Below are 461,373 nucleotides of genomic sequence, written 5' to 3' on the forward strand. Positions count from 1 at the left end.
ACGCGTTTTTCATATAGCCATTCAAAAATCTGAGCCGCACGGAACGGTTTCTCTCCGTTGTCTGTCAGCCATTGTTTAATTTCATCTAATTCAAAAGAATAAATAGACGGACGCTCTGTCCGCAATTCTTTTCTTACTTTTGTTTTATTAAGTTCTGCCATTACTTATCCCTTCTTTCTCATGCTGCAAATAAAGAAACCATCTGTTCCGAAATAATGAGGAAGGATTTGAAGCCTTCCATCCCGAACAAAGGGTCTCACCTTTTCAGGCAGCCGCTTTTCAAGAGACAAATCGGGTTCAAAATCAGGATGTTCTTGTATAAACGCATGTATTACTTCATCATTTTCTGTCCGGTCCATTGTACACGTACTGTAGACAAGAGTGCCACCTTTTTTTACTAATGGTGCGATTTCCCTCAAGATCGACAGCTGGATTTCAGCTAGACGGGCGCTGTCGTCAGGCTTTTTCGTGTATTTCATGTCCGGCTTTCTTCTGATAACACCGAAACCTGAGCACGGGGCATCGACCAATATTCGGTCAAACTGTTCGTTTTCAAACGTTTCCCCCGCTTTTCTCGCATCCATTGTTTCCGCATGAATGATTGTCAGGCCAAGCCGGTCTGCCGCTTCTTTGATCAGCTTCACTTTATGTTTGTGAAGATCAAGCGACGTAACGCTCCCCTTGTTCTTCATTAATTCTGCGATATGAGCCGACTTTCCGCCAGGCGCCGCACACGCGTCAAGCACTGTTTCATCTGACTTAGGATCAAGGGCGCGGGCGACGAGCATGGAGCTCTCATCCTGGATGGAAACTTCGCCGTTTTGGAAGAAATGAGTTCCGGCAATTGTTCCCTTTAAGAGCTTCACAGCATCTTCAGCGAGGTCGCCTTTTTCAACTTCGATTCCCTCAGCAGCCATTTGATCAAGCAGCTCAGCTCTGTCTGCTTTCATTTGATTGACACGCAGCGTCTGCTTCGGCGGAATGAGATGGATGCGGCAAATCTTTTCCGCAGCTTCAAATCCATACGCATCCACCCACTCTTTCACAAGCCATTCCGGATGGCTTGTTTCTGTCGCCAGCCGGCGTACAGGATCTTCGATCGCGTCAAAGGATGGAACACCTTCGCGCTGAATAGAACGGAGCACGCCGTTGACAAATGAAGCAATGCCTTTGTGTCCGCGGATTTTAGCAATCTCAACCGCTTCATGGATGGCTGCCCTGTCTGGAATCTTCTCTAAATACTCCATTTGATATAAGGATAGGCGAAGAAGCTGAATCACCCACGGCTTTACCTTTTGAGGCTTATTGATAAACGGTTTAAGCATATAATCAAGCGCGATCTTATTTTGTAATGTACCATAGACAAGTTCAGTCAAAAGCCCTCTGTCCTGATCACTCAGTTCATTTGATTTAATGACCGATTTCAGCAGCAGGTTGCTGTATGCCTGGTTTTGTTCTAATTTGATCAGCGCCTCAAGGGCGATGTCACGAACACTAGTTTTTTTCATTGTTTACTCCTAACACATCACCGGCTTCAACATGAGCGCCTCGCACAAAGTCTTCGCCTTTCATTCGTTTTTTGCCTGCCGGCTGGAGTTCGGTTAATAACAGGGCCGTCTCGTTACCTGTGGCAACGATAATCCCTTCCTTTTCAACCGCAACGACTGTGCCTGGCTCAGCTGTTGTTGGTGCGGGTGTTTTTTTCGATTCCCACACTTTCAAGTTTTGTCCATTAAGCGTCGTATAGGCAACAGGCCAAGGATTTAAGCCGCGGACCTGGTTGTAAAGCTCTTCGCCCGTTCTGGACCAATCGAGCAGCTCTTGCTCTCTTTTAATGTTAGGCGCGTACGTCGCTTTCTCTTCATCCTGCTTTTCAGGTGAAATGCTGCCGGCAATGACGTTTGGAACCGTTTCAGACAATAGCTTCGCGCCAGCAACGCTTAATTTATCGTGCAGTGTTCCGACATTGTCGGTTTCTTCAATATCCACTTCCACTTTTGCGATCATGTCCCCGGCATCCAATTTTTCTACCATATACATAATGGTAACCCCGGTTTTCTTCTTTCCCTGCAGAATGGAATAATGGATCGGAGCACCGCCACGCAGTTCCGGCAAAAGGGATGCGTGAACGTTAATGCAGCCGTATTTTGGACTGTCGAGAAGCTCTTTAGGCAAAATTTGTCCGAATGCCGCCGTTACAATAAGATCAGGCTTTAATGCCAGCACTTTCTCAATTTCTTCTGTCAATCTAACTTTTTCCGGCTGAAGAACCGGGATGCCGTGGCGCAATGCCTCTTCCTTGACCGGAGGAGGTGTCAGTACTTTTTTTCTGCCCTTCGGACGGTCCGGCTGTGTGACGACCCCCACTACTTCATATCCGTCCTCAATCAGGGTTCTTAAAACAGGAACTGAAAAATCTGGCGTTCCCATAAATACGATTCTCGTCATCAAATCATCCTTCCATATCCGCTAGTTCATCTTCTGTATAGTATTTACTTATTTTAGATGTAAACAACACACCGTCTAAGTGGTCCATTTCATGCTGCACGGCTCTTGCTAAAAAGCCTCGCGCTTCCAGAATGAACGGTTTTCCCTGACGGTTAAACGCACGCACTTTGACATAATCGGCACGTGTGACATCACCATAGACGCCAGGAAAGCTCAAGCATCCTTCAATTCCGGTTTGCTCGCCGCTTTTTTCTAAAATTTCAGGATTAACAAGATCAATTCTCCCTCTGTCATCCCCGATGTCTACAACGGCCGCTCTTTTTAAAATGCCGATTTGCGGCGCTGCCAGTCCGACACCATCCATTTCAAGCATGGTGTCGTACATATCATCAAGCAGTTTTTTTAGCTTTTTATCAAAAACAGTCACGGTTTCCGCAGGTGTTTCCAAAACCTCCGCAGGATGTGTGACGACCTTTTTTACTGCCAATTTGTTACCCTCCAAGACGTGAGATCTTACATCATCATATAAGGATTCATATCAATTGAAATCATTACATGTTTTTGTTCAATTTCGCGTTTATAATGTTCCAGTATCTTCTTCAATAAAGCGGATAACTGGGTTTCCTGTTTGTATTTTATCACGCATTGATAGCGATATCTATCTTTGATCCTGGCTATCGGCGACGCGCTTGGTCCGAGAATTTTCGTGTCAGCTCCGCAGTTTGCTTTCAAAAAATGAGCGATTTTTTCAGCTGTAACCGCTGTTTTCGCCACTTCCTCATGAGAAACAGTCACAAGAGCCAAATAGTAGTATGGCGGATAGGATTGCTCTCTCCTGTGCGCCATTTCATGCTGATAGAACGTTTCATAATCGTGTGTTTTCGTCAGCTGGATACTGTAATGAGACGGTGTATACGTTTGAATGATGACATGGCCGGGCTTTTCATGCCTGCCTGCCCGGCCGCTGACTTGCGTTAACAGCTGAAATGTTTTTTCAGCCGCTCTGAAATCAGGAATATGAAGTGTTGTATCAGCACTTAACACTCCGACAAGCGTGACATTAGGAAAATCAAGCCCTTTCGCGATCATTTGCGTTCCGAGAAGAATATCCGCTTTTCCTTCTCCGAAAGCTGACAGTAATTTTTCATGAGCGCCTTTCCGTGATGTCGTGTCAACATCCATCCGAATCACTCTCGCACTTGGCAGCACTTTTGTCAGCTCTTCTTCCACTCGCTGTGTTCCCGTTCCGAAAAAGCGGATATGCTCGCTTGCACATTCAGGACAAGTGTGCGGAACAGGCTCTTCATGTCCGCAATAATGGCATTTCAGCCTTTGGCCGTAACGATGATACGTCATGGAAATGTCGCAGTGCGGGCATTGCGGGACATAGCCGCAATCTCTGCACATCACAAAGGAAGAATAGCCCCTCTTATTTAAAAACAGCACCGCCTGCTCACCCTTGGCAATCGTTTCTTCAAGCTTTTCCATCAATTCAACTGAAAACATCGAGCGATTGCCGTTTCTAAGCTCCTCTCTCATATCGACAAGCGAAACCTCGGGCATCACCCGATGGTTAACACGGTGCTTCAGTGAAAGAAGCTCGTATACGCCCTTTTGCGCTCTTGCATAGGATTCTAATGTCGGCGTAGCACTCCCTAATACAACCGGGCAGCTGTGATGCTCAGCCCGCTTGATTGCCACCTCTTTCGCATGATAGCGCGGCATTTCTTCCTGTTTATAGGAAGACTCGTGCTCTTCATCGATGATTATCATTCCGAGATTTTCAAACGGAGCAAAAATAGCGGATCTGGCACCGACGACAAGCCGTACTTCCTTCCGGTGGATTTTACGCCACTCGTCATATTTTTCTCCTGTGGATAAACCGCTGTGCATGACTGCCACCTGGGAGCCGAAGCGGCCCTTGAAGCGGTTGACCATTTGCGGCGTCAGCGATATTTCCGGTACGAGAACGATGGCTTCTTTTCCTTTCGCCAGTACTTTTTCAATTGATTGCAGATAAATTTCGGTTTTTCCGCTTCCTGTCACGCCGTGAAGGAGGAACACTTTATGCTCATCGCTGTCCAATGTCTCGCGTATGGGCTCGAAGGCAGCCCTCTGTTCGTCTGTCAGCGGCAGGGGCTCTGTTTTTTTGAACATTTTGTCCTGATAGGGATCTCTGTAAACCTCTTCATAGCTTTCCTTCAAAAGCCCTTTTTGGATAAGGGTTTTGATGGTTGCAGAGCTCGTGTCCGTTCTTTTGCACAATTCCGCCGCAGGAATTTTCACACCTTCCGGCTCAGAGATGAGAAAGTGAAGAATCGCCTGCTGTTTTGCTGCTTGGCGGGACAATCCCTCAGCCTGCTTAGCAAGCTCTTCTTTACTCGCATTTGCCTGAATATGCCTGACCATTTTTTTATTGGTTTTTTGCGCGACTTTATACGTCACGTCAATGTCCCCTTTTTGAACATGCCTTTGAATCAGTTTCAGCGTCTCATGATCGGGTATATCTGAATACAACAGCGTCTTTGTTTCAGAAAACAGCCGTTCCACTTGCGGCGGAAGATCGGCGCCGTGTGCAATTTTTAATTCTTTTTCATATTTCGCCTTTAAGGCGGCAGGCAGCATTGCTTGAAGCGCCGTTATTTTAAAAGACAGCGTTTTGTCTGACAGCCATGATGACAGATCCATAAGCTCCTCTGTCAGAACAGGTGTAAGATCTAATAAATCCTCTACTTCCTTGACAGATTTTCCCGATAGGTCAGATGCTTCTTTGACTGCTGTCACAAACCCTTGAATCTTACGGGGGCCAAACGGAACAATGACCCGCATCCCCGTTTTGATCATGCCCTTGAGATGGTCTGGGATTTTATAATCAAAAGGCCTGTCTATATTTTTGGTGCTGACATCAACAATGACTTCTGCAAAATTCATGAGCGCTCTCCGGTTTGTTTTGAGAGGGCTGCGATCTCCTGAAGGATTTCAAAAGAAACATCGAGCTTAGACATGATCGGAAGTTCGCGTTTATGCCCGTCTTTGAAAAAGATTGTCACGATATTCGTATCAGCACCAAAACCGGCCCCATTTGCCTTCACATCATTTGCCACAATCAAATCAAGGTTTTTAGCGGCGAGCTTTTTACGTGCATAGTGTTCAATGTCTTGTGTTTCGGCGGCAAATCCAACCAAAATCTGCTCTTTCTTTTTCTCGCCCAATTCTTTCAAAATATCGACTGTTCTTTTCAGTTCTAAGGTCATGCCGCCGTCTTGTTTTTTCATTTTATGGTCAAATACTGTTTTCGGCGTAAAATCGGCTACTGCAGCTGTTTTAATGACTATATCGCTTGCGTCATACACAGAGAGCACAGCTTCGCACATATCCGCAGCCGATTGAACAGGGATAAACTCAGCAAGGCCCTTAGGCTGATCAAGTGAAACAGGCCCAGAAATTAAGGTTACCCGTGCGCCGAGCTGAACAGCAACCTCCGCTAATGCGTAGCCCATTTTGCCCGTCGATTTATTGGTAAAAAACCGGACAGGATCAACCGCTTCCCGCGTTGGGCCGGCTGTAATGACCACATGCTTGCCTTCTAAAGGAGCGGATGTTTCTTCAGCAAAATGTTTTTCGGCCAGCTTTACGATGTTTTCCGGCTCTTCCAATCTGCCTTTTCCTACGTAACCGCATGCTAAATAGCCCTCACTTGGCTCAATAAAACGATAACCGTCCTGATAAAGAACAGAAATGTTTCGTTTGACTGCCGGGTGGTCATACATATGAACGTTCATTGCCGGCGCGATCCAAACGGGAGCCGTTGCTGCCAACAATGTTGTCGTCAGCATATCATCAGCGATGCCGTTTGCCAGTTTTCCAATCACATTAGCCGTAGCCGGCGCTACAATAATCAAGTCGGCCCAGTCTGCGGCATCAATATGAGAAATAACGCTTGGATTTTGTTCTTTAAATGTATCTGTATAGACTTCGTGGCGGCTCAATGCCTGAAATGTCAGCGGTGAAACGAATCGGCAAGCGGATTCAGTCATAATCACTTTGACATTTGCTCCTGCCTGAACCAGCTTGCTCGTTAACGCACAGGCTTTATAAACTGCGATGCCTCCGCTCACGCAAAGTAACACATTTCGATTGTTTAGCAATGAATTCTCCCCCTCTGCACTTTACAAAACCGCACGGAAAAAAATAACAACCTACATGATATAGGTTGCTACTTGTGCTACTATTCGCGGTCTTCCTTTTCAAACGAAAGCAGGCCTGCATCAATTTCTTCTAAAGCTTTGCCTACATATTTGTGTGAAATCGTATGTTCAATCATTTGGTCTTTTTTGATTTGCATTTCACGTGCGCGTCTCGCAGAAACAGTCACCAGCGTATATTTTGAATCTAATTTATTCATTAAAGAATCAATTGACGGATCTAACATTGATTATTCAACCTCCAGCATTTTCTTATATCTTGGTGCAACGCGTTCACGCTTCAAATGTTCAGCAAGAACGATTGCTTTGATTTTATCGCAAGCCGTTTCGACATTATCGTTTTCAACGACATAGTCATAAGCATCCATCATTTCGATCTCAGCTTTTGCGGCTTTCATTCGATTTTCAATCAGAGCGTCTGTTTCTGTGCCTCGTGTCACGATTCTGTTTTTCAGTTCAGAAAGGCTTGGAGGCGCAAGGAAAATAAACAGGCCTTCCGGGAAAGCATTTCTCACTTGAAGAGCCCCTTGAACTTCAATTTCTAAAAAGACGTCTTTTCCATCTTGAAGCGTCTGTTCAACATAATCGACTGGCGTGCCGTAATAATTGCCGACATACTCTGCCCATTCAAGCAGCTTGTTGTCTGCAATCATTTGCTCGAATTCGTCTCTTGTTTTGAAAAAATAATCGACTCCGTTCACTTCGCCCTCTCTTGGACTTCTTGTGGTTACTGAAATCGAATATTCAAATTTTGTGTCTTCCTGCGAAAAGATCGCTTGTCGAACCGTTCCTTTACCAACTCCTGAGGGACCTGAGAGAACGATTAATAACCCTCTTTCTTTCATGCGGCAATTACCCCTGCCCTTCATCCATAATTTCTTCTTTAACAGAAAGTCTGTGTGCAACTGTCTCAGGCTGGACGGCAGATAAGATAATGTGATCACTATCCATGACGACAACTGCACGGGTTCTTCGTCCGTATGTAGCGTCAATTAGCATTCCGCGGTCTCTTGCATCCTGAATCATCCGTTTGATTGGCGCAGACTCCGGGCTGACAATCGAAATCATCCGATTGGCGGAGATGATATTGCCAAATCCGATATTAATCAGTTTAATCGTCATCTTCTACGTTCCCCCTGTAAGATAGACGTCTCTAGTTTAGCCTAGTAAGACCGTCTGTAAACAATACGCACAGTCACTATTCTATATTTTGCACTTGTTCTTTTATTTTTTCAATAGAACTTTTCATTTCAACGACAAGCTTTGTGATCTGATGATCATTTGCTTTTGAGCCGATCGTATTTGCTTCCCGATTGAGCTCCTGAACAAGAAAGTCGAGTTTGCGCCCGACAGCTCCGCCACTAGCTAATATATCACGAAACTGAGCGAAGTGGCTCTTCAGCCTTGTAATCTCTTCAGTGATATCAGAGCGGTCTGCAAAAATAGCGCATTCTGTTACAAGCCGGCTCTCGTCTAATACGTCTTCAGTCCATTCTTTGATTCTGGCGTACAGCCGTTCCCGATAACGAGATACGACATCTGCAGCCAGCAATTCAGTTTCTCTCACCAGCTCTTCAAGCTGATCAATATGCATCAGGCAGTCTTTCGCTAAGAGCAGCCCCTCTTTTTCACGCATTTCACAGAGACCTTTTACCGCTTCTTCTGCAGCATCGATGATCAACGCCTCCAGCTTGTCATTTTGCGTCTGTTCTTCATGAACCTGGACGACATGATCAAGCTTAAAGAAATCCATTACATCGGGCTCTGCAGACAATTGATACCGCTTCTTCATATCTCTCGCGGCTGCGACAAACTCATCGAGCAGCGGCCAATCAATTTCAAGCCTTTTCTCAACAAGCATATCGCTGTCAACGGATACGAAAAGCTCAATTCTTCCGCGCTGAATATGCTGCAGAATGGTCTGTTTCAGCTTATCTTCAAAATATAGCAAAGGCCTTGGCAAACGAGCGTTCACTTCTTTAAATCTGTAGTTCACAGATTTAAGTTCAACGCTTACAGAGAGATCGTCTTGTGTTTTGCTTGCACTGCCGAAGCCTGTCATACTTCGTATCATTTTAAAACACCCAATTCTTCCCTGTTCTCATAATAAAAGGGCAATAGACACGCTATTACCCCTAAGATTATATCATATGAATTTATTTTTTTCTTGTTAAAAGTGACCCCGCCAGCAAAAAAGTAGGGATGGCGGACATACCGATGACGAGCATCCAGTCCCCCGGCGTGATGGCTACAGTATGGAAAATCGGCTGAAGCGGCGGATAGTAGATTACTACAAGCATCAGCAAAATAGATGACAATACCGCGCCGATTAAATACAGGTTTTGAAACGGATTTCTAGAGAAAACAGAAGTTTCGCTGCGGCAGTCAAACACGTGAATAAGCTGAGCGAGCACCAATGTGGCAAACGCGATCGTCTGGGCATAAGCCAAGTTTTCCGGATTGCGGTGGTACACAATGATAAACGCTAAAATAGTGGCAACTCCGATTAAAAATCCTCTGGAAACGACCTTCCATCCTAGCTTGCGGGCAAATACCCCTTCTTTCGGATGACGGGGCTTGCGCTTCATGACGTCTCCTTCCGGCTGATCCATGCCGAGCGCCATTGCCGGCAACCCGTCCGTCACCAAGTTGACCCACAAAATCTGAATCGGAACGAGCGGTAAAGGAAGGGCGAGCAGCATCGCAAACAGCATGACAAGGATTTCTCCGACGTTAGACGCCAACAGGTATCTGATAAACTTCCTGATATTTTCGTAGATGTTCCTGCCTTCTTTTATCGCTGATTTAATCGTCGCAAAATTATCATCTACGAGAACAAGAGATGATGCTTCTTTGGCCACATCTGTCCCGGTAATGCCCATAGAGACGCCGATATCAGCTTGTTTAATGGCAGGAGCATCATTGACGCCGTCTCCCGTCATCGCCACAATATGCCCGTTCTCCTGATAGGCTTTTACGATTTTTAGTTTATGTTCGGGAGAAACGCGGGCAAATACATACACATCCTCCACCACATGAGAAAGCTCTTCTTGAGAAAGTTCATTCAGCATCTTGCCGTCCATGATTTTGCCGCTTTTCGGAAGGAGGCGCAAGTCTTTCGCTATCGCTTTAGCGGTTTCTACATGATCACCTGTAATCATAACGGTCTTAATTCCTGCTTCACGGCATTCTTTAATCGCCTGTCTGACTTCCGGCCGCGGGGGATCAATGATACCTGAAAGGCCAAGCATGGTCAGATCTTTTTCCGCCTGCTCCATTGACGGTGTTTCGCCTGCTTTTATCGGCCTGTAGGCGACCGCTATCGTTCTGAGCGCCTGTGATGCCAAATGTCTTAATACCGCCTCTGTTTCTGCTTTTCTTTCATTTGAAAAAAGGGCCGCTGAGCCGTCATAATAAATACGGGAAGATCGCTGCATCAGTACATCCGGTGCACCTTTTGTAATGATATAGCGCTTTCTGTCTTGATCCTCTACGATGACAGTCATCATTTTCCGTGCAGAATCAAACGGAAATTCTTCGATCACCCGGTAGTTTGATTCAACAAACTCCTTTGAAAAACCGCCTTTTCTTGCCGCGGTGAGCAGCGCTCCCTCTGTCGGATCTCCGTCAAGCACATATTCGCCGTCTCTTTTCTCAATATTGGAGTTGTTACAAAGCGCTCCGAACAGAAGCATCTGCTGAAGCGGCTTATATTCATTGACACTGATCTCTTTTTCGTTTAGTGTGAAGCTTCCTTTCGGTTCATAGCCGGCTCCTGCCACTCTCCATGTTTTCCCTCCGGACCAGACATGTGTCACCGTCATTTTGTTTTGGGTCATTGTCCCTGTTTTATCTGAACAAATGATAGACGCACACCCAAGCGTTTCAACAGCAGGAAGCTTTCTAACAATGGATTTTTGTTTAATCATCCGCTGTACACCAAGCGAAAGCGCCACTGTCACAATCGCCGGCAGCCCCTCCGGAATAGCGGCTACCGCTAACGAGACACCTGCTAAAAACATACTGTACAGATCATGACCCTGAATAACACCGACAGCAACGACAAGTACGGTCAGAAGCAATGCAACAACAATCAAAATCTTCCCGAGCTGCTCCAGTCTTCTTTGCAGCGGGGTTGACAATGTCCCTGCCGATTCAAGCATGTCGGCAATTTTCCCCATAGCCGTATTCATTCCTGTCCCGACGACAACCCCGACACCGCTGCCGCGGGTCACAATCGTACCCATAAATGCCATATTGGTAATATCGCCGAGCGAAACATCCGGTTTTTTCAATTTATCAGCATGCTTCACAACCGGGATTGATTCCCCGGTCAGCGCTGATTCTTCTATTTCAAGGCTTCTCGCTTCAACAATTCGAACGTCTGCGCCAATTCTGTCCCCGCTCGTAAATTTCACAATATCCCCCGGCACAAGTTCCTTAGAAGGAATCTTTGTCCAGCTCCCTTCCCTGAGTGCCATGACATGCGGTGTTGAAAGCTCTTTTAAAGCTTGAAGAGATTGCTCAGCACGCCTTTCTTGAAAGAAACCGAGTATGCCATTCACAAACACAATCGCAATAATGGCAACCGCATCTACATATTCACCAAGAAATCCTGAGATTAACGTTGCTGCCAGAAGCACAAGCACCATAAAATCTTTGAACTGCGCGAAAAACAAGAGAAGCGCTGAAGTTTTTTTCCCTTCTTGCAGCTCGTTTGGCCCATGCTTGTCAAGGCGTTTTTTTACCTCTTTTTCTGTTAATCCTTGTTTCATGGACGTATTGGTTGCCTCTAGTAAATCTGTTTGTCCCATTTCATGAAACTTCATTCCGCTCGTCCACTCCCCTGCTCTCTTATAGAGATATCACTCTATAAGCATGCTTATTCTGACTCGTCCCATTTCATGCTATAATTATCGAATGCAGGAAGAATGAGAGGGTGTATTGCATATGTCGTTTGATGGCATGTTTACATACGGAATGACACACGAACTTAACGAGAAAATAATGGGCGGACGAATTACAAAAGTCCATCAGCCATATAAGCACGATGTGATTTTCCACATCCGTGCCAAGGGAAAAAACCAAAAACTATTATTATCGGCACATCCGAGCTATTCACGGGTGCATATCACGACACAAGCTTATGAAAATCCAAGCGAACCGCCAATGTTTTGCATGTTGCTGAGAAAGCATATCGAAGGCGGATTCATTGAGAAAATTGAACAAGCGGGCTTAGACCGCATTATGATTTTTCATATCAAAAGCCGAAACGAAATTGGCGATGAAACCGTACGAAAGCTTTATGTAGAAATTATGGGCCGCCACAGCAATATCATTTTGACTGACGCAGCAGAAAATGTGATTATCGACGGACTTAAACATTTATCACCGTCAATGAACAGCTACCGTACAGTACTGCCCGGCCAAGATTATAAGCTTCCGCCTGCTCAGGACAAAATATCGCCTCTTGAGGCGTCAGAAGATGATATTTTGCGTCACCTCAGTTTTCAAGAAGGAAGGCTCGATAAACAAATTGTCGACCACTTTTCAGGCGTGTCTCCGCTTTTCGCCAAAGAAGCGGTTCACAGAGCAGGCCTTGCCAACAAAGTCACACTGCCAAAAGCGTTGCTGGCACTGTTTGCCGAAGTGAAAGAGCACCGTTTCATTCCCAACATTACGACTGTAAACGGAAAGGAATATTTTTATCTGCTGGAGCTGACTCATCTAAAGGGCGAAGCGCGTCGTTTTGATTCATTAAGCGAACTGCTCGACCGTTTTTATTTCGGAAAAGCTGAACGAGACCGAGTCAAACAGCAGGCTCAGGATCTTGAGCGTTTTGTTGTGAACGAACGGAAGAAGAATGCCAACAAAATCAAAAAATTAGAGAAAACCCTGGAGTATTCGGAAAACGCGAAGGAATTTCAGCTTTACGGGGAGCTTTTAACCGCTAATTTATATATGTTGAAAAAAGGTGATAAACAGGCTGAGGTCATCAATTATTATGATGAAGAAAGCCCGACAATCACGATTCCTTTAAACCCAAACAAAACGCCTTCTGAAAACGCACAGGCCTATTTCACGAAGTATCAGAAAGCGAAAAATTCGGTCGCAGTTGTCGAGGAGCAAATCAGGCTGGCACAGGAAGAGATCGAATATTTCGATCAGCTGATTCAGCAGCTTTCGTCCGCTTCTCCCCGGGATATCAGCGAAATCAGGGAAGAGCTTGTTGAGGGCAAATATTTGCGCCCTAAGCAGCAAAAAGGCCAGAAAAAGCAAAAACCGCACAATCCGGTGTTAGAAACATATGAATCCACCTCAGGCCTGACAATTTTAGTGGGTAAGAACAATCGTCAAAATGAATATTTAACGACCAGAGCGGCGGCCAGAGACGATATCTGGCTTCACACGAAGGACATTCCCGGCTCCCACGTTGTGATCAGAAGCAGCGAACCGGATGAGCAAACAATCATGGAAGCCGCGACAATTGCAGCTTATTTTTCAAAAGCTAAAGATTCAAGTTCAGTGCCTGTAGATTATACAAAAATCAGGCATGTCAAAAAACCAAACGGCGCGAAGCCCGGCTTCGTCACCTATGACAGCCAGCATACCGTCTTTGTCACGCCTGATGCTGATACTGTCATCAAGCTCAAAAAAAGCTGAGCCGCATAAAGAAAAGCCAGAGCATACAAATGCTCTGGCTATTTCTTTCTTCTCACCTGATAAAGCCTGTTCACTTCAGCAACAAAATCGCCGTCAATCAGCTTATCCACGTTTTCGGCAAGCTCTTTTGTGTGCTTTGGACTGGCTCCGCTTGTAGAAACAGACACAGTGACATGTCCTCTTTTTACGATTTTCGGCATATATACATTGCCAAGCTCAGCGTCACTGACACAATTAACAAGCTGAAAAGGCGAAGCGGATTGGGCAATTTCTTTGTTCACTGCCGCATCATCCGTCGCGGCAATAATGAAAAAAGCATTGAGATAATCTTCTTTTTCAATTGTCCGTTTTTCCCATTTGATACGTCGCTCTTCTGCCATTTGCTTGATTTCCGGTTCAACATCCGGACTGACGAGCGTTATATCAGCTCCCTCAGAAATCACCGTTTTCAGCCTTCTGAGAGCGATGCTGCCGCCTCCCGCAATCACAACCTTCTTCTTTTCCAGGCTAATGTGCAGCGGAAGCATATGAACCTCCATCAAAATCAAATTGTCCCTCAGGATTTGCCGAAGTTTCTCTCACACGGTTCAAAAATGCGTTTTTCACATGAGGATGAAAACCGATATAGGAAGAGAGGTAGACGTTCGGATTATGAGCTTTTAATTTCTGAACCTCTCGTTCGATTTCATTCATCAGCATACCCGTAAAGAGCAAATATGGAACGATAAAGGTTGTTATGCCGTCATCTTTTTTAATTTCTGAAAAAACCTCTTTGTAATTAGGGCCGCATGCTGTCAAAAAGCACGGAATGACTTCCTTGACTGGAATCATTTCCTGAAGAAGATTAGCAATACCGGTTACGTCTCTTTTGACATCTGGATCTGAACTTCCCCTTCCGATGAGTACCACTCTGGCATTTTCATATGGAACACCTATGTCTTTCATTCGGTGATATACAGCCTTGACTACTTCTTCGTCAATCCCGATCGGCTTTCCGTATGAAATGAGGACTGACGGATATCGAGATGCAACACGCGCAATTTCTTCCGGAATATCATGTTTTGCATGCGCAGCTGTTAAAAGAAGCAGAGGCACCACTGCGATATGAGTGGCGCCTTGCTTCACACATGCTTCAAATCCTGTCTCAATTGTCGGCTCCTGAAGCTCTAAAAAGCTGATTTCTTGTACTGGCACAGAGATGTGGGCCTTGCATCCTTCCAAAAAGGCTGCGGCTTCTTGCTGCGCTTTTTTGACCCGGCTGCCATGGCCGACATATAAAATTGCTTGTTTCATTTTTACAACGCCTCGCTTAAATCTTGTTTTTTCAATTCAGATTCAAACCATTCCAGCTTATAGTGATAATTTACAACATTTCCAATGACAATTAAACTCGGATTTGTAATGTTTTCTTTTACCACCGTTTCTGAAAGGGTGTCAACTGTACAAAAAACAGATTTTTGCTTGTCCGTTGTTCCCCAATGAATAAAGGCTGCCGGCGTAGAACCGTCCCGGCCGTTTTCAAGGAGTTTTCTTTCAATCTGCTGCACGTTTTTGATACCCATATAGATGACAAGTGTATCAATTCCTGTAGCCAGCGCTTTCCACTTTTCCTCAAAATCTTCTTCTTTTTTATAATGACCCGTTACAAAAGCGACGTTAGAGCCCGCCTCCCGATGAGTAACAGGAATCCCGGCATAAGCGGCTGCCGCGATTCCAGACGTAATGCCGGGGATGATTTCAAACGGAATTCCATTTTCAGAGAGGCATTCCGCTTCTTCCCCTCCTCTGCCGAACACAAAAGGGTCTCCGCCTTTCAGTCTGACAACCATTTTCCCTTTTTGCGCATACTTCACAAGAAATCGATTGATGGTTTCCTGCTTCATCGTATGAAAATCCGGAAGCTTCCCGCAGTAGATCAGGTCTGCTTGCTCTTTGGCATATTGTAAAATCTCTTTATTTACTAATCTGTCATATAAGATGACATCAGCTTTTTCAATAGCTTTCAGCGCTTTAATTGTCAGCAGATCAGGGTCACCGGGACCCGCTCCTACAATATATACTTTCCCCATCGTATTTCCCCCGATCTATTCGAGTTCTTCCAGAGCATTCGCTGTGATGATGTTCTCGCTTGCATTCCGGCACCTGAGAAGAACGCAGCAGATCATATTCAGCTCAATTTTTGTTTAACAAACTCGATCAGCTGATTTTTACACGCTTCACGGTCATGCTGTCCTGAATCAAGAACGAGCTCTGGAGCTTCCGGTTCTTCATAAGGAGAATCAATTCCTGTAAAGAACGGAATCTCGCCGTTTCTTGCTTTTTTGTAAAGCCCTTTCGGATCTCTTTGTTCACAAATATCAAGGTCGCATTTAATGTAGACTTCATTAAATTCGCCCGCTTCCACAAGCTCGCGAACCTGTTGTCTGTCCTCGCGGAAAGGAGAGATAAAAGCAGTAATCACAATGGTTCCCTGCTGAACAAAAAGCTTCGCCACCTCTCCGATTCGGCGGATGTTTTCTTTTCGGTCTTCATCAGAAAAACCAAGATCCTTATTTAAGCCGTGACGGATATTATCCCCGTCAAGCACAATCACTTGATAGCCTTGCTCAAACAATTCTCTCGCAGCGGCGTTGGCAATCGTTGATTTGCCTGATCCGCTTAACCCTGTCAGCCAGAGAATGGAGCTTTTATGCTTGTTTTTTTGCTGGTACTCTTCTTTTGTGATAGAGGCTTCATGCCATACAATATCGCGATTTGTCACTGCCAGTCCTCCTTAAGATACGCCTACTTCTTCTTTTTTCTTCATCCCTTTGATTAACACTTCTACGACTTCTTTTCGACTGAATTCAGCAGGCGGCAGCACACCGTCTCTCAGCATGCCTCTTACCTTAGTGCCTGATAAAATGACGTGATGCTCTCTGCCATGAGGGCATGTTTTCGCTGTTCCCATATTTCCGCATTTTTTACAGAAGAAGCTGTGCTCGAATTTCAGCGGCGTAATCCCGAGTTCTTCAGGTTTAAATGTGTCAAACAGCTCCTGTGCTTCGTATGTTCCGTAATAGTCACCTACACCTGCATGATCACGGCCGACGATGAAATGTGTGCAGCCGTAGTTCTTTCTGACAAGCGCGTGGAAAATTGCTTCTCTCGGGCCTGCATAACGCATCGCCGCTAAAAAGACACCAAGGAAAACGCGATCTTTCGGGTAATAATGATCAAGAAGCACTTGGTAGCTTTCCATCCGTACATCAGCTGGAATGTCATCAGATTTTGTTTCGCCTACTAACGGATTCAAGAACAAGCCGTCTACTGTTTCAAGAGCCGTTTTTTGAATGTATTCATGCGCTCTGTGAACAGGGTTTCTTGTTTGGAAACCGACAATGGTTTCCCAGCCTTTTTCCGCAAACTGGCGTCTCGTTTCTGACGGTTCAAATGTAAATTCAGGGAACTGTTTTGAAGCTTTTTTAATCAACGTAATCGGTCCGCCGACATATGTATTGCCGCGGCTGAACAGCTTTTTAACACCAGGATGCTCCTGTTCATCTGTTTTGTACACATTGACAGCTTCTTTTTGTTTGTCAGGCACGTACAGGTCTTCGATTTGGATAACGCCGTATGTTTCTCCTTCATACGTTAACTTTACCGTTTCACCAAGTGACAGTTCCGCTGCTTTTTGCGCATCGACCGGAAGCGTGATCGGAAGAGACCAGACAACACCGGAAGAAAGACGCATGTTTTCGACAACAGATACGTAATCTTTTTCATTAAAGAAACCTTCAATCGGGCTGTATGCACCGATACCGATCAATTCCAAATCCGCGAAAGAAATTAAATCAAGTTCAATTTCTTTTTGAATGCCGCTCACATCATATGATTCATCTACTCTGTTTACTAATGTTCCTCCGTGTGGTGCTAAGCTCATAATATCCATCTCCTCCTAGTTAACTTATAAAATTACTCAGATTAATGATCAGATTCCCCCGCCTTGTTCGTGGACTGAGCGTCTCTCTTTACGAATGGCCTTTGTCAGGCTGACGGCACCGCCCGCCGCTAAAAGCACACTTACCATGATAAAGATCGAATAATAATCTGCTTTTAAAAACAAGGATACAAGCAGATAAGAAATCGATAAAGATAAAAACGGCGATACGATCCATACCTTCAGCATCGTTTGAACAACTTGTTTATGGAACACGTTCGGACCGTTTTTTGCCATGCCTATTCCGATAATAGACGATGACGTGACTTGCGCCAAGGGCACCGGCATCCCAAATACAGAACTGATGATCACAAGTCCCGCTCCTGTACCGGATAAGAGAATGCCTTCCCCTTTTGAGAATCTCGTAATTTTCTTCCCGTTTGTTTCTAGCACACGCCGGCCTAATAACAGTGCGCCAAGAGCAACAAAAGCTCCTCCATACAAGGTTCCTTTTCCGACATCAAGCACATCGGCAGCTACTAACGGGCCAACAGCATTCGCCACGTTATTCATGCCGGCAGAGAATGCTTCGAAAAATCCGGCAACTAACAAAACAATGCCGAGGATTTTTTGTTTTTTAGAAGATTTTACTTCAATCTTAAAATAACGAAACAGCTTAGATACGAAATAGGTGAAGCCGAAAGCGAACAGCGGGACAAAAACCCAAAATGACACAATGATCAGAAGATTGTTCACAAACAATACTTTATAAGCCACTCCCACGCCGACAACCGCGCCGACTGTTACTTCACTTGTCGACAAAGGAATGCCGAGCAGATTAGCAGTAAAGAGCGACAGGGCAGCAGCTCCAATAATGATGCAAACAATCGTCAGTGTAATCGACTGCTCAGGAATAATGCCGGAGCTGATTGTTTTTACAACCTCGCCTCCGCCAATAACCGCCCCGGCAAAGACACCGACTGCGCATAGGATCAAAGCGTAAGTTTTCTTTTTGATGGCTCCGGAGCCGTAAGCAACCCCCATCGAAGCTGCAGCGCCGCTTGCACCAATATTCATCGCGAAAAACAAGCTAAATAAAATAGCGGCTAATTCCATTTTGCAGCTCCTTATTCATGCAGTCCGCATTCTGTTTTCGCCATACCATTCCATCTGCCTGAGCGCAAATCCTCTGCTGTAAAAGCGGGAGCAGTGCAAGGCGCACAGCCAATACTTGGATATCCTTGGTCATGAAGCGGATTGTAGTCCAGTTCATTCCGGGATGTGTATCTCCAAATGTCTTTCCAAGTCCAATGGATAAGCGGGCAAACTTTTACTGACTTGAATTTTTCATCTTTGTTTAAGAAATTCGTATTGGCACGACTTGGCCCTTGATCACGACGCAGGCCGGAAAGCCAGGCTGGATGTCCTGAAAGCGCCTCTCTTAAAGGAGCGACCTTTCTAAGATAGCAGCACTGATTCGGCTCTCTTTCCCACAGTTTGTCACCATGTTCTTCGGCTTGTTCCTCAAGGGTGAGGTCTGGTTTTTTCAGGATGATATTAAGACCCGGATAACGCTCTTTCACTCGTTCAATTGTTTCATAGGTTTCTTTAAAATGAAGTCCTGTATCAAGAAACACAATCTCTGCGTCTTTTTTCACTTTATAAATTAAGTCAATCAGAACGATTCCCTCAATTCCGAAACTGCAGGCATAAACAAGTTGATTGCCGTAATGGCCGTATGCCCATTTTAAAACTGACAGCGCTCCTTTATAAGGATCGTCTTCCGGAAATGTAATCGTTGGTTCTTCCCAATTATCATACGTTAACATTTCTTCTTTCCTCCTTTCGGAGACAAACAAACAGTAGCTTTCTGCCGGTTGTCTTTTCCCATGTAATGTGATTCGCGGCTGCTGATATCACAGACAGCCTTTTTTCCTCTTAAAATAAAAAACTTTCAATCCGGCGGAAAGAAAGACAGGAACAGCATGCAGCCCTTATCTTTCAAAATGGAATTCATTTTGCTGGAAGTAGCACCTTACAAACTATGCAGGTTGCCGGGCTTCATAGGTCCAGTCCCTCAGCCGCTCTTGATAAGTTTTTAGATTTGTAGTAAATTTTAGCACAATTCTAACATAAGTCAACCCGACTTTTTTTATAGGATTAATAAAAAAACAGGCCTCACAGCCTGTTTTCAAGTACAGCAAGGCTTTGAAGCCTCTTTGCATCATTTGAATTTATTTTTTATTTTTTAAACCAATCTTTTGACTCGGGATTTTGTTTCCATGTTTGCAGCTTTTTTAGATCATCTGAATGAATATTTCCGTTTTCAAGCGCGACCTCTGTGAGCGTATCATAATCAGTTAATGAGTAGTATGGCAGTTCTGCCTTTGCGAAGGCTTCCTCCGCTTTAGGAAGTCCGTACGTAAAGATTGAGACGACACCAAGCACTTCACAGCCGGCCGCTTGTAAAGCTGCACAAGCTTCAAGCACGCTGCCTCCTGTGGAGATTAAGTCTTCAATGACGACTGTTTTTTGCCCTTCTTGCACAGCTCCCTCAATCTGATTGCCTTTACCGTGCGCCTTCGGCTTGCTCCTCACATAACACATCGGAAGATTCAAACGGTCAGCCGCAAGAGCAGCATGAGGAATACCGGCAGTTGCTGTTCCCGCAATCATTTCAGCTTCAGGAAAATGCTCTTTGACAAGCTTGCTGATGCCTGAGGCGACATCATTTCTGACCTCTGGGAAAGATAGCGTAAGGCGGTTGTCACAGTAGATTGGAGATAAAATGCCGCTTGCCCATGTGAACGGCTCGTTCGGGCGTAAAAATACAGCTTGGATGTCTAATAGATGTTTTGCGATGATTTGTTTCAAGATTTGATTCCCTCCCATTCAAGTCTGACAGCCTTATAGGCTTTTACCGGGTCTTCCGCTTTTGTAATCGAGCGTCCTACTACAATCGCTGATGAACCTTTCTCTCTTGCAATAGCAGGCGTCGCTACGCGGACTTGGTCATTCGCAGCGTCCTCAGACATTCTGATCCCCGGAGTGACAGTCAGAAATGAAGGCGACACCGCTTGGTAAATGGCTTTTGCTTCATGAACAGAGCAGACCACTCCATCCAGTCCGCTCTCTTCCGCCTGTTTGCTGTAGTGCACAACCGTATCAATCAGAGATTTTTCGATCAGCAGTTCATCTTTCATGATTTGTTCAGATGTGCTTGTCAACTGGGTTACCGCGATAAGTGACGGACGTTTTTTTCCGGCCGGCGTACCTTCTTCTAAGCCTTCGAGAGCTGCCTGCATCATTTTTTTGCCCCCGGCCGCATGAACATTGACGAGGTCTACTCCAAGACTGGCAAGGCGCTTCATCGCTTTGTTTACAGTAGTCGGGATGTCATGAAGCTTGAGATCTAAAAACAGCTCGCAGTTTCTTTCTTTTAATTGTTTCACGATCGATGGCCCTTCTTGATAAAAAAGCTCCATTCCAACCTTTACAAATAACGGTTCTTGCTGAAAAGGAGCTAAGAACGCGAGTGTTTCTTCAGCTGATGCAAAATCAAGCGCGATGATGGGCAGGTTGTTTTTCATGATTCCAGCTCCTTCCGATGCATTCTTCAATTGATTGATAGCCGTATTGGCGCAAAACAGATGGGAGCTGTTCAATAATCTCTGGACAGGCAAAAGGATTCACAAAATTTGCTGTTCCGACAGCGACTGCGCTTGCTCCCGCGAGAAGAAATTCCAGGGCATCTTCAGCCGTTTGCACGCCTCCCATTCCAATAATCGGGATGTTGACCATCTGGCTGACTTCATACACCATGCGAATGGCAACCGGCTTCACAGCAGGGCCTGAAAGTCCCCCTGTTTTATTCGCTAATATCGGTTTGCCGGTTTTTAAATCGAGTCTCATGCCAATTAGTGTGTTGATCATCGTAAGACCGTCCGCTCCCGCTTCCTCGATCGCTAATGCAATTTCTGTGATATTAGCCACGTTCGGGGAAAGCTTCACATAAACGGGTACATCCGAAACCTCTTTCACCGCTTTTGTCAAATCGGCAGCCATCTCAGGATTCGTGCCAAAAGCGATTCCGCCTGTTTTCACATTCGGGCAGGAAATATTTAATTCAAGAGCATGAACATTAGGCGCTTTGCTGATATGCTCTGCGACTTCAACATAATCCTCGACTTGAGAACCTGCGACATTGGCAATGATCGGCGTATCAAACTGCTCAAGCCACGGCAGCTCATTATGCAACACGCTATCCAGCCCCGGATTTTGGAGACCGATCGCATTGAGCATTCCAGCACCAGTCTCAGCTACCCGCGGCGTCGGATTCCCAAAGCGTGGCTCCTTTGTCGTAGCCTTAATCATGATCGCTCCAAGACAAGACAAATCATAAAAACGTGAAAATTCTTTTCCAAAACCGAAGCAGCCTGATGCAGGAATGATTGGGTTTTTCAAATCAAGTCCCGGCAATTTCACCTCTAGCATTACAGCGCCACCTCCTGAGCTTTAAATACAGGCCCGTCGAGACATACTTTTACATAGGATGTCTCACTTTCGTTTGTATGGCACACACACGCGAAGCATGCGCCGATTCCGCAGCCCATTCGTTCCTCCATGGACAGATATACTTCTTTATGGGCATATTCCTGTTTTAACGCCTTGAGCATTGGTGTCGGCCCGCAGCTGAGGAGGATATCAAACTCTAGATTTTTCCGTTTAATCACATCTGTGACAAATCCGGTTTCCCCGTAGCTTCCGTCAGCTGTTGCCACATACGTGTCTCCATACTGCCGGCATTCTTCCTCGTAAAAAACATCCTTTGCCGATTGGAATCCTAAAACGTGGATGACATTAACCCCTTTTTCATTCAAGCGTTTCGACAGCTCTTGGAGAGGCGGCACACCTACTCCGCCTCCTACCAGCAAAGCCGTCTTTCCGGGTTGAACTTCATTAACAGGAAAGCCATTTCCCAAAGGCCCGAGGACATCCACAAGTTCTCCCTGCTGCTTCAGTGACAAGAGTCTTGTCCCTTCCCCATCTACCCGATAAATGATGGTGACTTCATTTTTTTCAAAGTTGACGTCTGCGATGCTGATTGGTCTTCTCAAAAGAGGCGTAATCGCTTCGCTCACTTTAAGATGAAGGAACTGTCCAGGGGTTGTAAACCCTTGGACAAGCTCCCCTTTCAGAACCATTTGATACACCCGGTCTGCAATTTGCTGGTTAGAACATACTGTCAAATACGCTTTTTTCATATAGTGACTGCCGCCTCCTGATTTGTGTTGACTGCCGGCATTTGATCAGCACGGAATGTCATGCTTTCCAGCACTCGCAATATCGCCTCTGCCGTATCTAAAGATGTTAGGCAGGCAACACCATTTTCTACTGATTCACGTCTGATTCTAAAACCATCTCTTGCCGGCTGCTTTCCTTTTGTCAGCGTATTGATGACAAACTGCGCTTCTCCGTTTCTGATGACGTCAAGCAAGTTCGGGCCATCCTGACCGATTTTTCCGACGACCTTTGCTGGAATGGAAGCTTCTTTCAGGTAGCCTGCCGTTCCTTCCGTCGCTAAAATGTTGTAGCCGATTGCGTGGAACCGCTTAGCAATGGCAAGCCCTTCTTCTTTGTCCTTATCAGCTACTGTTAAAAGCACGGAACCGTAGTTCGGGATTTGAATACCTGAAGCAATCAAGGCTTTGTAGAGCGCCTTTTCAAGTGTCGAATCTTTCCCCATGACTTCACCTGTTGATTTCATTTCAGGCCCTAACGTAATGTCCACTCTTCTCAGCTTGGCAAAGGAGAAGACCGGCGCTTTTACAAATACACCTTGCTGTTCAGGCTGAAGGCCCTCTGTATAGCCAAACGCAGCCAGCTTTTGACCAAGAATGATTTTAGTTGCGAGATTTGCCATTGGGATACCCGTAATTTTGCTTAAAAACGGTACGGTTCTGCTTGATCTCGGGTTCACTTCTAGCACGTACACCTCGCCTTGCGACAAGACGAATTGAATATTGAGCAAACCGACAATATTCAGCCCTTTAGCCAATGCGATCGTGTATTGTTCAATTTTTTTCTTAATGTCCTCTGTGAGAGACTGAGGCGGATAAACAGCGATTGAGTCTCCGGAGTGAACGCCCGCACGTTCAATGTGCTCCATAATTCCCGGAATGACGACTGTTTCACCATCCGATACTGCATCGACTTCAATTTCTTTTCCAGTCAAGTATCTATCAATTAATACAGGGTGCTGTGGATTGATTTTAACTGCGTTTTTCATGTAATGAAGCAGCTCTTCTTCATGATACACAATCTCCATCGCCCGGCCGCCAAGTACATAGGAAGGGCGTACCAATACCGGGTAACCGATATCACTTGCGATGCTTACCGCCTGATCAACTGATGTCGCTGTTTTGCCAAGCGGCTGAGGAACACCAAGTTCTCCAAGCGCTTGTTCAAATTTATCCCGGTCTTCTGCACGGTCTAAATCTTCTAATGAAGTTCCAAGGATTTTCACTCCGCGTGCAGAAAGCTCGTCAGCAAGGTTAATCGCAGTTTGTCCGCCAAATTGTACGACAACGCCCATTGGCTGTTCGAGGTCAATGATGTGCATAACATCTTCAATCGTAAGCGGTTCAAAATACAGCTTGTCTGAGATGCTGAAGTCTGTTGAAACGGTTTCCGGGTTGTTATTGACAATAATGGCTTCATAGCCTGCTTGTTTAATTGCCCATACAGAGTGAACCGTCGCATAGTCGAACTCGACACCCTGTCCGATTCGAATCGGACCCGAACCAAGCACCATCACACTTTTCTTATCTGTAACGACAGATTCATTTTCTTCTTCGTATGTGCTATAGAAGTATGGCGTTTCTGACTCGAATTCCGCCGCGCACGTATCTACCATTTTGAATACCGGCGCAATCCCCGCTTGTTTTCTCAAGCTGTAAAGCTCGGATTCTTTCATTTTCCATTCACGGCTGATGTACTGATCAGAGAAGCCGAGTTCTTTTGCCCGTCTCAGCACATCTGTATCGCCCGCATTCGCCTTCAATTCTTTTTCAAACTGTACGATTCCGAACAGCTTATGCAAGAAGAAAACATCGATAGCGGAAAATTCATGGAGGTCTTCTACCGTGTAGCCTCTTCTGTACGCTTCAGCTAAGTAGAATAAGCGTTCATCACCGGCCTTTTTAATTCGCTTTTCAAGAAGCTCATCTGAAATGTCAGCGGCGTCCTTCAATTCAAGATGATACACATCCGCTTCCAGTGATCGCACTGCCTTCAGCAATGACTCTTCAAGCGTGCGGCCGATTGCCATGACCTCACCTGTCGCTTTCATTTGCGTGCCAAGCTTTCTGTTTGCTGATTCAAACTTATCAAACGGCCAGCGCGGAATTTTGGATACGACATAGTCAAGAGCAGGTTCAAATGCTGCGTATGTTTTTCCTGTCACCGGGTTCATCATTTCATCTAATGAAAGGCCGACTGCAATTTTAGCAGCGAGCTTTGCAATCGGGTATCCCGTTGCTTTTGATGCAAGGGCAGATGAACGGCTGACACGCGGATTTACTTCAATAATGTAATATTGGAAGCTGTCTGGGTCTAAAGCGAGCTGCACGTTACATCCGCCTTCGATTCCAAGCGCGCGAATCAGTTTTAACGATACATTCCGCAAGAGCTGATATTCGCGATCGCTGAGCGTTTGGCTCGGCGCGACAACAATACTGTCTCCAGTATGGATTCCAACCGGATCAATGTTTTCCATGTTACAAACGACAATGGCGTGATCCTGGCTGTCTCTCATGACTTCATACTCGATTTCTTTATAGCCGGCGATGCTTTTTTCAAGCAGACATTGGTGTACCGGGCTTAATTTCAAGCCGTTCTCAACGATTTCTTTTAACTCTGTCTCATTCGAGCAGATGCCTCCGCCTGTTCCGCCTAATGTATATGCCGGGCGGACAATGACAGGGAATCCAATTTGACTGACGAATTTTTCTGCTTCTTCAAGGGAGTGGATAATCTCACTTTCAGGCACCGGTTCATTCAGTTCATTCATTAATGTTCTGAACAAGTCACGGTCTTCAGCTTGCTGAATTGCAGACAGTTTTGTGCCAAGCACTTCGACGCCGCATTCTGCCAGAACACCTCTTTCAGAAAGCTCAACCGCAAGATTCAAACCGGTTTGGCCTCCGAGTGTAGGAAGAATGGCATCTGGTCGCTCTTTTCTGATGATTCTTGTCAGGAATTCAGGTGTGAGCGGTTCGATATAAACCCGGTCAGCCATTTCTGTATCTGTCATGATCGTGGCAGGGTTTGAGTTGACAAGGATGACTTCATAACCTTCTTCTTTCAAAGCAAGACAGGCTTGTGTTCCCGCATAGTCGAATTCTGCTGCTTGGCCGATGATGATCGGTCCAGATCCGATTACTAAAATTTTGTTAATGTCTACGCGTTTTGGCATACCGCTTCCCCTTCTTTCTCTGTTGTTTCGATCATTTCGATGAATCTGTCAAATAGGTGGTTGGCATCCTCAGGACCAGGTGAGGCTTCGGGATGATATTGAACCGTAAATGCCGGCAATGTTTTATGCTTCAGCCCTTCAATCGTATCGTCGTTAATTGCGATATGCGTCACTTCCAGTTCTGTTTTACTGATAGACGAAACTGTATATCCATGGTTTTGAGATGTTAAGGCAACTTTTCCTGTAGCCAGCTCTTTTACCGGGTGGTTTGAGCCCCTGTGGCCGAATTTCATTTTTTCGGTATTCGCCCCGCACGCCAGCGCGAATAATTGGTGGCCAAGACATATTCCGAATAATGGCACTTTTCCAAGAACACCTTTAATCATTTCAATCGCTTCAGGCACATCCTTTGGGTCTCCAGGTCCGTTAGAAAGCATGATACCGTCCGGTTTCAGCTGAAGCACCTCTTCCGCTGTAATGTTGTAAGGCACAACGATGACGTCACATTTCCGTTTGTTCAGCTCTCTTAGAATCCCGTGTTTCATGCCGAAGTCAACCAAGACGATGCGTTTGCCTCTTCCCGGGCTCGGATATGCTGTTTTTGCTGATACTTGGGATACTTGATTTCTTGGCAATTCCGTTTCGTTCAGTCTTTTCAGCACTGCTTCGATATCTTCATCAGATGAAGCGAATGTTCCTTTTAGCGCGCCTGCCGTGCGGATCATTCTTGTCAGCTTCCTTGTATCAATCCCCTGGAGTCCGGGAATATTTTTCATTTTTAAATACTCGTCTAAGGTGTATGCTGAACGCCAGTTGGAAGGCAGCTCACATAATTCTTTGATGATCAGCCCTTTGACAAAAGGGGTAATGGATTCAAAATCATCACGGTTAATGCCGTAATTTCCGATAAGCGGGTATGTTAATGTTACGATCTGTCCGCAGTAAGAAGGATCAGATAAAATTTCCTGATAGCCTGTCATCCCAGTATTAAAAACGACTTCTCCCATGTTGTGTTCTAAGCTTCCAAAGGCTTCTCCCTCGAATACCGCTCCGTTTTCCAGTACTAATCGTCTCTTCATTTGACAAGTCTCCCCTCTTCATAAGCAAGCTTCCCTGCCGCAATTGTAGCGACCGGCCAGCCGGTGCAGCTGATGCCGTTGAATGGTGTATTTTTTCCTTTTGATAAAAATGTCTCTTTGTCTATAACTGCTTCTTTTTCTAAATCGATTAACGTAATGTCCGCAGCTTGCCCCGTTTGTAATGTTCCATATGGGAGACCGAACGCTTCGCATGGCTTGATTGTCATGTAGTCAATCAACTGCTTCAGCGACCATTTGCCATTTTTGACAAAGTGTGTGTAAAGAAGCGGGAATGCTGTTTCTAAGCCGACAATTCCGAATGGCGCCAGCTTTATTTCTGTGTTCTTCTCTTCTTCCGTATGCGGTGCATGGTCTGTTGCGATAAAATCAATTGTTCCGTCTAAAAGACCTTCAATTAAAGCAGCTCTGTCTTCTGGGCTGCGGAGCGGAGGATTCATTTTATAGTTTGTGTCCAGCCCCGGGATGTCCTCATCACAAAGCAGCAAATGATGCGGCGATACTTCTGCTGTCACTCTGATTCCCGCTTTTTTCGCATCGCGTACAACTCTGACAGATTCTTTCGTGCTGATATGGCATACATGATAATGGCAGTTTGCCGCCTCAGCCAGCAGCACATCGCGAGCAATATGAACCGATTCACACACAGAAGGAATGCCGTTTAGCCCGTTCGCTTTGGAGAATGTCCCCTCATGTACGCTCCCTCCGTAAATTAAGGAGTTGTCCTCGCAATGTGCAACAATCGCTTTGTCAATTGCGGCTGCCCGTTTCATCGCTTCATACATCATTCCTGCTGTCTGTATACCAACGCCGTCATCTGTAAAAGCAAATGCCCCGGCTTCTTTTAACGCTTCAAAGTTTGTCATTTCATCGCCGATTTGTCTGATCGTAATGGATGCATATGGAAGAACTCTGACGCATGATGTTTCTTTAATTCTGTTTTGCACCCATTCCATCTGCTCCTTTGTATCAGGAACCGGCCGCGTATTCGGCATTGCTGCTACTGTAGTATAGCCGCCGCGTGCCGCTGCTTTTGCCCCGGTTTCAATAGTTTCTTTTTTCTCTCCGCCCGGCTCTCTGAAATGCACGTGGAGATCAACAAACCCAGGTGAAACGAGCAAACCTTTTGCATCAATTACCGTTTCATTATCCGTTGCATCAAGCTTGCCGATTGCGGTGATGGTTTCTCCAGTCACTCGGATATCCGCTTGTGTTTTTTCACCATTTTCGTTTAGTATCCAGCCGTTTTTAATGAGATATGACATACGCTGCTTCTCCTCTTTTCACATTGGTTTGTAAGGCACGCTGTATCACTGCCATTCTGATAAATACGCCATTTTGCATTTGCTTGAAGATTCTTGATTTTTCGCTTTCTACTAAGCTGTCATCAATCTCCACTCCTCTGTTTACCGGAGCAGGATGCATGATGATCGCATGCCGCTTCATACGCTCAGCCCGTTCTACGGTCAAGCCGTATTTGTTTAAATAGCCTTCCTGGCTGACAGCGGACTGATGCCGTTCATTTTGAATGCGCAGCAGCATGACAACATCGGAAGACTCAACTGCTTCATCCATTGAGACATACGTGCCGAATGTATTTTCTTCATCCTGCCATTCCGAAGGGCCGGAAAATAGGACCCGGGCACCCAATCTTGTCAACACTTCCGCATTTGACCTTGCCACTCTGCTATGCTTGATGTCGCCGTGAATGGAGACGGTAAGCCCTTTGAACGTATTGAACTCTTCATAAATCGTCATTAAATCAAGCAGTGATTGTGTTGGATGCTGGCCGCACCCGTCTCCCGCATTCAGAATCGGAATGTTCACCTGGCTGACAAGCTCTTCATAATACTCATCCTCACTGTGCCTGATGACGCAGACGTCCACACCGATTGATTCGAGCGTCCGGATCGTGTCATATAAGGTTTCGCCTTTTTGCACGCTTGTGCTTGTTCCATCAAGGTTGAGCACATTCATGCCCAGCTTTTTTTCTGCGACCTCAAAGCTGAACCGCGTTCTCGTGCTCGGTTCGAAAAACAGGTTTGCGGCAAACTTTCCTGTAAGCTGATTGTCTGTTTTTCCGCTTTTGAGCTCTTGTGCTGTTTGAAGCAAATCTTTGATTTCCTCAGTGCTAAGTTCACTCATCGTCGTTAAATGCTTCATGTTCTTTCCCCTCTCTTTTCAACTTAAGGCTGAAAAAAAACCCCGGTCTAAGATAGACTCGGGGTATGGTTAAATAGAGGGCAGCATTGAAGCTTCCTTCTCTTCATAACCCTTCCAAGCCTCTCTGGACTTTCATTAAAAGGTTTTAAATATGATGTTGTTCAGATGTGTCTGCCTGCTCTTCCTTCGCCTGCGGAAGAATCAGGTTTAAGATGACACCGACAATTGCGGCAAGCGCCATTCCTGACACTTGGAATCCGCCTTGAGACACTTGGATAAAAGCGCCTCCTACACCGATGACAAGGATAACTGATGTAATAATGAGGTTTCTGTTGTTTTCATAATCAATTTTGTTGTCAATCAGCATTCGCAGGCCGCTTGAAGCAATGATTCCGAACAGCAGGAAGGAGACGCCTCCCATGACCGCTGACGGCACTGAACTGATCAGCGCTGAAATTTTGCCGATAAAGCCGAAGCAACAAGCAATCACTGCCGCTCCTCCGATGACAAAGACGCTGAATACTCTTGTGATGGCCAGCACGCCAATGTTTTCTCCGTAAGTCGTTGTCGGCGGACCGCCGATCAGGGAAGCGAGGATTGTCGCCACACTGTCACCCATAATAGAGCGATGAAGACCTGGCTTTTTAATGAAATCTTGTCCGACAACCTTGCTCAGCACCATTTGGTGGCCGATATGCTCTGACATTGTGACAAATGCGACAGGAACCATTGCGGCTGCGATGCCGAGTGTAACTGACGGTGAATAATCTTTGAACGGAATAATAAATTCAGGCACTGCGAACCATTTCGCGTCAAGCACCGGCTGGAAGTTAACAATCCCTTGAGTAAGGGCGAACAGGTATCCGCCGATGATTCCGATCAGAACCGGAATCAGGCTTAAAAATCCTCGTAAGAAAATCGCACAAATGATCGTGATTGCCAGCGTAACTCCTGCGACACTAAAGTGCTTTAAGCTGTAGACCAACTCACTCGCGTTCGGATCAGCATACATCGCCATGTTTACCGCAGTGCTTGCCAGTCCCAGCCCGATGACGATAATAACAGGCCCTACGACTACAGGCGGGAGAATCTTCATCAGCCATCCTGTTCCAAGCTGCCTAATCAATAAGGCAATCAGCCCGTACACCAGCCCTGCAAGAAACGCTCCAACCATTGCCGCTCCCGGCCCGCCGGTCGCTTTTACCAGAATGATCGGAGAAATAAAGGCGAAGGACGAACCGAGATACGCCGGAATTTGCCCTTTCGTAATAAGAAGGTACGCCAGTGTTCCGATGCCGCTTGTCACCAACGCCACAGCAGGACTCATTCCGACGAGCTTCGGAACCAAAATGGTTGAGCCAAACATGGCAAACAAATGCTGAAGGCTGAATGAAACCCAAGAGAAAGGTGTCGGGACATCCCTGACCCCTAAATTTACTTTTTTCTTACTCATGATGATTTCCCCCTGATTGTTGACTTTCATTTTAGGATGACTCAATGACTGAATAAAAAAACCTCTTTGCTTTTTTACGCAAAGAGGCATACAAAGACCTGCCGAATCCTTTTTGGGCCTTTGTTGTGCACCTCTTTGCAACCTCACTGGATTGCCCTTAAAAAGGTGATCTATTATTCGTTTTCATAAATGGCGACGAGATCGTTTTGGTCTACCTCATCAAGCTGAACCATAACCTTTTCTGACTTTGATGTCGGGATGTTTTTCCCGATATAATCCGCTCGGATCGGCAGCTCCCGGTGTCCTCTGTCCACAAGCACTGCAAGCTGAATGGAGGAAGGTCTGCCTACATCAACAAGCGCATCCATTCCTGCTCTGACTGTTCTTCCGGTATACAGAACATCATCAACGAGAATGACTTTTTGATCTGTAATATCTACCGGAATATCTGCACCTTTTACAAGCGGTTCATCGTTGCTCGTTTTTTTAGAAAGATCGTCTCTGTAAAGAGTAATATCAATTTCACCGACTGTAACAGGATTTCCCTCAATCTGTTCAATGCGTTCCGCAAGGCGTTTTGCCAGGTAAATCCCTCTGGTCTTAATGCCGACAAGAATGCAGTTATTCATTCCTTTATTGCGTTCGATCATTTCGTGAGCAATCCTGGTCAGCGCCCGTCTGATTGCCTGTTCGTCGAGAATGACAGCTTTTTGATTCAATGTGTGACACCTCACAGTTCATATAGAAGAAAAAAACCCTCCTGCCAGAGCATAGAGGGGTTTTAGGACAAGGTGCGCGCATATACACGCATCCCGTCTATCCGTTATCCTTCTCAGCCTCTCTGGACTGTTTTAAAGAATCTATTCAGCTTCGTTTATTATTTCAGAAAAGAAACACGCTGTCAACCGTTTTTTCTGAGGTTTTCGATTAATTCTGCCATATCCTCAGGAAGCGGCGCTTCAAATTCGACATATTCTCCTGTTCGCGGATGGTCAAAACCTAAAACTCCCGCGTGAAGCGCTTGGCCATTAAAGTCGATTGTTTTTCTTGGGCCGTATTTCGGATCGCCTGCTAATGGGAATCCGATATATTTCATATGAACACGAATTTGATGGGTTCTCCCTGTTTCAAGCTGGCATTCCACTAACGTAAAATCCTGAAAACGCTCAAGCACATGAAAATGAGTGACAGCGCTTTTGCCATCACGTGTCACAGTCATGCTTTGACGGTCTTTCTTATCTCGTCCGATCGGCGCATCAATTGTTCCGTCATCGTGAGAAATAAGCCCGTGGACAACGGCCGTATATTTTCGGGTGACCGTTTTGTTGACCAATTGGTTTACGAGTGACTCGTGTGCCATATCATTTTTCGCCACCATTAATAACCCGGACGTGTCCTTATCGATTCTGTGAACAATGCCCGGACGCATCACGCCATTTATACCGGAAAGGTCCGTGCAATGAGCCATAAGGCCGTTTACAAGTGTGCCCGTAAGATGCCCGGGTGCTGGGTGAACAACCATTCCGCGAGGTTTGTTGACGACCAGCACATCCTGGTCCTCATAATAAATATCCAGATCCATAGGCTCTGCCAGGACGTCGAGCGCTTCCGGTTCGGGTACAGTGACGGTCACCTGATCACCCGGCTGAATTTTATAATTCGCTTTCACCGCGCTTCCGTTCACGACAACCTGTCCGTCTTTTACCCATTGCTGAACCTGGGTTCTTGACCAATCATTCTCAGTCGATGCCAAAAATTTATCAATCCGCTCACTTTTTTGTTCTTCTGAAGCGGTTATATCAATTTGATTCATGCTATTGCTCCTTTTTCTTTTTCCCGCTGTCCAACAGCATTTGTATAAATAAAAGCATTACGCCGACACATAGTGAAGAGTCCGCGATGTTAAATATCGGGTAATTGTAATTGACAATAATAACATGGATAAAATCCACAACTTCCTGTCTGACAGCCCGATCGATAAAGTTGCCGATGGCACCGCCAAGCATAAGTCCGAGGGCAACGCCAAGAAGCCTTTGTCCTTTTGTATAACGCTGTATGTAATAAACAATACCAATAATAACAGCGGTTGTTATGAGGTAGAAAAACCACATCTGACCCGCTAATATCCCCCATGCAGCACCCGTATTGCGATGGGAGGTGATATAGAATACCTGATCAATGATCGGAATGCTTTGGCCAAGTTCCATGTTCTTAACAACTAGCCATTTTGTCAATTGATCGGCTGCAATAATAAGTAGTGCAATCATATAATACAGCACAAACGTTCCTCCAGTTTACGGTTACTTTAATCCATTATGCATTTTATCAATAAAAAGCACTGGAGTAAAGAAATATCAGGCATATTAACCGGCCAGACACTGTTATTCATACAGTGCCTGACCATATTCGATATCCGTTGATTTCCATATTGGAAGCGTTTTTTTCTCAAATTGGACAGAATAAAGAAAATCGTTTGCTGTTCGGGCCGTCGGCAGCACCGCCAGCTTTGCAAGAGGAATGGGGGCCCCGGTTTCTTCACAGTATCCGAATGTGCCGCTTTCGATTTTTGACAATGCAAGGAGAACGTCTTGAAGCTCTTCTTTAATGTGATAGATCAGAGTTGCTTTTTGTTTATGATTGATTGCTGCTTGCGGGCTTGTAGAAACCTGAAAGCAAGAATACTCAAATAATCTAGACTGTAATTCTTCTTTCATCAGAAGAAGTTCCGTATAAATTGCGGTCAGTTGATCATTCATTCTTCACAACTCCTGCTCTTAACGTAGTACCTTTATTGTTGCCTATGAATGATGATCTAAAGCCCATAAGATTTTTCCTGCCGTTCTAAAGGATGTCACTCTTGGCACAAAAAAAGCCCGGCTTTTACGCCGGGCCCTTTTCATTATTTTTGATAGTATTTTTCAACGATTTCAGCGTTGCGTAATGAAAGTGTAGGATATTTCGGATTTGCACCTACATCTTTTGAAATCACACGTGATCTCTCACACATTTCGCCTTCCGCTTTCTCGACAGCGATTTTACCCGTCGCAAAGCTTTGCGCATCGTTCGGCGCATCATTTTCTTCGCTGATTGTCAGTTCAGACACAATAAACAGCTGAGAAAGGTTTTCTTTTATGGAAGCCAAGAGCTCTTTGTTTTCTTTGTTTGGATACAATTTCAGGTTTGCTTCCAAAGATTTACCGATAATTTTTTCATTTCGCGCAGTTTCTAATGCTTTTAGCACGTCATCACGAAGAGCCATAAAGCGGTCAAATTTTTCTTCAGTCGCTTCACTGTTTGGAACCGCGATTGTTTCCGGCATATCGGTCAGCTGAACGCTCTGCTCTTCAACAAATGTTAAATGAGACCACAATTCGTCTGCCGTATGTGGAAGGATAGGCGCTGAAAGCTTCACTAATGCAAGAAGCGTTTCGTAGAATACTGTCTGCATGCTGCGTCTATCCGGATGATCCGCATGCTCGATGTAGACAATATCTTTTGCAAAATCAAGGTAGAATGAGCTCAATTCGATTGTGCAGAAATTATGAATGCTATGATACACAACCGCAAATTCGTACTCATCATACGCTTTTTTCACTTTATCAATCAGCTTGTTCAGCTTAATCAGCATATACTGATCGACTTCACGAAGATCTTCGACAGCCACCGCATTTGTTTTTGGATCAAAATCGAAAAGGTTGCCGTGTAGGAAACGGAACGTGTTGCGGATTTTACGATATACTTCCGCAACCTGCTTTAGAATGGCGTCAGACACGCGAACGTCCGCCTGATAATCCACTGAAGATACCCATAATCTTAAGATGTCGGCACCAAGCTGTTTCATGACTTTAGCCGGAACAACAACGTTACCGATTGATTTACTCATCTTGCGTCCTTCTCCATCCAGTGCGAACCCATGGCTGAGCACACCTTTATACGGCGCTTTCCCTGTTACGGCTACTGCTGTAGAAAGAGAAGAGTTAAACCAGCCGCGATATTGGTCAGATCCCTCTAGGTATAAATCAGCCGGGCGAACGAGGTCTTCACGTTCTTCAAGCACTGCTTGATGTGAAGAGCCTGAATCAAACCAAACATCCATGATATCCTGTTCTTTTGTAAATGTGCCGTTCGGGCTGCCAGGATGCGTAAAGCCTTCCGGAAGAAGATCCTTTGCTTCTTTTTCAAACCAAATGTTTGATCCGTGCTGTCTGAACAATTCAGAAACATGTTCAATGGTTTCATCTGTAATAATCGGTTCTCCGTTTTCAGCGTAAAATACCGGAATCGGCACACCCCACGCACGCTGTCTGGAAATACACCAGTCTCCGCGGTCCCGAACCATGTTGTGCAAACGCTGCTCGCCCCATTCAGGAACCCATTTGGTTTCTTTAATGGCATCCAGCAGGTCTGATCTGAAATCTTTAATAGACGCAAACCATTGCGCTGTCGCTCTGAAAATGGTTGGTTTTTTTGTTCTCCAATCATGCGGATAAGAGTGAGTAATGAATTCAAGCTTCACAAGTGCGCCTTTTTCATCAAGCTGCTGTGTGATCGCTTTGTTTGCATCATCATAAAACATGCCTTCAAAGCCAGGAGCTTCGCTTGTCATTACACCTTTTTCATCGACCGGGCAAAGCACATCTAAACCGTATTTTTGGCCGATGATAAAGTCATCTTCCCCATGTCCTGGAGCTGTATGAACACAGCCTGTTCCGGCATCAGTTGTTACGTGTTCACCAAGCATAACGAGAGAGTCTCTGCCATATAGCGGGTGTTCAGCGATAATGTTCTCAAGGTCTTTCCCTTTGACCGTTCTTGTCACTTCATACTGATCAAATCCGCATGCCGATGCAACATTTTCGACTAAGGCACTTGCTACGACAAAGCGGTCTTCACCTACTGCAATCACGCTGTACTCAAGATCAGGGTGCACTGAGATTCCGAGGTTCGCCGGAATTGTCCAAGGCGTTGTTGTCCAAATGATGATGCGCTCACCGTTTTCAAGAACGCCTTTTCCGTCTTTTACACCAAAAGCGACGTAAATAGATGCTGAACGTTTGTCTTGATATTCGATCTCGGCTTCAGCCAGAGCAGACTCACTTGAAGGTGACCAGTTAACCGGTTTAAGGCCTTTGTAAATGTAGCCTCGTTTTGCCATTTCACCAAATACGCGGATTTGCTGCGCTTCGTATTCCGGTTTTAATGTCACATATGGGTTTTCCCAGTCACCGCGGACACCAAGACGTTTGAATTGCTCACGCTGTCCCTCGATTTGCTTCCAAGCGTACTCTTCGCATAGTTTGCGGAATTCCGCTACTGACATTTCTTTGCGGTTGACCTTTTTGTTTTTTGTCAGAGCTGTTTCAATTGGCAATCCGTGTGTATCCCAGCCCGGCACATACGGTGCGTTGTAGCCGCTCATTGATTTATAGCGGACAATGAAGTCTTTCAAAATCTTGTTAAGCGCATGGCCCATATGGATGTCGCCGTTTGCATACGGAGGTCCGTCGTGTAAAACAAATTTCGGGCGGTCTTTCGTCCGTTCCTGAACAAGACGGTAGATATCTTCTTCCTCCCATTTTTTTTGAATGTCAGGCTCACGGTTTGGCAAATTTCCACGCATCGGGAAATCTGTTTTCGGCATTAAGAGCGTGTCTTTAAAATCCATTTTCATTCCTCCACTGCATTTTTTCAGAAAATAAAAAAAGCCCTCTCATCCCATAAGGGACGAGAAAGCTTATCTCGCGGTACCACCCTTTTAGAAAAAGCAAGCATACACTTTTTCCTCTTGAGCATCGTAACGTGATGAACGTCCTAACCTACTGTGAGTTCAGCAAGGAAACTAAAGGGCTGATCTACATGATTCCGGCCATCCCAGACTCTCACCATCTCCGGGTCGCTATGAAGGCCTGAAGGAAACATGACTGTCCCTTTCAACCGTTTTTTCATCTGAATTTATGAACGTATTATATTCGACATGCTAAGAAAATGTCAAGATAATCAGAGAATTTATTCCTTTTCCTCAAATACAGCGTCGACTTCATACTCAAGGAGATGATCCCAATCGTCATTTTTCAGAAGATCAAGCTGCGCTTCAATCAGCATTTGGAAACGTGTTCTGAACACTTTAGACTGTTTTTTCAGCTCTTCAATTTCCATTGCAATTTTTCTTGATTTTGATAACGATTCGTTGATAATGCGATCAGCGTTTTTCTCCGCTTCCCGAACGATCAGCTTTGCCTCTTTTTGAGAATTGCGTTTTACGTCTTCAGCCGCTTCTTGAGCAACTAAAATGGATTTATTCAATGTTTCCTCAATATTGGCAAAGTGTCCGATTCTTTCATCAAGCTCATTGACTTTCGCTTCAAGCTCAGTTTTCTTGCGGAGAACAATTTCGTAATCTTTTCTGACTTGGGCTAGGAATTCATTTACTTCATCTTCATCATATCCGCGAAAACTTTTTGTAAACGTCTTGTTGTGAATATCATTTGGCGTTAATGGCATGATGCCACCTCCATTTTTACATTTCAGTACGGTTATCTAGTTCACATTATAAAACAAATTTCGCACAGATGGAGAAAAAAACTGAAAAACCGACTATTTTTGTCGTTCAAACGTAACTCTCCATTTGTCTTTTTTGGTTTTCCCTTCGATTTTTGTTAAGCTGCACCGGCCAAAACCTCTGATTGACAGCATGTCCCCTTCCGCGACTATGTATGAAGGATCTTCAACCACCTTCCAGTTCACTTTCACAAGGCCGTTTTTCACAAGCGTCTGTGATTTCTGGCGGGATTGCCTGCTCATAGAGGCGCAGACGGCGTCAAGCCTTAAAGAAGAAACCGTGTCATCTCTTATTTCGACATCCACTGCTGGAATGTTAAGGTCTGACAAGTCGATTTTCTCTAGGCTGACCGCCGCTTTGCCTGCTTGGGTCAGCTGTGCAGCCACAAAATCAGCGGTATCGGCTGAGACAATCAATTGCACTGCTGTCTCAGAAAACACGATGTCACCGAATTTTTGCCGCTTTAATCCTATGCCCATTAATGCACCAAGCAGAGAACGATGATCTACTGAGACAAACTTGTCAGCATAACGGACGTTAAACGCCTGCAGTTCAAAATCCGATTCTTCCGGAGTAATGTACTCTGGATACAGAATCGCCCGTTTTCGCTCCGCTCTGTCATAGCCGCCGGAAAAAGCAAGCCCGACATCAGCCTGTCCCGTAACAGCAGAGAGGATGACCTGCTCTCGGGGGTCTAAAAAGTCGGTCAGCTTCATCCGGTACTGCTCCTGGACAATTCTTTTCCATTCGAGCGCCTGGTCAATAAAGGCCCGCTCGTCTTTTCTGAAGTGCTGATATATATCGCTCATCGTCTTTCCCTTCTATGTAAAGAGGCTTGGCTGCTGCCAAGCCCCTATCAAACTGTCACATTAAAACGCAATCATGCGATAAAGTCCCCACAAGCCGGTTGTCGCAAACCGAAGCACAAGTATTGCTACGATTGGTGAAATATCCAGCATTGCAATCGGAGGAATGATTTTTCTGAATGGTTCGAGATATGGTTCACAAATCGAAGCCAAAAAACGCCCGACTGCTGTTTCCCTCGTACTCGGCACCCATGACATAAAAATATATATGATCAGGGCAAATGAGTATATTGTGATTAATAAGCTTAAAACCGAAAAAACTTGATAAAGGATCATCTCGCTTTACCACCTCTGATGTTCGTCTTCAGATATGAGCTCAGAAATTGTGCCTGATACATCTACGTTGTCAGGCGTGCAGAGGAAAATATCTGAGCCGATTCTTTGAATATCGCCGCCAATGGCATAAACGGTTCCGCTTAAAAAGTCAACAATCCGCTTCGCCTGGTCATGCTGTATCCGCTGAAGATTGACGACAACTGCCCGCCGGTTCTTCAAATGGTCGGCTATTTCCTGCGCCTCCGCATAAACGCGCGGCTCACTCAACACCACTTTAGAGGATTTCTGAACACTTTGCAAGCTCACTACATTCTGTTTGCCCGCTGGTTTATTCCCGTTGTAAGGCGGCTTTTCTTTTTGCTCATGCTCCTCATGAGATTCCCGCTCTGTCTCAATATATTCATATTCGTATTCTTCATCTTCCATTGAGAAAAAGTTTTTCAGTTTATTTTTCATACTCATTGCTGTACACCCCCTGTTTCATTTCCGACTAACGATGAGCCGATTCTAATATAAGTAGCTCCTTCTTCAATTGCAATTTCAAAATCATTTGACATGCCCATCGACAGTTCAGTACACGGAGCGTTCGGCTGGTTCAGCTTCTGAACCTGGTCACGGAGTTCTCTCAGCGACCTGAAACAGCTTCTGATCTGATCTTGATCATCAGTCAGCGGAGCCATTGTCATCAGCCCGGCAACAAGGATATGTTCGAAACCGGAAAGCTCCTGTATGAATGGAATGACTTCTTCTTTTTTCATGCCGTGTTTAGAAGGCTCAAGAGAGGTATTGACCTGCACAAAGCATCGTACAGTACCTTCAGCCCGTTTTTCAATTTCTTTCGCTAATGAGAGCCGGTCTAGGGAATGGATATAGGAAACCGCATTGACGACAGATTTTGCTTTTCTTGATTGCAAACTGCCGATAAAATGCCATTCCGGATTCCCTTTCATCAATTCCTGTTTGCGGAGCAGTTCCGCATCCCGATTCTCTCCGAGGCAGGTGATGCCAGCATCTACTGCCTCCTGTGCTCTTTCAGGTGATACATATTTAGTGACTGCAATAACCGTAACTTCATCGGAGCTGCGGCCCGATCTGTTACATGCTTCGTTTATTCGTTCGTTTATATGTCGTAAATTATCAACAACACGCAAGATCTTTTATGCCTCCTTCATTCCGATAAAGGACATCATCCGTCCAGTTTTCCCCTGATCGCGGCGGTGAGAATAGAAAAGAGACGGCTCGCTTTCCGTGCATAAACCGCTGACAGAAATTTGTTCACTTGCCAAACCGCTGTCCATCAGTATAAGACGGTTCAGCTCTTTCAGATCAAGCTGATATTGTGCCTTTGCCGTCTGATTAACGGCAAGGTCTGCTGAAACCGGCAATGCGCGGACAGCATCCATGACGCGGTCGTCTACCGTATAGCATGCACCGCTGATAGACGGGCCAATAACAGCGTAAATATCTGAGGGATTTGAACCTTCCTTCTCAGTCCATTGCTTCACCATTTCTCTGCCAATCTGTTTGACGGTGCCTTTCCACCCGGCATGGGCGACTCCGACAAGCGACTTAACCGGATCATAAAAGAAAAGAGGCACACAATCAGCAAAGCATAATGCTAAAAATACATTTTTTTCATTTGTATAGAGCCCGTCCGTTGCTTTTAGAGCCGTGTGATACTCACGGGCGCCTTTTCCCCTATCCCTCTGCGTCACTTTCTGAACGCGATTATCATGTGTCTGATCAGCGAATACCCAAGACTGCAAATCAGTATTAAACATATCGGCAATATATTCACGATTTTTAACTACATCTGCATCTTTGTCATGAACGTGCAATCCTGTATTTAACGATTCAAAAGGCTTTTGGCTGACACCGCCGTTTTTTGTCGTAAATCCGGCAATGACCTCTTTGTTGTTTTGATTCGTTTGAGCCCAGTCTTGTATCATGAGTGTCGAGGGTGTGGTAAGACTGAATGGGTGATATGTATTCATGATGATCCAACCTTTCGACAAACATTTAAAAAAGCGGAATTTCCCACTTATTTTACCACATCTTACTGCATTCGTTGAGCGCCGATTTGCATATTTCTAAATGAAATGTGCCGGAAGAATCGAGACTTCCGGCATTTGCCAATCTGCGGCAGACAAGCAGGTTTATGCATGTGGTTCACTTAATCGGACTAAGATTACATCTTCCCCGATTTTTACTATATTTCGCCATGGAATGACCAATTCCTCTTCTTTTCCAAAAAATCCGAGAACTTTCCCATTTCCTCCGAGTATGATCGCCTGAATTTTTCCAGTAGTCACATTGATATCAATATCCCCAATACTCCCCAGCTTTTTTCCGTTTGAGACATTGACGACATCCTTTACCTGAAATTCTGAAATGCTGATCATTCCATCACGTCCTTTTTCCGTCCTTTTGTTCAAGTATATGAACGGGCAGGCTGAACCTTGTCAGCAAGAAGAAATTTTCATGTCATTGTTCTTTTTTCCGGCTGCACCAGCTGATGATAAAATCGAGTATAATTTTTGTATACTCTACTAGCTGCTCAATCGATACCTTCTCGTTCACGGAGTGTGCATTGTGCAGATCTCCAGGACCGTATATTACGCATGGAATACCGGCATCATACAGCCACCCGCCATCTGTAACTGATTGAGAAACGTCAATAATTGGACACTCCCGTTTCACTTTCTCATGAGAGGCAGTTAACGCTAAGACGCCTGGGTGGCCAGGGTCAACTTCCAATGCCGGAAAAATTTCTCCTCTGTCTTCTATCATGGATGAGCCTCCCCACTTGAATACAGGGCGGTTTTCCCTAAGCCAAATATCACTGTCACTCAGCCGATTGACGTAATCTTCTATTTCCGCTGCCACTTGGTCATGGGTTTCATTCGGATAAAAATGGACTGTGATCCACAGCCGGCATTCGTCCGCTATAAAAGCCGCATGTCTGCCGCCTTCTATAACTGCCGGGTTAATCGTATTTGTGCCTGGTTTAAAACCGGGATAACTTTTCATAATGGACCAGTGGCGCTCAAGTTCACCGAGCCCCGCAATGATTTTTGCCATTTTTTCAATTGCGCTTGCTCCGAATGTTCCTCCGCCTGCGTGAATCATATTCCGTCTCGTTCCATCATGAAATGTTTGACTGCTTTTGATTTCGATCCAGCCTGTAATGACACCACCTTGGCCTTGAATATGCATATCGCTCGTATCCGCGACAATTGCAAAATCAGCGTGGTAGCCCCTCTTGCAGCATTCAAGTGTGCCGGCTTCTCCAACTTCCTCCCCAATAACCGATTGCAGAATCAGATCACCGGGAAGCTCAATGCCGGCTTCACGAATTAATTTGACAGCAAACAGCACACAAGCCATTCCGCCCTTCATATCGGAAGCGCCTCGCCCGATTAAGAGACCGTTTTTTTCAATTGGATGAAACGGATTGTGCTCCCATTCTTCATCCTCTTTTACCTCTGCCACATCTACATGACCATTGATAATCAGGCTATAATAATCTGCTGAATCTGTTCCCTTTAGCTTCCCTACAACATTGGGCTCTCCAGGGTACACATCCCATTTGTCGATCGAGAATCCCAATTCATTTAAAAAACCCGCAATCCATGACTGAATGCCCTCTGTATTTCTTGCAGGCGGAGCGGGTGTTTGATAAGAAATCAGTGTTTTAGCAAGCTGAATAAGCTCCTCCTTTTGTTCTTCCACTTTTTTTTGCAAAGAGTCTATTTGTTGATCCAATGTAAATCCGCTCCTATTCTTTAAAATCAAAAAAGCCGTTTCAAATGTGATGAAACGGCTTAATAAAAACAAACGGAGTCCGATGTACTCCGCTTTTCACCGCTTCCCTCCGCTGGCATGATCCAGATCAGGTCAAAAGGGTTGAGACAAAGTCTCTCTCAGCTTCGCAAAGCACCCCTAGGATGAATCTATATATGTTTGTCAGGCATTCGTTATCGGCTCAGCTCTTGTTAAAAACGGCCGATCCTGATTCCATAATACATGGATTGGCGTATCAAAAAAAGCGGAAAGTACTTGATCAGTAAGCATTTCCTTTATTTCTCCGGATCCAAAGACCTCTCCCTGTTTTAATAAAAGGGCTTTATCAAAGACAGGCAAAATTTCTTCAGCATGATGAGTCACATAAAGGATAGATGGTGCATTTTCTTTGTTTGCAATGTATGTAATCGTATCTAACAACTTTTCCCGGGCAATAAAATCCAGCCCTGTGACTGGTTCATCCAGTATCAGCAACTCCGGATCGGCCATTAGTGCTCTAGCAATCAACGCTCTTTGTTTTTCCCCTTGAGAAAGGGTTTCATAGCGGCGATCGGCATATTCAATTGCTCCCAAGTCCTCTAACAAACCAATCGCTTTTTCCCTGGTTTCCTTACTTGGCGTTTCATATAACCCAATCGAAGCGTAAGCTCCGCTCAAAGCAATTTCAAAGGCTGAATCTGCCGGATACAATTTTTGCCGAAGAGCTGCTGAGACGAGGCCAATTTTACGTCTGAGCTTTTCCCCAAGCTCTGTTTTGCCAAATTCATGACCAAGCACCTGCATCTCGCCTGATGTTGGAAAATAATATGAGCAAAGCATATTTAACAGCGCTGTCTTCCCGGCGCCATTTAGGCCGTAAAGCACCCAATTTTCCTTTTCTTCCACCTTCCAATGAATATCTCTCAGTATCCATTTCCCATTCCGTTTTAGTGAGACATTGTCAAGCTGCAAAATCATCGTGGTCCTCCTCTTTATGGCCTTTTATAATTGTTTTAATTTTCATAAAACTTTGTACGAACTAGGATACCTTACTTTTTCCAAAACGTAAACCATCCGTAATCAATAGAAAAGCCTTTAAAACAACATCGTTTTAAAGGCTTTTCATTATTGATGAATATTTTTATTCATTTGTTTGATAGCCGCTTTTTCAAGTCTGGACACCTGCGCTTGAGAAATTCCGATTTCCTCGGCGACTTCCATTTGGGTTTTCCCTTGGAAGAACCGCTTTCTCAAAATCATTTTTTCCCTATCGTTCAGCCTTCTCATGCCCTCTTTTAAAGCCAGCTCTTCAATCCATTGTGAATCTGTATTGCGCTCATCACTGATTTGGTCCATCACATAGATCGGGTCTCCCCCGTCGTTATAGATCGGTTCAAATAGAGAAACCGGATCCTGGATGGCATCAAGCGCAAATACAATTTCCTCATGCGGTACTTCAAGAACTTTTGCGATGTCTTCTGCAGTCGGCTCCTTGCTTGTCTCACTGATTAACCGCTCTCTTACCTGAAGCGCCTTGTAAGCGATGTCCCGGAGTGATCTTGATACACGGATCGGGTTATTATCGCGTAAATACCTGCGGATCTCTCCGATAATCATAGGTACAGCGTATGTTGAAAACTTAACATTGTGGCTTAGGTCAAAATTATCAATGGATTTCATTAGTCCGATGCAGCCGACTTGAAATAAGTCATCAACATACTCCCCTCTGTTATTAAATCGTTGAATGACACTTAAGACAAGACGCAAGTTCCCGTTTACAAGCTTTTCTCTTGCTGAATCATCGCCTTCATCCTGCAGCTGCCTAAACAGCTTTCTCATCTCTTCATTCTTGAGTACTGGTAATTTGGAGGTATCCACCCCGCAGATTTCGACTTTATTTCTCGACACTTTTTTCCCTCCCTACAGGAGCTGCTGTACAACGTTAAGTATCTCCTTGGGTGGGAAAAATATGCACTGCACTCAGACCGAAAAACTGTCGAAATCAGGAAATCCCTGTAAAATCAAGGGGTTCTAACCATAAAATTTTTTACACCATTTTGTTGAACTCTTTTCTCAACCTTTTTATAATTCTTTTCTCAAGCCGCGAAATATAAGACTGAGAAATCCCCATCATATCCGCTACATCCTTTTGGGTTTTTTCTTCTTCACCGACAAGCCCAAACCGCAGCTCCATGATTTGCTTTTCTCTCTCATTAAGCTGTTCAAGCGCTTTTTTCAAAAGCTTTTTATCGACGTTAGCTTCTATGTCTTTAGTGATGATGTCATCGTCAGTGCCGAGCACATCAGAAAGCAAAAGCTCATTGCCGTCCCAATCAATATTAAGCGGTTCATCAAAGGAAACCTCTGAACGGATTTTGTTATTTCTTCTTAAATACATCAGGATTTCATTTTCTATACACCGGGAGGCATAGGTAGCAAGCTTGATTTTCTTTTCTGGATTGAATGTATTCACAGCTTTGATTAGACCGATGGTACCGATGCTGATTAAATCCTCTATATTAATTCCCGTATTTTCAAATTTACGGGCGATATATACGACCAGACGCAAATTGCGTTCAATTAGAATGGCGCGCGCCGCCTGATCGCCGTTTGGGAGCTTCATTAACAAAACCTGCTCCTCATCTTTAGATAATGGAGGCGGCAAGGCTTCACTCCCGCCTATGTAATAGACTTCATCACTTTTCAGCCCAAGTTTCATCAGCAGCTTATACCAGAGGTGCGTCAACCGTAATTTCAGTTTTTTCATCTTCCTCTCCCTTCTAAATGTCACGCCGTTTGAGTATGATAAGTAACGGACATTTGCGAACATTATGAAACGTGTTTGACAGCCTTGCCCGAAAGCATTTTCGGATGAATAATCGCGTCAAACTCTCCATCTGCCGACAGCTTTGTTGTGCTGATGCCGATTAAACATTTATCTGCAGAAATCATTTCTTCTTTTGTCATAATCGTTACGTGATCCGGTTTAACGCATAATAAAAATTGGTTTTGCTGACCAACTCCCCTGTATGGAATCAACCTCATTTTATCTAAAAAGCGAAAGGAATCATCGAGCTGTTCGATGGCTTCCAATGGGTCTGTGTTTCGAATGATCATCGTTTCGGCTGTTCCGAAAATCGGCTCCAGTTTATCAATGTAAATGATCATTACCGGCGTTTTTGTAAGAGGATCGTACAGCTGATTACCGGAATCAATCAGGCCTCTGACATGAAGTGTTTGGCTGCCCAAATCTGCCTGCACGCTGACTCGTTCCTCATATTGAATGTTTTTTGTTTCAATATCTTCAATTCTTCTTTTAGAAAAAAACCATAATGCTGGAAAGCCAGCAACAATAAACAACCAGCTGATCGGGTCTCCAAACCCTGTTTGATTGGTAATCATGATACCGTTTTGAACAATAGAATTTGACTGCAGCAAAGAATGGGCTCCGATAATTCCTCCCCCCATTAAAAAAGTGGCAAAATAAAAGGAAAACAAATTTTGAAAGAAAAACCGAAATCTTTTAAAGCCAAATGTCACCACCACAATCACAACTGAAAAAGCTAGCTTCCCAGCCGGATGTTCAACAATCGGCGAAAAAGGAGTAAACATCAAAAGGACAATACTGGAACCGATGAACGCTCCGCCTACCAGTCTTCTTTTTTTCACATGCCGTTTTAAAATAAATGCCGTGAGCAAAAGCAAAAGTGCATCAAAACAAAAGTTTAACAGCCAAATGACATCTAAATAGATTTTCACATCTGACTCCTTTCTTTCTTGCCTCACGCTGTTCCCCTTCTTGCTTCATAAGTATAAAGCAAGCTCTGTGGGAAAGTCTGTCAATTAATGTTGAGAGGAAAATACAATTTTTCAGGGAAATCTGCTTAATTTGTCGAGGAATTGTAATGAGAGGATATATAAAAAAGCTGCCAATGACGGCAGCTTTTTTCCACTTAATTTTCTGTGTTGATATTAAGTTTTCCATTCGCAGTTTTTCTTGTTTCATTTCCATAATCATCTCGTACGATCACTTCTACTTTTGCTCCTTTTGCTTTAATAGAAGAAGTGGCTGTCCAATAGCCTTCATATCTTCCCGGAGAAATTTCTCTTAACGGGAGTTCGGTGGCGTTTTGCACACTCGCTCTTGCATTTGTCAGCGGCATACGAATGATAAACGTTGCATCTAAATCCTCAGCACTTGAGAAAGCGATTTTCACAGATTCACCGGCTTTTAAGTTTTTATCCTCTCCCGGAATTAGGCCGGAAATGATAGGCTTGTCAAAGTTGACATCAATGACAGCCTTTTTCGTCGTTTTGTTGCCTGCTAAGTCTGTAGCAATCACCTTGATTTCATTGCTTCCATTCTCCAAAAGAATACGGGCTGAGTATGAACCATCAGTTATTGTTGCTTTTTTGCCATTCACCTTGACGTCTTTCAGATTGTCATCGGATACAGCCCCTTTGACAGTCAGCGTTTCTTTATTTGTTTTCTCGCCATCCTTTGGATTGTCCAGTGTTAATTCAGGCTTTTCTTGATCAAGCGTGACCGTGATCGGGCTGGAGGCATCCGTTGTTCCGTTGTCAGTTGATGCAGTTGCCGTCAGCTCATTTTCACCCTTGTTGAGTGTGATGCCTGCATGGAACGTGCCATCCGCAGCAGCTTTCGTTTCTCCTGCTTCTTTCTCTCTATTATAAATGTGTACCGTTGTACCAGGAGAAGCTTTTCCTTTTACAGTGACGCTATCCTTATTTGTGTATGATTTGTCTGTCGGTGAAGTAATCTCAGGTACAGCAGCTTCATAATTAACTAATGCGCGAATCATATAGTTGCCGTCTGCTTCGTCACCCGGCTCCCATTGTCCACCTATATACTGCCAGTTGCGGCCGGAATTCTTGCCGGTTTCATCCATTGCCAGTCCAGGTGAATACGGATCAGGTTTCGACTGGATATACACGAGATAAAAGTCTCTTTCGACCATAATCCCTTTTGAACTGAGATCTACTTTAGTCCACTCGCCATTGCGAAGAGCTTCCGCGTTAAATGGCCCTGCAATTTTCTTGCCCGGTGCTCCGTCTTTTCCTGTAGCATCGTATACCTCAACCTTAAACTCTGTGCCGCCGGGATCAGGGAACTCTGTATCCCAGAATCTGAACAGCCCTCCTGTAAGCATGCCTTTGTCCTTGCCGTCAGCGAGCGTCATTTTGACCGCCCATCCGTTACCGGCAGCAAAATAGGAATTGGCATTCTCCGCCGTTCCGTCATCATATGCAATTTCACCCGGATAACCGACGAAAGGCTTCAATGCAGTTTCTTTTGTCACATCACCTTTTAACTCAACGGAAAATTCATCACTGTAATAACCCGGTGCAGCGACTTTAATCGTATAAGCGCCTTCATAGGCTTCAAGCGTATATTCGCCTTTGTCGTTTGTCATAGCCGGTTCCACCGCAGCATCCTCTACAACATAAACGGAAGCGCCTTTTACCGGCTCTCCTGTCGTTTTATTGATGACCGTGCCTTTTAATGTGCCCTTCTTCATCTCTTCTAACGTAAAATTAGCTTGTGTCGTCTGATCCGTCTTTAAAGATACTTTTTGTGTTTTCGACTGATAACCATATGCTTCTGCCATAAGCGTATAGTCTCCCGCTTTGTGCTTCAGCGTGTACTGCCCTGTGGATTGATCTGAATATGTTGATTTTCCTGTTTCCACTACACTGACTTGTGCCCTGAGCGGCAAAACTTGAGGCTGTATAGCCTTGTTCTGATGTTTTACCGCTGTGTTTGCAGATGGCTTAGCCTTTTTCGGATTTACTGGCTTTTTCTTTTGCTTTCCAGACTGCTTTTCGACGCCTAGCTTATTCTTTTTGACTGTTTTTCCGGCTGATTTGTCAGAAAGCACTACATCATCAATGTACCAGCCCTCTTTGTTAATACTTTCATCTGATTGAAGGTTAAACATCACTTGAATGTTTTGACCTTTATAAGCCGATAAATCAATTTCTTCGTCCGTCCAGCTTGATGTCTTTCCATTATAGACACCAGCCTGCTCCCAATTCTTTTCACCCTCAGGCAAAACAAAAACGTAGCCGTAATCAAAATCATCCTCTAAATTGTGCCAGCTTTTAAACTGAAGGAACAGACTTCCTGAATCAGGTACTTTAACAGGAGGCATAACAAGGTTCATGTTTGCTGAGTTGGCATAATTTCCTGTCAAATTCGTTCCATATACTTTTTCTCCGGATGCTGCTGTATTTGGGCCAGTTGACGGAACTCCCCATTCCCAGTTATTATTTGTTCCGCTCGCAACCCAGCCGCCGGGTGCAGTTTCAAAGTCCTGCTTATATCCCACCGTGATGCTTGGTTTCACTGTTACATCGTATACGTCAGACGAAACGACATGACCGCCAAAATCGTGAATCATCCACTTATAGCTTAGTTTAGTTCCTTTTATGTCTGGGATCTCTGCCTGATACGTTCCTTTTAGATGATCACCGCTGATTCGTTTAGCCGTTATTTCTGTCCATTCACCTTGATCAAGCTTGTAGGACAGCTTTACAGATGTCACACTCACATTGTCTTCAGCTGTCAAAGTCAATGGCAGGCTGCCACCTTCATAAGCTTCAGTTACTTTCTCATGCTGATAGACAGGAGGCTCTTGGTCATCCCCCTCTACAGAAACTTGTCCTTCCGCTTTCCCTAAACCATCTGTAACAGCGGATACAGCATCAAAAGCATTCACCAGACCATGGCCATATCCGTTATTCGGTGAATCAGGAAATGTTGAATCCGTGAGCGGTTCAGCCGTGCTGGTTAATATATCCTCCATCTCATCAACAGAAAGTGAGGCATTCGCCTGTTTTAGCAGTGCAGCAACAGCGGATACATGCGGCCCTGCCATTGATGTGCCGTCCCATCCATCCTCATATGTCTGACCGGGAACGGATGAACGAATATTAACGCCCGGTGCAGATATTTCCGGCTTTATTTCATCGTATGGAGATGGCCCTTGAAGAGAAAAGTCAGCGAGCTTTTTATTGATATCAGTCGCTCCAGTTGCAAACGATTCCGGATAGTTTGCCGGATTTGCGATAGAACCAGGCCCGCCGGGAATAAAGAGATCCGTATTCCCCGCTGAAAACTCAGGGAAAATATCGGCCGCACGCCAGGCATTGACCATGTCTCTGTACCATTCATCAAGTCCAGAGCCCCCTCCCCATGAGTTATTGACAACATCAGGAGCCATTTCCGGGTGGGGATTTCCTTCCGCGTCCTTTGGTGCTAAAACCCATTCACCAGCTTCCAAAATGTCAGCATCAGTGCCGCCATCTTCAGAGAACGCTTTAACAGCAATCCATTTTGCGCCAGGCGCTACACCGATTTGATTTGTTCCATCAGGTTCAGAGCCCACCATCGTGCCTGTCACATGGGTTCCATGAGCCAAATCATCATAAGGACTTGCCTCGCCTGCTACGGCATCATACCAGTTCATTTCATTTTCAGGCTCATTAGGATTTTCCGGATTATATCCGCGATATTTCTCTTTTAATGCCGGATGATTCCATTCCACACCTGTATCAATGGACGCAACAACCGTGCCAGTTCCATCATATCCAAGTGCCCAAGCTTTTGGGGCATCGATTTGGTCTACATTCCATTCCACACCGTCAGTTGCTTTAACAGCTTTCTGTGCTTTTTTCATATTAAATGGGGAGGATGACTTAAAAAGCTGCCGTTTCTCATTAGGAAGCACCTTTTCCACTTCGGGAAACTGCGCCACTTTTTCCATAACCTCTTTTGAGGCATGAACAGCAATCCCGTTCACCACATAATAAGAATGAATTTGGTCTGCATTTCCTTTATCTTTCTGGGTGTTCAAGTATTTTAGGACATCTTGCTGGGATTCATCGGCTGTGACTTTTAAAGATGACACAACAGCAGAACGCTTTTGATATTCCGTCTTAGCGGCAGACAGCTTCTTCGATTTCGCTTTTTTAACAGCCGCTTTTGCCGCTTTTTCTGTGTTAGCCTGATCTTTAAATTTAATCAGAAAAGTCGTTTTTTCTTTCTTTTTAAAGCTTTTCTTTAATGAATTCGAAATCTTGTTTTGAATGGATTCCGCAGATTGAAGCTCCTTTTTAACAGAAGGTGAGGTGACTTTACTGCTTGCCCCGGCTGCTCCCGGAAACAGCAGTGAACTGATGACAACTGTACTTAAAACAGAGCTGATGAGTCTGTTTTTCGTTTTTTTCTTCATTTTCATCCCCCTTTTTCAACATGCTTTTTAAAAAAAGTGTCGTCCCTCCTTTTAATAATGAATGGTTTGTCAGAACATCGCTGTATATTAACTGTAGACAATCTGAATTACAGATATTGTCGTTTCATGTCATTCAATTTCCATATATATGAAAATGATAAAAATGTCACAAAAATAAATAGGTCTAATTATCTGTTTTGTTACTAAGCGAAGGAAGCAATAGGGAAAAAGACTTTATAAGAAGGAAAGTGTGAAGAGAAAAACAAAAAAGGACAAAATCGAAAACGATTTTGTCCTTTACATTAGCCGCGTTTATTACGGTTTCTTAAGAATGTCGGGATGTCAAGCGTATCATCAGCCGGCTGTGAAGTATGACGGCTTACTGTGTTCTGCTGCTGAGGCTCCTCACGTTTTGGCTCACGCTTCGGAACACTTTGATTGTGTGTTTTGATGCTTTGATTTAAGCTTGGACGCTGAGGCTTCGTCACGTCCTTCTCTTGTTCGATAAAGCCGGTTGCAATCACTGTCACCACAATCTCATCTTTTAGATTTTCATTAATAACAGAACCGAAAATCATGTTTACGTCTTGATCAGACGCCGAAGCGACAATGTCTGCTGCTTCCTGAACCTCATATAGGCTGAGGTTTGTTCCTCCAGTGATGTTCATGAGGACGCCTTGCGCACCGTCAATGGCCGCTTCAAGAAGCGGGCTGGAAATTGCTTTTTTTGCTGCCTCTGCCGCGCGATTTTCCCCAGTAGCAATACCGATACCCATCAAAGCAGATCCTTTGTTTGACATGATTGTTTTCACATCAGCAAAGTCAAGGTTGATAAGACCAGGTGTGGCAATCAAGTCAGAAATACCTTGAACCCCTTGGCGAAGTACGTTATCCGCTTCACGGAATGCTTCAAGCATCGGTGTGTTTTTATCAACAATTTCAAGGATACGGTCGTTCGGGATCACGATCAGTGTATCCACCGCTTCTTTCATTGCCGAGATTCCGCCTGCAGCCTGAAGCTGTCTTTTGCGTCCTTCGAAGGTAAACGGTCTTGTCACAACGCCGACTGTTAATGCGCCTAAGTCTTTCGCGATTTGTGCGATAACCGGTGCGGCACCTGTTCCTGTTCCGCCGCCCATACCAGCTGTCACGAATACCATGTCAGCGCCTTTAAGTGCTTCTTCAATCTGCTCTTTGCTTTCTTCAGCGGCTTTTTTCCCGACTTCCGGATTCGCACCTGCTCCCAATCCTCTAGTCAGCTTTGCGCCGATTTGCATTTTCACTTCTGCTTTTGACAGGTTAAGAGCTTGAGCGTCCGTGTTTACCGCGATATACTCTACTCCTTGCACTTCATTTTCAATCATTCGGTTAACGGCGTTGTTACCGCCGCCTCCTACTCCGATTACTTTAATTGATGCTAAGCCGTCTATGTTTGTTTCGAACTCCAACATGCTAAATCCTCCTAATCTGCCGAATGACTATCTATCTATTCCCAAAACATGCTTAATAGTTTTTTCATTTTGCTCTGTTTATTATGTTCGGCTTGTGTTTTTTGTTTTCCTTTTGGCCGCTGCTGCACCTCATTTTGGTGATGATGCTGCTCTTGTTCCTCAGATGATGAGACTGCGATTTCCTGTATCGCTTCTTCAGGCATCTTAAAGCCTATTTTTCTGCCTTGGATTCTTGCATTCCGGCAGGCGAATTGGATCAGGCCCACTCCCGTCATATATTGAGGATCTCTTACACCGATATAATTCGGGCTTGCCACTCTGACATTGTTTTGCAGCACATCCTGTGCCAAAGACATGACACCCGGCATAGCTGCTTGTCCTCCTGTCAGCACGAAGCCTCCCGGCAGATCGGTAATTCCCATACTGCGAAGCTCTTCTGAAACAATTTCAAGAATTTCTTCTACTCTCGCTTCAATAATATTTGCTGCTTCTTGCTGTGTAAATGTTTGTTTTTGATTGGTGCCTATAACGGTTACCTCAAATATTTCATCTTCCGAGGCTTCGTCATAGTACGCATGTCCAAATTGCTTTTTCACGCGTTCTGCTTCTTCTGTTGACGTTCTCAATCCGATGGAGATATCTTTGGTGATATTTTCGCCCCCAAGAGGAATGACACGGGTAGAAGTGAGATGTCCGTTCTGGAATACGGCAATGGTTGTTGACCCTCCCCCTATATCAATGAGAGCCACACCAAGGCTTTTCTCGTCCTTTGATAATGCAGCAGAACCGGCTGCCAGCGGCTGAAGGCAAATATCAGTTATTTCAATACCAGCTCTTTCAACGCAGCGGAGTAAGTTATGTAAGATTGTTTTTGAACCGGTGATCAAGGTGCCCTCTACTTCTAAACGCACACCCAGCATTTTTTTCGGGTCGGTGATTTCATCTCTTCCATCTACGATAAACTGTTTAGGAATGACGTCGACAATCAGCTGTTCGTGCGGTACTGAAACAACCTGTGCCGCCTCCATGACACGGCGTACATCTTCAACCTGAATTTCTTTATTTTCACTGGAAACTGCTACAACACCGTTTGTATCTTGAATATTGATATAATTTCCATTAACGCCGACAATAGCTTTTCTAAGCGGAAAACCTACCATTCTTTCAGCTTGGTCAAACGCTTTTCTTATAGAATGAACGGTCTCATCTATATCAACGATTGAGCCTTTTTTCAACCCTTCAGACGGTACATTTCCCACACCGATAATATTAAGGGAATCATCTGTCATTTCTCCGACGATCACTTTTGTATTGGACGTACCGATGTCAAGACTGACGTAAAGTTCATTGTTGTTCATTCTATGGCACCTCCTCACATTTCGATCATTTCTATTCTATTATTTGCGGAACAACAATACAATGAATGTGGCTTTACAAGTGTGTAACAAAAAATAACAACAGAATATTTTTATGTGCTTTTCACATTTTATGTTTATTGAAAATATTCGTTATATCCTATGTATATCCTCTTTTATATCACATTTTTTTTATTTTTTTTAGAAAGAGTCCACTTTGTTAGTAGATTTCTTCTGATAACGGCTATATTCTGAAATAATCTGACTCCAAATGCGAATATACCTGCTAAATACAAGTCTACACCAAGATGGACTCCCAGAAAAGCTAAACTTATTGCCAATATAATATTAAAAAAGAAACCGGAAACAAATACCATTTCATCATATGTACCTTGTAAATGCGCCCTGATTCCGCCGATTAATGTATCAAGTGCGGCAAGCACCGCAAGCGATAAATAGTTTGAGTATTCACTCGGTATCGTTAAGTTTGTCATTAGTCCAATCGCTATTCCGAGCACCAGTCCCAACACGGGCAGCCACATGACAATTCTCCTCCTTTTCAGTCTTTAAGCAGTTTCAGCTGTTGTACGTCCAGTGGTCTGTCATATGCTTTTAATGTTAGTTTGCTTTCAGATTTACCGGCTTTTAATGCTAAATTTTCAGATGCAAAAAGATCCTCGAGGCCTGACCCCTTCACTCTGCTGTGTAACATGTCCGGATCTTTGGCAAGCACTTTTACTGTTAAAGGATAATCGTCAAGGGCGTATCCGTCTATTTTTGTAGTGCCGTTTATATCTCTGATGACTGTATGATTCACAACTCTTCGCTCGTTAATCGAGATATGCTCTGCACCGTAGGAGTTGAGTTCATTAATCAGCTTTTTCAGCAAATCCGGAGGCGGATTTTCGATCGGCTCTCCTGTTAAGCTTTCAGAAAAAAGCGGGGAAATCGTAATGACAATTCCGCTACCTGTTATATCGGTCATGCCGGCTGTTTTTTTTAAGGATTGCAAGGTATTATTTAGCGCGGTTTCTTTTGTCATTTCTTTCGTTTGCGAATAGCTATTCAGCAGTTTGTCATATTTGTTTATTTCAGCCAGCAGCTTTTCCTGCTTCTTCTGCTCTGATGTCAGCTCTTCCCTAATATCCCACATATCTCTTGTATCCCGGACTTTGGGGTGCTTTAACGAATTAAACTGAACAGATATCATCAGGCCGAAGATGACCATAAGCACACTGATGCTTATGAAGGAACGCTTTATTTTCAATCTATTTCACCCGCTTTTTCAGTCATTCCTTCGTTTTCAGAATCGGTTTCATTTGTACGTTTTTCTCTTTTTCTGCCGACACAGAAATATGATCCATTGACAGCTGATCAATTAGGCCTCCTGCGATATTTAACGAGGGCAGCAGGACATCTGGATCTCCAATAGCGGATACCGTAAACGGAGCGGGATGCTGCACCCCGTCTACTGTTACCACAGGACCATTGCATTTGATATACGAATCATGCGTCAAACGCTGTCCATTAACGGCGACAGCTGCCGCTCCTGAGATATACAGTTCGTTTACTACTTGGAAGATATGGCTTTCGTGAACGATGTAACTATTCACATTCTCCCCTTCCGGTATGTATGACGCATCTTCCAATGTCACCTCAACGCCTTCTCCCTGCACACCGACTTCCCCAATATACATCCTGTATTTTTCTGTATCTTCGAGGACATTATAGTATTCCGACTTCTCTTTCTTCAGCTTATTTTCCGCCTGGCGGACTTTGTTTTGCTTTTGATATAATTCTTTTTCAAGCTTCTTATTTTCTTTCTCTTGTTTCAGAAGTTCATCTCTCAGCGCATATTCTTTTTTCCACTCTTCCGTCTCAGCCGCGCTTTTGTTGTTTTCTTTTGTCATTTGAAAAGAAAATGAAATCAAAAAGCCTGCGATAAGCATAATCAAGGAAAGAAGGACTGCTGATTTGCCCCTCAATTTTCATCTTCCTTTTTAGCAGCTTTATCGTTTTTCCCAAACTCTTCAAAATAGGTGGCAACTTCTAAATGAATGATTCCTTTTTTATTGCTGCTTAGCTGAGAAATGATAGAAGGATACGTCTTCATTCGGTCTGCAAACGTTTTAATAGATGCAGTGACAACATAACCATCGTTCATGTACAACTTAATACGGTTTTCATCCATTTTTACAGGCGTATAATAAATTTCTGAAATCGACTGTTTTAACGAATTTGACAACGCATCGAGCTGCTTGGCCATTTGAGACCGCTTCTTCGCGTTTGTCCAATTCACTAAAATCGGTCCGGCATCATCCGGCGTTACTTCGTTTGGCAGAACTGAGCCGTTTTCAAGCACTTCATAGTACACATCGTCTTTTTCTAAATAAGCAATCGCTTTATATTCTTCGATTGCAATGTTGATTTTATTAGGAAGCGATTTGCTGATCTCCGCTTTTTTCACTAATTTATTTTGCTGAATCTTCTTTTCTGTTTTTTGCTTGTCCAAACTCCAAAACTCAGTATCTCCGCTGTTAATATCGGAAAGGTCGATAATTTCCTTTTTTGATACATTTTCATTCCCTGTAACAGAGATTGTTGATACTTTACTGATTGGTGTTTGCAGGTACACAATGATCAGCACCATAATAAAAAAGAGCATAATAAATGAAATGAGACGGCGGTTTGCCTTTTGTTTCCTCTGCTCTTTAATTTTAGGGATCCGCTCTTCAATGTTAACGATTTTTTCTCGGTCTTGACCCGGGTTCATTGCCTGTTCACCTCATTCAAATGAAACAGCTGTTAAAAGTCTGTCTATTCCAAAACAAACGGCATACTATGATGCCGTTTGTCGTTTGCTTACAGTATATCATATGAACAGCTTCAGTCAGAACTTGAATCAGCGATTTCCGCCGATGATTTCAACCTCTGTGTGCATATCAATCTCGTATTTTTCACGGATTGTCTTTTTCACATGGTCAATGAGATCAAGCACATCTTTTGCTGATGCTCCCCCCGCATTGACGATGAAGTTTCCGTGCATCTCCGATATCTTTGCACCGCCGATTTGATATCCTTTCAAGCCTGCTTTTTCTACAAGATTCCCGGCATGATTCGGAAGCGGATTTCTGAATATGCTTCCCGCACAAGGGCTTGAATACGGCTGTGTATTTTTTCTATAGTCTTTATTGCTTTGCATTTGCTGAACGATTGATTCCTTATCCTTCTGCTCCAGCTGCAAAACAGCTTCAAGGCAAACGCCCGGGCGTTTCTTTTGCAGTACAGATGTCCTGTAGCTGAAATCCATCTGCTCATTTGTCAGCCACTCAATCGTTCCGTCTTCAAATAAAATATGGGCTTTGACGAGGATCTGGCTCATATCAGAACCGTGAGCGCCGGCATTCATATAAACCGCTCCGCCGACTGATCCTGGAATGCCGGCAGCAAATTCCAAACCGGACAGGCCTTTTTTGCTCAATGATGTAGCAAGGCGGACCACTGAATAACCGCCTCCGACTGTTACTTGCTCCCCTTCAAGCTCCAAGTGGTCAAGACCCGCACCCAGCTTGATTACTACGCCTCTAATTCCTTCATCTAAAACAAGAAGATTTGATCCGCGACCGATGACTGTCCACTTCACATCATATTTTTTAATCACGTCCATGATGTCTTTAACAGCATCTACACTGCTTGGAATGACCAATACATCCGCAGGTCCGCCGATTTTCATCGTTGTATGATTCGCGAGCGGTTCATTTGCAAGAACCTTGCCGACTTCGCGTTCTTTTAATTCCTGTATCACTTTCTCCATCGTAAACCTCCGCATTCCATTTGCTTTTCTATTATTTTTTTAATTCCTCGAGTACGCTGTATAAACGGGCAGCCGCGTCAGGAACACCGAGTGACTTTGTTCGTTCGCTCATTTCCTTTAACGTTTGCTCATTCAGTACAATCCGGTCTAGCGCTTCAATCAGCTTCTCCCCGCTGAGCTCTGTTTCTTTCAGTACAATCGCCGCATCATGCTGGCCGAGAGATCTCGCATTGACCTCCTGGTGATTCGCTGTCACATATGGACTCGGGATCAGAACACTTGGGATTCCGAGAGCAGTAATTTCGGCAATCGTTGTCGCACCGGCTCTGGCCACAATGACATCAATGGCCTTTAAATACTCAGGCATTTGATGAAGAAACGGTTTTGTGACCATATTATCAGCGGCACCCTTGCTTTTCAGCTCATTCATTACTTTTTCATAGTGAACTTCACCGGTGATATACAGCACTTGATAGTCTCTTGTTTTCAGCGCATCCTGCATGTCAATGACAGCGCGGTTAATCGGTGCAGCGCCTCGGCTACCGCCGAAAATTAAGACCGTTTTTTTGTCTTCAGAAAGCCCAAATTCAGCCATTGATCGTCCCGTCTTTATTGAGACGACTTCAGAGGCTCTCGGGTTTCCCGTAAATACAACTTTCTCGCTAGGAAAATGTGATTTCGCTTCTTCAAAACAAATCGCTACTTTATTAACATATTTTGAAAGAAACTTATTCGTGATGCCCGGCAGGCTGTTTTGTTCATGGACAATAGTCGGAATTCCCATTTTCGCAGCGGCATAGACAACCGGCCCGCATACATAACCGCCCGTTCCAATTACGGCATCGGGCTTAAATTCCGCTAAATACGATTTACTCTTTTTGACGCCCTTCAGAAAACGCATCACAGTCTTGACATTTTCAAATGACAATTTTCTTTTAAATCCTGTAATTTCAATTGAACGAAACGGTATATTCTCCCGCTCAACAATTTTTTTCTCCAGCCCGTTTTCTGTTCCGATATATAAAAATTCCACATTAGGATGACGTCTTTGCACTTCTTTAATAAAAGCAAGCGCAGGATAAATATGTCCCCCTGTACCGCCTCCGCTTATTGCAATTCGCATTTCTTTTCCCCCAGTCTAAGTTTCTCTATAACATAACGATAACCCTGTTTTGTTGGACAGGGTTATCGCATCAATTGTTTCCAAGCTTCATGTTAGACAGGAAGCTTGGACATACATTCGTTAATACCTCGAGTAGCGGCTTACATTCAGCAGCACACCAACTGCCATCAGCATTAGAGTCAATGAAGAGCCTCCGTAGCTCAAAAACGGGAGCGTGATGCCTGTTACAGGAATCAGGCCCGTGACTACGCCGATATTGATCATGACTTGAATGGCAATCATTGAAATAATGCCGACTGCGACAAAGCTTCCGTACAGATCAGGCGCACCAAGCGCAATTCTGATACCTCTCCACAGCAGGACGCTGAAGAGGAGCAAAATAAGTGTTCCCCCGATAAAGCCCAGCTCCTCTGACAAGATGGCGAAAATAAAGTCTGTTTGCGGCTCAGGCAGATAAAAGAACTTCTGTCTACTTTGTCCGAGCCCCATTCCGAACAACCCGCCGGGCCCCACTGCATAAAGCGATTGAATGATCTGAAATCCGCTTCCGAGCGGGTCTTCCCATGGATTTAAGTATGAGGTAATCCGCTTAATTCGATATGGGGCCGATAATACGAGCCCGACAAAACCGCTGAGGCCGATCAGCCCGAGAAAGACGAAATGAGCGATCCGCGCGCCGGCTACAAAAATCATGACAATACAAGTTCCGACCATAACTGTCCCCGTTCCGAGGTCAGGCTGGCACATGATAATCAAAAATGCTGAAAACACGATGCCAAGTGCGGGGACGAACCCCCGTCTGAACGATGTGATGTTTTTTTGTTTTTCAGAGAGAAATTTAGCAAGGAATGCAATCATCGCAAGCTTCATAAACTCTGAAGGCTGTATGCTGAATGCTCCGACTCCGATCCAGCTTCTTGAACCATTCCGCACCATTCCGACGCCCGGTATCAAAACAAGCACCAGAAGGAAAAAGCAGATAACCATCAGCAATTTGGACCATGTCCTCCAAGTCCAATAATCAACATTCATGATAAAAAACATAGCAATGACACCGATTCCCGCAAACAAAAGCTGCCGTTTCGCGAAAAAGAATGAGTCGTCAAATTTATAATCCGCCCATACCGCACTCGCACTGTACACCATAATTAATCCGATTGTTAATAATAATAACGTAATGATGACCAATAACAAATCAGGCGATGTTTTTTTAGTAGTCAAAGCAATCGACACCCCAAGCTTAAAGTCATTAGGGCTGCCGATTTACTTCAAGACAAGCCCTTACTTAAGCATATGCACGGCATCTATAAACATGTCACCGCGTTCTTCAAATGTTTTGAATTGATCCCAGCTCGCACACGCGGGTGACAGCAGGATGACATCTCCTTCATTTGAGATCGCAAACGCCGCAGATACTGCTTGTTCAACATTATCGACACGTTTGACATGTTGTATTCCCAGTTCATTGCCGAGTTTCTCGAGTTTTGGCGCCGTCTGGCCAAATGTAAGCACTGCTTTGACATGCTTCATATAAGGTTTCAAGTCATCAAAACCATTTCCGCGATCCAGTCCGCCCGCAAGCAGAATGACCGGCTTATCAAAAGCTGAAAGCGCCTTGCTTGTCGCCAGAATGTTTGTTGCTTTACTGTCGTTATAAAATTTGCGGCCATTCACAGTTGTGACATATTGGAGGCGGTGTTTCACACCAGTAAAGCTTGTCAGCACCTTTTTAACCGCCTCATTGGATGCTCCTGCCGTTTTCACAACTGCAATAGCTGCTAAAATGTTCTCCAGGTTATGAGCACCGGGCAGCACAACCTCTTCCAGAGGAAGAATGGCTTCGCCGTTAAACATAATCATACTGTCTTTTACATATGCGCCCTGTTCAAGCGTTTTGCTGACTGAAAATGGGACGATTTCGGCTTTTCCGGCTTCAGCAAGACGCACGACGGTTTCATCATCCTGGTTGACAATGGCTTTATCTGAAGCAGTCTGATGAAGGTACACTTTCTGTTTCGCTTTTTCATAGTTTTCGCGCGTATGGTGATAATCCAGATGGGCGTCAAATACATTTAAAATCAGGCTGATTTCCGGTCTGAAAGCGTGTGTTCCCATCAGCTGAAACGAAGACAGTTCAGTAACGATCCATTCATCTCCATCAGCATGATAGGCAACCTCACTTGCGACTGTGCCGATGTTTCCGGCAATCAGTGCTTTTTGCGAGTCAGCTTTGAGCATTTCGTAAATTAGCGTTGTTGTGGTCGTTTTACCGTTCGATCCGGTAATCCCGATAAACTTGGCGCTGGTCAGGTAGTAAGCGAGCTCAATTTCCGTCCAAACCGGAATGCCTCGTTTCTCCGCTTCCTGAACCATAATATTTTCATAAGGAATTCCCGGGTTTTTGATCAGAATCGTGATTTGATGCTGATCGAACAGAGAAACTGGATGCTCTCCGCAAACAACTTCGATTCCTTTTTCAGAAAGCTTTTGTGCCGGTTCATTTTCTTCAAAAGGCTTTTGATCATTGACTGCAACATAAATGCCTTTTTCATGAAGAATGGAGGCCGCCGCATATCCGCTTTTCGCAAGCCCAAGGATTAAAAAATGCTGTTTCTGTAAAAATTGATCATTTTCCACTTATAACCACACCTCGATGTAAATTCCTAAAACGGCAAGCAAAAGTCCCGCAGCCCAAAACGTCACGACTACTCTCCATTCAGACCAGCCGACAAGCTCATAATGGTGATGAAGCGGACTCATTTTAAAGATTCGTTTACCTGTCGTTTTAAAGCTGATGACCTGCAAAATAACGGATAATGTCTCGATAACGAATACACCGCCGATGATAACCAGCAGGATCTCTAATTTCGTTAAAATGGCAATGGTAACGATGGCTCCTCCCAATGCAAGCGATCCCGTATCTCCCATAAAAACTTTGGCCGGATGAGCATTAAATACAAGGAAGCCCAGAACTGCACCGACAACGGCAACTGAGAAAATCGCTACGTCATATTGAGACTGATTCCATGCCAGAATGGCAAAGGCGCCAAAGGCAATCGCCGCAGTACCGGATAATAACCCGTCAAGGCCGTCAGTCAGGTTAACTGCGTTTGATCCGCCGACAAGCATAAAGAGCACAAGGATAAAGTAAGCCCAGCCAAGATCAAATGATAAGTCAGTTCCAGGAATGCGAATATCCGTCGCAAAATTGTAGTAATGATACACAGCGTAAAATACAACTGCAATAATAATTTGTCCGATCAGCTTTTGCTTTGATGTCAACCCAAGATTGCGCTTCATGACAACCTTGATGTAATCATCTAAAAAGCCAAGCAAACCGTAGCCTAGCGTAACAAACAGAAGCAGCACCATTTCGGGGCTTATTTCTGAGAACTTCTGTGTCATCACAATTGTTGTCACTATGATAGAAAGTATGATCATGACCCCGCCCATTGTCGGTGTCCCTGATTTTTTCTGATGTGATTTCGGTCCTTCTTCTCTAATACTCTGGCCGAATTTTAATCTTCTTAAAAACGGAATAAGAATCGGAGAGAGCAGAACACTAATTAAAAACCCCATTAAAATTGTAAACAGAATGACTTGCTCAAGCATTGTCCTTTTCTCCTCCTGTTTCTTTCAAACGACATACGTAGTTATCATATTCATGATTTTTTTCCATATGAAAAATCTTTTCAAGCTCCATTATTCAGTAACATCTCTTTCCTATGAATTCGTCTTATTCTTATTGAGTTCAACAATGGCTCTCGCCGCTACTTCAGCATCATCAAAATCGAAAGTTTCATTTCCGATCTGCTGATAGGTTTCATGTCCTTTTCCGGCAATGAGGACAACGTCGCCTTTTTTGGCATTGGCAATTGCGAAAAAGATCGCCTGCTCGCGGTTTGCAATACTGTGATAGTATGCGTTCTCTACTCCGGCTTCCATATCTCTTAAAATCGCGCGAGGATCTTCGCTTCTCGGGTTATCTGACGTGAAAATCGGCTCGTCAGCCAGCTTCACAGCAATTTTAGCCATTTTCGGGCGCTTCGTCTTATCTCTGTCTCCTCCGCAACCGACAACGACAAATAGCTTTCCTTCCGTCATATCTCTGCATGTCTCCAGCACATTTTCAAGGCTGTCCGGTGTGTGCGCGTAGTCTACAATGACAGGAAACTCCTGCTGCTGATTGACCAATTCAAAACGTCCTCTTACACCATGCAATTCTTCAACAGCCTCAGTGATGATTTCAAACGGTATGCCTGCTGCAATACATGTTGCAACAGCGGCCAGCACGTTATACACATTAAATTGTCCGACGAGAGACATCGTGATGTGCTTCGTGCCTTTGTTTGTCACGAGATCAAAGCTTGTGCCCTGTGCAGTGATACTGATGTTCTTCGCCATCACATCAGCATCGTTTTTAATTCCGTATGTAGAGATATGCGCAGCTGTTACCTTTTCAAAATAAGCGCTCGCCTCATCGTCAGCATTCAGGACGGCACGCTTTGGATGTTCATGGTTGAAAGCCCCGCCAAGCTGGGAAAAGAGCAAGCTTTTTGCATGCCGGTACTCATCCATCGTTTTATGATAGTCCAGATGGTCCTGTGTTAAATTCGTAAACACGGCAATATCATAATCACAGCCATGGACGCGTCCTAAAGACAAAGCGTGGGAAGAAACCTCCATGATTGCAGTGTCAACGTGCTTGTCATTCATTTTCTTAAACGTTTTCTGCAGCGTGACGCTTTCCGGAGTCGTGTTTTTAACAGGAAGTGTTTCGTCTCCGATTTTCATGTACATTGTACCGATCAAGCCTGTGCGTTTTCCCGCTTTTTTCAGAATCTCATCGACCATGTGGGTCGTTGATGTTTTGCCGTTTGTCCCTGTTATCCCAATCAGCTGAAGCTTCTTCGTCGGCTGTCCGTAAAACGCATCAGACAAAACGCTGAGCGCGCGAAGTGACTGCCGGACAATAATAACAGGAACATTCACATCGACCTCTCGTTCTGCCACAATAGCCGCTGCGCCGTTTTCTACTGCTTTTTGCGCAAAATCGTGGCCATCCACCGTATACCCTTTTACACATACAAAAAGACTCCCTTTCTTTACTTCTCTGGAGTCCATCTCAATTGAAGTTATTTCAGGGTCTTGTGAGTCGTTTACAGAAGGTTCGGTTGTTAAGTATGTAAGCAGCTTTGTAAGTTTCATCGTATCAAACCTCTCAACATTCTAATTCGTTCTTTTTATCATTGAAGTCACATCAAATGATGTGGTAATGATTTTAAGCATACAGTTCATATTTTAGCGTAAATAAAAGGATACATCCAGCTAATCTTGAAAGATATCAGCATTTTTTCTGCAATAAAAGAATAGGCAGCCCGAATCAATCGGCTGCCTCCTTTTCATCTTCTTCAGTCAAATACACGCGTATCTTTGAGCCTTCTTTTACTTTCGTTCCGGCAGCTGGCGATTGTTTAACGATTTTGCTCCCTTTCCCGGAAGCATCCACATTGAGATTCACCAATAGTGACTCAAGATCTGAGACAGACATCCCTACAACATTCGGAACTTCTATTGTTTTTGTGTCGTTCCATTGGTATTTTTTCTCGATTTGATTTTTCCGGGGCTTCACACCAAGTTCCGGCAGACTGTCTCTCATAATATTTCCGACAATAGGCGCTGCAACCGTTCCGCCAAACTGAATCGTGCCTTTCGGGTTATCCACCGCAACGTAGACGACTAGACTCGGATCATCAGCTGGCGCGAAACCGATAAATGATACAATATGGTTGTTCTCAAGGTATTTTCCATCTTTAACCTTTTGTGCAGTTCCCGTTTTTCCTCCGACACGATATCCTTCTACAAATGCATTGCGGCCGGTGCCTTCTGCGACGACGCTTTCTAGAGCATAGCGGATTTGTTTGGATGTTTCCTCAGAAATGACTTGTTTCTTTGCGATTGGTGATTGTTTTTTGACCGTTTTCTTCGTAACAGGATCGATCCATTCCTTTGCAATATAAGGTGTGTAGAGCGTTCCTCCGTTTACAGCGGCGGATACTGCTGAAACCTGCTGAATCGGTGTGACGGATACTCCCTGTCCGAAAGCCGTAGTTGCTTGCTCCACAGGGCCCACTCTCTCAAGCGGGAATAAGATGCCTGTTCCCTCGCCTTGGAGATCAATCCCCGTTTTTTGTCCAAAACCAAAGTCTTTGATATATTTGAAAAGCTTTTCCTTTCCTAAGCGCTCGCCTAATTCAACAAACCCCGGGTTGCAGGAGTTCTGCACAACTTCCAGATACGTCTGCAGCCCGTGCCCGCCTCTTTTCCAGCAGCGCAGTCTCGCTCCGTCCACTTCCGCATGCCCTTTATCATAAAATTGATCCCGTTTCAAATTTACTTTTTGCTCTTCAAGGGCTGCTGCAAGTGTAATAATTTTAAAGGTAGATCCCGGTTCATACGTGCTCCATACTGGCAGATTTCGATTGTAGACGGACGGATCAACAGATTGGTAATCAGCAGGGTCGAAGTCAGGCCTGCTAGACATCCCCAAGATTTCTCCGTTTTTCGGATTCATGGCTACGGCAATCATGCCGTCCGGATGATATTTGGCCTCAGCGTTATCAAGCTCTCTTTCCATTATCGTCTGGACCTTTGAATCAACCGTCAGCTTCATATCAAGCCCATCCTTAGGCGGCGTATAGTCATCCGCTTCATCAGGCATTTTTTTACCCTTGGCATCTGTATAAAACTTAACAGAACCTTTTTCCCCTTTTAAATCATCGTCGTAATAGGCTTCAAGTCCAAGGAGCCCTTGGTTGTCAATTCCTGCAAATCCAAGCACATGAGATAAAAAGCTGCCGAACGGGTAATGACGGATACTGTCCTCCGCAACATACACACCTTTTAAATCAAGCGCTTTGATTTCCTTCGCCTTCTCATTTGAAATTTTTCTCCCTTCAGGAGTGATCTTTTCGATTGACGCTTTTTTAGTCACATGTTTATATACTTTTTCTTCTGACATGTTGAGCACCGCCGCAAGCTGCTTGCTCGTTTTCATCGGATTCTGAACTTGGCGCGGCACGACGAATACGGTCGGCGCACTTTTATTTGTTGCGAGCTTCACACCATTCCGATCCAGAATCTCGCCTCTCTCCGGCTCAAACGGCAAGTTCCGGCTCCAGGAATCTTTCGCCAGCGAAGTCAGTTTTTCGCCCATCACAAACTGAACATACCCCAGCCTTGTATCAATGATCAGAAACACGATCACGCCAAAAAGCAAAACAAATAATAAACGTTTTCTAACCGTTACATTCGAGACGCGCAAGAGACCGTTCACTCCTTATTTAGGCTTGTTTCATTTTATGCCTGAAATTGGACAGGTAGAACGATGCTCCTCTAGGCATAAAAAAAAGAAAGCCTGCATAACGCAAGCTTTCTTTTTAATCAGGATTTTTAAACTTGACCTTGATTACGGTTTTGTCTTTGATTTCTTTGTCTTTCTTAACACTTTGGCTGACAGCGTAGCCTTGCCCGTTTACTTCAATATGAATTCCCGCGAGCTCACCGTACTGCAGAACCTCTCTTCTCGACCAGCCTGTCATATCAGGCATTTTGATTTTACCGCCCGTTTTCAGGAAGACCTTTTGATTGGTGAGAACTTCCTCACCCGCTTCCGGATACTGTTCTTTTACAGCGACATCACTGCCGATGACAATTGGTGTGAGATTCTCCTCTTTTGCTTTCTTTTGAGCAGCAGCTACCGTTTGATCTGTTAAATCAGGCATTGTCTGTGCTTTTGTTTCTTCCTTATCTGAGTCAGATTTTTCAGTTGGTTCAATGTTTAGGTAGTGCAGGCTGTTTTTCATTGTTGGGTTGAAGATTTCAGATACTGGTTCTGAACTGCTCTGTCCTGCTTTTAACTGCGGCTGCTGTACAGCAACATAAATTAAAAGCTCAGGATCATCTTTTGGTGCCATACCCATAAACGAAAAGATATAGTTATCTGTGCCGTCTAAATATCCGCCTTTACCGGCTATTTGCGCAGTACCTGTTTTCCCGGCAACATCAAAACCTTCGATTTTATAAGCTTGCCCTGTTCCGATCTTCGATGTAACGACTTCTCCCAATATATCCCGCACCTTTTTCGCAGTGCTTGCAGAAATCGGAGTTCCGGCTGATTCCGGCTTATTTTGATAAATAGTTTTATCTTTATCTGGGTCAACGATATGGTCAATCACATAAGGTTTCATCATTTTACCGTCATTCGCAATTGCCGTCGCAGCCTGAAGCTGCTGAATTGGTGTGACCGCAGACGCTTGGCCGTATGCAGTTGACGCCTTATCAAATTCATATTTAAAGTTGATTTTACTGGAGACTTCTCCTGGTAAATCAATACCTGTTTTCTGGTAAAAATTGAATTTGTGCAAATATTGATTGAGGCGGTCATATCCCAGCTTTTCTTTCGCCAGTTTCGCAAAAGCGACATTCGACGACCTTAGGACGCCGTCATGATATGTTGTCGGACCCCAGCCTACTCCGTTATTGTGATCCTTAACAGGTGCTCCGCCAACTTCAAATGTTCCTGATTTATATTGTTCGTTCGCATTAAACACATTTTCCTGCATTGCAGCAGCGAGTGTGAAAATCTTCATCGTTGATCCGGGTTCATACGCATATGAAATCAAATCATTATAGTAGTTTGTCACATCGCGCTTGTTCGGATCAAAGCTTGGGCGCTGTCCCATAGCAAGGACTTTGCCCGTTTTCGGATCGACAACTGCGGCCATGATTTTTTTCGGATTATACTTTTGCGCTACTTTTGTCATGCTGTCTTCCAAAAAGGTTTGAATTTTCTGGTCAATGGTTAAATATACATTGTCACCATTTTTTGGCGCTTTAATTTTATTTTTGCTGTTCGGAAGCTCCCAGCCGGATTTGTCGCTTTCATATGTCACATATCCGTCGCGCTCCTTCAAATACTTATCCAGCACTTTTTCTAATCCCATCGCGCCGGAAATTTCATTTGTTTCTTGATCAACCTCGGCATAGCCGATTAAATTGGATGCAAAAACACCGTTTGGATAATAGCGTTTTGTATCCCGTAAAAATGAAATGCCCGGGAGTTTCAGCTTTTCGATTTTTTGCTTTTGCGAATACGTAATATCCCGGCCAGCTGAGCCAAACTCGACTTGTTTTGCATCCTCCTTATTTAAGATATCAAGGATGTCGGCCTTGTCCAAGTTTATCACTTTAGACAATGCTTCTGCCGTTTTTTCTTTGTTTACAACATGCTGAGGATGCTTGACATCAGTGGTCATTTTTTTATCGAGAATCGCAATCAGTTTATACGTCGCTGTGTCCTCTGCAATGACTTTTCCTTTTCGGTCTAAAATCGAGCCGCGGCTCGCTTCGATGGTCCGTTTCTTTTCATGCTGCTCTGTCGCTTTTGTCGCAAGCACTTCGCCGTTCGCTTTTCCGGTTATTTGAATATATGCCATTCTCCCCAGGATGACAAAGAAAAAGAGAGCGAAACAAATACTTAGAATCGCTGCTCCTCTATTCATAAATTTATTCTTTTTTGGCATTTGAATCATTCCTGTATGTTTTTCACTTTTTTATCTTTTAAATTCAAGCCGTTCTTTTTCGCAATGTCCATAATGCGCTGCGGTTTGCTTAAATCAGCAACGCTTTTTTCGAGGTCACCAATTTGCTTATTTTCGGATGAAATTTGCTCCTCAAGCTTTTGCACCTCAATATTGGTTTGATATGCCGCATACGCCTTCGATACGATCAAAAGCGATACGCTGAGCACCGCCGCAGCAAAGAGGACAAGAAGCACTTTTTCTCCGAGAGTAATGGAAGCCCTTTTCTTGACAATCACTTTTTTCTCAGGACTGATCGCATGCCGCTGCTGTTTCTCTGGTTGGTAAGCTAAATTGCTCATAGGCTGATGACCTCCTTTTAATTTTGCGTTCGCGTTTCGTTATTTTCTTTTTTCAGCAATCCGAAGCTTGGCAGAACGAGCCCGGTTGTTCTCTTCAAGCTCTTCTTGAGATGCCGTAATCGGTTTTCGAGTGATGAGCTTCAGCTCCGGTTCAAACTCTTCCGGTATAACAGGAAGCCCCGGAGGAAGTTCCGGAAGCGACGACTTTTCTTTAAAAGTGGTTTTGCAAATTCTGTCTTCTAGCGAGTGGAAGGTAATGACCGATACCCTGCCCCCTGGCTTCAGAACCTCAATTGCCTGCTCCAAAGCTTCTTCAAACACCCTAAGTTCATCGTTTACGGCAATTCTGATTGCCTGAAACACGCGTTTAGCGGGATGTCCGCCGCTCCTTCTCGCTGGAGCGGGAATCGCGTCTTTTATTAGATCGACCAGTTGGCCCGTAGTTTGAATAGGAGACTTCATTCTTGCCTCCTCAATTTTTCTGGCGATCTGTTTACTGAACTTCTCTTCTCCGTATTTAAAGAAAATACGGACGAGATCCTCATAGCGCCACTCATTAACGACTTCTTTCGCCGAAAGCGTAGCCGACTGGTCCATCCTCATGTCCAACGGTGCGTCATGATGGTAACTGAATCCGCGCTCCGGTGTATCCAGCTGCGGAGAGGACACCCCTAAATCAAATAAAATGCCGTCTACTTCTGTAATGCCTTGTTCATTCAAACATTCTTTTAAATACCTGAAATTGCTTTTAATCAGAATGAGCTGTCCTTTATAATCGGACAACATTTCTTTAGCATGCTGTAATGCCGTATCATCTTGGTCAAAAGCGATTAAACGCCCCTTCTCGGATAACTGCTGCAATAAGTATGTACTATGCCCAGCTCCGCCGAGTGTGCAGTCTACATATGTACCGTCTGGTTTAATATTAAGTCCGTCTACGGTTTCACGAAGAAGTACTGTCTTGTGTTGAAACATATTGTGTTGGTCCCACCTTTTATCAGGATGAATTGAAATTGTTTTTAGAGTGTTATACACGAAGAATCATTATATATCAAACCCAATCATGTTTTCAGCAATTTCAGCAAATGAATCTTCTTGCTCTTCTGTGTATTGTTCCCAAATTACTTTACTCCACAATTCAATTCGATTAGAAACCCCGATAACAACACATTCTTTTTCCAGTTTGGCGTAATTCAATAGAGATGATGCGATATTTACCCTGCCTTGCTTGTCCAGTTCGCATTCAGTCGCCCCTGAAAAGAAGAAACGGGTAAACGCGCGGGCATCTTTCTTTGTGAGAGGAAGAGCTTTTAGTTTTTCTTCAATTTGTTTCCATTCGTGCATAGGGTAGCCGAAGAGACATTGGTCAAGTCCTCTAGTCAGCACAAATTGCTCACCTAGGCCTTCTCTGAATTTAGCGGGTACGATCATGCGGCCTTTCGCATCGATGGTATGCTGATATTCACCCATAAACATGATCTCTTGCCCCACTTTCTCTCCTTAACTCACCACTATCCACCACTTCGCTCCACAACTTCATTTTACACTGTTTACCCATAAAAAAAAACCCTGAACTATTCAGGGTTCTTTAAAACTTTATTTCAAAGTTTGACAACTTGATGTTGATTTTGAAAAGAAAATGGCAGATTCTTGAATGTCGTGAAGAATTTTGGACCGTACCTGTTCAAATAATACATGATATTCCAAATCCGTTCTTGCGGCGCAAGAAGCGGCTTAATGCTATTTTGAATTCTTTCATAATCCTTTAAGACGTAGCCTTCTTTTTCTTCAATTCGCTTCGTCACCGTGCGCTCTAAGAATTGAAGCTGATCCTGAATAAAAGCGGCATTTTTCAGGAGTAAAGGTTCCATGCTTTGATCAACCTTTAACGCCTCCTGCCGGACCGTTTTGTGAATCGCTTCAATTTGGCTTTTCGCATGATCCATCACCGCCGTAAACTCTTCCGGAATCTGGCGCTCGAAGTATGTCTCTCTTTGATTCTCCGTTCCGCGCTCAATCGCGTCTTGTAACGAGATATTCCGTTCAGCCAGTTTTTTCTCAATATGCCGCTCAAGTATCGTAATGTTCAGCCTTGGCATGACAGGAGGCATTTTGAAGCCCATCACCGCAAAAGCCTGTTTGAGCTCGCCCCAATAGTTGATTTCTCCAGGCCCTGCAATAAATGCTAAAGTCGGAATGAGAAATTCCTGCATTAACGGCCTCGTTACAACATTGTTGCTGAAACGCTCTGGATGTTCTTCCATATGTGTATGAAGTTCATCCATCGTCCATCCTAGATCAAGCTCTTTGATGACAAATCGGCCGTTATCTTTTTCAATTAAAAAACGCTCTTCTTCGTATTCATAAAACAGATTCGCCTGCTCTTTTCCGGACTCGATAATCGGTTTGTAGCCTGCTTGACGCATGAAAGCCTGCTGATCTGATACAGCCCTGGCGAGTTCATCATTTTCTCGAAGAATCTTTTGGAACATGGCCGTTTCCAGCTTTTTAATCCCCGGATCTCCAGAATTTAATAAAACTAAGCCCTCTTCTTGGAACAAATTCGCGATCAGCAGTTCAAAGAAGTCAGTAAACGTAACAGATTCCCTTAAACATCGTTTCACATTGTCGAGAAGTGTATTCGTATGGTCTGTTTCTTCAAAATCGGCAAAAACATCATCTATCCACGCGGCACACTTTTCTTGATCAAGCGATGTACTCGCTGCTGATGATTTCTTCCAATAAGACTGAGGCAGCTTTTTTTTCACAGGCCCATTCTCTTCAGATGTGTGAACAAAATTAATCTCATCCAAATCGTGGTCTTCTCCAGCCACCCAGAAGATTGGTATGACAGGCACTTGCAGTTCCTTTTCTTGTTGCTTTGCTAAAACAATGATTGAAATGATTTTATGTATGGTGTAAAGCGGTCCTGTTAAAAGTCCTGCCTGCTGTCCGCCGACTACAGCGGCACTTGACGGGTCCTTCAGCTTCTCAATAGCAGACTGCATCGCACTTGAACCGAATTTATTATGGTAAGAGGTTAAGTACGCCGCCAATTCCTCTCTTGCGAAAAACCGGGAAGATAAGTCTTCCAGTCTTTCGCGCCACATGTCCTTATGATGAATACTGTAATCAAAAAAAGAAGACATTTCTTCTTTGCCATCTATATAGTGCTGTACAAACACATTCTGATTTTTGATGGAAAGTTCAGTTAGCTGCATCTTCTAGAACTTCCTTTCTCCAATAAATAGTTAGTGATCCGAAATGAGTATAGCATGTTACCGAAAAAGCTCAAAAGACTTTGTTTGTATTTCGCTCCAATGCTTTGATGCTGCCATATAAAAACGCTAGGTGGACGGCATCAAGACCTTGAAGACTTGCTTCCTTCAATAAGTATCCGATAATAGCGTCAGCTTCCGTCTGCCGGCCTCCAATGACGTCAACCAGCATTGATGAACGATTCTCTTTCGTTTGCCCACAAACGGCCTGAACCCGCTCCCAAGCCTTTTCTTCGTTTTCAAGTTTTAAAATGCGGCATGCCTCCTGAAATACCAGCTTCATAAAAGCCAGATAAGCTGGCGTTGTCAGCAGTTCTCCATTTTTTACCTGCAATAACGCAGTTAAAGGATTAATACACGCATTTACAATCAGCTTGCCCGTCAGCAGACGGTACCAATCCGTCTCATAATCAATCGGAAAATCCGAATGGTTATGCTGAAACAAGATGTTCAGCCGGTCTGGTTCAGCATCGTCGAACGCGCTCCATTTTATAGCACCTAGGCCTGTATGATCAACAGCTGTATCCGATTTTCTTACAGCTCCGTGCTCAACGATTCCAACATAAATGGAATGGCCAACGTGCCAGTCTTTTAGGTCGTGGATATGCCCCATGCCGTTTTGCAAAAATAATATATTCGTCTTCCCGATCCGTTCAAGCGACGAAAAAACAGACTGAAGCTGATGCTGCTTCACTGTCACGACAAGCAGGTCAAATTCCGAATTGATACTCGTGTCCGCACTGCAATCAGCCCTGAATTCCTCCCCGCCTTTATAAAGCCGGATTCCTTCAGACCGAATGGCCGCAGCCTGTTCTTGCCGCCTCGTCACAACAGTCACGTCGTGATAAAGTGACAAATAATAGGCGCATAAAAGACCGACGGAGCCTCCGCCGATAATTCCAATTTTCATGATGTCACACCCAATTTAGCATTTACGTATTATCATAGCAGAAGTAAGAAGAAATTACTTCTCAAAGATCCCATGTGCTTAAAATTAAAGTTTAAATATTTGGATTTTTTAAATAAAGCGTTTACAATATATGTAGAAACAACAAAGGGGGAGATTTGTTTGACAAAGGTAGAACGTCTGCTCATCAACTATAAAACGCTGGAAGAATTCAAGAAATTCAAAGAATACGGCATTCAGGAGCTTTCAATGCTTGAAGAACTTCAGGATAATATTATTGAAAATGACAGCACTTCGCCTTTTTATGGGATTTATTTTGGCGATAAACTTGTAGCACGAATGAGTCTGTATCAAGTTAACGGCAAATCGAATCCCTATTTTGACAACCGCCAGGATTATTTGGAGCTGTGGAAGCTTGAGGTTCTTCCGGGCTACCAGAACAGGGGATACGGGAGAGCCTTGGTTGAATTTGCAAAATCATTCAAAATGCCGATCCGGACAAATCCGAGAATGAAATCAGCGGAATTTTGGAACAAAATGAACTTTAAAACTGTTAAGTATGATATGGCGCGGGACAAAGGGGAAAACCCGCTCATCTGGCATCCTGATATGGATCATGAAATGACACCGGGAGAGTCTGCATAGAAATCAAAACAACCGGCCTATTCTTACTATAGGGCCGGTTCATTTCAGGCGTTTCTTTACGTTTCTTGAGCCGCTTTTTTCATTCTTCCGTCTTCCTTCGAAACAACCATTTTTCTGGCCCGATCCATGATATCGATCAGTGCCTTGTAATCCTCTTCTGTCATCTCTAGCTGATTCCGCAATGTCTGATTTTCACTCCGCAAATCCTCAAGCTCTTTTTGCAGCGATTGGATTTGCTCCTTCAATTTTTCCCTTTCAAGCTGAAATTCTTGTGCAGACGGTGCTTCTTTGAATTGTTCGAGAAATTGAATGACATCCTGAATGGACAAATCTCGTTTTCCTTCTGACGATGCCGAGGCAGTCTGCTTCATGGAATTCGGCATATTGACCGAATGAACGCCGATTTGCTTTCTCAGTTCTTTCCTTTGCTTTTTTGCAAGCTCTATACCTGACTGGTATTGTTTTCTCACATACGAGTTCCACCTGAAACCACAGGCTGCCGCGGTTCTGGTCAGCGCCCTTCCAACCTCCTCAAAGGCTGAAAGCTGTGTTCCTCCCTCTCGAATATGACGAAGCACCACTTCTGCCAGCAGCAAATCCTCATCCTGAGTCCAAGCATCTTGTCTTGTAATGGTCAAATTCAATCTCCCTCCATGTCAGCTTATTTATCTCATACATATGCCGGTAATAGATTAGATAGACTATTTGCACTCACAAATTTTCCGCAAGCTGACAGGAAGAGAAAAAGAAAAAGCGCAGGGCTTTCACCCCGCGCTTTTCTTATTAGTTACTTTTTACATTTATGTCTTTGCCGTTGTATGATCCGCATGCTTTGCATACACGGTGAGACAACTTCATCTCTCCGCATGACGGACATTCTGTCATACCAGGTACATTAAGTTTGAAATGTGTACGGCGCAATCTTTTCTTCATTTTAGAAGTTCTTCTAAAAGGTACAGCCATTATTCCCACCTCCTTAAAGAGTTAAGATTCATCATCTTGTTTTAAGAGCTTTTCAAGGGCTGCAAGTCTCGGATCAACTTGATTCTTCTTGTCTTCTTCCGAAATGACTTGCCAATCCTTTCCTTCTTGAGGAGCAGCTCCTTTTTCTTGTTCAGATTCACAAAAGATTTGCATAGGGATTTCTAAAAGAATTTCTTCTTTCACGATCGGAGTTAAGTCGATAGTATCGTCCTCAACAATATGAACGTCATCATCTTCTATATCATCCGTGTGATGAAATATAAACAGTTCTTTTGTTGAAATTTCAAATGGATACGGAACATCAACGAGTGTTCTTGAGCATGGCAAAATCATTTCGCCTGAAATTGTAAAATCAAACGAAACCTGTTTGGATTTGATATCCGCTCTGCCCTTCACCCGGACGGGAGAAATGCGGCGAATGTCAGAATTCAGCTTTGTCAGCTCATTTAACTCAACTGTTTCATCAAACTCAAAACTTTGTTTTGGCATTTGATGCAGCTGATAAATCGTCCATTTCATTTGTATCACCTCAGGAAAGCAACAAACATGATTATAGCTTTTAAGATTGTTTTTGTCAATATTTTTTCTTTACAGCATAATGCTGCCATTGAAGTATCGTTGACAGCGGAATATGCTATGCATACACTTAAAACAAAAATAAGGCGTAAGAGTTTTCATTTGCAAATGTACCATACGTTTTTAAACATAGCAAGAAAGGCGGAAAAAATATGAAAGCTGTCGGATTGGTGGTTGAATTTAATCCTTTTCATAACGGACATGCATATTATGTTCAGGAAGCAAAAAAACAAACCAAAAGTGACTTGGCTATTGCAGTAATGAGCGGTAACTTCCTACAAAGAGGTGAACCAGCACTCGTTTCTAAGTGGTCTCGTACCAGAATGGCATTGCAAAATGGTGTTGATATTGTCATTGAACTTCCATATATGTACGCTGTACAAAGAGCAGATATTTTTGCACATGGTGCAGTCAACATCTTAAATCATATTGGGTGTTCAACTCTTTATTTCAGTAGTGAAGATGGGAAAATAGAACGTTTTTATCATGAATTGGAGTTATACCAAAAAGAAGAAAAGGCTATATATAACGTATTCAAAAAAGAAATTAAGTCAGGCAAAAACTTTGCAGCTGCTATGGCAAAATCATTTGAAACTTATCAAGATAAAAAAGGTGTTAATTTAGCATTACCTAATAATATTTTAGGTTTTCATTATGTAAAAACAATCAAAGACCTTAACTTGCCCATAAAACCAATGACTGGTCCTAGACTTCATCAGGGCTACCATGAACTGGTTCTTCCAAAAAACAAAAAATCATTCGCGAGTGCTACAAGTATTAGAAATGCATTATTTGAGACTGGTAACATTGATAAAATAAAGGAATTCATTCCAGATAATATAGCATTCGAACTGAAATTATACAAAGAGAAGTACGGTATGTGGCATAGCCATGAGGATTACTTTAGTTTTTTAAAATATAATCTTTCATTATTATCGGAAAAAGAACTTAGTCAAATTTATGAAGTTGAAGAGGGGTTGGAAAACAGAATTTTAAAACTTTACCTGAATGCTCCTTCATTTCAAGAGTATATGACTAAATTAAAAACAAAACGATATACTTGGACAAAGCTACAGCGCCTAAATGTACATCTTTTAACACATGCCAAAAACAAAGAGCTTTCTCAGTTATTACATGAAGGTATACCTTACATTAGAATATTAGGAATGACAACCAAAGGCCAATCATTTTTATCCAACAAGAAAAAAGACCTTAAATTTCCTCTTATTAGTAATCCGTCGAAATATTCGCATACCGCTCTTAATCTTGATATTAAAGCCTCTCTTGTATACAGCGCACCACTAACCGAGCCAGCTCGGTCAGAATTTTACAAACAAGAATTTTCACCGATTCGTTATAATGAGATTAACAAGGCTTTTTTATAAATTCGAGTTGATTTGACAATGGAATTTAAATATATTAATATTTTACTATATTTTACTAATGGAGGTATCATTGTGAAAAAATCTTTATTAATCTTATTCTCTTTTTTATTAGTATCTTCAGTTGTATTATTTGGATCTAATGAAAAAGCCCAAGCAGCTACTTATTCAGGCTGGCAACACCCCTACGGTTTTAACAAGAGTTGTAAAGTAAGAGTTATTACCGATGCAAGTACATATACCAAAAGAGCTACAACGGTTGATGCTAAAGTAGAACAAAACGGTAATTGTGGAAAACTTTATTACAGAATGTATCTCGCCTACAAAAATGCCAATTTCGGTTCAATAGGAGATGATCAAACTGGTGAGTTTTCAAGTTCAACTCCATGGAAATCTTTTAGCATCAGAAGTGTGAAACAAACACAAACGACGAGTATCCATGTTCACTTGTCTAAGAAGAAGAATAGTGGTTACGGAGATGAACCAAGAGCATACTCAAAAAGTATTAAAATATACGGTCGCTAAGTCCATAAATAATAATATTCTACATTTGTGGAGAGTATTCCACAGATAAATTCAAACACCTATATGCTATAGCATATAGGTGTTTTTTTGCATATATTAATCCAAGTGCTACCTCAGAATTTTAACATTTATATTACATTAAACAATTCCAAGCGTCATCAACAATTCAAAAAAATCGTTAGAGTTCACATTAACTTTTCGCTTTCAGCTTATTCAAATAATCAATCGCATCCTGCATGGTATCAACAGGAACAATCTTCATATCTGAATCAATATCTTTTGCTGTTTTTACTGCGTTCTTATAATCGGAATTGCTGGCGCCGTTTTGATTTGGCGCGAAGAAAATGTCTTTTCCGGCTTTGTCTGCGGCGACGACTTTTTGATCAATGCCGCCGATCGGGCCTACTTTTCCGTCAACATCAATCGTACCTGTTCCCGCAATATCGTAGCCTTTTGTTTCGTCTGGTTTTGTCAGCTGATTATAGATTTCAAGGGACATCATTAACCCTGCTGACGGGCCGCCAATATTTTCGATTTCAAAATCAATATCAGGCTCTACCTTCACGTTTCTGTCTGTATAAAGTGAAACTCCGATTCCTGCCCGATCCGGCTCATCAGGAAATTGTTTTAACGTAAGGGTGACACGCTTTTCTTTTTCTTCTCTTTCGATCTTTAACGTGACTTTATCTCCCGCTTTTTTGCTGCTGATATAATCAATCAGCTTTTCAGCAGACTGATAGTTTTTGCCGTCTGCGCTGATGATTTTATCACCGACTTCTATTTTCCCTTTTGCCGGCATGTTTTCTACAACTGAGCTTGCGTATATGCCGTTAAAGGAATAGCTGACTTTTTTTCCTGCCTTTTGATAGGCGGCTATAACCGCATTTTCTTGCGAGCTTTTCATCATTTGGAGCTGTCTTTTCATATATTCCTTATCTGACTCGCCTTCCTCCTTAATACTCTCATCAGGAACAATTTCATAATAAGGGTGCATCTTTGCCCACACATATGTAAACGGATTAGCCGGTCCCACTTTAACAGTCATTAAGGACAGGCTTCCTTTTTCCGGGTAGCCTCCCTCCACTTTTATCAATGAAGCAAGCTCTGTCGCTTCTCCCGGTTTTGTAATATAGTATGGAAGTTTTATAAATGATAAAACGGCGATCAGTATGAGGATGACGAGCATCCAGCTAAAATGTTTTTTACGTAGCAAATTATGAGCCCTCCCAATTCTCTATTTCATTTCTTATCTTGCTGATCATTCGGTTTGTCGCCTCTTCGCCTGCCGATATCATTTCTTCAATATTGGCAAACGAGCTTGAGCTGTATGTTTCAAGGGAAGGGCGAATCATGATATCTGCGGCAATTGTTTGATGCCGCACTAATTCATTTTGCAGTATATCCATACTTTGCATAATCACATCAAAAATATGCACTGCTGTCTCAGTTTTTCGAACCCTGGAAACATCCGAAGCGATGATAATATCAGCTCCCATGTCTTTCACAACAGAAACCGGAATTCGATCGACGACCGCGCCGTCTACAAGAAGGCGTCCGTCCAGCCGCTGCGGAATAAAGATACCCGGGATGCTGATGCTGGCCCTCACTGCATCTGACACTGATCCTTTTCGGAACACAATCTTTTCTCCCGTCTGTAGATCACACGCAACAATGCCCAGCGGGATTTGGAGCTCTTCAATCGGTTTTCCGAATGTATAAGCATGCACAAGCTGTCTGACGCGGTCACCTTTTAAAAAACCGAGCTTCGGCACCGTATAATCAGCATAAAGCCTTCGTTTAAAGGCTTTGGCTACTTTTTTCATCGTTGCCACGTCATGTCCGGCGGCATAAAAACTGCCCACCAAAGCGCCCATGCTGCTTCCTGCAATCATATCCACTTCAATTTGGTGCTTATGTAAACTGGAAAGCACACCGAGATGAGCAAGCCCTCTGGCCCCTCCCGATCCTAACGCTAACCCGATTTTAGGTTTGGCCAAAGCGTTAACCTCCTGCCTGAATTCCCTGTATACCGAATTCTATGGTCTAAACTGAACCCCTATGCTCGTATATTAGTACAAAGAATCAAGAGGACAGGTACTGCTTGGCCGTTTTACATCATACATTATTTTATCATGATATACATGTCATTGGGCATTTTTAGCATCGGGGAGGTAAGAATGAACTTGTCGAAGATTAATACACTTTTGATTGCCTCGTTTTTTCTTTTTTTAACAGCGACTGTCATCTCACATCCACAGGCTTCATTCGAAGCCTCTAAAACCGGGCTGTCTATGTGGTGGGAGGTTGTGTTTCCGTCATTGCTGCCATTTTTCATTCTGTCCGAACTCTTAATCGGCTTTGGCATTGTGCGGTTTGTCGGTGTTTTGCTCGAGCCTTTTATGCGGCCGATCTTTCGCGTGCCGGGTGTCGGCGGCTTCGTTCTTGCTATGGGAATGGCATCAGGAAACCCAGCGGGAGCAAAACTCACTGCCCGTCTGCGGCAGGAAAATCAGATTTCAAGAGTAGAAGCAGAACGGCTCGCGTCGTTTACCAATTCTTCAAACCCACTCTTTATTTTCGGCGCTGTTGCCGTCGGTTTCTTTCAAAACGCGTCACTAGGCATTTTATTAGCTTCTGCACACTATTTGGGGAATCTGGCTGTCGGTTTAACAATGCGTTCCTATGGCCGCAAGGAAGAGCAGCATCTCAGAAGAAAGAAAACGATACCTTTCCCTTCAGTCAAAGATGCTTTACACGCTCTTCATACCGCCAGACTTGCAGAAAAACGGCCCTTGGGTAAAATTTTAGGCGACGCCGTGACGTCTTCTGTTCAAACGCTTCTTATGGTAGGCGGCTTTATTATTTTATTTTCTGTCTTCAATCGGCTGTTGTCAGTGGTCCAGCTGACTGATGTTTTGTCTGTTTTCACAAAAGGAGCACTAACTTTGTTTCAGCTTCCGACTCAATTGGACATTCCGCTTTTATCAGGGATGTTTGAAATTACATTAGGCAGCAAGCTTGTCAGCGAGACAGATGTTTCTCTTCTGCAAAAAGCCATTATCGTCAGCTTTATTCTCGGGTTTAGCGGCTTTTCCGTACAAGCTCAGGTGGCAGGTATTTTATCGGAAACCGACATTAGATTTAAACCATTCTTTATCGCACGTTTGCTGCAGGGCGTTTATGCCGCTGTCTTCGTCATGCTTTTATGGAAACCTCTTTACACGGCATGGCATGATCCGTATCAGTATGTATTTAAATCTCTTAACAGCAGTGAACTGCCAACTGCCTTCATAAACGGCTGGAATCTGCTTGTGCAGATCGGACCTGCTGTCACACTATGCGCGCTGTTTACGTACATTATCATTTTTTCTTACAGACTGACAAACGGAACAAAAAAAGGATGAGTCAAAACCCTCATCCTTGTCTGAATTTTTGCTGAAGCGCCAGCTCTACTTCCGGCGGTACAAACTCTGATACCGAGCCGTTGTATCTCGCCACTTCTTTTACGATGCTTGAACTTAGAAACGAATATTGATTGTTTGTCATCATAAAAAATGTCTCAATAGATTCATCAAGCACACGGTTTACTGATGTCCCCTGCATCTCGTATTCAAAATCAGATACAGCTCTCAAGCCTCTTAAAATGGCTTTCGCATTTTTTCTTTTTGCATAATCAATTAACAGGCCTTGCGATGTTTCAACTGTTATGTTCGGAATGTCTTTTGTCACTTCTCTCAGAAGCTCACACCGTTCTTCCACACTGAACAAAGGCTTTTTTGAAGAATTATTCAGCACACATACATACACTTGTTCAAAAATATGCGCCCCGCGCTTGATGATGTCCAGATGCCCGTAGGTCACCGGATCAAAACTGCCGGGACAGACAGCTATACTCGCCACCTCACTACCCCCTCTTTTTATAAATCGCCACACCTGTTAACCCATAGGTTTCTTTTCTTGTCATCACAAGATCTCCTACGGTTTCGGGAAGCTCGACCTCTCTGTCATGCTCAGCGACGATAAAGCCGTCTTCTTCCAGCATTTGATATTCGTCAATCAAAGTTAAAAGTGCTTTCAGCTTTTGTTCCTTATACGGCGGATCGAGAAAAATTCCGCGAAAGCCGGTTTCTCTTTTAGCAGCAGCGTGCAAAGCACGTTCCGCATCATTGCGGTATACCTGTGCATGTTTTGTAAGCTCCAGCGTTTTCAAATTAGATTTTACCGTTTGAATCGCTTTAAAATCACGGTCAACGAATATACAATGCTCAAACCCGCGTGAAAGCGCTTCGATTCCAAGACCTCCGCTCCCTGCGAATAAGTCAAGTCCCCTGCCCCCGTCAAAATAAGGGCCGATCATATTGAAAATGGATTCCTTCACTTTGTCGGTTGTCGGTCTTGTTGATGTTCCGGGTACAGCCTTTAGTGAACGGCCTTTTTTTGATCCAGAAATTACTCTCATGTTCCACACCACTTTTTCTAAAAGCTATTTTGTTTCTTTATTCGGCCGGACGCCGCTATGTACATAGAAAAAAATCAATCCTATCTTAACATAAAGCATTCTTCCAAACAATGAACGCTAATCTTGATAAACAGGTGTATAGGCAGCAAGATCCTTGACCATACTATAAGCAACAGCATCTAGAGGATGTTGTTGCCAACCGCGGAGAAGACTTACGTTTCCCCATAAGTTCTTCCTCCGGTTTCTCCTCTCCCTTTGCCTTCTCCTTAACATATTAAGGAATAGAAGGACCCCGCAGATGCCTGCGGGGATTTTTTTATAGCTATATGCCGATTTTATAATCGTATTCTTTTGCCTTATCAAGCTTTGACTCGAATTCCAATTTTAAAAACGGTTTATAAGAAGGCTCCACTTTTTTCACAAATGAGTAAGACGCAATCTTGTCCATTGTTTTTTCAATTTGGTCCATATCACAGTACAGTACGACATATTTTAATCGTTTTGATACATAGTGCACATTCCCGAACTTCCTCAGCATTTTGCTCTGCTTTAGGGAGTGCAGATACACAACCATGCCCTGGCGCCTATTCTCCAATACAATCACCTGCCTGTTTTCTCTTATATGTAAAAGACGAGACGGCCAGTCTCGTCAGGACACTTTACATCCGCAGCTTCCACCTGAACCGCAGCCGCCTCCGCATGAAGACAAACCGTCAAAATAAGGGTTCCCAGTCGGAACTTTCACATGCTCCGAAACAGCTGTCCCAATCTCAACGCTGACCTCATCAAGAATAGACTGGAGCTCATTTTCAGCTCTCTTGAAGTCAGCCACCTTATCGTTCAGGTCCAGCTCACGTTTGATCTCCCTCATTTTCCGGGATATTTCTCTATAGTCAGGATGATATTTGCCAAAACGCTGTACATCCTCATACTGCTCTTTTATTTTGATAAAAGAACGAATAATCCGACCTGCCTCTTCATCTTCCTGGAGACGCTTGTAACAATTGCGGTAGTTCTCAGCCGTCTCCGACTGCAGAATCATCTCGGCAAGCTGCTGAGCTTCACTTTGAAGCCGCACGGATTCCATCGTCGCATACATAACATGCACCTCCAGTTGTTAGTTTACCATGAAACCAGCCAATTGGAAAATGCTTAACCGCAGCCGTATACAAAACCTTATGTCCGCATGAAAAAAGACCCTTTTTCGGGGCCTTTTAATCTTTTGTCCGCATCGCTTGAAACATTTGCATCATCATTTGCGCCATTTGAATCCCGTTCGTAAACTGATTCACCCGATGCGGAATGGTTTTTTCATAAAAATTCATCATTTCAAGCTGAAAGGAGGACAGATCATCCGGTTTTCTTGAAAGCCTGCGGTACCATATCGGCTGTTCTCTGATGAATCGTTTCCGTTCTTCGTTTGCTAAAATATATTCCTGAACCTCTTTGCGCATATGAGCTCCCCTTTTTTAATCCTTTCGAAAAGAAAAAGGATGCTGTCCAGAGCCTGGCTGAGAATGCTTCTGTCCGCTTCCGGAAAATGTATTAAGAAGGCTTTGCAACGATGAGATCGACTGGCTCATTTTATTGATTTGTTCGTTCATTTGATTGACATCCATCTTTTTCACCGCTGTCACCATTTTCGAGACAAAATCATTTTTTTGCGGTGTTTCAGGCACAGCTTCAGAAGCTTCTTCCGGTTCCCGATAAGGATCCCAAATCGGGTCGCTCTCCCCGAAGAGGACCCAATTTTCATATACGTCCTGCCAGCTTCTTTGTTCTTTGCGCACTTCTTTTATCAGCTTGGGATGCTTCTTGACGAATTGTTTAAAGTCATTGATTGAATGATTGGCATGTTGATTCGCCACAATCCTCACCCCCTCCGAAAATCGTTACCTACTACAATGTATCGTTTTGTCGGGCATTGTGTTCGCCTATATTCATTCCCAAATGAATTTTTAGCGATAGCCCTATACACTGGTGAAAAAGCCTGATTGAAGGGATGGGAAACGGCCTTATCTGTAAGCTATCAGCACATTCATTCAGACCAGCTTGTATGGAAATAGAAAAAGCCGGGAACCATTCGTCCGCGGCTTTCATTACCATCGCTTAATAAAATTTTGGGTGTAATATTTCCGGTCTACTCCGACACCAAGATGCGTATAATCTGAATTCAGAAGCGCTTTTCGATGGCCTTCGCTATTCAGCCAGCCTTCTACAGCAGCCGGACCGTCCACATAATTGTATGCGATATTTTCTCCAGCTTGCTGAAAGTCAACATGCCCTTCTTCTAAGCGGTCTTTCAGCGAGCCGTATTTTTTAGAGACATGGGAGAAATAATTATTTTCCTTCATATCCTCACTATGTCCAAATGCCACTTCCGCCGTTGGCTGATCCCACTCAAGCTTCGCAAGTCCATGTTTAACGCGTATGACATTCGTCAAATCAAGGATTTGCTTTTCGCTCGTTGTTTGGATCTTTTTCCATTTCTCATCTGAAACGGCTTTCGGTTTAATTAATTCCCCGCGGTACACTACCTCATAAGGTCTTTGCTTTACAAAGGTTTGCGCATCAAACGCCCTGATGCTGGATAGCTTCCCCTCAAATTTGTCCATATACAGCTGGACATACATCTTTCCTACCTTTACAGTCGGTCTTGTATTGATATCTTCTTCAGAAAATTCAAACCGATAGGAATTTCCTTTATACTCTACATTCACAAATGGTGCCACCTGGGTGGTCTTGAATACTTCGCCAGTTGATTCTCCAATTTTGAAAGGCTTGGCGTTAATATCATTACCCGCAGCGAATAATGTGACCACTTTATTGTTTAATACCCCGATTTGGATATATTGATCCTTACCTTGATTGTATACCCACCAATCGTAATCATAAGCCGAAGGGTCAATACGTTCAGGTTCCCCAAGCTTTTTCGTTACTTCATCGGCGGGCTTGCCCATGAAGGACAATAACCCTGAAGTCGGCATATGTATTCGTTTGCCGCTTTGCGCTTCCTCATTCGACACCTGAGGCTCGCTGTCATTTGATTTCTTTTCAGGAACAGATCCATATTGAATAAACAGAACATAGGTTCCGCAGATAATCAAAAGGATAACCATTGCTCTCAATATATTTTTCAATCTATCACCCCCGTGGCGATTCACAATCTCTTGTTTACATCCCATTACAATACAGCCTATTTAACATGTCAAAGATTTATGTGTTAATGAAAAAAGCCTTCTTCTCTATTATCACCCTCGGAAATATCCGATAAGGCGCTGCCGGCACGTTCATTCGTTTGCTCAGATAAAGAAAGATCACCAAGCGTGACAATTCCAGTCAGTTTTTTATTTTTTGTAACTGGTATCCTTCTGAGCTGATGCGATGCCATCAAATGAAGAACCTCATCGACTGAAGCATCTTCCTCCACACTGACAGGTTTTTCGGTCATCGCGTCAGTGATTTTTTGCGAGTTCGGTTTTTTGATGGCGATTCCTCTTAATACGAGATCGCGGTCGGTTACGATGCCGACCAATGTTTCCCCGTCCTCATCAACTACCGGAATTGCTCCTACATTTGCGTCCTTCATCTTTACTGCAGCTTCATATACATTATCTAATACCGTGCAATATTGCAAGTCGGCTGTCATCAGATCTTTTATTTTTGTCATCCGTTTAACCTCCTTTAGTCTAGTGCTATTGTCGTCAAAATTTAATTTTTGCATACTTTCAAAAGAAGAAGATTCATTGAAAGTTTAACGCTTTCATACTATGATTGTCAGGAAAGGTAATTTTTATAAGGAGGGGTCAGTGTTGAAGTTTACTGAAAGCGGACTTGAAGGGGTTAAGGCTGAGCTCAGCTGGCTAGACGACTTAATGGAAAGCGAAGGTCTTATCAGAGCGGGTCAATGGGATTACGAGAGAGTCACCTATGACAAGAAGTTTTCGACGATTGAGGGTACGTTTTACCTGCGGATACAAGGTATTGCGGCAGAAGGCGATGTCGGAAGCGGGCGCGCCGTGATTCAATTAATGTCCCCTCTCCTAGGAAAGCATTACTACCCTCATGGAGTAGAATATGGAGAAACGGAAGAGTTTCCCGTACAGGTTGTGACAAAAAGCAAGGCACTGATTCAGGACATAGCCAACATGTTAAAAACAGTTCAAATGTAACGAAAAGGTACAGCATATTTCGCTGTACCTTTTATGATATCGTCTGCTGAATATACGGCGGCTCCTCCTGCCCGTCCTTTTCCCTTTCTTTCTTCACCCATTGGAAAAAAATAATGGCCAAAAAAGTACCGTACACAATTTCCTGAATGATTTTCATCATGACTGCTCCGAGCTGCTGATCCTCTAACAAAGGCAGTGTATTCAACATCTCTGGCCCTGTTAATGGGACCTGCCCCATCATATCCGCTGGCACACAAAGCCTCATTGCCTCAGCCCATAAAGCCGGATCTGTATAGGTGGCGTATAACGGTGCACCGCTGAACATGATCAAGGCGCAAGCAGGTGTGAGCAGCATACCGTCCGCCATAATATAACCCAGCTTCATCAAGCCGCTGAGCTGCCGTAGACGCTCAACCTTATGAACAAGCGGCCACCACATGAAGAACGAAAGCACAAAGATAAGCCAAGTGATTAATGTATGGTAAAACGGATCCGTTTTGACAGTATCAAATATAAGCGGTACATGATATAAAGAAAAAATGCCGTTAAACAAAAGCAAAGCAATTAAAGGCGTTGTAAAAAAGGAAAAAACCGGTTTGATTGAAGGCCTGAAAATGATTTTTTCCCAGAGCCATGCAGGAATTCCCGCGATTAACAGCGGCGGGACAACCAAATACAGGACGGCCATTTGCACCATATGTGCGCTGAACATAATATGTCCGAGCAGATCAACCGGGCTTCCCTCGGCTGCATATAAAAACAGCATCGCCGACAGAAAGCATACCATCTCTTTACCAGTTATTCGATTTGGCTTTGAAGACATTCGCCTGTAAAAATAGAGATAAAGCGCCGTAATGCCTAACAGGATACAAAAAAGATAAGGGCTCCACATCGCGCGAAACCCGAATATCTCCAACTGATTCATTTCTTCACCTCCGGCGGCTGTTTCAAATTACCACCATATAATTGTCACAAACGCAAGCACAGTGATAAACGCGACAAACACCCCTGAATACAAAAACAGTGCCGGCGCCTCATGCCCTTTCTGATTCATATGCATGAAATAATACAGCTGAAAAATGACTTGAATTGCAGCTAGCAAAATAATGAAAGGAATCGTAAACCAGCTGCCGACACCGTCCGTGGCCACAGTCAGAAATGCAACAATCGTAAGACCGATCATTAAACCAAAAGACAGGACTTGATATTTCATCTCCCGGGCATGCTTTTTTTTCTTAAATTCAAGGTCGCTATTGATATGCCCTCTGCTTTTTTTATCGACCATGTTTATCCCACCATCCCCATTAAATATACAACGGTAAAGATGAAGACCCACACGACATCAATAAAGTGCCAATAAAGGCTGGCAACGTAAAACTTAGGCGCCGTATACAGATTCAGCCCTCTCTTGGCATTGCGGATCATAAGCGTGCTGATCCACATAAGCCCAAATGCCACGTGGGCGCCGTGTGTACCGACAAGCGTGTAAAACGCAGAACCAAGGGCAGAGCTTGTGATGGTAAAGCCAAATTCATGGGTGTAATGCTTGAACTCATAGATTTCCAGTCCTAAAAAGCCTGCCCCCAATAAAATCGTAATTCCCAGCCAAAGCTGCATCTTGCCGAAGGAAAAGTTCTTCATGTGGTACATCGCGTACACACTCGTTAAACTGCTCGTTAATAGAAGCATTGTGGCAATGAATACAAGTGTCACATCGAACATTTCCGTCGTAGGCGGATCACCGGCATTTGAATTCCGAAGCGCAAGAAACGTGGCGAAGAGAGACGCAAACAGAACAGTCTCTCCGCCAAGAAAAAGCCAAAAGCCTAAAAATTTATTTTTCCCTTCCAGGGTTACTTTTTCAGGAGAAGCTGGAAAGGTTTCTGCGGTGAATTTTTCTTGAACTTGCATTATGCCTTCACCCCTTTATCATCGTTCGGCAGTTCCTCTTTATGAATATGATAGCCGTGATCATCAATTACTGAACGAAGCAGCATCGTAATAAATGTGATGCCGAGCCCGATAAAGATCACCGGCAGGCCCCAAGCGTAATCACTTCTGTACAGCAGCCCGAACGCTGCGACAAAAAGGCCGAAGGAAATGACGAGCGGCAGGATTGAGCCGTTTGGCATATGAATATCATCAACTGGTTCCGCCGGCGTCATTGATTTGTGCCCTGCCTGCTTCTCAATCCAAAGCGGATCAAGTCCTCTGACAAAAGGAAGCTGTTTAAAGTTATACTCCGGCGGCGGTGAAGAAACGGTCCATTCCAGCGTACGTCCGTCATGCCATGGATCAGCACCTACATATTCACCTTTTACCGATGTCCATATGACATTGACCAGCAGAAGAATAACAGCTGCCGCCATAAAAAACGCCCCGATTGTACTGATCAAGTTGCCGGTTTCCAGACCCTGTCCTGGCAAAAACGTATAAACCCGGCGCGGCATCCCCATTAAGCCGACAAAATGCTGAATGAAAAACGTGAGGTGAAAGCCGATAAAAAACAATACAAATGAAATTTTCCCCATCGTTTCATGCAGAATTTTACCGAACATTTTCGGCCACCAGAAATGAACACCGGCTAAAAGGCCGAATACAACGCCGCCAATAATGACGTAGTGGAAGTGCGCAACCACAAAATACGTATCATGGAACTGATAATCAGCAGCTGCTGCTGCCAGCATGACTCCCGTCACACCGCCGAGCACAAAGGATGGAATAAATGAGACAGCATACAGCATAGCGGTTGTATACTTCACATTTCCTCCCCAAATCGTCAACAGCCAGTTAAAAATCTTAATCCCGGTCGGAATCGCGATAGCCATTGTTGCAACCGCAAAAATCGCATTTGCAATCGGGCCGAGACCAGTCGTGAACATGTGATGCACCCAAACCATAAAGCCCAGAAAGCCAATGAGCACGATTGCAAAAACCATTGAAGAATAGCCAAACAAACGCTTTCTGGCGAACACAGGGATGACCTCAGAAAAAATACCGAATGCAGGCAAAATTAGGATATAAACCTCCGGGTGGCCGAAGATCCAAAATAAATGTTCCCAAATGACCGTATTTCCGCCAAGCTCCGGGTTAAAGAAATTGGTTCCGAACAGTCGATCCAGCATCATGAGAGCCAATCCAACCGTAAGCGGCGGAAACGCGAACAAAATCAATGCCGAGGCCACAAATGTCGTCCATGTAAACAAAGGCAGCCTCATATACGTCATGCCCGGAGCCCTCATGTTGATAATCGTGGCCAAAAAGTTAATCCCGGCTATCAGCGTCCCGAGCCCCGATATTTGGAGTCCGAGGACGAAAAAGTCTATGCCGTGCCCTTTAGAATGAAGCGAAAGTGAGGCATATGACGTCCAGCCCGCATCTGGCGCTCCGCCCAAAAACCAGCTTAGATTTAAGAAAATGCCCCCGAAAAAGAAGAGCCAAAAACCAAGCGCGTTTAAAAATGGAAACGAAACGTCCCGAGCCCCGATCTGCAAAGGCACAACCGCATTCATCAAGGCAAATAAGAGCGGCATCGCAGCCAGAAAGATCATCGTCGTTCCGTGCATAGTCATTACTTCATTGTATGCTTGAGCACTGAGAAACGCATTTTCCGGCTTTGCAAGCTGAATTCTGATAAACATCGCTTCAATTCCCCCGACAAGAAAGAAGAATCCCCCTGCCACTAAATATAGAATCGCGATTTTTTTATGGTCCACCGTCGTCAAATAATCCCAAAGCATAGATCCGCGCGTCCGCTTTTCTGTAAGCGCATTCAACATATGTGACCTCCCCCAATATCTCCCTTTCTTCCCTACTTGCTTTCCGCTTTTAAGCCTTTTAAGTATTCATAAAGCGCATCTGTTTCGCTGTCTGAGAGCTTTGGATATGTGCCTGTCATTTTGTTCCCCGGCTTTATGCTGTCAGGGTCCTTCAGCCAAGCCTTCACATTTTCTTTGTTGGCCTCTTTCACCCCTGCCACTTTTGTCCTTTCACCGAAGGTCGCCAAGTTGGGTGCCGTTCTAGCGGCTTCTGCACGCTTATCATTCGGCTCTACCGCATGGCAGCTCAGGCAGTTTTTCTCTTTAAACAGTTCTTCACCCTGCTTAGCCAAATCGCTCTCTGCTGTAGATTTATAGTTTTTCATTTCTTTTGTCCAGCCCTGAAATTCCTTTGCAGACATTGTCTTCACCTTAAAATCCATCAGCGCATGTGAAGGGCCGCAAAGCTCTGCACACTTCCCAAAAAACATATCTCCTGCCTCTTTGCTTCGTTTTGAATCAAATGTCAGGAAGAACTTATTTTCATTATCCGTATTCGTATCAAGTTTTCCTCCAACTGAAGGAATCCAGAAGGAATGTTTTACATCAGAGGCTTTTAAATTAAAATATACACGCTGATCTGTCGGTACAATCAGCTCCTGGCTTGTGATAATGCCGTAATCAGGGTACTCAAACTCCCACCAGTATAAATTTGCCCTAACATTGACTACAAGAGCATCCTCAGCTTTGCGGCCTTTTTTATCCATTGGTGATGTGTCCGCTAGCTCCAGCGTATATAATACAACAGGAATCACAAGAATAATGAGCAGCAAAATCGGGATCACGGTCCATGTGATTTCTAAAAATTTATTCCCCTCTACCTGTTTCGGTAACGTGTTCTCACCGACCCGTGATCTTCTGAATCTCACAATCACATAAAAGAAGATAACAGATACTACTGCAACAACAACCACCATAATCAATGTGCTGAGCACTGTCAGGTCATACTGTTTATCAGCCACCTCGCCAGCAGGCTTGAGCGTGGATAAAAAAGGTTTTCCACATCCGCTTAATAGAAGCGGCACTAAGGCTAATAATAAAATAAGACGCCAATGCTTTACCATTTCACCCAACCCCTTTTCTGGTCAATACAAAGGCGGAAAGCGGATCGAAATCTATCGCCATCCAACCTATCACCAATAAAGCACTTACATTTCCTCTTCTCTTAAATTATGAGTTTTTTTACTCAAAATGCCATCTATGTATAAAAGTAAAGCCGCCTGATTAAACAAGAGGTCAAGGCGGCATTTACTAGTTGTCATCGTTTATTTTGAAGCGATAAAACAAGCATCATATCTATTTTTTAGAAAAGCGTCAAGACAACCATGGCAACGAAATAGATTGTCATGTAGTTAAGCGAGTAAACGAACATCTGCGTTGCCCACTTCATGATATTCTTGGAGCGGAATCCCATTAAGCCAAGAATCAGCCAGCCGATATTTAACAGCAAGCCGAGAATGACAATCGGAAGACCCAGGCTACCAAGGAAAAACGGAAGCGGCATCAGGCACGCAACCCACACAATAATTTGTCTTTTTGTCACTTCAAATCCGTATACGACAGGAAGCATCGGAATATTTGCAGCTCTGTAATCCTCAGTTTTCTTAATAGCCAATGCTAAGAAGTGAGGAATCTGCCAAATAAATAAAATCATGAATAACACCCATGCTACGACACCGATATTCCCTTCCACTGCCGTCCATCCAATAAGCGGCGGCACTGCACCGGAAACGCTTCCTACTACTGTGTTAATCGTATAGCGGCGTTTCGTCCACATTGTGTACAATACAACATACGTAAAGACTCCGATAAAACCGATAACAGCAGCCATGACAGTTGTCATCAGCAGCATGATCAATCCTAAAGCAACCAGCAAAATTCCAGACCATAACGCCTGACTCGGCTGAATTTTACCCGTAACCGTCGGTCTTACTTTCGTACGCTCCATAAGATGGTCAATGTCCCGGTCATACCAGTTATTGATCGCGCAGGAGCCCGCAATAATCAGTGAAGACCCGATTAACGTAAGAAGAACGGTGTTTATATTGCCTAAAAAACTTAAACCGGAAATATGCAGTGCAAGCCACATTCCAGTGAAAGTCGTGATGAGGTTAGAATTGACGATCCCTATTTTAATAAGGGACAGAAAATCTTTCCATGCCGTTGTTTCTTCAATTTGTCCGTCTATAGCTGTATCATTTAAGATTCTGGAGTTAGCCATAACGTAAACCTCCCTTACAAACCTAACGCAGGAAAATAAAATAACCTGCAACTCTATCATACAAGATAACATCTTGTAAAAAAACATCCTATTAAATATTAAACGACAAACAGGAATTTATTTGTGAACTTTTTATGAATTTTACCAAAGATGAAGGCAATCTCCAAATCGGCATTGCGTTTACCTTATTTCTATCAGACCCGGCATGAATAATCAAGTGTACATTTTCCAGAAGCCGTCATTCTATTATATTTTTGTGAACAAAAGGCTCTGGGAATTGCCACAAAACACATATTCGCTTACACTTGGAACGTATATAAAATTGCAGCAGTATGTTGAGAAGGTGAATATTGTATGAATAAAGCATTAAAAGCTCTCGGTGTTCTGACGACATTTGTCATGCTAATTGTTTTAATCGGGGGTGCCCTCGTTACAAAAACAGGTTCCGGCCAAGGATGCGGCAGACAGTGGCCGCTGTGTCACGGCCGTTTTTTCCCTGAACTGAATCCGGCTTCAATTATTGAATGGAGCCACCGATTCGCAAGCGGAATCTCTATTATCCTTGTGCTAAGCCTTGCGTTTTGGTCATGGAGAAAAATCACGCCAATTTTCCGTGAAACAACGTTTCTCGCGATCATGTCAATTATCTTTTTATTTCTTCAGGCATTGCTTGGCGCATTGGCTGTCGTATTCGGTTCGAACGCGCTGATTATGGCGCTTCACTTCGGCATCTCATTAATTTCTTTTGCTTCAGTGCTTATTTTGACATTGCTCATATTTGAAGCTGATAAATCAGTCAGAACACTGGTTAAGCCGCTTCAAATCGGCAAAAAGATGCAATTTCACATGATAGGAATTTTGATATATTCCTATATCGTTGTGTATACAGGCGCATATGTAAGACACACTGAATCAAGTCTGGCATGTCCTGATGTGCCGCTGTGCAGCCCGCTGAACAATGGACTTCCGACCCAATTCCATGAATGGGTGCAAATGGGCCACAGAGCAGCAGCCTTACTGTTATTTGTATGGATTATTGTTGCCGCTGTTCATGCTATTACTTCCTATAAAGATCAAAAACAGATCTTTTGGGGATGGATCTCATGTCTTATTTTCATTACATTACAGGCACTGTCCGGTATTATGATCGTATACTCTGAACTGGCTCTGGGCTTTGCACTTGCCCACTCGTTCTTTATTGCCTGTCTGTTTGGCGTTCTATGCTACTTCTTATTATTGATTGCTCGTTTCCGTTATGAATCCAGGCAATCATAAGGACTCAAGACCAAAGCCTTAGGCGGCTTTGGTCTTTTTTCATGTCTTGTTTTGGCGCTTTATTGTTTCAATGGCCAGCCTTCGCTGAACTTGATGATCAGTGAGCGGCTCACTTAAGGCTGTCTCCTTTCTCATCGTGATTATAGAAATTTCATATGCATCTATAGCCCGCGAACATAAGTATTAATCATTTTGGCCATTGGAAAATCAGATAGTGCTTATAGAAATATGCATGGACTACTACAAAGCATCTAAAAAATTGGTGGTATATAAGCCTCTTTTTATTTTGGACTTGTGACAGTACTGTATAATCTCTGAAGTCCCCTTATATCTCTTCTAACCATCTGTTTCACTCCACATTTTCTATAAAAAAACAAGAGTGTATATCAATGATATACACTCTTGTTTTTTTATGCTTTTTCAATTTCGAGAAGCAGATCTCCCGTTTGGATCGGCTCGCCATTTTTCACATGAACCTGCTTGATTGTTCCTGAGAAAGGCGCCTGAACCGTTGTTTCCATTTTCATCGCTTCATTAATCATCAAATGATCACCTTTATTGACTTTTGTGCCTGCTTCAGCCAATACCTTAATAACGGTTCCAGGCATGGAAGCTGCGATGTGGCTTGGATTTGTCCGGTCTGCTTTCAGCCTTTCCTTAACGGAAGACTTAATGCTTTCATCTTTAATAACTACTTCGCGCGGCTGCCCATTCAGTTCGAAATAAACGACGCGAGTGGCGTCAGGCTGAGGCTCACCGATTGAAATCAGCTTAACGATCAGCGTTTTGCCGCGCTCAATTTCAACTTCTATCTCTTCACCCAATGTCATACCGTAGAAGAATGTCGGTGTATCTAATACCGAAATGTCTCCATAGCTTTCTGTCGTTTTCACATAATCAGTGAAGACTTTAGGATAAAGGGCATATGCCACAGCATCCTGATCTGAAATTTCCAAGTTATGCTGCTCTTTAAATTCCTGTTTGATCGCTTCAAATGACACCGGCTCAAGCAGTTCGCCCGGTCTGACTGTAATCGGCTCCTGCCCTTTTAAGATAAGCTTTTGCAGTTTTTCCGGGAATCCGCCATGAGGCTGGCCGATATTTCCTTTGAAAAGCTCCACGACAGAATCAGGGAAATCTAAAGATTCGCCTTTTTCGTAAACGTCTTTTTCAGTCAGATTGTTTTGCACCATGTAGAGTGCCATATCTCCGACTACTTTTGAGGAAGGCGTTACCTTGACGATGTCACCGAACATGTCGTTCACGCGTCTGTACATTTCCTTGACTTCGTTCCAGCGGTCCCCAAGGCCTACTCCCTTGGCTTGCTGCTGCAGGTTGCTATATTGGCCCCCTGGCATCTCGTGCTCATATATTTCAGTATGCGGAGACTTCATTCCGCTTTCAAATTCACTATAATATTTGCGCACCGACTCCCAATATTGGGACAGCAATTCAACGCCTTGGACATTCATTTCCGGACGGCGATCGTTGCCTTCCATCGCATGATAAAATCCGCTCGCGCTAGGCTGTGACGTTAATCCCGCCATTGAGCTGACCGCCACGTCTATGATATCAACGCCGGCTTCAACAGCTTTCGCATACATATAAATACCGTTTCCGCTCGTATCATGCGTATGAAGGTGAACCGGAATGTCGATCGTTTCTTTCAACGCAGAAACGAGTTCATATGCAGCCTGCGGTTTTAACAGCCCTGCCATATCTTTAATCCCGAGAATATGGGCTCCGGCCGCCTCAAGCTCCTTCGCCATCGATGTATAATAAGCAAGATCGTACTTCGTCCGGTTCTTGTCAAGGATATCTCCCGTATAACAAATCGCAGCTTCTGCCACTTTTCCGGTATCCCGAACGGCATCAATGGCTAACGTCATCCCTTTTACCCAGTTTAAGCTGTCGAAAATACGAAACACATCAATACCGGATTGAGCTGATTGCTTCACAAATTCTTTAATCACATTGTCCGGATAATTCGTATAGCCGACCGCATTTGATGAGCGAAGCAGCATCTGGAATAAGGTATTTGGCACTTCTTTGCGAAGATCTTCCAAACGCTTCCACGGATCTTCTTTCAGGAATCGGTAGGCTACATCGAAGGTCGCGCCTCCCCACATTTCCATACTGAATAGTTCAGGCCATAACGCAGCCGTAGGATTTGCGATTTTTTTCAAATCATGCGATCTGATTCTAGTTGCCAATAACGATTGGTGGGCATCCCTGAATGTCGTATCAGTTAAAAGGACAGATTTCTGCTCCTTAACCCAACTTGCAAGCCCTTCTGCACCTTTTTCATCGAGAATTTGCTTTGTTCCTCTGGCAGGCTGCTGATCAACGTCTACCTTTACGCTTAACGGTTTGTCAAACGCCGGTTTTTCTTTTTTCCCGATTCCGGGGAAGCCGTTTACTGTCACATTGCCGATGTAAGTGAGCATTTTCGTTCCGCGGTCTTTTTGTTTAGGGAAATTAAATAATTCAGGCGTTGTATCAATGAAAGACGTATCATATTGCCCTGTCAGGAACTTCTCATGTTTTGCAACGTTCTCAAGGAACGGAATGTTCGTTTTTATGCCTCTGATTCTAAACTCCTGAAGGTTTCGTACCATTTTGGCAGCTGCCTGTTCAAACGTTAAAGCCCAAGTTGAAAGCTTAACGAGAAGTGAATCATAGTATGGTGTGATCACGGCGCCCTGGAAGCTGTTTCCGGTATCAAGACGGACACCAAAACCGCCGCCTGAGCGGTAAGCCATAATTTTTCCTGTATCAGGCATGAAATCATTTTGCGGATCTTCAGTCGTAACCCGTGACTGAATGGCATAGCCGATTGTAAAAATGTCCTTTTGCTCAGGAATATTTACTTTTTTGCTGTGAAGGCTGTGCCCTTGGGCAACAAGGATCTGAGTTTGAACAATATCGACACCAGTAATCATTTCTGTTATCGTGTGTTCAACTTGTACGCGAGGGTTTACTTCAATAAAGTAGAACTCGTTGTTTGCAACAAGGAATTCGACCGTCCCCGCATTTATATAGTTTACATTTTTGGCAAGCGCAACTGCCGCCTCACAAATTTGATCCCTTAATTCAGGTGACAGCGAGACACTCGGCGCCACTTCAATGACCTTTTGATGGCGTCTTTGAACGGAACAATCCCTCTCAAAAAGATGGACGACATTGCCCTGCTTGTCTCCAATGACCTGAACCTCAATATGTTTTGGATTCTCAATTAATTTTTCTACATAAACTTCATCATTGCCAAAGGCTGCTTTCGCCTCTGATTTAGCACGCTCATATGCTTCTTTGACTTCACTTTCAGATCTGACAATCCGCATACCGCGGCCGCCGCCGCCAAGCGAGGCTTTAATGATGATCGGATAACCGTTAGCTTGTCCAAATTGTTCGACGGCTTCAAGTGTTTCGGCAGGACCGTCGCTTCCCGGAATCACGGGGATTCCCGCTTTTTCTGCCTGCTCACGCGCTTTTACCTTGTCACCAAACATATCGAGATGCTCGGATTTTGGCCCTATGAATACGATGCCTTCTTCTTCACATCGTCTCGCAAAATGAATATTTTCAGATAAGAAACCGTATCCCGGATGAATTGCATCGACTTTGTTTCTTTTCGCAATATCAATGATACCTTCAATATCCAGGTAAGCATCAATCGGTTTTTTCCCTTCACCGACCAAGTATGCTTCATCCGCTTTGTACCGATGGTAGGAACCGGAATCTTCTTTTGAATAGACCGCAACTGTACGAATATTCAACTCGGTACACGCCCGGAATATTCGGATTGCAATTTCTCCCCTGTTTGCTACTAATACTTTTTGTATCGATTGCTGAGACAAACTTTTCTCCCCCTTACCCGAATGGAATATAATCTATCATAGCGGAATATCCTTCCCCTGTACACACTTGTTTTTTACAGATAAACAGTTTTTTTGAGCTGTTTCTTTTTCATTCCCTTCGGCGCCAAGGGCTCTCTCTTTTTCTTATTCTCTGAATATTTCACAAACATGCTGATATTCGCTAATATCCCCATACTTGCCAGCAGCAGCACTAAAGAAGAGCCCCCGTAACTGATAAATGGCAGCGTAACCCCTGTAATCGGAATTAATCCGCTGACACCGCCAAGGTTAATAAACGACTGGATGGCAATCATGCTTGAAATGCCGATCGCCAGAAGACTTCCAAAGGGGTCCTCGCATTTTCTGGCAATATAAAAACCTTTTATGACGACAAAACCCAATAAGAAAATCACAAACAATACCCCAAAAATGCCGAGCTCTTCAGCAATGACAGCCATAATAAAGTCAGTGTGTGATTCAGGCAGATATCCGTATTTTTGGATACTTTCACCGAGCCCCAGACCGAAAATGCCGCCTGAACTGATCGCATAATAAGAATTGATCACTTGCAAACCTGATGAATTTGCATACTTAAATGGGTCTTCAAGACTCTCAAAACGCGCTAAACGGCCTTCAGTTAAAATTTTTTCCTGATTCAAATAGATAATCGGGCTGACTAAAATGAAAACAATTCCGCCCAGTATCACAAGCCTCACCAGCGTCTTTCCGCTGAAGCCGGAGCACAAGATCATGCACGTCGCAATTAACCCTATAATCATGGCTGTACCGAAATCTGGCTGCATGGCAATTAACCCGCAAATTATAAGCGTCATGACTACCGGAGGAGCTACACCAGTTAATAGATGGTCAATATAGCTTTGTTTTTTGGCATATACGGCTGCGAGGTATAAAATCACGACCAGTTTAACAAACTCCCCCGGCTGAATACTCATTCCGCCGATTTTAAACCAGCTCTGCGCGTTTCCGGCAACATGTCCGAATACAAACAGTGAGATAAGCGCAAGAACAGATACAAGCAGTATCCCCTTCTGAAACTTTTGATGGGCCAGTGCTTTATAAGGAAACAAAGCCATGAGAATAAATAGAGCGCCACCTGCAATTAAAGCAAACAGCTGCCGCATGAAGAAAAAGTTACTGCTTACTCCATACCGGGAGACAGCCGTAATCATGCTTGAGCTGTATACCATCACTAAACCGAATCCGCATAATAATACGATAGCGAATATCAGTGAGTAATCATAAGATTTTAGCATTTTTTTTAACATAACATCCTCTTCCCTGCTTCTAACTTCCATTATCTATGGTTTTTATGTATTTATCTTTTTTATTTTACTACAATTTATCAAACGAGACGAAGAATCTCTATACGATTCGGAAGGAATGTGTAAAAAAAGACCGTCTTTTATGAGATGAGAGAAAAATAGCGGTTATAAAAAAACCCAAACTGTTAATTAGTTTGAGTTTTATCATTTATTTAGCTGTAAACGCGTCATGCAAAGCAGACAATTCGCGCTCCAATGTGTATAAAAGGTCTTTACCGTCTTTTTCATCAACCAATCCCAGGCGGACAGCAAAATCGATTTCCCTCGAAAGCCCGAACATTTGAGTATCTAAAACCTCTTCATATAGAGGACATTGAGGCATCGTTAAGTTATCCATTTGTACTCGGATCAGCTTCAAAATCTTCTCAGCGTCCACTTTTAAGAGTTCAAAAGCTTTTTGCCGATGGTCAACTATCATCTCTGAAGCCAAAAGTATCCCTCCGTTCCCCAGGCGAGTACCTAATTCTTCTATTTATCATAAAGGGTATCAACAGAAAATGCAAGAGGATTTAAGCATATGACATAAATTAAAAAATACTCAGCCTGTACATCTCAGACATTATTTCCAAAAGCTTTACACCTGCAATGCTGTTCCCTTTTTCATCTAATGCGGGGCCGAATATGCCGATCCCGAAATCGTAAGGCGAAATGCCCATAATCCCGCCGGATACGCCGCTTTTCGCAGGAATTCCGACCTTAATTGCGAATTCCCCGCTTGCATTGTACATTCCGCACGTCACCATAAACGTTTTGCAAATTCTAGCGACATCTTTTGAGATGACTTGCTCCCCAGTCTCTGGATGTCTGCCGTTCAATGCAAATACAGATCCGATTTTCGCTAAATCCAAGCTGTTCATCTCAATCGCGCATTGCTTCGTGTATAAATCCATTACTGCTTCTACATCATCTTCAAAAATGCCGTACTGCTTCATATAATAACACATCGCCCGATTAATCATTGAAGTGCTGTATTCAGATTCAGCCACTTCCCGGCAGTATGTAATCTCTTGGTTGTTTGTCAGCCTTCTGATAAAAGAAAGCAAATAATCAAGTCTCTCTTTCACCGTTCTTCCTCTTATCAGACTTGTCACTACCAATGCCCCGGCATTAATCATAGGGTTTAACGGCTTGCTCGGATTCACTGTTTCAAGCTTGATAATTGAATTAAACGGATCACCGGTCGGCTCCTGTCCAACATAACTGAAGACCTTATCTTTGCCGTATTCCATTAACACCAAAGCAAGGGAAAGGACTTTCGATATACTTTGAAGCGTAAATGTTTTTTCTACGTCACCTGCTGACAGACAAACATTATTGGAATAATAAATCGCCACTGACAGGTCGTGTTTATCAGCTTTTGCCAAGGCGGGAATATAGCTGGCTACCTCCCCCTTGTCTGTTACTTTTTTCGCCTTTTTCACTAAGGCTTCAAGCTCATCATTATGCTGGCATACCATGCAAACACCCTCGTTCCCTCAGCATTTCAATACACATAATTTGTACACAAAGTGACAATTCATGCGAAAACTTTTATAATTTTGAGAGAAGGGGGTCATATCATGAGCGTTATCCAAGTAAAAGGCAATGTTACATATCCAATTACCATTGATCCAAGCGTATGGATTTTTGATGATCGCAAATTTTCGTTTGACCGCAAAGGGGACAGTCAAGACACATATTTACAATCAGCCGGGGATGAATCCGACCTTGATCCGGAACGCGTCATCAGAGAGGGGCGAATCGCCCCGCCTACATTAAAGACGGAAAAGCAATATGAGAAGCAAAAACTGATGAACGGCAGTTTCGCAATGAGACTTGGGACTGTCCTGAAAAATGCTGAGCCGAACAGCTCTGCGACACAATGTGTATTTGTCACAAGTTCGGGAAAGGCCGCCGTTTCTCTGGAAACCGCTCTGAACAGTATTGTCCATTTCAGTGAGGCAGGCAAGCCGATTCAAGAAGGCGGCCCCGTGCATATTTACTTTGAAGACCCGATTCATCACAAACAGCCGATTACCGACGTAAAAGAGATCGAAATCATTTAATGTTACAGCAAATCAGCTGCGAGCTGGGCGAGACCTGATCTCTCACCTTTTAACAGCTTCACGCTGCCTGAGATGGGTTGTCCTTTAAACCGCTCAACCACATAGGCTAAACCATTGTTCAGACTGTCTAAATATGGGTGATCAATTTGTTCAGGGTCACCCATTAAGACAATTTTACTGCCCTCACCGACTCTCGTCAGCAAAGTTTTCACCTCATGCCTGGTCAAATTTTGCGCTTCATCAATGATAATAAATTGATCTGGAATGCTTCTCCCTCTGATATAAGTCAGCGCCTCTACCTGAATTGAGCCAATTCCCGCCAAAATAGCATCAAGCTCCCCTGGTTTTTTCGCATTAAACAGAAACTCTAAGTTGTCAAAAATCGGCTGCATCCAAGGCTTTAGCTTTTCCTCTTTTTCGCCTGGCAAATACCCGATGTCCTTGCCAACAGGAACAATCGACCTTGCGACGACCAGCTTTTTATATATTCCCAAGTCTTCTGTCTGTAATAGCCCTGCCGCCAAAGCTAAGAGCGTTTTTCCGGTTCCCGCTTTTCCGATCAGGGTGACAAGCGGAATATCTTCCCGCAGCAAAAGCTCTAATGCCATTGTCTGCTGTACATTTTTCGGCCTGATTCCCCATATATGTTCATCATCAAATACGAGTCTTTTTAATACCGTTCCGGTTTTATCTGCAATTCCGACTGCCGAGGAGGACCCTCCTAGCTCATCCTTCATTAAAGCAAACTGATTCGGATAAAACGCATGCTGTTTCACATCGTTTACTGAAATTTGATTTTTTCCGTAAAAAGAGCTGAACAGCTGCTGGCTGATATATAAATCTTTATAGCCGCTGTACATTTCATCATTGTCCACAACCCGGTCATTCAAGAAATCTTCAGCAAGCAGTCCGATTGCGTCGGCTTTAACCCTGACCAGTACATCCTTACTGACGAGGATAACCGGCCTGCCATTTTCCTTGGTTTCTTCCTCGAGGCTCAAGTTTTTCGCAACGGCTAATATGCGATTATCGTTCGTCTTTTCAATAAAGATCTCTTGCAGCTGGTGAAACGAACGATGATTCAGTTCAATTCTCAGTGTGCCGCCGGTGTCAAGCGGGACATGCTCATGCAGCCTGCCCTTTTGTCTTAGCGCATCGATTAGCTTAGATACGTGCCTTGCATTCCTCCCAACTTCGTCCATATACCGTTTTTTTGAATCAACCTCTTCTAAAACGACAGCAGGGATGACAACCTCATTTTCTTCAAAAGAAAATATCGCGTTAGGATCCTGTAATAACACATTCGTATCTAACACATAAATTTTACTCAAGTCTCAGCCTCCTGATATAAGGGTCAAAGTTCTTCCTGCTTCTCTTTTGATGAAAAAGGTGAATGCCTGCTAAAATATATGTTTTTGTGCATAAAGATAGAAGGTTAATTCAACAATAAAATTAATGAAAGCATTTCAAGGAGGGAACCCGCAAGTGCGAATTCTTTTCATTATCATACAGCTGACACTTATCCTGTCCGCTTGTGCCTATCAACAAGGAAAACAGGGCCAGAATGTTGAAAAAGAATCAACAAGACAGCAGGAGACTAAACCGATTCACGTAAAGGACACAACTCAAGAAACAAAAGACAATGGAACAAGAACGGATATTGCCAAGCATCTTGTCAGCGTTGCTGAAAAAAACCCCGACGTCAAGGATGCAACAGCCGTTGTGCTGGGAGGTTATGCTGTTGTTGGGATTGATGTCGATGATACTTTGGACAGAAGCAAAGTGGAAACCATTAAATATTCTGTAGCCCAGGCGCTAAAGAATGATCGATATGGCGCCAACGCAGTAGTCATTGCTGATCCCGATACGGTCAGCCGCCTTCGCGAAATGAGCAGAGAAATCAGCGAGGGCCATCCGGTAACAGGTATACTGGATGAATTAGCTGCAATTGTCGGCCGAGTGCTTCCCGAAGTGCCTAACGATGTGATTGACAATGAAGACGAACCGCAAACAAAGCAGCAAAATGACCAATTAAATAGAAAACAGCAGCAGGAAATGGAGAAGGAGCAAAACGATCAATCTGATCATCATATGAAAAAGAACAACAATGACTAAGCTATAGCCTTGCGCTTTAGCTTTTTCTTATTTTGGACAGCTTCTGATCCGTGCTATAATACATGTTAGTGAAAGAGGTGATATGATGAGGGTCAAATGTTCTATTTGCGATAAAATTGAAACAATTGATGATGATACCCTGATCGCGAAACGGCTTCGAAACCGCCCGATCCATACATATATGTGCCAGGAATGCCACGATCGGATTGCCAAAAAAACAGAGGAACGGCTGAAAACGGGAAAATTTACTTTTCACCCGGGACAGCAGAAAAAAGAAAAAGTCAAAAAATAAAGCGGCCGCTTAACCATACAGAACACAAAAAAGACTCAGCTTTCAGCTGAGTCTTTTATGATTTTGCAGACTGTCCTTTTTTCGACTGATACAGCCGGATTTTGTAAATGATTAAAATCAGCGCAGCGACGACCAATCCTTCTGCCACGGGCAAAAACACCCCTAAAAAAGTCAAAACAGTGCAGCCCAACGCCAAAAATACATACACCACTGCAGATTTTAATACAGGAAGCCGTTTAGCAAATCCAAGCTTAAATACAATAACGGCCAACACAAAAATCGTGCCGTACAGCAGCCACATGCCTGCCGCAGGCTGCCGGTCTACTTGATATAGAGCGGCGAAGAACGACAGACGTTCGCTTACGTCATTCAAAAAGATTCCCTCCCCTGTAAACGTACGGGTTCTATCTTTTCAAATTCTGCACGAGATTAAGACAATCCTGCTGTTTTTTTCTTTTTAGCTGCTTTTTCACGTTCGTTCTTATTGAGGATCTTCTTTCTTAAACGGATGGATTCAGGCGTTACTTCACAATATTCATCTTCGTTTAAGTACTCTAGAGACTCCTCAAGAGACATGATGCGCGCTTTTTTAATTGTAGTTGTCTGATCCTTTGTCGCAGAACGGACGTTTGTTTGCTGTTTCATTTTGCTGACGTTAACAACAAGGTCATTGTCACGGTTATGCTCTCCAACGATCATTCCTTCGTATACTTCAGTACCTGGCTCAACGAAGATGACACCGCGGTCTTCAATTCCTTGAATTCCGTATGATGTTGCTTTTCCGTTTTCCATTGACACAAGTACACCTTGACGGCGTCCGCCGACTTGGCCTGCCTGCATCGGCTGGTAGCTGTCAAACGTATGGTTCAAAATACCGAATCCGCGTGTTAATGATAGGAATTCTGTAGAGTAACCGATCAATCCGCGGGAAGGAACTGTAAAGATGAGACGGACTTGGCCGTTTCCGTTGTTGATCATATCAACCATTTCGCCTTTGCGGGCACCCATTGATTCCATGACAGAGCCAGTATGCTCTTCAGGAACATCAATTTGCACACGTTCAACAGGCTCACAGCGTACGCCGTCTATTTCTTTGATAATAACTTCAGGTTTTGACACTTGAAGCTCATAGCCCTCACGACGCATATTTTCAATTAAAATTGACAAGTGCAGCTCACCGCGTCCTGAAACAACCCAAGCATCAGGAGAAGCTGTTGGCTCAACACGCAAGCTCACATCCGTCTGAAGCTGTGATTGAAGACGCTCTTCGATTTTGCGGGCTGTTACATATTTGCCTTCACGGCCTGCAAACGGACTGTTATTCACGACAAATGTCATTTGAAGTGTCGGCTCATCAATGCGAAGGACCGGAAGCGGATCTTGATGGTCTACAGGACATACCGTTTCACCAACGTTGATATCTTCCATCCCGGAAACCGCAACGAGGTCTCCCGCTTTTGCTTCTTCAATTTCCACACGCTTTAAGCCTTGGAAACCAAAAATCTTTGTAACACGGAATGACTTAGCCGTTCCGTCAAGCTTCATAAGAGAAACCTGCTGTCCGACTTTCATTGTGCCGCGGAATACGCGTCCGATTCCGATACGGCCTACATAGTCGTTGTAGTCAAGAAGGGCAACTTGGAATTGAAGCGGCTCCTCTGCATTATCAACAGGTGCCGGAACATGCTTAATAATGGTTTCATATAAAGCTTCCATGTTTTCATCCTGTTGTTTCGGATCAAGACTCGCTGTTCCATTAATCGCGGAAGCATATACCACTGGGAACTCGAGCTGCTCTTCATTGGCATCAAGCTCAATGAACAGATCAAGAACTTCATCGATAACTTCCTCTGGACGAGCAAAGTCACGGTCAATTTTGTTTACAACAACAACAGGGTTCAGGTTTTGCTCAAGAGCTTTTTTCAGAACAAAACGAGTTTGAGGCATACAGCCTTCATATGCGTCAACGACAAGCACTACGCCGTCTACCATTTTCATAATCCGTTCTACTTCTCCCCCAAAGTCTGCGTGTCCAGGGGTGTCCAAAATATTGATACGTGTATCTTTATAGTTAATCGCAGTATTTTTCGCCAAAATTGTAATGCCGCGTTCGCGTTCAAGATCATTTGAGTCCATTGCGCGTTCAGCAACCTGTTCGTTGGCACGGAACGTACCAGCCTGATGTAAAAGCTGATCGACTAAAGTCGTTTTCCCATGGTCAACGTGGGCAATAATCGCGATGTTGCGAAGATCATTTCGAAGTTTCACTTTTTCATCTCCTAAAAAAATTAGATAACTTTCATATTATATCACACATCCTCTTTAAAAGCGTCACGTTTTTCAGTAAACTTAATATAAGACGTAAAAGGGGATGGAAAATATGAAAAAAATGAATTGGCTTTTACTATTATTTGCATCTGCAGCGGTTTTCAGCATTATGCTGATCGGCGTCTTTATCGCTGAAAAAAGCCCTGCAGGCATTATCGCCAGCATTGTACTTGTTTGCGTTGTCATGGGCGGCGGATTTACATTAAAAAAGAAAATGCGCGAACAAGGCTTGCTTGATTAAAAGCATTGCCCCGCCGGCGACATTGTAATCAAAAAACACCGCAAAGAAAGCGGTGTTTTTCATTTCTTTAAGCCTTATCTCCCCTGTTTCTTAGTCAGGAAGATGCAAATCATCCTTCATACATAGACAATCGTTCTAACGATCACACGTGCAGCCTTCAAAAAGTAGTTCGGCAACGATACACATAAAATACCATAGCGCCTATTCCTCCACCGGAAGCTACTCCCTATAATGGAATTTGTAGCACAATTCATAAAAGGGAGAGAAGAAACATGAAGAAAACATTTGTAAAAAAAGCTATGTTAACGACTGCCGCAATGACATCAGCTGCTCTATTAACGTTCGGTCCTGATGCAGCCAGCGCAAAAACACTAGTTGATAACACTGCTGTTCAACTTCAGCATCAGGCGAGCACTAACGAAGATCTCAATACATTCATTGATATATTAAATCAATGTATATACGAACAAGACGGTGTATATTATTTTGACAGCGAAAAAGCTGTCGAGTTAGGAATGACAAAAGAAGAGGCTCAGGTAATTGCTACACTCTGGGAATCGACATCAGAATTTTTCAGCATTGTTTCACAATGTGTGTATCTCGAGGATGGAAATTACAAATTTGATACAGAAAAAGCAGTTGAACTTGGCTTCACAGAAAAAGAAGCACTTGCACTTGAACAATTTTTCTCCGCTGTTTCTCTCAAGATTCACATTCTTCAAGCAGCCATTGTGCTACAAGATGATGTGTACAGCTATGATAAAGACGCAGCGCTACAAGCAGGTGCAACGCCACTGCAAGCTGACGTTTATGAAAAACTCTTCAGTGCCCTGTCACAAGAACAGCTTGCCGCTATTTACGATATGATTCATCCCCAGGCTTAATGTGAAAAAGCGCTTGCCGGAATCGGACAAGCGCTTTTTTTATATCAGCAGTTTGATGATCAGCATCATGGCAACCGCCGCTCCAAACCAGCAGGCAGCTTTCATGATCAGTAAACCATAGTACCTCTGTTTAAAACGCAGTTCTTCTTCCGGCAGAAAAGCCTCCTCAACGGCCTGTTCGCTTTCCAATTCAAATGGCTCAGCCATCGTGTCATACATGTCTCTGCAGCTGCTGCACATTTTTAAATGCTCTTCTATAACGTGTTCCGTTTCTCTTTTACAATCACCTTCAAGATACAGAGGAAGCAGGTCTCTTACTAGAAAGCAGGTCATATCCGCTCCTCCTCTCTACTTTTCGTCATGTTTTTCTTTAGCTCTAATCTAGCCCGGTGCAATGTGGTTTTCACCTTAGAAAGACTCCATCCTAATATCTCAGCGATTTCTTCATAAGAAAGCTCTTGGAATTCTCTTAAAATCAAAACGGATTGATGCTGATCTTTTAACTTCAGGAGCTCCTGCCGCAGTGTTTCGCTTTTCACCGTCCGTGACAGATACTGTTCAGGCTGCTCATAAGTTGTTTGCGTTAACCCTTCATTTTTGCTGATATCAGTAAATTGGTATTTGACATCCCTGCGGTACCAATTGATAAAGGTATGATGCGCAATGGTATAGAGCCATGTTCTGATGGAAGAATGCCCCCTAAACGAAGCCAGACCGTTAAGAGCTTTCACAAACGTGTCCTGCGCTAAGTCCTTAGCTGTTTCAAGGTGATGAGTCCTTCTGAATAAATAATTTAAAATTTCTTGATAATACTGCCGATACAAGTCCTCAATGGAATCCCTATGCTTCATTAAAAGTAAAACCACACCGTCATCCAAATGGCCAATAAAATGAAACAGATATACATGGAAGACAGGTATACTTTCATATATCTGATTTGGCTTTCTTCTTCAGCACCGGGACTTCTCTTTAAACAAGTTTTACTCTTTAAGTCTTCCGCATTCTTTTGAAATAGGGATTCATGCTGTTTCATCCATTCCATTGATTCATCCTCTAGCTCTCCTTCTTTATACAGGTCGTATAAGTCTACAAAAACAGACTCTTTTTCTTTATGATTCATAAAGACTTTTCACCTCTTGTGTTTCTCCATCCACTACATAGGCATCATGGCGATTTGAACCAAACGGCTGAATAATGATCAGCCATGCATAATGCCGTTCATCCCCTCTTTGAACGATAATCGGACGCATACGCTTTTTGTAAATGACATCCTGATATAGAGAAGCTACTTTTTCGTAAGCCAATGTTCCATTACGATACGTATAGGGGAATGACTGATCAGGTGTATCGCTGTACACATAAACGTTTAGCTGACCTTGGTCTTCAAAAAACTCATATGTTTTAGAAGAATTAGTATATATTACCAAGTCACTCTTCCTGCTTTTTTTCTTCATTTCTGATACATCAGCATCAAAGACTGTTAATACCTGCCGCTGCAGCTGGCTGTTAGTCAGTGAAATTTCCTTTTTCATTGGAATCGAGAGACTGTGTAAACTACCGGATTCTCCATCAAACTCCAATATAATTCCATCTTTTGTTTCAACACGCACCATGCTTCCGAGCAGGCTGTCGCTTTCAATATCAGTGATCTGATAAGTCTGTTTTGATATGTTCAGCGCTGTAAACATTTGTTCCACTTTGTCGTGAATGTTTTGTTCTGTTATATGAACATGCAGAAGAGAGTCAAGCTGATAAATCGAAGGATCTTCACTAAAGCCCATTAAGGTTTCCTTTTCCCAATAAAATACCGCGCCATCATCAGCATGATCTTTTTTATGAAGTTGATTTTTCAGGTAAATACGTACGACTGTTTGGCCGTCTTCTTGAGATACCTTTGTTTCGATATGATCCTTATGTAACACACGTCCGTGTCGCTCAAGGAAAGCGATGGACTTTCGCTTGTACTCCTGATTCGTTAGCTTTTTTCCATGTGCTTTTTGTAAGTATTCATAATTACGAATCAGCTGCGATACTTCATCTACCTCAGCTTTATAACCTTTGCTTTCAAATGAGTAGAAATAATGCACATCCATGTTTGTATCATGCAAATAAAGTGTTTCATCCGTAGGAAAAAATGACTTTAGTATCTGTTCCGCTTTTTCTGATGAAATGTGCTCCCCGACAAAATTGAATGAATCATGGACATTTGCTGGCTTTGATACAGCGAAAGCAGCCGTTCCTATGTTATATATCGGATTTAACAGCAGGACAAAAAACAACATGACAGCCATCGTCACCCACTTATTCACACGCACATAAACCTTTCCTGACTTTTGGAACAGATGATAACTCATCAAAAATCCGGCCATTGCCAAATAAATCGTATATGGCATTACTGCACCATAATCTTTTGAGATTTGATTGGGATATGGCGCAAGCAGCAAGACAAGCAGTCCGATAATCAGCGTATAAAATAAGCCTAGTAAAATCTTATTTGTTCTCCAATACAGCTTGAAAAACACAACATTCAACACAATAGGAAGAGTAATAATGAAAAACAGAAACACGAATGCAATTGGCTCGACTCCATCCGAATTTTCCTTCCAATACGTAAAGAAACTGAATATCATTTGTACGATTGGCAAACTGACAACGGCAAGGTCGAACGTATAAAACTTACCCTTTCCGCCATGATCACGCGGCATCAGCATATAGTGAAAAGCCGTCAGCAACACATATCCGTATAACAAAAAATACAGCAGCGGCAGCAGTTCTTTTCCGTCCTCTCTTAAGTAAGCGCTGGTGAAGTTTGTTGATTGCACCTGGTGAATAAGTTCAACAGACACTCCCACCAGCAGCACAATCCGCAATATAACACCCGCCATGAACATTGTGCGCTGCCGGTTTATTTTAGGATGATGCACCAAAAGATATAAGCCCGACAGAACAACAATTGACCATTGAATCAGCAGGGTGCTTTGTCTGCTTAATATAAAATAACGTTCGAAATGCAATACATAATGACTGAATAACTCCAACACGAACAACAATCCTTTACTTCTTATTAAGGCCTCATTCGGTTAGACAGCGGACTTTTCAAAAAGTTTCAAGATGAAACAAAAATATCTCATCTTCCCCTTGATATGTAAAAAACATAACTCTTGAGTGAACCATCACATGACACTTGACTCATCTTGATATTATTCAACAAAAACAAACACAGGACAATACTATCAATTTTGTCTAGTTATGTTAGTTTTTGTTGAGTATTCCAGAATGCTAGTTTAATATAACAATATAAAGTTTTCAGTATTTTCAAAAAGGGGGATTTATTGTGGGTTTAGGTAAGAAATTGTCTGTTGCTGTCGCTGCTTCGTTTATGAGTTTATCAATCAGCCTGCCAGGTGTTCAGGCTGCTGAAAGTCATCAGCTTAAAGAGAATCAAACAAATTTCCTCTCCAAAAACGCGATTGCGCAATCAGAACTCTCTGCACCAAATGACAAGGCTGTCAAGCAGTTTTTGAAAAAGAACAGCAACATTTTTAAAGGTGACCCTTCCAAAAGGCTGAAGCTTGTTGAAAGCACGACTGATGCCCTTGGATACAAGCACTTTCGATATGCGCCTGTCGTTAACGGAGTGCCAATTAAAGATTCGCAAGTGATCGTTCACGTCGATAAATCCGATAATGTCTATGCGGTCAATGGTGAATTACACAATCAATCTGCTGCAAAAACAGATAACAGCCAAAAAGTCTCTTCTGAAAAAGCGCTGGCACTCGCTTTCAAAGCTATCGGCAAATCACCAGACGCTGTTTCTAACGGAGCGGCCAAAAACAGCAATAAAGCCGAATTGAAAGCGATAGAAACAAAAGACGGCAGCTATCGTCTTGCTTACGACGTGACGATTCGCTATGTCGAGCCTGAACCTGCAAACTGGGAAGTCTTAGTTGACGCCGAAACAGGCAGCATTTTAAAACAGCAAAATAAAGTAGAACATGCCGCCGCCACTGGAAGCGGAACAACTCTAAAGGGCGCAACTGTTCCTTTGAACATCTCTTATGAAGGCGGAAAATATGTTCTAAGAGATCTTTCAAAACCAACAGGCACCCAAATCATCACATATGATTTGCAAAACAGACAAAGCCGCCTTCCGGGCACGCTTGTCTCAAGCACAACGAAAACATTTACATCTTCATCACAGCGGGCAGCCGTTGACGCACACTATAACCTCGGTAAAGTGTACGATTATTTTTATTCAAACTTTAAACGAAACAGCTATGATAACAAAGGCAGTAAAATCGTTTCTTCCGTTCACTACGGCACTCAATACAATAACGCTGCATGGACAGGAGACCAGATGATTTACGGTGATGGCGACGGTTCATTCTTCTCTCCGCTTTCCGGCTCATTAGATGTGACAGCGCATGAAATGACACATGGCGTCACCCAAGAAACAGCCAACTTGATTTATGAAAATCAGCCAGGTGCATTAAACGAGTCTTTCTCTGACGTATTCGGGTATTTTAACGATACAGAAGACTGGGACATCGGTGAAGACATTACGGTCAGCCAGCCTGCTCTTCGCAGCCTGTCCAACCCTACAAAATACAACCAGCCTGACAATTACGCCAATTACAGAAACCTTCCAAACACAGATGAAGGCGATTATGGCGGTGTACACACAAACAGCGGAATTCCAAACAAAGCCGCTTACAACACCATCACAAAACTTGGTGTATCTAAATCACAGCAAATCTATTACCGTGCGTTAACAACGTACCTCACGCCTTCTTCCACGTTCAAAGATGCCAAGGCAGCTCTCATTCAGTCTGCCCGTGACCTCTACGGCTCAACTGATGCCGCTAAAGTTGAAGCAGCCTGGAATGCTGTTGGATTGTAATATTAGGAAAAGCCTGAGATTTCTCAGGCTTTTTTTGTTACATATCTTGATTTCTCTCTCAGCAGAAACGACGAAAAGATGCTGCCATGAGACAGAAACCGCTCCTGATTTGCAAAAAGAGGGATGCAGCCGCAAGTACGCATTTTATAAAAGCTAATGATTCAGTCCACATAATTGATAGACGAATTCTGCTCCAGGTCACGTGGCTATGTAAAGGATCGCGCGTCCAATTAAGAGCAAAAACATTGACAAAAAAATTTATTTATGCTAAAATTTACTATTAATATATTTGTATGTATAATAAGATTCTCCTGGCCAGGGGAATCTTATTTTTTGTGGAGGATCATTTCATGAGGAAAAATGAGTCCAGCTTAACGTCTTTGATTTCAGCTTTTGCCCGTGCATATCACAGCCGATATGACACACCACTTATTTTTGATGATTTTATCGCAAAAGATCTCATTAACGAAAAAGAGTTTATCGACATCAGTAAAAATATGATTCAAGGAATATCGTTTTTCAACAAAGAGATCGCCGAACGTTTCCAAAATGATCCTGAAAAAATATTAAAATGGGTTGCACAAATCCAGCTGTCTCCCACGCCCCTAGCACGTGCTTCTTATTGTGAAAAAGTCTTGCACAACGAATTAATGCTGGGAGCAAAACAGTATGTCATTCTTGGAGCAGGGCTGGATACTTTCTGCTTTCGGCATCCAGAATTAGAAAACAGCTTACAGGTTTTCGAAGTTGACCATCCGGCTACACAGCAATTGAAAAAAAATAAGCTGAAGGATGCAAATCTGACAATTCCGGATCATCTTCATTTTGTTCCTATGGATTTCACCAATACGTTTTCGTATGATCCTCTCTTAGATGAAGGATTTAAGAACACAAAAACATTCTTCAGCCTTCTCGGAGTGTCTTATTATGTAACACGGGAAGAAAATGCAAGCTTGATCAGCAATTTATTTTCTCATGTCCCGCCTGGAAGCTCTATTGTTTTTGATTATGCAGACGAAACACTTTTTACAGCAAAAGGGACGTCGAATCGAGTTGAACATATGGTGAAGATGGCTGCCGCAAGCGGAGAACCGATGAAATCATGTTTCACTTATCAAGAGATTGAACATCTGTTAGAGTCATCTGGTTTACTGATCTATGAACATCTATCACCAGACGACATCAATGACCTTTTCTTTAGTAATCGAAAAGACAATTTGTCAGCGTTTGAAACGATTCATTATATTCATGCGGTAAAAAAATAATTTTCAAATCATCAGAAGCCTCTCAATGTTTGAGAGGCTTTTTATTGAACCTGTATGCAGCAAATAAGCTGCCGTTATCATATGGAATCTTCTGCTAAAGGCTTCACCAAGATCATAAATGATTTGCCTTTCTCATCTTTTTCCGTTTTCAGCTGTTCAAAGCCGCATTGGCTTAAAAACAGTATCCATTCACTGCGCTCAATGGGAACTCCCGCAAACATCGCTTTGTGTTTGGCTCTAAGCAATTTGCTGATCTGTTCAATGATCATCTTCGCATGTCCCTTTTTTTCTTCAGCCGGGTCAATCAGGACCGTTCCGAGCCACGGCTTACCGTTTGAAGGAGACCACTCGAGATGGTAGCTGACGGCAACAGGCAGACCGTCTTTTTCCCATACAAGCCATGACCCGTTGTACATGGAATAGGAGATGATATAGTCTTCTGCATCTTTATCTCCAAACTCCTCCTCTTTCCATACAGGATGAGCCTCCGCGAGCTTTTCTAACAAGCTGAGATCATCCTGCTCAAATGGCCTACTTCCCAGCATGAAGATACTCTTCAAATATCGTTTTATGTATAGATGGGTTTCCGGCTAGCACACTGTGGTTTTCTAAAAAGGTAAACGGCTCTCCTTCAATGGTCGTATAGATGCCTCCTACTTCATTTAACAGCACACAGCCGGCTGCGTAGTCCCATGGCGCAAGCCGCATCGTGATGTAAGCATCTATTCTTCCTGCCGCGACATTTGCCAGCTCTAAAGCGGCAGAACCGTAGGAGCGTGTGCCTCTGACTCTTTTCACAAGTGGCGCTAACACACTTTGATCAATTCTTCTGTTTTCCGTTACCCATGTTGCATTAATGGCAAGAATCGCTTCTTCAATGACGGTTTCTTTTAAAGGAGCCAGCTTCGTTTCATTCATATAAGCCCCTCTGCCGCTAAATGCGTGATACAGCTCATCATGCACCACATCATAAATTAAACCGATTTTCCCTTCACCGTTTTCAAAAATCCCAATGGAAATCGCAAAATTTCTTTGCTGGTGCACAAAATTCATCGTCCCATCAATCGGATCAATAATCCATACGACTCCCTCAAGTGAGTGGATTTTGTCTCCTTGCCCCTCTTCACCGAGTATCCGATGTCCCGGAAAAGTTTCTTGAATTCGATCAATGAAAAACTTTTCGGTTTCTTTGTCAATATTGGTGACTAAATCATTCGGATTTGATTTCGTTTCAATTGTCAGGCTTTCATGCATGGATTGTGTAATTCTCGCGCCTGCTTCTCTTATCCACTTCTTTGCAATCTCATCAATTTCCGTCCAATTTGTCATTCGTTCGTACCTCTCTTCTATGTAGACCTTTTATTTTATAGGATACTGATAACGGCAATGAAAAAGCAAGGAAAATGAAAAATATCCCTTCTCACGTAAAAACGAACCATTCATGCGGTTCGTTTTCACTATCGCTTTTTTACCCGTTAAGACGAATCCATTCTTTTCTAAGTCGCTCAAGTTTGTTTTTGCTTTGTTCAATCTGCTCTTCATTTTCTTTCTGCATTGCTTCATATAGGGTTGCCAATTCATAATCAACCTCTAGTCTCCAGACAGCAACACGATTGTTTTTCTCTTCCTTAAATCCCTCTTTTACAACTTGCCTCATTGTCTTTCGCCCCTTCCAGAGATCATTTGTTTGTAAAAAAGCATCCCATTTTGCCATTCAACAATGATTACTTCTTATATCGTATGATTGTTCTATTTACGCGCAACATGATTCTGAAAATTGTGTGTTTACCTATTCGTTTATTACCACATTTCCCCTTACTTCAAACGCACTCAATCTTTTTGAAGCTCGTATGAACTGTGATAAAATATGTATACTTAGCATGAAGGAGGAAAATCATGACACAAATGCGTTTCACTGAAGAGGACTTTAACACTTTTACAATAGAAGGCTTAGACGCGCGCATGGAAGTATTAAAAGAGACGGTCCGTCCGAAGCTTACAGCTCTAGGCGAACATTTTGCCCCAACTTTATCAGCTTTAACCGGAGATGAAATGTTTCCGCATGTGGCAAAGCACGCAAGAAGATCCGTCAATCCCCCGGCTGACAGCTGGGTGGCGTTCGCAAACAGCAAAAGAGGCTATAAAAAACTGCCGCATTTCCAAATTGGTTTATGGGAAAGCCACGTTTTTGTGTGGTTCGCGATTATTTATGAATCCCCTATCAAAGAAGAATACGGCAAATTGCTTGAAGTGAACCAAGAAACCATTACGAAAAATATCCCTGACAGCTTCGTTTGGTCTGCAGATCACACAAAACCGGGAGTACATAAACAGTCTGAAATGGACAAGGAACAGCTGAAGACACTGTTTGAGCGTTTGCAGACTGTAAAGAAAGCTGAGCTGTTATGCGGCATCCAGCTCCAAAAAGAAGAAGTGCTGAATATGAATAACCAGGAATTCCTTCAGCGTATCGACGATGCCTTTAAGCAGCTTGCTTTTCTGTACCGTCTCACCCAAAAAGTATCACAAGCATAAAAAAGAGCCGGGATATCCCCCGGCTCTTTTTCTTACATTTTAATCTTCGCGTGATCAGATTCTCTCGCCTGTTTGACCGTGCGATAAGGAGAATATGTACTTTGTTCCTCAAACTCGCCGCATAGCTTTTTTTCCTCGGCCTTCCCCGGTACAATTTCCTTGAAACGGCGGTAAGCTTTAAGCAGTTCTTCACGATCCGCCCCTTTTTCATATGCAAGCTCAACCTGCTGGAAAAATGCAATCACATCCACTGCTTCTTCGGTTGTCCAATCTTCATTCATCGGATATTGATACTCCATTTTCTTCACTCCTTGTAGATTTACTTCCCTTAAGAGAAAGCATCTTCATTTGATCATAAATTGTTCTTTACATTCTTTCAAGTTCATAATATAATTCATTTGTTTTACGTCTAAAAAACGGTTGAGAAACTGATTTTAATACACACTATTATGCATAGGTATGATTACAAAGGTGGGAAAACAATTGTCGCAACATGAAACACCCTTATATACAGGACTGAAAAAGCATGCAAGCAGACAGCCTGTTCAATTCCACATTCCCGGCCACAAAAAAGGGGCAGGAATGGACCCAGAATTCAGACAATTTATCGGTGAAAACGCGTTAAGCATAGATTTGATTAACATTGAACCATTAGACGATCTGCACGCGCCAAAAGGCATTATTAAACAAGCACAAGATCTGGCTGCTGAAGCATTTGGCGCGGATCACACATTTTTTTCTGTTCAAGGAACAAGCGGCGCCATTATGACAATGGTAATGGCTGTTTGCGGACCTGGCGATAAAATTATTATTCCAAGAAATGTTCATAAATCAATTATGACAGCTATTGTATTTTCCGGAGCGGTTCCAATTTTTATTCATCCTGAAATTGACAATGAATTGGGCATCTCTCACGGCATTACACTTGAATCTGCTAAACGGGCGCTTACCGAACATCCGGATGCAAAAGGGCTTCTCGTCATCAACCCGACATATTTCGGTGTTGCAGCCGACTTAAAAAGCATCGTAGAACTCGCTCATTCGTTTGATGTGCCAGTGCTTGTGGATGAAGCACACGGCGTTCACATTCATTTTCACGACGAATTGCCGCTATCGGCTATGCAGGCAGGAGCGGACATAGCAGCGACAAGTGTACACAAGCTGGGCGGATCACTCACGCAAAGTTCGATTTTAAACATGAGAGAGGGCCTTGTATCAAAAGACAGAGTGCAATCCATACTGAGCATGCTGACAACTACGTCAACTTCTTACTTGCTTCTCGCTTCTTTGGATGTTGCCAGAAAACGCCTTGCAACAGAAGGCCACCAGCTTGCTGAGGAAACACTAAAGCTTGCCAATCAGACGAGAGATCGCCTCAACCAGATTGAAGGCATTTATTGTGTCGGTTCTGAGATTCTTGGGTCGAAAGCAGCTTACAGCTATGATCCGACAAAATTGATTATCTCTGTGAAAAGTCTGGGCCTGACAGGACATGACGTGGAAAAATGGCTTCGTGAATCCTTTAATATTGAGGTTGAGCTTTCTGATCTGTACAATATTTTGTGTATTTTCACTCCTGGTGACAGCCAAAATGATGCAGACCGGCTTGTAGAGGCTTTAACTGAGATCGCACAGCAAATGTCAGAACAAGATGTAACACATCAGCAAACTGAGGTTCTGCTTCCAGAAATACCTTTATTGGCAATGACTCCGCGTGATGCTTTCTATGCAAATACGGAAGTCATCCCATTAAAAGAAGCATCCGGACGGATTATTGCTGAATTTGTCATGGTATATCCGCCTGGTATTCCAATCTTCATTCCAGGAGAAATTATTACAGAAGAAAACATCAGCTACATTTTTAAAAACCTTGACGCAGGCCTCCCTGTTCAAGGACCTGAGGACTCGACTTTACATATGATCCGAGTCATCAAAGAACAAAAAGCAATTCAATAAAAAATAAAAAGCATGCGGCTTTAAGCCGCATGCTTTTTTTACTCTTCTTCAACAGGACATTGACATTGTCCGCAGCATGTTCCGTATAATGTTGTCACTTTCTCATCTTCAAAGTAATGAATGGCTTCGTTGCAATCTTGGCAAACAATCGTACCCATCTCTTATTCCCCATTTCTTTGAAATTTGAAAACGCTTAATTTCTTTTGTTGTTATTATATTAATATGTCACATTTAAAATGTCAACAACAAACTGTATAACACATTTGATTTTAGATCATCATATAGACCGTTCTTTTCCATTTTCCCTCATACACTATCTTATTCATACAGAAGCTTTACTCGATATATATGCCACAGCACATAATGTAATTTCACGTTTTCTTGAACTTTCATCCAAGAATGCAGCAAAAAATTTAATATACCCCAGGTGCTATTTTAAACGATTGATATAATATGTAATCTCACTTTAAAAACGGTTTCAATTATATAACAATTAGGTAACAAGAAGCAGATTAAGCCGCCTCTCGTGATAAACTAAAGCTAGTTTACTACTGTTTATACAGAGGAGAAGATAGATGCGATATCGCGCGGTATTCCCCATGCTGATAATAGTATTTGCTTTATCGGGCTGTACGCTTTCCACCATCAATCCGATGAAAAAAAGCCGGATTGACAACATTCATCATACACAAATCCTGTTTTTTTCTGATGAGAACCAAATAGACCAGGAAGCGCCTTATTACGATGCACTGCTTGATTTAGAAAAAGATTATCCCGAGCAAATAGATAAAATGAAGGTCTATGATAAAAAAGAAGGCTGGGAAGATGAGATTGAAACTGTCCCTACCCTTATGGTTGTTGATCAGCGCCATGTCGTGGTGAAAATCGAGGGATGTGTGAAAAAGAAAGAAGACATCATTAAACCATTACAGCATGTGCTGTCAAAATAAAAAAACAGCCCCGCTTTGAGCGAGGGCTGTTTTTGATATGAAAATTATTTTACGATGTGAATCGGACTTCCGATTGCCACTTCAGCAGCTTCCATTGTGATTTCGCCCAATGTTGGGTGAGCGTGAATTGTCATCGCGATATCTTCAGCAGTCATGCCGCCTTCAATCGCTAAGCTTAATTCAGAAATCATATCAGAAGCACTTGCTCCGGCGATTTGCGCACCGATCACAAGACCGTCCTCTTTACGAGTGATCAGCTTCATGAAGCCGTCTGTTTCGTTAAGAGAAAGCGCGCGGCCGTTTGCTGCAAATGGGAATTTAGCAGCAACAATGTCAAGACCTTCTTCTTTCGCCTGTGCTTCAGTGTAACCAACTGATGCAAGTTCAGGCTCAGAGAAAACAACCGCAGGAATACCAAGGTAATCGATTTCTGCAGGCTCTCCAGCGATAGCTTCTGCAGCGATTTTACCTTCGTAAGATGCTTTATGAGCAAGCGGCGGTCCTTCGATGATATCACCGATTGCATAAATGTTAGGTACGTTTGTGCGGCACTGTTTGTCAGTTTTCACGATACCGCGGTCCGTCATTTCGATACCGACTTGCTCAAGACCAAGCTCATCAGTGTTTGGACGGCGTCCTACTGTAATCAATACGTAATCAGCATCAACAGTTTTTTCTTCGCCTTTTACTTCGAAAGTAACTGTTACGCCGTCTGGTCTTTCTTCAACGCCTTTAGCCATCGCGTTTGTATGGATTTCAACGTTGCCTTTTTTCTTCAGTCTGCGTGTAACAAGAGAACTCATTTGTTTTTCGAAGCCAGGAAGAATTTCATCTCCGCCTTCAAGAATTACAAGTTCAGTACCGAAGTTAGCATACGCAGTTCCAAGTTCAGTTCCGATGTATCCGCCGCCGATAACAACGAGCTTTTTAGGAATTTCTTTAAGAGCCAAAGCGCCAGTTGAATTCAGGACACGCTCACTATATTTGAAGTTTGGCAATTCGATAGGACGAGATCCAGTAGCAATGATTGCGTTTTTGAACGTGTATGTTTGAGCAGAGTTCTCATCCATAACACGAACTGAATTGCTGTCTACAAAGTAAGCTTCACCTTTTACAACATCTACTTTGTTGCCTTTAAGAAGACCTGCTACACCGCCAGTAAGCTTGTTGACAACAGAAGCTTTCCATTCTTGAACTTTTGTGAAATCAACTGTTACATTCTCAGCAGTGATTCCCATGTCATCAGAATGTTTTGCATTCTCATAACGGTGACCTGCATTGATCAGCGCTTTTGAAGGGATACATCCAACGTTCAGACAAACGCCTCCAAGAGTTGCTTTTTCAACGACTGTTACTTTTTGTCCAAGCTGTGCAGCGCGGATGGCAGCTACATAGCCGCCAGGTCCCGCACCAATTACAAGAGTATCTGTTTCAATAGGGAAATCTCCTACTACCATAACATTACGCCTCCATTAAAATTAATTGTGGATCGTTCAGTAAACGCTTGATGTGATTTAATGCATTTTGCGCAGTTGCTCCGTCGATCATACGGTGGTCGAAGCTGAGAGAAAGAGCTAAGACTGGAGCTGCTACGATTTCGCCATCACGAACAATCGCTTTTTCTGCAATGCGTCCGATACCAAGAATCGCAACTTCTGGATGGTTGATAACCGGAGTGAACCATTGTCCGCCGGCAGAACCGATGTTTGTAATTGTGCAAGATGCGCCTTTCATTTCAGCTGGAGCAAGCTTGCCTTCACGAGCTTTTGTTGCAAGGCCATTGATCTCATCAGAAATTTCAAAGACAGATTTACGATCTGCATTTTTCACAACCGGTACAAGCAAGCCTTTTTCAGTGTCAGCAGCGATACCGATGTTGAAGTAATGTTTTTGGATGACTTCATCTGTTTTATCGTCAATTGACGTGTTTAAAACAGGGAATTTTTTCAGTGCAGATGTAAGAGCTTTTACAACGTAAGGCAAGTAAGTCAGCTTGATTCCTTGATCAGCAGCAACTTGTTTGAACTGTTTACGATGTGCAACAAGGTTTGTTACGTCCACTTCGTCCATTAACGTTACGTGAGGAGCAGTGTGTTTAGAGTTAACCATCGCTTTTGCAATTGCTTTACGGATACCGCTCATTTTTTCGCGTGTTTCTGGGAATTCGCCCTCTGGAGCTGGTGCAGCAGCCGGTTTAGCAGCTGTTTCTTGTGGTGCAGCTGTTTCTTGCGGTGCAGCTTCTTGCGCTCCTCCGTTTACAAAGCTGTCGATATCTTCTTTTACAACACGTCCGTTGTTGCCTGAACCAGTAACCTTACGGATGTCTACACCTTTTTCACGAGCATATTTACGTACGGAAGGCATAGCGATCACGCGTTTGTTCGGGTCAACTTCAGCTTGATCCTGCTGTCCTGCGCCAGTAGCTTTTGCAGGCTCTTGAGCTTGCTCTTCTTTCGCAACGTCTTGTCCAGCTTCTGCAGTTGACTGAACTTGTGCTTCAGTTTTCGCATCGTCAGACTCATCGCTGCCTTTAAATTGAAGATCTTCGTAACCAGGTGCATCAAACGTAATAATCGTTTGTCCAACAGTTGCAACCGTTCCCTCTTCAACTTTTAATTCTAATACTTTTCCTTTAACAGGTGAAGGAATTTCTACTACTGCTTTATCATTTTGGACTTCAGCCAGTACATCATCTTCGTCTACCTCGTCGTTAGGCTTGACAAACCATTTTACGATTTCGCCTTCGTGGATACCTTCCCCGATATCTGGAAGTTTAAATTCAAATGCCACAGTTCTCGACCTCCTAGTTTGATTAAGCAATTTTAAAGTTTACATCGTAAGCATTGAAAACAGATATATAATAGAGGGAAAACGTTCAGCTTCCCTCTCGATTATGCAGTTTGATTAAAATTCAAGCACTTTTCTTGCTGTTTCAAGAACGTCTTTATGGTTTGGAAGCCATACGCTCTCCGCTTGAGAGAAAGGAAATACTGTATCTGGCGCTGCAACGCGAAGTACAGGTGCTTCCAAGCTCAGGATCGCACGGTCATTAATTTCTGCTACTACGTTTGCAGCAATACCGGCTTGTTTTTGTGCCTCTTGAACGACAATCGCGCGTCCTGTTTTTTCTACAGAAGCGATAATTGTATCGATATCAAGTGGGCTTACTGTACGAAGGTCGACAACTTCAGCAGAAATGCCGTCTTTTTCAAGCTCCTCAGCAGCTTTTAATGATTCATGAACCATTGCGCCGTAAGTGATGATTGAAAGATCAGTACCTTCACGTTTCACGTCAGCTTTTCCAAGCTCAATTGTGTATTCTTCTTCAGGAACTTCCTGACGGAAAGAACGGTAAAGCTTCATGTGCTCTAAGAAGACAACAGGATCATTGTCTCTGATCGCAGAAATTAAAAGTCCTTTGGCATCGTAAGGAGTTGATGGAATAACAACTTTGATACCAGGCTGTTGTGCAACAAGACCTTCTAAGCTGTCAGCGTGAAGTTCAGGAGTATGAACACCGCCGCCGAAAGGAGAACGAATTGTTACAGGTGAAGTCCAGCGTCCGCCAGAACGGTAGCGCATACGAGCCATTTGGCCAGAAACTGAATCCATTACTTCATAAACAAATCCGAAGAATTGGATTTCCATTACCGGACGGAAGCCGTTTAAGCCTAAACCAAGGGCAAGACCGCCGATACCAGATTCAGCAAGTGGCGTGTCAAACACACGGTCTTCACCGAATTCTTTTTGCAATCCTTCTGTCGCACGGAATACGCCGCCGTTTACACCAACGTCTTCTCCGAAAACTAAGACATTTTCGTCATTTTTCAGTTCTGTGCGTAACGCATCCGTGATTGCTTGAATCATTGTCATTTGCGCCATGGCTTACTTCGACTCCTTCTGTGTATAAATTTCAAATTGCTCCTCAAGGTTGTGAGGCATTTTTTCGTACATGATTTTCATTAAATCAGTTACTTTTTGCTTCGGTTCAGCATCAGCTTTTTTGATCGCTTGCTTAATTTCTTCTTTCGCATCCTCAATTACTTTTGCTTCTTCTTCTTCAGACCATAAGCCTTTGTTTTCAAGGAACGCACGGAAACGTACAAGCGGATCTTTTTGTTCCCACTCATTTTCGATTTCTTTTGTACGATATTTAGTAGGATCGTCACCAGCCATTGTGTGCGGGCCATAACGGAATGTAAGTGTTTCAATTAGTGTTGGACCTTCGCCGTTGATTGCGCGCTCGCGTGCTTCAGCAGTTGCTGCGTATACAGCAAGCGGATCCATTCCGTCTACTTGTACGCCGACAATACCGGCAGCTACAGCTTTTTGTGCAATTGTTTCAGCTGCAGATTGTTTTTCAACAGGAGTTGAAATCGCGTAACGGTTGTTTTGCACCACGAAGATTGCAGGTGCTTTATAAGCTCCGGCAAAGTTAATTCCTTCGTAGAAGTCCCCTTGAGAAGCTCCGCCGTCACCAGTGTAAGTGATTGCGACAGCTTTCTTACCGCGTTTTTTAAGACCTAGCGCAACACCGGCAGTTTGAATGTATTGAGCACCGATAATGATTTGTGGAGAAAGGGCATTCACATCATCAGGCATTTGGTTTCCTCTGAAATGTCCGCGAGAGAAAAGAAACGCTTGATATAATGGAAGGCCGTGCCAAATTAACTGAGGCACATCACGGTATCCAGGAAGAACAAAGTCTTCTTTTTCAAGCGCGAAATGCGTTGCAATCTGAGAAGCTTCTTGACCCGCAGTAGGAGCGTAAAATCCGAGACGTCCTTGACGGTTTAATGAGATAGAGCGTTGGTCAAGCACACGCGTAAATACCATGCGGCGCATTAGCTCTTTTAATTGATCATCAGTTAAATCAGGCATCGCCGCTTCATTCACGACTTCTCCCTTTTCATTTAAAATTTGGAACGTTTCGAACTGCTTTTTAATGGCATCAAATTGCTTCTTACTGTCAACGATAGCTTTTTTCGTTTTTGCAGCCATACTAAGTCACCTCTTCCTTTCTTTTAAACAGTCATTAGACGTGCATTCCTTTTATACATACAAACTTAGGGTACCCTAAAGTATCAGCAGTAAGTCGTATTATATTTTAGCCGATCCCCAGTTTGCCAAAACCTTTTATGTAGGATAGTTACACTCTGCTTTGAACTGTATTATTTCGAAGTTGTAAAAAACTAATACAACACCGCTTAACATGGATTAGTTTACACCAAATAAAGAAGAACCGTCAATCGTTTTCATCGCTGATTTTCAATAAATGTATTCGCTTTACATTTTCAACAAAAAAACAGATGCCAACCGCACCCAAAACTGTACTAGTATACCTTACTATACTGTACTACAATAGAAATGAAAATTTTGAACGAAATCCGAATCGCATTTCATTCAAAAAAAGAGCTGATCGAGTCAGCTCTTTTTCACACGATAGCCTGCAGCATCATATAAATCTTCCCGGGCTTTATTATATTTTTCGGTTTGTTCATTAAATTCTCCGCTATATTTAAGGATCTTTTCATAAGAAGCATTGACTTTATCGATCTGCTGATCCAGATCATCTCTTGTCAAATCTTTGTCTTTCAGCTGCATATACAGTTTTTTATTAAGCTCAAGCGCTTTTTTATACTCTTTATACATAGTGCCATATGATGTATATCTTTTCTCCATATGGTTTGCTGCGGCATCGGCCTTTTCTTTTATGTCTTTTTCCTTAATATGTTCCGCTGACGTTTTTGCTTCCTCAAATTCTGTTTCCGATTTTTTCATGCTGTCATTTTCAAGCTTTAGGTGTTCTTCGCGCTTGCTGACATTTTCAAGCGCCTTATTAGATAAAGCAACAATTTTTTTATAATCATCCATATTGAGCTTCATAACACTATCGTAAAGCTGATTTTCTTTGGCCTCTAATTCTTTGAGTGTTTTTTGTTCTTCTTGAAACGGCTTTTCCGATTCCGCGGCTTTTTCTAATGAATGATGAAGTGAATCAACCGGGTCCTGTCCCATGCATCCTGTTAATATCAGTGCCATGGCACAAAAAGCTCCGATCTTCATTCCAGGCCGCCGTTTTATTGCGTCTTTCACGTTAAATCCCCCAATCTTGACAATTTCTACTATAGAATCCATGGGGACATTTGGCAATAGTCGTGCTGTATTAATGCAATACTGAAATTAAATCAAAAAAGTGAAAAATCAGGACAGATGACCATACAATTTTTTTGTTTTTACATAGGTTATATTAGACGCTATGCCTACTTATAAAGGCTCTGGCGTAATTAAAAGAGGAGGTTATGTAATATGTATGGATATGGTTACGGCGGAGGCTGCTGCAGTTATGGTGGTTACGGATATGGTGGCTGCGGATATGGCTACGGCCGCACCTTTGCGCTAATCGTTGTTTTATTCATTCTGTTAATCATTGTCGGAGCTGCTTATTTAGGCGGAGGCTGTTGCTAACCACACAGCATGAAATTGACCAGCCATATACGGCTGGTCATTCGTTTCGTTGCACCTTTGTGAAGAAATCCGATATAATTTACATATTAAGCTTTAGGAGTGAAGTTTCTTGATTACTATGGAAAACATCGTACGTGACGGCCATCCAGCCCTCAGAGAGACTGCCGAACCTGTTGAGCTGCCTCCAACTGATGCAGAAAAACAGCAGCTGGCCGACATGATCGAATTTGTTAAAAACAGCCAAAATCCGGAATTAGCCGAAAAATACAAGCTGCGCCCTGGCGTAGGGCTCGCAGCTCCTCAAATTAATATCAAAAAACGAATGATCGCCGTTCATGCGGAAGATGCTTCCGGTAAATTATACAGCTATGCTCTGTTTAATCCTAAGATCGTCAGCCATTCAGTTGAAAAAAGCTACTTAACAAGCGGCGAGGGCTGCCTCTCTGTAGATGAAGCCATTCCCGGTTATGTTCCCCGCTATGCTCGCATCAGAGTAAAAGGAACAACACTAGAAGGCGAAAATATTGATATTCGTTTAAAAGGATTTCCGGCTATTGTGTTTCAGCATGAGATCGATCATTTGAACGGCGTTATGTTCTATGATCATATTGATAAGGAAAATCCTTTCAAAGAACCTGAAAATGCAATCGCAATTGAGCGCTAATAGAAAAACGGCTGGCACAATGCCAGCCGTTTCTTTATTTTAAAAGGCCCAATTCTTTGACAGCGTATGTAATTCCATCCTCGTCCACCGGCTTTGTTACAAAGTCCGCGATTTCTTTCAGTTCGGGAACAGCATTTCCCATAGCAACGCCTGTCCCTACATATTCAATCATTTGCAGATCATTTAATCCGTCGCCGAAAGCATATGTATCGCCGATATCAAACGGAAGACGCTCAATCACTTTTTTGATTCCTTCTGCCTTAGAACCTCCGTGCGGCAGAACATCAGTCGATAGCTCATGCCAGCGAACTAGATCAAACTCAGGAAAAGCGGCATAGGCTTTTTCTTCTTCATCCTGACAAAATAAAAGAAGCTGAAAAATTTCTTTTCCTTCATAAAAAAGGTCATCGGTCTCTGGGTAATCGGTTTTAAGGCTGCCGATTCCCTCGAGAACATGAGGGTGATCCGCAACAGTCGCTTTCATCGTGTCCTCAGCCATAAACACAACAGGATGCTTGCCTTCATCCGCCTGCTTTAATAATCGCCTAATTGCATCTTCAGACAGCGGATTTTTATAAATCACTTGATTTTCAAAGACAACAAACTGTCCATTGTAGGAAATAAATGAGTGGATGCCCAGCTCCTCCAAAATCGGCTTAACCAAAAATGGAGACCGGCCGCTGGCAATAAACACATGATGCCCTTGGCGCTGGAGCTCCGCCACGGTTTTTCTCGTACTTTCCGGTATATTCTTATCATGATCATATATTGTGCCGTCAATATCAAAAAAGATTAATTTAGAATCCATCGCAACTTCCCCTTTATCGTCTTGGTCTGCAATTCCCACCCTCATCATACAAAAAGATTGTCATTCAGCAAACAATTTCGTTCAAAAATCATATTAAATTCCATTAATAACCACGAAAAGTCTTCCTCAATCTCCGTATACTATTTTTATAAAAGAACTCTGGGACAAATATTTTAATAAAGGAGGAACTGGCTAATGCTGCGTAAATTAAGAAAAAAACTCAGAAGACAATGGAACGGAATGCTCCGCAAGAAAGCAATTGCCTGACAAGGGATCTTTCACTTTTTGAGAGATCCTTATTTTGCTCAAGGCTTTCCTTATATTCCGTTTTCGAATATAATAGAATGAGCGAGTCTAACATACGGCATTTAAGGAGAGATTTGGAATGATTTATAAGGTATTTTATCAAGAGAAGGCTGACGAAGTACCTGTTCGGGAAAAGACAGATTCACTTTATATTGAAGGCGTATCTGAGCGTGACGTCAGAACAAAGCTGAAAGAAAAGAAATTTAATATTGAGTTTATTACACCTGTTGATGGTGCATTCTTAGAATATGAACAACAGAGCGAAAATTTTAAAGTATTGGAGTTATGAGCGGTATGAAATTTGTAAAAAATGATCAGACTGCTGTTTTCGCCCTCGGAGGTTTGGGCGAAATCGGTAAAAATACGTACGCGGTGCAATTCCAGGATGAAATTGTGCTGATTGATGCGGGGATCAAGTTTCCCGAGGACGAACTGCTCGGAATTGACTACGTCATCCCTGATTATACGTATTTAGTCAAAAACGAAGATAAAATTAAAGGGCTTTTTATCACCCACGGGCACGAAGACCACATCGGCGGTATTCCATACCTGCTCAGACAAGTGAATATTCCTGTATACGGCGGAAAACTCGCGATCGGCTTACTTCGGAATAAACTTGAAGAGCATGGTTTATTGAGACAGACGAAACTGAACATTATCGGCGAGGATGATATTGTAAAGTTCCGCAAAACGGCTGTGTCATTCTTCAGAACAACACACAGTATTCCGGATTCCTACGGCATTGTTGTAAAAACGCCGCCCGGAAACATCGTACATACTGGGGATTTCAAATTCGACTTTACTCCAGTCGGCGAGCCGGCAAACTTAACGAAAATGGCCGAAATCGGTAAAGAAGGCGTTTTGTGCCTTCTTTCAGACAGCACAAACAGTGAAAATCCGGAGTTTACCATGTCTGAGCGCCGTGTAGGAGAAAGCATTCATGACATTTTCCGCAAGGTGGACGGCCGAATTATCTTCGCTACATTTGCGTCGAATATTCACCGCTTGCAGCAGGTAATTGAAGCTGCTGTACAAAATGGAAGAAAAGTTGCCGTATTTGGACGCAGTATGGAATCGGCTATCGAAATTGGACAGACACTCGGTTATATTAACTGTCCTAAAAATACGTTTATTGAGCATAACGAAATCAATCGTATGCCTGCTAATAAAGTAACAATTTTATGTACAGGAAGCCAAGGGGAACCAATGGCGGCGTTATCAAGAATTGCAAACGGCACACACCGCCAAATTTCAATCAATCCTGGGGATACAGTCGTATTTTCTTCATCCCCTATTCCAGGCAACACAATCAGCGTGAGTCGAACAATCAACCAGCTGTATCGTGCGGGTGCTGAGGTTATTCACGGCCCTCTTAACGATATCCATACATCCGGTCACGGCGGACAGGAAGAACAGAAACTGATGCTTCGTTTAATCAAGCCTAAATTCTTCATGCCGATTCACGGTGAGTACAGAATGCAAAAGATGCATGTCAAGCTTGCAACAGATTGTGGCATCCCAGAGGAAAACTGCTTTATCATGGATAATGGTGAAGTATTAGCGCTTAAAGGCGATGAGGCTTCAGTTGCAGGAAAAATCCCGTCCGGTTCAGTGTACATTGACGGAAGCGGTATCGGTGATATTGGCAATATCGTACTTCGTGATCGCAGAATTCTCTCTGAAGAAGGACTTGTCATCGTTGTTGTCAGCATTGACATGGACGACTTCAAGATTTCAGCGGGGCCAGATTTGATTTCCAGAGGATTTGTGTACATGAGAGAATCTGGCGACTTGATCAACGACGCTCAAGAGCTCATTTCAAATCACTTACAAAAAGTAATGGAACGAAAAACGACTCAATGGTCTGAAATCAAAAACGAGATTACAGACACTCTTGCGCCTTTCTTGTACGAAAAAACAAAGCGCCGTCCAATGATCCTGCCGATCATTATGGAGGTTTAAAAAAAGAGGCACTCCCTAAGGGAGTGCCTCTTTTTATTGCAGTGATATGTGTTGAAATGATTTTACATCGAATAATCCCTTAGTCGTCATTTTAATATCAGGAATGACAGGCAACGCTAAAAACGACAATGTCAAAAATGGATTAAATCCGCCTGTGAAACCGATTAACGGCAATTTATCATGCAGCGTCAGCAAGCTTTGATTCACTTGCTCTGCAGATTGGTCGGATAATAACCCTGCAATCGGCAGCGGTACTGAATGGAGCTCTTCCCCATTTTTTATAATCGTTAATCCTCCGCCAATTTCCTGCAGCTTATTAACTGCCGCCGCGATATCCTCATCATTCGTTCCGACGGCAATAATATTATGGGAGTCGTGTGAAATGGTTGTGGCAATCGCTCCGCTCTTGAATCCAAAACCTTTCACAACACCAAGTCCGGTTTCTTTTAATCCTTTATGCCGCTCGACAACTGCAATCTTTAACAAATCAAACTCAGTGTCAGGCTCAAATTCGCGGGCATCAGGAGCCGGAACTTGTACTAATCGTGTTTCAAGCTGATTTGGTATGATTTGAATGGCATTGATCTGCTGCTCTGAATTGATTGGCATATGAAAATCCTGTTTGTTAAGAGGAGCAGCAAGCTTAACAGAATCAAGCAGTGCCTGATCTGGTGCTGCAGTTGAAGCATGATCCTGATAGACCGCTTTGCTGTCTTCAGCAACAGTCTGCCCTTTTACCATCGTCATTGTGACAGTGACATTTTCCAGATCAGATACAAAGAGCAAATCAGCGTCAAAACCCGGGGCAATCGCTCCCTTTGTATCTAATCCATAGCATTCGGCTGCATTGAGGCTTCCTAGCTGATAGGCTAAAAACGGATTAAGTCCGGCTTGAATCGCCATTTTTACCTGATGGTTTACACTTCCCTCTGACAATAAATCATCCACATGCTTATCATCCGTACAGAAAAAGAACCGGCGTGCGTTCTTTTCATTTACCGCCGGCAGCACATTGAGCGTGTTTTTGGCGACTGATCCTTCACGCATCATGACATACATGCCTCTTCTGATACGATCAAGGGCTTCTTCCTTCGATGTTACTTCATGGTCGTTTAAGACAAATGCGGTTCTGTAAATGTTAATGAGGTCTGTTGATAAACCAGCTAAATGACCGTCTATCCTTTTTCCTGCAACACGGGCATCGAGCAGTTTCTGAACCATGTCTTCTTCAGCCTGATGAACCGACACATAATCCATAACTTCAGCCAGCCCTAATACTTCTTCTTCTTCATAAAAAGACTTGAGATCGGCAGCTTTGAGAATTGCGCCTGATCGCTCAAAACTTGCGGCAGGCACACTGGAAGGAAGCATAAAATGGATATTCAGCGGTGTATGCCGAGCTTGTTTAAGCATAAACACAATCCCTCTTTCACCAGACACATTCGCGATCTCATGAGGATCTGTAACAACCGTCGTCACGCCATGAGGCAACACTGCTTTAGCGAACTCAATCGGTGTAACCATTGATGACTCAATATGTACATGTCCATCAATAAAACCCGGAACAATCATTTGTCCCTCTGCATCAATGATATTTTCGCCTTCATACTCACCGAGGCCTACAATAACTCCATCTGTAATCGCAATATCTTCATATATCCATTCTTGATTATATACGTCCATGATTTTTCCGTTCTTAATGACGATATCAGCTTTTTGTCTTTGGGCTGAAGCATTCAGCCTATTGACTAGCGCTTCTTTATTCAAATAGGCCCCTCCTCTTTTTTATTATATGGTACAATATGCTATCGGAACGCCTGTGCTTAGTCAATGAAATTTTAAGAAATTGGCGCTCAGTTCATTAAAGTTGTTATATTCTGATAATATGAAAAACCGCCCTTTGAGGACGGCTTATTTGGCTGCTATTTTGTATGAAGAACTCTTTTTTCGAAACGGGAGATGTCTGTAACTGATCCAATAACAATGAGTATATCTTCTTGGTGGATGACTTCGGTTGCAAGCGGTGATACGATGACTTCCTTGCCCCTTTTTATGGCTACGATGTTAATGCCGTATTTTGCGCGAATATCTAAATCGAGAAGTGTATTTCCAGCCAGGCGGCTGTTAGCTACGATTTCAACAAGACTATGCTCTTCAGACAGCTCCAAATAGTCAAGTACATTGTTGGACACGATATTATGCGCAATTCGTTTTGCCATATCGCGTTCCGGGTGGACGATGTGATCCGCGCCAATTTTAGACAGCACTTTTTCGTGATAATCGTTCTGCGCTTTAACTGTAATCGTATGGACGCCAAGTTCTTTCAGAATGAGTGTCGTTAAAATACTCGCTTGAATATTTTCCCCGATTGCTACAATAACGTGGTCAAAATTTCGCAGGCCTAAATTTTTCAGGACAGATTCGTCTGTCGAATCACCGATAACTGCGTGAGATGCAATCTTGGCATACTCGTTAACTTTATCTTCATCGATATCCATTGCCATAACCTCGACGCCTTCTTCGCTTAATGCTTTGCAAATACTGCCACCAAAACGGCCCAGCCCAATTACCGCAAATTCTTTTTTCATCGTGGTGCTCCTTTATATGACATGATATTGATCAAATTTTATCATATTCTTTTGTTACAGTGTTATCCTTTTGGCAGCGAATTCATATGCCGCTTGAGCTTTTCAGTAAACTCAGGCGACAAATACAGCTCCGCTCCGCGTTCGATTTCAATCTGATAGTGCTGAGGCGGGGCAATTTCCGCTTCTTTTTGAAGAACGAGAAAGGTTAAGCAGTCTTTATAGTGCCTACCGCCAGCTTCAACGTCTACAAATGCCGGCCGATACGTAAGAGATTCGACGCCCTCCCTTTTATATAGATAGGAAAGAGCAGAATAAGGGATACGGTATAAAACGCCTTCTGTTGTTCCTCCGTCTTCCAACATGTCCGCTCTTGAACCGTCTTCCCTTTTTAGCGTGAAGCGGGTTGTGTATCCTTTTAAAACAGCTCTTCCTACTGGATCTTGAAAATAGTGATCGACTCCCGCTTTTTGAAAGCGGGCATTATCCATGCATGATCCATAGGCAAAATAATAAATGGGATTTTTCGATTTGCTGATCATCTGATGTTCTTTCCAGTCGCCGCTGCTTATTTTCGTAAAACCGGCACACCCTTCTTTGTTCATAAAATAAATAAGCGCATTTTTAATCCCGACATCCGTTACTACAAACACCGTTTGTTTATGATATCCTTGAAAAAATTGATCGAGCTTATGTATACACAATTCATCTGCTTCATATACTTCGCCGTATATATAGCCTTCACCATTTAAAACAGCTGTGGGCCCCTCTTTTGCAGCAAACAAACTTCCCTTTGTTCTCGCCTGCTCATTGATACATGCCGATTGTGCCAGCAAATGATGGTTTTTTTCATGCTTTCTTAATGTCCCGTATACAAACAGAAGCGAGTTCACTTTATTTTTCTCCTCTCAGCTGTCTGATTTTAAAGGCAAAACCACTTGAAAGACGCTGCCTTTTCCAGCTTCACTTTCGATTTTCAATTCCCCGTCATGTTCCTTCAGGATTCTCAAACAAATGGGAAGTCCGAGTCCAGTGCCCTTTTCTTTTGTTGAATAAAAAGGTTTGCCAATCTGCTTCAGCTTTTCTTGCGGCATACCGTTTCCTTCATCCTTTACGCTTATCACTGCATGAGAGGCGGTTTTAGCAGTTGAAATGGTTACGACACCGCCCTTTGGCATTGCCTCAATTCCGTTTTTAATGATGTTGATAAAGACCTGCTTCAGCTGATTTTCGTCTCCATTAATCATACAGCCATTTGTCTCTTTGAAATTTTTCTCTATGACGATATTAGACAGAATTGCATTGGTATCAAGCAATGTCGTGACTTGTTTCAAGATCTCATTAAGCTGGTGTGTTTTAAATGTGATTGCCTGCGGTTTTGCAAGCAGCAGCAGCTCGCTGAGCACTAAATCGATTCTTTTAATCTCTGAAAAGATGATGTCAAAATAGTCTTTTCTGTCCGGATATTGTGTTTTCATAATCTGGAGGAAACCGCTGACAGATGTTAAAGGGTTTCTGACCTCATGAGCAATACCTGCGGCAAGTTCACTTGTGATTGATAGTTTCTGGGATTCCCTCGCCAGCCGTTCATTAATCTCAATGAGCTCATCTTCAGCCTCTTTCCGCTCAGTGATATCTGACATTGTACCCAGGCTGCCTGTAAATTGATCATCCCGATCATAGTAAAGTTTATAATGAACTTCTCCCCAAAAAATCGTGCCGTTTTTTGTCACGTATTTTGCCGTAAACATGCCAGAAGACGCTTTGTTTTGGATTTGGGTGTTAATGTGGTCGGCTACATGCTTTTCTTTTATGAAGTAATCGTTATACATTGTTCCCATACATTCACTGATTGAAAAGCCGGTTATTGATGCCCACGCTTGGTTTAAATATGTAATTTCGCCTTTTGCATTCGTTTGAAATACGATTTCCTGCAAATTATCCATGATGCGGTTTTTTTCTTCAGAAAGCTGTTTATACTTCCATTCGTTATCCTTCATTTTCTTAACCAGCTGCTGTTTCTCATCAATATAATAAGCCAGCATCCAGACACTTACCAGCGTGACTGCAGTATACACAATATCAACAGGCCAATTAATCGGGTTTTTGCCTATAAAATAAAATAAATAATCCCAAAACATTATAAAAATCATTGCCAAAATGATGGAAATGATACGAGCTTGATATTTTCTCATATGACCACCTGCCGCTTGTGTTTCTCTACTTATTGTACCATTCTTCGACAAATAATTGAGTAAAATATGTAAAGTATCCCAAATCATTCATTACCAAATATCTTGATGTCTTATCTTAGGCGGCGGTAATCAAAAATTGGCACGCAAAAAAGGCGGAGATGATATCGCTCCGCCTTTTTTAGCATGATTTTATTCTTTTAAAGCGGCTTGAATTTCTTCGAGAAGCAGCTGTGCACCCTCAGGGCTTAGCGTAATTTTACCGTTGCCGTATTCTTTATTTTCTGAAGTGATTTCTCCAGTCATTAAACAAACGCCATGAGGTTTGTACTTTTTCAAGATAATTTTATCTCCGTCAACAAAAAACTCAATGCTGTCTTTTATGGCAATATCCAATGCCCGTCTCAACTCAATCGGCATGACAATGCGGCCTAATTCATCTACTTTTCTCACAACACCTATTGATTTCATAAAAACCCTTCTTCCTTTAAATGTTTCTTTTCTCATGTAATGTTTTAAGGATGTACCTCAATATATCGTAGACGAATGAAACTTTGAAAAAGTTTCCCGCTTTCTATAAGAATTACAAGATATTTTTTCCATAAAACCGAAAAATGTATTACTTCTGTTACACAGTTCCTTGATTTTTTACAAAAACATTTCTTTACCGACGCACACCCCCAAAAATCGCAGTATTTCTGAGAAACTTTAAATGTAGAATCATATTAAATTAGGATAGAGATTGGGTGAAAACATGTTTCAATCAACTGAAATCGGGATTGACTTAGGAACAGCTAATATACTTGTTTACAGCAAAAATAAAGGGATTATCCTAAATGAACCATCTGTTGTCGCAGTGGATACGACGACAAAAGCAGTGCTTGCAATCGGAGCTGACGCGAAAAACATGATTGGTAAAACACCGGGAAAAATTGTCGCTGTCAGACCGATGAAAGATGGCGTGATCGCAGACTATGATATGACAACTGATCTGCTAAAGCACATTATGAAAAAAGCCGCAAAAAGCATCGGCATGTCGTTCAGAAAACCGAACGTAGTCGTTTGCACACCGTCAGGCTCAACAGCAGTAGAACGCCGCGCCATCAGTGACGCGGTGAAAAATTGCGGCGCAAAAAACGTTCATTTAATCGAAGAGCCAGTCGCAGCCGCCATCGGAGCGGATTTACCGGTTGATGAGCCGGTTGCCAATGTGGTAGTAGATATCGGCGGAGGGACGACAGAGGTCGCTATTATTTCCTTCGGTGGCGTTGTTTCCTGCCATTCTATCAGGATCGGCGGAGACCAGCTTGATGAGGATATCGTTTCTTTCGTCCGTAAAAAATACAATTTGCTGATCGGCGAACGCACAGCTGAGCAGGTAAAAATGGAAATTGGCCATGCTCTGATTGAACATATACCAGAGGCAATGGAAATTCGGGGACGCGACCTCGTGACAGGTCTTCCAAAAACCATTATGCTTCAATCCAACGAAATTCAAGATGCAATGCGTGAATCCCTCCTGCATATTCTTGAAGCCATCAGAGCGACACTTGAGGACTGTCCGCCTGAATTGAGCGGAGATATTGTTGATCGCGGCGTTATTTTAACAGGCGGCGGCGCGCTCCTTAATGGAATTAAAGAATGGCTCACAGAAGAGATTGTCGTGCCTGTACACGTGGCGCAAAACCCGCTTGAATCTGTAGCAATCGGCACAGGCCGTTCTTTAGAAGTGATTGATAAGCTGCAAAAGGCAATTAAATAGTCTTTACCCGCAAAATTCTCACACGCGGCAAATTTCTTGCTTCTTTTTTCCTCACTTCCTTCATATTGTGGGAAATGGAGAAACGTTAAGGAGGAAACAGATGCTAAGAGATTTAGGAAGAAGAGTAGCGATCGCAGCCATTTTAAGCGGAATTATTCTTGGAGGCATGAGCATTTCTTTGGCAAATATGCCCCATTCGCCTGCAGGTGGCACTGTAAAACTGAATCATCCATAATATTGAATAAACCCAAGACGTGTCGTTTTGGGTTTTTCACTTTGGGCTCCTTCTTTCCTTTATAGGATCATATTTGATATGATGAGAAAAAAGCTTGGAGGAATGATTCATGGATTCATTTTCACAGAAATTAAATATATATGCACAGCTGGCGGTAGAAGTCGGCGTTAATGTCCAAAAAGGCCAGTATGTAGTCGTAAATGCTTCAACAGACGTCCGGGATTTTGTCCGTTTAATTGTAAAACACGCATATGAAAAGGGCGCAAAAAACGTCACCGTGAATTGGCAGGATGACGAAGTCGCCAAATTAAAATACGAACTAGCGCCGTTTGAAGCATTTGAAGAATATCCTGAATGGGAAGCAAAAGGCAGAGAAGAGCTTGCCAAAAATGGAGCTGCTTTCATTTCTGTTGTGTCTTCAAACCCAGACTTGCTAAAAGGTATAGATTCCAAACGAATTGCGGCATTCCAAAAAGCAGCAGGCAAAGCATTACATACATACAGACAATATATTCAATCAGACAAAGTCAGCTGGACTGTCGTAGGTGCGGCTTCAGCAGGCTGGGCTCACAAGGTGTTTCCTGGCAAATCAGAGGAGGAAGCGATCCACCTTCTGTGGGAAGAAATTTTTAAAGCGACGCGCGTAAATGAAGACAACCCGGTTCAGGCGTGGATCAATCATGACCAAAATCTTCATGAAAAAGTTGACCATTTGAACGAGAGACATTACGCTGCCTTACATTATCAAGCTGAAGGAACTGATTTAACAATTAAGCTACCTAGGAAGCATGTTTGGGCAGGTGCGGGAAGCGTGAATGAAAGCGGCCATGAGTTTATGGCCAATATGCCGACAGAAGAAGTGTTCACGCTGCCGCAAAAAGACGGGGTTGACGGAGTGGTATCAAGCACAAAACCATTAAGCTACGGCGGAAATATTATTGAAAATTTCACCCTGACGTTTGAAAATGGCCGTATAGTCGACATTAAAGCTGAAAAAGGTGAGGATATTTTAAAAGAACTGGTGGAAACAGATGAAGGTTCTCACTATTTAGGTGAAGTGGCACTTGTTCCTTACGATTCGCCTATATCACAATCAAACATTCTTTTCTATAACACGCTGTTTGATGAAAACGCGTCAAATCATTTGGCGATCGGAAGCGCCTATGCCTTTAATATTGAAGGCGGAAAGCAGATGTCTCGTGAAGAGCTTGTTAAAGAAGGCCTAAATGAAAGCATTACACACGTGGACTTTATGATCGGTTCTAAGGATATGAATATTGACGGAATTACGGCAGACGGGAAAAGAGAGCCTATCTTCAGAAACGGAAATTGGGCTTTTTAAGTAAATAAAAGGAGGCTTTTCCGCCTCCTTTTTTTATTTTTCTGCTTCATACATTTGCAGATTCGCATAAACAGTTTCTAATACTGGTGCTGCGAGAGATAAACGTTTTGCTTTTTCAAGCAAAAATCCATGCAGGTGGTCGCCTTCAGTCGTTTGGCCGTTTTCCATATCCCGAAGCATGGAGGACTTCATATGGTAAGACATGCTGGTCATCGTACGAAAGCTCTCTTCCTCAAGATCCGGATCAGCCGGAACACCTTCTTTTCGTAAAACAGCGCAAATTTCCCCAATAAGAGTTTGAGCCGTGTGACGTCCGGCTTCTGTGGCGAGGATTGGGCCAAGCGGTCGTTGAAATAACGTTGTGATCCCCGCTTGCGCTGCAATAAAGAGATACTTTTTCCAAATGTCCTTCTCGATATGCCCGCTAATGATGACTTCAGCCTTCACACCTGAAAATACCTCTTCAAGCGCTCTTATCCGCTCCGTACGCTCGCCGCTCCATTCTCCAAATACAAAACGATGCGATGCGCTCGTATGATGAATTTCTCCTTTGTTGTCTAAAGCACTTTCTATAAAACACAGGCCGCCCAGCACCTATTCTTTTGAAAATGCCGCAAATAGCTGCTCATAGTGGCGGTACCCATTTAAAAAAGGGATAATGACAGATTCCTGATGGATAAATGGTTTGACATCGTCTATCACTTGACCAAGCGAGTATGCTTTAGAAGCAATGATAACGACATCAAATTGCCCTGTTTCTCCGGCACTGATTAGTTCGGGCTGAAATGATACATTCCCTTTTTCACTATGGATGACAAGCCCGGTTTCTTTCAGCTGCTCAGCTCTTTTTTGGCGCACAAGAAATGTCACATCATTTCCTTTCTCCGAAAGCCGTCCGCCAATATACCCACCTACTCCACCTGCTCCGACAACCAAAAATTTCATGTTGTGATCTCCTTTCATATTTAGGTATCAAAAAAAGCAGAGAAATCTCTGCTTTTTTTATTCCGCGTATAGTTCAGTCAATTTTTTCTGCACATCAGCATTTTCAAGGAACTCGTCATAGCTCATTTGCTTATCGACGATGCCGTTAGGTGTAATTTCTATAATTCTGTTGGCAATGGTCTGCACAAACTGATGGTCATGGGAAGTAAACAGCATAGCGCCTTTAAAGCTGATTAAGCCGTTATTGAGCGCTGTAATGGACTCTAGGTCTAAATGGTTAGTTGGCTCATCCAAAATTAAAATATTGGCGCCAGAAAGCATCGCTTTCGACAGCATACAGCGGACCTTTTCTCCCCCGGAGAGTACGTTTGCTTTTTTGTGGACTTCCTCTCCAGAGAACAGCATGCGTCCTAAGAAGCCGCGTAAAAAGCTCTCACTTTGGTCGTGCGGAGAATATTGGCGAAGCCAGTCTACAAGGTTCAGATCACTGCCTTCGAAATATTCGCTGTTGTCTTTTGGAAAATACGCTTGAGATGTGGTAACACCCCATTTAAACGTTCCGCTGTCAGCTTCCATTTCCCCGGAAATGATTTTAAACAGCGTAGTCACAGCAAGTTCGTTTCGGCCAGTGAAAGCAATTTTATCTTCTCGATTCATAATAAAGCTGACATTGTCAAGCACCTTTACGCCATCGATTGTTTTTGTTAAGCCTTCCACGCGAAGAACATCATTTCCGATTTCCCGTTCCGGCGTGAAGTTAACATAAGGATAGCGGCGGGAAGACGGTTTAATATCATCCAGCGTGATTTTTTCGAGAAGTTTCTTTCTTGATGTAGCCTGCTTAGATTTAGACGCATTGGCGCTGAATCTAGCGACAAACTCTTGAAGCTGTTTAATCTGCTCTTCTTTTTTCTTGTTCGCTTCTTGAGAAAGCTTTAACGCCAGCTGGCTTGACTCGTACCAGAAATCATAGTTTCCGACATAGATTTGAATTTTGTTAAAATCAAGGTCGGCAATATGCGTACATACTTTATTTAAGAAGTGACGGTCATGGGACACGACAATAACTGTGTTTTCAAAGTTAATTAGAAACTCTTCAAGCCACTGGATTGCCTGAAGGTCCAGGTGGTTCGTTGGCTCATCGAGCAGCAGAACATCCGGCTTGCCGAATAATGCCTGTGCCAAGAGAACTTTTACCTTCTCCGAACCGCCGAGGTCTGCCATCTTTTTTGTGTGCAGATCTTCTGAGATACCAAGGCCTTTTAACAGGATCGCAGCTTCACTTTCCGCTTCCCAACCGTTCAGTTCCGCGAATTCACCTTCTAGCTCAGCAGCACGAATCCCATCCTCATCTGAGAAATCAGGCTTCATGTAAATAGCGTCTTTCTCCTGCATGACTTCATACAGGCGTTTGTGGCCCATAATGACCACTTTCAGCACTTCATACTCTTCGTACTCAAAATGGTTCTGCTTCAAGACGGCAAGACGCTCGCCAGGACTCATATTCACGTCGCCTGTCTGAGGCTCGATTTCGCCTGACAGCACCTTTAGAAACGTTGATTTACCGGCACCGTTTGCACCAATTAACCCATAGCAGTTGCCTGGGGTAAATTTAATATTAACATCTTCAAATAACTTGCGATCCGCAAACCGCAAGCTTACATTATTTACAGCAATCATTTATTATCCTCCATCATGTCTATCATCAATAAAAGTATACCATGAATGCAGGGCAAGAGAAATGATTCCATGATAAAACAGAGAGAAAACACTTATACACCCAAACCAGCCAGCTGTGTTACAATTAAAGAGAGAGAATGCATCCGCCTGGAAAATTACACACTCTCATGGAGGAACACGTTGAGGCTTTTAACACTTACTGAATATTGCTTACTGATCTTTTTTACGGGCTTTTACCTTGCCGTAACAGGCTTTACCGCCAAAGATATCGGCTTATATATAGGCATAGCCCTTATTTACATATTTTCGCACATTTTTTCTAAACGGCTTTTAGAAAAGCGCGGAAAAGAGAACAAACAGGTTCACCTTTTCTTCAGTGTGCTAGCTATTATCGGTTCAGTGTTCATCACGGTTTTATGCATTGCATTGGTCGCTTCTTTTTCAAAATAAAAACGCCTGCTGTCCTAGGCCAGCAAGGCGTTTTTATTTTGTTTGACGCATTTCGTTAAACGGGAAAAAGACAAACTTCGATGTGCCGACAATTCGATCTTCCGCGATCAGTCCCAGCCCGTTTCGGCTGTCCATCGAATTCAGCCGGTTATCTCCCATGACAAAGTATTTGCCTTTCGGAACCTTAACCGGTCCAAAGTCTCCTGTCAGACTGACACCAAGTTTTTCTGCTTCCTTCTTGTTTTTAGACAAGTAAGGCTCGGCTACTTTTTTACCGTTTATATAAAGCGTGTCATCCTTCATTTGAACGGTTTCTCCAGGCTTTCCGATCAATCTTTTTACATAATGGATTTTAGAAGTTTCACCGTTGATAATAACGATATCTCCGCGCTTCAGCTCGCCGATATAGTTGACTGTTTTATTCACAAACAGCCTTTCTCCGTCATGTAATGTGGGATACATAGATGAACCTTCAACTAAATACGGTTCAAACAAAAAGTGACGGATCAGGAGAGCCAGCAGAACAGCGATGACAATCGCTTTACCCCATTCCAGGTACGTATTGGTTTTTTTCTTCGCCGTTTTCTCAGTATTCGTATTTTTTTCCTCGGTCAAAGTGTTTCCTCCTAGACAATTGCTATGTCAGTTGTTTCTCTTCTTTTACTTTATCATAAAAAAGAATAAAATACATAACTTAACCGCGCTCCCTGCCGGCCGGATAAGAAAAAGCGTCCTTTCGAACCAAGGACGCTTTTTTTCTTATTTTTCTGTAACAGGTTTTTTGACGATACCGAGGATAATTGCCATCACGACAGCACCGATCACGATACTTAAAAGGTAAAGCATCGGATGGTTTGTAATGAAAGCTACGAATACTCCTCCATGAGGGGCCGGAAGCGTTACTCGGAAGAATTCAGTTAATCCGCCGGCAACAGCTGCACCGACTACAGCAGCTGGTATGACGCGAAGCGGATCAGCCGCAGCAAATGGGATCGCTCCCTCTGTTACGAAAGCAGCTCCCATGAAATAGCATGTAATACCAGCTTCACGGTCACGCTGAGTGAATTTGTTTCTGAAAATGGTTGTTGCAAGTGCGATACCAAGCGGAGGAACCATACCGCCGGCCATGATAGCTGCATGAGGCGCATAGTTGCCTGCATCGATCATGGCGATACCGAACGTAAAGGCTGCTTTATTAAGCGGGCCGCCCATATCGATCGCCATCATGCCGCCCAAGATAATACCCATTAACACAAGATTTCCAGTACCAAGGCTTTCAAGCCAGTTTGTTAAGAAATTCATAAATGCCGCTACAGGTGTATTGACGACAAATTGCATTAATACGCCAGTGATAAAAATACCGAACAGCGGGTAAATCAAAACAGGTTTTAATCCATCAAGTGACTGAGGGATAAACGTAAATACTTTTTTCAGTAAAATCACGACATAACCGGCAAGGAATCCGGCAATTAAGCCGCCTAAGAATCCAGCATTCGCTTGAGTTGCCATAAATCCGCCTACCATACCAGGCGCAAAACCAGGACGATCTGCAATACTCATCGCAATGAAACCGGCCAGAACTGCAACAATCAGTTTTAATGCATTGTCGCCGCCGATAAAGTTTAATGCTGCTGCAAACGTGTTGTAGCTAGGATCATTCGGATCTGCAGAGTGAATTCCCCAGAAGAATGAAATCGCAACGAGAATACCGCCGCCGACTACGAACGGAAGCATGTTGCTGACACCGCTCATCAGGTGCTTATAAAACGCGTTTCCGATACCGCTTCCAGACTTGCCTTTCGCTTCTTCATCATCGTTTGAAGCTGCCGAACCGCCGCCGCTGCCTTGATAAATCGGCGCATCTTGATTCATCGCTTTTTCGATAAGCTCTTGCGGACGTCTGATACCCGCCGTTACAGGAACTTGAAGTACGCGCTTGCCTTTAAAACGTTCCATTTCAACCTGCTTGTCCGCTGCGACAATGATTGCAGGTGCATCTTCGATTTCTTGGGCAGTGAGCTTGTGCTTAATGCCGCTTGACCCATTTGTTTCGACCTTAATGTCCACACCAAGCTCTTTCGCTTTTTCTTTAAGGGCATCCGCAGCCATGAATGTATGGGCAATACCTGTCGGACATGCAGTAACCGCTAAAATTTTTCCTTTTCCAGCAGGTGCTGGTGCCGCTTCTTCTTCTTCCTCTTCGTCATCATCTTTATCGTGCTGATTAATAATGTCGATGATGGCATCTTCAGACTCAGCTTCAAGGAGCTGCTTACGGATTTCTTCACGCATTAACAGCGTTGAAAGTCTTGACAATGCTTCAAGGTGAGTGTTGTTTGCGCCTTCAGTCGCCGCGATCATGAACACTAAGTGAGCCGGCTGGCCGTCTAATGATTCATAATCGACGCCGTCTTTTGAACGTCCGAACGCGATCGCCGGGTTGATAACGCTTGCCGTTTTCGCATGGGGGATAGCGATTCCTTCACCGATACCCGTGGAGCTTTGGCTTTCGCGATTTAAAATGGCTTCTTTATAGGCTTGCCGGTCATTTAACTTTCCAGCCTTATCAAGAACAGTGACCATTTCGTCAATAACATTTTCTTTTTCTTTGCTCTCAATATTAAGCTTTATCGTATGCTTCGTTAAAAGCTCAGTTATTTTCACTTGTGTTTCCTCCTCTATAGACGTGTGACCTTAACTTCAGGAAGAAGCTGCTGGACAAATTCTTCTGTTCCAAGTTCTTCAGAGAACGCGGTAGCACTGCCTGAAGTAACTCCTAAGCGAAATGCTTCTTCAAGCGGCAGCTGTTTGGAAATTCCAGCAAGGAAACCTGCAACAACGGAATCCCCTGCTCCGACTGAGTTTACCAATTTCCCCTTTGGCACGTTAGCAAAATAAACAGCTTCGTTCGTAAACAGAAGCGCTCCGTCTCCGGCCATTGATACGATTACATGTTCAGCGCCTTGTTCTACAAGCTTTTTCCCATAAGGAACGGCTTCCTCAACAGATGTAATGGTCGTGCCGAACATTTCTCCAAGCTCATGATGATTTGGCTTCATCAAAAATGGTTTCATTTCTGTTGCTTTCAAAAGAGCCTCGCCTGAGATATCCAGAACAACTCGTGCGTTCTGCTGTTTGCAGGTCTCTGCGATTTTTTCATAAGTATCGTGAGGGAGTGAAGATGGAATGCTTCCTGCAAGAACGACGATATCTCCCTCTTGCAAAGATTGGAACTGTTCTAAAAAGGCTTTGAAATCTTCATCCGAAATTGTCGGTCCCTGCCCGTTAATTTCAGTTTCATCACCAGTTTTCAGCTTTACATTGATACGGGTATCCCCTTTTACTTCAGAAAAAGCTGTTTCCAGGTTTTCTTCCCGTAAAAATGTTTTGATATATTCTCCGGTAAATCCGCCGACAAATCCGAGCGCTTTAGACGCCACATGGTGTCTTTTCAGCAGTCTCGATACGTTGATGCCTTTGCCCCCTGGATACTTGGTATCATACGAAGAACGGTTCAGGCCTCCTACAGTAAAATCTTCAACGTGAACAATATAATCGACAGATGGATTAAGTGTTACAGTGTAAATCATGGTTTCACTACCTTTACGACAGTTTTTTCTTGGTAATTATCGAATGTAAGCTCTTCAGCGTCAGTCGTAATGATTGTTGCGTCGCCTATTCCGGCGAATGCCGAAAATGAAATTTCTCCGAACTTCGAAGGGTCTGCTAAGACGTAAGCGTGTTTTGCCTGTTTAATCGCTTTCTGTTTTAAAAGGGCCTCATCAGGGTCCGGCGTTGTGAATCCAGCCTCTGTATGGACACCGTTTGTCCCCAGAAAACTCTTGTCAAATCTGTACTGGTCCATGGCAATCAATGAAGCGCCTCCAATAATCGCGCCCGTTCTGTGCTTTACGTATCCTCCAAGCAGATAAAAAGAAATTTCTTTCCTTATTAATGCATCGATATGCATTACCCCGTTTGTGACAACGACAATATCTTTGGTTTTATCCATAAAATCAATCATGTGCAATGTCGTCGTGCCTGCATCAAGGTAAATGCAATCCCCTTCTTCTAAAAGAGAAGCTGCTTTTTCAGCAATCTTCAGTTTATCGTGAAGGTTTTTGGATGATTTTTCAAGCATATCGGGTTCAAGTCTGATATCGGAAAGCTTGGCCGCTCCACCATGAACGCGCTTTAAAAAACCGCGTTCTTCAAGTGTCGATAAATCTCTTCTGATTGTTGATTCAGAAGCATTAGTCAGATTTATAAGCTCTTGAATCTTTACCACATCATGCTTTTCTATTTGATCAATAATCAATTGATGCCGTTCAGGAGTTAGCATGCTTCACCTCCTAATGAAAACGTATTCATTTTGAATACAATTTCATTGTAAACGCTATTTTCGGTTTAGGCAACTAAAATCATTCAAATTCATTCAATAACTATCAAAATCTTTCACGTTTCTCCATATTAACGTATGTCTATAGGGTTTGTAAACTGTAAATTCGACAAAAATAAGGACAATTGTACGACATTTTCTTCTTATTTTAATGAAAAAAGTCTTTTATATTCATAGTAGAAATCACTAAACATAAAAAAACCTCATGCATGTTGCATGAGGCTACTCATAACGCAGCGCTTCAATGGGATCAAGCTTTGCAGCTTTATTTGCAGGAAGCATGCCGAAAATAACACCAATGAGCATACTGAACAGCACGCCCCCGCATACAACCTGCCAGGATATGAGTGACGGCCAGCCCGCAATGGCTGAAACAAGCCCGGCCCCTCCGTATCCAATACCAATCCCGACCAGACCGCCAATCAGCGTCAATACGACTGACTCAATTAAAAACTGAGTCAGAATCTGTCCCCTCGTCGCACCGAGGGATTTTCTGATTCCAATTTCCCGTGTCCGTTCTGTGACTGATACGAGCATGATATTCATGACACCGATTCCGCCGACCAAAAGGGAAATACCTGCAATTGAGCCGATAATCGTCGTCATAATTGCCGTTACCTTGCCAATTCCAGCCGCAATCTCTTCCATGTTCATCACTTGATACGAATCCTCTGTGCCATGATTGTCATTTACCAGCTGTGCTGCTTCTTTTCCTGCCGATTTTATGTCGTCTGCTGATTCGACCTGCAATGATACGTTACTGAAATCACTTGTGCCAAAAGAGGATTTCATCATATTAAATGGCACATACATTTCACTTAAACCGAAAGAAAGCAAGCCTGTTTCTTTTTTCAGCACACCGATAATTTCAACGGGCTGTCCGTTTATCCAGACAACTTCACCTAAAGGGGAGGTTTTATCGAACAGTTCTTCAGCCATCTTTTGAGAGATGATTCCGGCTCTATTCCCCACGAGAAAGTCATTGTCGGTAAATGTTCTGCCGCTTTCGATTTCTAAAGAATTGACATTCATGTATCCATCATTTATTCCGTTAACCGTAGCATCGGTTTCTTCTTCGTGATAACGCGCTGTCATACTTTCAGAAGTCGAAGCAACGACTTGTTTAATGCCTTCTATTCCTTTTAAACCTTTAATATCGTTTTCTGTAAACGTAGATTCAGCTGCAGCGTTCGGGTTGCTTGCAAGCTCCTCGTCGCTAGGCATATAGTACAGCTCCACAGTATTTCCCGGGCCGCTGATCGACTGCTTCAGCATTTGCTCGCCGCCCTGTCCTACCGCAACGACAACAATGACAGAGCCTACACCAATGATAATGCCGAGCATCGTTAAGATCGAACGCATTTTATGGGCAAGGACAGAGCTTAGAGCCATTCTGATGTTTTCTAACAGGCTCATTCTCCCACACTCCTTTGTCCGGAGCTGGCAGGAACAATGTTTCCGTCACGCACCATGACGATCCGATTCGTGCAATCTGCTACTTCAGGCTCGTGAGTAACCAGAACGATTGTCGTTCCCTCGGCATTTAATGCTGTAAACTGATCCATAATCGCCTCGCTTGTTTTCGTATCCAGCGCGCCGGTCGGTTCATCAGCTAAAATCAATTTCGGCTCATTCACGATCGCCCTCGCAATCGCCACCCGCTGCTTCTGCCCGCCCGACAGCTCGTTGGGCATGTGGAGCATTCGATCGGCTAACCCAACCTTTTCCAATGCTCTCTCAGCCCGCTCTTGACGTTCCTTTTTGCCTATCCCGGAATAAATCATCGGCAGCTCGACATTTTTTTTTGCGTTCAGCCGCGGAAGAAGCTGAAATTGCTGAAATACAAAACCGATGGACCGGTTACGGACTGCCGCCAGTTCTTTATCTTTATATGAAGAAATGTCTTCGCCGTCCAATTGATATGTACCGGAAGTCGGCCGATCAAGACAGCCGATAATATTCATGATCGTCGATTTTCCTGATCCTGACGGCCCCATAATCGAGACATATTCACCTTGATGAATGTCCAAATCAATAGAATGGAGAACATCAAACGTTTCCTTTCCGATCTGGTAGCTTTTTCGCACATTAGAAAGCTGAATCATTTAAGATTTCACTTCCATTCCGTCAGTCACCTGATCAGATGGATTCAAAATGACTTGATCATCTTGGGAAAGCCCCTCTTTAATTTCTGTCAGGTCATCTGTCACTTCGCCGATTTTGACATCTACTCGCTTTGCTTTTCCGTCTTTTACTGTATACACATAATATTGGTCATCTTCTTTTTTGACTGCCTTTGAAGGAAGCGTATTTACTTTCCGTTTATCTGTTTCAATATTCATAATAAATTTAAAGCCTGGCTTTCCTTCTGGAAGATTTCCTTTTATTTTCACTTGAAGCGGGTATTGGACCGCCTGTTCTGTTCCTTGTGCCGCAGCGCTCTCCTGCTGATCCGGAACAAGCCCGACTGCGGAAACCGTGCCTTTCCATGTTTTACCCTGTATTACATCTGAAGTGAGTGTGACCTTCTGGCCTTTTTTGACTTTCAATGTATCGTATTCAGACAATTTCCCTGAGACGACAAGGTCTTTTGGGTTGCCGATATGTATGACAGGCTCTTGAATATCTGACTTTTTGGATGCTGCTTCTTGGTTGACAGAAATAACGGTGCCTTCAATTTCGCTTTTCACTTCAAGATCTGATACCCGGTTGGCAAGTGACTGTCGCTGAAGCTCGGTTTGTTTTAATTCGATCTCCGCTGTTTTTTTCTGCATTTGAAGCTCTGTCCGTTCAGATTCGATTTGTTTTTCTGCTTCTTTCTTTCCTACCTGTTTTTCCAGTTCTCTTTCTTTGCTATCTAAGGCTTTTAACTTTTCTTGAATTTGGTCAATTTGAAGCCGATTGGATTCAGACGTTAACTGGTTCTGTTCTTTTTCCAGGCTCAGCTGCTCATTTGTATAGGTGACTAAAAGCGTGCCCTTTTTAACTTTATCGCCTTCCTTTACTTTAATATCTTCTAATGTCCCTTTATCCGCTTCATAAAAGACATACTGTTCATTTGAAAATTTTAGCGTGCCAGGAACCATAACCGTTGATGAGATTTCATTTTCTTCAACGCTCCCCGTCTGTATCTCCTTGCCGGCGCTGTCGCTTGTCGGAGCGGCAGACCGGTATATATTGATTCCAACAAAAAGAGCGACTATAACTGCGATTCCAATTCCGATCCAGACTTTTTTCATGAGCTTATGCACCCGCCACAGAATTGATTAAACCTGAAAAAAGCGAAAATACAACTAAAATTCCGAATAGAATGATTGCTGAAATCCACCCGGCTTTTTTGGAGATGCCTCCCGTTTTGTGAAGTCCGATTGCTAATAATACAAAGCTCCAGATGCTGAAAATTTCAAAGGTATTTAACACGCTGGCAAGAGCCCCGTCAGATGGGATAATCCCTGCCAGTGACGTCGTGCTGTAAAGAGGATTCACGTCAGTCGTAAAAGCAACGATTCCATTAACCAATAATCCGAGACTGCTAATTAAAGAGACAAACAGACCGAGAGAAAGCATTTTTTTATATGTCGTAACTCCGCCTGATATTTTTACACAGAGCCAATAAATAAGAGGGGCAATAAATAATGCTGCGATACCGCCGATAATAGCGCCTGCCATTCCGCCAAATTTGGTTATTGTTGCGACAGTTTCCATTTGTTCAGCAGATAGCCCTTGCGTATCCTGGCTTTTCAAAAGCTCACTATAATCCGTACCGAGCGATTGCAGCACGGCACCGACGATGATAATTGCTGCAACAATCAAAAGCGGTCCCCATACAGCCGGCCTTTCTCTTATTCTTTCAAATTGAACGGACGGACTTGTGATTACTCCGAAAAGTGAAGGCTTTTCAGTCGCCGTTCCGCTGTTTTTTTCTACATTCGTTTCCATTTCAAAACCTCCTTGAGAATATCTAACAAATAGTACGGCAAGGATATCAAAAAGTTTCATGTTTTTCTAATAAATTTCCAAAAACATTCAATATTGAAGGCTTTTCATATTATTCTATCGCTGTGCTGTATTGCGCTTTCACAAGCCCGGCATAAATGCCTCCTTTAGCGATCAGCTGATCATGGTTCCCTTCTTCTATTTTCCTGCCGTGATCAAGAACAATGATGCGGTCGGCGTCGCGGATCGTAGACAATCTGTGAGCGATCATCACTGCTGTACGCCCTTTCAGAAGCGTTTTTAACGCTTGCTGAATTTTTACTTCTGTCTCTGTATCAATGCTTGCCGTTGCTTCGTCAAGGATGATAATAGCCGGATCGGCGAGCAATGCTCTTGCAAAGGAAATAAGCTGACGCTGACCGGCAGACAGTACGCTGCCTCTTTCCTCCACCTCTGTTGCGTATCCTTCTGCTAAATCAGAAATAAACTCATCCGCTCCGACCGCTTGGGACGCTTTCATCACCTCTTCATCCGAAGCATTTGGCCTTCCAAAACGAATATTTTCCATGATGGTCCCAGAGAAAATAAATGTATCTTGCAGGACAATGCTGATTTGAGAGCGCAGACTGGCAAGGGAAAGATCCTTAATCGGTATACCGTCTATTTTAATGGTGCCTCCGGTCGCATCATAAAAACGGCTGATTAAATTGGCAATTGTCGTCTTCCCGCTCCCTGTATGCCCGACAAGGGCAAGCGTCGAGCCCGCCGGAATAGAGAAAGAAACGGCGTGAAGGGCTTTTCGTTTTTCATCATACGAAAATTCAACCTCTTCAAAACTGATCTCCCCCTTTATCTTTTCATTATGAATGGCATTCGGCTTCTCCTTGACATTTGGCTGTTCGTCCAGAAACTCAAAAATCCGTTCTGATGATGCCATCCCCATTAACAGCTGATTATAGACCTGACCCAGTCTCGAAATAGGTTCCCAAAACATTCCCAGATAGAAAGCAAAAGAAACGAAGACGCCAATCGTAATGGTTTCATTCATGATGAGTGTGGCTCCATACCAAATCAAGACAGCCGTCCCAATCGCATTCGTCATTTCTACCAGCGGACGGAACATGGCATTTTTTCTAGTTGCTTCCTGCCATGATTCGTAGTTCTCCTGATTGACACCGTCAAAATACGCCATGTTTTCTTCTTCCTGCGTAAATGCCTGTGTGACCCGGATGCCCTGAATGCTTTCGTTTAGATGAGAGTTGAGCTTTGATTGCTTTAGCCGTACCGTTTGCCAGGATCGGCGTATTTTTTTTCTGAGACTTGTTGAAATAAAAAACATAATCGGCAATGTCACCATGATGGCTATAGTCAGCTCAGGGCTAAGCGTAAACAAAATGATAATCACGCCGGCCAGAAGCAGCAAGTCGGTCAACAAATTGATGACTCCGCTTGTAAAGAGCTCCTGAAGAGAGTTAATATCATTCATGATCCTGACTAAGATCGAACCCGCCGACCGCTGATCAAAAAATCGATGGGATAAGCGCTGCACATGGGTAAATAAATGCTGTCGCAAATCGTAAATGACATGCTGGCCAAGCTGATTCATCCACCTGATTCTTAACACATTGGCGGCGTAATTGAGGACATATAAACCGCTAATAATAAAAATGAGCTGAATCAGCAGCTCCGAGTTTCTCCCTGTAATCGCTTGATCAAGAACATAAACGCCGATCAGAATGGGGATCACAAGCTTCACAGCAGTGCCAATCAATACGGTGAGAAAAGAAAGCGGCAAAATTGTTTTTCGATATGGTTTGACATAGCTCAGCAGCCGCCACATTTGAGCCCAGTTAAACGGCTTTTCAATGATTTCATCTGAAGAGTAATAGAAACGCTCTAAAATCCCCTGTTTTTTCGCTTGTTTCATTTGGCCCCTCCCTATCCGACCTCATGCGGCTCATTAATCATTTTGACATCACGGTATTGCAAATCGTAAATCTTTTTATAGTAGCCGCCTTTTTCAAGAAGCTCATGATGTGTTCCCCTTTCATGAATGCGTCCTTTATTAAAAACGAGAATTTCATCGGCGTGTTTCAGTGAAGAAATGCGGTGTGCGACGATAAAGGTTGTGCGGTTTTTCATGACTTCTTTTAAGGCATGCTGTATGTTGTGCTCCGTTTGCATATCTACTGCACTTGTGGCATCATCCAATATTAAAATGCTCGGGTTCAAGCAGATGGCTCTCGCAATGGCAATACGCTGTTTCTGTCCGCCGGAAAGTCCCATTCCCCTCTCTCCCAGCATGGTGTCATACCCATCAGGAAGCTCCATAATAAAGTTATGAGCCTGCGCCCTTTTTGCCGCTTCGATGACGTCTTCCATTGAGGCATCCGGCCGCCCATACGAAATATTTGATCTGATCGTAGATGAAAACAAGAAGGATTCTTGAAGTACGACCCCGATATTGGAGCGAAGGGTTTTTAACGAATAATCTGTGATGGGTTTGTGATCAATGGTAATCATTCCGCTAACAGGACTGTAAAATCTGGTGAGAAGCTGTGTCACTGAACTTTTGCCTGAACCTGTCGGGCCCAACAGTCCGATTACCTTCCCGCTGTTTCCCTCAAAGCTTACATTGCACAGCGCGTTTGTTTGTTCTTTCCCGTATGCAAGAGAAACATTTTTGAAATGGACATCTCCGGTTAATTTTTGTTTATGCAAAGCATGAGGATGATCTGTAATGTCTTCTTCTTTTTCCAGAATGTCGAGCAGGCGTTCCCCTGACGCTTTTGCTTGAGAGAACATATTGATGACAAAACCTAAGTTCATAATCGGCCACATCATATAATTGACAAGGCTGAAGAAAGCAACAAGCTCGCCGGGATTGAGCTGATTTTGCATAACCAAGTAACCGCCGTATGAGAGGAGAGCTACAATACAAATGTTACCAATGAACTCCATTAAAGGGAAATACGCAGACCAGATGGATGATGTTTGTAAATACTGCGCCCTGTATTCTGCATTGGCTTTATTGAAAGTGCTGATCTGAAAATCTTCCCTGGAAAGAGATTTAACCGTATTAATGCCGCTGATATTTTCCTGGACTTTTGTATTGAGTTTCGCAAACGATTTGCGGATGCCTCTGAAGGCGGGATGGACTCTTTTGTCAAACCGATATACCGCAACCGCGAGAAATGGCAGAACAGCTATTGTCACAAGCGTGAGAGGAACAGAATAGTAAAACATAACCGACAGGCTGATGGCTACCAGCAGGCCGAAACGAATGAGCTCAGCGAGACCGTATGATAAGAAAAAACGAAGCCCTTCAACATCAGCAGTCAGTCTGGACATCAAATCTCCTGTTTTCGCGTTATCATAGTAAGAAAAAGAAAGCCGCTGCAGTTTTTCATACAGACCATTTCTCAGCCTATAAACGGATTTGATCCCGAACATATCACCTAAATACTGATGAAAAAAGGTAGCCGTTCCTTTCAAAACCATTACCGCAATAAATCCTAAGCTGACCCACGCCGCAAGCTGATACTGCCGTCCCAACACGATCTCATCAATCGTAATTTGCAGGATAATCGGATAAACGACAGTAATTGCAGTCATCAAAAGCATGGCTAGAAGCGACCACATAAACACTTTTCTGTACGGCCAATAATACATTTTTAATCTTTTAAATGTCTCCATATCCAGCACCTTTCCAACATTTATCATCTTTACTATATCGATACCCGAAATAAATTTCTATTATTTTTCAAAATTTCAGTCTAATTATGGAATGAGTCTCTTACTTTATAGGGAGTAACATATGTAGAATAAACGCTTACAGAAAATCATTGTATGCTGGGGATACTTGGGGATATGCCAATGAAATACAGAAAAACCGGACGGCTGAAATGCCGTCCGGTTTTCATCCCCCGCTGACCGGCGGTATGATGGCTACCGTGTCACCCGAAGATACAGAGGTATTTTCTTTTACATAGCTTTCGTTAACGGCAATCATAGCCGTATCAATAGATTCAAGACCGTATTGTTCTTTTAGACTCGCTTTTATTTCATCTGTGGTTGCTTGTTCCACATCTATTTCTATTGCTTGTGTACCGGCCTGTTCAGCCAGTCCTGCAAATAAAAGAATTTTAATCATGCTGCTCTCCCTCGCTTAGGTCTGGTTTTCCGTTCGGATAAGCTGTTGTTTCTAGCTGGTCGCCGATCCATTGCTCACCGTCTTCCCAAATTTCTTTTTTCCAAATCGGCACAATCTGTTTAATGCGTTCAATCGCATACTCATTGGCTTCATATGCGGCTTTTCGATGGGGAGAAGATACAGCAATCACTACCGCTGCTTCACCGATATCGAGCACACCTATACGGTGCGTGATCGCAGCTGAGGCACCTTCCCATTTTTCTTCGATTTCAGCGCCGATTTGAGCAAGCATTTGCACGGCCATCGGTTCATATGCCTCATATTCAAGCCGAACCGTTCTTTTTCCGTTTGTCCATTCCCGAACCGTACCAATAAATGTTGTAATGGCTCCTGCTTCCCGTTTCTCCACTTTTTTGATGATGTTTTCAGTATTAATGGGTGTTTTCGTAATCTCAAACCGTTCCATTATGCAGATTCCCCCTTCAGCTGTGAAAGCACAAAATCCACGGCAACCGGATCATCCGCATGAAAAACGGGTAATCCCTGATGCTCTGTCATATGCTCTTTTTTTCTATAGATGATGGCGATTATATTTACTGCTTGCAGCGCTTCCAGATCTTCCTTTTCACTTAGGATAACCACTTTAGGATAAGGGGCTTTTTTAAAGCCTTCAATCAGAAGACAGTCTGTTTCGAGAAATTGGTATAACTCGATCAGCCGTGCCAAATCCCAATTGCGGCGGGCAGTCAGCTGTAACACACCAGCACCTTCTACCGCTGTTACATCAGCACCTGCCGCCTTGTAACGGTCCGTGTCTTTTCCTTCCGTGAGCGTTTGCGGTTCACCGCCGTGACCATGATGCTTCAGGCAGCCCAAATGGACTCCCTGTTCAGAGGCTTTTTCAAGAATGCGCTCAATAAACGTTGTTTTCCCGCTGTTTTGAAATCCTACAACTTGGACGATCGGGAAAGGACGGACCAAGGCCATTCACTTCCATTCTCTTCTCTGATGAGCAGCACTTGAACCGTTCTGCCAGATTCGTAGCCTCGCGTGCCGCCCGGCAGGATAATAAATGCATTGGCATCTGCAAGTGATGTGACAGAGCTCGACTTATCTAAGCCAACGGGTGTCGCCAACAGCTTCCCTTCCTGATGGTGCACGAACGCACGAACAAATCGGGTAAATGGGTTCGGCTTCGGAAAATCCTTGATCAAAACAGCTTCCGCACAAATTGAATGCGGTGTTTCATTGAGCAGCCATGTCTGGATTATCGGTTTGACAAACAGTTCAAAACCGACATAGCATGCCGACGGATTACCTGAAAGGCCAAACAGCAGCATATCGTTTGCATGCGCCACCGTTGTCACGCTGCCCGGGCGCATGGCAACTTTATTAAACAGCACGTCCGCTCCAAGTTTTTCATAAATCGCAGGCAAAAAGTCAAAGTCACCGACTGATACACCGCCAGTTGTGATCAGGAAATCCACCTTTTTCATCGCTTCTTTAACTGCAGCAAAGCTTTTATCCAATTCATCAGAGATTTTCCCTAAATAAAGCGGTGTTGCGCCTGCTTCTATCGCTTGCGCATATACCATACTCGCATTGCTGTTGCGGATTTTTCCCGGTTCCAGCGGATCACTGACATTCAGCAATTCGGTACCGGTTGCGATAATCCCGACTACAGGCTTTCTCACGACAGGCACAGATGCGTATCCGAATGTTGCCAAAAGAGCCGTCACTCCTGGTGTCACCCGGGTGCCCTTTCTCAGTAAAACACTCCCTTTTTGAGCGTCCTCACCTGTTTTTGAAATATTATCCCCCGTCTGAAAGCGGCGTTTTAAAGACATAAATGACTTCCCATTCTCCTCAAAGGCTTGAGTCAGTTCAATCATGACGACTGCATCTGCCCCTTCAGGAATTTGCGCGCCAGTCATAATCCGCACGGCCTGAAACGGGCCAAGTTCTTTTTCAGATACTGCTCCCGCTCCAATATGGTCAATAACTTCAAACCGAACTGGGTTTTCACGTGAAGCTTCTGCCGTATCGCACGCTCTGACAGCAAAACCATCGTATGGCGAACGGTCAAACGCGGGTACGTGGTGATCCGCAGTTATATCTTCGGCTAAAAACCGATGAAGGCTGTCTTCAAGCGCCACCCATTCTGTTTCACCTTGTTTTTGAAAATGGCAGACACGCCGAACTGCCTCGTCTACCGGTATCGGTGTTCTTTTCTCCAGCATTCTGACCCCTCCTGTTGTTACAATCCAATCACTCTTGCCAACACGGAGTTGGCTTCTTTCACATCATTTGTTCCATGCACCAGTGCCCGTCCATCATTGAAAATGACAATTCTGAAATCCTCGTAAAAAATATGCAGCAAAAACGCATTGGCCTCGACCTTGCCGATTGTTTTCAGCCGCTTAATGAGCTCCTGTTTCGGGATTCTTTTTAATGATTCTGACCTTACCTGCACTGTATCACGGCCGCATAATACAGCAGCTTTTGGTGTGTTCCAATCCTGAAGATAAGGATATACCGCATTAGCTCCGCAAGATGGGCATTCCTCACGGCGTACATGATTAACGTTAATCTTCATATGCGAATTGTTCCAGACATCAAATGTCACAAAACCCCGCTGTATTGCTTCTATTTGGCCGGTTAACAGCTTTAATGCCTCAGCCTGCTGATATGCTGAAACGATATGCACAGCAGGCGGAATAATGCCGGCAGTATCACACGTCGCCCCGCCGACAGGAATTTGCTCAAACAAACAAGACAGACAAGGGGTTTCTCCGGGAATGACCGTCATGAACATTCCCTGGCTGCTTACACAGGCGCCATAGACCCAAGGTGTCTTTGTTTTCTGGGCAAGATCGTTTATCAGCATGCGGGTTTCAAAATTATCTGTCGCGTCGATCACGACATCTGCTTTTTCAATCAGCGGCTCAAGCGTTTCGGCTGTTCCTTCGGTAACATACGCATCAATATGTATTTCGCTGTTAATCGCTGATAGATGCTCTTTGGCAGCCATGGCTTTTGGCATGCGGAGTTTGGCATCGCTTTCTGTATAAAGCTGCTGTCTTTGAAGATTGGTCCACTCCACATAGTCACGGTCAATAATGGTAATAGTACCGACTCCCGCTCTCGAAAGCCCTTCAGCTCCTGCAGTGCCGAGCGCTCCCGCTCCGACAATCAGCACATGGCTGTCTGCCAGTCTTTTCTGACCCTCTTCCCCAATTTGCTTAAATCTGATTTGCCGTGAATAACGTTCCTCCATCAAACCTGTTCTCCTTATCTTTTATGTCATCTTATCATGTTATTGCCCCGTCAGTCCCGCTTGAGGGAGTTCGATTTTTCTTCCAAACAGCTAAAATCATCACGTGTATTAATGTTGATAAACTCTGCCGGGTTTGCTCCGATATTTTCAGACTGTACGTAACAAACCGAAATTCTGCCTAATAAATCTGATATTCTCAACCTCTTCTCAGAAAGCTGATCGTATAGAACTGGCATGATACGTTTGTGGTAAATCGCAATCAATGGCTGCACTTGTCCGTCTGAAATTGGGACTACCGCGTCCGCACCGGCAGTCATCAGACGTTTGAGCTCCAGCATCGTCCTTCTTTGTATCAGCGGTGTGTCACAGGAAAGAACAGTATAAAGATCACCGTCTGTCTTTTTAAAAGCGGTATATATACCAGCCAATGGCCCCATGCCTTGAAATGGCTCAGCATCTTGATACACTTCATTTTCACCGTTTTCTTGAAATCTATCAATATATTCGGGACGGCTGATGATAACCGTATGTTCTCCAAGTGCCTCTTTAGCGCATTCATAAAGCATCCTGCCCTTCCATTTGACAAACGCCTTCGGTTCTCCAAATCGCCGCGAGGCTCCCCCTGCCAGCAGTACGTTTACATGCTTCATATCATCTCACCTCTAGTTTCGTTAAAAGCATAGCAAAAGCAAAGGCTCAACGCTACTGCTTGTCTGTTTATTAAAGAGGAATAGCTGTTCAGTATTTGCATATTGTAGTGTTAACATCATGAGGGAGATGGTTCGAATGAAAAGATCAGGTCCTTTTTTCCACGACGTGTCTCAGGAGAACCTTTATTTAAAATCCGAGCTTTCAAGGTGCCATAAGCTGATTTCTGAACTTGAAGCAAGCTACTTTCATCAGAAAAATAACAAACTGCTCAAAGAAAATAACGATATGAAAGAAAAACTCCAGCAGCTGTCTGCCGAATTAACACATATGTCAACAAAAGAAAAACATGCCTCCCACACCAGCCAAACCCTGCACCAAATAAGAGCTGAATTGCTTGATAAAATCGTTGTTTTGCAGGAGCTTCTATCTGCTGAAACCTATAAACGCAGAGCCGAAATCGAAGAAAAACATAAACTTCATATTGCTAAAGTCAAAATCGAAGAAGAAAATAAAAATCTTCATAAACGGATCAGCGAACTTCAAGCCTCAATTGAGCAGGAACAAAATGCACTGCTTCAGGCAAAACAGCAATCCGAATTGATAAAAGCCGAAAATGGGCGTCTTAAAGAGCAAATGGTAGAAAAAGAATATCAGCTAAAACATATTAAAATAGAAGTTGATCATATGAAAGATCGAATCATGGAAACGAAAGAAAGACTGCTAGACATAGAAAAAACGAAAGAAAAATTATTTCACGAAACTATTATATCGTATAAACGGCAGCTTGATGAAAGCGATGCCTGGATTGCTTCTCATTTTGCTGATATTGATGGCGGCACGACACAAAAAGAAAAAACGGAAGAAGAAGCTCCAGCGGTCTACGCGCAGCCAAATCATGTAGAGACCATCCTTGAAGATGTCACCAAACAGATACATGTGCTTCAAAAACAGCTTGCCCGCGCCCAATCATCAGACCAGGCCAAGAGCCATACAATCGAAGAGCTGAAAAACAGAGCCGCTGAAGAAAAGCCTTATCAAAAGTGGGTGTATAAGCTTAATCTTGAAAAAGAAAACAAACCTTCACAGAAAAAACCTCAATAAAAAAACTGCTTGAGCGATGCCAAGCAGTTTTTCTTTATATTTATTCATTTGCTGATTCTGCAGATTCGATTTCACCCTCTAAAATGTACTGCCCGCGATATGGCTTTTTCACTTCCGGGTACATTTTAATTAAGCTTTGCATAAACGTTGTCATATTAGGGATTTCAAGACCGCTTTCTTTTTCAATCTCTTTTTGAAGCTCCGAGCTCTTAATCGCCGCGTTGTGGCGTTTTAATGTTTTAATAGCAGCTTCACGCAGCTTAGCTGCTTTTGATCCCGGTCTTGCCGTTCCTCTTCTTCTTCGTGTTGTTCCGTCTGGTATACCGGCAGGAAGAGAGGAAATAGATTGAAGCTGAGGCTGAACAGACTGCTGCTGTGATTGCGGCTGATAGCTTCTGATTTCCTGAGCCGCAAGCTCAGCGAGAACCGGCAGAGAGTCAGGTTTTTTTTCAGAACGGAAATCCTTTTTGATTTCGGAAGGGCTTCCATTTCTGTCCAGCTCTCTTAATTTTGCGTATATTTTATCACGTTCAATTTGATATTCACGAATGACTTTCACTTCAGCTTCATTTAATTGTTCTAACCGCAAGCGCAAAGCTTCTCTTTCATTAAACATTCCTCAATGTACCCCCTATCAAAATTAACATCTTTAATTAAGATATTAGATTACAAAAGTAATTTTATCAACTATTATTTTAGCATTTTACTATTATATTTACTCTATGAAAAATTCCTTATTTTCTGAAAAAGTTTTATTTTTCAAAAGAGTCCTTTATTCTCAAGGGGTCAAGGGTCTTTCTAGTTTATTTGGTATAATGTTGAAAATATATATTTTACTTACTTCTTTAAAGAAATTTAGTGTAATATCTACAATTTTCGAGTTATGAGATATGAGATTTATCTAAAATTGAGGAAAAACATCAAAAATCAGCTGTGTTTTTTAGCGTATCAATCAAACAAATCATCAATTCTTATACCCAAATTTGGAAAAATAAGCTTCTTACTCTTCTTCCATTGCTTTTTGCACAAATAAAAAACCTGATGTGATCAGGTTTTTAGGAAATACTATTTAGTCATATACCTATTCCGTTTCAGCCAGAACGCGGTTCACACGTTTTTCAAGCATTTTCATACCGCTCCCGCCGGCTTGGAAGTGACGGAGCTGTCCTGTTTTATCAAACACATAATATGCAGGTACGTATTCATTTTCAAATGCATCGGTTAAAGTATGGTCACTGTCAACAAAAATCGGCTGGGTGATATCGTGTTCAGCAGCTGTTTCTTTAATTTTACCAAGGTCAAGATCATCTTCGGAACGAGGCATATGCACAGCTACAACATTCAGTTGATCTTGATATTTATCACGAAATTCATTCACTTGCGGCATCGCTTCTTTGCACAAGTGGCAGCTGATGGACCAGAAATGAATAAGCGTCGGCTTTTCCCCAATCAATTGCTCTCTCGTCACTTCACCATTTAACCAAGCTTTTTCTCCCTTCAATTCCGGCATGGGCTGACGTAATTTCATTGCTTTTCCCTCCTATTTAACAGAAAGGCCTAACGAATATGCTAGACCGCTTTTCGTTCTTGGAAAGAATTAAAGTGTTTTTTGGCCTGGTTTCCAGTTAGCCGGACAGAGTCCGCCAGTTTGCAGCGCCTGGAGAACACGAAGCGTTTCATCAACATCACGTCCAATGTTGTTATGGAAAACAGTTTGGTATTGGAGCTCCCCTTCAGGATTAATAATAAACAATCCGCGCAAAGCCACACCTTCTTCTTCGATTAAAACGCCATATTCACGGGATACCTCATGGTTTGTATCAGCAGCAAGCGGGTATTTCAGCTGGCCAAGACCGTTTTCTTTGCGGTCTGTATTGATCCAAGCTAAATGAGTATGGATGGTATCAGTTGAAACCCCGATGACTTCTGCATCAAGATCTTCGAACTCGTCATAGCGGTCGGACATTGCTGTAATTTCTGTCGGACAAACAAAAGTGAAGTCCATTGGATAGAAGAACAGCACTGTCCATTTGTCGTTTTTCATGTTTTCCTCAAGACTTACTTTGCCGAATTCTTTGCTTGCAAGGACTGCTTCCATTTCAAAACGAGGAGCTTGTTTACCTACCATACGTTCTGCCATATGTATCCCTCCAATTTATTGTTTGGCTTAAAGGTCAAAATCTCATGAAAATAAAGGATAATTAACCATTTTTAGTTATATCGCAATGCCATTATATAAAAGCAGATTTCCCGAGTCAATTTTTAACAAATCATGTATGTCTTTGGCTTCGACATTTTTGAATAAAACGTTTAACATGGTCATGTACAGGGTAACTAGTCTCAATGTGCAGCAATCAATTAGAAAAGGAGCTCAACATGGACATTATTAAACAATATGATTGGGCGGGACTGATTACAAATGCCGGTGTTCTGCTCATTAAACTCGCCATTATGATATTGCTCTATTTTATCGTTCGATCATTAGGCATGAAAATCATTAAACATCTGTTTGCAAAATTCGAGGAGCAGAATAGCTTGTCTATCGGACGTGCACATACGCTCCGAAGCCTGACTCTTAACATATTTGCTTATACATTGATTTTCATATTTTTCGTCATGGTTCTAGATTTGTTTCATTATGATCCAAGCGCTCTTTTAGCGGGGGCAGGAATCGTCGGCCTGGCTGTCGGATTTGGCGCCCAAGGGCTTGTCAGTGATATCGTGACAGGTTTTTTTATTTTGCTTGAGAAACAATTGGATGTCGGAGATTATATTACCGTTTCCACCTTTGACGGAATTGTCGAGCAGGTTGGCTTAAGAACAACTCAAATCCGCAGCTTTGACGGAACACTGCATTACATCCCCAACAGAAACATCACAAACGTGAGCAATCATTCTCGTGGTACCATGCAGGCTCTTGTTGATATTAAAGTGCCGGCTGAAAGAAACATTGATGAAATGATTCATATTTTACAGCAGGTTTGTGATGAAACGGCAGCGGCTCTTCCACAAATAAAAGAAGGCCCAAATGTCATCGGCATTCAAGAACTGGGGACTTCTGAAATTGTGATCAGGGTCATTGCCAAAACAGAAAATATGGAACAGTGGCGAGTCGAACGAGTGTTGAGAAAAGAAATAAAGAACGCGTTCGACCGCGCTTTCCCTAAAGAAACAGAATAAATAAAAGAACCGAAGCTTTTTGCTTCGGTTTTTATGTTACTGAATTCTGCTCTCAACTTCGCTGCAAATTTCTTCAGCCGTCATCCCGGAAGCTGTAATGACAGGTGCTTGTGTTACCGTATCGGCTATCCCTTGCACATTATTATCAAGACCTGTTACGACACAGCAGTCACAGCCTTGAGCATCAGCAGGGCTTTTCATCATTACAACGTCATATCCTTTTTCTTTTAAAGCAGCTTCTACATCTGATAACGATTGTTCAATTCCAATTTTTTTAGCCATTTTTGAACACCTCCGTTTACTAGAGTGCTCATTTTATGGAATTTTATTCTTTCATTTGTGCTTAATTGGCATAAACAGAAAAATAACCTGTCATGACATTAACCGCTGTTTCTATCGCATTTTCATCGGGATTCAGCTTAGCGTGATGAAGCCCATGTTCAGAATCAGCGCCGAGCCAGAACATGAAGCCGGGATATTTTTTCAGCATGTAGCCAAAATCCTCTCCAGTCATAGCTTCTTTTGCTTCAATTACTGTCGCCAGTTGATGTTCAGCAACAAAAGACATAAATTCTTCTGTTAATCCGCTCGTATTGTAAACTTGGTGATAAACAGACGGATATGTCACTTTTCCTTTGCAGCGAAATCCGATTTCGATTCCTTTCACCACATCTTCAATCCGTTCCTTTACCTGTTTCATCGATTCTTCAGAAAGCGTGCGGATCGTGCCTTCCAGGTGGGCCGTTTCCGCAATGATATTTTGTGCCGAGCCTCCGGTAATGGTACCAACTGTAATAACAGCACTGTCTAGCGGATCTGTGTTTCTAGAGATAATCGTTTGCAGCTGGGTGACAAGTGTACTTGCCGCTACAACCATATCCTCCGCCAAATGCGGATATGCCGCATGTCCCCCTCTGCCTTCCAGATCGATGACTAGCTCTGATGTATTCGCAAATAGAAGGCCGCTTTTTGTCGCAATGGTGCCTACCGGAAGCTCTGGAGCAATATGAAGCGCAGTGATGAAATCAGGCTGCCATTTTTTTAATACATCGCTCTCAAGCATTGGTTCCGCGCCGCCAGGCCCTTCCTCTGCCGGCTGAAACAGAAAAAGCAAATCATGTTTGACTGGGTGGTGAACAAAATGATCAATAATGCCGAGTGCAATCGTCATATGCAAATCGTGGCCGCAGGCGTGCATGTTGCCGTGATGCTCTGATGCGAATGGAAGACCAGTTTGCTCTTCTATAGAAAGCGCGTCGATATCCGCTCTGTACGCCAGCATTTTTTTCGGCGCCGTCCCGTTCACTTTTACAAAAAGCCCTGTTCGCCATTTCTCAATTTCAATTCTGTCTTGGGGATATTGTTCCAAGACATGTAATAAATACTGCTGGGTTTTGAACTCCTGAAATCCAAGCTCCGGTATACGATGCAGATCTCTGCGAATTGCGATGAGCTCCTCTTTCTTCATTTCTATTCCTCCTGCCTATACGAATAAGGCGTGGATACATTATCCACGCCTTTTTTATCAAACTTTTCCTTACAGCTGGCGTAATTCCTGCTTGATTTCAGTTTTGCCTTTTGTTTTTTCATCAATGTCTTTGATTTTTTTAGCTGGTGTGCCTGCAACGACAGTGTATGGCTCAACGTCGTTTACCACGATCGCTCCCGCAGCAACAACAGCTCCTTTACCTACTGTTACACCTTCAAGCACAACAGCATTTGCGCCGATTACGACGTCGTCTTCAATCACAACCGGTTTAGCGGATGGCGGCTCAATAACGCCCGCAAGTACAGAACCCGCGCCGATATGGCAGTTTTTTCCAACAGTAGCTCGTCCGCCAAGCACAACGTTCATATCAATCATTGTGCCTTCGCCGATGACTGAACCGATATTAATAGAAGCACCCATCATGATGACTGCGTTATCACCGATTTCAACTTGGTCGCGGATGATCGCGCCCGGCTCGATACGCGCTTTGATGTTTTTTAGATCAAGCATTGGGATCGCAGAATTGCGGCGGTCATTTTCAACCACATAGTCTTCGATTTTGCTTTGGTTTTCTTCGATTGCTGTTTGGATTTCGCTCCACTCACCGAAAACGACACCAGTATTTCCGTTGATAAAAGCTTTCGCAGATTCGCCGAAATTGATTCCTTCCAGCTCACCTTTCACGTAAACCTTTACAGGTGTAGATTTTGTACTATTTTGAATAAATGAAATAATTTCATTTGCGTCCATCATTTTCATATGTATAGTCCTCCTCCTGATTTTCTACCTCATTACTGTATCAAAGGAAAGATACAAAGACAAGAAAAAAAGGAACAGCCGTTTTAGCAGTTCCCAGTGAGTGATCAGACAGCGCACCCGCTTTTCTTTGCGAATTGTCTCCCGAAGTTTATTAATTCTTCCTCTTCTTCACCTTCTGGATTATTTTCGATTTTTACCGAAGGCAGCACAATGTCGCCACCGCATTCTTTTATTTTTGCTTCGAGCGTATCAACCGCTCCGCAGAAAAATTCATATGCTGTATCACCGGAACCAAATACAGCGCATGTTTTACCGGAAAAATCAATCTCCTCCATGTCTTCAGCCAGATCTAAAAATTCATCAGGCAGATCTCCGTCTCCCCACGTGTAGGTCCCCATTATGATATGGTCATAATCGGTAAACAGCTGGGCATCATCAATATCCATTGCTTCGAAACGGTCTACTTCTGCTTCCGCCTCCTGAAGCCCCTTTTCAATCAAATCTGCCATTGCTTCAGTGTTGCCTGACATTGTTGCATAAACGAGCAAAATCTTCGCCAATTCCTTGTTCCTCCTCTAATGAATCATTGCTGAAACTTCGTACGGCTGGACAAATTTACATTCATACAAGCCTGCGCAAAAGAAATTCTCTTTCTGATTGGCCACTCTCCATCCATGCCCCTTAATGGTATCGAACCATTTTAACGACCGGGCTTCGAGATCAGCCTGGTAAATTCTCGAAAAACCATTTTCATCTTGTGTTGTAGTGACATATATAATGCCATCATCCTCTGAAAGATCAAGAAATGACTCTTCAATTCTGATCATGCTGGATTGAATGATGAATTCTTCACCATTCAAAAGATTCCGTACAGTGACAGCACCGTGCTTTCCTTTCACAGAACCCATCGCCGCCACCAGCCAATTTTCATTGAACACGAGCATGGATGCCGTCATCCGGTTTTTTTCTTTTTTGACAACTTGGACAGTGTCACGCTTAATGTCGTAAGCCCAAATGCCGCCAAAATATTCGTGTATTTGCGTGCCGATAAAAAGATTGCCCCCGTGAAGGCATAGCGACCGGATAACAGGGGGATTATAAAATTCGGCAAAAGGTTTGGCTACGCGCCATGAGATACCAAAATCATCCGATACATAAATACAATGCTTACCGTGGGCGCAGACAAACCCGTTGTTTCTGCCGGTAATCGCCCACACTGTTGCATTTGTCGGAAAGCTCGACATCGTCCAGGTTTTCCCTTCATCAGCCGAACGAATGACTGTTCCCTTTTCACCGACGCCAAATAAGTAAGGCCCTATGTAGCTGATACAGTGTATCTTACTTTTCAAACGAAAAAGCTTTCTCCAGCCCTGCTCCAAAGAATAATGAAAAATGCCTTCTCTTTGTACCGCCACAAAATATCCAGAAAACGCCGATGCCGTAACAGCAGTTGCTCCTTTATGAAACATGGCTTTTTTCCTTGTTCATATAATCTGCCCATGCAAGAAAACCTCTCGCAAACGCTCGGCAGCTTTCCACATCTTCATCTTCTTCATCTGTTTCAGGCGCTAATTCAATTTTTAGTGTTTCCTGGTAAACAGCAGCTCCCGCCTCTTGCAGCATGGCATTGAACAAATTCACCGCTTCGCAAAACTTTGGATAAGAATAATCGCCAGACCCGAAGCAGGCTGTTTTTAAACCATTGAGCTGAAGCTGTTTGACCTCTTCGAAAAAATCCTCCGCTTCGTAGGGCAAATCGCCGTCCCCCCATGTATAGGTGCCAATCAGTACATAATCATAGGAGGTTAAACAAGACGCATCCGCATCGTCTATCTCGACACAATCGATATCCAACTCATATTCCTGAAGCGTATCTTTTATTATGAAGGCAATGTCTTCTGTATTTCCTGACATGCTGGCATATGTAATCAAGGCTTTAGCCATGTTATCACCCCATTAATTGATAATGATTTTCAATATCATATGTATCACTTTAAATGATAATGATTTTCATTGTCAACAGATAAATAAAAAAAGACAGCACCTCGCTGTCTTTAAAATGGATTTTCCTGATCCAGCATATCCTTTATCACTTGTACAAAAGCTTGAACTTGTTTCAGTTCAAAGGCAGGCTCATAGCCTAATAACCATGTATCCCGACCGATCGGATGCCCTTTCATGTCTAAGAGAGGCATTTTATTCACTTTATCTTCATTTTGAAGGGTAACAGACGGCAAAATAGCATAACCGATTCCGTGCAGCGCCATCTGTTTGCACGTTTCAATCTGATCAACCAATATCGTCTGTTTCGGCGACGTTTTAAATTTTTGATGCCACCAGTGCTGAATTTCCTGAAAATAAGTGCTATCACTTTTAAACTGGATAAACGGCCGTTCTGTATGGGCAATATCTTCGATGCAGGAAATTTCAGTATCCACTAAATACAGATGATCTGTCATTAAGTAATCTTTGCGCCCCTTCCACTCAGGGTTGCCTCTTATAATGCCGATATGAACCTGATCCTCATACAAGCTTTTCAGCATTTCGCTGCTCCACCCGGTTATGAGCGAGATCTTTGCATTCGGATACTTTTCCACATACGTCTTCAGGACTTTAGGGAGCCAATGCTGACCGATTATGGAGGCGACGGCAAGCTTCAACGTGCCGTGAATTTCACCTTCAAGCTCGTCAATATTTTCTCTTATTCTTTCCTGCTCTAATGTCACATCATTCGCAAACTGAATGATTTTCTCACCGGCGGGCGTTACCGTTAATCCTTTTTGTGATCTTAAAAAGATTTTTGTTCCCCACGCCTTTTCAATGGTTTGTAAGCGCTGAGATAAAGCCGGCTGAGATACAAAAAGCCGTTCTGCCGCCTTTCTCATATTTAATTCCTCAGCTAAAACTACGAGCATATGAAGCTCTTGAAGCTGCATGTCGTCCTCCTTTTTGTTATCAATAAGTTTTTCTTATCTCCCATTCTAATAAAATCTTAGTTTCTTATTCAAGCCCTATTCTCGTTTAAATTATGTATGCGCTTTCTTTTTTTGCTCTGGCTATATAATAAAAATAGGCCGTACAGCCTACTTATTCAACGAGCGTATATGCTTATTCAATTCCTTTAAAACGACTCTTCTCGTAAAAATCCCTTCAAATACCTGCTCGTCATTTTCAACACAGACAAATCCGTTATTAATGACCATGCCGAATCCCTTCATAATCGGATCATTGATATGAAGGCGCGGAATGTCGGTCAGCATGACTTCCTCAACAGTGATTTGGTCAAGCTTTTCAAACTCAATTCGCTCAAGTCCAAAAATACTGTTCATGATCATATTTGTCCCGATTAAGCCATGTAAACGATAGGAAGGATCCAGAACCGGGATGGCTGTGTATCCGGTTTTTGTCAATACTAATAATGCGTGCTCAAGGTTATTTCCGACTTGCACGTGCGCTACTTTGTCCGCCTCAATCATAAATTGTCCGACTGTTGCCTCAAGAAGTTGATCTGATTGTAAGCTTATCATGTTTTCGACCCCTTTTCATTTTCATCATCAATACATTCCCTATATTGCAATAATATAAACTTTATCAGTATTTGTCGAAAAGTTTCCTTTCAATAAAAAAGATACTCTTTGTGGAGTATCAATTATAGGGTGTCCCATTAATTTTCAAATCGAAATCGGTCGTATAGCGTTACAAGTTTTTTGTAGGTGGTTCCGTCAACGTTTTTGGTCCCTGTCTCTATATCGTTGATCTCACTGCTTAATAGCTCGATGGCATACTCATGGTTGATCAGGATATTCAGCAGAAGTTTTTGTTCTTCTTCTGTAAATCGTTCACCGATAAGACTCATTCGCAATCAGGCCCCCTGTTTTATACTGAATACCTCTGAAAGCAAGACAACTTACTTTCAGCTCTACCGCTAGAATAAGTAATCAGATAACAAACGTCAACCGCATAATTCGACATTTACCTTGGCTTTTCCAGCCAAATTATTTTGTGAAACGATTTGCATAGCTGAAGGCAGTGTATGAATCCGGCTTTATTTTGGCCTCAATCCCCATGGAGGTAATACGTCCAGTCATTTCTTGAATCAGATCTTTTGTAAGCCCTTTTTTCCCAATATCCAAGTGAACTTCAAAGGTAAGATCCGCCCCCTCACCGGTAAAGGGCAGGAGCAGATCGGTAATATCCATTAAGTGTCCATCAAGAATATGAGCGGCCGTTTCTTGGCTGTACGCCGTTTCTAACGAAATCTTCTCCCGAAGGCTATGTATGGGTCTGTCGACTGTATGATTTTTCAAACAGCCCCAAGCTCCCTTGCCTGTACGATGCAAATGCAATGCGGTAATAAACTTTGTGTAATCGCGGTAAACCTGTGAATCGGTTCCGATCGATAACACATAAGAAGAACGGGGGTCCTTTTGAACAAAGGTTTTAAGCCGTTCCATCACATCTTGAAAGGTCATCTGTGCTTCTGAAAGATTATAAAACAGAAAAGAATCAGCCATAACGACACTCCTTTTCAAGGATTTACAACCATGAAACAAGTATGTTCCTTACCGTTTATTTCGATTACTTTTGCAAAGGCGAAAGCTTGTTCCCCCTATTTCAGGAATCTTACTGAAGAAGTTCAAAGATTTCGATGGAAACCATGTCGATATTATCAAACGGATATGTGTTAGGTTTTTCACCTTTTTGGAAAACCGTCAGTTCAAACGTTTGATTTTTTTCGAAATATTTAACACTGCATATTTTCTCACCATTCACTTCGAAATAGCGTTGCATTGGCTCGTTAGCCGCTTCCGCTGTTTCTTGCAGACTTTGCAGCCGTGTGATGATACCCATTAATTGTGACATTCTAAAAAAAGACTCCTTTCAAAAAGCAACTTCAAATCAACAAGTATTTATTATAATACAAGTTCTATTGAGCATCATACCATAAAGTCGGACAGGATGGCATTTTCACTGCTGAATTTAAGCAAAGAAAAAAAGTGAAAAAAACTATTTTTCTTTAGTTTGAGGCTTTTTTTGAATGTCATGCACACAATTATAATTTTTTTCGAATCTTTGCAGCATTAAGAATGCCTTTTTGCAACTTTGTCAAAACCTTCTTTTGAATTTTCTGGTGAAGTCCCGCGTGGCCATAATCAATGGGAGTCATGCTGGATAGAGTAAACACGGACCTGAAATAAATAATCATTTCAGAACGAATTTTCCTCCTCACCCGTGCAGCAGTGTCAGGGGTGTTCGGCACTGAATGTTTCTCCCCGTGTTAAACGTTTACCACTAGTTAGGTTTATTGTATCATTGGATTGTCCTATGCTTTGACAAATAAAAAACTTGGCGGGGGTAGCGCCAAGTTTTTTCGGATCTTGATCTGATAGAGGGGTTGGGGAACAGAGAGTAGCTTCTCTCTATAATTAAATGATAATGATTCTCAGTATCAATGTCAATCGTTTTTTGATATTTTTTTCAATTCATAAAAAAAACGGCCTCTCAGCCGTTAAATCAATCCATCCTGCTCATATAAATATGAATAAGGCAAGTCTATAAATAAATACACCTGATCCTCCATCGGATACGAAAACGTTCTAATCATTTCACCTGTTTCCAAATCACTATACAGATCACTGAAAAAACCTTTTCTGAGATTTCTCATTCTCATAATGTTCTCCAGAAAATAAGGGCGCCAGCTCCAGTTTTTCTCCGCATATTCCGGCTGATAAATCCATTCTCCATCTTGCTTAAACACATTTCCCGTCAGCTGATCGCCTTCTTCATCACACATGTAAATCCTGAAGCTGCAATCTGTCAGCTCTTCCGCCAGCTTTTTAATAAAGTCATCATCAGAAGACAGATTGTTTTTTCTCAAAGAGGTCACAGCCTGATGCACTCGTTTGTAAAACTGTTCGGAGTGCTCATAGACTGTTTCCAGTTTCTTTTTCTCATGTGTGATAAATTGGTGAAATTCAGTTTTAAGTCTATGTTTCAATACATCTCTCTCTAGAAACGTTTCAGATGGGGACACCAAGTAATAGCCCTGAAAATAGCGGCCTCCGTTTCTCCAGGCGTACTGAAGCTGGAAGTTCGCCTCAATGTCTTCATACAGCAGCGCCGCACCGATTTTTCTCGCTAATAAAGAGATGCTGTACAGCACATGCTCATATGACGGTGACGGCTGTGACACTTTCAGCGCCTGCAAATCGATTTTTAACAGATCTGGTGAGAGCAGCGCGATTCTGTCCAAGTTGCTGCTTTCTTTTCCGATGTTGTCAACTGCGATTTTAATTCCGTATGTACGATAGTATGCAAGCATATGGTAGAGCTGCTCAATATCCCCTTCAAAATTGTGCTCTGTAATTTCAAGCACAAAACGGTGGAGTTCGATTCCCTTCGCTTCATATTCTTTCAGAAGCTCTAGAAAGCTTTCACCATGATCCAGCATCAGCAGATTGGCATCCTGATTCATAAAAATCAGCAGATCAGAATCCGCCTCTAAAAAGCGGTCAAGAGCCTGGCGGATAATTCTGTTATCAACCTCTAATTTATATTCTTCGGGTATCCCTGCATCTAAAAAGAAGGGCCCGAGACTTTGGATTTCTGAATCTGCCAAAATTCGTCCAAGCACCTCATATCCGACAACCTTCTGTTCCTCGGCACTGAAAATCGCCTGGTAAAATGGAAGGACATCATCAATGTTCGTTAAAATATCAAGTGGATCCAACATGTTATCACCTGCTTCTCTATCTTTGTCTGATTATACCACATTGAATCCAAAGATTAATATTCTTTAAAACGGATAAGGATTCAGCCATTGCCCTCCGTCCATTGTGATACAATCCCCGTTTATATAGGATGCTTCATCAGAAAGCAAAAACGCTGCCAAAGCGGCGATTTCCTCCGGTGTGCCCAATCGGCCGAGCGGCACACTGTTCATCGTGCGGGCCATCGCTTTTTCCGATTCAAAGAGCTTCTCCGCACCGCCTGTTCGTTCAATCGGTCCGGGGGCTATAGCGTTTGTGCGAATGCCGTATTTGCTCCCCCATTCAACGGCCAGCGTTCTTGTCAATGACAATACCCCCGCTTTGGCTGCAGCGGAATGAACGACCCCCGCTCCCGCTCCCCAAGCGTAAGTGGCTGCCATATTTAAAATGACACCCTGCTGCTTCTGGTCAATCCAATGCCTTGCCGCTGCCTGGCTGCAAAAAAATGTGCCGTTTAAAACAATCTCAATAACGGCTTTCCATCCATTGGGCGTCAGCTTTTCTGCCGGACAAATAAAGTTTCCGGCTGCGTTGTTAATCAGCGCGTCAAGCCGGCCAAAGGCTTTTATCGCTTCTTTAATCATGTCTGAAGCGGCGGAATCGGAACGGACATCCATTTGAAAACAAGCGACCTGTCCCTCAAAGGTCTGAATTTCTTTTTTTGTTTCCTCAAGTGCCTCATGGTTCCTCCCTGTCACCATAACGTGCCACCCTAATTCAGCCTGTTTTTTTGCCATCGCTTTTCCCATGCCGCTTGACCCGCCGGTAATAATTACCGCCTTTTTTTCCATGTTTATCCCTCCAATTGTGAATGAGTATTCATTCAATAATATTCTATCATTATATCCCTGCCTCTGTCAGCACATGCTCATATGAGATTTTTATCAGATACAGATGATATAATAGAAAAACTCTATTAAAGGTTGGTTTGAAATGAAAAAGATGTCCAGAAGACAATTTCTAAAAGGAATGTTCGGCGCTCTTGCTGCCGGGGCTTTAACGGCCGGCGGGGGATATGGCTATGCCAGGTATCTCGAGCCGCATATGATCGAGACAACCGAACACACAATAAAAAGCTCTCTCATCCCGCACGGATTTGACGGTTTTAAAATCGTGCAGTTCAGCGATGCACACTTGAGTGATTACTTTACTCTCGAAGATTTACAAACTGTCATTCTTACAATTAATGAATCTAAACCTGATCTCATTGTTTTTACAGGTGATATTATCGATAATCCTGATACGTACCAGCACCACCAGGCAGTCATTCCATTATTGAGAAAGCTTAATGCTCCCTTCGGCAAGCTTTGTATTTACGGCAATCATGATCACGGAGGCTATGGAACTGCCGTTTACAAAAGCCTGATGACGGCCGGAGGTTTCACGGTATATCGCAATGGCTATCAAACATTGTCACTCGCAGATGGCAGCAAAATCGAGATTGCTTCGCTTGATGACTTAATGCTGGGAAACCCAGATTATGAAGGCACCCTTTCAAGGCTGAGCGACAGACTTTTTTCCATTCTTCTCGTCCATGAACCTGATGCGGCCTTGAAAACAACAGATTATCCCGTGAACCTTCAGCTTTCCGGCCATACACACGGCGGCCAGATTCAGCTGCCTTTTTACGGACCGATTATTACGCCTCCATATGGAAAAGTCTACACAGAGGGAATGTATCAAACGGGCAGCACTCATATTTACGTAAACCGAGGCCTCGGGATGACCAGGCTGCCTTTACGGTTTCTGGCCAAGCCTGAAATCACTGTCTTCACCTTAAAAAGCACAAATTAATGTAGCAGGATGGGCTCCTCATCAATACTTATAAGTAAAAAAGGAGGATGAGGAAACTGCTTACGTACCAGGTGAAGCAAGGCGATACACTGAACAGCATCGCGGCTGATTTCAGAATCAGCACGGCTGTATTACTCCAGGCTAATCCGTCACTGCAGGCAGGGCTCACCGCGGGACAGTCCATAGTCATCCCCGGACTGCCGGACCCTTATACAATTCCGTATCATATCGCAGTCTCAATCGGAGCGAAGACCCTTACGCTGTTTCTAAATAATCGGGTAATGAAAACCTATCCCATCGCCGTTGGTAAAATACTAACGCAAACGCCTACTGGCGAGTTTTACATTATTAACCGCCAGCGCAATCCCGGCGGCCCATTTGGCGCTTATTGGCTGAGCCTTTCAAAGCAGCACTACGGAATACACGGGACGAATAATCCCGCTTCGATTGGTAAGGCTGTTTCTAAAGGCTGCATTCGCATGCATAACAAAGACGTGATCGAACTTGCTTCAATTGTGCCAAACGGAACAAGAGTCACGATTAACCGGTAATGTTTTCTTATTTGTTTCAAAAACAGGCGGTTTATAATATGATAAAGTGGGACCTTTAGGGTAAGGAGCGTTTTTATGGATATATTTAAAAATCGTAATTTTGTTCGTCTATTTTTCGCAGCACTCGCTTCTCAAATGGGCACGACAGTAGGCAACATGGCCTTTGCTTTTTTTTTGCTGGACCGATTCAGCAGCCAGCCTTCATATACGACATTGGCGGAGCTGATGTATTCTCTTCCGACCATATTTGTATTTCTGATCGTGGGAGTCGTCGCGGACCGGTTTGATAGAAAAAAGGTGGCAGAAAATTGTGATTGGATCAGAGCAGGCCTGACTGTCGTGCTTTTTTTCACTTTATTTACCGGCAATATTCCTCTTGTTTTTTGTATCTTATTTATCAGAAGCGCTGTAACAAAGTTTTTCTTTCCGGCAGAAAACAGTTTGGTACAAGCCATTCTGCCGAAGGAGCATTATGCGAAAGCGGCAGGGCTTAATCAGATGCTTTTTAGCATTTTTATGGTGTTTGGAGTCGGTATAGGCGCGTTTATGTACAACACCATCGGTATTGAAGGCGCCATTATTCTTGATTTTGTCAGCTTTATCATTTCCGGGCTGCTGATCCGCAGCTGCCGGATTCCAAAAGAAGCCCGACAGCCAAACGGTGCATTCAGCTGGAGAAAGACTTCTGTTAAGGATTCAATAAATGACTTTAGAGAAGGCATTCTCTATATTTTAAAAAACAAATTGCTGGCATCTCTTATTTTTGGCTTCTTCATTTTTGGATTTGTCAATGGAGGATTCGCCGTATTGCCGATGTTTACAATGAAATATGGATTGGCGCCGGACCGTTATGAGTGGCATACGTCTGTATTTACGATCGCACTCGGGTTTGGGCTGCTGGCAGGAAGCGTAATCGGCACGATCATCTCAAAAAAAGTGAAGCCGCACTTTTTAATGTCGATACCGATTTTCATTGCAGGTTTGCTGATCTTCGTACTCGGCTACACCAATATTTTATGGGTGTATTACGCGGCAGCTTTTGCACTGGGAATGTGTATCGGACCGATCAACATTGCAATCGGAGGGTGGATGCCCAAAATTGTTCATCCAAAACTGATGGGACGTGTAAGCGGCATGCAGGACCCTTTTATGATGTTTGCACAGTCTTTGACACTTGGCTTAGTCGCGCTGTTATTCCCTAAGTTTGTTTCAAACATTGATTATCTTTATTACGGTATGGGTGTTATTATCCTGCTCGTTTTTATTTTTTATTTTATTGCACTGCCAAAATACAGTGCTCAGGCTGTGGAAGTGAATGTTCAGGAAGCATTTCAAGAACAGCCGAAAAAGAAGGCAAGATCTGTATAATGCAGGTTAAAAATGCGCTTTTTTTCTTAGAAAAAAGCGCATTTTTACATTCAATATTTGCATTTCAACTTTAAAAAAGTATAATCTAATCATATAGAAATTGATAAGAGCAAAGGAGAGAAATAATGGACGACCATGCATATACGAAAGATCTGCAGCCAACCGTAGAAAATCTTTCAAAAGCAGTTTACACTGTGAACCGCCATGCAAAAACCGCCCCCAACCCTAAATACCTATATCTGCTGAAAAAACGGGCTTTGCAAAAGCTTGTCAAAGAAGGTAAAGGAAAGAAAATAGGGCTTCATTTTTCAAAAAATCCAAGGTTCAGCCAACAGCAATCGGACGTGCTTATCTCAATCGGAGACTACTATTTTCACATGCCTCCAACTAAAGAAGACTTCGAACATCTTCCGCATTTAGGTACACTTAATCAATCGTACCGAAATCCTAAAGCTCAAATGTCTTTAACAAAAGCGAAACACCTATTGCAAGAATATGTCGGCATGAAAGAAAAGCCGCTAGTGCCAAATCGCCAGCAGCCAGCTTACCATAAACCGGTCTTTAAAAAACTTGGCGAGAGTTACTTTTAAAATAAAAACAGCCGTGCCTCTTTCTGGCAACGGCTGTTTTTATTTATTCGATAACATACGTATCCACTTTTTTAATCAAATCACTGATCTCAGGCTTGCTGATTTGCTCATCTGCCCCTACAACTTCACCGCGGTGACGCAGATCATCCGTAATTAACGATGAGAAAATCATAACCGGCACATCTGAGCTTTTCGGATTTTCCTTCAACAGCTTTGTGAGCCTGTGTCCGTCCATTTTTGGCATTTCAATATCAGTGATGATCATATCAATCTGTTCTGATAAATCAGTTTCGTTTTCAGCAAGGTTCATAATGTATTCATATGCCTCTTTTCCATTTTCAAACGAAGCGATATTGTTGTACCCTGCTTCTTTTAATTCATCCTGCAAGAGGCGCATCAAAAGCGGTGAGTCCTCTACAATGATTAGCTTTTTATCAGTTCTTCTTTCATCAAAGCCCTCGGTATGCATATTATACGTGTCAACACCTGAATCTGATTCAATGTCATAAATAATTTTTTCATAGTCAGGCAAAAAGATCATCAGGTCTTCAAGCTTAATAATCCCGGTAAGGTGCCGCTCCATTCCTTGATTTAACGATGTCGGCTTTTCAATCGCTTCCCAGGATACTCTGTGAATTTGAGACACAGAGCCGACATGAAAAACAATTTTCCGTTTATTAAATTCAGTCACGATATATTTCTCATCTTTTGATCCTTCAGGCTCTACTCCAAAAAATGAGAAGAGACTGATCACAGGGAGGATTTCTCCTCTGAGTTTAATCATTCCTTCTACATGCTGATGGGAGTGAGGCACTGATGTCACCTCGACAGGCTGAATAATTTCTCTTACCTTCATGACGTTAATTCCGAAAGCATTTTCACCCACACCAAACTTCACAATTTCTAATTCATTTGTACCAGAATCCAATAAAATTTCGTATTGTTGTAACGACAATTCAATCCCTCGCTATTCGCATTCAGTATTGTACTGTATATATCGGCGTAATTTGTAAAAAGTGAATGGCAGCTCCTCAAAATCAAATTCCGAAGGCAGCAAACTGAGTTCCTCAAAAAAGAAACTTTTTTCCTAATAACCATTGACTTTCCAACTAACAGTGATAAAATAGTCAAGGATTTTTCCAAAGAAGGGTGTAAATAATGGGTACCTTAGTAATATTTAAAGAAAACGAAATGACTGTTTTAGAGGATATCAGTGAAGAAACTTACCTGAATATGAAGAAAGAATCAGCTGACCTTCAAGAAGAGCATCCTCCGTATCTGATTTGGCACGAAGACCTTCATTTTGATTATGGCTATTAATGAAATTGGCACATATAAACAATAATAGAACATGATACAATAAAGACAATCAAATCGCTGGTTGTCTTCTTTTTTTCTGAAAAGAAAGGTATGTTTAGAAAAAAGGCGCATACAATCGAAATATATCAGTTAAAAAGGTGACAAATGATCAGCTAGTGGTAAAATAGGATAAACTCATTATATTTGTTAAGGTGATGAATTATGGAACATTTGCTGAATCCGAAAGCAAGAGAGATCGAAATTTCAGGAATACGCAAATTCTCGAATCTTGTAGCCCAACACGAAGACGTCATTTCACTTACAATCGGCCAGCCTGATTTTTTCACACCGCATCATGTGAAAGCTGCCGCAAAAAAAGCCATTGATGAAAACGTGACGTCATATACTCCGAATGCCGGCTACCTGGAGCTGAGACAAGCTGTGCAGCTTTATATGAAGAAAAAAGCGGATTTCAACTATGATGCTGAATCTGAAATTATCATCACAACAGGCGCAAGCCAAGCCATTGATGCTGCATTCCGGACGATTTTATCTCCCGGTGATGAAGTCATTATGCCAGGGCCTATTTATCCGGGCTATGAACCTATTATCAATTTGTGCGGGGCCAAGCCTGTCATTGTTGATACTACGTCACACGGCTTTAAGCTTACCGCCCGGCTGATTGAAGATGCTCTGACACCCAACACTAAGTGTGTCGTGCTTCCTTATCCGTCAAATCCTACCGGCGTGACTTTATCTGAAGAAGAACTGAAAAGCATCGCAGCCCTTTTAAAAGGCAGAAATGTCTTCGTATTGTCCGATGAAATATACAGTGAATTAACATATGACAGACCGCATTACTCCATCGCAAACCATTTGCGGGATCAAACAATTGTCATTAACGGCTTGTCAAAATCACACAGCATGACTGGTTGGAGAATTGGATTTTTATTCGCACCGAAAGACATTGCAAAGCACATTTTAAAGGTTCATCAATACAATGTGTCGTGCGCCTCATCCATTTCTCAAAAAGCCGCGCTTGAAGCTGTCACAAACGGCTTTGACGACGCATTGATTATGAGAGAACAATACAAAAAACGTCTGGACTATGTTTATGACCGTCTTGTTTCCATGGGACTTGACGTAGTTAAACCGTCCGGTGCGTTTTATATCTTCCCTTCTATTAAATCATTTGGAATGACTTCATTTGATTTTAGTATGGCTCTTTTGGAAGACGCTGGCGTGGCACTCGTGCCGGGTAGCTCGTTCTCATCATATGGTGAAGGATATGTAAGATTGTCTTTTGCGTACTCGCTGGACACACTGAGAGAAGGCCTGGACCGTTTAGAATTATTTGTATTAAAAAAACGTGAAGCAATGCAGACGATAAACAACGGCGTTTAAGCCGTTGTTTTATTTTTTTGGAAATGAAATTTTAAACGCTGTGCCTTTTTCAGGATGGCTGTCCACATGTATAACTCCCTGATGGTTTTCAATGATATTAAATGTCACCATTAATCCAAGCCCCGTACCTTTTTCTTTTGTTGTTAAAAATGGCTCTCCAATCCGGTTTAGTACCTTTTCAGGTATACCTTCCCCTTCGTCTTTGACAGTAACATGAACAGAATGCTCATCTTCGGTTATGATAATGTCTACTGTTCCCCCATCAGGCATTGATTCAACTGCATTTTTGATTAAATTAATGAATACCTGCTTTAATTGGTTTTGATCCCCGTTTATATAAATGCTGTCTTTTTCATAGCTGGTTCTGATAAAAATGCCATTTAAATTTGCCTGTGTTTCTAACAGGGCTGAGACCTCACCAATTAATTTTTTCAAGTTCAAATATTCTTTGACAGCATTTTGCTGAGGCTTCGCCAGCATGAGCAGTTCACTGAGTATTAATTCAATGCGGCTGAGTTCAGAAAACACAATATCAAAGTAATGCTCGTTTCCTTTCATTGTCGGTTTCATCAGCTGTAAAAATCCTTTGATCGCTGTAAGCGGGTTGCGGATCTCGTGGGCGATTCCCGCCGCGAGCTGGCCTGCGATTGATAATTTTTCCGATTTCAGCATCAATTCTTCTGTTTGCTTTCTCTCTGAGATGTCCCGAAGAATGACCTGGACGGCCGCTTCACCAAAAAAGGTCGTCGGAATGCAGACCATCTCCGTATAGATGACCCTGTTCTGAAAGGTGAACCAGGATTGCTTGACAATTTCTGATTCTGTTTTTTGCTCAGCGATATTTTGGATTCTCTCTTTTACATCCTCGTGATCGCAAGGATGCAGCTGATCGTATATGTTTTTGCCAATTAAGTCCTCATAGGTAGCCGCTTCAAACAGGGAAATTCCAGACTCATTCATAAACACCCATTTTCCATTGTGAATCACCGCAATGGTATCAATGGAATTTTGAATCAGCAGCTGATATCGTTCACGGCTTTTTTGCAGGATGGTTTGGAATTTTTTCCTTGAAGAGATATCGATCAGCAGCAGCAGCTCAGCCTGCTGGTTTTTGTAGACGGTCGGGGATGCTTTCACTTCTAAATGAACAGGTGTGCCATCAAGCCTTTTCCACGTCTGTTCAATCATTCCGACTTCCATTCCTTTTTGCATTCGTATAATCCTGTTTTTCACGATATCATGATATTCTTCTTCAATAAATTCATAGGACCATTTACCAATAATAGCATCCTTGCTTGTGGCTCCCAGCATTGAAAGCATCGCGCTGTTTACATAGACGATCTTGCCTTTGACACTGATGCATAGCGGACTCGGGAGATTTTCAACCAACCGTTCATAATCATCCGTTATATATGTAGTCGATTCCGGGCTTGCAGGTTCGATTTCATGTTTTTCGCAGTTTAGGGATTGATGGCCTGTTTCTTCTTCAAGAACCTTCATTTTCAAAATGATTTCCCGTTCTGTCCGCTCAGCTCTTGTCGTAACAATTTCTACCGCAGCCTCCACCCACACAATCGTATGATCTTTTTTAATAAAACGAAAGGTGCACGGCATCAGATGATGTTCATTATAAAAATAGCTTTCAACCAAAAATTGGTCTTCCTCATGCAGAAACGTTTTGAGGAATGATCCGATCATCTCTCCTTGGAGATAGCCCAAATGCAGTTTGGAGTTGGCAGATATATAAATGATGCGTCCATTAGAGGCCAAGACTGCATGAATATCGGTTTTTGTTTGAAGTGGTTTAACATGCTGCGTATCCTGTTCCACAGAATCCCTCCTTTGCATGATCATCGTGTTTCGACATATACAGATTGACTTTTACCTAGTATGATTCGCTAGAAAATGAGTATTCTCCTTCTATTCTTATGGTGAACGTCAATTTTTGAATAAAAGAAAGGGCACACAATCTTTTAGTTGTGCACCCTGTTTTTTATTTTTTACTGTGTTTTTTTTCGAGCTCTGCGTAGGCGTGGATAGCTCTTTTGGCAATGAGTTTGTTGATCGGGTCGTGGTCGTTCGCTACAGAAGGGACAACAACACTGAATGCCACTTTTGGATTTTTTGATGGATAATAGCCGACAAATGTTAGATTGTACGTGCTTTTTCCCCACCAATTACGATTTGTTCCGTAATAAAATGTTTGAGCAGTTCCAGTTTTTCCGGAAACATCCTCTGCAAACGTATTTCTAGCTGTTCCCGAAGTGGTAACTAGCTTCATTCCAGTCTTCACCTGCTGAATGTCACTTTCTGAGTTGTTAATTTTGTTGAGAATGTTTGGCTTTCTTTGTTCAATGGTCTTCCCAAGGCCTTCTTTTTTGCTGGGCTCATGAACACTTGTAACAATTCTTGGCTGAATGCGGTACCCCCCATTGGCAATTGATGAGATGTACTGAGCCATTTGAAGCGGTGTATATGTATCGTATTGTCCAATGGCCAAGTCTAAAATTAACCCCCCTACCGCATCAGGTGTAGTTTGCATACCAGCTGATTCCTGCGGCAGATCGATACCTGTCTTTACTCCCAGGCCAAATTGGCTGTAGTAATTTCTCATTTTGTTTAAATCCTTCTGGTCAGCAGGAAGAGGTCCATGCGGCTTGTATGTGACACCGGCAATGTGCATGGCGACATTAAACATGTATACGTTTGAGCTTTTTTGCAATGCCGTTAATTCATTAATAGTTCCCATATTCATATACGACTTCTTAGGCTTATTACCGTTTCCTGCAAAATACAGTGGCATGTCAACAAAATATTTATAATGCGGAATCCCGTCCTGATAGCCGGCTAGCACGGTGGCCCCCTTTACTGCTGATCCCATTTCATATTGGGTGGTAAATGCCCCTATCGCATAATCTTCAATTTTGTTGGTTTTTAAATCTATCTTTTTCCCTGCCATCGATAAAATATCGCCGTTATTCGGGTCCATCATCACGACAAAGGCTCTGTCAAGCATGTAATTTCCGCGTGCACGGCTGTTTCTTACTTCTTCTTCAATGATCTTTTCTACCTTTGCCTGAAGCTCCATGTCAAAAGAAAGCTGAAGATCGTATCCCCTGCTGCCTTTATCAATGGTTTTTTGGCTGACGACATTTCCTTTATTATCTTCTACGTATTCCACTTTTTCTTTATGCGAATTTAAATATTCTTCATATTGATACTCTAAATAACTTTTTCCCACCCTGTCATTATTCGCATAGCCTCTTGTTAAGTAGAAATCTTTCCGGTCGCTCAGCAGGCCCTGATCAGGTGTCGTGACGCCCCCGAAAACAGAATAAAGGGTTTTGTCATAAGGATATTTTCGTGTCCAATCGTTTACGATATCGATTCCCGGAAGTTCTTCTAAATGCTCAGAAACAATGGAAATTTCATCATATGTTAAGTCATTTTTTGGTCTTTGCGAGAAGTTTTTCTTCTCATCAAGCAGCGCTCCGTTTTTTCCATTGCTATTGCTCTTATTTGGATTCATTGCCTTTACGATTTGAGGTTCGTAAGCATTTCCGCTTGAAAACCTTGTATATATCGCAGCAGTTTCCATTTCTTCGTCATCTTGCTGAATAGCCTTTAATTCTTGATCCGGAACACGCTCTATTTGAAGCTTGTATGCCTGGTCTCCTTTCAGATTGCTTTCTGATTCCTTAAGCAGAGCGGCGGCTTTTTTCGGATGAGCTGCGATCCAGTAATCACGAAGATCCCTTTCCTTCAAAAATTCGGTATCAATATGAATGAAAGAAGCAAGCCGCTTCGCTGTTTTGATTTTATCTTCTGTTTTTGTGCTAGATGTTGATACATACACAATTTCTGGAACGCTCTGGTTGTCGACAGCAACTTTCTGGTTTCTGTCGTACATCTTCCCGCGAGGCGCAGGATAGTAAGCTGTTTTTGCATTTGATTTCTCAGCGTCTTCTTCATGCTGTTCGCCTTCAACAATTTGAACAACCCCGAGCTTAAAAATTAATGCAGTAAATAGAACAAAGACAGCTAGGAAAAAAAGATTCATTCTGATTGCTCTGTTTCCTTTGCTCTTTTTCTTTGGTTCACGTCCTATTTCAGTCACTTCTGGTTACCCCTCTCAAATCATTCAATATATTTACATATACTGAGATTAATTGTAACACCTTTGTAATAGTTGTTACAGCGAAAAGGAGTAAAAAAAGCTGTCAATATAAAAACACATTAAAATATAACTAACGGTTCAAAAAAAAGGAAGCTATGTAACGGTACGATAAAATCATATATACCGATGATTCCCTTATTCTTAGTGATTCAACGGATTTACTTTACGAAAATGACAATCTCTATTTGTCAAAGGAAAGTGCTGGAATCTTTATGACAAAAAAGCTATGTTATGATTTTTCTGTAGAAACAAACAACTCTAGGAGGTTACGAACTAATGAAGAAAGCATTTATTTTATCTGCTGCCGCTGCGGTTGGATTATTCACATTCGGGGGCGTACAGCAAGCATCAGCGAAAGAACTCTCCTGCCAGCCTGTGGTTACAGTAAAAACGGGGAACACAGTACAAAACATGTCACTTAACGATGCAGTGAAAAAACTGCATATTAACACAAATGTCAAAACGTTAAACGCTGCAAACGAAAAAGAGATTAAGCAGCTTCTTCAAAAACATGCGAAGCAATCTAACGTGAAAGTTCAGGATGTTCAAAAGACAGAAACGGCAAAACCTGCACAAAAGACTACTGAAAAAGCAGCTGCTGATCAAAACACTGCTTCTAAAGCACCCGCAACTGCTGAAAAAACAAACACAACAACATCTGCACCTTCATCTGTAAGTGCATATGAGAAAAAAGTTGTTGAGCTTACAAATGCAGAAAGACAAAAACAAGGCTTAAAACCGCTTCAAATTGATGAAACGTTAAGCAAATCCGCACGCGCAAAATCTCAGGATATGAAAGACAAAAACTACTTTGATCACCAAAGCCCAACTTACGGCTCACCGTTTGATATGATGAAATCTTTCGGAATCAGCTACAAAACAGCAGGTGAAAACATTGCTAAGGGCCAAAAGACACCTGAAGAAGTAGTAAAAGCTTGGATGAACAGTGAAGGACACAGAAAAAACATTCTAAACCCTAACTTTACTCACATCGGTGTTGGCTACGTTGAGTCTGGAAGCATCTGGACACAACAATTCATCGGAAAATAATAAAAAAAGATTGCCTGTTTCGTACAGGCAATCTTTTTTTATTTCACCCAGAGCTTATAGATACTCTGTGTACCGCTGTTTTCTTCACCTTGTGCAGCGAGCTTGTCATATAAGGATTTTGCGAGCGACAAGCCTGGCATTTCTTCCCCCATTAATTCTGCTTCCTCTAGTGCAATTCCCATATCCTTAATAAAATGCTTCACATAAAATCCCGGTTCAAAGTTGCCTTGCAGCATACGGGGAGCAAGATTTGACAATGACCAGCTTCCGGCTGCGCCCGTTGTGATGCTTTTCAGAACATTTTCCGGCTCTAGGCCTGATTTTTGGGCATAAGCCATCGCTTCAGCAACACCGATCATACCGGCTGCAATTGCAATCTGATTGCACATCTTGGTATGCTGTCCGCTTCCAGCCGGTCCTTGATACTGAATGTTCTCTCCCATTAAAGAGAAAATCGGCATGCAGGCTTCAAAAGCTTCTTTTTCTCCACCGACCATAATCGCGAGTGTTCCGTTTTGTGCACCGACGTCTCCACCGGAAACAGGAGCGTCTAAAGCGAATAATGCTTTTTCTTTGGCCACTTCAGCAATCTTCTTCGCAAGCGAAGGCTTAGATGTCGTCATATCAATAAGATATGCGCCTTCTTTTGCGTTTTCAATAATTCCATTGCTTCCGAAATACACTTCTTCAACATCACTGGGATAGCCGACCATTGTGATGATAACATCCGCTTCTTTCGAAAGATCTTTGACCGTATCTTTCCAGATCGCGCCTTTTTGAAGTATGCTTTCTGCTTTTTCTTTTGTCCGGGTGTACACCAAAACAGGGTGGCCGTCATTCAGAATATGTGATGCCATGCTATTTCCCATCACTCCAAGACCGATAAAACCAATTGTTTTTTTCAAGGTCATTCCTCCCAGATGTTTCGTTTTGATTTTAGTTAAAATTTATCATTTTTCCTTCATTTTTTAGACTACCATATCTATTCATCTTATAAAATAAAAAATCCCCAAAACAAATGATGTCTGGGGATGTAATTGGATTACAATGTGAATTTTGCAATTGTGTTCATAAGCTCTTGGCTTGCATGTTTTAGTGTTTCCGTTGAGTGTTTGACTTTATCAAGGGTGACTAGCTGTTCATCGGTTGATGCGTTCACTTCCTCTGCTGCGGCAGCTGATTCCTGTGATATGGCTGAAATGCTTTGAATAGCTTCAGAAATCGCAAGCTGTTCTTCACTCATTCTTTGAATTTCCGCGTAAATGTGATCAATACCTTGTACCAGTGACTGCATTTCTGCAGTTATCGTATTTAATACCTCTCCAGTTTCGTGAATTGCACTGTTTTGTTCATCATTCATTCTGCTTGCCTCAACCATCGCGTGAGAGGCCTCTTTTGTCTCAAGCTGGATAAGCTTCACAGTCTCGCTGATATGCTTTGTAGAAAGGGCTGATTGCTCAGCTAACTTCCGCACTTCATCGGCTACGACGGCAAAACCGCGCCCGCTTTCTCCGGCTCTGGCTGCCTCAATACTGGCATTTAAGGCAAGCAAGTTGGTTTGATCAGATATGTTTGAAATCGCTGTAACGACTTCTTCAATATTCTTAGTTTGATTTTCCAAATCCAGCAGCATCGTTTCAACCTTTTTCGTTTCCATATTGGCTTCGTTTGATTTCATCAGCAGCTGGCCGAGCGCGTCAAGTCCTTTATAGCTTGCATCCTCGGACGATTTTGAGCGTTCTTTAATTCCGCCTGCCTCCTCAGCGATTTGCCTGATTTTCGTTGACAGGCTTTCCGATTTTTCATTAATGGTTTCAACTTCAGAAGCCTGTTCCGATGCCCCTGCGGCTACTTCTTCAATCGCTTTTGCAATTTGTCCGCTTGTTTCATTTGTTTCGGCAGAGACAGCCGTTAATTGTTCAGAGGTGTCAGATACTTTCCCTGAAGAGAGTCTCACTTGCTCAACCATCTCCTTCATATTTTCAACCATCAGATTGAAGTCTCTTGTTAAAATACCGACTTCATCCTTGGATTTTGATTCCGCGCGCACTGTTAAATCGCCTGCGGAAACAGCTTTCGTTTTTGCGATCAGCTGCTGTATCGGACCGGTTATCGTTTTGGCCAGGAGGTAGCTGAGAATAATTGTTATGATAAGCGCAATCAATGATATCCAAAGATTTGCCCGATTCATTTTATCTGAAATCCACATTAGTTGATCGGTATCAAATTGCGTTCCGACCTTCCAGCCCGTTTCGCCAATCGTTTGGTACACAACCATTTTCCCATTCACATCTTGTATCCCTTGTTTCTCGGATGCGATGGTTTGCAGTGTTTGATCCTTTGATATATTTTTTCCTTGATTTGACGGATGGGCTAAAAGATTGCCGCTCTCATCAGCTAAAAAGGCAAATCCATTGTAAGGCACCTTTTGTTTATTGACCATACTCTGGATAGCAGAGAGTTTCAAGTCATAGCTGGCAACCCCTATCACTTTTTGCCCGTCTAAGATTGCTTTCGATGCAGTAACAATCATATCTCCAGTCACGACATCTTTATAAGGTTCCGTCCAAACAACTTGATCCGGGGTTTCAGCTGCAAGCTTATACCACGGTCTTGATGTTGGATCATAATCCTCAGCGAAATCCGCTTTTGGATATGTAAACATTTCTTTTTTTGCGGTGCCTATGTAAGCCATCGCAACATAATCATCGTTATCTTTGATTTGCTTAATGTCATCGTGAAACAGCCGAGCAGCTTCTTTACTTGGTTTCGTTACAAATGTATGCGTTAATTCCCCATTAGCCAATCTTGATAACGAAATGGCATAACTCTTTAATTGCAATTCAATATTTTGTTCAAGTGACTGCGTCACGTTTTGAGTTGTATTTTTCCCATCCTCTGTAATCATCGGTTTTAGCGTCAAATAAGAAGACAGCATTAAAAGAACAACTGTGACGATTAACATAATCGAAACAAAAACAGCAATCTTCATGTGAAGTTTTTTAAACAAACCAATCCCCTCCTAATTTCTATATCGGCCCTTTTGTTTGAAAAATGAATAATCAAAAAATAAATTATAAGAAAATCGGAATATATTTACTAAAAATTCAATCTTCTTTATAATGAAACAACATAAGGAGAGTGATGATCATACTAAAACAAATGTATGTGCACAACGGCAGAAAATTTGAGGCTCTGACCATCAGAAACTACACTGAGACTGACATCGAGAGGCTGATTTCTCTTCAAAAAGAATGTTTCCCTCCTCCGTTTCCCCAGGAATTGCTGTGGTCAGAGGACCAGCTTGACAGCCATATCAAAACCTTTCCGGAAGGCGCATTATGCGCGTTTATCAATGGCAGAATTGTCGGTTCCATGACTGCTCTTATTGTACAATTTGAGCCTGAATCTCCTGATCATACATGGGCACAAGCAACAGACAACGGATCGATTAAAAACCATGAACCTCAAGGAAATACTTTATATGTAGTGGATATTTCTGTTTCTCCTCATTATCGAAAGCTTGGAATCGGAAAATGGCTGATGAATACGATGTATGAGCTGACTGTTGATAAGAGACTGGAGCGCCTTCTCGGCGGCGGCCGCATTCCTTTATATCATAAATACGCACACGAGATCAGCGCTGTTCAGTACGTTGAAGATGTGATGGAAGGCAGGAAAAACGACCCTGTGCTGTCCTTTCTCCTCCGTTGCGGGCGTTCACCTATTCGTGTAGTCAGCAATTATATAGAGGATAAAGAATCATTGAATTACGGCGTTTTGATGGAATGGAAAAATCCTTTTTATAAAAAGAGAGCTGTTGATCACAACAGCCCGTTTAAGTGAAATATTCAATTTTCGCGTTAGGAAAAAAGGTATCAATATAGGATTCAAGTGCTTCTCGAAGTGCATGCTCTTCATCTTTCTGATAAATATATTTTCCGATCCCGTAACGGCCCCATTTATAACGGCGCTTTTCTTCATCTAATTCGAGCTTCGTCTTCGGATAATTTTTCTCTATCACTCGTTTGGCCGGTTTTGTAAAACGGTGTTGAATTAATTCAAACGTTATGTCATGTCTAACGTCCTGCGGCAAAGCAGCATCAAGCTTTTCAAACAGATGTCTGTATCCTTCTTCCCAGCCTTCATGAATATAAATCGGAGCAACAATAAAGCCTAGCGGGTAGCCTGCTTTTGCAACTTTTACTGCCGCTTCTATCCGCTTATCAAGAGGTGAAGTTCCCGGCTCAAAGTTTTTAATCACATAGTCGGCATTAATACTGAATCTGAATCTCGTTTTCCCGTTATGCTTTGCGTCTAATAGGTGATCGACATGATGAAATTTCGTTACAAATCGGAGCTTTCCGAGATCACTTTGGCCAAAATGTTCAATGGCGCGCTTCAGCGTGTGTGTCAGATGATCAATTCCTACAATGTCTGACGTACATGATGCTTCGAACCTTGTGAACTCTGGTGCGCGCTCCTTCATATACTTATCTGCCTGATCCAAAATCTCTTCGACGTTTACATAAGTTCTGATATACGGCTTTGATCCCATGGTTGTTTGCAGGTAGCAGTAATGACAATGCCCCATGCAACCTGTTGCAAACGGAATAGCATACTCAGCCGAGGGTTTGGATGAATCAAACTTTAATGTTTTCCGGACACCGATAACTAAAGTTGATTTCGCATTGCGATATTGCTGAAGATGATTTTTCCCAGGAATATTACGCACCTGATTGTGGGATGTTGTTTCTCTGATTTCAATGCCCATATTCTCAAATTTATCTTGTAATTCTTGGCCTAGCGGATATTCCAGCGCCCTCGGTTCTATATATACAAGCTGCGGAACAAATGGGTTCTGCATGATGCCACATCCTTTTCCTTTACTAACGTTACTTTTCTCACTAGGCGGAAAGGATATGAGTTGTAATGATTTCCTTGTTACTCATACGGATCAATATCAAAGAGTTCTTTGTAAAGCGATTTAGCTTCTTCATAGCTTGCAAACACAGCATCGTCCTCTGCGAACGGATGATAGGTTTCATAAATAAACAGGGAAAGCTCGCCTTCATGGTATGGATGGTGCACAATTTCGGCTTCCTTTATGTGGGCTACATTGGCGGCGTGCGGATTTCTGTAGATCACATAAACAGTATCTCCTGCGTTAAATTGGTTTGACATACTATCCCTCCTAGCCATGTTATTGTGTCCTTCTATGCCCTTACTTATGAAAAAAACCAGACAGGCCGGAGGCCGTCTGGTTTTTGTATTACTTGAATGTTTCTTTTACGAACGCGACAACTTCTTCTGTCGTGCTCATAGATAAGATTTTCTCTTTGAATGACTCAGCTTCTTGTTTAGATAATTTGCTGATTTGTGTTCTTGCCGGAAGGATAGACGTTGCGCTCATTGAGAACTCATCTAAGCCTAAGCCGAGAAGGATCGGAATCGCAATCTCGTCTCCTGCCATTTCTCCGCACATGCCAACCCATTTTCCTTCTTTGTGTGCTGCTTCAATTACGAGTGTAATTAAGCGAAGGATTGCCGGGTTGTATGGTTGATACAGATAAGATACACGTTCATTCATACGGTCAGCTGCCATTGTGTATTGGATCAAATCGTTTGTTCCGATACTGAAGAAATCAACCTCTTTAGCAAACTGATCAGCGATGACTGCAGTTGACGGAATTTCAACCATCATACCGACTTCAATATCATCAGATACAGCCTGTCCCGCTTTTACGAGCTTTTCTTTCTCTTCAAGAAGGATCGCTTTTGCTTCTTTGAATTCGTTAACTGTCGCAATCATAGGGAACATGATTTTCAAGTTTCCGTATGTACTTGCACGAAGCAGCGCGCGAAGCTGTGTTCTGAAGATTTCTTGCTCTTCAAGGCAAAGACGAATCGCTCTGTATCCTAAGAACGGGTTCATTTCTTTAGGAAGCTGCAGGTAAGGAAGCTCTTTGTCTCCGCCGATATCAAGTGTCCGCACGACAACTGATTTTCCTTCCATACGCTCAAGAACCGTTTTGTAAGCATCAAACTGCTCATCTTCTGTAGGCAGCTGATCTCTTCCCATGTAAAGGAATTCTGTACGGTAAAGGCCAACTGCTTCTCCGCCGTTTTCAAGAACACCTTTTACATCATCAGGAGTACCGATGTTCGCTGCAAGCTCTACATGATGTCCGTCTTTTGAGACAGTCGGTTCATTGACAAGCTTCGCCCACTCAGCTTTTTGAGCCAAATAAGCATTATGTTTTTCTTCATACTCTTTTACAGTTTCCGCAGATGGGTCAATAATGACATCGCCATTGATACCGTCAACGATAACAGTCACGCCGTTTTGGATCGTGCCTGTAGCCGCTTTCGTTCCAACAACTGCTGGAATCTCAAGAGAACGTGCCATGATGGCAGAGTGAGATGTGCGTCCGCCGATATCAGTAGTGAATCCTTTTACGAACTCACGGTTTAATTGAGCTGTGTCAGACGGTGTTAAGTCTTCAGCTACAATAATAACCTCTTCTGAGATCATGCTTGGGTTTGGAATTTCGACGCCAAGCAGGTGGCCGGTTACGCGTTTTGTTACATCGCGGATATCTGCCGCACGCTCTTTCATATATTCGTTGTCCATAGATTCAAACATGGTAACGAACATAGAAGACGTTTCTTTTAAAGCGAATTCAGCGTTCACTGAATCAGTGCTGATTTTTTCTTTCACAGGGTTCAGAAGCTCAGGGTCACTGAGAACTAAAAGGTGAGCAGAAAAAATATCAGCTTTATCCTGACCCAGTTCTTTCAAAGCGTGCTCTTTGATTTTTTCGAGCTCTTCTTTTGAACGTGCAATCGCTTCATCAAAACGGCTTACTTCCGCTTCAGAATCAGAGATGTTTTTCTTTTCAACCGTTAAATCTGGCTCTTCAAGCCGGTATGCTTTTGCAATCGCGATGCCGGCTGAAGCGCCAATCCCTTTTAATTCTTGCATTACTCGCCGAGTCCTTCGCTTTTCATTGTTTCTTCTAAAGCGTTAAGAGCATCGTTTTCGTCAGCTCCGGAAGCAGAGATTGTGATCTCAGCGCCTTTAGCGATACCTAAAGACATAACACCCATAATAGATTTAAGGTTAACTGTTTTGCCGTTATATTCTAAATTAACGTCAGCGTCGTATTTGCTAGCAGTTTGTACAAGAACTGTCGCAGGACGAGCATGGATTCCAGAATCTGCAGTTACTTTAAATGTTTTTTGTGCCATTTTTATCATTCTCCTTTTAACTTAAAGCTTTATTACTTCACAATATTATATCATACAACCGTACTTGTCATCTGACAAGCACGGCGTACTAACACCCTTATTTTTCAATCTTCACAATATCTTCTTGTTCTCTGTTGACTGAACCGCTTGCTTTAATGCTGACTGTTTCTCCTTCAGCAAGGTTTGTAAATACAATCGGTGTCATGAGAGATGGTACATTCGGTTTGACTGCATCCAGATCAACTTCAAGAAGTTTTTGTCCAGGCTCAACGCGGTCTCCTTCTGATACGAAAGACGTAAATCCTTCGCCCTTCAGGCTGACGGTATCAATACCAAAGTGGATTAAAATTTCTCTTCCGCCGTCGGATTGCAGGCCGATCGCATGTTTCGTCGGGAACACGTTGAGAATTTTTCCGCGAACCGGTGATACGACAATTCCTTCAGAAGGGAGAATCGCAAAACCGTCACCCATCATTTTCCCTGAGAAGACTTGGTCAGGAACATCCGTAATCGGGTGAATTTCCCCGGTAATCGGAGAAACGAAAACTTCCTCGCCGATTTCATTTTGCAGCGGTTCTGCAATCACTTCCTCAACCTGCTGGCCTACTTCCTCTTGAGCAGATGTTTTCGGTTCAGGTCTAGGCTTGCGTCCCGCAATAATGTCTTGCATTTGTGTTTTTAACCCGTCAGAACGCGGTCCGAAAATAGCCTGAATGTTGTTGCCGACTTCCAGCACTCCCGAAGCGCCAAGCTGTTTCAGACGGTCTTTATCAACCTTTTTCTGATCGTTTACAGTCACACGCAGACGAGTGATACAAGCATCAAGGTGTTTGATGTTTTCCTGGTCACCCATTGCCTGCAGAATCTCATAAGGAAGATCCCCTGCTTCACCTGTTTTCCCAGGTGCTGCTGTTTCTTCCGCAGCATCCTCGCGTCCAGGTGTTTTCAGATTAAATTTGCGGATGGCAAATCGGAATCCGAAGTAGTAAATGACCGCTAACCCTAAGCCGACAGGGATGACAAGCCACCATGCCGTCCGGTTCGGTAAAATACCGAATAGGAAATAGTCAATTAAACCGCCGGAGAATGTCATACCAATCTTAACATTCAACAGCTGCATGACCATGAATGAAAGTCCCGCAAACAAACAGTGAATCGCAAACAGGACTGGAGCAACGAATAAGAAAGAAAATTCCAATGGCTCTGTGATCCCCGTTAAGAAGGATGTCAAGGCCGCTGAACCCATAATACCTGCAACAAGTTTTTTGTTTTGCGGTTTTGCTTCATGATAAATGGCAAGCGCCGCAGCAGGCAGACCGAACATCATAAATGGATATTTACCTGTCATGAACGTACCTGCCGTTAACTGTACGCCGTCTTTAATCTGCGCCATAAAGATACGCTGATCCCCGCGGATGATTTCTCCTGCTGCACTCTTATAGCTGAAGAATTCATACCAGAACGGCGAATAGAAAATATGGTGCAATCCGAATGGGATAAGCGAACGTTCAATCACCCCGAAGATAAATGCAGCAAGGGTTGGATTCGCTTCCACTAATCCTGTTGAAAAGGCATTCAATCCATGCTGGATCGGAGGCCAGATCACTAACATAATAAGACCCAGAATCAGTGCAGAAATTGACGTAACAATTGGAACGAAACGTTTACCCGCAAAGAAACCAAGGTATTGCGGCAGTTCAATTGTGTAAAATCTGTTAAACAATAATGCAGCTAACACACCGACGATAATACCGCCGAACACCCCTGTCGCCAAGGTAGGTATACCAAGCATGTTTACATATGCAGGATGGTTTTCCGTAAAGAACTTGGCTCTTTCAACTGAATCCGAAGGAATGGTTCCGTTTGCAAGAAGAACCGCACTCATGGATACATTCATTACAAGATAACCGATAATTGCTGCGATCCCTGCAACTCCATCACCATTGGCAAGCCCGATGGCTACACCTACTGCGAAAAGAAGCGGAAGGTTATCGAAAACAATCTGCCCAGCGCTTTCCATTACACCTGCTACAAGCTGAACATTGTCATTGCTCAAGAAATGCAGGACCTGAATCATGTCCTTATTTTGCATCGCATTCCCGATCGCAAGCAAAATACCCGCAGCCGGAAGGATCGCAACTGGAAGCATAAGCGCACGCCCAATTTTTTGAAGAACGCCGAATAATGCTTTAAACATAAGAATTGACCTCCTCTTTTTACTAGTCTGACCTTACAGCTAAAAATCATGACAACGAATTCACAGGCGTAAGTCTTCCAGTTTAACCGTTTACATTTGCCCTTTTACACAACAAAAAGGCATGAGCAAAATTGGGTGCGCAAAAGAACGAGAATGAACTTCCCGTTTTTTTCCCTCAATCACTCATGCCTGATCGAATCAGTAACACGTTATAAGGATAAACTGAATTTATGACATTTTATTGGTTAATCGGTACAGATGAAGCGTCAGATAAACCGCTTCCGCCTCATGAACTGGTTTCTTCAATGTTTGCTGCAAGATTTTAATCAATTTCCAAGCTGTATTGTAGCATAGCGGATATTCATTTTTCAATAACAACATTAATTTTTCTGGTTCTTTAGTCGGTTCTTCTTTTTTAATTCTTTCTATTGTAAATCTGATATGCCTGATCAGCCGCAAATAGTTGACACTTTCCTTATTTACTTTCATTTGAAATGAGTCTTCAATCACCTCGACAAGCTGCGCCATGAGCTGAGAGTGCTGATTGACCTCGGACAGCGGACGGTTTGTCAACGCTGAATGGATATGCAGAGCGATAAAACCAATCTCCCCTTCAGGAAGGCAGATTCCCGCTTTTTCATTGATCATATCTATGACTTCTTTGGCAATTTGGTACTCCTCAGGATATAGTGACTGAGTCTCCATTAAAAATGGATTTTTCATATCAAATCCCTGCTGCTGCCTTTTGATCGCAAATGCGATATGGTCTGTCAACGCAATGTGAATATGTTCATTTAATGAGTGATTAGTCCTATTGCTAATGTGATAGATGACATCGTTTGAAATATCAACGAGCTTTTCATCAACATAGTCAAGGAGCTTTTTAAACTGCTTTTGTTCCTTCTCGTCTTTTAAAATGAACATTTTATCGTAGCCTTTATCTTCAATGACATCATCTTGTTTTTTTCCGAAACCAATACCTTTTCCGATTAAAACGACTTCGCTGTATTTATGATGAGAAGCAATTAATACGTTATTATTCAGTACCTTTTTCACTGTGAAGGACCCATTCACGATCCTCAGCTCCTTTGTCATTCAATACCTCATATCGTACATAACGAACAGAATGCACGTCAAACCTTTTTTCAATGCATTCACTAAACAGTCGATCTTTCGATGAGACGGTAATCCAGAACTTTCCTTTCAATCGGCTGTCCTTGAATTCTTTTTTCCAGTATGGCAAATGCCTGCTTTCCCATTTCCCTTGTCTGAATATCGATCGTTGTGATTCCAAGCGCTTGGCTGATTTCGTGGTTATCAACGCTTAAGATTGCAAGCTCATCCGGTATTGACACCCGCTGGTTCTTTGCTTCAAGAAAAAGCCCTGCTGAGACTTGGTCATTGGCAACAAAAATAGCCGTCGGCTTTTCCTTCCACGTTTTCCATTTGTGAAAAAGCGCCTTCCCATCATTGATTGTAATCGCTTTCTCGATTACCCAGTCTTCACGAAATGCCTCGCCGATCTCTTCCAATGCCTCTTTGTAGGCTTTGATTCGAAAATGGCTGTTCATGCCTTTTTTTCTTGCCAAACAGATGGCTATTTTTTTGTGCCCTTTGGCAATTAAATAGTCCAAGCCGTTCCGAAATGCTTCTTGGTGAGGAATACTGATGGTTGGGAAGCGGGCATTATCTGAATTCTGGCAAAGCAAAATCGGGCCCTCCCATTCCATGAGTTTCTCATCAGCAAGCGCCTTTGAGCAAAAAATCAGGCCGTCAACCTGGCGCTGCTTTAATTGGGACAGCGCAAAGATTTCTTTTTGTACCTCATAGTTTGTTTGGAATAAAGAGAGGTGAACCCCGGATTCCGCGGCTGCGTCGGCTATTCCTGCAATCAGCTCTGCAAAATATGGCAGATTAACCGTCGGCAAGACAACACCAATCATGTTTGAAAATCCTTTCGACAAATGTACAGCGTGAATATTTCTCGTGTACTCCAATGATTCCATTGCCTCAAACACTCTTTTTCGTTTGTCTTCACTGACGTATGGATGATTGTTTATGACTCGGGAAACCGTTGTAACAGAGACACCGGCTTTTTCTGCAATGTCTTTAATATTAGCCATAGATTCCCTTCTTTCTAAATCCCCTTGATCTGGAATGCGTTTCATACAATATGATATGGACGTACCAGATATCTTTTTGTGTTTTTAGCTGAAAGGAGAAGATCACATGGGTTTCTTCATTTTAATTGGGTTATGTCTCACTGTTCTCGGTGGCAGCTGTCTTGCTGTAAAACCTCTCAACCAAAAACATGAAATTAAACCCTTTCGAACATTTGATGATTTTTTTATTTAATGCAGATAAAAAAGGACGATGTCGAGAACAAAGTCCTTTTTTATTTCTTATTACGGCAGTATGATTAATTCCTTTGGATATTGGGTCAGAGCAACTGCCCCGTCCTTTGTTACGTGAACGTCATCCTCAATGCGCACGCCGCCGATCTCAGGCACATAAATCCCCGGTTCGATCGTGTAGACCATGCCTTCCTGCAACAGTGTATCGTTGGCCTGGCTCATTGATGGATACTCATGGACAGAAATTCCGAGTCCATGCCCAAGCCGGTGAGGAAAATAATCACCGTATCCCGCTTTTTCAATGATTCCGCGGGCAGTTAAATCCAGATCTCCGATTCTCACACCGGGTTTGCTTGCCTCAATCGCGGCTTTTTCCGCTTGAAGCACAGTCTCGTAAATGGCCTCCTGCTTCGGATTGATGGTTTTGTATGCAAACGTTCTTGTAATATCAGAGCAATAGCCATCAAGAATAACACCGAGATCAAATAAAACAAAATCACCTTTCTTCAACGTGGCTGTACCAGGATTTCCATGAGGCTGGCCAGATTTTTCTCCGAATAAAACCATTGTAGAGAAAGACATGCCCTGAATTCCTTTTTTCTTCAGCTCATACTCAATTTGAGCGAGCACTTCCACTTCACTGATGCCTTCACGCAAAGCGGATGTGCCGACTTCAACACCGTAATCTGCAAGCTTTGCCGCCTCTTTCAGCAAACGAATTTCATTGTCATCTTTAATCAGGCGAAATTGATTGAGTGTTTCTTCTGCTGAAACAAATTGAGCCCCGCCCGTCGCATGCTTCAGCTGTTCTGCACGTGATAGCGAGATTGAATCCTTTTCTACCGCAAGCGTATGTATGCTGATATTTCGCTTTTTCAAGGCTTTCTCTATCAGCGCCCACGGATTTTCGTGATCCGCATAGCCAATGATTTCATGATTCCAGCCTGCGTTGCGGGCCTGTCCTGCTTCCATTCCTGGACAAACAAAGAAAGGCTCCTCTTCTTCAAAAATAAATAACCCCATTAATCTTTCATGCGGCTCTGTGTAAAAACCGGTTAAGTAAAAAACATTTTCTTTTGTATGAATAAATGCGGCAGTATGCCCCGCTTCCTTCAGCCATGAAGAGACGCGTTGTATTCTATTCACTTCTTGTTCCTCCCTGCCATTTGCAATGCATTGTTCTGTCTTCCATTGTAACAGGTTTTACCGGTGTTTGCCTTTCACGACGCCTTCATTTTCTAATGCATTTTATTTCCTGCTCCTCTTCCTGTATACTGACAGTAACGTTCAATCGCAGGGGGGTTGTTCCGTTTGCTGATGAATTTTTTCAGACGAAAAGCAGTTATGCTCTTAACGGTTTTGGGAATTTCCGCTCCTTTTATCGGGATGAAGATGGTGGGCTTTTATTATTACAGCTCTATCATAGGCTGTGCAGCGGGTTTCCTTTGCTGCATCCTCGCTCTCATCCTGGTTATGAAAAGATCTGATAAAGACAAAAATGAAGGGAAAGCTTGATATATAAAAAGCCAGCAGCCTGATTAGGCTGCTGGTTTTATTTTAGGAGTCTTAAACCGTTTAGTATGACCAAAATCGTGCTGCCCTCATGACCAATCACGCCAAATGGCAATTCCATCACCTGCAAAAAGTTTGCACAAATCAGCAGGCAGATTACAGCTAGAGAAAACACGATATTTTGTTTGATGATCCTGTTCATTTTCCGAGACAAGCGGCACATGTTTACGAGCTTTTTCAAATCGTTTTTCATGAGGACCATATCAGCGGTCTCAAGTGCTACATCTGTTCCACCGCCCATCGCAATGCCGACATCCGCCGCTTTGAGTGCCGGCGCATCATTGATTCCGTCACCCACCATTGCAATCGTTCCGAATTCTTCTTTTAACCGTTTGATTTCATTCACTTTTTGGTCAGGCAGGCATTCTGCCACGACAGTTGTCATGCCGGCTTCCTTGGCAATCGCTTGAGCCGTGTCTTCGTGATCTCCTGTCAGCATGGCCGTTTTAATCCCAAGTCGGTTCAGTTCTTCCATGACCTCTTTTGCTTCAGGCCTGATTTGGTCCTTCAGTGCGATACAGCCTGCTATTTGATCATCCTTTTTCACAAATACAATTGTATGACCGCTTTGAATGACATCTGATGCTGTTTGTTTCATAAATTGTGCTGCCATTTCCTCGCCGATAAAACCTGCTTTACCGACCTTCCATTTCGCACCCGACACCTCTGCCATAACGCCAAACCCTGAGGTTTCTTCTATAGATATGTAGCCGGACTGATTCACACCGCGGCTTTCTGCGTACGCCGTTATGGCTTGGGCGAGCGGATGGCTTGATTGCGTTTCGATGGCATAGACAGCCTCAAGAACTTCCGCTTCACTGAATCCTTCTGCTATTCTGATCGTCTCTACGGCAGGCTGGCCTTTTGTTACAGTGCCGGTTTTATCAAAGGCGATCATTTGCACTGAGCCCAGCTGTTCAAGAAAGACGCTTCCTTTCACAAGCATACCGTTGCGGGCGCCATTTGAAATCAGGGACAGCGCCGCCGGCATAATAGAGGCGACAAGCGCACAAGGTGACGCGACAACCATAAACACCATTGCGCGGTAGAAGGTTTCACTCCAGCTCCAGCCCAGCGCAAAGTGCGGGACGAATAAAAGGAGCCCCACCGCAATTAGCACACCTTTCACATAAGCATTTTCAAACCGTTCGATGAAAGCCTGCGCAGGTGAAACACTATTTTGCGCTGATTCAACCAGTTTGATAATTTTTCTGAATAACGAATCTTCATTTGCTTTCGTGACACGGACAGTCAAGGAGCCATTGCGATTCACCGTTCCTGTGAATACAGTGTCGCCTGTGTTTTTTTCTACAGGCATTGATTCACCTGTTAAAGCCGACTCGTCAAGGCTTGTCAAGCCCGATTCAATGATACCGTCTGCCGCTACGCGTTCTCCAGGTTTGATCACAATCATATCACCGGCCTGCAAGTCTGAAACCGGAACTCTTTTGGTTTCACCATTGACCATCAATGTCGCTTCTTCAGGCTCAAGCTGCATTAAAGACGTTAAATCTCTGCTGCTTTTATTCATCGTGTATGTTTCTAAAGCTCCGCTTAAGGAAAAAATAAATATTAAAATAGCACCCTCTGCCCAGTATCCGATCAAGGCGGAACCAACGGCAGCGAAAATCATTAAAAGTTCTACATTCAGCGTTTTGGATTCGAGTGTTTCTTCGATTCCTTCCTTTGCTTTAGCAAATCCGCCGATCACAAAAGCCAGCAAGAAAAGTATTATGGATAATACCTGATATCCGGATAAGAGCCAGCCTGCCAAAATAAGAGCGCCTGATACAAGTGCTGCAATAAGCTCCGCGTGCTGTGCCCAGTTTTTTTCCCTCTTGTCTGTTTTCAATGGCTCATGCGGGTCGCGTTGAACGATAACTTGTTCATCCATATCGAATTCTCCTCTCTAATTGAGAACGTAAATCATCTTCATTTCTCTTATAAAAACAAAATCGCTGCCCAAAAGGCAGCTTTATCGTCAGTTATTTCTTGATGTCTTCCTTTATTATAGCACGCACGAAGAGAATTTCAATTATAATTATTTTAATTTCTTTTTGATAATAATTATCATTAATGTTTATTCACTTCTTCTCTATATGAAAAAAGCTGAGAGTCTATGCTCTCAGCTATTCTTCCGTCCATTCCTTCAGTTGTTCCGCTGTCATCGGGCCAATTTTTGTTTTTTCAATTTCTCCCTTTTCATTCAGCAAAAATGATGTTGGGATCGTAATGATATGATACTCCTTCATCAATTCCCCTTTTGAGTCAAGGACAATCGGGAACGTCAGCTTGTTTGCTTTAATAAAGTCTTCAACGACTTGCTGATTTTGTTCCGAATTCACTAAATTCACCGTTACCAGCTTTACACTGTCGGATGGATGGGCATCATAAAACGATTGAAACTGGGGAAGCTCCTTTTTGCAGGGCGGACACCATGACGTCCAAAAATGGAGAATTGTTTTTTGCCCTTTATTCGGAATCGAGATGTCCTCCCCTTCTATCGTTTTCATAAGAAAAACAGCGGGAACAGCAGGCTGTTTTTCCTCAGCTTGTGCCGCACCTGGAAACCATGTAATCAATCCTAATAACATAATGTATATAGTAAGCAAGCGCTTCGTCAACATGGAATCTTCCTTTCATGCTTTTCAATTAGCTTGCCCCTGCTGTTCCATTATCATCCTTCGATTCGCGGCGTTCTGGTCCCTCTCATAAGGAATACGGATACCTTCAATGCTTTGCAGATCGTGGCATAGTGCAGGCTCGTCAAAAGAATCATGCCAGTGTTCATTCCAAGGATTATCCCGAGCATTTGCAGATTCTCCATTGATCCCAGTACATACATCATACTTAGCGCAACGATATGGCTCCATACATTGTGATAAAAAGCCTCTTTCACAAAACCCATCCCGATTAAGCACGCCTGCAGCGGCATGACAAACAGATGAAAGAGAAAGTAAGGCCACAACAGCTGCAGGTAATACTGCGCTTCAGGAGAGTGAAAAAACAAATGCGTGAGAGGTCCCGCAAACTGGAACATGACCCAGACGGCAGGTATACCGTAACCTAATGTAATGAAAATCGACTGCTTCAGCCTTTTTAACACGATGTCATACTGAGAAAGTGCATAAGCTTCCGAAATACTCGGTATCATGACGACCATTAACGAATGGGCAATAAAAGCAGGGAACGACCCTATCGTCACAGCCACTCCTGCCAGCATTCCGTATTGATCGATCGCCGCTGTCCCGGCAACGCCCGCAGCCAAAAGAGCTCCTTTTACTAAAAAGGGTTCAATTGCATTGACAACCGCATGAAAAATGCGCAGTCCTGTTGTAGGAATTGAAACAGCAAGCAGCCTTTTCCTTACATCCTTTCCGCGCAAATGAATGTGCTGCTGGCCGGATAACGCCCGCCTTGCCATGATAAATTGTGAATATAAATAAACAAGCACGACCACATCACTCACGACTAGAACAAACAAGGAAATCAGCACAGCCATGTCCAATTCAAATGAGTACCATTGAAAAAAGAGGAATAAGCACAAGAGCTGGATGATTTTTTTCAGCACATTGGCAATTGCGATCTTCCCCATTTTCTGCACACCCATAAAGTAGCCCCTGGCGATTGAAGTAAAGGCGACAACAGGAATTAAGCCGATGACAATCCCTTTAATAAACGGGTGGTATGTATCAAATACCGGTATAAACGGAAGCGCAATACTAGCGGCGGCAGTAGAAAAAGCAGTAAAAATGGCTGTCATTCTGAAAGCGTGCCTCAGCATGCTTTCATGAAGCTTAGGATTTGACTCGGCAATGAATTTAGAAATGGATATCGGCAGTTCCAGGCTCGCGATGACAATAATTAAAAAGATCGTGGGCAAAATACTCATGTAAAGCCCCATCCCATGCTCGCCAAGCTCCCGCGCCAAAATCATATTGACGACAAATTCAAGGCATTCAGCGAAAAAGGCGGCAATGGATAAAAGAATGATCCCTTTCACAAATCGATTCATGATGTCTCTCCTTGTCTCTTGTACTACCAACATCATATGAGACAAGTTCAAAAATTATTTTATTTTTACTCTTTATATGAAAAAAAGCACAGCTGAGACAAATTGTCTCTTCTATGCTTAGACGGCAAAAACGTGTCTGCCGATTTTTTCTACGATTTTTCTTGAACGAATCCAATTATCTGACGCTGTTTTCGGATTATAAAAGAATATGGCATCTGTTTCTCTATTTTTTGAGGACAGCGCTTCTTCGGCAGCTTCAATCGATTCTTTATCAGGCTTTTGGTTAATGCTCCCGTTTGCGACCGGTTCAAAGGCGTTTTTCTGATAAATAACCCCTCTTATCGTATCAGGAAAACCTTTTTTCTCCGTCCTGTTCAGTACAACGCTTGCTACAGCGACCTTGCCTTTATATGATTCTCCTTTGGCCTCTGCGTGAACGAGACGGGACAGCAACTCTTTTTCAGACTGTGTATATGTTTCTTTCTCATCATTTGTTTTGTCGGGTTTATCTTTCTCTTTCTTTTCAGTGTGTGCTGATAGCTTAATCGGTTTTATTTTCTTGTCCTTATCAGCAGACAGTGAAGTGAAAGATTCATTCGTATTTCGATCTATATGTGTAAGCCATTTCGCTTCTTCATGTTTTGTCTTCTTTGCGCTCAGTAGTGAAGCTTGTGTATGCTCAATTTTGGCTGCAGGCATGAAACAAAGAAGAAAAACAGCCAGAGCAGTGAATTTCGTTGTCATACAGTTTCCTCCTTAAAGTGCTCCAAAAAACACTTCATAACCTTAACAAGAGATCCATTCATTTTCACGGAAAAAGATTTTCCAACTCTCCCAAGGAGGTATCAGGATGGAATAAAGAGGATGACTCACTGCTTAATGGCAAAAAAACAGTCTGAAATTCTATAAATATTGTCAAATTAAAACATGTTTATCCATCTTTGGCACTTTACATTTTATTTACACCTGTTACAGACAGCTGTAATAAAAGGCTTGTATTCTGTCATATATGATAAAAAGGCTTCTCACGTATGAGAAACCTTCAGCTTCTTGGCTGTTCTAAGTATTGAAAGATAACATCTCCGCCTTGCTGGGCAATTCCTCGGAAATGTTTAAAATCATCTTGTTTAGATAACACGGCCCTGAAATTAAGAAAATGCTCTTTCTGGACTCTCAGTTCGGTTATGGCGCCGGTGCGCAGCTGTTCAATCATTTCTGTTATTTCTTCGGGACGCAACGAAAATTCCCCCCTTTTCTTTCTATTGACGAAAATCAATATATCATCTTTATAGCGACAGAACAATTCATAAGGGAGATAAAACTCCTTATCGCTTTACTTCTCAATGAAAATACTGCAAAATACTTTCAAAAGGCATTATTATGTTTAAAGGAGAGGAAGCTTGTGAAAATCGCTAAGGTTGGGAATGTCATTGAATTTAAAAACGGATTAACCGGTGTTGTTGAAAAAGTAAATGAGAATTCTGTTATCGTTGATGTGACAATCATGGATAACTATCGGGATCTTGAGTTAGATTCATTGACAGTTGTTAATCATAAAAATTATAAGATCATCAGAGACTCCTATTAAAACCTCCTTATTTCCACATTTATTCAAAAAACTGCAAGACGGACAATTTAACACCTTACATATGAAATTCGCTTTCTCAAAAGCTGCCGGCCGGCAGCTTTTTTACATAAAAAACACCGATCATGAATCGGCGTTTTTTTCTATTTCCGTTATTTCTATATAGAACTCGCTGACGGACCCTGGTTCGTACAGGTTGGTCAAAGATGTTGAATAATTTGTCATTTCCCCCCGGAAGGCAAGATCGCGTTCCGGAACCTCGACATTAAACGTTTTTTCATACAACAGGACAGCGATATCATGGTAAGTCTCACTCGTAACGTTTAAGGTAAATGCAATTTTACGCTTCGGCTCGCTCTCCTCTTGATATGCAGCCATTTCTAACGTTACATTGTTTAACCGCAATGTCTTCACTTCATATCACTCCTTTATAGTCCATGCATCTTAGCATACCTTAGCGAATATTTACAATGAATCTGTTCTTAACGGTTATATGAACCAATTCATTCGAAAAGACATCTTTACAAACATATGTTCGTTAAATTATAATAAAACAGACGAGCTGCCATCCAGCATCCCGTCTTTTCATTAGAAAGCGGCGAGTGGAATTCCCCCCGGATTCGCTCGTCTTTTTTATGTAAAACCCCCCTCATTTCTGAGGAGAAACTATATGGTCGATTATCAACAAGTCATGGTTCTCCATGCGTACCTTGGCGCCGAATTCCCCATCCTTTAATGAGATAACCCCGCATCCATTCAGGAAGTATATGAGGTGAGTTTTTAAAGTTCTAGTTATTCGTGCGCTTCCATATCGAGCCTGAACAATTCTGAATGAAATGCAATAATCCCGCTATCAAGGTAGCGTGTGTATGACATAAATCATGGAAGCAGAATAAATTCAAGTCATCCATAATTACTTGAAATGCGTTCTATAACATAAGTTTGAATGTGTATTTCAAGGCCTCGTATAGAACATTTCGGGACAAGGGTCTATGGAATGCCCTCACTGTTTTACCCGCACTCGTAATAAACACCTTTCAGTATGTCCAAGATTTAGAGATTCATTGCAATTATCTTCGAATTTTGCTTTGAACTATAAATCATTATATATTTTTAAACACTGTATTCCAGACTGACGCATCCTCTTGTCCAAGACTCCAGCTGCCAAGACCTTTCAGATTATATTTTTGAGCGAGTTTTATTTTTGCTCTGAGTGACTGTTCATTTTCAAACCATAATGTATATGTTTCCGAAGGCAACAGCCCCTTGTTATCGTGATTGACAGTAAAAATAGCTTTTGGAGATTGACTCTTTGTGTCAAAAATAATTGTCCCGTTATGCCTGTTTACTAATGAGTCAACAAGGTAAAGGGGAATGGCTTTAGAGGCAGATTGGCCTTTCATCCAACAGCGGCCATAGAATGGCAATCCTAAAACTAGTTTTTGAGGAGAGATTTTTTGGGTCAGAGCATATTGAATGGACTTTTCCACCCATCCTACACTTGCAGTAGGCCCAGCAAGGTGGCTTTCATCGTAGGCCATAATCATAAGGTAATCTGCATATTTAGCTAAATACTCGTAATCATATGATCCGTGCCAGCCCTTCGTCCAGCCAAAAGGATTTGCCGCCACTGCAACTGATACTTCTTTATGTCTAGGAATACTTTTTCTTACCAGTCTAACAAAATCTATAAATAGATTCCGATCTTTTTCTGTAAGGTTTTCTATATCGATATTAACTCCGTCCAAATCCAGTTCTTCTATTGCATGAGAAATTTGTTTAGCTAAAAGAACTCGGTTCATTAATGCAAATCGTCCCAAATCCTGATCCCAATGATTGCTTAGAAAAGGAACTACTTTTAATTTCCTTCTATGAAGAGCTTTAATCACATCGGGATTAGCTGAACGGAGAAGTAATGATCCATCTTTTCTGATATAGAAAAAATCAGGAGACACAACATTTAATACTCCGTTCGTTTGATCAACGTGTTGAATAAAATCCCATCCTAATCCAGAATAGAAATAGCTCATTTGAAACATCTCATAACCCCTTCATCCTCAAAAATATCAATTCCCTACAAATAAAAAAATGAGGATTATCGTTTCAATTTGTTTCGTTTCCGAAACCTCAAAGATTACCTTTCTTTTATCTTTATAATTTGTCCAGGATAAATTCTATCTGAAGAAAGCTTATTAAGATTCATAAGTTGTTGTACCGGGATATTGAAGGATTTAGAAATCGTCCATAATGTATCGCCGGATTCCACATGATATACTTCGTATGTCACGGGAAATTCCATATAACGAGGCGTTCTTTTTACTTTATTCGCTTGATTTCTTATTTTAGGTATTTTCCCCTTCATTCATATTACTCTCCTTTAGAAAAATTTGTTATCAATATTTCTAAACCGTTTCTCTCTAATCTTAATGATTTGTCCAGCATATATTTGATCTGATTTGAAATGATTAAGCTCCATGAGCTGCTGCAGGGAAACATTATACTTCCTGGCAATTATTGATAATGTTTCACCGGGAGTAACATGATGGATCACGTATTTTGCTTTGAGAACATCTACATAATGAATGGTTTCCCCTAAGTTTCTTATAATTCCTCTGCTTTTTAGCACCTCAAGCATTCTCTCGGCTCTATGCAGATAGGAATCATTCTTTACAGCCTTTTTACCGTTTATCTGAATCTTTTTTCTCTCGCTATCATGATTCAAATAGTATTTCACCTTTTCCAATGTTTCTTTTGGGGAGGAAGAAACGATGAGATCGCGGCCAGGTTTGAATTTACCTCGAACTGCTGGTGTATCCGATGTCAATAAAAACCCCCCGGAACCAAGAATCTCATAGGTGCGTTGCGTAAGTTGGCTTTCACAGTTTTGCAAACCGATAATGATTTTTGCTGAACTGTAAACTTTATATGCTTCAGTATAATCAAGGTATCCATGGATCCAATTGCGGGGAATTTCTCTTCCTATATATTTACTCATTTTTTCCCAGTTTCTCCCCCAAAAATCAATGCGAATACCCTTCCGTATAAGAGGACGAATCAGCGTTTTTAAAGAGGACGAACGGAACACTTCCGGATGTTCTTCAAGAAAATTAGGGTAAGCATTAGCCACCACTGCTATATCACAACTGTATTTTGCTAATGGTTTAATCTGGTGATGTATACTTTCGTGAAATGCAAAGTCTAAGTGAGCTGCTTTAATCCCCATGCTTTCATAAGTTTTACACAGAGAAGGCGTAACCGTGAAAACAAAATCTGGTTTCATCTTTTTAATTAACGGGATAGTAAAGTTTTGAGTGTGCAGCGGGTCTTCAGTTGCCCAATAAACGAGAGGGATATTCACCTTTTTAATAGCGTTGCGAATCCAGGCCTGCTTTTCCCTTGAATGCTCTGGTGTCCATCCCATAGATACTATTAGATCTGGTTTAAATTCGTCTATCATTTCAGTGATATTTTCCCGACTTACAGGACCGGAAATCATTACGGTATGTCCTGCTTCCCTAAACCCATTCGGTAAACCATAGAGCCACATGGGATGACTCTCAAGGAAAAGAATTTTCACACATTTCCATCCTCTCTTTCACTTTTTAATGTCTACTTTATTGGTATGTATATGTAATATAACTTGTCGCGGTACTAGTCTATAAAAAAACGTTCAGGTGTGAGATCACGTGATAGCTTGTGTGGGATGCCCCACAAAAAAAGAAAGCAACCTACAACATATTTTCCTATGATTTTGCTAGCCTTTCTGCCAAAATACTTTCGTTAATAAATTGTTTTTGTGCTTAAAAGAAAAAGACGTACACATTTGTACGTCTTACATTACCTCTGCAATAGCAATTTATTTGCATAAAAGTCATAATAGGCACGCTTTTATAGTGATTAACGATTATCAATTGTCTCCGGATACAAATCATGGTTCATCATGCGGTACTCGGCCATTTTCTCATACTTCGTGCCAGGTTTTCCGTAGTTTGTGTACGGGTCAATGGAAATTCCGCCTCTTGGCGTGAATTTGCCCCATACTTCAATGTAGCGCGGGTCCATTAATTCGATCAAGTCATTCATGATGATGTTCATGCAGTCCTCGTGGAAGTCACCATGGTTTCTGAAACTGAATAGATACAGCTTTAATGATTTGCTTTCCACCATTTTTTCATCAGGAATGTAGCTGATGTAGATTGTTGCAAAGTCAGGCTGCCCTGTTTTCGGACATAAAGATGTGAATTCAGGGCAATTGAATTTTACAAAGTAATCACGGTTTACATGTTTATTCGGGAAGGATTCCAGCACGTCCGGTGCATATTCGAACAAATAATTTGTACCTTGGTTGCCTAGCAATGTTACACCTTCTAATTCTGATTCTTTTCTTGTCGTCATGTTCATCTTCCTTTCTATTATACTCCGCGTTTGTTGCCCCATAACAGGGTGTGCAGCTGCGGGAGCACTCTGACGAGATTCAGCTCCGCATCGACAGCTACCTTATCAACAAGCGCTTCATATTTTCCAAGCAAATGTGCAATCAGTGACTGATCATCTGTCGTATGCACGTCATCATTTCCGACTTGTAAATAAAACGGGATTCCCGGATACCGCTTGTGCACAGTTTTGGCAAATTCCAGATCTTCATCATTAAAGATGACAACCTTCAAGCTGACAGCATGCTGTCTATCATTCTCTTGAAGTGAAGTTAAAATGTGGTCAAGCTTTTGAAAGTTCGTTACCATTTTTGAGCTTGGCGGTTTTGGAGAAATTGTCAGGTCATCAATCAGCGTAAACCAATCCTGATAAACGGTCCCTTGAGTTTCAAGCGCTGCACGGATGTTATTTTCCTTCAGCAGTTCAATAAAAGCATCCAGCTGTTTTAACAGGGCCGGGTTGCCGCCTGAGATCGTCACATGAGAAAACGCGTCTCCCCCAATGTCCTTAAGCTCCGCAAAAATCTCCTCCGCCGTCATCCAGCGAATATCTTTTTTAGCAGACCCGTCCCAAGTGAAAGCGGAGTCACACCAGCTGCAGGAATAATCGCAGCCGGCTGTCCGGACGAACATCGTTTTCTGTCCGATCACCATGCCTTCTCCTTGAATCGTCGGGCCGAAAATTTCTAATACAGGAATTCCTTTAGCCATTCAAACCACCCTTTTTCGGACGGTAGACACAGTAGCTTGTCGGTGTTTCACGGACAAACACCTGTACACAGGTCGGCTTATTCTCCAAAGTGTCTAAATAAGCCTGTACGTTGTCATAAATCGTTTTCGCCACGACTTCAGTTGTCGGCAGCGAATACCGGTCGTCCTGAGAAAAATCTTCATGATCATTTAATAGCGTGTGATCATAGTTTCCGTGCACCAGTTTTTTGAGTACGCTGAAATTGACGAGGAAGCCGGAATCGTCAAGTTCGTCGCCGGCAACGGTTATATTTACGGTATACGTATGCCCGTGAACCCTGCTGCACGCTCCCGCACTTTCCCTAGGGATAAAATGAGCGGCTGAGATATGCATGTCCTTATTCAGTTCAAACGAATAAGGATGCTGGGCCTGCGGATAAATTTGAGATAACAATTTATGCACGCTCTCCTTTCATCACCATATATTCTTCATAACCTTTTGAACGAAGATGACATGCCGGACATTCGCCGCAGCCGTCGGCGATGATGCCGTTATAGCATGTCAGCGTGTTGTTTTTCACAAACTCCAGCGCGCCAAGCTCATCTGCAAGCTTCCACGTTTCCGCCTTATTGAGCCACATGAGAGGCGTATGAATCACAAACGGCTTCTCCATCGCCAGATTTACCGTTACATTGCAAGATTTCACGAATTCGTCACGACAATCAGGGTAACCGCTGAAGTCTGTCTCGCAAACTCCTGTAATAATGTGGCGCGCGCCAATTTGGTAAGCCAGGATAGACGCAAAGGATAAGAAAACCAAATTGCGGCCTGGAACGAATGTGGATGGCAGTTCGCCGTCTTTTACTTCTATCTCAATATCATTTCTAGTCAAGGCATTCGGTGCAAGCTGATTTAAAAGTGACATATCAAGCAAATGATTTTTCACACCAAGCTTTTCCGCAATGGATTTTGCCACTTCAATTTCCTGCGAATGTCGCTGATTATAATGAAAAGTCACCGTTTCGACTTCTTCGAATTCTTTTAAGGCCCACAGTAAGCATGTGGTGCTGTCTTGGCCGCCGCTAAATACGACAATTGCTTTTTCTTTTTTCATGATTCCTCTCCTTCTCCGCAATAAAAACGCCGGCGAGAGACATCGCTACAGCTAATTCACGCAAAAAAACACCTTTTTTCGGAAGGTGCTCTAGAAAAACATAAAAAAGGCCGTATCCAAGGATACAGCTCGTCCTTAGTTTTTTATAGAGGGTGTAGCTAGAACCTCTCCCGCATATCGCACGGATTTTCTTCAATTTTTTCACTTCTGCTATCTTACCATAATGTTGTTTTTCTTGACAATAAAAAAGTCAGTCCCCGGTTCGTGCTCTATAGTGACGGTTTGTTTCATTATATATATTTATAAACTGCGCCGCCGAGGAGCTTTTTTGCAAAGCAAAGCGCCTATGAAGGCCAGGCTCACATAGCCAAACAAGGGATAAATCGTTGAAATAAGCCTGCCGTACCCTATTTGGCTCGTAATATAAGCCGTGATCATAATGGCCGCAAAGATATATTTGCTTTTCACTGGAAGAAAGCTTTGCACTTGTTTTTCTAATCCATATAGATTACCGATAACTGATGTGAACACTTCTCCGAAAATAATGAGTAAATAAATCAAATGGACAGATCGTGCAAAGAGATAAACCACTTGCGCCATCGGTATATCATACAAAAATACATCCGGAAGAGTCGACAAAGACAGAAAACTCGCGGACAGCACAATCGTCAGCATCGTGCCTCCGATTAAAGCGCCTTTTTTTATCACTTTCTCCGATGACATTTCATTCGCCAGCGGAACCAAAACCGCTTGGGCAAGCGATAAATTCAAAGCCCCGTAAGAAACAGCTGATAACAGCCAATCCCAGCGATGCGGCCAGACCCACTGAGCTGCGTTTCGTGATTCGCTGAATATAAAAGAGTCGGCCACCACAATCATTGAAAAGATGATTAAAAGAGGAACAACAAACACATTGACACCGAAAATGCCTTTTACTCCTCTAGTCATTACAATTAAACTCAGACCGATTGTAATGAGCATCCCAATCTGAGCGGACATCCCCAACTGTTCCTCAAAAAGCGCCCCTGCCCCTGAAAGCATAACAGATGTAACTCCAAGGAGAACAAACAGCATAAATACATTGATAATCCGCCCAGCCGTCGCCCCGAACAAAAATATGTTCATTTCTTGATATGACTTGGCATTGATTCGCTTTGAAATGATCATCAGCTTGGCCCCCAGTAACGTAAACATTCCGCCGCTGACGAGAATGCCGAATAAACCGAACCAGCCGAACTTCAGAAAAAACTCAACAATTTCCCTCCCAGTCGCAAATCCAGCTCCGACTACTGTGCCGACATACACAAAAGCAAGCTGACTTGCAGACCCTTTTGATTGTTCCATTTCTTCCCTCCGAACGAACCGCAGTTTTGTCCATATATGCCTTTTTATAACCTATGAGACAAGTTCCTTGAAAAGACGAAGAAAACATGTTTTACTTTGTAACAAATCAAAAATTTTTTGTGCATAAGACTTGAAAGTCAAAGATAGTCAGAGTATACTATTAATCAAAGTTGGTCAAACAAACCGGCCTTTTTTAAAAATCAATTGGTCAAAGATAGTCAAATATTCAGTCTGCTTTGAGCATATTGGTTTGAATGCCGTTAAGTTTGCCGTATACTAATAGTCAAAGAAGGTCAAATCCAATAGACCTTTTTATTCACTTTCATTGGTCAAAGAAGATCAAATTATTAAGGAGGTTTTGGCAAATGCGTTGTCAACATTGTCATCAAAACGAGGCGACGATTCGCCTTAACATGCAAATAAATTCCGTTCATAAACAGATGGTTCTTTGTGAAACTTGCTATAACGAACTGACCCGTAAACCTTCAATGAGTATGGGTCCTCAATCTTTCGGATTTCCGTTTGAACAGGCATTCCAGCCGAAAGAACAGAGCGCAGCAAAACAAAGCGGAAAAAAAGGGTTGCTTGATGAGCTGGCTCAAAATATTACAAACGGTGCAAAAGCCGGTCTCATTGACCCCGTCATCGGCCGTGATGATGAAGTGGCGCGAGTGATCGAAATTCTAAACCGCCGGAACAAAAACAATCCGGTTCTTATTGGTGAGCCGGGTGTAGGGAAAACTGCCATCGCTGAAGGGCTCGCTTTAAAAATTGCTGAAGGTGATGTTCCAAACAAACTGAAAAACAAAGAGCTGTATTTGCTTGATGTTGCATCCCTTGTTGCAAACACAGGGATCAGAGGCCAATTTGAGGAGAGAATGAAACAGCTGATCACTGAGTTGAAGGAACGAAAAAATGTCATTCTGTTCATTGATGAAATTCACCTTCTCGTCGGCGCAGGCTCTGCAGAAGGATCAATGGACGCCGGCAACATTCTCAAACCGGCCCTAGCCAGAGGCGAACTGCAAGTCATTGGCGCGACAACACTGAAAGAATATCGTCAAATCGAAAAAGATGCCGCACTGGAAAGACGTTTTCAGCCTGTCATGGTGCAGGAGCCTTCAATTGAACAGGCTATCCTCATTCTGCAAGGGATTAAAGACAAATACGAGGCGTACCATGGCGTAACATTCAGTGATGAAGCAATCAAAGCGTGTGTCACTTTATCTTCCCGCTACATTCAGGACAGACACCTGCCGGATAAAGCAATTGATTTATTAGATGAAGCAGGTTCAAAAGCCAACCTGTTAATTGATGAATTGAATGATGAGGATGCCGCTGAACGCTTAACTGCAATTGAAGCCGAAAAAACAAAAGCCCTGGAAGAAGAAAATTACGAACTGGCGGCAAAACTCCGTGATGAAGAACTCGCATTGGAGAAAAAACTGAACAGCTCCTCCGCTCATACCGCTGTCACTGTGGAAGCTGAGCACATTCAGGAAATTGTTGAACAAAAAACAGGCATCCCTGTCGGCAAACTGCAGGCAGACGAACAAACGAAAATGAAAGAGCTTGAAGCAAAACTTCATGAACGCGTGATCGGACAAGAAGCCGCTGTTCAAAAAGTGGCAAAAGCGGTAAGACGAAGCCGCGCCGGATTAAAATCCAAAAACAGACCAGTCGGCTCCTTCCTCTTCGTCGGTCCTACCGGCGTAGGGAAAACAGAGCTTTCTAAAACACTGGCAGATGAATTATTCGGGACAAAAGACGCTATTATCCGACTCGATATGAGCGAATACATGGAGAAACACGCCGTATCTAAAATTATCGGTTCACCGCCTGGATATGTCGGCCATGAGGAAGCTGGACAATTAACTGAGAAAGTGCGCCGCAATCCTTACAGCATTGTGTTGCTGGATGAGATTGAAAAAGCACACCCAGACGTTCAGCATATGTTCCTGCAAATTATGGAGGATGGCCGTCTGACAGACAGCCAAGGCAGAACCGTAAGCTTCAAAGACACTGTGATCATCATGACAAGTAATGCGGGTGCTGGTGAGAAACAAACGAAAGTCGGTTTCCAATCAGATGACAGTGTCATCGAAGAACAAACATTGATTAATTCACTGAGCATGTTCTTTAAACCTGAGTTCCTCAACCGTTTTGACAGCATTATTGAGTTCCGCTCATTGGAAAAAGAACATCTTGTCAAAATCGTCAGCCTTCTTCTTGGAGAACTTGAAGAAACATTGGCTGAACGGGGCATCAGCTTGAATGTGACAGATGAAGCGAAAGAAAAAATCGCTGAGCTGGGCTACCACCCTTCATTCGGTGCACGTCCGCTTAGAAGAACCATCCAAGAATGGGTTGAGGATGAAATGACCGATCTGCTGCTTGATAATGGCGAGATCACAAGTTTTCACGTGATTTTAGAAGATGATAAAATCAAAGTGCGAGCGAAATAACAATCAGCGGTTTCCTTTTTAGGAAGCCGCTTTTTTTATGCTTGCTTTCATACTCTTGACTTAGAAATTACCATCCCTTCCCCTGAAGCGCTACTTCCCTTCATCCTTTACACTTTTTTTAAGGAGGGATGGAACATGTTTATATACAGTGAATATGTATTTCTACTATTATATGAATACCATCTGAAGGACAGCTTGCAAGCAAGCTGCCAATTTCAGTAGACCCCCGGGCTTTTCAATTTTGGAGAGCCCGTTTTTGTTTATTTCTCCCTTCTATGCCTCTTCCTTGAATATTTCATGAACAAATTCACAATGTCCCTAAAGTTCCGGGCACCAAAACCGATATTAACCATAGACAAGCTAGTAAAAAAGGATTTGGTGAAAAACTATGGATAAAACTTCGTTAATCGGTATTATTCTTGCTTTTGTGGCATTGAGCGTCGGGATGGTTCTGAAAGGCGTCAGTTTCAGCGCCCTTGCAAACCCCGCTGCCATTTTAATTATTATCGCCGGGACAATCTCAGCAGTCGTTATTGCGTTCCCAACAAAAGAAATTAAAAAAGTGCCTGCGCTGTTTCGAGTCTTATTTAAGGAAAATAAACAGCTCACAATAGAGGAACTCATTCCTATGTTCTCTGAATGGGCTCAGCTTGCACGCCGCGAAGGTCTGCTTGCTTTAGAAGCAAGCATTGAGGATGTAGATGATGCTTTCTTGAAAAACGGGCTCAGCATGGCTGTTGACGGGCAAAGCGCGGAATTTATCAGAGATATTATGACAGAGGAAGTCGAAGCAATGGAGGACAGGCACCAAGCCGGAGCCGCTATTTTTACACAAGCGGGAACGTACGCCCCGACACTTGGAGTACTCGGTGCTGTAATCGGGCTGATTGCCGCTCTCTCTCATATGGATAACACAGATGAGCTTGGACACGCCATCAGTGCCGCCTTTGTTGCCACACTTCTCGGTATCTTTACAGGGTATGTGTTATGGCATCCTTTCGCAAATAAATTAAAACGAAAATCAAAACAAGAAGTAAAACTGCGTGAGGTCATGATTGAAGGTGTTTTATCCGTTTTAGAAGGACAGGCACCGAAAGTCATCGAACAAAAGCTTTTAATGTATCTTCCTGCGAAGGACCGCTTGAAATTTGCAGAACAAGGAGAGGCGCAAAATGGCGAGAAAAAAGAAGAAGAAGCATGAGGACGAGCACGTTGATGAATCATGGCTCGTTCCTTACGCCGACATCCTTACTCTTCTCCTGGCATTGTTTATTGTGCTGTACGCGAGCAGCTCGATTGACGCAGCTAAGTTTCAAATGCTCTCAAAATCATTTAATGAAGTTTTTACAGGCGGCACCGGTGTACTGGACTACTCCAGTGTCACTCCTCCTGAAAACGAGTCAGACGGCATCGATGAAGTGAAAAAGGAAAAAGAAGAGAAAGAGAAAAACAAGAAAGAAAAAGAAAAAGCAGCTGATCAAGAAGAACTTGAAAACGTGAAGAGCCAGGTGGAAAAGTTCATCAAAGATAAAAAGCTGGAACATCAGCTGGAGACGAAGATGACTAGTGAAGGCCTTCTGATTACGATTAAAGACAGCATCTTCTTTGATTCTGGAAAAGCGACCATCCGTAAGGAAGATGTGCCGCTTGCAAAAGAAATTTCAAATCTTCTTGTGATTAACCCGCCAAGAAATATCATTATCAGCGGACATACTGATAATATGCCAATTAAAAATTCTGAATTCCAATCAAACTGGCATTTAAGCGTCATGAGAGCGGTAAACTTTATGGGGCTCCTGATTGAAAACCCCAAGCTCGATGCAAAAGTGTTCAGCGCCAAGGGTTATGGCGAGTATAAACCGGTGGCTTCCAATAAAACTGCGGAAGGCCGAAGCAAAAACCGGCGGGTTGAAGTTCTCATTTTGCCGAGAGGCGCAGCGGAAACAAATGAAAAATAGCAAAAAAGGAAGCCTTGTGACATATCAGGCTTCCTTTTTTTACTTATTATGAAACTGTTTTGCGTTTAATCCTACTCTTTTTAACATTTCGGTGCACATGTCTACCTCTTCTTCGCTTAATACGCTGATCATTTCATCAATTTCAGCAGCGTGATCAGGGAAAATATCGTTCAAAAGACCGATGCCTTTTTCAGTAATTTGCGCAAATGTCACTCGTCTGTCTGTAGGAGACGCTTTCCGAATGAGAAGTTCTTTTTGCTCCAGCTTATCTACAACGTATGTGATGCTCCCGCTAGCCAAGAGAATTTTATCTCCTATCTGCTGCAGCGGCTGATCGCCTTTATGGTACAAAAGCTCTAGCACAGCAAATTCAGTCGGATTCAGCCCATGCTTATGAATATGCTTATTCATATGATCGTTAATAGACCGATACGCGCGCGACAGCACGATAAATAACTTCAGTGATTTTTCTGTCATGTCTCAATCATCCTTTTAGAAACCGTTACAGAGAAACATTAATAAACAAAGACCAAAATGTCAATAAAAATCTTTCCAATATTTCTCTTCTTTTTTAAAATGTAAGCTTGCCAACACCTTTTTCTAATTTTTTTGGTTATTTTTTCTTATTAAAGAAGAAGAAACAATGATATAATACCTCTAATCAGGTGTATGTTGGAGCGATGCAAATTGAAAATACTAAAAGGCGCCTGCGGGAGAGTCAAACTTTATATCATACTAGTCGTGATTCCGGCAATCGTCATCAGCTTTTTCGTATATGAAAAAGAAAAAGATACAATAGCTGCAGAACATAAACAAGAAGCAAGTGTCCTGCTAAACCTTCACCGCAACAAAATCAATTATTTAATCGGAGAAACAATGGCGAGAATGACCTCCTTGTCCATCGCCATCGACAGACCGGTTGATATAAAGAAAATGCAGTCAATTTTGGAAAAGACCTTTGATTCAGAGCCGAGATTTTCCGGTCTCTATTTTCTCAATGCCAAAGGAGACGTCACCGCAAGCACAACCGAATTAAAAACGAAAGTAAACCTGGCCGACAGATCTTTTTTTACAAAAGCAAAGGAAACTAAAAAGACAGTCATTTCAGATAGTTATTCGAGCAGAATTACTGGTCAGCCAATTTTCACAATTTGTGTGCCTGTTTTGGACTCAAAACGTAATGTGACAGATTATCTTGTCGCAGCAATTCAAATTGATTATTTAAAAAATCTCATTAACTTACTGAGCCCTGATGTTTATATTGAAGTTGTGAACCAAGACGGGAAAATGATTTTTGCGAGCGGACAAGCCTCTCATGCAGAGGATCAGAAACCTGTCAGCGGATATCTGGATGATATCAGCTGGAATATGAAAGTCTATCCGAACCCGGTCACAATAGAAGAACTGACGAAAAGCCTAGTGCTTCCGCTTTCATGTATTATTGTTCTGCTGAATATCCTATTTATTCTCGTGCTGTATTATTTGCTGAAGCGGCAGACCCAGCTGGAGCGCTCAGAAAATGAGGCGCAAAAATTAGAGCTGATCGGGACGCTTGCTGCCAGCACAGCCCATGAAATCCGTAATCCCCTCACCGGCATAAGCGGCTTTATTCAGCTGTTGCAAAAGAAATATAAAGGTGAGGAAGATCAGCTTTACTTCTCCATTATCGAACAGGAGATAAAGCGCATCAATCAAATAGTGAGTGAGTTTCTTGTTCTCGGCAAGCCGACAGCTGAAAAATGGGAGCTGAACTCACTTCAGAACATTATCGGAGAAATTATGCCGATCATTTATTCTGAGGGCAATCTATACAATGTTGAAGTCGAATTACAGTATTTAACCGAGCAGCCCTTACTCGTAAAATGTACAAAAGATCATATTAAACAAGTGATTTTAAATGTAGCAAAAAATGGCCTCGAGTCAATGCCTGAAGGAGGCAAACTGACGATCTCCCTGGGAGCTTTAGATAAAAAAGCCATAATCAAAGTTGTGGATAACGGTGAAGGGATTTCTCAGGAAATGCTGGATCACATCTTCCTCCCCTTTGTTACTTCTAAAGAAAAAGGGACCGGTCTCGGCCTTGTCGTTTGTAAACGGATCGTGCTGATGTACGGAGGCTCTATTCATATTGAAAGTGAAGTGCGAAGAGGCACAGAGGTGACAATCACCCTCCCCGTATCCGCTTCATAGCCCCCCTGACCATGTCAGGAGGGTTTTTTATCTTCGTGACCGGGCATTGCCATTCGATTTGCTTTCTGGTCTGCCAGAAAAAAGGATTTTGATGAAACCCAACAGCATTTTCAAAAGCAAAAAAAACATAAAAAATACTAAAAAACCCTTTATACCTTCCGTGGCATCTAAAAACTCCATATTCCCTCTCCCCGTCACCTTTTGCTGAATCTCAATCGCAAATACGATGACAATGATGACTGTAACGGTATAGATAAAGGACAAGGCTGTCATACTCCATTTAGAAAGCCATGTAAACACAGCGTGAGTGACGCCGAAAAAGAATATGCCAAAAATGCCGATCACCCAAAAATGCATTTCTTTGTCAGTTAAATCAATGCCAAATATTCCGCATAAGGAAATAAAAGCATCATGAAATTGATTGACCATTTCGGTAATGAGAATCGCCAGTTCTTTCATTAGTTCCCTCTTTCATATGAATTTTTCCCAGAAAAAAAGAGCGCTTCCGAAAAGCTCTCTCTTTATATATGCATCTGATAGGCCGCTATTTATTTGCATCATATGCTGGCATAACATCTCTGCGGGGCCACAAGCCTAATTTCTTTACAAGGCCTTGAATCCCTTGGGAATGTTCGTTTTCTTGCATAAGCTGGTGATATTCATTTATTAAACAATCCAGCTCCTGACTGTGCCTGATCGTGTCATGCCCTGTAAATCCCTGCTTTCTAGCGGCATCTATCATTAACTTTCTTTTTTCATCAATAGACACCAACAATCTTTCTTGTTCAGAAGAACCGCCCATTCACTTCACCCCTCGCCGCTAAGAAATAGGAAACAAGTTTGATTGGGTTATTGTGCATTATTACAGATTATACTTTATTTGTAAACATATTTTCATTAAATAAGTTAATTTTTCAGGTATAATAGATATATTGATAGGATTAGAAGAACAATACCCAGGTGAAGAATATCTTAAACACGCCGCCAGGCAGGAGGTATGCCCAATGAAGAAAAAGAATGCAATTATGCTCGGAGCGGCAGGCGGAAAAGCAATTTTGAAAAGGAAAAACCGAAAAAAATGTATTCAGCACATCACTACTTTTTTTCAGATGCTTCGCGATTGGCGAAATGGCGACTACCCTCGTTCACAGGCTAAAACACTTTTGCTGTTAACTGCCGCAATTCTGTATATCGTCATGCCGCTCGATATCATTCCAGACGTAATCCTCGGTCTTGGGTTCATTGACGATGCAGCTGTTTTAGGTTTGATTTGGACACTGATTAAAAAAGAACTGTCACAGTATGAAAAGTGGCGTTTGCAATAAATATAAAAAGCCCCGTTCGATGAACGGGGCTTTCTCATGCTTATTGATTCACGCTGTCTTTTTCATAAATAGGAACCCAGCCTTCAGTTGTGACAAAAATTCTCACCGCGACAACTTTGCGGTCCTCCTGAAGCGTGAAGTAATGGCGGATATTCTCAGGCACAGAGATTAAATCTCCAGGGTTTAAACGGACATCAAAAAACGTGCCGTCCTTGCCTTGAATGACAAAAATACCGTGTCCGCTTACAATAAAACGAACCTCATCGTCTGTATGGTGATGCTCTCTTTTAAAGTTTTCAAGCAGTTCATCAAGTTTCGGATTGCTGTCTGACAATGAAATAACATCCTGTGCTTTATAGCCGCGGCGGGTTGAGATATCTTTAATTTCAGTTTCAAAGGTATCAAGAATTTGCTGTTTTTCTTCTTCTGTCAGGTCATACTTCTCTGAAAGATGTTCCGGAAGCTTCGTGATATCCCATTGCTCATAAATAACCTCTTGACTGTCCAGAAAGCTTGCTACTTCCTCTTGATTTTCAATCGTTGTATTTGCCTCATCATGAATTTGAATTGTAGCCATTTCAATTCCTCCTTTTATTTAACCAGCTGATGCTGGAGTGTTTTCAATTTCAAATGGTAGCTGAACAAAAATTCATACGCTTCAAGCACTCTTTTTGCCTCAAATGCTGTTCTCCCCCAAGCCGTAATACCATGATTTCGGATCAGAACAGCTCCTGAATCTTCTGAAATCTCTTCCGCAAACAGTGCCGCAAGCGTCGGGATATGTGCCGGATTTTCTATAATCGGAATGGTCACTTCTGCGTTCTCTTCCCACAAGCCGAGTGCTTTTATAATTTCCTGGCCTTTGAATGTGATTTTCTTTTGGTCTCCGTATAACTCTGAAATCACATTATTGTTTACCGTATGGACATGCAGGCAGCATCCGGCATTGGTTTTATTGTACAAATGTGTATGCAAAAGCGTTTCTGCTGACGGTTTCAGAGAATGCCCGCTTTCAGCAGGCTCTCCGTTTTGGTCGACCAGCAGAAAATCTTCAACCGTCTCTTTGCGTTTATCTTTTCCGCTTGCAGTGACGAGAAATGTTAAAGGCTCATCTGTAACCTTAATTGACAGGTTGCCGCTAGTCGCCGGAAACCAATCTCTCTCTGCCAATTCCCGTTTTACTTCAGCGAGCTCTCGCCAGCGTTCTTGTTTTGCAGCCATTCCTGTACCTCCTTTACATTCTCAATTTCCTTTCTGATCTCATAAAAATCTTGATACGGAAGATGATTGAGGTTTTGCTCCCGGCATTCGTTTAATAAATAATCCCTTGCAAAGCATAGGTCAGACAGCTTTGCTGCCTCCACATCTGTAACCGAATCACCGATCATGATGATATATTGATTCGGTTCAGAAAGTTCATGGATGACCGACGGCTTACAGCACCCGCATTGATTGCTGCATGTGCCCTTGCAGGAATGAGGCCAGTCAATATGGATATAGTCATTGTCAAATGAAGCATGGTTGCAATAAATGCGGTCTTTCTCCACAATGCCTTCAAGCAAAGGATATACAAAAAAGTCCATTCCACCGCTTATGACATAAAACGGAATCTCGTGCTCATTGATAAATGCTACAAATTCCCGAAAGCCTTCCCTGATTTTTGCATCTTCCAATACAAAACTTGTAATCTCTTCTTTTAAACGGCTGGGCAGAAGGCCGAACATCTGCCCGACACCTTCCTTGATCGACAGCGTTTTGGAAAGTACGCCGTCTTTTAATGCCACCCACTCTGGGGGAGCAAATGTTTTCATGATATTTATAATGTTGTCGTTCATCGTGATGGTTCCGTCAAAATCACAAATAATAAAAGGTTTTCGAGTCGTCATACGGCTTCAACCTTTCCCCATTTATCTAGCGCAAGCTTAAGATCCTTGCATTGTTCGGCTTTTTCATCAATCGGCTGGGCCTCTAGGACTGCATCAATAATGGCTCTGAAGGCTCGCCCCCCGCCTTGGGCACCGTTCGGATGTCCATGTACGCCTCCTCCGGCATTAATAATGTGGTCTATGCCGAAATCACGCATTAATAGCGGAACCATGCCGGGATGAATGCCTGCTGACGGAACCGCAAATGTTTGGTTAAAAGCATCCTCTCTCACACATTCTTCATGAATCGCCAGTGCGTCCGCTCTTGGAAGCGCAACCGAACCATATGGAGACGGAAAGAGGCTGAAGTCAGCACCGCAATATCGGTTTAATTTTCCGAGTAAAAGAGCGTGAGAAAAACCGTAAAACGGAGAAGACGTAAACGCCCCGCTGACTGCTGGATGCGCCATAATCGGAACTGGGATTTCAGGATCTTCCGCAAGGCCTTGCATAACGTCCAAGCCGTAAGCGAAGACATTAAACAAAAGCGCATCCGCTCCCAGCTCGGCGGCGCGTCTCGCTTTGTCTTTCAGATCAGCCGTACGTCCGGTCAAATTCACCGCATACAGCGTTTTATGTCCGGTCTGCTCATACGTTTCTTTCAATATTTGTTTTCCTTCTGCAATTCTTGTTTCAAAAGGTGCTAGACCTGTCTCAAAGAAAATTTCATCGTCTTTAATCAAGTCAACTCCGCCAAGCGCCTGCTGCCGGAGCTGTTCTTTAATATCACTCAGGTCCCTTCCGATTACGCCTTTAAATATGCTCATTAACAGCGGTCTCTCAAACTCTCCCAGCAGCTTCCGAATGCCGTATACGCCAAACTTCGGTCCCGGCAGTGCACGCTTAAATGCTTCAGAGAAGTGAAGATCGATTAATTTGATTTTTCCGTCCAGCGACAGCTTGCCAAACACTGTTGTCAGCAAAGCCGGAATATCCTGAGAGAAATTGATTTCAGGATAGGCAATTGTGATGACCGCTTGTTTTTCTGATGCAGCAGTTCCCTCTCTCTCCTCAACTTTTATCACCCGCCCCTTGTGCTTTTGCATTTGCTCCTGTTTTACAAGGGGCAGATCAGTCCAGGAGCCTACTGTCAATCCTGTTGCGATTTGTTCTGCTTTCTTCTCTGTATCGGCTCCCGGTTCGGTCAGGAGATATGTCGCTAATAACTCACTCATGCCAGAGCTCCTTTCATTTTCATCCATATCAAAAAACCTCTTCAAACTGCAATCGCGTCTAAAGAGGTTTCGTTTCTCGTCCGAATCTTATCTCTCAGCCGCTAGCTGCAAGAATTAGCACCGTGCTTTATAAGTCGGTTGCCGGGCTTCATCGGGCTCGTCCCTCTGCCTGCTCTTGATAAGAAAATATAGATTTTATAAATTATTTTGAATTATCCCATCGTTATAAGGTCTTGTCAATGCTTTTTTGGGTAAACAGGTTCAGTTTGCCAATTCGATAAGCGGCTTCCTTAAGTCTTTCTTCACTTGTTAAAAGTCCGACTCTGACGTAGCCCTCGCCATATTTACCGAAGCCGTTTCCAGCCGCAACCGCCACATTCGCTTTTTCCAGCAAAAGATCTGAGAACTGCTCAGAAGTATAGCCTTCAGGCACAGGCAGCCATGCAAAAAAAGAACCTGCAGGAGCTGTTACATCCCAGCCGATTTCCCGGCATGCCGTGATCCAAGCGTTTCTCCTGCTCTCATATCTGGCATTTTGCTCTGCCACACACGTCTGATCGGCTAACAGTGCCTCTGCTGCAGCCTCCTGAGTCGCTCTGAAAAGACTGACAAACATATGGTCTTGATAAAGATTGATCGCTTCAATGACCGAAGCGTTTCCGACGGCAAAGCCAACCCGCCATCCTGCCATGTTATACGTTTTTGACAGCGTGTAAATTTCAATTCCGATATCCTTCGCACCTTCAGTCTGCAAAAAGCTTAAAGGCTTGCAGCCGTCAAATCCTACAGCGCCGTAAGCAAAATCGTGAACGACGCAGATTCCGTTTTCAGTCGCAAAACGCACGGTATCTTCAAAGAACTCGGAAGTAGCAACAGCTCCGGTCGGATTATTCGGATAATTTAAATACATCAATTTCGCCTGTTCCCTTGCTTCAGCGGCTATGCTGCTGTAATCAGGGAGAAACGCCCTGTCCTTTACGAGCGGCATCATTTCCATCTTCGCTTTTGCAAGTGTGACACCCGACCAGTAATCAGGATAACCCGGATCGGGAACCAAAATCGTATCACCGGGATTCAACAAGCATTGCGGGAGCTCGACTAGACCGGCTTTTCCGCCGAATAATACAGCGACTTCGGTTTCCGGATCCAGATCAATGCCGTATTCTCTTTTGTAAAATGCAGCAGCCGCTGACTTCAGACGGTATGAGCCGCGAAAAGACGAATATTTATGATTCTCAGGATCAGCAACAGCTCGTTTCATCTCCTCAACAATATGCTCAGGAGTCGGCTGATCTGGATTTCCCTGTCCTAGATTGATAACGTCATGTCCTTCTGCGAGCTTTCGGTTCACTTTCTGCACCAGAGAAGCGAAGAATTGTTTAGGCAATTCCTTCAATACATGAGACTGTTCAAATTTCATCTATTCTCACCTTCTAAAAAAATCTTGAAATGATAGTCCATCATCATATATGGTTAAATGAAAAAAGTAAAGAAAAATTTGGGGTGTTAAAAAGATGAAATGGACGATATCTTGTCTTCAATTTGATATTTCATACGGAAAACCTTCGGAAAATATAAAAAAAGCTGAATTTTTCATCGAAAAAGAAAGCAAACATGCTGATGTTCTTGTTCTGCCTGAATTATGGACGACCGGATATGATCTGGCCAATCTTGATGAACTCGCTGACGAAGACGGCCGCTCCGCTCAGAGCTGGCTGAAGAAAACGGCAAAAAAACATGGTGTTCATATTGTCGCCGGATCGGTCGCTGTCAGAAAGAATTCTGATGTTTATAATACAATGTACATCGCGGATAAGGAAGGGCAAATCATTAAAGAGTACAGAAAAGCCCATCTTTTTCAGCTGATGGATGAGCATCTGTATTTATCAGCCGGTTCCGAAGACGGATACTTTGAGCTTGACGGTGTCAAAAGCTCAGGATTGATCTGTTACGATATCCGTTTTCCGGAATGGATCAGAAAACATACGACAAAAGGCGCCAACGTGCTGTTTATTTCTGCGGAATGGCCTCTTCCCCGCCTTGATCATTGGAAAAGCCTGCTTATTGCGCGGGCCATTGAAAACCAATGCTTTGTCGCAGCCTGCAATTGTACCGGTTCAAATCCGGATAATGAATTTGCAGGACATAGCCTGATTATTGATCCATGGGGGCGTGTACTTGCTGAAGGCGGCCGGGAAGAAGGCATAGTCCGAGCGGAAATCGACCTTCAAGAAAGCGCAGAAGTTCGGGAGAGCATTCCTGTTTTCGATGATATCAGAAAAGATTTATATTAAAAAATATATTGACAACTAACTATATTACCTGTTACCATGTTCATCAACTGATAAATTAGAATTGTCAAACAAGTGAATATATTCTCTTATCGAGAGTTGGGCGAGGGATTTGGCCTTTTGACCCCAACAGCAACCGACCGTAATTCCATTGTGAAATGGGGCGCAGCTTTTTCGCGCCGAGACGCTGGTCTCTTAAGGCACGGTGCTAATTCCATTCAGATCTGATCTGAGAGATAAGAGAGGCGGACATAAAAATGTTAAGCCTCCTTCTCTCTGAGAAGGAGGCTTTTTTACGGCCACATATTAAGGATTACATATTTGGAGGTTATGATGATGGGAGTCACAAAAACACCTTTATACGAAACGTTAAATGAAAGCTCCGCTGTGGCGTTGGCGGTGAAGCTTGGCCTATTTCCAAGCAAAAGTACGCTGACATGCCAGGAGATCGGAGACGGCAACTTAAATTACGTTTTTCATATTTATGATCAAGAACATGACAGAGCATTGATCATTAAACAGGCGGTTCCGTATGCAAAAGTGGTGGGAGAAAGCTGGCCGCTGACAATCGACCGTGCAAGAATCGAAAGCAGCGCTCTCATCCGTCAGGGCGAGCATGTGCCTCACCTGGTTCCAAGAGTGTTTTATTCTGATACGGAAATGGCGGTTACCGTCATGGAAGATCTCTCTCACCTCAAGATCGCAAGAAAAGGGCTGATTGAGGGTGAAAACTATCCTCATCTGTCGCAGCACATCGGTGAATTTTTAGGAAAAACACTTTTCTACTCATCAGATTACGCGCTTGAACCTAAGGTGAAAAAACAGCTTGTTAAACAGTTTACAAATCCAGAGCTATGCGACATTACGGAAAGACTTGTTTTTACAGATCCTTTCTTCGACCATGACACAAATGATTTTGAAGAAGAGCTTCGTCCTTTTGTCGAAAAGCTCTGGAATAATGACAGCGTTAAAATCGAAGCCGCTAAGCTGAAAAAGTCATTTTTAACGTCTGCGGAAACGTTGATTCATGGTGATTTGCATACAGGAAGCATTTTCGCAAGTGAGCACGAAACAAAGGTGATTGATCCTGAGTTTGCTTTTTACGGACCGATCGGCTTTGATGTAGGGCAATTTATCGCCAACTTATTTTTGAACGCACTCAGCCGTGACGGGGCTGACAGAGAGCCGTTATATGAACATGTCAACCAGGTCTGGGAAACGTTTGAAGAGACGTTTAGTGAATCTTGGCAGAAGGACAGTCTGGATGTTTACGCCAACATCGACGGTTACCTCACTGATACGCTCAGCCATATTTTTGAAGAAGCAATCGGATTTGCGGGCTGTGAGCTGATACGACGCACGATCGGCCTTGCCCATGTAGCTGACCTGGATACGATCGTGCCGTTTGATAAACGAATCGGCAGAAAACGCTTGGCGCTCGAAACCGGCACAGCCTTTATCGAAAAACGTTCGGAATTCAAAACGATAACAGATGTTATTGAATTATTTAAGTTACTTGTAAAGGAATGATCTATTCATGACCCATTCATTTGCTGTTCCACGTTCTGTTGAATGGAAAGAAACAGCTATTACCATTTTAAATCAGCAAAAGCTTCCTGATGAGACGGAATATTTGGAGCTGACGACGAAAGAGGATGTATTTGATGCGATTGTCACGCTCAAAGTAAGGGGCGCTCCGGCGATCGGCATTACGGCTGCCTTCGGACTGGCGCTTGCTGCCAAAAACATTGAAACAGATAATGTCACGGAATTCCGCCGCAGACTGGAAGACATCAAACAATATTTAAACAGCTCACGGCCTACCGCCATTAATTTGTCATGGGCGCTTGAGAGACTGAGTCATTCGGTCGAAAACGCGATTTCCGTAAATGAAGCAAAAACAAACCTTGTCCATGAATCCATTCAGATTCAGGTCGAGGATGAGGAAACGTGCCGGTTGATCGGCCAAAACGCCCTGCAGCTTTTCAAGAAAGGCGACAGGATCATGACAATCTGCAATGCCGGCTCAATCGCGACAAGCCGCTATGGAACGGCGCTAGCTCCGTTTTACTTGGCCAAACAAAAAGATTTGGGATTGCACATTTATGCCTGTGAAACAAGGCCTGTCCTGCAAGGTTCACGCCTTACTGCTTGGGAGCTGATGCAGGGGGGCATTGATGTCACTCTGATCACAGACAGCATGGCCGCCCATACGATGAAGGAAAAACAAATTTCCGCTGTTATCGTCGGAGCCGACCGAATTGCAAAGAACGGTGATACGGCAAATAAAATCGGCACATACGGTCTTGCTATTTTAGCAAACGCCTTTGATATTCCGTTTTTTGTCGCCGCACCTTTATCTACATTTGATACAAAGGTCAAATGCGGCGCTGATATCCCGATAGAGGAACGGGATCCCGAGGAAGTCAGGCAGATTTCCGGAGTTCGGACCGCTCCATCCAATGTGCCTGTCTTTAATCCCGCTTTCGACATTACACCTCATGATCTCATCTCAGGAATCATCACAGAAAAAGGGATTATGACCGGAAACTATGAAGAAGAGATTGAACAGCTGTTTAGAGGAGAAAAGGTGCATTAAAAAACCGCTGGACTTTGCTCATTTGGAGCCGAGTCAGCGGTTTTTTTGTTTCTTTTTGTTAACATTGATGATTTCATCTTTTTGAGCGCTTGATAAGATATGCAGTTTCACAAACAGTTCGGCAAAAACGGCAAGTTTCTCAGAGCGGCTCGGCTTCAATTGCTTTGTCCTCCTTTTTCATCAGACCAACTTTTTTAACTTAATAAAATGATATGTCGGCCGTGAAAAAAAGGGAACGTGCCATATGTTTTATTTTTCTTTATAGGAGATTCGCTCGATGTTTAGCAAAAATGCTTTGATCTCGGTTTTGCTTCCGGCGTATCCTGTTAACGCACTGTTTTTGCCGATCACTCTGTGGCACGGGATAAAAATCGGCAGGTCGTTACGTTTATTAGCCTGTCCGACAGCCCGCACCGCTTTCGGACTGCCGACCGCAGCGGCAATATCCGCATAGCTTCGGGATTCACCATATGGAATCCTCTCCAGCGCCTGCCACACTTTTTGCTGAAAAGGAGTGCCCTTTTGGCTGAGCGGCAGGGAGAATGTCTTTCTTTCGCCTGCGAAATATTCTTGAAGCTGTTGTTTCGCTTCTGCAAGATTAGGTGTTTCCTTGTGCTCAGTATTCTGAACCGTTTCTTTCCAATCCACCCAATCTTCCTGACTGAGAAATAGACGAGTGATCAGGCCCTCCTCTTCGGCAATGATAAGTTCACCGAGCGGCGTTTCGGCTGTCGTATAGTAGTTCATTCATCATTCCTTCTTTCTTCAGCATTCTGTCTGACAGGAAGCGTAATATGGAAAACGGTGCCCTTCCCTTCTTCACTTTCCACCATAATCTCGCCTTGATGTTCTTCAATAATTTTATAGCTTACCATAAGCCCAAGTCCAGTTCCCCGTTCCTTTGTCGTATAAAACGGTTCACCAAGTCGCTTTAATTTATCTTCTGTCATTCCGATTCCCTCGTCTTTTAAGGAGATAAGAACATGATCTGGATCCAATGCCTTTATCGTTACAAAAATATTTCCGCCGTCAGGCATCACTTCGATGGCGTTTTTTAATATATTGATAAAAACCTGTTTCAGCTGATTCGGTTCACAGTAAATCGGGGGAATGTCGTCAATTAAATCAAGTTGCATTTGTACATTGCTGAGATTGGCTTGCGCATTTAGAAGGTCTATCGTGTCCCTCATAATTTGGGTAACATGTTTTTCCTCATACATAATGGCCTGGGGCTTGGCTAAAATCAAGAATTCGGTGATGATGGATTCGATGCGCTTTAGTTCTGAGGTGATCACGTTGAAGTAAAGGGCGTAGTCTCCCTCGACACTCCCTTTCAGAAGCTGAATGAAGCCTTTAAGAGCAGTCATCGGATTTCTGATTTCATGAGCAATGCCGGCTGCGAGTTCGCCGACAACATGAAGGGTATCTGATTTGCGCAGGCGTTCCTCCAATTCTTTTCGCTCTGTTACGTCTTTAAAGATAGCCAAGTTCATATTTTGAATAATATTCCGTTTAAAAGAGAATTCGAGTTTTCTGTTATCACCGCTGCTCAGCAAAAATGGAATTTCGTTGTCCATTTCATCAAAATTAATCTGCCTTGCCGGTGATGCCAGATTTTCTATTTCATAAGCAGAAATAATATCTAACAGGCTGTGCTGTTTTATCTCTTCATGTGACAGTCCCAAAATATGGCTTGCTAACGGGTTGGCGTCGATGATCCTGTATTGATTGTCGAACAATACATTGCCGTCCATTGAGCCGTTGAACACTTTTCTGAATTTAAGCTCGCTTTCCCGAAGCTCCTTTTCCATCCGCTTTCTGTCGCTTACATTTCTTAAGATCGTCAAATGCTGATTTTCAAGGATTGTCCGTTTTGAAGTAAATTCAAGCTCTTTGAATTGCCCGTTCCCCATTTGAAACAGCAGCTCTTCTCTGATCTCTCCGTATTTTGCGTATTTCCTTTTCGTTATGCTGTATTTCTGCTGCGAGTCAACGAGAAAATCACACAGCTTTCTTTTCAACAGCAAATTCATCGGCAGCTCAAAAATTTTACAGGCTGATTGATTCGCTTTTACGATTCTTCCGTCATTCGACCAGATGATGATGGCGTCCATTGCATTTTCAAAGATTTCTCTGAAGCGCTCCTCACTTTTAAAGAGCTGCAGCTCCATAGACCGCTTCTCTGTGATATCCCTCATAATGGACATATAAAAACCGCTGATGATGTTTGATGTAATCGTGAATTCAAATAGTTTTTGAACTCCTGAACGAAGCTTGACAGGCAGCTCCCCCTTCGCTTTTCCCTTGCGGTTGAGCGCCTTCCAGATATTGTCGAAATCTTTTCGTGAGCCGCTGTCTATAAACTCATACAAAGATAAATGAGACAGCTCATTATGATTGATTTCAAAGCTTTTACAAAAGGACAAATTGGCATCAATAAAACCGCCATCTTTATCAAACAGGACGATTCCGTCAACTGCTCTGTCAAACAAGTCCTTAAAAAGCTGTTCATTCATAGAGAATTCCCGCTCCAGAATCTTCTTAGAAGATATGTCCCTCATGACAACAAAAAAGAAATCCTCACCAATGCCTCTTTTGGCCAGAAACTCTATGTATTTTGTTGCCCCGCAATCAAGCCTGATCGGAACCTCCTTCCACAGAAAGCCTTTTTTAAAAAACTTCTTTACGGAAAGATTCAGTTCATCCTTTGGGATTGAAAACAAAAAATCCAAAACAGAACGCTTTTTCAAATCTTCCGAGTCAACTTGAAGCATCCTTTCTGTTGCTTCATTTGCCTGAACAATCCGCATTTCGTTATCACAAATAAAAATAGCATCGAGCGTATTGTTGACAATCACTTGATGCTGATTCAATTCCTTTTTCAGTCGCGCGTTTTCTTCTTTGAGGCGATTCAGTTCCTCTCGCAGCTCCGAGTTTGTCTGGACACCAAGAGTTTCCATGCATGTACACTCCTTCTTCAAAACCTATCCCTCAATATTTCTACAAAATGCGGGAACTTCCTTCATTTGCCCTATAAATTTCAGAAAATTTCAGCGCCATTACATTACGAAGACATTTTCTACGATCCTTACCGTCACTTTACATCGACCTAACAATCAGCATTTTTTTAGATTCCTTTTTCATCTTTTATTTTAAAATATGTACCAGCAGGGAATAATCTCTTAGTGACTGATGAAAGAGAAGGTGATGCTATGAGTAAATCGCGGGACAGTTATTTCGATAACGCAAAATTTTTATTGATATTCCTTGTTGTATTCGGTCATATCCTTCGTTCCTTTATTAATGATAATCATTTTATGCTCTACCTCTACAAGTTCATTTACACATTCCATATGCCTGCATTTATTCTTGTATCCGGTTATTTCGCGAAAGGCTTTAAACGGGCGGGATATGTAAAAAAACTGGCGGTCAAGCTGATTATTCCGTATTTGATTTTCCAAATCATTTATTCCGTCTTTTATTACATTATGCAAGATGAAAGCATGGCAAATGTGAACCCGATTGATCCGCAATGGTCGTTATGGTTTCTTGTAAGCTTATTCTTTTGGAACCTGCTCCTATATCCTTTTTCAAAGCTTTCAAAGCAGTGGGCGCTGTTTGTCAGCTGCGGAATCGCCGTGCTGATCGGTTATCTGGACTTTGTCAGCAGCACGCTGAGCTTGTCACGGACATTCGTATTCTTACCGATGTTCCTTGTCGGTTTTTATTTAAATAAACATCATTTTGATTTATTGAGATCAAAACGCGGCAAACAAATTGCGCTCGGAGTGCTTGCCGCAGTATTCATCATCTGCTGGGGCATCGATTTTGACTATTCTTTTCTGTTTGGTTCAAAACCGTATTCTTCATTTGGAGACGTTACCCTGGTAAGCGGATTATCCCGAATCGGCTGGTATGTACTCGCCTTTGGGGCAACCTTCAGCTTTTTAGCGCTTGTTCCGCAAAAACGGTATTTCTTTACCAGATGGGGAACCCGGACATTTTACGTGTATCTGCTTCACGGGTTTATTATTAAAACATTACGGCAGGTCGGGCTTGAGGATTGGCTTACTGACTATCAAAGCTTAGTGATCCTCTTGCTTTTAACAGCAGCCCTGACATCAGTCCTCTCCAGCAACTTTGTTAAGACAGTCGCTCAGCCCTTCATTGAGCTGAGGATGACCAGCTTATTGCAATTTGTCAGAGGAACGGGCAAAAATGCTTATTTAAAATAGAAAAGCACCTCTTAAGCGGACGCCGCCTAAGAGGGTTTTTTTATTGTTGTTTTTTGTTTTTTTCTTTTTTCTTTTCAGGCTTGGTGACTTCCAGCGTTTCGATGATCTTCCCGGCATTGTAATCCCCAAGTTCACTTGAGAACTCTTCCTCCAGCACCTTTTTATTCATAGGCTTTTTATGATTTTGCATGTCTCTGCTATGACGGTTTTTCTTCACAATTACATGCCTCCCTGCTGGCCCTGTTTGGAATTGCGGTTTGCCCCTCTAAAATTGGGGTCGTCATGATATTGTGTCTTATATGAATTGGGGTCCATGCTCTCGGTAGGTGTATTGTTATTTTTAATGGCTTCATTCACTTCAGCTTTACGCTTCATACGAATCCTCCTCGCCAATTTTCAGACATTTTACTCGCTTCAAGATGCAGGAGCGTAAATTGCACCTGTCGAAGTTAGGTTCTCCAACTGAACAGAAGGCACACATCTTTTTTTTGGCAATCAAAAAACACCGCAAAATATGCGGTGTTTTGCCTATCCGATAATCACTCTTTCCTTCGGATAGTGATAATTCGCTTCAATTTCCTTTCTTCCGATCAGATACAGGAAGGTCAGGATGCCGATTCGCCCGATAAACATGACAATCATAATGACACATTTTCCAACACTGCTCAAATCTGCCGTAATTCCAAGCGACAGACCGGTTGTACCGAATGCCGAGCACACTTCAAACAAAAGCTCCAGCAGGGAATGTTTTTCTGTAATGGTCAGAATGAGTGTCGCGCCAAAAACGAGCAGGATCGCCATCATCGTGACAACAAGCGACTTCATCAAGTCAGCAGGGTGAAGCTCCCGTTTGAATACCTTTACGGCCTTATTGCCGCGGGCAAAATGAAACAGCGCAAGAAGGTTCAAAGCAAAAGTCGTTGTACGTATGCCTCCCCCAACTGAGCTTGGCGACGCTCCAATAAACATCAGCGCACAAATAAAAAAGAGTGTGGAATCTGATAATTGGCTGATATCGAGTGTTGCCAGTCCCCCGCTTCGGGTTGCCGTTGATTGAAACAGGGACAAAAACAAAATATCATGCCATGATTTTCCTGCGAACGCATGGTTTGCTTCCAGGGCAAAGATGCCAATGGCTCCAAACAAGACAAGTGAGCCGAACGTAATCGTCGTGATCTTTGTAAAAAGCGTAAATGGATAACGCCGATGCTTTGAAAACAGGAAATCCTTTACTTCAACAAGCACGGGAAATCCAATCGCTCCAAATATAATTAAAAGCATTGTAATAAACTGCACAAAGTAATCATGGCGAAATGGAATCATCGAATTACCGGTAATATCAAATCCGCCGTTTGTCGTTGCACTGATACTGGCAAAAAATCCGTGTAAATAGGCTTCCTGATAGGAGTCATAGTAGGTTAAGAAATATGTGCCGAGAATCAGCCCGCCAAAAAATTCAATCCACAAGATCAGAAACAGTACCTGCTTCATCAGATTGACAATTCCTGAAAACTGGGATTGGTTTTGATCAACCATAATCAGCTTCCGTTCTTTCAGCCCGATTCGTTTTCCCATGATCAGCCAAATGAACGTTCCGAGCGTCATAATTCCGATTCCGCCAAATTGCAGAACAAATGCTAATATAAAAATCCCTATTGTGCTGAATGTATCAGCTGTATCAACTACCGTCAGCCCCGTTACGCTGACTGAACTGACAGCTGTAAAAAGCGCATCAATAAACGTCCAATCCGCCCCCGGTTTATGGGCCGCCGGCAAACTCAGCAATATAACGGCCACAGTAACTGCAAGAAAATAATATAATGCGATCAGCTGGGCCGGTGACAAGGCCTGTATCAATTTTCCAAACTTTAATCTCATGTAAAATCCTTCTGCCTCTCTTTTTAAGTACGGTAATTATTCTAAAGATATTAGGTCCATTTTTAAAGGCTTTTACGAAACATTTTCTTAACTTGCTTATTTTTTTATGATTTTAGTCAATGGTTAAAATAAAAAACCTCTGAGAATTCTCTCAGAGGAACAATGTGTTTGTATTATTTAGCTTCCAGCCGTCTGATTCGCTCATCTAAATCAGGGTGAGTAGAGAAAAGTGAAGAGCGCTTCTTGCCATTAATCTTTAACGTTTGGACAGCTGTCTGATCATCTTCCATAATCCGGGAAGAATAGCTTTTAAGCGTCCGAAGCGCATGAATCATCTTATCCTTGCCGGCAAGATCCGCTCCTCCCCTGTCAGCATGGAATTCACGATGGCGTGAATACGCAAACACAACCAGGCTGCCAAGTATCGAAAAGACAATCTGAAAAATAATCATTGCAATAAAATGAACGATCGGCGCTAGATCTTCTTTGACAAAACGGCTTGCTATCCAAGCGGCGATACGCGATAAAAAGACGACAAAAGTATTAACGATACCTTGTAAAAGCGTCATTGTTACCATATCACCATTTGTGATATGCGCGACCTCGTGGGCAAGCACACCTTCAACCGCCGCGTCATCCATCTGCTCCAGCAGCCCTGAAGATACTGCGACAAGTGAACGGCGTTTTGACGGTCCAGTCGCAAACGCGTTTACTTCAGGTGAACGGTAAATCCCGACTTCCGGCATTTTCGTTAAACCGGCAGAGCGGCTTAATCTGTGAACACGATCAACCAATTGCTGTTCCTCATAGCTGAGCGAGTGTTTTTTCGGATTCAGCACTCTGACGCCCATCATCGTCTTTGCCATCCATCTGGACATCGCAAGAGATGTAAAGGAACCGACAAATCCAACAACTAAACTGAACACAAGAAGCGCCATTGGATCGATACCGCCATCAGCTGTAAAGTACGTCCCGACTCCTGTAACAGAGCTTAAAACAGACAAAACGATCCCGATTGTTGTAAGCACCAAAATATTCGTTAGAATAAACAGAAAAATTCTTTTCGCCATAACAACCTCCGTTATTTTAAGTTCAAAAGAACCCGTATATTTAAATTATAAAACATCCATTTGAAAATGCAAGGAATTCGACGTATGATGTTAATGTAATTTGCTGACGCTTGAACTTTGAATTTATACATAGACCTATATCCGCGTCAAATTGTCTAACGAGGTGAACAATGAACATTTTTAAACTCTCTCGAACCGATATGGTGCGGCTGCTCTATTCCCTAAAAGGACAAGGAGAACATAGCCCGCTCGACATTCTCGTCCAATCAGCGAATATGTCAGCAGAAAAAGCAGCCAATCATCTAGAAATTCCTGAATTTCTTACAAGATATGAACGAAAAAAACAGAAAAAAGAATACGGTCTTTCTACAAATGAAATCGTAGAGCTTGGCAACTTGTGCGAGCTGACTTCGTTAAAGTCAACCGCGATTCAAAACTGGGTAAAGCGTGATATCAAGGATCTGATCGGACACCCTGAGCTGGGCAAAAAATACTCAGTTGAACAGGCAGTTATTCTTTTAATTGTACGTGATTTAAAATCCATTTATGACTTTGAACACATACGGGCTATTTTAAAAGTGGCCTTTAACACAATCTCAGACAGATCTGATGATGTCATCAGCCCGATTGCTTATTATGAAAGCTGCGCATATGTGCTTGATGCCATCCATCACCAAGAAACTCCTTCTATGAAAGAATCAAATCTGCAGGAGATCGCCGAACAGGAGACAGAGCGTCTCCGTCACCGTTTTGAAGAACTGAATCACAGCCAATGGCTTAAAATCAGACAAATTATCGCCATTACAGTCCTCTCCATTTTGACGTTCCATATTCAGGCAACCGCACATAAAATGACAGCAGACATTCTATAGTCTGCGTCACCCCGGCTCAGAGGCCGGGGTTTTATTTTTCTCCACAACAATTGCCAGCATAAATAAACCCCGTATATTTCAAACTAAATACGCGTTAAGAATTTCTTTATCGAAAAAGGAGATGAAAAAGATGGCGAGCAGAAATAAACTCGTTGTTCCAGGGGTGGAGCAGGCACTCGACCAATTTAAACTCGAAGTGGCTCAAGAATTCGGTGTGAACCTTGGTTCTGATACAGTCGCACGCGCTAACGGCTCTGTAGGCGGAGAAATGACAAAGCGGCTGGTACAGCAAGCACAATCACAATTAAATGGCACAACTAAATAAATTCAGGTCTTTATTCGCCGGGGGCACTCGGCGAATCTTCATTTTGAGCTGAATTATTATCACTGCTGTAGCCGTTTGGATTACGTCGGTCTGAAGCGTTATCCCTTCTGGACGAAGAACGGTTCTTGCCTTGTTCACCATTGTTCCAGTCCCTGTGATATTGGCTTTGGCCATTGTCAGCGCCGTTATTTTCATTTCCTTTATCTTGAGGATCTTGTATTGGGGTTTGCTCATGGTCCCCATCTTTTTCGGTATTTGTGTTTTCATCTGATTCCTTTATTTTTTTATCTTTGTCACTATCATCAATCTGGTCATCCGCTTTATCTTCTTTCTGGTCTCCGGAATCCGCATCATTCAGCTGTTCATTATCTCCTTGCTTGCTGTCCTGGGTGTCAGTTTGATCGGTGTTTTCATCCTCATTTTCATCACTCTTTTGATCCTCTTCCCCGGATGGTTTGCTGGAGTCATCTTTTAAATCTTTATTGTCATTCTTTTCATTTGATTTGATGTAGCTGCCTGTTGAGACGCCTTCTTTCTTCGCTTTTTCCCTCGTTTGCATATCTGACTCGAGAGATTCCATGCGGTATGTCGTTTTATATTTTTCAGTCACATCATTCAGCTGTTTTTTCACAGCCTTTTTATATGTATTGTCTTCTGTGTTTTCATAAACAGTGGAAATCAATATTTCTTTCGATTTCTTTACATACCCGTGTTCACTGCAGTCGGTTATAATATCGTCAATCACCTTTTTAAAATCAGTCTTCTCCCAATCATCTATATCATTCACGACTTTCTGTCCCTCATCGTTTAGAGGCGTCAGTTCAATCACTTCATAATCACTGTTTAACGCCATTTCGACGCTTGGATTGATATCGATTGTCATATACGCATAGGCCTTATTATTAGAAAAAACGGGGAGAACTATAAATATAAAAAGCATAATAGCAGTCATCGTAAAAATCCCCATTTTGAAAGGGCGCAGTTTAAAAAAATCAAAAAAGCTGGCCCTTCTGCCCATGCGTGTTTCACTCGGAAGCATGATTTCTTCTCCGATTTCATAGCTGTGTCGATCATTTTTGGCTTTTAAAAATTGTCCGTCAGGGGTCAGCAACGTGACGAATTTTTTATTTTTCTCTACTATAATCCCTCTTCTCATGAGTGCAGCACCCCTTTAAGATAATCTTTTAAATAAATATAATCACCCGTAATGATAATACACATCGCAATAATATATTTTCTGTTTCTCTCAATCGTTTTTCGGCTTACAGAGACAAGCTGTTCAAGCTGTTTGACTGGAAGCTGCTTCTTTGTATACAGGATAGCGGCCAATTCTTCATGTTCAACAAGCGTCATTGCCACCTTTATGGCGTTTTGTCTTGCATCCGTGTGCTTTGGAGAATTTTCAAGCAGTTCTTTAAACGATAAACCATAATCCTTGAGCTGCTTTTGAAAATAGAGGATTTCCTCCCGCCTCTGCTCCTGTTCAATCTGACGGCGGTATTCATCTATGGAAAGCTCGGCTTCAATCAGGCTTTGTGATGACTCCTGATCGTCTCCTTCCTGTAAATCAATATTTATATTTTGTGCGCTTCTGGCTTCTTTTCTAATGTAATCAATGACTTTTCTTTTTATAATAAGCTCAGCAAATGCGAGCAGAGAATTTCCTTTTTCAGGTGAATATTTTTCTATAGCTTCATTAAACGCGATCAGTCCAATACTGAACTCATCGTCTTTTTCATCTATATATCGTTTACAAACGGATGAAACCGTCTTTGCGATAAATGGCTTATATTGCTGTATTAATTCATTTTGCAGATCTTTATTGCCTTTTTGTATACTCTCAACAGCTTTTTCAAGTGTTTGCTTCTTTTTTCCCAATTTAAACAAAAGGCTAAGCACTGGTTTCACCTCAGTTCCTCCCTATAACTACTCATTAATGATAGCTAATTTGATAGGGATTCGCAAAGGAGAAAAAGAAATATTGATTTCCAATGTCTCAATTATGACAAACCATTCTGACGTCCTATACATGATTTCGTGCCTTTCTAAAGAATTAAGGGGGTTTTATGCGTGTTTTTTGTAACAAAGATGTTATAAAAATGTTATTTTATTTCGCTTATGAAAACGCTTCAAACACAAAAAGACTCTGCTTTTAAGCAGAGTCTTTCAGATTACGCCCGTTCACGGGTGCTGTTTTTTTGTTCGTTTTGTGCGCCCTCCGGCTGTTTTTTCCCACCTGACATAAACCAGCCGCAAACCGCGATTGCTGCTAAGACACCCCAGAATATCAGCTTCCATATTCCAGAATGAATAAAGTGCTCAGAAACAACCGCTATGTCGCGATGGGCAAGCGTATATAAAGCAAGCTTCACTCCGACCCAGCCGACAATCACAAAGGCTGCTGTTTCTAGGCTTGGACGTTCCTTTAATAACTTCACAAACATGGAAGCCGCAAACCGCATAATCACCAGTCCGATGATACCGCCGGCCAAAATGACGAGAAATTGTCCTCCGTCAAGTCCGCCGATCTTCGGGAGTGATGTCCCAGGAAGCGTAACCGCCAGCGCTACTGCTGCTAAGATGGAATCAACAGCAAACGCGATATCTGCCAGTTCAACTTTTAAAACAGTCGGCCAAAAACCGCTTTGCTTTGTCTCTTTATGTGTGTCTTCTTTCTTAAATACATATCTTTTCAATAAGTGGCTTGCTGAGATATACAGCAAATAGATCGCGCCAATCGCTTGAACCTGCCATACGTTGACCAAAAATGAAATGGCGAATAAAGAGCCAAATCGCAGAACAAAAGCCCCTGCTAATCCATAAAATAACGCTTTTTTTCTTTTTTCCTCCGGCAAATGTTTTACCATTACCGCCATAACCAGCGCGTTATCGGCGGCTAAAATCCCTTCCAGCCCGATCAAGACGAGAAGAACCCAACCATACTCTAATAATAATGCTGCATCCATAAATGATACCCTCCCAAAAAAGTTGTTTTCTTTCTCTTCATCCGATCTTATGCCGGCCGGACCATGCAAAAAAGACCTTTGCCGACATAAGGCAAAGGTCTTGCTAGACATGAATTCAGGCATGCCAACAAAGCCGATGGATACAATCCATGAAATGACGACTTTGTTTCCGGAATACATTCCGGACGCTACTCCCCTTTGGGATTTCAAGAAATATGATTTTATACGTCAATGATATGCGCAGCGCAATGATTTGTCAACGTTTATTTTTTAAAAATACAGATAATTGTTCGGAATGCGTGCGTTTCTTCCTCTTTTTCAACAGTAAGTAGAGCAGGAACAGTGCCAAAATCGCTATCCCGATCGGAAGCATGTATTGATCAAGAATAGAGCCGACTTCCTTCCAATTTTCACCGAGCTTCACACCGAGATAAACATATACAAATGTAATCGGAAGCATAGCAATGAATGTATAAAGCGAAAACACCCAAACATTCATTTTTGCAATTCCGCACGGTATGGAAATCAATGTCCTGATGCCAGGCAAGAAACGCCCGCTGAACGCGACAAAGCCCCCATGTTTTTTGAAAAATTTATCTGATTTATCAAGCGCTTCAGGTTTAATAAAGAGATACTTTCCAAAACGTTCAAGAAACGGCCTTCCTCCGTACCGGCCTATCCAATACAGCGTAAGCGGACCGGCCACTCCCCCAAGCGATCCTGCCAAAACAACGCCGGCAAGTGTCATATCGCCTTTAGATACCCAATAGCCCGCAAGCGGCAAAACGACTTCGGCCGGGATAAACTCAATACTGAGCGCTAGAAATATTCCAAAATAAGATAAGCTTTTAAATGCTTCTATCCATGACATAACCAGCTCTTCGATAGCCACCAACTCCCTTGTTTCATGTTTATGTATCATACATTTTGTTTTTTCGGAAAACGTCAAGATGATTTTAACACATTTTTCACGGTCAGTTGAACTAAAAATAGATCTCCCTCGTATTTCTATCGTTTTGAAGGCTGAAACTCTGCGGTTAAGCAGCCGATAATAAAGAGAGTCAACAAGACTGGAACACACGATACGGGGGGGAATCTCCATTTGGAAATACACGCTACATATAATACGACGCTCATATGTTTATCTATTCTAATTGCCTGTACCGCCTCGTATATTTCCCTTGAACTTTCCAGGAAAGTCACCATCAATACAGGCTTAAAAAGTAAAATTTGGCTGATCGGCGGCTCACTTATTATGGGATTCGGTATTTGGTCAATGCATTTTGTAGGGATGATGGCCGTCCATATGGAAATGCCGATGGAATATGAATTCATGCCTTTAATGGCAGCCATTGGCGCATCTGTTTCGGGATCATTTGTGTCATTATATTTTGTCAGCCGGCACATTCTTACATATTACAGACTGCTTACCGGATCAGTTGTGCTTGGCGCATCTATTGCTTCTATGCACTATATCGGAATGTCTGCCATTTCCCGGGTAATGATTATTTACGAACCGATTTTATTTACAGTTTCAATTATCATTGCGATTGCAGCCTCTTTCGTCTCGTTAAAAATATTCTTTGACTTGGCCGTGAAAAAACATTCTGAGCATCTTATATTCTATAAAGTCATCAGTTCAATTGTAATGGGTATTGGGATTTCGGGCATGCACTACACAGGGATGCTTGCGGCAACTTTCCATAAGGACATGGCTCCGCCCGGAAGCCCTATGGAGGTACAAACGTTTCATTGGTCAATTTTTGTTACTTTAATTATTTTTTGTATCCAAACGTTATTGTTATTCAGTTCCCATGCAGATCGAAAGTTTATTAAACAGAGCGAACGCATAAAGGATAACGAACAGCGATTTCAGTCTTTAATCGTCCACAATATTGATGCAATCTTTATTTTATCATTAGAAGGAGACATAATATCTTCCAATCACGCTGGTGAGGAAATGATCAGCAAATTTGGCTTCAGCATGCATGACTGGAGGAATTACACATCACAGAAGATTAAGCGCCTTTTTGAGCAAGTTAAAAAAGATAAACAAGCGATGAACAGCGATAGCGATCTTATCACTGAAAAAGGCCAGTTTCACTTAAATATTACGCTTATACCTGTTGAGGTCAATCAGGAACTAGACAGCATTTATGTCATTTGCAAAGACATGACGAAGCAGTACAAAGCAGAAAAAGAAATCCATAGAATGGCTCATTATGATTCGCTTACAGACTTACCTAACAGAAGGCATGCCATCTCTCATCTAACAAAGGTGCTGAATCGCGAGCACTCCTTGCATTATAACACCGTTGTATTCTTTCTCGACTTAAACCGGTTTAAAGTGATTAACGATGCATTAGGGCATAATGTCGGTGATCAACTGCTTCAGTTTGCAGCTAAACGCCTGTCATCTGTAGTCCCTGATAACGGATTTATCGCCCGTCTTGGCGGTGATGAATTTATTATTATATTAACAGACGCCAATACAGGAACAGGCGAAGCAAATGTTTTAGCAAGAAAAATTATCCAAAAATTCAAAAAACCTTTCAAAATTCAAGATCACACCCTTGTCACATCTGTCAGTATCGGGATTGCGATATCTCCAAAAGACGGGACGGATGGCCTTGAATTGATGAAAAAGGCTGATATGGCGATGTATGCGGCTAAAGAACGAAACAAAAGCAAATACAGATACTATTCTTTTTCAATCGGCAACAAAGAAACCGTCAAGCTTAACCAAGAGATGGTACTCAGAGAAGCAATCGAAAACGATAGATTTGTCTTGCATTATCAGCCGCAATTCAGTGTGAAAAAACAAAAAATGACAGGAGCAGAAGCACTGATACGCCTTGTGACACCAGACGGGCAGCTGCGTCCGCCCAGAGAATTCATCGGTGTTGCAGAAGAAACGGGACTTATTATTGATATCGGAAAGTGGATTATAGATGAAGCATGCAAGCAGGCAAGGATTTGGCATGACAAAGGCTATGATCTTTCTGTCGCCATTAATATTTCCGCCAGACAGTTCCAATCTAAAGATCTGATTCCCCTCATCAAGGATACGCTTAATAAATACCAGCTTCCTCCGCAGCTTCTTGAAGTGGAGGTGACGGAAAGCATGACAATGGACAATCTCGATCACTCCAAAAAGGTTTTGTCATCCCTAACAGAATTAGGAATCAGAATCAGTATTGACGATTTCGGTACCGGTCACAGCTCTCTTAGCTATTTGAAGGACTTCCCGATTCACAGGCTGAAGATTGACAAATCATTTATTGACGATATTCAGACCCATCCTAAATCAGAGCAAATTACCGGAGCTATTATTGCCATGGGGCATCAGCTGTCTTTGCAGGTGATTGCCGAAGGTGTGGAAAATGCAGCTCAAAAGCAGCTTCTTTTTGAAAAAGGCTGCGACCATTTGCAGGGCTTCTTTTTCAGCAGGCCAATACCTCCGGAACAGCTCGAACAATTCATTACTGAACAGCCGTCGCAATAAGTGCGCTGGCTTTTTTTCACCCATAAGTTACTACACATGAATCGTACTCCTTCTCTTCACACTAAAGAAAAAAAGGGGTTTATCGATATGCATACAATGTGGAAGGGATCGATCAGCTTTGGATTAGTAAACATCCCCATCAAGCTATATGCGGCCACAGAAGATAAAGATATTAAACTGCGCAGCCTCCATAAAGAGGATCACGCACCAATCAAATACGAGAAAGTTTGCACAAATTGCGAAAAAACTCTTAGTCCTGATGAAATTGTGAAGGGATATGAATATGTAAAAGGGAAATATGTAGTGCTGACGGACGAAGATTTAAAAAGCTTAAAACAGGAGCATGAGGAGAAAGCGGTTGAGATTGTTGACTTTGTTCTGCTCCAGGAAATTGATCCGATTTATTTTAACCGCTCCTACTTTGTCGGCCCCGGGGATAATGGGACGAAGGCCTATACCCTGCTGCGTGAGGCGCTGCGCTCAACCGGAAAGATCGGTATCGCCAATATGACAATCAGGTCAAAGCAGCAGCTGGCGATTCTCCGTGTGTATGAAAATTGTATCGTCATGGAGTCTATCCATTATCCCGATGAGGTCAGAAGCGCCGCTCATGTCCCAGGTGTACCTGATCAATCGAATGTAAACGATAAGGAACTGCAAACCGCTATCACATTAATAGATCAACTGACTGCTGAGTTTGAGCCTGAGAAATATGAAGACACGTACCGACAGGCGCTGCTGCAAAGAGTCAACGACAAGCTAGAAAATAAAGAAACGGCCGTCACTCCTGATAAAGCGCCACCTCGTGAAGATGTCATTGACCTGGTAAGCGCTCTGCAAGCCAGCATTGACAGAACCAGAAGGCCGAACCGGGAGACACCGGCTGCCACACCTGCACAAGCCGCTGAACCGAAAGGAGCCGGAGATAAAAAACAAAAAACAACTAGAAAAAAAGCCTCCGGCACGTCATAGCCCATGGCGTTTACCATGCAGCCGGTCCTAACTTCGTCACCGCCAATCGGAGCAGAATGGCGTTACGAAGTAAAATATGATGGGTACCGCTGTATTCTCCGCATCCATTCTTCAGGTGTGACCTTAACCAGCAGAAATGGTGTGGAGCTCAGCAGCACCTTCCCTGAAATCACACAATTCGCCAAAACTGCCTTTCAGCACATGGAAAAAGAGCTTCCGCTGACACTTGATGGTGAAATCGTATGTTTGGTGAATCCTTGTCGTGCAGATTTTGAACACCTTCAAGTGCGGGGGCGTTTGAAAAGGCCAGACAAGATTCAGGAATCGGCAAACGCGCGGCCGTGCTGCTTTCTCGCCTTTGATTTGTTAGAGCGAAGCGGAGAAGATGTAACGCTTCTTTCGTATTTGGACCGCAAAAAATCGCTGCGTGAACTCATATCCGCAGCAAAGCTTCCTGCATCTCCAGATCCTTACGCAAAAGAAACCATTCAATCCATTCCCTGTTATGATCATTTTGATCAACTCTGGGAGATGGTAATAAAATATGACGGAGAAGGAATTGTAGCGAAGAAAACAAACAGCAAATGGCTTGAAAAGAAGCGGTCGTCCGATTGGCTCAAATATAAAAACTTTAAACAAGCTTATGTTTGCATAACAGGGTTCAACCCTAACAACGGGTTTCTGACGGTATCAGTATTAAAAAACGGAATAATGACACCGATTGCCTCTGTCTCGCACGGAATGCGCGATGAGGAAAAAAGCGCTATACGCGAGATTATGGAACAGCACGGACATCAAACACCCTCAGGCGGATTTACGCTTGAACCTTCGATTTGTGCAGCTGTTCAATACTTAACAATTCTCCAAGGCACATTAAGAGAGGTATCGTTTGTCGGTTTCGAATTCCAAATGGACTGGACCGAATGCACGTATGCGCAAGTCATACGACACTCCAAACCGGTTCACCCAAAGCTGCAGTTCACAAGCCTGGATAAAATCATATTTGAAAAGAATAAAAAAACAAAAGAAGATTTTATTCAGTATATGATTGAAGTCAGTGACTACCTGCTCCCATTTCTGAAAAACCGGGCTGTCACCGTCATCCGCTATCCGCATGGATCTAGGAGCGAATCATTTTTCCAAAAAAACAAGCCGGACTATGCGCCGGATTTTGTTCAATCTTTCTATGATGGAAGCCATGAACATATTGTCTGTGAGGATATGTCTACATTGCTATGGCTTTGCAACCAGCTTGCTTTGGAGTTTCACGTTCCTTTTCAAACCATTAAAAGCAGGCGTCCGGCTGAGATTGTCATTGATTTAGACCCGCCTTCGCGAGATGACTTTCTTATGGCCGTGCAGGCCGCAAATGAACTGAAGCGGCTGTTGGATTCCTTTGGCATCACATCGTACCCGAAGCTGTCCGGCAACAAAGGCATCCAGCTTTATATTCCCTTGTCTCCCGAGGCATTTACGTATGAAGAAACACGCCAATTTACGCAGTTGATCGCAGAGTACTGCACCAATGCATTTCCCGAGCTATTTACCACTGAACGCTTGATTAAAAACAGACACGGCAAATTGTATCTTGATTATTTGCAGCATGCAGAAGGAAAAACGATTATCTGTCCCTATTCGACGAGAGGAAATGAGCTTGGGACTGTTGCAGCCCCGCTCTACTGGCATGAGGTGCAATCATCTTTAACACCCGCTCTGTTTACAATTGATACGGTCATCAATCGAATTAAGAAGCAGGGCTGCCCATTTTTTGATTTTTACCGCAACCCGCAAGACGAACCGCTTAGCGCTATTTTACATCAGTTGAAGAAAAAGAGCTGACTAATGGAGTCAGCTCTTTCCGTGTTTAACTGTACTTTTTATCTAACCGCTCTTTTTCCTGGCGCTGAAGCGGGCTCAGCTGCTCATTATACAAATCAATATCAATCGCGTATTTCGGCCGTCTTTTCACTTCAGAAAAAATCGTTCCAATATACTCTCCGATGATTCCAATTCCCATCAATTGCAGCCCGCCCAAAAACCAAATGGATATGATGAGAGACGCCCAGCCTGCATTCGTATGTCCGAGCATCTTTTGAATAAACGCGCCAACCCCTGCCACAGCGCTGAGGAAAAACAAAACAAACCCTAAAAGCGTAAAGAATCGAATTGGTGCGACACTGAATGAAGTAATCCCGTTAAAAGCGAAGGATAGCATCTTTTTCAGCGGATATTTCGTTTTGCCGGCAAAGCGTTCCTTGCGGTCATACAAAACTTCGGCCGATTTAAAGCCGATCATAGGGACAATACCTCTTAAAAACAGATTCGCTTCCGGATAACGCTCAAGCTCTTCAAGGGACCTTTTATTCATTAAACGAAAATCAGCATGATTATAAATTAATTTAATCCCAAGCTTATTCATGAGACGATAAAACCCTAACGCGGTCGTGCGCTTGAAAAAGGTATCGGTTTTTCTGCTCTGGCGTACACCGTAAACGATCTCGCAGCCCTCATGATATTTCAGCATAAAATCCCGAATCACAGAGATGTCGTCCTGAAGATCAGCATCGATCGAAATGACGCAGTCTGACCTATTCTTCGCTTTATGGAGTCCGGCTAAAAGCGCTTTTTGGTGGCCGACATTGCAGGCTAATTTTAAGCCGGTAACCTTCTTGTTTCTTATGCTCTCCATAGCAATCAAAGCCCAAGTGCGGTCTTTGCTGCCATCATCGACAAACAGAATTTTACTGTCTTCAGCAATTAATTTTTCTTCAATTAAATCATCTACAACCTCTGTCAGCTGACGGCTTGTTTCTTGAAACACTTCCTCTTCGTTGAAACACGGGACGACGATGGTTAATACTGGCTGTGACTGTTTCAATCGAAATCCTCCTTATCTTGTTTCATATAAATAAATGCGCCAGGCGGAATCTTTATGGTCAAACGTCTTTACGAGCGCGAGATGGTTTTGTTCAGCATTCATGATCGGAACTGAAGAAAAAATGTACCGGCCGCCCATTTTTTTAAATACATCTGTATTTAATTGAAGGTTGTTGATCGTTTTCTTCGAGTTCTTTTTGAAATCATATCGTTTACCGAGTTCATCGACAAAAAGGTAGCAGCGGCTGCCCCATTCATCAAAATATTGTTTCAGCCGAGAATTTTTTTCCAGCTCTTTTTCGATGATTTTCCTAAATTCATATTTATATGAGAGCGGATATAGATTGTTATACGTATCTAACGTATAAAACCCGTTATATTGGGCGATAGACGGATGCAGTCCGATGCTCGCCACCCTGTACGAATCTTGCGGACGTCCGATATATTCCTTAATCTCTTTGAATTGCTCCGATGCATAAAACTCCTTGAATGTCGGCGCGTTGTAATGAACGCCATACGTATATTCTTCATTAAAAGGCGCCAACACCATTAGCTGTGCAGCGACTGCGGCGTACACAAGCCATTGCCATCCTTTCCCCATCCGCCAAATGAGATATAAAGCAAGCGCAAAGCTCACGTATATAACAAGCGGCCGAAGAAAATGAAAACGGGCAAAATTAAATTCTGCTAAAAAGGCAAATTTCTGCTTTGGAACAGCCCAAATTTTGTTGAACCAAAACGCATACCATAATGACAATCCATAATTAAGCACACATAAAAACAGATAAACATTTTCTGGCTTTGTCCGATTTCGTTTGAACAGCAGAGCAGCAAATACGACCAGCAGGATCGGGAGGATGACAACGGTATGAACGGTCATCACATGATTATGGCCATAGACAAAGTTTTTTACGGATAGCCGAAGAGAATGCCAAACATCATGCCTGGATGAGATAAATTCGATACGATGCATTGGTGCGTGTTCAAAGAGCATCGAATAGACAAGCCGATATTCAACGAAAAGATAGATACTCGTCATAAATGCAATACTGCCTAAGAACATCAAATTCCATCTTCTTTTTGTAATGGCATCATACAGCCAAAAACACGCCATCCCTGCCAGGAAAAAGAAGAAGCCTAGAACAAAGCTTGAGTATAGAGGAAGCAAGCCCAGCGTCAGCCACTCTCTCCATGAAATATCCCCTTTTCGGATATTTAAAAAAGCCCACAGTGCCAAAGGATACCCAAGCGTACTCAGCATTCCCGAAGGCCAGAAAGGTGTTAAGGCAAATGCAAGCGATACGCCAATTCGGATGAAAGCCGCTTTTGGTTCCGGGATTATATGTTTCTTCAGCAGCACATACATTCCAAAAAAAGCGACAACTCTTGTAACCGTCTGGCTTATTGCATAGGCGGTCATGGAAGAAAAGAAAGCATGGAGCCAAACAATTCCGCTCCACTCGGTGCCAAAGGCATCCCGGGGCAGCCCGTTAATGATTTGCGGAATGGCAGCGTCAACCTTGCCGACGATTTCTCCGCTATCGGCCAGAACCTTGTACCAAGCGATGTTGGAATCTAAATTATCGTGGACCCGGATATGGGCATCTTCCTTTAAAATAAAAAGCGGGGATACATACAATAAAAGAAGAAATAATGCGATCCAGAGATAATATGTTTCTTTTTTTTGTTGTCTCATCAACCGTAACATTGCTTACACATCCATTTGTTATTCTGACTCCGTCGGCATGTTCTGCCTCATGTGTCAAAATTTATTATCCCTTTTCCCTTCCAAATCATTCATCATATGACAATCCGTTTTTCAACCTGTCTCTACCCATTAATTCCCGCTATCCATAGGGCTTGATCACTTACTATACTGATAGAAGGGAGGGGATATATTTTGTTTACAATCTTACTTTCATTGGCCATACTCGTATTTGTGCCATTTCTATATAAAGCGAACCGCAATACAAAAGATGTGAAAGTCAACACCATTTCAATCGACCAAAAAGACGGCCTTCCAGCCAGAAAAAAATTAAATATCCTTCATTTATCAGATCTTCACTTGGAAAACATTTCAGTCTCACCTGAGGAGCTGTATCATTTAACAAAAGATCAGCCTGTGGACATCATTGCTCTTACCGGGGATTTTCTTGATCGGAAACGTAATATTCCGAAGCTGGCAGGTTACTTGAACGCCTTGCAAAAGCTAAAGCCTGCATATGGAATGTACGCGGTGTTCGGTAACCACGATTATGTATTGAAAGAAGAGGACTTTCGGAGATTGAAGCGAGTTTTAGAGGAAAACGGCTGTATCACGCTGCAAAATGAACATGTTCGAATCGAGACGGCTGCAGGGCCAGTCAATATTATTGGCATTGATGATTACAGTACGAATCGGAGTAATATCAACGGCTCTTATCAAAGTCTGGAAAATGGCTATCATCTTGTCTTAACACATGACCCAAATATTATTCTGGATATGAAAGATGTTCATTATGATTACCTGCTGTCAGGGCATTTTCACGGCGGGCAAATTCACTGGCCAAAACCGTATCATTTGGTGAAAATGGGAAAGCTCGTGCGAATGAACATGATTAAAGGTCTTCATTATCATCACGATAAACCATTTTATATCAGCGAGGGCTTGGGACAAACCGGCGTAAATATCCGTGTCGGAAGCCGTCCTGAAGTGACATTTCATCAGATTTAATCAAAAAAGACTGTGCTGACCGAGGCATCAGTCTTTTTTTTGATAGGTTTTCTGCAGCTTTTCTTTTGAGATAAACAAATAGGATGAATTCGGTAAATGCCGCAAGCTCACAGGCTTTGAAGTCAAATATAAAATCGGCACATGGGACACTTTTTTTAAACATCTGTAAAAAGGATTCACCGGGGTGATCACATCAAAGCCGAGCCTTTCCACACCTTTGTCAAGCATTGTAATCCCAATGATTCCTTTGATTTTCTCGCTTTTTTTATGATTGTTAATATAGTCAAGAAGAAGCGGCATCGATTGATATACTTTCTGATAAATAATGATTCCCTTTCTGACTGCGCTCTCAATGCTTTGAAGCTCCCTGATCAGCTTTATGTTATGCAGGTGGATTTTAACGAGCACATCATTTTTTCTTATATGCGTTCCGTCGCTAAGCACGACATGATGTCCTTTGTACTTCGTCAGCCTGACTCGAAAGACGCTTTTACGATCTTTGTCAACCAAGGTCAGCCTTGAAAAAAAGAAATAAATCGGGTCAACCACTCTCCATATGGAAAGGAAACAAGTTTTCATCTTTTCACCTTCCTTATGATCAAAAACACCCTTATATTTTGTGAACGTTCTCCTCAAAATATAGTTGCCATATTTTTTTAGGAGGACTGTCATGAAAAACATTCTCATTTTTCCTTTTTTAAGCATTTCCACCGGCCATCATCATGTGGCTGATGCATTGCAGGCTGAATTAGAGTCTCAAGGGCTAGCAGCTGAAAAGATTGATATCTTTTCACATGCGTATAGCCGTTTAGAAAAATTGTCCTCCGTGGCTTATTTAAAATGGATTCAATATTTCCCGAAAACGTATAGCGGCATTTACAGGCTCCTCGCCTGCGGAGAATTTCAGCATGACAAACGCTATTTCATGTACGAATGGCTGTTCACACAGCAAATGAGGCACATCCTCCAAGAAAAACAGCCTGATATCGCCTTCTGCACACATGCGCTGCCTTCTTATCTGCTGAACCGATTAAAGCCTGAATATCCGAATCTGACGGTTGTGAATGTATACACTGATTTTTTCGTGAATCAATTATGGGGACGGAAGAACATTGATTACCATTTTGTTCCGAGCACGGAAGTAAAGAAGCAGCTAATATCAGAGGGGATCGATCAGAACAACATATACTTGACCGGCATTCCAGTTCACCGAAATTTTGAAATGGAATCAGCAGATACCTTGCAGCACCACCCGCCATATACCATCATCATCACAGGGGGCAGTATGGGGGTCGGTGGGATTTTAAAATGGGTACAGGAACTGTCGCCAGGCGGAAAGATCTTATACAAAATATTATGCGGCAGAAACGAAAAGCTCTACTCCTATGTCAAAAGTTTACACCACCCCTTGATTGAGGCGATTCCTTACCTTCACAGCAAAGCAGAGATGAACCGTTTGTACGAACAGTCGACAGGCATCATGACTAAACCCGGAGGCGTGACCATCAGTGAATGCTTACAGAAACGGCTTCCGGTATTTATTTATCATGCACTGCCGGGACAGGAAGAAATGAATTTAAACCTTCTACATGAAAGGAAGCTCGTCACAGATATGAGAAACTGGGACATGCAGAAAGCAGAAGAGTATATCGCGGCATTTTTTCAATCGAACGAACAGATGAAGGAGTATAAAAAACACGTCAATGGATACCTTGGCGAAATGTCTGATAGGAAGATTGAAGATGTTTTAAAAAGAATCTTATAAAACAAAAAAACACTCTCCTGAAACAGAGAGTGTAGAATAGTTAACGAAACAGCAAATGCTGGCTGTGTATGCCTGCTTTCTTGAGCAGGACGATCAGCTGGTCCTGTTCATCAGGCGAAAGGCCTGAAAACGCTCTCGCAATACGCAGTGCATGAATCGGATAAATTTTATCCAAATACTCATTTCCCTTGTCAGTTAAATGTGCGTAAACAGAGCGTTTATCTTTCGGGTCCTGCTCCCTTACTAAAAACCCGTTTCTTTCTAGTTTGTCAATAACATATGTGACGTTTCCGCTTACAAGCAGAAGTCTCGACCCAATTTGCTGTAATTTTTGCGGGCCTCTTGTGTACAGGAGCTCCAGTACAGCAAATTCAGTGGGATTAAAACCGTGCTCTTTACTATCACGGATACTATGTTCGGACACACTTTTGAAAGCCCTTGCAAAAACTCTGTACAAATTCATCGCACGCTCAACTTCTTCTTCGTTAAACGATAATCTCATCATATCTACCTCGTATATAGGATTTTTATAAAAAAATAATGAAAACCCTTACATATAATAAGAGTTCAGTCCCTTACTATACGTATTCGCTATAATTCGAGAAATTCCTTCTAAAAGCAAAAAAATCCTTATACATTATCTTGTATAAGGATAATTTTTATGATTTGTAATGCTTCGAAAGAAATAAGCGTATTCTTTCCGAAGCTCAGAAATCGTCATTTTGTTCATGACCTCTTTATTATAAACCCCAATCTGATAGAGTTTTTCAGAATAATGGCGTCGTTCTTTTTCTAAAGCGGATTTCAATAAATTACTCATAGCGTCCTCCTTCATTTTGAGGTATCCTATACAAAAGATACTCTTTTTAAATGAACGTGGTATGAATCTAATGTAAAGAATTTATGTTTACGAAGATTTTCGGTATTGTCCGTTTTGAACCGATCTTAATAATTGAAAAGCCTGTTCTCCGGCAAGCTGCATAAACGTCTCCAGCATTTCATCACGCTTGATATCCAACTCTATAATTTCTTTTGCCAGTGAGACCGCTTTTTCTTCCTCCATGATTATCCTTCCTCCTCGTTTGATTCGTTACATAAAGGATAAAACGCGCTTGGGTGTTACGCATTATTCTTGTTAATTTTTCTTCCGTATTTTTTCAAAAATCTTCTATTTGATGTTAGAAAATATGACAAGCGTCAGGTTTTTTCTCTTTGTTTTTTATATACTATTATCAAAAGACATCCAGGGGTGGAAAAATGACCACAGAAGATCATTCTTATAAAGACAAAAAAGTGATTTCAATCGGAATTGTGAGTGAATTGACAGGATTGTCCGTAAGACAGATCAGGTATTATGAGGAACGAAAGCTCATTTACCCGCAGCGTTCTTCAAGGGGAACAAGAAAATACTCCTTTGCCGATGTGGAGCGGCTGATGGATATCGCCAATAAGCGTGAAGACGGCGTACAGACAGCAGAGATTTTAAAGGATATGCGCAAAAAAGAACAGATGTTAAAAAACGATCCGCAAGTGCGGAAAAAAATGCTGGAGGGGCAGCTTAATGCTCACTTTCGGTACAAAAACCGTTAAATAATAAAAGTCCGGCTCGCAGTTGAGACGGACTTTTTATGTTTATAATGAGTGAATGAATGCAGTGGCAATGCCAAAGTAGATTAATAAAGATAAAATATCGTTTAACGTTGTAATAAGCGGTCCAGAAGCAATCGCCGGGTCTACTTTCAGTTTGTGCAAAATAATAGGGATAATCGTTCCTGACATCGTTCCGATGATTAAGGTTAAGAACAGTGAAGAGGCGACAACAAATCCCAAAAGCGCATTCCCCTGCCATATGATAGAAACAATCGCAATCAGCACAGAACAAACCGCTCCGATAAAAATGCTTGTTCTGAACTCCCGGAAGATCAGGCGCACAATCGTTTTTTTGTTCATTTCTTCTTTAGACAAACCTCTGATGACAACCGCAAGAGATTGTGTTCCCGTATTTCCTGTCATCCCTGACACCATCGGCATGAAAAACGCAAGCGCGACAACCTGCTTCAGCGCGTCTTCAAAATAGCTGATAATGCTTCCTGAAATCAGTCCGATAAACAAGAGTAAAATCAGCCATGGCAGGCGCCGGTATGCCGCCACGTAAGCTTTTGTGTCAAAGGTGATGTCTTTACCGGAAGCGGCAAATTTTTCGTAATCCTCATCAGCTTCCCGAATAACGACGTCGATAATATCATCGACCGTCACAATGCCGACAAGCACGTTGTTTTCTTCTACAACCGGTATTGCCAAAAAATCGTAACGTTCAATCAGGCGGGCAACTTCTTCCTGGTCCTGAAGAGCATCTGCTGATATGACGCGGGTAAACATTAAATCCTGCACCTTTTCTTCAGGTTCACCCAGAATCAAATCGCGGTAGGAAAGAACCCCAACCAGCTGTTTGCTTTCATTAATAACATATAAGTAGTTGATCGATTCAGCTATTTCAGCGAAGCTTTTCAGTTTGACGACCGCGTCTTTTACCGTGTAATGCTGAGGAATCCACACATACCGGTTTGTCATCATGCGTCCCGCTGAATCAGCCGGGTAATTCATCAAGAGCTGTACAGCTTTTGACTCTGACGCTTCCATGCTGGACAAAAGCTGTTCCTTCAGTTCTTCGTCCATTTCTTCAAGCAATTGAGCGAGGTCATCGTTGTCCATTTTGTTCATCGCTAGTGTTGCTTTTGTTTTTCCGACTTTATTTAAGACGACAAGCTGAAATTCGCGTTCCAGCTCCCCGATCATACCAGTGATATCGTCTACAGTTAAATAAGATAAATAGCGGGCGCGGTGTTTTTCCGGCATTTCTTTAAAAATAAATGCCATGTCATAGGGCTGAAGCTCATCAATAACACTTCTGAAATCCCTGATTTTCCCGTCTCGCAGTAAAATAATGATGCGTAAAATGAGTTCGTCATAGGTCATGTTTTGAACCATCGGGACTCGTACCTCCTCTACGGAGACGTGCCGACCTCGCCAGAAGGTGCGGCTGTTCGTCTCCTCATCGTGTAATCAATTGTCTTGCTGTCATAGTATATGGGTACTTCTTCAGATTGACTCGAATGGGGAGAATCCATACTCCGCACCTCCTTTGATTGGTTTCGTTTTAAAGGCATAAAAAAAGCCTTCGGGATTGAAGGTGAAAGAAGCACGGCAAAAAAAGCGTGCGGGCGCCTTCAATCGTAGAGCTTTAGCACTGTATGGCATAGGACAAGCATCCAGCTGCATTAAAAATCACCTTATGTCGATGATTTCTGTTGACCCATTGGCGTCTTTGGACATTTTTGGGCAGCAGCGTATCTCCATACAGGAGCCTCACCTAACGAAGTTCCTAATTGAATTGACACACTGAGATTACAGAAAAAAACAAGCTGTGTCAACTCAAAAAAGTAATAAATGCGCTTACATCACAATTACGGAACAAAACAAGGGCCTAAGCCCTTATTCTGTTGTTTGTGTCTCGTCATCTTCAGAAAGCAAATGATACGTTTCATGAAGAAATAAGGCGTACTCTCCTTCCTTCGTCGGATGAGGGACATATTCAGCCTGATTGATGTATTGCTCCTCTTTCTTTTCCATGCGTTTCGCCTCCTTTTCTACTTAGATTGTCCAAAAGAAGGTTTCTTATCATGAAAAACCCCCGCTGCAGCGGGGGTTTTGATTAGTCATCTATCTCCTGTTTGATAATGCGTCCATCTTTTGCGGAAATTTCAAATTCTGTCTCAGTTCCTTGTTTCGTTTGGATTTCCATTTCATAGATGTAAGCACCGTCATCTTCGTCAAGCTTACTTTCCGTTACGGTTCCGCCTGTTTGCTTTAAAGCAATTTCTTCAGCTTCTTCTTTGGTTATGGCGACTTGTTCTGCTTTCTCCTTTAACGGGTCATTAAGCGCTTGTTTTGTATGAATATCTACATAAACGTCGTAGTCTTCACCTTCTTTTTCAATCTCCACTTCATAGACTTCTTTGCCGTTGTAAAGGTCTCTGTCAATGTCTTCTACTGTTCCGTCAACAACTGTTTTAGCAATTGCTTCTGCTTCTTGTTCAGTGAGTGCATCCGTCTTAGAAGAAGCCTGTCTGTTTTCATTGTTTTCTGTGGCAAACGCGTTGTAGCTGAATCCTCCGGCCGCTAGGCACCCTGCTAAAAGACCAACCATCCATTTTTTCTTGAGCATTTGTGAGTCCTCCTTTGTTTTGTATGAGTACAGTTTACACACTCAACATGAAAGGAAAACGAGAGCAAGATGAGAATTTGATGAGAAACCGTCAGTCTTCATACACAATGTTAGCTATCTTTCCTGTGTAGGCATTGATTTTCACTGTCGCTTCCTTATTATCAGGAAGATCAACGTCCACTTCAAAGATGAGAGTGCCCTCACTTTCTTCGAGATCTGCGTCATCCGCTGTTCCGCCCGTTTTTCGCTCTGCAATTGTTTTGGCTTCTTTTTTCGTAATCGGCGTTTTTTGTTGATCTTTGCTGCTGATTTGATCGGCAGACAAGACTGTTTTTGCCTGCATGTCTACCTTCACTTCGTATGTTTTCCCGTCTTCTTTTTGTATGGTATAAGTGGCAACTTGACTTTGCCGTGTTTGTTTTTTGACCGTTCCCGGCACCCGCTCAAGCGCAAGATGCTCAGCTTCTTTTTCTGTCATGGCAGATGGATTCACTGCTTTTACTCTATTCATTGAAAGAATGTCAGCCGATATTGCATCTGCTTTTACAAAGTAAGTTCCCTTTGGATTTTCAAGGGTTATATCATATGTTTTTTTATCCTTTGATTGTTTTGCTTTCGTGACCTTGCCTTCATAGGAGGCTTCGACTTTTTTTACGACAGTCTCCTTTGACAGTATGTTCTCATGGGTTTGCCGAATGATGAGAAACGTACAGATGATGACAACTAAAATGGCTGCTGCAGCAAAAGATACTGTTTTTATTGTTTTCGTCATCGGCCTCCCCCATTCTGTTCGCTGAATTGCATGGTGACAGCTGTTCCTTGTCCCGGCTTGCTTTTGACAGACAGCTCAATGCCATGCTCATCAGCGATTTGCTTGGCAATGGAAAGGCCTAAACCCGTTCCGCCTGTTTTTCTGTTTCGTGCCTCATCTGCCCGGTAGAACCGTTCGAACAAATGCGGGATATGCTCATCAGGTATTCCGATGCCTTCATCCCTCACTGATAGAAACGGCCGTCCATTCCTCGTTCCGGCTGACATCTCAATAGGCTTTTCACTATACTTGATTGCATTATCAAGCAAAATGGTCAACAGCTGCTTGATGCGTTCTTCATCAGCCTTTACAAGCAGGCTCTCTTTATCTGTTTCAAGCAATATGTCACGCTGATAAACGGACTGGAGCGTTTGCATAACCGCGCGCGTCGCTTCAATCAGATCGATTGTTTTCAGATCAAGCTCGAGTCCTTGATGGCTTTTGGCCAGCGCCAAAAGCTGATTGGTCAGTTTTTTCATATGCACCGCTTCTGAGTGAATGGCTTCTATCGACTCCTCAAGCACCTCCGGCTTTTTTGCCCCCCACCGCTTCATCAGGCTGCTGTAGCTTTCTATAATAGTGAGCGGGGTTTTCAATTCGTGTGAAGCATCTTGAACAAATTGCTGCTGTTTATCATAGTGCTCCTTCAGCATCATTGCCATTTCATTAAATGTCAGCCCCATTTGATACAATTCATCGTTGGACTGTCCTTCTAAAGAAATCGTTTTAAATTCTTTGTCTCGCTGTATGTCTTTCATTGTGATCATTAATCGTCTGATCGGATTGATGATTCGGCGGGCTAGCAAGCTGCCGGCAAAAAAAGAAGCAATGCATACAGCAGCACTTGCAGCGATTAAGATGATTTTCAACAGAAACAGACTCTCTTCTGTGTTCTCCAGTCTTTCAACCAGCTGAAGAGACACCACTTGTCCATCGGTCCAAATCACCGGAACAGCAGCCTCGGCAAACAGCTTGCCGTCATGTTTCCTCACATCTGCCGTTTCTCCGCTATGAAAAGAGAGAGGAAAATCTTTATAGGCTTTTTCTTTTGTGATCGTCATAACGGCTTTTTGATCACCATTCACTACACGCACCATGCCATTTGCCGGAAGATAGGCCTGCAGCATATCCTGCAAAGCCACTCCTTCTGTTTCAGCGGCACGCAGCGCTTCGGCAATGTTATCCGTCTCATCAGCAAGCCGGGCCGCATCCTTTGATGTCAGCGCAGACGAAAAAATGAGATATACTGCGGTATGAACCAAAATTAATAAAATCAACAGTGATATTGATGTGTATAGATGAATCTTGGTCTTCAGCTTCATCGTTTACCCCTTAATGGCATAGCCGACCCCGCGAATCGTATGGATCAGCTGTTTTTCGTAAGGATAGTCCAGTTTTTTTCTGATGTATCTTATGTAGACGTCCACGACATTTGTATCACCGATATAATCAAATCCCCATACCGAGCTTAGAATTTGCTCCCGTGTCAGCACTTGCTGCGGATGCTTTAGCATATAGACGAGTAAATCAAATTCCCGCGGCGTTAATTCCACCTCTTTGTCTCCGCGTCTCACTTCACGGTTTTTTTCGTTCACCCGCAAATCGTCATATGTAAGAAAGGTGCCGATATCTTCCGTTTTTGTTCCATTTTGTCGCAGCGCCGCCCTGATTCTCGCAAGCAATTCCTCGATTTCAAACGGCTTGGTGACATAGTCATTCGCACCGATATCCAGACCTGTTACCTTATCAGGAATACTGTCTCGCGCCGTTAATAATATGACCGGTGTCTGCGGATCCGTTTTTCTCAAGCGGCGCAGCACTTCCAGTCCGCTAAGCCCCGGAAGCATGACATCAAGAAGCACCAAGGAATACCCGCCTTCCAATGCCGCATCCAGACCTTCTGTGCCATTGTGTTTGATGGTGACACTGTATCCTTCATATTCCAATTCAAGCTGAAGAACCCTGGCGATTTTTTCTTCATCTTCCACAATTAATATGTGTCCTTTTTCCAAATTTGATCATCCTCTCCCGTCCCTATATGAAAAAAATGATTTCGTTGTTTACAAAATGATTCTTATCATCTATTATGATGTCAAAATAAAAAATTGTATACGGAAAGCACTAGGGGTGCTGTTTTGGCTGAGATAAAGCGCGGAAGAAACGCGCTTTGATCCCTTATGACCCGATCTGGATAATACCAGCGTGGGGAAGTGCAGGTTGACCGAATGGTGTATTTTTTTGTGCGCTTAATCGATCTATGACTGCATATTCCCTTAGGATATGCAGTTTTTTATTTTATCAAAAAAAAGGAGGTCGGAGAAATGGAGCATATTTGCGGTACAAGCAGAATCGCCGGTTTTCGCTTCTCTTTATATCCGATGACGGATGATTTTATCAGTGTGATCAAGTCTGCGCTGAAAAAAACAGATACATCCAAGGTATGGACGAAAACCGACCATATCAGCACGGTGTTACGCGGATCGATTGATCATGTATTCGATGCTGCAAAAGCCATTTACCTTCATGCAGCAAACAGCGAACAACACATCGTCATGAACGGCACGTTTTCCATTGGATGCCCGGGTGACACACAGGGGGATACATATCTTTCCAAAGGTGATAAGCGTGTCAACGAAGATGCTGTCCAAGGCTTGAAGGCGGAAGCGCCGTGCCAATTTGCCCTTTATCCAATGAACGAGCCGGATTATATGGGATTGATTATGAAGGCTGTCGACATTGCAAAAGCCCAAGGCACTTTCGTACAGGGTGTCCATTACGCGAGCGAGCTTGACGGGGATGCGCATGACGTATTCAGCACATTGGAAGCCGTTTTCCGCTTGGCTGAGCAGCAAACAAACCACATCACCATGACTGTGAATCTTTCGGCTAACAGTCCATCAAGAAAAAACAGAAAGCAGGGATAACATGAAAAGCTGGAAAGTAAAAGAAATTGTCATCATGTCCGTTATCAGTATCGTATTTGCCGTTGTTTATTTATTATTTACACATTTCGGAAACGTGCTTGCAGGTATGTTTGGGCCAATCGCCTATGAACCGATTTACGGCATTTGGTTTATCGTTTCGGTGATCGCCGCGTACATGATTCGAAAACCGGGTGCGGCGCTCGTTTCTGAAATCATTGCTGCTCTCGTTGAGTGCCTGCTGGGAAATCCGTCTGGCCCGATGGTCATCGTCATTGGCATTGTTCAAGGGCTCGGGGCTGAGGCTGTATTTCTTGCAACACGCTGGAAAGCATACTCTCTCCCTGTCCTTATGCTGGCCGGTATGGGGTCTTCAGTAGCCAGCTTTATCTATGATCTCTTTGTTTCTGGCTATGCAGCCTATTCACCAGGTTATCTGCTCATTATGCTTGTGATCCGCCTCATTTCCGGCGCGCTTTTGGCGGGACTTCTCGGAAAAGCTGTCAGCGACTCTCTCGCTTTTACAGGTGTGTTAAACGGAATGGCACTCGGAAAGGAACTGAAAAAGAAACGGAAGCGGGCGTCAGAACATGCAAGCCTTTGATGAGCTTCTGACGGTTGAGCAGCTCAGCTTCTCTTATGAAGAAGACGAGAAACCGGTTTTTCAAGACATTTCGTTTGAGCTTCAAAAAGGAGAATGTGTTTTATTATTAGGACCGAGCGGATGCGGTAAAAGCTCGCTCGCCCTTTGTTTAAACGGTCTATATCCGGAGGCTTGCGACGGCATTCAGTCCGGACATGTCTTTCTATTTCAAAAGCCGGTCACAGATGCTGAAACCTCCGAAACGATTGCTCAGCATGCCGGGGTCGTTTTTCAGGATCCTGATCAGCAGTTCTGTATGCTGACGGTGGAGGACGAAATTGCGTTCGGACTGGAAAATCTGCAAATTCCAAAAGAAGAAATGACAGAGAAAATCAACGCCGTATTAGAAAAATTACGCATTACCCATTTAAAAGAAAAAACGATCTCAACCCTTTCAGGAGGACAAAAGCAGAAAGTGGCTCTCGCCTGTATTTTGGCGATGGAGCCTGAGCTTATTATTTTAGATGAGCCGACCTCTCTTTTAGACCCTTTCTCAGCGCGGGAGTTCGTTCATCTGATGAAAGATCTTCAGCGGGAAAAAGGTTTCAGCCTCCTCGTCATTGAGCACCAGCTTGATGAATGGGCGCCTTGGATTGAGAGAACGATCGTGCTCGACAAATCAGGCAAAAAGGCGCTGGATGGCCTGACGAAAAATCTATTTCAGCATGAAGCGGAGACACTAAAGAAATTGGGCATCGCCATTCCAAAGGTCTGTCATCTGCAGGAAAAGCTGAGTATGCCGTTTACTTTATCAAAAGAGATGCTGTTCAAAGAGCCTATTCCTGCCGGGCATGCCAAAAAGAAGAAAGCCCCTTCTGGGGAGAGTGTGCTTGAAGTCAGCAGCCTTTCGTTCGCGAGAGGACCGCAGGCGATTTTCAAAGACATCAGCTTTTCGTTGCGCGAAGGTTCTTTAACGGCGCTTGTCGGTCCGAACGGAACTGGAAAATCGACGCTCCTATCAGTTTTGGCCCGTCTCATGAAACCGCAAAGCGGCAAAATCCTTCTTAATGACCAGCCGCTGCAGAAATATAAAGAAAAAGAATTGCGTAAACGGATGGGATTTGTTTTTCAAAACCCTGAGCATCAATTCGTCACCGATACGGTGTATGACGAGCTTCTGTTCGGCCAGAAAGCAAATGCTGAAACTGAGAAAAAAGCGCAACACCTGCTGCAGCGTTTTGGTCTTGCGCATTTGGCTGATCATCATCCGTTTGCGATCAGCCAAGGGCAAAAACGGCGACTGAGCGTTGCTACTATGCTCATGCATGACGTAAAGGTTCTATTATTAGACGAACCAACCTTTGGCCAGGATGCCCGCACGGCGGCTGAATGCATGGAAATGATTCAGCGTATCAAGGCAGAGGGAACTGCTGTCCTTATGATTACACACGATATGGAGCTAGTCTCTTCGTATGCTGACAGCGTGCTTGTGCTTCACGATACGGGCCTGGCCTTTGACGGATCTCCAGAGCAGTTGTTTTCTCAAGAAACAGGGCTTGTCCAAAAAGCAAAGCTCACCCTTCCCCTTCTATATGAATGGATGGCATATCAAGAGGAGGTGCGTGATGAAGCAGCCGTTACATCTCATTAATCCGACTGTGAAAGCGGCGGCGGTTTTTTGTTGTGTCGTCATGCTGTCGTTTATTTACAACCCTTACACTCCGGCATGTTTTTATATCATCATCGTTGCGGGCGTTTTACTGGCGGCCGGAATCCCATTGAAAAAATGGTTGTTGTTTACGATTCCGTTTTTGATTTTAGCATTCGGGTGCGTGTGGACAGCCGCAGTTTTTGGAAAGGTGCCGACAACACCGGATAATTTTTTGTTTCAAGCAGGCCCTATCTCAATTAACAGCGATAATGTGTCTGTCGGCATCTCTCTCGGGTTTCGTATTTTATGCTTCTCCGCCTTATCGATGATGTTTGTTTTTACAACCGATCCGATTTTATTTATGCTGAGCCTTGTCCAGCAGTGCAGGCTCTCACCAAAGCTCGCGTACGGTGTCATTGCAGGCTTTCGCTTTCTTCCGCTGCTAAAGGATGAGGTCCAGCTGATTCAGCAGGCTCATAAAATCAGAGGAGGAGCGGCGGAGAGCGGCATCATTAATAAAATCAGTGCGTTAAAACGATATACCATACCGCTATTGGCAAGCGCCATCAGAAAAGCGGAACGGACAGCGCTTGCGATGGAATCGAAAGGTTTTACAGGAAGCAGAAACCGGACATATTACAGGACATTGAGCGTGAACCGGCGCGACTGGCTGTTCTTTTGCCTCGTTCTCTTGTTATTCGCAGGATCTTTTCTCGTATCTTTCTGTTTTGCCTCATAAAAAATCCGCTATCGACGATAGCGGATTTTTTCTTATTGATGATAATTTAATGCTTGGGCAAGGTTGGTTTTAATGGTAATATTCGAAAAGTCAATCCCCAGCTGTACAGCAGTTTGCGCAATTTCAGGCCTGATTCCTGACAGGGTTGACCGGACACCGATCAGATTGAGCGCCTCAATCAATTTAAAAATCTGGTGCGCCACCATCGTATCCACTACCACAACACCTGACAGATCAATTAACAGATGCTCCACGCGTCTTTTCGCACAAGCTTGAAGCGTGTTTTCCAGAATAAACTTCGCCCGTTCGGTATCAATGTCACCGACAAGAGGCAGCAGAGCTGTTGATTTGCTCAGGGTAATGACAGGTGAGCTTAATTCCAATATCATTTCTCTTTGGGCGTTTAATTGCTGCTTGGCATTCATTTCAGCGTGATCAACGAATGTATAAATGGTGAAATCAAATACTTTTACAATCAAATCTGCCCATTTTTGCTTCTCTCCCGGTTCAAACGCTGACTCATTTTCTTCTGCAAACTTCTCAAAATACTTCGTATATAATCTCCTGTTTCTCATAAACTCCCGAATGACATACTGAACCGGTGTGTCGAGATGTTTTTGATCGTTGGTCAGCTCAATGACCCACTCTTGAAACTCTTCGAGAAATTGTTTTTCCGGTAAAACATACATGTAATTCAGATGCCGGTAAAATTCTCTGTCCTGCTCTTTCAATTCTTCCGTTACTGTTGCATTATGTAGGGCGTAAAGCGAATTCGGATCACTTTCCTCCATCGTTTCAATCCATTCCTCGGCCATTTGTTCCACATGCTCTGAAAAAAATGCATATAATTTTTCATTCAGTTTCATGACACTGCTCCTTTCCCCAACACTATTATAACTTGACTTACAGTTGAATCCCAGTCATACATGCCGAAGCCATCCAATATTTTGAAGATTACTAATTCTTTGGTGTGTATCCTATTTTTTCAAAATGCTTCAAATGGCTCTGTCCGAGCGCTTGCTTTTTTCATATAATATGAGGCAACACCCTTGAATCCACTTGAAAGCATAAAAAAGGAGGGCTTTTTTATGAATGGTGAAATCCGCTTGATCCCGTATGTGACGAATGAGCAGATCATGGATGTAAACGAGCTTCCTGAGGGCATTAAAGTGATTAAGGCGCCAGAAATGTGGGCAAAAGGGGTAAAAGGCAAAAATATTAAAGTTGCTGTATTAGACACGGGCTGCGACACAAGCCACCCTGATTTAAAAAATCAAATCATCGGCGGAAAGAACTTCACGGATGACGACGGCGGCAAGGAAGATGCGATTTCCGACTACAACGGACACGGCACACACGTCGCCGGAACGATTGCAGCTAATGATTCAAACGGAGGCATTGCCGGAGTCGCGCCTGAGGCAAGCCTATTGATTGTGAAGGTTCTTGGCGGCGAGAACGGCAGCGGACAATACGAATGGATAATCAACGGCATCAACTACGCGGTGGAACAGAAAGTCGACATCATCTCAATGTCCCTTGGAGGGCCAAGCGATGTGCCAGAGCTGGAAGAAGCAGTGAAAAACGCAGTGAAAAACGGAGTGCTTGTCGTTTGTGCAGCGGGAAATGAAGGTGACGGCGACGAACGCACAGAAGAGCTTTCCTACCCCGCAGCTTATAATGAAGTGATTGCAGTTGGATCTGTTTCTGTAGCGCGAGAATTGTCAGAATTTTCTAACGCAAATAAAGAGATTGACCTTGTGGCACCAGGAGAAAACATCTTATCCACCCTTCCCAACAAGAAGTACGGTAAGCTGACCGGCACTTCAATGGCTGCCCCTCATGTCAGCGGTGCGCTTGCTTTAATCAAAAGCTATGAAGAAGAATCATTTCAAAGAAAGCTTTCTGAATCTGAGGTTTTCGCACAGCTAATCCGCAGGACACTTCCTCTTGATATTGCAAAAACGCTGGCAGGCAATGGATTCCTGTATTTAACAGCTCCTGATGAGCTCGCAGAAAAAGCAGAGCAATCACATTTGTTGACCCTATAAGATTATTTTTCTTATATAATATACACCACATCATGTAAATAAAAATTTCAAATTCTATGTTGACAATGAATTTGAATTACTGTTAAGATTACCAACAAATGATTCAACTTTTCAAAAAATTAATAACATTTTCTCTTATCGAGAGTTGGGCGAGGGATTGGCCTTTTGACCCCAACAGCAACCGACCGTAATACCATTGTGAAATGGGGCGCACTGCTTTTCGCGCCGAGACTGATGTCTCATAAGGCACGGTGCTAATTCCATCAGATTGTGTCTGAGAGATGAGAGAGGCAGTGTTTTACGTAGAAAAGCCTCTTTCTCTCATGGGAAAGAGGCTTTTTGTTGTGAGAAAACCTCTTAGCAGCCTGTATCCGCGGGTTAAAGAGAGTGTTTTACATATAAAGGAGGAGAAACAATGACAACCATCAAAACATCGAATTTAGGATTTCCGAGAATCGGACTGAACCGTGAATGGAAAAAAGCACTTGAAGCGTATTGGAAAGGCAGTACTGATAAAGATACGTTTTTAAAGCAAATCGACGAACTATTTTTATCCGCAGTAAAAACACAAATTGACCAGCAGATTGATGTTGTGCCTGTTTCTGATTTCACACAGTATGACCATGTACTCGACACAGCAGTCAGCTTCAACTGGATCCCGAAACGGTTCAGACATTTGACTGACGCTACCGATACATACTTCGCTATCGCCCGCGGAATCAAAGACGCTGTATCTAGTGAAATGACAAAATGGTTTAATACAAATTACCATTACATCGTTCCGGAATATGACGAGAGCATTGAGTTCCGTCTGACAAGAAACAAACAACTCGAAGATTATCGCCGGATCAAACAGGAATACGGTGTGGAAACAAAGCCTGTGATTGTCGGCCCTTATACGTTCGTTACGCTCGCTAAAGGCTATGAACCGTCCGAAGCAAAAGCGATCCAAAAACGCCTTGTGCCATTATATGTACAGCTTTTGAAAGAACTTGAAGAAGAAGGCGTAAAATGGGTTCAAATCGATGAGCCGGCGCTCGTTACCGCCTCTAGTGAAGATGTCCGCGGCGCAAAAGAGTTATTTGAAAGCATTACAAGTGAGCTTTCATCCTTGAATGTGCTTTTGCAGACGTATTTTGATTCTGTTGATGCGTATGAAGAGCTGATCTCTTACCCGGTTCAGGGAATTGGCCTTGATTTCGTTCACGACAAAGGCAGAAACCTAGAACAGCTTAAAACACATGGTTTTCCGACAGACAAAGTGCTGGCAGCCGGCGTTATCGACGGACGCAACATTTGGAAAGCGGACCTTGAAGAGCGTCTCGATGCCGTTCTTGATATTCTCAGCATTGCAAAAGTTGATGAACTGTGGATTCAGCCTTCCAGCAGCCTGTTGCATGTTCCGGTAGCGAAACATCCTGATGAGCATTTGGAAAAAGACCTATTGAACGGATTGTCCTACGCAAAAGACAAGCTGGCCGAGCTGACAGCTTTGAAAGAAGGCTTAGTATCAGGAAAAGCGGCGATCAGCGAAGAGATTCAGCAGGCTAAGGCTGATATCCAGGCGCTTAAACAGTTTGCAACAGGCGCCAATTCTGAACAAAAGAAAGAGCTTGAGCAATTAACTGATAAAGACTTCAAGCGTCCGATTCCGTTTGAAGAACGTTTAGCCCTGCAAAATGAATCTCTCGGCCTTCCGCTTTTGCCGACGACAACGATCGGCAGCTTCCCGCAGTCTGCTGAAGTGCGGAGCGCACGCCAAAAATGGCGGAAAGCTGAGTGGTCCGAAGAACAGTATCAAAACTTTATCAATGCGGAAACAAAAAGATGGATTGATATTCAGGAAGAATTGGAGCTTGATGTCCTTGTTCACGGCGAATTTGAACGGACAGACATGGTCGAATACTTCGGTGAAAAGCTGGCCGGTTTCGCCTTCACTAAATATGCCTGGGTTCAATCATACGGCTCACGCTGTGTCCGCCCGCCAGTCATTTACGGAGATGTTGAATTTATTGAACCGATGACAGTGAAAGACACAGTCTACGCACAGTCATTGACTTCCAAGCATGTAAAAGGAATGCTGACGGGCCCGGTTACAATCTTAAACTGGTCTTTCCCTCGAAACGATATCTCGAGGAAAGAAATCGCCTTCCAAATCGGGCTTGCCCTTCGCAAAGAAGTTAAAGCGCTTGAAGACGCAGGCATTCAAATCATTCAAGTCGATGAACCAGCGCTGCGCGAAGGCCTTCCATTGAAAACCCGCGATTGGGATGAGTACTTGACTTGGGCGGCAGAAGCATTCAGATTAACCACTTCTTCCGTGAAAAACGAGACACAAATTCATACACATATGTGCTACAGCAACTTCGAAGATATCGTTGATACAATCAATGATCTTGATGCCGATGTGATTACAATCGAACATAGCAGAAGCCACGGAGGATTTTTAGATTACTTAAAAAACCACCCGTATTTGAAAGGGCTTGGCCTTGGTGTATATGACATTCACAGCCCTCGTGTGCCGTCAACTGAAGAAATGTACAATATTATCGTTGATGCGCTTGCCGTCTGTCCGACTGACCGCTTCTGGGTAAATCCGGACTGCGGATTGAAAACAAGACAGCAGGAAGAAACGGTTGCAGCATTGAAAAACATGGTTGAAGCCGCAAAACAGGCAAGAGCACAGCAGACACAGCTAGTATAATTTGAAAAAACCATCTGCATTTGGCAGATGGTTTTTTCTATTAGAAAGCGGAAATCGGTTTCCGATGCTTCCCGTCCCCTTCTATTATTATTTCGGCTGTTCCATTTTCATCAAATTCCACAAGGCTCAATGATGTATCATGTATGTAAGCAGAATTCCATATGTCATTAACGCGTCTTCCCTTTATGATATTTAACAGCATTAATATAAAGACAGAATGGGTAACCAAGAGAACATTACCGGAAGAATGGCTGTCTAAAATCGTTTGGAGTGCCAGCCTTACCCGGTTTTCAAAGTCAAAAAACGTTTCACTTCCCTGCTGGCGATAAGCTTCGGGATAATGAAAATAAGCGTGAAAAAGATCTGGTTCGTCCCTTTCAATATCCTCTTGTTTTTTCCCTTCCCATGAGCCCAGTGACATTTCTCTGAACATATGATCTATCACCAGCGGGAGCCTGCGCGACCCTAGTGCGGTTTTTGCTGTCTCTTCTGTCCGCTTGCTCGGGCTGATGTATACCTGATTCAATTCAATATCCTTCAGACGCTCCCCAAGAGCACGGGCATTGTACAGCCCAAGTTCTGTTAAATCAGAATCCATCCAGCCCTGCATCCGTTTTTCTACGTTCCATTGGGTCTGTCCGTGTCTGGCAATATATAAATGCAGCATGATTACCCCTCCTCTTTTCTCCTCTTATCTTAGCAAATCCCCCAAAAACTTTGTTTATTTTACACTTTTTTGAGAATGTTCTTTGCCCTTTTTTCGGCTATACTAATAACACTCTATTGACAGGAGGGATTGGGATGAATCATGAAACGTTCTTAAAACGGGCTGTCACTCTCGCATGTGAAGGAGTGAATGCAGGAATCGGCGGGCCTTTTGGAGCCGTTATCGTGAAAGACGGAGTCATTATTGCCGAGGGACAGAACAACGTCACAACAAGCAATGATCCGACTGCCCACGCGGAAGTCACTGCTATTCGGAAAGCCTGTAAGGTGCTAGGAGCATACCAGCTTGATGACTGCATTTTGTATACGAGCTGTGAACCATGCCCAATGTGCTTGGGCGCCATCTACTGGGCCCGGCCTAAAGCCGTTTTCTATGCAGCTGAGCACACTGACGCTGCCGAAGCCGGGTTTGATGATTCATTCATTTATAAAGAAATTGATAAACCTGCTGAAGAAAGAACGATCCCCTTTTATCAAGTGACTCTTATGGAGCATTTATCCCCGTTTCAGGCATGGCGGGATTTTGCCAACAAGAAAGAATATTAAAAGGATCAGGCATGTGCGGCCTGATCCTTGTTATTTCTCCAAGTAGCCGCTTTGCCCTGTGCAAATACAAAACAGCAATCATGCGAGCCGGAATTCAGCTTGGCAGACACCGAGCCAGCCGCCCCCTTCATCTGTAACTTTTGCAGGCTTTAAACGCTGTGATCGCTTCTCTGACGTTTTATCAATAATCTGTGCCCACTCCTACCCCGTTCCGCGTCAATTCATAATGGATATAAGTCTGAATCCATTTATAAGAAATGTCTCAGACCTCGAAAAGATCACACCCGCTCCGACACAAAAAAACATCCTGAGAACCCTCAGGATGCCGGTCATTATTTTAATTCTAGTTTTACATCAACATTTCCTCTGGTTGCCTTTGAGTAAGGACAGAATTCATGAGCGGCGTTGACAAGCTCTTGTGCCTTTTCCCGATCTAAATCTTTCGTGTTCACAACAAGTGTGACACCAATTTTAAACCCGCCGTCGCTCTCATCCTTCATGAGGCTGACCTGCCCTTCAATCTCCGAATCAATTTCGATATTCTGCTCTTTGGCTACGTGTTCGAGCGCGCCGCCGAAGCATGCAGCATACCCTGCCGCAAAGAGCTGTTCCGGATTTGTGCCGGTTTGTCCTTCTTTTTTGGCATTTGGCATGACAATATCAAAATCAAGAACACCGTCATCTGATGTAATATGTCCTGCCCGTCCGCCTCGCGCGGTTACTTTTGCTGTAAATAGTGACATATTTCCCAACCTCCTTATTTGTATCTAGTTGTTATATTTCCCTTTCTGATCTTTTTAAACATGCTAAGTTTGCCGAGAATAGGAAAAGTGAGGTTTTTCAGATACAATAGAATCGAATGACAAAAAAGAGTTGGTGAACAAAATGGAAAATAAATTTGATCATATGAAATTGGAGAATCAGCTTTGTTTTTTGCTATATGCGAGTTCGCGGGAAATGACAAAGCAATACAAGCCGCTGCTTGATAAGCTGAATATAACATACCCTCAATATTTGGCTTTGCTATTGTTATGGGAACATGAAACGCTTACTGTCAAAAAAATGGGCGAACAGCTGTATTTAGATTCAGGGACGCTCACTCCGATGCTTAAACGAATGGAACAACAGGGTTTGATTACGAGAAAAAGATCTGAAGAGGATGAGCGGTCCGTGTTGATCAGCCTGACAGAGGACGGAGCGTTATTAAAAGAAAAAGCGGTTGATATTCCAGAGACAATTCTGGGGCTCTCAAAGCAGTCTGGGGAGGATCTCAAACAGTTAAAATCCGCTCTATATACATTGCTGGAAACACTTCATCAAAAAAATTGAGGATGCCTTGTACAGGCATCCTCTTTTTATTTATTCAGCAACTTCAAGTGTCACATCAATATTTCCGGAGGTTGCTTTTGAATACGGGCAGACGCCGTGCGCTTTTTTCACAAGCGCCTCCAATTCTGATGCACTGACTCCTTCTCCTTTTACTTGCAGCGTCACACCCAGCTTATAGCCCTGGTCTGCTTCATCCTTTAACAGGCTTACATTCGCCGTAACCTCTGTCTCTACTTTTACCCGTTCTGTTCTTGCGACAAGCTGCAGGGCGCTGTCAAAGCAAGCTGCATAACCTGCTGCAAACAGCTGCTCTGGATTTGTCGCTTTTTCTAATTTCTTGGCTCTCGGTGTCCCCGGCATTGCGACATCAAGCTCAAGAACGCGGTCTGATGAAATGACCTTTCCTTCTCTTCCTCCTACCGCTGAAACAGTTGCTGTAAATAATGGCTGACTCATTTTTCATTCCCCCAATATATTTTATACAATTAAATTGTACACAATTAAATTTGATATGTCAATTTTTCTCGTATAAAAAAAAGCTAATCTCGTTACAAGATTAGCTTTTTCATTGAACATTGCCCCGCTATTCACGGATTTGCCCAGTTCCTTTAATGATGTATTTTGTAGAAGTCAGTGCAGGAAGCCCCATCGGTCCTCTTGCATGAAGCTTTTGCGTGCTGATGCCGATTTCGGCTCCGTAGCCGAATTCAAAGCCGTCGGTAAAGCGGGTTGACGCGTTATGATAGACAGCAGCAGCATCGACAGCCGTTTGAAAATATGCCGCGTTTTTGTCATTTTCAGTTAAAATCGCTTCAGAATGATTGGTGCCGTATTGTTGGATATGCTTCACAGCTTCTTGGACGTTTTCAACCGTCTTTACGCTGAGGACAGGCGCTAAAAATTCGGTTTCCCAATCTTCTTTTGATGCTTGTTTGCTTGAAGGATGAAGTTCACATACCAATTCATCACCGCGAATTTCAACTCCCGCGTTTTCCAGCTGGTTCAGCAATTCTTTCCCGTGCTGTCTTGCCCAAGCCTTGTGAATCAGCAATGATTCAATCGCGTTGCATACGGAAGGGCGCTGCGTTTTGGCATTTACGACAACCTTTTCTGCCATTTGCGGTTTGGCTGTTTCGTCAATGAATATGTGGCAGTTTCCTGCTCCCGTTTCTAATACAGGAACTGTTGATTCTCTCACAACGAGATCAATCAGTTTCTTGCCTCCGCGCGGAATCAATACGTCTAAGCCATCATTTAACGTAAAGAGCTCTTTTGCTGTCTCTCTGCTCGTATCCTCAATCAGCTGCACAGCGTGAATCGGAAGCGCTGATTGCTCAAGTGCTCTGTGAATGACACTGACGAGCGCTTTGTTGCTGTGGATGGCTGAGGAGCTCCCCCGCAGCACAACCGCGTTCCCTGTCTTCAGGCAAAGGGTAGCCGCATCAACTGTGACGTTTGGCCTCGCCTCATAAATCATTCCTACGACACCGAGCGGCACACGGACTTTTTCAATAAACAGGCCGTTTTCTTTTTCAATCGTTTCAAGAGAATCGCCGATTGGGTCCGCTAAGTCGATTAAGAGCTCCACCGCGTCCGCGATATCGCGTATCCGTTTCTCATCCAGCGTGAGACGGTCAATGATGTCCGGTGTTAAACCATTCTCTTTTCCGTTCTCAATGTCTTTTGCATTCTCCGCCAAGAGAAAATCCAGTTCTTTGCGGAGTCCGTTTGCAATGAGGCTGAGCGCCTCATCCTTCTCGGCTGTTGTTTTCATGATCATTTCGGCTGCTGCTTCTTTCGCCAGCTTCGCTTTTACAGAAACTTCACTCATTTTTCCGCCTCCTAGTCTTTTACATTGACCCAGTCATTCCTATGAATAACCTCAAACGTTTTCTCAAAATCAAGTTCGTCACTGCGTTTGCCTTTGGCCTCCATAATCTCCTCAGAGGAGTAATGAGTTTGGCCTTTGCCGATCACGCCGCCCGGTCCCCTGACTTCCACAACCGCCCCTTTCGGAAAGCTCCCGTTCACACCCACAACGCCAGCGGGCAAAAGACTGCTTCCATTATGGATCATCGCCTCTTCGGCACCCGCATCAATGATAATTTCTCCCGATATCGGCGAGTGGAACTGAATCCACTGCCTTGTGTTGTTAACCGAAGATAGTTCTTTGTCTCCGATATAAGTGCCGTCTCCCCTGCCGTCCAAAATATCCGCAAGTTTTTGCTCTCCGCTGCCTGTTCCAATGAATACTTTCACTCCCAGAGACAGCGCGGTTTGTGCGGCTAACAGCTTTGATTTCATTCCGCCGGTGCCGACCTTTGATCCGGCTGAACCTGCATATCCAAGCAATTCAGGCGTGATCTCCGGCAAATAATCAAATCGTTTCGCCTCAGGATTTTCATTCGGATTTGCATCATACAGTCCGTTGATGTCGGTGAGAATCATGAGCTGGTCCGCGTGAATCAATCCGCTGACTAACGCAGAAAGCATATCATTATCTCCGAATGTCAATTCTTCAACAGATGTAGAATCGTTCTCGTTGATAATCGGAATGACGCCGCGTTCCAATAATTCCATTATCGTAGCATACGCGTTTCGGTACCGTTCTCTTTTCGAAAAATCATTTCTCGTTAAAAGGATTTGTCCCGGAGTCAGTGAGTATTGTTTAAATTGATTCATATATTGCTGCATTAACAGTGTTTGTCCGACCGCGGCCGCCGCCTGTTTTCCTTTGATGGTAACGGGGCGGGACGGATAACCGAGGCTGGAAAACCCCGCCGCAACGGCACCCGAGGTAATCAGAATCATTTCATGCCCCGCTTTTTTTAACACGGAAATCGCCTGAACATGCTCTCTGATTTTTGCCTCATCAATGCTTCCTTTGCTATTCGTGAGCGAACTGCTTCCTATTTTCACTACTATTCTTTGTTTTTTCATTTATTCTCCTCCGCGGCTCTTCTACAATAAAAAAACCCATTTCATCCTGATTCATAAGGACGAAATGGGTTTCCGTGGTACCACCTTGATTGAACGTGCTTGTGCACGCTCCGCTCTCCTGTAACGCCAGGTTATGCGCCTAGGTTTTCCCCCTAGGACTCCAAGGCAGGTTCGGCAGGTTTCATGCGGCAAAATGTTTCAGCGATTCATTTTGCTCTCTGTCACAGAAAGGTCTGCTTACTAATCCTCTTCAACGCTCAATGATTTTTTTATATTATGCAAAGAAAAAAGACACTTGTCAAGGTTTTTTGTCATCAAAAATAGCCCGCATTGCGCGGGCCTCTTGCAGTCTAGTTAAAGACGATTGTTTTATTTTCATGAACGATGACACGGTCTTCCAAATGCCATTTCACAGCACGGGCAAGCACGCTGCGTTCAATTGTTCTTCCGATGTTTTTCAGCGCTTCCGTATTATCACGGTGGTCCACGCGCTCAATATCCTGTTCAATGATCGGCCCTTCATCAAGATCGTTTGTCACATAGTGAGATGTCGCACCGATCAGTTTCACGCCGCGCTCGTAAGCCCGTTTGTACGGATTCGCACCGATAAAAGCAGGCAGGAATGAATGGTGGATATTGATGATGCGATTCGGATGAGCCGAAACAAAATCAGGAGTTAGAATCTGCATATAGCGTGCGAGCACGATGACATCAACATCGTACTGCTCCAGCAGTTCAAGCTGCTTCTTTTCGACTTCCGCTCTGATGTCTTTGTTCGCTTTCATATAGTGGAATGGAATGTTCAGGCGCTCAACCAGCTCTCTCGCTTCCTCATGGTTACTGATGACAACAGCGATCTCCGCCATCAGGTTGCCGGTTTGCCATTCCCAAATCAGCTCATGCAGGCAGTGGAGCTCCTTTGAAACGAAAATAGCGACACGCTTCAGTTCGCTTGCCAAAGTTAAGCTCCATGTCATGTCGAATTTATCCGCAACAGAGGCAAACGCCGCCTGAAGAGATGCTTTTTTCTCACGAATGCCCGCGCAGTCGAATTCGATTCTCAGGAAAAACCGGCCGCCTTCAGGGTCTGTCGTATATTGATTTGATTCTATAATATTGGCACCGTGTTCAAATAAAAACGCGGAAACGGCAGAGACGATACCCGGCTGATCGGGGCAGCTGACCAAGAGCCGCCCTTTATCCTCATTTCCGTCACGGTATTCGTCCAACCGCTGAGTCATATATGATTTCATGAATAATCCCTCTTATCTTTGTAAGTCTAAACTATTTATCCATTATACTGAAGATTTGATAAAAATCAATTTATGACAGAATTTTTAAACCAACCGCTGAGCATAAAATCAACGCGATAAAGAAGATCCGTTTGGCGTCTTTCTGCTCCTTGTAAAAGAGGATGCCGACAAGCGCCCCGCCGGCGGTGCCAATCCCTGTCCAGACCGCGTAAGCCGTTCCCATCGGAATGGTTTCCATTGCGTACGACAGCAAGGAAAACGAAGCGGCAAAACCAACAATGATCAACAGCACCCATTTCACGCTTTTTTCTTTCGCATATTGATTCATAAGGGCCACGCCGGCCATTTCTAAACAGCCCGCGCACAATAAACTGATCCAGTGCAGCATTATGCCTCGCCTCCTTTTTCCTCTGTCTCATCCTGTGTCACAAGCTTCAATCCGATTACACCGATTAAGAGCACGCCAATTAACAATAGCTTCGGCCATCCAACCGGTTCATGAAACAGAACAATTTCACTAAGTACTGTTCCCGCTGTGCCGAGTCCGGTAAAGACGGCATATACGGTACCAACAGGCAGACTGTGAGTTGCTTTTATTAGAAGATAAAAGCTGAATATGATGCCGATGGCAGTGCCGCTCCATGTTAAGGCTGAGTCAGCGTGCTTTAAGCCTATCACCCAAACAACCTCGAAAACAGCGGCAAGCACGACCAATCCCCATTTCATTTTGAGTCATTCCTTTCTATCTTTTAAGATTCTCCGAAAACAAAAAAACCCCGGACAGTCGTCTCACATGAGATTGACTCTCCCGGGCTTTTTTCCCTCCGTGTGCATACGCGCTTCTATTTACGCGTATGTGTTTTCTCTCGGACCAGTCCATGTCAATTGACATGCGGAACCCTAGAAAACTTTACATGATATCATCATACTAAACTCAGCTCTATCTTTCAATTGTAAGATTTTCTTTCATATACCGCGATCGGTTTATTCCATTTTCTGATCGTTTTGCTGTAATGCATGCCGATTTTCTCCGCTACCCGTATGGACGCTTTATTACCCGGGTCAATCAAAGCCGCCATTTTGCCGAACTGCCGCTCGTTAAAGCCATAGTCCAGACAAGCCCGAGCCGCTTCTTGCGCATAGCCGTTCCCCCAATGGCGGCGGGCAAACATATAGCCAATTTCCATTACGGTTTGATTTTCGATCTGCTGGGGAACGATGCCGCATTGCCCCAAAAACGCCCCTGTCCGCTTATCTTCGGCGATCCACAGACTAACGCCGTACCCTTTTTCATTTCGTTGGTTCCAATTGACCCACTCGCGGGTTTGCCTCTTATCTTTTAAACCGGAATAATATCTCATGACGTCAGGATCATTAAAAAGCAGCCCAAACAAAGTGGCTTGATCCTGATCTTCCATACAGCGCAAACGAATTCGATCGGTCACAAGCTTCGTTTTAGCGTTCATACTTCGCCACATCCTGCTTCCATTCTTTTTTGAGAGCTTCAATATGTGCCTGATGATAGCGGTTATGATCTGCCATATGCCAAATTCCCCATCGTATCGTCGCGGTGTCACCTTCGAAGGAAAGCGGCTGGTTCAAAGCATGTTCAGTTAAAGTGAAGCATACCGATTTCAGCTCGTCTACTACATGCTGATGTCTTTTCAGGAGTTCATCTAAGTCTGGCTGATTCAACGGTTCAGGCAGCCGTCCGCTTTTATCTGTAATCGGGCCGTATGCCTGTTCAATATGGTCCGGTATCCGATTTTCCTTGATACGCCAGACCCATCTGATATCAACATTTGTGATATGGTGCAAAAGCTGAGCCGTGCTGTTTTTTGTTTGGCAGCGCCCCTTATAGTAAAGTTCACTGTGTGTCATATGGCTTACGATAGAAGCCAGACGGAGACTGTTTTCTTCCACTGCGGAATACAGCAGACTGACCGTTGGCGCCATGTCGTTTCGTATGGATAAGTCCTTCATGTTCAGTTCCCCTCCTAACTAGGTACATTTGACACCAAACAAAAATTTCCTTTAAAAAAGAAAAAAGCCCTCATTACAAGAGAGAGCCATCTTAATTGTTATTTCCCGGTTTATATAAGTAAGGATCATGCTGCGGATCATTAGAGGTATTTAAATCAAGGGATATATCACCTCGCGCATTCATCGTGCCTAGGGTGATCGAAGACAGCAATTTAGGCCTGTACCCTTTTTCCTCAAGCTTCTCAAACAGCCAGGATCGGTTTTTTTGGAGATATTTCAAATTATGATCAAGGATTTCGCCATCCAGTATGAGCGGAATCGGGATAAAGTTCCGTTCAGCTTCCATATTCAAATCCCGCACCTGCACCGCTCTCGCTTCCTCTTTCGGGATGACGCTTACTTCTCCCGTTTCTTCAATGATAGCAAGATCAATGTCAGCCGGGTCGGCATAGCCCTTTTCCCTCAGCTTTCCGAGCAGTTCATTAACAGTCAGCCTTTCTTTACGAAGGCCGCGTTCATCAATATCCCCGTTTCGGATTAGGACAGTCGGGCTCACGACCAGGAGCCATCGCCATTTATTAGATAAAGAGAGCTTGCTCATGATAAGATAAAGCACCAAAAAAGCACCCGCATAATAAATAGACATCGGCAGCTTGGATGTAAGGATCGGCTCACTGATAATGGTTCCGATTGCGAAGGTCAAAAGCAGATCAAAATTGTTCATTTGTGACACAGCTTTTTTACCGGCAAGCCGAAACAAAATATACGCAATCGAAAATACGATAACTGGCTTCAGTAAAAATACCCATATCATCCATAACACCGATCTTACCTCCATCCGCTGGTTATATTGAGCCTATTGTGCCCCGTGGCAGGCCCTCTATGCATCAGGGTCTAAATAGGCGAACGTGCACATCGCCTGAACATAACATAATAGAAAGTGACACCGATTGGAGGTGCAATACGCAATATGAAAAATCAGAAGTCGAATACCCTTTGGCCCTTTGATCTGCCATTGGCTCCCCAACCCGAGGGCTACCAGCAGCAAACAATCGACAGGCTGGCCGGTTTGGAGCTAAGGATGGAGCAACTAATTAGAGCGATTGAGGTAAACAATGAATTGCTGAGAACAATGCAAGAACAGCAAAACCGTGTATGCACAAATGGCGGCGGGTCTGTGATTGTCCGGATGTAGAAACCGGCGCTTGTCTACCTTCTTATATCTCAATAAAAAACTCTTCTCTAAAAAGGAGAAGAGTTTCATGTATGTGTTCAAACGGACTGCGCCAAACTTAATTGCGGGCCGAATAGCTCGTAATGGATAGACTCCGGCGCTGATCCGAGCTCTGATACAAGCTTATGCATTGCCGTAATAAACGACGGTGAACCGCAAATATAGTAATCCGCATCTGTGTTGGCAATCAGTTCTTTGAGAAATTGCTGATCAATCTGCCCTTCATGAAATTGAAGATCACCTGCATGGTCTTCCTCTGTCGGCTCGCGATACACAAATGCTGTTTTAACAGCAGAATGTTTTGCTGCTTCTTCTACTTCATGGCGCAATGCATGATATTCACTGTTTTTCGCCGCATGAATGAACAGAATTTGCCGTTCAGGCTGTTTGGAAACAGATGTTTTCAGCATGCTGATCATTGGTGTAATACCAACTCCGGCACTGATCAAAACGAGATCTTTTTGTGATGCAGGATCTAAAACAAAGTCCCCTGCCGGTGCGCTGATCTCTATTGAATCTCCCTCCTGCAACCCATCGTGTAAGTAGGAAGACACGACACCATCCTTCTTCACGGAAATTCGATAATAGTCTTTTCCCGGCATATCAGACAGGCTGTACTGGCGGATATGCGTATATTCAGAATCAGGAATCCGCACTTTGATGCTGATATATTGCCCTGCTTGGAATTCAGGTAACGGCTTGCCGTCTTCCGGTTTCAAATAGAAGGATGTAATTTCTTTGCTTTCCCGTTCTTTTTTTGCGATAACGAATGGCTTATACTCCTTCCAGCCGCCGGCTTGCTCTTCCGCCTGTTCATACATGTCTTTTTCAATTCCGATGAACGCGTCAGCAATGACTCCGTACGCTTTTTCCCATGCCTGCATAATGTCAGGAGTTGCAGCATCTCCCAATACATCTTTAATGGCAATCAGCAAATATTTACCGACGATTGGGTAGTGCTCAGGCTTAATTCCGATACTGCGGTGCTTGTGGCCGATTTGTTTGACAACCGGAATGATGTTTCCTAATTGGTCAATGTTTGCCGCAGCTGCAATAACGGCATTTGCCAGTGCAGTTCGCTGTGTTTTTTTCTTTTGGTTTGTTTGATTAAAAATGTTCAAAAGCTCTGGATGGTCTTGAAACATCCGATCGTAAAAATGGCCAGTGATTGTTTCTCCATGCTGTTGCAATACGGGTACAGTGCTTTTAATAATTTCGATTGTTTTGTTATCTAACATTTTATAAACAATCCTTTCGAAAAGATGTATTCAGAATATATCTTTAAAATACAAGATCTTACGAATAAAAGATATATCTAAAATGAATCTTTAATAAAGTTGTCACAAAATTATCAATTTAACATGACATTTGTTGCTTTTTTATAGAATCCCCTAGCAAAAACGGACTAACCATTGTAATAATCACCATTGAAAAGCACAAAAAAAACCCAAAACAACTTATGTTTTGGGTTTAACGTTCACCAAGGCTTATCAGTTCCGAGCGCATTTGCAAGCGCCTGGCTGTGTTTCTTGCGGTTCTTACGTTCATTAGCACGCTGTACAGCTGTATTATGCAGCATGATTTCTTCTTCTGTTTCCGGTACAACCCTCGGTACAGGCACCGGCTTGCCATTTGAATCTAATGCGACAAATGTCAAAAAGGATGTGGCAGCGAGTTCCCGTTCGCCAGTCATCAAATGCTCCTTAATAACTTTTACAAATACTTCCATGGAAGATGTGCCGACCCATGTCACATAGGACTCCAGGCAGACAGAATCCTTTTGCCCAATCGGTTTTAAAAAATCTACAGAATCCATTGAAGCCGTTACGGTTTCACGTCTGCAATGGCGCGCCGCGGAAATAGAGGCAATGTCATCGATGTAGCTCATTAATTTTCCGCCAAACAGCGTATTATGGTTGTTCGTGTCAAGCGGGAACACCCTGCTGGTTTTTACAACCTTTGACTCTTTACAAAATCTTGTTTCCGGTGTTTCCATACCTTTCTCCCCTTTGATGTCTGATCTTTTAGCTAAATGCACTTATATTCTCCTATTAAACAATATTCTCTTCCATTTGTCTAAAATTTAAAATGGTTTAATGATTTTCATGATGAGGGAATAATAAATGTATTCTTCACACTTTAGGAGGAAAAACAAATGGACGTATCCATCCCGAAATCTCAGCACAAAACAGTATGCCGAACGGAATACGGCACACTTCAGAAAGTGATCTTATGCAAACCTGAGCACATGACCATAAAAGATGTTATAAACGAAACACAAAAACATTTTGAAGATGACAATATTCATGTAAAAACCGCCAACGACCAGCACAGCCGCTTAGTGGAGGCACTTAGGTCACATAACGTTGAGGTCGTCCTTTTGCCCGTTCGCGACGGACTCCCGGAACAGGTTTTTACTAGGGACATAGGATTTGTCATCGGAGAGAAAGCCTTCCTGTCGAGCATGACTGAACCGATTCGCCAAGGAGAAGAAGCCGTTATAAAAGATTTTTTTCACAGCCAAGGTATCTCTTACACCCGTATGCTTGATACGAGTATTGAAGGCGGAGACGTCATTATCGATGATGACATTGTCTATGTCGGAATCAGCCAGCGCACCGACATTTCAGCTATCGGCCAGCTGGAAGAGGCACTTTCTGAATATACGATCGTTCCAGTGAAGCTTCATGAAAAATTTTTGCATTTGGACTGCGTATTTAACATTGTATCTGAAAGCGAAGCGTTAATTTATCCACAGGCCATTGAGCCAACGGCAGCCGATATGCTGGCGAAACGTTATGATCTTATTGAGGTGCCCGAGGACGAACAATTTACGCTTGGCACCAACGTCCTTTCAATCGGAAAAAAAACGATCATCAGTCTCCCTGGCAACCGCCATGTCAATCAACAGCTATCGAAAAGAGGCTATCACATTATCGAAATTGACCTGTCAGAAATTATTAAATCAGGCGGCTCCTTCAGGTGCTGCACAATGCCGCTGATTCGAGGCGATTGAAGAAACTTCCCCTTTTTCATGTTTTGAACAGCTTATTTTATCAAGATACGTTAATATAGAGGTGACATCATTTTTAAGGGGGAAATCGCATGACAAAATACATAGGATATGTGGGAACATATACAAAAGGCGGAAGCGAAGGAATTTATTCATTTGAGCTTGATACTGAGAAAAAAGCACTCAGCGAGCCAAAGCTGGCCGCTAAGCTGGGCAACCCGACATATGTGGCGCCGAATAAAAACAACACCATCCTTTATTCCATCGAAAAAGCAGACGGCCAAGGCGGAGTTGCTGCCTATCAAATCGATAAAAACAGCGGCGAATTGACATTTCTGAATCATCAGTTAATTGATGGCCCTTCGCCATGCCACGTAAGCGTTGATGATCAAAATCAATTCGTCCTGACTGCCAATTATCACAGCGGGAAGGTACACGTTTTTCCGGTTCAGGAAGACGGCAGCTTGCAATCACCTGTTTCAGAGGCCGCTCACACAGGAAAAGGGCCGCACGAAAGACAAGAAAAACCGCATACACACTACGCGGGGTTCACACCTGAACACAATTATGTGGTAGCGGTTGATTTAGGTATAGATAAGCTCTACACCTATAAGCTGAAAGACGGCGTATTGACTGAATCCGGAAGCCATTCCTTCGCCCCCGGTGCAGGACCTCGCCATATCGCTTTTCATCCGAAAGAAAAATACGCTTATGTCATGACAGAATTAAGCAATGAAGTGATTGCGCTTGAATACAACCCGACAGCCGGCGAATTTAGAGAAATCCAAGTCGTTTCTGCCATCCCTGATGATTTTACAGATAACAGCCAGGGAAGCGCAATTCATGTCACAGAGGACGGACGTTTTGTTTATGTCGCAAACCGCGGCCATGACAGTATCGCCGTATTTGAAGTGAATCAATATTCAGGAGAGCTGGCTTTCGTAGAAAGAGTGTCGACTGAAGGCAACTGGCCTCGTGACTTTGTATTTGACCCAACGGAAGGGTTCCTCGTTGCTTCAAATGAAGAAACAGGCAACCTCGTCTTGTTTGAAAGAGACAAAGAAACCGGCCGATTGACACTCCTCCCATCAACGGTTTCTGTCCCTTACCCGGTTTGTGTAAAGTTTTTACATCAACTATAAACAAATGGAGTGGCTCTAGTAAAAAGGAGCCACTCTTTTTATTTATCTCACTTTTTCCTTCGTTTCAGCATTTCGATACAAATGGCAAGCGACAAAACGGCCGGGTTCGATTTCTTGAAGCTGGGGACGAGATTCCCCACATTCAGGCATCGCCTCCGGACAGCGGGTCCGAAACACGCAGCCGCTTGGCGGATTGACCGGGCTCGGCAGCTCTCCTTTCAAGAGAATACGCTCACGCTTGTCCTCCAATTCAGGATCTGGAATCGGAATCGAGGACAAAAGCGCCTTTGTATAGGGATGGAGCGGTTCACGATACAAGGTGCCGCTCTCTGTAATTTCCATCATGTGTCCTAAGTACATAACACCGATCCTGTCACTGATATGCTTCACCATCGAAAGATCATGGGCAATGAATAAAAACGTAAGCCCTTTCTCTTTTTGAAGCCGCTTCAGCAGGTTGACCACCTGTGCCTGGACTGAGACATCAAGAGCAGAAATCGGTTCGTCCGCCACGATAAATTCAGGATTCAGCGACAGTGCTCTCGCAATCCCGATTCTTTGCCTTTGCCCGCCGCTGAATTCATGCGGATAACGGCTGCCAAAATCGGGATGAAGCCCAACTGCCTCAAGCAGCTCGTCTACGACGAGAAGCCGCGCTTTATGGGTATTGTAGAGATTGTGAATCTCCATCGGCTCCAAAATAATTTCTCGAACGGTCATGCGCGGGTTCAATGAAGCATAAGGATCCTGAAAAATCATCTGCAGTTTGCGGTTGAAGGCAAACTGCTCTTTTTCACTCAGTGCATGAAGATTTGTGCCGCGGTATGTCACGCTTCCTTCTGTCGGCTGATAAAGGCGCATCAGCACTCTCCCCAAGGTTGATTTCCCGCACCCTGATTCCCCGACTAGCCCGAACGTTTCTCCTTCATGAATCTGAAAGGTGACCCCGTCGACGGCTTTGACTGTCCGCTTTTTCCCTGCGTCAAAATGCATTTTCAGCTGGCTGACCTCTAACAAAGGCAGTCGCCTCATTTGTCTCCCTCCTTATTCTGAAAAACAGCGGCGCACCGCACATAATTCTTTTTCATAGATTGTCTCTTTTAATGTGAGGATTTCGATTGACTTCCCTGTCTTTGGAGAATGCAGCATTTTCCCGCCGCCAACGGAGAGACCGACGTGATGAATCGCTCCTTTTCCTTCCTCATAAGCAAAAAACAGCAGATCACCAGCCTTCATATCATCAAGCAGGACATCCTCCCCCGCCTTAGCCTGATCTCCCGCATCACGGGGGATGCTGTATCCATTCGCCTTAAATATACTGTACATAAAACCGGAGCAATCAAACCCAAACCCGCTGATTCCTCCCCATAGGTAGGGAAGTCCGAGAAAAAAAGCTCCCGTTTGAATGATGTCTTCAGCAGTCCCTTTCTGTTCGCTGACAGGCACTGCATCACTTTGCTTCACAAACCTTTCTCCCAAAACAGTCGAAACCTTAAAATATCCGTTTTCTTTTGCAATGAAGGGGAGAACCGTCAAAAAGCTTAATTCGATCTCCTTTTCCCCATTGCTTCTGTACAAAAAGGCAGCAGGTTTGCTGATCATCACATCGTGTTGTGTATGGATGGGCTTTGTTTTTTCCAGCTGGTTCTTTTTCATCCAGCCTGGGTATCCGCGTGGATCCTTTCGGGATGGCTGGCTAGGCACGATCACAGAAACCCATTCCCCCTGTTCCGCTGTCACAAGTACCTTTTCGCCAAAGAGAACCTGAGTTTGGATTACATTGTCTGTACATAATCTAAGCCGTTCATCATACGTCATGCGCTTCAGCCAGTCTCTGATCATTACAGTCGGTTGAAGCATGAATTGATCAGACGGACGCGGTGAATCAGGCGCTGTCCAGATGTTGGCCACTGCTGATATGACAGTGTGCATCATTGCTCTTTTTCCCCTTTCAAAAGCGCAGCCCCGGTGATTCCGAGACCCGGTTTGCCAGGCATCGAAATCGTGCTGCCGCTATATGTTATGCCGCCTTTGAATACATCTGTTTTCAGCATCAGCGGCGCGTCAAAATCAAAGCGTGTGATGTTTCTCTTGCTTGCCGCAAAATGCGCCGCGGCCGTAATGCCCAGCTTCGTTTCGATCATGCTGCCGACCATACACTCCACCCCGCAGGCCTCCGCCATGGCATTAATTTTCTCTGCTCCGCTGATGCCGCCCGCTTTCATCAATTTAATATTGATCAAGTCTGCGCTCCGGGTTTGCAGAACTTCGAACGCCTGGCGCGGTGTAAAAACACTTTCATCAGCCATAATCGGCGTATCTGTTGCATCTGTCACCTTTTTAAGCCCAGCGAGATCATCTTTATGGACAGGCTGCTCGACAAGCTCAATGCCTAGACCCGCATCCTCCATTTTCCGAATGGCAGTTACCGCTTCCTTCGGCGTCCACCCCTGATTAGCGTCTAAACGCAGTTTCACAGCTGATCCGACACGTTTTCTGATTTCCTGGATACGGGCGATATCTGTTGCAATATCATCTTTTCCGACCTTTATTTTGAGCGTTTGAAAGCCTTGTTTGAGATAAATTTCGGCATCAGCTGCCATCTCTTCAGGTGAGTTGACACTGACGGTATAGTCTGTTTCCAGCGTATCTCGGTATCCGCCAAGCATTTGATAAAGCGGCAGCCCGCACATCTGCGCCCAGCCGTCGTATAGCGCCATCTCTACAGCAGCCTTCGCGCTCATATTTCCTGTAAGAAGATGCTGGATGTCGTGCAGAATGGCCTCACAGCCGGACAGGCTTTTTCCAAGCAATGCCGGTTTCAACACATGGTGAATGGCACTTTCAATGCTATCCATGCTGTCTCCTGTAATCACTAACGTCGGGGGTGCTTCTCCCCATCCGACTGCACCGCTGTCATAAGTAATCCTTACTATGACTGATTCAGCCGTATACACAGTGCGAAGCGCGGTTTTAAACGGCTTTGTCAGTGGAACGGCGATTCGGCTTGTTTCGATTCGAATGATTTTCATGTCTTCAGCGCCCCTTCTGAAACGCCCGCCTCTATTACGACTGTTTTTTCTGCTGTATTCATAGCAGCTTTCGCACCGATCGGAACGGCAATACTTGGCGAGCAGTGACCGATTTTAAATCCTCTCAGAGCAGGCCTGCCCGCAGAAATAATATAGTCTTCCAGCACCTGCTCAAGTGAGAGAGACTTCTCTCGCTTCACCGGGACACAATTGTGAAAATCACAAACTAGAATTCCCGCCGCGTCCGTCAGCTTCCCCGCCATTTTCAGCTGATTCAGCATCCGGTCGATTTGATAAGGCTCCTCATCAATATCTTCAATAAACAGAAGCTTTCCTCTCGTATCAATTTCAAATGGCGTGCCCAGTGTAGACGTCAGCAAAGACAGATTCCCCCCGACAAGCTCGCCTTCCGCTTTGCCGGGAACAAGCTCGGTCAGCGGAGAAAGCTCTTCTGTATAGGTGAATTCCGTCTCCTGGAAGAGCTGCTTATATGACGCTTTTGTCAGCGGGTGAACGTCGTCAAGGCCAATATCCGAGCTGAGCATCGGGCCATGGAAGGTGACAAGACCTGTGTTTTGATGAATGGCAGTATGTAAAAACGTAATATCGCTGTATCCCCAAAAAATTTTAGGGTGTTTGCGGATCAAGCTGAAATCAATGCCGGCGGCGATACGTCCTGTCCCAAAACCCCCGCATGCGCACAACACCGCTTTTACCTCCTCGTCTCTGAACATCTCATGGAGATCCGCCAGCCGCTCATCATCCTGTCCCGCTAAATAGCCGTGCTGATTTTTCAGCGCCTTGCCCAACTTCACCTGAAGACCGAGCTCTTCTAAAAATAAAAGCGCGGTGTCAAGCTTTTTTGGATCCGGCGGACTTGCGGGCGCGATCACTCCGACTGTATCACCCTTTTTCAGCGCTTTCGGCTTGTAATTCAACGAAAACACTCCTTTCATTTGCTCTGCACCCTACGTATACGTGCAAGAAAGAGAAAAAATACCGCTCCTTCGCATAAAGAAGCAGTATTTCCTCAATCACCGCCATCAGTTTTTATCTGCCCATTTTAAATCGATATAGCCGACAGGGTGACGGACAATTCCCTTTACTTGTTCATTTTGCAGGTGAACCTGATTATAAAAATAAACCGGAATGATCGGCGCTTCATTGATGAGCAGCTTTTCAGCTTGATGCATAAGAGAGAACCGTGTTTTTTCATCGGCTTCATTTTTCGCCTGTTTGATCAGCTGATCGTATTTTTTATTGGCCCAGCCTGTGCGGTTCATCGAATTTCCCGTTTGGAAGGCTTCCAGAAAACTGATAGGGTCCGCGTAATCAGGTAAAAATGAGCTTTGAGAGAATTGGAATTTCAGCGCTTTTTGATCCTCTAAAAATACGTTCCATTCCATATTGGCCAACTTCACATCGACTCCGAGGCTATTTTTCAATTTTTGCTGGATAGCTTCGGCAATCTTTTTATGCTCCGGCTTTGTGCTGTAAGTAAGCGTGATCGCAGGAAGCTTATTATAGTTTTCTTCCTTCATCCCCTTTTCGAGCAGCTGCTTCGCTTTGCTGTCGTTAGGTGAGATCAGGTCTCCGCCTGCTTCACGGAAATCTTTGCCGTCAGGCTGCGTAAACCCAGGCGATACAAAGGCGCGCGCCGGTTTTTCATTATTTTTCGTGACGTACTTTACAATTTCCTCTTGATCCACAGCCATCGCAAAGGCTTTTCTGATGTTTTCATTTTGAAACGGCTCCATGTTGACATTAAATCGATAGAAATAGAGACCCGCCTGGTCAACAATATTGACGTTATCCTGATCAAGCAGCTGATCACTCAGCTCAGCAGGGACATAAGCGGTATCAAGTTCCCCTGATTGAAACATCTGGTAATCTGTATTTCTGTCACTGACCATCGCCCATTTCACCTTATCAAGCTTCACTGTATCTTTATCCCAATACGTGTCGCTTTTCTCCATTGTGATGCTGTCATCATGCTTCCATTCCGTCAGCTTAAACGGGCCGTTTCCGACAAATGTATCCGCCTCAGCAAACCACTTTGGATTGTCTTTATCGACCTTTTCATTTACCGGAAAATACGCAGGATTGGACACAACGCTCAGAAAATATTTTTGCGGTGCTTCCAGTGTAACTTCAAGGGTTCGATCATCCTTTGCCGTCACCTTCACATCGTCTTTTTTCCCTTTCCCGCTGTTATATGCTTCGCCGCCTTCAATAAAATAACCTAGGAATGCCGATGAAGCGCCTTTTTTCGGATCAAGCATCCGCTTCCACGCGTATTCGAAGTCTCCGGCTGTTACAGGATCTCCGTTTGTCCATTTCGCATTTTCCCGAATCGTAAATGTGTAGGTTTTATTATCTTTCGAAACAGACCACTTCTCCGCCATTGCCGGCTCGGGCTCATGATCTTTGCCAAGACGCGTCAGCCCCTCCATGATGTTATTTAACGGCTGCCATGACACATTATTAAAGCCGATCGGCGGATCGAATGAAGTCGGTTCATTTTCATTATTTACATACAGCACCTTTTCTCCGCTGGTTTTTGCCTTATCATGACTGCCTTCTTTTCCGGCCTGTTCATTTGCTGTGCACCCCATCAGCGCAAACGAAAGTCCTAATGCAAGACCCATGCCCCATAGCTTTTTCACTCGTTTCATCCTCTTCCCCCTTTTCATGTTCAATCCTTCGCATCTCCTGACAGCACCGCATGCTCTGCTCGTTGATCCTGCAGCCAGCAGTTGACGGTGTGCGAGTCAGATCTGATCGTCTGGCCCGGGTACACCCTGTCACACACAACCATCCTGTTCGGACAGCGGGCGGCAAACGGGCAGCCCGGCGGAGGCGAAAATAAATCCGGCGGCGTTCCGTCGATCGGGATCAGCTCCGCGCCATCTAAATCCAGCCGCGGGACAGAACCCAGCAGTCCTTTTGTATAAGGGTGCTGCGGCTGATAAAAAATATCTTTTCTCTTGCCGATTTCCGCCATTTTCCCGGCATACATGACTGCGACTCTGTCAGCTACCTGGGCAACGACCCCTAAATCATGTGTAATCAGAATGACAGACACATTCGTTTTTCTCTGAATCTCTTTAAACAGCTCTAAAATCTGGGCCTGAATGGTTACATCCAGGGCGGTGGTCGGTTCATCCGCAATTAAGATGTCAGGCTCGCAAATCAGCGCCATCGCAATGACAATCCGCTGTCTCATGCCGCCGCTGAATTGGTGGGGATATTGCTTTAAGCGCTCTTCGGGATCTGGAATACCAACCAATGACAGCATGGAAAGCACCTCTTTCCGTGCCGCTTTTTTGCTCATTTTTTTGTGGCGCAATAGCGCTTCCCCCAGCTGGTCGCCGACAGTCAGCGTAGGGTTTAACGCCGTCATCGGGTCTTGAAAAATCATAGAAATGTCGGCTCCCCTTATACTTCTCATTTCTTTGTCAGAGAGACGGCAAAGGTCTTTGTTTTTAAATAGAATGCTTCCTTCTGTCACCTTCGCCGAATAAGGCGGAAGCAGGCCCATGATGCTTTGGGAGGTAACGCTTTTGCCGCAGCCGGATTCGCCGACGATCGCAAAGGTTTCTCCTTTATACAAATCAAAGCTCACCCCTCTGACCGCCTGAACCGTCCCGCCGTAAGTCGTAAAAGACACGTGCAGATTTTTGACTGACAGAACTTTTTCCATACAGCTACCTCCTCAGCTTAGGGTCAAGCGCATCCTGCAATCCGTCCCCCAGCACATTAAACGCGTACATCGTCAGAGATATGAAAAAGGCCGGAAAAAACAGGCGCCACCAATGCCCAGACAAAATCGTAGGCAGGCCGTCATTCGCCATCACGCCCCAACTTGCAAACGGAGCCTGTATGCCGAGGCCGAGAAAGCTTAAAAATGATTCTGCGAATATAGCGGCAGGTACGGTTAATGTCATTTGTACGATGATCGCTCCCATAGTATTCGGCAGCAAATTCTTCCGGATGATGCGAAAGGTTTTCGCGCCAAAGGTTTTCGAGGCGAGTACATATTCATAATTTTTAATCTGAAGTACCTGGCCTCTTACAATTCTCGCCATGCCGACCCACCCGGTCACAGTCAGCGCCACAATAATCGTGCCCAGTCCCGGTCCCATGAGCACCATCAGCAAAATGACAACAAGCAGGTACGGCAGTCCGTACAGCACTTCGATAATCCGCATCATAATGCTGTCAATCCTGCCACCTTTATAGCCGGCAACGCCTCCGTAAATGACACCGATCAAAAAATCAATCAGTGCTGCCATCACGCCGACAAACAACGAAATTCTCGCGCCATACCATGTTCGGGTAAACACATCCCGGCCGAGTTCATCGGTGCCGAACCAATGATCGGCTGAGGGCGGAAGATTTTGTTCTGTCAGCGATTGGCGTACGACACTATGGGGCGATAAAAAGGGCCCGATAACTGCCATGACAAAAAGAAATAAAAGAATAAAGAGTCCGGCCATCGCTAATTTATTTTTCTTCAGCCTCCTCCAGGCATCCTGCGTGTATGACAAACTCGGCCGCTTGACCGAATCGGCTTCCCGATTTTTTTCCTGATTCGAGACAAACCACTCATCAGGCACCTGATTGTGCTGTTCTGGCTGGCGTTCATCCGTTTGTACAGGGAGATTCACACGCTTCACCCTTTCTTATGCAGTTTAATGCGCGGGTCTAAGAGACCGTAGGCCAAATCGACCAAAAACAGCATGATAATCAGAATGACGCTGTAAAAAACGGTCGTTCCCATAATCACGGGATAGTCCCGCTGATTAATGCTTTCAACAAAATATTTTCCCATTCCCGGAATGGCAAAGATTTTTTCAATGACAAAACTTCCTGTTAAGATGCTGGCGACGAGTGTGCCCAGGACGGTAATGACGGGCATGAGTGCATTTCTGAGTGCGTGTTTTACAATAATTTTGAACGGAGAAAGCCCTTTTGCTTTTGCTGTGCGGATATAATCCTGTGTCAGAACTTCGACCATGCTCGACCGTGTCAGCCTGGCAATGATCGCCATTGGCCCTACAGCAAGCGCTGCGGTCGGAAGCACCATATGAATCGGGCTCGTCCATGTGGCAGCAGGAAATAGTTTGAGATTGACAGCAAATTGCTGAATGAGCAATGTTGCCAGAATAAAATTCGGGATGGAGATGCCGAGTACTGCAAGACTCATCGCGGCGTAGTCCAAAAAGCCATTGCGGCGGAGTGCAGCGATTACGCCCAGCACCAGCCCAGAAATCACAGCAATGACAATCGCTGTCATCCCAAGCTCAAAGGAAACGGGAAATCCGCGTTCCAGCATATCATTTACACTGTCCGACGGTTTTTTAATTGAAGGTCCGAAATCGAATGTAATGATGGATTTTAAGTAGAAAATGTATTGGAAAATGAGAGGATCGTCTAAGTGATAGTAGGCTTCGAGATTTTTTTGAACGGCTTCATTTGTGCCTCTCTCCTCGTTAAAAGGAGATCCAGGAATGACCTTCATGAGAACAAAAGTCAGGGTGGTAATCACCAAAATCGTAGCTGCCATTGCCCAAAAACGCTTTATCATGTATCGCGCCAAAGCCTAAAACACCCCTTTAGCAGAATGATGTCCGCATCGCAAGCTCAGTCATGACAAGCATCGCCTGATAGGCTTCAAGCATGTCCTTCGCCTGAAATTGAACGGTTGTAGTTCCCGTCTTGATTTCCGTTCCCGGCATCAGATTCGCCCATTCTGCTTGGCCATAATTGGCGAATTCAATGCTCAGAACTGGCCTGTCAGGCGGTGTGAGCGGCTTGACTTTGTCCTTGTTTTGCAGGGCAAACGCGGTTTTTTCTGTCAACAGCCGTCCGGCTTTCGCAGGGGACAAGCACTTCACTGCGGATCTTGAAATGGTTTGTTTGACTGCGGCTGTCGTCACGTTCGGGATAAGCTCTTCTGCTTCCTTCGCCGCCCGGTCATCCCCGGCTACCATTAATACCGGGACATCATAATATCCGGCAACGTATGCATTTAATCCAAGCTCACCGACAGGCCGATCGTTTATGTAAAAATGACGGACGCCGAAAATCATGCTGTGTGACATGACACCGGGAGTCGAGGCTCTCGCATGATAACCGAGAAACAAAGCGCCTGTAAACGTATCATCCAGTCCCTCCACCATTGAAAATGGTTTGACGTCACCAGAAATCAAGTCTGCTTCAGGGTGAAGCTTTTCAACCATCAGATTATTCATCTTCGAATGACTGTCATTGACCAGCACCTCGGTACACCCGCTGTTAAATGCTTCAGCAATACAGTAGTTGGCTTCTTCAGTCATGATAAGCCGTCCGCGTTCATAATTCCGCTTGCCGGAATCCACAAAGGTATCGTCCGGAAGACCCGAAATACCTTCCATATCTACTGACATGTACAATTTCATAACGCTCCTCCTTTTTTACTAAATTATGAATATTCTAACAGATTATATTAAAAAAAGAGGAAAAATGCAATATAACTGGGGAAAATCTCAACCACTCAGTGATAAAAAAAGAATCCTTTTTCAAGGATTCATGTCTGTTTACCAACCAGTTCTGTAAGCAGTTCATATTTTTTCAGGGTTCTTTCAAACACCTCATCAAAAACGTCCGGCACAGAGGCACGTATCACCTCAGCTCCCTCTCCCGTTATTCCGCCTTTGGTTGCGACACGTTCCAGCGTCTCCTCGAAAGACATATTTTTTTCGATCAGCAGCTTGCCAGTTCCGTATAGCGAATGAATCAGAAAATCAAAGGCTTCTTCTTTGGACAGGCTGCTGTTTCTGACGGCAGACAGTGCCAGCTCTTCAAAGATTGCCGCTATGAATCCCGGTGCCGAGCTCGTTAAATTGCTGGCCGCATCTAAATTCGATTCTTTGATTTCTCGTACACGGCTGAAAACCGATAACAATTCATTCAGATGCTCTTTCTTCTCCGCAGCCAGTGCTTCACTGTGAACGACAAGTGAGATGCCAGCTTCTGCTTCGGACGTAATGGCAGGAATAACACGTGAGATACCCGCTTCTGTTTCTGCCTCCAAAAGACGCAGCGGCACACCGGCAGCTATGGATACGATGTGAGTATTTCTGTTCACATACGGGTGCAGACGGCGCATTGTTTCGATGACATGGAGCGGCGGGACGCATATCAAAATCAATTGGCACGTATTTGCCCAATTCTCCAACGGATCAGCCGATACGTTTGGATAATCTGACATGAGTGCCCGCAGCCGCTCCCCCTTCGTTCTCGTCTCAATAAATAGCTCATTCTCTTTTATTTGTTCATGTTTCAACAGCTGTCTGGCGATCATATCCGCCATGCTGCCATATCCAATCAATCCAATCTGTTCCATCGACTCAGTCCTTTCATATACAATATGAAGTGTACCGTTTTCCGCACTTTTTCACAATTTCCCATAATCTTTTCATTTTTATCCCACAGTTTTTGTTTATGATAAACTCAAGTCATAAACCTATCAATATAAATAGACATGTGAAAATAGAGAAACGGAGTGAACATGATGGATAACTATCGTGATGAAAACAGAACGAAAGGTATTGAGAATGAGGTCTTTTTAACGAAAGAGAACGATCAGAGCGCCTCCTACTCAGCCCGCAATGTCATTCATGATCAGGAGAAGAAAAAACGAGGATTCGGATGGTTCAGACCGTTGCTTGGCGGAGTGATCGGCGGCAGTCTTGCCCTTGGCATCTATACGTTTACACCGCTTAGCGACCATGATTCTCAGGACACTGCAAAACAATCATCCAGCCAGCAGCAAACGCAATCTGTTACAGCAACAAGCACCTCCTCTGAATCTAAAAAAAGCTCATCAAGCTCAAGCAGCTCATCTGCATTCAAGAGCGAGGACTCTTCTAAAATCTCAGATATGGTAGAAGACCTTTCACCAGCGATTGTCGGTATTACAAATCTTCAGGCACAATCAAACAGCTCTTTGTTCGGCTCTAGTTCTTCTGATTCCAGCGAAGATACAGAAAGCGGTTCAGGGTCAGGTGTCATTTTCAAAAAAGAGAATGGCAAGGCTTATATCATTACAAATAACCACGTCGTAGAAGGGGCATCATCACTGAAGGTATCTTTATATGACGGCACTGAGGTTACTGCAAAGCTGGTAGGCAGTGACTCGTTAACTGATTTAGCCGTCCTCCAAATCAGTGATGACCACGTCACAAAAGTGGCAAACTTCGGTGATTCATCTGATCTCAGAACAGGCGAGACCGTTATTGCGATTGGGGATCCGCTTGGAAAAGATCTGTCCCGCACAGTAACACAAGGAATTGTAAGCGGCGTGGACAGAACGGTTTCAATGTCTACATCAGCCGGCGAAACGAGCATTAACGTCATTCAGACTGACGCAGCAATTAACCCCGGTAACAGCGGCGGTCCTTTGTTAAATACAGACGGCAAAATTGTCGGCATTAACAGTATGAAAATCAGTGAGGATGATGTTGAGGGTATCGGATTTGCCATTCCAAGCAATGACGTAAAACCGATTGCTGAAGAACTGCTGTCAAAAGGTCAAATTGAACGTCCATATATCGGTGTCAGCATGCTTGATCTAGAACAAGTGCCGCAAAATTACCAAGAAGGCACACTCGGCCTGTTCGGCAGCCAGCTGAATAAAGGTGTTTACATCCGTGAAGTCGCTTCAGGCTCTCCTGCTGAAAAGGCCGGATTAAAAGCAGAGGATATTATCATCGGCCTAAAAGGTAAAGAAATTGATACAGGCAGTGAATTGCGCAATATCTTATATAAAGACGCAAAGATCGGTGATACCGTTGAAGTGAAAATTCTCAGAAACGGCAAAGAAATGACGAAAAAAATTAAACTTGATCAAAAAGAAGAGAAAACTTCGTAAGACATAACGCCTCAGGCCGCAAAAGCGGTCTGAGGCTTTTTATTAGATAAAAGACCTAATTGCTCTATGAAACTTTCAGACGAGATATACGTATATCATACAGATTGACATCATTCTCATCAGATGCTAGAAACATCGTTTACCAGGAGGCATGAACATGAAAACCGTTGGACTGAGTATGATCTGCGCAGGATTGGCTTTTCTTTTGCTGAGCTTTCTTCTCTCTGAATCGACGTTGACGTGGGGAATTGTATTGGGTACCAGTATTCTATTAAACATAACTGGTACGGCTCTAATCATGCGTTTCTTAAAAGCCCCCCAATCTAACAGCTGACATGCAGCAAAGCCGATGACGAAATCTTTAAGTTTTGCTGTTTTTATTTCAGCATGACTGAACCGCAGTACAAGCTCACAATCTCTTCTTTACCCAATTTCCATATATCTATCAGCATCTTTTGCTTTAGATCGTGCTCAGAGCATAAAAACCCCCTGTCCGTAACGGACAGGGGGTTTGAGGTTATGACATATGCTGGTCTCTATAGAGTCTTTTATTTTTAATTCCATACGATTTTTGGACGATGTAAAGCGGCCTGTCTTTGGCTTCATCGTAGATTCTGCCGATATATTCGCCGATCACGCCCAAAATCAGAAGGACAATGCCGCTGAACAGGAGTTGGATCACAATAAGTGATGACCAGCCGGTAATCGTGCTGTCTGTGAATAGCTTCAGATACAGCACGATAAACATATACAGAAATCCAGCACCTGACATTAAAATCCCCGCATAGCTTGCCAGCTTCAGCGGTTTATGTGAAAATGTCGTGATGCCGTCCATTGACAGCTTCAACATTTTCTTGAGCGGGTACTTTGTTTCTCCGGCGAGCCTTTCATCACGTACATACTCGACCGCTGTCTGTTTAAAGCCCACCCAGCTGACTAGCCCTCTTACAAATGGATTTTTTTCTTTTAATCTCTTCATTTCATCACAGACTTTTCTGTCCATGAGGCGAAAATCCCCCGTATCAACCGGGATATCAATATCTGTCATACCGCTGAGAAGCCGGTAAAACATAGCCGCGGTTTGTTTTTTGAAAAAGGTTTCCCCTTTTCGTTTAGTCCGCACGGCGTACACGACCTCATAGCCTTCCTTCCACTTTTCAATCATATCTAAAATCAGTTCAGGAGGGTCCTGCAAATCGGCGTCAATGACGACGATTGCATTCCCCTGTGCATAATCCATACCCGCCGTAATGGCGATCTGGTGTCCAAAATTCCTTGAAAAATCAATAATTTTCACTTTCGGATCGATCAGGCTGTGCTCTCTTAAAATCTCAATACTGCGGTCTTTGCTGCCATCGTTGACAAAAAGCAGCTCGTAGTTTTCCTTCGTTTGATCCATGACCTCTTTTAAGCGCTGATAGGTTTCATGAATGACAAGCTCTTCATTATACACAGGTACAACAATTGAATATTGAATATGTCTGCTCATGTTTTTGCCTCCTATTCATCAGCATGTAGTTCGTATAATGTTGCTGACTGATTCATTCCGCCAGGTCCGCCCATTTTGCCGTTTTTATCTGAAGCCTTGCTGCTTGATGTATCAGCTGAATCAGTATGTTCTGTTTTTTGCTCAGAACTTGATTGCCATTTTTCTGATGCTACTTCTTTTCCATTTTTCTCAACCCATTCAACAATGTCATTGTTTCCGCCTCTTCCCATTCCAGAAGCCAAGAAGTATTTCACTTTTCCTTCTTTTACAAGCTTTTTGAATTGAGTCAGTGTGATCGCCGGGTCAGAACCGCTGAATCCGCCAATAGCCATGACAGCTTTTTTCGTTTTAATGATATATGGTGCCGCTGTGTTCGAATCGGTTGTGGCGAATAGGTATTCAGCTCCGGAGTTATTCTCCTCTAGATATTTGATCAGTTTTTCATTTACAGTCGCATCAGACATTCCCATGCCTTTTCCGCTCATTGATGCGAGCTGAGGGCCTGTTTCAGGCAGTGAGCTGTTGCCTCCGTACAGAAGCGGTGTACTTGCCCAATAAATCGGCATCACCAGCAATGCGAGGAGAGCTGCAAGTGAAACATAATAACTGAACGGTTTTTGGCGCTGTTTAAACAGCAGCAAAGCAATCGCTGACAACACGCCGATAACACCTACACCGATGCTCCAGCCTGCACCGATTTGATCGTTGTAGTTTCTGAGAATAAACAATTCAAATCCAGTTGTCGCAATAATTGATCCCGGCAAAAGCCATGCTTTCCAGCCTGTCTGATTGCGATACAGATGAACAAGGGCAACCCATCCCGCACCGACAAGAGCCGCAATCGGCGGTGCCAGCATGATGAGATAATAATGATGGAAAAATTCTGCGACACTGAAGAATCCGGCAATCGATACAAGCCACGCAACCCAGAACACCGTTTCCTTCTGCTCTATAGATAATCTTCTTCTTTCTCTCGCGCCAGCGATCAGCAAGCCCGAAATTCCAAATATTGCAAATGGCAGAAGCCAGCTGATTTGATCAGATAACTCTTGTTGGAAAAGCCGCAGTGGACCAGGTGTTCCCGTTCCAAACATCCCTGAACCTGATTGCATTTTCGAACCGGTTCCTGTACCGCCTTTCCCTCCGTCTCCGCCGGGTCCGCCTTGGCCGCCATCTCCGCCGCTTGGAGGGCCTCCTTGAACGCCGCTTGGCATTTCTCCTCCGCTTGGCATTTGGCCATTGGATGGAGGTACCGTCATATTGCCATTTGAGGATTTACCATCGCTTGATGAGCTGCTGCCTGATGACTGATTAGGCGGTGCTTGAGTGTTATCAGAAGAAGACATTTCTTTTGAAGCGTCTTTGTTTGGCGCACCCTGGCCGCCGCCGGAATTTTGGCCTGTCAGCCGCTGAATCCCGTTATATCCGAAAGCCAATTCCAAAACAGAGTTGGTTTGGCTGCTTCCGATATAAGGCCGCTTGCTTGCAGGGATATTGTCGACAATGAGCGGCCACGATAACGAAACGGCTGCTAATACGGCTAACGCACTTACCAGCGAAATGATTTTTTTCTTCACCGCGGCATTTGCCGCAATCAAATAGAACAATAGGAAGGCCGGTAAAATCATGTAAGCCTGCAGCATTTTTGTATTGAAACCTACCCCAACAACGAAAAATGCCGCTAACAGCCAGATCAGCTTTCCTGTTCTGATCGCTTTAAAGAGAAGCCATGTAGCAAGCAATAAGAAAAATACCAGTAATGCATCAACATTGTTTGTACGTGCTACAGCTACAGCAATCGGTGTACATGCCATGATGAAAGAGGCAATTCTTGCTGCTGTCTTACCGAATGTCGGTTTTATTAACAGATACATTAAAAGGACAGAACCTACACCAGCAAGTGCCTGAGGCAGAATGACGCTCCACCCGTGCATACCGAATATCAGTGCGCTGATCGTTTGGATTTGGTATGTAACAGGCGGTTTATCCACTGTTATAAAGCCGGCAGCATCGAACGAAGCATAAAAGAAATTATGAAAGCTTTGCATCATACTTGTGACTGCAGCGGTGTAATAAGGATTCACCGTATCATCATTCCAGATGTTATAGATATTTAAGAATGCAGATGCGAGCAAAATGAGGATGAGGAAAATATCCAGCTCGCGTTTTTTCTTTTCCACGTGTTTTTCACTCCTTTTTGTCTAACTTGGAAATAGTGTAACAAGCAAATATGAATAAACTATTAATAAACAAAGACAATATTTTTGCCGAGGTCATTTCATGCCAATCATCCATTTCCCTTAACCGGAACCCGATACTTCCTTCCCATTGAGCGATGCTGCTTCAGCAAAATAAAAAAGCCTTCCGGCATACCGGAAGGCAAACGAATTACAATTTTATTGAATCGGTTTCAATTTTTCTTCAATTTCAGCTCTTCGATGCTCAAGATACGGCGGAAGAGCGATCGTTTGGCCAAGCTCATCAAGATTTTCATCTACCATAAAGCCCGGTCCGTCCGTTGATAACTCGAACAAAATGCCGTTCGGTTCTCTGAAATACAGCGCCTTGAAATAGTAGCGCTCCACAATGCCGGAATTGCTAAAGCCTTCCCGGCTGATGATCCGGTGCCACCCGGCAAGTTCTTCTTCATCTCTTACCCGAAATGCGACGTGGTGAACACTTCCTTTGCCTTGACGCTCGCGCGGAAGATCGTTTCTTTCTATTAAATGGATTTCCGTTGCAGCACCGCCTTCTCCTGATTCCAGAATAACGGCAGTTCCTTGCCCTTCGACTGGTTCACGGCTGATTTCTGTAAATCCAAGAATATTCGTCAATACGTGTAAGGTTGGTTCAGCATATGGCACAGTCAGTTCAACCGGCCCTAACCCGCGAAACGAAAATTCTTCCGGAATGCCGCTCTGCTTAACAGGCAGGCCATATCCTTTTCCTTCTTCATCAGCAGTCAGCACAAGTCGCTGCCCTTCATGATCTTGAAATGCCAATATGTCACGTCCGGCTCTTTTGGAGATGCCGCTGTGCGTTACTTGCTGCTCTTCAAAACGTTCTTTCCAGTAATGCAGGGCTTCTGTGCTTGGAACGCGCAATCCAATAGAAGAAATACTGTTTGTTCCCGCATGAAACGGTGCAATGCGGGGAATCTCGAAAAACGTCAGCTCAGTTCCCGGGTTTGCCACTTCATCTCCGTAGAATAGATGGTACATTGTCGGTTCATCCTGATTGACGGATTTTTTGACGAGCTTTAATCCTAATACTTTCTTATAGAAATCCAAGTTTTTTTGTGCATCGGCCGTTAATGCCGATACGTGGTGTATGCCGTTAACTTTCATATGCTGTCCCTCCAGGTTATTTTATCTCGATTTCGAGATATTATATCATAGTTGTATATTTATTGTTCTAATAACAAAGTATTTTATTCGCATGAGAAAGTCAACATATCAGCTTCACCGAAGGTTCGTTCATTCTCTGAATTCTCACCTCCCCTCCGTACCGGCTAAAATCCCAACGCAGAAAACACGAACTTTACAAATGAAAATAACAAATTTTATTCGTTTATAGATTGTCAAAACAGGCGTTTTCACAGTTTTATCTGCTGTACACAAAGCAAATTTCGAAAATCAGAAAATTTATTTTATTTCACTTTTCTAAAATAGGGTTTACAATATGAAAAAATAGATTCTTCAACATGAAGCTTCAACATCATAGGAGGTTAAGGACATGCATACTGAAGACAACGGTTTAAAAAAAGAGATAGGCCTCTTGTTTGCCCTTACTCTTGTCATCGGAACCATTATCGGTTCTGGTGTTTTTATGAAGCCCGGCGCTGTGCTTGCTTATTCAGGTGATTCAAAAACGGCGCTTTTCGCCTGGCTGTTAGGCGGTATTTTAACACTGGCGGGCGGTTTGACAATCGCGGAAATCGGAACGCAGATTCCAAAAACCGGCGGTCTTTATACGTACCTTGAAGAAGTGTACGGCGAGTTTTGGGGATTTTTGTGCGGCTGGGTGCAGATTATCATTTACGGCCCGGCGATTATTGGCGCGCTGGGTTTATATTTTGGATCTTTAATGGCGAATCTTTTCGGCTGGGGATCTGGACTATCAAAAGTCATTGGAATTATAGCAGTTCTCTTTTTATGCGTCATTAATATTATCGGTACAAAATACGGCGGTTTTGTCCAAACGCTGACAACGATTGGAAAACTGATTCCGATTGCCTGCATCATCATCTTTGGCCTTTGGAAAGGCGATCAGCACATCTTCACAGCAGTAAACGAAAGCATTTCCGATATGAACTTCGGGGCGGCTATTTTAGCTACATTGTTTGCTTATGACGGTTGGATTCTCCTTGCCGCTCTCGGCGGAGAAATGAAAAATCCCGAAAAGCTGCTGCCACGCGCTATGACGGGCGGATTATTAATTGTAACGGCGATCTATATTTTCATTAATTTTGCATTGCTTCACATCCTGTCAGCGAACGAAATTGTCACGCTTGGTGAAAATGCGACAAGCACCGCTGCAACCATGCTGTTCGGTTCAATTGGCGGAAAGCTGATCAGTGTCGGGATTATCGTCAGCATCTTTGGGTGCTTAAATGGAAAGGTGCTTTCTTTCCCGCGTGTTTCATTTGCAATGGCGGAACGCAAACAGCTTCCATTTGCTGAAAAACTGTCACATGTACACCCGTCGTTCCGTACACCATGGATTGCGATTTCTTTTCAAATTGCTTTGGCTTTGATTATGATGCTGATCAGCAACCCTGATAAGCTCTCAGAAATCTCTATTTTCATGATCTACATTTTTTATGTGATGGCCTTTTTTGCAGTGTTTATTCTCCGCAAGCGAGCAAAGGGAGAAAAGCGCGCCTACAGTGTTCCGCTTTATCCATTTATGCCAATTCTGGCAATCGCGGGCTCCTTCTTTGTGTTAGGCAACACACTCATTACAGATACAATGAGCTGCGGATTATCCATTCTCATCGGCCTTGCCGGACTGCCTGTTTATTACGGGATGAAAAAACGAAAAGCAAGCTGATAAAACGGTTCCCTTGTTTAGGGAACCGTTTTTTGGTGAAACAGAAGATAAAAGTTGACAGGAAAAACACAACTTTTGATATACTTTTTACGTTAAGCAGAAAGTTTTTGCAAACTTGGGTCGTTTTTTTAAAGCGAAGTAGGTCAAAATAAGGAGACACGATTTATCAAAAAAGTCAAGATACGTTTTTTTCGACTTTACCTGTTTTTTTTCGACAAAAGGCTATATAATAATTTGATGTGTGCATTGTTCATTCAAACTATGGAGGGTTTTTAATGATAAGAAGAAAAAAAGATAAGTTCTCACTCCTTTTAACAGAAATTGCAAAGAACATAGACGAAACTGCAGAATATTTTGTGAATTTTAAGGTCACTAACCAAACGACGCTTAAAGAATTTGCAGATACGTTAAAGGAATATGAAACAAAAGGTGACAATCATGTTCATGTCATGATTAAAGAGCTTAACAAAGCGTTCATCACTCCTATTGAGCGCGAAGATATCCTTCAGCTGACAAACAGCTTGGATGATGTGCTTGACGGAATCGAACATTTCTCTGCCATGATGGAGATTTTCTCAATTACTTCATCAGACGAGCATATCGATAAATTCAGCGGATACATCAGAGAATGTGCGAAAGAGATTTTGATTACGATCGAGCTGCTGGCAGAAAATCGCTTAAAGGATATTCAGCCTCACGCAATCAAAATTAAAGAGTATGAGCACAGCTGTGACAACTTGCACAGAAAATCATTAAAGAATCTTTTCGGAAATGAAACAGACCCAATCAAAGTCATTCAATATCGTGAAATTTACGAAACGCTTGAAGAAATCGCCGACTCTTGTCAAAGTGTTGCCAATAATCTTGAAACCATCATTATGAAAAACGCGTAACGAGGGGTAAAAATGGATATTCTATTAATATTAACGATACTAATAGTCATTTGTGCTCTGGCGTTTGACTTCATCAACGGGTTTCATGATACGGCAAACGCAATTGCGACTTCGGTATCAACAAAAGCGTTGAAACCGCGCCATGCCATTATATTGGCTGCTGTGATGAACTTTGTCGGAGCAATGACGTTTACAGGTGTTGCCAAAACCATTACGAAAGACATCGTAGATCCTTATACGCTGGAAAATGGCTCTGTTGTCATTTTGGCTGCGCTACTCGCTGCAATTGCCTGGAACCTTATCACATGGTACTACGGTATCCCAAGCAGCTCATCCCATGCCATCATCGGGGCTATTGCCGGTGCAGCCATTGCGGCAGCCGGATTTGCAGCGTTAAACTATAAGGGCTTCATTAAAATCATTGAAGCACTGATCCTATCACCAATTATTGCTTTTGTCCTTGGTTTTATTCTTTATAGCATCGTTAAGCTGATTTTCAAAGACAGCAACTTGGCGAAAACGAATAAGCAATTCCGCAGAGTGCAGATTGTAACAGCTGCCCTGCAATCGTATACACACGGAACAAACGATGCGCAAAAAGCAATGGGAATTATCACAATGGCTCTCATCACAGCGAATTTACATACTTCTGCTAATGATATTCCTACCTGGGTGCAATTCGCCTGCGCGACAGCCATGGGTCTCGGAACATCAATCGGCGGCTGGAAAATCATCAAAACCGTTGGCGGAAAGATCATGAAAATCCGCCCGGTAAACGGTGTTTCCGCTGACTTAACCGGAGCAGCCATTATTTTCGGCGCCACGTTTATTCATTTGCCGGTCAGTACAACCCACGTCATTTCTTCATCAATTCTTGGCGTCGGTGCATCACACCGGGTAAAAGGCGTAAACTGGGGTACGGCCAAGCGAATGCTCATTACATGGGTCATCACGCTTCCGATTTCAGCGACACTTGGTGCCATCGCCTACTTTATTTTAAATATGATATTTTAATGTCACACCGCTTCTGTCAAAGGAGCGGTTTTTTTGATGGAACAGGAAAACCATCCGGATCTCTCGAATACAATAAGCAGAACCTATTTCAGATGTGAGGGATTCGAATATGGTTTTATTCTTTCAGATCATGGTCTGGTGCATCGTGGCCGGACTGGGGTTATACGTATATGCCACGTGGCGTTTCGAAGCGAAGGTCAAAGAAAAAATGTCCGCCATCCGGAAAACTTGGTATTTGCTGTTTGTTCTGGGTGCTATGGTATACTGGACATATGAGCCCACTTCCCTATTTACCCACTGGGAACGGTATCTCATTGTCGCAGTCAGTTTTGCTTTGATTGATGCTTTTATCTTCTTAAGTGCATACGTCAAAAAACTGGCCGGCAGCGAGCTTGAAACAGACACAAGAGAAATTCTTGAAGAAAACAACGAAATGCTCCACATGTATCTCAATCGGCTGAAAACATACCAATACCTATTGAAAAACGAACCGATCCATGTTTATTATGGAAGTATAGATGCTTATGCTGAAGGTATTGATAAGCTGCTGAAAACCTATGCTGATAAAATGAACTTAACGGCTTCTCTTTGCCACTATTCGACACAGGCTGATAAAGACCGGTTAACCGAGCATATGGATGATCCGGCAGATGTACAAACACGGCTCGATCGAAAGGACGTTTATTACGACCAATACGGAAAAGTGGTTCTCATCCCTTTTACCATCGAGACACAGAACTATGTCATCAAGCTGACGTCTGACAGCATTGTCACGGAATTTGATTATTTGCTATTTACGTCATTAACGAGCATATATGATTTGGTGCTGCCAATTGAGGAGGAAGGTGAAGGATAATGGAACGTGCGTTTCAAAACAGATGCGAGCCCAGAGCGGCGAAGCCGTTTAAAATCCTGAAAAAACGTTCAACCACCAGTGTCGCAAGCTATCAAGTCAGTCCGCATACAGCAAGAATCTTCAAAGAAAACGAACGGCTGATTGACGAGTATAAACGAAAAAAAGCATGATCACACTAAAAGGACAAGGGAAAACAGCTCTTGTCCTTATTCCTTTTCTTAAAGGGTTACATATAATAAATACAAACAGAGGATAATGTCAGGTGATACAGTGAAAAAATTGGTGAGGCGTGTGAAGTTTGTTGATTACGGAAGGTTTGGGCTTTCCGGGTACTCGCTTCGGGTGAGGGAGCGCAGTGCTGGAATTATTAAAAAGTTGAAGAAGAAAAAATAAATCCCGGAGCGGCTCCGGGATTTTTTATGGTCTTTGATCAGCTTAATTGCGCTGCGATCTTCGCTTTCGTCGGAGGCCCGTAGATACCGTCAGCAGTTAAACCGTTAACAGACTGAAAACGGGCAACTGCGTCAGCTGTTTTCGGTCCGTAAACGCCGTCAATTCCGTTGTTAACAGCGCCTTTATCAGGGTAAAAATACAGAGCCGCAAGTGCTCGTTGCACCTGAAAGACATGTTCTCCTGAGGTATAAGGTGTTGTCAATTGAATGATACCATCAGGGAGCGGATAGAGCTCGGGTTCTTCAGCGGACGATGGAGCACTTACAATTAATACTTGACCAACGCGAATAAGATTCGGGTCTTCGATATTGTTCCACTCTTGCAGCTGAGCAACCGTAACACCAAATGCTCTCGCTATGGATGTAAGTGTGTCGCCCTGTTTCACGACGTAAGTTTGGCTGCCGCCTCCCCCAATTCCTGCTTTGAACGAATCCCACGTATCTAACAATTTTCGCGGACATTCCTTCCCTGACCAATACTTATGAGGGACGACATTGGCGAGACTGATATTTTGTTCAGCCATTAATGTTTTGATGAGCCACTGGGCATTTGCTGTTGCTTTTGCAAAATCGCCATCGGCATTTTCGCAAATTTCAATTCCAATAGAAGCCCGGTTGCCGCTGCCATTTCCGTCTCCCGCATGCCAGCCGTTTTCATTTAAAGGCAGATGCTGATAAATTTCTGTATCATCAACTGTAAAATGCCAGCTTGTCGTCGTATCAGGATTTTTCAAATAGCGGGCATGCGCTGCAGCATCTGCTCCTACTGCGGTATTCGCTGTATTGTGCACCGTAATGTAAAGCGGCGTCATTGCGTAGCCTGGACGGTTATTTGCGCCAACCGGAATAAAGTCTTGAATAATGTTAACCATTTTCATCTCTCCTTATTTCGTCAGATTATTGTCCCTTAACAAGTCGCGCTGTTTTTTCCCTTTTTCTGTTACGTAGTTGTTTTTAAACCAAGCGGCAAGTGTCGTTCCAATTGTAAATGCGATGGAACCGGCTGAATAAAGAGCGTCAGCGAGCTGATTGACCTGCTCCTCCTGAATGTCCAATGGTGATTTGCCGAGTATCAGCATGGTCTGGTTGATTAAAGCAATTAAAAGAAGCACCGTCCTGATGACCGTGCCCTTGTCAAACGTGTTCATGAAAATCCCCCTTTAATGCTGCAGCAGACTGTACATAATGGCGATGGCTCCGCCAATGATGCCTGTAGACACTGCTGTAATGATGGCACCTGTGATGGTGCGTTTAATCCACGTTGTGTTTTCTTCAATTTTGTTTAATTTTTCGTTCAGCGTCATGATTTGCTGGTCTTGCCGGTCAGACACGCGTTCTAATGCGGAAACCCTCTGCTCAAGCGCTTTGTGCTCGCCTTTTATGTCTGCTAAGTCCTGCTGAAACACATTCACATCTGCCTCTTGCTGCATTATTCACTCCTCCTTCACATGCAGATCACCTCCCTTCCGAGAGCCAAAACTGTTATGAAACAGCGGTCCCTTTTACCGAGAGAGTACCGCCGGTGATACTGATAATCTCCATGATGATCTCCTTAAACCCTTTAATATCAAAGGCCCATGCCTCAGCTTTTCCTAATGTACTGGAGGCAGTGGTAGCATCATCAGTTTTCACGCCTCTGATCGGCAGTTTCTGTCCTGACACCGATTTGCCCCAAAATTTGACTTCGCTCATTTCCGCTGTGCCATATACTTCAACGAGTAAATGCGCGGCGCCGTCAACAGGTAAAGAAGCACCCTCGCCGGCGGACTCTGCATTTTCATGAAAGACAAAGTCAAATGTTTTGCGAGCCTCGACTTTCAGCCGTCCATCGTGTGTTTGATTATCCGCAAAGTCAATCTGTAAAGGCGTTTTTCCATTGACACGCACATCCATCTCACCCGCACCGACTGATTGGTATAATACAAACTCAGATTGCTGAAGATTCCCGTTCACATAACGGAAACGGTAATAGCGTTTAGAAAGGTATACCCAGTCCGTCGCTGTCAGGACACCTGCTGCGACATTAACTGTTGCTGTCGTTGTCCAAACATTGTTGTTGTCGCTTTCTTCTATAAAGAGCGTACCTTCACGATCTGCATACGCCCAGCCCTTCACTTTCGAAATCAGAACTGCGCCAAGCCTGTCCTGCCCGAGCTGACTGTATGCCTCAGTCGCCTTTAAGGAAGCATTTGTTAAAATCTCCGCTACGCCTGACAAATTCGAAACAGGTGTCACAAAATCATTTTTTCCTCCTCGATAGGGCTTTACAGCGCCGGCTTTTCCAGTCCTATCGAGAGGAAATTCATATTGATACTTCACCATCTTCATCCTCCTTTGATCTAAAAACAGGCAAAATAAAAAAGCCTTACTACATGGCTTTACCGGTAATTTCTTTATACTGGTCAGCTGTGATCAGCTTTTTGTTCACACCCTCTGCCAGATCCTCAATTGAACAGTCTTTATATGCTAATGCTTGTTTTACCATATCTGCTGTCGCCCACTCATAATAGAGGGCAAGCACCCAATAATTCATTCAGAAAGATCTCCTTTCAAGGAATGTAATGATAGCTTTATATCTGACAACTCGTTCCCTAATGTTTTGTTCAGTTCTTCAAGCTGCTTGCGTGCCAGCTTCTCCTGCGACAACTCCTGAGCGAGGAGCTCCACCTGATCGGGCGGCTTATACGGCGGATTTTTTTGGAGCTCTTCCCACCAGGATTCGAGTTCTTTTTGTGTTGGGATGGGGGCGCGCAGGTTCCACTCGGCTATATAAGACCCTTCCCCGTCATTTTGAACGATAAAATCTCTTGTTGGGTCTGCACTGGGGTATTTAAACATGATTGCTTCTGCGATCATCATTTTGCCTCCTATCTTATACTGTAGGATAGTTAAGTCCTCCAAGTTCTTGGACGTCTATATAGTTGTATAGCTCGTTAAAATCGGATACACCTCTTCTATCATCACCGCTATAATTGCAATAACAATAGATCTCTATATAGTCACCTTTGTTCATAGGAACGGTTACATTACCATTTAATCCAAGGTACATTTCATTTTGCTTATCAACAAAGTCCCCTCTCTTATGGTCAATTGGTTTATACAATGATCCATTTAGATAGAGTTTCAGATGAAAATTGATGTAAGCCGGTGTATTTATCATATACAGCCCAACTCCCACTAAAAACATTCCATCATTAGGGGCAACGAATCTACTATTATTTGTGTCAAAAGCATTATGACTATCTTTTATTTTGCGTTTAAACTGAATTTTTGTATGGTTAGCTTTATTTAAATATTGTATGCTGTTGGCCCGAATATTGGCATGTGCAAATCCAGAAATTTTATGCCAAGCTGTCCAGCCTGTACCAGCCCACCAATGGCGGATCCAAGTCCCAACATGATCATAGCTTCCACTAGTTGTGTCTGCATTTCCATAAAAATACTGAGTAAAGCGATAATTACTATGCTTTTCATTTTTTACAATGCCATAGGTAAGTGGGTAACCGGTAGCGTTATTAGCTCCTATATCCATGAATGTGATACCAGCTGGGTAATCATTTCCGCTTATTCTCGCATCTTGGATTACATTTGTTCCTGTTAAAACAGTTAATTTTTGATTAGAATAATTTGCATCAACATAGTTTTTAGCATCATCTAAGGCTTTATCTGCTTTAGTTTGAGCACTTGCCTCGGTCTCGATCTTATTCCATCCTTTAAACACGCCATCTGTATGAATCGTTGCCATCCAAAAGGTTCCGTCGAAACTTCTAGAGGCCAAAATTGTTTTTCGGCCGCCACCTCCTGTTTCAATAACATCATAGTTATACCATGATCCATCTCCCAAAACAGGATTGTTTATTATGACATTCCCTACTGCATAATAAAAGCCAGAGGGCAGCGTTAATAAGTCAGTTCCATCTGGGATTTTAGTTCGGCAACCTTGAGTATCAGTTAATCTATATAGTTGTGCATTATTCCATTTGTCCTTATCGGATGTTGTTACATGGATATCTGTTTTATTGGCATGTGCATCTATCTTTGACTGCACTCCCGTTATAGACTCAATTTGATACCAATTGATCGCACTATCGTTAGCGTTATAGAAAAACCACCAAGCATTACCTCCCACATCCACAGCATACCCCATGCCTATTCCTAGCTGACCGACCAATTGCATACCTCGAAGACTTGTGTTTGACGGGTTATCTGTGACCGCGTTTGTTCCATAGAAAGTAACAGTCCCAACATCTTTGAGCGAATCATAAAAAGATCCAGATGACAGGTTAATCTTTTGTGTCCCGTTATCGGCAGTTACTTTAAATAACTGTCCAGAATTCCATTTGTCTTTATCGCTTTTATTTACATGTATTTCAGTTTTTTCTTCATGGCTCCTCACCTTAAATTGAGCGCCTTCTGAAGTTTCTAATTGAACCCAATCAGTCCAGCCGGAATCATTCAGGCTTTTTCGCCATGTACCTCCTTCATAATCCATTGCCAAAGCTTCTCCATAAGATTTGTAGCCAATATACAATCCTCTAGTGGCAAACGGTGGGGTATTGATTCCCGTCTTATCAGTATAAAAGAAAAAGGTTTGATCCAATTCTTCCACAATTTTGTGAAAATCCAGACCATTTTGGATGCTTGCTAGATATTTTCCGTTTTCATCAGTTAACTTAGTTAATTGTGCGTTGTTCCACTTTGTCCTCTCACTGGATGAAATGTGTATGGTTTCATCTGAAATATGCTTGTCAAAATCCTTCTTCGCCGCCTGCTGCACATTATCCACATTCCCCAGCCCGATTTGCGCCTTTGTTGTGTTGTGGGGGTTGTTCATGTCGTTTTTGTGGGCGGCCAGGTCGGTGTGGGCGTCTTTTATGCCTTTTTCCCAGCGGTTGACGTCATCTTCGTTGATGGGGTCGTCCGGAAGCCAGTCTGTTTTTTCTTCGTATGCCATGTTTACACCACCTCAAAAGTAAATCTGAAATCGAGTGTTCTGTTTTCGCTAACGTCCAGGTCAGTCTTTCTCTCTATGATCACATTGCCCAGCTCGTCAAAAATTTGTACCATTTCGATATGCTTGATGTCTTCCTCACGTTTTGTCAGAACGGTGACGGTCGCACCGTCAATGGCGAGCTCTACTATTTCTGTTTTTTGGCCGTTGAGCAGCACGTGATCGATTCTGCTTTTCAGATCAGCCGCTGTGCGTTCTCTGTATATGGTTGAAATCAAGTTAAGACCACCTCATTGTTGTTAAGAGTGACAGAATAACCGACCTTGAGCTCACTGGCTGTTCGGTATCTGCGGTGATTCAGGATGACTGTATCTTTGATTTGCAGCGTCTCATTCAATCCTCCTCTGAGCGTATACGCCAAATGAGCGGGTTTCATGTTTTCTATCGCTTCGATCAGCTCATTCATGTGCTGGAGGTCATCAACATTGATATCGACGTTAAATCGGTATTCGCCGGGAAGCAGGCGGACCTGTGCAGACGGGTTTTTCAAGAAACGGTTTACCGCCTGCTCAATGGCCCTGTATGTGATGGGCGGGATGTTCGACATTTTGGAAATGAGCCGCAATCGTCTGATCTCATCAGTGTCGCCTGATTCCCGCGGTACGTTTAAAATCTTTTCCCAGCGGCTGAGCCCCCATGTCGCCGTCGGTACGAATAACTGATCCGTCAGATCAAATATGCTGTCATTTTGTTTATCAAACTCAGGCGCTTCCGCTTTCAGCAGCTCGGCCATTTCTTTAAGGCTGGTGAGAAACGGAGGCAGATACGCTGTCATGTCATCTTGTTTGCTCAATGATCTTCACCTGCCCAAGCTTAGGAATTTCCACGTCGCTCAGCACCAGATTTTCAGACGTGCCGTTGATTTGAATATTGGAGTAGTCACTGACTGATGGTGAATTATAGACGATATTGTTAATTTGAGAAAGGCGGATGACGTTATCTTCAAACGCCATTTTCTTAAAGAGATTTAAAACGCCTTCCTCAATTTCTGACTTCACTTCATCAATTGAGTGATTGATCTCAGGCAGCACTTCGGCAGAAATCTCAACTTCTTTCCAGACCGCGCTTTCCACTGTGACAACGGCTCCGATTGGCGCCTGTCCCTCTCCCTGTCCTGGTTCAGGGTCGATATAATCTTTCACTTTTTGAATTAAAATTTGAGAAGCGGGCTCAAGATTTGCATTCGTGACGACAATTTTGACCGTGCCTTCACCGTTCCAAAGCGGGAAGATCTTTGCCTTCCCCACACCGTCCACTTCTTCAGCCCACTCCTTATAATGCATTTTATTGGCACTGACGGCCTCACGCCGAACCCTTGTAAAATACCGTTCCCGCAAGCTGTCATCTCCTTCTTCCTCGCGTCCCGGAATCAGGATTTCTTTGACAATGACCGTTTCTAAACCGGGAATGGTATCCAATGATAGTAAATTGCGTCCGGTCAGATTGGCATTTCCCGCTTCACCAGGTGTTTCACAGATGAGCGTCCCGTCTGCCGTATATTGAAAATAAAGATTATCCACGTAGAAACGGGAGCCGACAGGAATGGTTACTCCAGACGTAAACTCTCCCGCTCTGACAGCCTTTGTCGCGGCAGTTCTTTCAATTCCCGCTTCCGCTGCACGCCTGTCTAAAAATTCGCCTTGTGCGGTATCAGAAAAAACTAGCTCAAGCACAGTATCCATCCATATATAAGACTTCGCAAGCTCGGCCGCCGCCGGGGCTAACGCATTATAAATGACGCTGCCTTCTCTTGTGTCAATATCTGCGGAAATGCTGTTCAGCATACGCTCCATAATCGCTTCAAAAGTCTGATCTTCAAACATCTTCGCCAATCACCTCCTCAATCTCAAGCGTTCCTTCATCCGTCTCCACCACGAAGGACACATGAAACGCGTCGCCTTGTTTTTCAATCTCAAAATCTGTTACAGCCGATATCCGGTCATCATAAACCAGCGCCTCTTCTATCAGTCTCGGGATCTCCATCTTTTTATAGGCATCAGTCGTCTCATGATCTGTCAGCACGTCCTGAAGCTCGTTTCCGACATTATGGCTGTATATGGAATACGCATAGCGTTCTGTCTGTAAGGCGATATACACGAACTGCCTGATCGCTTCAAGCCCTGTAATCAGCTCATTCGTAATTCTTCCGTTTTCAAAATCTATTTTGTACGTTTGCGAGGTTTCAATGACTTCGCTCTCATCTTCAAAATCCTCAAACTCCACTTCTGGTGTCAGGGCCATGATGCCCACTCCTTTTTACATGCTAAATAAAAACCCCTTCGTATTGAAGCGGTTTTGTCTATACCTTATCTAAAATAAAAAACGATTGCCCGCCAGTCAGAGCCGCGGTCATGAGGCGATCCCCCGGTTCGAGTGCATCGTCTCCTCCGGACTGCATCCGTTTTGGGATAATGATGGCGTCAGCCGGTATGATCAGTTTGCTGTTTTCTTTTAATTTGATTTCCACAGGAGAAACCGAAACGACTTCAGCCGGGAGCAGTTCTACCGGAGACTCAGCGTCAACTGCGCCGACTGCCAAATGTTTTATAGCCTCACTTAATCTCATCAGGAAACTCCTTCCGGCATCGTATTCTTTTCCACAACATCGATCGTCATCGTATGTTTCGTTCCTTTAAATTCATGCCGGTCCGTATCTACCCAATAGGTTTTCTTGATGCCGGCCTCCGGAATCGAAATATAGACGGGCAAGCCGCTCTGCACTTCCGGGATGCCCACTGCCTGAATATTTTTCAGTTCTTTTTTCACGCCCTTTTTTTCAGCAAGGCGTACATCTGCCCGCTGCTGAAGCTGTGCCTGGTTGATGTCATCTGTGACCGTTTCCGTATATTGAAGCACACCGTATTTATTTAAGCCTGAACTGTCCTTGGCAGAGGCTTTATATGTCTTATTGTCCTTCTGCCGGCGAAGCACCACCCGAGTAGCAGTGTCGTTTATAGAAGTGCTGTATTGGTAGCCCGTGATATTGACGCCCGTTTCAAGCACCCATACTTCTGACGGATCTGGCCAAGCGCGCAGACCGAGCTTTCCTTTTTCCGAATACAGCTGGTAATGTCGTCCTGTCTGGCTTTTCGTCTGTTTCAGCGCTTTTAATATGATGTCATACAATGTCGTATCATTTTTAATGACAAGACTTTTGATCGTATGGCCTGTGTTTGCGATCGAGGTTGTCGGTATCTGGAAGTCACTAGCAATCCTTCTGATGATCTGGTCGGCCCGCTGATTGAAAAACACGTACATATCCTGGTTTTTGACCAGGTACTGAAGCATGTCATAAGCGCTGAAGGCAAGCGTATGCTCGTCCGGGGTTCTTGCAAAAACAATGCCCCGAAAAAGCTCTTTTCCCTTCCATTTAAACAAGACCGTATCTCCTTCTGAGACACTGTAATACGTCTGGTCGCCCTGTTTGGTGACGATGGTCGCTTCAATGGAGCGCGGCGCCTGATAACGATGGCCCTCAAGCGATACGCTTTCTGCAACCAGCTCAAGCCACTCTGTGTCTTTAATGACGAACAGTTCTATCATCATACATCACCTGTTTCATTGCGGTATCTTTAATTTTTGGCCGGGAAAAATCCAGTGGCCCGGCTGCCTGATGTTCCGTTTGCTTCGTTTGATCATTGCTGTTTTATTGGCGTTCCAAATTTTGCGCCATTGAGTGCTGTTCCCGTAAAATCTGCCTGCAATGTCCCATAGCGTGTCTCCCTTTTTCACTGTGTACGTCTTCGGCGCAGCCTTCGACGGACGTTTTGCCTTTGTTTTTTTCTTCTGCTTGATTTTCCGCGGGGAAGCGGTTTTGTATTCTTTTAATTGAATATCAAAGGTGCGATCACCTATATCCTGCTGGCCTTCGCTATAGGAAAAACCTTCAATGCTGCATGTTAAATTCACTTTAGTTCCCGTAATCAAAAACTGGACCGGTTTTTTGGCATTCATCCATTTCTCAATTTTTGATATCGCATTTTCCGGCGACGGGAAGGTTTGATATTCAGCTATTGGGCTGTATTTCTTCGGGAAAAACGAAGAGAACGAAATTTCTTTCGCTCCTTGTTCGTCAATAAATGTAAGGTCACCGAACTTGGCTACTTTAACCGTCTCATTCTGAACCGTATTTGAAATATTCAGCTGGTCGGGAAGAACGGGGAGCCGCAGCTTGTCCTTCCCTTGTGAAATCCAAAATTCATATACGGATTTAGTCAAATGCAACGACTCCCTTCGTTCCAATATTGATATCCTTTTGCAGTTCGTCTATAAGTGCCTGCTTGATTTTCGCTGCAAGGGTTTCAGCGTCCTGTCCATTATGGAAGTGCTGGTCTCCGTTAAATTGAATATAAATCTCTTTTGATCCGGAAACCGTTGCGGTTGGCTGGCTAGCTGAAGTAACAGCGGAAACTTGTCCTGAAGAAAGCTCAGACTGCTGGGATTGAGACGGATCTGTCACTTCCATACCAAGAGCTTGCGCGGCTCTCTGAAGGAGGTAGCGGCCGCGGATGCCTCGCTCCTCCGGAATGATCCATTCCCGCTTGTTTCCTTCTCCGACACGGGCAATTTGTTCTTTTGTAATCAGCCCGCCGTTTGCGTAACCAACATACGGTCCGCCATGATTCAAGCTTTTAATACCCGGCACATTGTTGATTGATCCATATCTGCTTTTAATGTAGCCGATCGCAGCAGCTGCGTTGTGAATCGGATTTTTAATGTTACCCATCCCCGGTGCTTTATGGTCATTAAAGGTGCTTGGGATGGTCTGCATCAGCCCTTGTGACGGATGCCCCGCTTTTGCGTTGCTGTCCCACAAGTTAATTGCATTCGGATTGCCTCCGGATTCATGCTGCGCAATCGTCATGAGTCCCGGAAGCCAGCTCACCGGTGTCTTGGTGGCCATGAGAGCAGCCATAATCCATTGTTTTACGTTCCCGCCCATGGCTCCCATTCCGGAATAGGCAGCCGCCAGTGATCCGGCTTGTTTTTCAGCAAATTTCTTTACATCTACTGAGCCAAGGCCTTTGACAACACCAATAGAAGCAAAACGCCCCAAGCTCATCATGACACGGGAAGGTGAATGAATATCTAGCTCCTCACGGAAAGCCTGCTCCACTCTCTTGGCCATATCCTTTGCTGCTTGTTTTACTTCACTGGATTTAGAATTCATGCCTGTCACAAAGTTTCCGATCAAACCGGAGCCCCAGCTGTTCGATGTGTCTTTTGAACGCAAGAACGGTTTGTCAACATGTGTACTCACATACTGTGCAGTCCCTGTTTGGGTTGAGTTTTGTCCTTGCGCAAAGCCTTTGACCGTTCCTGTGCCCCATGAAGACGATTTGTTCACAGTGGCTTGATACGGCGTTTTAACTTTTGATTGCAAAAAGCCGTCCGTTCCGGTTGCTGTACCGTTTTGGCCCTTGGCATACCCGCTTACCATTTGTTTACCGTAATTTGGTGAAGCAGAAATCATTTGTGTAAATGGCGTATTGATGTTTTTCTTTTTCCAGTCTTCCATTTTGACCGGCTGATCGCTGATGCCTTTACCAAAGCCTTCTGAAAATTGCTGTCCGAGTGTGGACGCTTGGCCTGTAAGATTTGCAGTGTTCATTACTGGGGAGGCTGAGCCTGATAGAGGACTGACAGCTGCTCCTCCTGAAACAGATCCTGGACTTCCGCCAGAAGACGAAGCTGCGCCCATGTCGTCTACAACTTGCATACCCAGCTTAGACGCCGCTTGTGAAAGAAGCATCTTCCCCCGGCCTCGGTTGTTATCAACCGGGATAACGAATTCCTTGCCGGCTTCACCGATCCAAGAGATGGTTGGTTTGGTGATGTAGCCGCCTGTGGCGTTCTGATCTAGTGCTTGTTGAAAAACAGTCATATTATTATTTGATGGAGATTGAGCAAAAATGTTATTAGTAGTTGGTTTGGAACTAGTTTTTTTCTCTTTCGAATCCTTTTTGCTTGGTTTTTTCTTGAGGTGAGTAACTTCTTCCCCCCTGTGTATTACTTTTGCAACGAAACCACCAACTGAATCTTTTAAATCGAATAGCCATTGAAATTTCTCAGCAATTTTCTCTGATACTTTAACCAATGGATCTTTCACATGTTCATTAAACCAAGTTTCAATTCCATCCCATGCATCCTCAAAAAATTTCCTTGCATCATCGAATTTTTCTTTTATTGAAGTTTTAATATCTTCTACTTTTTTGACGATTGGGTTCCATACATTATCATAAAACCAATTCGATACCCCTGTCCAAATATTGGAAATCATTGTCCATGCATCATTGATCTTACTCCAAATCCATGTTGCCGCAGTGGTTACGGCTTCACTTACAGGATTCCACACATTGTCCATAAACCATGTTGAAACAGTAGACCATATGCCTGAAATAACCGTCCAGGCGTTGCACAACCCAGTCCATATCGTTGTAGCAACATTAGTAACTGCTCCGCTTATTGGATCCCACACGTTATCCTTAAACCACGGGTAGACAATGTTCCATACTGCCAATATGCCATCCCATGCATAGGCAAACAATCCTACTATAAAATTAATTACAGGTACAGCAACATTATAAATAGGTGTAAACACATACTGGTCAAACCAAGTTGAAACTTTACTCCATGTATCTTCAATCCAAGTAATAGCCCCATTGGCAGTATCAGAAATGGAGTTCCATTTTCCACTCCACCACTCTTTGTTAAATAGTGAATTGCTTATGCTCTCCTTTAACTTAGAAGTATCAAACATCTTACCAATGTTCTTACCTGCTTCTTCGCCGCCGATTCCGCCTACTAATCCGCCGCCAATTCCGCCGATTGCCCCGCCGATTGCTGTACCTTCCGGACCAACGAAAGATCCAATCGTTGCACCAGCTTCCGCTCCGGCTGTTGCACCAGCTTCCGCTCCGGCAATACGTCCTCCAATTGAACCAACCTTTTCGCCAGCATTATCTTTATTGATTCCAGCTAAATCAAACACTGCTAAAGCAGATCCTACGTATGGAACAGCCTTTCCCATTCCTCTGAACGCTTTACCTAGTTTGGATGAATCTTTCCCTAGCGATTTTAACCCTCCAAGCCAGTTCTTTAACTTGGAACCCGAGGTCCTAGGTGCACTTTCAGCAGGTATGCCGCTCTGGCGTCTTCTTATCACCTCTCCAGGAACCTTGAGTGTTCTGTTTGGAACCTTTGTGGGACTTTTCTTTTTTCTATAGGTTTTTTTATTTTTAGTGCCTGGACTGACATCGCCGCCTTCACAGCAGTCGCAGCAACAATTTCCTCCTGTATTACGGTTAAGGACTTTTTTATCCGTGTCAGAATTTTCACCAGAATCGTCCTTTTTTTGTGGTCCTAGTATTTTATCAATGATCTTATCAAACACATCATTTTTCAGCTTTTCTATCAATCTCTCTTTGAAACGATCCAAAAAAGCTTTGCCTATTTCATTGAGTGTATCTTTAATCCAAGGCCAAGCTGATTTTGTCCACCAATCCTTCAGCCAACCTTTTATTTTTCCGACCCATCCAGGTTTTTGATCTGAGCTTTTATCAGAGCCTTTATCTGAGGATTTGTCTGATTCTTTCTTAGAAGTTTCTTTGTTAATCGGGCTTTCTTTTTTATTGATTTTGTCTGATATTTTTGTCTTAACAACCACTTTTACATAATAGGTTTTTTCAAATTTCCTTAGAAGGGCTGTTAATCGATTAACTGTTTTGGTGATTTCATCGATGACCTTTAGTTTTACTGTATATCCGCTTTTCAAATTTTTCTTAATATAACCGATAATCCTTTTAACTGTAGAAATAACCTTGTCATCTGGAATCAAAAGGAATGATAGTTTTTGATTAGAAAGCATCTTCTTTATTTTTTTATACGCAGCTGCTGTCCGGTCTACCAAAGAGACAGTCAGCTTCGTTTCTTTCGGCAGCCGTTTAAGTTTTCTTTCAATTGCATCAAGCTTTGAAGTGACTTGGTCATCAAGTACAACTTTAATTTCAAGCGATTTCGCGAATTTCAAAATGATATAGTCGTTTATTTTTCTCAGCCGGTAAAATGCCTGATCTTCCGCTCTGATACTGATTTTGATTTGCCGATTAATGGTTTTGACTTTTTTTTCGACCTCTTGGAATCCTTTATGTATCCGTTTTAGTTTTTTAGATACCTTGTCTTCGAGATCAAAACGGGCTGTTAATTTTGCGATATTAGTTCCCTCCTCTCCTTGATTCTTTTTCTAATAGATCTAGCTTATAACCTATCAACCCAAATAAAAGAGCTTTAAAATGTTTTGGTGCTTCATATAATTCAAGAAGTTGGGATGGCGAGTAATGAAGCTCATGCATTGCATAGTACAAATACACAGCTTCCTTATCGCCATCCTTTACTAGTTTTTTGCTTCTTCTTCTAGATCTTCAAGATCATCTTCAAAACCATTGATTTCAATTGCTTTATTCAGCCAGTTCGCATACTCTCCCCCAACAGATAATACACGTTTGGCAACTTCTACCGGATCCGCAGTTTTGTATGCTTCCCTTAAATCTTTTGAACGAAAATCAGGATAAATAGTAGATTCGATGGCAATTCTCGCATAAAAGCGCTGAGAGTCTAAATCTTTGACACGGCCGCGGCCTTTCACATTTTTAAATGTGGTGTTTTCTTTCTCTAATTCATCAATACGTTCAGTAGTAATTGGTTTTAAAATAAACGGAATGACATTCCCTTTTTTATCAACAAAACGCTTTGAGATCGGCACTTTGATTTCCTCAGCTTCAATTGTTTTTCCCGGCATAAAAAAGGAAAGATCATATACGTTTTCGTTCTTCTCGCTCATGTAAAAAACTCCCTTGTCTATTGTTTAGTTTCATCTTGTAAAAAAACAGACCTTTCTGAGAAAGGTCTGCGTATGGGCTGATTCATGTTTTATTAAAACGTGTCAGATAGCTTTTCAGGGACGTCGAAATCTTCGAATGTAAATGGAACTTCTTCCTCTAACGCTTCTGAATCGACATCAAGGCTTGCGATTTTGGCAGAGTCAAAGTTGACGTCGTACAGCGTGACTCGCTCTGTGCCTCGGCCGGAGGATTGATCATCCAGCACGGCTTGGAGTGTGAAATAAGGGTCGCTGCCTTTTTTGACATAGTCCATCATCAATAGCACGAATTTTGATGTGACTTTGTAGAACGTTGCGGTCCCTGTTCCATTTGCCCCTGTTGTTTTATGGCCTGTCATGCGGCGGCCCATAATGTTGACTTCAGATTTGTTTTTCTCAACGTTTGCTTCAAATGTTTTGATGTGCGCCATTTCCTCACCATCGAGAAATAAGCGGCCTTCTTTTCCTGAGATTGTGTTTTGTGCTTTTAATGCCATATTAGTTTACCTCCACATTAAAGTAGAATTTTTCTGCTGCATCGACAGGCTGTACAGCCAGGTCAATCAAGAAGCCGTCACGATCTTCATTCATTGAAATTGTGATATCTTCATCGGAATCAAAGCCAGTGATGCCGCCCGCATCCTGAAGCGTTGTCATGTATTGCGTGATCATCGTTTTTACATACTGCAGTCCGTCTTCAGATGCCGGGATATCGCTTCCGCTGCCTTTTCTTGATTTAATTAAGGCTTTCAGCTCGCGTGTTAAATCATTATTCACAGCATCCAGGACACGAACGATTTTGTTCTTTGCAAATTTCTTGTTTTTCTCAGCTGTGAACGTCACGAGTGAGTTAATGTCCTTTTCTACGCTGACGGATTTATCGCGGGCGTCGAATGTAAATAAAAATTCACCTTTACCCAGACGTTCAACAATCGTATCGTGGTCAAGGCGGTGTAACACATCAACTGCGCCTTCGTACTCTACAAATGTAAGTGATTGGTTAAAGGTTGCTCCTGCACTCGCTCCGGCTACCCAAGCTGTTGCTTTGTCCGGTGTAACTTCCGTGCCATCTTCAAGCAGCACACCCTCAGTTACGTTGATGATGCCTTCATAATCACCGGCATAATTGGCTGTGACGCCTTGCACTTTTTGTCCTTGGCCGTCGCGCAGGCGTTTAATGAAAGCAGCAAACGTCGCCTTCAACTGGTCACCTTCTGCAACAGGCAGCGCAATCACATCAAAGCTCTCCGTTTCAGCCGCGGCTAAGAAATCTGTATAGTCGGAGTTGACAGGGGCTTTATCCGTACCGCCGGATAAACGGATGCCCGCGGATGCATTCAGCGTCTCAGCTGCAGTGTCTCCTTCTGATCCAGTGAGAGGAATCGTTGAAGAAAGATCGCCTGTTCCGGTAAAAGTGACATAGCCGTTAGCTGTTAATTCTTCAGCCTTTTTGACAGTCTGTTTATCAACCTCTGATTCGTCCATATATGTTGTCACATCGAAAGAATTAGCATCCAGCACATTTTGATTGATGCGGATGATAATGTCATTTCCTTTTGTTCCGCCATATACTGCAGTTGCTTTGACGCCTTCAGCAATATCAGCAGACGCTCGGACACCTTCGGTTAGACGGTACATCAATACCGTTTTCGCATTTTTCTTCGCTTCACGCAGCAGCAATAAAGACGGGTCATCAATGCTGAGGCCTACTTTTTTGTTCAGGTCTTCAATGCTGGAAATGGAGACGAACGTTTTCGCTTCGCCCCAGCTTGATGCGACCGGAAGTGCGACTGTTCCCCGTTCACTGAGTGATACCCGCTCCTGTGCCGTCGTTTTAAAGTTAAAATAAATGCCTGCTCGTTCTTTTTCTTTGCCTGTTGTAAATGTTCCGCCATTCATGATGACATGACCTCCTTGGTTAGAAATGTTTGAATCAATTGGTTGGCTTCTGATTTCGTCATACGTGGTTGATCCACGCCAAATAAAGCCCCCTGAAGAATATCCGGCTTAACGCCGAACAGTTCCTTCGCGTGCTTAATCAAATCCGCTGTATCAAATAGAGCTTCCCGGCTCTTTGTATGTACAGCCTTCTTCTGTTGTTTGTCCTTCACCGTTTATTTCACCCCGCTGTTCATGTCGATATCCTGTAAGACAGGCTGTTCTGTTTTGTGATAATAATATCGGCTGCTCCACCTGATCACCATGGCCGCCTCGCCTCTGTCTCCTACCCTTGTCTCGATTTGGGAGATGCGAACCATATCCCCCGTCTTCTCGCCGGATTCACTCAGCAGCGGAATCATATTTCTCGCTTCTCTGATGGCATCCGCGAGCCTGTCCGCTTCATCCAGCGCCTGAACGGAGTCCAGATGAAACAGTTTTACATTGAGACTGTAGGTTTTTTTAAATGTGGAAACCGTATCTGTTTCCTCGAAAACAGATGGTGGCGGGACGTATAACGACGGCACCTGAAAGCGATCAGGAAGCTCGCGTTCATAAATGGGAACAGACCACCGGCTGTACAAAAACGCCATGATCGATCCTGTTTCACTGTTCATCCTGCTCCTCCTTTACAGCTTCTTCAGCCACTGGCCCAGTTTGCTTTCCAGCGATTTTTCAAACAGCTGTTCATATAAAAGCAGTGCATGATCCCAGTAGCCCGTGCCCGGTATCCATTTTCTCTTGAGCGCCATTCCCGTTGAAGCCGCTGGATCATAAATAAACCGTGAGCCTTGAAAACGCCCCGGCACCCATCTCACATCTTGTTTTGACGTCCAATGGCCGTCATTAAGAAATGAGGCGTAATCAAGCTGTGTCCCCACCTCAAGCGAAAGCCCGCCGCTTTGCACAATCCAGAGATTGTCCTCTGCGCCTTTCTTAAAGGAACTGAGCAGTTTTTCTGTATCAATCGTTTGTGTGCTGATGAGTTCAGATTGGACGATCTCCAGAAAATCTTGCCCGCACTCCTCAAGCCACCGGGACGCCTGTCTGGAAAAACCGCCTGAAGCCGCTTCTTTTAATGCCGTGTTCAGCTGTTTCAATCCCGCTATTTTCATAGGCTTTCATCCCTGACTGCGATGACCTCCCAATGATGATGTCTGATCCTTTTCGGCAGCTTTAGTATATATTTATGATTCTCCCAAATGATTTTATCGTTCACGCGGATGTCCGCTGACAACGGAAAATGGACGAGAAAGCTATGATATACAGTTTGATCCGGCTCCTCCTGAATCAGCTGCTGCGTTTTTTCGGTAAAATAACAAGGGACATCTTGTTCATCGGGTGTATCCGGATATGAAATCACCGGCTGCAGCCTGTCTGCCGGAATCCCAAATCGGCCTGCAGACGGCGCTTGCGCTGCTTCATGATAAATATCGCAACGGTGAATGAGCATCTGCTTGTAGCTCATAAAGATCTCACCTTCAGTCTGGAGGATTCAGGGACGTAGCCCGGCTTGATAAACTCTTCGAGCAAATGATACACCTCAGGCCGCTGAATCCCGCCTTCTCCGGAAACCGTGTAGGAATAATCCCCCATTTTCTCAGACTGATAGCTTGATGAGGCAGATTCATCGCTGTTGACAAGCGCAAAATACTGGGCAAGCTTTACTAAAGCCAACTTCACCTTACCGGGCAGCGGATCATACAAGCTGTCTTCAAAGCGGTGGCCCGTGATGAGAGCCGCTTCTGCTTCCGCCTCGATGATATCCTGCGCCAGCAGCTCTTCCGGCCTGTTTTTCACCCGATTATAGACCGAATAGGAGGCTACGTCAGTCGGTTCAATGAGCATGAGCTGACCACCTCGTTTCTATTATTCTTTTACGTTAATTAATTTCGCGCAGGCATCCTCTTCCTCGAACTTGCTGTCCAGCTTGGCCGTTAAGACAATAATGAATTTACGGGAGCGGATGTCTTTGTCGACTTCAATTCGGATATTGCGGGAGAAGCCGAGAATGATATTTTTCGGATGTGTGAGAATGATATCAGAAGCGTCATATTGCGCGTCTCCCTCACCGACTGTGTACGGCTGAATATTGGATACCCCTTTGACTGGTACGCCGAATGCTGTTGACAAGCCGCCCTGAACAGCCTGGTCCCCAAGGTTTGTCTGGCGGTCTGCCACGCGGTCCTTCCATTCAACTTCTAAGCCGTGAGACGTATAGAATCTGAATTCCTGAGGGATGCGCAAATATTTCGGCGGAACTGCCTTTAAGCCTTTCTTGAATGTCGCTCTGGACAGTTCTTCACCGTTCATGTCAACGATATGGGAAACTGCCTGTTTACGGATGCCGTCCAGCTGTGCCAGATACGGATCAGCTGATGCTGTATCACCGTTAACGATCAGCTCTTCAATATCAACGGCTGCGCGCTCTGCTAAAATTTGCATGATTGTCTGCTGCAGGCCGTCTTTTTCAATATTGTTTTCAAGTGTGTCATACGTAATATTAATTTCCGCAATGACTTCCTTCGTGTTCAGCTGGACAGTGCTTGTCGTTGGAACTGTCAGCTCGTCGTTTGACAGTGCTTTTCCTTCTTGCGCAGCCCGCAGAATACGCTGGCCGAAGCCGATTTTCTCAAATTTTTGCGAGTCATTTTCCATTTGAATCACGCGGGATTCACTGAAAATGGTCGGCGTGTTTTGCACCATGCGGATAAAAGCCGATGCTTGCGCAGGGTTCATAAGCCCGCCGCTTTTTAAAGCAGAAAGCGACATTTCCGCTTTCCGAATGATCTCTTGATTTCTCAATTGATTTCCTCCTCCTTGACTGGTTTTACAGCAGTCCGCTCCAGATTGATTTTTTGACTTGCTCTGTATTGCCGCCCGTATCGTCCGCTGTCTGCTTAGACGCGCCTCGCGCTTTTTCCAAAGCCTCAATGCGTTCGATCAGCGGGGCAAGCATGTCTTCAACGAGCTTTTTCAGACGCTCGTCATCACCCGTCTGCTCCGGCTTTTCCTCCGTGTCTGTGTTTTTTTCAATCCGTTCAAGCCGTTTGAGCAGAGGGTAAAGCGCATGCTCGAATGATTCTCTCATGTCTTCTTTTCTCATTTCTTCAGTCTCCTTCCCTGTTTTGTCAGCAAGCATTTGCTTGAATACACTGAAGAACCCTGCTTTTTCGACCGGTTCTTCTTCATACACATCTGCAGTGCCCGCCATGCTGTAGCCGGTGATAATTCCAGCCTTAATCTGTTCCCACACCTCGTCAGACGCTCTTGTCACGAGCACCCATGAGCCCTTTGTAATCCGCTTTGACCCGATCATAAAATCATCGGGCGCCACATAGGACTCGACCACGACGCCGGTCCCGCCCTCAAAGCTGTGATTGATATCAATCTCCCGTGCCTCCGCGAGAAAACCGTGCGCTGCTTTTTCAATTTCCTCGGCGGTCATAAAATCGCCGTGGGCATCAGGAACATCAGGCTCATATACGATTCCGTACACGAGCTTTTGTTCATCCTGCTCACTTTTTGTAAACAGCCGAACCTTTTTTTCAAATGACGGAGGTTCAGCTGACTTCGTAAAGAAAAATTCTGTCTGGTTAGCCGCCTTGTCCACATAACTGACAAAGCTGATTTTGGCATTTCTTAATTCTCGCGCCACCTGCTTGATTCACCTCCCTTCAGGACGTTTTGATAGCTTCGATGCTTTCTTTCAACTCCTCCATGAGCGCAGCCAGGTTTGTCTTTTCCGCATCCTGTCCTGCAGGCCGTTTATAAATGTCCTCCGGCCACTCCTCAAGTGTTTTGCCAAGCACCCGTCCGGCAAGGTCGCGTAAATCATTCGGCGAGACTGCTCCGGCTGTAATAAAAGGACCGAGCACCTTCGCAATCTCAAGCGGATCACGAAAGTCCGGTCCTTTTAATGTCAGCCTGACGTCATGGATATTCAGCTCCGGCAAAAGCAGCGTGTTCAGTTTATTCACAAGCGTTTTTCGCTCCGGCTGAAAAACCTGCTCCTCCGTAATTTTTCTAGCAGTATCCGCTGTCGCCCGGTTGTATTCCTGGGCCTCGCCTGTATACAGCGGCGGGAGACGGAACGCTGAACGCAGCTTATTTCTGCTTTTTTCATCGTATTCAAGAAACAGGGCGTCGTTTTGGAGAATTTCCGCCAAGGATTTGATTTCCACGGAAACCGGCGTAATATCCTCGCCTCCATGGAGATCCTTTTCTTTTGCGATTCCTTCCGCTTCGATCAGGAGAAATTTATGGGCGTTTTCCACGCCTTCAAGATCATTCATGTATTCCTGCAGCTCCCGGTAAGAAGCTTCAGACAGCATCCCGTTTTCCACTGTAATCGCAGCGGGGACGTGACGCCCCTGCTTAAAATACATAAAATTGAGCTCTTCTGCTTTTCGGGCTCCGTATAAATTGACAATATTGCCGATCCAGCGGGGTACACCGTATACGCCGCTTCCAATTTTGAGGTGAATGGCTTCATTTGCTTGATACTTCTCTGCCAATGTGTTTACATATTCACCTGTACGCATATCCATTTTTCGCGGATCGCCGTATTCTTTAAAAAATACTTTCTTTCCATTGATCATCTGCACATATTTTCGGAAGCGTCTTTGCCTTTTGATCCTTTTCATTTTCCCGTTTTCTTCATATACAAATGAGACCTCTACAGGCTCGCCTGCTCCGCATACGCGCATATATTTCACATCTAAATATTCGATGCCTGCAGGTTTTCCCGCCCCGTCGCGAAGCACTTCCATAAATCCGTTGCCTGTTTTTTCTCTGTCTTCGATGGCATAGCCTAAAATCATTTCAGCTGATTCATCAAAGTGAAGACATTTATAAAAGGCTTCGAGTCTGACCCAGTCTTTTTCCGCTCTTTTCTTTTTTGCCTGATCGACATCACTTGCGTTGACATCAAATGTGTACTCAACATCGAATCCAAAGCCTGTAATATTCACTCTATACGCATCAATGCATTGCTGAAGAATGGTCGAGTATTCGGCAATGGTTTTGAGCTCGATGATATTGTAGGGCGGAGCGATAATGTCCTCTCCGTACAGCTCAGAAAAGTCATCTTCATAGATTTGCTTTGTCTGAGGAGCCGCGGCATTGGCTTTAAATACAGTTGCTCTGACTGTTTGATTGTGCATGATTTATGACCTCCTCCTTTCTCGGTTCGGCCGGATTCGTTTGTGTGCTGTCTCTTTCATATCAGCAACCTCATAATCATCAAGCGCATACCAAATGGCAGAAAGCGTATGCGGGTCAATCGTGAATTCATCCTCAATCAGAGCTCCGTTTTTATCTTTGGCATACGTAAGTGTCTTGAGCTCATAGATGACATTTTCACAGCGGTCCGAACAGAAGATTTTTTTGAACCGTTTTACCTTTTTGGTATATTGAAGCCTGGAGCCGGGAAACTTTCTGGCTCCAACCATCCGAAAGCCCTGCTGGCGGAAATATTGAATGCTTTTCGGCTCAGCCGAGTCGGCTTTGATCAATTCCTGTGTCTCAATAAACTCACGCAGCTCCTCAGCCGTCCTGTCATCTGTCATTTTGTTTTGATAATACTCCCAATAAATGTAGAGGTATTTTTTTTCAGGATCTACAGCAAGCCGGACGACGGCATTATAGGATTCCTCAAATCCAAAATCCATGCCTGTACGAAAGATTGGCTTGCTGATGGCTGCGATACATTTTTTCACTTGATCATGCGGGAGTACCTCGAACTGCGGCATCACCCTGATCCCGTTGACGCCGAATCGTCCTTTGCGGGCAATCCGGTACAGGTCGGGATCATACTCTTTGAGTCCGTCAAGCTGTTTCACATAGCTTGACGGGAGAAAAAGATTGTCGTTAGCGGTAGAATGATGGTAATACGTATCTCCCTTCACAATCGTCCGCTTTTCGTAAAGCTCGCTGTCATCCAGCACAAACCGTTTCTTGCGTTCATCCCGAAAAAAATGCCGGTACGTCCAATTGGAGGTGCCGACGGGATTGGTGGTACAGATCATATGAAGCTTTAGCTCGGGATGGCGAAGACGTCCGATTAACTCCTTGAACCCCTCATACTTCACCTCTGAGCACTCTTCAATCCATATTAATGAAATATTATGAACCGATTTTAATTTTGCCGGATTGTCCATTCCTTTGAACATGATCCGGCTGCCATTGTAAAATCGCAGCTGCAGCGGGGAAGAAAGAGATGCCACAGCCTTTGTGAGACCGAGCTCTTCGATCACCTCTTGAAACAAGGCGAAGGTCGAATCCCGATGGGTATCGAACACCTCCCGGATCACAAGGGCCGTCCGTTTTTCCTTCAGCAGCTTTAGCACGATTTTCAATGCGGTATGATAGCTTTTGGAGGAGCCGTAGCCGCCGACGAGAAACTGGTACGTCTGCTCCCAATTGAACACGTAATCTTCGAAATGAGGGTTGATTTCTTTTACAATCATGACTTGCGCTCTTTTCGTTTGATCATAATTTCAATCGGCTCTTGGCTGTCATCTGTTTTCTCCGCTTTTTGTTTGGCAAGCTTCAATTTCTCATTTTCAATTTTTTGTTTAAATTGATCTGGAAACAAATCAAAATATAAGGATAGCTTCTCAAGCGCCTTCATTTTATCTGCAAGCTTGATGGCAATGCCTTCTTTGCCAAGCTTTGCTTCCGTTACAATGGTGCCATCAACGAGCCCGGAGTCTTTGACATCGACAAAGCTGATTTCCTTCATAATCGGGTTATCATCTTCATCAAACAGCGGACCCGATTTCCCGACAGCCTGGACCTCTTTTTTTCCAAAGGTCACATAGTCCGTAATATCCGCAAATGCGATCTTGATATAAACCTGCAGCACATCCATCGCTTCAATAAACATCTCATTGACCATTTCTTTTTTTATGCGCCTGATTTCAGCAGCGACCTTTTCGTTTTTTAAGAGCCGGCTGCCCGTCACATGAGCGCTGTCTGGAGAATAGCCCGCTTTGATTGCTGACTGTGTGGCATTGAAGCTTTTGACGTAATACAGGCAAAACAGCCGCTGGCGTTCATTTAATTCGTCGTTGTCTATAGGTCGCTGTTTTTGTTCGTTTTTGGACGCAGAAAACAGGGCCTCTTTCCATTTGTCTTGTTTTTTCCAGATGCCAATTGTTTTCGCGGAAACACCGATTGTGTCTGCAATCGCCCGATTTGTGATCTTTCCTTGATGTTGTTGATAGATTGCTAATGCTTGTTCGCGCTGTTGTGTTTTCATGCTACGGCATCACCGCCACCTCCAGCATGGTTGTTTATTCATAAAAGCGGCTGATCATGCCAGCCGCTTATGTGTCATGCTCTATTCACTTATAGGTGGCAAACGTATGACAAGCTTTCAGGCAAGTGATCGATTCATTTCTTCCTGCTGTCTTTGCATCTTTAAACTCGCCCGTTTAATCGTCGTTTGCACTGTCGATTTTTTCACACCGAGAAGATCGGCGATCCGTTCATAAGAAAAACATTCTACCTTATGCAGCAAAAACATTTCCTTTTCTCTGTCCGTTAACAGGGCTAATGCTTCTCGAATTCTCTCTCTGTCTTCTTCTGATACCTGTCCGTCCGGCTCAAACATCATAGCGCTGGAAAATGATTCGATGATTCTCGGGTCCTTGATCATCAGCCGCTGGTAGGCATCACGCCGGTCAATCGCCCGTCTGATGCCGGGCTGTCTTCCTTTTTCAAGCCATTCTGTTACATATTCAAGATCAGTAATCATATTTCTGATGATTTTTTTATCCTTCAGCTCTTCAGCTGAGAGTGCGGATTCATCTGCCTCAGCGAGCGGTTTATATTGCATTCTTGTTTGTTTGAGCGTTCGTTTATATTCAAATAGTAAGTCTTGCATTCTATGATCCTCCTTATTTTTGGCAAATAAAAAACGGACACCAATCAACGCACAAATGCTGTGCAGTTGATCAGTGTCCGCAGGCTTTCCGTCTTGGACGTATTCTGTTTTCGCTTTAGTTTAATTTGTAGCCGATTTCAAATTCCACTCGGGCAAGGTCGCCCTTTCTTGTTTCGACAAGCGTTTTTCCATGCTCGGGCGCTTCTGTGATCCATGCTTCTTGCTTGATGCCATCCACAATAATGACACGGATTTTCCCTTCCTCCAGCTGGCTCTTAAGCGTGATGGAATCGATATGTAGCAGTTTTTTAGGATGAATCATGTTTCTTTTCCTCCCTTTTTCGGTGCAGCGCTTGCTTCGGCTTTTTCTAATAGCTGAATGATACGCTCCTTTGAATGAACAGAATTCCCTTTCAGAAAATCAAGTGCTGCTTTAGACGCTTCCAGCAATTCAGGCGCAGCGGCCATCAAAGCGGCATTGCTTTTTTGCGAATAAGAGCTGAGGTCAAATACAGCGGCAATCAGCCGCCCGTTTGAGTATGGAAATCTTTCTTTTTCTTCTTCACTGTAAGCTGAATAAATATAGATCGGTTTCGTATCCCCGCACGGGACAGCACGCCACGGCGCAGGGCTTTTCTCTGCCTGTTTTGTCTTTGCCAACACTTTCACTTCCCGTCGTCCTTATACCATTGTTCAATGTTTTTTTCTGTTCGCTTTGCCCGAAACAGCAAAGCGATTAGTGCAGTCAGCTGTTTAATCATAGACATTCAGCCTCGCTTTTCCCGCTGTCAGCATTTGCTCCAGCTTTTGAATGACAGGCGTTAAATCAGTGCCGGACCGGCAGTTCGGACATGGATGAAAAACGACTCCAATACCGGTATGTTCCACAATGACTTTCTTTGTTTGACAAAGCTTGCACATTATCTGATGCCCTCCAATCTATGGTTAAGCTCGTAGGCTGCTCCTTTGATAATCACTAAATAGTCACTGCACATCTCATAGATTCTCGTGCCGAGCGCTTCATCGACCCGTACAAGTGCTTCAATTGTCAGCTCGCTCGAAAGCAAAATCGGTTTATGATTTAAGTAGCGATAATTGAGTACCGAATACATTTGCTCTAATTGCCAATCTGTAGCGCGGGGTTTGCCGTTAACCGGTTTAAACAGATCATCAATGAACAGCACATCCGCCTGCTTCATCCGGTTCAGCTTCGCTTCTAATAGGGCAAAATCATTTTTCAGATCAGTAAAGCCTTCCACGAACGGAAAATAAATGACAGGCACATAGCATGTTCTCATTAATTCGTTGGCAGCGGCAGTCAAAAGGTGTGTTTTCCCTGATCCAGGCTGTCCTAAAAGAGCAATGCTGTTTTTTCGGCAATCCTTGATTTGTTCATAATCGGCAACATACTCTTTTGTACACTCAAATGCGTCTTTTATGGCCTGCGGCTTTCCCTCCGTGCGGAATTCCTTGAAGCCCAGCTGTCTGAAAGCGTGGGTAATCTCACTTGCACCCAGCAGCCGCTTCACTTTCCGTTCTGCCATGCAGCTGCACATCGTCCAAACTTCCAGGCCATTCTGCCTGACGAGATAACCTCCCTGATCCTTGCAGCGTAGGCAATCATACCTACTTACGTCTGATTCGGCCGGTTTGTCCACCAGTAATGGACGTCTCCCTCTTCTCAGCTCGTCCAAAATCTGTTCGATTGTTCGTTTTGTCATGTTTTTTCATCCTCTCATTCTGAATTGCGGCATTCTTTTTGGCTTGCTGCGCGAAAAATCGATCTTCAATGAATTTCGAGCAGTAGCGAAAAGCCTTGATTGTTTCAGAAGCGGCGGTCCGCCGGTTTTCAAAAGCCTGAAAGCATTCTTCAAGCCATTTGATTGTTTGCGTGACAGGAACGCCGATGGCAACAATGCGGGCGATGGCTTGATAATCTCTTGAGGAAGGATACACGGTGCGTCCTTCTTGAGCCGACCGTAATTGTGTAAACCGCTTCGCAATGTGATCCACTGCATCATCAGCAGCAGTATATTTGTTTGTTTTATCTATATCTGTACGGTCGTTTGTGTCCGGTGTCTGCGGCGAAAATGGCCGTTCTTTTAGACTCCCGTGTACAGTATTGTCCGATCTGAAGCTGAATTTTTTGGAATGCTTTACCGAAATCATCAGTCCGTATGGCGCACGGACGGCCTTTATGTAATCATGGTTTTCGAGAAGCTCCAGCCATCTTCTGACGGTTTTTTCACTTACGCCGAAGACTGCCGCCATTTCTCTCGCTTTTAACGGCTTATGGCCAAGGACGATGCCCCAGCTTACGCCGTCTTTTTCGGTTTCTTTTGTTGTTGAGCTGATAAACCAGAGAAACAGCCATAGCGCCGGGCCAATTTTGTCATAATGTTCTGAATTCAGTAACCCTGAATACGTCGGAAAAGGATAGCTTTTATCGTTTTTCATTGTACGCCGCTTCTCCTTTTAACATCATGTATGCTTGAAACTGTTCCTGCGTTTCAAAGTGAAACACCGGAAGTCCGCAAGCGGTGAACGAAATGGTGCCGCCGGATTGTACGAGATGGCGCTGATCTATGGGATTTTCACTAAAAACGATTTGGATCGGATACATGTGATCACTCTCCTGATCTTTTTTTGATACATTTTGTATCGGATGTTACCAAGTATAAACGATACAAACTGTATCATCAAGTTATTTTTGATACTTTTTTTATCATAACTTTATTTTGATACATATTGTATCTATAATCATAAGTAACTTAGGGAGTTTAAAAAAGAGAGGTCATAGTATGATAGGCGGCAGATTGAAGAGTCTCAGAGGGAAAAGGACACAGGAAGAAATCGCATCACACATCGGTGTGTCACGGGCACGATATTCCCACTATGAAAACGGGCGAAGCGAACCTGATTACGACACACTCCAAAAGCTGGCTGATTACTTTCAAGTAACGACTGATTACTTATTAACGGGAAAAGACAAAAAATCCGATGACGATATGTTCTCAGATCCGGACCTGCAGCTTGCATACCGCGATATGCAGGATTTTTCCCCAGAAAGCAAACAGCAGGCCATCGAATTTATCAACTATTTAAAAGAAAAAGAGAAAAACCGCAAACCGAAAAATAAATAAATCGTTCTCTGTTCTCTAAAACATATAAAAAGTAGACCGATATAAAGAAAAAAGTGTTTATTTTTTAAAGAAAAGGGAAAGATTTCTACACTACTTTCCAGTCCTATACGGGCTTTTCTTTCTCGCTAAAACAGAACAAATGTTCGAAAGGGAGTATTCAATTGGGCGATTACTTATCACATCTGGAGGAATACGTTAAAAATTTATACGGCCGGCTGGGCATCACATCCCCTCATCACATTGACATGCTGAAAATCGCAAAGGATCTGGATATTTGGGTGCATTTTGAGGATATGGGGAGCATGATGGTGAAATACGACGGCATGTACAGTATCGTATTGAACCAAAAAAAGTCACGGGAAGAGCAATGGGAGGATTTTGGCCATGAGCTGTGCCACGTGTTAAAGCATGCAGGCAATCATTTTCAGATGAACAAGCTCTTCAGAGAGCTTCAGGAATTTCAGGCAAATCAATTTATGTACCACTTCTGTGTGCCAACCTTTATGCTGTTGCAGATGGAACTGCCGCAATGGAGAAGCCAGGCACTCGCCACAATTTCGGCGGTATTCCGGGTAACAAAGGAATTTGCTGATAAAAGGCTTGACATGTTTGAACGGCGTAAAGCAGGTATTCAATTTCAGAAGCGGCTCGCTTATTTATTATCCCACAAGCGGCCACATGCGTACGAGGAAGGCGATCAGCAGCACTTGCATGTTGCTGAGGAAAAAGCGTTATATCATATTGGCAAAAACATCTGATCAAATACGGGCTAAGGATATATTCCTCAGCCCAGAAGAGAACCTAACATTTCGACATTGGGGGAACTGTATTATGCAGCCACATGGGCGCCGGTTTAAGATGAGGCGCAGATGCGAACGCAATCGGAGCCGGGATATACCTGAATTCACCCCGGCCGTCAAAGGCTTCCCCATGTGCCCATCTTCCTTGTGAGCTTTCATCCCCCCTGGAAAAGTTAAACAGGTCATAGGAGACTTCCTGCTTTTCGAGCTCACGCGGAAACGTCGTCGGGACGACAATATCCCGTTCTCTTTCCTCCAGCTCTTTAATGGCCGCGTACCACATATTTTGATGATAGGTATCCCTTGCAATCAAAAATGACAGCATATCTCTTACCCCTGGATCATCGGTCATGGCATAAAGCCGTGTCACCTGAAGGCGTCCTTGGGCCTCCGCATTTAAGTTAGCGCGAAAATCGGCCAGCAGGTTTCCGCTTGAGATAATGTATTTTGCATTCCACGGATAGCCCTCACTATCTGATGCCATCGCCCCCAATCCGGACACAATCGCGTGCTGAGGATTCATCCCTGACATGACTGCTGCGATAGCGGGATTGCTTTTATAAGCATCCTCCTGTACATCCGCGGGTGCATTGTCCAGAAGCCTGGAAATCATCGTTGCCAGCATTTCTACGTGCCCAATCTCTTCGGTCCCCACATCATATAACAAATCTTTATACTTAGCATCCGCCCTGCAGTTAAACCCTTGAAACAAATACTGCATCATGACGCTAATTTCACCGAATTGGCCGCCGAGCACCTCTTGAAGTTTTTTCGCATAAACCGGATCGGGATGAGCTGGCTTTGCTTGATATTGAAGCTCTTTTATATGATAAAACATGAATCATTCCTCCCCACACTTTCGCACAACCCCAGCGTATGAAGGAATAGGCCCACCGTGCAGGTCCCGTCTAGTTTTATTTATAAAAGCCAAGCTTGACGGCTTCCACATATCGATCAAACAAATCGTTTTGTATGTAGCTTTTATCACGGCACCCAAAATTGCGGAATAGCGCGTTTCGCTGCGCCGTGCTTACCTCCAATTGCAGTCCCATTTCTCTTTTCGTCCGATTGACAATATTGTTTGGGTGTACACCTGCCAGGCGGTCTTTCTCATTAGTGAGCTCGGCGCTAAAACCCGCTTCATTCAGACGCTCACAAATGAGCTTGGCTTTTTTACGATCCGCCCCGCCGACCAATGTATGCGGGATTTTCGGATCATAATACCCGTGAAACGCTAATGCGTAATGGTGGGCATTCACTTTTTCTAAAGCCAGCGGCTCATCAAAACGAATGCTAGTGAGATGCAAGGAACGGTTGTTTCGCTGCTTTAGACCCTCAAACAAATAGATGGAACATCGATCAGAAAATGCCCGCACCAGTTCACTGACGCCAGGCTCAATTCTGCCGCCGTGAGGACCGAGGACGATAAGCTCACTTCCGTTTTTCTCCTCATAAATAATCCGGTACTCCGACTCAGAAGCAGAAAGGGCCGCAAAGCTGTCATACATATCTTCCATTTTGAACGCCCCCTTTACCAGTCAGCACCAGTTTACTCTACTCATCTATGAATGAAAACCTTTTTTATAGTATGATTTGATAGAATACGCAGAGGAGGTATATGATGGGGTTTATTGATGGATTACTCGGCAATGCGTCAACACTGTCAACGGCAGCTGTGAAAGAAGAGCTTGCCCACATTTTGCTGGAGAGTGAGAATGTTGAAGCCGCGTTTAAGCTGGTTCGCGATTTGATTGTCTTTACTGACAAGCGGCTTATCCTTGTAGATAAGCAGGGAATCACAGGCAAGAAAACGGAATTTCACTCGATTCCGTACAAAAGCATTTCCAGATTCAGCGTGGAAACCGCCGGCCGCTTTGATCTTGATTCAGAGCTGAAAATTTGGATCTCCGGCGCGGAACTTCCCGCCGTCTCAAAGCAGTTTAAAAAAGATGAAAGCATTTATGATATTCAAAAGGTGCTTGCCGCAGTTTGTATGTAAGGCGAAAAGACGGAAGCTTTACAGCTTCCGTCTTTTCATTTACAGCTTTTCCTCCAGCTTCGCTTTCGTTTTCGGACCGTAAATCCCATCAGCCGTTAAACCGCTGACAGACTGAAATCGTTTCACTGCATTTGCTGTTTTCGGGCCATAAACGCCGTCAACGCCGTGATTTTTCGCTCCTTTATCAGGATAAAAATAAAGAGCGGCTAAAGCGGTCTGCACCTGCTTTACTTTTGTCCCTTTCGTCAGCGGGCTTGTCACTTTGATCACGCCGGATGGGAGCGGATATGAGGATGCGGCATGGCTTTTAGAAGCAGATGCCGTCTGAGGCAGTTTGATCACCTGTCCGATTTTGATGTGGTTCGGGTCAAAGATATGATTTATGCTTTGCAGCGTTTTCACACTGACCCCGTGTGATGCGGCAATCCCTGACAGTGTGTCGCCTTTTTTTACATGATATTCAGACGCCGAAGAAGAGACTGCAGCTTTTTTCGCTGATACGCCACCGTTTAATTCCTTTTCAATCGCCGCCTTCACTTGATCCCAGCGCCCCTCTGATAAAATGCGGTGCGGGCAATACTTTCCGCTCCAGTCCTGATGTTTTCTCACCCGATCGATGCCCCAGCCGCGCTCCTTCAACAGCTGTGCAACAAATGAAATCGCCAAGGCTTCAGCTGCCTCATACTTCGGGCCTCCCGATTTGCTGTAGCAAATCTCAACGCCGATTGATTTGCGGTTTCCCGGACCGTTTGTGCCGTCACCTGTGTGCCAGGCGTTTCGGTTAAGCGGCAGACCTTGAATCACCTCTTTATCATCGACTGCAAAATGAAAGCTTGTCGAGCTTGTGTTCCCGATCATATAGCTGATTTCATTGGCCGCTGACGCATCGTTTGCCGTGTTGTGAATGGTAATGTATTCAGCGGACATCGCATTAGGACACTTCAACGCGTATTTCGCCTCAGAAACCAAATTTTTCTTTACTGGAATGCTCACCTATCATCTCTCCTTTTCTTTTTTCATAAATAGGTGGCATTCGTAGGACGAAAAGCTCATATATCTATCACCGTAATATGGATAAATGTGTTAAATTGAAGTTCACGGAGGGTCTGAATATGTATACATATTTAATGCTGACAATGAGAACGGAGAAATTTAATCAGGAGCATGTGGCTGGGCACTATGAATTTCTGGATCGTTTACAGGCAGAAAAACGTTTAAAAATGTTTGGGCCATTCAGCGACGCCACAGGCGGAGCGTATGTCATCGAAGCAGATTCACTGGAAGAGGCAGCGGAAATCGGGCATGCGGATCCGCTGGTGGCAAGTGGATCTTCTGAGCTGACGATAAAAGAATGGAAGCTGAAGAAATAAAAAAGACCCCTAAGGGTCTTTTTTATGCATCATGTTTGATTGCGTGCCGCAATATGAAATGTTTTCCCTTCTGTGTTTGCTGTTTCACCTGCATGAACCATCACCTGAGTAAAGCTGAACCCGACCGCAACGAGCAACAAACCTGACATCCATTTAGATTTCATATAAACAATCTCCTCTCTGGATTTGTTTTTGTGCGTGCACCATTTTCTCATAAAATGAAAGTGCTTTTTCGGGCTGTCCGTTTTCTATATAGAATTGGGCAGCATCATGCGCCAGCTCTTCAATATAAGGATACAGCATATGTTCTTCAAGAAATTGAAAGGTGTGTGAGACTGATTCTGTGTCTATGTTTTTTCCGTATAACGCATGTAAAAATTGAAAAAGCTCCACAAATAATTCATCACTGTATTGACGGGCGATTTCCAATCCTTCACGATACTTTTTTTGCGCTTCGGCGTCATTTTTTTGTTTATACAGAACTTGTGTTAAAGAGTAGATAGAATGCGGAAGATTATCGAACTTTTCCGACTTGCAAATAGAAACAGATTTCTCAAAGTATTCGGCTGCCTTTTGCAGTTCACCCATTTTCTCATAGCAGTTTCCGAGATTATATAGGGCGGAACTGATCAGGCGGGGATTGCCTTCTTTCTTTGCAAGATCTAAAGCCAGTTCTAAGTGGGGCAATGCTCTTTCTGGATACTGCATATCATCATAATTACCTGCAATAACGAATTCACATTGGATTCTGCGGACGGTGTACGTTTCATACATTTGGTATGTTTCTAATGCCTGAACGGCGTAGCTCATCGAAACATAGGTTTGTTTTAAATTGTAAAAAATCTCGGCCATTTTAAAAGCAAACTCGGCTTTCTCAATATCATCCGAGACGAGAGCAAGATTCTTTTCTGCCCGTTTATAATACATCATGGCACTGACAAACATCTTCTGCTTAAATTCATACATTCCTCGAAAAAAGTTAAAGTAATAATCGAGAAGCCCAGTCAGCTTGTACTGATTCCCTTCGATGTCTTCTAATAATTCTGAAAACTCTAGCTGCGACGTGTCCTCTCCAAAAGGCTTAATGTAATCCAGCATGACACGATGCCTGAACTCCATTAAAGAATAATACAGCAGCAAATCTTGGTCTTCTTCCATATCCTCAATTTCTCTTTCTACTTCGAGCTTGACCCGTTCGGCTTCAGCGACGTGGAACTGCCGGATATGAGTATACCATTCATTAATTTTAAGCCCGACATAAGAGGACGGAATCGTCTGCTTCATCCTCAATTAATCCCCCCTTTTGAATTACCCGAGATATGTCATATTTTATCATATTTACAAGAAAAAGAAGAACGCAAAATAACCGCAATTGTCGAATTTCGGCTAACCGCAACAAAAAAGCACGGGTTTTTCAAACACCCGTGCTTTCTTTTAGTGAAAACCGACTTTGTTTCTTTCCATCCAGCTTCCCCGCTGGCTTTTTCTTTGCTCTCCTGTCATGTCTTTCACCATGGTTTCAATATGGTGATTCCCTTCTTGGTGCCATTGAAGGGCTGAAGATACATATAATTCTCCCAGCTGTGCAAAGGAAAAGCCTTCTGTAAGTTTTGCGGCGTTTTTTATTTCTCCTTCACTCAAAAAGATGCCAAAGCCTCTCATTTTCATATATTCCAGCCGCAACTCTTCATCCGGAAGCCCGATTTCATAGGCACGGTCAAATCGCCCTGCACGATTCATCAAACCTGGATCGATCTCTTCGGGATAGTTTGTCGTACCGATGAGAAATAGCCCCTCTTTTGATGTCGCGCCGTCCAGCGTATTGAGAAAAAAGGACCGCACATCTTCCGGCATCGAATCTATATCCTCGATGACCAGAACTGCAGGAGCGAGGCGTCTCGCTGCCTGAAAGACTTCTTCTATTGTCTCGCTCGACGTAAATTCAGTAATTTGCCAATAAGCAACAGGTGCATCGATACTGCCTGCGATCGACTTCACTAACGTCGTCTTTCCGTTTCCAGGAGGTCCATATAACAGAATGCCGCGCTTGTAAGGGATGTCATATGTTTGATAAAACGATTTATCACTATGAAAAAACTGATCAATTGATCTGTATATCTCTTTTTTCAATAGCGGATTCATGATGACTTGACTCCGCTGAACCTCTCTGACAATGGCTTCCTGCTCTCTTGAAATCCCTCCATCTCCATCCGTAAACACGGTCACTTTCCGCTTGCTTTTTTCCCAAAGACGCGGTCTGACTCCCTCCAGAAATGCACGCATCTTTTCATCGTTAACCGCAAACAGACAATCAAAACTCATAATGCTCCCATCTTGAAAATATGGAATTCTGGCAAAAGCAACTCCCTTTTCAGGATACGCGTATACACTGTTTCTTATAGACTTATGGACGGTATAATCCGGTTCTTTCTCATCTTCATCGTAAGCAAAGGTTTTCTTTTCAAGCTTTTCAAATATATATGCCACATGCTCAGGCTCCAATGAACCGCTGCGGACATCTTCTACAAGAAGCTCCCAGTATTCCGTATTTGGATCATCACTGGCATAGAGCTCATAGAATACACCGTATTGATCATAAAGCGTTTCTTCAATCCGTGTGATAAGGTAACCGAAAGTGCCGTAGCCCGCCGCAGCTCTTTCATTCTCTTTTTCTTCGTACTGATAAATGAAAGGTATGTTAGTCATGTTTATACTCCATTTCATGTTTTGTGAACGTTATATATACGATTGACATAGCATTTTGTTTCATCCCACAGCATATTACTTGTGAATTCATAACCGTTGATATAGGATTTCATTGCACCATTTATTTTTACATATGGAGGAGATCATAATGAGCCAATCCAATCAAATTGTCAGCCATTTTCTATCCCATCGAAACGTGACCAATGAGCTTGCCGAAAAAATCAGCAAAGACCATTACAGCTACAAACCGGCAGAAACATCAATGTCAGCAGAAGAGCTGGTCAAACACATTCTTACGTCTTTCCACTTGTTCGCAAATGTCATTAAGGAAGGCAATGCCTCACCATTTCAAAACAAGCAGGAAGAAACAGAAACAGATCTCAATGTTCTGGCAAAAACATATACAGAAAAAACGATCGCTATCCTTGAACAGCTGACTGAAGAGCAGCTGGACAGAGAAATTGATCTGACATCCGCTTTCGGCAGAAAAGTCACAGGCCGCGCGCTGCTTCAGCTTGCAATGGAGCATGAAATTCACCATAAAGGCAACCTGTTCGTGTATGTGCGGGAAATGGGCCACACTGAGCTTCCTTTCTATCAGCAGCGCATGTAGCGTAAACAAGAAAAAAGATACCTGTTAAGAGGTATCTTTTTTTTGCGCCTTTAGTACTTCTCGATTTCGTCCAGACACTCATTATAGGGCAAATGAATAGAGATATTGAGCATACCAAAATTTCAAGCAGCTAACGTGCAAAAATTCAAAAAATTTAATTGATTAACGCGTCCTAATCATATATAATCTGATAAAAATAGTCGGGTTTTCAGGAGGCCTTTATCATGAGTGTAAGCATCATATTGATGGGTTTGTTTGTCGGAGCCTTAGTCGGATTGACGGGAGTGGGTGGAGCGGCCTTATTAACTCCCCTTTTAATTGTGCTTGGAATTAATCCTTCCATCGCGGTCGGTACAGATCTTGTATATAACTCGATCACAAAGCTGTTTGGCGTTGCCTCCCATTGGCGGCAGAAAACGATTAACTTTAAATTGGTAAAATACTTAGCCATCGGCAGTATTCCGAGTGCTTCGCTAGCCATTGGCATATTGCATTTGTTCCCCGCCTTTCACCAGCATCAGGAAGAAATTATTAAGCACGCTCTAGGATATGTGTTAACGCTGGTTGCCATTTCAATCATCGTTCGTTTGTTTTTGGATAGAAAACTTCGTCCCAACCGCTGGCAGCTGATGCCGCTTGAAAATAAGAGGGCGCTGACAATTCTTATTGGTGTTGTGTTTGGGTTTATCGTCGGATTAACATCAATCGGTTCCGGCTCATTATTTGCAATTGCCATGATTTACTTATTTAACATGAAAGCGTCACAGATTGTCGGAACCGATATCGCGCATGCATTTCTTCTTGTTACGGCAGCAGGCATTTTGAACGCAAGCTTCGGAAGCGTGGATTACATGCTGGCAGCTAATCTGCTCATTGGTTCAATTCCCGGCGTGCTGATCGGAAGCCATCTTTCGCCTCGATTCTCCCCGCGTCCACTGCAATTTATTATGGCGTCCATTATTTTAGTCAGCGGTTTAAAATTGATTTAATGAAGAAGGCTATCCGCTTGAAGGATAGCCTTTTCTTATTATAGCGTCACACCCGATTTAAAAATGGCGAGTTCTCTGAAATCATTTTTTTCATGGTTCACATGCTGGCCGCTTGCCACCTCAATCATATAGTGGATAAACTCACGCAGCACATATTCCTCATGAACATCATCCTCTGCTAAAAGGCCTGCGTTAAAATCAATCCAATGCGGCTTCGCCTCATACAGCTCGGTGTTTGTCGCTACTTTCACCGTCGGGACAAAGGTGCCAAACGGCGTGCCTCTTCCCGTTGTAAAGAGGACAATTTGGCAGCCGGCAGCCGCCAATGCGGAGGAGGCGATCAAATCATTGCCTGGCGCGCTCAAAAGCGTCAGCCCTCTTGTCTTGAGCACTTCCCCGTATTTCAAGACATCCGTGACAGGAGAAATCCCCGCTTTTTGCGTACAGCCCAGCGATTTATCCTCAAGTGTAGAAATGCCGCCCGCTTTGTTGCCCGGTGAAGGATTTTCGTACACCGGCTGATCATGTTTGATAAAATATTGTTTAAAATCATTGATTAATTGGACTATCTTATGAAACACTTCTTCATTGGCAGCCCGCTGCATCAGGATGGTTTCTGCGCCGAACATTTCCGGTACTTCCGTCAGCACAGTACTCCCTCCCTGTGCAATGAGATAATCTGAAAAACGTCCAAGCAGCGGGTTTGCGGTTATGCCGGAAAAACCGTCCGAACCTCCGCATTTCAGCCCGATCTTCAGTTCAGACAGCGGAATGTCTTCTCTCTTATCTCCTTTGGCCGCTTCATGAATTTCCTTCAGCAAAGCAACGCCTGCCTCCATTTCGTCGGTCACCGACTGGGATTCCAGAAACTTCACCCGCTTCAAGTTCACATCTTGCAGTGCTTCCTTCATTCTTGCCAGCTCATTGTTTTCACAGCCAAGCCCTAACACCAAGACGCCGCCGGCATTTGGATGGCGAATGGCATTCAGCAGGATTTGCTTTGTATTTTCATGATCGTCGCCAAGCTGCGAGCATCCGTATTGATGCTTTAACACCAGTACGTTATCAAATGGAGCAATATCCCCTGTTTCTCTGACAAAACGCTGCAGCATTTTTTCTGCTATTCCATTGACACAGCCGACAGTTGGGACAATCCACAATTCATTCCGTACACCCGCATCTCCGTTTTCTCTTCTAAAACCTTTAAACGTCCGGTTCTCATTAGAATACGGATTTTCATCAAATCTCGGTGTATAGCTGTATGATTGGATATCAGACAGGTTTGTTTCCGTATTATGGACATGAATATGCTCTCCGATCGAGATATCTTGTGATGCATGCCCAATTGGAAACCCGTATTTAATGATGCTGTCATTTTCTTTAATAGGCTGCAATGCAATCTTGTGACCTCTTTTTATATCATCCTTTACTTCAAGCGACACGCCGTCCGCATGCAGCCTCTCTCCCTTTTGGATATCCCGCAGAGCAAGAAGGACATTATCTTGCTTATGAATCTTTATAAACGACTTCAACGTACCTCTCCCCCTTGTATGCAGTATTGTTCAAGAGCCCGCTGCATGCCCAGCTCATGAATATGATTCAAGTAAACAGCGACTCTATCAGTCAGCCTCGGTATCTCATTGAGATCTGCCCCCCACAGCCGCTGTTCGCCTAACACTCTTGATGCAATCCGAAGCATGTCGCCATCCTCCTGACACCAAACCTCTTTGAAAAATTGAAGCACTGCCGGATCATCCTGCAATGTCTCATTATTATGATAAAAATACAGAAGAGCGCTGAAAGAAAACACCAAGCGTTCTGGAAGCTGTCCCTTTTGTTCAGCATATTCCTTAAGAGTCGGCAGGTTTCTCGTTTTGAATTTGGAAACGGAGTTCAATGCAATGCTTTCCAGGTAATGCTTAATATACGGGTTTTTAAAACGGTTCAGCACATCGTCAGCATACTGAGAAAGACCTTCCATTTTTAAAACAGGAAGAATTTCGTCGTCAATCAGCTCTCTTATAAATCGCCCAACTTCCGGATGCTCGACAGCATCCCTAACAGTTTTTAAGCCGTATAATAAAGCCACTGGCGTCATTGCTGTATGAGCGCCATTTAAAATTCTTACTTTTTTAGTCCGGTATGGGGTGAGGTCGCTGACGATCTTTGTATGGAGCCCTGCAGCCGCAAAGGGAAGTTCTTTTCCAATCCAATCAGGCCCCTCTATAACCCATAAATAATATTGCTCTCCCACAACTATCAAATTATCCTGATAGCCAAGATCTGCCGTGATCTCCTCGATGCTGTCTACAGGAAAACCCGGCACAATCCGGTCTACTAAACTATTACAAAACGTATTGGCCTCATGAATCCACTGTATAAATCCTTCCTCCAGCTTCCACAGATGTGCATAATGAAGAACCGTTTCCTTCAGCTTTTCGCCGTTGTTCTCGATCAGTTCACATGGGATTAGGACACACCCTTTTGTCTGATCTCCTTTAAAAGCCTGATAGCGGAAGTAGAGAAATGCAGTTAATTTCCCAGGGAATGTTTTTTGCGGCCTATCCTCTAAACGATCTTTTTCATCACATACAATCCCAGCCTCAGTGGTGTTGGAGATGATAAACCGAAGCCCTTCGCTTGATGCCAATTCTTTGTATGCTTCATAATCAGAAAACAGGTCAATTCCCCGGCTGATTGAGTTGATAATCATATGCTCGTTTACCGCTTCTCCGTCTTTCATACCTTGTAAAAAAAGCGTATATAATCCATCTTGCTGATTTAATCGTTTGATTTTTTCTGAACCTCTTGGCTGAACAACCGCCACACTCCCATTAAAATCAGTGTGTTGATTCAATTGATCAATCTGCCAATCGACAAATCCCCGAAGAAAGTTTCCTTCTCCGAATTGGAGAATTTTTTCTGGATACTGAGTATAGTGATCGTACACATTTTTATTCAGCTTCTGCACCCTTATTGCCTCCCTCTTCTTATATGCACACGTTAACATTTTTCTATATAAAGAATGCCCGCTGAAAAACGGGACATCACGTCGTCAATCGTCTGACTGAATCACGCACCATGAATTCTGTGTTTTCCAAGATTTTTTCTGCTTTTGTTTCGGGCTTGCTGATCAGAGACAAGAGTTTTTGCGCGCCAAGCACGCTGATTTTCTCCACTGGGCGCTTTACTGTTGAAAGCCTTGGCGTGATGTACTGTGAAAACCCAATATCATCAAACCCGATCACCGAAATATCATCAGGGACGCGCAGGCCCTTTGCGAATATCGCATTCATCGCTCCGATTGCCATGTCATCATTCGAACAAAAAACAGCGGTTGGAGGATTCGGCAGCGCCAGCAGCCGCTCCATCGCTTGAAAGCCGCTTTCCATATCGTACTGTCCTTTGACACTGTATTCATGCTTGATCGGAATATGATGTTGAATCAGTGCAGATAAGTAGCCTTCCTTTCGCTGCTGGGAGGATTTAAAGCCTTCGATCCCCTCAATGATGGCGATGTCTTGATGGCCGGACTGAATGAAGTATTCTACAGCTTCTTGAGAGCCTTCCTTGTCATTAGACAAAATATTCGTGATGGTGCGATCATCAATATCACGATTCAGCACGACAAGCGGAATATTTTTTTCGCGAATATGGTAAATGAAAGAATTATCAATGTCACTTTGGCTCATTAAAATGATGCCGTCATATCTCATCGGTGTAACGGAGTCATAGTTTTTCAGATCATCAATGCCCCGCACATACAGATTGTAATCCTCACTTATGGCTTGATTGACGCCTTTGATTGTGTCTGCAAAGAAGCTGTGTGAGGTTCCGTTTGTAATGCTTGTAAAGAACAGCCCGATCGTATGCGACTTTTGCATCGCCAGGCTTTTCGCATTTACATTTGGTGTATAGTTGAGCTGCTCTGCTAGCTCTAATATTTTTTTCTTCGTATGTTCTTTGATGTAAGGGCTGTTGTTGAGTGCTCTGGAAACGGTTGTGTGGGATACGTTTGCGAGTTTTGCGATATCTTTTATGGTTACCATCTAATTCCCTTCCTTATCATACCGGCTGCGATTATTTACTGTATATTGTATCATCAAATATACCGCCTCTCCCACTATATTTCCAGATTAATAAGACACAGGATTCTCAGCTTCTGTTCCCGCTGGCTTGCCGATGATTGGACGGACAAAACGAATCACAGCAAGTGAAGCGAAGACAGCTAACCCTCCGGCAAGCAAAAATGCTCCAGAAAACGTGCCTGTTTGGTCAACAATAAATCCGGTTAAAGCCGGGCCGATAATTCCTGCCGTGTTGGCGAGGAAATGCATGAAGCCGCCAACAGAACCGACATTGTTTTGATCAACCACATCTTGAATGACAGCCCAATAGATAGCACCTGTTAAATATAGAAAAAATACTGACAAAGCGACCAGTGTGACAGCGCCCGCAGTCGTTGCCACCAGCCCGGCAAAACCAATCAGGACAGCTGAGGAAAACAAACACGTGACAAGCACAACCTTGCGCGAGAATAGCACACCTTTTCGGGCCGTTTTTTTGTACACATAGTCAGAAACAAATCCCCCCGCAGCAAGCCCGATAAAGCCTAAAATCCACGGGATGACCGTGATGACACTCATCGATTCAACACTTAATCCCCGCTCGTCGACAAGATAGCTCGGAAACCACGTCAAAAAGAAGAAGAGGATGTAGTTGTAAGCGAAAAAAGCGAACGCCGTGAACAGGACCGTTTTTTGCTTCAGGTAAAAGGTGAGCGGTATTTTTTCTCCGGGAGACGTTTCTGCTTTGATTGCCGGTGCTTCCTTGATCGTCTCTTGCGGCTTTTCTTTGACAAACTTGAACCAGAGCACTGCCCATATCAATCCAATAATCATAATGAGAACGAAGGATACCTTCCAGCTGAACGCCACTGCGATCATGCCGACTATCGGGCCGGAAATGGCTCCCCCGAGCGGCGTGCCGCTGTTGGTTACACCGATAACAGACGCCCGCTGGGTCGGCGGGAACCAGTTGTTCACCATCTTGTTGATGGTCGCCGAAAGGGGGCCTTCTCCCATTCCGAAGAGAATGCGTATAATCAGCAGACTGACAAAGCCAAAAGCGAGGGCGACTGCTCCGCTAAACAGCGACCAAACAACCATCGCGACAAACAAGGTCAGCTTTGCCCCATAGCGGTCGGATGCCACGCCCCCAAGAAAGTTAAAAATGGCATAACCAATCGAAAAACTGCTGAAAATCAAGCCCATTTGCGTGGCAGACAATGTAAGATCATCCTGAATAAAAGGAGCTGCAATGGAAAGCGCCGAGCGATCCAGGTAATTAATCACCCCTGCCAGGAACAAAAAAAGGATAACGGGAAGCTTATCTTTTGAAAACATCTCAACCTCACCCCTATGTTGGTTCAGTTTCTGTTGCGCTGCTTTCGTTACACACCTGAATAAGCCATAAATCCTCCATCGACAGGAACGGTGATCCCAGTGACAAAACCGGAATAGGATTCATCCGCCAGCCAAAGAAGCGTACCGAGCAAATCCTCCGGTTTTCCGAAGCGCTTCATCGGTGTTCCCGCAATAATTTTGTGAGATCGGCTGGTGAACGTTCCGTCTTGGTTGATCAGCAGATCATGATTTTGTTTTGTCAGAAAGAAGCCTGGGGCAATCGCATTGACCCGCAGCCCGGTTTCGGCAAAATGAACAGCCATCCACATCGTAAAATTATTAATGGATGCTTTCGCGGCACTGTATGCCGGAACCTTCGTCATAGGTGAATAAGCACTCATCGAAGAAAGATTGATAATCGCGGGTGAATCTGCCTTCAGCAGTTCTTTTCCAAACACTTGCGAGGCCAGAAACGCACCGGTGAAATTGGTGGAGAATACAGTTAGAAAGCCCCTCTCATCCATATCAAAAAAGGATTGGCCTTCTCCCGCTTCTTCATATGTCTCCACATCGGTTATCGCGGCAGGATGATTGCCGCCAGCCCCGTTAATTAACAGATCAACAGCGCCAAATTGGCCAAGGATGTCTTCCTTTGCCCGCTCCAGTGACATCCTGTCCAGCACATCCGCAGCAACAGCGCACGCTGTGCCGCCAGCCGCCGTTATCTCCTTCTCGACCGCTTGGCCTTTTTCAGCCGTCCGATTCAAAATCGCCACCTTCATGCCATGACGGGCTAGCTCCCGGGCCATCGCAGAGCAAAGCACGCCGCTGCCGCCAGTGATGACAGCCGTTTTACCAGCCAGGTTCTCATGCAGCGGGATCATACGCCCACCTCTTTTTTTGCCATTGCTTCATAGGCGTCCCACAGCCCGTTCAAATACATGATGCCAAGTGCCCGATCGTATAAGCCATATCCCGGGCGGCATTGCTCGCCCCAAAGATGGCGCCCATGATCCGGTCTGACATATCCTTCGTAATCCTGCTTATGCAGTTCTTCCATCACGCCTTGAATGTTGATCGAACCATCCTTTGTTAAATGAGATGTTTCAATAAAATCGCCATTCTCATAAATTTTCACATTGCGAATATGTGAAAATGGAGCGATGCCGGCATACGTTTTAGCGATCTCCACCATGTCGTTAGCGGGATTGGCTCCCATTGAACCTGTACAAAGGGTGATACAATTAGACGGTGAATCTGATATCGCCCGCAGTTTCTTATAGCTTGCCTCTTCTGTGATAATGCGCGGCAGTCCGAAAATCGGCCACGGCGGGTCATCCGGATGAATGGCCATTTGAACACCATAGGCCTCAGCAACAGGAAGAATTTCCTGCAAAAAGAATGATAAATTGTCCCATAGCTTTTCTTCATCGACCGTTCTGTAGGCAGCAAAAAGCTCTTTGATCCGAGCCAATTTTTCGGGCTCCCACCCCGGCAGTGTCATGTCAGATGCATCCTCCACCGTCCGAATCAGCTCTTGAGGATCAAGGCTTTCCACCTTGGCCTTTTCAAAAAACAGAGCGGTCGATCCATCTTCTAGCGGCCGGAACATGTCCGTGCGTGTCCAGTCAAAAACCGGCATAAAATTATAGCAGATCACTTTCACGCCAAATCCGGCAAGGTTGCGGATCGTTTGCTTGTAGTTTTCAATATACCGGCCGCGTTCTTCGTTCCCAAGTTTAATCGCTTCGTGAACATTCACGCTTTCTACAACTTCAGCATGAAAACCATAGGATTGAATATATTCGGTCTCGGCTCTGATTTCTTCTTTTTCCCACACGTCGCCGACAGGCTTTTGATGGAGAGCCCAAACGATGCCTTTGACTCCGGGAATTTGCTTCACGTGTTCAAGTGTGACTGTATCGTTGCCTCGTCCATACCATCGGAATGTCATATTCATGCTCGCACCTCCGGATTCAGTCATTTAATCAAACGTGATGACGGCTTTCCGCACCTGATCTGGATGCTCCTTAATAAACTGAAATGCATGATGAACGTCATCAACTGAAAATGTATGGGTCACCAGCCCGTTATGCACTAACCGGCCTCCATTCAAAAGCTCTACCACTTTTGGAAACTGATTGGTCTGCAATCGTGATCCGGTTATCGTGACTTCTTTTTTTGTAATTGGCAGCTGAGAAATCTGAGCCGCTCTTTCATCAAATCCAAGCACAACCACATGTCCCGCCGGTGACACAGCCTCAATTGAAAGTGCAAAAGTCTCCGGCAGGCAAACAGCATCAATGACCACGTTTGCTCCTTCATTCCCAGTCCATTCAAGGACCCGCTCGGCAACATGTTCTGCTTGGACATTTACAACAGCATCGGCGCCGTTTTCTTTCGCAAATAACAGCCGCTCGTTGTTCAAGTCAGTCATCATGACAGCAGCGCCCGCCAGCTTTGCCATTTTCAACACACAGATCCCGATGGGCCCCGCTCCCTGGATCAGGACGGTATCACCTTTTTCCACTTGGCCTCTCCACACTGCCTGGGCGCCTATCGTATAAGGCTCGGCCATGACTGCTTCCTCCCAAGGCAAGTCCTTTGAGACCGCGTGAAGCTGCCTTTCCGGAAGCACAATATATTCCCGCATGCCTCCGTCCTCATGTACGCCAAATACAGAAAGCTTGGCGCAAACATTCGACCGCCCTTTGCGGCAGGCGTAACATGTGCCGCAATAAGAAATCGGCTCAATCACCACATGGTCACCGGGTTTTAGGCTCTGAACTTTCGCACCAACTTCCTCCACTAGTCCCGTTACCTCGTGTCCGATAACTCTCGGGAGGGTAGCAAGCGGATTCGTTCCATGATAAATGTGCATGTCTGAACCGCAAATGCCGACTCGCTTGACTTTCACGAGCACTTCATCTTCCTTTGAAAGAACTGACTTCTTCACCTCCGCTGTCACCAGATCATACGCTTTTCGCACTTGAACCGCTTTCATTTTACTCACCTGCTTTTTAAGAATTCATACACGCTCCGGGCGATAGAAATTCCGTTTTTCTTATTTCTTTCTTCATGCAGCTGCTCGATCTCGCCGGGCACATACACTCTTTCGAATCCAACAGCCGGCGGTGATTGCTGCAGTTCATCAATCATGGCATCCATCTGCTCTAAAAACGTATCCCAGTCAGTAAAAAAGGCTGGATTGATCGCGCAAACGTAATGCCCCAGCTTTCTTTTTTGATCAAGGCCGCTGTACATTTTGGCAATATGAGGGCCAAAAGCCGCGCCCGCCAGCAATCCTGAAAATACATCCACCACAATCGATAGTCCATAGCCTTTCGGGCCCCCGAATGTTGAAAGTGAGACGACCTTGTCAGGATCAGTTACTGCTTCTCCGTTTTCATCGACTCCCCATCCTTCAGGAATTTCTTTGCCCTCTTCACGGGCCTGCAGAATCTTCCCAAAAGCCACTTTGGATGTCGCCATATCTAGGATAAACGGTTTTTTATGCTTAGCCGGAACACCGTAAGCAATCGGATTTGTCCCTAAAAAAGGAGTCCTCCCCCCAAACGGGACAACGATACTGTCTGTATGCGTCATTGCTATTCCGATCAGCTTTTCGTCAGCCGCTTTTTGCACAAAATAGCTTAGCGCTCCGCAATGGCTGCTGTTTACTGCCGTGACCATGCCGACTCCTTTTTTCTTCGCCATGTCAATTGCATGATCCATCGCCATGTCGCAATTCACATGACCGAAACCATCGTCTCCGTCAAGCACCCCGGTCACAGGTCCCGTTTCTTTAAAAACAGGCTGTGCCCCAGGATTGATCCCTCCCGCTAAAAGCCTGTTCACATAGTGTTCTGTGCGCAGCACGCCATGCGAATGTACATTGCGCAAATCAGCGTGCACGAGAACATCTGCTACTTTTTCAGCATCTCGTTCATTCAAACCGGCACCGGCCAGCTTTTGCCGAACGAGTTCCTTTGCTTCTTCAGCTGCAATTGTTATCGTTTTCAAGCAAGTGCCTCCTTCCTTTTCAGTTTTTTGGGCACTCTCCTAGCGAACCCCCTACAAACACATTTTATTTACAAATTATTTTAAATATTCTCTATATTATATTGTCAGATCTTTTGATGAAGATCCTGAACGATCTGAGCATGCTGCTGGTCTGTGAGTTTATAAAGAAAGCCGATAATGATCATCGCTAATGCCAAAGCAATGGCCGGATACAGAAGAAGCAGCGCTTTGATGCCAATCAGCGCCTGTGCTGTCTGGACTGCATTCGGCACATAGCCGATAATCCCCAAACCGATCCCTGAGAGAAAGCCAGACAAAGATTGAGCAAGCTTTCTTGAGAAATTGAAAAGTGAATATGTCGTTGCTTCCTTCCGTTCACCGGATTTCCATTCGCCATAGTCGATAATATCGGAGACAAGAGCCCACGTGATGCCATTTGGGATACTGATTCCGATAAAGGCGATACTGGCGAGAATTGTAAACACATAAACGTTAGATGGAAGCATAAAGTTGATCAGATCTGCGGCCACACTGATGCCGAAGCCGATCATTGCCGTTCGTTTCTTTCCAAACATCTTGACGAGCTTTGGAAGGAATACGACGCCCAAAAAGGAAGAACCAATAATGATGAAGTTCATATAAGCCATTAATTCAACATTGCCCAAGTTATATTGTGCGAAATAGACGAGCATGGCGGATTTAATGTTGTATGCGGAAATTGAAAAAATCGTCATCAGGACAAGGGTTAACAGCGGTTTATTTGTAATAAATGTTTTGACGACAGATGAGAGTGTTAATTTTTCTTTGGGTGCTTCTGATATGACAATGCGCTCTTTGCAGTTGCGGTAGCAAATATAAAACCAAAACACACCGAGCGCGGCGAATAAGCCCATGACCACCGGGTAGCCGACCTTCGGATTATCAAACTTGACGAGCAGCGGCATCACGGCCACACTTGTAATAAACAAGGCGCCAAGTGATCCGATTTGGCGGAACGTCGAAATGGAGGTCCGGTCCTCAGAATTTTGAGTCATCGCTGCCCCTAATGAGCCGTACGGAATATTCACAAACGAATAGCCGATGCCCCAAATCATATAGGATGCATATGCATATATCAGTTTTCCGGTCGTTGATACATTGGGAGACAGAAAAATAAGAACAGTAAGCACCGCAAGCACGATGCTGCCGATTAATAGATAAGGCCTGAATTTCCCCCGTTTGCCGATGTTTTTGCGATAATCGATTGATGAGCCGACAATTGGATCTGTTATTGCCGCAAACAGCTTACTGACTAAAAAAATGCCGCCGGCCATCGCAGCGGGGATTCCCGCTACATCAGTGAAATACTTCAATAAATAAATCTGGCCGAGATCAAACATAAAACCGTTGCCAAAATCACCAAAACCATAGGACATTTTCTCTTTCAATGAAAGCCTTTTTTCCGTTTCGACCGACACAACCTTATTTGCCAGTTCAGTTCGCATGTTCCACCTCGTGTCTTAAGAATTTTCGGATAGTGATCCGCTCAGCGATACTGAGCGGACACTTTGTTACACGTTTGCTTTCTCTTCTTGAAATTGAAAGTAGTGTTTCGCATTGTCATAGCAAATCCCCTGAACGATGCTTCCCAGAAGCTCCATATCGCGCGGCACTTCGCCGTTTTCCACCCATTCTCCAATCAAATTGCAGACGATCCGCCTGAAATATTCGTGGCGCGTATACGAAAGAAAGCTTCTGGAATCGGTGAGCATGCCGATAAAACGGCTGAAAAGGCCAACGTTTGATAACGCTTTCATTTGGTCGAGCATTCCGTCTTTAGTATCGTTAAACCACCAGGCTGTGCCGAATTGTATTTTTCCTGGGGTAATACCGTCCTGAAAACTGTTAATCATGCTGGCGATGACATAGTTATCATTTGGATTCAGTGAATATAAAATCGTTTTCGGCAGCTGGTTCTTCATCTCAACTGAGTTCAGCAGCTTGTATAAAGGCTTAGCAATTTCTTGATCGTTCATTGAATCATAGCCTGTATCAGGTCCGAGCCTTTTCATCATTTTTGTATTCGTGTTTCTTAAAGCGTTGATATGAAACTGCATCGCCCAATCGAGCTCCGCATACAAACCGCAAAGAAACTGAAGCGTATATGTCTTAAATTTCTTCTCATCTTCATAAGAAACCTCTGTTCCTTGTAATCTGTCAGAAAAAATCCGTCCAGCTTCTTCTTTTGTTGTTTCGGCAAATACCATTGAATCTATCGCGTGATCAGAAACTCTGCCGCCGGCTGAGTGGAAGAATCGCACTCGTTTTTCCAACGCCTTTAAAAACTCATCATAGGTTGTAATGGATATGGCGGCGGCATCTTCAAGCGCCTGCACCCAGTCAGGAAAGCCTTCACGATTGATCTCAAGTCCTTTATCCGGCCGAAATCCAGGCAGCACGCTGACAGGAAAGTCTTTGTCTTCTCTTAATAATAGATGGTATTCAAGAGAATCGACAGGGTCATCTGTGGTGCACACAACCTTTACATTTGATTTCACGATTAAATCCCTTGCCCCGAAGCCTTCCCCTTTGAGCAGTTCATTTGTCCGTTTCCATATAGCCGGCCCGGACTTCTCGTTTAAAATCTCATAAATGCCAAAAAAACGCTGCAATTCTAAGTGAGTCCAGTTGTAGAGCGGATTGCCAATCGCCACCGGCACGGTTTTCGCCCAAGCCATAAATTTCTCCTCATCAGGCGCATCTCCGGTAATGTATGTCTCCTCAATTCCATTGGCTCTCATGACGCGCCATTTATAATGGTCACCATACAGCCAGGCTTCCGTGATGTTTTGAAATGTCTTATTTTCATAGATTTCTTTCGGATTTAAGTGGCAGTGGTAATCAATAATTGGCATGTCTTTCGCATAATTATGATAGAGGCTGACAGCGGTTTCATTTTTCAATAAAAAGTTTTCGCCCATGAAGGGTTCCATGTCCTCACCGTCTTTCATTCTATTTCAAAATGTTAACGTTAACATTTTGATTTGTATTTATTTTACCTTTATATTCCTCTGGGATCAATCTCTTTTTTGAAAATGAAATGTTAACGTTGGCATATAAACAAAAAAAAGACATTGCCAGAAAGCACTCGGAAAGGAACGCTTTTGGCAATGTCAGATTCATAAAAAGGATTAGTAAGCCAGGCTGAAAAGTCCTTTAATGTGTGTTAAGTAGCGTACGTTACTTGCTTCTTTCATCAAGGAAGCAGGAAGACCTTTAAGCGGTGTAGAATTTGCACCAATGATGGCAACCGCGTCTTTGCGTCCAAGGCTTGCAAGTGTACCAGAGTTTACTGGCTTGAATGTTTCAAGCGTTTTGCCTTCCAGGTAAGCGAATAGGTTGTAACCGATCAGCTCACCCATTTGCCATGCGATTTGTGCAGTTGGCGGGTATGGACGGCCGTCTGCACCGAAGTAAACTGCGCTGTCTCCAGCAACGAATACATCTTCATGAGATGTAGATTGCAGGAAGTCATTTACAGTCGCGCGTCCGCGGTTCACTTCTAGGCCTGATTCACCGACTAATGGGTTACCTTGTACGCCGCCAGTCCAAACAAATGTGTTGGCAACAACTTTAGATCCGTCTTTCAGATCAATTACGTTTCCTTCTACATTTGTAACAGGAAGACCTGTTAAGAACTCAACGCCGCGTTTTTCAAGGCTTGCAGTCGCACGCTCGATAAGATCATCCGGAAGAACAGGAAGGATCTTCGGACCTGCTTCAACAAGTTTTAATTTGATTTCTTTATGGTCTACGCCGTATTTTTTCGCAAGGTTCGGCATGATGTCAGCAAGCTCACCAACAAGCTCAACACCTGTTAAGCCGCCGCCGCCGATAAGGATTGTTGCATCTGCTTCGTTTTTCGTTTTAGAGTACTCGCGCACACGATCTTCAACATGCTGGAAGACTTTGTTCGCATCAGCAGCAGATTTCAATACCATGCTGTTTTCTTCAAGACCTGGGATGCCGAAGTAAGCCGTTACAGAACCAAGACCTACAACAAGCGCATCGTAAGTTAATGTAGAACCGTCAGCAAGCGCAACTTCTTTTTTATCAACAGAGAAAGAGCTTACTTCCGCAATTTTAAGATCAATGTCTTTGCCTTTGAAAAGTTTTTCTAATGGCATTGCAACCGCTTTTTCAGACACGTTGCCTGCAGCAAGGCGGTGTAATTCCGTAATGATTTGGTGAGTAGGGTATTTGTTTACCACTGTCACGCGTGCTTGTTCTTTTGTGTAATGTTTGCGAACTGTTAGAGCAGAAAGAACTCCGCCATAACCAGCGCCTAGAATGACAATATGTTTTGACATCGTATATCCTCCGTCCTTTATATCAATTTGAATCTGAGATTATTTTTGGTTTTCGCGTTCGTTCATGACTTCAAGGTAGCTGTTAGCAAAACGGAACAGCTTTTGAGCTTGAGGATCTTTCAGCATGCGAAGAAGGCCGAAAAGTCCAATTGTTTCGTTGCTTGCTTCCGCGCGGTCTTTTGCTTCAATCGCAGTCGCAGCTACTTCTTTCGCTGTTTCTTTTACAGGCTCGAGAATTTCAGTGATCGCACCGACTGTGTCGCTCTTTAACACTTCGTCAGTCGCTACAGACTGAGCGAAATCATAAGACTTCGTTAAAATATTCACTAACTCAGTCAGCTTCGGAAGCTGGTCAACTAAAACAGTCAATGATTCTTGAACTTCTGGCTTTAATAGCTGATCAATAAGATCTTGCTGGCTTTGGCTGACAGACGCATTTGTTTGATCGATTGTTTCTGGCATATCCAATTCTCCTTTACTATAAGCAGTTTGCTGATTTTTTTGGAAAGGGTAGTGCCTCTCCCTGTCTCACGCTTTTAAGGCATAAGAATAAGGATTGTGAATTCGTGCACAATCATTTACAAAAATAAATGTTTACTACCCAGTTTTTCATCTTGCCATATTCAGTATTATTTTTATCTAAAAATAAACAATTGAATAAGTCAAAATCCTTTACTCTCTCTGAAAATAGCAAACACAAAAAACTCCAATTCGATTACCTTCTATATGATAACACTTTTTGAACAAAATTTGAACGTGAATTGCTTCGATTATGAAATTAATTTATATGGAGCTCATGTCATAACGTTTCTGCGGCACTAGTTATTGACAATCCAGCAATTTCTCCCCTTCACTTTACCCATATTTCCAATAGAGGCTCTCTTTTTCCTGTGATCGGATCATTCGCCGGCAACGCCGCCTGCCTAATCTGTTTGACCGCTTCCTCTCGCTCATTCGGCTTTCCCGTCTTCATATCATACTGAATGCCACCGGGATAGGCGCCAAGGACAGTAAAATCGGGGCTTGAGCTGAGCTTTTTATGTCCGACTCCGGCTGGAATCACGACTGCGTCGCCTGATTTGAAAGGGATGGCAGCCCCTTTTTCTCCCCCAAACTGAATCACAGCCTCTCCCCTAAGGGCAATCAGGACTTCATGCGTATTGCTGTGATAATGATGGTATGGAAAAACACTCCCTGACCAGCTGTTTGACCAGCCATGCCGGGTGACGATCCGCTCTGCCAGTCCGGTGTCCTTAAGCGCGTTTTGATACACCACGAGCGGAAAATCAGGGTGATTCGGAATCCTGCCGTCATCCGGAAAGAAGTATGTCTGTGTCTCTCTTTCCATCAATTTCACCTCCCTTTTTTGTCTTCCACATATAGTGGTTTATAAAACATGATGTTTTTCTCATGATTCCATTGATCTGCATGATACCGAATAGTATAGTATAAAAAAATAATGCCAGAATGAGGGATATCATGAAAGCTATCGTTATCGGAATATTGGCTTCACTCTTTTTCGCCGTTACCTTTATATTAAACAGAGCGATGGAGTTATCAGGAGGCAGCTGGCTTTGGAGCTCTTCGCTGCGCTTTATTTTTATGGTGCCGTTTTTATGTTTGATTGTCATCCTGAGAGGGACATTCACGCCTCTCTTACTAGAGATGAGGAAAAAGCCGTTTTATTGGATCAAATGGAGCTTCGTTGGCTTCGTGCTTTTTTACGCGCCGATTACATTTGCGGCTGCATACGGTCCGGGGTGGCTCATAGCCGGAACCTGGCAAATTACCATTGTAGCCGGGGTGCTCTTATCTCCTTTGTTTTATGTCAAACAAGATATGCCGGGCGGTCCGCAGCTCGTTCGCCAAAAGATTCCCCTGGTTTCACTTGGCACTTCCATGATCATCCTGATTGGAGCGGCTCTGATTCAGCTTCAGCATGCAGAGTCGCTTTCTGGGAGGATGCTGCTTTTCAGTGTGCTGCCGGTTGTCATTGCGGCTTTTGCCTATCCGTTAGGAAACAGGAGAATGCTTGAAGAATACGGAGGCCGGCTTGATACATTTCAGCGCGTGCTTGGAATGACATTGGCAAGCCTTCCATTCTGGCTTATATTAGCAGCTTACGGCTGGTGGTCAGATGGCCTTCCATCAGCAAGTCAAACCGTTCAATCCTTTATCGTTGCCATCAGCTCAGGCATCATTGCGACGGTTTTATTTTTCTGGGCCACTGATATGGTAAGAGACAATCCGCAAAAACTCGCAGCTGTTGAAGCCACTCAATCCGGTGAAGTGATTTTCGCGCTGCTTGGTGAAATTGTTCTGCTGTCAGGCGTTTTCCCATCTCTTTTATCATTTGCCGGTTTATTCATTATAATAGCGGGGATGATGTTACATACCTTCGCTTCACAGCCGAGAAAACCGAAAAAGAAAGCACAGTCAAATCTGACTGCGTAGCATCTGCAGGAGAATGGGTGAAAGCCTGTTCTCCTTTATTTGTGCTACCAAAAGGGATCTGTTTCACGTTATAGTTAAATATAATGTCAGCCTACTTATATTGAAAGGTGATTATTGTAATGGAAGCAAACGATCAAACACAAAACATACCAGCCATCTCCTTCAGATCAGTCAGAAAAAGCTATAAACAAGATGGACAAACCTATGATGTGCTGCAGGATATCACCGGAGACATTCAACAGGGTGCAATCGTAGCCGTTTTAGGTCCTTCCGGCTCAGGCAAAAGCACCCTCCTTTCTATGTGTAATTTAATGAGAACGCCTGACAGCGGCGAAGTCAAAATATATGGAAAGGAAATCAGAGAATGGAATGTCAATGAGCTGAGGCGAACGGCAGCCCTCGCATTTCAATCGGCTCCCGTGCTCGACGGGACAGTGCGTGACAATTTAAATCTTGTACAAAGGCTGCATCAATCCCAGCTGTACTCTCCTGAAAAGCTGGCTTCTCTTGCAGGGCTGCCACCAGTGCTGTTAGACAGAAGCGCCAGAGACTTATCGGGCGGGCAGCGGCAAAGGCTGTCACTGGCCAGAACGCTCTCAAATCCTTCCTCCATTCTATTGTTGGACGAAATCACGTCGGCCTTGGATCCGGTTTCTGCTCTTGAGATTGAAGAACTGATCAAACGTCAGCATCAAGAGAAAAAATGGACAGTCATGTGGGTCACTCATAATATGGAGCAGGCAAAACGAGTAGCCGATACCATTTGGTTTATGGCAGAAGGCCGGCTGCTTGAAATCGCTGAAACCGAAACATTTTTCTCCGCTCCGCAGCATGAAGCAGCGAAAGATTTTTTGAAGGGTGGGACTCGGTAATGGATTACCTTTCTCTCTCTTTAACGATGATCTTTGTTTTGATCGCCTTGTTTTTATCAAAATCCTTTAAAGCAGGTGTAGAAAAAGACATGATCATCGCCACCATCCGGGCCGCAGTGCAGCTGCTTATCATCGGTTATGTTTTGTCGCTGATTTTTCGCGGAGACCACCCTGTTTTTATCCTGCTGATGGTGCTGTTAATGCTCGCGGTGGCGGCGCAAAATGTCATCAAGCGAAAGAAAAATACAATCGGTTCGTTTTGGAGGGTGTTTGCCGCGTTAGCAATCGTAGAAATTGTGACACAGGGAATTCTGCTGTCTCTTCATATCATTCCGCTTACGGCACGATATGTCATTCCGATCAGCGGGATGGTCATCGGAAATTCGATGGTGCTCTCAAGTTTGTTTCTAAACCGGCTCAACTCAGAAGTCGGCGTTCGCAAAGAAGAAATTCAATTAATATTGTCACTTGGCGGCACACCGAAGCAATCCATACAGCGCATTCTTACGTCAGCGATGAAAATGAGTATGATCCCGACGCTCGAAAGCCAGAAAACACTGGGTCTTGTTCAGCTTCCCGGCATGATGACAGGCCAGATTCTAGCCGGCGCGGATCCGATTCAGGCAGTACGCTTTCAACTCTTAATCGTGTTTACAACGATGGCTTCAGCCGCGCTGACTTGTGTAATCTTAAGCGTGCTGACATACCCATCATTATTCACCGTTCATCAGCAGCTGAAGCAGAATGAATGACAGACAAAAGCCGCTTTCCAAGGGAAAAGCGGCTTTTTGTACTTGTTATTCCTTTTCTTCATAATACTTGGCCAGCTCAACAATCATCGCACCCATCCGCTCAATCTCTGGCGCAAGCAGTCTCGTAATGCCCTCTTCCCGCAGTGCTTCAGCAGTCACTTTTCCGACAGCAGCTGCGATGGCACGTTCTTCGAATACCTTCTTCACTTCATTGATATAACCTCGCCCCTTAGCAAAATCAAACAGGGAACGAACCTGAATGGCCGTTGTAAAACAAACGGCATCGATCTCACCGTTCATCAGCTCTCGGCATAACCGCTCCACCGTTTCCTCCTCCGGCGGGATGTGCTGATAAGGCAGAATCGGCAGGACAGACGCGCCTTTTTCTTCAAGAAATGCCATGAGAGCCGGCGCTTTTTCGCCATGAAGCTGTACCATGACTGTTTTTCCTGAAAAGTCGTGAGGCTCCAAAGAACGGATTAAGCCTCTTGTTGTCCCGTCTTCATCCGAAGCTTCCGGTGTGATCCCAAGCTTTTTCAGCGCAGACAGCGTTTTGTATCCCCTGCATGCCGCTTTCGCTTGGCGAATGGCCTGCAGAAACTCATCTTTCAGTCCAATTTTCTCTGCCATATCGACAAGAGTCTCCAACCCGATGCCTGTCGTGAAAATAACCCAGTCAGCTTTTTTTCCCTCCACAAACGTCCGCAAATCCGGCTCCACCTGCTTCTCTGATAAGTAAACTGTACCTTGGAGAGGCCGGATGACAGGTATTCCGCCCTGTTTTTCAATGATTGTACTGATTTCTTCCGTTTTTCGTGAGCCACCGATTGCCACGCGTTTTCCAAGTAACCCTTTTCCCATACCCGTTTCCTCTCCTCTTTGCATAGGCTTTTTATGTATATAAGCTTAATAAAGCTATTTTGGCGCAAACCAAGGGAGAAATCAAGATAAACCAAAACCCCTAAAATCCATTGAATACGCCGGAAGCTTGCTGTAAGATAAACAGCAGACACGTCTTGTAACGGAGGTACGACATGGAAACAAAAAAAGAAGAATATGAAACAAAAGGCTACGATACATCGATCGTTTACGAATTCAATGAATATCCGGACGCCCGCAGCGGGCGCTGCGACAACTGTGATTACACACTGTTCAAAAGCTCTGTAAAAGGCGGAAAATTTCTTAGAGAATGCCGGAGATGCGGGATGAAAAAAAATATTTAAACAGAAAACCGAAATCAATTTGATTTCGGTTTTTATGTTTTTACTGCGGGACAGCGGATTTTTTCATAAACGCTTCAATCTCAGCTGCCGCACGCTCCGCTCCGCCAGCTTCTTTTACATCCTTTTGCATATTCTTGACGCGGCTGAGCAGCTCTTGAGCACTGGATACAGCCTGAACCGCTTCCTGTAGGCTGGAAACAGTCACTTCCTCTTTTGGCAAATAAACGCCAAGGCCTAATTCATCAACCCGATTTGCAGTGAGCTCTTGCTCATACATTTGCGGAATGACGACAAGCGGCACACCTGCGTTCATCGCTTCCATCGTACTGTTCATCCCGCCATGAGAGATGAACAAATCAGCTTTCTCTAACACCTCAAGCTGCGGCACACTTTGGCGAATGGTAAAGTTAGCAGGAATATCCTCCAAGCTTTCTGGATCAATCGTTTTCCCAACCGACATGATCACTTGCCATGAAGAATCCCGAAATGCCTTGATGCACATCTTGTAAAATTCCGGCCATGCGTTAAACGCCGTACCCAAAGAAATCAGCATAAGCGGGCGATCATCCTTGTCAATCAACAGGCTTTCTTTCTCCTTCCGGTCTCCGAGGGAGGGGCCGACAAAACAGAAACGGTCATCGAACGTCTCATGCTGAATCTGAAAAGACTTCGGCATAAAGACAATATTTAATGCTTCCGGCACAGCTAACTGTTCAAATGAAACAGCCGGCAACTTCTCTTGCTCCAAGTAGGCTTTAAATTCAGCCTCTGCTTCTCTTATTTTTTTCAGCATGTCTTCATTTCCTAACTGAAAGGATTCATTTTGGGCATATGACGAACAGAGCTTAATGACCGGAACATTAAGCTTTTCAGCAAACAATTTTCCAGCCAGCGCAACAAAATCATAGATGATCAGATCAGGCTGATCATCCTTATATAACTCCTCAAGCTGCGGCAGAATGCTGAGTGATTCTTTTAAAAGGCTGAGGGGCGCGTCATCCTTTTCCATCATCTCCCTGATTTGCTTAGGATCAATATTCAAGGATGTATGATAGATCAATGCCTCGCCACCGGCTTGCTGAACAGCGGGCGCAAACTCCTCAGTCGTCGCGTACGTGACACGATGCCCTTTCTCACAAAGCTTCTCTACTAAAGCAAGCGTAGGATTGACATGTCCGTACGCCGGGATATTGATCATTGAAATATGGTACTTTTTCATGAATCTCCAGTCTCCTTATCTATTACATTTTCACACGGAAGCTCTTTAATCCGTATATCACACTGTTTTCAATCGGAGTGATACTGACGCACTCCATATGAGGAAAAGCAGAAATCAAAGACGTTAACGCGATATTTGCTTCAAGACGGGCAAGCGGAGCCCCAAGGCAAAAATGGATGCCATGGCCAAACGCAATATGCGGGTTGGGATGGCGGCGGATATCAAACATGTGCGGTCTGTCAAACTTTGCTTCATCACGATTTGCCGATGCCACAAACGCCAAAACCATATCACCTTCTTTAATCAGGTGCCCCCCGATCTTCGTATCCCGCTTGGCAATGCGCCTCAAAACCGGGGCCGGCGCTCTGAAACGCAAGGCTTCCTCCACTGCCTGAGGCATCAGTTCAGGATGGCTGCGCAGTTCCTCGTAAACGCCTGGCGTTTCTAATATGCTGTACATCGCATTTGAAATCAGGTTTGTAGTGGTTTCATTTCCGGCCACCAGCAGCAGCGTGCAAAACGGAATCAGCTCTTCACCGGACAGCTTCTTGCCGGTTTCTTCCGCTTCCACTAAAATAGAAATAATATCCTGTGCCGGTTTGTTTCGCTTTTCTTCTATGATGCCGGCAAAAAACGCAGCCAGTTCTTCCTCACACTTATCTCGTTCTTCCAAAAAGGCTTTTTCAGCTTCTTCACTTTTATCCTTCGGTGTACTGACCAGAAGATCAGACCATGCTTTAAACTGATCCATATGCTTTGAAGGCACTCCCAGCAGCTCAGATATCACAATAACCGGAAGCGGGTATGAAAAATCGTGCACAAGGTCAAACTCACTACGCTCCTGAAATTTTTGAATCAGTTCATCTGTGATTTCTTGAATTCTCGGTTCCCATTGCTTCATCACACGCGGAGTGAAGGCTTTATTCACGACTGAACGGATTTTTGTATGCTTCGGCGGGTCCATGTTAATGATGGAATTTCCAATAGAGCTTGTCTGCTGCGGCATGTAACTGGAAAACAGCTCTTTATCCCCAACAACTTTTTTGACATCATCATAAAGAAAAACGCTCCACACTTGGTTTTCTTCATCAAAGGAAACAGGCGCATCCGCTCTCATCGATTCGTACCATGGAAATGGATGATACGCATCCTGTTTGTTTTTCCCATTGAGCAGCGCTCGCTGCAAGGCTTGCCGGCGGTTTAACACATTCATGTATGGTCACTCCCCTTGAAAGAATTCAGCAATTAATGTTCCACTTCACCTCCCGCTTTCGAAAAAGAGAGGGACTACCACAAATAATCAAATTGATAACAGCAGGCAGGCGATCACGATGTTCGATGCAGGCATCATATATTCCCCCTCGAATTTCGTTCATCTTACCATAATCTTTCAATTTTTTTCTATTCTGCACTGCTGTTTTGGCTCACAACGTGACCTTAGGCATAAGCACGCAAATCCAATATGGATTCAATTGCACCGCTCCGCTCAAAAAACGTCTCTGTTTTCAACCAAATGCACTAACTCCAAAAATGACTTTCCCATTATGTAAAATAAGCTGATTCTATGATTAAATAGAAGGTAAAAGGTGAAGGAGAGAACAACGTGGCAGCACAGACTGATTACAAAAAACAAGTTGTCGGCATCCTACTTTCACTTGCATTCGTACTGTTTGTGTTCTCTTTTTCTGAGAGACATGAAAAACCGCTTGTTGAGGGAAAAAAACAGGAAAACTGGCATACTGTCGTCGACAAAGCCTCTGTCAAAATTTACGGCAGCCGATTAGTTGAAGAAAACAAATTAAAGCAAAAACTCGGCCATAAACAAGCCGATTCTATTTTGACCCTTCTGAAACTCGCCAACGAAAAACACATTACATTATAAAAAAGAAAGAGCCCATAGGCTCTTTCTTTTTTAGTCAAATATCGTTTTCTTGTCCGGATGGCGCAAAAAGTCAAGGATGTGTTTCGTTTAGGAGAAAGCGGCGGGAGGCTGTCTTCCGGAAAAAAAGCGGTATGATTCGTCTCGATCCCTGTTTCCCCCTGCCCGCCCGTCATGCTGCATGCGATGAAGATTTTATAATAGTGATAAGGCTGAGGGGGATGGGAGTGTTTATGGCTGTCTAGCACGGCCAGCAATCGAGACGGCTCTGTATCATACCCCGACTCTTCTTTGATTTCCTTGACGACGTTTTCACCTGGCGATAAACCAATCTCGCAAAAACCACCCGGCAGCGACCACAGCTCATCATGCTTCTCCCGGACAAGCAAAATCTGATTCTCTCGGAATACTGCGCCGCGCACATCCGCTTTCGGTGTCGGATAGCCGCTCTCCCCATTCCATAAATCAGTGATGACTTCAATGTCCTTCTCCGAGTAATCCGCCATCATTTCCGCGCTGAGCTTCATTAGCTCTTCGTACCTCTCCCTGTCATACACATCCTTGGAAAAAGCCAGCCCCGCTTGGGCGATTGCCCGAATCCGCTGTGCCCGTTCCAGCCATTTGGTTTGCATAATCGATCACCTCACTACCATTTTATACCATAAGTCTTTAAAATAAAAAAAGCATGCTCCGATCTACCGGTGACATGCTCAAAAGATACCTTAATTCAATTTTACCAAATATGTAATATCCTCTGTTTCAAAATTTAAAAATGATGGATTATATGATAGAGTAAGGTTTTTTTCTCCTTTTGGAATCACAAAACTGACTGTGCCTGATACCTTTTTACCCGAGGCTAACTTCCCTGATTTTAGGCTTGTTTTCAGGTCAGCAGTAGATACAATGTTTGCTCTGATCGTTTGATCCTTGCTGTCTTTCAATTCAAAACCGCCATTCGTATAATTGAAAGGCTTGTCGCTTGTATTTTCGATCGTTACCTCAGCTATTAAAAATTCTTCCTTTTGATTTATTGTTTTTTCTTTATCTCCTATTTTCGCCTTATATTCACCTTGTTCTGCCGTCGTATATACTTTATTGACCGAGAAATTTGTGCTGGAAGCTTTAAAAGTTTCGCCTACTTTATGCACCTTTTCATCCGTTTTGGTTTCGTTTTTCCCCTCTGTTTTCTTTTCCGTTGCTGTTGCTTCTTTCTTTGCTGTCTTTTGCTCAGCTGACGCATCACTTGACTTGCTGCACGCAGAAAGCGCAAAGCCAATCGCTAGCACAAACAAAATGAATAATGCTTTTTTCATTGCTGTTCCTCCATCTAAAGTAATCGTTTTCTATTATAATCACGCTTTTCCTTTTCTTAACAGAGAACAAAGTAACAAATTACTCTATCATTTCCATTCTATTATAGGTCAGCCAATGATATAGATATCTATCCTCTACTGAAAAAATACTGGACGGGCCTATGCTGTCATATCATTTTTCCAAAATCAAAGCTACTTTGTCTTGTTTCTAAATTAGATCTTTCATCCCAGTTCCTAAGACTCACCTCACAAAAAAACCCGAGCTGGCTGAAGCCGCTCGGGTGGGAGGTCAATCTCGCTTATTCATTCCTCTTTTCTCTCGAGGTTCCTGATGATGTTTTTGGTGTTCCGGAGGCTGCGTCGTGCGTTCCAGCTCCTTTGTATCTTGTCCCATTCCTTTTAAAAAGGAAAAGAGCAGTGTAATTGATTTGTTGATTTCCGGGTCTTTTAGCGAGCGGATAATATCAAAATAACCTGTCTTTTCTTCGCTGTTTTTCTGCTCTACAGCGCTTGCCACACCCGCATTCACTTTCAAAATGAGAGGCTCCAGCTGCTTCACGTCCAGCATGCCGAGTGTCCCAAACAGAAGAAGCAGATTTTTCAGCGTATTGGCTGTTTCCTCTGTATCTGCCTTTTTCACCAGGATATCAAGAACTTTATCCCCTTGGCCAAAAAGGCCGCGGAGCAACGGCAGGACACCGCGCTCGTTCATATGGCCCAGCATATGCAATGTTTCGAGAATCGCTTCTTTGTGGTCAATTAGAGCATCTTCAATTTCCCGCAAATCACGCTTTCGCTGATCCTCCTCGGTTACCTCGATTTTTTGGATTCGTTTAATCGCTTTAGCCATTATGGCCCATCCCCCTTTTCACAGCGTCACCAGGGAAAATATAATCCTTCCGCGCCCATTTCTTTTGAACCTGCACACCGATTTGCGGCTGCGGATTGCCGTTGCGGTGGTTGATCTTAGGCATCGGGCTGATTCCGTCGTGCTTCAAAATTTCCATCTTGGCCGATGTTTCTTTGTAAGCAGGCGTATCGGTATCCTTATCGGCATGGCTGCCTGTTAACAGGTTGATCGCCGCTTCCCCTGAATCGTTCATTGGCAGATATACTTCCTTCCCTTTGACTCGATCAGTAATCAGGCACTTCACTTTGACATTTCCGAAAGGCGATGTGAGTCTGACGAGGGTTCCGTCCTGAATCCCTCGTTCTGCCGCAAGCTCAGGAGAAATTTCTAAGAACACTTCCGGTGTTTTCTCCGAAATCCCTTTTGATTTGTAAGTCAGATTCCCTTCGTGGAAATGCTCCAAGAGCCGCCCATTGTTGACATGGATATCATATTCCTCACCGAATTCCTCAGGCTCTGTCCACTGGACAGGGTAGAGAATGGCCTTGCCGTCAGGGAAAGGGAAGCGCTCTGTAAAGAGTAAAGGCGAATCCTTTCCATCAGCGTTTACAGGCCATTGCAGGGAATTATAGCCTTCAAGACGTTCATAGGTGACACCGGCATAAATCGGCGACAGCTTGGCTGCTTCCTCCATAATGTCTGCAGGATGCTCATAGTGCCAGCCGGCGCCAAGCTTATTGGCAACCTCCATAATAATCTGCCAATCCGGCTTTGATTCGCCCAGCGGTTCAAATACCTGATACAAACGCTGAATCCGGCGTTCTGTGTTTGTAAAGGTTCCTTCTTTTTCAAGGCTTGGGCTCGCAGGAAGAACCACATCAGCAAACTCCGCTGTACGTGAAAGGAAAATGTCCTGCACCACAAAGAAATCAAGCTTTTCATATGCGGCGTGTACATGATTGATGTTGGAATCCACCAGGCCCATTTCTTCACCTTTTACATACATCGCTTTCAGCTGTCCGGAATGGATTTTTTCAATCATTTCGTGGTTGGTCATACCCGGCTCCTTCGGCAGCGGCACGCCCCACGCCCGCTCGTATTTTTGGCGGACTTGTTCGTCCGTCACTTTTTCATAGCCCGGCATTCTGTCAGGCATGCTTCCGAAGTCACTTGCTCCCTGCACATTGTTATGGCCGCGCAATGGGTAAGAACCTGCTCCCGGTTTTCCGTAGTTTCCTGTCACAAGCAGCAGATTAGATATCGCCGTGCTCGTGTCGCTTCCTCCAATGTGCTGTGTCACGCCCATCGCCCACAATGCGCACACACTGTCAGCTTGCCCGATCATCTCTGCCATTTGGATAAGGGTTTCTCGATCAATCCCGGTTTTCTCCTCGGCATATTCAAGTGTGTACGGCGCGAGGCTTTTTACATATTCATCCCGTCCGTTCACTCTTTCTCTCAAAAATCGTTCATCGGCCTTGCCGTTTTCTATTAAATATTTGGCGATCGCATTCAGCCAGACGATATCCGATCCGGCACGCGGCTGGACAAATAAATCGGAGCGTTCTGCCATTTCGTGTTTTCTGATATCCACGACGATCACTTTCTGCCCTCTTAGCTTATGAGCCCGTTTAATGCGAGTGGATAAGACTGGATGCGACTCAGACGTGTTCGAACCGATAATCAAAACAAGGTCCGCTTGCGCGATATCTGTAATTGATCCTGAATCACCGCCATAGCCGACTGTCCGGAACAGGCCGGCAGTCGCAGGAGATTGGCAATAGCGAGAGCAGTTGTCCACATTATTTGTGCCAATGACCCCTCTGGCCAGCTTTTGCATAAGATAGGATTCTTCATTTGTACATTTAGAAGATGTAATAAAAGCGAGAGAATCCGGGCCAAACGCCTCTTTTAATTCCGTGAACTTGCTGGCGATCAGCGATAACGCCTCCTCCCACTCTGCTTCACGGAAATGGTCACCTTCACGGATCAGCGGCTTTGTCAGGCGTTCTTCGCTGTTAACGAAATCCCAGCCGAACTTGCCTTTCACACAAGTAGAAATGCCGTTGGCTGGCGCTTCCTCCTGCGGCTCTACTTTCAGAATGTCTCTGCCCTTTGTCCAGACATCAAAGCTGCAGCCGACGCCGCAATACGTGCAGACGGTTTTCGTTTTTTTGATTCGTTCATCACGCATGGCGGATTCCATATCAGAAATGGCGAGAATCGAGCCGTAGCCTGTCTCTACGCCTTTCGTGATCTCGATCATCGGTCGCAGCGTTTCGTTATTGATGCCTGTTAAATATCCGGCTTCCCCTTCCATTCCTTTTTCCATCATCGCGTTGCACGGACAGACCGTTGAACAATGGCCGCATGACACACATGACGACTCATTGATCGGCACGTCGTTATCCCAAATGACGCGCGGGCGTTCCCGCTCCCAGTCAATGGTCAGCGTTTCAGTTACCTGAACGTCCTGGCATGCTTCAACACAGCGCCCGCACAAAATACATTGATCTGGATCATACCGATAAAACGGATGGGATTCATCCTTATGGTATGGCTTGTGATCAAACGGAATGCTTTGGTGATTGATTTTCATTTCCTTCACCGTATTATGTATTTCGCATCCCCCATTGTTGTAATCGCAAACTGTACAATAAAGCTCATGATTATATAAAATCTTGTCCATCCCGATGACTTGCGCTTTTTTCACGTCAGGCGAGAGCGTATCAATGATATCCCCATCCTTTAATTCAGCGGAGCACGACCTCTTCAGCTCACCATTGATGCTGACGATGCACGTATCACATGTTTCAATCGGCCCTAAGCTTGGATGATAGCAAACTTGCGGCACTTCAATCGAGCTGTTATTCAAAAGCTGCAGCACCGTCTGTTCCTCGGACGCTTCCATTTCAACGCCGTTTATTGTGATTGTTTTCTTGCCAGCCATCTCCATTCCCCTTTCTTGCTTTATATACCGAATTACCTATTTCAGTTCCCTTACAACAACTCAATAAAACATACAAAGCGCACTCACATGTTTTATTGCACAAACACAGGGAAACGGAATGGTAGATCAATAAGGAGGGATCAACATGAAAAAGACAATGTCTGCTATTACCGCGGCGGCAGCAATAACAAGCTGTTTTACAGGCTTTGGGGCTGCGTCCTTTTCAGCACCGGCAAAGGCCGCAGCTCAAACAAACACGCTCTCCGAAAACACGAATCAATCAGCCGCCGAGCTTGTCAAAAACCTCTATAACACCGCCTATAAAGGGGAAATGCCTCAGCAGGCGCAAGGCCTTACCATTAACAAAAGCACAAAAGGCGATGTCCATGCTGCGTTTGGGGAACCGGAAAGACCAGTCGGGGGAGACAATCGATTTGATTTATATCACTGGAATATGGGACAGCCGGGCTACGGATTTGCCTATCATAAAGACATGACAATTTCAGAAATCCGCTACTTTGGAACCGGGGTGGAACGGCAGCAGAATTTAGGCGGAGTTACGCCGGAAGTGCTGCAGAAGCAATTAGGACCAGCAAATCGGGTGTTAACCGTCCCGTTTACCGATGAAATCGATTATGTATATGATACAGGCCGCTATGAACTCCATTTTGTAATAGGCACGGATCAGACAGCCGACCATGTAAACCTAAAAGCAAAATAAACACCCTACGCGGCTATTCAGCCGCTTTTTTTAGTGGACAAATAAAAGCTATATTCCTTACAATACAGGGAGATGAAACAGAGACGGGGTATCAATTCGCAATGAAGCGAAATCGTTGGATATATGTAGTTTTCACCATACTGATCATTGGGCTGGGGCTTGGATCCAGAGCATTCTCCAGTGTTCTTCCTGATACCCTCAATACTTATCTGGGAGACTCGTTGTGGGCCGCCATGATCTTTACGGGATGCGGATTTCTATTTCGGAAGCTGAAGACAATGATAACGGGCATTATCAGTCTTTCTTTCTGTTTTGTCATTGAATTCAGCCAGCTCTATCATGCCGAATGGATCGACCAGATTAGGGATACTTCTCTTGGCGGACTTGTACTGGGGTACGGTTTTTTATGGAGCGATATCGAAGCATATACAATCGGAATTGCCGCCTGTGCCGCCATAGAACTGCTGGTTTTGGGAATCAAAAAGCGCCGCTGTATGTGACGCTTTTTTCATGTAGAAAACAGCCTGCATTGAGAAAGAATGGTCTTCGCATCCAAACGTGTGGCCTCGCTTATCGTGATATGATGTTGATTCATAAATGACTGAACGGCATGATATCCAACCGCATAACCTGCAAAAGCCGATAAACCTGCAGGCTTAAAGCCTTGGTCGTTAGCAATTGGATCACCAAACATATAACGGCTGACTTCCGAAAATCCTTTCACATCCAGCACCTCATTAATCACATCAATGGAATATTGCAAATCCTCATGATCAAAACGAGTTACCCAAGGGCCCAATCGTTCCGTACCAAACAGCTCTCTGGCGAATGAATCCGCCAATCCTTCAATCACAAGATAATCCCCGACACTTACAGAGCCATGATGAAAATCTATATACGAAAACCGCACATTATGATGAAACTCATGAGCAATAATTGAAGGAATCCTTGGCAGGTTATAACGGTTCGGATCAATCCATACATGAACAAAGTCCGGTATCCCGCCAAACCCGCAGTAGCCTTTTTGCAGCTGAAGTTTATTTGGATCAGCGATATAAAGGCCGAATTTGATCTCCTCTGCATTCACCCGCAGCTGTTCGCGCTCAGCAAAAAATATGCATTGCAAAAGTGCAGATTCAGCTGTCTCTGAAACATATGATTCTTTCAGTATTTGCAGTGCTTTCTGGCCGCTTTCAGCATCACGGACATCCAAATAGCCCAGCATTTTCGCAGCCATGATCACATCATAGCCGTTTGGCTCCTTCGCTTTCAGCGGAACTTGGATGGCGGTCCACATCCTTTCAAACGGCCTCATCATCGTATACCGAAATTCATCTTCTCTTTTCTGTTCTTCCATTGAAAACAGCTTTTCGTATTGCTCAAAGGTCTTTTCCATTACAAGATTCATCCTGATTCCCTCCTTGTCAAAAACATACGATATGCCGCAGCGTAAGGGTCAACAGCGAAAATTAAGCCATTTTTCACTGTAAAATGATACAAAGCCGCCGATAGGTAAGGCATAGGAGGTGGAACGATGGATATTCCTGCTTTATCAGTTGCGATGCATCAAGCATCCCTTGCCCAGAATGTTAATATCGCTTTAACGAAAAAAATGCTGGACACCGCCCAGCAAAATGCCGATCAAACCTTAAAGATGATTCAGCATCCGACTCTCGGACAAACTATTGATGTAAAAGCTTAACCTCACACCAAAGGCGGCCAATAACTCCATCCTCCCGGCCGCCTTTATTGTTCACAAAAAAGCATGCATGTTTTGATTGTTCCTCCGTATGATTTATTGTTTGCCATATTAAGGAGGTCATAAAGGATATGAAAAGACTGTTTACGAAGGCTTTATTGATGTTATTCGCAGTAGTATTTGTTTTTGCCGTCAAAGGAGTACCCGCCAATGCGGAAACCCATGCCTACGATGGAAAAAGCCCTTATTACAATGATTGTGCGTCCAGCGGCTCTACAAAAAAATCCTCAAACTTAGTGAATGCCAGCAATCAAGTCATCGGAGTAGTCGAGCTTAAATTCAGCAGTACATGTAAAACGGCTTGGGCAAAAATCACGATGAATAATACATTGACGTCTGGCTTTGAAGCAAATGCGGAGATTACCCGGAACACGGACGGAAAGAGATATAATTGTGATTCTGCAGGCGGCAATGGAAAAGCGGTGGCCGGCCAAAAGTCTTGCTATACACCGATGGTATATGATTTAGATCCAAGGACTTCTTACGCTTTCGGCAAGTATTCAGGACCAAACTTAAATGTTTGGGCCACCACAGGCTCTTATTAAATAGAAAAAAGGCTGTCCGTACGGACAGCCTTTTTTAATTTATTTCGATTCTCTTTGTTTTTTAACCTCTTCAAGCTGAGAAACTGTCACCAATTGATAGCCTTGATCGGTGAGCTTTTTCATAATTTCATCGGCCGCATCAGCAGAGGTGCGGTAAATATCGTGAATCAAAATGGTTCTTCCATCTCTCGCCTGATTCATGACACGGTCAACAATTGTTTTTTTGTTACGGTCTTTCCAATCTTCCGGGTCAACATCCCATAACGCAACATCCATTTTCATTTGACTCCGCAGTTCATCATTAATGCCGCCGTATGGGGGTCTTACAAGCGTCGGACGGTATCCGCTTATTTTTTCAATGATGTCTTGCGTATCATTGATCTGCTTTAACGCTTCTTTCACTGAAAGCCTTGTGAGAAGCGGATGGCTCCATGAATGGTTCCCCACCTCATTTCCTTCTTTCAGCATTCTTATTAGCGTTTCCGGATAATATTGAACCCTGCTCCCCAAAACAAAAAACGTGGCATGACCCTTATATTTCTTCAAGGAGTCTAGAATCTGATTTGTTGTCGCAGGATTCGGGCCGTCGTCGAAAGTAAGCGCAATGACTTTTTGATTTGGATCAACCGTTTCCTCTTTGGGTAAAGAAATCACTTCATGCTTCGGCTTTTGTTCTTTGATTTTATTTTTATTTTTTGCTTTATCAATATATTGTTCTTTCAGAATGTCTTTTAAAAGACTTTTTTTAATGGCAATCGATTGCTCTCCAAGATAGCCTGCTGCAACCTGATATGTGTCAAAGTAAAGTTCGATATAATCCTCCTTGATGGCAAAGCGGCTGAAATTTTCTTTTTTCGGAGCCGTCCCTTCCTTTAACAGTGCATCGTCCGCTGCAATGTCCTTATTCTTTTTCAGCTCATGATAAGCGATTAACGAAAGCTTATGTAAGTAGTCAGCGTCCTCTTTGAAAATATCATCAATGGAAAGAAACGCTTGTTTACTAAAATCATAGTTAAACGTTTTTTTCACGGTTTGCCCGTGTGCCCCGCCGATGTATTTATATTCATTAAATACAATCGCCACTGTCTGTTTGGCATAATGGACAATTTTATAATCAACATTTAATTCGTTGCGTTTTGTCGTATGCTCTTGGTCAACGTCTTTTGTTTCCTTTTGAAATTGACGAACCTCTTTTTCTGCGAATCTTTTTAATGCCGAATCCATTTTTTCATTTTTGAAAACGGGATAGTTAACCGCGTAATTAAAAGTTTTCCCGTCATTCACAAGCGTTGCGATCTCAACATTCCCATATTGAGAATCAGTTCTTACTTTATTCATGACCGTTTCTTTTTTCAATGAATGATTATGGAAAAAGCCGATAAGGCCCACCACACATACAACTGCTATTAATACATGAAACCATTTGATTCTTTTTGCTAACAACAAAAACTCCTTCTTTCGTAGCCATTTCGATTTACTCTTCATCAGTTGGAACTGTATCTATTTAGAAATGTTCTTGTAACATTGTAGTAACATTTATTTCACATTTGTAATACTATGAGATTTAGAAGTTCATGTCAATCCTTTTTAAGGAATTTCATCATAAAAAAAACCGAGTTTCATGAATGTACATACACCCAACTTAAGCATCAGGAATATGGTAAAAGGAATAAAAAAAGCTAGGGAGGTTTTCCTCTTGGATTACCCTTTGAATGAACAGCCATTTGAACAAATTACCCCTTATGATGAAAGACAGCCTTATTATTATCCGCGTCCGAGACGGCCATTTTATCCGCCTTATTATTATCCGTTCTACCCGTTTTATCCGCGCCCGCCTTATTACTACCCGCGCCCGCGACCGCCTTACTACCCTTGGTACGGTTACGGCGGCGGTTATGGCGGAGGATATGGCGGAGGTTACGGTTACTAGTCGCCGCATATCAAAATGGGGGCAGTCCAGCTCCCCATTTTTTTATTTTAAAAATGACAATATCATGACAAATATAGGAAATAATTGTGATTCCGTCCCCCTCTTGTTACGATAACAAAAGCATGCAGTTTTAGGGGGAGGCGTCTATTTTTGGAGAATACAAGAGATTCTGCAGCCATATCTGAAACAAAATACATAAAAGCTTCGAACCGGGTAACCATTTACGATTTTATCAAACTTGCAAAACCCGGCATTATCATATCAAACTCGATAGCAGCCTTCGGCGGATTTTGGATCGCGTTTGCAAGCGCAGAAAAAACGTTAACCGGAATGGCTTTTTTGATGACAATGGTGACAGCAATGTTGGGAACCGCGTTTGTGATGGCTTCCGGCACTGTCTATAACAACTATTTTGATCGGCATATGGACGCAAAAATGGCACGCACTCGCAGCAGGGCCTCGGTCACAGGGAAAATGCCGCCAGCCATGATCTTAACATATGGCTCTGTTTTAGGAATCGCAGGTCTTGCCATGCTTTATTCCCTCAATCCATTAACGGCCTTTCTCGGACTGGCCGCCTTTATTTTTTATGCGATCATCTATACGGTATGGGTGAAACGAACGTCTGTGTGGAGCACATTTGTCGGGAGCTTTCCAGGTGCTGCGCCGCCATTGATGGGGTATTGTGCCGTAACCGGTGACCTCAGTATGACAGCAGTGCTGTTGTACACGATTATGTTTCTGTGGCAGCCGCCGCATTTTTGGGCGATTGGGATAAGACGCAAAGAGGAATATCGTGCCGCTGGCGTTCCGCTCTTGCCAGTAGTCAAAGGCAACCATGTAACAAAAATAAAAATGATGCAATATATTGCCGTCCTGGTGCCGGTCACGCTATTATTTCCTTTCTCTCTCGGCACCGGCCATATAAGCCCATTTTATTTCTTAGCCGCCTTGGTTCTCGGAGGCATATGGATCAAAAAAAGCATCAAAGGATTCAAAACAGACGATGACGTGAAGTGGGCAAAGGATATGTTTGTCTACTCGCTTATTTATTTTTGCTTGCTGTTCTTCATCATGATGATCGATTCATTTATGATGTTTCTGATCAGATGATGCAAAAAGAGCCACACATTAATGTGACTCTTTTTTATTTGAAAAAACAGCATCTAATAGAAATGTCACGGCAAAAAACACAGCCATGCAAATCAAAAATCGTATAATCTCACTCAAAATCCAGCTATCAGCTATGCGCATACCATCAGTTTCTCGAAGGGTTGCGCATATTGAAAAAATCATGAGTATGTTTTTTAGGGTTTCTTTATTCATAAAATACCATCGCTTTCTCGATAGGATGACTTAAAGGCAATGAGATAAGTCATAAAGATATAAAATGTGTCGCATCGTTGCATGTTTTGATTGAAAGAAATCATTGTTTTTTTGCCAGCCAATTGTAAAGCTCAGGCAAACAGATGAAAACCGTTTCTGTGAAAAAGCAGATCTAATCGAATGCTTCTATACTCTCTCCACAAATAAAAAATGCTAAGAAATACATTTGTTTCTCTAATCTATAAACCCGCATTCTTTTTCCATCATCAGGTATTATAAGCCAAAAACAAACAAAAAAATAGACTTGCGTTTGAGTTGCATGAAAGTGAAATTGCAAGAATAACCCATACGGTGATAATATATTGTTTGATTTTCCCATATTCATAGATCTGGAGGTCATACAAAAGTGAAGGGAATATTTTTAGTTGTTCAGCTTGGATTTTCTATTATGGTATTTCTGTTTTTAGCTGCTGTTAATTGGTATCAAGGAAGCGAGCTTGTTTCAGATCGATTTGATTGGAACTATACTGCTAAACTCTCAAAACTGCTAAATGGAATTGATGCCGTCAGCAGCCCCAAACAAATTTCACAGCTTGATTTTTTCATCTACTCCGCTAAACATTACCCTGTTATGAGTGCGTTAATGATCATCTCCTTCTTATATGTTCTGGCCGCTCTTTTTTTACTTATATACTCAGTCAAATGCAATAAGCAAGAGATTCATTTGGACTGCTGACCCGGTGACATTCGTTTTATAGCCCCTTAACTCTTTCCAGATGCATACAGGCAGCTGGCATAAATGTATTTGTTTTAGTGAGGGAAATATACTTTCGGCTCTTAACCTAGGTTTTCGGAACTTCTTGCTCCATTTTACGTATACCTTATTAGGAGGGATTAAACGATGAAAGAATATGAATTCGTAAGAGTTGAGCTGAGTACGATGAGAAGAAGACCTAAAGAAGACTACCAGCAAATCATCCATGATTATGCAAAAAGAGGCTGGAGATTTGTTCAGATTTTCGCTCCCAGTATAGATGGGTATGGGGCAGCTGCTTATTTTGAAATCATATTTGAAAGAGATGCAGAAAAAGCTTAATCGATATGACTAAGCTTTTTCGTTTCCCCTATATCTGCATCTATACAATTTCTGCAAATGCGGCATCACATGATTTGGCTAAATCTTGTGGCGCCAACTTTAGCTGCATACCGATTTTCCCTGCACTGACAATGATAAAATCAAGCGTTTCTGCAGATGCATCAATATAGGTCGGGAACAATTTTTTCATGCCAATTGGCGAGCAGCCGCCGCGAAGATAGCCAGTTACCGCTAATAGCTCCTTCATTGCAATCATTTCTATTTTCTTTTCCCCTGTCACCTTTGCTGCCTTTTTTACATCTAACTCTTCTGCAACGGGTACAACAAAGACATAATAATGATTTGTTCCTGCTGCTGCCACCAACGTTTTATATACAAATTTCAAAGGATAACCGATTTTTTCCGCAACAGAGATGCCATCTACAGGCTGGCCGTCTGTTTTATACCCTAATAACTCATAAGAGATGTTCTGCTGTTCTATCAGACGAACCGCATTTGTTTTTGCTATTTTTTTCGCCATCGTTTTCACCCACTATCAAAATGATGTATGTCTAACTTCTTGCAGTAATATGTAAATTCTATCATCCTAACCTGCATTTTCAAGGTTACTAGCATTGAATCAACGAAAGGACAAATTGATTACCTTGGACGCCTATAGCCCATTATTAGTCTACATGGAACAAAACAGGAATGAACAAATAACTCCCACATACAATTTGTATGAATGGAAAATAAAGGAGTGGTTGCTTTGTATCATTACTTTTATGGCCCTGCGTTAATTCCTTACTTTTCACATACTCATAACCCTCAAAGAAGTCCAGACTTTTCAGAAAGACAGCGAAGAAGAGAAATCACATTGACTGTAGATGGCTTTGTCCCCCCATCTTCCACCGAAGATCTTGGAGACGGCTTTTATTCTTACGCATGGACGAACCAACAGGTCATCAATCCAGGTGAATACTTAGTTTGTCATCTTGAAGGAAGAGATATCAACGTGATAAATGGCGGGTTCACTCCGCGCGATACTGCTCCATTGTATGCGGTAGCAAGCTTTCCAAGACGAAGAAACCAATGGGTCATTATCATTCATAATCCTGTGCAAACCCAAAGAGCCATATCGCTTTATTTGATTGCGAAAAGGTAGCACAACATGTTATCAGAAACCCTGCATTCAGGAACAGAAAAAAAACGGGTAGGGACACATTAACATCGGCATTTTCCTACCCGTTTTTGGTCTGGGCAAACTCTTACCTGTCATCTTTCAATTCCCCTCAATTTCTTCATCTTTCTCTACTGCCAAGGTATCAGAGGAAATTGTTATATGTTATCATTATTCCCAGTAAAAAAGAAAAGAGGATTAGATATATGGTTCTCCTTGAAACGAATCGATTACGATTAAAAACGATTGATATTCCCCTTCTTGACGCCGCGTCTAAACAAGATCATCAGGGTATCAAAAACTTAGGTTATGAAACAAATGGTGAATGGCCAAATTCTGATTTTTTTGAAGCGATACCTTATTTCCGCGAGATTTTAGTCAAAAACAATGGAACAAAAGGATTTGATTCATGGATTATTGTAAAGAAGGACAGTCATGAAATTGTTGGGGGAACTGGATTTTTAGGTGAACCAGACGAAAATGGCATGATTGAAATCGGTTTTGCAACAAATAAAAGTCATCGCCGCAAAGGTTATTGTGTGGAAGCCGCCCAAAAACTAATAAACTGGGCATTAAGCCAAGAAACAGTAAACCGGATCACCGCAAGATGCGAACATGATAATCTAGGCTCACAAAAAACCTTGGAGAAGTTAGGGTTTATATTGGATCATAAATCAGCGGATTATAAACATTGGATATATGTTACAAAGTAGAGTTCTTAATTACAAAAGCAGGCACTGCGCCTGCTTTTGTTTGGATTATTTACCTCTGTGCTTCTTTTTCGCTTTTTGCTTTTTGAGCATATACCTTTGCTCTTTTACATGTTCTCGTTGTTCTTTCATTATTTGTTTTTTCTTTTGCTTTCTTGCTTCAAGCTCTAGCTTTATCGCCTCTTGAGCTTTAGAAGCTACTCCGGCGTTTTTCAACTCTTTTGAAACCTGGCGCTGCAATCTTTTTGGATTGATCTTTTTTTGACGTCTGCCTTGTAAACTCACTCCTTCCTGCTCAGCTTGGGCCATCATATTCAAAAGTTGGTTATGAACAAACTCTAATACTTCAGAATCCCTCGGCTCTTTGCCAAAAAGATGACGAAAGGCTCTTAGCTTTCCATTGTTCACAACTTCAACAACGCCTACCCAAAACTGACCATCGTAGTAAATCGTTAATTTCATAACGATTCCCTCCTCATAAAAGATATTAAAGAATGATGGACATCCCGAGGAGGGGAAGGTTACTGACATTCTCAATCATGCATCCGGACTACCAACCGAATCGTGTTTTTTCATTCTTTACCATATACAGAAAAGAGTGTAACATTTCTTCTCCAACTATTAAACTCTTATTTTATTTAGATCATTGCTGGAGAATAGGAGTGTTCACTCGCAAATTTATTTCTCAAGCCCTGCTATGTTACAGATGGGAGACGATACATTCTGCATATCCTTCGAGTTTAAATTCTCCAAGACCGTGAGGCAGCAACATATGATCTCCTTTTTTGAAAGGATAGACATACTCACCAGAGATCATACGGCCCTCCCCTTCAATCACACTGATAAGAAGGAATGGTTTTTGCTGCTTTAAGCTTGCTGATCCTGATAAGTTCCATTTCCCCACCGAAAAGTAAGCGCATTCAACTAATGTCGTTGTAAGCAAATCCTCAATTTGTTCATGGTGAACCGTTTGCCGCTCTGGAATAGATGGGACCTCTATCACTTCGATGCTCTTTTTCAGATGAAGCTCGCGCAGCTTGCCTTCTGCATCTTTTCGGTCATAATCATATAATCTGTAGGTTGTGTCTGAGTTCTGCTGCGTCTCTAAAGCAAGAATACCTTTTCCAATCGCATGAACAGTACCGCTTGGCACATAGAAAAAATCCCCCGGCTTTACCTTTACACGGCGCAAGAGCTCATCCCATTCTCCACGCTCTATCATGGTAGTTAGTTCTTCCTTTGTTGTTGCATTGTGGCCATAAATAATCTCGGCATCTTTTTGGCAGTCAATAATGTACCAGCATTCTGTTTTTCCAAGCTCACCGTTTTCATGTATGTTGGCATATTCATCATTCGGATGCACCTGAACAGATAAGTCCTGGTCAGCATCTAATATTTTTGTAAGCAGAGGGAAACGGTCCCCTTCAAGCTGTCCGAATAAATGTCTGTGATGTTCCCATAATTCGCTGAGCGTGAACCCCTTATACATTCCGTTTTGAACAACGCTTTGACCATTTTGATGCGCGGCAAAAGCCCAGCACTCTCCTGTTCGTTGTGACGGAATGGTATAGCCAAAATCAGCTAAAGCGGTCCCGCCCCAAATTCTTTCTTTGAAAACAGGCTTGAAAAATAACGGTTCAGTCGTCATGAAAATCCCCCGCTTTATTCGATTTCTTCCAGCAGCTTGTAGGCTTCTTCTGTTGTTTGCACGGAAAGCAGCCGCTTCCTATAATTGTCATCCATTAGCTTTCGAGATAGCATCTGCAGTATTTTGAGATGCTGGTTTCCCCCGCTCTCTTTCGGTACAGCAATCATAAAGATTAATTTAGCTTCTGATTCATCCAGGCTATTCCAATCAACGCCTGATCGTTTGATCCCAAAGGCAACACTCGGCTCCCTGACCGCCTCAGACTTTCCGTGCGGAATTGCGATATTCATGCCGATCGCCGTTGTTCCCTGTTGTTCACGATTCAAAATGGCTTGTTTAAACCCGCTCTCTGAAAGCAGCGCACCTCTTCGGGACAATTTCTGAATCAATTCATCTATGATGTCATCCCTCGTTTCCCCCGATAAATTTGGTTCAATTAATTCCGGGCTGATAATATCTGTCAGTTTTTTGATTTCCGACATCTCAGCTTTTTGGCTTTGATTTGGCTGCTTTATTTCATTTGCTGCCGCAGCTTCACTTGGCGCGGAGGGCGGTGCAGTTTCACTGAGCACAGGAGACGCCGTAATATCCTTTTTTAGTACATTGACGAACAGAGCAGTGACAAGAGATCCTGCAATCACAGCAATAAAAAACATCAAGACATGATCAACTGCGCCAAGCACTGCAACGATAGGTCCGCCGTGCGCCACTCTGTCTCCCACATTGCCAATCATGGCTATCACAGAACCTGTCATAGAACCTGCCATAATACTTGGAATGACTCGAAGAGGATCCTGCGCCGCAAATGGAATCGCTCCTTCAGTAATGCCGAAGAGTCCCATCGTAAATGCTGCTTTCCCCATTTCTCTTTGAGATGCCTCGAATTTTCTTTTTCCTAAAAACGTCGCAATGCCAAGACCAATCGGCGGGATGCAAATGGCGACAGCAATTGGTCCCATAATTTCATAATTTCCTTCTCCAATCATTGCCGATCCAAACAGAAACGCCACCTTATTTACGGGACCGCCCATATCAAATGAGATCATTGCCCCTAAAATCAATGCCAGAAGGATCGAGCTCGACCCTTTCATCCCCGCCAGCCAAACTGTTAAAGAGGCGAAAATTTGAGCTACAGGCGCGCCGATCAAAAACACAAACGCTAAACCTACAATCAGTGATGCAAACACCGGAATAATAATAATCGGCATAATCGGCTGGATGGCTTTTGGAACTTTTAATTTTTTGATCCCGAGTGCAGCGTATCCGGCCAAAAACCCGGCAATAATCCCCCCGAGAAATCCGGCGCCGCTTGCGCTGTCATAAAAACTTCCAGTCGCCGCAATATATCCGCCGATCATCCCTGGCACAAGCCCCGGTTTATCAGCGATGCTATAGGCGATATAGCCGGCTAAAATCGGAATCATAAATGAAAATGAAGCACTGCCGATCTGTTCAATCGTTTTCCAGAAGGAATCATCCGGAATAACTAAGCCTTTAGGTGTTTTCTCCCCTCCAAGCGTTAATGCAACCGCTATCAATAATCCGCCGACAACAATGAAAGGAACCATAAATGAAACGCCGTTCATTAAATGACGGTAAATTGGATTTTGTTTCTTCTCCTGATGATTGACGGATTCCGATTTTAAAGCGGAACGATAAACCGGTATATCCCCGTTAAGAGCTTTTTGAATCAATTCTTCCGGTTTGCGGATGCCGTCCTGTACCCCCACAGACAGCAGTTTTTTGCCTATAAACCGGTCTTTGTTTACCGAGCGGTCTGCAGCAATAATGATTGCATCCGCTTCGCGAATTTCCTCTTCGGTTAGCTTATTTTCGACACCAATTCCCCCCTGGGTCTCAACTTTGATGCTAACGCCCAGTCTGTCAGCAGCTTTTTGCAGATTTTCCGCTGCCATATACGTATGGGCGATTCCATTCGGACAAGATGTAATCGCTAACAGTTTCATAGGAAACCTCCTTTAAAGTGTGAATAATAAGATCTTGTCTCAACTGTATACCGAAATCAGCTCATTAAAATCGCTTTTTTTACCATAGGCTTCCGGTAATAAAGGCATTTTTCCCTATAACAAAAAAAGCAAGGAATAATCCCTGCTTTTAATAATCCAAATGAGATAAAAATGTCATGACATTTGTTTCTTTCGTCAGCTTCTGGACGAAGGCCGGCTGCTCGCTAAGATATGAAAGCTCGCTAAACAGCTGCTTTGTCATGGTTTGATCCTCGTGTTTGACAGCCAGCATAAAAACGAGCGAAACTTTTTCATTTCCCCATTCAAGCGGCTCCTTTAATGTGGCAATCGCGATTGCTGATTGTTTAATAAATTTAGCGTTTGCATGAGGAATGGCAATGCCTGATCCAATATTTGTCGCCGACATTTTTTCCCTCATCACCGCATGAACCGCATAGTCCTTATCAACATAGCCTTTCTCACACAAAGCTGTCGCCAGCTGTTCGATTAACTTGTAGCGATGCTCCGCCTCCTGCTGCAAAAAAACCAAAAAAGGAGTCGTATTGTTCAGCATCTGAAACGTTTTTTGTTTTTGGCGGTGTGATTCGCCCAGCTGACGTATAAACGCACTTAATTTCATCTCTTCGCCAGGCTCTAAAAGCGGAGACACAACAATATGGGGAACCGTTGTATTCTCCAGCGCAATGGTGGATATGACAAGATCAATATCCTCATGCTTTTTGATATAATCCTTTAAATCGGCCTTTGCAATACAGGCCATTACAGCGATTTGATGACATTTCCGTTCAATTTTTGTCCGCAGCAATTGTGACATCCCAATCCCCATGTGGCAGACGATAACCGCCTTTTTATGTGTTTCGCTGCTGCCCTGCATCCGTTCGATCGCTGCCTGAAAATGCAATGTCAAATATGCTGCCTCTTCCTCAGGAATATGAAGATCAAAAGTTTGATTGATATCTTCCAAAACATCAATGATAAGGTGGAACAAATAAGGGTACATCTTTTTGATGTCATTGAGCATAGGATTTGCTACAGAAAGATCGTAGCTCAGCCGTTGTAGCACAGTATTGAGATGAATGTTCAAACCATTGATCAAATCCTGATCCTTATGAAAATCCATCATTTTCAGCTCTGAAACACGATTGATTAAATGCCCTACAACCTTAGGAAGCACAGCATTTTCAAGGTTCTCTTCTGTCTGCAATGGATAACGAACTTTACCGCCCAATATATGTAATGTTAAGTACACGGCTTCTTCTTCAGGGAAGCGGATTGCAAAAACCGGTTCAAGCCGCTGTAAACAAGCAAATGTCCATTGATATTCTTTCCTCTTTCTTACTGCCGCCATTTCTTTTGGGGACAATGAAATCGGCTGCTTCATTTTGATGCGGCGGACCATTAACAATGTATGCAGCAGCAAGCTTTCAAACGTTTCGTCTGTGAAATAGATAGAATGCTTTTTTTGTAATGATTTGATTTCTTTCGTCACAAAATCTACTTCATGACTTAAGAACTTACTTTTAATAAATTGGCTAGTAAACTCCGTGTTATCTATCAAATCAGATATTCTTGCCAATGCTTTTCTTTTATTTCTTTCGTTCCCTTCAACCTTTAATCCAAGCCGCTGCCTAGAAACCAGTGTGAGATCAAAACGCTTCAGCCACTCTTCTACTGCGTATAAATCCTTTTTTATGGAAGATCGATTGACAAAATGCCGAGCGGCAATGTCTTTTGCGGAAACAGGCTTCGGATTCATTAATAAGTCATAAGCAATGTGCAGCATTCTTTCTTCATCGCTCCGCTGCCTAGAAGAAAAATGTTCAGTATGTAATTGTTGGCTTAGCCAGGTCCTTTCCTGTTCTTCTATATGTAAATAAACGCCCAACCCTGGTTTTCGAATAAGCTGTGCATGAGAATGCTCATTGAGATAATCCTCGATCACTTTCAAATCATTCCGGATTGTTTTTTCAGAACACTGTACCCTATCTGCGAAATCTTGCACAACTAAATAGTCATCAGGTTCAGATAACAACAGATACAAAATCTCTTTTTGTCTTGTATTTATGTATTCCATCTGTTTTTCTATCCTTCCTGTCAGTATCTACTTGAGCAAATTGATAGTATAAGTATACTATATAAGAAACCGTTTACATTATAAAATAAAATCATAGAGACAAAAGTTTCGTTTTTTACCGAAGCTTCCGGAAAAAAGGGATTTTATGATTTTGAGTTAACTGCTAGAAACGATCTGATTCTGTGATAGTTTCTTTTTTCGTTTTATGTCAACTTAGTATACGAAATAAAAAACGGACACCAACCAAAGCACAGCGTTCTCTGTCCAGTGATCAGTATCCGCAGACCTTCCATCTCGGGCATTTTTTACGGCCCGGTTCCACAGTCTACTTTATATTTACCATCTGATGCTTTTTTTGAATAGCATAAGTGAGGCGTTTGTCCAGTTTCATCTTTCCAATCTAGCCAATTTACATAATAAAGATTCCCAGATTCATTGTCACCTTCTTTTTGAAGAACTGCAAAGTAGCTTTGATAGGGATATCCTCTTTTATAAATTTCGTGTCTGATTGCTCCTTTTTCAGAAGCAGCTGTAAAAACAACAGGAGATAGAACCGGTAGTGCTATCAATATAACTATAAGTGCTGCTAAAAGGGAAAGTATAATTGTGGTTTTCTTTTTCATTTTTTTCTCCAAGCTTTTAAACTTATTATTAAGAATATGTATTTAATTCTCCGCATGATATTGTTGGCGGAGTTGGACAACAATCCGCCAACAACTTTCCGATTCTTAGTTTTTGAATGTCTCTTTTGAAGACGCCTTTTCAATCATTCACATTGCTTTTCATTAACCATTCTACTTCCGTTAATTCTTGTTTTTGAACGTCTATTGTGTGTTTTTTCGTGAAATGGGTTTTCACAGCTTCTTCGTTTTCCCAAATCTCCCAAAGCATTATTTTACGTTCTAATGGCTCAAGCGGATAAGCATGGAATGTAATACAACCCTCTTCTTTGTTCGTTTCTTCCTCAAGTTTTTTGAATTCCTTCATTATCTCATTAAGGTCTTTATCACTGATGATTTTTAAACATGCCGTTATGTAATGCATCGAAATTCCCCCTCCTATCATTTTATGGCTTTTCATTATAACATTTTCTTGAAAAAGATAGATGCTATTTATAAATCATTAGACGACTTCGAGTGCATCCCTCACCAATACAATAGAGTTCTATTATCATTTTTTTACCGATATGTATCATTTTAGAACGAGAGATTTAGTTATTGCTTTAACATATTATCGCGAAGCCGAAAAATATCTTGATTTATTAGATAAAAACGCAAATACAGATAAGGCAGAGTTCTATTTCAAAATGTCAGAAGTCTATTACTATATGAAAGAGACTCATTTTTCAATGAACTATGCCCAGCGAGCATACTCTATATTTAAAGAGCAAAAAGATGCTCAGGGGAACCTTACATATGGCAAGGAAATGGTCCAATGTCAGTTTGTTATCTTTGGGAACTGGCTAGATAAAATGTGTTATGAGGACGCTTTAGAAACAGCTGAAAAAGCCTTAAATGATGCTATAAAAATAGGGGAACAACATTTAATTGGTTCAGCTCATTTTAATGTGGGATTATGTTATAATAATCTTGAAGAACTTGACAATTATGAAAAAAATTTCAAATCGCCTATGATCATAAGAATCGAAAGCACATTTATGAGTCGAAAGCGATTTTTAATCTGGCGTATGTCAAAGCAAAGAAGAATGATTTAAAGGCTGCGTTAGAATTATACCAGGAAGGTCAGAAGATTGCTGCCCGACACAACAACCAGGAAGTAACCGAGAAATTAAAACTGATTAAAGGTCTTTATTTATCATTTGACTTACAAACACTTAGAGAAGTGTTCAAGTTCTTCAAAGAGAAAAACCTTTATGGTGATATGGAAGAATACGCTGTTGCTGTTGCTGATTTTTTGACCAACAAAGAAGACAGACATGATGCGGTCGATTTTTATCAAATGGCAATTGAAGCACGTAAACAAATTCAAAGGGGGAAACATTTAAATGAAAAAATGTAAAATTGCAATTTGTTTAGCGCTCTTGCTTGGCATTGTTGGAGTATCCAGCGCTTCATACGCTCTTTCTGAGCAGTCCACTTATAAGGTCGCAGATAGAGCAGCAACTTAATATGATATTAAGAAATAACCCCATTTTGGAAATGGGGTTTTTATTTTATCTTCTCAACTCAATATTATTCCTGAGTTTTCATTTAAATCATATACTGCATCAATAAACCGACAGCCCCTATAAAAAGTAAAAAACCCTTGCACAGCAAGGGTTTAAGCTATGATTCCGACTGGGCTCGAACCAGCGACCTCTATCCTATCAAGGTAGCGATTATGTTCTGATGCGAAAATGAACAAATTGGTCCCCAATTTGTCCCCATCTGAAAAACATTTAATTACATAAAGTCAATTATTCTCCTCATAATCAGCCACGAACAAGACATATCTGTACAGTAGACTTGCATTTCTAATAGACGTTACTAAAGCAAATAGAATTAAAGCTAACCATAAGAAACCGAATATCAAAAGAAAAATTTTTAACCATAATACTTCTAGATAAGCTGGGAAACTTTCTAAATTATACAGATACTTAAAAACTAAAATAATTAAGATTCCGATAAATAAAATTAATAATCCATAGACCATCGAGAATGAGAAAAAAACTAATATTTGCTGTAAAATTGTGTCGTTGGCACTCTTACCGTTACTTATTTTTTTACTTTTCAAAAATCTTAATATCTTATTGTTACTAGATGCTATTACCGACAAAGAAGTCGTATTGAAACCCGTTATTATTGCAACAATTGTAAGTGAAACTGTGGTAATTTCATTAATTGAGTTTAGAAGATTTTTATTAGTGTCACATAAAATACTAATTAATAAAAACATTATTAAAGAAGTAATTGAAATGGTCAATAAATAAAATATCCATTCCTTTTTGGTTGTATACTTCTTGTATTTTTTTATTATTTCAAATATATCTCTGTTTATGTTGTCACTTTCTTCTTTAACCCGCTTGATCCTCCTCTGTTTCATTAATAAACACTCCTTCAAATTGTTCTATATCATTTTTGTACTTTAAAGGATTATCTCTTTTACAGATTTTAACCATTTCTTTATTTAAGTCCCTCAATGAAGGATTTCCACTTTCATTATGTTCTACACCGATATCAAATGCTCTCTGAATATTTTCAAGTTCAATCGTTCTTTGTCTCCCAGAATTCAATTGACCACTAACACCTATTCCATCATAATTTTGAGACTCAAATAGTTTTTTGAAATATGCTGCCACATGTTTTACTGAGCCTTTTTTCACTTTATTCTCAAAAGAAACTTTAACTCGTGTTACACCTGATATCCCATTTTCTGTAGCGTTATTATAGTGGTACATCAAATCAGCTGCTTCGTTATTTGCACCTGCCCCTTCATTAACATCTTTGTAATAATAGGCATCTTTAATTGTAGAAAACTCTTCAATTTCTTCAAAAAATGTTTTACTAGGTAAAGAATTTATTTTATAAAAGCTATTTTTCCATATTTTAATCGGAGAATACTCTTTATTGAAAGTCTCAATATAATTATAAATTAATTCTCTATGGTACCTAAAGAATTTTCGAATCATTGAAGCACGCGCAACACCTTCAGAGTCTTTCTCGATTAAAAGTAATCCTGTTTTTTTATGAATTAGAAAATAAACCTCATTTTTTACTCCGTGCTCTTTTTCTTTTTTTCCTGCTTCAGTTTGATTAGGAACATCAATTATCGTTTGTTCTTTTCCATATTTTGCAGTGAAAAAAATCCCTTCCAAAAAATCAGCATCTTCTGATTGATTTATCGATTGAAGATTAATCATCTTATTTTTATTTCTAAAAGCTCTCTCTTTAATATCAACTTCCAAGATTAATTTTAAGTATGTTTCCATGAGTTCACTATCAAACCTATCTTGATCCCACTTATCCCCTGTAAACTTAGGTGTACAGATTTCATATCCTAGAACTGTTACCGGTTTTTTCTCCATTTTTGGTCCTCCTCTTTAGGATGACCCGTAGAACATATATATTTTTTCTCCTGTAATATGATAAACTACAGATGATTATTTTGACGTACGGGTCTACCTGTATGTCTTTTTTTCTGTAGGTTGATATTATCATATAAAGGAATTTTTGAAAATCTTTACATCTCCTTTCTAGATTATTATTTGCATTAACAGCCCTCTTAAATTAGGTGGCAAACGTAGGATACGACTCTTTATCCCCGCATATAATCAATATTATTTCAACCACTTAAATTGGCTAAATGACTCATATTTAATTACTATTTTTCTATTTTTGAATCGCACACTAACTTTTTCTTCATTTTTTCATAGTAATATCTTGTTAAAACATTTCAAACGAAAGGATACACATTAAAGTATTTGAAGCAAAGACGTTTCCGAAACAGATAAATATGCAAAAGAATACAAGGCCTTCGAAGCTCAGCTGATTTAGAAGATAGTAAGTTCTCCCAGCAAAAGGTGCGTTTCGGGCTATCTGTGTTTACATAGAAGAATCCTTCTTAGAACACGACCTGGCTAACACATATGTAAAATCAAAAACCATTTTGTCTGAACAAAAGAAAGCTATGAAGGATATCTTAAATAATATCTTTCCTTCCGCCTTATCTAGATTTAGTAAAAAAGTTCTTCTTCGTTAAATTAAAAACTGGATAAGGGAAACATCATTTCTTATACCATTAGACATATTACGGATTGCTTAATTTTTATATAACTGTTGGAAAAGGATTTTCCGCCTGCGATAATTAAATAAGAGGTGAAATCAATGAATGGTATAGAATTTTTAGAGTCCGTGTCACAACTGGGACAAATAATTTTATTGTTCTCCGGCTACGCCCTTTACTGGAAATTAGGTAAAATAAAAAAAGAACGAAAGCTTACAAAATATGAAACTTTTCTTAGGCTCTTTGTAATGTTCGGCATATTTGCATGGGCACTTTCGTTTCTTGCTTTGCATTTGTGGTAACAATCTTCTGTCGATATTTCACTAATTATGTCTAATTTTTTAATTATTAATTAAATTTCCTTTTTATTGAAAAACGGAAGAGTATCGCCTTTTTTGATTGTGTAAATGCTCCCAGAAGCTTTAGACTCAGATGATGACGGTTTAGATGTTGTCTTTCCTCCCAGCACCTTCAATTCTGACTCAATGGCTGACTTAACTTGGTTCCATCTGCCCTCAGCTAAAATGCGGTGCAAGCAATCCTTTCCGCTTCAGCTCCTGATGTTTACGGACACGATCAATTCCCCAGCCGCGCTCTTTAAGCAGCTACGCCACAAACTTGATAGCCAATTTTTCAGCAGTGTAGTATTTAGCGCCTCCTGACTTGCTATAACAAATACCAACACCAATCAAATTACGGTTCCCGGGACCATTAGGAATAGATTCAAAACCTTTTATAGATACTTTATCTAAAAGCGCAGGCTTTGGTAAAGTTACTGGCCGAATGTCTGGAGATAATAAAGTCCTTTGGAGATTAGATTATGACCCTGAAAAGGGACCTCATATAAATGTTGAGGATTATAGAAATGGAAAAGGAAATAAGGCAAAGAAATATTATATACCTTTTAACGGAAACGAAGAAACTTATAAATCACTTTTAAAACATTTAAATAAATAGGAAGTGTTAATATGACTTTATACGAAGAATGTCTAGAAGCTCTTGGAAATGACAAAGAAGTCCTCACTATTTCTGAGACACGTAAATATCATGAACAACTTGGTGAAGGTTTCCCCTTCACATCATGGGGAAGAATTAAATGGGATGAAGTAACTTCTCACAGATCTATTGATTACGCTGATGATATTGATGAATGGTTAATTGAGAATAAAATAGATGATAAAACTGTTATTCTCCTTTGGGCTTACGGTGATTATCCAGCTATAAAAACCAACTTAGACAACGCCTTAAACGTAATTGATGATGTAACTGCTGTAGGTTCCGATACTTTCATGTTCAGCGAATCTGGTTATGTTATTGAATTTTTCCATGATGGAGATGTAACAATAGGAAAGGCAATAGGAAAATAATAGCCCTGCTTAGTTAAGAGGATCAATATGAATTTAGAGAAAAAGATGAAAACTATATCAATTAAACGAAAAAAACTTAATCTTAATGATGACTATGGAATTCAAAAAAGTTGGGATGAAATAATTGAAGTTCTCTCAGAAAATGAGGAAAATACAATTAGCTATCTAGAAAATTGTAATAAAGAAGATTTATATTGGATCAGTGAAGTATTTGAAGATTTAGCTGAAGGTTTACAAAGTAAAGAACTTATTAATTGTTTAAGAAAATTAGATGAAAAGTACCCTGACTTAGAAATGACAAACGATATTGATATAGCAGAAAGCTATATAGAATAAGATACGCACCATTTCTCAGATTTGAAATTAACATTTCTTGGTGGTGATTGAAATCGAAATTTCTGAACCTGTATTTCAATTTCTAGGAGGTATATTTCATCAAGATATAGAAACTCCAGAGTCAGCACTGGACGAATACTTAGAAGAGATTCCAAAAGAAGAGCAAGAAACTGATATAGCTGCATTGAAAGATTTTATTAACAGCGATTATTCGGATGAAGAAAAGAATGATTTTATCGATGAAGCTGCTGACGGAGTGGACGTTCTTAGTTACGGCGTATCTCCAATCATATGGCTCGAACAAGTTATTCAAAAAATCGAAAAGAATATTGAAACTTTAACCTAGCATAGAAACAGAGCTGATTTTGAATTCACTTCAAAATCAGCTTAAAAAAACTTCCGTCCCCAACTCGATGAATGATGACAAAATCAATAAATAGGCAAAATAAAAAACCCTTGCTGCGCAAGGGTTTAAGCTATGATTCCGACTGGGCTCGAACCAGCGACCTCTACCCTGTCAAGGTAGCGCTCTCCCAGCTGAGCTACGGAATCATGATATGTATGGCTGGGTATGTTGTTGTCTTTCTGACAAGTTCTATTATATAACCTTCCCTTCTATTCGTCAACTGCTTTTTCAGAAAAACTTTTTTTGGACTTGCTGTTCTGTTCCCCGGCCATTATAATATGTCTTAATTTTCTAACAATAGGGGTGATGGGGTTTTGCATTCTTTGATTTCTTCCGATGATGTTTGGATATTATGGGGGTTTATTGCGGTGTGGGCGGCAGTGAGCATCGGGCTGGAGCAGCGCTTTAAGTGGGCTTCTGCTGTGTCGGGCGCTATTATCGCCCTTGCAGGTGCTATGGTGTTTACAAATGTAGGAGTGCTCCCTGTTGAGTCGCCTGTGTATGACACTGTGTGGTCTTATGTGGTACCACTGGCGATACCACTTTTATTGTTTCAGATCAATGTTAGGCAAATTTTTAAGGAAAGCAGGCGTTTGCTGTTTATTTTTCTGATTAGCTCCGCTGGCACTGTCCTTGGGAGCATTCTAGCTTTTTTTCTACTCAAACAGCATATTCCTTACTTAGATAAAATCGGTGGGATGATCAGCGCCTCTTATATCGGCGGCGGGGTCAACTTTGCGGCGATGGCGGCAAAATTTGAGACGCCTGGTGAATATGTGTCGGCTACCGTTGTGGCTGATAATTTTATGATGGCGCTTTTGTTTTTTATTTTAATCAGCATTCCTGCACTCAAATGGTTTCAGCGGCATTATGCCATGCCGTTTGAAGAGAAGGTAAAAGCCGATGGAAACAGCGGAAACAGTGCTGAAAGCTATTGGAAACGGAAGGATATTTCCTTAAAGGATATCGCATTTAATGCCGGTGCTGCTTTCGCGCTTGTTGCGGTGAGTATGAAGGTTTCCGGTTATTTTAAAAGCATTTTTTCTCATCCCCTGCTGACCGGTACGCTTGGCGATCAGTACCTGGTGCTTACGTCTTTAACTGTTCTTATCATTTTTCTTTTCCCGCGTTTTTTTGAAAGGCTCAATGGATCTCAGAAGCTTGGAACCTTTTTGATTTATTTGTTTTTTGTGGTGATCGGCATTCCTGCAGATCTCCGCTTAATCGTCACGAATGCGCCTCTTATTCTATTATTCGTGTTTATCATTGCGATCAGCAATTTATCAGTTTCCTTAGCTGCCGGAAAATTGTTCCGTGTGCGGCTTGAAGAAATTCTGCTCGCCGTCAACGCTACTGTCGGGGGACCGACGACTGCGGCTGCGATGGCAATTGCCAAGGGATGGCGGGAGCTTGTCGCCCCGATCATGCTTGTCGGTACGCTCGGCTACTTAATCGGCAACTATGTTGGCACTTTTATGGGAAATTGGTTTTCTTCCTTCTTATAAAAAGGATATTTGCATTTCCCTGAGAATAATGTAAGAGGAATGCTGACATGAGAACGGAGAGATCACTGTATGTTAAAAGGAAAAACCATTTATGTTAGACCTTTAGAAGTAACGGATGCCGAAGAAAATCTGCGGCTGCAAAGCGAAAATCGAGATTTTTTCGAACAGTTTTCTATGATACGCGCAGACGATTACTATACGGTTGAGGGGCAAAGAAAACGGATAACCGAGTATCAGGAAAGACTTGAGAAAGATGAAGAATATCATTTTGGCATCTTTACAGCGTCAGACGATAGATTAATCGGGACGGTTTCGCTCTTTCAAATCATCCGTGGCGCGCTGCAAACTGCGTTCATTGGGTATTTTTTAGACAAAGCCCATAATGGAAAGGGCATTATGACAGAGGCAGTCAGATTGGTTGTTGATTATGCGTTCCACGAATTGAAACTGCATCGGATTGAAGCCGGTGTGATGCCCCGTAATCTCGGGTCCATGCGTGTTTTAGAAAAAGCGGGATTTCATAAAGAAGGCATCGCCCGAAAAAATGTGAAAATTAACGGCGTTTGGGAGGATCATCAAGTCCTCGCGATTCTGAATCCTGATGACGAACAATACTAAAAGAAGCCGGGACATCCCCGGCTTCTTTTTTAACGAACCGCAACTGGAGCAATTTCTTTCAGCGCTTGTTCGAAATCGTGTTCTAAATCGTCTGCATGTTCGACGCCCACACTCAGACGGAGCAGGCCATCAGTGATACCGCGTTTTTCACGCTCTTCCTTAGGCATTGCCGCGTGAGACATCGTTGCCGGATAGGACAAAATTGATTCCACTGCGCCAAGGCTGACAGCGAAGACCGGCAGTGACACATTCTCGACTAATTTCTTAACGGCCTCTTTGCTTTCAAGCTCAAAAGATAGCACGGCGCCCGCTCCCTTCGACTGGCTTTTATGGGTTTCAGCGCCGGGATGATCAGCCAGTCCCGGATAATACACGCGCTTCACCGCCGGGTGCTTCTGGAAAAATTCCGCAAGCCGCTGGGCTGTTTGACTCGCTTTCTCTAAACGGACCTGCAATGTTTTTAATCCGCGCAGGACAAGCCAGCAATCCTGTACGCCAAGGACGGCGCCGAACGCGTTTTGCAGCTTATACAGCTTCTTCCCAAGCTCTTCATCTTTGACAGCAGCCAAACCTGAGAGCACATCGCTGTGTCCGCTTAAGAATTTTGTCGCGCTGTGAAGTACAATATCCACGCCGAGATCAAGCGGACGCTGCAGTGCCGGCGTCATAAATGTATTGTCCAGAAAGGTCAGGCAGCCGTTTTCTTTTGCAAGCTGAACAACCGCTTTAATATCCGTAATCCCAAGTGTCGGATTTGATGGCGTCTCCATATAAATGACCTTTGTGTTCGGCTTGATGCTCCGCGCCAATTCATTACGATCCGTCATGTCGACAAACGTATGCTCAATGCCAAACCGGGTCAGCACCTCTGTCACCATACGGAAGGTTCCGCCGTATACATCTTCTGTCACAAGAACGTGATCACCCTGTGACAGCAGTAAAAATGCTGTTGAGATAGCAGCCATGCCTGAACTGAAAGCAAATCCTCTTGTTCCGCCTTCCAATGCGGCAATTGTTTCTTCGAGAGCTGTTCTTGTCGGCGTGCCAGAGCGGCTGTAATCATATGCCCCGAACTCTTCAAATGAAGATTGGTGAAAAGTCGAGGCGTGCTGAATCGGTACACTGACCGCCCCGGTTCCGCCGTCTGTTTTAAATGGATTGTGCACGAGCTGGGTTTCAAGCGTCCAATTGTGTTTACTCAAATGAAACAGCTCCCTCTTTGACCTGACATAATGCCTGCTTTAGATCCTCTTTTAAATCTTCCGCATGTTCAATTCCGACAGAAAAGCGCAGCAAACGATTGCACACCCCGTTTGCGATGCGGATCTCTTCAGGAATATCCATGTGCGTCTGGGTCGCAGGGTATGTAATAAAGCTTTCCACCCCGCCGAGACTTTCTGCAAAACAAATGGTCTTCAGTGCTTTTAAAAACGGATTGACCCATTCTTCTTTTTGCAGACGGAAGGACAGCATGCCGCCTTTTCCGGGATACAGCACATCCGAAATTTCTTCCTGCTCTTCTAAAAACGCCGCAAGCTCCTGCGCGTTTGCCTGATGCTGACGCATTCTGAGGCTCAGCGTCTTCATTCCTCTCATCAGAAGCCACGAATCAAATGGCGGCAGGACAGCGCCGATTGCATTTTGATGCTGAAACATTTCCTCTCCGAGCCGCTCATCCTTCACCACGACAAGCCCAGCAAGCAGATCGTTATGCCCGCCTAAATACTTGGTTGCGCTGTGAATGACAATGTCAGCTCCCAGCTCAAGCGGCCGCTGCAAGACCGGTGTATAAAATGTATTATCTACGATCAGCAGAAGACCGTGCTCCTTTGTAATCCGGGCAATATGTTCAATGTCCGCCTCCTGCATGAGGGGGTTTGTCGGCGTTTCCACAAACACCGCTTTTGTATTCGGCGTAATCTTAGAGCGTAAACAGTCCTCATCGCTGAAATCATCATAATGAAAAGTCAATCCGTATTTTTTCCATTCATTTTCAAATAAACGGTACGTGCCGCCATATAGGTCCGATGAAACGATCAGTTCATCTCCGCTTTTAAACAGCGCCATAATCGTTTGGATAGCAGCCATTCCCGAACTAAAGGCAAGCCCTCTTGCGCCGTTTTCTAAGTTAGCGATGGCGTCCTCAACAAGCTGGCGTGTCGGATTTTTTGTGCGGACATAATCAAATCCAGTTGATTCTCCGATCCCTCTGTGGCGGTATGCTGTTGATAAATAAATAGGAGCACTCACTGTTCCCGTGACTTCATCGCTTCGGTTCCCAATTTGGGCTAATTTCGTTTCAACGTGCTGTGACATATAGCTGACACCTTCCCTTTTCAAAATAAAAACCCCTTCTTCATAAGAAGAAGGGGTTTAACGCTTCTTCTTATCTTCCAAGCATAAAAACGCTTGCTGGATTTAGCACCTTGGCGCTTTGCACATGCAAAACAAGCCGGTTGCTGAGGTTTCTAAGGGCCAGTCCCTCCACCTCTCACGATAAGAAATATCGATTTCAATTTTCTGATTGTTTTATATTAGCGCAATTCACAGTTTATTTCAACACTTTTTTCTTCGTGTGTCGAACCGTTTAAAGAGAGAAATTTCTAATAATTCATGGTACAATAATTGAAAATGCAAGAAAGTATAGTGATGTCCTGGAGGAATGTTTTTATGGCACCGAAAAACGGCACAGTGCAAGAAAAGAAATTCTTTTCAAAAGAGCTTAACGAGGAAATGACCTTACTTGTTTATCTGCCGTCCAACTACTCCCCGCTTTATAAATACCATGTCATTATCGCTCAGGACGGCCACGATTATTTCAGGCTGGGGAGAATCGGCAGACAGGTTGAGGAATTGCTGTCGAAACGCGAAATAGACCGGAGCATTATTATCGGTGTTCCTTATAAGGATGTAAAAGAGCGCAGAAACACCTATCATCCGGAGGGTTCAAAATTTTCGGCGTATAAACGGTTCATCGCCCATGAGCTCGTTCCTTTTGCAGATGATGAGTATCCAACCTATCAGATCGGTTACGGCCGAACGCTGATCGGTGATTCGCTCGGAGCAACCGTGTCACTTATGACAGCGCTTGATTATCCGAATATGTTTGGCAACATCATCATGCAGTCTCCCTATGTTGACAAACACGTACTAGAAGCCGTAAAACAGTCAGACGATATCAAACACCTCTCTATTTATCACCAAATTGGAACAAAAGAAACTGACGTCCACACGACAGACGGGAACATCCTGGACTTTACAGAACCGAACCAGGAGCTGAAGCAGCTGCTGGAGAAGAAGCTTTCTGATTATTATTTTGAGCCATTTGACGGAGACCACAAATGGACATACTGGCAGCCGCTCATCACCCCGGCGCTGAAAAAAATGCTTTAACACTCTATCATACTTTATTTCCAGGAGGGACATAATATGAAATACGGAATCGTTTTATTTCCATCAAAAAAGCTCCAAGACCTTGCAAACTCTTACAGAAAGCGCTATGACCCAAGCTACTCTCTGATCCCGCCTCATTTGACGCTGAGAGCATCCTTTGAATGCGCGGAGGAGAAAGCGGATCAGCTCGTATCACATTTAAGAAACATCGCAAAAGAGTCCCACCCAATCGTTCTCAAAATGACAAAATACAGCTCATTTGCGCCTGTTAATAATGTCATTTATATTAAAGCAGAACCGACGGAAGAGTTAAAAACACTCAATGAAAAGCTATACACCGGTGTGTTGGCAGGCGAACAGGAATATAATTTCGTTCCGCATGTGACGGTCGGCCAAAACCTTTCCGACGACGAGCATTCAGATGTGCTGGGACAATTAAAAATGCAGGAAGTGTCGCATGAAGAAATCGTTGACCGTTTCCACTTGCTTTACCAGTTGGAAAACGGATCGTGGACAGTATATGAAACCTTCTTGCTAGGCAGAGGAGAATAATGTTTGAAAGCAGTTATCGCAAAAAGTGAAGAACAACTGAAAGATGCATTCTATGTAAGAGAAGAAGTCTTTGTCAAAGAACAAAACGTGCCTGCTGAAGAAGAAATTGACGAACTTGAAAATGAGTCAGAGCATATCGTCGTGTATGACGGTGAAAAGCCTGTCGGCGCTGGAAGATGGCGCATGAAGGACGGCTACGGCAAGTTAGAGCGGATTTGCGTACTGAAAAGCCACCGCTCAGCCGGTGTCGGCGGCATCATTATGAAAGCGCTCGAAAAAGCCGCGGCAGACGGAGGCGCTTCCGGTTTCATTTTAAACGCGCAAACACAGGCTGTGCCGTTTTACAAGAAACACGGGTATCGCGTGCTTTCTGAAAAAGAATTCCTCGATGCCGGCATTCCGCACTTACAAATGATGAAGGACTGAACGCATCCGGATCTTTTGAGATCCGGATTTTTACTGCGTATAAAAAACCGTTCTCTGGTATGAACGGTTTTTTATACATATCGATTAATATATGTGCCCATTCCTTTTTCTCGCAACCTCTTATAAAGAGAGCGCTTACGTTTCATCTCGTTTACTTTTCTTTCAGCGGCCGTTTGATTCTCCTGCTGCTTTTCCAGTTCTTTGTATACCCGCTGAAACGGGACATAGCTGATTTTTTCGGTTCCGGCATAATCCTGCTTATGTCCAATCGTTCTATTAGCATATTGAGCGTATTGCTGGTTCTGAATTTGACCTGCATATATCATACAATACCCACCCCTCTGCTGTCTCTTTTCCCTTAAACTTACTTTTTGAAACACATTTCTTTTGATATGATAGTCATTGTCTGTAATGAACACCTTTTGATTGGGAGGACCCCTTTTTGAAATGCGCCCGACTGAATGATAGAATCATACATTTACATACATATTCGAGAGAACATTATCAATTCCTCTTTGAAGAGGGAATAAAAGGACATTTATTTTGTTCTCATTGCGGAAAGCCCGTTCTGTTACGGCTTAACATCGCCGATCCGCCAGAGTTTATCCATCGCCAGCCAGGCGATTTTCCGGCATGTGAGGAGGCGTGCGAACCGAAGCCCGCTAAAGAGGAAAAAAAAGAAGACGATCAGGAATCTGGTGTCATTCGTTTACCCAAGGGAAAAGCGATCGCCGCTGACCCGTCCCCAGCTGTTACGGAATGGCACCGTCCTAGAAGCATTAAACCAGGAACACCATTTGTGCCAAAAACAATAGAACCCGATACGAGCCTTTTTCCGTCTGTCGGTTTAAACACGGATCAGCTGAAAGCTGTCACGGAAACAGAGGGCCCGCTGCTTGTGCTTGCAGGTGCGGGGAGCGGAAAAACACGGGTGCTGACAGCCCGTGCCGCCCACATGATCGAACACTTAGGCATACCGCCTGAAAATATGCTGCTTGTCACCTTTACAACAAAAGCTGTCGCTGAAATGAAAGAGCGTATGGCGAACCAGTACGGATTACAGCCGGCAAAAGTCAGAAGACTTGTGACAGGAACATTCCACAGTCTGTTTTATAAGATCTTGTATCACTCTAATTCTGCTAAATGGAACGGTGAGCATCTGCTGAAAATGGAGTGGCAGCGGGAACAATATATCAAAAAAGCGCTCTATGAAGAGGGCATCGATGAGAAAGAATTCCCAGTTGACCAAGCCCTGCAGCAGATCGGTTTTTGGAAAAACACTTATGTCCCAAATGAACGCATCCCTCTAAAAGATGAGTGGGAAAAACAAGTTTATCGTTTATATGAACATTATGAACGCCAGAAAAAAGAACACAGCCAATTTGATTTTGATGACATGGCTTCAGCCTGCTATGAATTGTTTATCGAGCGGCCTGACCTTCTGGAACAATATCAATCTCGGTTTACGTATATCTTAATTGATGAGTTTCAGGACATTAATCCGGTTCAATACAAAATCATGCAAATGCTCGCCAGCCCGGAGCAAAACCTGTGCTGTGTCGGAGACGATGACCAGTCCATCTACGCGTTTCGCGGAAGCAATCCATCTTTCATTCTTGATTTTCAAAAGGATTATCCGGGAGCGAAGACGATCTATTTAACTGCGAACTACAGGTCTACGCACCCGATCGTCTCTAGTGCTGATATCGTCGTGAAAAAGAACAAAAACAGATATGCCAAAACGCTTGAAGCGGCCCGCGATGACATTCAGGTCCCTGTGCTGTTTTATCCTTATGATGAAGAGGAAGAAGCCACAATGGTCGTTTCCGATATCAAAGAAAAAATTCAAAATGGAGCCAGTCCAGAAGACTTTGCGGTTCTTTACCGCACAAACAGCGGAGGCCGTGCTATTTATGAAAGGCTTCATCAATCGTCAATTCCGTATACAGCTGACCGCGGCGTCCAATCGTTTTACAGCAGACGGATCGTCCGCCAGATTCTCGCCTACTTGTACGCCAGCCAAAATGAGGATGACACCGAAGCGATTAAACACTTGCTTCCCGCCTTGTTTTTAAAACAGTCCGCTTTGAATACGCTGAAGGCGCTCTCGATTACAGAGGACTGTACCATGATCAAAGCGCTGGCCAAATTGCCTGATCTGAAGCCATTCCAGCTGGACAAAATCAAGAAAATCGTACCGTTTTTTGCAAGCCTCCGCACAATGAAACCCGTAGAAGCCATCACCTTTGCAGAAGGAAAAATGGGCTTCTCCGAGTATTTAAAAAAGCGGGGCAATGAGGGCAACAAGCTGGAAAAAGGTTCCGATGACCTGCGCGACATCAAGGTTGTCGCCAAGAAGTTCAAAACAATTCCTGACTTTCTTGCCCACGTAGACCATATGAGGGCCGCTGAGAAAAATAGAACGGATGAACATGGCGTTCAGTTGATGACCATTCACCGGTCAAAAGGCCTTGAATTCAAAACAGTCTACGTGTTAGGCACTGTAGACGGCTCGATTCCGCACGATTTCTCATTAGAAACGGCAAGAAAAGGAGACGAGGCCGCTCTTGAGGAGGAAAGACGCCTTTTATATGTAGCCATGACCCGGGCGAAACAGCATTTATATTTGTCTTGCCCCGCTAACAGGCGCGGCAAAACAGCCAACCGCTCAAGATTTTTGTATCCCCTGCTACAGAAAGCAAGACAGCCCTTGCATCATTAACAGCCCGGCAGATTACTGCCGGGTTTTTACTGTAAAAAAAGGCCCGCTGCAGTGAGTCAGCCAGGCCATCCACTTATTTATTATCCATCATTTTAGAAATCGTGCCAAAATCAAGCTTTTCTTTTCCGCTTGTAATAGATTCCACAATTTTATCTTCTAATTCTTTTGGTACGCGTCTGTTTGCGAGCTGCGCTACGCGGTTAATCACACTGCGCACTGTATTTTCATCTTTAAAATTAGCGTTTTGGAGTGATCCGGCAAGATTCATTACATCCTGCATCTTCACACCTGTTTTCTTTTCGATGTTCTTAAAAAATTGATTATCCATAATGCGCCTCCTTTTGGCGGAGTAATACGGTATTGTATGAATGCACATAATACAATGTGCTTTTCCAACATTTTTAAAAATAAACACAAGGCAAGGAAGCACGGGTTATAACCCGTACTTCCTCAATACATCTTAAAAGAAAGATGCACCTACGATGATGAGGAGAATGAATAATACGACCAACAAAACAAATGTTGAACCATAGCCGCCGCCGTAACCGCCAGCATAACCGCCATAACAGCCGCCGCCGTAGCCGCCGCCGAATCCGTATCCAAAGCCCATAGATAAGCACCTCCTTTACTCTCTATACACTATGTGAGCTGCTGGGATCGGCTTGGATATTCGCATAGGGCGTTTGCGGATTTACGATTGATCATATTGAGCTTGATGTTTTTTAAGTAAGGCCTCCGTTTTTTCAGCGAGCTCTTCAATCTCATCTTCAAACTCCAGACCGGCTTTATCAAATGCATCCAAGTCTTTTCTGATACTGCCCATCGTGTCTTCATGCTCTTTTTGCTTTTGTTCGTGTGGTTCATATCTTCCTTCTATCCATTTTTCAAACTCATTCACTTTTATCCCCCCGCTTATGATATATGCTGAGCGAGGCCGCCTCGTTAAAAAAACAAAAAACCGGAGTTCTCCGGTTTCTTTGCCAGGCTATTGAGGCTTTTTCTTTTTATTTCCGCACCCACAGCCTTTCTTTTTTATCTTTTTTGATTGATACGATGAATCTGTATATGGAGATTTTTGGGAAGGTTTATGATGCTGATTCATTTTTGTCCCCTTCCTTTCCTTATGTCATATATGCTACTTTATGCGTATTCTGACAGAAAGTTGCTAGTGGTAACGCCTTATTCTTGCAGCCATTTTGATACGAGCGTTTCTATAATGCCGGCAAGTCCGGCGATCGCCAAAAGTAAAATCAGCCACTGCGCCGCTTGCGGGATCACCGCCTGGCATAAAATCAAAAAGCCGGCGCACCACACGCCTGTGCACCAATAGCAGCTCAGCAATTCACCAATAAACGCCCTGATACCGGTTCCTTTAATCACGATATAGGTTTGAATGTTCCCGTCCGCATCCTTTTCTTCCTTCTCTTCATGAAACAGACTGCGAAGCGGCGCCATAATTGTGTCAAACACCAGCAGGCGGGCGAGCCGAAAGACCGCAAGCGATAGAAGAACAATTGTCAGCCCATTTATAACCACTCGTTCACTCCTTTGCCAACCATGATCCCTTCACTTATATGCGAAAACCCTATTCTTCATGAATTGTATCTTGTCCGGCAGAAAATTGGTTATTTTTATTATTCCGCTCGGCACCCCATTTGCATTATATAGAGTATGGATAAGAAAGGAGTGAAGGTTATGTCATTTGAAGAAAAAGTCGAATCCCTGCACCCTGCAATATTTGAGCAATTATCAAGCGAATTCGAACAGCAGATCGAAGTCATTGATTGCGAAAATATCACAATTGACACGTCACATATAACAGCTGCCCTTTCTATACAAGCCTTGGTGACAACAATGATTATCCTGGCAACACAGCTCGTCATCGCCGACGAGGACTTGGCTGACGCAGTGGCAAGCGAAATTCTTATTCTCGATAACTCGCAAATAAAAAAAAGAACCATCATTAAAATTATCAACAGCCGCAACATCAAAATTACTTTGTCTGCCGACGAAATAATAACCTTTGTACAAATTTTGCTTCAGGTGCTTAACAGCATTCTCCTTGAAATTGACGTCCTTTAACCCTTTCTTTTCACAAACTTAAAAGCCGAGGTGAAAACAAATGTCAGATAACGATAAAATCAAAGAAGAGCTTGAAAAGCTTCCGGAAGCTGATCCAATGACGAAAATGCTGGTTCAAAATATCTTTCTTAAACACGGTGTCACGAAAGACAAAATGAAAAAAGTATCAGATGAAGAAAAAGAAATGCTCTTGAATCTGGTAAAAGACTTGCAGGCTAAATCAGCTGCATTAGTTGAAAATCAAAAGAAGAAAAAAGAAGAAGCCGCCGCGCAAGAGAAAAAGAACGAAAAACCGCTAAGCCGGAGAGAACAATTAATTGAACAGCTCAGACAAAGACGTCAAAACAATAACAATTCAAACCAATCATAAAAAATAGGGTTCTTCATCAGGATATATGCCTCAGTCAAAGTAAGAGGCTCGCTCATTTAATAACAGTAAAAGAAAAGGAGGAATAGATATGGAAAGCAGACCATACTCTTGGGTTGCACTTGATCCTGACTGTGACCATCCGTTAGACGAAAAAGAAAAAGATAAAAAAGAAGAAAGAAAATGTCATTGCGATGTTTGCTGTAATGGCAATGGGTTTTTTGGCAACGACAATGCCTTCATTGACCAAAATCTGGCTCAGGCAAATCTCAATAAACAAGTCTCCGATGAAACAATTATTATCAGAGACTCTTGTGACATCAACGTTTCATCTACAGACGTTCAAGCCGTAACATCAGTTGTAACGGCGGTTAATGCAGCTGTCCTAACAGTAGCTCTCACATCCATTGCAGACGGAGTAATTGCCGAATTAGTCGCACAAGATTTGTTACAGCTTTCAGCTAACAAACAAGTAAACCGCCAAAAACTTCTCATCGAATGCTCCCGGGGCGTAAATATCACAACAGTAGATGCTGATATAGCAACATTGGTTTCCACAGCTACTAACACACTTGTGGCACTCTTAGCCATCACACTCGTCCTCTAACTCTAAAAGCAGAGCTAAAAACGCTCTGCTTTTTCTTATTTTCCAAGCATATGATGAATATATAGACGTTCACCCACACCAAGTGGGGCACGGGTACATATGTTGTTAAGGACTAAAGTCAAATACCCTATAAAGAAGGAGCTGAAATCAATGAGCTGCGGAAAAACCCATGGCCGGCATGAGAACTGTGTATGCGATGCAGTGGAAAAGATTTTAGCAGAGCAGGAGGCAGTTGAAGAACAGTGTCCGACTGGCTGCTATACCAACCTTTTAAACCCTACGATTGCTGGAAAAGACACAATTCCGTTTCTCGTTTTCGATAAAAAAGGCGGATTGTTCTCCACATTCGGAAACGTAGGGGGATTTGTGGATGATATGCAATGCTTTGAATCCATTTTCTTCCGCGTCGAAAAATTATGCGATTGCTGTGCAACACTTTCTATTTTACGCCCGGTCGATGTCAAAGGCGATACCTTAAGTGTTTGCCATCCTTGCGACCCGGATTTCTTCGGGCTAGAAAAAACAGATTTCTGCATTGAAGTGGATCTCGGATGCTTCTGCGCGATTCAGTGCCTGTCACCAGAGCTAGTTGACAGAACATCGCCTCATAAAGATAAAAAGCATCATCACAATGGATAAACACTTGTAAAGAGGAATCCCCTTCCAAACTCTATTACAGGTGCAAATCATTCAGCTGCTTCCAGCGTGAGGCAGCTGACTCTCCATCATTTCGCCAGTCTCAAATTTATAAGGCAGGAGGGATAATATGAGCCAGAAAACATCAAGCTGCGTGCGTGAAGCTGTAGAAAATATTGAAGAACTACAAAACGCTGTTGAAGAAGACTGCCCGACCGGCTGCCACTCTAAGCTTTTATCTGTAAGCCATTCGTTAGGCGACACAGTGCCTTTTGCAATATTTACATCAAAATCAACGCCATTAGTCGCCTTCGGAAATGTCGGCGAACTCGATAACGGCCCTTGCTTTAATACAGTATTTTTCAGGGTCGAAAGAGTGCATGGAAGCTGCGCAACACTGTCATTATTAATCGCATTTGACGAACACAAACACATTTTGGACTTCACCGATAAAGATACGGTGTGTGAAGTCTTCCGACTTGAAAAAACAAACTACTGTATTGAAGTTGACTTAGACTGCTTCTGCGCAATCAACTGCTTAAATCCTCGATTAATCAATCGTACACATCATCATCATTAATCATAAGCTGGAAAAGCTTGCAGGCCTGCAGGCTTTTCTCTAAGTAAAAAAAGCTGTCCGGCAACATCGACCGGGCAGCTTTTTTCTTTTTCGTTAAAAACCGAGCGGGTGCAAAGAGGTAATATCATCGATTGCAAGTTCGGTTGGGGCTCCGTTTCCGGTTGTTCGAAGCAGGACGGAATCATTTCTTCTTCCGACAATCACGCCCCTGTACGTTCTTCCATTGGCTTCAATCAAACAAAGCGCTCTCGGCATGTTATGAGGCAGCTTTGTTAAAAAATCAATTTTTTCATGAATAGACATCTTGCTCATCGGTTTCTTTACTTTTCTTGCCGGCGGTGCTTTTTCCTCCGCTTTGGCAGCATTATGGACAGCTTCCGGTTCTTTCTCAGGCTTCCGGGTCTCAAGTGCAGGCTCTTCCTTTTTTTCTGCTTTCGGGGGCTCGTGTTCGACGGTTTCTTCTACGGCCTGCGGCTCTGCTTTCTGTTCCTCCTGGCTTTTTATGTTCTCTGGCTCTCTCACCTCTTGTGTTTGCTGACTCACTGGTTCGGCTGCAGGCTTTTGGTCTTCTTGCAGGACATCCTGTGCCACGGCTTCCTCCTGCTGCTTCTCATGGTAAACCGGCTTTTCCTCAGCTTTTGGCGGAGCAGGTTTGTCGGCCTTTCTTTTGATGACAATCTCCTGCATGGATGACCTTGTAGTTTCTGCATAATCCGGCTGAACAATATACATGAGCGGTTTTTTATCCGCGTTTCTTTTCTTATTAGACATCTTCATCCCTCCGATTGTGTCATATTCTATCTATATGACAGAAAGCTGAAAATCAGAAGAAATAAAAAAGCAATCCCTATTCGGGATTGCTTGATATAGTTCCAGCTTAGCGGGCAGTGATATGGAAACCTGAATCAACGTGAAGATTTTCACCTGTAATCCCGCGGGACATATCGCTGAACAAGAACGCAGCTGTATCGCCCACTTCTTCAGGTGTTGTCGTGCGGCGAAGCGGTGCACGCTCTTCGATGTCTTTTAAGATAGAGTTGAAATCACTGATGCCTTTAGCAGATAATGTTCTGATCGGGCCGGCAGAAATGCTGTTGACGCGGATATTTTCTTTTCCTAAGTCAGCAGCTAAATATTTCACACTTGCATCAAGAGAAGCTTTTGCTACACCCATGACGTTGTAGTTTGGCATCACAAGCTCTCCGCCAAGGTACGTCAAAGTGACAATGCTTCCGCCTTCAGTCATCATCGGGCGTGCCGCTTTGACAACAGCAGTCAGAGAATATGAGCTGATGTTATGAGCCAAAAGGAAGCCGTCACGGTTTGTGTTTAAGTATTCGCCGACAAGTTCTTCTTTGTTGGCAAACGCGATACAATGCGCGATACCGTGGATTACACCGACCTGCTCCTTAATGCTTGCGAAGCAAGTTTCGATTTCTGCGTCGTTTGTTACATCGCAAGGAAGGATGATGGAATCATTGCGGTCTAACGTTCCGGCAAGCTCGTGAACGGATTTCTCCAGGCGTTCACCAGCGTATGTGAAAATCAAACGTGCGCCCGCTTCATGTAAAGAACGCGCAATGCCCCAGGCGATGCTGCGTTTGTTGGCTACCCCCATCACAATAATGTTGCGGCCTTCAAGTGAAAAATTCATATGTATAAAGCCTCCTATATTTAATAAAGACATAGTATTAGTACCTGATCTTAATTCCTATCATATCATAACCTTGTCCAGATGAAAAGCGCATACCGTAGCAAACGCAAAAGAGATCACCATCAGCTGGTGATCTCATCGGCTTGTATTTAAGCTATTTCGTTTAAAAGCGAAATGGTTTGTCGGCCCGTGTCCCGACCCGATGCCAAGCGTATTTTCCACCGCTTCGCGGACAAAGTTGGCCGCAACCTCAAATGCCTGATGGATGCTGTCTCCTTTAGCCGTTTGGGCCGTTAAAGCCGCAGCAAAGGTGCAGCCTGTGCCATGCGTATGCTTCGTATTGATATAAGGATGGGTGATTTGCATAAACATGCTGCCATCAAAAAGAAGGTCAGTAATGTGATTGTCCTCAGGCTGGTGCCCGCCTTTGATAATGACATGCTGCGCACCCATCTTGACGAGCTGCTCTGCTGCTTTTTTCCGGTCATCCAGCGAGCTGATTGTCATTCCTGTCAGCGTTTCTGCTTCCGGGACATTCGGCGTAATCGCGTAGCTTCTTGGAATGAGCAACTCCTTTAAGGTGGCAACTGACTCATCACGCAGCAAGGATGCCCCGCCCTTTGCGATCATAACCGGATCAACAATTACACGATTGAATCCGTACTCGTCAATTTTTCTCGCCACTTCTTCAATCATGTCGGCATTCCAGAGCATTCCCGTTTTTACTGCATCCGGCCTCAAATCCTCAGCAACAGCGTCAATTTGCTGTCTCAACGCCTCTACAGTCAGCGGATGCACCCCATGAACGCCAAGCGTATTTTGAGCGGTTACCGCCGTAATCGCAGACATTCCGAATACATCAAGCTCTTGAAAGGTTTTAATATCAGCCTGTATCCCCGCGCCGCCGCCTGAATCTGATCCGGCGATTGTCAATGCTTTATATATACTCACTACACTACACTCCTTTTATTACCCGATCCATTTATGATAAATGGATTTTGCCCGGGCAACATCATTTGTTCCATGGATCAAAGCTCTGCCGTCCCGGAACAGCACCATTTTCATATCATCCGAGCGGCAAGAAATTAAATACGGGTTCGCAGCCACTTCAAGCCCGGCCTGTCTCAGCTGACCGGCAAGCGCTTCAAGATCCGCTTCTTTTGTAACAGATGATCTGATCTGCACCGTGTTCCTGCCGCACAATACAGCCGCTTTTGTTTGATTTTCATATGACAAAAACGGAAAATCCTTTGTGCCGCAGCTTGGGCATGCGTCATGTTTGAGACTGGCCGCTCTCACTTCTGACCGCTCGTTTTTCCACAAGTCAAAGGAGCGCAGCACCGGCTCGCACTCCTCTCCCGTCAGCAGCTTCAACGCATCTGTTACCTGAAAGACTGCTACCTGCAAAACAGCCGGACTGATGATGCCGGCTGTGTCACATGTTGCTCCGCCAATCGGAAGTGTATCGAGCAAGCAATGCAGGCAAGGAGTAGAACCCGGCACCACGGTAAAGGTGAGGCCGTAGCTCCCTACACAGGCACCATAAAGAAAAGGAATCCCTTCCTTTACCGCAGCATCATTTACGATCAGGCGGGTTTCAAAATTATCAGCCGCATCCACAATAATCGATGCATCCCTAATCAGCTCGAAGATATTTTCTGCTGTCACATCCATGACAAGGCCGGTCACATCAACATCGCTGTTAATCGAACGGAGACGGCGCTCCGCAGCGGCTGCTTTCGGCATTTCTTTTTTGACATCATTTTCTGTATACAGCTGCTGGCGCTGGAGGTTGCTCCATTCCACATAATCTCTGTCGGCAATTTTCACAGAGCCGACTCCCGCTCTCACCAGCATTTCTGCACTGGCTGTTCCGAGCGCGCCGGCGCCGATAATCACGGCGCGCGCTTCTTTCAATTTTTTCTGGCCGGATGAGCCGATCGGAGCAAACAGCTCCTGCCTTGAATACCTGCCCGTCATACAGGAAGACCTTCTCCCGGACTGCTTGCCGTTCCGTATTGCTTAAGCGGGATTCGGCCCGCCTCATAAGAAAGGCGTCCTGCTTCCACCGCGAGCTTCATGGCACGAGCCATTTTCACAGGATCGTCAGCGCCCGATACAGCCGTATTGAGCAGTACGCCATCCGCTCCAAGCTCCATTGCGTATGCCGCATCTTTAGGCGAGCCGATTCCAGCATCCACGATGACCGGCACTTTCGCCTGTTCAATAATAAATGACAGATTCAAAGGATTTAAGATTCCTTGTCCCGATCCAATCGGAGATGCACCCGGCATGATGGCATGAACGCCGAGCTCTTCCAGCTTTCTCGCCAGCACAACGTCATCCGACGTGTACGGGAGCACAATAAAGCCTTCTTCAAGAAGCTGTTCAGACGCTTTTAATGTCTCAACAGGGTCAGGCAGCAAGGAACGGCTGCATCCGATGACTTCAACTTTAATCATGTCACAAAGGCCTGACGCTTTTGCCAGCCTTGCAATCCGAACCGCTTCTTCAGCAGTACTGGCGCCCGCTGTATTCGGCAGAAGCGTATATTTGGATAAATCAAGCTGTTCCAGAAAATTCGGCTGAGATGCTTCAAAGATGTTCATTCTCCGCACAGCAAATGTTAAAATTTCAGACTCAGAAACAGCTACTGCTTCCTTTTGTATGTCAAACGATGGGTATTTCCCTGTGCCCAGCAGCAATCTTGATTGAAATGATTTTCCGCCAATTGTTAACATGCTCATCCGCCTCCTACAAAATGGACAATTTCAATGACATCACGATCACAAAGCTCAACCTCGTGATAGCGTTCTTTCCCGATTATTTCTTTATTTCTTTCCACGATAACGATTTTATTTTCAAGCTGATACGACGCCAGCAGGTCTTGAATTGTACCTGTGTCTTTTTCCCACTTCACGTCTTTACCGTTCAGCTGTAGCATCATATCTGAACCGCCTCCTTGCGATCAATTCGGAATGCGTGCAGCCAGTCTTGGTTGACCTCTTTATTCATGATGAGATCACTGATCAAAGCGCCCGTTGCGGGAGCAAGCAGGATCCCATTTCTGAAATGGCCAGCCGCAAATAAAATACGGCTGTCCTCAGGATGTCTGCCGATGTACGGTTTTCCATCCTTTGTTCCCGGCCGGAGTCCCGCCCAAAAACGATCCACCTTCATATTCTGTATAGCCGGCAGCATCGTTTTTGCTTTTTTCATAACCGATTCCAATCCGCCAAGATCCGGTGTTTCACTCCAGTCCCCCGGCTTCATTGTCGCGCCGACAACCAGTCTGCCGCTTTTTCTCGGTACGATATAGCAATGGTCATGGTAAAGCGTTTTTGTCAGCGGGATATCATCATTCCAAACGGACAGGCACTCCCCTTTTACAGGGAGAAAAGCATTGTTCAGTCCGAGCTGTTTAAAAAACATTCCGCTCCACACCCCGCTGGCAACGACAACATGATTAGCCCATACGTCTCCACTAGGGGTCTTGATGGACAGGGCTTCACCGTCACGTTCGACATGCAGGACGGGCGTATGCTCAAAAATCTCCGCCCCAAGCATTTTTGCTGCTTTCACATATGCCTTGCAAACAAAATAAGGCTCCACATGCACATCATCCTGAATAAAAGATGCACCAAAGATGTCACCAGACGCATACGGCTCTTTTTCTAACACCTCTTCTTTTGAATACCAGCTGACAGAGTCCAAATCGTCCATCTGTCTCAGCTGCAGCACATCTTCTTCAGAAAATGCAAGCTTAAACATACCGCCGTTATGCTGCCTGATATCCACACCGGATATTGCATAAAGCTCTTCTCCAAGACCTTTGTACAGACGCTGGCTGTGCATGGCGAAATCAAAAAACGCGTCACGTTCCTCGCATTCGGCATGGGCGCCCAGCATTCCGGCAGCGGCACTTGTCGTTCTGCCGCCCATTGTTCCGCTTTCAAATAATGCGGTGCTTTTGTTTTCCTTTGCCAAATGATAAGCAATCGCGGAACCGATAATTCCGCCTCCAATCACCACTGCTTCATAATGCCTTTTCATAGCGCATCTCCTTTAGCTTGCGGGAATATCGTCTGGCTGCTTCCAAAGGCTCAGCGGAAGAGAAAATTCCTGACATAACAGCGATACCGTCTGCTCCTGCTTGTTTTACGTCTCTTAACCTGTCCGGCGTCATCCCCCCGATGGCTATAACAGGGATGGAAATCCGCTGTTTGATATCTGCCAGCAAAGACACCCCTCTGCCTTCAAGACCCTTTTTGCAATCCGTTTCAAACACATGGCCGAACAGCACGTAGTCCGCGTCTTCCTTTTCTGCTTGAACCGCTTCCTCCAGTGAATGCACCGACCTCCCGATATGAAGGTGTGGAAATCTGGCTCTGACCTGCTTCGGTGAAAAGCTGCCGCTTGGCAGCTGCACGCGGTGAATAGTAGAGAAAAGTGCAATATCCACGCGCCCGTTCATCACCAGTTTTCGTTTATCTATACCGCCTTCAAAAATAAGCTCGAGCAGTTTCAGAATATCCGCCGCCGATTTTGAGCGTTCCCGAATGTGAATAAAATCAACTTCATTCTGAATCGAAATGATGGTTCTCGCTAGCTCTTCTACCGGCTTGCAGTTATCCGTTATGGCGTGAAGCTCCACATTCCTCCACCTCTTTTATGCCGCGCTCCGACCAGCCTTCTTTTTGATAGGCCATTCCCCAAAATTGATATTCATAGAAGCTGGAGATGACAAAATTCTCTTTCATCTTGGCACGCACTTCCTCCGTGCTGTTTTCCGCCAGCTCATCAAAGCGGTTGATTTGCTCCTCAACCTGTTGTCTAAACCAGTCACCGCCGTACGTCCCAATCCACTTTTGATAAATCGGATGCCCAGGATCGCAATGCAGTAATTTCTCACCAACCTCGTAATAGAGCCAGTAGCATGGCAGCAAGGCCGCTAAGATTTCAGCGAAATTCCCACTCAAAACCGAACGGTACATATGGGATGTATAAGAGTACGCCGTAGGAGACGGCTTAAACGCCTTACGCTCTTCCTCGCTGATTTCCAACAGCTCGGCAAACTCGCGATGAAGCGCCATTTCCGCCTCATATGTACCTTGGGCATGGCTTGCCATCCTCCCCGTTGTAAAAAGGTCCTTCGCATAAGCTGCGCCAAATGACTGCACCTTTGCAAAATGCGTTAAGTAATAGGAATCCTGAAGTACGTAGTATTTAAAACGGTCAATCGGAAGCGTTCCGTCACCGATTCCTTGAACGAACGGATGGACAAAGCTCCCCTCCCACCATTCTGCGGCTGCGCTGCGGCATTCTTCTGAAAACTTCACAAATCATTCCCCCTCTGAAAATAAAAAAACCACTTTCCCGCAAGGAAAAGTGGTTTGGAATTGGCATAGTAAAATAACACAAATACCGCTCCACTTCCCTACGCAGGTCTGAACCTGTTCAAGTTATGAGGGTCTAAAAGTCACACTTTTATCTCAGCCCTTATGAAGGACACCCCTAGTGGTTAAACGAATACATATTGAATTGTTCTGCACCTCTATATTAACACGAATCCTTATTTGGTCAAGATTTATCCTTCCAATGTTTTCTTAAGATCCGTTACGTACCCCCGAGATCCGGTGACAATTAAGCGATCTCCCAGTTTCAGCCTAGTATCCCCATGAGGAACAATGCTGTCCACACCTCTGAAAATCCTGACAAAGATGACGTCACCTGTTAAAGGGAATTCCCGTAAAATCACACCGTCGTATTTACTGTTCTCCATATTAATTTGATACAGTGAAGACTCCTGGTTCGTGAGCAGCTTCATGACGCCAGGCGCTTCAATCAGTGCGCGAAGCAGCGTTTTTGTCGACAGCAGAATAGAAAAGATGCTGATTCCCTGCTCCTTCAGAGCTGCTTCATGCTCCGGTGATCCTACGCTTGCAATGACTCTTTCTGTGCCTTTTTCTTTTGCAAGTAATGCAATGTCTGCATTCATATCTTCATTTCCTGTCGCCACAACGAGGATATCCGTTTCAAAAATGCCGAGTGATTCAAGCGTCTCGTGTTCATAGTCAGAAATTGTTTCAACAGCAAACACTGATTCTGACAGCTTTTCCTCCGCATTCTCTTGGTAGACGTGTACAACACGCACGTCATACTCTTCCTCTGGCAATTCGAGTGTAACAGGCAAAGTCATTTGATTGGCGCCGATGAACGTAATCGTCTTTTTCTCCTCCGGCTGCTCTTCCCGTTTGTATAATTTTTTAAAACAGATCGGCGTAAAAATACTTGCAATGACGGCTACTAAAATTAGCGCTCCTGACATATTTGCACTGATCACGTGAAGCTGCTGGCCGATTGTTGCAGCAGCAATCACGAGCGAAAGCGTTGATGTCAGCAAGAAACCAGACGCGAAAATGGTTCGGTTATCATACCACTTCTTTAAGTACATGACAGGAATGATTTTGCTGACTAACAGCGCCAGCAGCAGGAGCGGAATCATGATTAAAATTGTTTTATCCTGGAAAAGAGTCCAAATATCAAGCTTCACACCGACCATCACAAAGAAAATCGGTATTAAGAACCCATAACCGAATGAGTCCAGCTGCTGAACAAGTTCTTTGTTTGGCGAAAGCAGGGAAACAAGAACCCCCGCTAAGAAAGCGCCGAGAATATTTTCCGCCCCAAGTGATTCAGACAGGGCAACGAGTACAATGATTAACGTAAAAATGGCACGCGTCCCGATCTGGATCGTCCCTTTTGACATGGATTGAACAAAAGAGCGATGTTTGAAGACCCGGCCGAAAAAGTAAAGCACCACTCCGGCCGCAAACAGAATCATCAGGAGCCACATGTTTCCGCTGTCCTCTCCGTATAAAGAAGAAAAAACAGCAAGAAGAATCATCGTGGCCAAATCAGCAATAACAGCAACAAGCAAAATAATCTGCCCGATATTTGAATTCATGATCCGTTCTTCTTTTAATGTTGGAACGACAACGCCTAACGATATCGTTGAAATAATCAGGGTCATTAAAAAAGCATTTTGGATAAATCCAGCCAAGACGAACCCATAGGACAAGAGCAATGATAAAATAAAAATGCCGACAAAAATAATAGATGCCGCAGCAAACGTATTCGGCGCTTCCTTGCCATTCGGCAGGAACTGCTTTTTCTTCCCTTTCTCAAACGATGAAAAATCAATTTCAAGCCCGCTTAAAAACATTAAAAAGATAAATCCGAGCATAGAAAGTGTCTGGAGCCAGGTGTCACCCTCCACAACTAAATTAAGGCCGCTTTTCCCAATAATCAGCCCCATAATGATTTCTGCAACAACAACCGGGATGCTGAGTTTAAACCGATGCAAAAGGATGGGTGTCAAAAATGCAACGATAAGTACAACAACTAAAGATGCGACAGATGTATGCGCCATAATAAGAACCTCCTTCTTTAGATCAGGGTTATGCCAGTTCTCACTCAAAGAACAAAACCTCATTTTTAAAAAACATAACGCGATTTTAACAAGGGTGATGATGAAAAATAAAGTAATATGGTCTTAATCCTGTTTAGAAAATGATTCTTCTATAATTTGCACATAAAAGCTTGTGATGACTCACAACACTTTGCTTCATAATAAATAAAACAATCGGTAAGGAGGATACCGCATGGCTTACGATATCATCAGCGATATTCATGGCTGCTATGACGAAATGACTGCATTAATCCAGAAGCTTGGCTATACAATCAAAAATGGAGTACCTGTCCACGAAGAAGGCAGGGTGCTTGTTTTTGCCGGAGATTTAACTGACAGAGGGCCTAAATCGATAGAGGTCATCCGATTTGTAGCAGGCGCTTACGAAAAAGGCGCTGTACGTTATGTCCCGGGAAACCATTGCAATAAATTATATCGTTACTTAAAAGGAAATCCGGTAAAAGTGATGCATGGTCTCGAAACAACAGCGGCAGAGCTTGAGGAACTTTCCAAAGATGAGAGAAAAGCAGTCAGTGAACAGTTTATGAAGCTGTACGAAACAGCGCCGCTTTACGACATCTTACATAATGGAGAATTAGTTGTCGCCCATGCTGGCATAAGAGCTGACGATATCGGCAAATATACCCGCAGAGTGAAGGACTTTGTGCTTTACGGTGACGTGACGGGTGAAACATATCCGGACGGCAGACCCGTCAGACGTGATTGGGCGGCAGCCTATAATGGAAAGGCTTGGGTGGTATACGGTCATACACCTGTGAAAGAGCCTCGGAAGGTCAATCGCACCATCAACATTGATACAGGCTGCGTGTTCGGAAATCAACTGACAGGCTTTCGCTTTCCAGAAATAGAAACCGTCTCTGTTCCAAGCTCCCTGCCTTACGACGAATCAAGATTTCGCCCCATATAAAAAAGGAGAGAATCAATGATTCTCTCCTTTTATCAGTTTTCTCATGTCCTGAGGCAGTGGAGCATGAAACGTCATGTTCTCCTGTGTCAGCGGATGGATAAACGAAAGATGCTCGCTGTGCAGAGCCTGCCGGCCAATTTCCTGTCTCGTTCCGCCGTACAGTGTATCGCCGCACAACGGGTGCCCGAGATAGCTCATATGAACACGAATTTGATGGGTTCGTCCAGTCTCAAGCTGCAATGCCACCGAGGTCATGTCATCATTTGCACATGTGACGTAAAAATGAGTAACAGCCTTCTGGCCGTCCGGTGTTACCGTCCGTTCAATAATACTGTCAGGATGTCTGCCAATCGGAGCATCGACTGTTCCCTCCATCTGTGCCATCCGCCCGTGAACCACTGCCGCATACCGGCGTTTCACAAGGCCGTTTTTTTGCGCAGACGATAAAATGGAGTGGGCAAATCGATGCTTGGCAACAAGCATGACACCTGATGTATCCCGGTCTAGCCGGGTGACAAGATGTACTGTCGCCCTCACTCCGTTTTTTTGATAATGATCAATAATTCCATTGGCAATGCTGCCGGAGGGGTGCTCTCTCGAAGGGATTGATGACACATACGGCTGCTTGTTTATCACAAGCACATGTTCATCCTCATAAAGGATATCGAGCGGAACAGGCTCTGCCAGCAGCGTCTCGCTCACCTGTTCCTCAGGAAACTTCACGATAAGAAGATCTCCCTCTTTCAAAACGTATTTGACCGTCACATGCTCACCGTTAATCTGCAGGTCTCCCCCGCCAAACTTAATATCGGTAAGCAGACGTTTCGAAATTCCCAGTTCACCGGCATATTCTTTTACAGTCATCCCGTCCTCAGCGGAAGTAATGTTCTTTCTGATAAAAAAATGCTCCACGATATGTCCTCTTTCTATTCACCTTTTCCAATAAACGAATCCTGGACTCTTTTCCAAAATGGAAACGGACGGAATCTCGCAAACCGCACTTTTTCGGATGCAACCTGGCAGCGGATCGACTTTACATCTTTATGGAGAAGGGTTAAATGGTCAATCGTCACTTGAAAGTCAACTTCGTTTCTCGGCTTAATCATGCAATCATGATGGGATGGGAGAAGCAGAGGTGACCCGACCGTACGGAACACGCGGTTATTAATTGAAGCCATTTCCGCAAGCTGGATCGCCCTGATAGAGGGATGGATAATCGCTCCGCCCAGCGCCTTATTGTAGGCTGTGCTGCCTGATGGAGTTGACAGGCAGAGGCCGTCGCCCCGGAAGGTTTCAAAGAGCTGCCCTTTGATTTCCACATCTGCAACAAGGCTTCCTTCGATGCTTTTAATCGTACATTCATTCAAAGCTAAGTATCTTTCTTCCCGCTCGTTTTCGTGATAGGTCACAATGACTTCGAGAAGCGGATATTCGACTGTATGATACGGCGTTTTCGCGATGGCAAGAACAAGTTTTTCAATTTCATGAGGAACCCAGTCGGCATAAAAACCCAGATGACCTGTGTGAACGCCGACAAATGCTGTTTTGTCCAAGCGGTCGCTGTATCTGTGAAAAGCATACAAAAGCGTTCCGTCGCCTCCGACTGAAATAACGATTTCCGGTTCATTTTCATCCAGTTCCATATCAAAATCCAATAAATACGCCTGTATTTTGCTTTTCAGCGTATCAGAAACTTGATCTCCTTTTGATGATACGGCAAATTTCATGCTCTTCTTCCCCTTTACCTATTGTTGCTCGCTTCCTTTTTTCTTTCTTGAAAAGGCAGCTTGAGCTTCCTGTACTTCACCCCTGATCTCCGACATCTCTTCATCAAGCCGGGAAGCCGCTTCAGAAGCGCGCTGAAGCCTTAGTTTTACTTTTTCAGGAATGTTTCCGCTGTATTTATAATTCAATGAATGCTCAATGGTCGCCCAAAAATTCATCGCCAGTGTACGGATCTGTATTTCCACGAGAACATGCTTTTCCCCGGATACCGTCTGCAAAGGGTACAGCACAACAAGATGGTATGACCGGTATCCGCTCTCTTTATGTTCCGCAATATAATCCCTCTGATCCACAACGGTGAAATCTTTTCTGGCAAAAAGCATCTCTTTTACGATTTGGATGTCATCGACAAATTGGCACATGATTCTAAGGCCAGCAATGTCCTGCATGGTTTCAATTTCATGCAGCGGTATGCTTTTCCGTCTCGCTTTTTCAAGTATGCTCGCCACAGGCTTGACGCGTCCGGTCACAAATTCGATCGGTGAATGGTCGTCCTCGTATTCATATAGTGTGCGGATCCCCTTGAGCTTCACTTTCAACTCTTCGACAGCCTGGCGGTACGGCACTAAAAAACGCTCCCATTGTTTGTCATCCATCATACATCCCCCAATTCCGAACCAGTTTCTATAAAAACACGCGTTTCACTTTTTCTTCCATTTCTTCTCCGTAGTTTGCATTATCCTTTATATTTTCTAAAAGATATTCCAGCTCCTCATGCAGGCCTGCCAGTTCAATTGTTTGGTCTCCTGCCTCTAAAACAACCGGTATTTTTTGTGCATGGGCCTGCTTCAGTTCCGGCCATACATGTTCCTTTATAATGACATATTCAAAAGAATCAGCTAATTCAAGTATGTATACAAAAGCAAAGTGGTCAGAATCAACAAGCATTTGACCTGACGGCTTGCGTTCCGCTTCGTTTCCTTCTGTCTGACAGGCAAGGCGAAGCTGATCATCCGATAATGTTGCATTCAAAATTTCGATTCTGTTTTGCATAATGCTCTCCTTTTTTAAACAAAGTACAGATTCATTTTATCATATCGAGCTCGATATTGATAAACCTAACATCTAAAGAGATAATAGTAAAAATAAGATTTACAGGGCGGAAAGGAAGAGCATCATGAGCCAAGAAATTGAAATCGAATTTAAAAATATGCTGACCAAACAAGAATTCAAGAACATAGCAGCGGCACTCCAGCTGACAGAAAAAGATTTTACAGATCAAAAGAATCATTATTTTGATACAGACAGCTTCGCGCTGAAACAAAAACATGCTGCGCTTCGTATCCGCAGAAAAAACGGAAAGTATGTCCTTACATTAAAGGAGCCGGCTGATGTGGGGCTTCTGGAAACGCACCAGCAGCTTTCAGAGGTATCAGATCTCGCTGGATTTTCAGTTCCCGAGGGCCCTGTGAAGGACCAGCTGCACAAGCTTCAGATCGATACGAATGCCATTCAATACTTTGGATCTTTAGCAACAAACCGTGCGGAAAAAGAAACAGAAAAAGGCTTAATAGTTTTAGACCACAGCCGATATTTAAATAAAGAGGACTATGAAATTGAATTTGAGGCGGCGGATTGGCATGAGGGCAGACAAGCCTTCGAGAAGCTGCTTCAGCAATTCAGCATTCCTCAGCGCGAAACCAAAAATAAAATTCTGCGTTTTTATGAAGAAAAACGAAAGTCTATATAAGGTGGAATGACATCGTGAATGTAACGAATTGGGCAGCTTTACTTCAGCTTCAGGCACTACAGTCCATATCTAATGCACGCAGCAGCTCGGACACTCAGAATACGGAAAGCCCGCTTTCAAGTTTTAGCTCTTTGCTCAGCCAATATACAAACGGTCTGACATCTCAGCAATCAGCACCTTCTTCATCGCCAAGCATGCTGAACAGCGCGAATACAACAGCGCCGTCACTGCTTTCAGCGTATGGGCTTAACTCATATACGAGCAGCAATTCAGGTTCAGTCACAAAAGCGGCAGAAAGTACTGAAACAGCTGCTGCAGATTCAGCTTCAAACAAACATGAAGCAAATCAGATCAGTTCGGGAGACTTCTCTATTGACAGTGCGATTAAAAAAGCCGCTGATAAATATGGCGTTGATGAAAAACTGATCCGTGCCGTCATCAAACAGGAATCAGGCTTTAATGCAAAAGCGGTCAGCGGAGCAGGCGCGATGGGCCTCATGCAGCTGATGCCGTCAACAGCAAGCTCACTTGGCGTTTCCAATCCGCTTGATCCACAGCAAAATGTGGAGGGCGGAACGAAATATTTAAAACAAATGCTGGATAAATACGACGGCAATGTGTCTATGGCATTAGCGGCTTACAACGCCGGACCGGGGAATGTTGACCGATACGGAGGCATTCCTCCTTTCCAAGAAACGCAAAACTACGTAAAAAAAATAACTTCAGCTTATTACGCGTAACCAGAGGGGCTCTTTCCCTCTGGTTTTTTTGCGAAGTGAAATCTTACGCATTCCTGATTTTTATGTGATATGATATGAAATACAAACCCCGGCTGTCAGCCGAAATGAGTCATCATACGCAAAAAAGGCAGTTTGTTTGTAGAAATGATGCCTTGTTGCTAAAATAAACCTAGATGAAACAATGAAATACAGAAAATTACTTTTTGCAATAGGATTTATGATTCCTATTAGCCATATTTAAAGGAGTAGTCAACATGGGACAATCGTTTAACGCACCTTATGAAGCGATTGGAGAGGAACTTCTATCGCAACTTGTTGATACTTTTTATGAGCGTGTCGCGTCTCATCCTTTGCTGAAGCCGATTTTTCCAAGCGATTTGACAGAAACCGCCAGGAAACAGAAGCAATTCTTAACTCAGTATTTAGGCGGGCCTCCTCTTTATACTGAGGAGCACGGCCATCCTATGCTCAGAGCAAGGCATCTTCCCTTTCCAATTACAAACGAGAGAGCTGATGCGTGGCTCAGCTGTATGAATGACGCAATGGACCATGTAGGGCTGGAGGGCGAAATTCGTGAGTTTTTGTTTGGCCGGCTGGAGTTGACAGCAAGGCATATGGTGAATCAAACGGAAGCGGAGGATCGATCATCTTGACAAACTATCAGCATGAGCTATACTTCGCCCATTGCCACGGTCATCCAAAAAAACCGCTTGAAATTTATATGTTTGTAGACCCTTTATGTCCTGAATGCTGGTCCTTAGAGCCCGTCATCAAAAAGCTGAAAATCAGATACGGACGTTTTTTCACCTTACGCATTATCGCTTCCGCAAGCCTTACCGCTTTAAATAAAAAGCGAAAAAAGCATCTTCTCGCAGAAGCATGGGAAAAGATCGCGAGCCGCTCTGGCATGTCATGTGATGGCAATGTCTGGTTCGAACAGGATCAGCCGCTTTCATCGCCTTATATGGCTGCTCTCGCTTTTAAAGCAGCCGAATTGCAAGGGCGAAAAGCCGGCATGCAATTTCTCAGAAATATGCAGGAGAGCCTATTTGTTTCAAAGAAAAATATTACGGATGAAAACGTGCTTTTGGAGATTGCTGAAAATACAAGTCTCGATCTTGAAGAATTCAAAAAAGATCTGCATTCTCAAAGCGCGGTCAAGGCGCTTCAATGTGACATGAAAATTGCTGCTGAGATGGATGTTTCTGTTAATCCGACACTGACGTTTTTTAATACGCAGCATGAGGATGAAGGGCTTAAAGTTCCTGGCAGCTACTCATATGATGTATATGAAGAAATTTTATTTGAGATGCTTGGCGACGAGCCGAAGCCGTCGGAAACACCGCCTTTAGAATGTTTTATTGAATATTTCCGCTTCGTTGCCTCGAAGGAAATTGCTCTTGTATATGACCTGAGCCTTGAAGAGGTAGAAAAAGAAATGAAAAAACTGGCGTTTGCTAAAAAGGTGGCCAAGGTGGAAGCCAAACACGGAATGTTTTGGAAGTCTCTCAGCACTTATTCTGATGAATATCAATCATGTGAAAAATAGCCGCAGGCGTGCATATGCTTGAGGCTGTTTTTTCACGCCACGAACCAAACATACGTTCTGTTTTTGGTGCTAAAGAAACCGCGCCGGGATAAGCGCGGTTTCATATGTCTTAACGACAACAAAGGGGATGGGAGAAATTTTTCACGGTCAAACAAAGGGGTAATGTTTGTTTGTGATCAATTTCACATCCTTATGATAACAAAAGATGTCGACTTTTGACAACCTCTATGCTTAATGTTCATATTTTTGTCACAAAACATAACGAAGTGCATTCACTCATATCCTTATAAGGAAAAAGGACGAGGAGGACCGCCATGATGTCTACTTTGATCTCAATTGTGTGCATTGCCGTTTTTTTCTGTCTGAATATCTTAGGCATGATGCATATGCTGCCGCTTTATATTACCTCTCCTCTGCTGTTTCTGTCTATTTTGTTTACCCTCTACCGCTTGAATCACCGGAAAACCTTTAAAGGGTTTTAAAAAAGCCTGTGCGTCATTTCCGCACAGGCTTACTTTTTTAAGACTGCTTGACTTTCATCAGCAACTCTTCCATTTCATCAAGTTTTTCTTCAAACATTTTGCACGCGGCTTCGATTGGCTCTGGAGACGTCATATCAACGCCCGCTTTTTTCAGGACATCAATCGGGTATTGTGAGCTTCCCGCTTTCAGGAAGTCAATATAACGGTCAACCGCCGGCTTTCCTTCCTTCAAAATCTGGCTGCTTAATGCTTGGGCAGCGCTGTACCCTGTCGCATACTGATACACATAGTAATTGTAATAGAAGTGCGGAATACGCGACCATTCAAGGCCGATTTCCTTATCAATCACCATGCCGTCTCCAAAATACTTTTTATTCAGGTCGTAATAGACATTTGTCAGAAGCTCAGGTGTAAGCGGCTCGCCTTCTTGCGCCTTTGTATGGATCAGATGTTCAAATTCAGCGAACATCGTTTGTCTGAAGACCGTTCCCCTGAAGCCCTCAAGCATATGGTTGAGAATATATAAGCGCTGTTTTTCATCTTCTAAATTGTTCAGCAAATACTCGCCAAGGAGCGCTTCATTTGTCGTAGAGGCAACTTCCGCGACAAAGATACTGTAATTGCCGTATGGATAAGGCTGGTGCTTTCTCGTATAGTAGCTGTGTACGGAATGTCCAAACTCGTGCACGAGCGTAAAGAGATTATTGACGTTATTATGCCAGTTCATCAAAATATACGGATTCGTGCCGTAAGCTCCTGATGAATAAGCCCCATTGCGTTTGCCTTTATTTTCGTAAACGTCTACCCAGCGGTTTTCCAGTCCTTCTTTTAGGATTGAGGCATATTCTTCCCCTAATGGTGCGAGGCCTTTCAGCATGTAATCTTTGGCTTCCTCGTATGTCACCTTCATCCCCGCATCTTTCACAAGCGGTGTATACAGGTCATAGATATGCACTTCATCAAGCTCAAGCACTTTCTTTCTCAGCGCAATATAGCGGTGCAGGAGCGGCAAATGCTTATTAATCGTCTTAACAAGGTTATCGTATACTTCCTCAGGAATACTGTTGTTAGAAAGCGCAGCCTCACGCGCTGACTTGTACTTTTTCACTCTCGCGTAGAAGTTGTCCTTTTTCACAGTGCCGCTAAGCGTCGTGGCCATTGTGTTTTTATATTGTCCGTACGTTTTATACACTGCGTCAAACGCATTTTTGCGGACTTCACGGTTTTCACTTTCCAAGAAATTAATAAAGTTGCCGTGAGTGATCTGTTTTTCATTCCCATCTTCGTCTTTAATGGACGGAAACGTTATATCTGCGTTATTTAACACGCTGAATGTATTTGAAGATGACCCCAGTACCTCGGAGGCTTCAGCAAGCAGCGCCTCTTCCTTCTCGCTCAGCACATGCGGACGTTCCTTTGTAATCTCCTCAATCGCATGAGAGTACAGCTTCAATTCTTCTTTTTCAAGAATGAACTGCTGCAGTTTGTCTTCTTCTATGGATAAAATCTCCGGAACCAAATAAGCTGTCGCGCTTGCGGCCTGTGTATACAGGTTTCCCGCCTTGTCATTCAGCCCCTGGTAAAAGGAGTTCCCAGTATCCTGGTCAGAGCGCATATGCGCATATGTGTACAGCCTACCCAGCCGCTCCATCACTTTATCTTGATACGTAAGAGCCTCGTATAAATGATCAGCTGAATCTGCCAGCTTTCCTTTATACTTAGATAAATTCGGAATTAATTCTTTTACAGCTTGAAATTCTTTATTCCAGGCCTCATCACTAGGAAAAATATCCTCAAGTCTCCATGTGTCTTCTGCCTTTACCTCACTTCTGTCAGGCAGTTGGTTTGCTTTTTTTTCCTCAGCCATGGTGATCCCCCTCGTCTTCTTTGATTCAAGCCAATTGAAAAAACAGCTGTTTCTCAATAAACTTGTGTTGTGAATATCTTCCGGTTTTTCACTGCCTTTTGTCAAATTATATGCAGTAATGAAGAGAACGAATGCCAAAAAAGCAGTAAAAACACGAAAAACCTTTCCTTTTGTGCCTTTCACAGCCTGCCCACCACCTTTGTCTTAGGGTGAGCCAAATAAGACAAACTCATTCTATAAAACAGCTGCGGTCTCTTTCTATGAGATCCTGCATTGAGTGTATGCCACTTGCAGGCTGATTCAGCACATATACTTCTTTCTGAGTCTCCCTTAAAAATCCCTTCTTGCACAAAAAATCAATATACTGTTTAACCGCTTCTGAAAGACACTCTTCGCTGCATTCAAACCTGAGTGCAATGTTCTTATTATGAATGTGCAGTTTGCACTGCTGCAAAACGGCTGAAAAACGAATTGGCGCACGTTTACCTCCAAGATCCGTCATAAACAAATAAAGAAACCCCTGCCACACAAAAACCGGACTCTTAAAAACTGCCCCTTTACTAACAGGAACAAACACTTCAGTCGGCAGAAAAGAAAAAGGCGTCTGCCGTTTCTCATAAAACAGCAGCCTAAGGCGATTTATTTCCTTTGAGTTAAACCGATGTGGTTTATGGCGAAAACGGTGAATCGCTTTCGTCCAGCCTGAATATTGAATTGAGGGTTTCGGTTCAGTGAAAAAAAGATCGTCTACACCTGCCCGATGGATAGGGATCGTTTGGACTGAGGAATAAGAATGGTTTGTGTAGAATGGTATGATGTGGCTAAGCCGGAGAAAAGAACGCCTTTCAGGACAATAACATATCAGTTCTCTGTATGGACTTGCATTGATAAACTGCCAATGAAAAGCTGAAAGCTGATAAAAGGACGAAGCAGTCCGTTTTAAGCGGCTGTATCCCATAATCCACTGCGGGATGATTCCTTCTTGTTTGAAGCCCTCTGTCAGCTTCTGAAAGACATTTGGTGCGATAGTGGCGCATTGATATTCAACAGCAAGCATATGCTCCTTGATCCTTGCCATGACGTCCGGTCTTTGGTTGATGGTCCTTATATACGGCTCCAATATTGGTGAAGCCCGTTGCGTTTTCAGCCATACATACAACTGTCTTTTTCCTTCTAAGTGGTAGGCGCTTTCCGGTTCGATATCTATGGAGCAGGACTTGTTCTGTTTATGGGCAAAATGCGGCGCTTTTTGAAGTCCGAGCTTCACAGCTAGCTCTCCCCCGCATACCGGACAGAAGAACCGTCTCCGCTTTAATTTCTGGTTTTGCTGAGCGCCTAGAAGGTGAAACATTTGGCCGTCTTCAGTCACAGCACTAAACAATTGTCATCTCTCCTTTCCAGATGAAGTATACTTTCTGGAAAAGATGATCAACTCCTGTTCGCTGTATTTCTGCTTGCCTATATGTTTTTGATTTTTCACATCTCTAAAATGGCATTTTCGTGCATAAAAAAAAAACCGATTTCCGGAAGGAAATCGGTTTTTATGATGCAAAGTGTTTTTTTATCGTTTCTAGAGCATGCTCTGAAATAATCAGCTTGCCGTACTCTTCAAGACGGTGTATGCTGATTGAGGATTCAGTTGCGTACTCCAGCAGGATGCTTAGCTGATTTTCAACCTCTTCATCAGTCATATTGCAAAAATCTACATATAAATAATATCGGTTCTCAAACGAATATAAAGTCGTTTTGCTTCCGTTAACGTTCAAATTAGATAGAGAAATAACATCCTCAAAATCGCCAAATCGCAAGACAAATTGAAGCTTTTGCTCCTTCTCTTCCTGATTGACAGCTTGCTCTTCTTTCTGGAAATCATCCAGCAAGGCGTCAAGATCCTCAGATGCTGGTTCTTGCTTTTTATCCTCAGGAATCGGCAGTTCGAGCTTTTGTCCGTCTTTGGAAAGCTGGGCTTTTGTGACGATGATTTCTAATCCTTTGTCCAGTGCCTGAACTTGAATCCAAAGTGGGCCTTCCACAGCGAATTCCTCTTCTTCATGAACTTCATCCATGACTTCCCAGAAAAGTTCTTCACTGCGCTCACGGTTATACCAAATTTCTTCTCTGTCAAAACCGCGATCTTCAATATCTCCGTAAGACATATAAAATTTTACTGTATGCTCGTTAATTCTTTCAATTTCCATTTGCCAACCTTCCCTTCTATATAAGATGTTGAAGGGACATCTAAGCTCCCGATTAATTGTACTTTACTACACTTTACCCATTCCGTCCACATCTTAACCTTAACCAAGGCCAGCGTGAATTCCTTTGTATTTCTATTTTATGATAAAACAGTCACAAAAGAAATAAAAATGCACCTTTGCCTAAAAAACGGCAGATCAGGCGGCTGATATCATAAAATATGACCTGTCTCATATAGTAGTAGTACAAGCGAAGGACTGAAAGCGAGGTGCCGCTTCATGGAACATGACTATCTGATTTCTCTGCTTGTCATTGTTGGGATTGACCTGATCCTCGGCGGAGATAATGCGGTTGTCATTGCCATGGCCAGCAGACATTTGCCGGACAAGCAAAGACAGCAGGCCATTATTCTCGGAACATTTATTGCCGTTGCCATGAGAATAGGATTAACAAGTGCAGCTGTATATCTTTTGAACATTCCGTTCTTGCAGTGCGCCGGCGGAATTTTCCTGCTGTATTTAGGATATCAGCTGCTGATTGAAAAAAAAGACACGAAGCACATTAAAAGCACCACTTCCCTGTGGAGAGCGATACGAACGATTGTGCTTGCAGATCTCTTTATGTCGCTGGACAACGTCATCGCAGTTGCGGGAGCATCACACGGTGAGTTTTCTCTCGTTGTTATAGGTTTGTGTGTATCGGTTCCGGTTATTATTTGGGGCAGCAAACTCATCCATATTGCACTAGAGAAAATACCGCTTCTGATTTACGCGGGAAGCGGGCTGCTTGCTTATACTGGCGGAGAAATGATTGTCAGAGACAAAAAGCTGTCTCTTTTTATGGCGCAGCACGGCACAGTCGAAACGCTCCTCCCCATTTTGACGGTTGCGTTTGTCATCCTTGCGAGCATTTATTACCAGCAGGTTGAAAAATAAAAGAAGGCTGATCACTCAGCCTTCTTTTGATGATACGATCTATTAGTTTGCCAAACGCTGTGCTTCTCTTAATTGGAAAGAGCGAACTTTTCTAGGCAGGAAACGTCTGATTTCGTCTTCGTTATATCCGACCTGCAAACGTTTTTCGTCAATGATGATCGGACGGCGAAGCAAACCTGGGTGCTCGTTGATCAAGCGGTACAAATCTTGCAGCGGCATAGATTCAACGTTCACATTCAGTTTTTGGAATACTTTTGAACGGGTTGAGATGATTTCATCTGTTCCATCCTCAGTCATTCGAAGAATTTGTTTTATTTCATCAATTGATAAAGGTTCAGAGAAAATGTTTCTTTCTACAAATGGAATATCGTGCTCCTCGAGCCACGCTCTCGCCTTTCTGCATGAAGTACAGCTTGGTGATGTGTATAGTGTAACCATTCATCTTCACTCCTCTAATTAGTAGGATGAACATCTATTTTATTCTTAAATTGAAATTACTCTAAAAAAGGAATCTTTACAGGTATTATACTATAAAAAAGTAAGTGTGAACAGTATCCTAAGAAAAAAATGTGTCAATCCAGCAAATTTTTAATGTTCATGATATGTTCTAATTCTCAATTAGCTTAACTGATCGAAAATATTTTTTTGTTTTTCTTCAATGAGTTTCAGGACTTCATCCGTTTTTTCGTACGATTCCCCGTACCATTTCTCGTCTTTATAAGTATGAATGTTTTCATATGTCTGTTTCATGGCTTCAAGAATTTCTTCTTCTGATTCTGTTTTTGGTGACCAGTACAGAATCTCCATCTTGTTTACTTCATTCGTAGCCAATGACCGGCGCCGGTACCCAATTGACTGAGCATGCTTGAAATGCTCTCTTTGATAAAACCTCAGGCGTTTTTCTGTATCAGTATCATCTTCATCCACAGGTTCCACCTCGAGCAATATGGGCTTATTTTTCTTTTTCAGCTTCGCGATCAATTTGCCGCCAAGCCCCTGCCCTCTTGCATCCTTAGACACATACAGATAATCAACGAAGATAAAAGAATCGAATTCCGCAAACATTAAAATATGATGTTTGCCTTCATCTTTATGATAAATATCGCTTCGCTCTTTCAGAAGAGCTTCCATATGCGCTTTTGATTTCATTTCTTCAATTGGAAAGTACTCGCTAAGCTTTTCATACCAGTTCATTGATTTGCTCCTTATGAGTTCGTTGTCGTCATACTTTTAGATATACCCCATTTCTTCTTGTTTAAACAGCCTTACATCTATAAAGACGTGCGAACTTCCGCCATGGTTTCATTTTTTTTCAGCAAAAACGGAGCCAGCTGCTCCGTTCATTTTGAATTGTTTCTCATTGAACTCGATTTTCCCGCCTGTAATGAACCAGGCGGGGCTGCGCCAGTGCAATCAGAAATGTCATGATATATAATGCAGCAGCCGCGATAAAAGCTATTTTCGCACCAGCAGCATCAGCCACTAGCCCCATAATGGAGTAGGTGACGCCTGACCAAGGAGTCAAAATCGCATTTTTTGCAGCCATGATTCCGATTCGTTTCTGCTCGGGAATAACCTCCTGCAGCATGGTTTCCTGGCAAATATCACGCACCTGATAAAAAGGCCCCATTGCAGCACAAGCCAGAGCGCATAAGAATGGGACTGGAGAAAATGAAAACAAAAGGGTCAGCGCCGACATTACAAGCGAGCTGAACATAATGGCATAGCCCATATTCCGCTCAAAAAAAGAAGAAAAACGAATGGCAATCACACTGCCGACAATTGCGCCTATAAAATAGGAAGCGTTAAACATCCCCCACCACACCTCTGTTTCATGCAAAACAGCCGCAGTAAATGCGAGGAGAATAGCAGATGACCATACGGAACCCGCCAAAGCTTCTATCATGTCCATTACAGTAATGTCTCTTACAATAGGGATGATCATTAAATCCTTCCATATACTTCTGGCAGATGCTGTTTCAGCAGTTCCTACAGCCTCTTCTTCATTTACATGCAGCACACTGATGGAAGCACCCGATAGAACAAACAGGCAAATGGCAGTGCCGACAACGAGTTCAAAAGGGACGGCGTACGTCAGAAGGCCTCCAAGGCCCCAGCCTGCTGTTAAGAACAATTGATTCGAGAGGGAGATCACACCATTCGCTTTTACATATTGCTTCTTTGGAACAATAATCGGCAGCAGCGCAAATCTTGCTGGCTGAAAAAAAGCGCCCGCGAAGGAAAAACAAAACACAAACAGCAGCGTAATCCAAAAGAATGCCTGTCCGTGATGAGTGACGCTGTATGCCATCAGTATTGTAAAGACCGCTCTCAGCAGATTCGCTCCCGCAAGCACCTTTTTAAAACCGAGAATGCGAAGCACCGGCGAGACGCAAAAGCTTGCTGCTATACTCGCAAACGACATGAACGATAAAATAAGGCCCGCCAAAAAAACGGAGTCAGTCATTTGATAGACCCGGACCATTAAAACGATTGTGACGAGGACTCCTGCTAAAGATTGAAAAGATTGAGACAGCAATAGCGCAAAAACATTTTTGTTATGCAGAAATTGAATCGTATTTCGCCTCCGCTTTTTCCTCTAATTGTAAATGATATCATTCTCACTTTCTATGAAGACGCAAAAAAATCCTTCAAGAGATTCTCTTGAAGGATTGATGAATCATGAAAAAGCTTTAAATTCGGCTTCCGTGCACATCACAAAATGTCCCGGTTTGACTTCACGGAATTCCATCGTTTCCCCATCCTTTAATTGATGGACGGACGGATCATATTTCTGGCGGACGCGATTTCTCTCATAGTCCGGATCTGGAAGCGGAATCGCAGAAAGCAATGATTTTGTATATGGGTGAAGCGGATTCTCATACAGCTCATCTGCCGGCGCAAGCTCAACCAGTTTCCCGAAATACATGACTCCAATGCGGTCACTAATGTATTTGACCATCGATAAATCGTGGGCAATAAACAGGTATGTGAGCCCTTTTTCTTTTTGCAGTTCTTTCATTAAATTCACGACCTGCGCTTGAATGGATACATCCAAAGCGGAAATCGGCTCATCCGCGATAATGAATTCCGGATCAACAGCAAGCGCTCTGGCAATCCCGATTCTTTGGCGCTGGCCGCCGGAAAATTCATGCGGATAGCGGTTCGCGTGTTCCTTGTTTAAACCAACTGTTTCCAATAGTTCATGAACCCTCTGCATCCGCTCTTTTTTCGTTTTCGCCAGCTTATGAATATCAAGGCCTTCAGCAATAATATCAGCAACTGTCATTCTCGGATTCAGGGATGCATAGGGGTCTTGGAAAATCATCTGCATTTTGCGGTTGAATTCCAGCAGCTTTTTCCGCGATTTTCTCCCGTGCACATTTTCACCGTTAAACAGCACCTCACCATCGGTTGCTTCGTACAGCCGGATAATGCTTCGGCCTGTTGTCGATTTACCGCAGCCAGATTCACCAACCAGCCCTAATGTTTCACCTTTATAGATATCAAATGATAAATCATCTACAGCCTTAACCGTGCCCCTCGGCGTGACAAAGTGCTGTTTTAAATGTTTGATTTCTAATAATTTTTCAGTCAATTCATTCACCTTCTCTCACTAAGACAGGTTTTTCATACGTATTTGCCAGTTTACGCATTTTCGCTTTTACCGCTTCAGGCGGCTCTACCTTTGGCGCATCAGGATGAAGCAGCCACGATTTTACATAATGAGTATCGGATACCTTAAACATTGGCGGCTCCTGTTCAAAATCGATTTTCATCGCATAAGAGCTCCGCAGGGCAAAAGCATCTCCTTTTGGCGGGTTTGTCAAATCAGGCGGCGTGCCCGGAATTGCAGTCAGCTCTTCCTCTCCTGAACTTTCCAGTGTCGGCATGGATGCAAGAAGCCCCCAAGTGTATGGATGTCTCGGATCGTAGAAAATTTCGTCTACCGTACCGGTTTCTACAATCTGTCCCGCGTACATGACAGCGACCCGGTCAGCAACGTTAGCCACAACACCAAGATCGTGTGTGATAAAGATGATGGACGTGTCAATTTTCTTTTGCAAATCCTTCATTAATTCCAAAATTTGCGCTTGAATCGTTACATCAAGAGCAGTTGTCGGCTCATCGGCGATCAGAAGCTTCGGATTCGCTGCAAGCGCCATGGCAATGACAACCCGCTGTCTCATCCCGCCTGAAAATTCATGCGGAAATTGGTTCACCCGCTTTTCCGGCATTGGGATACCGACTAATTCCAGCAGTTCAACCGCGCGTTTTTTAGCCGCTTCCTTCGAGATCTTCTCGTGTTTAAAAAGCACTTCCGTAATTTGTTTACCGACCTTCATCGTTGGATTTAAAGAGGTCATCGGATCTTGGAATATCATGCCGATCTCTTTTCCCCGGACATTTTGCATTTCTTTTTCGGACAGCGGCACTAGATCCTTTCCTTCAAACAGGATCTCACCGCGTTTGAAATAACCCGGAGGCATTGGAATCAGCTTCATAATCGCTTGAGAGGTTACACTTTTTCCGGAACCTGATTCTCCAACAATGGCCAGCGTCTCTCCTTTATCCAGATGGAAATTCACTCCGCGGATTGCCTGGACCTCTCCGCCATATGTTTTAAATGAAATTGCTAAATCTTTTACTTCTAATAGGCGTGTCACCCGTATCACTCCCTTATTTACGTAACTTAGGATCCAATGCGTCTCTTAATCCGTCGCCGACAACGTTAAAGCCAAACATTGTAATGCAGATAAATCCGGCAGGGAAGAATAAACGCCACGGATAATAGGTCAATGCAGGCAATCCGTCAGAAGCCATCGTTCCCCAGCTTGCCAGCGGAGCCGGAACACCAAGTCCCAAATAGCTTAAAAAGGCTTCTGTGAAAATCGCAGTAGGAACTGTCAGTGTCATCGTGACCAAAATAGAACCCATTGCGTTTGGCACGATATGTTTAAACAGAAGACGGGATGTTTTTGCACCCAGTGTCTGTGAAGCAAGCACATACTCCTGATTCTTCAGCTGCAGCACTTGTCCGCGCACGATTCTGGCCATATTAATCCAGCCTGTAATCGTCATGGCAATAATAATCGTAAATAGACCTTTCGGAAGAACAACCATCAGTAAGATAACCATTAATAATGAAGGAACTGCCCAAAGGATATCAGCGATACGCATCATGATTTCATCCGTTCTGCCTCCGCGGAAGCCTGAAATGCTCCCCCAAATGACGCCGATCAGCAAATCAAGAACAGCAGCTGCAACACCGATAAAGATTGAGATTCGCGCCCCTACCCATGTACGGACGAAAATGTCCCGTCCAAGATCATCTGTTCCGAACCAGTGATCTTTTGAAGGCGGCTTATCCGCATTTAAGAGATTAGTAGTTGAATAATCATACCTTGAGAACATCGGCGCAAAAATTGCCATAAGGATAATAAGTACGATAATGATAAGCCCGACCATTGCAAGCTTATTGCTGCGGAAGCGAAGCATCGCATCTTTCCAGAGGGAAAGGCTCTTTTTACTTATTTTTTCTGCATCGCCGGCATTCGCTGCGGCTGGTTCAAACATGTTTTTTGGAATGTTCTGCATGGCCTAGGCTCCTTTCTTTGCTTTGGAAAGCTTGATTCTTGGATCAATAATGCCGTATAACACATCTACGATTAATACACACAATAGCAAGATGACACTGAAGAACACCGTTACACCCATAATGACCGTATAATCACGGTTTGTAATACTGTTGACGAAGTGTGCACCAAGCCCCGGGATCCCAAAAATGGTTTCAATAATGAAGCTCCCCGTTAAGACCTGTGCGGCCATCGGGCCCATATATGTAACAACCGGCAAAAGCGCGTTTCGAATGGCGTGCCGCACTGTAACCGCTGGACGAGACAGCCCTTTCGCTTTCGCTGTGCGGATATAATCACTGTTTAACACTTCGATCATGCTTGAACGGGAAAGTCTGGCAATAAACGCCATCGGCATGGAAGCAAGTGCGATTGAAGGCAAAAAGGTGTATGCCCAGGAATCCCACCCCGCGACCGGAAACAGCCCAAGCTTCATGGAGAACACATATTGCAGAACAGCCGCCATGATAAAGCTCGGAACCGAAATACCAAATATCGTTAAAATCGCGACGGTATAATCCTGCCACTTATTATGGTAAAGGGCTGCAATGACCCCAAACAATACACCTAACGCTAAAGCGAGGAGAATAGCTTCTGCTCCAAGAGTAAATGAAACGGGGAAACCTGAACTGATCAGGTCGTTAACACTCTGACCTTTATATTTAAATGACGGTCCGAAATCCCACATTGCAACTGATTTCAAATAACTGACGTATTGTACAAACAACGGCTTGTCCAAGCCATAATGCGCATTTAAATTTGCTTCAATTTCAGGCGGAAGCTTTTTCTCACCTGAAAATGGCCCGCCCGGTGCTGCTTGCATTAAGAAGAATGTCACAGTTACAATCACAAATAGTGTGATAATCATATAGACTAAGCGTCTTCCGATATATTTTAGCAAGGGGGAACACCTCCATGGTTTTTACATTTTTATACTCCATCAGTAAGAAAGGTATATGGGGCTTTTCTCCCCATATACCTTGAGGTCTTTTATTTTCAGACGTAGCCTTATTTAAAATATGCGTTTCTGAAATAAACCTCACCAGTACCTGGCATGATAACACCTTTTAGGTTTTCATCCTGTACCCAAGTATCAGTATAGAAATAGATTGGGGCAACCGGCATTTCATCAATGAAAATACCTTCTGCTTTTTTCAGCAGCTCTGCACGTTTTGTTTTATCTGTTTCAGTTTGTGACTGATTCAGAAGCTTTTTGAATTCTGGATTTTCCCAGCCTGTATCGTTATTTCCTCCGTTTTTGTCACGGAACAATTCAAGGAAGTTGATAGGATCATTGAAGTCGCCGAGCCAGCCCATACGGCCGATTTGATAATCTTGGCTGTGGAGCTTATCAATATAGACATTCCACTCTGAGTTATCAAGCTCAACATCAACGCCTAAATTTTTCTTCCACATTTCTTGTACTGCTTGAGCGATTTTCGCGTGTGCGTCATCAGTGTTGTAAGACAATTTGATTTTTGGCAAATCAGATGCCTTGCTTAAGCCCATTTCTTTCAGGCCTTTATCAAGGTATTCTTTTGCTGTTTTGACATCATTGTCTTTGAAGTATCCTTCTTTGTTATCCTCAAATCCCTTCATTGTAGGCGGCACTGCAGCCATTGCCGGGATTTGCTCTCCTTGCGTAACGTTTTTAACAATCGACTGACGGTCAAGCGAATATGTTAAAGCTTTACGGATATTTACGTTGTCTAATGGCTTAGCTTCAGTGTTGAATTTGTACCAATACACACCTGCAATCGGCTCAACATGTAAAGAACCGTCTTTTTTCAGGGTCGGCAGGGATTCTGTTGGAAGCTGTCCGAGCGGCATACCGGCCCAATCAAGTTCGCCAGCTTGGAATTTTTTCAGTTCCGTATTGTTATTGTTGATCATAACCATATCGATTTTCTTCAGTTTGACTTTGTCTTTATCCCAATACTGGTCATTTTTTTCGAGAGTAATAGAACCGCTGTGTTTCCATGCCGTCATTTTGAACGGTCCGTTTGATACATAATCATCCCCGGCATTTGTATTCCACTTTTTATTTTTCTCTGCAATTTTCTTGTTGATCGGCATATACGTATAGAACGCAGTTAATTCAGTGAAATATGGAGTCGGGTTATTTAATTCAACCTTCAGCGTTTTGTCATTCACAGCTTTTACTGCCACATCATCTAGGCTGCCTTTGCCGGTATTCGCCGCTTCAGCACCTTTTATGTAGTAGAGCTGGTAAGCGTATTGTGATTCGTTATTAGGATCAAGCGCCCATTTCCAAGCATATTCAAAATCTTGTGCTGTTACAGGGTCTCCATTAGACCATTTCACACCATCACGAATGGTAAATGTATATGTCTTTCCGTCCTTGCTCGTTTCAATTTTAGAAGCCATGCCTTCTTCAGGCTCACCATCTGCATTGATACGTGTCAATCCTTCAAAAGTCTGACGGATGACACCGCCTGATACTGAATCATTTGCCAATCCCGGATGTAAGGAGAACGGCTCAGTTTTAATATTAATGTTAAGTGTCGTCTTTCCTTTACTGTCCTTTTTCCCTTCACCATTTGATCCGCTGCCGCCAAAGCCGCACGCGCTCAGCACGAGAGTGAAAATGAGCATCAACGTGACAATCGACCAACGTTTTTTCATATTCGCAAACCCCCTAATAATAATTTTCAGCTCCTTACGGCTAAATCCTCAGAAATATCAGACAAATGAACCTGAGTTTCCACAACTTTTATTCTGTTCCGTCTTTTCTGATTATTTTTGTAAAAAAGCTGTAACAATAGAGTGAACAAGTTCATTATAATGAAACAAATAATTTATTGCAATATTATTTTATCAATTTAAAATATTTAAACTTCGTTAGTTTTTCTTCCATGAACATAATATCCTTCTACCATTTAAAGCATAAATTGATTAAAAACTTTTTCATGTGTTTTCTGCCCATATTGCTTTTTACATATAATATCTGCCTGTTTTTCCGCTGATAGCAGTTATCATTTAAGGATTTTACAACACGCGTGTTATTTATATTATTACAATTTTACTGGAAAAAAGAATGTTTTTTCATGATGACAATTGGTTATAATTGATTTATAATGAAGCAATCAAAAGAAAAGCTTGCTATGAAAAAGAGTAGTACACATTTCACCTGTTTGAAGAGAGTCTGCGGTGCTGGGAGCAGATAACGGGCAATGTGGAATGGACTTTGGAGCAGCTGACCGAACTGGAAAAAAGTAGGCTCAGCCGGAGCAGTCTCCGTTACAAACGTCAGAGTGATTCCATTTTAATGGAATAATCAGGGTGGTACCACGGTTCATTCGTCCCTTTTTTACAGGGGATGAATGAGCCTTTTTTATTATGTTTTAAGAAATGAGGTTGATGTTTTCATGAAACAAACGATTTTTTCAGGCATTCAGCCAAGCGGCTCAGTGACGCTCGGCAACTATATCGGTGCAATGAAGCAGTTTGTCGAACTGCAGCATGATTATAACAGCTATTTTTGCATCGTGGACCAGCATGCGATAACTGTTCCTCAAGACCGGCTTGAGCTTAGAAAGAATATCCGCAATCTCGCAGCGCTTTACTTAGCTGTCGGACTTGATCCAGAAAAAGCAACATTGTTTATTCAATCAGAGGTCCCCGCGCATGCGCAGGCCGGATGGATGATGCAGTGTGTCGCATATATCGGCGAGCTTGAGCGGATGACTCAATTTAAGGACAAATCCAAAGGCAATGAAGCTGTCGTCTCCGGCCTGTTAACATATCCGCCGCTGATGGCCGCTGATATTCTGCTGTACGGAACGGATCTTGTACCTGTCGGCGAGGATCAAAAGCAGCACCTTGAGCTGACGCGGAATCTTGCAGAACGATTCAACAAAAAATACAACGACATCTTTACGATTCCGGAAGTGAAAATTCCAAAAGTCGGTGCACGTATCATGTCTCTGAATGATCCGCTGAAGAAAATGAGCAAATCTGATCCGAATCAGAAAGCTTATATTACCCTGCTGGATGAACCGAAGCTTCTTGAAAAGAAAATCAAAAGCGCTGTGACAGATTCTGAAGGCATTGTGAAATTTGATAAAGAAAACAAACCGGGCGTTTCCAACCTTCTTACGATTTATTCAATCCTCGGCAATACGACAATTGAAGAGCTTGAAGCAAAGTACGAAGGAAAAGGCTACGGCGAGTTTAAAGGTGATTTGGCAGAAGTCGTGGTGAACGCATTAAAACCGATCCAGGACCGCTATTATGAGCTGATAGAATCTGAAGAATTAGACCGGATTCTTGATGAAGGCGCGGAACGAGCGAACCGGACAGCAAACAAAATGCTGAAAAAAATGGAGAATGCCATGGGTCTTGGAAGAAAAAGACGCTAATCAAAAAACCGCTCTTTGCAAAGAGCGGTTTTTTTCAGTTTACCTTTGATTCGTTTTCCATTTCCCAAAGCTTTTCGAAAAAAGGCTGACCTTTTATTAGGTTTTCGCAAAAAGCTAGGTGCTTGTCCGACCAGCCTTCAATTGTTTCGTTATACAGCATGTCCCAAATCTCTTCAAAGCTCATCCTTTTGATTTGTTCATACATATGCGGATTCCACTCTGTGTACCAGTAGCCGATTTCAGCCCGGTTTTTCAGCCCTTTTAATTGGTCAAGCGCCATAAACATCAGCTGCTTGATTTGCCGTTCTTTTCTAGTCAGTCCTCTGACATGTTCTGGTGCTAATGATAATATGTGATATTCCTTGGAGGATTCCAGCTTCTTTGGCTCAAATTCATATGTTTCAGGCTCTACATCTTTCACCATTTCATAAACGAGCTGCTCCTGTCTTGGGATCAGACGGCTTTTTCTGACAGGGATCGTGTAGCCGATCGTGTCGACAGCTAAAATGCCGATTCCGTCTGTTACGACAAAACAATACTCAAGCTTTGTCCGCTCATGATTTTTCCGAATGTACGATTTCTGATGTACGTCTTCAAGCAAACCTTTCGGAAGCTCTGACAAATCGTTTTCTATGTAATGAAACAGTACTGACGGCACCCTTAGCAGCGGCACCTGATCCAAAAGCTCAACCGTATCTTCCTTGCGCCATTCGTGAAAGTGGCATACATTGTAGCCATTTTCTTCCCCTTCAAACCAATTGACCCACACATCATGAAGAAATAACATCTCTAACCCCTCACTTTTATAAAAACTGTTGTCCACAGTATAGGCAAGGGATAGAGAAATTATTCCAAAGAGATTGAGGAAATCTGGAATCACTAGTTTTATGTAAGAATCACAAAAAGCAGATCTCTTTGTATATTTTCTGACAAAAGGAGACCTGCTTTTTTTCTGATTTGGTGATATTTTATAACAGATATGATATTCATTTTTATTTAATATTTTTCGGGTCAAGCGCATCCCGCAGGCCATCACCGACAAAGTTGAAGCATAAAACGGTCATTAAAATAAATAGCCCGGGAAATAACGGGTACCACCATGCTTGAATCATTAATGTAAAGTTTTGAGCATCCTGAAGCATGTTTCCCCAGCTAGCGATTGGCGGCTGGATACCGAAACCCAAATAGCTTAGCGTTGATTCAGCTAGAATGACACTGCCTACTTTTAGAGTAGCGGAGACAATAATTGGTCCAATACAATTCGGTAATATATGCGAAAAAATAATTTTGTGATTTTTTGTGCCTATTGTTTTAGCAGCCAATACAAATTCCCTTGACCTTAGAGATAAAAACTCACCTCTGACTAGTCTCGCTGTTGTAGTCCAACCCGTCAAAGAAAAAATCAAAATTAACTTATCCATTCCGGGTTGAAAAATTGTAACCAAGGTAATAAGCAGAAAAATATCAGGAATAGATAAGACTACGTCGACAGCCCTCATTAATACAGCATCTACTATTCCTTTAAAGTACCCTGCTACAGCTCCAACAACCGTACCTATAGTAATCGCACCAATTACTGAAGCAAAACCGACTAATAAAGACACACGAGCTCCATATAACACCCTTGTAAATATATCTCGCCCAAATTTATCCGTTCCCATTAGATTTTTAGGGCTTGGCGGCTTCAGTTTGTTTAAAAGTGATTGACTCTCAGGTGAGTAAGGCGCAATAAAAGGGGCAAAGACTGCCATTAAAATAATAACTGTTAATATGATACCCCCAACAACAGCAAGCTTATTTTTGAAAAATTTCTCAAAAAAGATCCTAGTCATTGTTTCTGGTTTTTTTCTAATATTTTCTTTTAGCTTTACCTCATTAGAGGGAGCCGCAGTGTTTGGATGTGCCATATGTGTCTCCCCCTTTTAATATTCAATTCTCGGATCAACTAATGCATACAAAATATCTGCAATCAAGTTCCCCAGTACAACCAAAACAGCAGAAATTACAGTCATGGCCATAATAACCGGATAATCTCGAGAGAATGCCGAATCAATAAATAACTTCCCTAATCCCGGCCAAGTAAAAATCTGTTCAACTACTACAGCACCGCCAATAAATGAAGGGATCATCAATCCGAAAATTGTAATAACAGGCAGAAGGCCATTTCTCAATCCATGTTTGAAAATAACTTTATTTTCCTTAAAACCTTTTGCACGAGCTGTTCTAATATAATCCTGTTTTAATACATCGAGCATACTAGATCGAGTATAACGAGTAATACCTGCCATATCAGCAGTTGCTAAAACAAACGCAGGTAAAATTAAATGATGGAGCCTGTCAATAATGCTAAAGTCAGCGTTTAAAGTGCTGACACCCCCCGTAGGAAACCAGCCGAGATTTACGGAAAGAACCATTATAAGAATTAATCCGAACCAGAAATTTGGTATTGCCAGCCCTAAAAATGACGTGACAGTTATACCATAGTCAAGCTTAGAATAAGGGCGTTTTGCAGAAAGAACACCGAAGGGAATTGAAATCAGAAGAGCAACAAGAGTTGAAAAAACCATAAGCACCAGAGTATTCGGTAAACGTGAAAGGATTAGATCGGAAACTGGTGTCCCCTTTTTTACAATAGATGTCCCAAAGTCGCCTTGGAGCATATTTCCTAGCCATTTTAAGTATTGAACAGGTTCTGGATCATTGAGCCCGTACTTTTCAATAAATTTCGCTCTGTCAGCTTGGCTGATTGTCGGATCCATCATAAGTGACATCGGGTCACCTGGCGCCGCTTTCATTATCGCAAATGATAAAATTGTAATGCCCAAAAGAATTGGCAGAGACATTAATGTTCGACGAACAATATATGTAACCATATTCTTGTCCCCTTTTCTAAAATAGGATAAAGAGGAAAGGATGCTTGCTTGATCCTCCCCTCTCTAGGGATTTAATTATTATTGTTCAAGCCACCATTTTTCAATATGATATAGATCATTTTTCGGATGGAATACATATCCATTCATGTTTGTCGGGATTGCCCTATGATAATTGTAATAAAACAGGAATGAATAAGGCTGATCCTCAGCAATCAATTTATAGATTTCTTCATATTTTTTCTGATATTCTTTTCTATCTGTAATAGACTTAGCTTCTTCTAAAAGTTTATCGACTTTGGGATTCTTATACCATATGTTGTTTAATCCGTTCTTAGATTGACTGGAGTGGAAAATCGAAAATTGATCTGGGAATGTAGCCAAGCTCCAACCGAGCAGTAGTGCATCATAATCCCAATTCGGTGCGCTTGTTTGTTCAATAAGAGCACTAAATTCTACAATTTGCGGTTTTGCTTCAATTCCTACTTCTTTAAGTTGCTGCTGAACAACAACTGCTAAATCCTCCCGAATCTTATTACCCTGGTTAGTTTTAATGGTAAATGAAAATTTCTTTCCGTCCTTATCAAGGTAACCGTCTCCATCTGTATCTTTCCATCCTGCTTCTTCCAAGAGCTTTTTAGCCTTTTTAGGATTGTAATCAAATGTAGGTACATCACCTTTTGGATAGTTCCAAGAAAGCGGACTTTCAGGAACATTTGCAACTTTACCATCACCGTTTAACACCTGATCTACCATTGCTTTTCGATCAAGTGCATACGTAAGAGCTTGGCGGACTTTTTTGTCTTTAAATAATTCGTTTTTTTCATTCCATCCAATATAGCTGTAGTTCAAACCAAGATCTGATTTAACTTGCACATTATCAAATGTTTTAACTGTCTCAAAGTCTGTGCCTGGTACAACAAAGAAGTCAATATCTCCAGCTTTTAATTGAGCAACAGCTGCATTAGAATCAGGAATCGTCTTAACTGTCACTGTATCTAAATACGGTCTTCCGCCATAATAGTCATCATTTGCTTCAAGTTTTACATAATCGCCCTTCTTCCATTCAACAAACTTGAATGGACCCGAACCAATTGGATTCTTCCTGTTAAATTCATTTTCTCCTAAATCTGCAACTGGCACTTTCCCTAAAATGTGTTTAGGCAGAATACCGTAACTGTCTAAAACAACATTGTAAAAATACGCATCCTTTTTCTTTAATTTAAATTCAACTTCATAATCACCTTTTTTTGTAACAGATTTTAGTGATTCAAAACCAGAACCCCGTTCACCATTATAGTCCTTGTTTAAAGGGATGCTATAAGTGAAAACAACGTCATCGGCTGTAAGTTCTTTTCCATCATGGAATTTTACACCTTTTCTAATTTTGACATCATAAGTCAGGCCATCTTTGGATTCCGTTACTTTCTCAGCTAAAGCAGGTTTCACATTTAGTTTTTCATCCGTTTCTAATAATGTACTATAGATCATCCCTTCAATATCTGAACTGGAAACGTCTGTAGAATAGAGTGGATTAAACAACGTTGGCTCCCCAGTTGAACCAACAACCAAATCCCCGCCTTGCTGCGGTTTGCCTGTGGATTTTTTCTCGCTGCTGTTGCTTGATTTTGATCCCGAGCAGGCTGATAAAAAAATGGCCAGAACCATCAATACACTTAGCATCATCAGTGCGGTTTTCCGTCTTTTCATTAGATATTCCCCCTCTTGAAATGTTCGTTCTTCTCAGCTGTTGTTTATGTAGTGTGCATACCCCCTCTCAAAGCTGTGCGGGCAACATTAGCTATAAAGGTGACAAGCCACAAAGTGGCTGGGAGCAGCTTCTTTAAATTCTGGTATTTGTTCCTTGCATATCGGTTTTGCAACAGGACATCTTGTGTGGAATACGCAGCCTTTTGGCGGGTTGGCCGGACTTGGCAGTTCTCCCTTCAGGACAATGCGTTCACGTTTGACAGATCCTCTTTTTCTTGTAACCGGAACGGAGGATAAAAGCGCTTGGGTATATGGGTGAAGCGGGTTGTCATAAAGCTCATGCTTGCCGGTTAGTTCCATCATTTTGCCAAGATACATTACTCCGACTCTGTCGCTGATATGGCGGACGACACTCAGATCATGAGAGATAAATAGATACGTAAGATTAAATTCTTCCTGTAATTCCTCCATCAAGTTAATCACTTGGGCCTGAATGGATACATCAAGTGCGGAAACCGGCTCATCTGCAATGATCAGCTCTGGATTCAAAGTGAGTGCTCTGGCAATGCCGATCCGCTGACGCTGGCCGCCTGAAAACTCATGGGGATAACGGCTGGCAAACGACGGGTGAAGCCCTACTCTTGCAAGCAGCTCTTCAACTTTTTCGTTTCGTTCACGTATGGTATACATGTTGTGCGTATTAAACGGCTCCTTTATGATGGAACGCAGGGTCTTTCTCGGGTTTAACGAAGCAAATGGATCTTGGAAAACCATTTGAATATTTTTGCGGACACTCTTCCGCAGCTTCTCCTCTGACAGATTGGAAATATCCTGCCCTTTAAAAAGAATTTGGCCCTCTGTCGGTTTGTACAGTCTGATCATCGTTCTGCCGGCAGTCGATTTTCCGCAGCCCGACTCTCCAACGATTCCGAGTGTTTCTCCTTTTTTTAACGAAAATGAAACACCATCCACCGCTTTTACATCACCGACTTTTCTTTGAAAAAGGCCTGACCGGATCGGAAAGTATTTTTTTACGTCACGAAGCTCTAAGATTGTTTCTTGATTAGCTGCTGTCATGATTGTTCGGCACCCTCTTCCTCATATAAAAAGCATCTCACCGTTCTTCCGCTTTTGTGTGTCAAAAGCGAAGGCTGATTTGTCCAGCACTTATCCATAGCTTTCGGGCACCTTGGGGCAAAACGGCACCCCGGCGGCAGATTATCCGGTGTAGGCACACTGCCTTTAATCGCATTTAATTTATCAATCTCTCCATCTATAACAGGAATTGACGTAAGCAGGCCTTCTGTATACGGATGAAGCGGTTCTAAAAATAAGTCATCAACGGTAGCGTTTTCTACGACTTGTCCGCAGTACATGACAATTACTCTATCGGCAGCCTCAGACACGACACCTAAGTCGTGTGTGATGAGAAGAATCGATGTATTGAACTTCTGACAGAGATCTTTCATGAGCTCCAGCACCTGGGCTTGTATTGTCACATCCAGCGCTGTCGTTGGTTCATCGGCAATGAGCAGTTTAGGATTACAGCTCAGTGCGATGGCAATCATCACCCTCTGTCTCATACCGCCGGACAGCCGATGCGGGTACTCCTTCATAATTTGCTCCGCCCGGGAGAAACCGACCATCTGCAAGAGTTCAACAGCTCGTTGATGGGCTTCTTTTTTCTTCATGTTTTTATGGTAAATCAGCACTTCGGTAATTTGTTCTCCGATTGTTAACACCGGATTAAGGGAGGTCATTGGTTCCTGAAAGATCATGGATACTTCGTTACCGCGGATTTTGCAATAATCGTTTTCAGTGAATGAGGTGAGGTCTTTGTCTTCGAGTTTAATAGAGCCGTCCATGATTTTTCCGCCTGAGCTTTGGACGAGGCCCATAATTGATAAAGAAGTAATGCTTTTTCCGGAGCCCGATTCACCTACAAGCGCGACGGTTTCGCCTTTGCTGATGTGAAAATCGACTCCGTCAACCGCAGGGATCGGCTCCTTTTTCCTGAAAAAATAAGTCTTTAAATTATTCACTTCTAAAAGTGTGCTCATGCTAGCTCCCCTTTCCCCCCCTCTTGTCGTCAAACGTTTTCAAGAGAAAGCAATCCCCTTATTCAGAAATAATAAATAATATTGAATTATCGAAAAATTTTATAGTTGTATATTATTACAATCATTTTGCAAAATCAAGAATTTTTTAGGATAAATGTAATATTATTAATGAAATTCCATTATTTTATCCTTTTAAAGCATTGCATCCAAAAAGGTTTCAGCAGGAATGGACAGTCCGTCTGCGGCGCTTGCCTTGCTGGCGGTTAAATATTTTTTTACAATATTGAATCCAACTGCGTATCCAAGCATTTTCGGCTGATATCCTTTGCCGAATAACAGCTGGGGAAATAATCGATTATCCCGTTTGATATCCCGATGGGGCGCAATCTTTTTTTCATATAAAGACTGAAGCTGTTCCGGTGTATACCAAGTCGTCCATTCAGCCGTTTGACTTCGGCCAAACCTCTCATAAACAGCATATTCCGCCAGCCCTTCCATGATGATTGTATCAAGTAATGTGACATCCTTTTCCTCTTTTGTCAGATGACCTAACCGGCAAACGTGATGATACTCATGCGTCATAAGGGCAGATACCGACCCAAAATCTAAATCTGACGAAAGAAAAAGGAACATTTTGTCTTGAAAGGCGAGTCCTGATTTTGATCCGAATTCTAAACGGATTCTCCTGTTTCGTTCATCAACCGGCAGCGTGACAATTGGTACATCAGGACCTTGCCATTTGTTTTTGAGGTACTGTTCTTCCTTTTGGATATGTCCGTAAAAACCTTTTTCCTTCAGCTTGGAAACAGTCTGAATACCCTCTTTTATGTTTTTAAACATCCCATGATGCTGAAGGTGTCCCAGAATGCCCTTCCAGTTCTTTTTCTCCGCACCTGAAAAAAGCGGGATAATGTAATGCGCCAAATCATCTATTGAATCAGCCTTCCTGAGCCAGCTATATGTTTGTTCTACACTCATGTGATCGCCTCCTCTTTTAATCCTATGCACACAAAAAAAACCGGCTACCCTTTAAGGGCAGCCGGTTTGGCTTGATTATGATTGATATTTCTTAAAGATTAATGTTGCGTTGTGTCCGCCGAATCCTAATGAGTTGCTGAGAACATAATTAAGTTCCTGTCTGCGGGCTTCATCAGGCACATAATCCAAATCACATTCTTCGTCAGGTGTTTGAATATTGATTGTCGGCGGAATCACGCCTTCTTTAATGGCCAGGATAGAGAAAATGGCTTCAATACCGCCGGCTGCTCCTAAGAGGTGGCCTGTCATCGATTTTGTAGAGCTTACCGCAAGTTTATGCGCATGCTCACCGAAAACGGTCTTAATCGCCATTGTTTCGTATTTGTCGTTGTAATACGTGCTTGTCCCGTGAGCATTGATGTAATCAATTTCCTCAGGTGCAATGCCTGCATCTTTAATGGCTTCTTGCATCGCTCTCGCTCCGCCTTCACCGTCTTGGGCCGGTGCTGTGATATGATAAGCGTCTCCGGTTGAGCCGTAGCCGACAATTTCTCCGTAAATTTTAGCGCCGCGGGCCAGGGCATGCTCAAGTTCTTCAAGAACGATAATCCCTGCACCTTCCCCCATGACAAAGCCATCACGGTTTTTATCAAACGGGCGACTCGCTGTTTTCGGATCTGGATTAGTAGACAGCGCTTTGTTGGCACTAAAGCCGGCGAATGACATTCTTGTCAGCGGCGCTTCTGTTCCGCCTGTGACCATCACGTCTGCATCACCACGCTGAATAACCTTAAACGCGTCACCGATGGAGTTCGTTCCTGTAGCACATGCTGTAACCGTACAAGAGTTCACCCCTTTTGCTCCTAATGCAATAGAAATCTGGCCTGTCGCCATGTCAGGAATCATCATTGGCACGAAAAACGGGCTTACCCGCCTTGGGCCTTTTGTTAAGAAGATTTCAAATTGAGACTCTAGTGTTTCAAGTCCTCCGATACCGGAGCCTACCCAAACACCGACTCTCGGCGCGATTTCATCGGTAATGTTAAGATCTGCATCTTCAACCGCCATTTTCGCAGCCACAACCGCATATTGTGTAAAGCGGTCCATTTTTCTGGCTTCTTTTTTATCCATATAATCTTCAACATTAAAATCTTTTAATTCAGCGGCAACTTTTGCCGGATATTCTTCAGCGTCAACACGAGTGATCGGACCGATTCCGGACACACCGTTGATTGCGTTATTCCAACTTGTATCGACGTCGTTGCCAAGTGGAGATAATGCTCCAAGTCCTGTAACAACTACTCTTTTTTTAGTCATCTTGTGTGCACCTCACCTTTTTTTATCGGCCCCAGCGGATAGCAATGGCGCCCCATGTTAGTCCTCCGCCGAACCCTACCATAACGACCACATCGCCGTCTTTGATTTTACCGGCTTCCAATTCTTCTACAAGAGAGATCGGAATGGATGCGGCAGAAGTATTTCCATATTTATGAACAGTTTTAGACATCTTTTCGACAGGAAGCTCTAAACGCTCGCGAGCAGCTTCCATGATACGGATGTTCGCCTGATGCGGAATCAAAAAGTCGACATCCTCTTTTGAAAGTCCGGCTTTTTCAATGACATTTACGCATGATTCTCCCATTTGGCGGACTGCAAATTTGAAAACTTCTCGTCCATTCATGATTGTATGTCGTTTTTCATTCAGATACAAGTGCTGACCGCCTGTGCCGTCGGCTCCTAGTTCAAATGAAAGGATTCCTCTGTCATCACTGACAGGTCCGACTACCGCAGCGCCTGCTCCGTCTCCAAACAGAACGGCTGTATTGCGGTCTTCCCAGTCGGTAATGCTTGAGAGCTTCTCTACACCGACAACTAGAACATGCTTGTAGGTTCCGGATTCAATAAATTGTTTACCGGTTACAACCCCGTACATGAAGCCCGCACAAGCCGCGCTGATATCCATAGCACACGCTTTCTTCGCGCCGAGCTGTTCTTGAATCATACAAGAGACCGTAGGAAATGACTGATCAGGTGTAACAGTTGCAACCAAGATCATATCCAGATCCTCAGCAGCCACTTCAGCTTGTTCCAGCGCATTTTTCGCTGCAGCAAGAGCCATATGTGATGAAAACACATCATCTGCTGCGATTCTTCTTTCTTCTATTCCTGTTCTTGTACGAATCCACTCGTCAGAAGTTTCAACCATTTTTTCAAGATCATGATTTGTTAAAACCTTCTCAGGAATGTAACGTCCAACACCAAGTATTCCAGCTTTCATAAGGGAAGACTCCTTTATATCTTAAATTTAGAAGATCAATCAGGTTGTGATCAATTATTAGTATCAGGTACTAATTCTATCCTATTTTTTTTCACATGGCAATATATTCGTCTAAACTATCAGTTCATCTTACTCATAGAGTATGGTATATGGAAAGGAGGCGTATGCAGTTGGATGTGTTTTCAAGAATGATGTTCGGCGATGCAGCAAAACCAACAGAAGAGAAGGAGGAACAGCAAGAGGAGGTTTCTCAGGTTTCTCAGACAAACGACGAAGAGACGATTAATTACATGCATATTATGGACCAAATCGGTTCAATTATGAACTCTCTTGATCAAATCAAGCCCGCTTTAAAGGAGCTTGCGCCCATGCTCTCCGCTATTAAAAAGAAAATCATGTGAAAAGCCACTTTCAAAAAAGTGGCTTCTTCTTATTCTGTTTCAGATTTAGCGTCAGACTTGCCAAGCTCATAAGCTTCCGCCATTACCGTTGTAAACAGATTCATAAACGGCTGTATGGCCTCCATTGAGAGCTCAATGCCTGATTTCTCAAGCTGTTCTTTCGCTTCAGGGAGATATTTCATGGCAATTTGCAAGAATTCAAGTGATTTTTCGTGCTGCATGTGACGTCACTCCATTACTCGTTTTTTGGCAGCTCGCCTGTTTTGTTGTATGTTTTGATCAGCTTGGCGATTCTTTGCTGAAAGTCTTTGTCGACGAGCGGGCTGAATGTTCCCATCTCAACGACTCCCGTATTCAGGTCGTAGTAATGATCGCCGCCCTCAAGGGTGCCTTTATTAAATTGTTCAGCAATGATTTCATAGGCCTTGTCCACATTTTGCACCGTGCTGGTTAATACGGTATTCTCGCCCAGATCCGATTGATCTGTGACGTAGCCAATGGCATAAAGACCGTCTTTTTTGATTTGCTGAATAACAGGAACATTATACCCGTCTCCGGCGGGATACACAACATCCGCGCCTTCGTTCTTCATTTTCTGATAAAGCTTTACTGCTGTTGTATCATCATCCCAATGATCCGTATATTTCGTATTTACCTCTATATCCGGATTTTCATACTTGGCCCCTTTGATAAAACCGTCAACCTCAGGCTGCCACGTAAAGGAGGCAATTACACCGACCTGATTCGTTTTCGACATATGGGCAGCAGTCATTCCTCCAAAAAAGCCCATTGCTTCCCCGCTAAAATGGACACTCGTTACATTATCAGCTTTCGCTTTCGCATTGGAAATGACGAATTCCATATCTGGATAATCTTCGCCGACCAGGTTAAACACCTCAGCATATTCACTCCCATGGCCGTAGAGCAGATTGACGCCCCTCTTATGAAAATCCTCAATCGCATTTATGATATCTTCTTCTGTTTTAACGCCTTCTTTATAATAGACGTCCACATTGTATTTGGATTGTATATTCAGTAATCCTTTATACCCTTTTGTGCCCCATACGAGGTCATTAATCGTATCAGGAAAGAGCATGCCGACCTTCTCAATTTTTCCTTTGAACGGAGTTTGTCCACATCCACTCAATAAAAGGAGGACAGAAAAGATCATGACAAGCCTTGTGATCAAGTCATGTTCAACTCCTTTTGACAAGCTATAACATGTATTATTTTATACGTTTATTGTATCTAGAAAACTCGAAACATGGAAGGTTTTTCTTAATATTTGTCGAAAATTGATGAAAATTGTCTTTTCCACTCGATAATTTTTGTTTTTGCTTCTTCTTTTGAGGTTTTCTCTGTGACTTGCAATTCAAAAAGCTGATCTTTGCTATGACCGATTGGTTCTAACAGGAATCTCAGCAACTCGTCAGCGACGTCATTTGTATAATAGCCGTCTTCCTCTGTTTCTTCTTTCCATGGCCCATACATTTTCGGCAGGATCACGGTTTTTTCCGAGCCTGTTTTTTCACGTTTTTCCCATTCTTTTCGGTCTTCTTCATATACTAAAATATAAGGAGAATCATATTGGTCTAAAGGCAAAAAACTTCCGAACTGGATACAAATTGTATCATAATTTTGGTCTCCAATGTGTTCAAGCTGGCGAAAGAGTTCATTTCTCCCAAGCCACATGAGTCTTTCTTCTAAGTACATTTGTCTCATTTTATCTTCTGTTTCCGCCAGAACAACGTCAACATGTATGCCTTCATCCATCATTCGCTCACATAATGAAAGGCCGAAAAATTCGTCCGCACCTACAATCAGCGTTGATTCCATTGCATCTGCCGCCCTTCCGGTTTTTCATTTCCCAAAATAAAACAGCCTCCGCAAAAGAGAAGGCTGTTGTCATTATATTCTCTATAATTCTTTTTCATGACTGTGAAAGAATTTGCAAATTGATGCATAAATTCTGCTTGGATGCTCAAATAAATGAAATGTCATGTCGACCGGTGAGCCTTGCTTTTGCTGTTTTTCCTTGAAAACTTCTGCATGTACACTGTAGGGATATGGAGATCCGGTCATACGCTGCCATATATGAACCGGTACGCCGCTCGGGTAGCTTTGAATTGTTTTATAACGAAGCGCTTCCGCTTCTTTTTCAGAAATTCCGTAGCTTTTCGAAACTTCTTTCAAAAATTGCTTATAGAAAAATTTATTTTCTTTTTCCGATTCATAATGTGCCTGAAGATCGAGACAAGGATTCAACATTGCGGCTGAGCGGATATGATCCGGGGAAAAACGAAGCAGTTCATCGGCCACGAGAGCACCCATGCCTTCTGCTAATATATGAATCTTCGGATTGAGGATTTCCTGCTTCAGCACAGAATGTATCAGCTGTTTGGCATAGGTGACTGCTTTTTCCGCCCCCCAATGCCTTCCGAACAGATTGCTGTTAAAAAGAGTATATCCTTCATTCCTCAACATGCTCAGAAGCTGATTTCTGCCGTAATGCTGCTGCCAAAAGCTTGAATCATGTCCGACAAAGTGGGTTCTGTCCCCCAAGATAAAGATGCCGAAGCCGTTCGGGCGATAGGGCAGATGAATGACATTATGCTCCGTTCCCAGTTGAAAGTATCTTTCCGTTATTCCCATCGCTTGCCCGCCTCCTTTCACACTTCATCTCACGCTATCTTATGTAAATAGAAAAGAAACGAATAAGGTAAAGTCCTAGCCTTTTACATTTTTGGCTATTATACTGATTGACGTTTTTTATATTTTACCATTAAAGTGTGACGAATCAGACTCTTTTGTCACCTCACTTTCTGCTAAAATTGGATTCCCCCTTCGCTTTTTGTATGGTATGATAACTTTTAGAATAGAATGAGAAGGACGAGGTGGAAACGTGCGATATATTATTGCCTTTATTTGGACGTTCCTTTTATCACATATGGCATGCTACTTGGTTGCAAGCATGAACAGCGTTACGTATAATTTCAAAACATCATCTGTCATTGCTGTTGTACTGTATGTCTTAATCATGGTTTTAGCAGAAATCATGCCTATGAACAAAAATGCAAGCCAGCATTAAAAAGCCAAAAACCCAAAACATTTATTGTTTTGGGTTTTTTAGTGGTCACGGCTTTCTTTTGTAGGTCCACAGCCGGTTGTGGTTTGATGTTTCGGGAAACATTTCCCCTGCTGACAGATGGACCTTTTGAGGGTTTTTAACCATACTCCCTGTCTCGCCGATTTCTACGTAGACACCGTTATTAGGCGCTTTCTGTCCGGGCCGGAATTGGTGCTGCTGTCCCACTGTTTTTCCTCCTTTTCCTTTTTGCTGTAGTATGCGCCTAAGCGGCTGTGAATATGTTGCCATCAAAAAAACTGCTGAGTTTGGCTCAGCAGTTTTTTGATGATTCCCCTTTATATAAAATGGCCTTCAGCAGTGCTTTTTGCACATGAAGACGGTTTTCCGCCTGCTGGAACACTGCAGAGTTCGGCCCGTCAATAATCTCCGCAGTCACTTCTTCCTCACGATGCGCAGGGAGACAATGTAAAAATGTATAGTCAGGCTTGGCATGGCTGACTAGCGCCGCATTCACCTGATAAGGCGCAAAGACAGCAAGACGTTCTTTCTCTTCCGCTTCCTGCCCCATGCTTGTAAACACATCAGAATAAATCACGTCCGCGTCTTTTACAGCTTCAATCGGATCATCTGTCAGCGTGATAGAAGAGCCGGATTGAAGTGCATATGTCTTTGCCGCTTCAGCTGCTTCATCTAACACTTCATATCCCTTTGGTGAAGCGATCGAGATATCACAGCCCATTTTCGCGCAGCCGATCATCAAGGAGTGCGCCACGTTATTTCCGTCACCGATGTATGCGACTTTTACGCCTTTAAGCTTCCCTTTTATCTCCTTAATCGTCAAGAGATCCGCCAGCGCCTGGCATGGGTGGTATTTATCGGTAAGTCCATTGATCACCGGAATGTCAGCTTCTTTGGCAAGTTCCTCCACCTTTTCATGTTCAAAGGTCCGGATCATGATGGCATCCACATAGCCTGACAGCACTTTTGCCGTATCAGCGACAGTCTCACCGCGCCCCAGCTGCAGATCTTTCTGGCTTAGAAAGAGGGCGTTCCCGCCCAGCTGCGCCATGCCCGCTTCAAATGAAACACGGGTCCGCGTTGATGATTTTTCAAAAATCATCGCCAAGGTTTTGCCATGGAATATAGGCTGAATTTTGTTTTGTTTCAGCTCACCGGCTTCTGCGAGCAAGGCGTTTATATCCTCTTCACTAAGGTCCTTTAACGTTAATAAATCTTTTCCGTATAAACTGGTTTGCGTCACTGTGTGCATGATGCCACTTCCTTTTTATAGAGGTCTTTGAGAGATACAGGCTGCGGATGGCCTGAACCGCTTTGTAAAAACGCCCGCACAGTTTCTTCTTCTGTAAAGACGGGGATGCCGTGCGTCATGGCTTCCAAACGTTCTTTGCGTGCTTCTTCAGAACCGCTCAGATTGATGTGGAGCGATTTTCCTTCCTGTTCCATCCATGAGGCAAATGTCCCTTCATGTATTGTAAAACCTGCGTTTTCTGCTAACTCCTTCACATCTTCCGGAACGTTTTGCAAATAAATGCTTCCTTTTTGACTCCAGACTCTTGTATAGATTTTTTTCAAAGCGCTGTTGGCATCATATGCGACACACATGCCTTCTCCCGTTGATTTCATTTCCGGCCCAAGCTTGACATCCACATCCTGGATCGCATGAGAAGAAAAAACAGGGAACTTCACGGCAACTCCATGATGATTTTGAACTGCCGGATTTAGATCTTTTAAGGACGCTCCCGCCAGCAGACGTGTGGCGAGCGGAATCATCGGAACGCCCATTACTTTGCTGACGACAGGAACCGTGCGGCTCGCTCTAGGATTCACTTCGAGAACGAGTATGTTTCCATTGTCGATCACAAATTGGATGTTCATGATGCCTTTAAATGAAAGTTTTCGAGCAATTTTTTGTGCGGCATCTTTCATGCCCTGCTGCAGCCCGCTCGTGATGGACGGTCCCGGAAGAATGGCAAAGCTGTCCCCCGAATGGACACCTGCCCGTTCAATATGCTCGGTATATGTCGGGATAAAGACATCCTCGCCGTCGGAAATCAAATCAATTTCGACTTCCTTTCCAGACACATACTGATCAATCAAAATCGGATATGGCATGCTGTCCTCATCATTCAGCAGCTGAGAAAGCTGGGCTTGCGAGTCAACAATGATCATGCCCATTCCGCCGATAACGTAAGATGGACGAATTAACACCGGATAGCCAATCTCACTGGCTTTTGAAGCGGCTTCTTCTTTTGTATAGGCAATTTCTCCTTTTGCGTGCTTCAATCCCAGCTCGTCAAGAAGCTGATAGAATTGATCCCGATCCTCTAACACGTCGAGCGTTTGAAATGATGTGCCAAGAAGAGTGATGCCGGCTTTCTCGAGCGCTTCAGCAGCATTGATTGCAGTTTGGCCGCCGAATTGCACAATTGCAAAATCAATATTTTCCTGCTCCGCCACGTTTACAATATGCTCCGTTGTCATCGGTTCAAAATACAGGCGGTCCGCAATTTCATAATCTGTGCTGACCGTTTCCGGGTTATTGTTAATCATGATGGTTTCGAACCCAAGCTCTTGCAGTGTCAGCACACCGTGAACAGCACTGTAATCAAATTCAACCCCTTGGCCGATCCGAATCGGGCCTGATCCGATAATGAGCGCGCGTTTTTTCTCTTTGCGGCTGATGTCTCCATCGGTTTCTCCGAAATATGTGGAGTAAAAATAGTTTGTTTTCGCATCAAACTCTGCCGCGCATGTATCTACGATTTTAAAGGAAGGCGTAATGCCCATCTCCTTGCGAAGCGCGCGCACCTCTTCTTCTGTTTTGCCGATCAGCGAGGCAATCGTTGCGTCTGAGAATCCCTTTTCCTTTGCTTTCTTCAATAATTCAAAAGAGAGATCGCTCCCTGCTTCCATCAGGCGGTTTTCCAATTTGATGATGTTGTCAAAGGTATGAAGGAAAAACGGATCAATTTTTGTTTTTTCATGGATGTCATCAATCGAGATGCTGCGGCTCAACAGCTCCATGACAACGAAAAATCTGCGGTCATCCGGAGTGATTGCCAAATCCCATAGCGTATCAATTGACAACCCGCTGAGCTCTGGAAGGTGTGTCCCGATATTTTTTAATTCAAGCGACGCGGCTGCCTTTTGTATCGCCGCTTCTAAATTCCGTTCAATCGCCATCACTTCACCGGTGGCTTTCATTTTTGTGCCAAGCTTGCGGTCTGCGTTTTTGAATTTATCAAACGGCCAGCGCGGAAATTTGACGATCACATAGTCCAGTGCCGGTTCAAAGCTTGCGTAAGTCGAGCCTGTGAGCGGATTTTTCAGCTCGTCAAGGGTGTATCCGACTGCCAGTTTCGCGGCCATCTTCGCAATCGGATAACCGGTCGCTTTAGATGCGAGAGCCGATGACCGGCTTACACGCGGATTCACTTCAATGACGTAATATTGCTTGCTGAATGGATCAAGCGCGAATTGAATGTTGCAGCCGCCTACAACATCAAGTGCTGAGATGATCGTCAGACTTGCTGTCCGCAGCATTTGATAGTCTTCGTCTGTCAATGTTTGTGACGGCGCCACAACGATAGAGTCACCTGTATGCACGCCGACCGGATCGATATTTTCCATATTGCAGACGGTAATGCATGTGTTATTGCTGTCACGCATGACTTCATATTCAATTTCTTTAAAACCGGCAATGCTTTTTTCGACAAGGCATTGATTGATCGGGCTTGCTAATAGCGCCTGCTTAATCATAGCTGTAAAGGCTTCTTTATCAGGGGCGATTCCTCCGCCCTTTCCGCCTAATGTGTAAGCTGGTCTGATAATAACAGGAAAACCGATGGATTCCGCAAAATGGAGGGCATCGGCCTCGTTATCAACAATTTCACTCTCCGGTACGGGCTGTTTTAATTCATTCATTAACGAACGGAATTTTTCCCGGTCTTCTCCTTTTTGTATCGTTTCAACGGATGTGCCGAGAAGTTTGACGCCGTGCTCTTTTAAAACACCCGTTTCTTCAAGCTCCACCGCTAAATTCAACGCGGTCTGACCGCCTAAATTGGCAAGAAGCCCATCAGGCCGTTCTTTCTTAATGATGGCTGTCAGGCTTTCTGCTGTCAGAGGCTCAAAATAAATTTCATCAGCGAAGGCTTCATCAGTCATAATTGTCGCCGGATTGCTGTTGACGAGAATCACCCGGTAGCCCTCCTCCTTCAGCGCGATGCAACCTTGAGTGCCTGAATAATCAAATTCTGCTGCCTGCCCGATGATGATCGGGCCTGAGCCGATTACTAATATGCTTGAAATACTGGTGTCTTTAGGCATGCGCGATTTCTCTCCTTGCTGGTATCACATTCTTTAGATAATCATCAAAAATCCATTCGCTTTCCGCCGGTCCGGGATGGGCTTCCGGGTGGAATTGAACACTCATGACAGGCAGTTTTTTATGGGCAAGCCCTTCAACTGACGTATCATTGACATGATGAAACCTGATCGTGAGCTCTTCTTCATTAATCGACTGTTCATCAACCACATAGCTGTGGTTTTGGCTTGTCATAAAGACCCGTTTCGTCTCACGGTCGATGACCGGATGATTAGCTCCCCTGTGCCCGAATGGCAGCTTAAAAGTATTCCCTCCGAACGCGAGCGCGATCAGCTGATGTCCGAGACAAATGCCGAGAGTCGGAAAGCGGCTGATGATGCTTTTGATCTTTCCTAAATATGGCTGAATGGCTTTCGGATCTCCAGGTCCGTTCGATAGCACAATGCCATCGGGTTTGATGTTGTATACGGCCTCCATTTGCTGGTATGGCACCACGGTAACCTTGCAGCCTCGTTTGACAAGTGATGATGCGATTGACTTTTTATAGCCAAAATCAATGAGAGCGATGTGTTTATTCCCGTCGCCAAATGTGCTGATTTTCTGGGCGGAAGCCTGCTCTGCCACATTCTCTGGTTGAAGGGCAATCTCAGCTCCTTCTTTAGAGGCTGTGACTGTCGCACCCATCGTCCCGTTTGCCCGGATTTTCTTCACGACAGCCCTCGTATCAACATGGGTTAACAGCGGAATGTTCCATTTCTGTAAATACTCCTTGAGGCTGTATACCGCTTCATAATGAGAAAAGTGATCACACGCCTCATAGACAACCGCGGCTTTTACTTGCGGTTTCTTGCTTTCAAAATCCTTTTCATTTATGCCGTAATTGCCAATCAGCGGGTAGGTAAATACAATAATCTGTCCCTTATATGATGGATCTGTCAGCACTTCCTGGTAGCCTGTCATTCCTGTGAAAAAAACAGCTTCTCCCGTACAGTTTTTATGACCGTCCAGCTCGCCGCTGAACGATGTCCCATCTTCTAACACTAAATAACCTTCCATCTAACAGCCCACCTCTTGATGAATAATTAATTATAAAAATGAATTTTTATGCCTTTATATCGAAAAAAAATCACTGGTTTACAGCGGAATGATGAGCGATTGCCTGTTTCAGCTTGCTGACGGCTTCTGCTATTTCATCCTTAGTCACGGTGAGCGGCGGCAGCAGCCGAATCACGTTCGGGCCGGCCGGCAATACAAGCAAGCCTAATGTCTGCAATTCAGCAATAATGTCAGCAACCGGGCCATCACACTCAATTCCAAGCATTAATCCTTTACCTCGGATTTGTTTAACAAAAGGGCTCTTTAGCTCTGCCTCAAGCTGTTCTTTTAAAAACGCCCCTTTGTCAGCAGCCTCTTGCAGAAAGTCAGGCTGGAATACAATTTGCAATGTGGCATTCACAGCAGCCATCGCCAGCATGTTTCCTCCGAAAGTCGTTCCGTGAGAACCAGGGGTAAACGCTTCTCCAAGTTGTTTCTTTCCGATGACAGCGCCGACCGGAAAGCCGTTTCCCAATCCTTTGGCGACTGTGATGATATCCGGTGAGAGTCCGAAGTGCTCATATGCGAAGCCTTTTCCCGTCCGTCCGATGCCGGTCTGGATTTCATCAATGATGAGAAGGGCTTGCTTTTCCTTGCAAAACGACTGTACGGCTGATAAAAATTCAGCACTCGCCGGATTGACTCCTCCTTCTCCCTGCACTGTTTCAAGCATCACCGCGGCAATATCGTCTTCCTCCCCAAGAGCTTTAAAAGCAGAAGGATCATTGTATGGCAGGTAGTGAAAGCCTTCAAGCATCGGGCCGAAGCCTGTTTTGATTTTATCCTGTCCGGTCGCAGCCATCCCTGCATACGTGCGGCCATGGAACGACTGAAGAAAAGTGATGATTTTTGTTTTTCCAGTTGCTTTTCTGGCAAGCTTTATCGCACCTTCATTCGCCTCCGCGCCGCTGTTGCAGAAAAAGACAAGATCTCCCGCACTATGCGCTGCCAGCTTCTGCGCCGCTTGCTCTTGGAGACTGTTTTGAAACAGGTTGGATACGTGCCATACGCTGTCAAGCTGTTTTTTGACTGCCTCTGTCACCGCTTCATGGCAGTGTCCTAGATTTGATACCGCAATCCCCTGAATGAAATCGAGGTACGTTTTGCCGTTTTGATCCTCAACGTACGTTCCCTTTGCTTTTTTGATGTCAATATCCCAACGGCCGTAGGTTTGAAACAAGCTGCTCATGAAACAGCCTCCTTTGCTTTGACGATTTTTGTCCCTTGAAAGGTTTGTTCTGCGAAGAATGATCCTTTTCCGTTTACGATCATGACTTCAGACACCTGATCTGATAAAGCTGACAAGGCTGAATTGACCTTCGGGATCATCCCTCCTGTGATCACTTCCTGCTTGATCAGCATCTGAATCTCCTTAGGGGTCAGGACGTCCAGACGCTGCTTTTCCTTCATGATTCCATCGACATCCGTGACGAACATCAGCTTATCGGCTTCAAGCGCTCCGGCGACTGCTGAAGCAGCCAGATCAGCATTTACATTCAGCGTTTTGCAGTCGCTTGTCATAGACAGCGGCGCAATAACGGGGATGATGCCATTTTCCATCAGCGCGTTCACCATGGACGCATCGACTTTTTTGATTTCTCCCACTTCTCCGTATGTTTCCGGATCTAGATAATCAGCCTCCAAAAGACCGCCATCCTTACCAGAAATGCCTGCGGCTCGCAGTCCGTGTTTGGCAAGCTCAGCAACGAAAAATTTATTGACAGAACCGGATAAAACCATTTCCGCCACTTCCAGCACCGGCTTCGTTGTTTTCCTCTGTCCGCCCGAAAACTCTGTCTTGATATTTAACCGTTTCAGCATATTTGTGATTTCCGGTCCCCCGCCATGTACGATCGCCAGCTTCCAGCCTGACGCCATCAGCTCTTTCAGATTTTGAAAAAATTCCTCCGACAGCTCACGGATGACACTTCCCCCGCATTTAAAAACGATTGTTTTCTTCATTTCGCTCCCCTTTATTACGTGCGATAGCTCGCGTTAATTTTGATATAGTCATAGGTCAGGTCACAGCCCCACGCTCTCCCGTTTCCGTCCCCCTCATCCATCTTGATGACAATGGTGATTTCATTTCCTTCAAGGTATTCCTTGGCGAGAGATTCAGAGAATGGCTGAGGTTCGTTATTCTTAAACAGGCATTGGCCGCCAAGATAAACCTCTACTTCTTCTGCCGTCACCTGTGCTGCGGAGTGTCCGATGGCTCCGATGATCCGCCCCCAGTTGGCATCTGTTCCGTATACTGCCGTTTTTACAAGATTTGAGCCAACAATCTTTTTGGCAATGACGTTTGCATCAAGATTATTTTTCGCTCCCTGTACTTGGGCTTCAATTAGTTTTGTCGCGCCTTCTCCGTCTCTGGCAATCTCTTTAGCCAGATCCTCACAAGTGAGCAAGAGCGCTTTTTTAAAGACCGGCCAGTCTGGATGGTCTTCTGTCAGGCACTCGTTTTCGGCGCAGCCATTCGCCATAACTAATACCATGTCGTTCGTGGATGTTTCTCCGTCAACTGTGATTTGGTTAAATGAAACGTCAGTGATTTCCCGAAGCGCCTTTTGCAGCGCTTTTTCTTCGATTGCCGCGTCAGTTGTCACAAATCCCAGCATCGTGGCCATGTTCGGGTGTATCATCCCTGAGCCTTTGGCCGCTCCGCCGATCGTGACTGTTTTGCCGCCGATTGCCAGTTCATAGCACGTCTGCTTGATCACCGTATCAGTTGTTAAAATCGCTTCCTCAAAATCGCCTGATCCCGCAGGTGTTTCTTTCAGCAGCTCGATCCCCGCATGGATTTTTTCCATGTCTAAGTGCTCGCCGATGACACCCGTTGATGAAACAGCGACAAGCTCCGGCTCAATGCCAAGCTGTGAAGCAAAGCTCTCCCGCATTGTGTATGCATCCTTTAGGCCTTGTTCTCCCGTGCAGGCATTGGCAATGGCACTGTTGACGATGACGGCTTTCAGTGTCGGTCCGTGCTTTAAGCTGTCTTGTGTCACTTTGATCGGAGCAGCCTGAAAGTGGCTTTGGGTATAAACCGCTGCACTCACGGCCGGTGTCTCGCTGATAATGACGCCGAGGTCTTTTTTCGAGTAACGCAGCCCGCAATGCACACCCTTTGCCTGAAACCCTTTTGGCGAGGATACATCACCTGTTACTTTTACAATTTGATCTTCACTTAACTGAATCATGGTTCGATTCTCTCCCGTTCTATGGATAAATTGGCGTGATGGTGAGTCCAGTTTCTTCATTCCAGCCATTCATCAAATTAAAGTTTTGCACTGCCTGACCGGCGGCACCCTTCATTAAATTATCGATTACCGAGACGATCGTGACTCTGTTCGTTCTCTCATCGAGGGTCACGGCGATATCACAGAAATTGCTGCCGTACACTTCTTTCGTTTGCGGGTACTGACCTTTTGGCCTCACTCTCACAAAATATGAATCTTGGTAAAATTCCGAATATAAATCATACAGGTCATCTGCGGATAGATCACAGGTTAATCTGGTATACATCGTCGCCATGATGCCCCTTGTCATCGGAACCAAGTGAGCCGAAAATGTAATGGGCCCGAGACCTGGCTGCCATTCATTCAGCGCCTGCTCAATTTCCGGCGTATGCTGATGTTCATTGACTTTATAAATTTTAAAATTGTCGTTCAGCTCAGAAAAATGGGTTCCCATGGATGCTTTTCTTCCCGCTCCGGAAACACCCGTCTTCGCGTCAACGATAACAAAAGATTCATCGAGCAGTTTCTTTTGAGCCAATGGCGCGAGGCCAAGCAAAACAGCTGTTGGAAAACAGCCTGGATTGGCAATGAGTTTCGCCTGTTGAATTTGCTGTTGATTCAGTTCTGCCAGACCGTATACCGCCTCTTGAATCACCGCCTTCGGTGCCGCTGTCCGTTTATACCATTTTTCATATTCAGCCGGTTCTTGTATCCTCAGATCACCTGACAGATCAATGACCGGAATTCCCGCGTCTGCCAGCTTTGGAGTCAATTCACTTGATACTCCGGGCGGCGCAGCGAGAAACATGATATCTATTTCGTGTTTGATCGTATTCATATCAATCGGCTTCAGCTTCTGATCCGCTAAGCCGGTAAGATGAGGATAACCCTCGCTATAGACATTCCCCTCTCCGCTGGATGAATAAAGTATGCATTCCTCTGCATGAGGATGATGCGAGAGAATCCTGACAAGTTCGGTGCCTCCATATCCTGTAGCACCTACAATTCCTATTTTCAAAACAAGTTCACCCTCTTGGTCTTTGTGAAATTATTTAACATTATAACATGAATAAAAATTAATTCAATCGTATATTTAATATTTTTATTCATTTATAAATTTTCTGTTCAATGGAAATTCCGCTCAAAAAAATCAGCACGACTCCAGCAGAAAACATTGATGTGTCGCCGCTTTTCAGCCGCATAAAAAAACAGGCTGACCGCGTCAGCCTGTTTTCATCATCATCAATCCACTGAAAAAATATAGAATAGAGCTTGCATAAAAAATCATTTGCACTGTGAAAAAGTCAGCGAGAAAACCCCCGAGCATAATGGCTGCTGCTGAAAAGACAGCTGTCCAAAAATGGTAATTCCCAATCTTCTTTCCACGCTCTCCGCTGTCTGTAAAATTAGCGATCAGCACTTTTTCTCCATGCTTTTGCATCGCTCCAAAGAGCCCTAACAGCACTTGGACGATATACACTTGAACGACGCTTCCGATATGCGGGACATATAAAAGCAGAACAGCCATCCCCCACGAGTTCAGAAGCAGAAAATAACGGCTGTCAAACCTTTCAGACAGCCGTCCGAGGAGCGGGTAAATGAGCGCTCCGCTCAACCCGAACAATCCGTAGGAAAAACCGAACTGTGTGTAGCTTGAGCCGATATTTTTCACAAACAGAATATAAAACGGAAAGATTAAGCTGCTTGCGAAAAACACGCTGCTTTGTGATAATGTCAGCCATTTTAATTTGTTTTTCCCCATCATTTATACCTCTGATAAAAGTAATTCATAAAGCGCTCATCCGGGTCATAGGTTCGTTTTTTCTGAAAAAACGCTTCACTTTTCGGATATGCCTGCCTCATTTGCGCTTTTGTCTGGTAGGTCATATAAGGCAGATAATAGCTGCCGCCGTGCTTGATGGCAACGTCTGTCATGCGCCTGATGATTCGGGCAGTATCTGCCTGGTCTTCTTTTGAAAAACCCTCGTTTATTAATAGCACGAGCGAAAACATATCGTCCTTCGCATAGGAAAGGTCGGCCTTTTCATTTTTCTGCACGTAGCGGATCGTAATGTTCAGCAGGTTCAGATCTTCGTCCGACAGCGTTTGTCTCAGGTCATCAATATAGGACCCATACTCCTTCACGGGCACAAAATATTCTTGCAAAACATCTGTGTTGTCATTGTTTTCATACTCAAGAAACTTAGATTCGGACCGCATGACGTTATTGCGTGAAATCTCTGTGCCGTTTTGGCTCAGGAAATAGGATTGCTGTGTGTCCCACAGCCAATTCCTGCCCCATTCATACCGTCTTGACAAACCGAGTGCAAACTTTGTGGCTCCCGTATACTCATCTTCTTTGAGATCGCTGTATGATGGCAGTTGATCCTGGTGATCAGCCAATACGTAATTTGTGACATACATGTCTTTCAGAAATCCTTTTTTCGCTGTTGAAATTCGCGCCAGATGCATTCGGACATCTGGATTTCCTTTTACATGCTTTGAAAAATAGTCTGCGTATGTGCTGTAATTCATTTTTTCTGTCTTCATGACATACAGCTCATCATCTGTCAGCTCAAGCGTTACATCAAGAATCACGCCAAAAAGACCGTACCCTCCGATGACCGCCGTAAACAAATCATCTTTTGGAGTGACAGTGATAATCGTCCCGTCAGCTTTTAAAAGCCGGAATGATTTAACTGTATCAATCAGCGAGCCGTAGCGAATATCACGCCCGTGTGCATTTGCGCTGAGAGATCCGCCGATTGTAAAAATGTTTTGTGACTGCATGACTTTTACCGCGAGTCCGTATGGATTCACGTATTTCTGGATATCATTCCACGTTGCACCGCTTTGCACCCTGATGGTTTTCTTCTCTTGATCGAGTGACAGGATTTTGTTGTAGCCCATCATGTCGAGAACGATGCCGTCCTCATAATATGTATGGCCGCCCATGGAGTGCTGGGCCCCGGCGATTGAAATTTTTATGTTTTTTCGATTTGCCTCTTTGACTGTGTCAATGAGCGTTTCCTCTTCCTGCCCTTTCACTGTCTGCTTTATTTTTACAGGCATCAGGCGGCTGACATCCGTCATCTCGCTTGTGTCTGTTTTTTGCTCTGAGTTCACAGAGTACGCAAACAGGGCCGCATACGCGCCAGTACAAAGCGCGAATGCAAGCAATTTCTTTTTCATAGTGCTCTCCCTGCTGTTTTTTATGACCATTATACCATGACTGCGTCCTCATTTTTCCAAATTATCTTCTTGCCCGTTTTTCGGCACGGCGGTCGGCGACGATAAAGCAGGCGTGAATCGCGCCCGGCAGCCAAAAGATACAGGTCAATATGAGATTCAGCAAGGCCTGAAACGGTTTTCCCGAAAACAAAACAGCAAGCGGCGGGCATAAAACTGCCAGCAGGTACATCATTTCCTTTCACTCCTTTCAGCTGTAAAAAAGGACAGCCTCACATGTCAGGCTGTCCTCTTTTGTTTTATTGAATGCCAAGCGCAATTTTTGCGTATCTGGACATTTTATCCCTAGTCCAAGGCGGATTCCATACAATGTGAACCTCTGTGTCTTTCACTTCAGGAAGGTCCGCTAATGCTTTTTTCACCTCATCAACGATAATCGGCGCTAAAGGGCATCCCATTGATGTCAGTGTCATCGTCACGTGCGTTAAGCCGTCTTCATCCATGTCAACATCGTATACCAAACCAAGGTTCACGATATCAACGCCAAGCTCAGGATCGACAACCTGTTCCAGGGCGCCCATGATGTTTTCTTTTAATGCTTCTTCCACGTTCCCTCACTCCTTTTTTCTACAGTATAACGTAAATTCAGCTCTTGTTAATAACTTAGTGCTTTATAAGTACGTTTCAAACCATTCAATCGTTTTTAACACAGCTGCCCGCGGGACTTTATGGTCAGCGTTTTCATCTCCGATAAATTGCAGGCGTTCCGGCTGCTCGCTGTAATGGGATTTGATCGTGTCATAAAATGTCCGGGTCGGCGCGTAAGGCACGACCTTATCTTTTGCGCCGTGCCAAAATAAAAGCGGGCGCTGTTGCAGTTTCTCCGGCTGAAGGCTGAGATCCCGCAATTCGAGACGTTTCATCAGCTCCTGTACCTTCTCTTCCGGCACATCGATTTCAATGCCCTGAGATTGAATATGGTCAATCTGCTGCTGAAACAGCTCCACGTAATTGGGGCTTCCCATCAGGCTGACGCCGGCTTTTATCCAATCATATGCAGTCAAAGCGCCAAGCGTTGTGATGCCGCCCATTGACGTGCCTGCGAGACCGATGCGGCCGCCGTCTATCAGGCCCTCTTTTTCAAAATGGTTTTTAAGTACGCCGATCTCTTCAATCTCGTTAAGGACGATATCCCAAAAATGCCCCGCCAGCTCTTCGACAGCCATTTCTTCTCCCCGTTCCCCATGGTGCAAAGCCTCCGGCAGAACGGCTCTAAAACCCTTCTCCGCAAGCAGATAAGCAATATGAAGGTTGTGTTCCTTCGCGCTTGTAAAACCATGTATAAAGATCACGAGAGGAACAGCGCGGTGCCTGTTCTCTTCCTTTACAATATGTAAAAACGGAATACCGGAAACGGTTTGATTCTCAATTTGTATCACAATGTGTCCCTCCTTAGGATAACCATAATCATAAGTGTAACATGTAGACAATAAAGATGGTAAAAAGCTACACTGTAAGTAAGGCAAAACAAGCAAAATCTAAGGTTAAAGGAGCTTTTCATGGAGACAAAACCCTATTTAATCGCATTAGATTTAGATGGAACATTATTAAAGGATGATAAAACCATATCTGAAAACACCCTTCAGACGATACAGCGCCTAAAAGATGACGGGCATTATGTCTGCATCTCAACAGGCCGACCGTATCGTTCAAGTTCCATGTACTACCAGCAAATGGAGCTGACAACGCCAATTGTCAATTTTAACGGAGCATTTGTCCATCATCCGCAAGACGACAGCTGGGGGCGGTATCATACGTCACTGCCGCTTGATGTTGTCAAACAGCTCGTGGATATCAGCGAGAGCTACAACGTACATAACGTGCTTGCTGAAGTGATTGACGACGTATACTTTCATTACCATGATGAGCACCTGATAGATGCCTTTAACATGAACACAACAAATGTAACAGTCGGAGACTTGAGGGAAAATCTTGGTGAAGATGTGACGTCTGTACTCATACATGCAAAAGAAGAGGATGTGCCAGCAATACGCTCATATTTATCGGATGTGCATGCCGAGGTAATCGACCATAGAAGATGGGCCGCGCCGTGGCATGTCATTGAAATTATCAAAAGCGGCATGAATAAAGCGGTCGGCCTGCAGAAAATCAGCGATTATTACGGCGTGCCGAGGGAGCGGATCATTGCTTTCGGGGATGAGGATAACGATTTGGAAATGCTTGAATTTGCAGGCTGCGGCGTTGCAATGGGAAATGGAATTGACGCGGTCAAGCAGATTGCCAACCGAGCAACGGCTACAAATGAAGAGGACGGCGTGGCAAGGTTTTTGAAAGAATATTTCTCACTTTAAAGAAGGTCCGTATTAATTTTTCCCACTCATAAACCTTACTTTACCCCACCATACTATTGAAGACGACTCATCTCGTCAAAGTATGGAAGGGGGCAGTCTCAAAATGGGTAAACGAAGCAAATCCAGAAGGTTTATTCAGCAGGGTAAAGACTCCATCGGGCTACACGCCGCAAAATTTCCATATCGGTCTACTTTAGAAGAAGCTCATCAGCATGCCGCGGCACGAGACTCGGCTGAAAGGCAGTATGAATATTAAATGAGAAATGAACTGTTTCAGCAGGCAAAATCATTTGTTCAACAGGCGGTCATGGTGACAAACGGCTTTGAGGAAGGCGATCAGGAGCAAGCGATTCTGAGAGCCAAAAATGCTGTATCTTCTGCGTATGCCAATTCGACAGATGCGGAACGTCAACAGCTGCATCAATTTCAAAATCAGCTGGACAAACTGCAATAAAAAAGGGCTATGGCGACTCGCCATAGCCTCTTATTTGACTTCAAACTGCTGAACAGCCTGAACCTGCTTGAGATTTTCCGCCCTGCCCTTAAATGTCACCTTTACCTCATAGGTTCCGGGCTCAGGGACTTCCTTCCACACATCAGAGAAATCATATGTTTCTCCAGATTCAAGCGTCATGTTTTGAAAAGCCTGCGTAAACATTTTGTCTTTCGAATAACGGTATCTTTCTTTGTGCTCAGAATCATACACGACAAGTTCAAATTTTTGCCCTGTGCTGAATTGAAACTCAATAGCACGTTCGCTTTGGTTCTTCAGCGACATGTTAAACTTGATTTGTTCAGGCTCCTGAATTGCGTCAATAGATAAAACAACCTCTTGATTCTCCATTCCGCCTGATACCTCCTTATCGGGTTCTGTCTGCTCATCTTTCCCGCAGCCTATCAAAAGCAGCACGGGGAGGAGCATCACAAACAGCCGTTTCACGACTTCCACCTGCTTTCGTCAGTCTTTTCTAAAGAAACCAAAAATCCCTGTCGTTTGAACGATGTTCGTAAATGCTTTCGGATCAACTTCTTTGACGATCTTTTCTAAATCGTACAGTTCATACCTCGTGATGACGATAATCATCATTTCTTTCTGTTCGTTCGTAAAAGCTCCTTTTGCCGGAACAGTTGTGATGCCGCGCACCATTTTTCCGTAAATGGCTTCCTTGATTTCGTCCGCTTTTTTCGTCACGATCATTGCCGTGAGCTTCATGTGGCGAGTGTGAATGGCGTCGATCACCCTCGTTGTCACATATAGTGTAACCAGGGTATATAATGCTTTCTCCCAACCTTGCAATAATCCTGCCGTCAAGATGATAATCCCGTTCAGAATGAAGAAATACGTGCCGACGGGTTTATCCTTCCACTTTGCGAGCACCATGGCGACGATATCAAGCCCGCCTGTCGAAGCTCCGTATTTTAATGTTAAGCCGATACCGACTGCGGAAATGACGCCGCCGAACACCGCGTTCAGCAAAATGTCATGTGACAGGCTTGTTTCCGGCAAGATCCCCATAAACAGAGTAGTGAGTGCGACACTTAAAATGCTGTAAACCGTAAACGATTTGCCGACCTTCAGCCAACCTAAAATACCGACCGGGATGTTTAAGAGGAACAAGAGCGTTCCCGTCGATATGTAAAAGGGGGCATATTGATCAACGACGCTTGATAAAAGCTGGGCAACACCTGTAAATCCGCTGGCATATACATCTGCCGGAATCAAAAATAAGTTCAGCCCGGCAGCATTGAGTAAAGCGCCGATGATGACGATGAGTAATTTTTTTGTTTGATCTAGTACCATGGCATGTTCCTCCGCTCTTTCTTCTTTATTATGTTTTCCCTTAAAACAAATATTTGAACACGATTTTGGCAAATTAATATGATATAGTTGGCTTAACTCTCATGATAACGAGCAATAACGGAAAGAAGGGAAGCAATATGACAGTTCATCTCATCGCTGACAGCGCCACTGATTTGCCTCGTTCTTATTTTGAAGAAAAAGGCATTGGCTTTATTCCACTCAGGGTTTCTCTCGGCGATAAAGAATTCGAAGATGCAGTCACAATTCAAGCGGATCAAATATTTGAAGCGATGCAAAATGGAGAAACGCCTAAGACGTCCCAAGCCTCACCGCAAACGATTAAAAATGTGTTTTTGCAATATGCCGAAACAGGTGATCCCGCTCTTTACATTGCCTTTTCCTCAGGTCTCTCCGGCACGTATCAGACAGCTGTAATGATCGCCAATGAAGTGAAGGAGGAATTCCCCGATTTCGATTTGCGGGTCATTGATTCCAAATGCGCGTCATTAGGATACGGTCTGGCTGTCCGGCATGCTGCCGATCTCTGTATCAACGGGAATACAATACAAGAAATTGAAACGTCTGTAAAGAACTTTTGCAGCCAGCTTGAACACATTTTTACCGTTGATGATTTAACATATCTCGCGAGGGGCGGCCGGATATCCAAAACGTCCGCTTTTGTCGGCGGCCTGTTGAATATTAAACCGCTGCTTCAGATGGAGGACGGCAAGCTTGTGCCTCTGGAAAAAATCCGCGGACAGAAGAAACTTTTCAAACGGATCATCGAACTTATGAAAGAGCGCGGGGATGATTGGAGCAATCAAACCGTCGGGATCAGCTACGCCGCGAACAAAGAAAAAGCCACGGACATGAAACACCTGATTGAGGAAGCGTTCAAGCCGAAAGAAATCATTATGCATCCAATCAGTTCAGCAATCGGCTCGCATGCCGGTCCAGGTACATTGGCGATATTCTTTTTAAGAAAATGAGCAAACAAAAACAGTCAGACTCTGTGTCCTGACTGTTTTTGTTTGCTCATAGAATGCCGACAGCCTCATACGCCTTTTCGACTGAAGCTGATTGCTTCGAGCCTTCACCGTATAAATCATTGGCAGCTTCAATCGCCGCTTGCTTCATCATGCTGAAATCTGTAGATGCCGTTACATAATATGTTAAAGCCCGATAGTAAATTTGTTCACTTGCTTCACGCCCAATCCCTTCAACCTGTACATCGTGGTGCACGCCTCCTTCTGCAAGAAGATAAGCTGCTTTATTGTGAATGGACGAATTGATATGGACTCCGCCATAATCCTCTGTTCCTGTGTAGCGGTTCGAGTAATGATCTGGATTTCCCTGCTTAGATGGGTCCTCCAATGACCGCAATGAATCTCCTGCAATATCAGGAGTATAGACATCTTCGCCGATCTCCCAATCATCACGGTCAGCCATCGCGCCCATAATGTCAGAAATGGACTCGTTTAATGCACCGGGTTCTCCTTGATATAAAAGACCGGCGGAATACTGTGTGACTGCGTGTGTGATTTCATGCGCGACAATGTCGAGCGATCCAGACAGCGGCTTAAATTTCGAACCGTCTCCATCACCGTATACCATCTGGACACCGTTCCACGCAGCATTGTTCCATTGTTTGCCGACATGCACGGTAGACGTAATCCTTGCTCCGTTTTGATCAAAAGAATCACGGCCAAATGTCTTGCTGTAATAATCGTAAACGGCTTGCGCATTTGCGTGTGCGTCCACAGCCGCAGGTTCATTAAATACGGACGTGCCGCTGACTATTTCTTTGCCCGTATACCCGATCAGTTGAGACAAAAGCGTAAACAAGGTTTGGTTCAGGTTCTTCGCGTCAAACGTATTGATCCCTTTTCCCCTTGTTTCGTCAGCCAAATAAAAGCGCCCATTTTGTTCTGTGACGTCAAAGCTTTTTTCATCACCTGACACGCCGATTCCTGTGCCTGCCGCTTCATGAATGGCATTAAAGAACTCAATGACTTTTCCGTTTTTGGCATCGATGAAATAATGCCAATAGCCAGGCTCAGGTTCAGATGTCGAGAGTCTCACAAGGTAGGCGAGATCATATTCACCGTCGTGTGGATAGATATATAATTCGCCTTTTGGTTCCCCATCAAGATAATCGATTTTTCCAATGGAAGCCTCGAGCTCACGCCTCGCTGTATGTATTGCTTTTTGCTCAGAAATAGACGGTGTGACGGAGACGTCCTTGATTTGCGGGTGCACCTTTCCAAAGAAACTTTTCACTTGTTTGTTTTCCTTCATCGCGACCGCTTGTTCAAAGCCGTAAATCGGAATTCCTTTGTAAACCTCCGTTAATTTAAAAAACGTTTGTTTTGTCTTTGGATCCTTTATGGTTTTCGAAATGCGAAAATGGCTGTTCGCATTCCCTTTGAGCTTAAACTGCGTTTGATGCTTGTCAAGATAGGAAAATAGCGATTCTTTCTGGGTTGTGTTTTGTACCGGCTTCTGCGGTGACTTTTCGATGATGTATGAAGGGGTTTGATACGTATGGTCGTATTTGATGCTTTGATCAGCTGAGGCATGTGTTACAAAAACCATTTGGGCCGCCGTGCATAAGCCGGCCAGTAATAGAGATGTCTTGGTCAGGTTGCGCAAAACACCACATCCTTCCTATTTTGGAATCTATCATTTTTCTTCATCCTATCAAAAATACAAAAACTTGTATGTGGTGCTTCGTTCTTATTTTCCCAAAAAAGAAGGGCAGAGATATTTCGCTCTGCCCTTCTTTTTCTACTCTACTAATTTTTTATTGACATAAATAATAACCCCTGCTCCATATGCCAGTATAAGCGGAGGTATGAGCTGCTCCTGACCTTGAAATGAGATAAAACTATTCAGCAAAATGAACAAACCGGAATTCAAGAAAAAGTAGCCTGCTATTCTGGCCAGCCGATCTTTATCCCGTATACGCGCCTCGTTAAACCCAGCCAGCATCCAGGTTTGTTTTTTGATTCCGACAAAATAGGCAACCACAAAGAATAAAAGCGCGATGACAATTAATAGATAATTGATGCTGATTTCCATCTTACAGCCTCCCACAAGATTACTTGATGTTAAGAAAAAGAAAAAAAGCGGCACAGCTTACTGCAATCAGCAGCAGGACGACAAGCGCATTGAGGAACGGGCTCAAAAGAAGCAGCACTGCTAAAAACAGCAGATAAACCGCACCGACTCGCGAAATCTTGACAATCTCCTTTTGAGAGCGCATTTTGTTTTTTCTGACACCTGCAAACATCATCAATTTTTTCCGCTTCCATACATATCCGGCGAGCACCATTAAATAAACAGCCAGCGGCAGATGTCTGAAGTCGGACGGCAGCAGCGGCAGGGCGATAATCGTGACAATGAGAAGGACCGAAAACCAGCTTTTGCCCAATAAAGACCTCCTCCTTTTCGTCTCTCCCCCATCACCCGCCATCAATTCGGCAAGCTCCTTCGGATGAGAAAATTCAGATTCAACAGCTTCCTGCAGTTCCTCTTCACTAAGGCCGGCTTTGATTCTGTCTTGAACGAAAGCGGTGATATGCCCCTTTAATTCGTCGATAGCGTTTTCTCTCTCTACATCAGGCATATTCGCCAGCTCTGCATTTAGTTCCTCCATGTATCGGTCAATGATAAGCTGTCCATTCATAGCAAATCCCCCGATAAAGACAGTAAAGCTTGATGGGTTTCCAGGTATTTCTCCAGCCGTTCTTTTAACATTTCTTCTCCTTTTTGCGTCATTTTGTAATACTTTCTTTTCGGGCCGTCCAGTGAATCTTCCCAAAAAAATTCGATCCATCCTTTCTCGGTCATACGTTTCAGAATCGGATAAATCGCTCCCTCTGAAATAGCCAGCGCCGAGGTGGTTTTTAAGGATGACGTCAGCTCATAACCGTACATCGGTTTAGAACGTAGCAGGGACAGGATGGCCAGCTCGAAAATCCCTTTTCGAAATTGAACAATCCAGCGGTCATTAACTTGATTCGTTTTCATGGTTTAAATATATCGAAAAAAACACTATATATCAATCATATATAGCAGTGTAAAATGTCCTGTTTTTTCTTTTAACAAAAATGGAATTTCTCATACTTTTTAACCTTTTTATTACATAAATGTTTTTATATTATGAAAAGTGTAAAAACGATTCTTCAGGTTAAAAGGAGCAGTCGAATGCAGAAATCGATATCATTTTTTGTCATTTTTTCAATCCTTTGGGGTTCGCTATTTCTGTTTTCTATTATTGGCAGCTTAGGGACAACCCCGATTCCGCTGACAAAGGACTCCAAATTTCTCATGTCCAGCATCCTCCCTCAGGGCTGGGGCTTTTTTAGCAAAAATCCGCGTGATACTGCAATCGGCTTATATGAGGCTGAAAATGCCAGCGCCAAGGTCAGATGGCCCAATATGAGGGCTGACAACCTATTCGGCCTGTATCGGTATGGGCGGTCACAAGGCGTTGAAATGGGCGTGATCTACAGCCAAGTCAGCAAGGAACAGTGGACAGCATGTAAAGAAAAGGACCTCGGCGCATGCAAAAGCAAAGCCAAAACCGTGCAATTAAAAACACCCGCTCCCCGCCCGCTGCTTTGTGGCAGCTACTATTTGACGAAAGAGGATATTGTTCCTTGGAGCTATTCTAAATACACCCCTTCGTCTTATCAGGTAAAAAGCATAGTCAAGGTTGTGATCTCATGCTCGAAAACATAAAACAGACCATCACCAGATGGGACGAAAGAAACCCGTGGACAAATGTATACGGCCTCGCGCGAAGCATTATTGCGCTATCCAGCCTGCTGACGCTGCTCATCAATCACCCGAGCCTCATTATGAAGCCAGCCAGCGGGATCAGCAGCTATCCAGCTTGTAAAATGAATCTCAGTCTCTTTTGCCTCGGCGAAAATAACTATATGATGTTAAATCTTTTCAGGTGGGTCTGCATTGCCATTCTGGTGCTTGTTGTCATTGGCTGGCGCCCCAGAATCACCGGGGTTCTGCATTGGTATGTCAGTTACAGCCTGCAGTCATCACTGATCGTCATCGACGGAGGCGAGCAGGCAGCAGCCGTCATGACCTTTTTATTGCTTCCCATCACGCTGACCGATCCGAGAAAATGGCATTGGAGTACGAGACCTATAGAGGGCAAAAGAACACTTGGAAAAATAACAGCTTTTATTTCTTATTTTGTGATCAGAATCCAAGTGGCGGTGCTTTATTTTCACTCTACCGTCGCTAAGCTGTCTCAGCAGGAATGGGTGGACGGAACGGCCGTCTATTATTTCGCCCAGGAAAAAACCATTGGCTTCAACGGCTTTTTTCAGGCGTTAACG

At 43.5% G+C, this 461,373-nt stretch carries 492 protein-coding genes, 1 tRNA gene, 8 pseudogenes, 12 riboswitches and 3 other annotated features (2 of these 516 only partly in view); of the genes and pseudogenes, 130 read left to right on the top strand and 371 right to left on the bottom strand.

All coding sequences use genetic code 11. The features are described 5' to 3' along the window. The 11 genes from rlmN to ACQVGT_RS12325 form a co-directional block, all read right to left on the bottom strand. Positions 1-161: the 5' end (the start) of a dual-specificity RNA methyltransferase RlmN gene (rlmN, locus tag ACQVGT_RS12275; RefSeq protein WP_014476780.1), read on the bottom strand. Its footprint begins 931 nt before the window's first position; only the first 161 of its 1,092 coding nucleotides appear in the window; its start codon is at positions 159-161; its stop codon lies off the left edge, out of view. Positions 162-164: 3 nt separating this feature from the next. Next, positions 165-1,508 (bottom strand): 16S rRNA (cytosine(967)-C(5))-methyltransferase RsmB, encoded by a 1,344-nt coding sequence (gene rsmB, locus ACQVGT_RS12280; RefSeq protein WP_015383632.1) that lies wholly within the window; start codon positions 1,506-1,508, stop codon positions 165-167. Then, a complete protein-coding gene (gene fmt / locus ACQVGT_RS12285) occupies positions 1,495-2,448 on the bottom strand; it encodes a methionyl-tRNA formyltransferase (protein WP_015383631.1) in 954 nt (317 codons plus the stop codon). Before fmt ends, rsmB begins: the two co-directional genes overlap by 14 nt. Before the next feature lie 4 nt (positions 2,449-2,452). Next, positions 2,453-2,935 (bottom strand): peptide deformylase, encoded by a 483-nt coding sequence (gene def / locus ACQVGT_RS12290; RefSeq protein ID WP_015383630.1) that lies wholly within the window; start codon positions 2,933-2,935, stop codon positions 2,453-2,455. A 26-nt stretch (positions 2,936-2,961) separates the two neighbouring features. Then, positions 2,962-5,379, bottom strand: a complete 2,418-nt coding sequence (gene priA / locus ACQVGT_RS12295; protein ID WP_015383629.1) for a primosomal protein N' — start codon at positions 5,377-5,379, stop codon at positions 2,962-2,964. After that, on the bottom strand, positions 5,376-6,596 hold the full coding sequence (coaBC, locus tag ACQVGT_RS12300; RefSeq protein WP_015483215.1) for a bifunctional phosphopantothenoylcysteine decarboxylase/phosphopantothenate--cysteine ligase CoaBC: 1,221 nt from the start codon (positions 6,594-6,596) through the stop codon (positions 5,376-5,378). The genes priA and coaBC overlap by 4 nt, the downstream gene beginning before the upstream one ends. An 80-nt stretch (positions 6,597-6,676) precedes the next feature. Then, positions 6,677-6,880 (bottom strand): DNA-directed RNA polymerase subunit omega, encoded by a 204-nt coding sequence (gene rpoZ / locus ACQVGT_RS12305; protein ID WP_003221520.1) that lies wholly within the window; start codon positions 6,878-6,880, stop codon positions 6,677-6,679. 3 nt (positions 6,881-6,883) lie between these two features. After that, complete coding sequence (gmk, locus tag ACQVGT_RS12310) at positions 6,884-7,498, bottom strand: guanylate kinase (protein ID WP_003232083.1); 615 nt, start codon at positions 7,496-7,498, stop codon at positions 6,884-6,886. Positions 7,499-7,505: 7 nt separating this feature from the next. Continuing rightward, positions 7,506-7,775 carry an extracellular matrix/biofilm regulator RemA gene (gene remA, locus ACQVGT_RS12315; RefSeq protein ID WP_003154355.1) on the bottom strand — a complete coding sequence of 90 codons (270 nt, stop codon included), beginning with the start codon at positions 7,773-7,775 and terminating at the stop codon, positions 7,506-7,508. 76 nt (positions 7,776-7,851) lie between these two features. Further along, positions 7,852-8,727, bottom strand: coding sequence for a YicC/YloC family endoribonuclease (locus tag ACQVGT_RS12320; RefSeq protein WP_009967215.1), 876 nt, complete (start codon positions 8,725-8,727; stop codon positions 7,852-7,854). A gap of 82 nt (positions 8,728-8,809) precedes the next feature. Further along, positions 8,810-11,482, bottom strand: coding sequence for a calcium-translocating P-type ATPase, SERCA-type (locus ACQVGT_RS12325; RefSeq protein ID WP_046340232.1), 2,673 nt, complete (start codon positions 11,480-11,482; stop codon positions 8,810-8,812). A gap of 121 nt (positions 11,483-11,603) precedes the next feature. Between ACQVGT_RS12325 and rqcH the strand changes: the two genes are divergently transcribed. Then, a complete protein-coding gene (gene rqcH, locus ACQVGT_RS12330; RefSeq protein ID WP_015383626.1) occupies positions 11,604-13,316 on the top strand; it encodes a tRNA modification protein RqcH in 1,713 nt (570 codons plus the stop codon). 38 nt (positions 13,317-13,354) lie between these two features. On the opposite strand, the gene sirC is transcribed toward rqcH, so the two are convergent. From sirC to ACQVGT_RS12595, 53 genes are all read right to left on the bottom strand, one after another. Next, positions 13,355-13,843: a precorrin-2 dehydrogenase gene (sirC, locus tag ACQVGT_RS12335; protein ID WP_015383625.1), complete on the bottom strand. Its 489-nt coding sequence runs from the start codon at positions 13,841-13,843 to the stop codon at positions 13,355-13,357. Next, entirely contained in the window at positions 13,824-14,609 is a 786-nt protein-coding gene (gene sirB, locus ACQVGT_RS12340) for a sirohydrochlorin chelatase (protein ID WP_015383624.1), read from the bottom strand. Before sirB ends, sirC begins: the two co-directional genes overlap by 20 nt. Before the next feature lie 2 nt (positions 14,610-14,611). Beyond that, positions 14,612-15,385 carry a uroporphyrinogen-III C-methyltransferase gene (cobA, locus tag ACQVGT_RS12345; RefSeq protein WP_015383623.1) on the bottom strand — a complete coding sequence of 258 codons (774 nt, stop codon included), beginning with the start codon at positions 15,383-15,385 and terminating at the stop codon, positions 14,612-14,614. A 98-nt stretch (positions 15,386-15,483) separates the two neighbouring features. Then, positions 15,484-16,077, bottom strand: a complete 594-nt coding sequence (gene cysC / locus ACQVGT_RS12350; RefSeq protein ID WP_015252120.1) for an adenylyl-sulfate kinase — start codon at positions 16,075-16,077, stop codon at positions 15,484-15,486. Positions 16,078-16,089: 12 nt separating this feature from the next. Further along, positions 16,090-17,238: a sulfate adenylyltransferase gene (sat, locus tag ACQVGT_RS12355; protein ID WP_003245745.1), complete on the bottom strand. Its 1,149-nt coding sequence runs from the start codon at positions 17,236-17,238 to the stop codon at positions 16,090-16,092. A 48-nt stretch (positions 17,239-17,286) separates the two neighbouring features. After that, positions 17,287-18,351 carry a sulfate permease gene (gene cysP / locus ACQVGT_RS12360; RefSeq protein ID WP_015383622.1) on the bottom strand — a complete coding sequence of 355 codons (1,065 nt, stop codon included), beginning with the start codon at positions 18,349-18,351 and terminating at the stop codon, positions 17,287-17,289. An 11-nt stretch (positions 18,352-18,362) separates the two neighbouring features. Next, entirely contained in the window at positions 18,363-19,064 is a 702-nt protein-coding gene (locus ACQVGT_RS12365) for a phosphoadenylyl-sulfate reductase (RefSeq protein ID WP_015483213.1), read from the bottom strand. Between the two features lie 162 nt (positions 19,065-19,226). Then, positions 19,227-19,332: riboswitch (SAM riboswitch) on the bottom strand. A 144-nt stretch (positions 19,333-19,476) separates the two neighbouring features. Beyond that, positions 19,477-20,109: an orotate phosphoribosyltransferase gene (gene pyrE / locus ACQVGT_RS12370; protein ID WP_015483212.1), complete on the bottom strand. Its 633-nt coding sequence runs from the start codon at positions 20,107-20,109 to the stop codon at positions 19,477-19,479. Next, on the bottom strand, positions 20,106-20,825 hold the full coding sequence (gene pyrF, locus ACQVGT_RS12375; protein ID WP_003232107.1) for an orotidine-5'-phosphate decarboxylase: 720 nt from the start codon (positions 20,823-20,825) through the stop codon (positions 20,106-20,108). Before pyrF ends, pyrE begins: the two co-directional genes overlap by 4 nt. Next, positions 20,794-21,729, bottom strand: a complete 936-nt coding sequence (locus ACQVGT_RS12380; RefSeq protein WP_015483211.1) for a dihydroorotate dehydrogenase — start codon at positions 21,727-21,729, stop codon at positions 20,794-20,796. Before ACQVGT_RS12380 ends, pyrF begins: the two co-directional genes overlap by 32 nt. After that, entirely contained in the window at positions 21,729-22,499 is a 771-nt protein-coding gene (gene pyrK / locus ACQVGT_RS12385) for a dihydroorotate oxidase B electron transfer subunit (protein ID WP_015383619.1), read from the bottom strand. Before pyrK ends, ACQVGT_RS12380 begins: the two co-directional genes overlap by 1 nt. Then, a complete protein-coding gene (gene carB, locus ACQVGT_RS12390) occupies positions 22,496-25,711 on the bottom strand; it encodes a carbamoyl-phosphate synthase (glutamine-hydrolyzing) large subunit (protein ID WP_015252124.1) in 3,216 nt (1,071 codons plus the stop codon). Before carB (ACQVGT_RS12390) ends, pyrK begins: the two co-directional genes overlap by 4 nt. Continuing rightward, positions 25,696-26,790 (bottom strand): carbamoyl phosphate synthase small subunit, encoded by a 1,095-nt coding sequence (locus ACQVGT_RS12395; RefSeq protein WP_003232115.1) that lies wholly within the window; start codon positions 26,788-26,790, stop codon positions 25,696-25,698. The genes carB (ACQVGT_RS12390) and ACQVGT_RS12395 overlap by 16 nt, the downstream gene beginning before the upstream one ends. Beyond that, positions 26,787-28,073 carry a dihydroorotase gene (pyrC, locus tag ACQVGT_RS12400; protein ID WP_015383618.1) on the bottom strand — a complete coding sequence of 429 codons (1,287 nt, stop codon included), beginning with the start codon at positions 28,071-28,073 and terminating at the stop codon, positions 26,787-26,789. The genes ACQVGT_RS12395 and pyrC overlap by 4 nt, the downstream gene beginning before the upstream one ends. Continuing rightward, on the bottom strand, positions 28,057-28,971 hold the full coding sequence (locus tag ACQVGT_RS12405; RefSeq protein WP_015383617.1) for an aspartate carbamoyltransferase catalytic subunit: 915 nt from the start codon (positions 28,969-28,971) through the stop codon (positions 28,057-28,059). Before ACQVGT_RS12405 ends, pyrC begins: the two co-directional genes overlap by 17 nt. 145 nt (positions 28,972-29,116) lie before the next feature. After that, entirely contained in the window at positions 29,117-30,424 is a 1,308-nt protein-coding gene (gene pyrP / locus ACQVGT_RS12410; RefSeq protein ID WP_015483210.1) for a uracil permease PyrP, read from the bottom strand. Between the two features lie 173 nt (positions 30,425-30,597). Then, on the bottom strand, positions 30,598-31,143 hold the full coding sequence (pyrR, locus tag ACQVGT_RS12415; RefSeq protein ID WP_003232127.1) for a bifunctional pyrimidine operon transcriptional regulator/uracil phosphoribosyltransferase: 546 nt from the start codon (positions 31,141-31,143) through the stop codon (positions 30,598-30,600). Positions 31,144-31,325: 182 nt separating this feature from the next. Then, positions 31,326-32,237, bottom strand: a complete 912-nt coding sequence (locus ACQVGT_RS12420) for an RluA family pseudouridine synthase (RefSeq protein ID WP_015383615.1) — start codon at positions 32,235-32,237, stop codon at positions 31,326-31,328. A gap of 1 nt (position 32,238) precedes the next feature. Beyond that, a complete protein-coding gene (gene lspA / locus ACQVGT_RS12425) occupies positions 32,239-32,703 on the bottom strand; it encodes a signal peptidase II (protein ID WP_003245047.1) in 465 nt (154 codons plus the stop codon). Between the two features lie 102 nt (positions 32,704-32,805). Further along, positions 32,806-33,180: a sporulation-related RNA polymerase-binding protein YlyA gene (ylyA, locus tag ACQVGT_RS12430; protein WP_015383614.1), complete on the bottom strand. Its 375-nt coding sequence runs from the start codon at positions 33,178-33,180 to the stop codon at positions 32,806-32,808. Between the two features lie 143 nt (positions 33,181-33,323). After that, entirely contained in the window at positions 33,324-36,089 is a 2,766-nt protein-coding gene (gene ileS / locus ACQVGT_RS12435) for an isoleucine--tRNA ligase (protein WP_015483209.1), read from the bottom strand. 52 nt (positions 36,090-36,141) lie between these two features. Then, positions 36,142-36,368 (bottom strand) — a binding site (T-box leader). 62 nt (positions 36,369-36,430) lie between these two features. Further along, a complete protein-coding gene (gene divIVA, locus ACQVGT_RS12440; RefSeq protein ID WP_003221468.1) occupies positions 36,431-36,925 on the bottom strand; it encodes a septum site-determining protein DivIVA in 495 nt (164 codons plus the stop codon). A 93-nt stretch (positions 36,926-37,018) separates the two neighbouring features. Beyond that, positions 37,019-37,792: a YlmH family RNA-binding protein gene (locus ACQVGT_RS12445; protein ID WP_015383612.1), complete on the bottom strand. Its 774-nt coding sequence runs from the start codon at positions 37,790-37,792 to the stop codon at positions 37,019-37,021. A gap of 60 nt (positions 37,793-37,852) precedes the next feature. Continuing rightward, the gene (locus ACQVGT_RS12450; protein WP_003221463.1) at positions 37,853-38,125 is read right to left on the bottom strand and encodes a YggT family protein; all 273 of its coding nucleotides are present in this window, start codon (positions 38,123-38,125) and stop codon (positions 37,853-37,855) included. Between the two features lie 6 nt (positions 38,126-38,131). Next, positions 38,132-38,587, bottom strand: coding sequence for a cell division protein SepF (sepF, locus tag ACQVGT_RS12455; protein WP_015483208.1), 456 nt, complete (start codon positions 38,585-38,587; stop codon positions 38,132-38,134). Then, positions 38,584-39,276, bottom strand: coding sequence for a YggS family pyridoxal phosphate-dependent enzyme (locus tag ACQVGT_RS12460; protein WP_014479734.1), 693 nt, complete (start codon positions 39,274-39,276; stop codon positions 38,584-38,586). Before ACQVGT_RS12460 ends, sepF begins: the two co-directional genes overlap by 4 nt. 6 nt (positions 39,277-39,282) lie before the next feature. Further along, positions 39,283-40,119 carry a peptidoglycan editing factor PgeF gene (pgeF, locus tag ACQVGT_RS12465; RefSeq protein WP_015483207.1) on the bottom strand — a complete coding sequence of 279 codons (837 nt, stop codon included), beginning with the start codon at positions 40,117-40,119 and terminating at the stop codon, positions 39,283-39,285. 162 nt (positions 40,120-40,281) lie between these two features. Beyond that, positions 40,282-40,527: a YlmC/YmxH family sporulation protein gene (locus ACQVGT_RS12470; protein WP_003232153.1), complete on the bottom strand. Its 246-nt coding sequence runs from the start codon at positions 40,525-40,527 to the stop codon at positions 40,282-40,284. 82 nt (positions 40,528-40,609) lie between these two features. Continuing rightward, on the bottom strand, positions 40,610-41,890 hold the full coding sequence (gene ylmB / locus ACQVGT_RS12475; protein WP_015483206.1) for an N-formyl-4-amino-5-aminomethyl-2-methylpyrimidine deformylase: 1,281 nt from the start codon (positions 41,888-41,890) through the stop codon (positions 40,610-40,612). An 87-nt stretch (positions 41,891-41,977) separates the two neighbouring features. Continuing rightward, positions 41,978-42,079, bottom strand: a riboswitch (TPP riboswitch). Positions 42,080-42,091: 12 nt separating this feature from the next. After that, positions 42,092-42,886, bottom strand: coding sequence for an ABC transporter ATP-binding protein (locus ACQVGT_RS12480; protein ID WP_015383607.1), 795 nt, complete (start codon positions 42,884-42,886; stop codon positions 42,092-42,094). A gap of 147 nt (positions 42,887-43,033) precedes the next feature. Further along, positions 43,034-43,816 carry an RNA polymerase sporulation sigma factor SigG gene (sigG, locus tag ACQVGT_RS12485; RefSeq protein WP_009967190.1) on the bottom strand — a complete coding sequence of 261 codons (783 nt, stop codon included), beginning with the start codon at positions 43,814-43,816 and terminating at the stop codon, positions 43,034-43,036. Between the two features lie 139 nt (positions 43,817-43,955). Continuing rightward, entirely contained in the window at positions 43,956-44,675 is a 720-nt protein-coding gene (sigE, locus tag ACQVGT_RS12490; RefSeq protein WP_003221446.1) for an RNA polymerase sporulation sigma factor SigE, read from the bottom strand. A gap of 62 nt (positions 44,676-44,737) precedes the next feature. Beyond that, positions 44,738-45,667, bottom strand: a complete 930-nt coding sequence (spoIIGA, locus tag ACQVGT_RS12495; RefSeq protein ID WP_015383606.1) for a sigma-E processing peptidase SpoIIGA — start codon at positions 45,665-45,667, stop codon at positions 44,738-44,740. Positions 45,668-45,861: 194 nt separating this feature from the next. Beyond that, positions 45,862-50,163, bottom strand: coding sequence for a bacillopeptidase F (locus ACQVGT_RS12500; RefSeq protein ID WP_015483205.1), 4,302 nt, complete (start codon positions 50,161-50,163; stop codon positions 45,862-45,864). 302 nt (positions 50,164-50,465) lie between these two features. Beyond that, positions 50,466-51,614: a cell division protein FtsZ gene (gene ftsZ / locus ACQVGT_RS12505; RefSeq protein WP_003232167.1), complete on the bottom strand. Its 1,149-nt coding sequence runs from the start codon at positions 51,612-51,614 to the stop codon at positions 50,466-50,468. Positions 51,615-51,649: 35 nt separating this feature from the next. Then, entirely contained in the window at positions 51,650-52,972 is a 1,323-nt protein-coding gene (ftsA, locus tag ACQVGT_RS12510; protein ID WP_015483204.1) for a cell division protein FtsA, read from the bottom strand. Between the two features lie 173 nt (positions 52,973-53,145). Further along, positions 53,146-53,511, bottom strand: coding sequence for a small basic family protein (locus tag ACQVGT_RS12515; RefSeq protein ID WP_003238683.1), 366 nt, complete (start codon positions 53,509-53,511; stop codon positions 53,146-53,148). Positions 53,512-53,528: 17 nt separating this feature from the next. After that, positions 53,529-54,236 carry a DUF881 domain-containing protein gene (locus ACQVGT_RS12520; RefSeq protein ID WP_009967184.1) on the bottom strand — a complete coding sequence of 236 codons (708 nt, stop codon included), beginning with the start codon at positions 54,234-54,236 and terminating at the stop codon, positions 53,529-53,531. A 22-nt stretch (positions 54,237-54,258) separates the two neighbouring features. Further along, positions 54,259-54,954: a DUF881 domain-containing protein gene (locus ACQVGT_RS12525; RefSeq protein WP_015483203.1), complete on the bottom strand. Its 696-nt coding sequence runs from the start codon at positions 54,952-54,954 to the stop codon at positions 54,259-54,261. After that, positions 54,951-55,742: a cell division protein DivIB gene (gene divIB, locus ACQVGT_RS12530; RefSeq protein ID WP_003232178.1), complete on the bottom strand. Its 792-nt coding sequence runs from the start codon at positions 55,740-55,742 to the stop codon at positions 54,951-54,953. The genes ACQVGT_RS12525 and divIB overlap by 4 nt, the downstream gene beginning before the upstream one ends. A 129-nt stretch (positions 55,743-55,871) precedes the next feature. Further along, the gene (murB, locus tag ACQVGT_RS12535) at positions 55,872-56,783 is read right to left on the bottom strand and encodes a UDP-N-acetylmuramate dehydrogenase (protein ID WP_015383603.1); all 912 of its coding nucleotides are present in this window, start codon (positions 56,781-56,783) and stop codon (positions 55,872-55,874) included. Between the two features lie 31 nt (positions 56,784-56,814). Beyond that, the gene (gene murG / locus ACQVGT_RS12540) at positions 56,815-57,906 is read right to left on the bottom strand and encodes an undecaprenyldiphospho-muramoylpentapeptide beta-N-acetylglucosaminyltransferase (RefSeq protein WP_015383602.1); all 1,092 of its coding nucleotides are present in this window, start codon (positions 57,904-57,906) and stop codon (positions 56,815-56,817) included. A gap of 120 nt (positions 57,907-58,026) precedes the next feature. Further along, complete coding sequence (gene spoVE, locus ACQVGT_RS12545; protein WP_003244810.1) at positions 58,027-59,127, bottom strand: stage V sporulation protein E; 1,101 nt, start codon at positions 59,125-59,127, stop codon at positions 58,027-58,029. A gap of 60 nt (positions 59,128-59,187) precedes the next feature. Then, positions 59,188-60,543, bottom strand: coding sequence for a UDP-N-acetylmuramoyl-L-alanine--D-glutamate ligase (gene murD, locus ACQVGT_RS12550; RefSeq protein ID WP_015383601.1), 1,356 nt, complete (start codon positions 60,541-60,543; stop codon positions 59,188-59,190). Beyond that, complete coding sequence (gene mraY, locus ACQVGT_RS12555; protein ID WP_003232192.1) at positions 60,544-61,518, bottom strand: phospho-N-acetylmuramoyl-pentapeptide-transferase; 975 nt, start codon at positions 61,516-61,518, stop codon at positions 60,544-60,546. It abuts the gene before it with no gap. 111 nt (positions 61,519-61,629) lie between these two features. Beyond that, positions 61,630-63,114: a UDP-N-acetylmuramoyl-L-alanyl-D-glutamate--2,6-diaminopimelate ligase gene (locus ACQVGT_RS12560; protein ID WP_015483202.1), complete on the bottom strand. Its 1,485-nt coding sequence runs from the start codon at positions 63,112-63,114 to the stop codon at positions 61,630-61,632. A 175-nt stretch (positions 63,115-63,289) separates the two neighbouring features. Then, a complete protein-coding gene (locus tag ACQVGT_RS12565) occupies positions 63,290-65,230 on the bottom strand; it encodes a stage V sporulation protein D (RefSeq protein ID WP_015483201.1) in 1,941 nt (646 codons plus the stop codon). 115 nt (positions 65,231-65,345) lie between these two features. Further along, entirely contained in the window at positions 65,346-67,490 is a 2,145-nt protein-coding gene (gene pbpB, locus ACQVGT_RS12570; protein ID WP_015483200.1) for a penicillin-binding protein 2B, read from the bottom strand. A gap of 5 nt (positions 67,491-67,495) precedes the next feature. Further along, positions 67,496-67,849, bottom strand: a complete 354-nt coding sequence (gene ftsL, locus ACQVGT_RS12575; RefSeq protein ID WP_003232200.1) for a cell division protein FtsL — start codon at positions 67,847-67,849, stop codon at positions 67,496-67,498. Between the two features lie 39 nt (positions 67,850-67,888). Further along, positions 67,889-68,824, bottom strand: coding sequence for a 16S rRNA (cytosine(1402)-N(4))-methyltransferase RsmH (gene rsmH, locus ACQVGT_RS12580; RefSeq protein ID WP_015383596.1), 936 nt, complete (start codon positions 68,822-68,824; stop codon positions 67,889-67,891). A 69-nt stretch (positions 68,825-68,893) separates the two neighbouring features. Next, a complete protein-coding gene (mraZ, locus tag ACQVGT_RS12585) occupies positions 68,894-69,325 on the bottom strand; it encodes a division/cell wall cluster transcriptional repressor MraZ (RefSeq protein WP_003221402.1) in 432 nt (143 codons plus the stop codon). 125 nt (positions 69,326-69,450) lie between these two features. Next, positions 69,451-71,070, bottom strand: a complete 1,620-nt coding sequence (bshC, locus tag ACQVGT_RS12590; protein WP_015383595.1) for a bacillithiol biosynthesis cysteine-adding enzyme BshC — start codon at positions 71,068-71,070, stop codon at positions 69,451-69,453. A 70-nt stretch (positions 71,071-71,140) separates the two neighbouring features. Next, positions 71,141-72,037 carry a 2-dehydropantoate 2-reductase gene (locus ACQVGT_RS12595; protein WP_015383594.1) on the bottom strand — a complete coding sequence of 299 codons (897 nt, stop codon included), beginning with the start codon at positions 72,035-72,037 and terminating at the stop codon, positions 71,141-71,143. Positions 72,038-72,196: 159 nt separating this feature from the next. Here ACQVGT_RS12595 and ACQVGT_RS12600 point away from each other — a divergent pair, with 159 nt between their 5' ends. Further along, positions 72,197-72,679 (top strand): N-acetyltransferase, encoded by a 483-nt coding sequence (locus ACQVGT_RS12600; protein ID WP_014476736.1) that lies wholly within the window; start codon positions 72,197-72,199, stop codon positions 72,677-72,679. A 56-nt stretch (positions 72,680-72,735) separates the two neighbouring features. Here ACQVGT_RS12600 and gerR read toward each other — a convergent pair whose 3' ends face one another. The 3 genes from gerR to ACQVGT_RS12615 all read right to left on the bottom strand — a co-directional run bounded on the left by gerR (position 72,736) and on the right by ACQVGT_RS12615 (position 74,182). Next, positions 72,736-73,317: a sporulation-specific transcriptional regulator GerR gene (gene gerR, locus ACQVGT_RS12605; RefSeq protein ID WP_015383592.1), complete on the bottom strand. Its 582-nt coding sequence runs from the start codon at positions 73,315-73,317 to the stop codon at positions 72,736-72,738. A 145-nt stretch (positions 73,318-73,462) separates the two neighbouring features. After that, a complete protein-coding gene (rpmF, locus tag ACQVGT_RS12610) occupies positions 73,463-73,642 on the bottom strand; it encodes a 50S ribosomal protein L32 (protein ID WP_003154457.1) in 180 nt (59 codons plus the stop codon). Positions 73,643-73,663: 21 nt separating this feature from the next. Continuing rightward, the gene (locus ACQVGT_RS12615) at positions 73,664-74,182 is read right to left on the bottom strand and encodes a YceD family protein (RefSeq protein ID WP_014479718.1); all 519 of its coding nucleotides are present in this window, start codon (positions 74,180-74,182) and stop codon (positions 73,664-73,666) included. Between the two features lie 27 nt (positions 74,183-74,209). Between ACQVGT_RS12615 and ACQVGT_RS12620 the strand changes: the two genes are divergently transcribed. The 3 genes from ACQVGT_RS12620 to yqgA all read left to right on the top strand — a co-directional run bounded on the left by ACQVGT_RS12620 (position 74,210) and on the right by yqgA (position 76,146). Then, positions 74,210-74,395: a hypothetical protein gene (locus tag ACQVGT_RS12620; protein WP_003232215.1), complete on the top strand. Its 186-nt coding sequence runs from the start codon at positions 74,210-74,212 to the stop codon at positions 74,393-74,395. Continuing rightward, complete coding sequence (locus ACQVGT_RS12625) at positions 74,392-75,624, top strand: nucleotidyltransferase (protein WP_015383591.1); 1,233 nt, start codon at positions 74,392-74,394, stop codon at positions 75,622-75,624. The genes ACQVGT_RS12620 and ACQVGT_RS12625 overlap by 4 nt, the downstream gene beginning before the upstream one ends. A 72-nt stretch (positions 75,625-75,696) precedes the next feature. Continuing rightward, on the top strand, positions 75,697-76,146 hold the full coding sequence (yqgA, locus tag ACQVGT_RS12630) for a cell wall-binding protein YqgA (RefSeq protein ID WP_015483199.1): 450 nt from the start codon (positions 75,697-75,699) through the stop codon (positions 76,144-76,146). 190 nt (positions 76,147-76,336) lie between these two features. Here yqgA and ddcP read toward each other — a convergent pair whose 3' ends face one another. Both ddcP and ACQVGT_RS12640 read right to left on the bottom strand, forming a co-directional pair. Beyond that, entirely contained in the window at positions 76,337-77,359 is a 1,023-nt protein-coding gene (ddcP, locus tag ACQVGT_RS12635) for a protease DdcP (protein WP_015483198.1), read from the bottom strand. Between the two features lies 1 nt (position 77,360). After that, the gene (locus tag ACQVGT_RS12640) at positions 77,361-78,143 is read right to left on the bottom strand and encodes a patatin family protein (RefSeq protein WP_015383589.1); all 783 of its coding nucleotides are present in this window, start codon (positions 78,141-78,143) and stop codon (positions 77,361-77,363) included. A 180-nt stretch (positions 78,144-78,323) separates the two neighbouring features. On the opposite strand from ACQVGT_RS12640, the gene spoVV reads away from it, so the two are divergent. Next, entirely contained in the window at positions 78,324-79,550 is a 1,227-nt protein-coding gene (spoVV, locus tag ACQVGT_RS12645) for a dipicolinic acid transporter SpoVV (RefSeq protein ID WP_015383588.1), read from the top strand. 10 nt (positions 79,551-79,560) lie between these two features. On the opposite strand, the gene coaD is transcribed toward spoVV, so the two are convergent. The 8 genes from coaD to ACQVGT_RS12685 all read right to left on the bottom strand — a co-directional run bounded on the left by coaD (position 79,561) and on the right by ACQVGT_RS12685 (position 84,275). Beyond that, positions 79,561-80,046: a pantetheine-phosphate adenylyltransferase gene (gene coaD, locus ACQVGT_RS12650; RefSeq protein WP_003245283.1), complete on the bottom strand. Its 486-nt coding sequence runs from the start codon at positions 80,044-80,046 to the stop codon at positions 79,561-79,563. 4 nt (positions 80,047-80,050) lie between these two features. Then, a complete protein-coding gene (gene rsmD, locus ACQVGT_RS12655; RefSeq protein WP_015483196.1) occupies positions 80,051-80,605 on the bottom strand; it encodes a 16S rRNA (guanine(966)-N(2))-methyltransferase RsmD in 555 nt (184 codons plus the stop codon). Between the two features lie 322 nt (positions 80,606-80,927). Then, positions 80,928-81,200: a YlbG family protein gene (locus ACQVGT_RS12660; RefSeq protein WP_009967171.1), complete on the bottom strand. Its 273-nt coding sequence runs from the start codon at positions 81,198-81,200 to the stop codon at positions 80,928-80,930. A 54-nt stretch (positions 81,201-81,254) separates the two neighbouring features. Continuing rightward, positions 81,255-81,704, bottom strand: coding sequence for a regulatory iron-sulfur-containing complex subunit RicF (gene ricF, locus ACQVGT_RS12665; RefSeq protein WP_003221370.1), 450 nt, complete (start codon positions 81,702-81,704; stop codon positions 81,255-81,257). Between the two features lie 115 nt (positions 81,705-81,819). Then, positions 81,820-82,059 (bottom strand): YlbE-like family protein, encoded by a 240-nt coding sequence (locus ACQVGT_RS12670; protein ID WP_003232231.1) that lies wholly within the window; start codon positions 82,057-82,059, stop codon positions 81,820-81,822. 15 nt (positions 82,060-82,074) lie between these two features. Further along, positions 82,075-82,473: a YlbD family protein gene (locus ACQVGT_RS12675; protein WP_003232233.1), complete on the bottom strand. Its 399-nt coding sequence runs from the start codon at positions 82,471-82,473 to the stop codon at positions 82,075-82,077. 231 nt (positions 82,474-82,704) lie between these two features. After that, positions 82,705-83,745 carry a CAP domain-containing protein gene (locus ACQVGT_RS12680; protein ID WP_015483195.1) on the bottom strand — a complete coding sequence of 347 codons (1,041 nt, stop codon included), beginning with the start codon at positions 83,743-83,745 and terminating at the stop codon, positions 82,705-82,707. 83 nt (positions 83,746-83,828) lie between these two features. Continuing rightward, positions 83,829-84,275: a CBS domain-containing protein gene (locus tag ACQVGT_RS12685; protein ID WP_003221362.1), complete on the bottom strand. Its 447-nt coding sequence runs from the start codon at positions 84,273-84,275 to the stop codon at positions 83,829-83,831. Between the two features lie 139 nt (positions 84,276-84,414). On the opposite strand from ACQVGT_RS12685, the gene ACQVGT_RS12690 reads away from it, so the two are divergent. After that, positions 84,415-84,777: a YugN family protein gene (locus ACQVGT_RS12690; RefSeq protein ID WP_015383585.1), complete on the top strand. Its 363-nt coding sequence runs from the start codon at positions 84,415-84,417 to the stop codon at positions 84,775-84,777. A 31-nt stretch (positions 84,778-84,808) separates the two neighbouring features. On the opposite strand, the gene ctaG is transcribed toward ACQVGT_RS12690, so the two are convergent. The 6 genes from ctaG to cyoE (ACQVGT_RS12720) form a co-directional block, all read right to left on the bottom strand. Continuing rightward, on the bottom strand, positions 84,809-85,702 hold the full coding sequence (gene ctaG / locus ACQVGT_RS12695; protein WP_015483193.1) for a cytochrome c oxidase assembly factor CtaG: 894 nt from the start codon (positions 85,700-85,702) through the stop codon (positions 84,809-84,811). 27 nt (positions 85,703-85,729) lie between these two features. Then, positions 85,730-86,062, bottom strand: a complete 333-nt coding sequence (ctaF, locus tag ACQVGT_RS12700; RefSeq protein WP_003232242.1) for a cytochrome c oxidase subunit IVB — start codon at positions 86,060-86,062, stop codon at positions 85,730-85,732. A gap of 2 nt (positions 86,063-86,064) precedes the next feature. After that, on the bottom strand, positions 86,065-86,688 hold the full coding sequence (gene ctaE / locus ACQVGT_RS12705; RefSeq protein WP_003232244.1) for a cytochrome c oxidase subunit III: 624 nt from the start codon (positions 86,686-86,688) through the stop codon (positions 86,065-86,067). Continuing rightward, positions 86,688-88,556 (bottom strand): cytochrome c oxidase subunit I, encoded by a 1,869-nt coding sequence (gene ctaD, locus ACQVGT_RS12710; RefSeq protein ID WP_015383583.1) that lies wholly within the window; start codon positions 88,554-88,556, stop codon positions 86,688-86,690. The genes ctaE and ctaD overlap by 1 nt, the downstream gene beginning before the upstream one ends. 32 nt (positions 88,557-88,588) lie before the next feature. After that, entirely contained in the window at positions 88,589-89,659 is a 1,071-nt protein-coding gene (gene coxB, locus ACQVGT_RS12715) for a cytochrome c oxidase subunit II (RefSeq protein WP_015483191.1), read from the bottom strand. A 239-nt stretch (positions 89,660-89,898) separates the two neighbouring features. Then, entirely contained in the window at positions 89,899-90,816 is a 918-nt protein-coding gene (cyoE, locus tag ACQVGT_RS12720; RefSeq protein ID WP_003232250.1) for a heme o synthase, read from the bottom strand. A 354-nt stretch (positions 90,817-91,170) separates the two neighbouring features. On the opposite strand from cyoE (ACQVGT_RS12720), the gene ctaA reads away from it, so the two are divergent. Next, complete coding sequence (gene ctaA / locus ACQVGT_RS12725) at positions 91,171-92,091, top strand: heme A synthase CtaA (RefSeq protein WP_015483190.1); 921 nt, start codon at positions 91,171-91,173, stop codon at positions 92,089-92,091. 410 nt (positions 92,092-92,501) lie between these two features. On the opposite strand, the gene pyc is transcribed toward ctaA, so the two are convergent. From pyc to glsA, 4 genes are all read right to left on the bottom strand, one after another. Next, positions 92,502-95,948 (bottom strand): pyruvate carboxylase, encoded by a 3,447-nt coding sequence (gene pyc / locus ACQVGT_RS12730; protein WP_015483189.1) that lies wholly within the window; start codon positions 95,946-95,948, stop codon positions 92,502-92,504. Between the two features lie 74 nt (positions 95,949-96,022). Beyond that, the gene (ftsW, locus tag ACQVGT_RS12735) at positions 96,023-97,234 is read right to left on the bottom strand and encodes a cell division protein FtsW (RefSeq protein WP_015383580.1); all 1,212 of its coding nucleotides are present in this window, start codon (positions 97,232-97,234) and stop codon (positions 96,023-96,025) included. Positions 97,235-97,439: 205 nt separating this feature from the next. Further along, the gene (locus ACQVGT_RS12740; RefSeq protein ID WP_003245286.1) at positions 97,440-97,721 is read right to left on the bottom strand and encodes an Fpa/YlaN family protein; all 282 of its coding nucleotides are present in this window, start codon (positions 97,719-97,721) and stop codon (positions 97,440-97,442) included. Between the two features lie 97 nt (positions 97,722-97,818). Continuing rightward, on the bottom strand, positions 97,819-98,748 hold the full coding sequence (glsA, locus tag ACQVGT_RS12745; protein WP_003245206.1) for a glutaminase A: 930 nt from the start codon (positions 98,746-98,748) through the stop codon (positions 97,819-97,821). Between the two features lie 102 nt (positions 98,749-98,850). Here glsA and ACQVGT_RS12750 point away from each other — a divergent pair, with 102 nt between their 5' ends. After that, positions 98,851-99,336 (top strand): hypothetical protein, encoded by a 486-nt coding sequence (locus tag ACQVGT_RS12750; protein WP_015383578.1) that lies wholly within the window; start codon positions 98,851-98,853, stop codon positions 99,334-99,336. A gap of 2 nt (positions 99,337-99,338) precedes the next feature. Here ACQVGT_RS12750 and ACQVGT_RS12755 read toward each other — a convergent pair whose 3' ends face one another. Beyond that, positions 99,339-100,667: a PhoH family protein gene (locus ACQVGT_RS12755; RefSeq protein ID WP_015483188.1), complete on the bottom strand. Its 1,329-nt coding sequence runs from the start codon at positions 100,665-100,667 to the stop codon at positions 99,339-99,341. A 154-nt stretch (positions 100,668-100,821) separates the two neighbouring features. Here ACQVGT_RS12755 and ACQVGT_RS12760 point away from each other — a divergent pair, with 154 nt between their 5' ends. Further along, entirely contained in the window at positions 100,822-101,451 is a 630-nt protein-coding gene (locus tag ACQVGT_RS12760; RefSeq protein ID WP_003232269.1) for a YhcN/YlaJ family sporulation lipoprotein, read from the top strand. Positions 101,452-101,533: 82 nt separating this feature from the next. Next, positions 101,534-101,743 (top strand): YlaI family protein, encoded by a 210-nt coding sequence (locus ACQVGT_RS12765; protein ID WP_003232271.1) that lies wholly within the window; start codon positions 101,534-101,536, stop codon positions 101,741-101,743. 55 nt (positions 101,744-101,798) lie between these two features. Here the strand turns inward: ACQVGT_RS12765 and ACQVGT_RS12770 are convergent, their stop codons facing one another. Both ACQVGT_RS12770 and typA read right to left on the bottom strand, forming a co-directional pair. After that, positions 101,799-102,116, bottom strand: a complete 318-nt coding sequence (locus ACQVGT_RS12770) for a YlaH-like family protein (RefSeq protein WP_003232274.1) — start codon at positions 102,114-102,116, stop codon at positions 101,799-101,801. 56 nt (positions 102,117-102,172) lie between these two features. Then, positions 102,173-104,011: a translational GTPase TypA gene (gene typA, locus ACQVGT_RS12775; protein ID WP_003232278.1), complete on the bottom strand. Its 1,839-nt coding sequence runs from the start codon at positions 104,009-104,011 to the stop codon at positions 102,173-102,175. Between the two features lie 112 nt (positions 104,012-104,123). Between typA and ACQVGT_RS12780 the strand changes: the two genes are divergently transcribed. Both ACQVGT_RS12780 and ACQVGT_RS12785 read left to right on the top strand, forming a co-directional pair. Further along, entirely contained in the window at positions 104,124-104,312 is a 189-nt protein-coding gene (locus ACQVGT_RS12780) for a YlaF family protein (RefSeq protein ID WP_015483187.1), read from the top strand. A 272-nt stretch (positions 104,313-104,584) separates the two neighbouring features. Further along, entirely contained in the window at positions 104,585-105,196 is a 612-nt protein-coding gene (locus ACQVGT_RS12785) for a hypothetical protein (protein ID WP_015383573.1), read from the top strand. Between the two features lie 39 nt (positions 105,197-105,235). Here the strand turns inward: ACQVGT_RS12785 and ylaD are convergent, their stop codons facing one another. Genes ylaD through ACQVGT_RS12805 form a run of 4 tightly spaced genes read right to left on the bottom strand, consistent with a single transcriptional unit; the run spans position 105,236 to position 108,246 of the window. Continuing rightward, positions 105,236-105,529 (bottom strand): anti-YlaC sigma factor ylaD, encoded by a 294-nt coding sequence (gene ylaD, locus ACQVGT_RS12790; RefSeq protein WP_015383572.1) that lies wholly within the window; start codon positions 105,527-105,529, stop codon positions 105,236-105,238. After that, entirely contained in the window at positions 105,526-106,047 is a 522-nt protein-coding gene (gene ylaC, locus ACQVGT_RS12795) for an RNA polymerase sigma factor YlaC (protein ID WP_015483186.1), read from the bottom strand. Before ylaC ends, ylaD begins: the two co-directional genes overlap by 4 nt. Then, positions 106,047-106,316: a hypothetical protein gene (locus ACQVGT_RS12800; RefSeq protein ID WP_003232287.1), complete on the bottom strand. Its 270-nt coding sequence runs from the start codon at positions 106,314-106,316 to the stop codon at positions 106,047-106,049. Before ACQVGT_RS12800 ends, ylaC begins: the two co-directional genes overlap by 1 nt. Continuing rightward, positions 106,306-108,246: a hypothetical protein gene (locus tag ACQVGT_RS12805; RefSeq protein ID WP_080030665.1), complete on the bottom strand. Its 1,941-nt coding sequence runs from the start codon at positions 108,244-108,246 to the stop codon at positions 106,306-106,308. Before ACQVGT_RS12805 ends, ACQVGT_RS12800 begins: the two co-directional genes overlap by 11 nt. Before the next feature lie 284 nt (positions 108,247-108,530). Between ACQVGT_RS12805 and nprE the strand changes: the two genes are divergently transcribed. Together nprE and ACQVGT_RS12815 are read left to right on the top strand one after the other, a co-directional pair. Then, on the top strand, positions 108,531-110,096 hold the full coding sequence (gene nprE / locus ACQVGT_RS12810) for a neutral metalloprotease NprE (RefSeq protein ID WP_015383569.1): 1,566 nt from the start codon (positions 108,531-108,533) through the stop codon (positions 110,094-110,096). A 350-nt stretch (positions 110,097-110,446) separates the two neighbouring features. Continuing rightward, positions 110,447-111,361 carry a class I SAM-dependent methyltransferase gene (locus ACQVGT_RS12815; RefSeq protein WP_015483184.1) on the top strand — a complete coding sequence of 305 codons (915 nt, stop codon included), beginning with the start codon at positions 110,447-110,449 and terminating at the stop codon, positions 111,359-111,361. Between the two features lie 77 nt (positions 111,362-111,438). On the opposite strand, the gene ACQVGT_RS12820 is transcribed toward ACQVGT_RS12815, so the two are convergent. From ACQVGT_RS12820 to ACQVGT_RS12830, 3 genes are all read right to left on the bottom strand, one after another. After that, on the bottom strand, positions 111,439-111,867 hold the full coding sequence (locus ACQVGT_RS12820) for a GNAT family protein (RefSeq protein WP_080030727.1): 429 nt from the start codon (positions 111,865-111,867) through the stop codon (positions 111,439-111,441). 25 nt (positions 111,868-111,892) lie between these two features. Beyond that, positions 111,893-112,690 carry an inositol-1-monophosphatase gene (gene suhB / locus ACQVGT_RS12825; RefSeq protein ID WP_015383566.1) on the bottom strand — a complete coding sequence of 266 codons (798 nt, stop codon included), beginning with the start codon at positions 112,688-112,690 and terminating at the stop codon, positions 111,893-111,895. A 139-nt stretch (positions 112,691-112,829) separates the two neighbouring features. Next, positions 112,830-113,018, bottom strand: a complete 189-nt coding sequence (locus ACQVGT_RS12830; RefSeq protein ID WP_009967148.1) for a YkzI domain-containing protein — start codon at positions 113,016-113,018, stop codon at positions 112,830-112,832. 239 nt (positions 113,019-113,257) lie between these two features. Between ACQVGT_RS12830 and ACQVGT_RS12835 the strand changes: the two genes are divergently transcribed. Continuing rightward, positions 113,258-113,896: a YktB family protein gene (locus tag ACQVGT_RS12835; protein WP_015252167.1), complete on the top strand. Its 639-nt coding sequence runs from the start codon at positions 113,258-113,260 to the stop codon at positions 113,894-113,896. Between the two features lie 32 nt (positions 113,897-113,928). Here the strand turns inward: ACQVGT_RS12835 and ACQVGT_RS12840 are convergent, their stop codons facing one another. Further along, complete coding sequence (locus tag ACQVGT_RS12840) at positions 113,929-114,195, bottom strand: UPF0223 family protein (RefSeq protein WP_003245382.1); 267 nt, start codon at positions 114,193-114,195, stop codon at positions 113,929-113,931. 184 nt (positions 114,196-114,379) lie between these two features. On the opposite strand from ACQVGT_RS12840, the gene speA reads away from it, so the two are divergent. Next, positions 114,380-115,852 carry an arginine decarboxylase gene (speA, locus tag ACQVGT_RS12845; protein ID WP_014479695.1) on the top strand — a complete coding sequence of 491 codons (1,473 nt, stop codon included), beginning with the start codon at positions 114,380-114,382 and terminating at the stop codon, positions 115,850-115,852. A gap of 38 nt (positions 115,853-115,890) precedes the next feature. Here speA and ACQVGT_RS12850 read toward each other — a convergent pair whose 3' ends face one another. After that, on the bottom strand, positions 115,891-116,010 hold the full coding sequence (locus ACQVGT_RS12850) for a GapA-binding peptide SR1P (RefSeq protein WP_015383564.1): 120 nt from the start codon (positions 116,008-116,010) through the stop codon (positions 115,891-115,893). Positions 116,011-116,427: 417 nt separating this feature from the next. Between ACQVGT_RS12850 and slp the strand changes: the two genes are divergently transcribed. Further along, positions 116,428-116,802, top strand: a complete 375-nt coding sequence (gene slp / locus ACQVGT_RS12855; protein WP_003245672.1) for a peptidoglycan-associated lipoprotein Slp — start codon at positions 116,428-116,430, stop codon at positions 116,800-116,802. A gap of 44 nt (positions 116,803-116,846) precedes the next feature. Here slp and lpdA read toward each other — a convergent pair whose 3' ends face one another. The 5 genes from lpdA to ACQVGT_RS12880 all read right to left on the bottom strand — a co-directional run bounded on the left by lpdA (position 116,847) and on the right by ACQVGT_RS12880 (position 122,898). Then, entirely contained in the window at positions 116,847-118,259 is a 1,413-nt protein-coding gene (lpdA, locus tag ACQVGT_RS12860) for a dihydrolipoyl dehydrogenase (protein ID WP_003232309.1), read from the bottom strand. A 4-nt stretch (positions 118,260-118,263) separates the two neighbouring features. After that, a complete protein-coding gene (gene pdhC / locus ACQVGT_RS12865) occupies positions 118,264-119,592 on the bottom strand; it encodes a pyruvate dehydrogenase complex dihydrolipoyllysine-residue acetyltransferase (protein ID WP_003232311.1) in 1,329 nt (442 codons plus the stop codon). Between the two features lie 114 nt (positions 119,593-119,706). Further along, positions 119,707-120,684 (bottom strand): pyruvate dehydrogenase complex E1 component subunit beta, encoded by a 978-nt coding sequence (gene pdhB / locus ACQVGT_RS12870; RefSeq protein WP_014113660.1) that lies wholly within the window; start codon positions 120,682-120,684, stop codon positions 119,707-119,709. A gap of 3 nt (positions 120,685-120,687) precedes the next feature. Continuing rightward, positions 120,688-121,803: a pyruvate dehydrogenase (acetyl-transferring) E1 component subunit alpha gene (gene pdhA / locus ACQVGT_RS12875; RefSeq protein ID WP_003222294.1), complete on the bottom strand. Its 1,116-nt coding sequence runs from the start codon at positions 121,801-121,803 to the stop codon at positions 120,688-120,690. Positions 121,804-122,226: 423 nt separating this feature from the next. Continuing rightward, complete coding sequence (locus tag ACQVGT_RS12880; protein WP_014476698.1) at positions 122,227-122,898, bottom strand: YkyA family protein; 672 nt, start codon at positions 122,896-122,898, stop codon at positions 122,227-122,229. A gap of 213 nt (positions 122,899-123,111) precedes the next feature. Here ACQVGT_RS12880 and ACQVGT_RS12885 point away from each other — a divergent pair, with 213 nt between their 5' ends. Further along, positions 123,112-123,270 (top strand): YjcZ family sporulation protein, encoded by a 159-nt coding sequence (locus ACQVGT_RS12885; protein ID WP_003232317.1) that lies wholly within the window; start codon positions 123,112-123,114, stop codon positions 123,268-123,270. Positions 123,271-123,379: 109 nt separating this feature from the next. Next, on the top strand, positions 123,380-123,934 hold the full coding sequence (def, locus tag ACQVGT_RS12890) for a peptide deformylase (protein WP_003245474.1): 555 nt from the start codon (positions 123,380-123,382) through the stop codon (positions 123,932-123,934). A gap of 34 nt (positions 123,935-123,968) precedes the next feature. On the opposite strand, the gene ACQVGT_RS12895 is transcribed toward def (ACQVGT_RS12890), so the two are convergent. After that, positions 123,969-124,742 (bottom strand): Cof-type HAD-IIB family hydrolase, encoded by a 774-nt coding sequence (locus ACQVGT_RS12895; RefSeq protein ID WP_015483182.1) that lies wholly within the window; start codon positions 124,740-124,742, stop codon positions 123,969-123,971. A 385-nt stretch (positions 124,743-125,127) separates the two neighbouring features. Here ACQVGT_RS12895 and rnpZA point away from each other — a divergent pair, with 385 nt between their 5' ends. Together rnpZA and rnjA are read left to right on the top strand one after the other, a co-directional pair. Further along, positions 125,128-125,337, top strand: a complete 210-nt coding sequence (rnpZA, locus tag ACQVGT_RS12900; protein WP_003222303.1) for an RNA polymerase subunit omega 1 — start codon at positions 125,128-125,130, stop codon at positions 125,335-125,337. A 5-nt stretch (positions 125,338-125,342) separates the two neighbouring features. Continuing rightward, complete coding sequence (gene rnjA, locus ACQVGT_RS12905) at positions 125,343-127,010, top strand: ribonuclease J1 (RefSeq protein WP_003245660.1); 1,668 nt, start codon at positions 125,343-125,345, stop codon at positions 127,008-127,010. A gap of 33 nt (positions 127,011-127,043) precedes the next feature. Here the strand turns inward: rnjA and ade are convergent, their stop codons facing one another. The 5 genes from ade to abhA all read right to left on the bottom strand — a co-directional run bounded on the left by ade (position 127,044) and on the right by abhA (position 132,258). After that, entirely contained in the window at positions 127,044-128,777 is a 1,734-nt protein-coding gene (ade, locus tag ACQVGT_RS12910) for an adenine deaminase (protein ID WP_015383561.1), read from the bottom strand. Positions 128,778-128,932: 155 nt separating this feature from the next. Continuing rightward, entirely contained in the window at positions 128,933-129,598 is a 666-nt protein-coding gene (ktrC, locus tag ACQVGT_RS12915; protein ID WP_003222311.1) for a Ktr system potassium transporter KtrC, read from the bottom strand. A 62-nt stretch (positions 129,599-129,660) separates the two neighbouring features. Next, positions 129,661-130,488 carry a gamma-glutamylcyclotransferase family protein gene (locus ACQVGT_RS12920; protein WP_015483181.1) on the bottom strand — a complete coding sequence of 276 codons (828 nt, stop codon included), beginning with the start codon at positions 130,486-130,488 and terminating at the stop codon, positions 129,661-129,663. A gap of 15 nt (positions 130,489-130,503) precedes the next feature. Beyond that, positions 130,504-131,790, bottom strand: coding sequence for a two-component sensor histidine kinase KinC (kinC, locus tag ACQVGT_RS12925; RefSeq protein ID WP_015383559.1), 1,287 nt, complete (start codon positions 131,788-131,790; stop codon positions 130,504-130,506). A gap of 189 nt (positions 131,791-131,979) precedes the next feature. Further along, positions 131,980-132,258, bottom strand: coding sequence for a transcriptional regulator AbhA (gene abhA / locus ACQVGT_RS12930; RefSeq protein ID WP_003244728.1), 279 nt, complete (start codon positions 132,256-132,258; stop codon positions 131,980-131,982). Positions 132,259-132,541: 283 nt separating this feature from the next. Between abhA and mreBH the strand changes: the two genes are divergently transcribed. The 3 genes from mreBH (at position 132,542) to ACQVGT_RS12945 (ending at position 135,126) form a co-directional block, all read left to right on the top strand. Next, the gene (gene mreBH, locus ACQVGT_RS12935; RefSeq protein WP_003245743.1) at positions 132,542-133,549 is read left to right on the top strand and encodes a cell shape-determining protein MreBH; all 1,008 of its coding nucleotides are present in this window, start codon (positions 132,542-132,544) and stop codon (positions 133,547-133,549) included. Positions 133,550-133,649: 100 nt separating this feature from the next. Then, the gene (locus ACQVGT_RS12940) at positions 133,650-133,784 is read left to right on the top strand and encodes a protein YkpC (protein ID WP_003238865.1); all 135 of its coding nucleotides are present in this window, start codon (positions 133,650-133,652) and stop codon (positions 133,782-133,784) included. A gap of 109 nt (positions 133,785-133,893) precedes the next feature. Beyond that, positions 133,894-135,126, top strand: a complete 1,233-nt coding sequence (locus ACQVGT_RS12945; protein WP_015383558.1) for an aminopeptidase — start codon at positions 133,894-133,896, stop codon at positions 135,124-135,126. A gap of 33 nt (positions 135,127-135,159) precedes the next feature. Here ACQVGT_RS12945 and ACQVGT_RS12950 read toward each other — a convergent pair. Further along, a pseudogene (locus tag ACQVGT_RS12950) lies at positions 135,160-136,071 on the bottom strand (ketopantoate reductase family protein). Between the two features lie 57 nt (positions 136,072-136,128). After that, on the bottom strand, positions 136,129-137,751 hold the full coding sequence (locus tag ACQVGT_RS12955; RefSeq protein ID WP_015383555.1) for an ABC-F family ATP-binding cassette domain-containing protein: 1,623 nt from the start codon (positions 137,749-137,751) through the stop codon (positions 136,129-136,131). A 180-nt stretch (positions 137,752-137,931) separates the two neighbouring features. Between ACQVGT_RS12955 and ACQVGT_RS12960 the strand changes: the two genes are divergently transcribed. After that, a complete protein-coding gene (locus ACQVGT_RS12960) occupies positions 137,932-138,201 on the top strand; it encodes a hypothetical protein (protein WP_003232345.1) in 270 nt (89 codons plus the stop codon). A 33-nt stretch (positions 138,202-138,234) separates the two neighbouring features. Here ACQVGT_RS12960 and sipT read toward each other — a convergent pair whose 3' ends face one another. From sipT to ACQVGT_RS13040, 16 genes are all read right to left on the bottom strand, one after another. Continuing rightward, the gene (sipT, locus tag ACQVGT_RS12965) at positions 138,235-138,816 is read right to left on the bottom strand and encodes a signal peptidase I sipT (RefSeq protein ID WP_003232348.1); all 582 of its coding nucleotides are present in this window, start codon (positions 138,814-138,816) and stop codon (positions 138,235-138,237) included. 144 nt (positions 138,817-138,960) lie between these two features. After that, on the bottom strand, positions 138,961-140,865 hold the full coding sequence (locus ACQVGT_RS12970; RefSeq protein ID WP_015383554.1) for a PTS fructose transporter subunit IIABC: 1,905 nt from the start codon (positions 140,863-140,865) through the stop codon (positions 138,961-138,963). A gap of 14 nt (positions 140,866-140,879) precedes the next feature. After that, on the bottom strand, positions 140,880-141,791 hold the full coding sequence (gene pfkB / locus ACQVGT_RS12975) for a 1-phosphofructokinase (RefSeq protein ID WP_015383553.1): 912 nt from the start codon (positions 141,789-141,791) through the stop codon (positions 140,880-140,882). Further along, the gene (locus tag ACQVGT_RS12980) at positions 141,788-142,543 is read right to left on the bottom strand and encodes a DeoR/GlpR family DNA-binding transcription regulator (RefSeq protein WP_014476685.1); all 756 of its coding nucleotides are present in this window, start codon (positions 142,541-142,543) and stop codon (positions 141,788-141,790) included. Before ACQVGT_RS12980 ends, pfkB begins: the two co-directional genes overlap by 4 nt. A 279-nt stretch (positions 142,544-142,822) precedes the next feature. Next, positions 142,823-144,016: a sporulation-delaying-protein transporter subunit SkiZ gene (skiZ, locus tag ACQVGT_RS12985; RefSeq protein WP_015383552.1), complete on the bottom strand. Its 1,194-nt coding sequence runs from the start codon at positions 144,014-144,016 to the stop codon at positions 142,823-142,825. Then, complete coding sequence (gene yknY, locus ACQVGT_RS12990; protein WP_003232356.1) at positions 144,013-144,705, bottom strand: ABC transporter ATP-binding protein YknY; 693 nt, start codon at positions 144,703-144,705, stop codon at positions 144,013-144,015. The genes skiZ and yknY overlap by 4 nt, the downstream gene beginning before the upstream one ends. Continuing rightward, complete coding sequence (locus tag ACQVGT_RS12995) at positions 144,706-145,839, bottom strand: efflux RND transporter periplasmic adaptor subunit (RefSeq protein ID WP_015483179.1); 1,134 nt, start codon at positions 145,837-145,839, stop codon at positions 144,706-144,708. Positions 145,840-145,843: 4 nt separating this feature from the next. Next, positions 145,844-146,539: a YknW family membrane protein gene (gene yknW, locus ACQVGT_RS13000; protein ID WP_014479677.1), complete on the bottom strand. Its 696-nt coding sequence runs from the start codon at positions 146,537-146,539 to the stop codon at positions 145,844-145,846. Between the two features lie 109 nt (positions 146,540-146,648). After that, positions 146,649-148,463: an ABC transporter ATP-binding protein gene (locus ACQVGT_RS13005; RefSeq protein ID WP_015383549.1), complete on the bottom strand. Its 1,815-nt coding sequence runs from the start codon at positions 148,461-148,463 to the stop codon at positions 146,649-146,651. 11 nt (positions 148,464-148,474) lie between these two features. Then, positions 148,475-150,232: an ABC transporter ATP-binding protein gene (locus ACQVGT_RS13010; RefSeq protein ID WP_041517842.1), complete on the bottom strand. Its 1,758-nt coding sequence runs from the start codon at positions 150,230-150,232 to the stop codon at positions 148,475-148,477. A 223-nt stretch (positions 150,233-150,455) separates the two neighbouring features. Next, complete coding sequence (gene moaD, locus ACQVGT_RS13015; protein ID WP_014476678.1) at positions 150,456-150,689, bottom strand: molybdopterin converting factor subunit 1; 234 nt, start codon at positions 150,687-150,689, stop codon at positions 150,456-150,458. Continuing rightward, a complete protein-coding gene (locus ACQVGT_RS13020; RefSeq protein WP_003232367.1) occupies positions 150,682-151,155 on the bottom strand; it encodes a molybdenum cofactor biosynthesis protein MoaE in 474 nt (157 codons plus the stop codon). The genes moaD and ACQVGT_RS13020 overlap by 8 nt, the downstream gene beginning before the upstream one ends. Continuing rightward, entirely contained in the window at positions 151,155-151,676 is a 522-nt protein-coding gene (gene mobB / locus ACQVGT_RS13025) for a molybdopterin-guanine dinucleotide biosynthesis protein B (protein WP_003232370.1), read from the bottom strand. The genes ACQVGT_RS13020 and mobB overlap by 1 nt, the downstream gene beginning before the upstream one ends. Beyond that, positions 151,637-152,929 (bottom strand): molybdopterin molybdotransferase MoeA, encoded by a 1,293-nt coding sequence (locus ACQVGT_RS13030; protein ID WP_015383547.1) that lies wholly within the window; start codon positions 152,927-152,929, stop codon positions 151,637-151,639. Before ACQVGT_RS13030 ends, mobB begins: the two co-directional genes overlap by 40 nt. A gap of 17 nt (positions 152,930-152,946) precedes the next feature. Then, positions 152,947-153,966, bottom strand: a complete 1,020-nt coding sequence (locus ACQVGT_RS13035; protein WP_015383546.1) for a molybdopterin-synthase adenylyltransferase MoeB — start codon at positions 153,964-153,966, stop codon at positions 152,947-152,949. 50 nt (positions 153,967-154,016) lie between these two features. Next, positions 154,017-154,616: a molybdenum cofactor guanylyltransferase gene (locus ACQVGT_RS13040; protein ID WP_015383545.1), complete on the bottom strand. Its 600-nt coding sequence runs from the start codon at positions 154,614-154,616 to the stop codon at positions 154,017-154,019. A gap of 136 nt (positions 154,617-154,752) precedes the next feature. Between ACQVGT_RS13040 and cse15 the strand changes: the two genes are divergently transcribed. Next, on the top strand, positions 154,753-155,718 hold the full coding sequence (cse15, locus tag ACQVGT_RS13045) for a spore protein Cse15 (RefSeq protein WP_015383544.1): 966 nt from the start codon (positions 154,753-154,755) through the stop codon (positions 155,716-155,718). Positions 155,719-155,758: 40 nt separating this feature from the next. On the opposite strand, the gene rok is transcribed toward cse15, so the two are convergent. The 3 genes from rok to ahpA form a co-directional block, all read right to left on the bottom strand. Then, positions 155,759-156,334, bottom strand: coding sequence for a transcriptional regulator Rok (gene rok, locus ACQVGT_RS13050; RefSeq protein ID WP_003232378.1), 576 nt, complete (start codon positions 156,332-156,334; stop codon positions 155,759-155,761). Between the two features lie 465 nt (positions 156,335-156,799). Further along, the gene (gene ykuV, locus ACQVGT_RS13055) at positions 156,800-157,246 is read right to left on the bottom strand and encodes a thiol-disulfide oxidoreductase YkuV (RefSeq protein ID WP_015483177.1); all 447 of its coding nucleotides are present in this window, start codon (positions 157,244-157,246) and stop codon (positions 156,800-156,802) included. 69 nt (positions 157,247-157,315) lie between these two features. Further along, positions 157,316-157,858 carry a biofilm-specific peroxidase AhpA gene (gene ahpA, locus ACQVGT_RS13060; protein ID WP_003245371.1) on the bottom strand — a complete coding sequence of 181 codons (543 nt, stop codon included), beginning with the start codon at positions 157,856-157,858 and terminating at the stop codon, positions 157,316-157,318. Positions 157,859-158,094: 236 nt separating this feature from the next. Between ahpA and mscT the strand changes: the two genes are divergently transcribed. Next, on the top strand, positions 158,095-158,898 hold the full coding sequence (gene mscT / locus ACQVGT_RS13065) for a small-conductance mechanosensitive channel protein MscT (protein WP_041517839.1): 804 nt from the start codon (positions 158,095-158,097) through the stop codon (positions 158,896-158,898). A gap of 36 nt (positions 158,899-158,934) precedes the next feature. Here mscT and ACQVGT_RS13070 read toward each other — a convergent pair whose 3' ends face one another. The 13 genes from ACQVGT_RS13070 to fadH form a co-directional block, all read right to left on the bottom strand. Beyond that, positions 158,935-159,180 (bottom strand): YkuS family protein, encoded by a 246-nt coding sequence (locus tag ACQVGT_RS13070; RefSeq protein WP_003232382.1) that lies wholly within the window; start codon positions 159,178-159,180, stop codon positions 158,935-158,937. A 61-nt stretch (positions 159,181-159,241) separates the two neighbouring features. Then, positions 159,242-160,366 (bottom strand): N-acetyldiaminopimelate deacetylase, encoded by a 1,125-nt coding sequence (locus ACQVGT_RS13075; protein WP_015383541.1) that lies wholly within the window; start codon positions 160,364-160,366, stop codon positions 159,242-159,244. A 69-nt stretch (positions 160,367-160,435) separates the two neighbouring features. Continuing rightward, positions 160,436-161,146, bottom strand: coding sequence for a 2,3,4,5-tetrahydropyridine-2,6-dicarboxylate N-acetyltransferase (gene dapD, locus ACQVGT_RS13080; RefSeq protein WP_003218680.1), 711 nt, complete (start codon positions 161,144-161,146; stop codon positions 160,436-160,438). 104 nt (positions 161,147-161,250) lie between these two features. Beyond that, complete coding sequence (locus tag ACQVGT_RS13085; protein WP_015383540.1) at positions 161,251-161,706, bottom strand: flavodoxin; 456 nt, start codon at positions 161,704-161,706, stop codon at positions 161,251-161,253. Positions 161,707-161,721: 15 nt separating this feature from the next. Further along, the gene (locus ACQVGT_RS13090; RefSeq protein WP_015383539.1) at positions 161,722-162,615 is read right to left on the bottom strand and encodes a WD40/YVTN/BNR-like repeat-containing protein; all 894 of its coding nucleotides are present in this window, start codon (positions 162,613-162,615) and stop codon (positions 161,722-161,724) included. Next, positions 162,605-163,090 (bottom strand): flavodoxin, encoded by a 486-nt coding sequence (locus ACQVGT_RS13095; RefSeq protein ID WP_015383538.1) that lies wholly within the window; start codon positions 163,088-163,090, stop codon positions 162,605-162,607. The genes ACQVGT_RS13090 and ACQVGT_RS13095 overlap by 11 nt, the downstream gene beginning before the upstream one ends. A gap of 110 nt (positions 163,091-163,200) precedes the next feature. Further along, complete coding sequence (gene ccpC, locus ACQVGT_RS13100) at positions 163,201-164,082, bottom strand: transcriptional regulator CcpC (RefSeq protein ID WP_003232387.1); 882 nt, start codon at positions 164,080-164,082, stop codon at positions 163,201-163,203. 147 nt (positions 164,083-164,229) lie between these two features. After that, complete coding sequence (gene cbpB / locus ACQVGT_RS13105; protein ID WP_003218674.1) at positions 164,230-164,673, bottom strand: cyclic-di-AMP-binding protein CbpB; 444 nt, start codon at positions 164,671-164,673, stop codon at positions 164,230-164,232. A 137-nt stretch (positions 164,674-164,810) separates the two neighbouring features. Next, positions 164,811-165,008, bottom strand: a complete 198-nt coding sequence (gene abbA / locus ACQVGT_RS13110) for an AbrB antirepressor AbbA (RefSeq protein ID WP_010886502.1) — start codon at positions 165,006-165,008, stop codon at positions 164,811-164,813. 133 nt (positions 165,009-165,141) lie between these two features. Then, on the bottom strand, positions 165,142-165,660 hold the full coding sequence (locus ACQVGT_RS13115; protein ID WP_015383537.1) for a ribonuclease H-like YkuK family protein: 519 nt from the start codon (positions 165,658-165,660) through the stop codon (positions 165,142-165,144). Between the two features lie 109 nt (positions 165,661-165,769). Beyond that, entirely contained in the window at positions 165,770-166,009 is a 240-nt protein-coding gene (locus ACQVGT_RS13120) for a YkuJ family protein (RefSeq protein ID WP_003218671.1), read from the bottom strand. Positions 166,010-166,655: 646 nt separating this feature from the next. Continuing rightward, the gene (locus ACQVGT_RS13125) at positions 166,656-167,879 is read right to left on the bottom strand and encodes an EAL domain-containing protein (protein ID WP_015383535.1); all 1,224 of its coding nucleotides are present in this window, start codon (positions 167,877-167,879) and stop codon (positions 166,656-166,658) included. A gap of 63 nt (positions 167,880-167,942) precedes the next feature. Continuing rightward, a complete protein-coding gene (fadH, locus tag ACQVGT_RS13130; protein WP_015383534.1) occupies positions 167,943-168,707 on the bottom strand; it encodes a 2,4-dienoyl-CoA reductase in 765 nt (254 codons plus the stop codon). 142 nt (positions 168,708-168,849) lie between these two features. Here fadH and ACQVGT_RS13135 point away from each other — a divergent pair, with 142 nt between their 5' ends. From ACQVGT_RS13135 to ACQVGT_RS13150, 4 genes are all read left to right on the top strand, one after another. Next, entirely contained in the window at positions 168,850-169,710 is an 861-nt protein-coding gene (locus ACQVGT_RS13135; RefSeq protein WP_015483175.1) for a metallophosphoesterase, read from the top strand. A 56-nt stretch (positions 169,711-169,766) separates the two neighbouring features. After that, positions 169,767-170,261, top strand: a complete 495-nt coding sequence (locus ACQVGT_RS13140) for a L,D-transpeptidase family protein (protein ID WP_080030726.1) — start codon at positions 169,767-169,769, stop codon at positions 170,259-170,261. A gap of 75 nt (positions 170,262-170,336) precedes the next feature. Next, positions 170,337-171,629: an MFS transporter gene (locus ACQVGT_RS13145; RefSeq protein WP_014479656.1), complete on the top strand. Its 1,293-nt coding sequence runs from the start codon at positions 170,337-170,339 to the stop codon at positions 171,627-171,629. Positions 171,630-171,754: 125 nt separating this feature from the next. Continuing rightward, positions 171,755-172,219, top strand: coding sequence for a YkyB family protein (locus ACQVGT_RS13150; RefSeq protein WP_003232406.1), 465 nt, complete (start codon positions 171,755-171,757; stop codon positions 172,217-172,219). A gap of 43 nt (positions 172,220-172,262) precedes the next feature. Here the strand turns inward: ACQVGT_RS13150 and cheV are convergent, their stop codons facing one another. After that, positions 172,263-173,174, bottom strand: a complete 912-nt coding sequence (gene cheV, locus ACQVGT_RS13155) for a chemotaxis protein CheV (protein ID WP_014476655.1) — start codon at positions 173,172-173,174, stop codon at positions 172,263-172,265. 203 nt (positions 173,175-173,377) lie between these two features. Here cheV and ACQVGT_RS13160 point away from each other — a divergent pair, with 203 nt between their 5' ends. Together ACQVGT_RS13160 and ACQVGT_RS13165 are read left to right on the top strand one after the other, a co-directional pair. After that, positions 173,378-173,539, top strand: coding sequence for a hypothetical protein (locus ACQVGT_RS13160; RefSeq protein WP_003245246.1), 162 nt, complete (start codon positions 173,378-173,380; stop codon positions 173,537-173,539). A gap of 201 nt (positions 173,540-173,740) precedes the next feature. Next, positions 173,741-174,922: an aminotransferase A gene (locus ACQVGT_RS13165; protein ID WP_015252196.1), complete on the top strand. Its 1,182-nt coding sequence runs from the start codon at positions 173,741-173,743 to the stop codon at positions 174,920-174,922. Between the two features lie 9 nt (positions 174,923-174,931). On the opposite strand, the gene kinA is transcribed toward ACQVGT_RS13165, so the two are convergent. Both kinA and ACQVGT_RS13175 read right to left on the bottom strand, forming a co-directional pair. Then, positions 174,932-176,752: a sporulation histidine kinase KinA gene (gene kinA, locus ACQVGT_RS13170; protein ID WP_015483173.1), complete on the bottom strand. Its 1,821-nt coding sequence runs from the start codon at positions 176,750-176,752 to the stop codon at positions 174,932-174,934. Between the two features lie 163 nt (positions 176,753-176,915). Next, positions 176,916-179,039 carry a peptidoglycan D,D-transpeptidase FtsI family protein gene (locus tag ACQVGT_RS13175; protein ID WP_015383530.1) on the bottom strand — a complete coding sequence of 708 codons (2,124 nt, stop codon included), beginning with the start codon at positions 179,037-179,039 and terminating at the stop codon, positions 176,916-176,918. A gap of 336 nt (positions 179,040-179,375) precedes the next feature. Here ACQVGT_RS13175 and ACQVGT_RS13180 point away from each other — a divergent pair, with 336 nt between their 5' ends. Beyond that, on the top strand, positions 179,376-180,149 hold the full coding sequence (locus tag ACQVGT_RS13180) for a CAP domain-containing protein (protein ID WP_015383529.1): 774 nt from the start codon (positions 179,376-179,378) through the stop codon (positions 180,147-180,149). A gap of 38 nt (positions 180,150-180,187) precedes the next feature. Here the strand turns inward: ACQVGT_RS13180 and ACQVGT_RS13185 are convergent, their stop codons facing one another. Both ACQVGT_RS13185 and mcpC read right to left on the bottom strand, forming a co-directional pair. After that, positions 180,188-181,054, bottom strand: a complete 867-nt coding sequence (locus ACQVGT_RS13185; RefSeq protein ID WP_015483172.1) for an NAD(P)-dependent oxidoreductase — start codon at positions 181,052-181,054, stop codon at positions 180,188-180,190. A 137-nt stretch (positions 181,055-181,191) separates the two neighbouring features. Further along, positions 181,192-183,159, bottom strand: a complete 1,968-nt coding sequence (mcpC, locus tag ACQVGT_RS13190) for a methyl-accepting chemotaxis protein McpC (protein ID WP_015383527.1) — start codon at positions 183,157-183,159, stop codon at positions 181,192-181,194. 134 nt (positions 183,160-183,293) lie between these two features. On the opposite strand from mcpC, the gene ACQVGT_RS13195 reads away from it, so the two are divergent. Beyond that, positions 183,294-183,995, top strand: a complete 702-nt coding sequence (locus tag ACQVGT_RS13195) for a GNAT family N-acetyltransferase (protein ID WP_041517836.1) — start codon at positions 183,294-183,296, stop codon at positions 183,993-183,995. On the opposite strand, the gene splB is transcribed toward ACQVGT_RS13195, so the two are convergent. From splB to papB, 8 genes are all read right to left on the bottom strand, one after another. After that, on the bottom strand, positions 183,988-185,016 hold the full coding sequence (gene splB / locus ACQVGT_RS13200; protein ID WP_003245173.1) for a spore photoproduct lyase: 1,029 nt from the start codon (positions 185,014-185,016) through the stop codon (positions 183,988-183,990). The genes ACQVGT_RS13195 and splB overlap by 8 nt on opposite strands. A gap of 77 nt (positions 185,017-185,093) precedes the next feature. After that, positions 185,094-185,333, bottom strand: a complete 240-nt coding sequence (splA, locus tag ACQVGT_RS13205; protein ID WP_003218644.1) for a splAB operon transcriptional regulator SplA — start codon at positions 185,331-185,333, stop codon at positions 185,094-185,096. Between the two features lie 88 nt (positions 185,334-185,421). After that, a complete protein-coding gene (ptsP, locus tag ACQVGT_RS13210) occupies positions 185,422-187,134 on the bottom strand; it encodes a phosphoenolpyruvate--protein phosphotransferase (RefSeq protein WP_003218638.1) in 1,713 nt (570 codons plus the stop codon). Next, positions 187,134-187,400 carry a phosphocarrier protein HPr gene (locus ACQVGT_RS13215; protein ID WP_003154654.1) on the bottom strand — a complete coding sequence of 89 codons (267 nt, stop codon included), beginning with the start codon at positions 187,398-187,400 and terminating at the stop codon, positions 187,134-187,136. The genes ptsP and ACQVGT_RS13215 overlap by 1 nt, the downstream gene beginning before the upstream one ends. 97 nt (positions 187,401-187,497) lie before the next feature. After that, a complete protein-coding gene (ptsG, locus tag ACQVGT_RS13220) occupies positions 187,498-189,597 on the bottom strand; it encodes a PTS glucose transporter subunit IIABC (RefSeq protein WP_003244661.1) in 2,100 nt (699 codons plus the stop codon). A gap of 228 nt (positions 189,598-189,825) precedes the next feature. Further along, positions 189,826-190,671: a glucose PTS transporter transcription antiterminator GlcT gene (glcT, locus tag ACQVGT_RS13225; RefSeq protein ID WP_015483171.1), complete on the bottom strand. Its 846-nt coding sequence runs from the start codon at positions 190,669-190,671 to the stop codon at positions 189,826-189,828. Positions 190,672-190,754: 83 nt separating this feature from the next. After that, a complete protein-coding gene (locus ACQVGT_RS13230) occupies positions 190,755-191,720 on the bottom strand; it encodes a LacI family DNA-binding transcriptional regulator (RefSeq protein ID WP_015483170.1) in 966 nt (321 codons plus the stop codon). 282 nt (positions 191,721-192,002) lie between these two features. Next, on the bottom strand, positions 192,003-193,097 hold the full coding sequence (papB, locus tag ACQVGT_RS13235; protein ID WP_015383523.1) for a di/tri-peptidase: 1,095 nt from the start codon (positions 193,095-193,097) through the stop codon (positions 192,003-192,005). Positions 193,098-193,262: 165 nt separating this feature from the next. Between papB and ACQVGT_RS13240 the strand changes: the two genes are divergently transcribed. Then, positions 193,263-193,466 (top strand): hypothetical protein, encoded by a 204-nt coding sequence (locus ACQVGT_RS13240; RefSeq protein WP_014476643.1) that lies wholly within the window; start codon positions 193,263-193,265, stop codon positions 193,464-193,466. A gap of 37 nt (positions 193,467-193,503) precedes the next feature. On the opposite strand, the gene pfeT is transcribed toward ACQVGT_RS13240, so the two are convergent. From pfeT to ykzS, 5 genes are all read right to left on the bottom strand, one after another. Beyond that, on the bottom strand, positions 193,504-195,417 hold the full coding sequence (gene pfeT, locus ACQVGT_RS13245) for a metal-transporting ATPase PfeT (protein ID WP_015383522.1): 1,914 nt from the start codon (positions 195,415-195,417) through the stop codon (positions 193,504-193,506). Positions 195,418-195,652: 235 nt separating this feature from the next. Beyond that, positions 195,653-196,150: a sporulation thiol-disulfide oxidoreductase StoA gene (gene stoA / locus ACQVGT_RS13250; RefSeq protein ID WP_041517834.1), complete on the bottom strand. Its 498-nt coding sequence runs from the start codon at positions 196,148-196,150 to the stop codon at positions 195,653-195,655. 50 nt (positions 196,151-196,200) lie between these two features. Beyond that, positions 196,201-197,538 (bottom strand): sporulation protein YkvU, encoded by a 1,338-nt coding sequence (gene ykvU / locus ACQVGT_RS13255; RefSeq protein WP_015383520.1) that lies wholly within the window; start codon positions 197,536-197,538, stop codon positions 196,201-196,203. Positions 197,539-197,655: 117 nt separating this feature from the next. Next, positions 197,656-198,282, bottom strand: a complete 627-nt coding sequence (locus ACQVGT_RS13260) for a cell wall hydrolase (RefSeq protein ID WP_015383519.1) — start codon at positions 198,280-198,282, stop codon at positions 197,656-197,658. A gap of 298 nt (positions 198,283-198,580) precedes the next feature. Then, entirely contained in the window at positions 198,581-198,775 is a 195-nt protein-coding gene (ykzS, locus tag ACQVGT_RS13265; RefSeq protein ID WP_015383518.1) for a protein YkzS, read from the bottom strand. 165 nt (positions 198,776-198,940) lie between these two features. Between ykzS and ACQVGT_RS13270 the strand changes: the two genes are divergently transcribed. Next, positions 198,941-199,126 (top strand): YkvS family protein, encoded by a 186-nt coding sequence (locus ACQVGT_RS13270; RefSeq protein ID WP_003232446.1) that lies wholly within the window; start codon positions 198,941-198,943, stop codon positions 199,124-199,126. 120 nt (positions 199,127-199,246) lie between these two features. Here ACQVGT_RS13270 and ACQVGT_RS13275 read toward each other — a convergent pair whose 3' ends face one another. From ACQVGT_RS13275 to ACQVGT_RS13315, 9 genes are all read right to left on the bottom strand, one after another. After that, positions 199,247-199,537, bottom strand: coding sequence for a YkvR family protein (locus tag ACQVGT_RS13275; RefSeq protein WP_015483168.1), 291 nt, complete (start codon positions 199,535-199,537; stop codon positions 199,247-199,249). 689 nt (positions 199,538-200,226) lie between these two features. After that, on the bottom strand, positions 200,227-201,162 hold the full coding sequence (locus tag ACQVGT_RS13280; RefSeq protein WP_015383516.1) for a glycosyl hydrolase family 18 protein: 936 nt from the start codon (positions 201,160-201,162) through the stop codon (positions 200,227-200,229). 95 nt (positions 201,163-201,257) lie between these two features. Continuing rightward, positions 201,258-201,485 carry a LysM peptidoglycan-binding domain-containing protein gene (locus tag ACQVGT_RS13285; RefSeq protein ID WP_015483167.1) on the bottom strand — a complete coding sequence of 76 codons (228 nt, stop codon included), beginning with the start codon at positions 201,483-201,485 and terminating at the stop codon, positions 201,258-201,260. 15 nt (positions 201,486-201,500) lie between these two features. After that, positions 201,501-202,700 (bottom strand): spore protein YkvP, encoded by a 1,200-nt coding sequence (gene ykvP / locus ACQVGT_RS13290; RefSeq protein WP_015383515.1) that lies wholly within the window; start codon positions 202,698-202,700, stop codon positions 201,501-201,503. A 320-nt stretch (positions 202,701-203,020) separates the two neighbouring features. Beyond that, on the bottom strand, positions 203,021-203,518 hold the full coding sequence (queF, locus tag ACQVGT_RS13295) for a preQ(1) synthase (RefSeq protein WP_003218613.1): 498 nt from the start codon (positions 203,516-203,518) through the stop codon (positions 203,021-203,023). Positions 203,519-203,535: 17 nt separating this feature from the next. Further along, complete coding sequence (queE, locus tag ACQVGT_RS13300; RefSeq protein WP_003232460.1) at positions 203,536-204,267, bottom strand: 7-carboxy-7-deazaguanine synthase QueE; 732 nt, start codon at positions 204,265-204,267, stop codon at positions 203,536-203,538. After that, a complete protein-coding gene (queD, locus tag ACQVGT_RS13305) occupies positions 204,260-204,709 on the bottom strand; it encodes a 6-carboxytetrahydropterin synthase QueD (protein ID WP_003232462.1) in 450 nt (149 codons plus the stop codon). The genes queE and queD overlap by 8 nt, the downstream gene beginning before the upstream one ends. Then, the gene (queC, locus tag ACQVGT_RS13310; protein ID WP_014476630.1) at positions 204,702-205,361 is read right to left on the bottom strand and encodes a 7-cyano-7-deazaguanine synthase QueC; all 660 of its coding nucleotides are present in this window, start codon (positions 205,359-205,361) and stop codon (positions 204,702-204,704) included. Before queC ends, queD begins: the two co-directional genes overlap by 8 nt. Positions 205,362-205,490: 129 nt before the next feature. Then, positions 205,491-205,535: riboswitch (PreQ1 riboswitch) on the bottom strand. A 126-nt stretch (positions 205,536-205,661) separates the two neighbouring features. Beyond that, complete coding sequence (locus tag ACQVGT_RS13315) at positions 205,662-206,705, bottom strand: YkvI family membrane protein (protein WP_015383514.1); 1,044 nt, start codon at positions 206,703-206,705, stop codon at positions 205,662-205,664. A gap of 365 nt (positions 206,706-207,070) precedes the next feature. On the opposite strand from ACQVGT_RS13315, the gene clpE reads away from it, so the two are divergent. The 3 genes from clpE (at position 207,071) to motB (ending at position 211,128) form a co-directional block, all read left to right on the top strand. Continuing rightward, the gene (gene clpE, locus ACQVGT_RS13320) at positions 207,071-209,170 is read left to right on the top strand and encodes an ATP-dependent protease ATP-binding subunit ClpE (RefSeq protein ID WP_015483166.1); all 2,100 of its coding nucleotides are present in this window, start codon (positions 207,071-207,073) and stop codon (positions 209,168-209,170) included. Between the two features lie 388 nt (positions 209,171-209,558). Continuing rightward, positions 209,559-210,371: a flagellar motor stator protein MotA gene (gene motA, locus ACQVGT_RS13325; protein WP_003238984.1), complete on the top strand. Its 813-nt coding sequence runs from the start codon at positions 209,559-209,561 to the stop codon at positions 210,369-210,371. Next, entirely contained in the window at positions 210,343-211,128 is a 786-nt protein-coding gene (motB, locus tag ACQVGT_RS13330; RefSeq protein WP_003232473.1) for a flagellar motor protein MotB, read from the top strand. Before motA ends, motB begins: the two co-directional genes overlap by 29 nt. A 39-nt stretch (positions 211,129-211,167) precedes the next feature. On the opposite strand, the gene mhqR is transcribed toward motB, so the two are convergent. Beyond that, complete coding sequence (mhqR, locus tag ACQVGT_RS13335) at positions 211,168-211,605, bottom strand: MarR family transcriptional regulator MhqR (protein ID WP_015383512.1); 438 nt, start codon at positions 211,603-211,605, stop codon at positions 211,168-211,170. Positions 211,606-211,797: 192 nt separating this feature from the next. Between mhqR and kinD the strand changes: the two genes are divergently transcribed. After that, complete coding sequence (kinD, locus tag ACQVGT_RS13340) at positions 211,798-213,318, top strand: sporulation kinase KinD (protein WP_080030664.1); 1,521 nt, start codon at positions 211,798-211,800, stop codon at positions 213,316-213,318. A gap of 27 nt (positions 213,319-213,345) precedes the next feature. On the opposite strand, the gene ACQVGT_RS13345 is transcribed toward kinD, so the two are convergent. Both ACQVGT_RS13345 and spo0E read right to left on the bottom strand, forming a co-directional pair. Beyond that, positions 213,346-213,777, bottom strand: coding sequence for a hypothetical protein (locus ACQVGT_RS13345; protein WP_015383510.1), 432 nt, complete (start codon positions 213,775-213,777; stop codon positions 213,346-213,348). Between the two features lie 85 nt (positions 213,778-213,862). After that, complete coding sequence (gene spo0E, locus ACQVGT_RS13350) at positions 213,863-214,120, bottom strand: aspartyl-phosphate phosphatase Spo0E (protein WP_003218598.1); 258 nt, start codon at positions 214,118-214,120, stop codon at positions 213,863-213,865. Between the two features lie 202 nt (positions 214,121-214,322). Here spo0E and ACQVGT_RS13355 point away from each other — a divergent pair, with 202 nt between their 5' ends. Then, positions 214,323-214,643 carry a YkvA family protein gene (locus tag ACQVGT_RS13355; protein WP_015483163.1) on the top strand — a complete coding sequence of 107 codons (321 nt, stop codon included), beginning with the start codon at positions 214,323-214,325 and terminating at the stop codon, positions 214,641-214,643. Positions 214,644-214,683: 40 nt separating this feature from the next. Here ACQVGT_RS13355 and mtnD read toward each other — a convergent pair whose 3' ends face one another. From mtnD to mtnE, 5 genes are all read right to left on the bottom strand, one after another. Beyond that, on the bottom strand, positions 214,684-215,220 hold the full coding sequence (mtnD, locus tag ACQVGT_RS13360) for an acireductone dioxygenase (RefSeq protein ID WP_015383508.1): 537 nt from the start codon (positions 215,218-215,220) through the stop codon (positions 214,684-214,686). A 14-nt stretch (positions 215,221-215,234) separates the two neighbouring features. Beyond that, a complete protein-coding gene (locus ACQVGT_RS13365; RefSeq protein WP_015483162.1) occupies positions 215,235-215,864 on the bottom strand; it encodes a methylthioribulose 1-phosphate dehydratase in 630 nt (209 codons plus the stop codon). After that, a complete protein-coding gene (gene mtnX / locus ACQVGT_RS13370; RefSeq protein WP_015383507.1) occupies positions 215,822-216,529 on the bottom strand; it encodes a 2-hydroxy-3-keto-5-methylthiopentenyl-1-phosphate phosphatase in 708 nt (235 codons plus the stop codon). Before mtnX ends, ACQVGT_RS13365 begins: the two co-directional genes overlap by 43 nt. Next, positions 216,526-217,743, bottom strand: coding sequence for a 2,3-diketo-5-methylthiopentyl-1-phosphate enolase (gene mtnW / locus ACQVGT_RS13375; protein WP_015483161.1), 1,218 nt, complete (start codon positions 217,741-217,743; stop codon positions 216,526-216,528). The genes mtnX and mtnW overlap by 4 nt, the downstream gene beginning before the upstream one ends. Before the next feature lie 84 nt (positions 217,744-217,827). Then, a riboswitch (SAM riboswitch) is annotated at positions 217,828-217,928 on the bottom strand. A 38-nt stretch (positions 217,929-217,966) separates the two neighbouring features. Further along, positions 217,967-219,163 (bottom strand): methionine-glutamine aminotransferase, encoded by a 1,197-nt coding sequence (gene mtnE, locus ACQVGT_RS13380; protein WP_015383505.1) that lies wholly within the window; start codon positions 219,161-219,163, stop codon positions 217,967-217,969. A gap of 94 nt (positions 219,164-219,257) precedes the next feature. On the opposite strand from mtnE, the gene ACQVGT_RS13385 reads away from it, so the two are divergent. The 3 genes from ACQVGT_RS13385 (at position 219,258) to mtnA (ending at position 222,633) form a co-directional block, all read left to right on the top strand. Further along, positions 219,258-220,037, top strand: a complete 780-nt coding sequence (locus tag ACQVGT_RS13385; protein WP_003232495.1) for a carbon-nitrogen family hydrolase — start codon at positions 219,258-219,260, stop codon at positions 220,035-220,037. An 83-nt stretch (positions 220,038-220,120) separates the two neighbouring features. Further along, a riboswitch (SAM riboswitch) is annotated at positions 220,121-220,277 on the top strand. Between the two features lie 93 nt (positions 220,278-220,370). Next, the gene (gene mtnK, locus ACQVGT_RS13390) at positions 220,371-221,564 is read left to right on the top strand and encodes an S-methyl-5-thioribose kinase (protein ID WP_015483160.1); all 1,194 of its coding nucleotides are present in this window, start codon (positions 220,371-220,373) and stop codon (positions 221,562-221,564) included. A 7-nt stretch (positions 221,565-221,571) separates the two neighbouring features. After that, complete coding sequence (gene mtnA / locus ACQVGT_RS13395) at positions 221,572-222,633, top strand: S-methyl-5-thioribose-1-phosphate isomerase (RefSeq protein ID WP_015383503.1); 1,062 nt, start codon at positions 221,572-221,574, stop codon at positions 222,631-222,633. Positions 222,634-222,666: 33 nt separating this feature from the next. On the opposite strand, the gene ACQVGT_RS13400 is transcribed toward mtnA, so the two are convergent. The 3 genes from ACQVGT_RS13400 to kinE all read right to left on the bottom strand — a co-directional run bounded on the left by ACQVGT_RS13400 (position 222,667) and on the right by kinE (position 225,593). Continuing rightward, positions 222,667-222,792 (bottom strand): hypothetical protein, encoded by a 126-nt coding sequence (locus ACQVGT_RS13400; RefSeq protein ID WP_003232500.1) that lies wholly within the window; start codon positions 222,790-222,792, stop codon positions 222,667-222,669. A gap of 90 nt (positions 222,793-222,882) precedes the next feature. Continuing rightward, complete coding sequence (ogt, locus tag ACQVGT_RS13405) at positions 222,883-223,380, bottom strand: methylated-DNA--protein-cysteine methyltransferase (RefSeq protein ID WP_015383502.1); 498 nt, start codon at positions 223,378-223,380, stop codon at positions 222,883-222,885. After that, positions 223,377-225,593 (bottom strand): sporulation two-component system sensor histidine kinase KinE, encoded by a 2,217-nt coding sequence (gene kinE, locus ACQVGT_RS13410; RefSeq protein ID WP_015383501.1) that lies wholly within the window; start codon positions 225,591-225,593, stop codon positions 223,377-223,379. Before kinE ends, ogt begins: the two co-directional genes overlap by 4 nt. A 252-nt stretch (positions 225,594-225,845) precedes the next feature. On the opposite strand from kinE, the gene ACQVGT_RS13415 reads away from it, so the two are divergent. Further along, on the top strand, positions 225,846-226,868 hold the full coding sequence (locus ACQVGT_RS13415) for an acyltransferase family protein (RefSeq protein ID WP_015483159.1): 1,023 nt from the start codon (positions 225,846-225,848) through the stop codon (positions 226,866-226,868). 40 nt (positions 226,869-226,908) lie between these two features. On the opposite strand, the gene ACQVGT_RS13420 is transcribed toward ACQVGT_RS13415, so the two are convergent. From ACQVGT_RS13420 to htpX, 4 genes are all read right to left on the bottom strand, one after another. Then, on the bottom strand, positions 226,909-227,085 hold the full coding sequence (locus tag ACQVGT_RS13420) for a protein YkzE (protein ID WP_003245411.1): 177 nt from the start codon (positions 227,083-227,085) through the stop codon (positions 226,909-226,911). Positions 227,086-227,087: 2 nt separating this feature from the next. Then, positions 227,088-227,243 carry a protein YkzP gene (ykzP, locus tag ACQVGT_RS13425; RefSeq protein WP_003232510.1) on the bottom strand — a complete coding sequence of 52 codons (156 nt, stop codon included), beginning with the start codon at positions 227,241-227,243 and terminating at the stop codon, positions 227,088-227,090. Positions 227,244-227,396: 153 nt separating this feature from the next. Then, complete coding sequence (gene ktrD, locus ACQVGT_RS13430; protein ID WP_015383499.1) at positions 227,397-228,746, bottom strand: Ktr system potassium transporter KtrD; 1,350 nt, start codon at positions 228,744-228,746, stop codon at positions 227,397-227,399. Between the two features lie 173 nt (positions 228,747-228,919). Further along, positions 228,920-229,816, bottom strand: a complete 897-nt coding sequence (htpX, locus tag ACQVGT_RS13435; protein WP_003232513.1) for a protease HtpX — start codon at positions 229,814-229,816, stop codon at positions 228,920-228,922. A gap of 170 nt (positions 229,817-229,986) precedes the next feature. On the opposite strand from htpX, the gene htpK reads away from it, so the two are divergent. Further along, positions 229,987-230,688, top strand: coding sequence for a transcriptional regulator HtpK (gene htpK / locus ACQVGT_RS13440; protein WP_015483158.1), 702 nt, complete (start codon positions 229,987-229,989; stop codon positions 230,686-230,688). Between the two features lie 130 nt (positions 230,689-230,818). Then, entirely contained in the window at positions 230,819-231,013 is a 195-nt protein-coding gene (gene sspD, locus ACQVGT_RS13445) for an acid-soluble spore protein SspD (protein WP_003218568.1), read from the top strand. Positions 231,014-231,023: 10 nt separating this feature from the next. Here the strand turns inward: sspD and rsgI are convergent, their stop codons facing one another. The 4 genes from rsgI to ACQVGT_RS13465 form a co-directional block, all read right to left on the bottom strand. Next, the gene (gene rsgI / locus ACQVGT_RS13450) at positions 231,024-232,169 is read right to left on the bottom strand and encodes an anti-sigma-I factor RsgI (RefSeq protein WP_015383497.1); all 1,146 of its coding nucleotides are present in this window, start codon (positions 232,167-232,169) and stop codon (positions 231,024-231,026) included. Further along, on the bottom strand, positions 232,166-232,921 hold the full coding sequence (sigI, locus tag ACQVGT_RS13455) for an RNA polymerase sigma factor SigI (protein ID WP_003245855.1): 756 nt from the start codon (positions 232,919-232,921) through the stop codon (positions 232,166-232,168). The genes rsgI and sigI overlap by 4 nt, the downstream gene beginning before the upstream one ends. Before the next feature lie 263 nt (positions 232,922-233,184). After that, a complete protein-coding gene (locus tag ACQVGT_RS13460) occupies positions 233,185-233,979 on the bottom strand; it encodes a TerC family protein (RefSeq protein ID WP_015483157.1) in 795 nt (264 codons plus the stop codon). A gap of 105 nt (positions 233,980-234,084) precedes the next feature. Beyond that, positions 234,085-234,188: riboswitch (yybP-ykoY riboswitch) on the bottom strand. 47 nt (positions 234,189-234,235) lie between these two features. Continuing rightward, the gene (locus ACQVGT_RS13465; RefSeq protein WP_041518224.1) at positions 234,236-234,901 is read right to left on the bottom strand and encodes a DedA family protein; all 666 of its coding nucleotides are present in this window, start codon (positions 234,899-234,901) and stop codon (positions 234,236-234,238) included. A gap of 180 nt (positions 234,902-235,081) precedes the next feature. Here ACQVGT_RS13465 and ACQVGT_RS13470 point away from each other — a divergent pair, with 180 nt between their 5' ends. From ACQVGT_RS13470 to ACQVGT_RS13480, 3 genes are all read left to right on the top strand, one after another. Beyond that, positions 235,082-237,484 carry an EAL domain-containing protein gene (locus tag ACQVGT_RS13470; RefSeq protein WP_015383494.1) on the top strand — a complete coding sequence of 801 codons (2,403 nt, stop codon included), beginning with the start codon at positions 235,082-235,084 and terminating at the stop codon, positions 237,482-237,484. Between the two features lie 87 nt (positions 237,485-237,571). Next, complete coding sequence (ku, locus tag ACQVGT_RS13475) at positions 237,572-238,456, top strand: non-homologous end joining protein Ku (RefSeq protein WP_015483155.1); 885 nt, start codon at positions 237,572-237,574, stop codon at positions 238,454-238,456. Between the two features lie 3 nt (positions 238,457-238,459). Then, positions 238,460-240,295, top strand: a complete 1,836-nt coding sequence (locus ACQVGT_RS13480) for a DNA ligase D (RefSeq protein ID WP_015483154.1) — start codon at positions 238,460-238,462, stop codon at positions 240,293-240,295. 25 nt (positions 240,296-240,320) lie between these two features. Here the strand turns inward: ACQVGT_RS13480 and ACQVGT_RS13485 are convergent, their stop codons facing one another. Both ACQVGT_RS13485 and ACQVGT_RS13490 read right to left on the bottom strand, forming a co-directional pair. Beyond that, positions 240,321-241,334, bottom strand: a complete 1,014-nt coding sequence (locus tag ACQVGT_RS13485) for a glycosyltransferase family 2 protein (RefSeq protein WP_015483153.1) — start codon at positions 241,332-241,334, stop codon at positions 240,321-240,323. A 12-nt stretch (positions 241,335-241,346) separates the two neighbouring features. Next, positions 241,347-243,041, bottom strand: a complete 1,695-nt coding sequence (locus tag ACQVGT_RS13490) for a DUF6044 family protein (RefSeq protein ID WP_015483152.1) — start codon at positions 243,039-243,041, stop codon at positions 241,347-241,349. Between the two features lie 192 nt (positions 243,042-243,233). Here ACQVGT_RS13490 and ACQVGT_RS13495 point away from each other — a divergent pair, with 192 nt between their 5' ends. Continuing rightward, positions 243,234-244,046 carry a metallophosphoesterase gene (locus ACQVGT_RS13495; RefSeq protein WP_015483151.1) on the top strand — a complete coding sequence of 271 codons (813 nt, stop codon included), beginning with the start codon at positions 243,234-243,236 and terminating at the stop codon, positions 244,044-244,046. 27 nt (positions 244,047-244,073) lie between these two features. Here ACQVGT_RS13495 and ACQVGT_RS13500 read toward each other — a convergent pair whose 3' ends face one another. Next, positions 244,074-244,625 carry a YkoP family protein gene (locus ACQVGT_RS13500; RefSeq protein WP_015483150.1) on the bottom strand — a complete coding sequence of 184 codons (552 nt, stop codon included), beginning with the start codon at positions 244,623-244,625 and terminating at the stop codon, positions 244,074-244,076. 91 nt (positions 244,626-244,716) lie between these two features. Between ACQVGT_RS13500 and ACQVGT_RS13505 the strand changes: the two are divergent. Then, positions 244,717-245,846, top strand: a pseudogene (locus tag ACQVGT_RS13505) (MGDG synthase family glycosyltransferase). Positions 245,847-245,851: 5 nt separating this feature from the next. Here ACQVGT_RS13505 and ACQVGT_RS13510 read toward each other — a convergent pair. The 3 genes from ACQVGT_RS13510 to ACQVGT_RS13520 form a co-directional block, all read right to left on the bottom strand. Then, the gene (locus tag ACQVGT_RS13510; protein WP_003232536.1) at positions 245,852-246,316 is read right to left on the bottom strand and encodes a MarR family winged helix-turn-helix transcriptional regulator; all 465 of its coding nucleotides are present in this window, start codon (positions 246,314-246,316) and stop codon (positions 245,852-245,854) included. Positions 246,317-246,448: 132 nt separating this feature from the next. Beyond that, positions 246,449-246,631, bottom strand: coding sequence for a stress response protein YkoL (gene ykoL, locus ACQVGT_RS13515; protein WP_003245766.1), 183 nt, complete (start codon positions 246,629-246,631; stop codon positions 246,449-246,451). Between the two features lie 87 nt (positions 246,632-246,718). Beyond that, positions 246,719-246,874: a hypothetical protein gene (locus tag ACQVGT_RS13520; protein WP_003232538.1), complete on the bottom strand. Its 156-nt coding sequence runs from the start codon at positions 246,872-246,874 to the stop codon at positions 246,719-246,721. A 194-nt stretch (positions 246,875-247,068) separates the two neighbouring features. Between ACQVGT_RS13520 and ACQVGT_RS13525 the strand changes: the two genes are divergently transcribed. After that, positions 247,069-247,401, top strand: coding sequence for a MerR family transcriptional regulator (locus tag ACQVGT_RS13525; protein WP_003232541.1), 333 nt, complete (start codon positions 247,069-247,071; stop codon positions 247,399-247,401). A gap of 42 nt (positions 247,402-247,443) precedes the next feature. Here the strand turns inward: ACQVGT_RS13525 and mgtE are convergent, their stop codons facing one another. The 7 genes from mgtE to ykoG form a co-directional block, all read right to left on the bottom strand. Then, positions 247,444-248,799: a magnesium transporter gene (gene mgtE, locus ACQVGT_RS13530; RefSeq protein ID WP_015383486.1), complete on the bottom strand. Its 1,356-nt coding sequence runs from the start codon at positions 248,797-248,799 to the stop codon at positions 247,444-247,446. Positions 248,800-248,816: 17 nt separating this feature from the next. Next, positions 248,817-248,939: a hypothetical protein gene (locus tag ACQVGT_RS13535; RefSeq protein ID WP_015483149.1), complete on the bottom strand. Its 123-nt coding sequence runs from the start codon at positions 248,937-248,939 to the stop codon at positions 248,817-248,819. A gap of 91 nt (positions 248,940-249,030) precedes the next feature. Beyond that, positions 249,031-249,196: riboswitch (M-box (ykoK) riboswitch) on the bottom strand. A 107-nt stretch (positions 249,197-249,303) separates the two neighbouring features. Next, complete coding sequence (locus ACQVGT_RS13540) at positions 249,304-249,441, bottom strand: transcriptional regulator SplA domain-containing protein (RefSeq protein ID WP_003218541.1); 138 nt, start codon at positions 249,439-249,441, stop codon at positions 249,304-249,306. Positions 249,442-249,523: 82 nt separating this feature from the next. Then, positions 249,524-250,036, bottom strand: a complete 513-nt coding sequence (locus tag ACQVGT_RS13545; protein ID WP_003232544.1) for a PepSY domain-containing protein — start codon at positions 250,034-250,036, stop codon at positions 249,524-249,526. A gap of 91 nt (positions 250,037-250,127) precedes the next feature. After that, positions 250,128-250,808, bottom strand: coding sequence for a PepSY domain-containing protein (locus ACQVGT_RS13550; protein ID WP_015383485.1), 681 nt, complete (start codon positions 250,806-250,808; stop codon positions 250,128-250,130). Continuing rightward, positions 250,805-252,169, bottom strand: coding sequence for a two-component system sensor histidine kinase YkoH (gene ykoH / locus ACQVGT_RS13555; RefSeq protein WP_015383484.1), 1,365 nt, complete (start codon positions 252,167-252,169; stop codon positions 250,805-250,807). Before ykoH ends, ACQVGT_RS13550 begins: the two co-directional genes overlap by 4 nt. 3 nt (positions 252,170-252,172) lie before the next feature. Then, a complete protein-coding gene (gene ykoG, locus ACQVGT_RS13560; protein ID WP_015483148.1) occupies positions 252,173-252,859 on the bottom strand; it encodes a two-component system response regulator YkoG in 687 nt (228 codons plus the stop codon). Positions 252,860-252,960: 101 nt separating this feature from the next. Continuing rightward, positions 252,961-253,073, top strand: a riboswitch (TPP riboswitch). A 95-nt stretch (positions 253,074-253,168) separates the two neighbouring features. On the opposite strand from ykoG, the gene thiU reads away from it, so the two are divergent. Genes thiU through thiX form a run of 4 tightly spaced genes read left to right on the top strand, consistent with a single transcriptional unit; the run spans position 253,169 to position 256,741 of the window. Then, entirely contained in the window at positions 253,169-253,771 is a 603-nt protein-coding gene (gene thiU, locus ACQVGT_RS13565; protein ID WP_015383482.1) for an HMP/thiamine ABC transporter substrate-binding protein ThiU, read from the top strand. Position 253,772: 1 nt separating this feature from the next. Beyond that, a complete protein-coding gene (locus tag ACQVGT_RS13570; protein WP_015383481.1) occupies positions 253,773-254,372 on the top strand; it encodes an ECF transporter S component in 600 nt (199 codons plus the stop codon). Further along, positions 254,359-256,002, top strand: coding sequence for an ABC transporter ATP-binding protein (locus ACQVGT_RS13575; protein WP_015483147.1), 1,644 nt, complete (start codon positions 254,359-254,361; stop codon positions 256,000-256,002). Before ACQVGT_RS13570 ends, ACQVGT_RS13575 begins: the two co-directional genes overlap by 14 nt. Continuing rightward, the gene (gene thiX, locus ACQVGT_RS13580; protein WP_015483146.1) at positions 255,977-256,741 is read left to right on the top strand and encodes an HMP/thiamine ABC transporter permease ThiX; all 765 of its coding nucleotides are present in this window, start codon (positions 255,977-255,979) and stop codon (positions 256,739-256,741) included. The genes ACQVGT_RS13575 and thiX overlap by 26 nt, the downstream gene beginning before the upstream one ends. A 32-nt stretch (positions 256,742-256,773) precedes the next feature. On the opposite strand, the gene rsbRB is transcribed toward thiX, so the two are convergent. Continuing rightward, complete coding sequence (gene rsbRB / locus ACQVGT_RS13585; protein WP_003232560.1) at positions 256,774-257,607, bottom strand: RsbT co-antagonist RsbRB; 834 nt, start codon at positions 257,605-257,607, stop codon at positions 256,774-256,776. Between the two features lie 222 nt (positions 257,608-257,829). Between rsbRB and isp the strand changes: the two genes are divergently transcribed. Together isp and metE are read left to right on the top strand one after the other, a co-directional pair. Continuing rightward, positions 257,830-258,789 (top strand): serine protease Isp, encoded by a 960-nt coding sequence (gene isp / locus ACQVGT_RS13590; RefSeq protein WP_014479598.1) that lies wholly within the window; start codon positions 257,830-257,832, stop codon positions 258,787-258,789. Between the two features lie 132 nt (positions 258,790-258,921). Then, positions 258,922-259,077: riboswitch (SAM riboswitch) on the top strand. A 127-nt stretch (positions 259,078-259,204) separates the two neighbouring features. Then, positions 259,205-261,493: a 5-methyltetrahydropteroyltriglutamate--homocysteine S-methyltransferase gene (metE, locus tag ACQVGT_RS13595; protein WP_015483144.1), complete on the top strand. Its 2,289-nt coding sequence runs from the start codon at positions 259,205-259,207 to the stop codon at positions 261,491-261,493. Positions 261,494-261,533: 40 nt separating this feature from the next. Here metE and ACQVGT_RS13600 read toward each other — a convergent pair whose 3' ends face one another. Beyond that, entirely contained in the window at positions 261,534-262,160 is a 627-nt protein-coding gene (locus ACQVGT_RS13600; RefSeq protein ID WP_015383476.1) for a histidine phosphatase family protein, read from the bottom strand. 134 nt (positions 262,161-262,294) lie between these two features. On the opposite strand from ACQVGT_RS13600, the gene guaD reads away from it, so the two are divergent. Continuing rightward, on the top strand, positions 262,295-262,765 hold the full coding sequence (gene guaD, locus ACQVGT_RS13605) for a guanine deaminase (protein ID WP_015483143.1): 471 nt from the start codon (positions 262,295-262,297) through the stop codon (positions 262,763-262,765). 332 nt (positions 262,766-263,097) lie between these two features. Here the strand turns inward: guaD and ohrB are convergent, their stop codons facing one another. Further along, positions 263,098-263,508: an organic hydroperoxide resistance protein OhrB gene (ohrB, locus tag ACQVGT_RS13610; protein ID WP_015383474.1), complete on the bottom strand. Its 411-nt coding sequence runs from the start codon at positions 263,506-263,508 to the stop codon at positions 263,098-263,100. A 142-nt stretch (positions 263,509-263,650) separates the two neighbouring features. Here ohrB and ohrR point away from each other — a divergent pair, with 142 nt between their 5' ends. Next, positions 263,651-264,094: an organic hydroperoxide resistance transcriptional regulator OhrR gene (gene ohrR / locus ACQVGT_RS13615; protein WP_014476587.1), complete on the top strand. Its 444-nt coding sequence runs from the start codon at positions 263,651-263,653 to the stop codon at positions 264,092-264,094. 30 nt (positions 264,095-264,124) lie between these two features. Here the strand turns inward: ohrR and ACQVGT_RS13620 are convergent, their stop codons facing one another. From ACQVGT_RS13620 to ACQVGT_RS13660, 9 genes are all read right to left on the bottom strand, one after another. Then, positions 264,125-264,550 carry an organic hydroperoxide resistance protein gene (locus tag ACQVGT_RS13620; protein ID WP_003232574.1) on the bottom strand — a complete coding sequence of 142 codons (426 nt, stop codon included), beginning with the start codon at positions 264,548-264,550 and terminating at the stop codon, positions 264,125-264,127. Between the two features lie 127 nt (positions 264,551-264,677). Next, positions 264,678-265,925 carry a glutamate-5-semialdehyde dehydrogenase gene (proA, locus tag ACQVGT_RS13625; protein ID WP_015383472.1) on the bottom strand — a complete coding sequence of 416 codons (1,248 nt, stop codon included), beginning with the start codon at positions 265,923-265,925 and terminating at the stop codon, positions 264,678-264,680. A gap of 11 nt (positions 265,926-265,936) precedes the next feature. Further along, positions 265,937-267,034, bottom strand: coding sequence for a glutamate 5-kinase (proB, locus tag ACQVGT_RS13630; protein ID WP_014479591.1), 1,098 nt, complete (start codon positions 267,032-267,034; stop codon positions 265,937-265,939). Between the two features lie 52 nt (positions 267,035-267,086). Then, positions 267,087-267,297: a binding site (T-box leader), on the bottom strand. A gap of 87 nt (positions 267,298-267,384) precedes the next feature. Further along, a complete protein-coding gene (gene purU, locus ACQVGT_RS13635) occupies positions 267,385-268,287 on the bottom strand; it encodes a formyltetrahydrofolate deformylase (protein ID WP_015383471.1) in 903 nt (300 codons plus the stop codon). A 70-nt stretch (positions 268,288-268,357) separates the two neighbouring features. Next, positions 268,358-268,675: a multidrug efflux SMR transporter subunit YkkD gene (gene ykkD, locus ACQVGT_RS13640; protein WP_014476583.1), complete on the bottom strand. Its 318-nt coding sequence runs from the start codon at positions 268,673-268,675 to the stop codon at positions 268,358-268,360. Further along, positions 268,675-269,013: a multidrug efflux SMR transporter subunit YkkC gene (gene ykkC, locus ACQVGT_RS13645; RefSeq protein ID WP_015383469.1), complete on the bottom strand. Its 339-nt coding sequence runs from the start codon at positions 269,011-269,013 to the stop codon at positions 268,675-268,677. Before ykkC ends, ykkD begins: the two co-directional genes overlap by 1 nt. Positions 269,014-269,090: 77 nt before the next feature. Beyond that, positions 269,091-269,202: riboswitch (guanidine-I (ykkC/yxkD leader) on the bottom strand. 32 nt (positions 269,203-269,234) lie between these two features. Then, entirely contained in the window at positions 269,235-269,753 is a 519-nt protein-coding gene (locus ACQVGT_RS13650) for a GNAT family N-acetyltransferase (protein WP_015483142.1), read from the bottom strand. Further along, positions 269,743-270,270 (bottom strand): DinB family protein, encoded by a 528-nt coding sequence (locus ACQVGT_RS13655; RefSeq protein WP_015483141.1) that lies wholly within the window; start codon positions 270,268-270,270, stop codon positions 269,743-269,745. The genes ACQVGT_RS13650 and ACQVGT_RS13655 overlap by 11 nt, the downstream gene beginning before the upstream one ends. Positions 270,271-270,361: 91 nt before the next feature. Further along, a complete protein-coding gene (locus ACQVGT_RS13660; protein ID WP_015383466.1) occupies positions 270,362-271,093 on the bottom strand; it encodes a DUF421 domain-containing protein in 732 nt (243 codons plus the stop codon). A gap of 147 nt (positions 271,094-271,240) precedes the next feature. On the opposite strand from ACQVGT_RS13660, the gene ACQVGT_RS13665 reads away from it, so the two are divergent. Continuing rightward, positions 271,241-271,465 (top strand): hypothetical protein, encoded by a 225-nt coding sequence (locus tag ACQVGT_RS13665; protein ID WP_015252245.1) that lies wholly within the window; start codon positions 271,241-271,243, stop codon positions 271,463-271,465. A 77-nt stretch (positions 271,466-271,542) separates the two neighbouring features. On the opposite strand, the gene hmpA is transcribed toward ACQVGT_RS13665, so the two are convergent. Next, positions 271,543-272,742, bottom strand: a complete 1,200-nt coding sequence (gene hmpA, locus ACQVGT_RS13670; protein WP_015383465.1) for an NO-inducible flavohemoprotein — start codon at positions 272,740-272,742, stop codon at positions 271,543-271,545. A 239-nt stretch (positions 272,743-272,981) separates the two neighbouring features. Beyond that, positions 272,982-273,500 carry an acyl-CoA thioesterase gene (locus ACQVGT_RS13675; protein WP_003232595.1) on the bottom strand — a complete coding sequence of 173 codons (519 nt, stop codon included), beginning with the start codon at positions 273,498-273,500 and terminating at the stop codon, positions 272,982-272,984. Positions 273,501-273,659: 159 nt separating this feature from the next. On the opposite strand from ACQVGT_RS13675, the gene ACQVGT_RS13680 reads away from it, so the two are divergent. Then, a complete protein-coding gene (locus ACQVGT_RS13680) occupies positions 273,660-274,520 on the top strand; it encodes a dimethylarginine dimethylaminohydrolase family protein (RefSeq protein ID WP_015383464.1) in 861 nt (286 codons plus the stop codon). Positions 274,521-274,609: 89 nt separating this feature from the next. After that, a complete protein-coding gene (gene pgl / locus ACQVGT_RS13685) occupies positions 274,610-275,659 on the top strand; it encodes a 6-phosphogluconolactonase (RefSeq protein WP_015383463.1) in 1,050 nt (349 codons plus the stop codon). Between the two features lie 42 nt (positions 275,660-275,701). On the opposite strand, the gene ACQVGT_RS13690 is transcribed toward pgl, so the two are convergent. From ACQVGT_RS13690 to proG, 10 genes are all read right to left on the bottom strand, one after another. Beyond that, on the bottom strand, positions 275,702-276,691 hold the full coding sequence (locus ACQVGT_RS13690; RefSeq protein WP_015483140.1) for an ABC transporter ATP-binding protein: 990 nt from the start codon (positions 276,689-276,691) through the stop codon (positions 275,702-275,704). 12 nt (positions 276,692-276,703) lie between these two features. Beyond that, positions 276,704-277,594, bottom strand: a complete 891-nt coding sequence (eepC, locus tag ACQVGT_RS13695; protein WP_015383461.1) for a gamma-D-glutamyl-L-lysine dipeptidyl-peptidase — start codon at positions 277,592-277,594, stop codon at positions 276,704-276,706. After that, positions 277,591-278,691, bottom strand: a complete 1,101-nt coding sequence (gene ykfB, locus ACQVGT_RS13700) for an L-Ala-D/L-Glu epimerase (protein ID WP_015383460.1) — start codon at positions 278,689-278,691, stop codon at positions 277,591-277,593. The genes eepC and ykfB overlap by 4 nt, the downstream gene beginning before the upstream one ends. Further along, positions 278,688-279,647 carry a S66 peptidase family protein gene (locus tag ACQVGT_RS13705; RefSeq protein ID WP_015383459.1) on the bottom strand — a complete coding sequence of 320 codons (960 nt, stop codon included), beginning with the start codon at positions 279,645-279,647 and terminating at the stop codon, positions 278,688-278,690. Before ACQVGT_RS13705 ends, ykfB begins: the two co-directional genes overlap by 4 nt. An 87-nt stretch (positions 279,648-279,734) precedes the next feature. Then, positions 279,735-281,384, bottom strand: a complete 1,650-nt coding sequence (gene dppE / locus ACQVGT_RS13710) for a dipeptide ABC transporter substrate-binding protein DppE (protein ID WP_080030723.1) — start codon at positions 281,382-281,384, stop codon at positions 279,735-279,737. A gap of 2 nt (positions 281,385-281,386) precedes the next feature. Continuing rightward, positions 281,387-282,394, bottom strand: a complete 1,008-nt coding sequence (gene dppD, locus ACQVGT_RS13715; protein WP_015383458.1) for a dipeptide ABC transporter ATP-binding subunit DppD — start codon at positions 282,392-282,394, stop codon at positions 281,387-281,389. Between the two features lie 4 nt (positions 282,395-282,398). Then, positions 282,399-283,361: a dipeptide ABC transporter permease DppC gene (gene dppC / locus ACQVGT_RS13720; RefSeq protein WP_014476568.1), complete on the bottom strand. Its 963-nt coding sequence runs from the start codon at positions 283,359-283,361 to the stop codon at positions 282,399-282,401. A 5-nt stretch (positions 283,362-283,366) separates the two neighbouring features. Then, positions 283,367-284,293 (bottom strand): dipeptide ABC transporter permease DppB, encoded by a 927-nt coding sequence (gene dppB, locus ACQVGT_RS13725; protein WP_003245446.1) that lies wholly within the window; start codon positions 284,291-284,293, stop codon positions 283,367-283,369. Between the two features lie 16 nt (positions 284,294-284,309). After that, complete coding sequence (dppA, locus tag ACQVGT_RS13730; protein WP_014479576.1) at positions 284,310-285,134, bottom strand: D-aminopeptidase DppA; 825 nt, start codon at positions 285,132-285,134, stop codon at positions 284,310-284,312. A gap of 128 nt (positions 285,135-285,262) precedes the next feature. After that, on the bottom strand, positions 285,263-286,081 hold the full coding sequence (gene proG, locus ACQVGT_RS13735) for a pyrroline-5-carboxylate reductase ProG (protein WP_015483138.1): 819 nt from the start codon (positions 286,079-286,081) through the stop codon (positions 285,263-285,265). Positions 286,082-286,249: 168 nt separating this feature from the next. Here proG and htrA point away from each other — a divergent pair, with 168 nt between their 5' ends. Beyond that, positions 286,250-287,608, top strand: a complete 1,359-nt coding sequence (htrA, locus tag ACQVGT_RS13740) for a serine protease HtrA (RefSeq protein WP_015483137.1) — start codon at positions 286,250-286,252, stop codon at positions 287,606-287,608. A 517-nt stretch (positions 287,609-288,125) separates the two neighbouring features. On the opposite strand, the gene ACQVGT_RS13745 is transcribed toward htrA, so the two are convergent. The 4 genes and pseudogenes from ACQVGT_RS13745 to ACQVGT_RS13760 all read right to left on the bottom strand — a co-directional run bounded on the left by ACQVGT_RS13745 (position 288,126) and on the right by ACQVGT_RS13760 (position 292,444). After that, a complete protein-coding gene (locus ACQVGT_RS13745) occupies positions 288,126-289,097 on the bottom strand; it encodes a glycosyltransferase family 2 protein (protein ID WP_015483135.1) in 972 nt (323 codons plus the stop codon). 11 nt (positions 289,098-289,108) lie between these two features. Further along, entirely contained in the window at positions 289,109-291,277 is a 2,169-nt protein-coding gene (locus ACQVGT_RS13750; protein ID WP_015383452.1) for a glycosyltransferase family 39 protein, read from the bottom strand. Positions 291,278-291,284: 7 nt separating this feature from the next. Continuing rightward, positions 291,285-291,392: pseudogene (locus ACQVGT_RS13755) on the bottom strand (hypothetical protein); the annotation flags it as partial. A 101-nt stretch (positions 291,393-291,493) separates the two neighbouring features. Then, entirely contained in the window at positions 291,494-292,444 is a 951-nt protein-coding gene (locus ACQVGT_RS13760; protein ID WP_015383451.1) for a ring-cleaving dioxygenase, read from the bottom strand. 388 nt (positions 292,445-292,832) lie between these two features. On the opposite strand from ACQVGT_RS13760, the gene steT reads away from it, so the two are divergent. From steT to spoIISC, 6 genes are all read left to right on the top strand, one after another. Next, a complete protein-coding gene (gene steT / locus ACQVGT_RS13765) occupies positions 292,833-294,149 on the top strand; it encodes a serine/threonine exchanger (RefSeq protein ID WP_015383450.1) in 1,317 nt (438 codons plus the stop codon). Between the two features lie 275 nt (positions 294,150-294,424). Further along, positions 294,425-295,042 carry a DUF47 domain-containing protein gene (locus tag ACQVGT_RS13770; RefSeq protein ID WP_003218470.1) on the top strand — a complete coding sequence of 206 codons (618 nt, stop codon included), beginning with the start codon at positions 294,425-294,427 and terminating at the stop codon, positions 295,040-295,042. Positions 295,043-295,054: 12 nt separating this feature from the next. Further along, positions 295,055-296,056, top strand: coding sequence for an inorganic phosphate transporter (locus tag ACQVGT_RS13775; RefSeq protein ID WP_003232642.1), 1,002 nt, complete (start codon positions 295,055-295,057; stop codon positions 296,054-296,056). Between the two features lie 109 nt (positions 296,057-296,165). Then, the gene (gene spoIISA, locus ACQVGT_RS13780) at positions 296,166-296,912 is read left to right on the top strand and encodes a toxin-antitoxin-antitoxin system toxin SpoIISA (RefSeq protein ID WP_003244695.1); all 747 of its coding nucleotides are present in this window, start codon (positions 296,166-296,168) and stop codon (positions 296,910-296,912) included. After that, positions 296,912-297,082: a three component toxin-antitoxin-antitoxin system antitoxin SpoIISB gene (gene spoIISB / locus ACQVGT_RS13785; RefSeq protein WP_003232646.1), complete on the top strand. Its 171-nt coding sequence runs from the start codon at positions 296,912-296,914 to the stop codon at positions 297,080-297,082. The genes spoIISA and spoIISB overlap by 1 nt, the downstream gene beginning before the upstream one ends. An 85-nt stretch (positions 297,083-297,167) precedes the next feature. Beyond that, positions 297,168-297,305, top strand: a complete 138-nt coding sequence (gene spoIISC, locus ACQVGT_RS13790; RefSeq protein ID WP_003232648.1) for a three component toxin-antitoxin-antitoxin system antitoxin SpoIISC — start codon at positions 297,168-297,170, stop codon at positions 297,303-297,305. A gap of 37 nt (positions 297,306-297,342) precedes the next feature. Here the strand turns inward: spoIISC and ACQVGT_RS13795 are convergent, their stop codons facing one another. From ACQVGT_RS13795 to ACQVGT_RS13970, 36 genes are all read right to left on the bottom strand, one after another. Next, positions 297,343-298,236, bottom strand: coding sequence for an N-acetylmuramoyl-L-alanine amidase (locus ACQVGT_RS13795; RefSeq protein WP_015483134.1), 894 nt, complete (start codon positions 298,234-298,236; stop codon positions 297,343-297,345). 12 nt (positions 298,237-298,248) lie between these two features. Further along, positions 298,249-298,512: a phage holin gene (locus ACQVGT_RS13800; protein ID WP_015483133.1), complete on the bottom strand. Its 264-nt coding sequence runs from the start codon at positions 298,510-298,512 to the stop codon at positions 298,249-298,251. Between the two features lie 12 nt (positions 298,513-298,524). After that, positions 298,525-298,794: a hemolysin XhlA family protein gene (locus tag ACQVGT_RS13805; RefSeq protein WP_015252265.1), complete on the bottom strand. Its 270-nt coding sequence runs from the start codon at positions 298,792-298,794 to the stop codon at positions 298,525-298,527. Positions 298,795-298,846: 52 nt separating this feature from the next. After that, positions 298,847-299,686: a phage-like element PBSX protein XepA gene (gene xepA / locus ACQVGT_RS13810; protein WP_015383447.1), complete on the bottom strand. Its 840-nt coding sequence runs from the start codon at positions 299,684-299,686 to the stop codon at positions 298,847-298,849. A gap of 46 nt (positions 299,687-299,732) precedes the next feature. Beyond that, positions 299,733-299,897: an XkdX family protein gene (locus ACQVGT_RS13815; protein WP_014479563.1), complete on the bottom strand. Its 165-nt coding sequence runs from the start codon at positions 299,895-299,897 to the stop codon at positions 299,733-299,735. Further along, on the bottom strand, positions 299,894-300,223 hold the full coding sequence (locus ACQVGT_RS13820) for an XkdW family protein (RefSeq protein WP_015483132.1): 330 nt from the start codon (positions 300,221-300,223) through the stop codon (positions 299,894-299,896). Before ACQVGT_RS13820 ends, ACQVGT_RS13815 begins: the two co-directional genes overlap by 4 nt. Positions 300,224-300,236: 13 nt before the next feature. Then, positions 300,237-302,318: an XkdV family phage structural protein gene (locus ACQVGT_RS13825; RefSeq protein WP_015383445.1), complete on the bottom strand. Its 2,082-nt coding sequence runs from the start codon at positions 302,316-302,318 to the stop codon at positions 300,237-300,239. Between the two features lie 2 nt (positions 302,319-302,320). Further along, a complete protein-coding gene (locus ACQVGT_RS13830) occupies positions 302,321-302,593 on the bottom strand; it encodes a hypothetical protein (RefSeq protein WP_015383444.1) in 273 nt (90 codons plus the stop codon). Then, on the bottom strand, positions 302,590-303,168 hold the full coding sequence (locus ACQVGT_RS13835; RefSeq protein WP_015483131.1) for a YmfQ family protein: 579 nt from the start codon (positions 303,166-303,168) through the stop codon (positions 302,590-302,592). The genes ACQVGT_RS13830 and ACQVGT_RS13835 overlap by 4 nt, the downstream gene beginning before the upstream one ends. Next, a complete protein-coding gene (locus ACQVGT_RS13840) occupies positions 303,152-304,198 on the bottom strand; it encodes a baseplate J/gp47 family protein (protein ID WP_015383442.1) in 1,047 nt (348 codons plus the stop codon). Before ACQVGT_RS13840 ends, ACQVGT_RS13835 begins: the two co-directional genes overlap by 17 nt. After that, positions 304,191-304,616: a DUF2634 domain-containing protein gene (locus ACQVGT_RS13845; RefSeq protein ID WP_015483130.1), complete on the bottom strand. Its 426-nt coding sequence runs from the start codon at positions 304,614-304,616 to the stop codon at positions 304,191-304,193. The genes ACQVGT_RS13840 and ACQVGT_RS13845 overlap by 8 nt, the downstream gene beginning before the upstream one ends. Before the next feature lie 58 nt (positions 304,617-304,674). Further along, entirely contained in the window at positions 304,675-304,941 is a 267-nt protein-coding gene (locus ACQVGT_RS13850; protein WP_015383440.1) for a DUF2577 family protein, read from the bottom strand. Continuing rightward, positions 304,941-305,918, bottom strand: a complete 978-nt coding sequence (locus tag ACQVGT_RS13855) for an XkdQ/YqbQ family protein (RefSeq protein WP_015483129.1) — start codon at positions 305,916-305,918, stop codon at positions 304,941-304,943. Before ACQVGT_RS13855 ends, ACQVGT_RS13850 begins: the two co-directional genes overlap by 1 nt. 15 nt (positions 305,919-305,933) lie before the next feature. Then, positions 305,934-306,593 (bottom strand): LysM peptidoglycan-binding domain-containing protein, encoded by a 660-nt coding sequence (locus ACQVGT_RS13860; RefSeq protein ID WP_015383438.1) that lies wholly within the window; start codon positions 306,591-306,593, stop codon positions 305,934-305,936. Beyond that, the gene (locus ACQVGT_RS13865; protein WP_080030663.1) at positions 306,586-310,587 is read right to left on the bottom strand and encodes a transglycosylase SLT domain-containing protein; all 4,002 of its coding nucleotides are present in this window, start codon (positions 310,585-310,587) and stop codon (positions 306,586-306,588) included. Before ACQVGT_RS13865 ends, ACQVGT_RS13860 begins: the two co-directional genes overlap by 8 nt. A 1-nt stretch (position 310,588) precedes the next feature. Then, positions 310,589-310,738, bottom strand: a complete 150-nt coding sequence (locus tag ACQVGT_RS13870; protein ID WP_003239113.1) for a hypothetical protein — start codon at positions 310,736-310,738, stop codon at positions 310,589-310,591. 29 nt (positions 310,739-310,767) lie between these two features. After that, on the bottom strand, positions 310,768-311,214 hold the full coding sequence (locus tag ACQVGT_RS13875) for a phage tail assembly chaperone (RefSeq protein WP_003232676.1): 447 nt from the start codon (positions 311,212-311,214) through the stop codon (positions 310,768-310,770). 92 nt (positions 311,215-311,306) lie between these two features. Further along, positions 311,307-311,750, bottom strand: a complete 444-nt coding sequence (locus ACQVGT_RS13880) for a phage tail tube protein (protein ID WP_003232677.1) — start codon at positions 311,748-311,750, stop codon at positions 311,307-311,309. Position 311,751: 1 nt separating this feature from the next. Beyond that, entirely contained in the window at positions 311,752-313,152 is a 1,401-nt protein-coding gene (locus ACQVGT_RS13885; RefSeq protein WP_015383436.1) for a phage tail sheath family protein, read from the bottom strand. Continuing rightward, positions 313,149-313,364 carry a YqzN/YkzM domain-containing protein gene (locus ACQVGT_RS13890; RefSeq protein WP_015383435.1) on the bottom strand — a complete coding sequence of 72 codons (216 nt, stop codon included), beginning with the start codon at positions 313,362-313,364 and terminating at the stop codon, positions 313,149-313,151. The genes ACQVGT_RS13885 and ACQVGT_RS13890 overlap by 4 nt, the downstream gene beginning before the upstream one ends. 3 nt (positions 313,365-313,367) lie before the next feature. Continuing rightward, positions 313,368-313,808: a hypothetical protein gene (locus ACQVGT_RS13895; protein ID WP_015483126.1), complete on the bottom strand. Its 441-nt coding sequence runs from the start codon at positions 313,806-313,808 to the stop codon at positions 313,368-313,370. 12 nt (positions 313,809-313,820) lie between these two features. Next, complete coding sequence (locus ACQVGT_RS13900) at positions 313,821-314,306, bottom strand: HK97 gp10 family phage protein (protein WP_015383433.1); 486 nt, start codon at positions 314,304-314,306, stop codon at positions 313,821-313,823. Further along, positions 314,303-314,659: a YqbH/XkdH family protein gene (locus ACQVGT_RS13905; protein WP_015383432.1), complete on the bottom strand. Its 357-nt coding sequence runs from the start codon at positions 314,657-314,659 to the stop codon at positions 314,303-314,305. Before ACQVGT_RS13905 ends, ACQVGT_RS13900 begins: the two co-directional genes overlap by 4 nt. Then, a complete protein-coding gene (gene yqbG, locus ACQVGT_RS13910; protein ID WP_015383431.1) occupies positions 314,656-315,039 on the bottom strand; it encodes a protein YqbG in 384 nt (127 codons plus the stop codon). The genes ACQVGT_RS13905 and yqbG overlap by 4 nt, the downstream gene beginning before the upstream one ends. Before the next feature lie 21 nt (positions 315,040-315,060). Then, positions 315,061-315,996 (bottom strand): phage major capsid protein, encoded by a 936-nt coding sequence (locus tag ACQVGT_RS13915; RefSeq protein ID WP_003232690.1) that lies wholly within the window; start codon positions 315,994-315,996, stop codon positions 315,061-315,063. 25 nt (positions 315,997-316,021) lie between these two features. Continuing rightward, complete coding sequence (locus tag ACQVGT_RS13920) at positions 316,022-316,849, bottom strand: XkdF-like putative serine protease domain-containing protein (protein ID WP_015483125.1); 828 nt, start codon at positions 316,847-316,849, stop codon at positions 316,022-316,024. A gap of 19 nt (positions 316,850-316,868) precedes the next feature. Beyond that, positions 316,869-318,356, bottom strand: coding sequence for a phage portal protein (locus tag ACQVGT_RS13925; protein ID WP_015383429.1), 1,488 nt, complete (start codon positions 318,354-318,356; stop codon positions 316,869-316,871). A gap of 3 nt (positions 318,357-318,359) precedes the next feature. Beyond that, on the bottom strand, positions 318,360-319,661 hold the full coding sequence (locus tag ACQVGT_RS13930) for a PBSX family phage terminase large subunit (RefSeq protein ID WP_015483124.1): 1,302 nt from the start codon (positions 319,659-319,661) through the stop codon (positions 318,360-318,362). Then, positions 319,658-320,455: a phage terminase small subunit gene (gene xtmA / locus ACQVGT_RS13935; RefSeq protein ID WP_015383428.1), complete on the bottom strand. Its 798-nt coding sequence runs from the start codon at positions 320,453-320,455 to the stop codon at positions 319,658-319,660. Before xtmA ends, ACQVGT_RS13930 begins: the two co-directional genes overlap by 4 nt. A 117-nt stretch (positions 320,456-320,572) precedes the next feature. After that, complete coding sequence (locus tag ACQVGT_RS13940; protein ID WP_015483123.1) at positions 320,573-321,082, bottom strand: sigma-70 family RNA polymerase sigma factor; 510 nt, start codon at positions 321,080-321,082, stop codon at positions 320,573-320,575. A gap of 115 nt (positions 321,083-321,197) precedes the next feature. Continuing rightward, positions 321,198-321,404 (bottom strand): phage-like element PBSX protein XtrA, encoded by a 207-nt coding sequence (xtrA, locus tag ACQVGT_RS13945; RefSeq protein ID WP_014476537.1) that lies wholly within the window; start codon positions 321,402-321,404, stop codon positions 321,198-321,200. Beyond that, complete coding sequence (xkdD, locus tag ACQVGT_RS13950; RefSeq protein WP_015383426.1) at positions 321,401-321,751, bottom strand: phage-like element PBSX protein XkdD; 351 nt, start codon at positions 321,749-321,751, stop codon at positions 321,401-321,403. The genes xtrA and xkdD overlap by 4 nt, the downstream gene beginning before the upstream one ends. Positions 321,752-321,835: 84 nt before the next feature. After that, positions 321,836-322,003, bottom strand: coding sequence for a hypothetical protein (locus ACQVGT_RS13955; protein WP_015383425.1), 168 nt, complete (start codon positions 322,001-322,003; stop codon positions 321,836-321,838). Continuing rightward, entirely contained in the window at positions 322,003-322,803 is an 801-nt protein-coding gene (locus ACQVGT_RS13960; protein ID WP_080030662.1) for an ATP-binding protein, read from the bottom strand. The genes ACQVGT_RS13955 and ACQVGT_RS13960 overlap by 1 nt, the downstream gene beginning before the upstream one ends. Further along, positions 322,709-323,539 (bottom strand): hypothetical protein, encoded by an 831-nt coding sequence (locus ACQVGT_RS13965; protein WP_015483121.1) that lies wholly within the window; start codon positions 323,537-323,539, stop codon positions 322,709-322,711. The genes ACQVGT_RS13960 and ACQVGT_RS13965 overlap by 95 nt, the downstream gene beginning before the upstream one ends. Continuing rightward, positions 323,526-323,705, bottom strand: coding sequence for a YjzJ family protein (locus tag ACQVGT_RS13970; RefSeq protein WP_015383422.1), 180 nt, complete (start codon positions 323,703-323,705; stop codon positions 323,526-323,528). Before ACQVGT_RS13970 ends, ACQVGT_RS13965 begins: the two co-directional genes overlap by 14 nt. 178 nt (positions 323,706-323,883) lie before the next feature. Between ACQVGT_RS13970 and xre the strand changes: the two genes are divergently transcribed. Both xre and ACQVGT_RS13980 read left to right on the top strand, forming a co-directional pair. Further along, positions 323,884-324,225: an HTH-type transcriptional regulator Xre gene (gene xre / locus ACQVGT_RS13975; RefSeq protein WP_003232719.1), complete on the top strand. Its 342-nt coding sequence runs from the start codon at positions 323,884-323,886 to the stop codon at positions 324,223-324,225. Positions 324,226-324,386: 161 nt separating this feature from the next. Beyond that, positions 324,387-324,983 carry an ImmA/IrrE family metallo-endopeptidase gene (locus tag ACQVGT_RS13980; protein ID WP_015483120.1) on the top strand — a complete coding sequence of 199 codons (597 nt, stop codon included), beginning with the start codon at positions 324,387-324,389 and terminating at the stop codon, positions 324,981-324,983. Between the two features lie 43 nt (positions 324,984-325,026). On the opposite strand, the gene ACQVGT_RS13985 is transcribed toward ACQVGT_RS13980, so the two are convergent. Further along, positions 325,027-325,863: a manganese catalase gene (locus ACQVGT_RS13985; RefSeq protein ID WP_003245071.1), complete on the bottom strand. Its 837-nt coding sequence runs from the start codon at positions 325,861-325,863 to the stop codon at positions 325,027-325,029. A 76-nt stretch (positions 325,864-325,939) separates the two neighbouring features. Next, a complete protein-coding gene (locus ACQVGT_RS13990) occupies positions 325,940-326,542 on the bottom strand; it encodes a poly-gamma-glutamate hydrolase family protein (protein WP_015383421.1) in 603 nt (200 codons plus the stop codon). A 104-nt stretch (positions 326,543-326,646) separates the two neighbouring features. Here ACQVGT_RS13990 and ACQVGT_RS13995 point away from each other — a divergent pair, with 104 nt between their 5' ends. Continuing rightward, positions 326,647-327,024 carry a PH domain-containing protein gene (locus ACQVGT_RS13995; protein WP_015483119.1) on the top strand — a complete coding sequence of 126 codons (378 nt, stop codon included), beginning with the start codon at positions 326,647-326,649 and terminating at the stop codon, positions 327,022-327,024. A 39-nt stretch (positions 327,025-327,063) separates the two neighbouring features. On the opposite strand, the gene ACQVGT_RS14000 is transcribed toward ACQVGT_RS13995, so the two are convergent. Beyond that, positions 327,064-328,017, bottom strand: a complete 954-nt coding sequence (locus ACQVGT_RS14000; protein WP_015483118.1) for an N-acetylmuramoyl-L-alanine amidase — start codon at positions 328,015-328,017, stop codon at positions 327,064-327,066. A 119-nt stretch (positions 328,018-328,136) separates the two neighbouring features. On the opposite strand from ACQVGT_RS14000, the gene ACQVGT_RS14005 reads away from it, so the two are divergent. After that, positions 328,137-328,394, top strand: coding sequence for a YciI family protein (locus ACQVGT_RS14005; protein WP_003232731.1), 258 nt, complete (start codon positions 328,137-328,139; stop codon positions 328,392-328,394). 29 nt (positions 328,395-328,423) lie between these two features. Here the strand turns inward: ACQVGT_RS14005 and phrA are convergent, their stop codons facing one another. The 3 genes from phrA to yjoB form a co-directional block, all read right to left on the bottom strand. Then, positions 328,424-328,558, bottom strand: a complete 135-nt coding sequence (gene phrA, locus ACQVGT_RS14010) for a phosphatase RapA inhibitor PhrA (protein WP_003245487.1) — start codon at positions 328,556-328,558, stop codon at positions 328,424-328,426. Continuing rightward, on the bottom strand, positions 328,548-329,684 hold the full coding sequence (rapA, locus tag ACQVGT_RS14015) for a response regulator aspartate phosphatase RapA (protein ID WP_080030661.1): 1,137 nt from the start codon (positions 329,682-329,684) through the stop codon (positions 328,548-328,550). The genes phrA and rapA overlap by 11 nt, the downstream gene beginning before the upstream one ends. Before the next feature lie 144 nt (positions 329,685-329,828). Beyond that, positions 329,829-331,100: an ATPase YjoB gene (yjoB, locus tag ACQVGT_RS14020; RefSeq protein ID WP_015383418.1), complete on the bottom strand. Its 1,272-nt coding sequence runs from the start codon at positions 331,098-331,100 to the stop codon at positions 329,829-329,831. A 148-nt stretch (positions 331,101-331,248) separates the two neighbouring features. On the opposite strand from yjoB, the gene ACQVGT_RS14025 reads away from it, so the two are divergent. Continuing rightward, on the top strand, positions 331,249-331,713 hold the full coding sequence (locus tag ACQVGT_RS14025) for a DinB family protein (protein ID WP_015383417.1): 465 nt from the start codon (positions 331,249-331,251) through the stop codon (positions 331,711-331,713). Positions 331,714-331,937: 224 nt separating this feature from the next. Further along, on the top strand, positions 331,938-332,702 hold the full coding sequence (locus ACQVGT_RS14030) for a sulfite exporter TauE/SafE family protein (protein ID WP_014476525.1): 765 nt from the start codon (positions 331,938-331,940) through the stop codon (positions 332,700-332,702). A gap of 38 nt (positions 332,703-332,740) precedes the next feature. Here the strand turns inward: ACQVGT_RS14030 and ACQVGT_RS14035 are convergent, their stop codons facing one another. From ACQVGT_RS14035 to ACQVGT_RS14095, 13 genes are all read right to left on the bottom strand, one after another. Continuing rightward, on the bottom strand, positions 332,741-334,234 hold the full coding sequence (locus tag ACQVGT_RS14035; protein ID WP_015383416.1) for a UxaA family hydrolase: 1,494 nt from the start codon (positions 334,232-334,234) through the stop codon (positions 332,741-332,743). Next, on the bottom strand, positions 334,231-335,673 hold the full coding sequence (locus ACQVGT_RS14040) for a tagaturonate reductase (RefSeq protein WP_015383415.1): 1,443 nt from the start codon (positions 335,671-335,673) through the stop codon (positions 334,231-334,233). The genes ACQVGT_RS14035 and ACQVGT_RS14040 overlap by 4 nt, the downstream gene beginning before the upstream one ends. A 76-nt stretch (positions 335,674-335,749) precedes the next feature. Continuing rightward, positions 335,750-336,751, bottom strand: coding sequence for a LacI family DNA-binding transcriptional regulator (locus tag ACQVGT_RS14045; protein WP_015383414.1), 1,002 nt, complete (start codon positions 336,749-336,751; stop codon positions 335,750-335,752). 87 nt (positions 336,752-336,838) lie between these two features. Next, positions 336,839-338,107: an MFS transporter gene (locus tag ACQVGT_RS14050; RefSeq protein WP_003245531.1), complete on the bottom strand. Its 1,269-nt coding sequence runs from the start codon at positions 338,105-338,107 to the stop codon at positions 336,839-336,841. A gap of 47 nt (positions 338,108-338,154) precedes the next feature. Then, positions 338,155-338,991 carry an SDR family oxidoreductase gene (locus ACQVGT_RS14055; protein ID WP_015383413.1) on the bottom strand — a complete coding sequence of 279 codons (837 nt, stop codon included), beginning with the start codon at positions 338,989-338,991 and terminating at the stop codon, positions 338,155-338,157. Next, positions 338,988-340,067 (bottom strand): mannonate dehydratase, encoded by a 1,080-nt coding sequence (gene uxuA, locus ACQVGT_RS14060; protein WP_015483117.1) that lies wholly within the window; start codon positions 340,065-340,067, stop codon positions 338,988-338,990. The genes ACQVGT_RS14055 and uxuA overlap by 4 nt, the downstream gene beginning before the upstream one ends. A 24-nt stretch (positions 340,068-340,091) precedes the next feature. Continuing rightward, complete coding sequence (locus ACQVGT_RS14065) at positions 340,092-341,111, bottom strand: zinc-binding alcohol dehydrogenase family protein (protein ID WP_015383411.1); 1,020 nt, start codon at positions 341,109-341,111, stop codon at positions 340,092-340,094. 5 nt (positions 341,112-341,116) lie between these two features. Further along, positions 341,117-342,130 carry an ureidoglycolate dehydrogenase gene (gene allD, locus ACQVGT_RS14070; protein WP_015383410.1) on the bottom strand — a complete coding sequence of 338 codons (1,014 nt, stop codon included), beginning with the start codon at positions 342,128-342,130 and terminating at the stop codon, positions 341,117-341,119. 104 nt (positions 342,131-342,234) lie between these two features. Then, positions 342,235-343,614 carry an MFS transporter gene (locus ACQVGT_RS14075; protein ID WP_015383409.1) on the bottom strand — a complete coding sequence of 460 codons (1,380 nt, stop codon included), beginning with the start codon at positions 343,612-343,614 and terminating at the stop codon, positions 342,235-342,237. A gap of 66 nt (positions 343,615-343,680) precedes the next feature. Further along, on the bottom strand, positions 343,681-345,102 hold the full coding sequence (gene uxaC / locus ACQVGT_RS14080) for a glucuronate isomerase (protein ID WP_041517815.1): 1,422 nt from the start codon (positions 345,100-345,102) through the stop codon (positions 343,681-343,683). 198 nt (positions 345,103-345,300) lie between these two features. After that, positions 345,301-346,479, bottom strand: a complete 1,179-nt coding sequence (locus tag ACQVGT_RS14085; RefSeq protein WP_015383407.1) for an NAD(P)/FAD-dependent oxidoreductase — start codon at positions 346,477-346,479, stop codon at positions 345,301-345,303. A 39-nt stretch (positions 346,480-346,518) separates the two neighbouring features. Next, complete coding sequence (locus ACQVGT_RS14090; RefSeq protein ID WP_003220510.1) at positions 346,519-346,941, bottom strand: helical membrane plugin domain-containing protein; 423 nt, start codon at positions 346,939-346,941, stop codon at positions 346,519-346,521. A gap of 388 nt (positions 346,942-347,329) precedes the next feature. Next, entirely contained in the window at positions 347,330-347,827 is a 498-nt protein-coding gene (locus ACQVGT_RS14095) for a cupin domain-containing protein (RefSeq protein ID WP_015383406.1), read from the bottom strand. Between the two features lie 131 nt (positions 347,828-347,958). Here ACQVGT_RS14095 and ACQVGT_RS14100 point away from each other — a divergent pair, with 131 nt between their 5' ends. The 3 genes from ACQVGT_RS14100 (at position 347,959) to ACQVGT_RS14110 (ending at position 350,557) form a co-directional block, all read left to right on the top strand. Beyond that, the gene (locus ACQVGT_RS14100; protein WP_015483113.1) at positions 347,959-348,933 is read left to right on the top strand and encodes a DMT family transporter; all 975 of its coding nucleotides are present in this window, start codon (positions 347,959-347,961) and stop codon (positions 348,931-348,933) included. A gap of 119 nt (positions 348,934-349,052) precedes the next feature. Then, on the top strand, positions 349,053-349,805 hold the full coding sequence (locus ACQVGT_RS14105) for an ABC transporter ATP-binding protein (protein WP_015483112.1): 753 nt from the start codon (positions 349,053-349,055) through the stop codon (positions 349,803-349,805). Then, positions 349,805-350,557, top strand: a complete 753-nt coding sequence (locus ACQVGT_RS14110) for an ABC transporter permease (protein WP_003232776.1) — start codon at positions 349,805-349,807, stop codon at positions 350,555-350,557. Before ACQVGT_RS14105 ends, ACQVGT_RS14110 begins: the two co-directional genes overlap by 1 nt. Before the next feature lie 45 nt (positions 350,558-350,602). Here the strand turns inward: ACQVGT_RS14110 and ACQVGT_RS14115 are convergent, their stop codons facing one another. Beyond that, positions 350,603-351,418, bottom strand: coding sequence for a uroporphyrinogen-III synthase (locus ACQVGT_RS14115; RefSeq protein ID WP_015483111.1), 816 nt, complete (start codon positions 351,416-351,418; stop codon positions 350,603-350,605). A 173-nt stretch (positions 351,419-351,591) separates the two neighbouring features. Between ACQVGT_RS14115 and ACQVGT_RS14120 the strand changes: the two genes are divergently transcribed. Beyond that, positions 351,592-351,780 carry a DUF8096 family protein gene (locus ACQVGT_RS14120; RefSeq protein WP_003232781.1) on the top strand — a complete coding sequence of 63 codons (189 nt, stop codon included), beginning with the start codon at positions 351,592-351,594 and terminating at the stop codon, positions 351,778-351,780. Between the two features lie 40 nt (positions 351,781-351,820). Here ACQVGT_RS14120 and ACQVGT_RS14125 read toward each other — a convergent pair whose 3' ends face one another. Both ACQVGT_RS14125 and yjiB read right to left on the bottom strand, forming a co-directional pair. Further along, positions 351,821-352,999, bottom strand: a complete 1,179-nt coding sequence (locus ACQVGT_RS14125) for a glycosyltransferase (protein ID WP_015383402.1) — start codon at positions 352,997-352,999, stop codon at positions 351,821-351,823. 22 nt (positions 353,000-353,021) lie between these two features. Further along, on the bottom strand, positions 353,022-354,212 hold the full coding sequence (gene yjiB / locus ACQVGT_RS14130; RefSeq protein ID WP_015383401.1) for a monooxygenase YjiB: 1,191 nt from the start codon (positions 354,210-354,212) through the stop codon (positions 353,022-353,024). A gap of 390 nt (positions 354,213-354,602) precedes the next feature. Between yjiB and ACQVGT_RS14135 the strand changes: the two genes are divergently transcribed. Then, a complete protein-coding gene (locus ACQVGT_RS14135) occupies positions 354,603-354,881 on the top strand; it encodes a hypothetical protein (protein WP_003232791.1) in 279 nt (92 codons plus the stop codon). Between the two features lie 30 nt (positions 354,882-354,911). On the opposite strand, the pseudogene ACQVGT_RS14140 reads toward ACQVGT_RS14135, so the two are convergent. From ACQVGT_RS14140 to fdhF, 4 genes and pseudogenes are all read right to left on the bottom strand, one after another. Continuing rightward, a pseudogene (locus ACQVGT_RS14140) lies at positions 354,912-355,510 on the bottom strand (NUDIX hydrolase). 90 nt (positions 355,511-355,600) lie between these two features. Further along, on the bottom strand, positions 355,601-356,191 hold the full coding sequence (locus ACQVGT_RS14145; protein ID WP_015383399.1) for a DUF4352 domain-containing protein: 591 nt from the start codon (positions 356,189-356,191) through the stop codon (positions 355,601-355,603). Between the two features lie 289 nt (positions 356,192-356,480). Then, positions 356,481-357,041, bottom strand: a complete 561-nt coding sequence (locus ACQVGT_RS14150) for a helical membrane plugin domain-containing protein (protein WP_003232799.1) — start codon at positions 357,039-357,041, stop codon at positions 356,481-356,483. After that, positions 357,034-359,991, bottom strand: coding sequence for a formate dehydrogenase subunit alpha (gene fdhF, locus ACQVGT_RS14155; protein ID WP_015483108.1), 2,958 nt, complete (start codon positions 359,989-359,991; stop codon positions 357,034-357,036). The genes ACQVGT_RS14150 and fdhF overlap by 8 nt, the downstream gene beginning before the upstream one ends. Before the next feature lie 145 nt (positions 359,992-360,136). Between fdhF and ACQVGT_RS14160 the strand changes: the two genes are divergently transcribed. Then, positions 360,137-360,712, top strand: a complete 576-nt coding sequence (locus ACQVGT_RS14160; protein WP_015383397.1) for a YjgB family protein — start codon at positions 360,137-360,139, stop codon at positions 360,710-360,712. A 101-nt stretch (positions 360,713-360,813) separates the two neighbouring features. Next, positions 360,814-361,212 carry a ribosomal maturation YjgA family protein gene (locus ACQVGT_RS14165; RefSeq protein ID WP_041517813.1) on the top strand — a complete coding sequence of 133 codons (399 nt, stop codon included), beginning with the start codon at positions 360,814-360,816 and terminating at the stop codon, positions 361,210-361,212. An 8-nt stretch (positions 361,213-361,220) separates the two neighbouring features. Here the strand turns inward: ACQVGT_RS14165 and ACQVGT_RS14170 are convergent, their stop codons facing one another. Beyond that, positions 361,221-362,120, bottom strand: a complete 900-nt coding sequence (locus ACQVGT_RS14170) for a DUF2268 domain-containing putative Zn-dependent protease (protein ID WP_015483107.1) — start codon at positions 362,118-362,120, stop codon at positions 361,221-361,223. A gap of 126 nt (positions 362,121-362,246) precedes the next feature. On the opposite strand from ACQVGT_RS14170, the gene ACQVGT_RS14175 reads away from it, so the two are divergent. Continuing rightward, positions 362,247-362,414, top strand: coding sequence for a YjfB family protein (locus tag ACQVGT_RS14175; protein ID WP_014476499.1), 168 nt, complete (start codon positions 362,247-362,249; stop codon positions 362,412-362,414). Positions 362,415-362,542: 128 nt separating this feature from the next. After that, a complete protein-coding gene (locus ACQVGT_RS14180; protein ID WP_015383395.1) occupies positions 362,543-363,016 on the top strand; it encodes a YjfA family protein in 474 nt (157 codons plus the stop codon). Between the two features lie 39 nt (positions 363,017-363,055). On the opposite strand, the gene pdaC is transcribed toward ACQVGT_RS14180, so the two are convergent. After that, the gene (pdaC, locus tag ACQVGT_RS14185) at positions 363,056-364,459 is read right to left on the bottom strand and encodes a peptidoglycan-N-acetylmuramic acid deacetylase PdaC (protein ID WP_015483106.1); all 1,404 of its coding nucleotides are present in this window, start codon (positions 364,457-364,459) and stop codon (positions 363,056-363,058) included. 253 nt (positions 364,460-364,712) lie between these two features. Between pdaC and cotT the strand changes: the two genes are divergently transcribed. The 4 genes from cotT to ACQVGT_RS14205 all read left to right on the top strand — a co-directional run bounded on the left by cotT (position 364,713) and on the right by ACQVGT_RS14205 (position 367,368). Further along, the gene (gene cotT, locus ACQVGT_RS14190) at positions 364,713-364,946 is read left to right on the top strand and encodes a spore coat protein CotT (protein ID WP_014479515.1); all 234 of its coding nucleotides are present in this window, start codon (positions 364,713-364,715) and stop codon (positions 364,944-364,946) included. Between the two features lie 111 nt (positions 364,947-365,057). Beyond that, a complete protein-coding gene (cyoE, locus tag ACQVGT_RS14195; protein WP_174616633.1) occupies positions 365,058-366,059 on the top strand; it encodes a heme o synthase in 1,002 nt (333 codons plus the stop codon). A gap of 619 nt (positions 366,060-366,678) precedes the next feature. Beyond that, the gene (locus ACQVGT_RS14200) at positions 366,679-367,008 is read left to right on the top strand and encodes a YjdJ family protein (protein WP_003232822.1); all 330 of its coding nucleotides are present in this window, start codon (positions 366,679-366,681) and stop codon (positions 367,006-367,008) included. 165 nt (positions 367,009-367,173) lie between these two features. Beyond that, positions 367,174-367,368 (top strand): DUF4177 domain-containing protein, encoded by a 195-nt coding sequence (locus ACQVGT_RS14205; RefSeq protein ID WP_003232825.1) that lies wholly within the window; start codon positions 367,174-367,176, stop codon positions 367,366-367,368. A 40-nt stretch (positions 367,369-367,408) separates the two neighbouring features. Here ACQVGT_RS14205 and ybaK read toward each other — a convergent pair whose 3' ends face one another. Then, positions 367,409-367,888 (bottom strand): Cys-tRNA(Pro) deacylase, encoded by a 480-nt coding sequence (ybaK, locus tag ACQVGT_RS14210; protein ID WP_015483105.1) that lies wholly within the window; start codon positions 367,886-367,888, stop codon positions 367,409-367,411. 228 nt (positions 367,889-368,116) lie between these two features. Here ybaK and ACQVGT_RS14215 point away from each other — a divergent pair, with 228 nt between their 5' ends. After that, positions 368,117-368,512 (top strand): hypothetical protein, encoded by a 396-nt coding sequence (locus ACQVGT_RS14215; RefSeq protein WP_009967031.1) that lies wholly within the window; start codon positions 368,117-368,119, stop codon positions 368,510-368,512. A 221-nt stretch (positions 368,513-368,733) separates the two neighbouring features. Continuing rightward, positions 368,734-369,240 (top strand): GNAT family N-acetyltransferase, encoded by a 507-nt coding sequence (locus ACQVGT_RS14220; protein WP_015383392.1) that lies wholly within the window; start codon positions 368,734-368,736, stop codon positions 369,238-369,240. 45 nt (positions 369,241-369,285) lie between these two features. Here ACQVGT_RS14220 and ACQVGT_RS14225 read toward each other — a convergent pair whose 3' ends face one another. The 6 genes from ACQVGT_RS14225 to ACQVGT_RS14250 form a co-directional block, all read right to left on the bottom strand. Next, positions 369,286-369,768: a YjdF family protein gene (locus tag ACQVGT_RS14225; protein WP_080030658.1), complete on the bottom strand. Its 483-nt coding sequence runs from the start codon at positions 369,766-369,768 to the stop codon at positions 369,286-369,288. Positions 369,769-369,937: 169 nt separating this feature from the next. Beyond that, on the bottom strand, positions 369,938-370,885 hold the full coding sequence (gene manA / locus ACQVGT_RS14230; RefSeq protein ID WP_015383390.1) for a mannose-6-phosphate isomerase, class I: 948 nt from the start codon (positions 370,883-370,885) through the stop codon (positions 369,938-369,940). A 14-nt stretch (positions 370,886-370,899) separates the two neighbouring features. Next, a complete protein-coding gene (gene manP / locus ACQVGT_RS14235) occupies positions 370,900-372,852 on the bottom strand; it encodes a PTS mannose transporter subunit IIABC (RefSeq protein WP_015383389.1) in 1,953 nt (650 codons plus the stop codon). Between the two features lie 148 nt (positions 372,853-373,000). Beyond that, complete coding sequence (gene manR, locus ACQVGT_RS14240; protein WP_015483104.1) at positions 373,001-374,947, bottom strand: mannose transport/utilization transcriptional regulator ManR; 1,947 nt, start codon at positions 374,945-374,947, stop codon at positions 373,001-373,003. Positions 374,948-375,252: 305 nt separating this feature from the next. Next, positions 375,253-375,570, bottom strand: a complete 318-nt coding sequence (locus ACQVGT_RS14245; protein ID WP_015483103.1) for a YjcN family protein — start codon at positions 375,568-375,570, stop codon at positions 375,253-375,255. A gap of 139 nt (positions 375,571-375,709) precedes the next feature. After that, positions 375,710-376,027: a putative quinol monooxygenase gene (locus ACQVGT_RS14250; protein ID WP_015383387.1), complete on the bottom strand. Its 318-nt coding sequence runs from the start codon at positions 376,025-376,027 to the stop codon at positions 375,710-375,712. A 247-nt stretch (positions 376,028-376,274) separates the two neighbouring features. Between ACQVGT_RS14250 and ACQVGT_RS14255 the strand changes: the two genes are divergently transcribed. Further along, a complete protein-coding gene (locus tag ACQVGT_RS14255; RefSeq protein ID WP_236822439.1) occupies positions 376,275-376,661 on the top strand; it encodes an SGT1 domain-containing protein in 387 nt (128 codons plus the stop codon). A gap of 167 nt (positions 376,662-376,828) precedes the next feature. Beyond that, entirely contained in the window at positions 376,829-376,966 is a 138-nt protein-coding gene (locus ACQVGT_RS14260) for a hypothetical protein (protein WP_015483101.1), read from the top strand. Between the two features lie 393 nt (positions 376,967-377,359). On the opposite strand, the gene ACQVGT_RS14265 is transcribed toward ACQVGT_RS14260, so the two are convergent. Together ACQVGT_RS14265 and ACQVGT_RS14270 are read right to left on the bottom strand one after the other, a co-directional pair. After that, positions 377,360-377,989 carry a hypothetical protein gene (locus ACQVGT_RS14265; RefSeq protein WP_015483100.1) on the bottom strand — a complete coding sequence of 210 codons (630 nt, stop codon included), beginning with the start codon at positions 377,987-377,989 and terminating at the stop codon, positions 377,360-377,362. Further along, positions 377,961-378,971, bottom strand: coding sequence for a hypothetical protein (locus tag ACQVGT_RS14270; protein ID WP_015383384.1), 1,011 nt, complete (start codon positions 378,969-378,971; stop codon positions 377,961-377,963). The genes ACQVGT_RS14265 and ACQVGT_RS14270 overlap by 29 nt, the downstream gene beginning before the upstream one ends. 518 nt (positions 378,972-379,489) lie before the next feature. Between ACQVGT_RS14270 and ACQVGT_RS14275 the strand changes: the two are divergent. Beyond that, positions 379,490-379,597: pseudogene (locus ACQVGT_RS14275) on the top strand (T7SS effector LXG polymorphic toxin); the annotation flags it as partial. A gap of 173 nt (positions 379,598-379,770) precedes the next feature. Beyond that, entirely contained in the window at positions 379,771-379,971 is a 201-nt protein-coding gene (locus tag ACQVGT_RS14280) for a hypothetical protein (protein WP_015483099.1), read from the top strand. Between the two features lie 139 nt (positions 379,972-380,110). Here the strand turns inward: ACQVGT_RS14280 and ACQVGT_RS14285 are convergent. Then, positions 380,111-380,382 (bottom strand): annotated as a pseudogene (locus tag ACQVGT_RS14285) (N-acetylmuramoyl-L-alanine amidase); the annotation flags it as partial. Between ACQVGT_RS14285 and ACQVGT_RS14290 the strand changes: the two are divergent. The 4 genes and pseudogenes from ACQVGT_RS14290 to ACQVGT_RS14305 form a co-directional block, all read left to right on the top strand. After that, positions 380,363-380,626: pseudogene (locus ACQVGT_RS14290) on the top strand (hypothetical protein); the annotation flags it as partial. The pseudogenes ACQVGT_RS14285 and ACQVGT_RS14290 sit on opposite strands and share 20 nt — an antisense overlap. Positions 380,627-380,637: 11 nt before the next feature. Continuing rightward, complete coding sequence (locus ACQVGT_RS14295; protein WP_015383381.1) at positions 380,638-381,036, top strand: CDI toxin immunity protein; 399 nt, start codon at positions 380,638-380,640, stop codon at positions 381,034-381,036. Between the two features lie 27 nt (positions 381,037-381,063). Further along, the gene (locus ACQVGT_RS14300; RefSeq protein ID WP_015483097.1) at positions 381,064-381,372 is read left to right on the top strand and encodes a hypothetical protein; all 309 of its coding nucleotides are present in this window, start codon (positions 381,064-381,066) and stop codon (positions 381,370-381,372) included. A 43-nt stretch (positions 381,373-381,415) separates the two neighbouring features. Next, positions 381,416-381,718 carry a contact-dependent growth inhibition system immunity protein gene (locus tag ACQVGT_RS14305; protein ID WP_041518222.1) on the top strand — a complete coding sequence of 101 codons (303 nt, stop codon included), beginning with the start codon at positions 381,416-381,418 and terminating at the stop codon, positions 381,716-381,718. A 133-nt stretch (positions 381,719-381,851) separates the two neighbouring features. Here the strand turns inward: ACQVGT_RS14305 and ACQVGT_RS14310 are convergent. Further along, positions 381,852-381,924, bottom strand: a tRNA-Val gene (locus tag ACQVGT_RS14310). Positions 381,925-382,092: 168 nt separating this feature from the next. On the opposite strand from ACQVGT_RS14310, the gene ACQVGT_RS14315 reads away from it, so the two are divergent. Further along, complete coding sequence (locus ACQVGT_RS14315) at positions 382,093-383,283, top strand: DUF819 family protein (protein ID WP_015383378.1); 1,191 nt, start codon at positions 382,093-382,095, stop codon at positions 383,281-383,283. 69 nt (positions 383,284-383,352) lie between these two features. After that, the gene (locus ACQVGT_RS14320; RefSeq protein WP_015383377.1) at positions 383,353-383,901 is read left to right on the top strand and encodes a GNAT family N-acetyltransferase; all 549 of its coding nucleotides are present in this window, start codon (positions 383,353-383,355) and stop codon (positions 383,899-383,901) included. Positions 383,902-383,930: 29 nt separating this feature from the next. Here ACQVGT_RS14320 and metC read toward each other — a convergent pair whose 3' ends face one another. Continuing rightward, on the bottom strand, positions 383,931-385,103 hold the full coding sequence (gene metC, locus ACQVGT_RS14325) for a cystathionine beta-lyase (protein WP_015483095.1): 1,173 nt from the start codon (positions 385,101-385,103) through the stop codon (positions 383,931-383,933). After that, positions 385,096-386,217, bottom strand: a complete 1,122-nt coding sequence (gene metI / locus ACQVGT_RS14330) for a cystathionine gamma-synthase/O-acetylhomoserine thiolyase (protein ID WP_003232857.1) — start codon at positions 386,215-386,217, stop codon at positions 385,096-385,098. Before metI ends, metC begins: the two co-directional genes overlap by 8 nt. 67 nt (positions 386,218-386,284) lie before the next feature. Further along, a riboswitch (SAM riboswitch) is annotated at positions 386,285-386,404 on the bottom strand. A gap of 167 nt (positions 386,405-386,571) precedes the next feature. Here metI and ACQVGT_RS14335 point away from each other — a divergent pair. The 3 genes from ACQVGT_RS14335 to ACQVGT_RS14345 are packed head-to-tail and all read left to right on the top strand — an operon-like array spanning position 386,572 to position 388,272. Then, positions 386,572-387,294, top strand: coding sequence for an esterase family protein (locus ACQVGT_RS14335; RefSeq protein ID WP_015383376.1), 723 nt, complete (start codon positions 386,572-386,574; stop codon positions 387,292-387,294). Between the two features lie 36 nt (positions 387,295-387,330). After that, positions 387,331-387,846 (top strand): YjcG family protein, encoded by a 516-nt coding sequence (locus tag ACQVGT_RS14340; RefSeq protein ID WP_015383375.1) that lies wholly within the window; start codon positions 387,331-387,333, stop codon positions 387,844-387,846. Between the two features lie 3 nt (positions 387,847-387,849). Next, a complete protein-coding gene (locus ACQVGT_RS14345; protein ID WP_015383374.1) occupies positions 387,850-388,272 on the top strand; it encodes a GNAT family N-acetyltransferase in 423 nt (140 codons plus the stop codon). Positions 388,273-388,343: 71 nt separating this feature from the next. Here the strand turns inward: ACQVGT_RS14345 and ACQVGT_RS14350 are convergent, their stop codons facing one another. Then, positions 388,344-388,598: a hypothetical protein gene (locus tag ACQVGT_RS14350; RefSeq protein ID WP_003232866.1), complete on the bottom strand. Its 255-nt coding sequence runs from the start codon at positions 388,596-388,598 to the stop codon at positions 388,344-388,346. A 116-nt stretch (positions 388,599-388,714) separates the two neighbouring features. On the opposite strand from ACQVGT_RS14350, the gene ACQVGT_RS14355 reads away from it, so the two are divergent. Continuing rightward, complete coding sequence (locus ACQVGT_RS14355; protein ID WP_015383373.1) at positions 388,715-390,994, top strand: ATP-dependent helicase; 2,280 nt, start codon at positions 388,715-388,717, stop codon at positions 390,992-390,994. Positions 390,995-391,067: 73 nt separating this feature from the next. Here the strand turns inward: ACQVGT_RS14355 and spoVIF are convergent, their stop codons facing one another. The 4 genes from spoVIF to yjcA form a co-directional block, all read right to left on the bottom strand. Next, complete coding sequence (spoVIF, locus tag ACQVGT_RS14360; protein WP_014479471.1) at positions 391,068-391,322, bottom strand: sporulation-specific transcription regulator SpoVIF; 255 nt, start codon at positions 391,320-391,322, stop codon at positions 391,068-391,070. Positions 391,323-391,454: 132 nt separating this feature from the next. After that, the gene (gene yjcZ, locus ACQVGT_RS14365; protein ID WP_003232872.1) at positions 391,455-391,604 is read right to left on the bottom strand and encodes a sporulation protein YjcZ; all 150 of its coding nucleotides are present in this window, start codon (positions 391,602-391,604) and stop codon (positions 391,455-391,457) included. 81 nt (positions 391,605-391,685) lie between these two features. Continuing rightward, positions 391,686-391,892, bottom strand: a complete 207-nt coding sequence (locus tag ACQVGT_RS14370; protein WP_003244769.1) for a hypothetical protein — start codon at positions 391,890-391,892, stop codon at positions 391,686-391,688. Positions 391,893-392,173: 281 nt separating this feature from the next. Further along, entirely contained in the window at positions 392,174-392,530 is a 357-nt protein-coding gene (yjcA, locus tag ACQVGT_RS14375) for a sporulation protein YjcA (RefSeq protein ID WP_015383372.1), read from the bottom strand. A 159-nt stretch (positions 392,531-392,689) separates the two neighbouring features. On the opposite strand from yjcA, the gene cotV reads away from it, so the two are divergent. The 5 genes from cotV (at position 392,690) to cotZ (ending at position 395,266) form a co-directional block, all read left to right on the top strand. Next, positions 392,690-393,076 (top strand): spore coat protein CotV, encoded by a 387-nt coding sequence (cotV, locus tag ACQVGT_RS14380; protein ID WP_015483093.1) that lies wholly within the window; start codon positions 392,690-392,692, stop codon positions 393,074-393,076. 40 nt (positions 393,077-393,116) lie between these two features. Then, positions 393,117-393,446, top strand: coding sequence for a spore coat protein CotW (gene cotW, locus ACQVGT_RS14385; protein WP_014476455.1), 330 nt, complete (start codon positions 393,117-393,119; stop codon positions 393,444-393,446). 88 nt (positions 393,447-393,534) lie between these two features. Further along, positions 393,535-394,050 carry a spore coat protein CotX gene (gene cotX, locus ACQVGT_RS14390; protein WP_014476454.1) on the top strand — a complete coding sequence of 172 codons (516 nt, stop codon included), beginning with the start codon at positions 393,535-393,537 and terminating at the stop codon, positions 394,048-394,050. 150 nt (positions 394,051-394,200) lie between these two features. Further along, positions 394,201-394,689, top strand: coding sequence for a spore coat protein CotY (gene cotY, locus ACQVGT_RS14395; protein ID WP_003239243.1), 489 nt, complete (start codon positions 394,201-394,203; stop codon positions 394,687-394,689). 127 nt (positions 394,690-394,816) lie between these two features. Then, on the top strand, positions 394,817-395,266 hold the full coding sequence (gene cotZ, locus ACQVGT_RS14400; RefSeq protein ID WP_003239244.1) for a spore coat protein CotZ: 450 nt from the start codon (positions 394,817-394,819) through the stop codon (positions 395,264-395,266). Between the two features lie 93 nt (positions 395,267-395,359). On the opposite strand, the gene cotO is transcribed toward cotZ, so the two are convergent. The 10 genes from cotO to ACQVGT_RS14450 all read right to left on the bottom strand — a co-directional run bounded on the left by cotO (position 395,360) and on the right by ACQVGT_RS14450 (position 404,352). Then, positions 395,360-396,043, bottom strand: a complete 684-nt coding sequence (cotO, locus tag ACQVGT_RS14405; protein WP_015383369.1) for a spore coat protein CotO — start codon at positions 396,041-396,043, stop codon at positions 395,360-395,362. A gap of 100 nt (positions 396,044-396,143) precedes the next feature. Beyond that, entirely contained in the window at positions 396,144-396,920 is a 777-nt protein-coding gene (gene fabI, locus ACQVGT_RS14410; RefSeq protein WP_015483090.1) for an enoyl-ACP reductase FabI, read from the bottom strand. 135 nt (positions 396,921-397,055) lie between these two features. Next, positions 397,056-397,871: a bifunctional hydroxymethylpyrimidine kinase/phosphomethylpyrimidine kinase gene (thiD, locus tag ACQVGT_RS14415; RefSeq protein WP_014479462.1), complete on the bottom strand. Its 816-nt coding sequence runs from the start codon at positions 397,869-397,871 to the stop codon at positions 397,056-397,058. Positions 397,872-397,889: 18 nt separating this feature from the next. After that, complete coding sequence (gene thiF / locus ACQVGT_RS14420) at positions 397,890-398,900, bottom strand: thiazole biosynthesis adenylyltransferase ThiF (RefSeq protein WP_015383367.1); 1,011 nt, start codon at positions 398,898-398,900, stop codon at positions 397,890-397,892. Next, entirely contained in the window at positions 398,897-399,667 is a 771-nt protein-coding gene (gene thiG / locus ACQVGT_RS14425) for a thiazole synthase (RefSeq protein ID WP_080030657.1), read from the bottom strand. The genes thiF and thiG overlap by 4 nt, the downstream gene beginning before the upstream one ends. Further along, positions 399,664-399,864: a sulfur carrier protein ThiS gene (gene thiS / locus ACQVGT_RS14430; RefSeq protein ID WP_072173897.1), complete on the bottom strand. Its 201-nt coding sequence runs from the start codon at positions 399,862-399,864 to the stop codon at positions 399,664-399,666. Before thiS ends, thiG begins: the two co-directional genes overlap by 4 nt. Next, positions 399,864-400,973, bottom strand: a complete 1,110-nt coding sequence (gene thiO / locus ACQVGT_RS14435) for a glycine oxidase ThiO (protein ID WP_015383365.1) — start codon at positions 400,971-400,973, stop codon at positions 399,864-399,866. The genes thiS and thiO overlap by 1 nt, the downstream gene beginning before the upstream one ends. Next, positions 400,957-401,574, bottom strand: a complete 618-nt coding sequence (gene tenI / locus ACQVGT_RS14440; RefSeq protein WP_015383364.1) for a thiazole tautomerase TenI — start codon at positions 401,572-401,574, stop codon at positions 400,957-400,959. Before tenI ends, thiO begins: the two co-directional genes overlap by 17 nt. Next, positions 401,549-402,259 (bottom strand): thiaminase II, encoded by a 711-nt coding sequence (gene tenA, locus ACQVGT_RS14445; RefSeq protein ID WP_015383363.1) that lies wholly within the window; start codon positions 402,257-402,259, stop codon positions 401,549-401,551. The genes tenI and tenA overlap by 26 nt, the downstream gene beginning before the upstream one ends. 78 nt (positions 402,260-402,337) lie before the next feature. Beyond that, positions 402,338-402,446: riboswitch (TPP riboswitch) on the bottom strand. A 61-nt stretch (positions 402,447-402,507) separates the two neighbouring features. Next, entirely contained in the window at positions 402,508-404,352 is a 1,845-nt protein-coding gene (locus ACQVGT_RS14450) for a monovalent cation:proton antiporter family protein (protein WP_015383362.1), read from the bottom strand. Between the two features lie 232 nt (positions 404,353-404,584). On the opposite strand from ACQVGT_RS14450, the gene prpE reads away from it, so the two are divergent. Further along, the gene (prpE, locus tag ACQVGT_RS14455) at positions 404,585-405,319 is read left to right on the top strand and encodes a bis(5'-nucleosyl)-tetraphosphatase PrpE (protein ID WP_015383361.1); all 735 of its coding nucleotides are present in this window, start codon (positions 404,585-404,587) and stop codon (positions 405,317-405,319) included. A gap of 12 nt (positions 405,320-405,331) precedes the next feature. Here prpE and ACQVGT_RS14460 read toward each other — a convergent pair whose 3' ends face one another. Genes ACQVGT_RS14460 through ACQVGT_RS14475 form a run of 4 tightly spaced genes read right to left on the bottom strand, consistent with a single transcriptional unit; the run spans position 405,332 to position 408,097 of the window. Further along, complete coding sequence (locus ACQVGT_RS14460) at positions 405,332-406,231, bottom strand: RluA family pseudouridine synthase (protein WP_015383360.1); 900 nt, start codon at positions 406,229-406,231, stop codon at positions 405,332-405,334. Between the two features lie 14 nt (positions 406,232-406,245). After that, positions 406,246-407,046: an NAD kinase gene (locus ACQVGT_RS14465; RefSeq protein WP_003232918.1), complete on the bottom strand. Its 801-nt coding sequence runs from the start codon at positions 407,044-407,046 to the stop codon at positions 406,246-406,248. 18 nt (positions 407,047-407,064) lie between these two features. Next, entirely contained in the window at positions 407,065-407,700 is a 636-nt protein-coding gene (gene yjbM, locus ACQVGT_RS14470) for a GTP diphosphokinase (RefSeq protein ID WP_003245294.1), read from the bottom strand. Between the two features lie 28 nt (positions 407,701-407,728). After that, positions 407,729-408,097, bottom strand: coding sequence for a UPF0738 family protein (locus ACQVGT_RS14475; RefSeq protein ID WP_003232922.1), 369 nt, complete (start codon positions 408,095-408,097; stop codon positions 407,729-407,731). Between the two features lie 124 nt (positions 408,098-408,221). On the opposite strand from ACQVGT_RS14475, the gene ACQVGT_RS14480 reads away from it, so the two are divergent. From ACQVGT_RS14480 to ACQVGT_RS14500, 5 genes are all read left to right on the top strand, one after another. Next, complete coding sequence (locus ACQVGT_RS14480) at positions 408,222-408,794, top strand: CYTH domain-containing protein (protein WP_015383359.1); 573 nt, start codon at positions 408,222-408,224, stop codon at positions 408,792-408,794. A gap of 14 nt (positions 408,795-408,808) precedes the next feature. After that, positions 408,809-409,534: a bifunctional muramidase/murein lytic transglycosylase gene (gene cwlQ / locus ACQVGT_RS14485; RefSeq protein ID WP_015383358.1), complete on the top strand. Its 726-nt coding sequence runs from the start codon at positions 408,809-408,811 to the stop codon at positions 409,532-409,534. 254 nt (positions 409,535-409,788) lie between these two features. Next, the gene (locus tag ACQVGT_RS14490; protein ID WP_015383357.1) at positions 409,789-410,187 is read left to right on the top strand and encodes a globin domain-containing protein; all 399 of its coding nucleotides are present in this window, start codon (positions 409,789-409,791) and stop codon (positions 410,185-410,187) included. Then, a complete protein-coding gene (gene spxH / locus ACQVGT_RS14495) occupies positions 410,184-411,083 on the top strand; it encodes a protease adaptor protein SpxH (protein WP_003245184.1) in 900 nt (299 codons plus the stop codon). The genes ACQVGT_RS14490 and spxH overlap by 4 nt, the downstream gene beginning before the upstream one ends. 314 nt (positions 411,084-411,397) lie before the next feature. Further along, positions 411,398-411,565: a hypothetical protein gene (locus ACQVGT_RS14500; RefSeq protein ID WP_003244944.1), complete on the top strand. Its 168-nt coding sequence runs from the start codon at positions 411,398-411,400 to the stop codon at positions 411,563-411,565. Positions 411,566-411,602: 37 nt separating this feature from the next. Here ACQVGT_RS14500 and pepF read toward each other — a convergent pair whose 3' ends face one another. Continuing rightward, entirely contained in the window at positions 411,603-413,432 is a 1,830-nt protein-coding gene (gene pepF / locus ACQVGT_RS14505) for an oligoendopeptidase F (protein ID WP_003245178.1), read from the bottom strand. Positions 413,433-413,661: 229 nt separating this feature from the next. After that, complete coding sequence (gene coiA / locus ACQVGT_RS14510; protein ID WP_236822450.1) at positions 413,662-414,783, bottom strand: competence protein CoiA; 1,122 nt, start codon at positions 414,781-414,783, stop codon at positions 413,662-413,664. A gap of 73 nt (positions 414,784-414,856) precedes the next feature. Between coiA and ACQVGT_RS14515 the strand changes: the two are divergent. Beyond that, positions 414,857-414,971 (top strand): annotated as a pseudogene (locus ACQVGT_RS14515) (hypothetical protein); the annotation flags it as partial. 2 nt (positions 414,972-414,973) lie between these two features. Here the strand turns inward: ACQVGT_RS14515 and mecA are convergent. Both mecA and ACQVGT_RS14525 read right to left on the bottom strand, forming a co-directional pair. Further along, entirely contained in the window at positions 414,974-415,630 is a 657-nt protein-coding gene (mecA, locus tag ACQVGT_RS14520) for an adaptor protein MecA (protein WP_015383354.1), read from the bottom strand. Next, on the bottom strand, positions 415,597-415,737 hold the full coding sequence (locus tag ACQVGT_RS14525) for a hypothetical protein (protein WP_119122854.1): 141 nt from the start codon (positions 415,735-415,737) through the stop codon (positions 415,597-415,599). Before ACQVGT_RS14525 ends, mecA begins: the two co-directional genes overlap by 34 nt. 169 nt (positions 415,738-415,906) lie before the next feature. On the opposite strand from ACQVGT_RS14525, the gene ACQVGT_RS14530 reads away from it, so the two are divergent. Beyond that, positions 415,907-416,563: a TerC family protein gene (locus tag ACQVGT_RS14530; RefSeq protein WP_015483086.1), complete on the top strand. Its 657-nt coding sequence runs from the start codon at positions 415,907-415,909 to the stop codon at positions 416,561-416,563. Positions 416,564-416,605: 42 nt separating this feature from the next. On the opposite strand, the gene spx is transcribed toward ACQVGT_RS14530, so the two are convergent. The 8 genes from spx to oppA form a co-directional block, all read right to left on the bottom strand. After that, positions 416,606-417,001 carry a transcriptional regulator Spx gene (gene spx, locus ACQVGT_RS14535; protein ID WP_014476435.1) on the bottom strand — a complete coding sequence of 132 codons (396 nt, stop codon included), beginning with the start codon at positions 416,999-417,001 and terminating at the stop codon, positions 416,606-416,608. Positions 417,002-417,181: 180 nt separating this feature from the next. Further along, positions 417,182-417,757, bottom strand: a complete 576-nt coding sequence (locus ACQVGT_RS14540; protein WP_015383352.1) for a GNAT family N-acetyltransferase — start codon at positions 417,755-417,757, stop codon at positions 417,182-417,184. Positions 417,758-417,920: 163 nt separating this feature from the next. Then, on the bottom strand, positions 417,921-419,138 hold the full coding sequence (locus ACQVGT_RS14545) for an MFS transporter (RefSeq protein ID WP_080030656.1): 1,218 nt from the start codon (positions 419,136-419,138) through the stop codon (positions 417,921-417,923). 105 nt (positions 419,139-419,243) lie between these two features. After that, positions 419,244-420,161 carry an oligopeptide ABC transporter ATP-binding protein OppF gene (oppF, locus tag ACQVGT_RS14550; RefSeq protein WP_003245567.1) on the bottom strand — a complete coding sequence of 306 codons (918 nt, stop codon included), beginning with the start codon at positions 420,159-420,161 and terminating at the stop codon, positions 419,244-419,246. 1 nt (position 420,162) lies between these two features. After that, on the bottom strand, positions 420,163-421,239 hold the full coding sequence (gene oppD / locus ACQVGT_RS14555; RefSeq protein ID WP_077670618.1) for an oligopeptide ABC transporter ATP-binding protein OppD: 1,077 nt from the start codon (positions 421,237-421,239) through the stop codon (positions 420,163-420,165). A gap of 4 nt (positions 421,240-421,243) precedes the next feature. Further along, positions 421,244-422,161 carry an oligopeptide ABC transporter permease OppC gene (gene oppC, locus ACQVGT_RS14560; RefSeq protein ID WP_003232954.1) on the bottom strand — a complete coding sequence of 306 codons (918 nt, stop codon included), beginning with the start codon at positions 422,159-422,161 and terminating at the stop codon, positions 421,244-421,246. Positions 422,162-422,164: 3 nt separating this feature from the next. Continuing rightward, positions 422,165-423,100 (bottom strand): oligopeptide ABC transporter permease OppB, encoded by a 936-nt coding sequence (oppB, locus tag ACQVGT_RS14565; RefSeq protein WP_003245554.1) that lies wholly within the window; start codon positions 423,098-423,100, stop codon positions 422,165-422,167. Positions 423,101-423,207: 107 nt separating this feature from the next. Then, positions 423,208-424,845, bottom strand: coding sequence for an oligopeptide ABC transporter substrate-binding protein OppA (oppA, locus tag ACQVGT_RS14570; RefSeq protein ID WP_015252360.1), 1,638 nt, complete (start codon positions 424,843-424,845; stop codon positions 423,208-423,210). Positions 424,846-425,315: 470 nt separating this feature from the next. Continuing rightward, positions 425,316-425,530 (top strand) — a binding site (T-box leader). Positions 425,531-425,588: 58 nt separating this feature from the next. On the opposite strand from oppA, the gene trpS reads away from it, so the two are divergent. Beyond that, entirely contained in the window at positions 425,589-426,581 is a 993-nt protein-coding gene (gene trpS, locus ACQVGT_RS14575; protein ID WP_015483084.1) for a tryptophan--tRNA ligase, read from the top strand. Positions 426,582-426,615: 34 nt separating this feature from the next. On the opposite strand, the gene ACQVGT_RS14580 is transcribed toward trpS, so the two are convergent. The 9 genes from ACQVGT_RS14580 to fabH form a co-directional block, all read right to left on the bottom strand. Next, positions 426,616-427,368: a YjbA family protein gene (locus ACQVGT_RS14580; protein WP_003239298.1), complete on the bottom strand. Its 753-nt coding sequence runs from the start codon at positions 427,366-427,368 to the stop codon at positions 426,616-426,618. A 205-nt stretch (positions 427,369-427,573) separates the two neighbouring features. After that, a complete protein-coding gene (gene opp4C / locus ACQVGT_RS14585; protein WP_015383348.1) occupies positions 427,574-428,488 on the bottom strand; it encodes an oligopeptide ABC transporter permease in 915 nt (304 codons plus the stop codon). Between the two features lie 15 nt (positions 428,489-428,503). Next, positions 428,504-429,454, bottom strand: coding sequence for an ABC transporter permease (locus ACQVGT_RS14590; protein ID WP_041056500.1), 951 nt, complete (start codon positions 429,452-429,454; stop codon positions 428,504-428,506). Positions 429,455-429,532: 78 nt separating this feature from the next. Further along, the gene (locus ACQVGT_RS14595; protein ID WP_015383346.1) at positions 429,533-431,161 is read right to left on the bottom strand and encodes a peptide-binding protein; all 1,629 of its coding nucleotides are present in this window, start codon (positions 431,159-431,161) and stop codon (positions 429,533-429,535) included. An 87-nt stretch (positions 431,162-431,248) separates the two neighbouring features. Continuing rightward, positions 431,249-432,238, bottom strand: a complete 990-nt coding sequence (gene appF, locus ACQVGT_RS14600; RefSeq protein ID WP_015383345.1) for an oligopeptide ABC transporter ATP-binding protein AppF — start codon at positions 432,236-432,238, stop codon at positions 431,249-431,251. Further along, on the bottom strand, positions 432,235-433,221 hold the full coding sequence (gene appD / locus ACQVGT_RS14605; protein ID WP_015383344.1) for an oligopeptide ABC transporter ATP-binding protein AppD: 987 nt from the start codon (positions 433,219-433,221) through the stop codon (positions 432,235-432,237). Before appD ends, appF begins: the two co-directional genes overlap by 4 nt. A 192-nt stretch (positions 433,222-433,413) precedes the next feature. Further along, complete coding sequence (locus tag ACQVGT_RS14610) at positions 433,414-434,199, bottom strand: DUF2268 domain-containing putative Zn-dependent protease (protein WP_015383343.1); 786 nt, start codon at positions 434,197-434,199, stop codon at positions 433,414-433,416. 75 nt (positions 434,200-434,274) lie between these two features. Then, positions 434,275-435,516 (bottom strand): beta-ketoacyl-ACP synthase II, encoded by a 1,242-nt coding sequence (fabF, locus tag ACQVGT_RS14615; RefSeq protein WP_003244890.1) that lies wholly within the window; start codon positions 435,514-435,516, stop codon positions 434,275-434,277. 22 nt (positions 435,517-435,538) lie between these two features. Beyond that, positions 435,539-436,477, bottom strand: coding sequence for a beta-ketoacyl-ACP synthase III (fabH, locus tag ACQVGT_RS14620; RefSeq protein WP_015483083.1), 939 nt, complete (start codon positions 436,475-436,477; stop codon positions 435,539-435,541). 164 nt (positions 436,478-436,641) lie between these two features. Between fabH and yjzB the strand changes: the two genes are divergently transcribed. Then, positions 436,642-436,878 (top strand): spore coat protein YjzB, encoded by a 237-nt coding sequence (gene yjzB, locus ACQVGT_RS14625; protein WP_015383342.1) that lies wholly within the window; start codon positions 436,642-436,644, stop codon positions 436,876-436,878. 29 nt (positions 436,879-436,907) lie between these two features. Here the strand turns inward: yjzB and comZ are convergent, their stop codons facing one another. The 4 genes from comZ to ACQVGT_RS14645 all read right to left on the bottom strand — a co-directional run bounded on the left by comZ (position 436,908) and on the right by ACQVGT_RS14645 (position 439,530). Then, positions 436,908-437,099 carry a ComG operon transcriptional repressor ComZ gene (gene comZ / locus ACQVGT_RS14630; protein ID WP_003224559.1) on the bottom strand — a complete coding sequence of 64 codons (192 nt, stop codon included), beginning with the start codon at positions 437,097-437,099 and terminating at the stop codon, positions 436,908-436,910. Between the two features lie 14 nt (positions 437,100-437,113). Then, positions 437,114-438,067 carry a transcriptional regulator Med gene (med, locus tag ACQVGT_RS14635; RefSeq protein ID WP_014476425.1) on the bottom strand — a complete coding sequence of 318 codons (954 nt, stop codon included), beginning with the start codon at positions 438,065-438,067 and terminating at the stop codon, positions 437,114-437,116. An 89-nt stretch (positions 438,068-438,156) separates the two neighbouring features. Then, positions 438,157-438,714, bottom strand: a complete 558-nt coding sequence (locus ACQVGT_RS14640) for a hypothetical protein (protein WP_015383340.1) — start codon at positions 438,712-438,714, stop codon at positions 438,157-438,159. Between the two features lie 81 nt (positions 438,715-438,795). Then, complete coding sequence (locus ACQVGT_RS14645) at positions 438,796-439,530, bottom strand: hypothetical protein (protein WP_015483082.1); 735 nt, start codon at positions 439,528-439,530, stop codon at positions 438,796-438,798. A gap of 250 nt (positions 439,531-439,780) precedes the next feature. On the opposite strand from ACQVGT_RS14645, the gene ACQVGT_RS14650 reads away from it, so the two are divergent. Beyond that, positions 439,781-439,966: a YjzD family protein gene (locus ACQVGT_RS14650; RefSeq protein ID WP_003245236.1), complete on the top strand. Its 186-nt coding sequence runs from the start codon at positions 439,781-439,783 to the stop codon at positions 439,964-439,966. 45 nt (positions 439,967-440,011) lie between these two features. Here the strand turns inward: ACQVGT_RS14650 and ACQVGT_RS14655 are convergent, their stop codons facing one another. The 13 genes from ACQVGT_RS14655 to ACQVGT_RS14715 form a co-directional block, all read right to left on the bottom strand. Beyond that, positions 440,012-440,191 (bottom strand): YjzC family protein, encoded by a 180-nt coding sequence (locus ACQVGT_RS14655; protein WP_003245356.1) that lies wholly within the window; start codon positions 440,189-440,191, stop codon positions 440,012-440,014. Positions 440,192-440,276: 85 nt separating this feature from the next. Then, the gene (gene argF, locus ACQVGT_RS14660) at positions 440,277-441,236 is read right to left on the bottom strand and encodes an ornithine carbamoyltransferase (RefSeq protein ID WP_015383338.1); all 960 of its coding nucleotides are present in this window, start codon (positions 441,234-441,236) and stop codon (positions 440,277-440,279) included. Next, positions 441,224-444,316 (bottom strand): carbamoyl-phosphate synthase (glutamine-hydrolyzing) large subunit, encoded by a 3,093-nt coding sequence (gene carB, locus ACQVGT_RS14665; protein ID WP_015383337.1) that lies wholly within the window; start codon positions 444,314-444,316, stop codon positions 441,224-441,226. The genes argF and carB (ACQVGT_RS14665) overlap by 13 nt, the downstream gene beginning before the upstream one ends. After that, positions 444,309-445,370 (bottom strand): carbamoyl phosphate synthase small subunit, encoded by a 1,062-nt coding sequence (locus tag ACQVGT_RS14670; protein WP_015383336.1) that lies wholly within the window; start codon positions 445,368-445,370, stop codon positions 444,309-444,311. Before ACQVGT_RS14670 ends, carB (ACQVGT_RS14665) begins: the two co-directional genes overlap by 8 nt. Positions 445,371-445,440: 70 nt before the next feature. Further along, the gene (gene argD / locus ACQVGT_RS14675; protein WP_015383335.1) at positions 445,441-446,598 is read right to left on the bottom strand and encodes an acetylornithine transaminase; all 1,158 of its coding nucleotides are present in this window, start codon (positions 446,596-446,598) and stop codon (positions 445,441-445,443) included. After that, the gene (gene argB / locus ACQVGT_RS14680) at positions 446,595-447,371 is read right to left on the bottom strand and encodes an acetylglutamate kinase (protein WP_014476417.1); all 777 of its coding nucleotides are present in this window, start codon (positions 447,369-447,371) and stop codon (positions 446,595-446,597) included. Before argB ends, argD begins: the two co-directional genes overlap by 4 nt. Before the next feature lie 14 nt (positions 447,372-447,385). Continuing rightward, positions 447,386-448,606, bottom strand: coding sequence for a bifunctional ornithine acetyltransferase/N-acetylglutamate synthase (gene argJ / locus ACQVGT_RS14685; RefSeq protein WP_015383333.1), 1,221 nt, complete (start codon positions 448,604-448,606; stop codon positions 447,386-447,388). A gap of 19 nt (positions 448,607-448,625) precedes the next feature. Next, positions 448,626-449,663, bottom strand: coding sequence for an N-acetyl-gamma-glutamyl-phosphate reductase (argC, locus tag ACQVGT_RS14690; RefSeq protein WP_015383332.1), 1,038 nt, complete (start codon positions 449,661-449,663; stop codon positions 448,626-448,628). 204 nt (positions 449,664-449,867) lie between these two features. Next, positions 449,868-450,407 carry an MFS transporter gene (locus ACQVGT_RS14695; protein WP_046340226.1) on the bottom strand — a complete coding sequence of 180 codons (540 nt, stop codon included), beginning with the start codon at positions 450,405-450,407 and terminating at the stop codon, positions 449,868-449,870. Then, entirely contained in the window at positions 450,407-451,837 is a 1,431-nt protein-coding gene (locus tag ACQVGT_RS14700; RefSeq protein WP_015483079.1) for an FAD-binding oxidoreductase, read from the bottom strand. Before ACQVGT_RS14700 ends, ACQVGT_RS14695 begins: the two co-directional genes overlap by 1 nt. Before the next feature lie 61 nt (positions 451,838-451,898). Then, the gene (locus ACQVGT_RS14705; protein ID WP_003232996.1) at positions 451,899-452,069 is read right to left on the bottom strand and encodes a YqaE/Pmp3 family membrane protein; all 171 of its coding nucleotides are present in this window, start codon (positions 452,067-452,069) and stop codon (positions 451,899-451,901) included. 64 nt (positions 452,070-452,133) lie between these two features. Beyond that, positions 452,134-452,442, bottom strand: coding sequence for a metal-sulfur cluster assembly factor (locus tag ACQVGT_RS14710; RefSeq protein WP_014479422.1), 309 nt, complete (start codon positions 452,440-452,442; stop codon positions 452,134-452,136). Between the two features lie 63 nt (positions 452,443-452,505). Beyond that, complete coding sequence (locus ACQVGT_RS14715) at positions 452,506-453,273, bottom strand: prolyl oligopeptidase family serine peptidase (protein WP_015383329.1); 768 nt, start codon at positions 453,271-453,273, stop codon at positions 452,506-452,508. Between the two features lie 120 nt (positions 453,274-453,393). Between ACQVGT_RS14715 and yitU the strand changes: the two genes are divergently transcribed. The 3 genes from yitU to ACQVGT_RS14730 all read left to right on the top strand — a co-directional run bounded on the left by yitU (position 453,394) and on the right by ACQVGT_RS14730 (position 454,660). Continuing rightward, a complete protein-coding gene (gene yitU / locus ACQVGT_RS14720; protein WP_015383328.1) occupies positions 453,394-454,206 on the top strand; it encodes a 5-amino-6-(5-phospho-D-ribitylamino)uracil phosphatase YitU in 813 nt (270 codons plus the stop codon). Positions 454,207-454,309: 103 nt separating this feature from the next. Further along, positions 454,310-454,462 carry a hypothetical protein gene (locus ACQVGT_RS14725; protein WP_015483078.1) on the top strand — a complete coding sequence of 51 codons (153 nt, stop codon included), beginning with the start codon at positions 454,310-454,312 and terminating at the stop codon, positions 454,460-454,462. Then, complete coding sequence (locus tag ACQVGT_RS14730; protein WP_003245613.1) at positions 454,463-454,660, top strand: DUF3813 domain-containing protein; 198 nt, start codon at positions 454,463-454,465, stop codon at positions 454,658-454,660. It begins immediately after the preceding gene. A gap of 30 nt (positions 454,661-454,690) precedes the next feature. Here the strand turns inward: ACQVGT_RS14730 and ACQVGT_RS14735 are convergent, their stop codons facing one another. Together ACQVGT_RS14735 and ACQVGT_RS14740 are read right to left on the bottom strand one after the other, a co-directional pair. Next, a complete protein-coding gene (locus tag ACQVGT_RS14735; protein ID WP_015483077.1) occupies positions 454,691-455,146 on the bottom strand; it encodes a BsuPI-related putative proteinase inhibitor in 456 nt (151 codons plus the stop codon). 18 nt (positions 455,147-455,164) lie between these two features. Continuing rightward, positions 455,165-456,007, bottom strand: a complete 843-nt coding sequence (locus ACQVGT_RS14740; protein WP_003245017.1) for a YitT family protein — start codon at positions 456,005-456,007, stop codon at positions 455,165-455,167. Between the two features lie 137 nt (positions 456,008-456,144). On the opposite strand from ACQVGT_RS14740, the gene ACQVGT_RS14745 reads away from it, so the two are divergent. After that, a complete protein-coding gene (locus ACQVGT_RS14745; protein ID WP_015252379.1) occupies positions 456,145-456,996 on the top strand; it encodes a DegV family protein in 852 nt (283 codons plus the stop codon). Positions 456,997-457,042: 46 nt separating this feature from the next. On the opposite strand, the gene nprB is transcribed toward ACQVGT_RS14745, so the two are convergent. The 4 genes from nprB to ACQVGT_RS14765 form a co-directional block, all read right to left on the bottom strand. Beyond that, positions 457,043-458,659: a neutral protease NprB gene (gene nprB / locus ACQVGT_RS14750; protein ID WP_041517794.1), complete on the bottom strand. Its 1,617-nt coding sequence runs from the start codon at positions 458,657-458,659 to the stop codon at positions 457,043-457,045. A 135-nt stretch (positions 458,660-458,794) separates the two neighbouring features. Further along, positions 458,795-459,088 carry a DUF3784 domain-containing protein gene (locus tag ACQVGT_RS14755; protein ID WP_003233021.1) on the bottom strand — a complete coding sequence of 98 codons (294 nt, stop codon included), beginning with the start codon at positions 459,086-459,088 and terminating at the stop codon, positions 458,795-458,797. Between the two features lie 19 nt (positions 459,089-459,107). Beyond that, on the bottom strand, positions 459,108-459,695 hold the full coding sequence (locus ACQVGT_RS14760; RefSeq protein WP_015483075.1) for an HAAS signaling domain-containing protein: 588 nt from the start codon (positions 459,693-459,695) through the stop codon (positions 459,108-459,110). Further along, entirely contained in the window at positions 459,692-460,039 is a 348-nt protein-coding gene (locus ACQVGT_RS14765; RefSeq protein WP_003245674.1) for a PadR family transcriptional regulator, read from the bottom strand. Before ACQVGT_RS14765 ends, ACQVGT_RS14760 begins: the two co-directional genes overlap by 4 nt. A gap of 177 nt (positions 460,040-460,216) precedes the next feature. On the opposite strand from ACQVGT_RS14765, the gene ACQVGT_RS14770 reads away from it, so the two are divergent. Beyond that, positions 460,217-460,753, top strand: a complete 537-nt coding sequence (locus ACQVGT_RS14770) for an SdpA family antimicrobial peptide system protein (RefSeq protein WP_015383323.1) — start codon at positions 460,217-460,219, stop codon at positions 460,751-460,753. Then, positions 460,738-461,373, top strand: partial view of a sporulation-delaying protein SdpB family protein gene (locus ACQVGT_RS14775; protein WP_003233028.1) — the 5' portion only. 294 nt of this gene lie beyond the right edge of the window; only the first 636 of its 930 coding nucleotides appear in the window; its start codon is at positions 460,738-460,740; its stop codon lies beyond the right edge, outside the window. The genes ACQVGT_RS14770 and ACQVGT_RS14775 overlap by 16 nt, the downstream gene beginning before the upstream one ends.

The organism is Bacillus sp. SCT118, from assembly GCF_058566435.1.

Bases quoted from the DNA above. Each gene is read 5' to 3' on its own strand.
- ACQVGT_RS13905 (WP_015383432.1), bottom strand. From the start codon at position 314,659: ATGAGCTACAAGCAGATGCTCATTCACCGTTGCGATATTTATCATGAA.
- ACQVGT_RS13815 (WP_014479563.1), bottom strand. From the start codon at position 299,897: ATGAATTATTGGGTGCTTGCCCTCTATTATGAGTGGGCGACAGCAGAT.
- kinC (WP_015383559.1), bottom strand. From the start codon at position 131,790: ATGAGAAAATATCAAGCTCGTATCATTTCCATCATTTTGGCAATGATT.
- bshC (WP_015383595.1), bottom strand. From the start codon at position 71,070: ATGCAGCTAACTGAACTTTCCATCAAAAATCAGAATGTGTTTGTACAG.
- queF (WP_003218613.1), bottom strand. From the start codon at position 203,518: ATGACGACAAGAAAAGAATCAGAATTAGAAGGTGTAACATTGCTAGGC.
- ACQVGT_RS14165 (WP_041517813.1), top strand. From the start codon at position 360,814: ATGAAGCGAAATCGTTGGATATATGTAGTTTTCACCATACTGATCATT.
- ACQVGT_RS14260 (WP_015483101.1), top strand. From the start codon at position 376,829: ATGGAAGAATACGCTGTTGCTGTTGCTGATTTTTTGACCAACAAAGAA.
- ACQVGT_RS13960 (WP_080030662.1), bottom strand. From the start codon at position 322,803: ATGACAAAACGAACAATCGAACAGATTTTGGACGAGCTGAGAAGAGGG.
- ACQVGT_RS13930 (WP_015483124.1), bottom strand. From the start codon at position 319,661: ATGATTGTAAAAGAAATCAACCCTCATTTCGAAGATTACGTGTTCAAT.
- ylyA (WP_015383614.1), bottom strand. From the start codon at position 33,180: ATGAATGATCAACTGACCGCAATTTATACGGAACTTCTTCTGATGAAA.
- ACQVGT_RS13095 (WP_015383538.1), bottom strand. From the start codon at position 163,090: ATGGCTAAAGCCTTGATTACATATGCCAGCATGTCAGGAAATACAGAA.
- pfkB (WP_015383553.1), bottom strand. From the start codon at position 141,791: ATGATTTACACTGTAACACTTAATCCATCTGTCGATTATATTGTTCAC.
- oppC (WP_003232954.1), bottom strand. From the start codon at position 422,161: ATGCAGAACATTCCAAAAAACATGTTTGAACCAGCCGCAGCGAATGCC.
- pgl (WP_015383463.1), top strand. From the start codon at position 274,610: ATGACAAAATACATAGGATATGTGGGAACATATACAAAAGGCGGAAGC.
- ACQVGT_RS14115 (WP_015483111.1), bottom strand. From the start codon at position 351,418: ATGGGAAAAGGGTTACTTGGAAAACGCGTGGCAATCGGTGGCTCACGA.
- ACQVGT_RS14740 (WP_003245017.1), bottom strand. From the start codon at position 456,007: ATGGTACTAGATCAAACAAAAAAATTACTCATCGTCATCATCGGCGCT.
- rsmB (WP_015383632.1), bottom strand. From the start codon at position 1,508: ATGAAAAAAACTAGTGTTCGTGACATCGCCCTTGAGGCGCTGATCAAA.
- rsgI (WP_015383497.1), bottom strand. From the start codon at position 232,169: ATGAGAAGAGGGATTATAGTAGAGAAAAATAAAAAATTCGTCACGTTG.
- dapD (WP_003218680.1), bottom strand. From the start codon at position 161,146: ATGAAAATGATGGACGCAAATGAAATTATTTCATTTATTCAAAATAGT.
- ACQVGT_RS13345 (WP_015383510.1), bottom strand. From the start codon at position 213,777: ATGAAAGAACTGGCGATTCTCATTACCGAAATGGTCAATCAATTTCAT.
- pbpB (WP_015483200.1), bottom strand. From the start codon at position 67,490: ATGCCAAAAAAGAATAAATTTATGAATAGAGGAGCAGCGATTCTAAGT.
- mobB (WP_003232370.1), bottom strand. From the start codon at position 151,676: ATGGCCTTGGTCCGTCCTTTCCCGATCGTCCAAGTTGTAGGATTTCAA.
- ACQVGT_RS13465 (WP_041518224.1), bottom strand. From the start codon at position 234,901: ATGATACATAAACATGAAACAAGGGAGTTGGTGGCTATCGAAGAGCTG.
- ACQVGT_RS12395 (WP_003232115.1), bottom strand. From the start codon at position 26,790: ATGAAGAGACGATTAGTACTGGAAAACGGAGCGGTATTCGAGGGAGAA.
- ACQVGT_RS13545 (WP_003232544.1), bottom strand. From the start codon at position 250,036: ATGCTCAAGAAAAAATGGATGGTTGGTCTTTTAGCAGGGTGCCTAGCG.
- ACQVGT_RS13145 (WP_014479656.1), top strand. From the start codon at position 170,337: ATGGATATATTTAAAAATCGTAATTTTGTTCGTCTATTTTTCGCAGCA.
- ACQVGT_RS14125 (WP_015383402.1), bottom strand. From the start codon at position 352,999: ATGAAAAAGTACCATATTTCAATGATCAATATCCCGGCGTACGGACAT.
- ACQVGT_RS13775 (WP_003232642.1), top strand. From the start codon at position 295,055: ATGGATATTCTATTAATATTAACGATACTAATAGTCATTTGTGCTCTG.
- ACQVGT_RS14245 (WP_015483103.1), bottom strand. From the start codon at position 375,570: ATGAAAAAGAAAACCACAATTATACTTTCCCTTTTAGCAGCACTTATA.
- ACQVGT_RS14335 (WP_015383376.1), top strand. From the start codon at position 386,572: ATGGCACCGAAAAACGGCACAGTGCAAGAAAAGAAATTCTTTTCAAAA.
- yjcZ (WP_003232872.1), bottom strand. From the start codon at position 391,604: ATGGGCTTTGGATACGGATTCGGCGGCGGCTACGGCGGCGGCTGTTAT.
- rsmH (WP_015383596.1), bottom strand. From the start codon at position 68,824: ATGTTTCAACACAAGACAGTACTTCTTCGTGAAACCGTAGACGGACTT.
- slp (WP_003245672.1), top strand. From the start codon at position 116,428: ATGCGATATCGCGCGGTATTCCCCATGCTGATAATAGTATTTGCTTTA.
- ACQVGT_RS14030 (WP_014476525.1), top strand. From the start codon at position 331,938: ATGAGTGTAAGCATCATATTGATGGGTTTGTTTGTCGGAGCCTTAGTC.
- ACQVGT_RS13280 (WP_015383516.1), bottom strand. From the start codon at position 201,162: ATGTTTCAAATGAGCTATTTCTATTCTGGATTAGGATGGGATTTTATT.
- ACQVGT_RS12800 (WP_003232287.1), bottom strand. From the start codon at position 106,316: ATGAATCATAAAGAAAAAGAGTCTGTTTTTGTAGACTTATACGACCTG.
- ykoH (WP_015383484.1), bottom strand. From the start codon at position 252,169: ATGAAGCTGAAGACCAAGATTCATCTATACACATCAATATCACTGTTG.
- purU (WP_015383471.1), bottom strand. From the start codon at position 268,287: ATGAAATCATATATGACTCAGCGGTTGGACGAATACCGTGACGGAAAT.
- ACQVGT_RS12780 (WP_015483187.1), top strand. From the start codon at position 104,124: ATGAAAAAAATGAATTGGCTTTTACTATTATTTGCATCTGCAGCGGTT.
- ACQVGT_RS12500 (WP_015483205.1), bottom strand. From the start codon at position 50,163: ATGAAGAAAAAAACGAAAAACAGACTCATCAGCTCTGTTTTAAGTACA.
- ACQVGT_RS13655 (WP_015483141.1), bottom strand. From the start codon at position 270,270: ATGAAGGACTTATCCATACGAAACGACATGGCGCCAACGGTCAGTCTG.
- coiA (WP_236822450.1), bottom strand. From the start codon at position 414,783: ATGTTTCACCTTCTAGGCGCTCAGCAAAACCAGAAATTAAAGCGGAGA.
- ACQVGT_RS14270 (WP_015383384.1), bottom strand. From the start codon at position 378,971: ATGGAGAAAAAACCGGTAACAGTTCTAGGATATGAAATCTGTACACCT.
- ACQVGT_RS13620 (WP_003232574.1), bottom strand. From the start codon at position 264,550: ATGAGTCAGCCATTATTTACAGCAACTGTTTCAGCGGTAGGAGGAAGA.
- fmt (WP_015383631.1), bottom strand. From the start codon at position 2,448: ATGACGAGAATCGTATTTATGGGAACGCCAGATTTTTCAGTTCCTGTT.
- ACQVGT_RS12750 (WP_015383578.1), top strand. From the start codon at position 98,851: ATGAGCGTTATCCAAGTAAAAGGCAATGTTACATATCCAATTACCATT.
- ACQVGT_RS14250 (WP_015383387.1), bottom strand. From the start codon at position 376,027: ATGAAAAGCCATAAAATGATAGGAGGGGGAATTTCGATGCATTACATA.
- ACQVGT_RS13285 (WP_015483167.1), bottom strand. From the start codon at position 201,485: ATGAAGGGGAAAATACCTAAAATAAGAAATCAAGCGAATAAAGTAAAA.
- sat (WP_003245745.1), bottom strand. From the start codon at position 17,238: ATGAGCTTAGCACCACACGGAGGAACATTAGTAAACAGAGTAGATGAA.
- mgtE (WP_015383486.1), bottom strand. From the start codon at position 248,799: ATGGTTCAAAACATGACCTATGACGAACTCATTTTACGCATCATTATT.
- mecA (WP_015383354.1), bottom strand. From the start codon at position 415,630: ATGGAAATTGAAAGAATTAACGAGCATACAGTAAAATTTTATATGTCT.
- ACQVGT_RS12945 (WP_015383558.1), top strand. From the start codon at position 133,894: ATGGATTCATTTTCACAGAAATTAAATATATATGCACAGCTGGCGGTA.
- ACQVGT_RS14090 (WP_003220510.1), bottom strand. From the start codon at position 346,941: ATGCCAGAAACAATCGATCAAACAAATGCGTCTGTCAGCCAAAGCCAG.
- pfeT (WP_015383522.1), bottom strand. From the start codon at position 195,417: ATGGATGAACAAGTTATCGTTCAACGCGACCCGCATGAGCCATTGAAA.
- pyrC (WP_015383618.1), bottom strand. From the start codon at position 28,073: ATGTCATATCTCATTAAAAACGGCTGGATACTAAACGAAAATGGTGAA.
- ACQVGT_RS14205 (WP_003232825.1), top strand. From the start codon at position 367,174: ATGAAAGAATATGAATTCGTAAGAGTTGAGCTGAGTACGATGAGAAGA.
- pepF (WP_003245178.1), bottom strand. From the start codon at position 413,432: ATGGCTGAGGAAAAAAAAGCAAACCAACTGCCTGACAGAAGTGAGGTA.
- ACQVGT_RS14150 (WP_003232799.1), bottom strand. From the start codon at position 357,041: ATGGCTAAAGCGATTAAACGAATCCAAAAAATCGAGGTAACCGAGGAG.
- mhqR (WP_015383512.1), bottom strand. From the start codon at position 211,605: ATGACAGAAAAATCACTGAAGTTATTTATCGTGCTGTCGCGCGCGTAT.
- ACQVGT_RS14120 (WP_003232781.1), top strand. From the start codon at position 351,592: ATGGAAACAAAAAAAGAAGAATATGAAACAAAAGGCTACGATACATCG.
- cyoE (WP_003232250.1), bottom strand. From the start codon at position 90,816: ATGGCTAACTCCAGAATCTTAAATGATACAGCTATAGACGGACAAATT.
- ybaK (WP_015483105.1), bottom strand. From the start codon at position 367,888: ATGGCGAAAAAAATAGCAAAAACAAATGCGGTTCGTCTGATAGAACAG.
- steT (WP_015383450.1), top strand. From the start codon at position 292,833: ATGCATACTGAAGACAACGGTTTAAAAAAAGAGATAGGCCTCTTGTTT.
- rpmF (WP_003154457.1), bottom strand. From the start codon at position 73,642: ATGGCTGTACCTTTTAGAAGAACTTCTAAAATGAAGAAAAGATTGCGC.
- ACQVGT_RS13880 (WP_003232677.1), bottom strand. From the start codon at position 311,750: ATGGCATTAAAAGCACAAAACACAATCTCAGGAAAAGAAGGCCGCTTA.
- sspD (WP_003218568.1), top strand. From the start codon at position 230,819: ATGGCGAGCAGAAATAAACTCGTTGTTCCAGGGGTGGAGCAGGCACTC.
- ACQVGT_RS14730 (WP_003245613.1), top strand. From the start codon at position 454,463: ATGAGAAATGAACTGTTTCAGCAGGCAAAATCATTTGTTCAACAGGCG.
- ylaD (WP_015383572.1), bottom strand. From the start codon at position 105,529: ATGACCTGCTTTCTAGTAAGAGACCTGCTTCCTCTGTATCTTGAAGGT.
- ACQVGT_RS14280 (WP_015483099.1), top strand. From the start codon at position 379,771: ATGAATGGTATAGAATTTTTAGAGTCCGTGTCACAACTGGGACAAATA.
- metE (WP_015483144.1), top strand. From the start codon at position 259,205: ATGACAACCATCAAAACATCGAATTTAGGATTTCCGAGAATCGGACTG.
- ACQVGT_RS14725 (WP_015483078.1), top strand. From the start codon at position 454,310: ATGGGTAAACGAAGCAAATCCAGAAGGTTTATTCAGCAGGGTAAAGAC.
- ACQVGT_RS12850 (WP_015383564.1), bottom strand. From the start codon at position 116,010: ATGGGTACGATTGTTTGCCAAGATTGCAACGAAGCCATTCATTACTTT.
- ACQVGT_RS14065 (WP_015383411.1), bottom strand. From the start codon at position 341,111: ATGAAAGCGGTTCAAGTGCGAAAAGCGTATGATCTGGTGACAGCGGAG.
- ACQVGT_RS13680 (WP_015383464.1), top strand. From the start codon at position 273,660: ATGGACGTATCCATCCCGAAATCTCAGCACAAAACAGTATGCCGAACG.
- ACQVGT_RS14745 (WP_015252379.1), top strand. From the start codon at position 456,145: ATGACAGTTCATCTCATCGCTGACAGCGCCACTGATTTGCCTCGTTCT.
- ACQVGT_RS13315 (WP_015383514.1), bottom strand. From the start codon at position 206,705: ATGGAACAATCAAAAGGGTCTGCAAGTCAGCTTGCTTTTGTGTATGTC.
- ACQVGT_RS13195 (WP_041517836.1), top strand. From the start codon at position 183,294: ATGATCATACTAAAACAAATGTATGTGCACAACGGCAGAAAATTTGAG.
- ykuV (WP_015483177.1), bottom strand. From the start codon at position 157,246: ATGAAATTACGTCAGCCCATGCCGGAATTGAAGGGAGAAAAAGCTTGG.
- stoA (WP_041517834.1), bottom strand. From the start codon at position 196,150: ATGTTGACGAAGCGCTTGCTTACTATATACATTATGTTATTAGGATTG.
- spo0E (WP_003218598.1), bottom strand. From the start codon at position 214,120: ATGGGCGGTTCTTCTGAACAAGAAAGATTGTTGGTGTCTATTGATGAA.
- xre (WP_003232719.1), top strand. From the start codon at position 323,884: ATGATAGGCGGCAGATTGAAGAGTCTCAGAGGGAAAAGGACACAGGAA.
- kinE (WP_015383501.1), bottom strand. From the start codon at position 225,593: ATGGAAACTCTTGGTGTCCAGACAAACTCGGAGCTGCGAGAGGAACTG.
- ACQVGT_RS14180 (WP_015383395.1), top strand. From the start codon at position 362,543: ATGAAAAGACTGTTTACGAAGGCTTTATTGATGTTATTCGCAGTAGTA.
- ftsZ (WP_003232167.1), bottom strand. From the start codon at position 51,614: ATGTTGGAGTTCGAAACAAACATAGACGGCTTAGCATCAATTAAAGTA.
- ACQVGT_RS12670 (WP_003232231.1), bottom strand. From the start codon at position 82,059: ATGCGCAAAGAGGTTCAGGAATATATTTTAGCAAACGAAGAACGGAAA.
- ACQVGT_RS13745 (WP_015483135.1), bottom strand. From the start codon at position 289,097: ATGAGCAGACATATTCAATATTCAATTGTTGTACCTGTGTATAATGAA.
- ACQVGT_RS13520 (WP_003232538.1), bottom strand. From the start codon at position 246,874: ATGGAGGAAGAAAAAGCGGTCTCACTGGCAAAAGAAATTATAGAGTTG.
- ku (WP_015483155.1), top strand. From the start codon at position 237,572: ATGCATACAATGTGGAAGGGATCGATCAGCTTTGGATTAGTAAACATC.
- yknY (WP_003232356.1), bottom strand. From the start codon at position 144,705: ATGATTCAGCTTTCTAATGTGCGAAAAAGCTACCAGATCGGAAAGGAA.
- ACQVGT_RS13540 (WP_003218541.1), bottom strand. From the start codon at position 249,441: ATGGAAAAGAAAGAGGAGCAATACATCAATCAGGCTGAATATGTCCCT.
- ACQVGT_RS14225 (WP_080030658.1), bottom strand. From the start codon at position 369,768: ATGTCAGTAACCTTCCCCTCCTCGGGATGTCCATCATTCTTTAATATC.
- ACQVGT_RS14700 (WP_015483079.1), bottom strand. From the start codon at position 451,837: ATGAAAAAGAAATTGCTTGCATTCGCGCTTTGTACTGGCGCGTATGCG.
- ACQVGT_RS13215 (WP_003154654.1), bottom strand. From the start codon at position 187,400: ATGGCACAAAAAACATTTAAAGTAACTGCAGATTCTGGAATCCATGCT.
- pyrP (WP_015483210.1), bottom strand. From the start codon at position 30,424: ATGAGTAAGAAAAAAGTAAATTTAGGGGTCAGGGATGTCCCGACACCT.
- manA (WP_015383390.1), bottom strand. From the start codon at position 370,885: ATGACGACTGAACCGTTATTTTTCAAGCCTGTTTTCAAAGAAAGAATT.
- coxB (WP_015483191.1), bottom strand. From the start codon at position 89,659: ATGGTAAAGCATTGGCGTCTTATTTTATTATTAGCCTTAGTGCCGCTT.
- pgeF (WP_015483207.1), bottom strand. From the start codon at position 40,119: ATGAATACATATCACCCATTCAGTCTTACCACACCCTCGACACTCATG.
- motB (WP_003232473.1), top strand. From the start codon at position 210,343: ATGGCGAGAAAAAAGAAGAAGAAGCATGAGGACGAGCACGTTGATGAA.
- ACQVGT_RS12835 (WP_015252167.1), top strand. From the start codon at position 113,258: ATGACACAAATGCGTTTCACTGAAGAGGACTTTAACACTTTTACAATA.
- pdhA (WP_003222294.1), bottom strand. From the start codon at position 121,803: ATGGCTGCAAAAACGAAAAAAGCTATCGTTGACAGTAAGAAGCAATTT.
- ACQVGT_RS13820 (WP_015483132.1), bottom strand. From the start codon at position 300,223: ATGATGATCGCAGAAGCAATCATGTTTAAATACCCCAGTGCAGACCCA.
- ahpA (WP_003245371.1), bottom strand. From the start codon at position 157,858: ATGGCAGAACGTATGGTAGGTAAACAAGCTCCTCGTTTTGAAATGGAA.
- sirC (WP_015383625.1), bottom strand. From the start codon at position 13,843: ATGCTTCCGCTGCACATTAGCCTGGAAAAGAAGAAGGTTGTGATTGCG.
- ACQVGT_RS14705 (WP_003232996.1), bottom strand. From the start codon at position 452,069: ATGATGTACCTGCTGGCAGTTTTATGCCCGCCGCTTGCTGTTTTGTTT.
- thiU (WP_015383482.1), top strand. From the start codon at position 253,169: ATGGAGCATATTTGCGGTACAAGCAGAATCGCCGGTTTTCGCTTCTCT.
- mtnD (WP_015383508.1), bottom strand. From the start codon at position 215,220: ATGGCTACAATTCAAATTCATGATGAGGCAAATACAACGATTGAAAAT.
- ACQVGT_RS12685 (WP_003221362.1), bottom strand. From the start codon at position 84,275: ATGACAAAAATAAAAGATCTGATGACAGCCGACTTGCAATATTGCACG.
- ktrC (WP_003222311.1), bottom strand. From the start codon at position 129,598: ATGAAAAAAGAATTTGCGGTAATTGGGCTGGGCCGTTTTGGTGGCAGT.
- fadH (WP_015383534.1), bottom strand. From the start codon at position 168,707: ATGGAAAAAAAGGCGGTAATTATTACCGGCGGGTCAAGCGGCATGGGA.
- proG (WP_015483138.1), bottom strand. From the start codon at position 286,081: ATGGAACAGATTGGATTGATTGGATATGGCAGCATGGCGGATATGATC.
- ykfB (WP_015383460.1), bottom strand. From the start codon at position 278,691: ATGAAAATCATTCGAATCGAAACAAGCCGAATCGCCGTTCCACTGACA.
- cotX (WP_014476454.1), top strand. From the start codon at position 393,535: ATGGAAAGCAGACCATACTCTTGGGTTGCACTTGATCCTGACTGTGAC.
- xepA (WP_015383447.1), bottom strand. From the start codon at position 299,686: ATGGTGAAGTATCAATATGAATTTCCTCTCGATAGGACTGGAAAAGCC.
- ACQVGT_RS13090 (WP_015383539.1), bottom strand. From the start codon at position 162,615: ATGTTTCATAAAGGAGCAACTGCTGTTACGGCATCGGCGTTTTCTGGA.
- ctaE (WP_003232244.1), bottom strand. From the start codon at position 86,688: ATGCAAGTTCAAGAAAAATTCACCGCAGAAACCTTTCCAGCTTCTCCT.
- ACQVGT_RS12325 (WP_046340232.1), bottom strand. From the start codon at position 11,482: ATGAAGTTTCATGAAATGGGACAAACAGATTTACTAGAGGCAACCAAT.
- ACQVGT_RS14610 (WP_015383343.1), bottom strand. From the start codon at position 434,199: ATGAGTGTAGAACAAACATATAGCTGGCTCAGGAAGGCTGATTCAATA.
- ACQVGT_RS13150 (WP_003232406.1), top strand. From the start codon at position 171,755: ATGGACGACCATGCATATACGAAAGATCTGCAGCCAACCGTAGAAAAT.
- ACQVGT_RS12365 (WP_015483213.1), bottom strand. From the start codon at position 19,064: ATGTTAACGTATGATAATTGGGAAGAACCAACGATTACATTTCCGGAA.
- ACQVGT_RS13040 (WP_015383545.1), bottom strand. From the start codon at position 154,616: ATGAAGCATGTAAACGTACTGCTGGCAGGGGGAGCCTCGCGGCGATTT.
- ACQVGT_RS14255 (WP_236822439.1), top strand. From the start codon at position 376,275: ATGAAAGAGACTCATTTTTCAATGAACTATGCCCAGCGAGCATACTCT.
- ACQVGT_RS13180 (WP_015383529.1), top strand. From the start codon at position 179,376: ATGAAGAAAGCATTTATTTTATCTGCTGCCGCTGCGGTTGGATTATTC.
- ACQVGT_RS13030 (WP_015383547.1), bottom strand. From the start codon at position 152,929: ATGCTGGAGAAAAGAACACCGATACCGGTAGACGAGGCAGTTCGGCGT.
- ACQVGT_RS12450 (WP_003221463.1), bottom strand. From the start codon at position 38,125: ATGATCCTTTATCAAGTTTTTTCGGTTTTAAGCTTATTAATCACAATA.
- ACQVGT_RS12445 (WP_015383612.1), bottom strand. From the start codon at position 37,792: ATGAGCGATATATATCAGCACTTCAGAAAAGACGAGCGGGCCTTTATT.
- gmk (WP_003232083.1), bottom strand. From the start codon at position 7,498: ATGAAAGAAAGAGGGTTATTAATCGTTCTCTCAGGTCCCTCAGGAGTT.
- carB (WP_015383337.1), bottom strand. From the start codon at position 444,316: ATGCCTAAAGACACCAGTATTTCAAGCATATTAGTAATCGGCTCAGGC.
- ACQVGT_RS14500 (WP_003244944.1), top strand. From the start codon at position 411,398: ATGATGTCTACTTTGATCTCAATTGTGTGCATTGCCGTTTTTTTCTGT.
- argJ (WP_015383333.1), bottom strand. From the start codon at position 448,606: ATGATTCAGTTAAGTGAAGATCAAATTGTAAAAGTAACAGGTGATGTA.
- ACQVGT_RS12515 (WP_003238683.1), bottom strand. From the start codon at position 53,511: ATGTGGCTGCCCGTGTTGGGACTGGTGCTCGGAATAGCGATTGGACTA.
- mraY (WP_003232192.1), bottom strand. From the start codon at position 61,518: ATGCTTGAGCAAGTCATTCTGTTTACAATTTTAATGGGGTTTTTAATT.
- fabF (WP_003244890.1), bottom strand. From the start codon at position 435,516: ATGACTAAAAAAAGAGTAGTTGTTACAGGACTTGGAGCATTATCTCCA.
- rqcH (WP_015383626.1), top strand. From the start codon at position 11,604: ATGTCGTTTGATGGCATGTTTACATACGGAATGACACACGAACTTAAC.
- dppD (WP_015383458.1), bottom strand. From the start codon at position 282,394: ATGGAAAAAGTTCTGTCAGTCAAAAATCTGCACGTGTCTTTTACGACT.
- sigE (WP_003221446.1), bottom strand. From the start codon at position 44,675: ATGAAAAAACTGAAATTACGGTTGACGCACCTCTGGTATAAGCTGCTG.
- opp4C (WP_015383348.1), bottom strand. From the start codon at position 428,488: ATGGCACATCCAAACACTGCGGCTCCCTCTAATGAGGTAAAGCTAAAA.
- yqbG (WP_015383431.1), bottom strand. From the start codon at position 315,039: ATGCTCATTGAACCGACTGACGTAGCCTCCTATTCGGTCTATAATCGG.
- ACQVGT_RS12940 (WP_003238865.1), top strand. From the start codon at position 133,650: ATGCTAAGAGATTTAGGAAGAAGAGTAGCGATCGCAGCCATTTTAAGC.
- ACQVGT_RS13385 (WP_003232495.1), top strand. From the start codon at position 219,258: ATGAAATGGACGATATCTTGTCTTCAATTTGATATTTCATACGGAAAA.
- xtrA (WP_014476537.1), bottom strand. From the start codon at position 321,404: ATGATTCATCCTAAAAAACTGCTACATATCGATTCCATCACGCTTAAG.
- mraZ (WP_003221402.1), bottom strand. From the start codon at position 69,325: ATGTTTATGGGTGAATATCAGCATACCATCGATGCGAAAGGCCGCATG.
- ACQVGT_RS12625 (WP_015383591.1), top strand. From the start codon at position 74,392: ATGAAAGCTGTCGGATTGGTGGTTGAATTTAATCCTTTTCATAACGGA.
- ACQVGT_RS13705 (WP_015383459.1), bottom strand. From the start codon at position 279,647: ATGAAAGGAGTGTTTTCGTTGAATTACAAGCCGAAAGCGCTGAAAAAG.
- cse15 (WP_015383544.1), top strand. From the start codon at position 154,753: ATGAAAAGATCAGGTCCTTTTTTCCACGACGTGTCTCAGGAGAACCTT.
- ACQVGT_RS12815 (WP_015483184.1), top strand. From the start codon at position 110,447: ATGAGGAAAAATGAGTCCAGCTTAACGTCTTTGATTTCAGCTTTTGCC.
- thiS (WP_072173897.1), bottom strand. From the start codon at position 399,864: ATGCTACAGCTGAACGGTAAAGACGTGAAGTGGGAAAAAGACACAGGT.
- rpoZ (WP_003221520.1), bottom strand. From the start codon at position 6,880: ATGTTAGATCCGTCAATTGATTCTTTAATGAATAAATTAGATTCAAAA.
- ACQVGT_RS14640 (WP_015383340.1), bottom strand. From the start codon at position 438,714: ATGGAATCAACGCTGATTGTAGGTGCGGACGAATTTTTCGGCCTTTCA.
- ACQVGT_RS13675 (WP_003232595.1), bottom strand. From the start codon at position 273,500: ATGGAAACACCGGAAACAAGATTTTGTAAAGAGTCAAAGGTTGTAAAA.
- yjzB (WP_015383342.1), top strand. From the start codon at position 436,642: ATGCAGTTGGATGTGTTTTCAAGAATGATGTTCGGCGATGCAGCAAAA.
- divIVA (WP_003221468.1), bottom strand. From the start codon at position 36,925: ATGCCATTAACGCCAAATGATATTCACAACAAGACGTTTACAAAAAGT.
- queE (WP_003232460.1), bottom strand. From the start codon at position 204,267: ATGGCTAAAGGAATTCCTGTATTAGAAATTTTCGGCCCGACGATTCAA.
- splB (WP_003245173.1), bottom strand. From the start codon at position 185,016: ATGCAGAACCCATTTGTTCCGCAGCTTGTATATATAGAACCGAGGGCG.
- yknW (WP_014479677.1), bottom strand. From the start codon at position 146,539: ATGGAAACGAATGTAGAAAAAAACAGCGGAACGGCGACTGAAAAGCCT.
- mtnK (WP_015483160.1), top strand. From the start codon at position 220,371: ATGGGAGTCACAAAAACACCTTTATACGAAACGTTAAATGAAAGCTCC.
- ktrD (WP_015383499.1), bottom strand. From the start codon at position 228,746: ATGAGATTAAAGTTTGGAAAATTGATACAGGCCTTGTCACCGGCCCAG.
- ACQVGT_RS12785 (WP_015383573.1), top strand. From the start codon at position 104,585: ATGAAGAAAACATTTGTAAAAAAAGCTATGTTAACGACTGCCGCAATG.
- ACQVGT_RS13125 (WP_015383535.1), bottom strand. From the start codon at position 167,879: ATGTTGGATCCACTTGATATTTTAACGAACATTGATGATGTCCTTCCA.
- lpdA (WP_003232309.1), bottom strand. From the start codon at position 118,259: ATGGTAGTAGGAGATTTCCCTATTGAAACAGATACTCTTGTAATTGGT.
- pdhB (WP_014113660.1), bottom strand. From the start codon at position 120,684: ATGGCGCAAATGACAATGATTCAAGCAATCACGGATGCGTTACGCACA.
- ACQVGT_RS14765 (WP_003245674.1), bottom strand. From the start codon at position 460,039: ATGAAAACGAATCAAGTTAATGACCGCTGGATTGTTCAATTTCGAAAA.
- ACQVGT_RS13160 (WP_003245246.1), top strand. From the start codon at position 173,378: ATGGGTACCTTAGTAATATTTAAAGAAAACGAAATGACTGTTTTAGAG.
- htpK (WP_015483158.1), top strand. From the start codon at position 229,987: ATGAACATTTTTAAACTCTCTCGAACCGATATGGTGCGGCTGCTCTAT.
- murB (WP_015383603.1), bottom strand. From the start codon at position 56,783: ATGGAGAAAGTGATACAGGAATTAAAAGAACGCGAAGTCGGCAAGGTT.
- ftsW (WP_015383580.1), bottom strand. From the start codon at position 97,234: ATGTTAAAAAAAATGCTAAAATCTTATGATTACTCACTGATATTCGCT.
- cotO (WP_015383369.1), bottom strand. From the start codon at position 396,043: ATGAAGATGTCTAATAAGAAAAGAAACGCGGATAAAAAACCGCTCATG.
- clpE (WP_015483166.1), top strand. From the start codon at position 207,071: ATGCGTTGTCAACATTGTCATCAAAACGAGGCGACGATTCGCCTTAAC.
- oppA (WP_015252360.1), bottom strand. From the start codon at position 424,845: ATGAAAAAACGTTGGTCGATTGTCACGTTGATGCTCATTTTCACTCTC.
- spoVV (WP_015383588.1), top strand. From the start codon at position 78,324: ATGAACTTGTCGAAGATTAATACACTTTTGATTGCCTCGTTTTTTCTT.
- ACQVGT_RS12380 (WP_015483211.1), bottom strand. From the start codon at position 21,729: ATGCTAGAGGTGAAATTGCCGGGACTTGATTTGAAAAACCCAATCATT.
- yjbM (WP_003245294.1), bottom strand. From the start codon at position 407,700: ATGGATGACAAACAATGGGAGCGTTTTTTAGTGCCGTACCGCCAGGCT.
- ACQVGT_RS14265 (WP_015483100.1), bottom strand. From the start codon at position 377,989: ATGAAACAGAGGAGGATCAAGCGGGTTAAAGAAGAAAGTGACAACATA.
- appF (WP_015383345.1), bottom strand. From the start codon at position 432,238: ATGACAGCAGCTAATCAAGAAACAATCTTAGAGCTTCGTGACGTAAAA.
- cotZ (WP_003239244.1), top strand. From the start codon at position 394,817: ATGAGCCAGAAAACATCAAGCTGCGTGCGTGAAGCTGTAGAAAATATT.
- ACQVGT_RS12830 (WP_009967148.1), bottom strand. From the start codon at position 113,018: ATGAGGCAAGTTGTAAAAGAGGGATTTAAGGAAGAGAAAAACAATCGT.
- fabH (WP_015483083.1), bottom strand. From the start codon at position 436,477: ATGAAAGCTGGAATACTTGGTGTTGGACGTTACATTCCTGAGAAGGTT.
- divIB (WP_003232178.1), bottom strand. From the start codon at position 55,742: ATGAACCCGGGTCAAGACCGAGAAAAAATCGTTAACATTGAAGAGCGG.
- ftsL (WP_003232200.1), bottom strand. From the start codon at position 67,849: ATGAGCAATTTAGCTTACCAACCAGAGAAACAGCAGCGGCATGCGATC.
- xtmA (WP_015383428.1), bottom strand. From the start codon at position 320,455: ATGAAAACACAACAGCGCGAACAAGCATTAGCAATCTATCAACAACAT.
- ACQVGT_RS14695 (WP_046340226.1), bottom strand. From the start codon at position 450,407: ATGGGGAAAAACAAATTAAAATGGCTGACATTATCACAAAGCAGCGTG.
- ACQVGT_RS13985 (WP_003245071.1), bottom strand. From the start codon at position 325,863: ATGTTTTATCATATAAAAGAGCTTCAATATCAAGCAAAGCCAGCTCAT.
- ACQVGT_RS13480 (WP_015483154.1), top strand. From the start codon at position 238,460: ATGGCGTTTACCATGCAGCCGGTCCTAACTTCGTCACCGCCAATCGGA.
- ACQVGT_RS14045 (WP_015383414.1), bottom strand. From the start codon at position 336,751: ATGGTAACCATAAAAGATATCGCAAAACTCGCAAACGTATCCCACACA.
- ctaD (WP_015383583.1), bottom strand. From the start codon at position 88,556: ATGTTGAATGCGCTTACAGAAAAGCGGACGCGCGGATCTATGCTTTGG.
- ACQVGT_RS13600 (WP_015383476.1), bottom strand. From the start codon at position 262,160: ATGCTGCATTTATATATTGCCAGACACGGACAGACCCAATGGAACGTA.
- remA (WP_003154355.1), bottom strand. From the start codon at position 7,775: ATGACGATTAAACTGATTAATATCGGATTTGGCAATATCATCTCCGCC.
- uxuA (WP_015483117.1), bottom strand. From the start codon at position 340,067: ATGAATATGACATTCCGATGGTATGGACGAGGCAACGATACAGTCACA.
- proB (WP_014479591.1), bottom strand. From the start codon at position 267,034: ATGAAAAAACAAAGAATAGTAGTGAAAATAGGAAGCAGTTCGCTCACG.
- ACQVGT_RS14540 (WP_015383352.1), bottom strand. From the start codon at position 417,757: ATGAACTGGTATGAAAAGCTTAGCGAGTACTTTCCAATTGAAGAAATG.
- ACQVGT_RS14085 (WP_015383407.1), bottom strand. From the start codon at position 346,479: ATGTCAAAACATATTGTCATTCTAGGCGCTGGTTATGGCGGAGTTCTT.
- queC (WP_014476630.1), bottom strand. From the start codon at position 205,361: ATGAAAAAAGAAAAAGCAATTGTCGTATTTAGCGGCGGCCAAGACAGC.
- ctaA (WP_015483190.1), top strand. From the start codon at position 91,171: ATGAATAAAGCATTAAAAGCTCTCGGTGTTCTGACGACATTTGTCATG.
- thiF (WP_015383367.1), bottom strand. From the start codon at position 398,900: ATGACGGGCAGGTATTCAAGGCAGGAGCTGTTTGCTCCGATCGGCTCA.
- spoVIF (WP_014479471.1), bottom strand. From the start codon at position 391,322: ATGGATAATCAATTTTTTAAGAACATCGAAAAGAAAACAGGTGTGAAG.
- ACQVGT_RS14050 (WP_003245531.1), bottom strand. From the start codon at position 338,107: ATGTTTTCAAAAGATAAGCTTCCCGTTATCCTTTTTTTGTTCCTGGCA.
- ykzP (WP_003232510.1), bottom strand. From the start codon at position 227,243: ATGAAGCGTAAAGCTGAAGTGAATGAAGCCATTAAAAATAACAATACA.
- ACQVGT_RS12560 (WP_015483202.1), bottom strand. From the start codon at position 63,114: ATGAAACTTACAAAGCTGCTTACATACTTAACAACCGAACCTTCTGTA.
- spoIISA (WP_003244695.1), top strand. From the start codon at position 296,166: ATGGTTTTATTCTTTCAGATCATGGTCTGGTGCATCGTGGCCGGACTG.
- ACQVGT_RS12480 (WP_015383607.1), bottom strand. From the start codon at position 42,886: ATGATTTTGCAGCTTGACAATGTCTCACTAAAACGGAATGGGAAATGG.
- ACQVGT_RS13875 (WP_003232676.1), bottom strand. From the start codon at position 311,214: ATGAGCGAGAAGAACGAAAACGTATATGATCTTTCCTTTTTTATGCCG.
- priA (WP_015383629.1), bottom strand. From the start codon at position 5,379: ATGAATTTTGCAGAAGTCATTGTTGATGTCAGCACCAAAAATATAGAC.
- ACQVGT_RS13965 (WP_015483121.1), bottom strand. From the start codon at position 323,539: ATGAAAAACGATAAAAGCTATCCTTTTCCGACGTATTCAGGGTTACTG.
- murG (WP_015383602.1), bottom strand. From the start codon at position 57,906: ATGCGAATTGCAATAAGCGGAGGCGGTACAGGGGGACATATTTATCCT.
- ACQVGT_RS12620 (WP_003232215.1), top strand. From the start codon at position 74,210: ATGATTATAGCTTTTAAGATTGTTTTTGTCAATATTTTTTCTTTACAG.
- ACQVGT_RS13825 (WP_015383445.1), bottom strand. From the start codon at position 302,318: ATGGCATACGAAGAAAAAACAGACTGGCTTCCGGACGACCCCATCAAC.
- fabI (WP_015483090.1), bottom strand. From the start codon at position 396,920: ATGAATTTTTCACTTGAAGGCCGCAACATTATTGTGATGGGGGTAGCC.
- splA (WP_003218644.1), bottom strand. From the start codon at position 185,333: ATGTCAAACCAATTTAACGCAGGAGATACTGTTTATGTGATCTACAGA.
- manR (WP_015483104.1), bottom strand. From the start codon at position 374,947: ATGGAATACATAAATACAAGACAAAAAGAGATTTTGTATCTGTTGTTA.
- comZ (WP_003224559.1), bottom strand. From the start codon at position 437,099: ATGCAGCACGAAAAATCACTTGAATTCTTGCAAATTGCCATGAAATAT.
- mscT (WP_041517839.1), top strand. From the start codon at position 158,095: ATGGACATTATTAAACAATATGATTGGGCGGGACTGATTACAAATGCC.
- ACQVGT_RS13365 (WP_015483162.1), bottom strand. From the start codon at position 215,864: ATGGCTGCAAAACAAGAACGCTGGCGAGAGCTCGCTGAAGTAAAACGG.
- ACQVGT_RS13665 (WP_015252245.1), top strand. From the start codon at position 271,241: ATGAAAAATCAGAAGTCGAATACCCTTTGGCCCTTTGATCTGCCATTG.
- spoIISC (WP_003232648.1), top strand. From the start codon at position 297,168: ATGTCAGGTGATACAGTGAAAAAATTGGTGAGGCGTGTGAAGTTTGTT.
- mtnE (WP_015383505.1), bottom strand. From the start codon at position 219,163: ATGAAATTTGAACAGTCTCATGTATTGAAGGAATTGCCTAAACAATTC.
- trpS (WP_015483084.1), top strand. From the start codon at position 425,589: ATGAAACAAACGATTTTTTCAGGCATTCAGCCAAGCGGCTCAGTGACG.
- thiO (WP_015383365.1), bottom strand. From the start codon at position 400,973: ATGAAAAGGCATTATGAAGCAGTGGTGATTGGAGGCGGAATTATCGGT.
- ACQVGT_RS12955 (WP_015383555.1), bottom strand. From the start codon at position 137,751: ATGATTGCTGTAAATAATGTAAGCTTGCGGTTTGCGGATCGCAAGTTA.
- ACQVGT_RS13995 (WP_015483119.1), top strand. From the start codon at position 326,647: ATGGGGTTTATTGATGGATTACTCGGCAATGCGTCAACACTGTCAACG.
- ACQVGT_RS13510 (WP_003232536.1), bottom strand. From the start codon at position 246,316: ATGATGAGATTATCGTTTAACGAAGAAGAAGTTGAGCGTGCGATGAAT.
- ACQVGT_RS14350 (WP_003232866.1), bottom strand. From the start codon at position 388,598: ATGATATATGCAGGTCAAATTCAGAACCAGCAATACGCTCAATATGCT.
- ykkC (WP_015383469.1), bottom strand. From the start codon at position 269,013: ATGAAATGGGGATTGGTCGTGCTTGCCGCTGTTTTCGAGGTTGTTTGG.
- ACQVGT_RS14580 (WP_003239298.1), bottom strand. From the start codon at position 427,368: ATGTTATTTCTTCATGATGTGTGGGTCAATTGGTTTGAAGGGGAAGAA.
- ACQVGT_RS14760 (WP_015483075.1), bottom strand. From the start codon at position 459,695: ATGAATGGACAGCTTATCATTGACCGATACATGGAGGAACTAAATGCA.
- ACQVGT_RS14755 (WP_003233021.1), bottom strand. From the start codon at position 459,088: ATGGAAATCAGCATCAATTATCTATTAATTGTCATCGCGCTTTTATTC.
- ACQVGT_RS13940 (WP_015483123.1), bottom strand. From the start codon at position 321,082: ATGCAAGACTTACTATTTGAATATAAACGAACGCTCAAACAAACAAGA.
- moaD (WP_014476678.1), bottom strand. From the start codon at position 150,689: ATGATTAAAATTCTTTTATTTGCAGGACTGGCTGAACAGGCCGGTACA.
- ACQVGT_RS13925 (WP_015383429.1), bottom strand. From the start codon at position 318,356: ATGCACAATCAAACAGTCAGAGCAACTGTATTTAAAGCCAATGCCGCG.
- ACQVGT_RS14475 (WP_003232922.1), bottom strand. From the start codon at position 408,097: ATGCAAAACAGAATCGAAATTTTGAATGCAACATTATCGGATGATCAG.
- proA (WP_015383472.1), bottom strand. From the start codon at position 265,925: ATGAGTGAAGTTTCTGTAAAAGCGAAGCTGGCGAAAGAAGCAGCAGCC.
- ACQVGT_RS13230 (WP_015483170.1), bottom strand. From the start codon at position 191,720: ATGGCTAATATTAAAGACATTGCAGAAAAAGCCGGTGTCTCTGTTACA.
- uxaC (WP_041517815.1), bottom strand. From the start codon at position 345,102: ATGGAACCCTTCATGGGCGAAAACTTTTTATTGAAAAATGAAACCGCT.
- ftsA (WP_015483204.1), bottom strand. From the start codon at position 52,972: ATGAACAACAATGAACTTTACGTCAGTCTTGACATCGGTACGTCCAAT.
- ACQVGT_RS13805 (WP_015252265.1), bottom strand. From the start codon at position 298,794: ATGCAGCAAGAGGCAGATGTGAATGTGTTTCAGCAGGACTTAGCAGAC.
- yjoB (WP_015383418.1), bottom strand. From the start codon at position 331,100: ATGACTAACATACCTTTCATTTATCAGTACGAAGAAAAAGAGAATGAA.
- ACQVGT_RS14025 (WP_015383417.1), top strand. From the start codon at position 331,249: ATGAGCCAATCCAATCAAATTGTCAGCCATTTTCTATCCCATCGAAAC.
- ACQVGT_RS13135 (WP_015483175.1), top strand. From the start codon at position 168,850: ATGAAAAAGATGTCCAGAAGACAATTTCTAAAAGGAATGTTCGGCGCT.
- ACQVGT_RS13990 (WP_015383421.1), bottom strand. From the start codon at position 326,542: ATGGAAGATATGTATGACAGCTTTGCGGCCCTTTCTGCTTCTGAGTCG.
- ACQVGT_RS13770 (WP_003218470.1), top strand. From the start codon at position 294,425: ATGATAAGAAGAAAAAAAGATAAGTTCTCACTCCTTTTAACAGAAATT.
- eepC (WP_015383461.1), bottom strand. From the start codon at position 277,594: ATGATGCACACTGTCATATCAGCAGTGGCCAACATCTGGACAGCGCCT.
- kinD (WP_080030664.1), top strand. From the start codon at position 211,798: ATGTTGGAGCGATGCAAATTGAAAATACTAAAAGGCGCCTGCGGGAGA.
- ACQVGT_RS14340 (WP_015383375.1), top strand. From the start codon at position 387,331: ATGAAATACGGAATCGTTTTATTTCCATCAAAAAAGCTCCAAGACCTT.
- suhB (WP_015383566.1), bottom strand. From the start codon at position 112,690: ATGACAAATTGGACGGAAATTGATGAGATTGCAAAGAAGTGGATAAGA.
- spoIISB (WP_003232646.1), top strand. From the start codon at position 296,912: ATGGAACGTGCGTTTCAAAACAGATGCGAGCCCAGAGCGGCGAAGCCG.
- dppA (WP_014479576.1), bottom strand. From the start codon at position 285,134: ATGAAATTGTACATGTCAGTAGATATGGAAGGTATTTCGGGTCTTCCG.
- ACQVGT_RS13120 (WP_003218671.1), bottom strand. From the start codon at position 166,009: ATGTCACAATTAATGGGTATCATCACACGGCTGCAAAGTCTGCAAGAA.
- ACQVGT_RS14175 (WP_014476499.1), top strand. From the start codon at position 362,247: ATGGATATTCCTGCTTTATCAGTTGCGATGCATCAAGCATCCCTTGCC.
- ACQVGT_RS12405 (WP_015383617.1), bottom strand. From the start codon at position 28,971: ATGAAGCATTTAACGACGATGAGTGAACTTAGCACTGAGGAAATCAAA.
- mreBH (WP_003245743.1), top strand. From the start codon at position 132,542: ATGTTTCAATCAACTGAAATCGGGATTGACTTAGGAACAGCTAATATA.
- ACQVGT_RS14295 (WP_015383381.1), top strand. From the start codon at position 380,638: ATGACTTTATACGAAGAATGTCTAGAAGCTCTTGGAAATGACAAAGAA.
- ACQVGT_RS13415 (WP_015483159.1), top strand. From the start codon at position 225,846: ATGAGTAAATCGCGGGACAGTTATTTCGATAACGCAAAATTTTTATTG.
- cobA (WP_015383623.1), bottom strand. From the start codon at position 15,385: ATGGGGAAAGTATATATTGTAGGAGCGGGTCCCGGTGACCCTGATCTG.
- ACQVGT_RS13460 (WP_015483157.1), bottom strand. From the start codon at position 233,979: ATGGATGCAGCATTATTATTAGAGTATGGTTGGGTTCTTCTCGTCTTG.
- ACQVGT_RS14005 (WP_003232731.1), top strand. From the start codon at position 328,137: ATGTATACATATTTAATGCTGACAATGAGAACGGAGAAATTTAATCAG.
- ileS (WP_015483209.1), bottom strand. From the start codon at position 36,089: ATGGATTTTAAAGACACGCTCTTAATGCCGAAAACAGATTTCCCGATG.
- ACQVGT_RS13075 (WP_015383541.1), bottom strand. From the start codon at position 160,366: ATGAAGAAAGAGGAGCTCATCGCAATTCGCAGAGATCTGCATCGTATA.
- ACQVGT_RS13855 (WP_015483129.1), bottom strand. From the start codon at position 305,918: ATGATAGAACTGTTCGTCATTAAAGACACAGAGTGGCTTGAGCTGGTT.
- ACQVGT_RS14075 (WP_015383409.1), bottom strand. From the start codon at position 343,614: ATGCGAACTGAACTGGCAAATAAGGTTGTGTCGGTCGAAACGGAAAAA.
- ylaC (WP_015483186.1), bottom strand. From the start codon at position 106,047: ATGAAGCATAGGGATTCCATTGAGGACTTGTATCGGCAGTATTATCAA.
- ACQVGT_RS13895 (WP_015483126.1), bottom strand. From the start codon at position 313,808: ATGAACAGTGAAACAGGATCGATCATGGCGTTTTTGTACAGCCGGTGG.
- ACQVGT_RS14105 (WP_015483112.1), top strand. From the start codon at position 349,053: ATGGAAGCAAACGATCAAACACAAAACATACCAGCCATCTCCTTCAGA.
- motA (WP_003238984.1), top strand. From the start codon at position 209,559: ATGGATAAAACTTCGTTAATCGGTATTATTCTTGCTTTTGTGGCATTG.
- rok (WP_003232378.1), bottom strand. From the start codon at position 156,334: ATGTTTAATGAAAGAGAAGCTTTGCGCTTGCGGTTAGAACAATTAAAT.
- ACQVGT_RS13115 (WP_015383537.1), bottom strand. From the start codon at position 165,660: ATGGCTGATTCTTTTCTGTTTTATAATCTTTCAGAAGCACAGATGACC.
- rsbRB (WP_003232560.1), bottom strand. From the start codon at position 257,607: ATGAAACTGAATGAAAAATTATATGCATTTTTTTCAGAGCATGTGGAA.
- ACQVGT_RS13850 (WP_015383440.1), bottom strand. From the start codon at position 304,941: ATGAGATTAAGTGAGGCTATAAAACATTTGGCAGTCGGCGCAGTTGAC.
- glsA (WP_003245206.1), bottom strand. From the start codon at position 98,748: ATGGTATGCCAGCATAATGATGAGCTTGAAGCCTTAGTGAAAAAGGCG.
- rsmD (WP_015483196.1), bottom strand. From the start codon at position 80,605: ATGAGAGTAATTTCTGGATCAAAAAAAGGCCGTTCACTAAAGGCTGTA.
- ACQVGT_RS13690 (WP_015483140.1), bottom strand. From the start codon at position 276,691: ATGAGGCGACTGCCTTTGTTAGAGGTCAGCCAGCTGAAAATGCATTTT.
- argD (WP_015383335.1), bottom strand. From the start codon at position 446,598: ATGAGCAGCTTGTTTCAAACCTACGGCCGTTGGGATATTGACATCAAA.
- pyrF (WP_003232107.1), bottom strand. From the start codon at position 20,825: ATGAAAAACAACCTGCCCATCATCGCGCTTGATTTTGCATCAGCTGAA.
- metI (WP_003232857.1), bottom strand. From the start codon at position 386,217: ATGTCACAGCACGTTGAAACGAAATTAGCCCAAATTGGGAACCGAAGC.
- prpE (WP_015383361.1), top strand. From the start codon at position 404,585: ATGGCTTACGATATCATCAGCGATATTCATGGCTGCTATGACGAAATG.
- ACQVGT_RS13525 (WP_003232541.1), top strand. From the start codon at position 247,069: ATGACCACAGAAGATCATTCTTATAAAGACAAAAAAGTGATTTCAATC.
- ACQVGT_RS14490 (WP_015383357.1), top strand. From the start codon at position 409,789: ATGGGACAATCGTTTAACGCACCTTATGAAGCGATTGGAGAGGAACTT.
- ACQVGT_RS14645 (WP_015483082.1), bottom strand. From the start codon at position 439,530: ATGGGAATAACGGAAAGATACTTTCAACTGGGAACGGAGCATAATGTC.
- ACQVGT_RS12470 (WP_003232153.1), bottom strand. From the start codon at position 40,527: ATGATCAGCATTTCAGAATTTCAGGTAAAGGATGTCGTCAATGTCTCA.
- manP (WP_015383389.1), bottom strand. From the start codon at position 372,852: ATGAAACTGTTAGCGATTACATCTTGTCCGAATGGAATCGCCCATACG.
- ohrB (WP_015383474.1), bottom strand. From the start codon at position 263,508: ATGTCACTATTTACAGCAAAAGTAACCGCGCGAGGCGGACGGGCAGGA.
- ACQVGT_RS14110 (WP_003232776.1), top strand. From the start codon at position 349,805: ATGGATTACCTTTCTCTCTCTTTAACGATGATCTTTGTTTTGATCGCC.
- ACQVGT_RS14670 (WP_015383336.1), bottom strand. From the start codon at position 445,370: ATGGAAGGTTATTTAGTGTTAGAAGATGGGACATCGTTCAGCGGCGAG.
- htpX (WP_003232513.1), bottom strand. From the start codon at position 229,816: ATGGCGAAAAGAATTTTTCTGTTTATTCTAACGAATATTTTGGTGCTT.
- ohrR (WP_014476587.1), top strand. From the start codon at position 263,651: ATGGAAAATAAATTTGATCATATGAAATTGGAGAATCAGCTTTGTTTT.
- ACQVGT_RS13260 (WP_015383519.1), bottom strand. From the start codon at position 198,282: ATGACAACGAAATTCACTGCTCTGGCTGTTTTTCTTCTTTGTTTCATG.
- yjiB (WP_015383401.1), bottom strand. From the start codon at position 354,212: ATGAATGTGTTAAACCGCCGGCAAGCCTTGCAGCGAGCGCTGCTCAAT.
- cotY (WP_003239243.1), top strand. From the start codon at position 394,201: ATGAGCTGCGGAAAAACCCATGGCCGGCATGAGAACTGTGTATGCGAT.
- ogt (WP_015383502.1), bottom strand. From the start codon at position 223,380: ATGAACTACTATACGACAGCCGAAACGCCGCTCGGTGAACTTATCATT.
- argB (WP_014476417.1), bottom strand. From the start codon at position 447,371: ATGAAGAAAACAATCGTTTTTAAATGCGGGGGAAGTGTCATCCGTGAG.
- ricF (WP_003221370.1), bottom strand. From the start codon at position 81,704: ATGTATGCGACGATGGAATCCGTGCGGCTTCAAAGTGAAGCTCAGCAG.
- ACQVGT_RS12320 (WP_009967215.1), bottom strand. From the start codon at position 8,727: ATGATACGAAGTATGACAGGCTTCGGCAGTGCAAGCAAAACACAAGAC.
- hmpA (WP_015383465.1), bottom strand. From the start codon at position 272,742: ATGTTAGATAACAAAACAATCGAAATTATTAAAAGCACTGTACCCGTA.
- ctaG (WP_015483193.1), bottom strand. From the start codon at position 85,702: ATGAATCAGTTGGAGATATTCGGGTTTCGCGCGATGTGGAGCCCTTAT.
- dppE (WP_080030723.1), bottom strand. From the start codon at position 281,384: ATGAAAAGGGGGAAGAGGATGAAACGAGTGAAAAAGCTATGGGGCATG.
- ACQVGT_RS13575 (WP_015483147.1), top strand. From the start codon at position 254,359: ATGCAAGCCTTTGATGAGCTTCTGACGGTTGAGCAGCTCAGCTTCTCT.
- cotV (WP_015483093.1), top strand. From the start codon at position 392,690: ATGTCATTTGAAGAAAAAGTCGAATCCCTGCACCCTGCAATATTTGAG.
- ACQVGT_RS13845 (WP_015483130.1), bottom strand. From the start codon at position 304,616: ATGGCCCTGACACCAGAAGTGGAGTTTGAGGATTTTGAAGATGAGAGC.
- ACQVGT_RS12980 (WP_014476685.1), bottom strand. From the start codon at position 142,543: ATGCTAACTCCTGAACGGCATCAATTGATTATTGATCAAATAGAAAAG.
- ACQVGT_RS13760 (WP_015383451.1), bottom strand. From the start codon at position 292,444: ATGAAAGTTAACGGCATACACCACGTATCGGCATTAACGGCCGATGCA.
- mtnW (WP_015483161.1), bottom strand. From the start codon at position 217,743: ATGAGTGAGTTATTAGCGACATATCTCCTGACCGAACCGGGAGCCGAT.
- ACQVGT_RS14590 (WP_041056500.1), bottom strand. From the start codon at position 429,454: ATGGTTACATATATTGTTCGTCGAACATTAATGTCTCTGCCAATTCTT.
- ACQVGT_RS14450 (WP_015383362.1), bottom strand. From the start codon at position 404,352: ATGGCGCATACATCTGTCGCATCTTTAGTTGTTGTACTTATCGTTGCA.
- mtnX (WP_015383507.1), bottom strand. From the start codon at position 216,529: ATGACGACTCGAAAACCTTTTATTATTTGTGATTTTGACGGAACCATC.
- ctaF (WP_003232242.1), bottom strand. From the start codon at position 86,062: ATGGTCGATAAAAAAAGCAGAGGGCATATCAATAGCGACCTTGAATTT.
- ACQVGT_RS14320 (WP_015383377.1), top strand. From the start codon at position 383,353: ATGTTAAAAGGAAAAACCATTTATGTTAGACCTTTAGAAGTAACGGAT.
- ACQVGT_RS12595 (WP_015383594.1), bottom strand. From the start codon at position 72,037: ATGAAAATTGGAATTATCGGCGGAGGCTCCGTCGGTCTTTTATGCGCC.
- ACQVGT_RS12615 (WP_014479718.1), bottom strand. From the start codon at position 74,182: ATGAAATGGACGATTTATCAGCTGCATCAAATGCCAAAACAAAGTTTT.
- ACQVGT_RS12995 (WP_015483179.1), bottom strand. From the start codon at position 145,839: ATGAAAAAAGTCTGGATCGGAATTGGAATCGCAGTTATAGTCGCTCTT.
- abhA (WP_003244728.1), bottom strand. From the start codon at position 132,258: ATGAAATCAATAGGTGTTGTGAGAAAAGTAGATGAATTAGGCCGCATT.
- ccpC (WP_003232387.1), bottom strand. From the start codon at position 164,082: ATGCAGCTTCAAGAGCTTCATATGCTCGTAGTTTTAGCTGAGGAATTA.
- ykoL (WP_003245766.1), bottom strand. From the start codon at position 246,631: ATGAGTAATTTATTGAAATCCGCTTTAGAAAAAGAACGACGCCATTAT.
- carB (WP_015252124.1), bottom strand. From the start codon at position 25,711: ATGCCAAAACGCGTAGACATTAACAAAATTTTAGTAATCGGATCTGGA.
- ACQVGT_RS14300 (WP_015483097.1), top strand. From the start codon at position 381,064: ATGAATTTAGAGAAAAAGATGAAAACTATATCAATTAAACGAAAAAAA.
- ACQVGT_RS14595 (WP_015383346.1), bottom strand. From the start codon at position 431,161: ATGAAAAGACGGAAAACCGCACTGATGATGCTAAGTGTATTGATGGTT.
- ACQVGT_RS12895 (WP_015483182.1), bottom strand. From the start codon at position 124,742: ATGGATTCTAAATTAATCTTTTTTGATATTGACGGCACAATATATGAT.
- ACQVGT_RS13010 (WP_041517842.1), bottom strand. From the start codon at position 150,232: ATGGAGACATTTAAAAGATTAAAAATGTATTATTGGCCGTACAGAAAA.
- skiZ (WP_015383552.1), bottom strand. From the start codon at position 144,016: ATGAGCCTGTTAGAAAACATCAGAATGGCTCTAAGCTCTGTCCTTGCC.
- ACQVGT_RS13970 (WP_015383422.1), bottom strand. From the start codon at position 323,705: ATGTATCCGATCCAAATCGTTTTTAGTGAAAATCCCATAGATCAGCGC.
- rnpZA (WP_003222303.1), top strand. From the start codon at position 125,128: ATGATTTATAAGGTATTTTATCAAGAGAAGGCTGACGAAGTACCTGTT.
- ACQVGT_RS14530 (WP_015483086.1), top strand. From the start codon at position 415,907: ATGGAACATGACTATCTGATTTCTCTGCTTGTCATTGTTGGGATTGAC.
- thiX (WP_015483146.1), top strand. From the start codon at position 255,977: ATGAAGCAGCCGTTACATCTCATTAATCCGACTGTGAAAGCGGCGGCG.
- ACQVGT_RS13165 (WP_015252196.1), top strand. From the start codon at position 173,741: ATGGAACATTTGCTGAATCCGAAAGCAAGAGAGATCGAAATTTCAGGA.
- htrA (WP_015483137.1), top strand. From the start codon at position 286,250: ATGGATAACTATCGTGATGAAAACAGAACGAAAGGTATTGAGAATGAG.
- ACQVGT_RS12765 (WP_003232271.1), top strand. From the start codon at position 101,534: ATGATGAGGGTCAAATGTTCTATTTGCGATAAAATTGAAACAATTGAT.
- ACQVGT_RS13500 (WP_015483150.1), bottom strand. From the start codon at position 244,625: ATGAAAACTTGTTTCCTTTCCATATGGAGAGTGGTTGACCCGATTTAT.
- ptsG (WP_003244661.1), bottom strand. From the start codon at position 189,597: ATGTTTAAAGCATTATTCGGCGTTCTTCAAAAAATTGGGCGTGCGCTT.
- ACQVGT_RS13795 (WP_015483134.1), bottom strand. From the start codon at position 298,236: ATGGTTAACATTATTCAAGACTTTATTCCGGTTGGCGCAAATAACCGT.
- ACQVGT_RS12420 (WP_015383615.1), bottom strand. From the start codon at position 32,237: ATGAATCAAATTGATATAACCGCTTCAGAAGAACAAAAAAGTGAGCGG.
- ACQVGT_RS14170 (WP_015483107.1), bottom strand. From the start codon at position 362,120: ATGAATCTTGTAATGGAAAAGACCTTTGAGCAATACGAAAAGCTGTTT.
- ACQVGT_RS13550 (WP_015383485.1), bottom strand. From the start codon at position 250,808: ATGACGAAAACAATAAAAACAGTATCTTTTGCTGCAGCAGCCATTTTA.
- ACQVGT_RS14770 (WP_015383323.1), top strand. From the start codon at position 460,217: ATGCAGAAATCGATATCATTTTTTGTCATTTTTTCAATCCTTTGGGGT.
- ACQVGT_RS14465 (WP_003232918.1), bottom strand. From the start codon at position 407,046: ATGAAATTTGCCGTATCATCAAAAGGAGATCAAGTTTCTGATACGCTG.
- cysP (WP_015383622.1), bottom strand. From the start codon at position 18,351: ATGGAATTAGCCGCTATTTTATTTAGCTTGTTTTTCGCGATGAATATT.
- ACQVGT_RS13840 (WP_015383442.1), bottom strand. From the start codon at position 304,198: ATGTTTGAAGATCAGACTTTTGAAGCGATTATGGAGCGTATGCTGAAC.
- ACQVGT_RS12885 (WP_003232317.1), top strand. From the start codon at position 123,112: ATGTATGGATATGGTTACGGCGGAGGCTGCTGCAGTTATGGTGGTTAC.
- ACQVGT_RS14220 (WP_015383392.1), top strand. From the start codon at position 368,734: ATGGTTCTCCTTGAAACGAATCGATTACGATTAAAAACGATTGATATT.
- rnjA (WP_003245660.1), top strand. From the start codon at position 125,343: ATGAAATTTGTAAAAAATGATCAGACTGCTGTTTTCGCCCTCGGAGGT.
- mtnA (WP_015383503.1), top strand. From the start codon at position 221,572: ATGACCCATTCATTTGCTGTTCCACGTTCTGTTGAATGGAAAGAAACA.
- ACQVGT_RS13070 (WP_003232382.1), bottom strand. From the start codon at position 159,180: ATGGCTAAAAAAATTGGAATTGAACAATCGTTATCAGATGTAGAAGCT.
- ACQVGT_RS12840 (WP_003245382.1), bottom strand. From the start codon at position 114,195: ATGGAGTATCAATATCCGATGAATGAAGATTGGACAACCGAAGAAGCA.
- ptsP (WP_003218638.1), bottom strand. From the start codon at position 187,134: ATGCAAGAATTAAAAGGGATTGGCGCTTCAGCCGGCATCGCGATTGCA.
- ACQVGT_RS14160 (WP_015383397.1), top strand. From the start codon at position 360,137: ATGAAAAAGACAATGTCTGCTATTACCGCGGCGGCAGCAATAACAAGC.
- fdhF (WP_015483108.1), bottom strand. From the start codon at position 359,991: ATGGCTGGCAAGAAAACAATCACAATAAACGGCGTTGAAATGGAAGCG.
- ACQVGT_RS13570 (WP_015383481.1), top strand. From the start codon at position 253,773: ATGAAAAGCTGGAAAGTAAAAGAAATTGTCATCATGTCCGTTATCAGT.
- ACQVGT_RS14480 (WP_015383359.1), top strand. From the start codon at position 408,222: ATGAGCCAAGAAATTGAAATCGAATTTAAAAATATGCTGACCAAACAA.
- yitU (WP_015383328.1), top strand. From the start codon at position 453,394: ATGGAGACAAAACCCTATTTAATCGCATTAGATTTAGATGGAACATTA.
- cotW (WP_014476455.1), top strand. From the start codon at position 393,117: ATGTCAGATAACGATAAAATCAAAGAAGAGCTTGAAAAGCTTCCGGAA.
- ACQVGT_RS13035 (WP_015383546.1), bottom strand. From the start codon at position 153,966: ATGGAGGAACGTTATTCACGGCAAATCAGATTTAAGCAAATTGGGGAA.
- argF (WP_015383338.1), bottom strand. From the start codon at position 441,236: ATGCACACAGTGACGCAAACCAGTTTATACGGAAAAGATTTATTAACG.
- ACQVGT_RS13535 (WP_015483149.1), bottom strand. From the start codon at position 248,939: ATGGATTCTCCCCATTCGAGTCAATCTGAAGAAGTACCCATATACTAT.
- sepF (WP_015483208.1), bottom strand. From the start codon at position 38,587: ATGAGTATGAAAAATAAACTGAAAAACTTTTTCTCAATGGAAGATGAA.
- ACQVGT_RS13650 (WP_015483142.1), bottom strand. From the start codon at position 269,753: ATGAACGCTAAAACGAAGCTTGTGACCGATCGAATTCGTTTGCGCTGT.
- ACQVGT_RS14095 (WP_015383406.1), bottom strand. From the start codon at position 347,827: ATGGAAAGAGAGACACAGACATACTTCTTTCCGGATGACGGCAGGATT.
- ACQVGT_RS13355 (WP_015483163.1), top strand. From the start codon at position 214,323: ATGAAGAAAAAGAATGCAATTATGCTCGGAGCGGCAGGCGGAAAAGCA.
- ACQVGT_RS13955 (WP_015383425.1), bottom strand. From the start codon at position 322,003: ATGTGCAAGCTTTGTCAAACAAAGAAAGTCATTGTGGAACATACCGGT.
- guaD (WP_015483143.1), top strand. From the start codon at position 262,295: ATGAATCATGAAACGTTCTTAAAACGGGCTGTCACTCTCGCATGTGAA.
- ACQVGT_RS13800 (WP_015483133.1), bottom strand. From the start codon at position 298,512: ATGAACACGTTTGACAAGGGCACGGTCATCAGGACGGTGCTTCTTTTA.
- ACQVGT_RS14145 (WP_015383399.1), bottom strand. From the start codon at position 356,191: ATGAAAAAAGCATTATTCATTTTGTTTGTGCTAGCGATTGGCTTTGCG.
- ACQVGT_RS13020 (WP_003232367.1), bottom strand. From the start codon at position 151,155: ATGGAACGGTTTGAGATTACGAAAACACCCATTAATACTGAAAACATC.
- ACQVGT_RS13490 (WP_015483152.1), bottom strand. From the start codon at position 243,041: ATGTTACGGTTGATGAGACAACAAAAAAAAGAAACATATTATCTCTGG.
- cbpB (WP_003218674.1), bottom strand. From the start codon at position 164,673: ATGATAAGCTTACAATCAGATCAACTTCTTGAGGCAACAGTCGGACAA.
- ACQVGT_RS14100 (WP_015483113.1), top strand. From the start codon at position 347,959: ATGAAAGCTATCGTTATCGGAATATTGGCTTCACTCTTTTTCGCCGTT.
- ACQVGT_RS13900 (WP_015383433.1), bottom strand. From the start codon at position 314,306: ATGAAAATAGCGGGATTGAAACAGCTGAACACGGCATTAAAAGAAGCG.
- isp (WP_014479598.1), top strand. From the start codon at position 257,830: ATGAATGGTGAAATCCGCTTGATCCCGTATGTGACGAATGAGCAGATC.
- spx (WP_014476435.1), bottom strand. From the start codon at position 417,001: ATGGTTACACTATACACATCACCAAGCTGTACTTCATGCAGAAAGGCG.
- ykkD (WP_014476583.1), bottom strand. From the start codon at position 268,675: ATGCTGCACTGGATCAGTTTATTGTGCGCGGGCTGTTTAGAAATGGCC.
- pyrK (WP_015383619.1), bottom strand. From the start codon at position 22,499: ATGAAAAAAGCGTATTTGACAGTATGTTCTAACCAGCAAATTGCAGAC.
- thiG (WP_080030657.1), bottom strand. From the start codon at position 399,667: ATGAGCATGTTAACAATTGGCGGAAAATCATTTCAATCAAGATTGCTG.
- sirB (WP_015383624.1), bottom strand. From the start codon at position 14,609: ATGAAACAAGCAATTTTATATGTCGGCCATGGCAGCCGGGTCAAAAAA.
- appD (WP_015383344.1), bottom strand. From the start codon at position 433,221: ATGAGCACACTTTTAGAAGTGAATAATTTAAAGACTTATTTTTTCAGG.
- phrA (WP_003245487.1), bottom strand. From the start codon at position 328,558: ATGAAATCTAAATGGATGTCAGGTTTGTTGCTCGTTGCGGTCGGGTTC.
- ykvU (WP_015383520.1), bottom strand. From the start codon at position 197,538: ATGAATCGATTTGTGAAAGGGATCATTCTTTTATCCATTGCCGCCTTT.
- ACQVGT_RS13885 (WP_015383436.1), bottom strand. From the start codon at position 313,152: ATGAATGGCGGAACATTTACAACAGGCAAAGAAAAAGAACGAGCAGGC.
- ACQVGT_RS14055 (WP_015383413.1), bottom strand. From the start codon at position 338,991: ATGATCCCGCTGCATGAGAACCTGGCTGGTAAAACGGCTGTCATCACT.
- ACQVGT_RS13005 (WP_015383549.1), bottom strand. From the start codon at position 148,463: ATGAAACAAGCGAAAAAACAGGGGATTTTAGAGCGTTTCTATTACTCT.